Annotated in this window: 421 protein-coding genes, 7 tRNA genes and 3 rRNA genes (1 of these 431 only partly in view); 250 read left to right on the forward strand and 181 right to left on the reverse strand. The window is 71.5% G+C overall.

What is annotated here, in order from left to right; all coding sequences use genetic code 11:
- Positions 1-503: the 3' portion of a hypothetical protein gene (locus tag DSM26151_RS00295; RefSeq protein WP_234660392.1), read on the forward strand. It extends 145 nt beyond the left edge of the window; only the last 503 of its 648 coding nucleotides appear in the window; its start codon lies beyond the left edge, outside the window; its stop codon occupies positions 501-503.
- Positions 504-726: 223 nt separating this feature from the next.
- On the opposite strand, the gene DSM26151_RS00300 is transcribed toward DSM26151_RS00295, so the two are convergent.
- Positions 727-1,740: an NAD-dependent epimerase/dehydratase family protein gene (locus DSM26151_RS00300; protein WP_234660393.1), complete on the reverse strand. Its 1,014-nt coding sequence runs from the start codon at positions 1,738-1,740 to the stop codon at positions 727-729.
- Positions 1,741-1,816: 76 nt separating this feature from the next.
- Here DSM26151_RS00300 and DSM26151_RS00305 point away from each other — a divergent pair, with 76 nt between their 5' ends.
- A complete protein-coding gene (locus DSM26151_RS00305; RefSeq protein ID WP_234660394.1) occupies positions 1,817-2,476 on the forward strand; it encodes a ScbR family autoregulator-binding transcription factor in 660 nt (219 codons plus the stop codon).
- 156 nt (positions 2,477-2,632) lie between these two features.
- On the opposite strand, the gene DSM26151_RS00310 is transcribed toward DSM26151_RS00305, so the two are convergent.
- Both DSM26151_RS00310 and DSM26151_RS00315 read right to left on the reverse strand, forming a co-directional pair.
- Positions 2,633-3,289: an AfsA-related hotdog domain-containing protein gene (locus tag DSM26151_RS00310; RefSeq protein ID WP_234660395.1), complete on the reverse strand. Its 657-nt coding sequence runs from the start codon at positions 3,287-3,289 to the stop codon at positions 2,633-2,635.
- A complete protein-coding gene (locus DSM26151_RS00315) occupies positions 3,289-4,263 on the reverse strand; it encodes an IS481 family transposase (RefSeq protein WP_234660396.1) in 975 nt (324 codons plus the stop codon). The genes DSM26151_RS00310 and DSM26151_RS00315 overlap by 1 nt, the downstream gene beginning before the upstream one ends.
- A gap of 235 nt (positions 4,264-4,498) precedes the next feature.
- Here DSM26151_RS00315 and DSM26151_RS00320 point away from each other — a divergent pair, with 235 nt between their 5' ends.
- Positions 4,499-4,714: a hypothetical protein gene (locus tag DSM26151_RS00320; protein WP_234660397.1), complete on the forward strand. Its 216-nt coding sequence runs from the start codon at positions 4,499-4,501 to the stop codon at positions 4,712-4,714.
- 35 nt (positions 4,715-4,749) lie between these two features.
- Here the strand turns inward: DSM26151_RS00320 and DSM26151_RS00325 are convergent, their stop codons facing one another.
- Positions 4,750-5,406: a GntR family transcriptional regulator gene (locus tag DSM26151_RS00325; RefSeq protein WP_234660398.1), complete on the reverse strand. Its 657-nt coding sequence runs from the start codon at positions 5,404-5,406 to the stop codon at positions 4,750-4,752.
- Positions 5,407-5,541: 135 nt separating this feature from the next.
- On the opposite strand from DSM26151_RS00325, the gene DSM26151_RS00330 reads away from it, so the two are divergent.
- From DSM26151_RS00330 to DSM26151_RS00350, 5 genes are read left to right on the forward strand one after another with little or no spacing between them, the layout of a single operon-like run.
- Positions 5,542-7,620 carry a beta-galactosidase gene (locus DSM26151_RS00330; protein WP_234660399.1) on the forward strand — a complete coding sequence of 693 codons (2,079 nt, stop codon included), beginning with the start codon at positions 5,542-5,544 and terminating at the stop codon, positions 7,618-7,620.
- A gap of 8 nt (positions 7,621-7,628) precedes the next feature.
- Positions 7,629-9,056, forward strand: a complete 1,428-nt coding sequence (gcvPA, locus tag DSM26151_RS00335) for an aminomethyl-transferring glycine dehydrogenase subunit GcvPA (RefSeq protein ID WP_234660400.1) — start codon at positions 7,629-7,631, stop codon at positions 9,054-9,056.
- A complete protein-coding gene (gcvPB, locus tag DSM26151_RS00340) occupies positions 9,053-10,627 on the forward strand; it encodes an aminomethyl-transferring glycine dehydrogenase subunit GcvPB (protein ID WP_234660401.1) in 1,575 nt (524 codons plus the stop codon). Before gcvPA ends, gcvPB begins: the two co-directional genes overlap by 4 nt.
- Position 10,628: 1 nt before the next feature.
- On the forward strand, positions 10,629-11,765 hold the full coding sequence (locus DSM26151_RS00345) for an ATP-NAD kinase family protein (RefSeq protein ID WP_234660402.1): 1,137 nt from the start codon (positions 10,629-10,631) through the stop codon (positions 11,763-11,765).
- The gene (locus DSM26151_RS00350) at positions 11,755-12,513 is read left to right on the forward strand and encodes an SDR family NAD(P)-dependent oxidoreductase (RefSeq protein ID WP_234660404.1); all 759 of its coding nucleotides are present in this window, start codon (positions 11,755-11,757) and stop codon (positions 12,511-12,513) included. The genes DSM26151_RS00345 and DSM26151_RS00350 overlap by 11 nt, the downstream gene beginning before the upstream one ends.
- Before the next feature lie 73 nt (positions 12,514-12,586).
- On the opposite strand, the gene DSM26151_RS00355 is transcribed toward DSM26151_RS00350, so the two are convergent.
- Positions 12,587-12,757: a hypothetical protein gene (locus tag DSM26151_RS00355; protein ID WP_234660405.1), complete on the reverse strand. Its 171-nt coding sequence runs from the start codon at positions 12,755-12,757 to the stop codon at positions 12,587-12,589.
- A gap of 92 nt (positions 12,758-12,849) precedes the next feature.
- Positions 12,850-13,959, reverse strand: a complete 1,110-nt coding sequence (locus DSM26151_RS00360; RefSeq protein WP_234660406.1) for an SDR family NAD(P)-dependent oxidoreductase — start codon at positions 13,957-13,959, stop codon at positions 12,850-12,852.
- A 79-nt stretch (positions 13,960-14,038) separates the two neighbouring features.
- Between DSM26151_RS00360 and DSM26151_RS00365 the strand changes: the two genes are divergently transcribed.
- Entirely contained in the window at positions 14,039-14,623 is a 585-nt protein-coding gene (locus DSM26151_RS00365; protein ID WP_234660407.1) for a TetR/AcrR family transcriptional regulator, read from the forward strand.
- Positions 14,624-14,662: 39 nt separating this feature from the next.
- Here the strand turns inward: DSM26151_RS00365 and ligD are convergent, their stop codons facing one another.
- From ligD to DSM26151_RS00395, 6 genes are all read right to left on the reverse strand, one after another.
- On the reverse strand, positions 14,663-15,901 hold the full coding sequence (ligD, locus tag DSM26151_RS00370) for a non-homologous end-joining DNA ligase (protein ID WP_234660408.1): 1,239 nt from the start codon (positions 15,899-15,901) through the stop codon (positions 14,663-14,665).
- 9 nt (positions 15,902-15,910) lie between these two features.
- Positions 15,911-16,852, reverse strand: a complete 942-nt coding sequence (locus DSM26151_RS00375; protein WP_234660409.1) for a hypothetical protein — start codon at positions 16,850-16,852, stop codon at positions 15,911-15,913.
- A 123-nt stretch (positions 16,853-16,975) separates the two neighbouring features.
- On the reverse strand, positions 16,976-18,124 hold the full coding sequence (locus DSM26151_RS00380; protein ID WP_234660410.1) for a trans-sulfuration enzyme family protein: 1,149 nt from the start codon (positions 18,122-18,124) through the stop codon (positions 16,976-16,978).
- 64 nt (positions 18,125-18,188) lie between these two features.
- A complete protein-coding gene (locus DSM26151_RS00385; RefSeq protein WP_234660411.1) occupies positions 18,189-18,842 on the reverse strand; it encodes an arsenate reductase ArsC in 654 nt (217 codons plus the stop codon).
- Entirely contained in the window at positions 18,839-19,255 is a 417-nt protein-coding gene (locus DSM26151_RS00390; protein ID WP_234660412.1) for an arsenate reductase ArsC, read from the reverse strand. The genes DSM26151_RS00385 and DSM26151_RS00390 overlap by 4 nt, the downstream gene beginning before the upstream one ends.
- A 90-nt stretch (positions 19,256-19,345) precedes the next feature.
- Positions 19,346-20,230, reverse strand: coding sequence for a metalloregulator ArsR/SmtB family transcription factor (locus DSM26151_RS00395; RefSeq protein WP_234660414.1), 885 nt, complete (start codon positions 20,228-20,230; stop codon positions 19,346-19,348).
- A gap of 81 nt (positions 20,231-20,311) precedes the next feature.
- Between DSM26151_RS00395 and DSM26151_RS00400 the strand changes: the two genes are divergently transcribed.
- Together DSM26151_RS00400 and DSM26151_RS00405 are read left to right on the forward strand one after the other, a co-directional pair.
- Positions 20,312-21,229 carry a DNA-3-methyladenine glycosylase family protein gene (locus DSM26151_RS00400; protein WP_234660416.1) on the forward strand — a complete coding sequence of 306 codons (918 nt, stop codon included), beginning with the start codon at positions 20,312-20,314 and terminating at the stop codon, positions 21,227-21,229.
- 36 nt (positions 21,230-21,265) lie between these two features.
- Positions 21,266-21,691, forward strand: coding sequence for a pyridoxamine 5'-phosphate oxidase family protein (locus tag DSM26151_RS00405; protein WP_234660417.1), 426 nt, complete (start codon positions 21,266-21,268; stop codon positions 21,689-21,691).
- 18 nt (positions 21,692-21,709) lie between these two features.
- Here DSM26151_RS00405 and DSM26151_RS00410 read toward each other — a convergent pair whose 3' ends face one another.
- The 4 genes from DSM26151_RS00410 to DSM26151_RS00425 all read right to left on the reverse strand — a co-directional run bounded on the left by DSM26151_RS00410 (position 21,710) and on the right by DSM26151_RS00425 (position 24,701).
- Positions 21,710-22,585, reverse strand: a complete 876-nt coding sequence (locus tag DSM26151_RS00410; RefSeq protein ID WP_234660419.1) for a carbohydrate kinase family protein — start codon at positions 22,583-22,585, stop codon at positions 21,710-21,712.
- An 86-nt stretch (positions 22,586-22,671) separates the two neighbouring features.
- Positions 22,672-23,553, reverse strand: coding sequence for an NmrA family NAD(P)-binding protein (locus tag DSM26151_RS00415; protein ID WP_234660422.1), 882 nt, complete (start codon positions 23,551-23,553; stop codon positions 22,672-22,674).
- Positions 23,550-24,035, reverse strand: coding sequence for a MarR family winged helix-turn-helix transcriptional regulator (locus tag DSM26151_RS00420; protein ID WP_234660424.1), 486 nt, complete (start codon positions 24,033-24,035; stop codon positions 23,550-23,552). Before DSM26151_RS00420 ends, DSM26151_RS00415 begins: the two co-directional genes overlap by 4 nt.
- Before the next feature lie 12 nt (positions 24,036-24,047).
- Positions 24,048-24,701: an NAD(P)-dependent oxidoreductase gene (locus DSM26151_RS00425; protein ID WP_234660425.1), complete on the reverse strand. Its 654-nt coding sequence runs from the start codon at positions 24,699-24,701 to the stop codon at positions 24,048-24,050.
- 108 nt (positions 24,702-24,809) lie between these two features.
- Between DSM26151_RS00425 and DSM26151_RS00430 the strand changes: the two genes are divergently transcribed.
- On the forward strand, positions 24,810-25,805 hold the full coding sequence (locus DSM26151_RS00430; RefSeq protein WP_234660426.1) for an acetylxylan esterase: 996 nt from the start codon (positions 24,810-24,812) through the stop codon (positions 25,803-25,805).
- Here the strand turns inward: DSM26151_RS00430 and DSM26151_RS00435 are convergent.
- Genes DSM26151_RS00435 through DSM26151_RS00470 form a run of 8 tightly spaced genes read right to left on the reverse strand, consistent with a single transcriptional unit; the run spans position 25,802 to position 33,616 of the window.
- Positions 25,802-26,185, reverse strand: a complete 384-nt coding sequence (locus DSM26151_RS00435) for a RidA family protein (protein WP_234660427.1) — start codon at positions 26,183-26,185, stop codon at positions 25,802-25,804. The two genes, DSM26151_RS00430 and DSM26151_RS00435, sit on opposite strands and share 4 nt — an antisense overlap.
- 38 nt (positions 26,186-26,223) lie before the next feature.
- On the reverse strand, positions 26,224-27,840 hold the full coding sequence (locus tag DSM26151_RS00440) for an N-acyl-D-amino-acid deacylase family protein (protein ID WP_234660428.1): 1,617 nt from the start codon (positions 27,838-27,840) through the stop codon (positions 26,224-26,226).
- Positions 27,831-29,183: an alanine racemase gene (locus DSM26151_RS00445; RefSeq protein ID WP_234660430.1), complete on the reverse strand. Its 1,353-nt coding sequence runs from the start codon at positions 29,181-29,183 to the stop codon at positions 27,831-27,833. Before DSM26151_RS00445 ends, DSM26151_RS00440 begins: the two co-directional genes overlap by 10 nt.
- A gap of 12 nt (positions 29,184-29,195) precedes the next feature.
- Entirely contained in the window at positions 29,196-29,987 is a 792-nt protein-coding gene (locus tag DSM26151_RS00450; RefSeq protein ID WP_234660432.1) for a DeoR/GlpR family DNA-binding transcription regulator, read from the reverse strand.
- Complete coding sequence (locus DSM26151_RS00455) at positions 29,984-30,838, reverse strand: class II fructose-bisphosphate aldolase (protein ID WP_234660433.1); 855 nt, start codon at positions 30,836-30,838, stop codon at positions 29,984-29,986. Before DSM26151_RS00455 ends, DSM26151_RS00450 begins: the two co-directional genes overlap by 4 nt.
- Positions 30,835-31,785 (reverse strand): 1-phosphofructokinase family hexose kinase, encoded by a 951-nt coding sequence (locus DSM26151_RS00460; RefSeq protein ID WP_234660434.1) that lies wholly within the window; start codon positions 31,783-31,785, stop codon positions 30,835-30,837. Before DSM26151_RS00460 ends, DSM26151_RS00455 begins: the two co-directional genes overlap by 4 nt.
- Positions 31,782-32,750 carry an ROK family protein gene (locus tag DSM26151_RS00465; protein WP_234660435.1) on the reverse strand — a complete coding sequence of 323 codons (969 nt, stop codon included), beginning with the start codon at positions 32,748-32,750 and terminating at the stop codon, positions 31,782-31,784. The genes DSM26151_RS00460 and DSM26151_RS00465 overlap by 4 nt, the downstream gene beginning before the upstream one ends.
- Positions 32,747-33,616 (reverse strand): SIS domain-containing protein, encoded by an 870-nt coding sequence (locus tag DSM26151_RS00470; RefSeq protein WP_234661918.1) that lies wholly within the window; start codon positions 33,614-33,616, stop codon positions 32,747-32,749. The genes DSM26151_RS00465 and DSM26151_RS00470 overlap by 4 nt, the downstream gene beginning before the upstream one ends.
- A 68-nt stretch (positions 33,617-33,684) precedes the next feature.
- Here DSM26151_RS00470 and DSM26151_RS00475 point away from each other — a divergent pair, with 68 nt between their 5' ends.
- On the forward strand, positions 33,685-34,920 hold the full coding sequence (locus DSM26151_RS00475) for a Fic family protein (RefSeq protein ID WP_234660439.1): 1,236 nt from the start codon (positions 33,685-33,687) through the stop codon (positions 34,918-34,920).
- A 122-nt stretch (positions 34,921-35,042) separates the two neighbouring features.
- Positions 35,043-35,864, forward strand: a complete 822-nt coding sequence (locus DSM26151_RS00480) for a DNA/RNA non-specific endonuclease (RefSeq protein ID WP_234660441.1) — start codon at positions 35,043-35,045, stop codon at positions 35,862-35,864.
- 22 nt (positions 35,865-35,886) lie between these two features.
- Here DSM26151_RS00480 and DSM26151_RS00485 read toward each other — a convergent pair whose 3' ends face one another.
- Positions 35,887-36,219, reverse strand: coding sequence for a hypothetical protein (locus DSM26151_RS00485; RefSeq protein ID WP_234660443.1), 333 nt, complete (start codon positions 36,217-36,219; stop codon positions 35,887-35,889).
- An 87-nt stretch (positions 36,220-36,306) separates the two neighbouring features.
- On the opposite strand from DSM26151_RS00485, the gene DSM26151_RS00490 reads away from it, so the two are divergent.
- The 3 genes from DSM26151_RS00490 (at position 36,307) to DSM26151_RS00500 (ending at position 39,160) form a co-directional block, all read left to right on the forward strand.
- Positions 36,307-37,269: an EamA family transporter gene (locus tag DSM26151_RS00490; protein WP_234660444.1), complete on the forward strand. Its 963-nt coding sequence runs from the start codon at positions 36,307-36,309 to the stop codon at positions 37,267-37,269.
- Positions 37,270-37,518: 249 nt separating this feature from the next.
- Complete coding sequence (locus tag DSM26151_RS00495) at positions 37,519-38,442, forward strand: NAD(P)-dependent oxidoreductase (protein WP_234660446.1); 924 nt, start codon at positions 37,519-37,521, stop codon at positions 38,440-38,442.
- A 67-nt stretch (positions 38,443-38,509) separates the two neighbouring features.
- Entirely contained in the window at positions 38,510-39,160 is a 651-nt protein-coding gene (locus DSM26151_RS00500) for a hypothetical protein (RefSeq protein ID WP_234660447.1), read from the forward strand.
- Between the two features lie 59 nt (positions 39,161-39,219).
- Here DSM26151_RS00500 and DSM26151_RS00505 read toward each other — a convergent pair whose 3' ends face one another.
- The 3 genes from DSM26151_RS00505 to pdxR form a co-directional block, all read right to left on the reverse strand.
- A complete protein-coding gene (locus tag DSM26151_RS00505) occupies positions 39,220-40,533 on the reverse strand; it encodes an FAD-binding oxidoreductase (RefSeq protein ID WP_234660448.1) in 1,314 nt (437 codons plus the stop codon).
- A gap of 74 nt (positions 40,534-40,607) precedes the next feature.
- Positions 40,608-42,761 carry a S9 family peptidase gene (locus DSM26151_RS00510; protein ID WP_234660449.1) on the reverse strand — a complete coding sequence of 718 codons (2,154 nt, stop codon included), beginning with the start codon at positions 42,759-42,761 and terminating at the stop codon, positions 40,608-40,610.
- 9 nt (positions 42,762-42,770) lie between these two features.
- Positions 42,771-44,198 carry a MocR-like pyridoxine biosynthesis transcription factor PdxR gene (gene pdxR / locus DSM26151_RS00515; protein WP_234660450.1) on the reverse strand — a complete coding sequence of 476 codons (1,428 nt, stop codon included), beginning with the start codon at positions 44,196-44,198 and terminating at the stop codon, positions 42,771-42,773.
- A gap of 88 nt (positions 44,199-44,286) precedes the next feature.
- Between pdxR and DSM26151_RS00520 the strand changes: the two genes are divergently transcribed.
- Positions 44,287-44,940 (forward strand): pyridoxamine 5'-phosphate oxidase family protein, encoded by a 654-nt coding sequence (locus DSM26151_RS00520; protein WP_234660451.1) that lies wholly within the window; start codon positions 44,287-44,289, stop codon positions 44,938-44,940.
- Between the two features lie 100 nt (positions 44,941-45,040).
- Complete coding sequence (locus tag DSM26151_RS00525; RefSeq protein ID WP_234660452.1) at positions 45,041-45,535, forward strand: glutathione peroxidase; 495 nt, start codon at positions 45,041-45,043, stop codon at positions 45,533-45,535.
- Between the two features lie 93 nt (positions 45,536-45,628).
- Here the strand turns inward: DSM26151_RS00525 and DSM26151_RS00530 are convergent, their stop codons facing one another.
- Complete coding sequence (locus DSM26151_RS00530) at positions 45,629-47,149, reverse strand: leucyl aminopeptidase (RefSeq protein ID WP_234660453.1); 1,521 nt, start codon at positions 47,147-47,149, stop codon at positions 45,629-45,631.
- Between the two features lie 175 nt (positions 47,150-47,324).
- Between DSM26151_RS00530 and DSM26151_RS00535 the strand changes: the two genes are divergently transcribed.
- Positions 47,325-47,852 (forward strand): DedA family protein, encoded by a 528-nt coding sequence (locus DSM26151_RS00535; RefSeq protein WP_234660454.1) that lies wholly within the window; start codon positions 47,325-47,327, stop codon positions 47,850-47,852.
- Positions 47,853-47,904: 52 nt separating this feature from the next.
- Here DSM26151_RS00535 and DSM26151_RS00540 read toward each other — a convergent pair whose 3' ends face one another.
- The gene (locus DSM26151_RS00540; protein ID WP_234660456.1) at positions 47,905-49,692 is read right to left on the reverse strand and encodes a hypothetical protein; all 1,788 of its coding nucleotides are present in this window, start codon (positions 49,690-49,692) and stop codon (positions 47,905-47,907) included.
- Between the two features lie 218 nt (positions 49,693-49,910).
- Complete coding sequence (locus tag DSM26151_RS00545; protein ID WP_234660458.1) at positions 49,911-50,828, reverse strand: carbohydrate kinase family protein; 918 nt, start codon at positions 50,826-50,828, stop codon at positions 49,911-49,913.
- 134 nt (positions 50,829-50,962) lie between these two features.
- Between DSM26151_RS00545 and DSM26151_RS00550 the strand changes: the two genes are divergently transcribed.
- Positions 50,963-51,682: a TetR/AcrR family transcriptional regulator gene (locus tag DSM26151_RS00550; protein WP_234660459.1), complete on the forward strand. Its 720-nt coding sequence runs from the start codon at positions 50,963-50,965 to the stop codon at positions 51,680-51,682.
- A gap of 91 nt (positions 51,683-51,773) precedes the next feature.
- On the opposite strand, the gene DSM26151_RS00555 is transcribed toward DSM26151_RS00550, so the two are convergent.
- From DSM26151_RS00555 to DSM26151_RS00570, 4 genes are all read right to left on the reverse strand, one after another.
- Entirely contained in the window at positions 51,774-54,602 is a 2,829-nt protein-coding gene (locus tag DSM26151_RS00555; protein WP_234660460.1) for an immune inhibitor A domain-containing protein, read from the reverse strand.
- A gap of 296 nt (positions 54,603-54,898) precedes the next feature.
- A complete protein-coding gene (locus DSM26151_RS00560; protein WP_234660461.1) occupies positions 54,899-55,579 on the reverse strand; it encodes an HAD hydrolase-like protein in 681 nt (226 codons plus the stop codon).
- Positions 55,580-55,646: 67 nt separating this feature from the next.
- Positions 55,647-56,342 (reverse strand): endonuclease NucS, encoded by a 696-nt coding sequence (gene nucS, locus DSM26151_RS00565; protein WP_234660462.1) that lies wholly within the window; start codon positions 56,340-56,342, stop codon positions 55,647-55,649.
- A gap of 110 nt (positions 56,343-56,452) precedes the next feature.
- On the reverse strand, positions 56,453-57,751 hold the full coding sequence (locus DSM26151_RS00570) for an MFS transporter (protein WP_234660464.1): 1,299 nt from the start codon (positions 57,749-57,751) through the stop codon (positions 56,453-56,455).
- A 182-nt stretch (positions 57,752-57,933) separates the two neighbouring features.
- On the opposite strand from DSM26151_RS00570, the gene DSM26151_RS00575 reads away from it, so the two are divergent.
- Positions 57,934-60,279 (forward strand): arylsulfatase, encoded by a 2,346-nt coding sequence (locus tag DSM26151_RS00575; RefSeq protein ID WP_234660465.1) that lies wholly within the window; start codon positions 57,934-57,936, stop codon positions 60,277-60,279.
- Positions 60,280-60,405: 126 nt separating this feature from the next.
- Complete coding sequence (locus tag DSM26151_RS00580) at positions 60,406-61,833, forward strand: sulfatase family protein (protein WP_234660467.1); 1,428 nt, start codon at positions 60,406-60,408, stop codon at positions 61,831-61,833.
- 92 nt (positions 61,834-61,925) lie between these two features.
- Here DSM26151_RS00580 and DSM26151_RS00585 read toward each other — a convergent pair whose 3' ends face one another.
- Entirely contained in the window at positions 61,926-62,156 is a 231-nt protein-coding gene (locus DSM26151_RS00585) for a hypothetical protein (protein WP_234660468.1), read from the reverse strand.
- 208 nt (positions 62,157-62,364) lie between these two features.
- Between DSM26151_RS00585 and DSM26151_RS00590 the strand changes: the two genes are divergently transcribed.
- The 9 genes from DSM26151_RS00590 to DSM26151_RS00630 all read left to right on the forward strand — a co-directional run bounded on the left by DSM26151_RS00590 (position 62,365) and on the right by DSM26151_RS00630 (position 71,850).
- Positions 62,365-63,636: an ABC transporter substrate-binding protein gene (locus DSM26151_RS00590; protein ID WP_234660469.1), complete on the forward strand. Its 1,272-nt coding sequence runs from the start codon at positions 62,365-62,367 to the stop codon at positions 63,634-63,636.
- A 4-nt stretch (positions 63,637-63,640) separates the two neighbouring features.
- Positions 63,641-64,609: a carbohydrate ABC transporter permease gene (locus DSM26151_RS00595; protein WP_234660470.1), complete on the forward strand. Its 969-nt coding sequence runs from the start codon at positions 63,641-63,643 to the stop codon at positions 64,607-64,609.
- On the forward strand, positions 64,602-65,519 hold the full coding sequence (locus DSM26151_RS00600) for a carbohydrate ABC transporter permease (RefSeq protein ID WP_234660471.1): 918 nt from the start codon (positions 64,602-64,604) through the stop codon (positions 65,517-65,519). Before DSM26151_RS00595 ends, DSM26151_RS00600 begins: the two co-directional genes overlap by 8 nt.
- Positions 65,520-65,523: 4 nt before the next feature.
- Complete coding sequence (locus DSM26151_RS00605) at positions 65,524-66,621, forward strand: LacI family DNA-binding transcriptional regulator (RefSeq protein WP_234660472.1); 1,098 nt, start codon at positions 65,524-65,526, stop codon at positions 66,619-66,621.
- A 77-nt stretch (positions 66,622-66,698) separates the two neighbouring features.
- Positions 66,699-67,889, forward strand: a complete 1,191-nt coding sequence (locus DSM26151_RS00610; protein ID WP_234660474.1) for a Gfo/Idh/MocA family protein — start codon at positions 66,699-66,701, stop codon at positions 67,887-67,889.
- 105 nt (positions 67,890-67,994) lie between these two features.
- Complete coding sequence (gene tdh, locus DSM26151_RS00615; protein WP_234660475.1) at positions 67,995-69,038, forward strand: L-threonine 3-dehydrogenase; 1,044 nt, start codon at positions 67,995-67,997, stop codon at positions 69,036-69,038.
- Positions 69,039-69,040: 2 nt separating this feature from the next.
- Complete coding sequence (locus DSM26151_RS00620; protein ID WP_234660476.1) at positions 69,041-70,225, forward strand: glycine C-acetyltransferase; 1,185 nt, start codon at positions 69,041-69,043, stop codon at positions 70,223-70,225.
- Positions 70,226-70,268: 43 nt separating this feature from the next.
- Positions 70,269-70,706: an SRPBCC domain-containing protein gene (locus DSM26151_RS00625; RefSeq protein ID WP_234660478.1), complete on the forward strand. Its 438-nt coding sequence runs from the start codon at positions 70,269-70,271 to the stop codon at positions 70,704-70,706.
- Positions 70,707-70,773: 67 nt separating this feature from the next.
- Positions 70,774-71,850, forward strand: coding sequence for a LacI family DNA-binding transcriptional regulator (locus DSM26151_RS00630; protein WP_234660482.1), 1,077 nt, complete (start codon positions 70,774-70,776; stop codon positions 71,848-71,850).
- A 339-nt stretch (positions 71,851-72,189) separates the two neighbouring features.
- Here the strand turns inward: DSM26151_RS00630 and DSM26151_RS00635 are convergent, their stop codons facing one another.
- Both DSM26151_RS00635 and DSM26151_RS00640 read right to left on the reverse strand, forming a co-directional pair.
- Positions 72,190-73,563 carry an MATE family efflux transporter gene (locus DSM26151_RS00635; RefSeq protein WP_234660484.1) on the reverse strand — a complete coding sequence of 458 codons (1,374 nt, stop codon included), beginning with the start codon at positions 73,561-73,563 and terminating at the stop codon, positions 72,190-72,192.
- Positions 73,560-73,931, reverse strand: a complete 372-nt coding sequence (locus DSM26151_RS00640; protein WP_234661919.1) for a YccF domain-containing protein — start codon at positions 73,929-73,931, stop codon at positions 73,560-73,562. Before DSM26151_RS00640 ends, DSM26151_RS00635 begins: the two co-directional genes overlap by 4 nt.
- 45 nt (positions 73,932-73,976) lie before the next feature.
- Here DSM26151_RS00640 and DSM26151_RS00645 point away from each other — a divergent pair, with 45 nt between their 5' ends.
- The 4 genes from DSM26151_RS00645 to DSM26151_RS00660 all read left to right on the forward strand — a co-directional run bounded on the left by DSM26151_RS00645 (position 73,977) and on the right by DSM26151_RS00660 (position 79,137).
- Complete coding sequence (locus DSM26151_RS00645; protein ID WP_234660488.1) at positions 73,977-75,353, forward strand: TrkH family potassium uptake protein; 1,377 nt, start codon at positions 73,977-73,979, stop codon at positions 75,351-75,353.
- On the forward strand, positions 75,346-76,050 hold the full coding sequence (locus tag DSM26151_RS00650) for a potassium channel family protein (protein WP_234660490.1): 705 nt from the start codon (positions 75,346-75,348) through the stop codon (positions 76,048-76,050). The genes DSM26151_RS00645 and DSM26151_RS00650 overlap by 8 nt, the downstream gene beginning before the upstream one ends.
- A 20-nt stretch (positions 76,051-76,070) precedes the next feature.
- Complete coding sequence (locus tag DSM26151_RS00655; RefSeq protein ID WP_234660491.1) at positions 76,071-78,140, forward strand: M13 family metallopeptidase; 2,070 nt, start codon at positions 76,071-76,073, stop codon at positions 78,138-78,140.
- 91 nt (positions 78,141-78,231) lie between these two features.
- Positions 78,232-79,137 carry a serine hydrolase gene (locus DSM26151_RS00660; protein ID WP_234660492.1) on the forward strand — a complete coding sequence of 302 codons (906 nt, stop codon included), beginning with the start codon at positions 78,232-78,234 and terminating at the stop codon, positions 79,135-79,137.
- 27 nt (positions 79,138-79,164) lie between these two features.
- Here DSM26151_RS00660 and DSM26151_RS00665 read toward each other — a convergent pair whose 3' ends face one another.
- Positions 79,165-79,332, reverse strand: a complete 168-nt coding sequence (locus DSM26151_RS00665) for a hypothetical protein (protein ID WP_234660493.1) — start codon at positions 79,330-79,332, stop codon at positions 79,165-79,167.
- A gap of 291 nt (positions 79,333-79,623) precedes the next feature.
- Between DSM26151_RS00665 and DSM26151_RS00670 the strand changes: the two genes are divergently transcribed.
- Positions 79,624-80,667, forward strand: a complete 1,044-nt coding sequence (locus DSM26151_RS00670) for a TerC family protein (RefSeq protein ID WP_234660494.1) — start codon at positions 79,624-79,626, stop codon at positions 80,665-80,667.
- A gap of 66 nt (positions 80,668-80,733) precedes the next feature.
- Here the strand turns inward: DSM26151_RS00670 and DSM26151_RS00675 are convergent, their stop codons facing one another.
- The 5 genes from DSM26151_RS00675 to DSM26151_RS00695 form a co-directional block, all read right to left on the reverse strand.
- Positions 80,734-82,203 (reverse strand): flavin-containing monooxygenase, encoded by a 1,470-nt coding sequence (locus DSM26151_RS00675; protein ID WP_234660495.1) that lies wholly within the window; start codon positions 82,201-82,203, stop codon positions 80,734-80,736.
- A complete protein-coding gene (gene cofG, locus DSM26151_RS00680) occupies positions 82,200-84,590 on the reverse strand; it encodes a 7,8-didemethyl-8-hydroxy-5-deazariboflavin synthase CofG (protein WP_234660496.1) in 2,391 nt (796 codons plus the stop codon). The genes DSM26151_RS00675 and cofG overlap by 4 nt, the downstream gene beginning before the upstream one ends.
- Before the next feature lie 141 nt (positions 84,591-84,731).
- On the reverse strand, positions 84,732-85,535 hold the full coding sequence (locus tag DSM26151_RS00685; protein WP_234660497.1) for an esterase/lipase family protein: 804 nt from the start codon (positions 85,533-85,535) through the stop codon (positions 84,732-84,734).
- A gap of 154 nt (positions 85,536-85,689) precedes the next feature.
- Positions 85,690-86,094, reverse strand: coding sequence for an NUDIX domain-containing protein (locus tag DSM26151_RS00690; protein ID WP_234660498.1), 405 nt, complete (start codon positions 86,092-86,094; stop codon positions 85,690-85,692).
- A 23-nt stretch (positions 86,095-86,117) separates the two neighbouring features.
- Positions 86,118-86,882 carry a polysaccharide deacetylase family protein gene (locus tag DSM26151_RS00695; protein ID WP_234660499.1) on the reverse strand — a complete coding sequence of 255 codons (765 nt, stop codon included), beginning with the start codon at positions 86,880-86,882 and terminating at the stop codon, positions 86,118-86,120.
- Between the two features lie 197 nt (positions 86,883-87,079).
- Between DSM26151_RS00695 and DSM26151_RS00700 the strand changes: the two genes are divergently transcribed.
- From DSM26151_RS00700 to DSM26151_RS00725, 6 genes are all read left to right on the forward strand, one after another.
- Positions 87,080-88,465, forward strand: a complete 1,386-nt coding sequence (locus tag DSM26151_RS00700; RefSeq protein ID WP_234660500.1) for a glycine--tRNA ligase — start codon at positions 87,080-87,082, stop codon at positions 88,463-88,465.
- Positions 88,466-88,710: 245 nt separating this feature from the next.
- Complete coding sequence (locus DSM26151_RS00705; RefSeq protein ID WP_234660501.1) at positions 88,711-89,217, forward strand: thioredoxin; 507 nt, start codon at positions 88,711-88,713, stop codon at positions 89,215-89,217.
- 16 nt (positions 89,218-89,233) lie between these two features.
- Positions 89,234-89,974 carry a cytochrome c biogenesis CcdA family protein gene (locus tag DSM26151_RS00710; RefSeq protein ID WP_234660503.1) on the forward strand — a complete coding sequence of 247 codons (741 nt, stop codon included), beginning with the start codon at positions 89,234-89,236 and terminating at the stop codon, positions 89,972-89,974.
- Positions 89,964-90,707 (forward strand): response regulator transcription factor, encoded by a 744-nt coding sequence (locus DSM26151_RS00715; protein ID WP_234660505.1) that lies wholly within the window; start codon positions 89,964-89,966, stop codon positions 90,705-90,707. Before DSM26151_RS00710 ends, DSM26151_RS00715 begins: the two co-directional genes overlap by 11 nt.
- Positions 90,704-91,834 (forward strand): sensor histidine kinase, encoded by a 1,131-nt coding sequence (locus DSM26151_RS00720; RefSeq protein WP_234660506.1) that lies wholly within the window; start codon positions 90,704-90,706, stop codon positions 91,832-91,834. The genes DSM26151_RS00715 and DSM26151_RS00720 overlap by 4 nt, the downstream gene beginning before the upstream one ends.
- Before the next feature lie 86 nt (positions 91,835-91,920).
- Positions 91,921-92,781, forward strand: coding sequence for a hypothetical protein (locus tag DSM26151_RS00725; protein WP_234660508.1), 861 nt, complete (start codon positions 91,921-91,923; stop codon positions 92,779-92,781).
- A 79-nt stretch (positions 92,782-92,860) separates the two neighbouring features.
- Here the strand turns inward: DSM26151_RS00725 and DSM26151_RS00730 are convergent, their stop codons facing one another.
- Positions 92,861-93,403 carry a hypothetical protein gene (locus DSM26151_RS00730; protein ID WP_234660510.1) on the reverse strand — a complete coding sequence of 181 codons (543 nt, stop codon included), beginning with the start codon at positions 93,401-93,403 and terminating at the stop codon, positions 92,861-92,863.
- Positions 93,404-93,939: 536 nt separating this feature from the next.
- Here DSM26151_RS00730 and DSM26151_RS00735 point away from each other — a divergent pair.
- Both DSM26151_RS00735 and DSM26151_RS00740 read left to right on the forward strand, forming a co-directional pair.
- On the forward strand, positions 93,940-94,521 hold the full coding sequence (locus DSM26151_RS00735) for a TetR/AcrR family transcriptional regulator (RefSeq protein ID WP_234660513.1): 582 nt from the start codon (positions 93,940-93,942) through the stop codon (positions 94,519-94,521).
- Between the two features lie 78 nt (positions 94,522-94,599).
- Positions 94,600-94,962, forward strand: coding sequence for a hypothetical protein (locus DSM26151_RS00740; protein ID WP_234660514.1), 363 nt, complete (start codon positions 94,600-94,602; stop codon positions 94,960-94,962).
- A 126-nt stretch (positions 94,963-95,088) separates the two neighbouring features.
- Here DSM26151_RS00740 and DSM26151_RS00745 read toward each other — a convergent pair whose 3' ends face one another.
- Both DSM26151_RS00745 and DSM26151_RS00750 read right to left on the reverse strand, forming a co-directional pair.
- Entirely contained in the window at positions 95,089-96,468 is a 1,380-nt protein-coding gene (locus tag DSM26151_RS00745) for a glutamyl-tRNA reductase (protein ID WP_234660516.1), read from the reverse strand.
- Between the two features lie 91 nt (positions 96,469-96,559).
- Positions 96,560-97,276: a hypothetical protein gene (locus DSM26151_RS00750; protein ID WP_234660518.1), complete on the reverse strand. Its 717-nt coding sequence runs from the start codon at positions 97,274-97,276 to the stop codon at positions 96,560-96,562.
- A gap of 164 nt (positions 97,277-97,440) precedes the next feature.
- On the opposite strand from DSM26151_RS00750, the gene hemE reads away from it, so the two are divergent.
- The 16 genes from hemE (at position 97,441) to DSM26151_RS00830 (ending at position 112,277) form a co-directional block, all read left to right on the forward strand.
- Complete coding sequence (gene hemE, locus DSM26151_RS00755; RefSeq protein ID WP_407651046.1) at positions 97,441-98,601, forward strand: uroporphyrinogen decarboxylase; 1,161 nt, start codon at positions 97,441-97,443, stop codon at positions 98,599-98,601.
- The gene (gene hemG / locus DSM26151_RS00760; RefSeq protein WP_234660521.1) at positions 98,598-100,166 is read left to right on the forward strand and encodes a protoporphyrinogen oxidase; all 1,569 of its coding nucleotides are present in this window, start codon (positions 98,598-98,600) and stop codon (positions 100,164-100,166) included. Before hemE ends, hemG begins: the two co-directional genes overlap by 4 nt.
- Before the next feature lie 116 nt (positions 100,167-100,282).
- Positions 100,283-100,807, forward strand: coding sequence for a hypothetical protein (locus DSM26151_RS00765; protein ID WP_234660522.1), 525 nt, complete (start codon positions 100,283-100,285; stop codon positions 100,805-100,807).
- 25 nt (positions 100,808-100,832) lie between these two features.
- Positions 100,833-101,240, forward strand: a complete 408-nt coding sequence (locus DSM26151_RS00770; RefSeq protein ID WP_234660523.1) for a phage holin family protein — start codon at positions 100,833-100,835, stop codon at positions 101,238-101,240.
- A complete protein-coding gene (locus DSM26151_RS00775; RefSeq protein WP_234660524.1) occupies positions 101,224-101,517 on the forward strand; it encodes a DUF3618 domain-containing protein in 294 nt (97 codons plus the stop codon). The genes DSM26151_RS00770 and DSM26151_RS00775 overlap by 17 nt, the downstream gene beginning before the upstream one ends.
- Positions 101,498-102,181: a GntR family transcriptional regulator gene (locus tag DSM26151_RS00780; RefSeq protein WP_234660525.1), complete on the forward strand. Its 684-nt coding sequence runs from the start codon at positions 101,498-101,500 to the stop codon at positions 102,179-102,181. Before DSM26151_RS00775 ends, DSM26151_RS00780 begins: the two co-directional genes overlap by 20 nt.
- Positions 102,182-102,206: 25 nt before the next feature.
- Positions 102,207-103,340, forward strand: coding sequence for a class I SAM-dependent methyltransferase (locus DSM26151_RS00785; RefSeq protein WP_234660528.1), 1,134 nt, complete (start codon positions 102,207-102,209; stop codon positions 103,338-103,340).
- A 76-nt stretch (positions 103,341-103,416) separates the two neighbouring features.
- Complete coding sequence (locus DSM26151_RS00790; protein ID WP_234660529.1) at positions 103,417-103,923, forward strand: OsmC family protein; 507 nt, start codon at positions 103,417-103,419, stop codon at positions 103,921-103,923.
- A gap of 31 nt (positions 103,924-103,954) precedes the next feature.
- On the forward strand, positions 103,955-104,692 hold the full coding sequence (hemQ, locus tag DSM26151_RS00795) for a hydrogen peroxide-dependent heme synthase (RefSeq protein ID WP_234660531.1): 738 nt from the start codon (positions 103,955-103,957) through the stop codon (positions 104,690-104,692).
- Positions 104,692-105,978, forward strand: coding sequence for a ferrochelatase (locus DSM26151_RS00800; RefSeq protein ID WP_234660532.1), 1,287 nt, complete (start codon positions 104,692-104,694; stop codon positions 105,976-105,978). Before hemQ ends, DSM26151_RS00800 begins: the two co-directional genes overlap by 1 nt.
- Positions 105,975-106,949, forward strand: a complete 975-nt coding sequence (hemC, locus tag DSM26151_RS00805) for a hydroxymethylbilane synthase (protein WP_234660534.1) — start codon at positions 105,975-105,977, stop codon at positions 106,947-106,949. The genes DSM26151_RS00800 and hemC overlap by 4 nt, the downstream gene beginning before the upstream one ends.
- Before the next feature lie 14 nt (positions 106,950-106,963).
- Complete coding sequence (locus DSM26151_RS00810; protein ID WP_234661920.1) at positions 106,964-107,761, forward strand: uroporphyrinogen-III synthase; 798 nt, start codon at positions 106,964-106,966, stop codon at positions 107,759-107,761.
- 136 nt (positions 107,762-107,897) lie between these two features.
- Complete coding sequence (locus DSM26151_RS00815) at positions 107,898-109,394, forward strand: MATE family efflux transporter (protein WP_234660536.1); 1,497 nt, start codon at positions 107,898-107,900, stop codon at positions 109,392-109,394.
- A 66-nt stretch (positions 109,395-109,460) separates the two neighbouring features.
- The gene (gene hemB, locus DSM26151_RS00820) at positions 109,461-110,399 is read left to right on the forward strand and encodes a porphobilinogen synthase (RefSeq protein WP_234661921.1); all 939 of its coding nucleotides are present in this window, start codon (positions 109,461-109,463) and stop codon (positions 110,397-110,399) included.
- On the forward strand, positions 110,396-111,715 hold the full coding sequence (hemL, locus tag DSM26151_RS00825) for a glutamate-1-semialdehyde 2,1-aminomutase (RefSeq protein ID WP_234660538.1): 1,320 nt from the start codon (positions 110,396-110,398) through the stop codon (positions 111,713-111,715). The genes hemB and hemL overlap by 4 nt, the downstream gene beginning before the upstream one ends.
- A 76-nt stretch (positions 111,716-111,791) precedes the next feature.
- Positions 111,792-112,277 (forward strand): hypothetical protein, encoded by a 486-nt coding sequence (locus DSM26151_RS00830; protein WP_234660540.1) that lies wholly within the window; start codon positions 111,792-111,794, stop codon positions 112,275-112,277.
- A 17-nt stretch (positions 112,278-112,294) separates the two neighbouring features.
- Here DSM26151_RS00830 and DSM26151_RS00835 read toward each other — a convergent pair whose 3' ends face one another.
- From DSM26151_RS00835 to DSM26151_RS00875, 9 genes are all read right to left on the reverse strand, one after another.
- Positions 112,295-112,675 carry a DUF1304 domain-containing protein gene (locus tag DSM26151_RS00835; protein WP_234660541.1) on the reverse strand — a complete coding sequence of 127 codons (381 nt, stop codon included), beginning with the start codon at positions 112,673-112,675 and terminating at the stop codon, positions 112,295-112,297.
- A 73-nt stretch (positions 112,676-112,748) separates the two neighbouring features.
- Positions 112,749-113,582, reverse strand: coding sequence for an ABC transporter permease (locus DSM26151_RS00840; protein ID WP_234660543.1), 834 nt, complete (start codon positions 113,580-113,582; stop codon positions 112,749-112,751).
- A complete protein-coding gene (locus DSM26151_RS00845) occupies positions 113,579-114,475 on the reverse strand; it encodes an ATP-binding cassette domain-containing protein (RefSeq protein ID WP_234660544.1) in 897 nt (298 codons plus the stop codon). Before DSM26151_RS00845 ends, DSM26151_RS00840 begins: the two co-directional genes overlap by 4 nt.
- Positions 114,476-114,519: 44 nt before the next feature.
- The gene (locus DSM26151_RS00850) at positions 114,520-115,293 is read right to left on the reverse strand and encodes an isocitrate lyase/PEP mutase family protein (protein WP_234660546.1); all 774 of its coding nucleotides are present in this window, start codon (positions 115,291-115,293) and stop codon (positions 114,520-114,522) included.
- A 192-nt stretch (positions 115,294-115,485) separates the two neighbouring features.
- The gene (locus tag DSM26151_RS00855; RefSeq protein WP_234660547.1) at positions 115,486-116,286 is read right to left on the reverse strand and encodes a siderophore-interacting protein; all 801 of its coding nucleotides are present in this window, start codon (positions 116,284-116,286) and stop codon (positions 115,486-115,488) included.
- A gap of 41 nt (positions 116,287-116,327) precedes the next feature.
- The gene (locus DSM26151_RS00860) at positions 116,328-117,089 is read right to left on the reverse strand and encodes an iron ABC transporter ATP-binding protein (protein WP_234660548.1); all 762 of its coding nucleotides are present in this window, start codon (positions 117,087-117,089) and stop codon (positions 116,328-116,330) included.
- Entirely contained in the window at positions 117,086-118,174 is a 1,089-nt protein-coding gene (locus tag DSM26151_RS00865; RefSeq protein WP_234660549.1) for an iron chelate uptake ABC transporter family permease subunit, read from the reverse strand. Before DSM26151_RS00865 ends, DSM26151_RS00860 begins: the two co-directional genes overlap by 4 nt.
- Positions 118,167-119,162: an ABC transporter permease gene (locus DSM26151_RS00870; protein ID WP_234660550.1), complete on the reverse strand. Its 996-nt coding sequence runs from the start codon at positions 119,160-119,162 to the stop codon at positions 118,167-118,169. Before DSM26151_RS00870 ends, DSM26151_RS00865 begins: the two co-directional genes overlap by 8 nt.
- 9 nt (positions 119,163-119,171) lie before the next feature.
- Positions 119,172-120,158, reverse strand: coding sequence for a siderophore ABC transporter substrate-binding protein (locus DSM26151_RS00875; protein ID WP_234660551.1), 987 nt, complete (start codon positions 120,156-120,158; stop codon positions 119,172-119,174).
- 164 nt (positions 120,159-120,322) lie between these two features.
- Between DSM26151_RS00875 and DSM26151_RS00880 the strand changes: the two genes are divergently transcribed.
- Entirely contained in the window at positions 120,323-121,720 is a 1,398-nt protein-coding gene (locus DSM26151_RS00880; RefSeq protein ID WP_234660552.1) for an LssY C-terminal domain-containing protein, read from the forward strand.
- A gap of 128 nt (positions 121,721-121,848) precedes the next feature.
- On the opposite strand, the gene trhO is transcribed toward DSM26151_RS00880, so the two are convergent.
- Positions 121,849-122,751 carry an oxygen-dependent tRNA uridine(34) hydroxylase TrhO gene (gene trhO, locus DSM26151_RS00885; RefSeq protein ID WP_234660553.1) on the reverse strand — a complete coding sequence of 301 codons (903 nt, stop codon included), beginning with the start codon at positions 122,749-122,751 and terminating at the stop codon, positions 121,849-121,851.
- A gap of 142 nt (positions 122,752-122,893) precedes the next feature.
- On the opposite strand from trhO, the gene DSM26151_RS00890 reads away from it, so the two are divergent.
- The 7 genes from DSM26151_RS00890 (at position 122,894) to DSM26151_RS00920 (ending at position 127,683) form a co-directional block, all read left to right on the forward strand.
- Positions 122,894-123,430: a YbhB/YbcL family Raf kinase inhibitor-like protein gene (locus DSM26151_RS00890; RefSeq protein ID WP_234660554.1), complete on the forward strand. Its 537-nt coding sequence runs from the start codon at positions 122,894-122,896 to the stop codon at positions 123,428-123,430.
- A gap of 22 nt (positions 123,431-123,452) precedes the next feature.
- Positions 123,453-124,511, forward strand: coding sequence for an enoyl-CoA hydratase/isomerase family protein (locus tag DSM26151_RS00895; protein ID WP_234660555.1), 1,059 nt, complete (start codon positions 123,453-123,455; stop codon positions 124,509-124,511).
- Positions 124,508-125,272, forward strand: coding sequence for a hypothetical protein (locus DSM26151_RS00900; protein WP_234660556.1), 765 nt, complete (start codon positions 124,508-124,510; stop codon positions 125,270-125,272). The genes DSM26151_RS00895 and DSM26151_RS00900 overlap by 4 nt, the downstream gene beginning before the upstream one ends.
- 96 nt (positions 125,273-125,368) lie before the next feature.
- Positions 125,369-125,785 carry an ArsR/SmtB family transcription factor gene (locus DSM26151_RS00905; RefSeq protein ID WP_234660557.1) on the forward strand — a complete coding sequence of 139 codons (417 nt, stop codon included), beginning with the start codon at positions 125,369-125,371 and terminating at the stop codon, positions 125,783-125,785.
- Complete coding sequence (locus DSM26151_RS00910; protein ID WP_234660558.1) at positions 125,778-126,215, forward strand: SRPBCC family protein; 438 nt, start codon at positions 125,778-125,780, stop codon at positions 126,213-126,215. Before DSM26151_RS00905 ends, DSM26151_RS00910 begins: the two co-directional genes overlap by 8 nt.
- Before the next feature lie 80 nt (positions 126,216-126,295).
- Positions 126,296-126,634 (forward strand): YciI family protein, encoded by a 339-nt coding sequence (locus tag DSM26151_RS00915; protein ID WP_234660559.1) that lies wholly within the window; start codon positions 126,296-126,298, stop codon positions 126,632-126,634.
- A 95-nt stretch (positions 126,635-126,729) separates the two neighbouring features.
- Positions 126,730-127,683 carry a DUF1254 domain-containing protein gene (locus DSM26151_RS00920; RefSeq protein WP_234660560.1) on the forward strand — a complete coding sequence of 318 codons (954 nt, stop codon included), beginning with the start codon at positions 126,730-126,732 and terminating at the stop codon, positions 127,681-127,683.
- A 46-nt stretch (positions 127,684-127,729) separates the two neighbouring features.
- Here DSM26151_RS00920 and sufU read toward each other — a convergent pair whose 3' ends face one another.
- Complete coding sequence (gene sufU / locus DSM26151_RS00925) at positions 127,730-128,170, reverse strand: Fe-S cluster assembly sulfur transfer protein SufU (RefSeq protein WP_234660561.1); 441 nt, start codon at positions 128,168-128,170, stop codon at positions 127,730-127,732.
- The gene (locus DSM26151_RS00930) at positions 128,170-129,483 is read right to left on the reverse strand and encodes an aminotransferase class V-fold PLP-dependent enzyme (RefSeq protein ID WP_234660562.1); all 1,314 of its coding nucleotides are present in this window, start codon (positions 129,481-129,483) and stop codon (positions 128,170-128,172) included. Before DSM26151_RS00930 ends, sufU begins: the two co-directional genes overlap by 1 nt.
- A 76-nt stretch (positions 129,484-129,559) precedes the next feature.
- Between DSM26151_RS00930 and DSM26151_RS00935 the strand changes: the two genes are divergently transcribed.
- A complete protein-coding gene (locus DSM26151_RS00935) occupies positions 129,560-131,098 on the forward strand; it encodes an MmgE/PrpD family protein (protein WP_234660563.1) in 1,539 nt (512 codons plus the stop codon).
- An 80-nt stretch (positions 131,099-131,178) separates the two neighbouring features.
- On the opposite strand, the gene DSM26151_RS00940 is transcribed toward DSM26151_RS00935, so the two are convergent.
- Positions 131,179-132,138, reverse strand: a complete 960-nt coding sequence (locus tag DSM26151_RS00940) for an endonuclease domain-containing protein (RefSeq protein ID WP_234660564.1) — start codon at positions 132,136-132,138, stop codon at positions 131,179-131,181.
- Between the two features lie 221 nt (positions 132,139-132,359).
- Between DSM26151_RS00940 and DSM26151_RS00945 the strand changes: the two genes are divergently transcribed.
- Positions 132,360-133,535, forward strand: coding sequence for a bifunctional 2-methylcitrate synthase/citrate synthase (locus DSM26151_RS00945; protein WP_234660565.1), 1,176 nt, complete (start codon positions 132,360-132,362; stop codon positions 133,533-133,535).
- A gap of 102 nt (positions 133,536-133,637) precedes the next feature.
- Positions 133,638-134,201 (forward strand): acyl-CoA thioesterase, encoded by a 564-nt coding sequence (locus tag DSM26151_RS00950; protein WP_234660566.1) that lies wholly within the window; start codon positions 133,638-133,640, stop codon positions 134,199-134,201.
- Positions 134,202-134,238: 37 nt separating this feature from the next.
- On the opposite strand, the gene DSM26151_RS00955 is transcribed toward DSM26151_RS00950, so the two are convergent.
- Positions 134,239-135,378 carry an AI-2E family transporter gene (locus DSM26151_RS00955; protein ID WP_234660567.1) on the reverse strand — a complete coding sequence of 380 codons (1,140 nt, stop codon included), beginning with the start codon at positions 135,376-135,378 and terminating at the stop codon, positions 134,239-134,241.
- 54 nt (positions 135,379-135,432) lie between these two features.
- A complete protein-coding gene (locus tag DSM26151_RS00960) occupies positions 135,433-135,963 on the reverse strand; it encodes an SRPBCC domain-containing protein (RefSeq protein WP_234660568.1) in 531 nt (176 codons plus the stop codon).
- A 68-nt stretch (positions 135,964-136,031) separates the two neighbouring features.
- On the opposite strand from DSM26151_RS00960, the gene DSM26151_RS00965 reads away from it, so the two are divergent.
- A complete protein-coding gene (locus DSM26151_RS00965) occupies positions 136,032-136,403 on the forward strand; it encodes a hypothetical protein (RefSeq protein ID WP_234660569.1) in 372 nt (123 codons plus the stop codon).
- 3 nt (positions 136,404-136,406) lie between these two features.
- Here the strand turns inward: DSM26151_RS00965 and DSM26151_RS00970 are convergent, their stop codons facing one another.
- Genes DSM26151_RS00970 through DSM26151_RS00980 form a run of 3 tightly spaced genes read right to left on the reverse strand, consistent with a single transcriptional unit; the run spans position 136,407 to position 139,506 of the window.
- Complete coding sequence (locus tag DSM26151_RS00970) at positions 136,407-138,023, reverse strand: phytoene desaturase family protein (protein ID WP_234660570.1); 1,617 nt, start codon at positions 138,021-138,023, stop codon at positions 136,407-136,409.
- 43 nt (positions 138,024-138,066) lie between these two features.
- Positions 138,067-138,465 (reverse strand): META domain-containing protein, encoded by a 399-nt coding sequence (locus DSM26151_RS00975; protein WP_234660571.1) that lies wholly within the window; start codon positions 138,463-138,465, stop codon positions 138,067-138,069.
- Between the two features lie 45 nt (positions 138,466-138,510).
- Positions 138,511-139,506 (reverse strand): LysR family transcriptional regulator, encoded by a 996-nt coding sequence (locus DSM26151_RS00980; protein WP_234660572.1) that lies wholly within the window; start codon positions 139,504-139,506, stop codon positions 138,511-138,513.
- 98 nt (positions 139,507-139,604) lie between these two features.
- On the opposite strand from DSM26151_RS00980, the gene DSM26151_RS00985 reads away from it, so the two are divergent.
- From DSM26151_RS00985 to DSM26151_RS01000, 4 genes are all read left to right on the forward strand, one after another.
- A complete protein-coding gene (locus tag DSM26151_RS00985) occupies positions 139,605-143,318 on the forward strand; it encodes a proline dehydrogenase family protein (RefSeq protein WP_407651001.1) in 3,714 nt (1,237 codons plus the stop codon).
- A gap of 106 nt (positions 143,319-143,424) precedes the next feature.
- On the forward strand, positions 143,425-144,399 hold the full coding sequence (locus tag DSM26151_RS00990) for an IS481 family transposase (protein ID WP_234660574.1): 975 nt from the start codon (positions 143,425-143,427) through the stop codon (positions 144,397-144,399).
- 304 nt (positions 144,400-144,703) lie between these two features.
- Positions 144,704-146,161 carry a basic amino acid/polyamine antiporter gene (locus tag DSM26151_RS00995; RefSeq protein WP_234660575.1) on the forward strand — a complete coding sequence of 486 codons (1,458 nt, stop codon included), beginning with the start codon at positions 144,704-144,706 and terminating at the stop codon, positions 146,159-146,161.
- A gap of 35 nt (positions 146,162-146,196) precedes the next feature.
- Positions 146,197-147,435, forward strand: coding sequence for an arginine deiminase (locus DSM26151_RS01000; RefSeq protein ID WP_234660576.1), 1,239 nt, complete (start codon positions 146,197-146,199; stop codon positions 147,433-147,435).
- Positions 147,436-147,478: 43 nt separating this feature from the next.
- Here the strand turns inward: DSM26151_RS01000 and DSM26151_RS01005 are convergent, their stop codons facing one another.
- On the reverse strand, positions 147,479-147,961 hold the full coding sequence (locus DSM26151_RS01005) for an ATP-dependent zinc protease family protein (protein WP_234660577.1): 483 nt from the start codon (positions 147,959-147,961) through the stop codon (positions 147,479-147,481).
- 26 nt (positions 147,962-147,987) lie between these two features.
- On the opposite strand from DSM26151_RS01005, the gene rimK reads away from it, so the two are divergent.
- Entirely contained in the window at positions 147,988-149,190 is a 1,203-nt protein-coding gene (gene rimK, locus DSM26151_RS01010; protein ID WP_234660578.1) for a 30S ribosomal protein S6--L-glutamate ligase, read from the forward strand.
- A gap of 15 nt (positions 149,191-149,205) precedes the next feature.
- Here the strand turns inward: rimK and DSM26151_RS01015 are convergent, their stop codons facing one another.
- From DSM26151_RS01015 to DSM26151_RS01025, 3 genes are all read right to left on the reverse strand, one after another.
- A complete protein-coding gene (locus DSM26151_RS01015) occupies positions 149,206-149,568 on the reverse strand; it encodes a GntR family transcriptional regulator (protein WP_234660579.1) in 363 nt (120 codons plus the stop codon).
- Between the two features lie 15 nt (positions 149,569-149,583).
- A complete protein-coding gene (locus DSM26151_RS01020; protein WP_234660580.1) occupies positions 149,584-150,021 on the reverse strand; it encodes an Lrp/AsnC family transcriptional regulator in 438 nt (145 codons plus the stop codon).
- Positions 150,022-150,126: 105 nt separating this feature from the next.
- Positions 150,127-150,744, reverse strand: coding sequence for a TetR/AcrR family transcriptional regulator (locus tag DSM26151_RS01025; protein ID WP_234660581.1), 618 nt, complete (start codon positions 150,742-150,744; stop codon positions 150,127-150,129).
- A 122-nt stretch (positions 150,745-150,866) separates the two neighbouring features.
- Between DSM26151_RS01025 and DSM26151_RS01030 the strand changes: the two genes are divergently transcribed.
- Genes DSM26151_RS01030 through DSM26151_RS01040 form a run of 3 tightly spaced genes read left to right on the forward strand, consistent with a single transcriptional unit; the run spans position 150,867 to position 154,878 of the window.
- Positions 150,867-152,576 carry an amidohydrolase gene (locus tag DSM26151_RS01030; RefSeq protein WP_234660582.1) on the forward strand — a complete coding sequence of 570 codons (1,710 nt, stop codon included), beginning with the start codon at positions 150,867-150,869 and terminating at the stop codon, positions 152,574-152,576.
- Between the two features lie 11 nt (positions 152,577-152,587).
- Entirely contained in the window at positions 152,588-154,009 is a 1,422-nt protein-coding gene (locus tag DSM26151_RS01035) for an APC family permease (protein ID WP_234660583.1), read from the forward strand.
- Between the two features lie 44 nt (positions 154,010-154,053).
- The gene (locus tag DSM26151_RS01040) at positions 154,054-154,878 is read left to right on the forward strand and encodes an LLM class F420-dependent oxidoreductase (protein ID WP_234660584.1); all 825 of its coding nucleotides are present in this window, start codon (positions 154,054-154,056) and stop codon (positions 154,876-154,878) included.
- An 82-nt stretch (positions 154,879-154,960) separates the two neighbouring features.
- On the opposite strand, the gene DSM26151_RS01045 is transcribed toward DSM26151_RS01040, so the two are convergent.
- Entirely contained in the window at positions 154,961-155,815 is an 855-nt protein-coding gene (locus tag DSM26151_RS01045) for a hypothetical protein (RefSeq protein ID WP_234660585.1), read from the reverse strand.
- 827 nt (positions 155,816-156,642) lie between these two features.
- Between DSM26151_RS01045 and ddaH the strand changes: the two genes are divergently transcribed.
- From ddaH to DSM26151_RS01060, 3 genes are all read left to right on the forward strand, one after another.
- On the forward strand, positions 156,643-157,536 hold the full coding sequence (ddaH, locus tag DSM26151_RS01050; protein ID WP_350227337.1) for a dimethylargininase: 894 nt from the start codon (positions 156,643-156,645) through the stop codon (positions 157,534-157,536).
- A gap of 78 nt (positions 157,537-157,614) precedes the next feature.
- Positions 157,615-159,159: a peptide MFS transporter gene (locus tag DSM26151_RS01055; protein WP_286329633.1), complete on the forward strand. Its 1,545-nt coding sequence runs from the start codon at positions 157,615-157,617 to the stop codon at positions 159,157-159,159.
- Positions 159,160-159,204: 45 nt separating this feature from the next.
- The gene (locus DSM26151_RS01060) at positions 159,205-160,011 is read left to right on the forward strand and encodes a polyprenol monophosphomannose synthase (protein ID WP_234660586.1); all 807 of its coding nucleotides are present in this window, start codon (positions 159,205-159,207) and stop codon (positions 160,009-160,011) included.
- On the opposite strand, the gene DSM26151_RS01065 is transcribed toward DSM26151_RS01060, so the two are convergent.
- Positions 159,966-161,210, reverse strand: coding sequence for an ROK family transcriptional regulator (locus tag DSM26151_RS01065; RefSeq protein WP_234660587.1), 1,245 nt, complete (start codon positions 161,208-161,210; stop codon positions 159,966-159,968). The genes DSM26151_RS01060 and DSM26151_RS01065 overlap by 46 nt on opposite strands.
- A 229-nt stretch (positions 161,211-161,439) precedes the next feature.
- On the opposite strand from DSM26151_RS01065, the gene DSM26151_RS01070 reads away from it, so the two are divergent.
- The 5 genes from DSM26151_RS01070 to DSM26151_RS01090 are packed head-to-tail and all read left to right on the forward strand — an operon-like array spanning position 161,440 to position 165,428.
- Entirely contained in the window at positions 161,440-162,231 is a 792-nt protein-coding gene (locus tag DSM26151_RS01070) for an MTAP family purine nucleoside phosphorylase (protein ID WP_234660588.1), read from the forward strand.
- A complete protein-coding gene (locus DSM26151_RS01075; RefSeq protein WP_234660589.1) occupies positions 162,228-163,286 on the forward strand; it encodes an NAD-dependent epimerase/dehydratase family protein in 1,059 nt (352 codons plus the stop codon). The genes DSM26151_RS01070 and DSM26151_RS01075 overlap by 4 nt, the downstream gene beginning before the upstream one ends.
- Positions 163,283-163,969: a glycosyltransferase family 2 protein gene (locus DSM26151_RS01080; protein ID WP_234660590.1), complete on the forward strand. Its 687-nt coding sequence runs from the start codon at positions 163,283-163,285 to the stop codon at positions 163,967-163,969. The genes DSM26151_RS01075 and DSM26151_RS01080 overlap by 4 nt, the downstream gene beginning before the upstream one ends.
- Entirely contained in the window at positions 163,966-164,628 is a 663-nt protein-coding gene (locus DSM26151_RS01085) for a TIGR04282 family arsenosugar biosynthesis glycosyltransferase (RefSeq protein WP_234660591.1), read from the forward strand. The genes DSM26151_RS01080 and DSM26151_RS01085 overlap by 4 nt, the downstream gene beginning before the upstream one ends.
- Positions 164,625-165,428, forward strand: coding sequence for a methyltransferase domain-containing protein (locus DSM26151_RS01090; protein WP_234660592.1), 804 nt, complete (start codon positions 164,625-164,627; stop codon positions 165,426-165,428). Before DSM26151_RS01085 ends, DSM26151_RS01090 begins: the two co-directional genes overlap by 4 nt.
- Here the strand turns inward: DSM26151_RS01090 and DSM26151_RS01095 are convergent.
- Together DSM26151_RS01095 and DSM26151_RS01100 are read right to left on the reverse strand one after the other, a co-directional pair.
- Positions 165,314-165,766, reverse strand: coding sequence for a hypothetical protein (locus tag DSM26151_RS01095; protein WP_234660593.1), 453 nt, complete (start codon positions 165,764-165,766; stop codon positions 165,314-165,316). The genes DSM26151_RS01090 and DSM26151_RS01095 overlap by 115 nt on opposite strands.
- Positions 165,763-166,953 (reverse strand): molybdopterin-dependent oxidoreductase, encoded by a 1,191-nt coding sequence (locus tag DSM26151_RS01100; RefSeq protein WP_234660594.1) that lies wholly within the window; start codon positions 166,951-166,953, stop codon positions 165,763-165,765. Before DSM26151_RS01100 ends, DSM26151_RS01095 begins: the two co-directional genes overlap by 4 nt.
- Positions 166,954-167,083: 130 nt before the next feature.
- Between DSM26151_RS01100 and DSM26151_RS01105 the strand changes: the two genes are divergently transcribed.
- The gene (locus DSM26151_RS01105) at positions 167,084-168,433 is read left to right on the forward strand and encodes a hypothetical protein (protein WP_234660595.1); all 1,350 of its coding nucleotides are present in this window, start codon (positions 167,084-167,086) and stop codon (positions 168,431-168,433) included.
- A gap of 236 nt (positions 168,434-168,669) precedes the next feature.
- On the opposite strand, the gene DSM26151_RS01110 is transcribed toward DSM26151_RS01105, so the two are convergent.
- Positions 168,670-169,254 carry a GNAT family N-acetyltransferase gene (locus DSM26151_RS01110; protein ID WP_234660596.1) on the reverse strand — a complete coding sequence of 195 codons (585 nt, stop codon included), beginning with the start codon at positions 169,252-169,254 and terminating at the stop codon, positions 168,670-168,672.
- 161 nt (positions 169,255-169,415) lie between these two features.
- Between DSM26151_RS01110 and DSM26151_RS01115 the strand changes: the two genes are divergently transcribed.
- Positions 169,416-170,009 (forward strand): RNA polymerase sigma factor, encoded by a 594-nt coding sequence (locus tag DSM26151_RS01115; protein WP_234660597.1) that lies wholly within the window; start codon positions 169,416-169,418, stop codon positions 170,007-170,009.
- The gene (locus DSM26151_RS01120) at positions 169,975-170,952 is read left to right on the forward strand and encodes a hypothetical protein (protein ID WP_234660598.1); all 978 of its coding nucleotides are present in this window, start codon (positions 169,975-169,977) and stop codon (positions 170,950-170,952) included. Before DSM26151_RS01115 ends, DSM26151_RS01120 begins: the two co-directional genes overlap by 35 nt.
- 182 nt (positions 170,953-171,134) lie before the next feature.
- On the opposite strand, the gene DSM26151_RS01125 is transcribed toward DSM26151_RS01120, so the two are convergent.
- From DSM26151_RS01125 to DSM26151_RS01135, 3 genes are read right to left on the reverse strand one after another with little or no spacing between them, the layout of a single operon-like run.
- The gene (locus tag DSM26151_RS01125; protein ID WP_234660599.1) at positions 171,135-172,178 is read right to left on the reverse strand and encodes a lactonase family protein; all 1,044 of its coding nucleotides are present in this window, start codon (positions 172,176-172,178) and stop codon (positions 171,135-171,137) included.
- Positions 172,175-173,461, reverse strand: coding sequence for an alpha-hydroxy acid oxidase (locus DSM26151_RS01130; protein WP_234660600.1), 1,287 nt, complete (start codon positions 173,459-173,461; stop codon positions 172,175-172,177). The genes DSM26151_RS01125 and DSM26151_RS01130 overlap by 4 nt, the downstream gene beginning before the upstream one ends.
- A 14-nt stretch (positions 173,462-173,475) precedes the next feature.
- Positions 173,476-174,225: a FadR/GntR family transcriptional regulator gene (locus DSM26151_RS01135; RefSeq protein ID WP_234660601.1), complete on the reverse strand. Its 750-nt coding sequence runs from the start codon at positions 174,223-174,225 to the stop codon at positions 173,476-173,478.
- Between the two features lie 138 nt (positions 174,226-174,363).
- On the opposite strand from DSM26151_RS01135, the gene DSM26151_RS01140 reads away from it, so the two are divergent.
- The gene (locus tag DSM26151_RS01140) at positions 174,364-174,708 is read left to right on the forward strand and encodes a DUF1707 SHOCT-like domain-containing protein (RefSeq protein WP_234660602.1); all 345 of its coding nucleotides are present in this window, start codon (positions 174,364-174,366) and stop codon (positions 174,706-174,708) included.
- A gap of 59 nt (positions 174,709-174,767) precedes the next feature.
- Here DSM26151_RS01140 and DSM26151_RS01145 read toward each other — a convergent pair whose 3' ends face one another.
- A complete protein-coding gene (locus DSM26151_RS01145) occupies positions 174,768-175,883 on the reverse strand; it encodes an NYN domain-containing protein (RefSeq protein ID WP_234660603.1) in 1,116 nt (371 codons plus the stop codon).
- Between the two features lie 55 nt (positions 175,884-175,938).
- The gene (locus DSM26151_RS01150) at positions 175,939-176,538 is read right to left on the reverse strand and encodes a DJ-1/PfpI family protein (RefSeq protein ID WP_234660604.1); all 600 of its coding nucleotides are present in this window, start codon (positions 176,536-176,538) and stop codon (positions 175,939-175,941) included.
- A 156-nt stretch (positions 176,539-176,694) separates the two neighbouring features.
- On the opposite strand from DSM26151_RS01150, the gene DSM26151_RS01155 reads away from it, so the two are divergent.
- On the forward strand, positions 176,695-177,471 hold the full coding sequence (locus DSM26151_RS01155; protein WP_234660605.1) for an IclR family transcriptional regulator: 777 nt from the start codon (positions 176,695-176,697) through the stop codon (positions 177,469-177,471).
- Positions 177,472-177,538: 67 nt separating this feature from the next.
- Here DSM26151_RS01155 and DSM26151_RS15125 read toward each other — a convergent pair whose 3' ends face one another.
- From DSM26151_RS15125 to DSM26151_RS01190, 6 genes are all read right to left on the reverse strand, one after another.
- On the reverse strand, positions 177,539-179,458 hold the full coding sequence (locus tag DSM26151_RS15125) for a CHAT domain-containing protein (protein WP_267963241.1): 1,920 nt from the start codon (positions 179,456-179,458) through the stop codon (positions 177,539-177,541).
- Positions 179,459-179,613: 155 nt separating this feature from the next.
- Positions 179,614-180,564: a 2-hydroxyacid dehydrogenase gene (locus tag DSM26151_RS01170; protein WP_234660606.1), complete on the reverse strand. Its 951-nt coding sequence runs from the start codon at positions 180,562-180,564 to the stop codon at positions 179,614-179,616.
- 53 nt (positions 180,565-180,617) lie between these two features.
- Entirely contained in the window at positions 180,618-182,051 is a 1,434-nt protein-coding gene (locus DSM26151_RS01175) for a rhamnulokinase (RefSeq protein WP_234660607.1), read from the reverse strand.
- A 103-nt stretch (positions 182,052-182,154) separates the two neighbouring features.
- Positions 182,155-184,191, reverse strand: a complete 2,037-nt coding sequence (locus DSM26151_RS01180) for a bifunctional aldolase/short-chain dehydrogenase (RefSeq protein WP_234660608.1) — start codon at positions 184,189-184,191, stop codon at positions 182,155-182,157.
- Between the two features lie 143 nt (positions 184,192-184,334).
- Positions 184,335-185,492, reverse strand: coding sequence for an L-rhamnose isomerase (rhaI, locus tag DSM26151_RS01185; protein WP_407651047.1), 1,158 nt, complete (start codon positions 185,490-185,492; stop codon positions 184,335-184,337).
- A gap of 5 nt (positions 185,493-185,497) precedes the next feature.
- Positions 185,498-185,911, reverse strand: a complete 414-nt coding sequence (locus DSM26151_RS01190; protein ID WP_234660610.1) for an L-rhamnose mutarotase — start codon at positions 185,909-185,911, stop codon at positions 185,498-185,500.
- A gap of 148 nt (positions 185,912-186,059) precedes the next feature.
- Between DSM26151_RS01190 and DSM26151_RS01195 the strand changes: the two genes are divergently transcribed.
- Complete coding sequence (locus DSM26151_RS01195; protein WP_234660611.1) at positions 186,060-187,064, forward strand: LacI family DNA-binding transcriptional regulator; 1,005 nt, start codon at positions 186,060-186,062, stop codon at positions 187,062-187,064.
- 33 nt (positions 187,065-187,097) lie between these two features.
- Here the strand turns inward: DSM26151_RS01195 and DSM26151_RS01200 are convergent, their stop codons facing one another.
- Positions 187,098-189,692, reverse strand: a complete 2,595-nt coding sequence (locus tag DSM26151_RS01200) for a glycoside hydrolase family 78 protein (protein WP_234660612.1) — start codon at positions 189,690-189,692, stop codon at positions 187,098-187,100.
- Positions 189,689-190,624 (reverse strand): SMP-30/gluconolactonase/LRE family protein, encoded by a 936-nt coding sequence (locus DSM26151_RS01205; RefSeq protein ID WP_234660613.1) that lies wholly within the window; start codon positions 190,622-190,624, stop codon positions 189,689-189,691. The genes DSM26151_RS01200 and DSM26151_RS01205 overlap by 4 nt, the downstream gene beginning before the upstream one ends.
- Positions 190,625-190,745: 121 nt before the next feature.
- Here DSM26151_RS01205 and DSM26151_RS01210 point away from each other — a divergent pair, with 121 nt between their 5' ends.
- Positions 190,746-191,621 carry an NAD-dependent epimerase/dehydratase family protein gene (locus DSM26151_RS01210; protein ID WP_234660614.1) on the forward strand — a complete coding sequence of 292 codons (876 nt, stop codon included), beginning with the start codon at positions 190,746-190,748 and terminating at the stop codon, positions 191,619-191,621.
- A 27-nt stretch (positions 191,622-191,648) separates the two neighbouring features.
- Here DSM26151_RS01210 and DSM26151_RS01215 read toward each other — a convergent pair whose 3' ends face one another.
- Complete coding sequence (locus DSM26151_RS01215; protein ID WP_234660615.1) at positions 191,649-192,389, reverse strand: FadR/GntR family transcriptional regulator; 741 nt, start codon at positions 192,387-192,389, stop codon at positions 191,649-191,651.
- Positions 192,390-192,532: 143 nt separating this feature from the next.
- Between DSM26151_RS01215 and DSM26151_RS01220 the strand changes: the two genes are divergently transcribed.
- Genes DSM26151_RS01220 through DSM26151_RS01240 form a run of 5 tightly spaced genes read left to right on the forward strand, consistent with a single transcriptional unit; the run spans position 192,533 to position 197,196 of the window.
- The gene (locus DSM26151_RS01220; protein ID WP_234660616.1) at positions 192,533-194,284 is read left to right on the forward strand and encodes a dihydroxyacetone kinase family protein; all 1,752 of its coding nucleotides are present in this window, start codon (positions 192,533-192,535) and stop codon (positions 194,282-194,284) included.
- The gene (locus DSM26151_RS01225; protein ID WP_234660617.1) at positions 194,281-194,751 is read left to right on the forward strand and encodes a ribose-5-phosphate isomerase; all 471 of its coding nucleotides are present in this window, start codon (positions 194,281-194,283) and stop codon (positions 194,749-194,751) included. The genes DSM26151_RS01220 and DSM26151_RS01225 overlap by 4 nt, the downstream gene beginning before the upstream one ends.
- Positions 194,751-195,530: a triose-phosphate isomerase family protein gene (locus DSM26151_RS01230; protein WP_234660618.1), complete on the forward strand. Its 780-nt coding sequence runs from the start codon at positions 194,751-194,753 to the stop codon at positions 195,528-195,530. Before DSM26151_RS01225 ends, DSM26151_RS01230 begins: the two co-directional genes overlap by 1 nt.
- Positions 195,527-196,321, forward strand: coding sequence for a sugar phosphate isomerase/epimerase family protein (locus DSM26151_RS01235; RefSeq protein WP_234660619.1), 795 nt, complete (start codon positions 195,527-195,529; stop codon positions 196,319-196,321). Before DSM26151_RS01230 ends, DSM26151_RS01235 begins: the two co-directional genes overlap by 4 nt.
- The gene (locus DSM26151_RS01240) at positions 196,318-197,196 is read left to right on the forward strand and encodes a phosphogluconate dehydrogenase C-terminal domain-containing protein (RefSeq protein WP_234660620.1); all 879 of its coding nucleotides are present in this window, start codon (positions 196,318-196,320) and stop codon (positions 197,194-197,196) included. Before DSM26151_RS01235 ends, DSM26151_RS01240 begins: the two co-directional genes overlap by 4 nt.
- Positions 197,197-197,244: 48 nt before the next feature.
- On the opposite strand, the gene DSM26151_RS01245 is transcribed toward DSM26151_RS01240, so the two are convergent.
- A complete protein-coding gene (locus DSM26151_RS01245; RefSeq protein ID WP_234660621.1) occupies positions 197,245-198,714 on the reverse strand; it encodes an MFS transporter in 1,470 nt (489 codons plus the stop codon).
- 5 nt (positions 198,715-198,719) lie between these two features.
- On the reverse strand, positions 198,720-199,175 hold the full coding sequence (locus DSM26151_RS01250) for a MarR family winged helix-turn-helix transcriptional regulator (protein WP_234660622.1): 456 nt from the start codon (positions 199,173-199,175) through the stop codon (positions 198,720-198,722).
- An 87-nt stretch (positions 199,176-199,262) separates the two neighbouring features.
- Between DSM26151_RS01250 and DSM26151_RS01255 the strand changes: the two genes are divergently transcribed.
- A complete protein-coding gene (locus tag DSM26151_RS01255) occupies positions 199,263-200,111 on the forward strand; it encodes an alpha/beta fold hydrolase (protein ID WP_234660623.1) in 849 nt (282 codons plus the stop codon).
- Positions 200,112-200,144: 33 nt separating this feature from the next.
- Here DSM26151_RS01255 and DSM26151_RS01260 read toward each other — a convergent pair whose 3' ends face one another.
- Entirely contained in the window at positions 200,145-200,807 is a 663-nt protein-coding gene (locus DSM26151_RS01260) for a histidine phosphatase family protein (protein ID WP_234660624.1), read from the reverse strand.
- Positions 200,808-200,963: 156 nt separating this feature from the next.
- On the opposite strand from DSM26151_RS01260, the gene DSM26151_RS01265 reads away from it, so the two are divergent.
- From DSM26151_RS01265 to DSM26151_RS01280, 4 genes are all read left to right on the forward strand, one after another.
- A complete protein-coding gene (locus DSM26151_RS01265; RefSeq protein WP_234660625.1) occupies positions 200,964-202,199 on the forward strand; it encodes a glycoside hydrolase family 6 protein in 1,236 nt (411 codons plus the stop codon).
- Between the two features lie 96 nt (positions 202,200-202,295).
- Positions 202,296-203,345 (forward strand): lipoate--protein ligase family protein, encoded by a 1,050-nt coding sequence (locus tag DSM26151_RS01270; RefSeq protein ID WP_234660626.1) that lies wholly within the window; start codon positions 202,296-202,298, stop codon positions 203,343-203,345.
- A gap of 77 nt (positions 203,346-203,422) precedes the next feature.
- Positions 203,423-203,743, forward strand: a complete 321-nt coding sequence (locus DSM26151_RS01275; RefSeq protein ID WP_234660627.1) for a hypothetical protein — start codon at positions 203,423-203,425, stop codon at positions 203,741-203,743.
- Between the two features lie 36 nt (positions 203,744-203,779).
- A complete protein-coding gene (locus DSM26151_RS01280) occupies positions 203,780-204,676 on the forward strand; it encodes a DNA-methyltransferase (RefSeq protein WP_234660628.1) in 897 nt (298 codons plus the stop codon).
- A gap of 33 nt (positions 204,677-204,709) precedes the next feature.
- Here the strand turns inward: DSM26151_RS01280 and DSM26151_RS01285 are convergent, their stop codons facing one another.
- The 5 genes from DSM26151_RS01285 to DSM26151_RS01305 form a co-directional block, all read right to left on the reverse strand.
- Complete coding sequence (locus DSM26151_RS01285) at positions 204,710-205,735, reverse strand: LacI family DNA-binding transcriptional regulator (protein ID WP_234660629.1); 1,026 nt, start codon at positions 205,733-205,735, stop codon at positions 204,710-204,712.
- A 57-nt stretch (positions 205,736-205,792) separates the two neighbouring features.
- Positions 205,793-207,268, reverse strand: coding sequence for a GH1 family beta-glucosidase (locus DSM26151_RS01290; RefSeq protein ID WP_234660630.1), 1,476 nt, complete (start codon positions 207,266-207,268; stop codon positions 205,793-205,795).
- Entirely contained in the window at positions 207,265-208,182 is a 918-nt protein-coding gene (locus tag DSM26151_RS01295; RefSeq protein ID WP_234660631.1) for a carbohydrate ABC transporter permease, read from the reverse strand. Before DSM26151_RS01295 ends, DSM26151_RS01290 begins: the two co-directional genes overlap by 4 nt.
- Positions 208,179-209,204, reverse strand: a complete 1,026-nt coding sequence (locus tag DSM26151_RS01300; protein WP_407651002.1) for a carbohydrate ABC transporter permease — start codon at positions 209,202-209,204, stop codon at positions 208,179-208,181. Before DSM26151_RS01300 ends, DSM26151_RS01295 begins: the two co-directional genes overlap by 4 nt.
- An 84-nt stretch (positions 209,205-209,288) precedes the next feature.
- Positions 209,289-210,554 (reverse strand): ABC transporter substrate-binding protein, encoded by a 1,266-nt coding sequence (locus DSM26151_RS01305; RefSeq protein WP_234660632.1) that lies wholly within the window; start codon positions 210,552-210,554, stop codon positions 209,289-209,291.
- 244 nt (positions 210,555-210,798) lie between these two features.
- On the opposite strand from DSM26151_RS01305, the gene DSM26151_RS01310 reads away from it, so the two are divergent.
- The 4 genes from DSM26151_RS01310 to DSM26151_RS01325 all read left to right on the forward strand — a co-directional run bounded on the left by DSM26151_RS01310 (position 210,799) and on the right by DSM26151_RS01325 (position 215,173).
- Complete coding sequence (locus DSM26151_RS01310) at positions 210,799-211,575, forward strand: amidase domain-containing protein (RefSeq protein WP_234660633.1); 777 nt, start codon at positions 210,799-210,801, stop codon at positions 211,573-211,575.
- Positions 211,575-212,375, forward strand: a complete 801-nt coding sequence (locus tag DSM26151_RS01315; protein WP_234660634.1) for a M15 family metallopeptidase — start codon at positions 211,575-211,577, stop codon at positions 212,373-212,375. Before DSM26151_RS01310 ends, DSM26151_RS01315 begins: the two co-directional genes overlap by 1 nt.
- 1 nt (position 212,376) lies before the next feature.
- Entirely contained in the window at positions 212,377-213,660 is a 1,284-nt protein-coding gene (locus DSM26151_RS01320; RefSeq protein ID WP_234660635.1) for an MFS transporter, read from the forward strand.
- Positions 213,661-213,760: 100 nt separating this feature from the next.
- Positions 213,761-215,173 (forward strand): amidase domain-containing protein, encoded by a 1,413-nt coding sequence (locus DSM26151_RS01325; RefSeq protein ID WP_234660636.1) that lies wholly within the window; start codon positions 213,761-213,763, stop codon positions 215,171-215,173.
- Positions 215,174-215,185: 12 nt separating this feature from the next.
- Here the strand turns inward: DSM26151_RS01325 and DSM26151_RS01330 are convergent, their stop codons facing one another.
- Positions 215,186-216,382, reverse strand: a complete 1,197-nt coding sequence (locus DSM26151_RS01330; protein ID WP_234660637.1) for a polysaccharide pyruvyl transferase family protein — start codon at positions 216,380-216,382, stop codon at positions 215,186-215,188.
- A 132-nt stretch (positions 216,383-216,514) separates the two neighbouring features.
- Here DSM26151_RS01330 and DSM26151_RS01335 point away from each other — a divergent pair, with 132 nt between their 5' ends.
- Positions 216,515-218,692 (forward strand): glycosyltransferase, encoded by a 2,178-nt coding sequence (locus DSM26151_RS01335; protein ID WP_234660638.1) that lies wholly within the window; start codon positions 216,515-216,517, stop codon positions 218,690-218,692.
- A complete protein-coding gene (locus DSM26151_RS01340; RefSeq protein WP_234660639.1) occupies positions 218,689-219,984 on the forward strand; it encodes a nucleotide disphospho-sugar-binding domain-containing protein in 1,296 nt (431 codons plus the stop codon). The genes DSM26151_RS01335 and DSM26151_RS01340 overlap by 4 nt, the downstream gene beginning before the upstream one ends.
- Here DSM26151_RS01340 and DSM26151_RS01345 read toward each other — a convergent pair.
- A complete protein-coding gene (locus DSM26151_RS01345; RefSeq protein ID WP_234660640.1) occupies positions 219,933-220,643 on the reverse strand; it encodes a galactosyltransferase-related protein in 711 nt (236 codons plus the stop codon). The genes DSM26151_RS01340 and DSM26151_RS01345 overlap by 52 nt on opposite strands.
- Positions 220,644-220,748: 105 nt before the next feature.
- Positions 220,749-222,380, reverse strand: coding sequence for a phosphoglucomutase (alpha-D-glucose-1,6-bisphosphate-dependent) (pgm, locus tag DSM26151_RS01350; RefSeq protein WP_234660641.1), 1,632 nt, complete (start codon positions 222,378-222,380; stop codon positions 220,749-220,751).
- 89 nt (positions 222,381-222,469) lie between these two features.
- Here pgm and pheA point away from each other — a divergent pair, with 89 nt between their 5' ends.
- On the forward strand, positions 222,470-223,429 hold the full coding sequence (pheA, locus tag DSM26151_RS01355; protein ID WP_234660642.1) for a prephenate dehydratase: 960 nt from the start codon (positions 222,470-222,472) through the stop codon (positions 223,427-223,429).
- Between the two features lie 16 nt (positions 223,430-223,445).
- Here pheA and DSM26151_RS01360 read toward each other — a convergent pair whose 3' ends face one another.
- The 3 genes from DSM26151_RS01360 to DSM26151_RS01370 are packed head-to-tail and all read right to left on the reverse strand — an operon-like array spanning position 223,446 to position 225,639.
- Positions 223,446-224,432: a carbohydrate kinase family protein gene (locus DSM26151_RS01360; protein WP_234660643.1), complete on the reverse strand. Its 987-nt coding sequence runs from the start codon at positions 224,430-224,432 to the stop codon at positions 223,446-223,448.
- Positions 224,405-224,731: a hypothetical protein gene (locus DSM26151_RS01365; RefSeq protein WP_234660644.1), complete on the reverse strand. Its 327-nt coding sequence runs from the start codon at positions 224,729-224,731 to the stop codon at positions 224,405-224,407. The genes DSM26151_RS01360 and DSM26151_RS01365 overlap by 28 nt, the downstream gene beginning before the upstream one ends.
- Positions 224,731-225,639: an SIS domain-containing protein gene (locus tag DSM26151_RS01370; RefSeq protein ID WP_234660645.1), complete on the reverse strand. Its 909-nt coding sequence runs from the start codon at positions 225,637-225,639 to the stop codon at positions 224,731-224,733. Before DSM26151_RS01370 ends, DSM26151_RS01365 begins: the two co-directional genes overlap by 1 nt.
- A 177-nt stretch (positions 225,640-225,816) precedes the next feature.
- Between DSM26151_RS01370 and DSM26151_RS01375 the strand changes: the two genes are divergently transcribed.
- The 8 genes from DSM26151_RS01375 to DSM26151_RS01410 are packed head-to-tail and all read left to right on the forward strand — an operon-like array spanning position 225,817 to position 232,645.
- Positions 225,817-227,109 carry an ABC transporter substrate-binding protein gene (locus DSM26151_RS01375; RefSeq protein WP_234660646.1) on the forward strand — a complete coding sequence of 431 codons (1,293 nt, stop codon included), beginning with the start codon at positions 225,817-225,819 and terminating at the stop codon, positions 227,107-227,109.
- Complete coding sequence (locus tag DSM26151_RS01380) at positions 227,109-228,050, forward strand: carbohydrate ABC transporter permease (RefSeq protein WP_234660647.1); 942 nt, start codon at positions 227,109-227,111, stop codon at positions 228,048-228,050. Before DSM26151_RS01375 ends, DSM26151_RS01380 begins: the two co-directional genes overlap by 1 nt.
- A gap of 9 nt (positions 228,051-228,059) precedes the next feature.
- Positions 228,060-228,974 (forward strand): carbohydrate ABC transporter permease, encoded by a 915-nt coding sequence (locus tag DSM26151_RS01385; protein ID WP_234660648.1) that lies wholly within the window; start codon positions 228,060-228,062, stop codon positions 228,972-228,974.
- Positions 228,971-229,978 carry a D-2-hydroxyacid dehydrogenase gene (locus DSM26151_RS01390; protein ID WP_234660649.1) on the forward strand — a complete coding sequence of 336 codons (1,008 nt, stop codon included), beginning with the start codon at positions 228,971-228,973 and terminating at the stop codon, positions 229,976-229,978. The genes DSM26151_RS01385 and DSM26151_RS01390 overlap by 4 nt, the downstream gene beginning before the upstream one ends.
- Positions 229,962-230,741, forward strand: coding sequence for a DeoR/GlpR family DNA-binding transcription regulator (locus DSM26151_RS01395; RefSeq protein ID WP_234660650.1), 780 nt, complete (start codon positions 229,962-229,964; stop codon positions 230,739-230,741). The genes DSM26151_RS01390 and DSM26151_RS01395 overlap by 17 nt, the downstream gene beginning before the upstream one ends.
- Positions 230,735-231,631 carry a class II fructose-bisphosphate aldolase gene (locus DSM26151_RS01400; RefSeq protein WP_234660651.1) on the forward strand — a complete coding sequence of 299 codons (897 nt, stop codon included), beginning with the start codon at positions 230,735-230,737 and terminating at the stop codon, positions 231,629-231,631. The genes DSM26151_RS01395 and DSM26151_RS01400 overlap by 7 nt, the downstream gene beginning before the upstream one ends.
- Positions 231,591-231,968, forward strand: a complete 378-nt coding sequence (locus DSM26151_RS01405; RefSeq protein WP_234660652.1) for a hypothetical protein — start codon at positions 231,591-231,593, stop codon at positions 231,966-231,968. The genes DSM26151_RS01400 and DSM26151_RS01405 overlap by 41 nt, the downstream gene beginning before the upstream one ends.
- Complete coding sequence (locus DSM26151_RS01410) at positions 231,965-232,645, forward strand: polysaccharide deacetylase family protein (RefSeq protein WP_234660653.1); 681 nt, start codon at positions 231,965-231,967, stop codon at positions 232,643-232,645. The genes DSM26151_RS01405 and DSM26151_RS01410 overlap by 4 nt, the downstream gene beginning before the upstream one ends.
- A gap of 108 nt (positions 232,646-232,753) precedes the next feature.
- Here the strand turns inward: DSM26151_RS01410 and DSM26151_RS01415 are convergent, their stop codons facing one another.
- A complete protein-coding gene (locus DSM26151_RS01415) occupies positions 232,754-233,449 on the reverse strand; it encodes a hypothetical protein (protein ID WP_234660654.1) in 696 nt (231 codons plus the stop codon).
- Between the two features lie 69 nt (positions 233,450-233,518).
- Between DSM26151_RS01415 and DSM26151_RS01420 the strand changes: the two genes are divergently transcribed.
- From DSM26151_RS01420 to DSM26151_RS01440, 5 genes are read left to right on the forward strand one after another with little or no spacing between them, the layout of a single operon-like run.
- Positions 233,519-234,358 carry a fumarylacetoacetate hydrolase family protein gene (locus tag DSM26151_RS01420; protein ID WP_234660655.1) on the forward strand — a complete coding sequence of 280 codons (840 nt, stop codon included), beginning with the start codon at positions 233,519-233,521 and terminating at the stop codon, positions 234,356-234,358.
- A 32-nt stretch (positions 234,359-234,390) separates the two neighbouring features.
- Positions 234,391-235,758 carry a family 4 glycosyl hydrolase gene (locus tag DSM26151_RS01425; RefSeq protein ID WP_234660656.1) on the forward strand — a complete coding sequence of 456 codons (1,368 nt, stop codon included), beginning with the start codon at positions 234,391-234,393 and terminating at the stop codon, positions 235,756-235,758.
- Positions 235,755-237,578, forward strand: a complete 1,824-nt coding sequence (locus DSM26151_RS01430; protein ID WP_234660657.1) for an IlvD/Edd family dehydratase — start codon at positions 235,755-235,757, stop codon at positions 237,576-237,578. The genes DSM26151_RS01425 and DSM26151_RS01430 overlap by 4 nt, the downstream gene beginning before the upstream one ends.
- Positions 237,578-238,072 (forward strand): Rossmann-fold NAD(P)-binding domain-containing protein, encoded by a 495-nt coding sequence (locus DSM26151_RS01435; RefSeq protein ID WP_234660658.1) that lies wholly within the window; start codon positions 237,578-237,580, stop codon positions 238,070-238,072. The genes DSM26151_RS01430 and DSM26151_RS01435 overlap by 1 nt, the downstream gene beginning before the upstream one ends.
- Positions 238,069-238,977, forward strand: coding sequence for a 1-phosphofructokinase family hexose kinase (locus DSM26151_RS01440; protein WP_234660659.1), 909 nt, complete (start codon positions 238,069-238,071; stop codon positions 238,975-238,977). Before DSM26151_RS01435 ends, DSM26151_RS01440 begins: the two co-directional genes overlap by 4 nt.
- Here the strand turns inward: DSM26151_RS01440 and DSM26151_RS01445 are convergent.
- A complete protein-coding gene (locus tag DSM26151_RS01445) occupies positions 238,967-239,965 on the reverse strand; it encodes a diacylglycerol/lipid kinase family protein (RefSeq protein WP_234660660.1) in 999 nt (332 codons plus the stop codon). The two genes, DSM26151_RS01440 and DSM26151_RS01445, sit on opposite strands and share 11 nt — an antisense overlap.
- A gap of 92 nt (positions 239,966-240,057) precedes the next feature.
- On the opposite strand from DSM26151_RS01445, the gene serS reads away from it, so the two are divergent.
- The 7 genes from serS (at position 240,058) to DSM26151_RS01480 (ending at position 245,990) form a co-directional block, all read left to right on the forward strand.
- Positions 240,058-241,326, forward strand: coding sequence for a serine--tRNA ligase (serS, locus tag DSM26151_RS01450; RefSeq protein ID WP_234660661.1), 1,269 nt, complete (start codon positions 240,058-240,060; stop codon positions 241,324-241,326).
- Positions 241,323-242,135, forward strand: a complete 813-nt coding sequence (locus DSM26151_RS01455) for an HAD family hydrolase (RefSeq protein ID WP_234660662.1) — start codon at positions 241,323-241,325, stop codon at positions 242,133-242,135. The genes serS and DSM26151_RS01455 overlap by 4 nt, the downstream gene beginning before the upstream one ends.
- Before the next feature lie 71 nt (positions 242,136-242,206).
- Positions 242,207-243,604 (forward strand): LCP family protein, encoded by a 1,398-nt coding sequence (locus tag DSM26151_RS01460; protein WP_234660663.1) that lies wholly within the window; start codon positions 242,207-242,209, stop codon positions 243,602-243,604.
- A 137-nt stretch (positions 243,605-243,741) separates the two neighbouring features.
- Positions 243,742-243,826, forward strand: a tRNA-Ser gene (locus DSM26151_RS01465).
- 41 nt (positions 243,827-243,867) lie between these two features.
- Positions 243,868-245,172 carry an LCP family protein gene (locus DSM26151_RS01470; protein ID WP_234660664.1) on the forward strand — a complete coding sequence of 435 codons (1,305 nt, stop codon included), beginning with the start codon at positions 243,868-243,870 and terminating at the stop codon, positions 245,170-245,172.
- 90 nt (positions 245,173-245,262) lie between these two features.
- A tRNA-Ser gene (locus DSM26151_RS01475) sits at positions 245,263-245,351 on the forward strand.
- A 177-nt stretch (positions 245,352-245,528) separates the two neighbouring features.
- Positions 245,529-245,990, forward strand: coding sequence for a hypothetical protein (locus DSM26151_RS01480; RefSeq protein ID WP_234660665.1), 462 nt, complete (start codon positions 245,529-245,531; stop codon positions 245,988-245,990).
- A 68-nt stretch (positions 245,991-246,058) separates the two neighbouring features.
- Here the strand turns inward: DSM26151_RS01480 and ku are convergent, their stop codons facing one another.
- Entirely contained in the window at positions 246,059-247,033 is a 975-nt protein-coding gene (ku, locus tag DSM26151_RS01485; protein WP_234660666.1) for a non-homologous end joining protein Ku, read from the reverse strand.
- A gap of 92 nt (positions 247,034-247,125) precedes the next feature.
- Between ku and DSM26151_RS01490 the strand changes: the two genes are divergently transcribed.
- The 5 genes from DSM26151_RS01490 to DSM26151_RS01510 all read left to right on the forward strand — a co-directional run bounded on the left by DSM26151_RS01490 (position 247,126) and on the right by DSM26151_RS01510 (position 253,645).
- Positions 247,126-249,600, forward strand: coding sequence for an ATP-dependent DNA ligase (locus tag DSM26151_RS01490; protein WP_234660667.1), 2,475 nt, complete (start codon positions 247,126-247,128; stop codon positions 249,598-249,600).
- A 106-nt stretch (positions 249,601-249,706) separates the two neighbouring features.
- Positions 249,707-249,779: transfer RNA gene (locus DSM26151_RS01495), tRNA-Arg, on the forward strand.
- Between the two features lie 146 nt (positions 249,780-249,925).
- Positions 249,926-251,803 (forward strand): glycoside hydrolase family 15 protein, encoded by a 1,878-nt coding sequence (locus DSM26151_RS01500; protein ID WP_234660668.1) that lies wholly within the window; start codon positions 249,926-249,928, stop codon positions 251,801-251,803.
- Positions 251,804-252,099: 296 nt separating this feature from the next.
- Entirely contained in the window at positions 252,100-253,296 is a 1,197-nt protein-coding gene (locus DSM26151_RS01505; RefSeq protein ID WP_234660669.1) for a DUF998 domain-containing protein, read from the forward strand.
- A gap of 31 nt (positions 253,297-253,327) precedes the next feature.
- Positions 253,328-253,645 (forward strand): GNAT family N-acetyltransferase, encoded by a 318-nt coding sequence (locus DSM26151_RS01510; RefSeq protein ID WP_234660670.1) that lies wholly within the window; start codon positions 253,328-253,330, stop codon positions 253,643-253,645.
- 258 nt (positions 253,646-253,903) lie between these two features.
- On the opposite strand, the gene DSM26151_RS01515 is transcribed toward DSM26151_RS01510, so the two are convergent.
- The 3 genes from DSM26151_RS01515 to upp form a co-directional block, all read right to left on the reverse strand.
- Positions 253,904-254,353 carry a MarR family winged helix-turn-helix transcriptional regulator gene (locus tag DSM26151_RS01515; RefSeq protein ID WP_234660671.1) on the reverse strand — a complete coding sequence of 150 codons (450 nt, stop codon included), beginning with the start codon at positions 254,351-254,353 and terminating at the stop codon, positions 253,904-253,906.
- A gap of 359 nt (positions 254,354-254,712) precedes the next feature.
- The gene (locus tag DSM26151_RS01520; RefSeq protein WP_234660672.1) at positions 254,713-255,471 is read right to left on the reverse strand and encodes a winged helix-turn-helix domain-containing protein; all 759 of its coding nucleotides are present in this window, start codon (positions 255,469-255,471) and stop codon (positions 254,713-254,715) included.
- Positions 255,472-256,015: 544 nt separating this feature from the next.
- Complete coding sequence (upp, locus tag DSM26151_RS01525; protein WP_234660673.1) at positions 256,016-256,648, reverse strand: uracil phosphoribosyltransferase; 633 nt, start codon at positions 256,646-256,648, stop codon at positions 256,016-256,018.
- A gap of 49 nt (positions 256,649-256,697) precedes the next feature.
- Between upp and tadA the strand changes: the two genes are divergently transcribed.
- Entirely contained in the window at positions 256,698-257,177 is a 480-nt protein-coding gene (gene tadA, locus DSM26151_RS01530; RefSeq protein WP_234660674.1) for a tRNA adenosine(34) deaminase TadA, read from the forward strand.
- Positions 257,178-257,232: 55 nt separating this feature from the next.
- On the opposite strand, the gene DSM26151_RS01535 is transcribed toward tadA, so the two are convergent.
- On the reverse strand, positions 257,233-257,991 hold the full coding sequence (locus DSM26151_RS01535; RefSeq protein ID WP_234660675.1) for a hypothetical protein: 759 nt from the start codon (positions 257,989-257,991) through the stop codon (positions 257,233-257,235).
- A gap of 186 nt (positions 257,992-258,177) precedes the next feature.
- Between DSM26151_RS01535 and DSM26151_RS01540 the strand changes: the two genes are divergently transcribed.
- Positions 258,178-260,157: a sensor histidine kinase gene (locus DSM26151_RS01540; RefSeq protein ID WP_234660676.1), complete on the forward strand. Its 1,980-nt coding sequence runs from the start codon at positions 258,178-258,180 to the stop codon at positions 260,155-260,157.
- Positions 260,154-260,801: a response regulator transcription factor gene (locus DSM26151_RS01545; RefSeq protein ID WP_234660677.1), complete on the forward strand. Its 648-nt coding sequence runs from the start codon at positions 260,154-260,156 to the stop codon at positions 260,799-260,801. The genes DSM26151_RS01540 and DSM26151_RS01545 overlap by 4 nt, the downstream gene beginning before the upstream one ends.
- A 52-nt stretch (positions 260,802-260,853) precedes the next feature.
- Here the strand turns inward: DSM26151_RS01545 and DSM26151_RS01550 are convergent, their stop codons facing one another.
- Both DSM26151_RS01550 and DSM26151_RS01555 read right to left on the reverse strand, forming a co-directional pair.
- On the reverse strand, positions 260,854-261,603 hold the full coding sequence (locus DSM26151_RS01550) for a glutamine amidotransferase-related protein (RefSeq protein ID WP_234660678.1): 750 nt from the start codon (positions 261,601-261,603) through the stop codon (positions 260,854-260,856).
- On the reverse strand, positions 261,600-262,562 hold the full coding sequence (locus tag DSM26151_RS01555) for a cation diffusion facilitator family transporter (RefSeq protein WP_234660679.1): 963 nt from the start codon (positions 262,560-262,562) through the stop codon (positions 261,600-261,602). The genes DSM26151_RS01550 and DSM26151_RS01555 overlap by 4 nt, the downstream gene beginning before the upstream one ends.
- 23 nt (positions 262,563-262,585) lie before the next feature.
- Between DSM26151_RS01555 and proC the strand changes: the two genes are divergently transcribed.
- Together proC and DSM26151_RS01565 are read left to right on the forward strand one after the other, a co-directional pair.
- Positions 262,586-263,437 carry a pyrroline-5-carboxylate reductase gene (gene proC, locus DSM26151_RS01560; RefSeq protein WP_234660680.1) on the forward strand — a complete coding sequence of 284 codons (852 nt, stop codon included), beginning with the start codon at positions 262,586-262,588 and terminating at the stop codon, positions 263,435-263,437.
- Positions 263,434-264,759 carry a beta-N-acetylhexosaminidase gene (locus DSM26151_RS01565; protein ID WP_234660681.1) on the forward strand — a complete coding sequence of 442 codons (1,326 nt, stop codon included), beginning with the start codon at positions 263,434-263,436 and terminating at the stop codon, positions 264,757-264,759. The genes proC and DSM26151_RS01565 overlap by 4 nt, the downstream gene beginning before the upstream one ends.
- 41 nt (positions 264,760-264,800) lie before the next feature.
- Here the strand turns inward: DSM26151_RS01565 and rlmC are convergent, their stop codons facing one another.
- Positions 264,801-265,946 (reverse strand): 23S rRNA (uracil(747)-C(5))-methyltransferase RlmC, encoded by a 1,146-nt coding sequence (gene rlmC / locus DSM26151_RS01570; protein ID WP_234660682.1) that lies wholly within the window; start codon positions 265,944-265,946, stop codon positions 264,801-264,803.
- Between the two features lie 98 nt (positions 265,947-266,044).
- Between rlmC and DSM26151_RS01575 the strand changes: the two genes are divergently transcribed.
- Positions 266,045-266,440, forward strand: coding sequence for a hypothetical protein (locus tag DSM26151_RS01575; RefSeq protein WP_234660683.1), 396 nt, complete (start codon positions 266,045-266,047; stop codon positions 266,438-266,440).
- Positions 266,441-266,498: 58 nt separating this feature from the next.
- Here the strand turns inward: DSM26151_RS01575 and DSM26151_RS01580 are convergent, their stop codons facing one another.
- Both DSM26151_RS01580 and DSM26151_RS01585 read right to left on the reverse strand, forming a co-directional pair.
- A complete protein-coding gene (locus DSM26151_RS01580) occupies positions 266,499-267,167 on the reverse strand; it encodes a potassium channel family protein (protein WP_234660684.1) in 669 nt (222 codons plus the stop codon).
- Complete coding sequence (locus DSM26151_RS01585; protein ID WP_407651003.1) at positions 267,160-268,605, reverse strand: TrkH family potassium uptake protein; 1,446 nt, start codon at positions 268,603-268,605, stop codon at positions 267,160-267,162. Before DSM26151_RS01585 ends, DSM26151_RS01580 begins: the two co-directional genes overlap by 8 nt.
- 72 nt (positions 268,606-268,677) lie before the next feature.
- Here DSM26151_RS01585 and DSM26151_RS01590 point away from each other — a divergent pair, with 72 nt between their 5' ends.
- Complete coding sequence (locus tag DSM26151_RS01590; RefSeq protein ID WP_234660685.1) at positions 268,678-269,121, forward strand: ArsR/SmtB family transcription factor; 444 nt, start codon at positions 268,678-268,680, stop codon at positions 269,119-269,121.
- 36 nt (positions 269,122-269,157) lie between these two features.
- Here DSM26151_RS01590 and DSM26151_RS01595 read toward each other — a convergent pair whose 3' ends face one another.
- Positions 269,158-269,697 (reverse strand): GNAT family N-acetyltransferase, encoded by a 540-nt coding sequence (locus tag DSM26151_RS01595; protein WP_234660686.1) that lies wholly within the window; start codon positions 269,695-269,697, stop codon positions 269,158-269,160.
- Positions 269,698-270,384: 687 nt separating this feature from the next.
- Here DSM26151_RS01595 and DSM26151_RS01600 point away from each other — a divergent pair.
- Entirely contained in the window at positions 270,385-270,483 is a 99-nt protein-coding gene (locus DSM26151_RS01600; protein ID WP_003792170.1) for a 30S ribosomal protein bS22, read from the forward strand.
- A 109-nt stretch (positions 270,484-270,592) separates the two neighbouring features.
- Positions 270,593-270,871: a glutaredoxin family protein gene (locus DSM26151_RS01605; RefSeq protein ID WP_234660687.1), complete on the forward strand. Its 279-nt coding sequence runs from the start codon at positions 270,593-270,595 to the stop codon at positions 270,869-270,871.
- A gap of 19 nt (positions 270,872-270,890) precedes the next feature.
- Here the strand turns inward: DSM26151_RS01605 and DSM26151_RS01610 are convergent, their stop codons facing one another.
- Both DSM26151_RS01610 and aspS read right to left on the reverse strand, forming a co-directional pair.
- On the reverse strand, positions 270,891-272,102 hold the full coding sequence (locus DSM26151_RS01610; RefSeq protein WP_234660688.1) for a cation:proton antiporter: 1,212 nt from the start codon (positions 272,100-272,102) through the stop codon (positions 270,891-270,893).
- Between the two features lie 33 nt (positions 272,103-272,135).
- The gene (aspS, locus tag DSM26151_RS01615; RefSeq protein WP_234660689.1) at positions 272,136-273,476 is read right to left on the reverse strand and encodes an aspartate--tRNA(Asn) ligase; all 1,341 of its coding nucleotides are present in this window, start codon (positions 273,474-273,476) and stop codon (positions 272,136-272,138) included.
- Positions 273,477-273,548: 72 nt separating this feature from the next.
- Between aspS and DSM26151_RS01620 the strand changes: the two genes are divergently transcribed.
- The 8 genes from DSM26151_RS01620 (at position 273,549) to rrf (ending at position 284,314) form a co-directional block, all read left to right on the forward strand.
- Positions 273,549-274,193 (forward strand): histidine phosphatase family protein, encoded by a 645-nt coding sequence (locus DSM26151_RS01620; protein ID WP_234660690.1) that lies wholly within the window; start codon positions 273,549-273,551, stop codon positions 274,191-274,193.
- The gene (locus tag DSM26151_RS01625) at positions 274,193-274,804 is read left to right on the forward strand and encodes a TlpA family protein disulfide reductase (RefSeq protein WP_234660691.1); all 612 of its coding nucleotides are present in this window, start codon (positions 274,193-274,195) and stop codon (positions 274,802-274,804) included. The genes DSM26151_RS01620 and DSM26151_RS01625 overlap by 1 nt, the downstream gene beginning before the upstream one ends.
- Before the next feature lie 14 nt (positions 274,805-274,818).
- Positions 274,819-275,571, forward strand: a complete 753-nt coding sequence (locus DSM26151_RS01630; RefSeq protein ID WP_234660692.1) for a cytochrome c biogenesis CcdA family protein — start codon at positions 274,819-274,821, stop codon at positions 275,569-275,571.
- Positions 275,572-275,620: 49 nt separating this feature from the next.
- Positions 275,621-277,336, forward strand: coding sequence for a cytochrome c biogenesis protein ResB (gene resB / locus DSM26151_RS01635; protein ID WP_407651048.1), 1,716 nt, complete (start codon positions 275,621-275,623; stop codon positions 277,334-277,336).
- A 51-nt stretch (positions 277,337-277,387) separates the two neighbouring features.
- Positions 277,388-278,401, forward strand: a complete 1,014-nt coding sequence (gene ccsB / locus DSM26151_RS01640; protein ID WP_234661927.1) for a c-type cytochrome biogenesis protein CcsB — start codon at positions 277,388-277,390, stop codon at positions 278,399-278,401.
- A gap of 482 nt (positions 278,402-278,883) precedes the next feature.
- Positions 278,884-280,410 (forward strand): 16S ribosomal RNA (locus tag DSM26151_RS01645).
- Between the two features lie 450 nt (positions 280,411-280,860).
- A 23S ribosomal RNA gene (locus tag DSM26151_RS01650) occupies positions 280,861-283,965 on the forward strand.
- Positions 283,966-284,197: 232 nt separating this feature from the next.
- Positions 284,198-284,314, forward strand: a 5S ribosomal RNA gene (gene rrf / locus DSM26151_RS01655).
- Together the 16S, 23S and 5S rRNA genes form the textbook arrangement of a ribosomal RNA operon.
- Before the next feature lie 108 nt (positions 284,315-284,422).
- On the opposite strand, the gene DSM26151_RS01660 is transcribed toward rrf, so the two are convergent.
- Together DSM26151_RS01660 and DSM26151_RS01665 are read right to left on the reverse strand one after the other, a co-directional pair.
- On the reverse strand, positions 284,423-284,824 hold the full coding sequence (locus DSM26151_RS01660) for a hypothetical protein (RefSeq protein WP_234660693.1): 402 nt from the start codon (positions 284,822-284,824) through the stop codon (positions 284,423-284,425).
- Positions 284,825-284,991: 167 nt separating this feature from the next.
- On the reverse strand, positions 284,992-286,032 hold the full coding sequence (locus DSM26151_RS01665; RefSeq protein ID WP_234660694.1) for an o-succinylbenzoate synthase: 1,041 nt from the start codon (positions 286,030-286,032) through the stop codon (positions 284,992-284,994).
- Positions 286,033-286,140: 108 nt separating this feature from the next.
- Here DSM26151_RS01665 and DSM26151_RS01670 point away from each other — a divergent pair, with 108 nt between their 5' ends.
- The 3 genes from DSM26151_RS01670 (at position 286,141) to DSM26151_RS01680 (ending at position 289,484) form a co-directional block, all read left to right on the forward strand.
- Positions 286,141-287,073, forward strand: coding sequence for a 1,4-dihydroxy-2-naphthoyl-CoA synthase (locus DSM26151_RS01670; RefSeq protein ID WP_234660695.1), 933 nt, complete (start codon positions 286,141-286,143; stop codon positions 287,071-287,073).
- A 57-nt stretch (positions 287,074-287,130) separates the two neighbouring features.
- Entirely contained in the window at positions 287,131-288,363 is a 1,233-nt protein-coding gene (locus DSM26151_RS01675) for an AMP-binding protein (RefSeq protein ID WP_234660696.1), read from the forward strand.
- Positions 288,364-288,485: 122 nt separating this feature from the next.
- Entirely contained in the window at positions 288,486-289,484 is a 999-nt protein-coding gene (locus DSM26151_RS01680) for a 1,4-dihydroxy-2-naphthoate polyprenyltransferase (protein WP_234660697.1), read from the forward strand.
- Positions 289,485-289,593: 109 nt separating this feature from the next.
- Here DSM26151_RS01680 and DSM26151_RS01685 read toward each other — a convergent pair whose 3' ends face one another.
- The 3 genes from DSM26151_RS01685 to DSM26151_RS01695 all read right to left on the reverse strand — a co-directional run bounded on the left by DSM26151_RS01685 (position 289,594) and on the right by DSM26151_RS01695 (position 291,471).
- The gene (locus tag DSM26151_RS01685) at positions 289,594-290,313 is read right to left on the reverse strand and encodes a hypothetical protein (protein WP_234660698.1); all 720 of its coding nucleotides are present in this window, start codon (positions 290,311-290,313) and stop codon (positions 289,594-289,596) included.
- Between the two features lie 86 nt (positions 290,314-290,399).
- The gene (locus DSM26151_RS01690) at positions 290,400-290,984 is read right to left on the reverse strand and encodes a hypothetical protein (RefSeq protein ID WP_234660699.1); all 585 of its coding nucleotides are present in this window, start codon (positions 290,982-290,984) and stop codon (positions 290,400-290,402) included.
- 121 nt (positions 290,985-291,105) lie between these two features.
- Positions 291,106-291,471, reverse strand: coding sequence for a DUF4229 domain-containing protein (locus DSM26151_RS01695; RefSeq protein WP_234660700.1), 366 nt, complete (start codon positions 291,469-291,471; stop codon positions 291,106-291,108).
- 74 nt (positions 291,472-291,545) lie between these two features.
- Here DSM26151_RS01695 and DSM26151_RS01700 point away from each other — a divergent pair, with 74 nt between their 5' ends.
- From DSM26151_RS01700 to DSM26151_RS01710, 3 genes are all read left to right on the forward strand, one after another.
- Positions 291,546-291,995, forward strand: coding sequence for a PLD nuclease N-terminal domain-containing protein (locus DSM26151_RS01700; RefSeq protein ID WP_234660701.1), 450 nt, complete (start codon positions 291,546-291,548; stop codon positions 291,993-291,995).
- Positions 291,988-293,838: a 2-succinyl-5-enolpyruvyl-6-hydroxy-3-cyclohexene-1-carboxylic-acid synthase gene (gene menD / locus DSM26151_RS01705; RefSeq protein ID WP_234660702.1), complete on the forward strand. Its 1,851-nt coding sequence runs from the start codon at positions 291,988-291,990 to the stop codon at positions 293,836-293,838. The genes DSM26151_RS01700 and menD overlap by 8 nt, the downstream gene beginning before the upstream one ends.
- Before the next feature lie 79 nt (positions 293,839-293,917).
- Positions 293,918-294,775 (forward strand): polyphosphate kinase 2 family protein, encoded by an 858-nt coding sequence (locus DSM26151_RS01710; protein ID WP_234660703.1) that lies wholly within the window; start codon positions 293,918-293,920, stop codon positions 294,773-294,775.
- Between the two features lie 34 nt (positions 294,776-294,809).
- Here the strand turns inward: DSM26151_RS01710 and DSM26151_RS01715 are convergent, their stop codons facing one another.
- Both DSM26151_RS01715 and DSM26151_RS01720 read right to left on the reverse strand, forming a co-directional pair.
- The gene (locus DSM26151_RS01715) at positions 294,810-296,159 is read right to left on the reverse strand and encodes an isochorismate synthase (RefSeq protein ID WP_234660704.1); all 1,350 of its coding nucleotides are present in this window, start codon (positions 296,157-296,159) and stop codon (positions 294,810-294,812) included.
- A 28-nt stretch (positions 296,160-296,187) separates the two neighbouring features.
- Positions 296,188-296,505, reverse strand: a complete 318-nt coding sequence (locus DSM26151_RS01720; protein WP_234660705.1) for a DUF427 domain-containing protein — start codon at positions 296,503-296,505, stop codon at positions 296,188-296,190.
- A gap of 195 nt (positions 296,506-296,700) precedes the next feature.
- On the opposite strand from DSM26151_RS01720, the gene DSM26151_RS01725 reads away from it, so the two are divergent.
- A complete protein-coding gene (locus DSM26151_RS01725) occupies positions 296,701-297,405 on the forward strand; it encodes a demethylmenaquinone methyltransferase (protein ID WP_234660706.1) in 705 nt (234 codons plus the stop codon).
- A 103-nt stretch (positions 297,406-297,508) separates the two neighbouring features.
- On the opposite strand, the gene DSM26151_RS01730 is transcribed toward DSM26151_RS01725, so the two are convergent.
- From DSM26151_RS01730 to DSM26151_RS01740, 3 genes are all read right to left on the reverse strand, one after another.
- Positions 297,509-299,179 carry an ABC transporter permease gene (locus tag DSM26151_RS01730; RefSeq protein WP_234660707.1) on the reverse strand — a complete coding sequence of 557 codons (1,671 nt, stop codon included), beginning with the start codon at positions 299,177-299,179 and terminating at the stop codon, positions 297,509-297,511.
- Positions 299,179-300,129 carry an ABC transporter ATP-binding protein gene (locus DSM26151_RS01735; protein ID WP_234660708.1) on the reverse strand — a complete coding sequence of 317 codons (951 nt, stop codon included), beginning with the start codon at positions 300,127-300,129 and terminating at the stop codon, positions 299,179-299,181. The genes DSM26151_RS01730 and DSM26151_RS01735 overlap by 1 nt, the downstream gene beginning before the upstream one ends.
- A gap of 61 nt (positions 300,130-300,190) precedes the next feature.
- Positions 300,191-300,868 carry a TetR/AcrR family transcriptional regulator gene (locus DSM26151_RS01740; RefSeq protein ID WP_234660709.1) on the reverse strand — a complete coding sequence of 226 codons (678 nt, stop codon included), beginning with the start codon at positions 300,866-300,868 and terminating at the stop codon, positions 300,191-300,193.
- Between the two features lie 106 nt (positions 300,869-300,974).
- Between DSM26151_RS01740 and DSM26151_RS01745 the strand changes: the two genes are divergently transcribed.
- Complete coding sequence (locus DSM26151_RS01745) at positions 300,975-302,093, forward strand: polyprenyl synthetase family protein (protein ID WP_234660710.1); 1,119 nt, start codon at positions 300,975-300,977, stop codon at positions 302,091-302,093.
- Entirely contained in the window at positions 302,093-303,472 is a 1,380-nt protein-coding gene (locus DSM26151_RS01750; protein ID WP_234660711.1) for an FAD-dependent oxidoreductase, read from the forward strand. The genes DSM26151_RS01745 and DSM26151_RS01750 overlap by 1 nt, the downstream gene beginning before the upstream one ends.
- A 4-nt stretch (positions 303,473-303,476) precedes the next feature.
- Here DSM26151_RS01750 and DSM26151_RS01755 read toward each other — a convergent pair whose 3' ends face one another.
- On the reverse strand, positions 303,477-304,100 hold the full coding sequence (locus DSM26151_RS01755; RefSeq protein ID WP_234660712.1) for a hypothetical protein: 624 nt from the start codon (positions 304,098-304,100) through the stop codon (positions 303,477-303,479).
- A gap of 173 nt (positions 304,101-304,273) precedes the next feature.
- Between DSM26151_RS01755 and DSM26151_RS01760 the strand changes: the two genes are divergently transcribed.
- The gene (locus tag DSM26151_RS01760) at positions 304,274-304,765 is read left to right on the forward strand and encodes a nucleotidyltransferase family protein (RefSeq protein WP_234660713.1); all 492 of its coding nucleotides are present in this window, start codon (positions 304,274-304,276) and stop codon (positions 304,763-304,765) included.
- A complete protein-coding gene (locus DSM26151_RS01765; RefSeq protein ID WP_234660714.1) occupies positions 304,762-305,082 on the forward strand; it encodes a HepT-like ribonuclease domain-containing protein in 321 nt (106 codons plus the stop codon). The genes DSM26151_RS01760 and DSM26151_RS01765 overlap by 4 nt, the downstream gene beginning before the upstream one ends.
- A gap of 103 nt (positions 305,083-305,185) precedes the next feature.
- On the opposite strand, the gene DSM26151_RS01770 is transcribed toward DSM26151_RS01765, so the two are convergent.
- Positions 305,186-305,806, reverse strand: coding sequence for a hypothetical protein (locus DSM26151_RS01770; protein ID WP_234660715.1), 621 nt, complete (start codon positions 305,804-305,806; stop codon positions 305,186-305,188).
- 177 nt (positions 305,807-305,983) lie between these two features.
- On the opposite strand from DSM26151_RS01770, the gene DSM26151_RS01775 reads away from it, so the two are divergent.
- The 10 genes from DSM26151_RS01775 to DSM26151_RS01820 all read left to right on the forward strand — a co-directional run bounded on the left by DSM26151_RS01775 (position 305,984) and on the right by DSM26151_RS01820 (position 315,077).
- Entirely contained in the window at positions 305,984-306,652 is a 669-nt protein-coding gene (locus DSM26151_RS01775; RefSeq protein ID WP_234660716.1) for a prepilin peptidase, read from the forward strand.
- Positions 306,653-306,781: 129 nt separating this feature from the next.
- On the forward strand, positions 306,782-306,961 hold the full coding sequence (locus tag DSM26151_RS01780; protein ID WP_234660717.1) for a Flp family type IVb pilin: 180 nt from the start codon (positions 306,782-306,784) through the stop codon (positions 306,959-306,961).
- 76 nt (positions 306,962-307,037) lie between these two features.
- Positions 307,038-307,418: a TadE/TadG family type IV pilus assembly protein gene (locus DSM26151_RS01785; protein ID WP_234660718.1), complete on the forward strand. Its 381-nt coding sequence runs from the start codon at positions 307,038-307,040 to the stop codon at positions 307,416-307,418.
- Positions 307,301-308,377: a TadE/TadG family type IV pilus assembly protein gene (locus tag DSM26151_RS01790; RefSeq protein WP_234660719.1), complete on the forward strand. Its 1,077-nt coding sequence runs from the start codon at positions 307,301-307,303 to the stop codon at positions 308,375-308,377. Before DSM26151_RS01785 ends, DSM26151_RS01790 begins: the two co-directional genes overlap by 118 nt.
- 47 nt (positions 308,378-308,424) lie before the next feature.
- The gene (gene cpaB / locus DSM26151_RS01795; protein ID WP_234660720.1) at positions 308,425-309,171 is read left to right on the forward strand and encodes a Flp pilus assembly protein CpaB; all 747 of its coding nucleotides are present in this window, start codon (positions 308,425-308,427) and stop codon (positions 309,169-309,171) included.
- Positions 309,168-310,553: an AAA family ATPase gene (locus DSM26151_RS01800; RefSeq protein ID WP_234660721.1), complete on the forward strand. Its 1,386-nt coding sequence runs from the start codon at positions 309,168-309,170 to the stop codon at positions 310,551-310,553. Before cpaB ends, DSM26151_RS01800 begins: the two co-directional genes overlap by 4 nt.
- Positions 310,550-312,106 (forward strand): CpaF family protein, encoded by a 1,557-nt coding sequence (locus DSM26151_RS01805; protein WP_234660722.1) that lies wholly within the window; start codon positions 310,550-310,552, stop codon positions 312,104-312,106. Before DSM26151_RS01800 ends, DSM26151_RS01805 begins: the two co-directional genes overlap by 4 nt.
- Complete coding sequence (locus tag DSM26151_RS01810; RefSeq protein WP_234660723.1) at positions 312,103-313,056, forward strand: type II secretion system F family protein; 954 nt, start codon at positions 312,103-312,105, stop codon at positions 313,054-313,056. Before DSM26151_RS01805 ends, DSM26151_RS01810 begins: the two co-directional genes overlap by 4 nt.
- Before the next feature lie 11 nt (positions 313,057-313,067).
- Positions 313,068-313,934 (forward strand): type II secretion system F family protein, encoded by an 867-nt coding sequence (locus tag DSM26151_RS01815; RefSeq protein ID WP_234660724.1) that lies wholly within the window; start codon positions 313,068-313,070, stop codon positions 313,932-313,934.
- A 45-nt stretch (positions 313,935-313,979) separates the two neighbouring features.
- A complete protein-coding gene (locus DSM26151_RS01820) occupies positions 313,980-315,077 on the forward strand; it encodes an alpha/beta hydrolase (RefSeq protein WP_234660725.1) in 1,098 nt (365 codons plus the stop codon).
- On the opposite strand, the gene DSM26151_RS01825 is transcribed toward DSM26151_RS01820, so the two are convergent.
- Positions 315,078-316,316: an ATP-binding protein gene (locus tag DSM26151_RS01825; protein WP_234660726.1), complete on the reverse strand. Its 1,239-nt coding sequence runs from the start codon at positions 316,314-316,316 to the stop codon at positions 315,078-315,080.
- A gap of 281 nt (positions 316,317-316,597) precedes the next feature.
- Positions 316,598-317,086, reverse strand: coding sequence for a YajQ family cyclic di-GMP-binding protein (locus DSM26151_RS01830; RefSeq protein ID WP_129233407.1), 489 nt, complete (start codon positions 317,084-317,086; stop codon positions 316,598-316,600).
- A 110-nt stretch (positions 317,087-317,196) separates the two neighbouring features.
- On the opposite strand from DSM26151_RS01830, the gene DSM26151_RS01835 reads away from it, so the two are divergent.
- A complete protein-coding gene (locus DSM26151_RS01835) occupies positions 317,197-317,916 on the forward strand; it encodes a sulfite exporter TauE/SafE family protein (protein WP_234660727.1) in 720 nt (239 codons plus the stop codon).
- A gap of 61 nt (positions 317,917-317,977) precedes the next feature.
- Here DSM26151_RS01835 and DSM26151_RS01840 read toward each other — a convergent pair whose 3' ends face one another.
- Entirely contained in the window at positions 317,978-318,994 is a 1,017-nt protein-coding gene (locus DSM26151_RS01840) for a LacI family DNA-binding transcriptional regulator (RefSeq protein WP_234660728.1), read from the reverse strand.
- Between the two features lie 172 nt (positions 318,995-319,166).
- Between DSM26151_RS01840 and DSM26151_RS01845 the strand changes: the two genes are divergently transcribed.
- From DSM26151_RS01845 to DSM26151_RS01880, 8 genes are all read left to right on the forward strand, one after another.
- Positions 319,167-319,331 carry a hypothetical protein gene (locus DSM26151_RS01845; protein WP_234660729.1) on the forward strand — a complete coding sequence of 55 codons (165 nt, stop codon included), beginning with the start codon at positions 319,167-319,169 and terminating at the stop codon, positions 319,329-319,331.
- A gap of 12 nt (positions 319,332-319,343) precedes the next feature.
- On the forward strand, positions 319,344-320,018 hold the full coding sequence (locus DSM26151_RS01850) for a PH domain-containing protein (protein ID WP_234660730.1): 675 nt from the start codon (positions 319,344-319,346) through the stop codon (positions 320,016-320,018).
- A gap of 85 nt (positions 320,019-320,103) precedes the next feature.
- A tRNA-Tyr gene (locus tag DSM26151_RS01855) sits at positions 320,104-320,188 on the forward strand.
- 249 nt (positions 320,189-320,437) lie between these two features.
- Positions 320,438-321,607, forward strand: coding sequence for a CaiB/BaiF CoA transferase family protein (locus DSM26151_RS01860; RefSeq protein ID WP_234660731.1), 1,170 nt, complete (start codon positions 320,438-320,440; stop codon positions 321,605-321,607).
- Positions 321,604-322,734, forward strand: coding sequence for an extracellular solute-binding protein (locus DSM26151_RS01865; RefSeq protein WP_234660732.1), 1,131 nt, complete (start codon positions 321,604-321,606; stop codon positions 322,732-322,734). Before DSM26151_RS01860 ends, DSM26151_RS01865 begins: the two co-directional genes overlap by 4 nt.
- A gap of 1 nt (position 322,735) precedes the next feature.
- Entirely contained in the window at positions 322,736-323,203 is a 468-nt protein-coding gene (locus DSM26151_RS01870; RefSeq protein ID WP_234660733.1) for a MaoC/PaaZ C-terminal domain-containing protein, read from the forward strand.
- 4 nt (positions 323,204-323,207) lie between these two features.
- Positions 323,208-324,221, forward strand: a complete 1,014-nt coding sequence (locus DSM26151_RS01875) for a LacI family DNA-binding transcriptional regulator (protein ID WP_234660734.1) — start codon at positions 323,208-323,210, stop codon at positions 324,219-324,221.
- Between the two features lie 196 nt (positions 324,222-324,417).
- The gene (locus DSM26151_RS01880) at positions 324,418-325,761 is read left to right on the forward strand and encodes an L-fuconate dehydratase (RefSeq protein WP_234660735.1); all 1,344 of its coding nucleotides are present in this window, start codon (positions 324,418-324,420) and stop codon (positions 325,759-325,761) included.
- Positions 325,762-325,768: 7 nt separating this feature from the next.
- Here the strand turns inward: DSM26151_RS01880 and DSM26151_RS01885 are convergent, their stop codons facing one another.
- Positions 325,769-326,509: a FadR/GntR family transcriptional regulator gene (locus DSM26151_RS01885; RefSeq protein WP_234660736.1), complete on the reverse strand. Its 741-nt coding sequence runs from the start codon at positions 326,507-326,509 to the stop codon at positions 325,769-325,771.
- 128 nt (positions 326,510-326,637) lie between these two features.
- Here DSM26151_RS01885 and DSM26151_RS01890 point away from each other — a divergent pair, with 128 nt between their 5' ends.
- From DSM26151_RS01890 to DSM26151_RS01930, 9 genes are all read left to right on the forward strand, one after another.
- Positions 326,638-327,801, forward strand: coding sequence for a mandelate racemase/muconate lactonizing enzyme family protein (locus DSM26151_RS01890; RefSeq protein ID WP_234660737.1), 1,164 nt, complete (start codon positions 326,638-326,640; stop codon positions 327,799-327,801).
- On the forward strand, positions 327,788-328,456 hold the full coding sequence (locus tag DSM26151_RS01895; protein ID WP_234660738.1) for an RraA family protein: 669 nt from the start codon (positions 327,788-327,790) through the stop codon (positions 328,454-328,456). The genes DSM26151_RS01890 and DSM26151_RS01895 overlap by 14 nt, the downstream gene beginning before the upstream one ends.
- 304 nt (positions 328,457-328,760) lie before the next feature.
- Complete coding sequence (locus DSM26151_RS01900; protein WP_234660739.1) at positions 328,761-330,077, forward strand: ABC transporter substrate-binding protein; 1,317 nt, start codon at positions 328,761-328,763, stop codon at positions 330,075-330,077.
- Between the two features lie 72 nt (positions 330,078-330,149).
- Entirely contained in the window at positions 330,150-331,160 is a 1,011-nt protein-coding gene (locus tag DSM26151_RS01905; RefSeq protein ID WP_234660740.1) for a carbohydrate ABC transporter permease, read from the forward strand.
- Complete coding sequence (locus DSM26151_RS01910; RefSeq protein WP_234660741.1) at positions 331,157-332,095, forward strand: carbohydrate ABC transporter permease; 939 nt, start codon at positions 331,157-331,159, stop codon at positions 332,093-332,095. The genes DSM26151_RS01905 and DSM26151_RS01910 overlap by 4 nt, the downstream gene beginning before the upstream one ends.
- 5 nt (positions 332,096-332,100) lie before the next feature.
- The gene (locus DSM26151_RS01915; RefSeq protein WP_234660742.1) at positions 332,101-333,222 is read left to right on the forward strand and encodes a Gfo/Idh/MocA family protein; all 1,122 of its coding nucleotides are present in this window, start codon (positions 332,101-332,103) and stop codon (positions 333,220-333,222) included.
- Between the two features lie 10 nt (positions 333,223-333,232).
- The gene (locus DSM26151_RS01920; protein WP_234660743.1) at positions 333,233-334,054 is read left to right on the forward strand and encodes an inositol monophosphatase family protein; all 822 of its coding nucleotides are present in this window, start codon (positions 333,233-333,235) and stop codon (positions 334,052-334,054) included.
- A 1,553-nt stretch (positions 334,055-335,607) separates the two neighbouring features.
- On the forward strand, positions 335,608-336,489 hold the full coding sequence (locus DSM26151_RS01925; protein WP_234660744.1) for a M23 family metallopeptidase: 882 nt from the start codon (positions 335,608-335,610) through the stop codon (positions 336,487-336,489).
- A 203-nt stretch (positions 336,490-336,692) separates the two neighbouring features.
- Positions 336,693-337,601: a DUF559 domain-containing protein gene (locus DSM26151_RS01930; protein WP_234660745.1), complete on the forward strand. Its 909-nt coding sequence runs from the start codon at positions 336,693-336,695 to the stop codon at positions 337,599-337,601.
- 124 nt (positions 337,602-337,725) lie between these two features.
- Here the strand turns inward: DSM26151_RS01930 and DSM26151_RS01935 are convergent, their stop codons facing one another.
- The gene (locus tag DSM26151_RS01935; protein WP_234660746.1) at positions 337,726-339,489 is read right to left on the reverse strand and encodes a glycoside hydrolase family 13 protein; all 1,764 of its coding nucleotides are present in this window, start codon (positions 339,487-339,489) and stop codon (positions 337,726-337,728) included.
- A gap of 252 nt (positions 339,490-339,741) precedes the next feature.
- Here DSM26151_RS01935 and DSM26151_RS01940 point away from each other — a divergent pair, with 252 nt between their 5' ends.
- The 6 genes from DSM26151_RS01940 (at position 339,742) to DSM26151_RS01965 (ending at position 344,584) form a co-directional block, all read left to right on the forward strand.
- The gene (locus tag DSM26151_RS01940) at positions 339,742-340,983 is read left to right on the forward strand and encodes a sugar ABC transporter substrate-binding protein (protein WP_234660747.1); all 1,242 of its coding nucleotides are present in this window, start codon (positions 339,742-339,744) and stop codon (positions 340,981-340,983) included.
- Positions 340,984-341,085: 102 nt separating this feature from the next.
- Entirely contained in the window at positions 341,086-342,708 is a 1,623-nt protein-coding gene (locus DSM26151_RS01945; RefSeq protein ID WP_234660748.1) for an ABC transporter permease subunit, read from the forward strand.
- Entirely contained in the window at positions 342,708-343,694 is a 987-nt protein-coding gene (locus DSM26151_RS01950; protein WP_407651004.1) for a sugar ABC transporter permease, read from the forward strand. Before DSM26151_RS01945 ends, DSM26151_RS01950 begins: the two co-directional genes overlap by 1 nt.
- Before the next feature lie 164 nt (positions 343,695-343,858).
- On the forward strand, positions 343,859-344,284 hold the full coding sequence (locus DSM26151_RS01955) for a DUF4190 domain-containing protein (protein ID WP_234660749.1): 426 nt from the start codon (positions 343,859-343,861) through the stop codon (positions 344,282-344,284).
- Positions 344,285-344,405: 121 nt separating this feature from the next.
- Positions 344,406-344,477: transfer RNA gene (locus DSM26151_RS01960), tRNA-Thr, on the forward strand.
- A 33-nt stretch (positions 344,478-344,510) separates the two neighbouring features.
- A tRNA-Met gene (locus DSM26151_RS01965) sits at positions 344,511-344,584 on the forward strand.
- Between the two features lie 68 nt (positions 344,585-344,652).
- On the opposite strand, the gene DSM26151_RS01970 is transcribed toward DSM26151_RS01965, so the two are convergent.
- On the reverse strand, positions 344,653-345,564 hold the full coding sequence (locus DSM26151_RS01970; protein ID WP_234660750.1) for a LysR family transcriptional regulator: 912 nt from the start codon (positions 345,562-345,564) through the stop codon (positions 344,653-344,655).
- A gap of 125 nt (positions 345,565-345,689) precedes the next feature.
- Here DSM26151_RS01970 and DSM26151_RS01975 point away from each other — a divergent pair, with 125 nt between their 5' ends.
- The 7 genes from DSM26151_RS01975 to DSM26151_RS02005 all read left to right on the forward strand — a co-directional run bounded on the left by DSM26151_RS01975 (position 345,690) and on the right by DSM26151_RS02005 (position 353,899).
- Complete coding sequence (locus DSM26151_RS01975; protein ID WP_234660751.1) at positions 345,690-347,288, forward strand: ABC transporter substrate-binding protein; 1,599 nt, start codon at positions 345,690-345,692, stop codon at positions 347,286-347,288.
- Positions 347,289-347,366: 78 nt separating this feature from the next.
- Positions 347,367-348,383: an ABC transporter permease gene (locus tag DSM26151_RS01980; protein WP_234660752.1), complete on the forward strand. Its 1,017-nt coding sequence runs from the start codon at positions 347,367-347,369 to the stop codon at positions 348,381-348,383.
- Positions 348,380-349,273, forward strand: coding sequence for an ABC transporter permease (locus tag DSM26151_RS01985; RefSeq protein WP_234660753.1), 894 nt, complete (start codon positions 348,380-348,382; stop codon positions 349,271-349,273). The genes DSM26151_RS01980 and DSM26151_RS01985 overlap by 4 nt, the downstream gene beginning before the upstream one ends.
- A complete protein-coding gene (locus DSM26151_RS01990; protein ID WP_234660754.1) occupies positions 349,270-350,259 on the forward strand; it encodes an ABC transporter ATP-binding protein in 990 nt (329 codons plus the stop codon). Before DSM26151_RS01985 ends, DSM26151_RS01990 begins: the two co-directional genes overlap by 4 nt.
- A 5-nt stretch (positions 350,260-350,264) precedes the next feature.
- A complete protein-coding gene (locus DSM26151_RS01995) occupies positions 350,265-351,149 on the forward strand; it encodes an ATP-binding cassette domain-containing protein (RefSeq protein WP_234661773.1) in 885 nt (294 codons plus the stop codon).
- Positions 351,146-352,336: a serine hydrolase domain-containing protein gene (locus tag DSM26151_RS02000; RefSeq protein WP_234660755.1), complete on the forward strand. Its 1,191-nt coding sequence runs from the start codon at positions 351,146-351,148 to the stop codon at positions 352,334-352,336. Before DSM26151_RS01995 ends, DSM26151_RS02000 begins: the two co-directional genes overlap by 4 nt.
- 165 nt (positions 352,337-352,501) lie before the next feature.
- Positions 352,502-353,899: an MFS transporter gene (locus tag DSM26151_RS02005; RefSeq protein WP_234661774.1), complete on the forward strand. Its 1,398-nt coding sequence runs from the start codon at positions 352,502-352,504 to the stop codon at positions 353,897-353,899.
- A gap of 117 nt (positions 353,900-354,016) precedes the next feature.
- Here DSM26151_RS02005 and DSM26151_RS02010 read toward each other — a convergent pair whose 3' ends face one another.
- The 4 genes from DSM26151_RS02010 to DSM26151_RS02025 all read right to left on the reverse strand — a co-directional run bounded on the left by DSM26151_RS02010 (position 354,017) and on the right by DSM26151_RS02025 (position 358,254).
- Entirely contained in the window at positions 354,017-354,481 is a 465-nt protein-coding gene (locus DSM26151_RS02010; protein WP_234660756.1) for a hypothetical protein, read from the reverse strand.
- Between the two features lie 103 nt (positions 354,482-354,584).
- Positions 354,585-355,226, reverse strand: coding sequence for a TetR/AcrR family transcriptional regulator (locus tag DSM26151_RS02015; RefSeq protein WP_234660757.1), 642 nt, complete (start codon positions 355,224-355,226; stop codon positions 354,585-354,587).
- Positions 355,223-357,118 carry an ATP-binding cassette domain-containing protein gene (locus tag DSM26151_RS02020; protein WP_234660758.1) on the reverse strand — a complete coding sequence of 632 codons (1,896 nt, stop codon included), beginning with the start codon at positions 357,116-357,118 and terminating at the stop codon, positions 355,223-355,225. The genes DSM26151_RS02015 and DSM26151_RS02020 overlap by 4 nt, the downstream gene beginning before the upstream one ends.
- Positions 357,115-358,254, reverse strand: coding sequence for an ABC transporter permease (locus DSM26151_RS02025; RefSeq protein ID WP_234660759.1), 1,140 nt, complete (start codon positions 358,252-358,254; stop codon positions 357,115-357,117). Before DSM26151_RS02025 ends, DSM26151_RS02020 begins: the two co-directional genes overlap by 4 nt.
- 121 nt (positions 358,255-358,375) lie before the next feature.
- Here DSM26151_RS02025 and DSM26151_RS02030 point away from each other — a divergent pair, with 121 nt between their 5' ends.
- Complete coding sequence (locus DSM26151_RS02030; RefSeq protein WP_234660760.1) at positions 358,376-360,427, forward strand: DEAD/DEAH box helicase; 2,052 nt, start codon at positions 358,376-358,378, stop codon at positions 360,425-360,427.
- A 13-nt stretch (positions 360,428-360,440) separates the two neighbouring features.
- On the opposite strand, the gene DSM26151_RS02035 is transcribed toward DSM26151_RS02030, so the two are convergent.
- From DSM26151_RS02035 to DSM26151_RS02045, 3 genes are all read right to left on the reverse strand, one after another.
- Positions 360,441-361,010: a GIY-YIG nuclease family protein gene (locus DSM26151_RS02035; protein ID WP_234660761.1), complete on the reverse strand. Its 570-nt coding sequence runs from the start codon at positions 361,008-361,010 to the stop codon at positions 360,441-360,443.
- Positions 361,011-361,091: 81 nt separating this feature from the next.
- Positions 361,092-361,733, reverse strand: coding sequence for a response regulator (locus DSM26151_RS02040; RefSeq protein WP_234660762.1), 642 nt, complete (start codon positions 361,731-361,733; stop codon positions 361,092-361,094).
- On the reverse strand, positions 361,730-363,394 hold the full coding sequence (locus tag DSM26151_RS02045; RefSeq protein WP_234660763.1) for a GAF domain-containing sensor histidine kinase: 1,665 nt from the start codon (positions 363,392-363,394) through the stop codon (positions 361,730-361,732). Before DSM26151_RS02045 ends, DSM26151_RS02040 begins: the two co-directional genes overlap by 4 nt.
- A gap of 108 nt (positions 363,395-363,502) precedes the next feature.
- Here DSM26151_RS02045 and DSM26151_RS02050 point away from each other — a divergent pair, with 108 nt between their 5' ends.
- From DSM26151_RS02050 to DSM26151_RS02065, 4 genes are all read left to right on the forward strand, one after another.
- Positions 363,503-364,321 (forward strand): universal stress protein, encoded by an 819-nt coding sequence (locus DSM26151_RS02050; RefSeq protein ID WP_234660764.1) that lies wholly within the window; start codon positions 363,503-363,505, stop codon positions 364,319-364,321.
- A 94-nt stretch (positions 364,322-364,415) separates the two neighbouring features.
- Positions 364,416-365,024: a hypothetical protein gene (locus DSM26151_RS02055; protein ID WP_234660765.1), complete on the forward strand. Its 609-nt coding sequence runs from the start codon at positions 364,416-364,418 to the stop codon at positions 365,022-365,024.
- Between the two features lie 112 nt (positions 365,025-365,136).
- Positions 365,137-366,486 (forward strand): aminotransferase class V-fold PLP-dependent enzyme, encoded by a 1,350-nt coding sequence (locus tag DSM26151_RS02060; protein ID WP_234660766.1) that lies wholly within the window; start codon positions 365,137-365,139, stop codon positions 366,484-366,486.
- 82 nt (positions 366,487-366,568) lie between these two features.
- On the forward strand, positions 366,569-367,063 hold the full coding sequence (locus DSM26151_RS02065; protein ID WP_234660767.1) for an FBP domain-containing protein: 495 nt from the start codon (positions 366,569-366,571) through the stop codon (positions 367,061-367,063).
- Between the two features lie 70 nt (positions 367,064-367,133).
- Here the strand turns inward: DSM26151_RS02065 and DSM26151_RS02070 are convergent, their stop codons facing one another.
- The 12 genes from DSM26151_RS02070 to DSM26151_RS02125 form a co-directional block, all read right to left on the reverse strand.
- Positions 367,134-367,931, reverse strand: coding sequence for an SGNH/GDSL hydrolase family protein (locus tag DSM26151_RS02070; RefSeq protein WP_234660768.1), 798 nt, complete (start codon positions 367,929-367,931; stop codon positions 367,134-367,136).
- Between the two features lie 35 nt (positions 367,932-367,966).
- The gene (locus DSM26151_RS02075; RefSeq protein WP_234660769.1) at positions 367,967-368,155 is read right to left on the reverse strand and encodes a DUF1918 domain-containing protein; all 189 of its coding nucleotides are present in this window, start codon (positions 368,153-368,155) and stop codon (positions 367,967-367,969) included.
- A 103-nt stretch (positions 368,156-368,258) separates the two neighbouring features.
- Positions 368,259-369,812, reverse strand: a complete 1,554-nt coding sequence (locus tag DSM26151_RS02080) for a PucR family transcriptional regulator (RefSeq protein ID WP_234660770.1) — start codon at positions 369,810-369,812, stop codon at positions 368,259-368,261.
- Between the two features lie 108 nt (positions 369,813-369,920).
- Positions 369,921-371,204 carry a kynureninase gene (gene kynU, locus DSM26151_RS02085; RefSeq protein ID WP_234660771.1) on the reverse strand — a complete coding sequence of 428 codons (1,284 nt, stop codon included), beginning with the start codon at positions 371,202-371,204 and terminating at the stop codon, positions 369,921-369,923.
- 46 nt (positions 371,205-371,250) lie between these two features.
- Positions 371,251-372,243, reverse strand: a complete 993-nt coding sequence (locus DSM26151_RS02090; RefSeq protein WP_234660772.1) for an amidohydrolase family protein — start codon at positions 372,241-372,243, stop codon at positions 371,251-371,253.
- Positions 372,244-372,247: 4 nt separating this feature from the next.
- Positions 372,248-372,772, reverse strand: a complete 525-nt coding sequence (locus tag DSM26151_RS02095; protein WP_234660773.1) for a 3-hydroxyanthranilate 3,4-dioxygenase — start codon at positions 372,770-372,772, stop codon at positions 372,248-372,250.
- Positions 372,769-373,233 (reverse strand): RidA family protein, encoded by a 465-nt coding sequence (locus DSM26151_RS02100; RefSeq protein ID WP_234660774.1) that lies wholly within the window; start codon positions 373,231-373,233, stop codon positions 372,769-372,771. Before DSM26151_RS02100 ends, DSM26151_RS02095 begins: the two co-directional genes overlap by 4 nt.
- On the reverse strand, positions 373,230-374,012 hold the full coding sequence (locus DSM26151_RS02105) for a 2-keto-4-pentenoate hydratase (RefSeq protein ID WP_234660775.1): 783 nt from the start codon (positions 374,010-374,012) through the stop codon (positions 373,230-373,232). The genes DSM26151_RS02100 and DSM26151_RS02105 overlap by 4 nt, the downstream gene beginning before the upstream one ends.
- Positions 374,009-375,070, reverse strand: coding sequence for a 4-hydroxy-2-oxovalerate aldolase (dmpG, locus tag DSM26151_RS02110; protein WP_234660776.1), 1,062 nt, complete (start codon positions 375,068-375,070; stop codon positions 374,009-374,011). The genes DSM26151_RS02105 and dmpG overlap by 4 nt, the downstream gene beginning before the upstream one ends.
- Positions 375,067-375,996, reverse strand: coding sequence for an acetaldehyde dehydrogenase (acetylating) (locus DSM26151_RS02115; protein WP_234660777.1), 930 nt, complete (start codon positions 375,994-375,996; stop codon positions 375,067-375,069). The genes dmpG and DSM26151_RS02115 overlap by 4 nt, the downstream gene beginning before the upstream one ends.
- Entirely contained in the window at positions 375,993-376,829 is an 837-nt protein-coding gene (locus DSM26151_RS02120) for a 2-keto-4-pentenoate hydratase (RefSeq protein WP_234660778.1), read from the reverse strand. The genes DSM26151_RS02115 and DSM26151_RS02120 overlap by 4 nt, the downstream gene beginning before the upstream one ends.
- Entirely contained in the window at positions 376,826-378,340 is a 1,515-nt protein-coding gene (locus DSM26151_RS02125) for a 2-hydroxymuconic semialdehyde dehydrogenase (RefSeq protein ID WP_234660779.1), read from the reverse strand. Before DSM26151_RS02125 ends, DSM26151_RS02120 begins: the two co-directional genes overlap by 4 nt.
- 83 nt (positions 378,341-378,423) lie before the next feature.
- On the opposite strand from DSM26151_RS02125, the gene DSM26151_RS02130 reads away from it, so the two are divergent.
- Positions 378,424-379,392, forward strand: coding sequence for a LysR substrate-binding domain-containing protein (locus tag DSM26151_RS02130; protein ID WP_234660780.1), 969 nt, complete (start codon positions 378,424-378,426; stop codon positions 379,390-379,392).
- 30 nt (positions 379,393-379,422) lie between these two features.
- On the opposite strand, the gene DSM26151_RS02135 is transcribed toward DSM26151_RS02130, so the two are convergent.
- Positions 379,423-380,187 (reverse strand): aspartate dehydrogenase domain-containing protein, encoded by a 765-nt coding sequence (locus tag DSM26151_RS02135; protein WP_234660781.1) that lies wholly within the window; start codon positions 380,185-380,187, stop codon positions 379,423-379,425.
- A gap of 212 nt (positions 380,188-380,399) precedes the next feature.
- Between DSM26151_RS02135 and DSM26151_RS02140 the strand changes: the two genes are divergently transcribed.
- The 11 genes from DSM26151_RS02140 (at position 380,400) to DSM26151_RS02190 (ending at position 396,181) form a co-directional block, all read left to right on the forward strand.
- Complete coding sequence (locus DSM26151_RS02140) at positions 380,400-382,025, forward strand: LVIVD repeat-containing protein (protein ID WP_234660782.1); 1,626 nt, start codon at positions 380,400-380,402, stop codon at positions 382,023-382,025.
- A gap of 37 nt (positions 382,026-382,062) precedes the next feature.
- Entirely contained in the window at positions 382,063-383,613 is a 1,551-nt protein-coding gene (locus tag DSM26151_RS02145) for a DHA2 family efflux MFS transporter permease subunit (protein WP_234660783.1), read from the forward strand.
- A 7-nt stretch (positions 383,614-383,620) separates the two neighbouring features.
- On the forward strand, positions 383,621-384,742 hold the full coding sequence (locus DSM26151_RS02150; protein WP_234660784.1) for an ABC transporter ATP-binding protein: 1,122 nt from the start codon (positions 383,621-383,623) through the stop codon (positions 384,740-384,742).
- A 50-nt stretch (positions 384,743-384,792) separates the two neighbouring features.
- Positions 384,793-385,962 carry a type 2 periplasmic-binding domain-containing protein gene (locus tag DSM26151_RS02155; RefSeq protein WP_234660785.1) on the forward strand — a complete coding sequence of 390 codons (1,170 nt, stop codon included), beginning with the start codon at positions 384,793-384,795 and terminating at the stop codon, positions 385,960-385,962.
- A gap of 3 nt (positions 385,963-385,965) precedes the next feature.
- Positions 385,966-387,855: an ABC transporter permease gene (locus DSM26151_RS02160; RefSeq protein ID WP_234660786.1), complete on the forward strand. Its 1,890-nt coding sequence runs from the start codon at positions 385,966-385,968 to the stop codon at positions 387,853-387,855.
- Positions 387,856-388,068: 213 nt separating this feature from the next.
- Positions 388,069-389,427 (forward strand): 4-aminobutyrate--2-oxoglutarate transaminase, encoded by a 1,359-nt coding sequence (gene gabT, locus DSM26151_RS02165; RefSeq protein WP_234660787.1) that lies wholly within the window; start codon positions 388,069-388,071, stop codon positions 389,425-389,427.
- A complete protein-coding gene (locus DSM26151_RS02170) occupies positions 389,424-390,749 on the forward strand; it encodes a Glu/Leu/Phe/Val family dehydrogenase (RefSeq protein ID WP_234660788.1) in 1,326 nt (441 codons plus the stop codon). The genes gabT and DSM26151_RS02170 overlap by 4 nt, the downstream gene beginning before the upstream one ends.
- Positions 390,750-390,811: 62 nt before the next feature.
- Positions 390,812-392,278 (forward strand): NAD-dependent succinate-semialdehyde dehydrogenase, encoded by a 1,467-nt coding sequence (locus DSM26151_RS02175; RefSeq protein ID WP_234660789.1) that lies wholly within the window; start codon positions 390,812-390,814, stop codon positions 392,276-392,278.
- A gap of 92 nt (positions 392,279-392,370) precedes the next feature.
- A complete protein-coding gene (locus tag DSM26151_RS02180; protein WP_234660790.1) occupies positions 392,371-393,744 on the forward strand; it encodes a flavin monoamine oxidase family protein in 1,374 nt (457 codons plus the stop codon).
- Positions 393,741-394,619 (forward strand): universal stress protein, encoded by an 879-nt coding sequence (locus tag DSM26151_RS02185; protein WP_234660791.1) that lies wholly within the window; start codon positions 393,741-393,743, stop codon positions 394,617-394,619. Before DSM26151_RS02180 ends, DSM26151_RS02185 begins: the two co-directional genes overlap by 4 nt.
- Positions 394,620-394,630: 11 nt before the next feature.
- Positions 394,631-396,181 carry an APC family permease gene (locus DSM26151_RS02190; RefSeq protein WP_234660792.1) on the forward strand — a complete coding sequence of 517 codons (1,551 nt, stop codon included), beginning with the start codon at positions 394,631-394,633 and terminating at the stop codon, positions 396,179-396,181.
- Between the two features lie 267 nt (positions 396,182-396,448).
- Here the strand turns inward: DSM26151_RS02190 and DSM26151_RS02195 are convergent, their stop codons facing one another.
- Together DSM26151_RS02195 and DSM26151_RS02200 are read right to left on the reverse strand one after the other, a co-directional pair.
- Positions 396,449-396,832 carry a hypothetical protein gene (locus DSM26151_RS02195; protein ID WP_234660793.1) on the reverse strand — a complete coding sequence of 128 codons (384 nt, stop codon included), beginning with the start codon at positions 396,830-396,832 and terminating at the stop codon, positions 396,449-396,451.
- Positions 396,829-398,385: a PspC domain-containing protein gene (locus DSM26151_RS02200; RefSeq protein WP_234660794.1), complete on the reverse strand. Its 1,557-nt coding sequence runs from the start codon at positions 398,383-398,385 to the stop codon at positions 396,829-396,831. Before DSM26151_RS02200 ends, DSM26151_RS02195 begins: the two co-directional genes overlap by 4 nt.
- Before the next feature lie 114 nt (positions 398,386-398,499).
- On the opposite strand from DSM26151_RS02200, the gene DSM26151_RS02205 reads away from it, so the two are divergent.
- From DSM26151_RS02205 to DSM26151_RS02225, 5 genes are all read left to right on the forward strand, one after another.
- Positions 398,500-399,669, forward strand: a complete 1,170-nt coding sequence (locus tag DSM26151_RS02205; RefSeq protein ID WP_234660795.1) for an ATP-binding protein — start codon at positions 398,500-398,502, stop codon at positions 399,667-399,669.
- Between the two features lie 112 nt (positions 399,670-399,781).
- Positions 399,782-400,423 carry a LuxR C-terminal-related transcriptional regulator gene (locus DSM26151_RS02210; protein WP_234661775.1) on the forward strand — a complete coding sequence of 214 codons (642 nt, stop codon included), beginning with the start codon at positions 399,782-399,784 and terminating at the stop codon, positions 400,421-400,423.
- Positions 400,424-400,680: 257 nt separating this feature from the next.
- Positions 400,681-401,127 carry an FAS1-like dehydratase domain-containing protein gene (locus tag DSM26151_RS02215; RefSeq protein WP_234660796.1) on the forward strand — a complete coding sequence of 149 codons (447 nt, stop codon included), beginning with the start codon at positions 400,681-400,683 and terminating at the stop codon, positions 401,125-401,127.
- Entirely contained in the window at positions 401,127-401,564 is a 438-nt protein-coding gene (locus DSM26151_RS02220) for a MaoC family dehydratase (protein WP_234660797.1), read from the forward strand. The genes DSM26151_RS02215 and DSM26151_RS02220 overlap by 1 nt, the downstream gene beginning before the upstream one ends.
- Before the next feature lies 1 nt (position 401,565).
- Positions 401,566-402,768, forward strand: coding sequence for a UDP-N-acetylmuramate dehydrogenase (locus DSM26151_RS02225; protein ID WP_234660798.1), 1,203 nt, complete (start codon positions 401,566-401,568; stop codon positions 402,766-402,768).
- An 11-nt stretch (positions 402,769-402,779) separates the two neighbouring features.
- Here the strand turns inward: DSM26151_RS02225 and DSM26151_RS02230 are convergent, their stop codons facing one another.
- The 6 genes from DSM26151_RS02230 to DSM26151_RS02255 all read right to left on the reverse strand — a co-directional run bounded on the left by DSM26151_RS02230 (position 402,780) and on the right by DSM26151_RS02255 (position 408,547).
- Positions 402,780-403,421, reverse strand: a complete 642-nt coding sequence (locus DSM26151_RS02230; RefSeq protein WP_234660799.1) for a response regulator — start codon at positions 403,419-403,421, stop codon at positions 402,780-402,782.
- Positions 403,418-404,677 carry a sensor histidine kinase gene (locus DSM26151_RS02235; protein ID WP_234660800.1) on the reverse strand — a complete coding sequence of 420 codons (1,260 nt, stop codon included), beginning with the start codon at positions 404,675-404,677 and terminating at the stop codon, positions 403,418-403,420. Before DSM26151_RS02235 ends, DSM26151_RS02230 begins: the two co-directional genes overlap by 4 nt.
- A gap of 39 nt (positions 404,678-404,716) precedes the next feature.
- Positions 404,717-405,580 (reverse strand): ABC transporter permease, encoded by an 864-nt coding sequence (locus tag DSM26151_RS02240; protein ID WP_234660801.1) that lies wholly within the window; start codon positions 405,578-405,580, stop codon positions 404,717-404,719.
- Complete coding sequence (locus DSM26151_RS02245) at positions 405,577-406,461, reverse strand: ABC transporter ATP-binding protein (RefSeq protein WP_234660802.1); 885 nt, start codon at positions 406,459-406,461, stop codon at positions 405,577-405,579. Before DSM26151_RS02245 ends, DSM26151_RS02240 begins: the two co-directional genes overlap by 4 nt.
- 115 nt (positions 406,462-406,576) lie before the next feature.
- On the reverse strand, positions 406,577-407,581 hold the full coding sequence (locus tag DSM26151_RS02250; protein WP_234660803.1) for an isopenicillin N synthase family dioxygenase: 1,005 nt from the start codon (positions 407,579-407,581) through the stop codon (positions 406,577-406,579).
- A gap of 306 nt (positions 407,582-407,887) precedes the next feature.
- A complete protein-coding gene (locus tag DSM26151_RS02255) occupies positions 407,888-408,547 on the reverse strand; it encodes a LysE/ArgO family amino acid transporter (protein WP_234660804.1) in 660 nt (219 codons plus the stop codon).
- Between the two features lie 70 nt (positions 408,548-408,617).
- Between DSM26151_RS02255 and DSM26151_RS02260 the strand changes: the two genes are divergently transcribed.
- A complete protein-coding gene (locus DSM26151_RS02260) occupies positions 408,618-409,517 on the forward strand; it encodes a LysR family transcriptional regulator ArgP (protein WP_234660805.1) in 900 nt (299 codons plus the stop codon).
- On the opposite strand, the gene DSM26151_RS02265 is transcribed toward DSM26151_RS02260, so the two are convergent.
- Entirely contained in the window at positions 409,518-411,029 is a 1,512-nt protein-coding gene (locus tag DSM26151_RS02265; RefSeq protein WP_234660806.1) for a deoxyguanosinetriphosphate triphosphohydrolase family protein, read from the reverse strand.
- 16 nt (positions 411,030-411,045) lie between these two features.
- Positions 411,046-412,263, reverse strand: coding sequence for a pyridoxal phosphate-dependent aminotransferase (locus tag DSM26151_RS02270; protein WP_234660807.1), 1,218 nt, complete (start codon positions 412,261-412,263; stop codon positions 411,046-411,048).
- A 568-nt stretch (positions 412,264-412,831) separates the two neighbouring features.
- Between DSM26151_RS02270 and DSM26151_RS02275 the strand changes: the two genes are divergently transcribed.
- From DSM26151_RS02275 to DSM26151_RS02305, 7 genes are all read left to right on the forward strand, one after another.
- A tRNA-Trp gene (locus DSM26151_RS02275) sits at positions 412,832-412,904 on the forward strand.
- 41 nt (positions 412,905-412,945) lie between these two features.
- Entirely contained in the window at positions 412,946-413,221 is a 276-nt protein-coding gene (gene secE / locus DSM26151_RS02280) for a preprotein translocase subunit SecE (protein WP_234660808.1), read from the forward strand.
- 67 nt (positions 413,222-413,288) lie between these two features.
- Complete coding sequence (gene nusG / locus DSM26151_RS02285; RefSeq protein WP_234660809.1) at positions 413,289-414,212, forward strand: transcription termination/antitermination protein NusG; 924 nt, start codon at positions 413,289-413,291, stop codon at positions 414,210-414,212.
- 165 nt (positions 414,213-414,377) lie between these two features.
- Positions 414,378-414,806 (forward strand): 50S ribosomal protein L11, encoded by a 429-nt coding sequence (rplK, locus tag DSM26151_RS02290; protein ID WP_234660810.1) that lies wholly within the window; start codon positions 414,378-414,380, stop codon positions 414,804-414,806.
- Between the two features lie 142 nt (positions 414,807-414,948).
- Positions 414,949-415,638 carry a 50S ribosomal protein L1 gene (gene rplA, locus DSM26151_RS02295; protein WP_234660811.1) on the forward strand — a complete coding sequence of 230 codons (690 nt, stop codon included), beginning with the start codon at positions 414,949-414,951 and terminating at the stop codon, positions 415,636-415,638.
- A gap of 153 nt (positions 415,639-415,791) precedes the next feature.
- Entirely contained in the window at positions 415,792-417,411 is a 1,620-nt protein-coding gene (locus DSM26151_RS02300) for a helix-turn-helix transcriptional regulator (RefSeq protein ID WP_234660812.1), read from the forward strand.
- 109 nt (positions 417,412-417,520) lie between these two features.
- A complete protein-coding gene (locus DSM26151_RS02305) occupies positions 417,521-417,853 on the forward strand; it encodes a hypothetical protein (protein WP_234660813.1) in 333 nt (110 codons plus the stop codon).
- On the opposite strand, the gene DSM26151_RS02310 is transcribed toward DSM26151_RS02305, so the two are convergent.
- The gene (locus DSM26151_RS02310) at positions 417,846-418,115 is read right to left on the reverse strand and encodes an acylphosphatase (protein ID WP_234660814.1); all 270 of its coding nucleotides are present in this window, start codon (positions 418,113-418,115) and stop codon (positions 417,846-417,848) included. The genes DSM26151_RS02305 and DSM26151_RS02310 overlap by 8 nt on opposite strands.
- Before the next feature lie 83 nt (positions 418,116-418,198).
- Here DSM26151_RS02310 and DSM26151_RS02315 point away from each other — a divergent pair, with 83 nt between their 5' ends.
- Positions 418,199-418,546: an iron chaperone gene (locus tag DSM26151_RS02315; protein ID WP_234660815.1), complete on the forward strand. Its 348-nt coding sequence runs from the start codon at positions 418,199-418,201 to the stop codon at positions 418,544-418,546.
- 135 nt (positions 418,547-418,681) lie between these two features.
- Positions 418,682-420,319 (forward strand): LuxR C-terminal-related transcriptional regulator, encoded by a 1,638-nt coding sequence (locus tag DSM26151_RS02320; protein WP_234660816.1) that lies wholly within the window; start codon positions 418,682-418,684, stop codon positions 420,317-420,319.
- Positions 420,320-420,403: 84 nt separating this feature from the next.
- Here DSM26151_RS02320 and DSM26151_RS02325 read toward each other — a convergent pair whose 3' ends face one another.
- The 4 genes from DSM26151_RS02325 to DSM26151_RS02340 all read right to left on the reverse strand — a co-directional run bounded on the left by DSM26151_RS02325 (position 420,404) and on the right by DSM26151_RS02340 (position 425,141).
- Positions 420,404-421,948 carry an APC family permease gene (locus tag DSM26151_RS02325; RefSeq protein WP_234660817.1) on the reverse strand — a complete coding sequence of 515 codons (1,545 nt, stop codon included), beginning with the start codon at positions 421,946-421,948 and terminating at the stop codon, positions 420,404-420,406.
- Positions 421,949-422,182: 234 nt separating this feature from the next.
- Positions 422,183-423,547: an NAD-dependent succinate-semialdehyde dehydrogenase gene (locus DSM26151_RS02330; protein ID WP_234660818.1), complete on the reverse strand. Its 1,365-nt coding sequence runs from the start codon at positions 423,545-423,547 to the stop codon at positions 422,183-422,185.
- Between the two features lie 105 nt (positions 423,548-423,652).
- Positions 423,653-424,390 carry a PDC sensor domain-containing protein gene (locus DSM26151_RS02335; RefSeq protein ID WP_234660819.1) on the reverse strand — a complete coding sequence of 246 codons (738 nt, stop codon included), beginning with the start codon at positions 424,388-424,390 and terminating at the stop codon, positions 423,653-423,655.
- Entirely contained in the window at positions 424,371-425,141 is a 771-nt protein-coding gene (locus DSM26151_RS02340) for a GntR family transcriptional regulator (protein WP_234660820.1), read from the reverse strand. The genes DSM26151_RS02335 and DSM26151_RS02340 overlap by 20 nt, the downstream gene beginning before the upstream one ends.
- Before the next feature lie 115 nt (positions 425,142-425,256).
- Between DSM26151_RS02340 and DSM26151_RS02345 the strand changes: the two genes are divergently transcribed.
- From DSM26151_RS02345 to DSM26151_RS02360, 4 genes are all read left to right on the forward strand, one after another.
- A complete protein-coding gene (locus tag DSM26151_RS02345) occupies positions 425,257-426,414 on the forward strand; it encodes a CaiB/BaiF CoA transferase family protein (RefSeq protein ID WP_234660821.1) in 1,158 nt (385 codons plus the stop codon).
- 33 nt (positions 426,415-426,447) lie between these two features.
- Positions 426,448-427,635: an acyl-CoA dehydrogenase family protein gene (locus tag DSM26151_RS02350; protein ID WP_407651005.1), complete on the forward strand. Its 1,188-nt coding sequence runs from the start codon at positions 426,448-426,450 to the stop codon at positions 427,633-427,635.
- Between the two features lie 176 nt (positions 427,636-427,811).
- On the forward strand, positions 427,812-428,621 hold the full coding sequence (locus DSM26151_RS02355; protein ID WP_234660822.1) for a Pr6Pr family membrane protein: 810 nt from the start codon (positions 427,812-427,814) through the stop codon (positions 428,619-428,621).
- A gap of 216 nt (positions 428,622-428,837) precedes the next feature.
- Positions 428,838-429,656, forward strand: a complete 819-nt coding sequence (locus tag DSM26151_RS02360) for a hypothetical protein (RefSeq protein WP_234660823.1) — start codon at positions 428,838-428,840, stop codon at positions 429,654-429,656.
- A gap of 58 nt (positions 429,657-429,714) precedes the next feature.
- On the opposite strand, the gene DSM26151_RS02365 is transcribed toward DSM26151_RS02360, so the two are convergent.
- The 3 genes from DSM26151_RS02365 to DSM26151_RS02375 all read right to left on the reverse strand — a co-directional run bounded on the left by DSM26151_RS02365 (position 429,715) and on the right by DSM26151_RS02375 (position 434,347).
- Complete coding sequence (locus tag DSM26151_RS02365) at positions 429,715-431,145, reverse strand: FAD-dependent oxidoreductase (RefSeq protein WP_234660824.1); 1,431 nt, start codon at positions 431,143-431,145, stop codon at positions 429,715-429,717.
- A gap of 146 nt (positions 431,146-431,291) precedes the next feature.
- Positions 431,292-432,752, reverse strand: a complete 1,461-nt coding sequence (locus DSM26151_RS02370; protein WP_234660825.1) for an aspartate aminotransferase family protein — start codon at positions 432,750-432,752, stop codon at positions 431,292-431,294.
- A gap of 32 nt (positions 432,753-432,784) precedes the next feature.
- Positions 432,785-434,347: a CoA-acylating methylmalonate-semialdehyde dehydrogenase gene (locus tag DSM26151_RS02375; protein ID WP_234660826.1), complete on the reverse strand. Its 1,563-nt coding sequence runs from the start codon at positions 434,345-434,347 to the stop codon at positions 432,785-432,787.
- Positions 434,348-434,497: 150 nt separating this feature from the next.
- Between DSM26151_RS02375 and DSM26151_RS02380 the strand changes: the two genes are divergently transcribed.
- The 3 genes from DSM26151_RS02380 to DSM26151_RS02390 all read left to right on the forward strand — a co-directional run bounded on the left by DSM26151_RS02380 (position 434,498) and on the right by DSM26151_RS02390 (position 437,488).
- Positions 434,498-436,168 (forward strand): PucR family transcriptional regulator, encoded by a 1,671-nt coding sequence (locus tag DSM26151_RS02380; protein WP_234660827.1) that lies wholly within the window; start codon positions 434,498-434,500, stop codon positions 436,166-436,168.
- Positions 436,169-436,272: 104 nt separating this feature from the next.
- A complete protein-coding gene (locus tag DSM26151_RS02385; protein WP_234660828.1) occupies positions 436,273-436,728 on the forward strand; it encodes a VOC family protein in 456 nt (151 codons plus the stop codon).
- Positions 436,729-436,738: 10 nt separating this feature from the next.
- Positions 436,739-437,488, forward strand: coding sequence for a winged helix-turn-helix transcriptional regulator (locus DSM26151_RS02390; RefSeq protein ID WP_234660829.1), 750 nt, complete (start codon positions 436,739-436,741; stop codon positions 437,486-437,488).
- A gap of 34 nt (positions 437,489-437,522) precedes the next feature.
- On the opposite strand, the gene DSM26151_RS02395 is transcribed toward DSM26151_RS02390, so the two are convergent.
- Positions 437,523-438,032, reverse strand: a complete 510-nt coding sequence (locus DSM26151_RS02395; RefSeq protein ID WP_234660830.1) for a DUF6326 family protein — start codon at positions 438,030-438,032, stop codon at positions 437,523-437,525.
- Between the two features lie 132 nt (positions 438,033-438,164).
- Here DSM26151_RS02395 and DSM26151_RS02400 point away from each other — a divergent pair, with 132 nt between their 5' ends.
- Both DSM26151_RS02400 and DSM26151_RS02405 read left to right on the forward strand, forming a co-directional pair.
- Complete coding sequence (locus tag DSM26151_RS02400; protein WP_234660831.1) at positions 438,165-438,815, forward strand: TetR/AcrR family transcriptional regulator; 651 nt, start codon at positions 438,165-438,167, stop codon at positions 438,813-438,815.
- Between the two features lie 89 nt (positions 438,816-438,904).
- Positions 438,905-439,366: a hypothetical protein gene (locus tag DSM26151_RS02405; RefSeq protein WP_234660832.1), complete on the forward strand. Its 462-nt coding sequence runs from the start codon at positions 438,905-438,907 to the stop codon at positions 439,364-439,366.
- A gap of 3 nt (positions 439,367-439,369) precedes the next feature.
- On the opposite strand, the gene DSM26151_RS02410 is transcribed toward DSM26151_RS02405, so the two are convergent.
- Positions 439,370-440,026 (reverse strand): hypothetical protein, encoded by a 657-nt coding sequence (locus DSM26151_RS02410; RefSeq protein ID WP_234660833.1) that lies wholly within the window; start codon positions 440,024-440,026, stop codon positions 439,370-439,372.
- A 44-nt stretch (positions 440,027-440,070) separates the two neighbouring features.
- On the reverse strand, positions 440,071-441,219 hold the full coding sequence (locus DSM26151_RS02415) for a DmpA family aminopeptidase (protein ID WP_234660834.1): 1,149 nt from the start codon (positions 441,217-441,219) through the stop codon (positions 440,071-440,073).
- A 151-nt stretch (positions 441,220-441,370) separates the two neighbouring features.
- Between DSM26151_RS02415 and DSM26151_RS02420 the strand changes: the two genes are divergently transcribed.
- Both DSM26151_RS02420 and DSM26151_RS02425 read left to right on the forward strand, forming a co-directional pair.
- Positions 441,371-442,867, forward strand: a complete 1,497-nt coding sequence (locus DSM26151_RS02420; protein ID WP_234660835.1) for an APC family permease — start codon at positions 441,371-441,373, stop codon at positions 442,865-442,867.
- Between the two features lie 16 nt (positions 442,868-442,883).
- The gene (locus tag DSM26151_RS02425; RefSeq protein ID WP_234660836.1) at positions 442,884-443,477 is read left to right on the forward strand and encodes a TetR/AcrR family transcriptional regulator; all 594 of its coding nucleotides are present in this window, start codon (positions 442,884-442,886) and stop codon (positions 443,475-443,477) included.
- Positions 443,478-443,586: 109 nt separating this feature from the next.
- Here DSM26151_RS02425 and DSM26151_RS02430 read toward each other — a convergent pair whose 3' ends face one another.
- The 5 genes from DSM26151_RS02430 to DSM26151_RS02450 all read right to left on the reverse strand — a co-directional run bounded on the left by DSM26151_RS02430 (position 443,587) and on the right by DSM26151_RS02450 (position 450,525).
- Entirely contained in the window at positions 443,587-444,963 is a 1,377-nt protein-coding gene (locus DSM26151_RS02430; RefSeq protein ID WP_234660837.1) for an NAD-dependent succinate-semialdehyde dehydrogenase, read from the reverse strand.
- A gap of 27 nt (positions 444,964-444,990) precedes the next feature.
- A complete protein-coding gene (locus DSM26151_RS02435) occupies positions 444,991-445,389 on the reverse strand; it encodes a cupin domain-containing protein (protein ID WP_234660838.1) in 399 nt (132 codons plus the stop codon).
- A complete protein-coding gene (locus DSM26151_RS02440) occupies positions 445,386-446,834 on the reverse strand; it encodes an NAD(P)/FAD-dependent oxidoreductase (protein WP_234660839.1) in 1,449 nt (482 codons plus the stop codon). The genes DSM26151_RS02435 and DSM26151_RS02440 overlap by 4 nt, the downstream gene beginning before the upstream one ends.
- 358 nt (positions 446,835-447,192) lie before the next feature.
- Positions 447,193-448,731, reverse strand: a complete 1,539-nt coding sequence (locus DSM26151_RS02445; protein WP_234660840.1) for a helix-turn-helix domain-containing protein — start codon at positions 448,729-448,731, stop codon at positions 447,193-447,195.
- 144 nt (positions 448,732-448,875) lie between these two features.
- Entirely contained in the window at positions 448,876-450,525 is a 1,650-nt protein-coding gene (locus DSM26151_RS02450; RefSeq protein ID WP_234660841.1) for an amidohydrolase, read from the reverse strand.
- Positions 450,526-450,542: the final 17 nt, after the last annotated feature.

Here is a 450,542-nt window from a genome sequence, read left to right on the forward strand (position 1 = left end):
CGGCTCGTACTCACACGCCCGCCGCCCCCGCGACACCCGACTTCAGCTATCTCGATGATGTCGGCGAGGATGGGCTCATTGAGGGGAAAACCTACGGCCAGCTGGTTGGGCCGATCACTTACGACTGCATGGTCGACAACGGGTGGGTGGATCTAGTTCTCGATGAGGATGGATCGTTTGGCGGCACAGTCCCGCCTGAGCAACGCGAGCAGTATCAGGCTGACCTCGAGGACTGCGATGCGAAGGCCCAACTGAAGTATCCGATGCCGGAGACGACAGAGGACGACATGCGCGAGCGGTACGTGTTCGAACTCGAAACCCGCAAGTGCCTGATGGCGCAGGGCTATCCCATCAGCGAGCCTCCGTCGGTAGAGAAATACATCGAGCAGAATCAGACAGGCGAACTATGGATGCCGTACTCTGAATTGCCGGCGAGTCTGAAGCAGGCGGAGTACAAGCGGCTGCGGGAAGTCTGCCCCGACCCTGCCTACCGCTTCTATTGATCGATGGCCGTAGACCTCAGGCGGCGGTACCAATCAAGCGCGGGTGGTGCACGTCTGCGCCGGGTTTGGTTGACATCTGAAGTGTGAGGATTCGTCCTCGGTGGAAGGATGTCCTTGCGGCAAAGCCGCAACCGAGAGAGTTCCGCGACGATGTCGTGGCCGTGGCCCGGAAGAGTCAGGCGCCGTTGGTCATCTGTCCGGCCCAGGCGATCGTCGGGGGAACTCAACACCCCAAGCTCGTGGGGTGGAGTCCGGGACGTTGATCCACGTGAATGGGTACGCCTGCTTGATCGCTTGGCCGAGGTCCGAGATCTGAGACCACACGTAGCTCGAGGCCGGCCGGTCGCAGCGCCCGGTACCAATCGAGCGCGGCCTGGGGCAGCTCGAACGGATCGCCAAGCGGGACTCCAGTCGCCGCCTTGACGGCTCGGCTGTCGAACGTGTGATCCGTCGCGAGCAGGTCGAGCGCGTGCTTGATCTGAGGGAGTTCGTTGGCGATCTGAGCAGCATCCAACGCGGACACGCTCGAGAGAGGCGGGGCATCTTGCCAGAGCGTCTCGCACAACTGACGGGTTGTGAGTGGCACCAGATTGGCCGCGTGAAACACGCCTGCGCTCGAAGGCCCGGCGCTGGCGAGCGAGACGAGCAGCTGCCCGAGCATCTCGACCTCAATCACGGAGTGACGGGCGATGCCGTCGTCGACGAGCCCGCCGAGCGCTCGAGTCAGGGCGAGGATTCCTGGGCCCACCCAATGATCACCGGTGCCAGTCACGAGGTGGGGACGAACGACCATGCCGCCGTGGTCGAGCACGATCTGCTCAGCGTCGGCACGACTTGCGCTGCGCGGTGACGCGGGACGAACCGGCAACGCGCACTCGACGACCATCTCGTGCGGGCCGCGCCCATAGACGGCGGCAGTGCTGAGATACACGAGGCGGGCACCCTCGGCAGCCGCTCGGGTGGCGACGTTCAAAGTGCCCTGGACGTTCACGGTGGCGCAGATGACAGGGTCGTCGCCGATGTAACTGGCGGCGTGAATAATCACGTCGGCCCCAGCAAGCACGGCCTTCAGCGCTGCCGTGTCGCGGACATCTGCGACGGCGCCGCTCTCGCGGATGCTCCGGGTGATCGGACGTGCCTGCCAGCCTGATTGTTTGGCCGCTGCCCGGTACGCGGCGCCGCCGACGAAACCGTTGGCACCGATTACAGCAAGGATGGGCCGGTCACCGTGCGGCATGAAGTCCTCCGAGGGGCGTCTTGCGGATCTTAGATACGATTGGGCGTCGAGTTGGAACGTCAAGCAGCGGAGGCCGATGGTTCAGCAGGAGCGAGCACGCGTCACGCGTGAGAACATCGTGCTCGGCGCTGCCGAGGTCATCCGGCGCTTTGGGTATGCCAACGCGACCCTCGGCGACATTGGGGATGCGGCCGGGGTCACCAAGGGGGCCCTCTACTTCCACTTCCAGTCCAAGGAAGACATCGCGCGAGCTCTTGTCGAGGAGCAGCACCGGATCGCGCGCGAAGCTGCGGTTGAGATTGTGATGTCGGACAGCAGCGCCGTGGAGAAGATGATGCGGCTCTGCATGGATCTCGCCTCCCGACTGGTCGACGATCCGATCGTCCGGGCAGGTATCCGGCTCACTACCGACACGTCGACGTTCGAAACTCCGCTCCAGGATCCGTACCGCGACTGGATGGCGACCTTCGAGGAACTTGCGCAGCAAGCCGCTGACGAAGGGGAGACGAATGGCCGTATCCCGGCGGACCGGCTTGCCCGGTTCATCATCCCCGCCTTCACTGGCGTCCAGCTGGTCTCAGAGACCTTCACCAGCCGGAAGGATTTGCCGGAGCGGGTACTTGAGATGTGGCAGATCATTCTCACCGCCATCATCCCTCCGGACCGTCTCGAAACATCGCTCGCGTCGGCGGCGAACATCTTCACAGCGAAACCGCGACGTCGCCGGAAACGCTAATGCGCGCCGATGCCGCCATCGCCGCCGTTCCGTTCTGTGCCACCACGAACTCCAGGCCAGCGGCGTCCGAGGTAACGCTCATCGTGACGGGAGCGTTGAACTCAACCACTCGGTGGAAGTTCGCCTCAAGACACTGAAGCTCGATCGACAGGTCGCCTACGAAATGCAGGCAGCCTGCTTGCATGCCTCGATGAGCGCGACACCCGGGACGTGGTCCAGTGAGTGTTCGAAGAACACCGGGTGAGAATGGTCCAATTGAACCTCGAGACCAGCATCCGTCTCGAGGATGGTGACATCGGCCGTTCGAGTTCGACCGACCCTCGCTGGTGACACCGGATCGATTGTACGTCGAGGGGGAGTAGCGTCAGCGTTCGGTCCGCGCATCCTTCGGTACGCGGGGACGCCGGCTAGGAGCGCGTCACCGTGCCCGACCGCGATCACTCCGTCCGGACCGACGATGTCGACATTCATCCGAGCGCTTCGCAGTTCGCCTCGGGCGGTCCGACGAACGTCCGATCCCTGCACACGTGCGGTAACTTCGAGCGCTCTCCACTCGCCCGCGCCACGTTCGGTCGAACGGAATTCGAAGCCGAGCCCAGTCATCAGGAACCGGCTGTCGAGCGGAACGTCGTACCCCAGATGGCAGGTGAGGATCGTCACCTGCCGGATCGTCTCGGCCATCACCGCCGAATCGGGCGGCAGCGTGGTGAGGAAGGCATGACTTCGAGGCCATTGCAGCGCCACACGAAAGCTGTCCTGACCTTTGGGTTCAAAGTCTGTTGGCCAGACTTCGCTCGTCGACTGACGATGCACTAGTTGTTCTTCCCACTGACGTTGTGGACGCGGTCGATGGGTGCGAGGCCGCCGATCCCGGTGTGGGGTCTGTGGTGATTGTAGTGATGCAGCCAGTCGGGGTAGCTCGTGGCGCGCTGCTGGTCTGACGCGTAGTGCCGGGCGTATGCCCATTCGTCGGCGAGGGTGCGGTGGAACCGCTCGATCTTGCCGTTCGTCTGTGGCCGGTACGGGCGGGTGTACTTGTGCGTCATGTTCTCGCCGAGCGCGTCGTTGAATGCCTTCGAGCGGTAGCAGGACCCGTTGTCCGTCATCACGCGTTGCACGGTGATGCCGTGGCCGGTGTAGAACGCGTTCGCGCGTTCCCAGAACCCCGCGGCGGTGTCCTTGCGTTCGTCGTCGAGGATCTCGGAGTACACCAGGCGGGCATGGTCATCGATCGCGGAATGCAGGTACGAGTAGCCGGCCCCGGACCGGTGCTTGCGCCCTGCGGAACGGCCCAGGGTGCGCCACCCGCCGCCGTCGGGGATGCGGCCGAGTTTCTTCACGTCCACGTGCACCAGTTCGCCCGGCACGGCGCGTTCGTAGCGGACGGGCTTGGGCTTGCGGACCCGGACTCCGGTGTTCTTGTCGACCTGTCCCAGCAGCGGCACCCGGTACCGGTTCAGCACCTTCGAGACCGTCGACTGCGGCAGGCCGAGGTGGTACGCGATCCGGTGCGGACCCCAGCGCCGGTTCACCCGCAACCCGATGATGCGACGCTCGGTGCGCTGCGGCGTCCGCGACGGCGAGACCTTCGGCTTCGAGGACCGATCCTGCATCGCCGCACGCCCGCCTGCCCGGTACCGGGCGACCCACTTCGACACCGTGCCACGAGCGACCTGGAACCGTTCAGCGACACGAGCCTGTGTCCACCCGTCGTCGACGACGAGCAACGCGATCTTGATCCGCCCGGTCACGGTGAGCGCAGCACGGGCATGGGTAGCGTAGGACACGAGGACCTCCGTTGTGTCGAGTGAGTGTGGTAACCCACATCGATACCGGAGGTCCTCACCTCACCCCGTCACACCACGCTGCACACAACCACCGTGGGAAGTACAACTAGTGCGCGCTCGACGGGGCGCTCAAACGATGGCACGGGTACTCCACTGGATTCGGGTATCGGGGCCCGCCCCCGGCTCCGCCGCGAAGATTAGCATGCCGTGCGACCGGTTTTGCAATGCGATCTGTATGACTCTCCGCGACACACCCGGTCCTTGGCAGAACCGGCAGGAACGCCGGCTCGAGGTCGTCTCCTGGATCGTCGCGGTCTACCACCTCCGAGCCGGCAACGCGTGCATTGAGAAACAAACCGGTCTCCTGGCGACGCTGCCGCTCGTGCTGCTCTTCCTGGTCTTCCAGCGCCAGTTCGTTGCCGGCCTGCTCGGCGGGGCGGTTAAGGGGTGAGTGCCGGTATCGCGGCGGCGTTCGCCGATGAACGCTCAGGCGCTGAAGTACGGGCTCGAGGCGTTGTCGAGGATGCGGCGCATGCCGTTCATCCAGTTCGCCTTGAGGGCGACGGATGCCGCGTGCACGTCGCCGTCGGCGAGGTGGTGGGCGATCTCGGCGTGCTCGGCGGCGACGCGGTCGATCATGACGTCGTCGGGGACGAGGAGCGACTCGTACCGGTGGAACGCGCCGCGGGTGCTCTCGATGGTGTCGAGCAGGCGGCGGTTGGGGCACGCGGAGAGCATGACCGCGTGCCACTCGTCGTCCTTCGTGATGACGAGCGCGTGCTCGACGACCTCCTGGTCGAACTCCGCCGAGAGGGCGGTGAGGCGCCGCCCGATCTCCCGGAGCTCGTCGAGCGGGCTGAGCTCGAGCGCGAGCGACTCGAGGGCGGCCATGACGGGCGCGAGCTCCTCGAACTCGGTGGCGGAGAGCGGAACGAAGCGGAAGCCCTTGCCGTTCTCGCTGGTGATCTGGCCCTCGCTCTCGAGCGCGATGAGCGCCTCGCGCAGCGGGGTGCGGCTCACGCCGAGTTCGGAGGCGAGCTGGACCTCGTTGATGCCTTCCCCGGGGCGCACGCGCCCGGATCGCATGCGTGCGAGGAGTTCCTCGCGGACCTGGGAGCGCAGGTTCCTGCGTTCGATCGCCATCCATCCTCCAGCCGGTCGGTGCCGACGCCGCAAGCCTATGGGGTTGACCCGGGCGTGCCTGCGGCCTAACGTTGCTGTATACAAAATACAGTGCGCAACGACGCAAGTACAGATCCCCGACGGAGAGGACCACGTGTGACCCACGCGACGCGGCAGATCCGCCTCGACGCGCTCGCCTATGGCGGCGACTACAACCCCGACCAATGGCCCGAGCACGTGTGGCATGAGGACGTGCGCCTCATGCAGGAGGCCGGCGTCAACCTCGTGAGCCTGCCCGTGTTCTCCTGGCCGCAGCTCGAGACCTCGCCCGGCGTCTACGACTGGGCCTGGCTCGACCGCGTCATCGAGGTGCTCTGGGCCGGCGGCATCCGCATCGACCTCGCGACCGCGACCGCGACCCCGCCCGCCTGGCTCGTCCGCAGCCACCCCGAGATGCTCCCGTGGGACTCCGACGGCCGGCGCCTCGAGTTCGGCTCGCGGCAGGCCTACTGCCCGAGTTCGCCCGTGTGGCGCGAGCACGTCGCACGCATGGCGCGCGCGATGGCCGAACGCTACGGCGAGCACCCCGCCGTCGTCATGTGGCACATCTCGAACGAGTACGGCGACCATGTCTCGCGGTGCTGGTGCCCCGAATCGGCGCGGCACTTCCGCCGCTGGCTCGAGGCGCGCCACGGCGACCTCGACGGTCTCAACGAGGCGTGGGGCGTCAACGTCTGGGGCCAGCGCTACACCGCGTGGGAGCAGATCGAGCCGCCGCGCCGTGCCACCGGCCCGATCAATCCGACCCAACTGCTCGACTTCGAGCGGTTCTCGTCGAATGCGCTCCTCGAGCTGTTCCGCATCGAGGTCGACGTGCTGCGCGAGATCACGCCCGACCTGCCGGTCACGACGAACTTCATGAGCCTCCTGCGCGACCTCGACTACTGGAAGTTCGCCGAGCACGAAGACCTCGTCACGGACGACGCCTACCCGGACCCGGCCGACCCGAACGCCCACATCCCGGCAGCGCTCAACTACGGGCTCATGCGCTCCCTCAAGGGCGGTCAGCCGTGGCTGCTGCTCGAACAGGCCGCGAGCGCCGTGAGCTGGCGCGACGTCAACGTGCCCAAGGCACCCGGCCGGATGCGCCTGGACAGCCTGCAGGCGATCGCGCACGGCTCCGACGGCGCGATGTTCTTCCAGTGGCGGCAGGCGCAGTACGGGCAGGAGAAGTTCCACTCGGCGATGCTCGGTCACCGCGGCGAGGCGTCACGGACCTTCCGCGAGACCGCCGCCTTCGGGCGAGAGCTCCAGCGACTGGCTCCCGTGAAGGGCACCCGCGTCCGCAGCCGGGTCGCACTCGTCGTCGACTGGGACTCCTGGTGGGGATCGAGCGCCGCCGAATCCCTGCCCTCGCAGCGCCTCGGCTGGCTCGGCCAGGCGCGGGCGTGGCACGCTGCGCTGCACGCACTCGGCCACGCGGTCGACACGGTGCGCGCGACCGGCCCCTTCGACCAGTACGACCTCGTCGTCGTCCCGAACCTCTACATCGCGGATGCCACGCAGGCCGCCGCGCTCGACGCCTACGCCGCCGCAGGCGGCACCGTCGTCGTCGGCCCGTTCTCGGGCGTCGTCGACGCGACCGAGAAGGTGCACCCCGGCGGTGCGCCCGGGCCGCTGCGTGAACTCCTCGGCATCGAGATCGACGAGCCGTGGCCCGTGCCCGACGGCGCGGCCGAACAGATCGAGCTCGACGGGGAGCGGCACGCCGCACCCGTGTGGACCGAGTGGGTCGAGGCGTCGGCCGAGGCATCCGTCATCGCGACCTATGCGACCGGCGTCCTCGCCGGCCGCCCCGCCGTCACGCGGCGCGCCCACGGCGCCGGGGCGGCCTGGTACGTGAGCGCGGCGCTCGATGCCGACGGGCTCGTCGCGGTCATGCGCCACGCACTCGCCGACGCCGACCTGCCCGCACGCGACCGCATCGACCCGCACCTCGAGGCGGTCACCCGTTCCGGCGACGGCACCGACTACACCTTCGTGCTCAACCACGGCAGCGCCGACGCCACCGTCGACGTGCCCGCCGGGGCGATCGACCTGCTCGGCGGCGCCGAACCCGAGCCCACGACCACGGGCCGTGCCCGGCTCGTCGTCCCCACCGCCGGGGTCGCCGTCCTGGCGACGCCGACCGCGGCCGAACCGCCCTTCATCACCCTGTCCGAGACCACCGAGTGAGACGCGCCATGACCGAACCCTTCGTCCATCCGTACATCCCGAACACCGCGCCCGACGTCCGCGCCGAGATGCTCGCCGCCGTCGGCGCGGCATCCGTCGACGAGTTCTACGCCGACGTTCCCGCAGACCTCCGCCTCGGGCGCGCCCTCGACCTGCCCGAGCCGCTCGTCGCCGAGCAGGACCTCGCCCGGCACGTCTCCGGCCTGCTCGCCAAGAACACCACGACGACCGAGCGCCTGAGCTTCCTCGGCCAGGGCACCTACGCGCACCACGTGCCGGCGGTCGTCGACGAGGTCATCGGCCGCAGCGAGTTCCTCACCGCGTACGCGGGGGAGCCCTACGAAGACCACGGGCGCTTCCAGGCGCTCTGGCAGTACCAGTCGCTCATGGGTGAACTGCTGTCGATGGACGTCGTGAACGTGCCCACCTACGACGGGTTCCAGGCGACCGCGACGGCCCTCGCGATGGCCGGGCGCCTGACCGGCCGACGCCGGGTGCTCGTCGCGAGCGACGTGCTGCCCGCCAAGCTCTCGAAGGTGCGCGACTTCGTGCGCGTGCACCTCGACCTCGAGTTCGTCGCGCCCGTCGACGGCACAGCGGATGCCGCGGGCGTCGCCGACCGCCTCGGCGACGACGTCGCGGCCGTCTGGGTCGAGACGCCCAGCCGGACCGGGGCGATCGAGCACCGGCTGCAGCAGCTCGCCGATGCCGCCCACGAGGTCGGCGCGGTCCTCGTCGTCGGCACCGACCCCGTGGGGTACGGCGTGCTGACCCCGCCCGCCGAGCAGGGCGCCGACATCGTGTGCGGCGACATCCAGTCGCTCGGGCTGCACCAGTGGTTCGGCGGCGCGCACGCGGGCTTCATCGCGGTGCACGACGACCCGCGCTTCGTGATGGAGATGCCCTCGCGGCTGTTCGGCCTGGCCACGACCGACGTGCCCGGCGAGGTCGGATTCGGTGACGTCGCCTACGACCGCACCTCGTTCGCCCACCGCGAGGAGGGCAAGGAATGGGTCGGTACCGCAGCCGCCCTCTGGGGCATCGCCGCGGGCGTGCACCTCGCGCTCATGGGCCCGCAGGGCATGCGCGAGCTCGGCGAGGTGCTGCTCGCCCGCACCGCCTACGCGCAGCGCGCGCTCGCCGCCATCCCCGGCATCCGCCTCGCCGACGGCGCCGTGCACCTGCGCGAGTTCGCCGTCGACGTCTCCGGGGCCGGTCTGACCGCGCCCGGCATCGTCGACCGACTCCGCGCCGACGGCATCGAACCGGGCGTCGCCGCGAGCGAGCACGAACTCGTCGTGTGCGTGACCGAGATCACCTCGCAGCACGACATCGATCGACTCGCCACCGCGATCACCACCCTCGTCGCGGCATCCGCCGCCGAGGCCGCAGCCACCCTCGACACCGCAGCGACCCATGAGGAGCACCGCGCATGAGCCTGCCCATCGCCCCCAAGCCCGCACACCGCCGCTTCCACCAGGCCCGCTGGGACGAACCGGTCATCTTCGAACTGTCGACGCCGGGCGAGCGCGGGGTGCTCGTCACCCGCGTCGAGCCCGGGGTCCGCGACGCCGTCGGCGACGTCGTCGCCGCGCTGCCCGAGGGCCTCGCCCGGAGCACCCCGCCCGCACTGCCCGAGATGGCGCAGATGCGCGTGCTCAAGCACTACCTGCGCCTCTCGCAGGAGAACCTCGGCGCCGACCTCAACGTCGACGTCGGCCAGGGCACGTGCACCATGAAGTACGCCCCCAAGGTCAACGAGCAGCTCATCGCCACCCCGAAGCTGTCGGCCATGCACCCGCTGCAGGACGACGCCGACGCGCAGGGCGTGCTCGAGATCATCTGGCGCACCGAACGCATGCTCGCCGAGGTCTCCGGCATGGACGAGGTGTCGCTGCACACCCAGGGCGGGTCGGCCGCGATCTGGGCGAACATCGCGATGATCCGGGCCTTCCACGAGGCGAACGACGAGGGCGACCAGCGCCGCGAGGTCATCACGACGATCTTCAGCCACCCGTCGAACGCCGCCGCCGCGAAGGCCGCCGGCTACGACGTCATCACGCTCCACCCGGACGCCGACGGCTACCCCGACCTCGAGGCGCTCAAGCGCGCACTGTCGCCGCGCACCGCGGCGATCATGGTCACCAACCCCGAGGACACCGGCATCTACAACCCGGCGATCAAGGAGTGGGTGGATGCCGCGCACGGCGTCGGCGCCCTCGCCTCGTACGACCAGGCCAACGCCAACGGCATCCTCGGCATCACCCGGGCCCGCGACGCGGGCTTCGACGTGTGCCACTTCAACGTGCACAAGACCTTCGGCACGCCGCACGGTTCGGGCGGACCGGGCACGGGTGCGAATGCGGTCAGCGCCGCGCTCGCGCCGTTCCTGCCCGGGCCGCGCGTCGTGCGCGACGGCGTCCGGTACGACGTCGTCGAGGCCGGGCCGCAGTCGATCGGCGCGATCGGGCCGTTCCACGGCGTCGTGCCGAACATCGTGCGCGCCTACGCGTGGATCATGGCGCTCGGCGCCGATGGCCTGCGCGCCGTCGCCGAGACCGCGGTGCTCAACAACAACTACCTCATGAAGCGCATCCTCGAGATCCCCGGCGCGTCCGCTCCATACGCGACCGGCCGCCGCCGCATCGAACAGGTGCGGTACTCGTGGCAGGAGCTGTTCGAGGAGACCGGCATCAGCTCGGAGGAGATCGGCATCCGTGCGAGCGACTTCGGCATGCACTACTGGACGAGCCACCACCCCTACGTCGTGCCGCAGCCGTTCACGCTCGAGCCGACCGAGTCGTACTCGAAGAGCGAACTCGACGAGTACGCCGACGTCCTCGCCGAGGTCGCCCGCGAAGCCCGCGAGACGCCCGAGGTCGTCCGCACGGCGCCGCACAACCAGACCGTGCACCACACCCACCACGACGACCTCGACGACCCCGAGCGCTGGGCGGTCACGTGGCGCGCGTACCGCCGCAAGTACCCGGACGCCGTCGGGGCCTGAGGTGATCGGGCTCGTCGTCAACCCCGTCGCCGGTGTCGGCGGACCCGCGGGGCTCGCCGGGAGCGACGGCGAGGAGGTGCAGCGCCGCGCGGGCGAGCGCGGCGCGCACCCCCGTGCCGGCGAGCGGGCCGCCGCGGCCCTCTCGGTTCTCGCCGCCGCGAGACCGGAGGAACTCGTCGTCACCGTCGCCGGTCCGATGGGTGAGGACGCGGTCCGCGACGCGGGGCTCCGCCCCGTCGTCGTGTGGCATCCGCCCGCCGCGACGACGGCGACCGACACGACGGACGCCGCACGGGCCCTCGTCGACGCCGGCGCCGACCTCCTGCTGTTCGCGGGCGGCGACGGCACCGCGCGCGACGTGGCATCCGGTCTGCCGGAGGGCGTCGCCGCGCTCGGCATCCCGGCGGGCGTGAAGATGTACTCGCCGGTGTTCGCCGTCGGGCCCCGCGCCGCGGGATCGCTCGCGGCGGCGTGGCGGGGCGAAGGGAGCCTCCCCGTGGTCGATCGCGAGGTGCTCGACGTCGACGAGTCGCAGCTGCGTCGCGCGCGCGTCGAACCCCGCCTGTACGGAACCCTCCGCGTGCCCTATCGTGCCGGCCGCACGCAGGCGCGCAAGGCGGCCACGCCGGCCGACGAACGCGCGGCCGTGCGGCTCGCGGCCAGGGGAGCGGCGGCGCGCCTGCGGCCCGGTATCCGCTACCTGCTCGGACCCGGCGGCACGATGGCGGAGCTCGCTCGCGAACTCGGCGTGCCGAAGACGCCGCTCGGCGTCGACGTCGTGCTCGACGGGCGCGTCGTCGCGGCCGCCGCGTCGGAGCGCGACCTGCTCGAGCAGGTCGCGCAGGGGCCCTCGCAGGCCGTCGTCTCCATCATCGGAGGCCAGGGATTCCTGCTCGGCCGAGGCAACCAGCAGCTCTCCGCGCGCGTCATCGACGCGCTCGGCGACGAGCCCGTCATGGTCGTCGCGCCCGAGCAGAAGCTCATCGACCTCGGCGGGCGGCCGCTGCTCGTCGACACCGGCGACCCTGTCGTCGACACCCGGCTCGCCGGATTCGCCAGGGTCGTCACCGGCCCCGGCACCACCAGCATCTACCCGGTCCACGCACCGGAGAACGAAGGAGCGCTCCATGCGACTTGAGAACAAGCAGGCCATCGTGACCGGCGGCGCGGGCGGCATCGGCCGCGCGACCGCGAAGGCGCTCGCCGAGCAGGGCGCCGCAGTGGCCGTCGTCGACCTCGACGGCGACGCGGCCGAGGCGGTCGCGGCCGAGATCCGCGACGCCGGCGGCACCGCCATCGCGATCCGAGCGGATGTCTCGAGCGAAGCCGACATCGAACGCGTCGTCCGCACGACCGTCGCCGAGTTCGGCGGCGTGAACGTCGTCTTCAACAACGCCGGCATCATCCGCCGCACGACCGTGCTCGAGACGAGCGTCGAGGAGTGGGACCGCGTGTTCGGCGTGAACGTGCGCTCGATCTTCCTCATGTGCAAGCACGTCGTGCCGATCATGGCCGCCGCGGGCGGCGGGTCGATCGTGAACACCGGTTCCGGGTGGGGCCTCAAGGGCGGCGGGCAGGCGATCTCGTACTGCGCGTCGAAGGGCGCCGTCGTCAACATGACGCGCGCGCTCGCGATCGACCACGGCCCGCAGGGCATCCGGGTCAACTCGGTCAACCCCGGCGACGTGAACACCGGCATGCTGCGCGACGAGGCGAGCCAGCTCGGCCAGGACGCGAACGCCTTCCTCGCCGAGGCCGCCGACCGCCCGCTGCGGCGCATGGGCGAACCGCGCGAGATCGCCTCGGCGGTGGTGTGGCTCGCGAGCGACGAGTCGAGCTACGTGACCGGATCGGCGCTCGTCGTGGACGGCGGCGGGATCGCGTAGTACGGGGCGCGCGCCCGGCCGGTCGGCCCGGCCGGGCGCGCGCGGGCCCCGCGTGGCGCGGGCGGGCCGACGCTCAGCGCCCCCCGAACTCCTCGTCGTCGTCCTCGGGGTCTGCGACCTCCTCCATGACGAACTCGACGTCGTCGTCGCCGACGCCCTCCGCTTCGAGCTCTTCCTCGTACTCGATCTCGGCGTCGCGGCCGCGACTGAAATGACCCCCGAGCGGGTCGATGAAGCTGGTCATGCCCTTCCCCCCTCCGACCCGTTCCGCCGGTCGGACGGATCGCGTGCCCTCAGGCTAGTCCCGAGGGCACGCACGGGGAACCGTCGCGTGGCTCAGGCGGCCGACCAGCCGCCGTCGGACGCCAGCACGACGCCGTTGATGTTCACGCCGTCGTCCGAGAGCAGGAAGGTGATCGACGCGGCGAGGGCCTCGGCCTCGGCGGCATCCGGCAGCACGGCCATCGCCTGGCGCACGCGCTGCGCGCCGAGCGGCGACGCGAAGGTCGCCTCGATGTTCGTGATGGTCGGGCCGGGGGCCACGGCGTTCACCCGGAGCCCGCTCGGGCCGTACATGAACGCGGTGGACTTGGTCAGGCCCACGACGGCGTGCTTCGAGGTGGTGTAGGCCACGCCCGCGGCCGATCCGCGGAGGGCGGCCTCGGAGGCGGTGTTCACGATCGAGCCGAAACCCTGGGCGAGCATGCCGGGCACGACGGCGCGCATGAGCTTCATGGTGCCGTCGACGTTCACGCGCATCACGCGTTCCCAGACGGCGTCGGCGAGCTCCCCGATCGGGGTCATGTCGTCCATGATCCCGGCGATGTTGGCCAGGCCGTCGATCCGGCCGCCCGCGGCGGCCACGATCTCGGCGACCCTGGCGTCGTCGGTGATGTCGGCGACGAGCGTCACGACCTCGGCGTCGCCGGCACGGAGCTCCTCGGCGAGATCGTCCAGCCGTTCCTGCGAGACGTCGACCGCGACGACGCGGCCGCCCTCGCGTGCGATGCGCGAGGCGGTGGCCCGCCCGATGCCAGAGCCTGCGCCGGTGACGACGACCGTCTTGCCGGTGAAGCGCCCTCGATCGATGCGCTCGACCCACTCGGGGCTCTCGACGGCGTCGGCCGAGGCATCCGCTTCGAGGTCGCCCGGGCCGGCGGCCGGTTCCGCGGTCGGTTCCGCGGTGGGGGCAGCGGATGCCGCGCTCGCGCCGGCCGGGACGTCGCCGGCTGCGGCGCGCGCGACCAGTTCGTCGACCATCGTCTGCGGGAACCGGCCCTTGCTGAGCTTGACCAGGCGCTTGAGGGCGAGCCGTTGGACGGGGCGCAGGACGTCCGGGTCCTGGCCGGACTGCGCGAGGAGGTCGCGGATGATCGGTGCGCCGACGGGGTCTTCGAGCCAGGTCTTGATCGAGGAGTCGCCGGTGAGGGGCTTGGTGCTGCTCATTGGGGGATGTCCTTCTTCTCAGCAGTGTCCGCGAAGTCGCGAACACCGGACAACGGTGTCCGGTAGTAGCCTAGCATCCGTGTCCGAAGCATCGCCGGGAGCGGCCCCCGGAGCCCGCAAGCCCAACCGGGGCCCGAGCGCGGGGCCGGGCAACCGGCTCGCGCTCATCGCCGCCGCACGCGAGATCTTCGCGACCGACGGCCTCGGCGCACCCTTCAGTGCGATCGCCAAACGGGCGGGCGTCGGCCAGGGCAGCCTCTACCGGCACTTCCCGGATCGGCTCTCGCTCGCCGTCGCCGTGTTCGACGAGAACATCGACGAACTCGAGGCCGCCGTCGCCCCGGAGGACGCCGGGCTCGACGCGCTGCTCGAGGGAGTGATCCGCCAGGCCGTCGTCTCGACCGCGCTCATCGATCTGATCACCGCGAACCCCGACGATCCGCGCGTCGTCGAGCTCGGAGCGCGCGTGCGCGCGATCGCCTCGCAGGCCGTCGCGCACGAACGCGCCGCCGGCCGGTTCGGCGAGCACGCCGACGTCGACGACGTGCTGCTCGCGATCTCGATGGTCGCAGGGGTGCTCACCCGCACCGAACCCGACGCCCGCGCGGTCACCGCCCGCCGCGCATGGGACCTGCTCCACACCGCGTTCGTTCCGCGTCCCTGACCCCCAGCAGAGGCGAGCTCCCCAGGCGCGGCGAGCCCCTCAGGCGCGGCCGGCCCACGGGTCGTAGTCGACCAGGAGCGGTTCCTGGGCCGGGCGCGATGCCTCGGGCACGTGCTGGAGGTTCACGCGCACCCGGTACCAGAGCGAACTCGAGCCGCGCATGCCGTCGATGAGCACGTCAGCGGGCGTGAGGTGGGCGAGGACCTCCGGGTGCGCGAGCTTCCACCGCTCGAGCGCGTCGAGCGCCTCGGGCCTGGTCTCGGTACGGGCGACTTCGATGAGCGGCATCCGCGACACCCGCCGGCCCGCTCCGGAGCCGCCGGAGCCTCCCGCGCCGCCGCGCGGCGCCTTCTCGGCGGGCCCGAGCTCGTCGGCGAGGCGGAGCAGCCCGTCGAGCGAGCCGGCTGCGTCGTCGATGCCGGCGTGCGCGTCACCGCGCTCGCCGAAGCGGTCGAGCACCGTCGCGACGGTGAACTCCGCCGGCCGCCGGGTGCGCACCTCGTCCCACGACAGCGGGGTCGACACGCGCGCGTCCGGTAGGGCGCGCACCGAATAGGCGGATGCCACGGTGCGGTCCTTCGCGTTCTGGTTGAAGTCGACGAAGACGCTCTCGCCCCGTTCCTCCTTCCACCATCGGGCCGACGCGAGTCCCGGCGCCCGTCGCTCGACCTCGCGCGCGAGCGCCTCGGCGGCCAGACGCACCTGCGGGTACTCCCATCGCGGCTCGATGCGGACGAGCAGGTGGATGCCGCGCGAGCCCGACGTCTTCGGCCAGCCGGTGAGCCCGTGGTCCCCGAGCACGTCGCGTGCGACCATCGCGACGTCGACGATCTGCGACCAGTCGACGCCGGGCATCGGGTCGAGGTCGACTCGGAGCTCGTCGGGGTGGTCGAGGTCCTCGGCGCGCACGGGGTGCGGGTTGAGGTCGAGGCATCCGAGGTTCGCCACCCAGGCCAGGCCCGCGGCGTTGCGCACCACGGCCTCCTCGGCGGACGTGCCTCGCGCGTAATGCAGGGTCGCGGTGTCGACGAATGCGGGCCGGTTCTCCGGGACCCGCTTCTGGAAGAACGGCTCGGCGTCGATGCCCTTGACGAAGCGCTTGAGCACCATGGGCCGCCCTCCGGCGCCGCGCAGGGCACCGTCGGCGACGGCGACGTAGTACCGCACGAGGTCGAGCTTGGTCAGCCCGGGTTCGGGGAACACCACCCGATCGGGGTGGCTGACGCGGACGTCGTGCCCTTCGATGTCGAGGACCACCGCGTCGTCGGAGCGAGCCATGACACCACGCTACGGAGTCACCCGGGTCGACGGCGTCGACTCGGCCGTGCCCGGCTCGTCGGTACTGGGTTCGGCCGATCCGCCGAGACCTGCGCCGGGGATCTGCATGAGGATCGCGACCGCGAGGCAGACCGCCCCCGCGAGGGCCAGCAGCGCGCCCGCCGGCGAGGCGTCGTAGCCGGTGGTCGCGAACGAGTCGGCGATCGTCATGCCGAGGCCGAAGCCCGCCCACCACAGGAAGAACGTCGTCGCATGCACGAGCAGCAGGCCGCCCGTGGCGATGTCGTGCGCATCGACGAGCCCGGCGCGGACGCCGCGGACGGCGAAGACCGTCGCGACGACGGTGACGAGCACCGACCCGATCGCCCAACCGGACGGACCCGGGTCGCGCGTGCCGATCACGTCGTAGATCTGCGCGAGGTCGAGGTCGGGGATCTTCGCGACCGGGTTCCAGACCAGCAGGTGCATGAGCCCGATCGCGACCACCGCCACTTCGACGAGCACCGAGACGATGATCGCCGCGATCGCCGCACGCCTGCTGCCGGTTCGCGCGCCGCGCCCGCCGATGCCCGCCGCGATCAGCGCGTACCCGCCGACGGCGGCGACGAGCGCGACGAGGATGAGGAACGCGGAATGCGCGAGCCCCGACCACCACACGAGCACGGGGGCGGCGACGGCCGCCGCCAGCGCCGACCAGCTGCGCCAGGGCGACGGGTGGCCGGCCGTCAGGAGCAGGAGCAGGCCGAGCGGCAGCGCACCCCACACGGCCACGCCCCCGATGAGCGACGAGGCGATCGCGACCGTCTCACGCCACTCGGGTGCGGCGATGCCGCTGATGGCGAGGTCGACCGAGACGCTGGTCGCCGCGAGGATCACCGAGACCGCGAGGAACGCGGCGCCCGCGCGGGCGCGTCGCCCCGCGAGCAGTGCGTTCCGCGGCTTCAGGGTCATCTCGACCTCGTCTCGTCTCGGGCGCGGGTCCCGTCGATCCCCACCATGGCAGAGATCGAGGCGGTGCGGAACCCGCTTCCGCGCCCGGTGACGTAGAGCGGATGCCGCGGCTCGCGGCCGACCTCAGACCCCGTTCGACGCGGACCGCGGGGTCATGGGCGCGGTCGCGTCATCCGCTGCCGTGAGGGCCTGCTCGAGGTCGCGGGCGAGGTCGTCGACATGCTCGAGGCCGACCGAGAGGCGCACGAGTCCGTCGGGGATCGTGTCGGCCTCGGCGGACCAGCGGCGACGCCGTTCGAGCTGGGACTCGACGCCGCCGAGGCTCGTCGAGTGGACCCACACGCGGGTCGCGGCCGCGACCCGCTCGGCGGCATCCGCTCCTCCGGCGACGACGATCGAGACGACCGACCCGAAGCCCGGGTAGCGGACCTCGTCGAGGGCGGGATGGCCGGTGAGTCGCGCGACGAGGTCCCGAGCGTTCCGCTGGGCGCGCTCGAGTCGGACTGGCAGGGTCCGCAGGCCGCGCAGCGCGAGGAAGGTCTCGAGCGGTCCGGGGATCGCGCCGTGGAGGCTGCGACGGGCGACGATCCGGTCGCGGAGTCGGTCGTCTCGGGCGATGACCGCACCCATGATGACGTCGCTGTGCCCCGAGATCGCCTTCGTCGCGGAGTGCACGACGAGGTCGGCGCCGACGGCGAGCGGCTGCTGGAGGACCGGTGTCGCGAAGGTGTTGTCGACCGCGAGGAGCGCACCCGCCTCTCGCGCGATGCGCGCGATGGCGGTGAGGTCGCCGACCTCGAGCGCCGGGTTGGTGGGCGACTCGATCCAGACGAGGTCGGCACCGACCGCGGCGGCCTCGATGCCGGCGTCGTCCCGCACGTCGATGTGACGCACCGTGACGGCGCGGGTCGCGACGAGGTCGTCGAGCAGCCCGATGGTGCCGGTGTACGAGTGGCGCGGAGCCACGACGACGCCGCCCGCGGGGACGAGGTCGAGGACGGCCGAGATCGCGGCCATGCCCGAGGCGAACGCGACGCACGGCCCGCCCTCGAGGGCACCGAGCGCCTCCTCGAACGCGGTCCACGACGGGTTGCCGTAGCGCCCGTACGCGTCCGGGCCGCCGGCGTGGAAGGTCGAGGCGAGGTGCACGGGCGTGTTCAGCGGGCCGTCGGCCTCGCGTGCGGGGCGGCCGACGTGCACGGCGAGCGTCTCGGGGTGCAGTTCGGCGTGGCCGTCGACGGGCGGTGCGGATGCCGTGGGCTGGTCGGTCATGGGGCTCCTCGGTTCGGGGGTCGCCCCTCGATCCTCGCGCATCGCGCGGGCACCTTCCCGATGGTCACGCACCTGCCCCCGGCGGCGCCGGGAGGATCTCGTCGAGCAACTGCTCGAGATGCGCCCGGATCTCGTCGCGGACGCGGCGGATGCCGTCGAGGTCGAGTTCGGCCGGGTCGTCGAGGTGCCAGTCGAGGTATCGCATGCCGGGGTAGATCGGGCAGGCCTCCCCGCAGCCCATCGTGATCACCGCGTCGGCGGCGCGGACGACGTCATCCGTGAGGGGCTTCGGGAACTCCTCCGTCAGGTCGATCCCGTCCGCGGCCATGACCTGCACGACCTCGGGGTGGATCGAGTCTCCCGGCTCGGAGCCGGCCGAGCGGACGTGCACCCGGTCGCCGGCGAGCTTCCGCAGCATGCCGGCGGCCATCTGCGAGCGGCCGGAGTTCTGCACGCACACGAACAGCACCTCGGGGACGGCCTTCGGGATCGCCCCCTTGGACTGGGCCAGTGCGAGCAGCCGGTCCTGTGCGAACCGGTAGGCGAGGCTCGGCACGTGTGCGGGCACCTTCGCCGTGCGCATCAGGGCGGTGTACGACTCGAACACCACGCGTTCGACCGTCTCCTCGTTCACGATGCCCTCGTACCGGGTCGCGAGGCGCTCGGCGCTGCGGTGGAGCACCGCGCGCGCGTCGTTCAGCCCGAGTGCGCGGGTCATGCGCTCGTGTCCTGCGGGAGCAGTTCGGCGAGCAGCGTCTCGACACGACCGCGGATCTCGTCGCGGATCGGGCGGACCGCTTCGATGCCCTGGCCCGCCGGGTCGTCGAGCTTCCAGTCCTCGTAGCGCTTGCCGGGGAAGATCGGGCAGGCGTCGCCGCAGCCCATCGTGATCACGACGTCGGACTCGCGGACCGCCTCGGTCGTCAGCACCTTCGGCACGTTGTCGGCGATGTCGATGCCCTGCTCGGCCATCGCCTCGACCGCGACCGGGTTGATCTCGTCCTTCGGCGCGGAGCCCGCGGAGAGCACCTCGATGCGGTCGCGCCCGAGTTCGCGGAGGAAGCCGGCGGCCATCTGCGAGCGGCCGGCGTTGTGCACGCACACGAACAGGACGGTGGGCTTCTCGGGCATCGGCGGTTCCTTTCCTCGGGATGGAGCACTGCAATCATAGATCGTGGTCTATGCATCAAGCGAGCCGAGGCGGGCGGGTTCAGCTGAAGTTCACCTGATCCCGGCCAGGCTCGGGATCAGCTCGCGGACGCGCCCGTCGATGTCGTCGCGGATGCGGCGCACCTCCTCGAGCGGCAGGCCCACGGGGTCGTCGAGCTCCCAGTCGAGGTAGCGGGTGCCCGGATGGATCGGGCAGGCGTCCCCGCAGCCCATCGTGACGACCACGTCGGCCGCACGGACCACGTCGTCGGTCAACGGCTTCGGGAACTCGCCGCCGAGGGACACCCCGATCTCCTCCAGGGCGGCCGCGATCGCCGGCGCCACCGAGGCCGCCGGCTCGGAGCCGGCCGTTCGCACGCGCACCCGGTCGCCGACGAGGCGCCGCAGCAGTGCAGCGGCCATCTGCGATCGACCGGCGTTCTGCACGCACACGAACAGCACTTCCGGCGCTCCAGCGCGGTCCTGCTCGCGCGCGGCGACCGCGGCGAGGCGCTGCGCCGAGAACTCCGCCGTCCGCGAGGCCAACCGCGTGCCGCCACTTGCGCGGGCGAGCATCTCCCGGCTCTCGTCCACGAAACGCTCGACGGTCTCGCGGCCGAAGGTGCCCGCGAACCGGAGGGCGAGGTCGTCGACCACGCGCGCGAACACGGCGGGCCCCGGCTCCGAGGCGCCGGGCGCGCCGAGGATCTCGAGCACGCGATCCGTCTGCTCCGGGGCGACCGAGTACCAGACCCGCCGGCCTTCGGGTCGACGTTCGAGGACCCCCGCGTCGACGAGCACGCGCGCATGATGCGTGACGGTCGGCTGCCGCAGCCCGAGCTGGCCGGCCAGCCGGGTCACCGTCGACCGGCCCTCGGGCTCGCGGAGGATCAGCCCGAGGATCCGGGCGCGGGTCGGCTCGGAGACCGTGGCCGAGAACTGCTGCGCCGAACCCATAGATCGAAGTCTATGCTCTGAGACCGCGCACGGCGGCCGGTTCCTCGCGGCGGTGACGGCGGGAGGGCGCAGACTGGTGGGGTGGGAGCCGACCTCGCGATCGACTGGCGGGCGCCGCATGAGACGGACGTCGCGCAGACGCTGGGCGTGCTCGCCCGGGGTCCCGGCGATCCCGCGTTCGCGCGTTCCGCCGACGGCGCGATCTGGCGGGCGACGCTGACGGATGCCGGTGCCGCGACGGTGCGGATCGTGCAGCGTTCCCACGACCTCGTCCGGCTCGAGGCGTGGGGGCCGGGCGCCGAGGCGGCGCTGGCCCTGGCACCCTCGATGCTCGGCGAGCGCGACGACACGACCGGGTTCCGCACGGGCATCGAGTCGCTCGATGCCGCGCACCGGCGCAATCCGGGCCTGCGCGTGACCCGCACCGCGCGCGTCATGGAGTCGCTCGTGCCGGCGATCCTCGAGCAGAAGGTCATCTCCGTGCAGGCGCACGCGTCGTGGCGCCGGCTGCTGCACGCGTTCGGCGCACCCGCGCCCGGGCCCGTGCCGCGCCCGATGCGCGTCCCGCCGTCAGCCGACGCGTGGCGCGGCATCCCGTCGTGGGAATGGCATCGTGCCGGGGTCGATCCGCGCCGCGCGGCCGTGATCCAGCGCGTCGCGGTGCGCGCCACGCGCATCGAGGAGGCGGCCGAGCTCGCGCCGGCGGAGGCCGCGGCGAGGCTCACGCTGTTCCCCGGTGTCGGGCCGTGGACCGCCGCCGAGGTCGCGCAGCGCGCGTTCGGCGACCCCGACGCGGTCTCCGTCGGCGACTACCACCTCGCGAACTACGTCGGGCACGTGCTGCACGGCCGCGACATGACCGACGACGAGATGCTCGACGCACTCGAGCCGTGGGCGGGGCAGCGGTACCGCGTCATCCGCCTCATGATGGCCGCGGGCCTGCGGGGGCGGCCCCGACGGGGTCCGCGCATGGAATTCGTCGACCATCGCGGCAGGTGACCGGCCTACGATCGGACCAGAGGGAGAGGAGACACGATGAGCGAGCAGGACGTCGAACGGGTTCCGGCACGTGAACTGACGGCGGAGGAGTGCTGGACGCGACTCGAGGAGGCGCCGTTCGGGCGGATCGCCGCCTTCGCAGCGGGCGAGGTCGACATCTTCCCGGTGAACCACGTGGTCGACCGCGGCGGCGTGGACGGCCCGTCGATCGTCTTCCGGACGACCGCGGGGACGAAGCTGCTCGAGCTCACGATCCACTCGCACGTCGCGTTCGAGGTCGACGGCTACACCGACTCCGATGCGTTCAGCGTCGTCGTCAAGGGCGAGGCCCACGAGATCGAACGCCGGAGCGAGGTCGAGTACGCCGAGACGCTCGGGGTGCGCCCCTGGGCGCCCGGCGAGAAGGACCACTGGATCCGGATCCGGCCCGTCGACGTGCGCGGGCGCGCGTTCCAGCGCTGACGACCCCTGCCCGGGTCCTCAGACGAGCGGCTCGAGCGTGGGGTGCAGATGCGCCGTGCCGAGAGCGGATGCCGCGTGCTGGGCGCCGACCTCGAGGGCGGCGTCGACGCCCGCACCGTCGAGCACGGCGTGCAGCACACCGGCGAGGAACGCGTCGCCCGCCCCGTTCGCATCGACCACGTCGACCGGCACGGCGTCGACCCGGTGCTCGCTCGCGCGCCCGGCGCCCTCGGGTGCGGCGACCGCGACGGCACCCGCGGGGCCGAGCGTGCACACCGCGAGGCGTGCTCCGTCGTCGACCACGCGCCTGAGGAACGCGACGGGCTCGGGGCCGATGCGGTCGCCGTTCATGAAGACCACGTCGGCGGCGTCGAGGAACGGGCGGTGGAACTCGCCCTTCCCGTCGTAGTCCTGCAGGTCGGTCCAGATCGGCCGGCCCGAGGCGCGCGCGTCGGGGATGACGCGTCGCGAGCGTTCGGACAGGTCGAGCACGATCGCAGCGGCATCCTCCATCGCCGCGGTGAGCCGGTGGTCGTCCGGACGGTCCGCATCATCGGGCGTCGACAGGTAGATCGACACGCGCTCCCCGTGCGGGGTCATCAGGTTCAGGTGGCGTTCGGTGCGCGCACCGTCGACCAGGTCGAGCTCGAGACCGTCGACGCGGCCGAGGATCTCGCGCAGGCGATCGCCGTCGGGGTCGCTCCCGATCAGCGTGAAGAGCTCCACCGGGCGGCCGAGCGCGGCGAGCCCGATCGCCTTCCCGGCCGAGGTGCCGCCGACCGTCTCGTGGTCGCCGAGGGCGAACTGCATGTGCGGCACGGGTTCGGGCAGGTGCTCGACCCGCACGATGCGGTTCCACGATGCCGGCCCGGAAACGACCACCCCGGTTGTCATGCGACGCTCCCGTCCGGCCGCGTGCGCCGCGGCATCCGTTCCCATCCTGCCGGGAGCGGGGCCGCCGCGGAACCGCGGACGCGCGCTCAGTCGGAGTCCACCGGCTCCCACGCCGCGCGCTCGCGCCGCACGAACTCGCGGAACGTCGTCGCGGGGCAACCGGTCAGGCGACGGATCTTCCGGTTCGGGAACGCGGAGACGTTGAAGCGCACGAGCCGGTAGATCATGCGCTGCACATCGACGTAGTCCGCCGGTGCGCCGGCGGCGCGCAGTGCGTCGAGGTACGTCGCCTCGGACGGACGACCGTACCGGATGGGGCGGCCCAGCTCTTCGGTCATGATCTTCGCGACGTTCGCGTACGACAGCGACTGCTCGCCCGAGAGCGTGTAGGCCTTGCCGACGTGGCGCGGGTCGGTGAACACGGCTGCGGCGACGCGGCCGATGTCGTCGGCGTCGATGAAGGCGGTGCGACTCCGACCGGCGGGAACGAAGATCTCGCCGCGCTCGCGGATCTCGCTCGCGTGCGTCGTCGAGAGGTTCTGCATGAAGAAGTTCGGGCGAAGCGAGGTGGTCGGCGCGCCGACCTGCTTCAGGTACGCCTCGACCGCGTGGTGCGGCGTGCCCCGATTGAACTGCACCCCCTGCAGCGACAGGAACACGATCTGCCGGATGCCGAGCTCCATGGAGAGGTCGATCGTCGGGAAGAGGTAGGTCTGCACGTCCTCGATCGCGGGCGGGCGCATCAGGAAGAGCCGGTCGACGCCGGCGAGCGCCGATCGCTGCTGCGCACTGCTCGCCGGCGACGCCGGGGCGAAGGCGAATGGCCGAGGCTCGACCGCGTCGGGCAACCGCCCGGCGTCGCGGTCGTCGCGCACCGCCCCGGCAACCTGTTCGCCGCGTTCGAGCAGGTGCCTGGCCACCGCCGAACCGACGATCCCCGTCGCACCGGTCACGAGTACGCGCGTCATCCGTCGTTCCCTTCGATCGGCTCGGGCGAGGCGGGTCGCCTGGTCTTCTCGAGCAGGTCTGCCAGTACTCCGAGTTCGCCGTCGCCGAGCGCGCCGAAGCGATCCTCGAGGGTCGTCGCGACCGATGCCTCGTAGCGCGCGACCTCCGCCGCCGCCGCCCTGCTGAGCCGGAGCGTCTTGGACCGGGCGTCGGTCGGGTGCGGTGCGCGCTCGACCAGGCCCTCGGCGTCGAGCCGGTCCGCGACCTGGGTCACGGCACCCGGCGTCACCCCGAGCTCGTCGGCGAGTTCGCCCGGGGTGAGCGGGCCGCCGGCGTGGGCGAGCACGAACAGCGCCTCGAGCTGAGCCGCAGTCCGGACCCGGCCGGCGAACGGCGCGGAGCGAGCTCGACGCATCTCACGCCCGAGGACGGCGATGTGCTCGACGACCTGCCCGATGCGCAGGCCCCGGGAGGGCACGTGCGCCTCACTGCTGTCGCTCACGCGCTCACGCGCTCACGCGGTCACGAACGGCATGGCGCCGACGTGCTCACGGTCGTCGACGAGCGTGACGATGAAGTCGGCGAGGTCCTCGCGGCTGATCTTCGTCGAGGCGTTCACACCGACATGGCCGACGCGGTACGCGCCTTCCCTGGGGTCCTCGGTCAGGCGAGGGCCGCGGACGACGGTCCAGTCGAGTCCGCTCGACTTCAGCACCTCGAGGTGCCCTTCGGCGTCGGCGAGGACGTGCCCGGCCATCATCTTCATGAGGCCCTTGATGATCCGGTCGGGCACACCGGGGCGATCGTTCTGCGGGTCGGCGAGGCTGCCGCCGGACAGGCTCACGATGCGGCGCACGCCGTGCTCCTGCATCGCGGTGACGATGTTGCGCGTGCCGTCGGTCTGGAGGGTGTGCGGCGACCCCTTGACCTGGCCGAACAGCGAGAACACGACGTCGGAGCCGGCGACCGTGCGCGCGACCGCGGCTGCGTCGAGCACGTCGCCCTGGATGAGCTCGAGGTGCTCGGAGGCGGCGGCAGGCAGTGGGTTCGCCCGCAACTTCTGCGGGTCGCGGACGAGTGCCCGGACGTCGTGCCCGGCGTCGAGCAGGCGGGTGAGGACGCGGCGGCCGGTCTTGCCGGTACCGCCGAAGAGGGCGATGGTGGTCATGACATCTATTTTAGACACTAAATGATCTGAGGTTCCTGAGTGCGGGCCGGACGCGGATACGCTGTCGGGCAGCACCGCATCGGCGGTCCGCCCCCGACGAGGAGTCCCATGCCGTTCTTCGACCTGCCCGCCGACGAACTCCGCTCGTTCCGCCCGACCGTCACCGAACCGGCCGACTTCGACGCGTTCTGGGAGGAGACCCTCGCCGAGTCGCGCGCACTCGCGCGCGCGCCGCGCCTCGAGCGGGTGCCCTCGCCCCTGACCGCGGTCGAGGTGTACGACGTCGAGTTCTCGGGTTTCGGCGGCGAGCCGGTGCGCGGCTGGTTCCTCCAGCCCGCCGGAGCCGCGACGCCGCTCCCCGCGGTGGTCGAGTACCTCGGCTACGGCGGCGGCCGGGGGCTTCCGCACGAACGCCTCCACTGGGCGGCATCCGGGTACGCCTACTTCCTGATGGACACCCGCGGGCAGGGGTCGGTCTCCGGCACCGGCGGCGCGACCCCCGACCCGCACGGGACGGGCCCGTCGGCGCCCGGGTTCCTGACCCGCGGCATCCACGACCCGGCCGAGTACTACTACCGACGCGTCTTCACCGACGCCGCGCTCGCCGTCGACGCCGTGCGATCGCTCGACGCCGTCGACGCCGCGCGGGTCGCGGTGACCGGAACCTCGCAGGGCGGCGGGATCGCACTCGCCGCAGCGGGCCTCGTCGACGGCCTCGTCGGCGCGATGCCCGACGTGCCCTTCCTGTGCGCGTTCGAGCGCGCCGTCGGCCTGACCGATCACGACCCGTACGGCGAGATCGTGCGCTACCTCGCCGTGCACCACGACGCGGCAGACACGGTGTTCCGGACCCTGTCGTACTTCGACGCCGTCAACTTCGCTCGCCGCGCGAGCGCGCCGGCACTCGTCTCGGTCGCGCTCATGGACCCGATCTGCCCGCCCTCGACGGTGTTCGCGGCCGCGAACCACCATGCGGTCGGCGCAGAGGTGGTCGAGTACGCGTTCAACCAGCACGAGGGCGGGAAGGGCGCGCAATGGCTGCGCCAGGTCGCCTGGCTCGCGCAGCGGATGCCGGAGGCATCCGCTGCCGCGATGGCCGGCTAACCCTGCGGGATCGCCGCGACGACGTCGATCTCGACGAGGATGTCCGCCAGGCGCGAGCCGACCGTGGTGCGCACCGGGTAGGGCTCGGTGAAGAACTCGGCGTACGCCTCGTTGTACTCGGCGAAGTCGGCGAGGTCCTCGAGGTGCGCGGTGACCTTGACGACGTCGTCGAAGCCGAGGCCGTACTCGGCGAGCACCGCCCCGATGTTGCGCAGCACCTGGCGGGTCTGCTCCTTCACGCCGCCCTCGACGACGAGGCCCGTCGCCGGGTCCTGCGGGCCGAACCCAGCCGTGTACAGGAACCCGTTCGCGACGACGCCGTGGCTGTACGGCCCGGCGGGCTTCGGCGCGTTCGAGAGGGTGACGGCGGTCTTGGACATGGTTCCTCCTGTAGGGGTGGTGGTCGAGTTGAAGGATGTCACGATCCGGCCGGGCTCCGCCGCAGCCCGCGGCCCGGCGTCGCACCGGTGAGCTCACCGCCCGCGAGCACGCGGACCCCGGCGACGAACACGTCGTCGACGCCCTCGGCGAGCTCGAGCGGCGAGGCGTACGACGCGCGGGGACGCACCCGGTCCGGATCGACGAGCACGAGGTCGGCGATCGCCCCCTCGGCGACGACGCCGCGCTCGCCGAGCCCGAACCTGCGGGCCGCCCGCCCCGACGTGAGCGCCGCGACCCCGGCCCACCCGGCCGCGGCCTGCTCGCGAACGAGCAGCTCGGGGTACCTGGCGAACGTTCCGCGCGCTCGCGGGTGCGGGTGCCGGCCGACGAAGATGCCGTCCGACCCGCCGATCGCACCGGGGAGCGCGAGGATCTCGGCGAGCTCGGCATCGGTGCGCTCGTGCTGCACGGCCATGACGACGTTGACCTCGAGCCGCGAGGCGACGAGCACGTCGAGCGCGAGGTCGATCGCATCGGTCGGCACGCCCGACCGGGTGCTCGCGAGCGCGGAGGCCTCCGCGAGCGTGAGCCCGTGAGCCCAGTCGAACTCCGGCGCCGCCACGTGCGCGAGCGTGAGCATCGAGGGCCAGTCCGGTCCGAGGCTCGCGTAGCCGGCGATGGCGGGGAACCACTCGGCGCGCAGGCGCGCCCGCGCCGCGGGATCCGCGAGCACGCGGACCACCTCGTCGGGTGGGCGGACGGTCAGCTCCGACGGCAGGATCGGCATCGCGAGGATCGAGCAGCCGCGCGTGTAGGGATACGCGTCGAAGCTCGCATCGGCGCCGGACCGCGCCATCCGGGCGAGTTCGCCGCGCACGACGGCCGGCTCCGCATGGAAGTGCGAGACGTGCACGCGAACGCCGGTCGCGGCCGCGATCTCGAGGACCTCGTCGACCCCCGCCGCCGAGTTCGCCTCGTACCCGCCGCGCATGTGCGTGACGTACACGCCGCCGGCATCCGCGACCGGACGGCACAGTTCGGCGAGTTCGGCCGCGTCGGCGAACACCCCCGGAACGTAGTCGAGTCCGGTCGACAGGCCCACGGCACCCTCGGCGAGGGCGGATGCCACGAGCCCGCGCATCCCGGCGAGCTCGGCCGTCGTCGGGGCGGCGGTCGAACGCCCCATGACCTCGAAGCGCACCGTGCCCGCCGGCACGAGCGTCGCGACGTTCAGTGCGGTCGCACCGTCGTACCCGGCGAGCAGGCCGGCGACCCCGCCGCCCGCGTAGGTCGGGTGCCGCCCGTTGATCGCGGCGAAGTACTCCCTGCCGTACTCGCCGTCGCCGGGCGCGAAGCCGACGCCGTCCTGTCCTCCGATGATCGTCGTCACGCCCTGGCGCAGCAGCGCGAGCTGCACGTCGGGCCGGAACACGGCCCCGTCGGCGTGCGAGTGCGCGTCGATGAAGCCGGGCATCAGCAGCCGCCCCGCGGCATCCACCGTCTGCTCGGGTCGGCCGGTGAAAGCTCCGCGCGTTCCTCGACCGACGACCGACACGATCCGGCCGCCGTCGACCAGTACGTCGTGCCGGCCCGGTCGTTCGCCGCGCTCGTCGACGACGCGGGCGTCCTTGATCAGCATCGGGCTCAGAACCACGTGCGCACGAGGTCGACGACGACGTCGCTGCCGGCGCGTTCCACCACCGGGATCCACCGCCACTTGTCGAACGCCGTGCACGGGTGCGAGAGGCCGAGTGCGACGACGTCGCCGACGGCGACGGGCAGCGCGGCATCCGTCGCTGATCTCAGGTACGCGTGCTGGTCGTTGAGTGCGGTGACGGATGCCGCAGGCAGGGGGCGCAGGTCGCCCCCGACCCGCTCGGCGACGCCGAGCGGCACCGGGAGCCCCTCGTCGTAGGGGAAGTCGCGCTTGCCGCCGTCGAGGAGCGCCAGCCCGGGTTCGGGGTGCGACACGACCCGGGCGTAGCCGCGCATCGCGGCCGCGAGGTCGCCGTCGATCGGCGAGATGCCGCGGTAAAAGCCGTCGTCGTGGATGAGCGAGGCGCCCGAGCGCAGCACCCACCGCGTCGTGCCGGCGCCAGCGGCGATGCCCGCATCCGCGGCGATCGCCGGCGCGAACACGTCGGCGACGAGGTCGAGGTACGCGCTGCCGCCGGCGGTCACGACGAGCGGGCCGTCGGCCGGGTCGGCCAGCGCGTGGATCCTCGCGTGCAGCGCCAGCATGCCGGACAGGTACTCGCGCACGGCGGCGACGGCCGCGGCCGAACGGTCATGGCCGAGGCTGCCCTCGTACCCGGCGGTTCCCGCGAGCCGGAGCAGTGGGGAATCGGCGATCCGGCGCGCGACGGCGAGCGCCTCGTCGAGGCCGCGTGCGCCCGTGCGCCCGCCCGCACCGCCGAGCTCGACGAGCACCGCGATGGGCCGCGGGCTCGGCACGGGCGCGTCGGCGAGTCCGCGCTCCATCGCCTCGACGGTCGCGACCGAGTCCGCCCACGACCAGAACTCGAAGCCCGGGTCGGCATGCTCGGCGGCGACCCAGGCGAGGGCGTCGGGCGCGACGAGCGCGTTCGCGAGCATGATCGACCGCACGCCGAAGGCCCGCGCCGCGCGCACCTGCCCGGGCGTCGCGAGCGTCAGCCCGGTCGCGCCGGCCTCGAGCTGGAGTCGCCAGAGCGCCGGTGCCATCGTCGTCTTGCCGTGCGGCATGAGTTCGAGGCCGCGGTCGGAGCACCACCCCTGGATGGCGGCGGCGTTGCCCTCGAGCGCCGCCGCGTCGAGTGCGAGCAGCGGCGTCCAGAACTGCGACAGCCGAGGGCGGGTCGCGAGGAACTCGCGCACCGTGAGTCCGGCCGCGGCCGCGGGCACGCCCTTGTCGGTCGGGGCGAGGACGGTCTCGGCGGTTTCGGCGAGGGGGGCGAGGCTCGGCATCCGCTGCTCGGTCTCCTTCCGGCGGGCGCTTCGCGGCGGATCCGGGCGCACCCTCGGCCAAGGCTAGACGTCGGCGACGACGACCTCGAGCCCGGCCGTCTCGAACTGCGCGCGCTGCTCGTCGGTGATCCCCGAATCGGTGACCAGCATCCCGAACAGCGACGGCCCGCCGACGGTCGCGAAGGCGCGCCGGCCGATCTTGCTCGAGTCGGCCACGACCACGGCGCGCTCCGCCCGCGCGGCGATCGCGGCGTTGACCGCCGCCTCGCGCTCGTCGTGCACGGTCGGGCCGAGGGCCGGGTCGATCGCGTTCACGCCGATGAACGCGAGGTCGAGCGTGAATCCGCGCAGGACGGCGTCGGCGTGGGCGCCGACGAGCTCGTACGAGCGCGCGTGCACGACGCCGCCGGTCACGACCGTCTTGATGCGCGGTCGCGCCGCGAGCTCCATGGCGATGTTGACCGCATTGGTCACGACCGTCAGCCCGGGGTCGTCGCCCGGCTCCATGAGATCCGGGCGCGCCAGCAGCTCGGTCGCGATGCCGGTCGTGGTCGTCCCGCCCGAGAGCCCGATGATCGCCCCGGGGCTCACGAGCCCGCTCGCCGCCCGCGCGATCGCGGTCTTCGCGTCGGGGCGCTGCAGGTTCTTGTACCGCAGCGGCAGGTCGTAGGCGACCGAGAACGCCCGGGCGCCGCCGCGGGTGCGCGTCAGGAGCTGCTCGCGCGCGAGCGCATCGAGGTCGCGGCGCGCGGTCGCGGGTGAGACCTCGAGGCGCTCCACGATCTCGTCCACCTCGAGCTGGCCGGCCTCGGCGAGGAGCTCGAGCAGGGCGCTGAGACGTTCGGAACGGTTCATCCGGCGTATTCTCGCGCAGGCTCGGCGAAGAGGCGGAGCAGCCGCGCGGCCTCCGCCGCGACCGCGGCCCGGCCTGCGGCGACGTACTTGCGCGAGTCGACCGCGGTCGGGTTCGCGTCGAGGAAGCTGCGCACCGCGCCGGTGAAGCCCGCGTTCAGGTGCGTCGAGACGTTGATCTTGGTCAGGCCGGCGCGGATCCCCGCGACGATCGTCTCGTCCGGCACCCCCGACGAGCCGTGCAGCACCAACGGGACCCGCACCGCGGCTCGAATGCGCTCGATCCGTTCGAGGTCGAGCGACGCCGACCGTTCGAGCATCGCGTGGGAGGAACCGACGGCGACCGCGAGGGCGTCGACGCCGGTGTCGGCGGTGAACCGGGCGGCCTCGTCGGGGTCGGTGCGCACGCCGGGCGCGTGCGCGCCGTCCTTGCCGCCGATCTCGCCGAGCTCCGCTTCGACCGAGATGCCCGCGGCGTGGGCCGCGGCCACGACGCGCCGGGTCTGCGCGACGTTCTCGGCGAAGGGCAGCTTCGCGCCGTCGTACATGACCGAACCGAACCCGAGGTCGATCGCGCGGAACGCGAGGTCGGGGTCCTCCGCGTGGTCGAGGTGCACGGCGACCTCGGCCCTCGACGCGCGTGCGACGGCGAGCGTGGCGGCCGCGATCGGTTCGAGGGCGCCGTGGTAGCGCACGCAGTTCTCGGAGACCTGCAGGATGACGGGCAGGCCCGCCTCCTCGGCGGCGGCGACGAGCGCCTCGGCGGTCTCGAGGTGCAGCACGTTGAACGCACCGACCGCGTGGCCGGCCGCGCGTGCGCGCTCGAGGAGGGGAAGCGTGGGAGCGAGCGTCATCGTGGGGACTCCAGGGTGTCGTCGGTGTCGTCGGTGACCTCGACCCGGGCCGCCAGGTCGTCGCGGTCGGGTGAGAGCTCGCCGGCGAACGGCATGAGCACGGCCGACGCCGACCAGGCCGTCGCACGTCGTGCGAGACGGGCGAGGTCGAGCGGTTCGTCGGCGACGAGCTCGGCGAGGACGGCCGCGACGGCCGCGTCGCCGGCGCCGGTGGCGTTGCCGCGGAGCGCGGGCGGCCGGGCACGGACGATCCGGTCGCGGTGATCGCGATCGAGCACGAGCAGTCCGTCGGCCCCGAGGGACACGACCGCGATGCGTGCGCCGGCGTCGAGCAGCGCGTGCGCGCCCTCGACGGGGTCGGCGAGTCCGGTCGTCTCGGCGAGCTCGTCGCGGTTGGGCTTGACGACGGTCGCGCCCGCGCGCGCCGCGGCGAGGAGGGTGCCGCCGCTCGTGTCGACCACCGTCGGGACGCCCGCGGAGACCAGCCGCGCGACCGCGTCGACGAGCGGCTCCGGGGCGAGTCCGCGGGGGAGGCTTCCGCAGAACGCGACGGCATCGGCATCCGCTCCGAGCGCGATCGCCGCGTCGAAGAGGTCGCGTGCTTCGTCGGACTCGGGCGCATCGCCGTGCTCGTTGAAGATCGTGGCCTCGCCCGCGGAGTCGTCGACGATCGCGACGCAGCGGCGCGTGGGTGCCGCGACGGGCACGAGACGGTGGGGGATGCCGCTGCGCTCGAGTTCGCTCCGGAACTCGGCGCCGCTCGAGCCGCCCGCCGTCGTGACGGCGAGCACCTCGTGACCCGTCTGGTGCAGCACGCGCGCGACGTTCAGGCCCTTGCCCCCGGCGCGACCGTGCCCCGCCTCGACGCGGTGCGTGGCGCCGGGATCGAGGCGCGCGGCGTGCCAGGTGAGGTCGAGCGCGGGGTTGGGGGTGACGGTCAGGATCATCGAGTGCCCGCTTCGACGAGGTCGCGTGCGGCCAGGGCGGTGCCGATGAGGCCGGCGTCGGAGCCGAGGCGGGCCTTCTCGAGCCGGGGGAGGCGGTGGAACGACAGCAGCGAGCCGAGGCGTGCGCCGAGCGGCTCGAACAGGTCGGCGTCGGCGTCGGCCAGCCCGCCGCCGATCACGATCACCTCGGGGGAGAGGATCGCCACGATGCGTGCGAGCTGCTCGGCGAGGGCTTCGACCGCCTCGTCCCAGACGCGCCGGGCCTCCGGGTCGCCCTGCTTCGCGGCGACCAGGACTGCGCGCGCACCGTCGACGGGGCGACCGGTGGCACGGGTGTAGCGCCGCGCGATCGCGCCCGCCGAGGCGATGGTCTCGAGGCATCCGTTCGCGCCGCACGGGCAGCGCTCGCCCCCGGGAACGCTCAGGGTGTGACCCAGTTCTCCGGCCAGGCCCGCTCCGACGATCGCGCGCCCGCCGACCCGGATCGACCCGGCGATCCCGGTTCCGATGGCGACGGTCACGACCTCGCGGCATCCGCGCGCCGCGCCCAGGCGCGCCTCGGCCTCGCCCGCGGCGCGGACGTCGTGACCGAACGCGACGGGCAGGCCGAGCGCCTGTTCGGCGAGGGCGCGGACGGGGGCGTCGCGCCAGCCGAGGTTGGAGGAGAGCACGCCGATGCCGGTCGCTTCGTCGACGATGCCGGGAACGCTGAGCCCGACGGCGACCGGCGCGAGCCCGGGGTGGGCGTCGCGCAGCTCGCGGGCGATCCCGGCGACCGCTTCGACGACGGCACCCGCGGGATCGGCGTCGTCGCGGGGGGTGGCCGTGCGACGGATGTCGAGCAGGCGCCCGGTCGCGTCGACGACGCCCGACTTGATGTCGGTCCCGCCGACATCGAAGGCGAGCACCGCCGGGCCGGCTCCGAGTTCGGTCGGAGCAGTCGTCACCGGGGCTCGATCGGTCATGCGTCCAGAATGACGGATCGGCTGAGGTTGCGGGGGCGGTCGGGGTCGAGCCCCTTGGCGCGGGCGCGCTCGAGCGCGACGCGCTGGGCGCGGACGAGATCGGCCATCGGGTCGAGCGCTGCCGTCTCGAACCGGGCCCCGGTCGCGGCCACATCGCCCGCGAGGCCGTCGGGGGCCTGGCCGAACATCCAGGTGGTGCGGCCCGGGCTCGCGATCGAGATCGGGCCGTGGCGGTACTCCATCGCGGGGTACGACTCGGTCCACGACTGCGATGCCTCGCGCATCTTCAGAGCTGCTTCGTGCGCGAGGCCGACGGTCCAGCCGCGGCCGAGGAAGGTGAACTGCTCGGATGCCACGAGGTCGGGGTCGAGCTCCTCGGCGACGGCGGCCGCGGCATCCGCCACGGCCTGTTCGAGCGACTCGCCGAGCGAGGCCCGGAACAGCGCGAGCGCGGTGGTGGCGAACCGGGTCTGCACGACCGACTGCTCGTCGGCGAAGGGCAGCGTGATCGCGTCGTCGACGAGGTCGGCGAGCGGGGAGGCCTCGTCGCCGATGACGCCGATGGTGCGGACGCGGCCGCGGAGCTGCTCGGTCAGCTGGAGCACCTCGGTGGTCGTGCCCGATCGGGTGAGGGCGACGACCGCGTCGTAGCCGCGGTCGACGAAGGCCTCGGATGCCGCGAACGCGTCGGTCTGCCCCTGCCCGGTGCTCTCGCGCAGGAACGCGTAGGACTGCGCCATGAACCACGAGGTGCCGCAGCCGACGACCGCGATGCGGGCGCCGCGCTCGGGGAGGCGAGCGTGCGCATCGGTGAGCGACGCGGCGCGTGCCCAGAGTTCGGGCTGAGAGGCGAGCTCGGCCGCCATGTGCGTGCCGGCAGCGGCGGTATCGGTCGTGGCGTCGGTCACGGAGGCTCCATTCCTGGGGCAGCTGATTGATCGGAACTGATCATAACATCGCAAAACTGATCATGTCAGCGCAGCACACCGCTAGTCGGTTCGGCGGAACGGCATGCGGTCGGCAGACGGGACTGTACCGCTCAGTGGTCGCGCCGGAGATCGCAGACCAGCGCGTCGGGCTGGGCGCAGCCGACGCCCGAGACCTCGAGGAGGCCACCGCGGCACTCGTGGCGTTCGACAGCCACGCGCAGAAGACTCTCGGCGTGGAGAACCCCGCGCTCGGGCCGATGTCGGCGATCCTGCTGCGCACGGAGAGCGCCTCGAGCTCGCAGATCGAGCAGTTGACCACCTCGGCGGAGCAGCTCGCTCTCGCCGAGATCGAAGATTCCGGTGCGCGTGGAAGTGCCGGGGCGAACGCGCGCATCGTGATCGGGAACGTCCGCGCCATGGAAGCCGCGCTCGAGCTCTCCGAGCGCGTCAGCACCGCGACGATCCTCGCGATGCACGCAGCGCTGCTTCGCCACCAGTTCGGCTTCGAGGACGAGGCCGGGCGGTTCCGCACGGAGCAAGTCTGGATCGGCGGCGACAACGCCGGCCCCATCGGCGCTGAGTTCATCGCGCCGCACCATGACCGTGTGCCCGCGGCTATCGAGGATCTGATCGCCTTCATCGACCGCGAGGACATCCCCGTGCTCGCGCAGGTGGCCATCTCGCACGCCCAGTTCGAGACGGTCCACCCGTTCGTCGACGGCAACGGGCGGACCGGTCGCGCGCTCGCGCAGTCGGTCATCCGCAACAAGGGTCTCGTCACCAGCACCACGGTGCCGATCTCTGCTGGGCTGCTGGTCGACACCGAGCGCTACTTCGACGCGTTGGAGGCATACCGCGAAGGCGACGCCGGCGAGATCATCCGTGCGTTCGCGGACGCCTCGCGCCTGGCGGCGTTCACCGGCACGAAGCTCGTCGACGATCTCGCCGAGCAGCTCGAACTTGCCCGGGAGCAGCTGCACGGCGTGCGCGCGGACGCTGCGGCCTGGAAGCTCCTGCCTTCGCTCGTCGGTCAGCCGATCGTGAACACCCGGCATCTGCAGCACCGCCTCGGCATGACGGAGGCCTCGGCGCTGCGCGCGCTGGACACCCTCGTCCAACGCAGCGTGCTCGTCGAGCGCACCGGCTACGGCCGCAACCGCGTGTGGCAGCACATGGGCATCATCGCTGTACTGGATGAGTACGCCGCGAGCATCAAGCGCCGCGCTCGGCACCGCGGCTGAGAGCAAGCTCCAAGAATCCCTGTCGCCCACCTCCCTCGCCTGTAGGTCCTCCGGCTGCTTCTCCTCGTGTTCGGGTCGGTGATCAGCGCCGAATCGTCGGCGGTCCGTGCTTGGCTGGTCGCATGGCGTTCGATCCGCAGTTCCTCGGTGTCGAGGCCCCGATGCCCGCGCCGTCCGAGGCGGGCGCCGCGACATCCGTCGAACTCGACTACCTGCACTTCGCCGTGGTGCTCGACACCGGCCGCCGATTCGCGCGCATCACGGGCGTGAATATCGACGGCGACCTGCTCGTCGACGTTCCGCGCGGCGACGCCTGGCGGTTCGACGATCGCATTCCCGAGGCGTGGCAGGCGGGGCCCGAGGTCTACGCCCGCAACGACCTCGACCGCGGCCACCTCGTGCGGCGCCGCGACCCGGTCTGGGGCCCGCCCGAGGTCGCCCGGCGCGCGAACGACGACACCTTCCGCTACCCGAACGCGGCGCCCCAGCAGGCCGAGTTCAACCAGTCCCTCGAACTCTGGAACGGCCTCGAAGACCACGTGCTCGAGTACGCCGAAGTGCACCGCCACCGGCTCAGCGTCTTCACGGCGCCCGTGCTCGACCCCGACGACCCGCCGTACCGCGGCATCCGCATCCCGCTCCGGTTCGTGAAGGTCGTCGCGTGGCGCTCGGGCGACGACCTCGCGACCGCCGGGTTCCTGCTCGACCAGTCGCCCCTCGTCGACGTCGAGGCGCGTGAACGCGCCCGCATCGCCGCGGGCGCGACGGCCGTGCCCGACCTCGGCCCGTTCCGCACCTTCCAGGTGCCGGTCGCCGAGATCGCGGCCGCGACCGGTCTCGAGATGCCGCTGCTCGTCGCCGCCGACCGGATGCCGCGCACCCTCGCCGTCGAGGGCCCGCGCCCGATCCTCCACCCGGGCGACCTCATGCTCGGGGGGCGGTGAGCGGAGCCGTCCGCGTCCCGGCTCAGGCCGTCGAGGCGGGCGCGGGAACCGGCGCGACGCGCGCCGACCACGTCGAGGCGTCGCGGGCCATCGTCCACGGCTCGGTGCGACGCAGGCCGTGGCATCCGAGCACGACCTTGGCGACCCCGTCGGCGAGGTCCCGCGACGACGGCGGGTTGACGCGCCGCAACTCGTCGAGGCTGAACGCGTCGACCGCGATCGGTTCGAGGCCGCCGGCGGCGTAGAGCAGCAGGTCCCAGGACTCGACGTCGTCGGTGACCACCACGCGCCGCAGCTCGACCCGCCCCGCGTGCTGCACCTCGTCGTCCGTCAGGCTTCCGAATGGCTTGGTCATCGCGCACCCCTGATCACAGCAAACCCCAGCCGGAGGCCGGTCGGCGACAGGTCCGGGGGCGAGTCGCACAGCGCGTATCGTCGTCTCGTGATCGACGAGACCGACCCGGGCCGGGCCGACGCCGCCCTCGGCCGACGCCGGTTCGCCGGCGCGGCGACCCAGCTCGGCACCGAGGTGTCGATCAACTTCGGCTCCTCGCTGGCCGGCCTCGTGATCCCGGTCGTCGGGTCGTTCGTCGTCGTCGCCGTCCGGCAGCTCGTGATGGCGGCCGCGGTGCTGCCGTTCTACCGACCGAAGCGCGCCGAGATGACCTGGCGGCGCCTGCGCCCCGCGATCGCGCTCGGCGTCGTCCTCGCGGTCATGAACGTGGCCTTCTACGAATCCGTCGACCGGCTCGGGCTCGGCGTCGCGGCGACGATCGAGTTCCTCGGCCCGCTCTCGATCGCGCTGTTCACGTCGCGCCGTGTGCTCGACGCGGCCTGCGCGGTCGCGGCGGGCGGGGGCGTGTTCCTGCTCATCGGTCCGGGACTCGGGTCGGGGCACGGCGGGGTGGATGCCGCAGGCGCGGCATCCACGGGCGTGGACCCCATCGGCCTGCTGCTCGCCCTGACCGCGGCCGCCGCGTGGGCCGCGTACATCCTGCTGACCCGCCGGGTCGCGACGAGGCTTCCCGGGCTCGAGGGGCTCACGGTCGCGAGCCTCGTGAGCCTGGCGCTGCTGCTGCCCGCCGCGATCTGGACGTTCGACGCGTCCGTCGTCGACTGGCGCGTGCTCGGGCTCATCCTCGGGGTCGGCGTGCTGAGCTCGGCGCTGCCGTACAGCCTCGACACGTACATCCTCCGACGCATCACTCCGCGCCTCTACGCGATCATCACGAGCTTCGGGCCGGTCATCGCGGCAGTGTTCGGCGTGCTCGTGCTCGGCGAGTCGTTCACCCCGCTCGAAGCGGTCGCGATCGTGGTCGTGTGCGGGGCCGCGGCGCTCGCCCTCGCCACCCAGCGCGACCGCCCGGTGAGCGATCTCGAGGCGACCGCCCGCACCATCCCCTGACCCGCGACCCGCGACCCGCACCCGCGACCCGCACCCGCGACCCGCACCTTCCGTCGAGTGATACCCCTCCCGCCGAGAGATGTCGTTGCAGCGGTATCTCTCGGCGAGACGGGTATCTCTCGCGGGGGCCACTCGACGGGAGGGGTATCTCTCGGCGGGGTGTCGGCCGGCGGGGTGGGGTCGTAGCGTGGAGGGTGCGCGGAGGGGCGCGCGGCGACGGGGCCGCGCGCGGCGCGCGAGGAGGACGCGATGGCCGTGATCGGGTGGATCGGACTCGGGCACATGGGTGCTCCCATGGCGGCGCACCTGGTTGCAGCAGGTCACGAGGTCGTGGGCTTCGACGTCGATGCCGGGATGGCCGAGCGAGCGGCGGAGTCCGGCGTGCAGATCGTGGCGGATGCCGCGGCCGCGGCCCGCGACGCCGACGCCGTGTTCACGTCCCTCCCGCGGTCGGAGCATTCGCGCGAGGTGCTGATCGGCAGCGCGGACGAGGGCGTGTTCGACGTCGCGCACGCCGACGCGCTCGTGCTCGACACGTCGACGGTCGACGTCGCCACGTCGCGCGCGTGCCATGATGCCGCGGCGGCCCGCGGCATCCGCTTCGTCGACGCCCCGGTGTCGGGCGGCATCGCCGGCGCGCACGCGGGTTCGCTCACCTTCATGCTCGGCGGCGAGGCCGACGCGACCGCGGATGCCGCGGCGCTCGTCCGGCCGATGGCGGGGCACGTCTTCGAGGTCGGGGGCCCGACCGCCGGGATCGCGGCGAAGCTCGCGAACAACCTCATGCTCTTCATCACGTTGCAGGCCGCGTCCGAGGGCGCGCGTCTCGCGGATGCGCTCGGGCTCGACCCGGTCGTGTTCCACGACCTCGCGACGGTGTCGTCGGGCGACTCGTGGCCCCTGCGCACGTGGTATCCCGTTCCGGGCGTGGTCGAGACGAGCCCGGCGAACCGGAACTTCGAGGCGACGTTCACCACGCGCCTGGCCGAGAAGGACCTCTCGTACGCGCTCGCCGCGGGCGAGGAGGCGGGACTCGACCTCGCGGTGGGCCGGCTCGCGATGGAGCGGTTCGCCCGCCTCATCGACGACGGGTACGGCGATCGCGACTGCAGCCTGGTGGTGAGGTACGTCGGGCGCGACGGGTCGACGCCAGGCTTCGACCCGGGGGCCTGAGCGCCGGCGGGGGGCCCTCGAAGGCCGGTTCCGGATACGCTCGGAGAGTCGACGCGAGGAGGTGCGGATGCGTGGATTCCGGTGGCCGTGGCAGCGCCCGCGCACGCGCGTCAAGATGGCACCCTTCGACAGCGCCCGCCTGCCGCGGACGCGCGAGGTCTCGTTCGACGAGATGCTCGAGGAAGGCCTGCTCATGGCCGAATCGGCCGGGCGGATGGCGCTGAAGAACCGGCTCATCGTCCGCGCGCTCCGCGGCGACGAACCGCTCGCCGACGAGGCCGCAGCGGCGGCCGCGCGCGACGTCCTGTACGAGCTCGTGCAGGAGGCCGACGAGGTCGCGGAGCACGTCGCCGAGGAGCGCGAGGCCGCGCGCAAGCGCGAGGGTCGCTCGGAGCACCAGCACGACTACCACCGCGACGACCTGTTGAACCTGCGCCGACGGGAGAAGGTGCACGCGGCGGTCGCGAAGGAGCTGTGGACGCGCCGTTCCGACGACGCCTACATCGCGCGGATGGTCGATCGGGCGCGAGAGGATGCGTGGGGCGAGCTCGGCGCCGCGATCGAGCAGGCCCTCGACCGCACCTGGGCACGCTACGACGAGGAGCCGGACTACGCGGTGCGCCGTGGCGACCGCATGGCGTTCGTGGGCGAGGACCTCAGGCGCGACCTCGCCCGCATCGAGGCGCAGCGCGCCGTCGAGGCGATCCCGGAGTACTGAAGCGCGTCGCGCGCGGTCGGCGAGCCCCGTCACGCGGCCCGCCCGCCCCGGCCCGCCGCCTACGGCGTGATGTGGTGGCTCGCCCGGAACACGTCGTGCGGGTCGACCTCGCGCTTGATGGCGCGCAGCCGCGCGAGCGTGACGGGCGGGAAGATCTCGGTGACGACGTCGTCGCCGAACTCCGGGGTGAAGTTCGCGTAGCGCCCGGTCGTGAACGCGACCGCTTCGTCGATGCCCACGGCCGCCGCGGCGCGCAGCTCGGGCCCCGCATCGAGCGGCACGAGGCGGTTCACGGCGACGAGCGCCTGCCCGTCGCGCTGCGCGATGGCCGTGGCATCCGCCGGGACCCGCGAGAAGGCCCCGCCGAGCGCCCGCAGCAGCAGCATCGTCGGCACCTCGCTCTCGAGGGTGGCCGCGAACGCGTCGAGCGCGGCCTCCGACAGGTCGGGTGCGAAGCCGTTGCCGCCCACGAAGTCGAACGGCGGCTTGCCGGGCGGGGCGTCTTCGAGGAGGTCGCCGTAGGCGACCGGGCCGAGTGAGACGTCGGCGACCGACGGCAGCGAGAGCAGCGGCTCGAGCAGGCGCCGCAGCTCGGCTTCCGCCCCCTGCAACGCGACCGAGAGCTGCGGACCGGCGGGCACCTCGGGCATGAGCGCCGGCATCACGAGCAGCGTCGAGTTGAGCCCATCCGGTGCGTCGCGCATGACGTCGCGCCATGCACCGAGCACCGTGCGCTCGTCGGACTGGTCGAACCGGACGTGCCCGCCGACGAGTCCGCTCACGTCGGCGGCCTGCAGCGTGAACCGGGTGGCGATGCCGAAGTTGCCGCCGCCGCCGCGGAGCGCCCAGAACAGGTCGGGATGCGAGTGCGCGTTCACGGTCAGGACCTCGCCGGTCGCGGTGACGAGTTCGACCTCGCGAAGGGCGTCGACGGTCAGGCCGTGGGTGCGCACGAGCCAGCCGATGCCGCCGCCGAGCACGAGCCCGCCGACCCCCACGTCGCGCGTGTCGCCCGAGGTGATGCCGAGCCCGTGCGGTGCGAGCGCCGCCGCGACGTCGCCCCAGTGCGCGCCCGCCCCGACGTGGACGACGCCGTCGGCGCCGACCTCGATCGCGGCGAGGTCGGACAGGTCGACGACGACGCCCCCCGTGACCGGATCGGATCCGTGCCCGCCCGAACGGACGGTGAACGCGACGCCCGCCGCGACGGCGGACCGCACGGCCAGGCCGACCTCGGAGGCCGACCCCGGCCGCACGACCGCATCCGGCGTGCCCTGGCCCGCGAAGACGTGCGCGCCGGCCTCGTACTCGGTGGAGCCGGGTGCGTGCACGCGCCCCGGCATCCGCTCACTCAGTTCGCTGACGAACGACATGGGGGTCAGTCTGGCGGCGGCCTCCGACATCCGCCACCCCGCCGGCGTTGCCGGCCGCGGCCCGGCAGCGTCGCCTACTCGCCGCTCGGGTGGGCCCCGGCGGCGTCGATGATCCACGCGTTGGCGAACGCCCGCTCGCGCCACGCCGCATACCGGCCCGAGACGCCGCCGTGGCCGGCCGCCATCTCGACCTTCAGCAGCGGGTCGGCGCCGACCTCGCGCAGCTTCGCGACCCACTTCGCCGGCTCGACGTAGAGCACGCGGGTGTCGTTGAGCGAGGTGATCGCGAGGATCCGCGGGTAGGTCACGGGGTGCACGTTCTCGTACGGCGAGTACGACTTCATGTACGCGTACACCTCGGGGTCGTCGAGCGGGTTGCCCCACTCGTCCCACTCGATGACCGTGAGCGGCAGCGACGGGTCGAGGATCGAGGTCAGCGGGTCGACGAACGGCACCTCGGCGACGATGCCCGCGAACAGCCTCGGCGCGAGGTTCGCGACCGCGCCCATGAGCAGCCCGCCCGCCGAGCCGCCCTGGGCGACGAGGTGATCCGGCGTCGTGACGTCGCGGTCGATGAGGTGCTCGGCCGCTGCGATGAAGTCGGTGAACGTGTGCTTCTTGTGCAGCTGCTTGCCGTTGTCGTACCAGCGGCGACCCATCTCGCCGCCGCCGCGCACGTGCGCGACCGCGAAGACCATGCCCCGGTCGAGCAGCGAGAGCCGGGGGATGCCGAAGCCCGGGTCGATCGCGTGCTCGTACGAGCCGTAGCCGTACAGCAGGGTCGGGGCGGGCTCGCCGAGGGTCACCAGGTCGTGGCGGTACACGAGCGAGATCGGCACCTTGGTGCCGTCGGGCGCCGTCGCCCACTCGCGCTTCTGCGCGTAGCGCTCCGGGTGGTAGTCGCCCAGCACCGGCTGCTGCTTGCGTACGGTGCGCTCGCCGGATGCCACGTCGATGTCGATCACGGTCGACGGCGTGACGAAGCTGCCGTAGCCGATCCGCAGGCTCGGCTGCGCCCAGTCGGGGTTCGCTCCGACGCCGACCGAGCAGAGCTCCTCGTCGAAGGCGAGCTCGTGCAGGGTGTCGTCGGGCGTGGCATCCGCCGGCAGGCCCTGCGGGGGCACCTTCGCGATCGCGACCCGCGGAAGCCCGTCGCGCCGGTACTCGAGCGCGACGAAGTCGCGGAAGGCGTGCACCCCCTCGATGCGCATGCGCGGGTCGTGGGGCAGGAGCATCCGCCGGGCACCCTGCGGGTCGTCGGCGGCGACGCTCACGAGCTCGAAGTCGACCGCGTCGCCCTCGTTGTGCACGATGAGCAGGCGGTCCTTGCCGCCCGCGACGACGTGCTCGACGTCGTACTCCACGCCGTCGCGCCGCGGCCACACGACGCGGAACTCGCCGGTCGGGTCGTCGGCGCGAAGGAGCCGGGTCTCGGTGGTCACGTGCGAGCCGGCCTCGATCGCGAGGAACGAGCGGCTGCGGGTGAGCCCGACCCCGAGCCAGAACCGCTCGTCGGGCTCGTGGAACACCTTCACGTCGTCGGATGCCGGGGTGCCGATCTCGTGCCGCCACACGGTGTCGGGCCGCCAGGCGTCGTCGACGGTCGTGTAGAAGACGTAGCGCCCGCTCGGGTCGAACAGCGCGCCCGCCGCGGTGCCGGGGATCTCGTCGTCGAGCTCGATGCCGGTCGAGGAGCGTTCGGCGTCGCCGAGGTCGCGGAACCGGATGGTGTACCGCTCGTCGCCCTCGACGTCGACGCCGAACAGCAGCGTCGAGCCGTCGCTCGACACATCGAAGCTGCCGAGCGCGAAGAACTCGTGGCCGGTCGCCTCGACGTTGTCGTCGAGCAGGATCTGCTCACCGGGCAGCGGCGAGCCGTCCTCCGGGATCGCGGGCGGGTCCCAGTCGTCGGCGGAGCGCACCGCCACCCGGCAGTGGATCGCGTACTGCAGCCCCTCGACCGTGCGGGCGTAGTACCACCAGTCGCCCTCGCGCGTGGGGACGCTGAGGTCGGTCTCCTTCGTGCGGTGCTTGACCTCCTCGAAGAGCTGCTCCTGGAGCAGCGAGAGATGCTTGGTCTTCGCCTTGGTGTAGGCGTTCTCCTGCTCGAGCAGTGCGATGACCGCCGGGTCGTCCTTGTCGCGCAACCACTCGTAGTGGTCGATCACCACGTCGCCGTGGTGGCTGCGTTCGGTCGGTCGTTTCTCGGTCACCGGAGGAGTCAGCACGGGTCAACGCTACGCCGCCGCCTCGACCGCTGCACGCAGTCGGGGGAGTGCGCCTGCCAGTTGCGAGTCGGTCGGCGAGCCGTAGCCGAAGACGATGCCGTGCGGGCCGTCGCCGCCGACGGCCGCGTAGTCGGCGAGCGACGCGACCGCGATGCCCTCGCCGGCGAGCCGCTCGACCACGGCCGTCGCCGCACGCTCGGAGGTGAGCCGGATCACCGCGTGCAGACCGCCGTCGAGTCCTGAGAGCGGGGCGTGGCGGATGCCGCCGAGCGCCGCCTGCACGAGCCGGCGCCGGTGCGCGTAGTCGCGTCGCACGGCGGCGATGTGGCGGCGGAGTGCGCCCGACGCGAGCAGTTCGGCGACGGCCTCCTGTGCGATTCCGGGCACGGGAGTCGTCTCGTCGTCGCGCACGGCGGCGATGGCTTCGCGCAAGCGCGGGTTCGGCGGCAGCACGAGGTAGCCGAGCCGCAGCGACGGCGTGAGCACCTTCGACAGGCTGCCGATGAGGATCGCGCGCCCCGACCGGTCGAGCGAGGCGAGTGCGGGAAGCGGCGGACCGACGTGGCGGAACTCGCTGTCGTAGTCGTCCTCCAGCACGAGGGCATCGACGTGCTCCGCCCAGTCGAGCAGCGCCAGCCGGGAGGCGACCGGCAGGCGGCCGCCGAGGGGGTACTGGTGGCTCGGCGTGACCATGACGGCGTGCGGGGGCGGGCGGATGCCGCGCAGCGCGCCGAGGTCGATGCCGTCCTCGTCGACCGGCACGGCCGCGGTCGTGCCGCGCCGCTCGAGGATCCGACGCGCGGACGGGTAGCCCGGGTGTTCGACGGCGACGCGCGGGGCGGCATCCGTCATGATCTGCAGAGCGGATGCCACGAGCGCGACCGCATCGCTGGTTCCCGCGGTGACGACCACGTCGTCCGGTTCGCACGCGAGGCCGCGCGCGTGCCGCAGGTGGTCGGCGAGTTCGGCGCGGAGCCGCGGCGCGCCGAATCCTGCGGGGATGTCGCCCGGCACGGGCGTCGCGGCGGCTCGCCGCCAGGCCGCCCGCCACGCGCGTTCGTCGATGCGTGCGGTCGACGGCAGCCCCGGCCGCAGGTCGAGCAGTCGAGCCCCCGTGACGACAGACGCTGCGGGTTGCGGCGCCCGGGGACCCGCAACGACTGTCGTCACGGGGCTCTGGGCGTGGGCCAGACGCTGGGCGACGCGCGGGGCGGCGCCCTGGCGGAGCTCGAGGTAGCCCTCGCCGGCGAGCTGGTCGTATGCGGCGGTCACGGTGCTGCGCGAGACCCCGAGTTCGGAGGCGAGCCCGCGGGTGGACGGGACCGGGTCGCCGGAGCGCAGGCGACCGTCGAGGATGCCGTGGCGCAGGCCCTCCACGATCTGCACGCCGATCGGCCGGCGATCGTGTCGATCGATCGCGAGCAGTGGTCCGTCCATCCCGCCTCCCGGGAGCACCCTAGTGGACTGCCTGATTGAGCGGAAACTGGACCAGGCATCAGTCCAGTACCGACTCCATGATGGCCTCATGAACACCGCAGCAGTCGCGCCCCCGCGCCGCCTCCGCCGCCTGCCCGACCGGGAGACGAGCGACCGCCTCGCCCTGGACGACCTCCTCGACGCCGAACTCGTCGGCCACCTCGCCGTGGCCGTCGACGGCGTGCCCGTCGTCGTCCCGATGGGGTACGCGCGCGTCGACCGCCACCTCGTCCTGCACGGCTCGACCGGGGGTGGATTCGCGCTGCGGGCGGCATCCGCTCGCACGCCCGTCGCCTTCGCCGTCACGGCACTCGACGGACTCGTCTACGCGCGGTCCCTCTTCGACAGCTCCATGAACTACCGCAGCGTCACCGTGAAGGGGGTGCTCGAGGCCGTCCCGGCCGATGAGGAGGAGGCCGCCCTGCTCGCGCTCTCCGAGCGGCTCATGCCCGGCCGCCCGGCCGAGGTCCGCGACACCCGGCGGAAGGAGGTCGCGGCGACGCGGGTGCTGCGGCTGGCGCTCGACGACGTCGTCATGAAGCAGCGCGCCGGCGGGCCCTCCGAGGAGCCGGACGACGGCGAGGACCACACGCAGTGGGCGGGCGTGCTGCCGCTCGAGCGGCGATGGGGTGCGCCGATCCCGTCGGCCCTCACGCCGGCGGGCACCGCCGTGCCCGCCTCGGTCGCCGCGCTCGCGCGCTGAATCGGGCCGTCGCCCGGGTCCGAACCTGAACGCGCGCTCGGCATCGGCCGCGCCGTCGCGGGTAGGCTGGTCGGCACGACCCGAAGGAGCGCTGACGCGAATGACCCGGCTCGAAGAGATCCCGTTCCAGACCATGACGGGCGAGACCCGCACCCTCGCCGACTGGGCCGGCCAGGTCCGGCTCGTCGTCAACGTCGCGTCCCGCTGCGGGCTGTCGCCCCAGTACGAGCAGCTCGAGCAGCTCCAGCGCACCTACGGCGACCGCGGGTTCACCGTGCTGGGCTTCCCGAGCAACCAGTTCCTGCAGGAACTGGCCAGCAACGAGGCGGTCAGCGAGTACTGCTCGACCACGTGGGGCGTGACCTTCCCGATCTTCGATCGCGTCCGGGTGAACGGCCGCAAGGAGCATCCGCTCTACGCCGAGCTCAAGCAGGCGACGGATGCCGACGGCAAGGCCGGCCGGGTCACCTGGAACTTCGAGAAGTTCCTCGTGCTGCCCTCGGGGGAGGTGCGCCGGTTCCGGCCGCAGACCGTGCCCGACGCTCCCGAGGTCGTCGACGCGATCGAGGCCGCACTGCCGATCCGCAAGGACTGACACCGACTCGGCCGGGCGCTCGGAGGGGGTCGAACGCGGTATGCCGCGACCTGCCCGCGCCGACGCCCGGATCCCGTTCGCTCAGCGCGGCGCTCACCCGACCGGCGCGAACCCCCGTGCCAGATCGAGCAGCAGGCGCGCCCCGTACCCGGTGGCACCCTTCGACCGCCACGAGTCGTCGCCCTCCGACGCCATCGTGCCGGCGATGTCGAGATGGGCCCACGGCGTCTCGCCGACGAACTCGGCCAGGAACAGTGCCGCGGTCGTCGCCCCGGCGTTCGGGCCGCCGATGTTGGCGATGTCTGCGACATCCGAGTCCAACTGCTTGCGGTACTTCTTCACGAGCGGGAACTGCCAGGTGAGTTCGTCGGTGGCCTGGCCCGACGCGACGAGGCGGTCGATGAGCGCCTGGCTCGTGCCGAGCACGACCGAGTGCGATTCGCCGAGCGCGCGCATGGCGGTTCCGGTGAGGGTCGCGATGTCGACGATGGCGTCGACGCCGGCTTCCGTGGCGAGCACGAGTCCGTCCATGAGCACGAGTCGCCCCTCGGCGTCGGTGTTCTTGACCTCGACGGTCCTGCCGCCCCGTGCGGTGAGCACGTCGCCGAGCTTGTAGGCCGAGCCCGACGGCATGTTGTCGGTGCACATGAGCCAGGCGGAGACCTTCGACCTCGCGCCGAGGTCGCGGAGCGCCGTGAGCGCGCCCAGGACGGCGGCGGCGCCGCCCATGTCCATCTTCATGAGCAGGTGGGACGGATCGCTCGGCTTCAGGCTGATGCCGCCCGAGTCGTACATGATGCCCTTGCCGACCAGGCCCAGGTGCCCGGTCGCATCGCCGTCCGGGGCGTAGCGCAGCACGAGCATCCGCGGCTCTTCCGCGCTGGCGGCGTTGACGCCGAGGATCCCGCCGCACCCGAGTTCGACGAGCCGTTCCCGGTCGAACACCTCGACCTCGAATCCGAACCTGCCCCCGAGGGTCTCCGCGACGTCGGCGAGGTCGGTCGCGGTCAGGTGACTCGGCGGCGTGTTGGCCAGGTCGCGTGCGATCGCGGTCGCGCGGGCGGAGACGACGCCCTCGGCGGCGCCGGCGGATGCCGCGGCGCGATCGGCGCCGTCGATGCGCAGCTCCACGCGCTCGAGCCGGGGCTCTCGGGCCTCGGCCTTGAGGGCGTCGTAGCGGTACCGGCCGAGCAGCACGCCCTCCACGAGCGCGCGGCCGGCGGCCGCGGCATCCGCTTCGCCCGTCGACGGCACCTGGAACCCGACCGCTGCCGCCTTCGGCGCCGCACGCACGAACGTCGCCGCGGCGTCTCGCAGCGCGGCATCCGTCGTCTCGTCGGCGTCCCCGCCGCCGACGAGGACCGTGAGCGACCCACCGGGCTGCGGCAGGGCCAGGGTCTGGCCGGGCTTCGCCTCGAAGCCGAGGCGCGCGAGTCCGTCGCGGTCGAACCCGACTCCGTCGGGAAGCGGACCGGCATCGTGCACGAGCACCCCGACGGCATCGAGCCCTGCGCCGAACTCGCCGACGACGGATGCCACGACGCCGTCGTGCGCCTCGAGCGAGGGGATGGGGGAGAACCCCTCGGGAATGACCTTGACCGGATTGCGAACCATGACCTGCCTCCACGTCGTCCGGTTCCGACCGTATCCCGATTCGCCCTCACGGGGGTGACGAATCGGTCCCGGGCCCGCGCTGCGGCGGTGGCCGACTAGAATCGGAGGGACCCACGACCGCGACGTCCGGGCGGTCGGCCGCCCGCTGCGGTCGGCGACAGTGACTGGTGATGCGGTGGAGATCTTCGAAGGCTGGCCCCTCCCGGCGGCGATCGGCACCCTGTTCGTGATCGTGCTCCTCCGCGCCGGCGGGACGTACGCGCTCGGGCGAGGATCGCGCGCGGGCGTGAAGCGGTTGCTCGAACGTCGCGGCCGCATGGGCCCGGCGCTCGCCCGGGCGGAGGCCGTCGTCGACCGGTACGGCGCACCCGTCGTCGCGCTCTCCTTCCTCACGGTCGGCTTCCAGACCGCGGTGAACCTCGCGGCGGGCGTCATGCGGATGCCCCTCATCAGGTACCTCCCCGCGCTCGTGATCGGCGGGGCCGCCTGGGCGACGATGTACGGCGTGCTCGGACTCGCGACGATCAACGCGATCATCCAGGCGGCCCAGCGCGACCCGGTCGCCGCGATCGTCAGCGTGCTCGCCGTGATCGCGCTGTTCGTGCTCATCGACGTCGCGACGCGCAAGGCCCGGGCGATCTCCGCACGGCATGCGGCGGCGGTCGAGCCCGTGCTGCCGGAGGAGCCCGGAGCGGCGGAGTAGCCGAGCCCGACGGAGGAGCCGGGCCCGACCGCGGAGCCGAGCCCGACCGCGATCAGTCGCGGGGCGCTGCCTCTCGCCGCACGTTCCGCGTCTGCGAAGCGTCGAGGGCGTCGGCCCGGGACCGCGCGAGGCCGCCGTCGGGTTCGCCCGCGGCGAGCAGGCTCGAGGTCGCGACGACCGAGAGGTGGTTGATCGATCCGCGGACGGTGAAGTTCGCCGTGCCGTCCTCGCCGATCACGCCCTCGATCAGCGGTGACGTGCGGTCGAAGATCGTGAACCCGGTGCCGGGCGGGCCCGTGACGACGAGCGTGCGCCATCCGTTCGCCCCGGGCTCGCCGGCATCGAAGGCCAGACCGGGTGCGCCCGGTTCCGCAGGCTCGACGACCGGGTCCGCCGGCCCGCTGCCCTCGCCGCGATCGGGCTCCGGCACCGAGGGGGTCGAGGTGGGTGCTTCGGTCTGCGCATCCTCGGCGCCCCCGCCCGTCTGCCCGTCGTCCGAATCCGGCGTGGTCACCGGCCCGTCCGGTGTCGCCGGCGGCGCCGGCGCTTCGGCATCGGGGCTCGGCGCCGGGTCGGGGGTGCCGGGAACCTCGGTGGTCCGCACCTCCGGCAGGGACGAACCGGGCGCAGCGGCCATGACGTCGGTCGAGGCCGATCCCGCCGCGTCCCGGGCATCGAGGCCGCTCGGCCCGCCGGCGACCACGGCGACGACGAGCGCGGCCGCGGCCGATGCGGCGAGCGTCGACAGGCCGGTGATGAGGAACCCGCGCGGCACGCGCCGCGCCCCGCCCGAGAGGGCGGCGGCGGGAAGAGGCGCCGGGGCTCGGCCCGCGGCAGCCGGGGCCGCTCCGGCGGATGCCGCGGCTGCCGGAGCCACGGGAACCGGCGCTGCCGGCAAACCCGGGAAGGCCGGGGAGCCCGAGGTCGGGCCGCCGTCGGCGCCGATCACCGTGGCCGCGCCGATGGCGGGGATCGCAGCGGACAACGGGATCGCAGCCAGGGGCGGCCGCGAGGCACCGGTCCGCGTGGCCTCGAGGAACGCGATGCCCGACGCCCCGCCGAGCACGAGCAGCGGGAGCAGGCCGACCAGTCGGTGAGCGAGGTCCGGGACCGGGAGCGCCGCCGCGCGGCATCCGGCGCAGGCATCGACATGCGTGCGGATGCGACGGGCGATCGGACGCCCCGCGGTCGGCGCCGCCCGCAGGGACGACAGCACCTCGGCGCAGTCCGAACCCGGAGGCGATGCGGCCAGACGCTGACGCACCCATGCGTCCCGGAGGCCCGAACGCGCGCCGCCCGCGAGGCGGTCGGCCTCGTCGGTCGTGCACCCGAACGCGGCGCCGAGCTCGGTCGGGGGGAGCCCGTCGATCTCGGCCATCCAGAGCGCCTCCTGGGAGGAGACCGGCAGCGAGGCGTACGCCGTCGCGATCGCGCCGCCGTCGCGAAGCCCGTTCGGCAGGTCGTCGCGGTACCAGTCCTCCGGCGCGAGCAGCGGCGGCCGTGCACCCGGGTTCGCGCCGCCCCGGCCGTCGGCGGCGGCCGCCGCCTCGCGCACGGCTGCGAGCACGTGCGGGCGGAGCGCGCCGACCCGCGCGTTCGGTTCGTGCACCCACGACATGAGCATCGTCTCGGCCGCCCGGACGACGACCTCGACCTCTGCGGAGCCCGGAGTCGCGCCCGCCGCGGCGACCGCGGCCGATTCGTGCCGGTGCCACAGCCTCGCTGCGGCGAAGCCGTCGCCCGCCCGCGCGGAGACGATGAGGGCGGCGTCGCTGGGGGTCTCGACGACGGGCAGTGCGAGCGGCGAGGTGGCCGGATGGCCGCCGTGCGCGTCGGGCACGTGCACTCCTCTCGTCGCGCCGGCGTCTCGGTGCGCGCGGCCTGCGGCGCGGCGCGCCGGGGAACTCGGGTCGCCTGGGCGGCGGGCGGATGCCCGGACCGGTCGTCCGTCTGGGGAGGGCGCCGATCGGGGGTGGGCACCTCGCCGATGTCGCCATCAGCGGTCGGCCCGAGTCTACGACCTGGACGGGGTCCCGGCGCAAGGGGCCCGACGGTCCTTCAACTGCCGGGGTGGCCGGGTTCCCGCGGGGTTCGCAGCAGGGCGCCTTCCTGCCGGATGGTCGCCGCGGCGATCCCCATGGCCTCCGCGAGGACGCTCGCCCAGGTCTCGGCCGTGGCCGGCATGCCCCCGGCGGCGATGCGGTGCACGACTCCCGCGAGGGTCGCGTCGCCCGCGCCCATCGTGTCGACGATCGGCCCGGGCAACTCCACGACGCCGGAGTGCACCTCGAGTGCGGCCGTGTGCACGCTCGCACCGTGCCGTCCCGCGGTGGCGAGGACGGCGGGGCAGCCGCGCTGCCCGAGCACCCGCACGAACTGCTCGAGCGATGTGCCGGCGAGCAGGTCGGCGTCGTCGTCTCCGACCTTGACGAGCACGGACGTCGCGGCGGCGCGCAGCAGGTTCGCCAGGAAGCGGTCGCGATCGTGCAGCATGCCCGCGCGCGGGTTCGCATCGATCACGAGCCGACGTCGCGGATCGCGCACCGCCCCGAGGAGCGCCTCGACCTGTTCGTCGTCGTCGAACGGGTAGCAGCTCACGACCACGAGGTCTGCGGCGTCGAGTGCGTCGCGGGTGGTCCCGTCGAAGGCCAGGCGGCGCGCCCGTGCGGCTGCGTTGAACTCGTACCGGGGCTCTCCGCCCGAGGTGCGGATCGAGACGGCTCGCGAGGAGCCGAGCTCGGACGGACTCGCCACGAGCGCGACGTCGTAGTCGATGAGGAACGATCGGATGCGTCGCCCCGGCTCGTCGTCGCCGATCATGGCAACGAGCGTCGCGTCGGTGCCGAGCAGCGCGAGCCCGGTCGCCACGTTCAGCGCGGCGCCGCCGACGAATTCGCGCGTGCCGCGCGGGTCCCGGAGTTCGTCGATGAGGGCGTCGCCGACGACGGCGACCCGAGGAACGTGTGGTCGCGTCATCCGCTCGGTTCTCCCAGCTTCCGGGCTGCAGCGGCCCGGAGCCAGCGTGGCACGGGGGCGGGCCGGGCGTCCAGCGGCGCGGGGGCGCCGCCGGAACGCTGTACGGTGTGTCGAGTCCCCGAACGGAAGGCCCCATGAGACCCGGACCCCGCCGCAGCCTGTCGCACGCCGAGATCCTCGCCGCAGCCTTCGAACTGCTCGAGACCAAGGGCTTCGACGCCGTGTCCGTCCGCGGCGTCGCCGGCGCGCTGGGCCTCACCCCGACGGCGATGTACACCTACTACCCGAACAAGGACGCGCTCCTGAGCGGCATGGTCGAGCAGGTGCTCGGCCGCCTCGAGGACCAGGCGACGGATGCCGCGGCGCGCCCGGCCACGACCACGGCAGTGCCTGCGCCCGAGGGCCGGCGGGAGCGGGTCACGGCGCTCGCGGGTGCGCTGCGTTCCCAGCTCGTCGACCGCCCCGGTGCCGTCGGCCTGCTGCTCGCGACCCCGCTCGACGGACCGAACGCGCGCAGGTTCGAGGAGCGCCTCCTCGAGGCGTTCGCCGACGCCGGACTCGACGCGCTCGCCGCCGGGCGCGCAGCGCACGCGGTTCGCGTCCACGTGCTCGGGGCCGTCGCCTTCGACGCGGCCGAGACCGCCCGGACCGCCGATGGCTCGCAGGCCGCCGACCCCGCATCGACGGTGCAGCGCGAGCCCGCGGCATCCGCCACCGCGACGCTCTGGGACGAGCTCGAGGCCTTCCCGCTCGGCGACCGCAGCCGAGGATTCGCCGACGACGCGACCGCCCGTTTCGAGTGGGGCCTCGATCGCCTCCTCGACGGCCTGTTCGCGTCGTCCGGCGCGGACTGACCGAGACGGCGGGCGCCGAGGCGCGCACCGCCCGGAGACGACGAGGCGCCGACCCCGAAGGGCCGGCGCCTCGCCGCTGCGGCAGGTCGGGTCAGCCCACCGTGGGCGGGGTGACCTCGATCAGCGCTGCCGTGTTGCCCTGGAGCGCCTTCTTGACCGTGATGACGGTGCCGAAGCCCACGCCGTCGTCAGCCGGGGCTCCCGAGCCGAACGGCCCGAGCCCGATGTCGACGCCGTAGTACTCCGTCGCCGGCGTGCCGTCCATGTGGTACAGCGGCACCGAGTACGGCGCGTTGCCCACCGACGGCACGACGACCGATGCGTCGCGGTCGCGGTAGAAGAGCGCCCCGTCCGTGTCGCGGATCGCGAAGCCGGGCACCCAGCTCTGGTCGTCGGTGAAGGTGCTCACCGCCGGCAGCGCCGGGATGTCGGTGCAGTACTCGTTCAGCTCCGCGTCCGAGATGCACTCGCGGAACGGGATGGTCGGCGTCAGGCCGAACGCCGCGTTCGACGACTGGGCGCGCGAGGCCATCACGTTGAGCGTCGACGGGTCGAGGTCCGCCGCCGCACCCGTGCGCTGCAGCGGGTCGAAGTGGCTGTCCACGATGAGCAGCCCGCCCTTGGCGCCGTAGCTCGGCAGCGCGGTCTCGTTCGAGATGATCTGGTTCGCGTTGCCGTACGTGGTGTCGCGGTACCAGACCAGCGCGCCGGGGGCGTTGTAGGCGACCTTCTCGACCTTCCAGGCGCCGTCCTCGGCGCTGTAGGTCGTGTTGTAGCCGTACTTCAGGCCCTCGTCGAAGCCGTCGAAGTTGCGCCACTCGACCAGGTAGTACTGCGCCTGGACCGCGGTGCCCGTGTCGATGCGCCAACCGGGACCGGTGGTGTCGACGAACGTGCCGCCCTCGGTCGTCCAGCCGTTGTCGCCGCTCTCGACGTCGTCGCTCCACGTGGTGGCGCCGCCGCCGGTCACCGAGAAGTCGTCGGCGAACCAGCCGCGGTCCTGGTAGGCCGCGTCGGTCGTGAGGCGGAGGCGGATGTCGACCGTCGTGCCCGCGAACGCGGACAGGTCGACGTACTGGTGGGTCCAGCCGTGCGAGTCGCCCGTCAGGCCGTACTTCTTGCCGCCGAAGGTGGCCATGTTGCCGTTCGGGTCGCCGTAGCCGTCATCGGTCGAGGCGAGCGTGCCGTCCTCGGCGAAGACCTTCTGCTCGGCCCAGGTGGTGCCGCCGTCGGTCGAGACCTCGACGAAGCCGTAGTCCCAGTCCGCCTCGATGACGTAGTCGTTCCACATCCAGAACTTCGCGTCCGCCGCGTCGGGGACGTCGATCGAGCGCTCGATCTTGATGTCGCCCCAGTCCTGGTCGGCACCGGTGTACCACATGTTCTCGCCGCTGTGCGGGTCGGTCAGGGTGGTGACCTTGTCGGGCAGGTTGACCTTGATGCCGTCCTCGGTGCCCTTCTTGGGGCGCGAGGTCTGGCCGACCTTGATGGTCTGCTTGTCGTCGCCTGGCTCGACGACCTCGGGGTCGGCCCAGCCGAGCACCCACTTGTCCCAGAGGCCCATGTGGGTCGGCATCGACTGGAAGATCGGGCCCGAGTGCGAACCCGACGACATGAGGTCCCAGAAGTCGACGTCGGAGCTGCCGGCGCCGGAGACGTCGTAGAGGTCCGGCAGGCCGAGGTCGTGGCCGTACTCGTGGGCGAACACGCCGACGCCCGAGTCCTCGGGCTGCACGATGTAGTTCGACAGCTTGAGGTCGGTGCCGGGGATGTCCGCACCGCCCGCGACCGCGGAGGAGTGCGCCCAGAGCGCGTAGGTGCCCTCGGCACCGCCGCCGCCCGACTTGTCCTCGCCGGCGTGCACGAGCACGACGTGGTCGATCACGCCGTCGGGCTCGAGGAAGTTCCCGTCGCCGTCGCGGTCGCCCTGGTCCTCGATGTCGTAGTCGGACCACGGGAAGTCGGGCTGCAGCTCGGCGAGTGCCTCGACCGCGTGGATCGGGAGCGCGCTCGCGCCGAGCGGGTTGTCGGGGTGCCCCTGCATGCCCTGGTAGGCGCCGGCCTCCCATTCGCCCTCGTCGTTGAGGGAACACCGCGTGGCGCCGTACCAGCCCTCGGAGTGCGGGAGGGTGACCCACTGCGTCGCCTCACCGGTCACGGTGTAGGCGCCGCGCGACATCTCCTCGTACATCGACTTCATCGTGTAGCCCGAGATGTCGAAGCCGGGCTTCCCGTCGGGACCCGTGAGGTCGGTGCGCACCCGCTCGGTGATGCCCTCGTCGGTGAACAGCATCTTGTTGAAGTGCTCGGGCGAGAAGTCCTCGACCCACATCGAGTTGTTGTCCTCGTGGGGCGAGTCGGCCGGGTTCGGGATGTTGTTGTGCAGCGGGCCGTTGACGACCTCGCCGGGCTTGCAGGTCGATGCGCCCCAGTACTCGGGAACCCAGCTGTCGGTGAAGTCGTCGTTCGCCTGGTCGTTGAAGTCGACCAGGATCGTGAGGAGCTTCGCCTCCTGCGTCGATTTCGCCTGCTTCAGGTTCTTCGACTTGAGCGCCTTCGGGCTCTTGCCGGTCTCGATCGACTTCGCCTCGAGCTTCGCGAGGCCGCGAGCGGCCACGGGGTTGCCCTGCGTGTACTTCTTGTCGATCGCGGCCGAGGCGTCGGCCACGGATCCGGCGACGGGGCCCGCGCTCCGGCGCGCGGTTCCGTCGATCGTGACCCCGGCAGACTCATCGGTCTGGAACGCCGCCTCCGCGTGGGGGGCGGCGTAGTTCATGTAGTGCTCGTCTGCTCCGATGACCGGGGCTGGTGCTGCGCTCGCCGTGGTCGTGCCCACGGTCGCCAATCCGGCGGCCGCGAGTGCGAGCACGGGGATCGCAGCGACCGCGCGGCGACGCGCGCGGTTCGTCTTCCCTGACATGCTTCTCCCTCCGAGTGCCCGCGACGCGTCATCGCGGGACACGAACGTCGTCCGCCGGTGGGCGGACGTATGCGGCATCCTGCCCCCGTTCGGGGGTCGGAGGGAACCCTCGGGAATCGATGTGGCCCCGAATCGTTGCTATCGAGACAACCTCACTTTGCGCACGCCGCCGCACGCGGGATGCTTCGATTCGAGGCGCGTGCGATCGAAGCATCATCGATGCATGGCCGTGGAGGCAGCGGATGGCACGGGCCTGCGTCGTGCCCCGTGCCCGAGTCCGCGCCCGCGCCCGCGCCTCAGGGCAGCAGTGCGCTGCGCAGCTGGTCCGCCGAGTGAACGACCGCGAACGCGTCGCCCGCTTCCGCGGGCGAGCCGTAGCCCCATTCGACGAGGATCGTCGGGACGTCGTGGGCCGCGGCCCCGAGCGTGTCGTACCCGCGGTCGCCGACCATCACGGGATCCGACACGTCGACGCCGTGCGCCCGGAGCCGCCGGAGCGCCTCGGCCACGACATCGGCCTTCGTGCTGCGCTCCTCGTCCTCGCTCGCGCCGGCGATCACGGTGAAGTACCCGTCGAGGCCGACGTGCTCGAGCACGCGACGCGCCATCGACTCGGGCTTGCTCGTCGCGAGGGCGATCGGCATGCCCGCCGCGTGCAGCGAGCGGATGACGCCCTCGACCCCGGGGAACACGGGCGAGTGCAGCAGGTGCTCGGCGTAGTGGTCGCGGTAGACACCGAGGGCCGCCCATGCGTCGGCGTCCGAGAACCCGGGGGTCATCCGGAGGCTGTCCAGCAGCGGCGGGCCCACGAAGGTGCGCAGCGTCTCCGCGTCGGGCACGGGCACGCCCATCTTCGCGAACATGTGGGCCAGGGAGTCCATGATCTCGGTCGCCGAGTCGACGATCGTGCCGTCGAGATCGAAGAGCACGGCCGTCCACGCGGGGGCGAGGGTCGGAGTGGGCAGGGGAGAGGTCACCGCGTCATCCTAGGGCGCAGGAATCCGAGGAATGCTCGTGAATGCTGGATGCCGCCTGTGTGCGCCGTCAGAACAGGCGCGCATGCCCGCTCTCGATTCCGCGCATCGCGTCGTAGTCGAGCACGACGCAGCGGATGCCGCGGTCCTCTGCGAGGGTGCGCGCCTGCGGCTTGATCTCCTGCGCCGCGAAGACGCCCGCGACCGGCGCGAGCAGCGGATCGCGGTTCATGAGCTCGAGGTACCGGGTCAACTGCTCGACGCCGTCGATGTCGCCCCGGCGCTTCAGCTCGACCGCGACCGACGCCCCCGTGGCATCCGCCGCCAGGATGTCGACCGGGCCGATCGCCGTCATGTACTCGCGACGCACCAGACGGTAGCCGTCGCCGAGCAGTTCGATCTGCTCAGCGAGGAGCCGCTGCAGATGCGACTCGACGCCGTCCTTGACCAGGCCCGGGTCGACGCCGAGGTCGTGCGCGGAGTCGTGCAGCACCTCGTGGATCGAGACGACGAGCTGGTCGGCGGTCTTGGCGTGCGTGACCTTCCACAGTTCGACGACGCCGGCCTCGCGCTGGTCGTCGTCGGGCTCGCCGATCGCGAGCGTGCACGGCGGGCTCATCCAGTTCAGCGGCTTGTAGCTGCCGCCGTCGGAGTGCACGAGCAGGCTCCCGTCGCCCTTGACCATGAGCAGGCGGGTCGCGAGCGGCAGGTGCGCGGACAATCGCCCCGCGTAGTCGACGGAGCAGCGGGCGATGACGAGACGCACCCGAGCAGTCTACGTACCCCCGCCCCCGTCCCCTCCCCGTCCCAGCCGCCGAGTGATACCCCCCTCGCCGAGTGATAGCGCTGCACGGGCGACACTCGGCGAGGCGGGTATCACTCGGCGGGAGGGCGGGCGCGGGCCCGCTCGCGCGCGGCGGGCGCGGCGATGCCCGCCACGACCATGAGGCCGAGCAGCACCAGGAGCGCGTTCAGGATCCCGAACCGCTCGCCGAGGAAGCCCAGCAGCGGCGGGCCGACCAGGAAGGCGCAGTAGCCGATCATCGCGACCGCCGAGACGCGCGCTGCGGCATCCGCTCGATCGGGCACGTCGGCCGCGGCCGACATGCCGACCGGGAACGCGAGCGAACAGCCGACGCCCCACATGAGCGTGCCGACGACGAGCATCCACGGCTCGGTTCCGAAGATGAACAGCGCGAGGCCCGCGATGCCGATGCCGGCCATGACGCGGAGCATGGCGACGCGGCCGAACCGGTCGATGAACGGGCCGCCGAGCACGCGCGCGGTCGTGATCGCGATCGTGAAGACCGTGAAGACGGCCGCGCCGGTCGTCTCGTCGAGGCCGTGCCCGTCCACCACCGCGAGGGCGATCCAGTCGTTGGCGCTGCCCTCGGCGAACGACATGCCGAGCATGACCACGCCGATCAGCAGGAGCCGCACGTCGGCCCAGACCGCGAGGCTCCGGCGCAGGCGGACCCCGATGGGGTCGCGCGGGGCATCGGGGGCGAGGTCGCCGAGCTCGGGGCGGAGCGGGACGAACCGCACGGCGACGACGACGCCGGCCGCGATGAGCGCGGCGATCAGCGACAGGTGCACCGAGATCGGCACCCCGAGAGCGGATGCCGCGGCCGCGAGCGCCGCGCCCGCGACGGTTCCGAAGCTGAAGAACGCGTGCATGAGCGGCATGACCGTGCGCCCGAGTTCGCGTTCGGCTTCAGCGCCCTCGACGTTCATCATGACGTCGACCGCGCCGTTGCCGAAGCCGAAGCAGGCGAGGCCGACGACGATGAGCGCGATGCTCGGCAGGAGCGAGCCGCCGAGCCCGACGGCGACGAGGCCGATCGACGCGGTCGCGAGGGTTCCGATCATCCCGGCTCGGGCGCCGAAGCGCGCCATGAGCCAGGGGGCCGCGACGAGCCCGACGACCGAGGCGATCGAGCCGCCGAGGATCACGAATCCGACGCCCTGGGTGCTGAGCCCGACCGCGTCGCGGATCGCGGGGATGCGGGCGACCCAGCTGGCCAGGCCGAAGCCGGAGAGGAAGAAGACCGCGAAGACGGCGTTGCGCCACGCGACCAGCTCGCGGCGAGGGCGGGCGGATGCCTCGGCGGCATCGTCGCCCGCAGGTGCGCGGGGCGCATCGCGCCCGGGCGCGGGGTCTCGGTCGTTCGACATCACTGCCTCGTCGGGGGTTCGGCGACGGTCTCGCGGGTGGGTCACCCTCACGGTGCCGCGTCGATTCGAGTCGGAGTCGAATCGATTCGACACTAGCGATCGACCCACGGCGACGCAAGGGACCCGACCGCGCCGATCGATAGGCTGGCGCCGTCCGTCGTCACCTTGGGGGAGAGGTTCGCATGACCGCCGACCGCATCGATCGAAGCCGCCTGCCGATCCCGAAGCCGAGGAGGGTCTCCGACACGCCCCTCGACGCGCGTCAGGCGGCGAGCCCGCCGGTCTCGTCGCCCCTGCGGCCGCCCGAGGGCGCACCGAACGTCCTGGTCATCCTCATCGACGACATGGGGTTCGGCGCCTCGAGCGCGTTCGGCGGGCCGTGCCGGATGCCGCGCGCCGAGCGGATGGCCGAGGAGGGCACCCGGTTCACGCGCTTCCACACCACCGCGCTCTGCTCGCCCACACGTCAGGCGCTCCTGACGGGTCGCAACCACCACTCGGTCGAGATGGGCGCGCTCGCCGAGGTCGCGACCTCGTTCCCGGGCTACACGGGCGTGCGCCCCGACGACTGCGCGACGCTCGCGCAGACGCTGCGGATGAACGGCTACTCGACCGGCATGTTCGGCAAGCACCACCAGACCCCGCCGTGGGAGACGAGCCCGTCCGGCCCGTTCGACCGGTGGCCGACCGGGGAGGGCTTCGAGAGGTTCTACGGCTTCATCGGCGGCGACACCCACCAGTACATGCCAGCGCTCGTCGACGGCACCAAGCCCATCGAGCCGCCGCGCACCGCCGAGGAGGGGTACCACCTCACCGAGGACCTCGTCGACCAGGCGATCTCGTGGATCAGCGGGCTCACCGCACTGACGCCGGACAAGCCGTGGTTCACCTATCTCGCGTTCGGGGCGACGCATGCGCCGCACCACGTGCCCCAGCCGTACCTCGACGAGGTCCGTGGCGCATTCGACCACGGCTACGACGAGCAGCGCGAGCGCACGTTCGCGCGGCAGAAGGAGCTCGGCATCGTGCCGGCCGACGCCGAACTCACCGCGCCCAACGCGCAGATCCCGCTGTGGGACGAGCTCGGCGACGACGACCGGCTCGTCGGCACGCGCCTCTTCGAGGCGTACGCGGCCATGGCCAGGCACACCGACGACCACGTGGGCCGCCTGCTCGACTCGCTCGACGAGCAGGGGATCCTCGACGACACGCTCGTGTTCTACATCCTGGGCGACAACGGCGCCTCGGCGGAGGCCGGCGCGTACGGCACCTTCAACGAGATGGCGTACCAGAACAACGTGCTCATGACCACCGAGGACATCACGCCGCACCTCGACGAGATCGGCGGCCCGAAGGCGTTCAACCACATCCCGGCCGGGTGGGCGCACGCGCTCAACACGCCCTACCAGTGGAGCAAGATCGTCGCGTCGCACTGGGGCGGAACACGCACCGGCATGGTCGTGCGCTACCCGGGGCGGATCCCCGCGGGCGAGCAGCGCGACCACTTCACGCACGTCATCGACGTCGTGCCGACCATCCTCGAGTACGCGGGCCTGCCGCAGCCCGACCAGGTCAACGGCATCCCGCAGCGGCCCATCGAGGGCGTGAGCTTCAAGTACGCGCTCGACGACGACACGGCCGAGGACCGGCACCGCACGCAGTACTTCGAGATCGCGGGCAATCGCGGCATCTACCACGACGGATGGACCGCCGTCACGCAGCACCTGCTGCCCTGGCCCGACCCGAACGACCGGATCCCGCCGCTCGACCAGGACGACTGGGAGCTCTACGGCCCGGACGACTGGACCCAGGCGCACGACCTCGCAGCCGAGATGCCCGAGAAGCTCCGCGAACTGCAGGACCGGTTCCTCATCGAGGGCGCGAAGTACAACGTGCTGCCCATCGACGATCGGCAGCGCGAGCGATTCGACGCGACCATCGCCAACCGACCCGACCTCATGGGTGCGCGTACGTCGCTGACGCTCCGGCCAGGGATGACGCGCCTCAACGAGAACACCGTGCTCAACGTGAAGAACCGGTCGTTCACGGTCACGGGCTTCGTGACCCTGCCGGAGGGCGAGCCCGCCCGCGGCGCGATCGTGGCGCAGGGCGGCAGCTTCGGGGGCTGGTCGTTCTACTTCCACGACGGGCGTGCGAGCTACGCGCACAACTTCGTGGGCATGGAGACCGCGACCGTGCGCAGCGACGAACCGATCGACGCGGGCGAGCACGTCGTCGAGGTGCGCTTCGACTACGACGGCGGCGGAGCGGGCAGGGGCGGCGACATCACGATCTCGTCCGACGGCGAGCGGGTCGGCGGCGGGCGCATCGAGCGCACGGTGCCCGCGCTGTTCTCGTTCGACGAGGGTCTCGACGTCGGCTTCGACAGCCTCGACCCGGTGGTCGAGGACTACGGCACGCCCCGCGGTGCGTTCACCGGATCCATCGATCGCGTGGTGATCGACATCGCTCCCGACGCCGAGCACGACGCGGACCTGACGCTGCGGGCGAGGTTCCGGCGGCAGTAGTCGGTCGACGGGGCACGCCCGGGCCTGGGCCGGGCGGGTCGTCGGGCGGGCGGCATCCTTGTCGGCTGCCTCGTCTGCGGCTAGGCTCACGGTGCTAAACGATTAACAACCGGGAGGAAGCGCGCGATGGCACCGGCGGACCAGGCGACGAACGAGCGGCGAGCGGACCGGATGCCGAACATCCTGGTCATCGTCTCCGACGACCACGGCTACGCCGACCGATCCGCGACGGGCATCGATCCCGCGGTGCGCACGCCCGGGCTCGATCGACTCGCGGCCGAGGGCGTGACGTGCCGAGAGGCGTACGTCACGGCACCCGTGTGCTCGCCGTCGCGCGCGGGCCTGATCGCCGGCGCGTACCAGCAGCGATGGGGCGCGCACTGGTTCGACGACTCGGCGATCCCCGGTCCCGGGCACCCCACGGTCGCCGAGCGACTGCGCGACCACGGCTACCGCACCGGGTACTACGGCAAGGTGCACTACGGGCGCGAGCGCGAGGGCGATCGCGGCACCCCGCCGGAACACGGATTCGACGACAGCTTCTACGGGCTCGCGGGCCAGTCGATGGGGCGGCTGAACTACCTGCGCCACTCCGAGCAGGCCGTGCAGGAGTACGGCGAGGCCGCGAGGGCCATGGCGGTGCAGCCCATGTCGGCCAACGGCAGCCCGGTCGACGTCGAGCGCTTCCTGACCGACGAGATCGCCGACCGGGCGGCCGGGTTCATCGCGGCCGACGACGAGCGGCCGTTCTTCGCGATGGTCGCGTTCAACGCCGTGCACAACTTCTGCTGGCAGCTTCCGGAGGACGAGCTCGAGACGCGTGGCCTGCCGGCCTTCGAGGACTGGTATCCGGGCGCCTCGGAGTACCTCGACTGGTACGACGGTGCCATCAGCCCCAACCTGCCCAACGGCCGGGAGTACTACCTCGCACAGCTCGAACTCATGGATCGTCAGGTCGCCCGCCTGCTCGACCTGCTCGACGAGCTCGGTCTCGCCGAGGACACGATCGTCGTCTACACGACCGACAACGGCGGGTCGAACTGCAACTACGGCGTGAACACTCCGCTGCGGGGGTCGAAGTACACCGTGTACGAGGGCGGCATCCGCGTGCCGTTCCTCGTCCGCTGGAGCGGCGAGCTGCCCGCCGGCGTCGAGCGCGACGGGCTCGTGAGCTCGATGGACATCGCCGCGACCGCGCTTGCGGCCGCCGGTGCACCGGTCGACGGTCTCGACGGCCGCGACCTCCGCGGGTTCCTCGCGGGAGCGGATGGCCCGGTGCGCGACGAGCTGCACTGGGACACGCGCTGGCAGTGGTCGGTGCGCCGCGACCGGTGGAAGCTCAGTTGGGTCGAACCGGGTTCACCCCACGCCGACGAGATCCGCAGGGTCGAGCACACCGAGCCGGGCGACGGGTACCGGTTGGCCGACCTCGTCGCCGACCCCGAGGAGCGCGAGGACGCGAGCGCGGCGAACCCCGAGGTCGTCGAGGCGCTCCTCGAGGCGCGCAAGCGGTGGCGCGACGCGATGGATCGCGCCGCGGCATCCGTTCGCTGACCTGCCGGGCACGGCGGAGCCGGGCGCGCCGGCACCCCGCCTGCACGGAGTCACGGCCCCGGGCAGGCGGAGGCGGCGCAGTCGGGCGTGCGTCAGTCGCCGCAGATCGAGCGGGCGGTGGCGTTCTTGCCCTGGCCGCCGATGGCCTTGACGACGTCGCCGACGTTGGTGAAGCCGAGGGCGCCCTCGGTGTTGATGGTCTTGTGGACCTGGCCGAAGCAGGCCGCGTCGGCGGGTGCTGCGTTCGCGGGGCCCGCGCCGACGGCCGCGACGCCGAGCGTCGCGAGGGCGGCGATGAATCCGGTGGCGAGGATGCGCTTCATTGGATATCCCTTTCGATCGCGGGTGCGATTTCACCCGATACCTGTACTTCCCCCTCGGGCGCCCGATCGGATGCACCCGGACTCGCATTCGATCTTGCGCCGGGCGGTTCCCGGGGGTACAGTCCTGTTAATCGTTTAGCTAAACGATTAACAACCTTCGGGGCCCCGCCCCGCTCCCCACGAACAGACGGATCCAAAGGAGGACCCGATGCATCGACGCGCAGCATCTCGACGCATTGCCGCCATCGCCACCGCCGCGACCGCCCTGCTCGCACTCAGCGCGTGCAGCAGCTCGGACGACACCGGGGCAGGCGGCGAAGCCGTCACCCTCGAGTACGGCGTCTGGGACCAGAAGCAGCAGGAGGCGATGGAGGACATCGCCGACGCCTTCACGGCCGAACACCCCAACGTCACCGTGAACCTGCAGATCGCTCCCTACAAGGAGTACTTCACCAAGCTCCAGACCTCCGTCTCGGGCGGCTCCGCCCCCGACGTGTTCTGGATGAACGGCCCCAACTTCCAGCTCTACGCCTCCAACGGCGTGCTCGAGCCGCTCGACGACGCCGGCATCGACACCGCCGCCTACCCCGAGGGGCTCGTCGACCTGTACACGTACGACGGCTCGCTCTACGGCGCCCCCAAGGACTTCGACACCGTCGCCCTCTGGTACAACACCGAGCTCTTCGACGCCGCAGGCGTCGAGTACCCGGAAGCGGGCTGGACCTGGGACGACCTGAAGGAGAAGGCGGCGGCCCTCACCGACGCCTCGACCGGAACCTACGGGATCGTGGCCACGCAGTACGGCCAGGAGAACTACTACAACTCCATCGCCCAGGCCGGCGGCGAAGTCATCTCCGCCGACGGCACCACGACCGGCTACGACACCCCCGAGGCCCTCGCCGGCATCGAGCTGTGGACCGACCTCATCGCCGCGGGTTCGTCGCCGACCGCGCAGCAGATGACCGACACCTCGGCCGAGGACTTCTTCCTCTCGGGCAAGGCCGCCATGTTCCAGAACGGATCCTGGGCGGCCGGCGCCTACGCCGGCAACCCCGACATCGCCGACAAGGTGGATGTCGCACCGCTCGCCACCGGTGCCGAAGGCAACCAGTCCGTGATCCACGGCCTCGCGAACGTCGTCAACGCCAAGAGCGAGCACGTCGAGGTGGCCAAGGAGTTCGCGGCCTTCGCCAGCAGCGAGCAGGCCGCCGACATCATGGCCGAGACCGGAACCGTGATCCCCGCCTTCGAGGGCAAGCAGCAGATCTGGGTCGACGCGCTCCCGCAGTACGACCTCCAGGTGTACATCGACGCGCTCGAGACCGCCGTCGCCTACCCCGTTTCGAAGAACACCTCCGCGTGGACCTCGCTCGAGAGCGAGATCCTCTCACAGGTGTGGGCCGGAAACGTGTCTCCCGAGGACGGGCTCGCCCAGCTCGCCGAGGAGATGCAGGCGGCACTGGACGCGGAGTCGGAGTAGTCCGATGAGCAACCTGATCGCGCAGCGCACCGCGGCGCCGATCTCCGAACTCGACCGGGGGCGGCAGACCGCCGCCCCCGGCCGGGGCCGCCGCCGCGGGCCCGGCCAGTCGCCCTGGTGGGCCCTGCTGTTCATCGGCCCCACCGCAGTCGGACTCGCCGCGTTCTACCTCTGGCCGACCGTCCGCACCTTCATCCTCTCGTTCACCGAGTCGGGGCCGTTCGGCGGCTCCGAGTTCGTCGGCATCGAGAACTACGTCCGGCTGTTCCAGGACCCGGAACTCATCGGCGCGCTCCGCAACACCGCCGTCTACACGCTCATCGCGCTCATCGGCATCCCCATCGCGGTCGCCGTCGCCGCGCTCCTGAACACCCAGGGCCTGCGCGGGCGCGGCGTCTACCGGACCCTCTACTTCATCCCCGTCGTCACCATGCCCGCCGCGATCGCACTCGTCTGGCGCATGATCTACAACGGCGACTTCGGCGTGCTCAACTCGTTCCTGGCGATCTTCGGGATCGAGGGGCGCAGCTGGCTCACCGACCCGAACACCGCGCTCGTCGCCATCGCGCTCGTCGGCATCTGGGCCGGCCTCGGCACGAACATCGTCATCTTCCTCGCGGGCCTCCAGGGCATCCCCGACACCATCATGGAAGCCGCCGACCTCGACGGCGCCGGCCCCGTGCGCAAGTTCTTCTCGATCACCATCCCGCTGCTCAGCCCCAGCATCTTCTTCGTGAGCGTCATCAGCGTCATCGGCGCCCTGCAGGTCTTCGACCTCATCTACATGATGCTCGGCCAGAACAACCCCGCGATGCCCGACACCCGAACGGTCGTCTACCTGTTCTACGAGGCGGGCTTCCTCGACAACCAGCAGGGCTACGCGGCCGCGATCGCCTTCGTGCTGCTCGTGATCATCCTGCTGCTCACCGTCGTCCAGTTCCGCCTGCAGAAGAAGTGGGTGCACTATGAGTGACGTCTCGCTCGACACGCGCGCCATGACCGGCGCCCCCGACGCGGCATCCGCCCCACGCCCCGCACGGGGCGACGGCCGCCGCCCCGGCGCGGCCCGCACCCGCGGCCACTGGCCGGTGCACCTCCTCCTCGGCCTCGGTGCCGTCGTGATGATCTTCCCGTTCATCTGGCAGACGCTCACGGCGTTCAAGACCTTCCAGGACTCGGTGCAGATCCCGCCCGTGATCATCCCCGACCCGTGGGTGTTCACGAACTTCGCCGAAGTGTTCGACACCATGCCGTTCGGGCAGATGTTCGCCAACTCCGTGCTGCTGACCGTCGGCCGGACCGTCGGCCAGGTCGTGCTGTGCACCATGGCCGGGTACGCGTTCGCGCGCATCCCGTTCCGGGGCCGCAACGCCGTGTTCGTCCTCTTCCTGTCGGTGCTCATGGTGCCCTCGCAGCTCTACCTGCTCCCGCAGTTCGAGATCATCCAGACCCTCGGCTGGCTGAACACGCTCCAGGCCCTCATCGTCCCCGGCATCTTCAGCGCGTTCGGCACCTTCCTCATGCGGCAGTTCTTCATGTCGATGCCCGCCGAGCTCGAGGAGGCCGCGCGCATCGACGGGGCCAACCCGTGGCAGACCTTCTGGCGCGTCATGGTGCCCCTGGCCAAGCCCGGCATCGTCGCCCTGACGGTCTTCACGGTGCTCTGGTCGTGGAACGACCTGCTGTGGCCCCTGGTGGTCACCACCGACCCCACGAAGATGCCGCTCTCGGTCGGCCTGTCGCAGCTCGTCGGGCTGCACGGCACCGACTACCCTGTGCTGATGGCCGGAGCCCTGCTCGCGACCCTGCCCATGCTGATCACGTTCATGATCCTGCAGAAGCAGTTCATCCAGGGCATCGCCTTCTCAGGGACGAAGGGGTGAGCGCGTGAGCCTCGCAGAAGACGACGCGCTCGAGGTCCTCGACGCGCTCGCCGCGCGCGACGCCGGCGCACCCCGGCGACGGCCCACCCTGCGCATGGTCGCCGAACTGGCCGGCGTGTCGACCGCGACCGTCTCGTACGTGTTCTCCGGTCGTGCCGGAGGCAAGTCCGGCGTGGGCGTCTCCGAGACGACGACCAAGCGGGTGCTCGAGGCCGCCGAGCAGCTCAACTACCGCCCGAACCGGGCCGCGCGCGCCATCCGCACCGGACGCACCGGCATGGTGCAGCTCTCGCTGCACATGCTCAGCGACCCGTGGTCGCTCGCCGTCGCCGGTGCCGTCAACGCCGAGGCGAACCGGCACGGCCTGACGACGCTCATCCTGGCCGACGGCGACTGGTACACCGCACTCGACCGCGTCGAGAGCGACGTCGCCTACCTCGACGGCGCCGTCGACGACGAGGAGGGCCGCCGCAGGCTGGCCGACCTCGTCGAGCGGGGCCAGCGGCTCGTCGTGTTCTCGGAGACCCTCGAACCCGACGGGTACGACGTGATCCGGTCCGCCGCGCTGCCCGGCTGCGAGCTCGCGATGGACCACCTGCTCGAACAGCACACCGAGATCGGATGCCTCGTGGCCGAGGCCGCAGTCCGAGACGCCGCCCACTCGCGGACCAGGTACACGCCGTACCTCGAGCGCATGCGCGCGAACGGCCTCGAGCCAGACCCGGGGTTCACGTCGACGTTCGCCGACACGCAGGCCAGCGCGTTCTCGGCAGCGGTCGCGCTGCTCTCCGGCGAACGCCGCCCGACCGCCGTGTACGCCACCACGGACTTCGCCGCGATCGCCGCGATCAACGCCGCTCACATGCTCGGGCTCCGCGTGCCGCACGACGTCGCCGTGATCGGCGTGGGCAACACCCCGGACGCGCGTCTGGTGACCCCGACCCTGACCACGGTCGGTCCGACCGGGTTCTACGAACGGCAGGCCGAGATCATCATCGGCCGCGCCCTCGAGGAGGCCCCGGAACCCGCGCTGCACGAATTCCCCTGGGCACTCGTCCCGGGTGGTTCGACCGACCTCACCGCGCCGTCCGCCCGGACCTGAGCCGGCGCGCAACCCCTCATCCGGATCCCTCCACGCCGAGGCATCCGCGACCGAACGTTCCCACCGAAGGAGTACCTGTGGACCTCAAGATCGGCATCGCCGGCTACGGCGCGCGCGCCGCGAGCCTGCGGCACGAAACGCACCGGCCCGGCCGGGGCTCGGCCGTGACCGCCGTCTTCGACCCGACCGAACGAGCCCGGACGGATGCCGCGGCGGCCCTGCCCGACGCGCTCGTCACCGACGACCTCGACCGGTTCCTCGCGTCCGGTCTCGACGCCGTGCTCGTGCTGAGCCCGGACGACACGCACGCCGAGCTCGCGGTTCCCGTGCTCGAAGCCGGGATCCCCGTCTTCTGCGAGAAGCCCCTCGCGACCGACCTCGCGGACGCCGACCGCATCCTCGAGGCCGCCCGCCGCACCGGGAGCCGACTCTACGTCGGCCACAACATGCGACACATGCCCGTCGTCGCGCTCATGCGCAGCCTCGTGCAGGAAGGGCGGATCGGCGAGGTCAAGGCGATCTGGTGCCGCCACTTCGTCGGCAACGGCGGCGACTACTACTTCAAGGACTGGCACGCCGACCGGCGGCGCACCACGGGGCTGCTGCTGCAGAAGGGCGCGCACGACCTCGACGTCATCCACTGGCTGGCCGGCGCCTACACCGAGCAGGTCGCGGCGATGGGTTCGCTCAGCGTCTACGGGGCCATCGACGACCGGCGCGACCGGTCGGGCGAGCGGATGCCGGACTGGTTCAGCCTCGACAACTGGCCGCCGACCGCGCAGACCGGACTGCACCCCGTCGTCGACGTCGAGGACATCTCGATGGTGAACCTGCGGCTCTCCAACGGCGTGCTCGCGTCGTACCAGCAGTGCCACTTCACGCCCGACTACTGGCGCAACTACACGATCATCGGCACCGAGGGGCGCATCGAGAACCTCGGCGACACGGCCGGCAGCGAGGTCGCGCTGTGGAACCGCCGGCACCACGGCGCCGCGGCGCCCGACGAGACCTTCGTCGTGCCCGAGGTCGCCGATGCCGCGCACGAGGGCGCCGACGCGCTGCTCATCGCCGAGTTCCTGCGGTTCGTCCGCGACGGCGGCCTCACCGAGACCTCGCCGGTCGCGGCGCGCGAGGCGGTCGCCGCCGGGATCCGCGCGACCGAGTCGCTGCGCGGCGACGGCTCGGCGCTCGAGGTGCCCGCGCTCGACGCGGACCTCGTCGACTACTTCGAGCGCGGCCAGGTCGAAGTCGCATCCGTGCGGGGCTGACCGCCCCGCCGATACGATGGCCATGCCATCCGGCGCACCCACCGGACCTCGCGGGCGCCGCCGCACCAAGCGGCATCCGCACCGAACACTGGAGTCACGACCCGCATGAAGGCCCTGTACAAGAGCGCCCCAGGCGCAGGTTTCGAGTTCGTCGAACGCCCCGAGCCCGAGCCGGGCCCCGCAGACGTGAAGATCCGGGTGCTCCGCACCGGCATCTGCGGAACCGACCTCCACATCGAGAAGTGGGACGACTGGGCGGCATCCGAGATCCGCACCCCGCTCATCCCCGGGCACGAGTTCTACGGCGAGGTCGTCGAGGTCGGCGAACTCGTCCACGACGTCGCGGTCGGCGACCGCGTCTCCGGCGAGGGCCACATCGTGTGCGGCATGTGCCGCAACTGCCGTGCCGGCCGCCGCCAGATGTGCATCCGCACGCTCGGGCTCGGCCTGCACCGCGACGGTGCGTTCGCCGAGTACGTCGTGCTGCCGGGCGAGAACGTGTGGGTCCACCATGGCGACGTCGACCCCGAGGTCGGTGCGATCTTCGACCCGTTCGGCAACGCCGTGCACACCGCGCTGGCGTTCTCGGTCATCGGCGAGGACGTGCTCGTGGCCGGCTGCGGCCCGATCGGCCTGATGTCGATCGCGGTCGCGCGCCACGTCGGTGCCCGGTTCATCGTCGCCTCCGACGTCAGCCCGGCCCGCCTCGAACTCGCGATGCAGATGGGGGCGGATGCCACGGTCGACGTGTCGCGCGAGCGGGTGCGCGACGTGCAGTCCCGCCTGGGCATGCGCGAGGGCTTCGACGTCGGATTCGAGATGTCGGGTTCGGCGAAGGCGCTGCCCGAGATGATCGACAACATGAACCACGGCGGGCGGATCGCCCTGCTCGGGTTGCCGAGCGAGCCGTTCGCGATCGACTGGGGCAAGGTCGTCACGCACATGCTCACGCTCAAGGGCATCTACGGGCGCGAGATGTTCGAGACGTGGAACTCGATGAGCGCGATGCTGCAGACGAGCCCCGAACTGCGCGAGCGCGTGGCATCCATCATCAGCGACCGGTACCCGGCGCGCGACTGGCGTGCCGCGTTCGACGCCGCCGCATCCGGCGGGGTCGGCAAGGTCATCCTCGACTGGACGGAGATCTGAGCATGTACGGATCGGTGAAGGAGCAGCTGCGCGCCGAACTCGACGAGATCGAGGCGGCCGGGCTCACCAAGCGCGAGCGCGGCATCCACGGCCCGCAGTCCTCCGAGATCGAGGTCGCCGGGCGCACGGTGCTGAACTTCTGCGCGAACAACTACCTCGGCCTCGCCGACGACCCCCGGATCGTGGCGGCCGCGCATCGCGGCCTCGACGACTGGGGCTACGGCCTCGCGAGCGTGCGATTCATCTGCGGCACCCAGGAGCTCCACCTCGAGCTCGAGCGCGCGGTCTCCGACTTCCTCGGCTACGACGACACGATCCTGTTCTCGTCGTGCTTCGACGCGAACGGCGGCGTCTTCGAGGTGCTGTTCGGGCCCGACGACGCGATCGTCTCCGACGAGCTCAACCACGCGTCGATCATCGACGGCATCCGCCTGTCGAAGGCGCAGCGGTTCCGGTACAGGAACCGCGACCTGGCCGACCTCGAGGCGAAGCTCGTCGAGGCGTCGGGGGCCCGGCGCCGGGTCATCGTGACCGACGGCGTGTTCTCGATGGACGGCTACATCGCACCGCTGCGCGAGATCTGCGACCTCGCCGAGAAGCACGACGCGCTCGTGTTCGTCGACGACTCGCACGCCGTCGGCTTCGTCGGCGAGCACGGGCGCGGCACGCCCGAGTACTGCGGCGTCGAGGGCCGGGTCGACATCACGACCGGCACGTTCGGCAAGGCGCTCGGCGGGGCATCCGGCGGGTACGTCTCTGCGCGACAGGAGATCGTCGACCTGCTGCGCCAGCGGGCGCGGCCCTACCTCTTCTCGAACACGCTCGCGCCCGCGATCGTCGCGGGCACGATCGAGGCGCTGCGGCTCGTCAGCGAGTCGGGCGAGCTGCGCGAGCAGCTGACCGCGAACGCGGCGCTGTTCCGGTCGCTGATGACGGATGCCGGCTTCGACCTGCTGCCCGGCGAGCACCCGATCGTCCCGGTCATGTTCGGCGACGCGGCGCTCACCGCGCGCATCGCGGACGCGCTGCAGGAGCGCGGCGTGTACGTGACCGCGTTCTCGTACCCGGTCGTGCCGAAGGGGAAGGCGCGCATCCGCGTGCAGCTCTCGGCGGCGCACTCGGCCGACGAGATCCGGCGCTGCGTCGCGGCGTTCGCCGAGGCCCGCGACGCGGTGCTCGCGGGCTGAGTCGGGCGGAGTGCCGACGAGAGCCGATGAGGACAGGAGGCGCATGATGCACGACGACCTCGTCGTGACCTCGACGGTCGGGATCGACGCGAGCGCCGAGCGCGTCTGGGCGGTCATCACCGACACGGAGGCGGCGCGCGAGTATCTGTTCGGCGCCCGGTTCGAGGCCGACTGGAGGGTCGGCGGCGCGCTGCGCTGGAGCGGCACGTGGCAGGGCCGGCCGTACGAGGACCACGGGACCGTGCTCGAGATCGACCCGCCGCGCCGGCTGGTGCACACGCACTTCAGCCCGCGGCGGACGAGCGGACTCGAACCCGACGACCACCACACCCTGACCTGGACGATCGAGGGCGAGGCCGACGGGCCGAGCGTGCTCTCGCTCTCGCAGGACAACAACGCGACGCCCGAGTCGGCGGCGCACGCGAAGCGGGTCTGGGACTCGCTCGTGGCGAAGGTCAAGGAGATCGCCGAGCGCGCGTGAGCGCGGTTCGAGCCGGTCGATCCCGCCCCCCGGCCGGCTCGAATCGATTCGAACGTAGGATCGGGGTGTGAACGCCGAACCCGCGCCCACGACCGGGGCCCTGCCCCGCGTCACGCTCGCCGATGTCGCCGCCCACGCCGGTGTCTCCGCGTCGACCGCATCGCTCGCGTTCAGCGGGTCCGGCCCCGTGGCGGATGCCACGAAGGAGCGCGTGCTCGCCGCGGCATCCGCTCTCGGCTACGCCGGCCCCGACCCGCGCGCCCGGTCGCTTCGCCGCGGGCGCTCGGGGATCGTCGGCGTCGTCCTCGAGGAGCGCGTCCGCGCCGCGTTCCTCGACCCGGTGAAGATCCGCATGCTCGACGGACTCGCCGACGGCATCGCACCGCTCGGCGCCGGGCTGCTGCTGTTCACCGACAGCGGCGACCCGGCATCCCCCGTGAACATCGACAACGCGCCCGTCGACGCCGTCGTCCTCATCGGGTGCAGCCCGAAGTTCTTCCGGCAGGTGGATGCGCTGCAGCGCCGTGGCATCCCGATGGTCGCCATCGAGGGTGCGCCAGGCGGCGACATCCCCGAGATCACGATCGACAATCGCGACGCGACCCGGCGCGGAGCCGAGCATCTCCGTAACCTCGGCCACACGGATGTCGCGACGGTGACGCTGCCGTTCGAACCCACCCGTACCCGCGGGCCCCTGACGGCCGAGGTCGAGGCCGCCGCGACCGTCGACACGGCGGTCGAGCGGCTGCGCGGGGCGCGCGACGTCTACCCCGACATCCGGGTCCGGGTCGCCGGGGGGAGCCTGATCGAAGAGGGGCTCGAAGCCGGGCTGGCGCTGCTGGCGGATGCCGCGACCCGACCGACCGCGATCATCGCGCAGAGCGACCTGCTCGCCGCGGGCGTCCTCCGCGCCGCGGACGAACTCGGGATCGCCGTGCCCGGCGAACTCAGCGTCGTCGGGTTCGACGGGATCCACGTCGACGGCCTGCGGCACGACCTCACGACGCTCGCCCAACCGTCGACCGCGAAGGGCCGCGCCGCGGGCGAGACGGTCGTGCGCATGCTCGCGGGCGAACCCGTGACCGACACCGCCTTCGCGAGCGAGCTCCACATCGGCGACACGACGGCGCCCCCGCGAGCCTGACCCGCCGCGCGCGCCCGCGCGCGCCCGCCTGCGGGCTCACTGCGCCCGAGTGGGTGCCATGTGCACCGCTCGGGCGGGGTGAGCGGTGCACTTCGCACCCTCTCGCGCCTCGCCCGTCCCCGGAGCCACCGCCCCCGCGCGCCGGCGCACACGTGGCCGGGAGCGGCGCCTCCGAGCCGGCTGCCGCGCTCGCCGCCTCACCGTTGCCGAGTGGGTGCCATCTGCACCGTTCGGGCGGGCTGAGCGGTGCAGATGGCACCTTCTCGTCACGCGGCGGGGAGGGCGGCGGGGCGGCAGCCGGGGCGGGCGCGACGGGGGCGGCGACGCGCGAAGCGCGCCTCAGGCGGGCGCGCCGGTGACCATCCACGCGCGACCGCGCGCCCGGAGGCCGAGCGTCGCCGCGCGCGCGGCGAGGTACCCGATCGCGAACGCCGCGGTGAGCGCCGCGAGCGCGAGCGTGCCGGAGACCTCGGCGCCGGAGGCATCCGCCCACCAGACGACGCCCAGCGCGAGCGGCACGAACGCGGCCAGGTTCACGAGGCCCGTCCAGGCGAGGTAGCGGGCGTCGCCCGCGCCGATGAGCACGCCGTCGAGCACGAAGACGATGCCGCCGAGCGGTGCCGACAGGCCGAGCACCACGAGCGACGGCGGCAGCAGTTCGGCCACCGAGGGCGACGAGGTGAACACCGCCGGAAGCACCCACGCGGTCGCGACGACGAGCGTGCCGACCACCGCGCCGGCTCCGAACCCCCACTGCAGGCACCGGCGCAGCACCGCCCGCACGGTCTCGACGTCGCCCGAGCCGAGGCTCTTGCCGATGAGCGCCTGCGCGGCGATCGCGAGGGCGTCGAGGGCGAAGCCGAGGGTGAAGTAGATCGTGATCGCGACCTGGTAGGCGGCGAGCTCGTCGCGCCCGAGCGAGGTCGCGGCCCAGGTCGCGAGCAGCAGCGCCGCGCGCAGGCTCGCGGTGCGCAGGAACAGCCAGCCACCGTCGCGGGCGCCGCGCAGCACGCCCGCGTGGTGCGGCCACGCGTTCGCGCCGACGCGTTCGGCGTGCCGTGCGACCACCACGAGGTAGACGATCACCATGCCCCACTGCGCGACGACCGTGCCGATGGCCGACCCCGCGATGCCCCACCCGAGGCCGTAGATGAACAGTGCGTTCAGCGCGATGTTCGACGCGAAGCCGATGCCGGCGACCCACAGCGGCGTGCGCGTGTCCTGCAGGCCGCGGAGCAGCCCGGTCGCGGCGAACACGATGAGCATCGCGGGCAGGCCGATCATCGAGATCGAGAGGTAGACGGATGCCGCGGCCGCGACGCCGGGGTCGGCTCCGAACAGCCCCACGAGCCACGGCGTCGCGATCCACCCGGCGACCGCGAGCAGCACGCCGAGGCCGAGCGAGAGCCACAGCCCGTCGATGCCCGAGGCGACCGCGCCGCGTTCGTCGCCCGCGCCGAGCCGGCGCGCGACGGCGGGCGTCGTCGCGTACGCGAGGAACACCATGAGCCCGACGATCGTCTGCAGCACGGCGCTCGCGAGCCCGAGGCCCGCGAGCGGGGTCGCGCCGAGATGCCCGACCATCGCGGTGTCGGCGAGCAGGAAGAGCGGCTCGGCGACGAGCGCGCCCAGGGCGGGGACGGCCAGGCGCAGGATGTCGCGGTCGACGGCCGAGCGGCCGGCCCGCGCCGAGCGTGGGGTTCGCTCGGTCACGCGTCGACGATCTCCTTGCCGAGCGGCGCCAGCGAGACCGGGATGAGCTTGAAGTTCGCGATGCCGAGCGGGATGCCGATGATCGTGATGCACAGCAGCACGCCGGTGGCCAGGTGCGTGAGCGCGAGCACCCATCCGACGAGGATCACCCAGATCACGTTGCCGATGAAGGACCACGCGCCCGACGTGCGCTTGGAGACGACCTGCCGGCCGAACGGCCAGAGCGCGTAGTTCGCGATGCGGAACGACGCGATGCCCCACGGGATGGTCACGATGAGCACGCACATCACGATGCCGGCGAGCACGTACCCGATCCACAGCCAGATGCCGGCCAGGATAAGCCAGACGATGTTGAGGATCGTGTTCAGCATGGCTCGATCATCGCACCCATCCGCCGGGCGTATGATTCCGCGGTGACCTCACGCGAGTCGGTCCCGGTTCGCCGGACCCACCGCTTCCGCCGCGGCATCCGCCTGCACCCCGCCCAGGCGGTCGTGCTCGGGTTCGCCTCGGCCGTCCTCATCGGCACCCTCCTGCTCTGGTTGCCCGTGATGACGGTCGAACCGGGCGGGACCTCGTTCGTCGACGCGCTGTTCACGGCGACGAGCGCCGTCTGCGTGACGGGCCTGACGTCGGTGGACACCCAGTTGCACTGGAGCCCGCTCGGCCATGTCGTGATCATGGTGCTCATCCAGCTCGGCGGGCTCGGGATCATGATCTTCGCCTCGCTCGTCGGCCTGCTGCTCGCGCGCAAGATGAGCGTCCGGTCGCGCCTGAACACCGCGGCGGAGGCGAAAGCGGTCGGGTACGACGACCTGCGCGGCCTGGTCCGCGGGATCGTCCTGATCTCGTTGGCCATCGAGGCGGCGACGTGGGCGTTCCTGTTCCCGCGCCTGCTGTTCGCCTACGACTACAGCCCGGCGGATGCCGCGTGGCATGCGCTCTTCCATTCGGTCTCGTCGTTCAACAACGCGGGGTTCGCCCTCTACTCGGACAACATGGTGGGCTTCGTCGACGACCCGTTCATCCTGCTGCCCATGTGCGCGGCGATCATCCTCGGCGGGTTGGGGTTCCCGGTCATCATGCAGCTGCGCAAGGAGTTCGCGCGCCCCCTGCACTGGTCGATGAACACCAAGCTCGTGATCTGGGCGACGGTCGTGCTGCTCGTCGGCGGCACCGTGTACCTCGCGATCGCCGAGTGGAGCAACCCCGACACGTTCGGGCCGCTCGCCCCCGGGGCGAAGCTGCTCGCCGCGTTCTTCATGTCGACGCAGACCCGCACCGCGGGGTTCAACTCGGTCGACGTGGGACTCATGCACGACGAGAGCTGGCTCGTGATGGACGTGCTCATGTTCATCGGCGGCGGACCGGCCGGCACCGCGGGCGGCATCAAGGTGACCACGTTCGCGGTGCTGTTCTTCATCGTGGTGACCGAGTTCCGCGGCGAGGGCGCCGTGAACATCTTCGGCAAGCGGCTCTCTCGCGCGGTGCACCGTCAGGCGATCACGGTCGTGCTGACCGCGGTCGGCGCGGTCATGGCCGCGATCATCGTGCTCATGCACATCACGAGGCTCGACCTCGACCGCGTCGCGTTCGAGGCGATCTCCGCGTTCGCCACGGTCGGCCTGTCGACCGGCATCACGCCGGACCTCCCGCCCGCGGCGGAGGTGGTGCTCGTCCTGCTCATGTTCCTGGGCCGCATCGGCCCGCTGACCCTCGGCACGGCGATCGCGCTCCGCGACCGCCGCATCCTGTACGAACTCCCGAAGGAGAGGCCCGCGATTGGCTAGGTTCCCGTTGTTCGGAGGCGCGACGGACACGTCGCGCCGCATCGCCGAGGCCGATTCGGTCGCCGTCATCGGGCTCGGCCGGTTCGGCAGCTCGCTCGCGCTCGAGCTCATGGCCGGCGGCACCGAGGTGCTCGGCATAGATGCGGATGCCGAGATCGTGCAGGCCCTGAACGGCGAGCTCACCCAGGTCGTGCGCGCCGACTCGACGAAGGCCGAGGTGCTCGGGCAGCTCGCCGTCGGCGAGTTCGACCGGGTGGTGGTCGCGATCGGCACGGACATCACGGCGTCGATCCTCACGTGCTCGGTGCTGCTCGGCATGGAGATCCCCGTGATCTGGGCGAAGGCGGTGACCGAGCAGCACGCGGTCATCCTCGAGCAGCTCGGCGTGCACCATGTCATCCGGCCCGAGGCCGAGATGGGCCGCAGGGTCGCCCACCTCGTGCGCGGTGCGGCGCTCGACTACATCGAGATCGAGCGCGGGTACGCGATCGTGAAGACGCCGCCGCCGTCGCGCCTGCACGGGATCCCGCTCGGCCAGTCGGGCCTGCGCAAGGAGCTCGGGGTGACCGTCGCCGCGTTCAAGCGTCCCGGGGAGCAGTGGCGCAACGCCGACGCCGAGACCGTGCTCGGCCCCGACGACGTGGTGCTCGTGGTCGGCCCGACCCGCAAGGCCGAGGGATTCGCCCAGCTTCGCTGACTGCCGCCTAGGCTGTGTGGATGACCGACGCGACGCAGCCCAGCGGCATCATCCTCGACGAGCTCGACCCCGAGGTGCGCCCGCAGGACGACCTGTTCCGGCATGTCAACGGCCGCTGGATCGACCGCACCGAGATCCCCGCGGACAAGGCGAGGTACGGCAGTTTCATCGTCCTCCACGAGGAGGCCGAACAGGCCGTGCTCGACATCCTCCAGGAGTCGAGGGGCGCCGAGCCCGGCACCGAGGCGCGCAAGGTCGGCGACCTGTTCGCCTCGTTCATGAACGAGGAGCGCGCCGAACTGCTCGGGGCGACGCCCATCGCGGGGCAGCTCGTCGAGGCGTCGCTGCCGGGCACGGTGCCGCAACTGCTCGATGCGATCGGCAAGCTCGAACGCCAGGGCGTCTCGGGGTTCGCGCAGCTCTTCGTCTCGAACGATCCGGGCGATCCCGACCGGTACGTCGTCTTCGTCGAGCAGGGCGGCATCGGCCTGCCCGACGAGAGCTACTTCCGCGAGGAGCGCTTCGCACCCATCCGCGAGAAGTACCTCGCGCACCTCGAGCGGATGTTCGGACTCGCGAGGATCGGCGACGCGGCGGCCCGGGCGCAGCGCGTCTTCGACCTCGAGACCGAGATCGCCGCCGCCCACTGGACGAACGTCGAGTCCCGCGACGCCGAGAAGACGTACAACCTGATGCCGTGGGCCGACGTCGTGGCCGCGGCATCCGTCGACCTCGACCGTTGGCGCGACGCGATGGGCGTCGAGGAGGCGACCTTCGCCGAACTGAACGTGCGCCAGCCGAGCTTCGTCGAGGGCGTCGGCGCCCTGTTCACCGACCACCGCCTCGCCGCGTGGCGCGACTGGCTCGCGTGGCAGGTGATCCGCAGTTCGGCCGCGTACCTGTCGAGCGACTTCGTCGAGGCGAACTTCGACTTCTACGGTCGCACGCTCACGGGCGCGCCCGAGCTGCGCGAGCGGTGGCGCCGGGGCGTCTCGTTCGTCGAGGGTGCGATGGGCGAGGCGGTCGGCCGCATCTACGTCGAGCGGCACTTCCCGCCCGCGGCCAAGGATGCGATGGACGAACTCGTCGCCAACCTGGTCGAGGCCTACCGGACCTCGATCACCGGGCTGGACTGGATGGGCGAGCAGACCCGTGCCCGTGCCCTCGACAAGCTCGGGAAGTTCACGCCGAAGATCGGCTATCCGGTCGCGTGGCGCGACTACTCCGCGCTCGAGGTCGACGCGTCCGACCTGCTCGGCAACGTGCGGGCCGCGACCGAGTTCGAGTTCCAGCGCGAGCTCGGCAAGATCGGCGAGCCGATCGACCGCGACGAGTGGTTCATGACCCCGCAGACGATCAACGCGTACTACAACCCGGGCTTCAACGAGATCGTCTTCCCGGCCGCCATCCTGCAGTTCCCGTTCTTCGACGCCGAGCGCGACGCGGCAGCGAACTACGGCGCGATCGGTGCCGTCATCGGGCACGAGATCGGTCACGGGTTCGACGACCAGGGGTCGCGTTTCGACGGCGACGGCCGTCTGTCCGACTGGTGGACCGAGGCCGATCGTGCGGCGTTCGAGGAGCGCACGAAGGTGCTCATCGACCAGTTCGACGTGCTGGTCCCGGCCCAGCTGGCCGACGGTTCGGCAGCGGATGCAGGCGAGGCGGCGGATGCCGGCGGGGTAGCGGATGCCGGCGGCGCAGCGGATGCCGCAGCGGATGCCGGCGAGGCGGCGGATGCCGCGCCCGCCCGCGTCAACGGCGCCCTGACCATCGGCGAGAACATCGGCGATCTCGGCGGTCTCGCGATCGCCTGGAAGGCGTACGTGCTGTCGCTCGACGGGGCGGAGGCACCCGTGATCGACGGACTGACGGGCGCGCAGCGCTTCTTCCTCTCGTGGGCGCAGGCCTGGCAGATGAAGGGGCGCGACGCCGAGGTGGAGCGCCTGCTCGCGATCGATCCGCACTCGCCGAACGAGTTCCGGTGCAACCAGATCGTCCGGAACATCGACGAGTTCTACACTGGGTTCGAGGTCACCGAGGGTGACGCGTTGTGGCTGGACCCGGCCGAGCGCGTGCGCATCTGGTAGTCCTCCACCCGTCCCGTCCGAAACCCCGTCGAGCGCACCGCGATGTCGCGGTGGGGGAGCGCACGACCCGAACACGAAAGCCCCCCGAACCGTGGTCACCTCGCAGGGTTCCGAGCGTCGAGCTCGTCACGCCGGTGGTCGGCGCGGCCGCCATCGCACCGACGAGCCCGCCGAGGACTTCTCGCGCGGCTTCGACGCGCTCGGGGAGCTCGCGCTCGGCGGCGTCCAGGTGTCGGCGAGGGCGACCGACCTCGCGACGGGGCGTGTGCTGTTCTCGGTCGACGACCACGTCGTGATGCCGACCGCGTCGATCGGCAAGGTGCTGCTGCTCGTCGAGGTCGCCTCGCGACTCGGCGATGCGACCCCGGATGCGTTCGCGGTGCTCGACCGGGCACCGCGCGACGCGGTCGGCGACTCGGGGATCTGGCAGCACCTCCAGACGCCCGCGCTCCCGCTCTCCGACCTGGCCGCCATGGTGGGGGCGACGAGCGACAACCTCGCCACGAACGTGCTCATCCGCCACATCGGGCTCGAGGCGGTGCGCTCGCGCACCGAGACGCTGGGGCTGACCCGCACCGCGCTGCTCGACCTCGTCCGCGACCACCGGGGGCCCGACGACGCCCCGCAGCTCTCGATCGGGTCGGCGAAGGAACTGACCTGGTTGTTCGCCTCGCTCGCGCGCGGCGAGATCGTGAGCCCCGAGGTGTCGCAGCGCGTCGTCGGCTGGCTCTCGCTCAACGCCGACCTGTCGATGGTGGCTTCGGCGTTCGGCATGGACCCGCTCGCGCACCGTTCACCCGATCACGGCCTGCTGCTCATGAACAAGACGGGAACGGATGGAGGCGTCCGCAGCGAGGTCGGCGTGCTGCGGGGCCCGCGCGCGAGCGTGGCCTACGCCGTGTCGATGTACTTCGCCGACACCCAGCTGTCGGCCCGTCTCGCGGTGCTCGAGGGCATGCGTCGTGTGGGATCCGACCTGCTCGAGTACGTGCACTGACGCCGAGCGCCGGGTCGTCCGCGCCCCCTACGGAAGCTGCATTGCGGTGTCGCCGAGGGCGACGGTCGCGACGAGCAGGATCAGGGCGGCCGCGGTCACCAGGCCGCCCATCAGGAGCGAGAGCGCGGCTCCGAACAGTGTCGCCTTCGACTCCCGTCGGCGGGTCGCGGGTGTCGGGGTTCCTGAGGTCGTCATGCGGCGCTCCTTCCGGTCGGCGCTCGGCCGGTGCTCGTGGGTCGATCCTCGCAGACACGGGGGCGCCCGCCCGCTGTGAGAATGCCCGGAATGCGGAGTGAGGACGCCGTAGCGCGTCGCGCGCGGCGGCATCCGTCTGCTGTCCTTGTCGGTGGAGGGGAGTAGTCCCCGCAGGATGCGTCGTCATTCCGGGCCCGCGATCGGGCCTCGGCGCATCCGGGCCGCGCGACGTCCACGTTCGCGCGACGCTCGGACGAGACCTCCGGTTGCCGAAGACAACTGGAGGAATCGATGGATGTCCCCCTGTACGCCTGGTTCGCCGTGCTCGTCGCGATCGTGCTCATGCTGGGGATCGACCTGTTCGCCCACCGACGCGCGCACGTGATCGGCGTTCGCGAGGCGCTGGGCTGGTCGATCGTGTGGGTGCTCTCGGGCGTGACGTTCGGCGTCGTCGTCTGGAACGCCTGGGGAGCGGAGTTCGGGCAGCAGTACTTCGCCGGTTACCTCATCGAGAAGTCGCTCGCGGTCGACAACGTCTTCGTGTGGGCGATCATCTTCGCGGCGTTCGCCGTGCCGCGCGAGTACCAGCACCGCGTGCTGTTCCTCGGCGTGCTCGGGGCGCTCGTGTTCCGCGGGATCTTCATCGCGGCCGGCGCGGTGCTGATCGAGAACTTCTCCTGGATCCTCTACCTGTTCGCGGCGTTCCTGATCCTGACGGGCATCCAGATGATCCGCACGAGGAACGAGCACGTGCACCCCGAACGGTCGCGGACCTTGAAGCTGTTCCGGCGGTTCGTTCCGATGACCGACGCGTACCACGGGCAGCGGTTCCTGGTCCGGGTGGGCGGCGTGGTCGTCGCGACACCGCTGCTCGCGGTCCTCGTGCTCGTCGAGGTCACCGACATCGTCTTCGCGGTCGACTCGATCCCTGCGATCTTCGCGGTCACGGCCGAACCGTTCCTCGTGTTCACGGCGAACGCGTTCGCGATCCTCGGCCTGCGTGCGATGTACTTCCTGCTCGCCGACCTGATCCACCGATTCACGTACCTGAAGATCGGGCTCGCCGTGGTGCTGGTCTGGGTCGGGGTGAAGATGGCGCTCCTGGATGTCGTGAAGATCCCCACGACGCTCTCGCTCGCGGTCGTGGCGGCGATCATCGCGATCGCGATCGGCGCCTCCCTCCATGCGACCCGCGGGCAGGGCCGACGGCAGGTCCGGGCCCCGTCCGCAGGGCCGTTCCGGATGGCGACGGCGGAGGAGCTCGCCCTGGCGAGACCGGTGTTCCGCGATCGCGGCCGCGATCGGGACCGCGTTCGGGCTCGCACTGAGCGCTGAGCGCTGAGCGCTGAGGGCGGGCGGGCGGGCGACGCGCCCGCTCGCCCGCCCGCAACGGGCGTCGCGTCAGCGCCGGCGGGCCGGGCTCGGGACGAACTCGCGGCCGTCGGCCCGGTCGAGGCGTGCGCGGAACGCCTCGGCGGTCCCCGGCCACAGCAGGGTGAGCCTGCCGGATCGGTCGTCGACGTACCAGTTGCGGCATCCGCCGGTGAGCCAGGGCGTGGATGCCGCGGCCCGGTCGATCTCCGCGGTGTAGTCGCGTTCGGCGGCCGGATCGACCCTGAGCACTCCGCCGGCGGCATCCCTGCGGGCGAGTGCGCGCGTGGCGTAGTCCGCCTGGGTCTCGATCATCAGCACCGCGGAGTTGTGGCCGAGCGAGGCGTTCGGCCCGTTCAGCACGAACAGGTTCGGGAATCCGCTGACCACGGTGGAGGCGAAGGAGGTCATGCCGGCCGACCAGTGCTCGGCCAGGGTGGTGCCGTGCTCGCCGCGGACCAGCTCGGCGTAGGGCTGGCGACCCGCGCTGAACCCGGTCGCGAGCACGAGCGCGTCGGCGACGAACCTCCGGCCCCGCGCCGACTCGAGGGTGCTGCCGTCTACGCCGGCGAGTGCGGACGGCTCGAGGGTGACCGCGTCGGATGCCACGGCGGGATAGAACTCGTCGGAGAGCAGCACGCGCTTGCAGCCGAAGGCGTAGCGCGGCGTGAGGGCATCCCGCAGGCCCGGGTCGGCGACCTGCGAGTACAGGTGCGATCTCGCGGCGGCCTGCGCGGCGGCGGCCGCCACACGGTCGCCCGACCGTGAGGCGAATCGGGCCTCGCCCTCCGCGTACAGTCCTGCGCGGAGCGCGGCGAGGGCCTCGGGGCGCTCGGCGAGCCGGCGACGCTCGGCATCGGAGTAGGTCCGCGCTCCGCGGGGGACGATCCATGCGGGCGTGCGCTGGAAGAGGGTCACGTGCGCCGCGGTCCTGGCGATCTCGGGCACGAGCTGCACGGCGCTCGCGCCGGTGCCGACCACGGCGATGCGGGCGCCGGCGAGATCTGCCGCGTGGTCCCACCGCGACGAGTGGAACATCGGCCCGGGGAAGGTGCCGAACCCGGGGATCTCGGGGATCGCGGGTTCCGTGAGGCGGCCGCACGCGAGCACCAGGACGTCGGCCTCGATCGGGCCGCTCCTGCCGCCGACCTCCAGGCTCCACCACCCCTCGTCGCGCCACCGCGCCGCGAGCAGCGGCGTCGACAGCAGCAGGTGCTCGCCCAGGTGCTCCCGCGCGGCGACGTCTTCGAGGTAGCGCCGGATCTCGTCGCCCGGCGCGAACACGCCGGACCAGTCGGGGTTCGGGTGCGCAGCGAACCCGTACAGGTGGCTCGGAACGTCGCAGGCGACGCCGGGGTAGGTGTTCTCGCGCCAGGTCCCCCCGACGGATGCCGCACGCTCGAGGACGACGAAGGAGTCGCGCCCCGCCCGTCGGAGCGCCATGGCCATCGCGAGCCCGGCGAAGCCGGCTCCGACGATCGCGACCTCCACGCGCGTCATGGTCGGACCGCCGCGCGCGGAGGCGGGGGCGTGCGGTAGTCGGTGGTGCGCTGGCGGAACGGGCGGAACAGCGCCGCCGCGATCCGCGCGCCCTCCGCGAGCGGGAGCTCCCGTCCGTGCTCGACCCCCGCCTCCGGAAGCACCCGCCCGTCGAGGAGGGTGCCGCCGAGATCGTCTCCGCCGGCACGCAGCAGTTCGCGGGCGACGGTGGTGCCGACGCGGGGCCAGGGAACCTGGATGTGGGGGATGCTTCCGCTGAGCGCGAGGCGCGAGACGGCGACCATCGCTCGGTGCTCGTCGAGCGGTGAACGGTTCGGGACCAGCGGGACCCCGCCGAGCGGTCCGGGCAGGGGGATCGGGACGAACTCGGTGAATCCGCGCGTCGAGTCCTGGATCGAGCGGATGCGACGGAGGTGGGCGATCCGCTCCCGAGCCGTCTCGGCGTGGCCGTAGAAGATCACCGACGTCGAGCGCAGTCCCGCCCGATGGGCGGTCGTGACGGCCTCGACCCAGTCCTCGATCGCGAGATCGTCGGGGGCGACGAGTCGGCGCACGCGCTCGCTCAGGACCTTGACCCCGGTTCCGGGGACGGTGCCGACCCCGGCGTCGCGCAGTGCCTCGATCGCGCCCTCGAGTCCGAGGCCCCCGCGGTCGGCGAGGTCTCGCACATCCTGGGGGCGGTAGGCGTGCACGTGCAGGTCGGGTGCGGCGAGCACGACCGCGCGGACGATGTCGAGGTAGGCGGAGGGGTCCTGGTCGTCGCCGATACGTCCCTGGATGCACAGTTCGGTCGCCCCGAGCTGCCGGGCGTCCGCTGCGATGGCCGCGACGTCGTCGAGGGTGAAGGTTCCGGACTCGCGGGTCGCTGCGGCCCGGAAGCCGCTCGAGGTGAGGTTGCGGTTGGCGACGAGGCTCACCGCTTCGCCGACCGTGTAGCGGCGGACATCGTCCGCGGTGCCGGTCAGCTCGTCGAGGTCCGGGCCGGTCGCCTCGAGCAGCGCCGTCCACTCGGCGTCGTCGAGCGACGTCGGGTCGGCGGCAGCGGTCGCGGCCAGCGACGCGATGGGCCCGGCAGTCCGGGCCGGACTCCGTGCCGGCCGCGCGGAGGTGGACGGCTCGTCGAGCCGGACGGCGTCGGTCGCGTCGGCTCCGGGCGCACCCGGGACGGCGAGCCGCGAGGCGGGATCCGCCAGGGCGGCGACCGGTCCGTGCAGCTCCGCGTCGATCCAGGTGGCCGCGTCGCGCACGTACTCGGGGTGCGCGGTGAGGCGCTCGCGGAGCTCGTAGCCGAGGTCTGCGGTGCGTGCGGCGAGGTCGTCGAGGTGCGGCCACGGGCGCTCGGGGTTGACGTGGTCGGCGGTGAGCGGCGAGACGCCGCCCCAGTCGTCGGCCCCGGCCCGGACGAGCAGGTCGAACTCCGCCGGATCGGAGAGGTTCGGCGGGACCTGGATGCGCATGCCCGGGCCCATGACGAGCCGGGCGACCGCGACGGCCGCGATGTACTCGAGGGTGTCGGCATCCGGTCTGCCCTGCATCGCGGTCCGCGGCTTCGCGCGGAAGTTCTGGACGATGACCTCCTGGATGTGCCCGACGCCGTCGCGGCGGTGGCGGTCGTTCGCGTCCCTGATCGCGACGAGCGATTCGGCGCGGTCGCGCAGCGATTCGCCGATGCCGACGAGGATGCCGGTCGTGAACGGCACGCTCGCGCGCCCGGTCGCCTCGAGCACTTCGAGCCGGACCGCCGGGTCCTTGTCGGGCGAGCCGTGGTGCACGGCGCCCGGTTCCTCGTAGAGCCGCCTCGAGGTGGTCTCGAGCATCATGCCCATCGAGGGTGCGGTCGGACGCAGCGCGCGGATCTCGTCCGCGGTCATCACGCCGGGGTTGAGGTGGGCCAGCATGCCGGTCTCGGTCGTGATCAGCCGCGCGATCGCACCGACGTACTCGATCGTCGACGCGTACCCGTTCGCGTCGAGCCATGCGCGCGCCTCGGGCCAACGTTCCTCGGGGCGGTCGCCGAGGGTCAGCAGCGCCTCCTTGCATCCCATGGCGCGGCCCTGTCGGACGACCGCGAGCACCTGCTCGGGCGACATGTACACGGGCTTGCGCTGCTTGAGCAGTTGGCCCGGGGTGTCGACGAAGACGCAGTAGTGGCACCGGTCGCGGCACAGGGTGGTCAGCGGGACGAAGACCTTGCGGGAGTACGTGATGGTCTTCGCCCGCCCGGCTGCGACGAGCCCGGCGTCGCGCGCGGCGGCGGCGAGTCCGAGCAGGCGTTCGAGTCGTTCGCCCGTCGCCGACAGGAGCTGTTCCGCGTCGTGCACGTCGAGCTGCTCGCCCGCTTCCGCTCGGGCGAACGCGGTGTCGATGCCGGCACCGTCACCGGTCAAAGTGGATTCTGGATCCAGAATACGCATGTCAGATTGTCTCACCGATTCCCGCTTTCCGACCCACCGATTTCCGGAGGCTCCCGTCCCGTTCCGCACCCCGCACGAACGCGTGGCCCTGCCGCGCAGACGCGCTGTTCCGGCTCACGCCGTCGGCTCGTCCCTCGGTGCGGCGTGCAGCGTGCGCACGCCATCGAGCACCGCCAGGTGGGTCTCGCGCGCGCCGAGGATGCGGAAGTGCCCGGCCACGGGCACCCGGATGTTCGTCGCGCCGTCCAGCACGCTTCCGTCGGGGATGTGGGGGTCGAAGTCGCCGAACACCGAGACGATGCGCGCGTTCGCCGAGGTCGCCCGGCCGAGCATCACGATCGTCTCGTCGGTCGGCAGCAGTGCTCGCACGCTCGGATCCAGCACCAGCCCGGCCATGCTCGAACCGCCGAACGGGGTGCAGACGGCGACGAGCCCGAGCAGCCCGGCCGTGGCATCCGCTTCACCGGCGACCAGCACGTGCTTGGCGACCAGTCCGCCCTTGCTGTGCGCGACGACGATGCGCCCCTCGGGCGGCGCCGGGGTCCGGGCGAGGACCCGGCCGAGCCGCCCCGCGGTCGACGCGATGCCGCGGCGGTTCGAGCCGAGGCCGTGGACGACGCGGACCCGATAGCCGGCCTCGTTCAGCGCGTCGCCGATCGGCCTGAGGAACGACCAGTGCTCGTAGATCCCGGGCAGCAGGACGAGCTCGGGCAGGTCGCGGCGGCCCGCGCTCCACGACCTCGGCGGGTTCCAGCCCTCCGCGACGATCGCGAGCTGCCGGAGCCCCGCGTAGAGGTAGTCCAGCGCCCACGAGCCCAGGCGTGCGAGCGCGGACCGGGTCGCCCCGGGCGGGGTCGCCCCGCGTGGGTTCGGCCCGCGTGGGGTCGACCCGCGATCGAATCCGCCTGCACGCGGCATCCGCACCCCCCTTCCGAACTCGATCATGCCCGAGTGGGTGCCATGTGCACCGCCCGCGCCCGGGAACGGTGCAGATGGCACCCACTCGCGGCGCAGCGAGGCGGGGAGGGGGTGGGTGGGCAGGGCTGGGGGGCGGGTGCGCGCGGGGCGCGGCTCAGTCGATGAGACCGGATGCCGCGAGGCGGCGCAGCACCTCCGCGCCCGCCGGCGGGCACCGGTGCGTGTCGGCCGTGCCGACCCAGTGCAGCGCGCCGACCTCGTTCGACGGCACCGGGGCGGCATCCGTCTCGGCGAGGAAGACGTGCATGCGCACGTGCTGACCCTCGCCCTGCCCGTGCGCGAGCTCGCGCACCGTGAACGCCTCGACCAGGCCGGCCGGGTCGAGCACGAGCCCGACCTCCTCGAGCGCCTCGCGCGCGGCGGCCTCCGCGGGCGTCTCGCCCGCGTCGAGCTTCCCGCCCGGCATGTAGTGCACGTCGCGGCCACGCGCGGTCACCATGAGCACCCGCCGATCGCGGACGAGGGCGATCGCGGCGACGTGCAGGTCGGGCAGGGGCATGCCCACCACCGTATCCGGGACCCTCAGGGGTGCTGCTCCGAGGTGAACACGTCGTTCAGCGTCACCGTCTGCAGTCCGCGCTCCTCGAGGATCGACTCCAGGCGCCCGAACACCCGCGTGACCGGGTCGTGGTTCAGGTGGCCGATGACGATGCGGCCCGGGCCGAACCACTCGTCGGCGAGGGCGACGATCTCCTCCGGCCCGAGGGCGCCCGAGTCGCCGAGCGTGCCGTACCAGAGCGTCGGGACCGTGTACCCGACGGCGGCCGCCGCCGCGTCGACGCGCGCGTCGTGCCGGCCGTACGGCGGGCGGAAGTACGGTCGCGCGTCGACCCCGTACACCGACTCGAGGTAGTCGTGGTTGTGCTCGAGCTGCCACTGGATCTCGGCGTCGCTCAGCGTCGTGAGGTCCGGGTGCGACCAGGTGTGGTTCGCGAGCTGGACCTGCCCGCGCTCGACGAGCGGCCGCAGCGCGTCCGCGTGCTCGTCCCAGGCCGGGTAGACGCCGTTCGCGAACATGGTGAGACGGATGCCGCTGGCCGCCGCGAACGCGACGTACGCGCCGACCACCGCCGAGTCGGTGCCGTCGTCGACGGTCCACGCGAGCACGTCGCCGGCGCTCTCCGGCAGGGCGGTCAGCGCGCCCGGCGGCACCGGGACGCGATCGAGTTCGGGGGCCGGGTGCTCGGCGGCGGCATCCGCTTCACCGCGTTCGACCGCCCAGCGGCCGAGGGCCAGCACGCCGACCGCGGCGACGCCGGTGAGGAACACCCGACGTGTGAAGCCCACGATGCCCGCCCCCTCCCGTCGCCGGGAATCCGGCCCACTCCCGCTGTTGTACCGCGCTCGGCGGCCGGCGTCGGGCCGTCGCGTCCGCGCGGCGCGAAGCCGAGGCATCCGTCGCCCCGCGCATTTCGTAGGATGGAGAGCGACTTCGCGGGCGACTGGCCCGACGACTCCCCTCTTCCAGGACCATTGGAGCCACCGTGGCCGCACCCAGCCGTCTCGAATCCGTCATCACCCTCGCCCAGCACCGGGGCTTCGTCTTCCAGGCCGGTGAGATCTACGGCGGATCCCGGTCGGCCTGGGACTACGGCCCCCTCGGCGTCGAGCTGAAGGAGAACATCAAGCGCCAGTGGTGGCGCTCGATGGTGCAGGGCCGCGACGACGTCGTCGGCCTCGACTCCAGCGTCATCCTGCCCCGGCAGGTGTGGGAGGCCTCCGGTCACGTCGAGGTGTTCTCCGACCCGCTCGTCGAATGCCTGCAGTGCCACAAGCGGTTCCGCGAGGACCACCTCATCGAGGCGTACGAGGCCAAGAAGGGCCGCGCGCCCGAGAACGGCCTCGGCGACATCGTGTGCAGCAACTGCGGCACGCGCGGCCAGTGGACCGAGCCGCGCGAGTTCTCGGGCCTGCTGAAGACCTTCCTCGGCCCCGTCGACGACGCGGCCGGCATGCACTACCTGCGCCCCGAGACCGCGCAGGGCATCTTCGTGAACTTCGGCAACGTGCTGCAGGCGGCGCGCATGAAGCCGCCGTTCGGCATCGGCCAGATCGGCAAGTCGTTCCGCAACGAGATCACGCCCGGCAACTTCATCTTCCGCACGCGCGAGTTCGAGCAGATGGAGATGGAGTTCTTCGTCGAGCCCGGAACCGATGAAGAGTGGCACCAGTACTGGATCGACACCCGATTCCAGTGGTACGTCGACCTCGGCATCGACCCCGAGAACCTGCGCCTGTTCGAGCACCCGAAGGACAAGCTCAGCCACTACTCCAAGCGCACCGTCGACGTCGAGTACCGCTTCGGCTTCACCGGCGGTGAGTGGGGCGAGCTCGAGGGCGTCGCGAACCGCACCGACTTCGACCTGTCGACCCACGCCGAGCACTCCGGCAAGGAGCTGTCGTACTTCGACCAGCAGAAGAACGAGCGCTGGACCCCGTACGTCATCGAACCCGCGGCAGGCCTGACCCGCTCGCTCATGGCGTTCCTCGTCGACGCATACCACGTGGAGGAGGTGCCGAACGCGAAGGGCGGCGTCGACACCCGCACGGTCCTGAAGCTCGACCCGCGCCTCGCGCCGGTCAAGGCGGCCGTGCTGCCGCTCTCGCGCAACGAGAAGCTCTCGCCGCTCGCGCGCGAGGTCGCCGCGACGCTCCGGAAGCACTGGAACGTCGACTTCGACGACGCCGGCGCGATCGGTCGCCGCTACCGCCGACAGGACGAGATCGGCACGCCGTTCTGCGTCACCGTCGACTTCGACTCGCTCGACGACGACGCCGTGACGGTGCGCGACCGCGACAGCATGGGCCAGCAGCGCGTGCCGCTCGCCGAGCTCGAGGGGTACCTGGCCTCGCGCCTCGTCGGCGCCTGAGCGCTGCGGCCTGCCCCCCGCTGCCCCCCGCTGCCCCCCGCTGCGCCGAGTGTCCAGAAGGTGCCGCCTCGATCGCCTCGAAGCGACATCCGCTGGACACTCGGTGCATGGGCTCGGCGGGTGGGGGGCGCGTGGGAGGGAGCTGGGTGTCAGGGTTCCGTAATGCGGTGGCCGGGCGGGGGGCCGATCCAGGACGTACCGTGGAGGGAACGGGCCGAGGTCGCCCGTGGAACGAGGAAGCCGCCATGCCCGAACGCCCCGCCCGCCCGCTCGCAGCGTCGGTGCTGCTCATCGCCGCGCTCGCGCTGACCGGCTGCGCCACGCAGGCGACGGATGCCTCCGGCGCGAGCGCCGACCCTGCACCCACGACGGAGCAGACGCCCGAGCCCACGACCGACGCGAGCGATGAGCCGGCGGCGTCCGAGGACGCGGCCGACGCCCCCGCCGAGGGCGCATACCTCGACTACACCGACGGCGCCATCGAGGCGACCGCGGGCCCCAAGGCGCTCTTCTTCCACGCGTCCTGGTGCCCGAAGTGCCGTGCGCTCGACGAGGACCTGAAGGCGCAGGGCGCCCCCGACGGGCTGACCGTCTTCAAGGTCGACTACGACTCGCGCACCGACCTGCGGCAGGAGTACGGCGTGACGCTGCAGACGACGATCGTGTTCGTCGACGACGCGGGCGAGATGATCTCGAGCACCGTGCTCTACGACGACCCGTCGGTCGAATCGCTCGTCGACGCGATGCCGTGAGGCCGGGGACCGCCCGGTGAACGCTTCGTTGACCCTCGCGCTCGCCGCGGGCGTGCTGACCGTCGCCGCTCCGTGCGTGCTGCCGCTGCTGCCGGTCGTCGTCGGCGGCGCGATCGTGCGAGACGGCGACACGCGGCGCGCACGGTGGCGCCCGTTCGTGATCGCGGGCTCGCTCGCGGCATCCGTCGTCGTGTTCACGCTCCTGCTCAAGGCGACCACCGCCCTGCTCGGCGTCCCGCCGCAGGTGTGGCAGGTGGTCGCGGGCGCGATCGTGATCCTGCTCGGCGTCGACCTGCTCTTCCCGCGGCTGTGGGACCGCGTCTCGACGGGACTCGGGTTGCAGGCGCGCAGCGGCGCGATGCTCGACGCGTCGGTGCGGCGGCAGAGCGTCGGCGGCGACATCCTGACCGGTGCGGCCCTCGGGCCGGTGTTCTCGAGTTGCAGCCCGACCTATGCGCTCATCGTCGCGGCCGTGCTCCCGGTGTCGTTCGCCGAGGGCGTCGCGTACGTCGTCGCCTACGCCGTCGGCCTGGCGGGGATGCTGCTGCTCATCGCGCTGCTCGGTCGCAGCCTGGTGCGCCGGCTCGGCTGGCTCGCGAATCCCGACGGCTGGTTCCGCCGCGTCGTCGGCGGCATCTTCATCGTGGTCGGGATCGTCGTCGTCACCGGGTTCGACAAGACGCTCCAGACGTGGATCCTCGACGCCGGGCTGTACGATCCGATCGCACGCCTGGAAGAGGTGATCGGTGGCGGCTGACGCGGACCTGCTGCTCGACGGGCGACTCGTGCTGCTCGTCGATGACGACCCGACCGTGCTCGAGGTGTGCCGGGCCTACCTCGAGTCGGCCGGCCTGCGCGTGCAGGAGGCCGCCGATGCGTTCGTCGCCCTCGACCGGATCGCCGCCGAGCGGCCCGACCTCGTCGTGCTCGACCGCATGCTGCCCGGCATCGACGGCATCGAGGTGTGCCGGCGCATCCGGGCCGCGTCGCAGGTGCCGATCATCATGCTCACCGCGCTCGGCGGCGAGGACGACCGCATCGCGGGGCTCGAGGCCGGCGTCGACGACTACCTCGCGAAGCCGTTCTCGCCGCGCGAGCTGACGCTGCGGGTGCAGACCGTGCTGCGCCGGGCGCTCGCCGTCGAGGCCGCCGGTCTCGCTCCGGCCGGCTCCGAGCGTGCCGTGGTCGTCCGTGGGCCGCTGCGGATCGACACGGCGGCCCGCACCGTCGAGCTCGACGGCCGTTCGCTCGCGCTGACCCAGCGCGAGTTCGAGCTGCTCGCGTTCCTCGCGCGCCGCCCAGGCACGGTCTTCTCGCGAGAGGACCTCCTCGCGGCGGTGTGGGGGTGGACGCACGGCGACCCCTCGACGGTCACCGTGCACGTGCGTCGGCTGCGGGAGAAGATCGAGACGGATGCCGCGAACCCGCGCCTGCTCGTCACGGTGTGGGGGTACGGCTACCGCTTCGACGACCCGGGGGCGACGCCGTGACCGGAACCGACCTGGTCCTCGTGATCGCGGTTTCGGCGGGGATCGCCGCGATCGTCGGGCTCGCCGCGTGGCTGCTGCTGCGCCGCTTCGCGTGGGCGCCGATCGTGGTGCACCTCGTGACGGTCGTCGTCGCGGCGGTGGCATCCGTCGTCGGCGGCGTGCTCGTCGCGACCCAGGCGATGTACCTCTCCGATCACGACGCGCAGATCGCCCTCGTGATCGCGGTGACCAGCGGCGCGGTCGCGATCCTCACCGCGTCGATCCTCGGTGCCGAGATCGCGCGCGCGGCGCGCGTGCTGCGTTCGGCCGCGGAGGACCTGGGCCGGGGCGTTCCGGTCGTGCGGCGTCCGCTGCCGATCGGCGAGTTCCGGGCCGTGCTCGACGAGCTCGCGGCATCCGATGTCCGGATCCGGACGGCACGCGAGGAGCTCGAACGCCAGGAGCAGGCCCGGCGCGAGCTGGTGACGCGCGTCGCGCACGACCTGCGGGTTCCGCTGGCCGGCATCCGTGCCCAGGCGGAGGCGCTGCAGGACGGGCTGGCGCCCGACCCGGATCGCTACCTCGAGCGCATCGCGGCGCAGGTCGATCGGCTCGACGCGCTCGTCGCCGACCTGTTCGCGGTGTCGCAGATCGATGCCGGGACCCTGCGGTTGCGCACCGAGCGCGTCTCGATGGCGGATGTCGCGAGCGACGCCGTCTCGGAGCTCAGGGGCCTCGCGGGGGGCGCCGGGGTGTCGCTGGAGTTCACCGCGTCGGCCGCGGGCACGGTCGACGGCGACGCGGTGCAGCTCGGTCGGGTCGTGACGAACCTGCTCGCGAACGCGATGCAGCACACGCCGGCGGGCGGCCGTATCGCGGTCGCGGTCGCCGAGGACGACGGCAGGGTGCGGCTCGAGGTGGTCGACGGCGGGCCGGGGTTCGCCGTCGATGATCTTCCGCACGCGTTCGAGGCGGGCTGGCGCGGCTCGGATGCGCGCTCGCCGCACCGGCTCGACGTGACCGGCGGCGCGGGCCTGGGCCTCGCGATCGTGCGCGGCATCGCGCGCGCGCACTCGGGCGATGCGACGGTCGCGAACGCTGCGGGGGGCGGTGCCCTGGTGACGGTGATCCTCCCCGCCGCCGGCTGACCCGCCCTGCCGCACGGTTGCCGGCGGGCGGGGCGGCTGGGATCATGGCGCGGGAACGCAGGTCCGAGCGACGCCATGGGGGCAGCATGTCGAACGATTCCGGAACGTACCCGCCCGAGGGGCCGACCGAGGAGATCCCGCCCGCGCAGGGCGAGGAGGAGCGCGAGCCGGCCCGTCGCAGTCGCGCGGCCGTCTGGGGCCTGGTCCTCGGCATCGTCGCCGTGGTGCTCGCGCTCGTCGGCATCCTCTTCGCGACCGGGGTGCTCGGCGGCGACGCGGAGCCGGCGGCGACCTCGTCGCCGTCCGAGATCGCGTCGGCGACCCCGTCGCCGAGTCCGGAGGACACGCCGACCGAGGCGCCCGCCGAGAGCGTCGGGGCCTGGGCGGACGACACGTGGGGCACGTTCACGACGGTTTCGCAGAACGGCAGCGGCGACGCCGTCGTCGAGCTGCCCGATGGCGTGACGGGCGGGATCGTCACGGCGAGGTTCGACGGCGATGACGACGCGGCGTTCACGCTGACCCTCCTCGACGCCTCGAACGCGCCGTCCGGCGACCCGCTCGTCGACGCGACCGACGACTACGAGGGCACGACGGCGTGGGGCGTGGCGGATGCCTCGTCGGCTCGCGGCGTGCAGGTGACGGCGACCGGCCCGTGGACGCTGTCGATCGAGCCGATGTCGGCCGCCGCCGAACTGCCGAACGCCGCGAACGGCGAGGACGACGCCGTCTACCTCCACGGCGGGGGCGCGGCGACGCTCGCGGCGACCCACACCGGCGACGACGCGGAGGACCGGTTCGTCGTCGCCCAGCAGGCGGGACGGGCGTTCGGCGGGGCGGCGCTCATCGACGTGACGGGTGCCTACGACGGCAGCGTGCCGCTCGCGGCCGGGCCGTCGGTCGTGACGGTCCGCGCGACGGAGGATTGGACGCTCTCGGTCGGCTAGGGGTGTTCCTGCGCCGTGGAGGGCCTGTTCGCCGTGGAGGGCCTGTTCGTCGTGGAGGGCTCGTTTCGGTGACCGGCCGTTACTTCGGTCGCGTCACTCCGCAGTTCGGTGGGAGCACGAGGGTGCATTCGGAACTCTGGATGGGAGGGGTGCCCGGTGCCGTGAAGTGAGCGACGACCGGCGGTGGGTCGTTCGGGTCGGGCGGCGTGGGTGTGTTCCCCCATGGGACGGTGATCGATCCGGCGATGTCGGCGACGTTCCCGCTGTTGCCGTTGCTGCCGGCGTTCAGGATCACGGTGACGGATTCGCCTGGAGCGAGCGTTGCCGGGAAGCCGACGACGACTCCGGTGAGCGAATCGACCGCGGCCTGGAAGAACAGGTCGATGTCGGCGCTGTCGTCCGTGACCACGATCTGATACTCCGGCTGGTTGTAGAGGTAGATCGTGTCGGGCGTCGAGTTGGTGACGGTGACCTCGAAGGCGTACCCCTTCGTGAACACGCCGGAGCACGACGCGCCGGGCAGTTTGCAGGCGCCGCCGATCGAGATCACGGGTGCGTCGATCGATGCCGCGAATGCCGGCACGGGGGCCGACATCAGCAGCACGGGGACGGACCACGCCACGCCTCGTGCGACCGCGCGCCGGGTCGGCCCGCGTTTGGACTCGTCTGTCGATGATGAATGCTCCATGCCGCGCCTTCCGTAGGCCGCGCAGGTTCGGGATGCGCGGTGGGCGTTCGCGGGGGAGGCTCGACCCGATGGTAACCCGGATCGCCGGTTTCGGGTTGGAATGAACGGCGTCGCCGTCGGCGACGAGTCGGCGCATCGCGGCGCGCGCCTCGGTGTGCTCGCGTGCCGCTTCGCGCTTCCGCTCGGGCCACGGGATGTAGCGCAGCACCTCGGGCAGGCGCTGGTACTCCCACACGTCGTCGGCGTCGTGGGCCGAGAGCGGGCGCAGCGTCATCCGCGCCGTGGCGAACGGGCGGTGTTCGATCTCGGCGACGTCGAACGGCAGGCGGAGTGCGGGTGGGCCGGCGTCCCCGGCCTCGTCGGGCCGGGCGTGGGGGGTGGAGGGCATCGAGGGCAGCGTACTCCGACCTCGGGCGACGGATGCCGCGCGGCCGGCGACGGATGCCGATGCGGGGGCGGATAATCGTTGGATGCCGAAGATCAGCGCCCCGACCGTTGCGGAGCACCGCGCCGCGCAGCGTACCGCGCTGCTGCTCGCGACGCGCGAGCTGCTCGAGACCGAGGGCCTCGCGGCGGCGACCCCTGCCGCGGTGACGGGGCGTGCGGGGCTCTCGCGGTCCTCGTTCTACGAGTACTTCGCCTCCCGTGACGACCTGCTCGTCGCCGTGGCCCTGCAGGTCTTCGACGAGTGGAACGCGGAACTCGATGATGCGCTCGCGGCGGCGGAGCCCGGGATGCCGCGGTTGCGCGCCTACGTCACCACTGCGCTCGCGATGACCGCCGACGGGCACCACCGCCTGGCGACGGTGCTCCGCGAGGCCGACCTCTCGCCCACGAGCCGTGAGGACATGATGGCCGTGCACGATCGGCTCACCTCGCCGCTCGTCCACGTGCTCGAGGATCTCGGCGTCGACGATCCGCGGGTGGTCGGCGCGCTCGTGCAGGGCGCCCTCGGCTCGGCGATGCTGCTCGTGTCGCACGGCGTGCCCGTGGAGCCCACCGCGGCCGGGTTGATCTCGATGCTCGAGCACGGCGTCGGGGCTTCCGCCTGAATTCGGAGCATCGAGCCTTTCCTGACATACTGTCAGTATGTTGCCGACGGGCCGTCGGCATCCCCTGAACGGAGCTCGATGGAAATCCTCAAGAACGTCATCCTCGCCGTGCACATCATCGGCGTCGCGAGCCTGCTGGGCGGCATCCTCGTCCAGCTCACCGCGCAACGCTCGGGTGCCGCGCGCATCATCCCCGCCATCGTCCACGGTGCGTGGACGATGCTCGTGACCGGCGTCATCCTCGTCGGCATGCAGTACCCGCTCGGTCGCGAGCCCGACAACCTGAAGATCACGGTCAAGCTGCTGATCCTGGTCGGGATCATCGTGATCGTGCTCGTGAACCGCAAGCGCGAGACGCTCGCGCGATGGGTCCTGCCGACCCTCGCGGTGCTGACCACCGCCAACGTCGTCATCGCGACGGTGTGGCGGCAGTACGCGTAGCCGACGGTCTCACGTCGCGACGACGGGCTCGGCCGCTCCGGCCGGGCCCGTCGTCACGTCTGCAGCCGGCCCCGACCGCGCGAGGGTCGCCGACGGTGCCCGACGGGCCGTCGGCCCGACGGTCTGTCAGCGCGCGTCGGCTGCGGGCCGAGCGTCGTCGGCGCGGCCGACCTCTGCGACGGCGGATGCCTCGGCCCCGGCGTCGTGCCGGATGCCGAAGATCGCATCGAGCCCGTCGAGCCACGCCTGCTGCTCGCCGTTGCGCGCGTACTCGCGCGACCGGACCATGGGCGTGTGCAGCAGCACTCCCGCCATGTGGCGCAGCGCCGCCTCGGTGCGCCCGTCGTCGTCCCCGCGCGAGCGGGCGCGGTCGATCTCGGCGTCGAGCACGTCGAAGACGTGGCGCCGCAGCGCGACGACGGCGGGCGCGAGATCGAGCTCCTCGCCCACGGTGCCGAAGTTGCGGGCCGCGCGGTCGACGATCGCGCGTGCCGCGTCGGTCGCCCCGAACTCCTCGAGCGGGGCGTGGATCTTGATGGTCTCGAGGTCGAGCAGCTCGATGCCGTCGACCTCGGCGACGTCGGGGTCGACGTTGCGGGGCAGGCCCAGGTCGACGATGAGCTGGCGCGGCGCCGCATCGGGAACGGGGCGGGTGCCGGGCAGGAGGGCGATCGGCTGGGGGGCGTCGGCGACGCGGCGCTCGGCGCGCCCGATCTCGAGCAGGGCGCGGTCGACGACGTGGTGGTCGGCGGTCGTGCACGTCACGACGAGGTCGGCGCCGGCAGCAGCGGCCGCATACCCGGAGTGCTCCACGGCGGCGATGCCGTGGCTGGCGGCGAAGCGCGTCGCGCGCCCGGACGGGGAGTGCACGGTCACGTCGACGACGCCGCGGTCGCGGAGCGCGGCGAGCGACGCACCGGCGAAGCGGCCGGTCCCGACGAGCAGCACGCGCACCTTCGACCAGTCCTGGACGCGGCTCTCGGCGAGATCGAGCGCCAGGCGCACGAGCGAACGCCCCTCGGCGCCGATCCCCGTGCGGTTCTTCACCTTGCGCGAGGTCTGCGAGGCCCGCTGGAACAGCCGCTCGAGCTCGGGCGTGGTCGTGCCCTCGGCGCGCGCGCGTTCGAGCGAGCGTCGCACCTGACCGGCGATCTCGCCCTCGCCGACGACGACCGATTCGAGCCCCGCCGCGACCGAGAACAGGTGGCCGGCGACGGCGTTGCCGTGCACGAAGCCGAAGGTCGACCGCAGCTCGTCGGGGGCGAGCCCTGCGACCTCGCCGACCGCGCGGATCGCGTCGTGCACCGGCCCGACGGGCGACTCGCCCTCGGGGATGTCGAGGTCGAGGTAGGCCTCGAAGCGGTTGCAGGTCGCGACGACGACCGCGCCGCGGACGGCCTTCTGGGCGCCCGCGAGCCGCGGAACGGCGTGTTCGGCGGTCGCCGAGAGCCGTTCGAGCATGTCGAAGCCGGCGTTCTTGTGGCTCGCGGTCAGGCAGATGAGCACCGGACGATTCTACCCGGGGTCGAAACCGCTCCTGACCGGCCGGGTCGCGGTTCGTCCGGGTGGGCGCCCGCTCGGTGCGCTTGGCGTGAGGTCAGGCGGCCGGGCGGTCCGACCTGATGATCGGGATCGCGCCGGTGACCGGGGGCACTTCCAGTCCCTCGGCGGCGAGGGCGACTCGGTGCCTCGCCTTCCAGGCGCGCACCACCGCATAGAACGGCGCATCGGTCAGCGCGTACCGGCCGGGGCGCTGGTCGCGCAGCATCATCGGCAGTTCGACGCTCGCCCCGTCGCGTCGGATCCGGACCACCGCCACGGGAACGCTCGTGCTGCCGGCCACGGTCGAGTCCGCGCGGATGTTGCGCACCTCGCGCCAGGGGAACGCCGCGACGCGGCGGGGGCGTCGCCCGCCGCTCCAGAACCCGATGCCGGCGTCGTCGGCGACGATCGTGAATCGCGCGGGCAGCTCCGGTCTCCGGCCGCCCGGTCGCGTGAGCTCCTCGAGTCGGGCGACGAGTTCGCGATTGCGGATGCCGCAGCTCACGTCGCCCGACCGCACCGCCTCGAGCGCACGCCGACGTGCACGGGCGCGCGACGCGGCGATGCCGCGCACCGTCGCCGAGGCGAACAGGACGACGCCGGCGATCGCGGCGAGGCCCAGGGCGACGGGTGCGCCTTCGACCTCAGGGAGCGTCGTGACGAGACCCTCGACGCGGGTCCGGCCGACGAGCAGCGCGGTGATGAGCAGTGCGGCGCCGAGGGCGACCGTGACGATGAGGGCCGTGCGGTGCCGAGTTGCGTGACTGGTCACGTTGGTTCTCCGTTGGGGGCCGGAGGCGCGCCGTCGCACGGGGGCGGGACGCGTCGTCGTGGGGACGCACGACGCGACCGACCATACTGCCGCGGCTGCACCGCCGCCAGCCCCAGTTCTCCACGCGTGCAACGACAGTCCGCATCAGCCCGCGCCCAGTGTCGATGGGGGAGGATGTCACGGTGATCCTCTCCCCGCAGCATCCGCTCGCCGCCGGCCTCACGCACGACTCCCGCCTCGTCCGCGCCACGCGCGGCGTGCGCAGCGACACCCTGCCCGTCTGGTTCATGCGCCAGGCCGGACGCTCACTGCCCGAGTACCGCGAACTGCGCGTCGGGACGCGCATGCTCGACGCGTGCCTCGACCCGGCCATGGCCGCCGAGATCACGCTGCAGCCGGTCCGCCGTCACGGCGTCGACGCCGGCATCTTCTTCAGCGACATCGTCGTGCCGCTGAAGCTCGTCGGCGTCGACGTCGAGATCCAGCCCGGGCGCGGCCCGGTGTTCGGCCGGGCGTACGGCGACGCCGCGGCCGTCGCCGAGCTCACCGCCATCGACCCGGCGCGCCTCGACGAGGCATCCGCCCCCATCGCCGACGCCGTCGCGCGCACCGTCGCCGAGCTCGCGACGATCACGGCCCCGGGGGCCGCGACGACGACGCCGCTCATCGGGTTCGCGGGCGCGCCGTTCACGCTCGCGGCCTACCTCGCGGAGGGCGGGCCGTCGAAGGACCACCTCGCGGCCCGCACCCTCATGCACGCCGACCCGGGCGCGTGGCGCGCCCTCATGGAGTGGACGGCCGAGCTGACCGGCCGGTTCCTGCGCACCCAGGTGGTCGCGGGCGCGTCGGCCGCGCAGCTGTTCGACTCGTGGGCGGGCGGGCTCTCGCTCGCCGACTACGAGCGGCACGTCGCACCGGCGTCGGCCGCCGCGCTGGCCCACGTGCACGACCTGGCCTACGAGACGACGGATGCCGCCGGCGGAGCCGCCACCCACGCGGTCCCGGTCATCCACTTCGGCGTCGGCACGGGCGAGCTGCTCGGCGCGATGGGAGCCATCGGGGTCGACGTCGTCGGCGTCGACTACCGGGTGCCGCTCGACGTCGCGGCGCAGCGGGTCGGCGAGGGCGTGCCGCTGCAGGGCAACCTCGACCCGGCGCTGCTCGCGGCGCCGAGGCCCGCGCTCGAAGCCGCGGTGCGCGACGTCGTCGAACGCGGACGGACCGCGCCCGCCCACATCTTCAACCTCGGACACGGGGTGCCGCCCGAGACCGACCCGGCCGCGCTGACCCGCGTCGTCGAACTCGTCCACGAGATCGGCCGGTGAGCGAGCACAGCGGGTCGGTCGGCACGCCCGACGGGTCGCCCGATGCCGTGTCGGAGGCGCTCGAGGTCGAGCGTCGGACGACCGACGTCGTGGTCGTCGGCGGCGGAGCCGCTGGCCTCGTCGCGGCGCTCGAGTGCGCACGCCTGGGCCTCGGTGTCGTCGTGCTCGAACAGGGTGATCGCACCGGCGGCTGCGTGGGGCGCATCGAGCTCGACGGCCTGACGCTCGACTCGGGGGCCGAATCGTTCGCGACCCGGAACGGTTCGGTCGCGGCGCTCGTCGAACGACTCGGGCTCTCGGACGAGGTCGTGCCGCCGAACCCGGCCGGCGCGTGGCTCGTGTGGGGCGACCGCGGCTCGCGCCGCGCCGCGCCGCTCCCGCGGACGGGCGTGCTCGGCATCCCCGCGAACCCGCTCGGCGAGGACGTCCGCGCCATCATCGGGTGGCGCGGTGCGTGGCGCGCCTGGCGCGACCGGATCACGCCCATCCTGAAGATCGGCCGCGCCGAGCGCCTCGGGCCGCTCGTGCGCCAGCGCATGGGCGACGCGGTCCTCGACCGGCTCGTCACGCCCATCTCGGCGGGGGTGTACTCGACCGATCCCGAGGATCTGGACATCGACGTCGTCGCACCGGGGCTCAACGAGGCGATGACCCGTGCCGGCTCGCTCTCGGGCGGTGTCGCCCAGCTCGTCTCGGAGCGTCGTGCGGGAAGCGCGGTCCTGGGACTGCGCGGTGGCATGCACACGCTCGTCGACGCGCTGCTCGCGGAGCTCGCGCGGTTCGGCGTCGAGGTGATGACGGGCGTGCGGGCCACCGCGCTGGAACCGGTGGCGCCCAGGGCTGCGGACGCGCACGTCGTCGAGCGTGCCTGGCACGTCGACGGGGAGCGGATACCGGAGGCGGACGCCGAAGCAGGCGGCGCGCCCCGGCCCGTCGCGGTCGACGCGCGCTTCGCGATCCTCGCGACCCCGGCGCACGTGTCGCGGCACCTGCTCGAGGGCGTCGCCCCGGAGGACGTGCTGGCCGAGGAATGGCCGGCTGCGGCATCCGTCGAACTCGTGACGCTCGTCCTCGACGCGCCCGGACTCGACGCCTTCCCGCGGGGCACGGGCGTGCTCGTCGCGCCCGGCACGCCCGGGGTCGACGCGAAGGCGCTCACGCACTCCAGCGCCAAGTGGCCGTGGCTCGCCGACGCCGCGCCCGGCCGTCACGTCGTGCGCCTGTCGTACGGTCGCGCAGGAGGCGTGAACCCGCTCCACGACCTCGACGACGACGCGGTGACCGCGCTCGCCCTGCGCGACGCCTCGGCGCTGCTCGGCGTCGAGCTCGACCGGAGCCGCCTGCGCGCATCCGGGCGCTCGGCATGGCGCGACGCGCTGTCGCAGGCGACCGTCGGCCAGCGCGACCGGGTCGGGCGGCTCGAGCGCGCGATCGAGGAGCGCGACGGCCTCGAACTCGCGGGATCGTGGGTCGCCGGCACGGGCCTCGCGTCGGTCGTGCCGCATGCCATCGACTCCGCCGACCGGATCCGCCGCCTCGCGCTGCGGATCGCCGAGGAAGCATAGCCGGAACGGCATACGATGCACGGCCACGCCCGGCAACCCCCTTGCGCCGTGGGAGCCGGGGTCTACGCTGGAGTGACGCTGTCGCAACTTCAACCGCAGCGGGGGATGGGGTGCACATGAAGGGCAAGATCCTCTTCGTCGTCGGTCTCGGCGTCGGGTACGTGCTCGGAACGCGGGCCGGGCGGGAACGCTACGAGCAGATCCGCAAGGCCGCCGAGGGCGTCTGGAACCAGCCGACGGTGCAAGACGGGGTCGAGACCGTGAAGGTCTTCGCGATGTCCCGCGTCGGCGACGCGAGCGACGCCGTGCTCGATGCCGCCAAGAAGCTCGTCCGGCAGATGTCGGGCGGCGAGGGGTCCGGGGCGGATGCCGGAGCCTCGCGATCCACGTCCGGGTCGGGATCCGGCTCGAAGTCCGGATCGAGCACCGGCTCGACCTCGAAGTCGACCGCGAAGTCGACCGGGTCGAAGTCGGGCGGCACGAAGTCGGCGACGTCGCGCTCGGGTTCGTCCGGTTCGTCCGGTTCGTCCGGGTCGTCCGGGTCGTCCGGTCGCAAGTCCGGCTCCACCGGCTCGAAGTCCACCGGCTCGAAGTCCGCCGAGTCGTCGTCCTCCGAGTCGTCGAACTCGTCCTCGTCCTGACCGACCTCTCGGAGGTGATCCCCCGATGACCGCACCATCCAACGACGAACGCTCGCTGTTCACGCTGCTCGGCGAGCTGCCCGACCAGATCTCCACGCTCGTCAAGGCCGAGATCGACCAGGTCAAGGCAGAGCTCAGCTACAAGGCGAAGCACTTCGGAATCGGCAGCGGCCTCGTCGTCGCCGCCGCATTCGTCGGGATCTTCCTGCTCGGCACGCTCATCACCACCGCGATCCTGGCGCTCGCGCTGGTGATGCCCGCCTGGGCTGCCGCGCTGACCGTCTCCGGCATCCTGCTGCTCATCATCGCGATCCTCGTCGGCATCGCACTCGTCAACTTCCGCCGGGGCAGCGAACCGCTCGAATCGATCGAGAGCGTGCGCAAGGACATCGACGCGATCACGGGAAGGGGCGAGTATGGCGGCCGCAACTGACGCCCGGCTCGACAAGGCCCAGCAGCGCAACCTCTCGCGCCTGCAGGCCCACGACAACACCAGGTTCGCGCGCGACCAGCTCGCCGGAACGCTGAGCGCACTCGAAGAGAAGCTCAACGTGCCCAAGCGGGTGGCCAGGGCCAGCGGCCGGGCGAAGCGACGGATCCGGCGGTTCGCCGACGAGCAGCCGGGAGCGGCGATCGCGGTCGCCGTCGGCGTGATCGCCGCGGTCGGCGTCGGCGTCTGGCTCGTGGTGCGTGCGAACCTCGACGACTGAACCGGACCGGGGCGCCGCAGCGGCGGCGACCGCGGTCGAACGCGTCGCCGGCGACCTCCGAGACGAGATCCTCTCCGGCGCGCTCGCGCCCGGAACCCCGCTCCGCGAGGAATCGGTCGCGGCCCGGCACGGCGTGTCGCGGCACACGATCCGGGCCGCGTTCCAGCGGCTCGTGAACGAGCGGCTCGCAACCGCGGAGCCCTACCGGGGCGTGCGGGTCACCGAGTTCGACGAGGCGCAGATCACCGCGTTGCAGCAGCTGCGTGCCGCGCTCGAGATCGAGGCCGTCCGCATCGCCTTCGAGCGGTTCGGCGGCACCCTTCCCGAGCACGTGCTCGTCCCGGCACGGGCGGCCGCCGATGCCATGGAGACAGCCGCCGACGGCGGTCCCGGCGGGGCGACGGATGCCGCGTGGCGGGCCGTCGAACGTCACCACGCCGAGTTCCATGCGGCGCTCGTCGCGGCATCCGCGAGCCCCCGCATCATCGAGGCCCACACGGCCATCGGCGGCGAGCTCCTGCTGTTCGTCGCGCACATCAGGCGGCACTACACGGTCGCCGAACTCGTCGAGGAGCACCGCCGCCTGCTCGGCGACCTCCTCGCGCGCGGGCCCGAGGCCATGCGCGACCATCTCGAGAACTCCACCCGGCTGCTCGTCGACTGAGCCGTCGAACCAGGGAGGCGTCACCATGTCCGCCACCGAACCCACCGAACCCACCGAACGCGCAGAGCCCCCGGAATCCGCCGGATCCGCCGACCCGGTCGACGTGTTCGCCGATCGTGTCCTCGCGTCCGCACTCGGCGCCTTCGAGACGCTCTCCATCCACCTCGGGGACCGGCTCGACTGGTACCGCACGCTCGCCGAGCGCGGCGCGCTCACATCCGCCGAGCTCGCCGAAACCGCGGGCACGGGCGAGCGGTACACCCGCGAGTGGCTCGAGCACCAGGCCGTGAGCGGGATCGTCGCGGTCGACGACGCGGATGCCGAGGCATCCGCTCGCAGGTACTCGCTGCCGCCGCCCCACGCCGAGGTCCTGACCGATGCCGACTCGCTCGCGTACCTCGCCCCGATCGCACGCATCGTCGCGAGCGCGGCGATGCAGGTCCCCGGGCTGCTCGCCGCTGCCCGCACGGGCGGCGGCGTCCCGTGGGCCTCGTTCGGGAAGGACATGCGCGACGCGCAGGGCGACGTGAACCGGCCGTGGTTCGAGCGGCGGCTGGGCGCGGCGCTCGCGTCGGTGCCCGACCTCGACGCGGTCCTGAGCCGACCCGGAGCGCGCTTCGTCGACGTCGGGTGCGGGCACGGGTGGTCCTCGATCGCGCTCGCGCGCGCCTATCCCGAGGCGACGGTCGTCGGCGTCGACGTCGACGGCCCGTCGATCGACGCGGCGCGAGCGCACGCCGACGAGGCCGAGCTCGCGGACCGTGCGAGCTTCCACCTCGGCGGGGGAGAGACGCTCGCCGAACCGGGCGCCTACGACGCCGGGTTCGTCTTCGAGGCGCTGCACGACATGCCGAACCCGGTCGAGGTGCTCGAAGCGCTGCGTCACGCGGTCCGCGACGACGGCGTGGTCGTGATCATGGACGAGGCCGTGGCAGACCGGTTCGCACCCGACGGCGACGACCTCGAGCGCATCATGTACGGCTACAGCCTGCTCGTGTGCCTGCCCGACAGCCTGTCGACGCCCGGGTCGGCGGCGACCGGGACGGTCATGCGGCCGGCCGTGCTCGACGGGTACGCCCGCCATGCGGGGTTCTCGGGTACCGAGGTGCTGCCGATCGAGGGGTTCGCGGCGTTCCGGTTCACGCGACTGGTGCGCTGACGCGGGCGCGGGCGACCGCGCGCCGAATGAGGTTGCCGCGGTGGCGCCAGGGCGGCGCCATCGGCATGATGGCGCCATGGACCAGACCGAACTCCGTGCCCTGCAGGCCCCGCTCAAGGAGCGCTACCGAACCGATCCGGATGCCGCGATCGCGCCGGTCGCGGCGCGGGCGACGTTCGCCGAGCCCGGGATCACCGCGACAGTCGAGGGGTGGGACGGCCCGGTGCGCGCGGGGCTCCACCCCACGACCGGCGGCGACGGCGCCGACGCCTGTTCGGGAGACCTGCTGCTCCAGGCGCTCGCGGCGTGCGCTGGCGTCACGCTGCGCTCCGTCGCGACGGCGATGGGGGTCGACATCCGCTCGGCCGAGGTGCGTGCCGAGGGCGTGTTCGACGCCCGCGGAACACTCGGGATGAGCCGCGACGTGCCCGTCGGCCTGCTCGACGTCGTCGTCACCGCCGTCGTCGACACGGATGCCGACGACGCGACCCTCGCGCGGCTCGCGTCGGGCACGGAGCGATTCTGCGTCGTCGGCCGATCGCTCGCGGAGGCGCCGGAGTTCGTGGTCGAGCGCGTTTTTTGACCTTTCAGGTTGCGGGTGGAGGATAGAAGCCATGTCAACCCCTGCTGCCGACGGGGCAGCCGACACGCGCCCGACCGAAACCGATTCGACCCCCGCACCCGAGGGGTACACGCTCTTCGCCGTGTTCCGCAGGGACCCGGAGCGGCCCGACGATCTCGACGGGCGCGACGTGCCCAGGTTCGTCGGCGAGCTTGACGGCGTGATCAACGTGGTCGAAGACGAAGGGGTCGTCGTCCGCGGCATCTACGACGTCTCGGGCCTGCGCGCCGACGCCGACGTGATGGTCTGGCTGCACGGCCCGACCGCCGAGGGCCTGCAGTGGGCGCTGCGCGAACTGCGCCGTGCGCGGCTGTTCCGCGCGCTGCTGCCGACGTGGAACGCCATGGGCGTGCACCGCGACGCCGAGTTCAACAAGGCGCACGTGCCCGGCTTCCTCCGCGGCATCGAGCCGAAGCAGTGGCTCACGATCTACCCGTTCGTCCGAAGCTACGAGTGGTACCTGCTCGAGCCCGAGGAGCGCGGCCGCATGCTCGCCGAGCACGGCCGGAAGGGCGCCGCGTTCCGCGGCGTCGTCGCGAACACCGTCTCGGCGTTCGCGCTCGGCGACTACGAGTGGCTGCTGCCCATGGAGGCCGACGAACTCACCGACCTCGTCGACATGATGCGCGACCTGCGCGCGACCGACGCGCGACGCCACGTGCGCGACGAGCTGCCGTTCTACACCGGCCGCCGCATCACGACCGCCGAACTCGTGGAGGTGCTCCAGTAATGGCCGCGACGAACCTCGGCGGCGCCGGAGCCGACTCGCCCGAGCGCTCGCGTGCCGCGCAGGGCGCGCACCCGCTGCGCGGAGTGAAGCCCGCGGCCGCGGCATCCGCTCACCTGGCGCCGGGCGCGGTCGTGCCGGGCGCGACCGAGGCAGCACAGGCCGGCCCCGAGCACGTCGAGACGCCCGTCGCGTACGACGCGATCCTGCTCGCCGGGTTCGGCGGGCCCGAGGGCCAGGACGACGTGATCCCTTTCCTGCGCAACGTCACGCGCGGTCGCGGCATCCCCGACGAACGCCTCGAGGAGGTCGCGCACCACTACCGCCACTTCGGCGGCGTGAGCCCGATCAACGAGCACAACCGCGAGCTGAAGGCCGCGCTCGAGGCCGAACTCGCCGGCCGCGGCATCGACCTGCCGGTCGTGTGGGGAAACCGCAACTGGGACCCGTACATGAACGATGCCCTGCGGGAGGCCCACGGGAAGGGCTACACGAAGCTCATCGCGATCGCGACGAGTGCGTACTCGTCGTTCTCGAGCTGCCGGCAGTACCGCGAGGACTTCGCCGACGCACTGGAAGACACCGGCCTGTCCGGTGTCGTGCAGATCGACAAGGTGCGCCAGTTCTTCGACCACCCCGGCTTCGTCGCCCCGTTCGTCGAAGGTGTGCGCGAGGGCATCGCGAAGCTCGAGGCCGAGCACCCCGGCCTGGCCCGGTCGACCGAGGTCGAGGTGCTGTTCGCGACGCACTCCATCCCGACGACGGATGCCGAGAAGTCCGGGCCTGCGGAACGCGGGTTCGGCGAAGGGGGCGCGTACGCCGCCCAGCACCTCGCCGTCGCCGAGGTCGTCATGCGCGAAGCCGGCGCAGCCGACGTTCCGTGGCAGCTCGTCTACCAGTCGCGCTCCGGCCCTCCGTCGCAGCCCTGGCTCGAACCCGACATCAACGACGCCATCGCCGAACTGCCCGCCGCAGGCCGCAAGGCGATCGTCATCGTGCCGCTCGGGTTCGTGAGCGACCACATGGAGGTCATGTGGGACCTCGACGAGGAGGCGATGGAGACCGCGGAGGAGCACGGACTCGCCGCGGTGCGGGTGCCGACCCCCGGCATCCACCCGGCGTACGTGGCCGGCCTCGTCGACCTCGTGCTCGAACGCGTGAACGGCACCCCGTCCGCGGAGCGACCCCACGTCACCGACCTCGGCCCGTGGTACGACGTCTGCCGCCCGGGCTGCTGCGAGAACGTTCGAGCCGGATTCAAGCCGGCACTGGCGGGGATCGCACCGTGAGCCCGGCACGCGAGGTCATCCGCGTCGGCACCCGGGGGAGCGCGCTCGCGCTCGCGCAGACGAAGCAGATCGCGGAGCGGCTCGGGAAGGCCGCCGACGCCGAGATCGAGATCGTCTCCGTCACCACCCACGGCGACACCTCGCGTGCCTCGCTCCAGGAGATCGGCGGAACCGGCGTGTTCGCGGTCGCGCTCCGCGAAGCGCTCGTCGCGGGCGAGTGCGACGTGATCGTGCACTCCCTGAAGGACCTGCCGACCGCCGAGCACCCCGACCTGCGCCTCGCGGCCGTGCCCAAGCGCGCCGACGCGCGCGACGCGCTGTGCGCGCGCGACGGGCTCACGCTCGCCGAACTTCCCGAGGGTGCGCGCGTCGGCACGGGCTCCCCGCGTCGGATCGCGCAGCTCGGCGCCGCACGGCCCGACGTGGTCGCGGTCGACATCCGCGGCAACATCGACACCCGCCTCGGCTTCGTCGGGCATGAAGATCCGGAACGACGCCTCGACGCGGTGCTCCTCGCGTGCGCTGGGCTCGGCCGGCTCGGCCGGGAGGCATCCGTCACCGAGCGCTTCGCGCTCTCGGGCTGGCCGACCGCACCCGGTCAGGGCGCGCTCGCACTCGAGGTCCGAGACGAGCGCGGCTCGCGGGCACTCGAACGCGGCCTCGCCGCAGTCGAGCACGTCACCACGCGGGCCACGGTGCTCGCCGAACGCCTCGTGCTCGCCGACCTCGAAGCCGGATGCGCCGCCCCCATCGGGGCGACCGCGTTCCTCGAGGACGAACTTCTGTTCCTGACGGCAACCGTGTACAGTGCCGACGGTACGCGGCAGCTGACCAGCTCGCACGCCGCGACACCCGAGAGCCGCTCGGCCGCCGACCTGGCGGATGCGGCACGCGACGTCGCAGGCCGCGTCGTCGCGGAACTCCTCGGCAACGGAGCCGCCGACCTCGCCCCTGCCCTGGAGTCGCCGTGACCGAATTCGAACCGATGACCGGCGCGATCAACCTGCCCGGAGCCGACGGCTCGAAGCCGCTCGCCGGCTGGCGCGTGATCGTTCCCCGCGGCGGACCGTGGGGTGACTCGGTCTCGGCGTCGCTGCGGGCCCGCGGGGCATCCCCGATCATCGCCCCGATGATCAACTTCGCGCCCACCGACGACCAGCCCGCCCTCGAGTCGGCGCTCGCCAAGCTCGCCGCGGGCGGGTTCGACTGGCTGACGGTGACGAGTGCGACCACGGTCGATGTCCTCGCGTCCTACGGCGTCGCGATCCCGGATTCGACGAAGGTCGCCGCGGTGGGGGAGACCACCGCGGCCGCCCTCGTCGCGGCCGGGTACCGCGCCGACATCGTCCCGAGCGAGGAGAACTCGGCCCGCGGACTGCTCGAGGAGTGGGAGGCCGCGACCGACGGCGTCGTGCCGCTGCGCGTGCTCGCGCTGCGCTCGGCGATCGCGAAGCAGGTGCTCTCGATCGGCCTCGCGCGCATCGGCCATCACGTCGAGGCCGTGGTTGCGTACCGCACGGTCGGCGTGCCCGTCGCGAAGAAGGTCGTCGACGACGTGCGGGCGGGCAAGGCCGACGCGATCCTCGTGACCTCGGGCAGCGTCGCCGAGCAGGTGCAGAACCAGCTCGGGCCGATTCCCGAGCGGACCCTCGTCGCCGCGATCGGTCCGCAGACGAAGAAGGATGCCGCGGCCGTGGGCCTGCGTGTCGACGTGGTCGCGGCCGCGCGCACGTCCGAGTCGCTGATCGATTCGGTCGTGAACTCGGCGCTCGCGCGCGCCTGACCCACCCGCCCTCCTGCGGGCGGGCAGTCGTTGCGGTCATGGTCGAGTCGCGTGGGTCGAATCGATTCGACTACGCTTGTCCGGAGGTGCTCACGGCGCCGAATCCGAACCCGTCACCGTCTCGCCGAGAGCACGCATGCCCACCTCACTCATCACCGGACGCCCGTGGCGCGTAATCCTGCTGTTCTCCGTCCCGCTGCTCATCGGCAACGTCGTGCAGCAGCTGTACCACTTCGTCGACGCGGTCGTCGTGGGTCGCTGGCTCGGCGTCGAATCTCTCGCGGCGGTCGGCGCGACCGGCAGCCTGCTCTTCCTCCTGCTCGGGTTCGCGTGGGGCGTGACGAGCGGATTCGCCATCCCGACCGCGCAGGCGTTCGGGGCGGGCGACCACGAGGCGGTCCGCCGATCCGTCGCCGTCGGGACGCTGCTCACCGCAGGCATCAGCATCCTCCTCACGGTCGCGGCGCCGCTCATCGCCGAACCGGTGCTCGTCCTCCTGCAGACACCGCCCGAACTGCTCGCCGAGGCGACGCTGTTCACCCAGGTCAGCTTCCTCGGCTCGGGTGCCATGATGGCGTTCAACTACCTCGCGGCGATCATCCGCGCCATCGGCGACTCGCGCACGCCGCTCGTGTTCCTGACCATCGCATGCGGACTCAACGCCGGACTCGTGATCGTCATGGTCGGCCCGCTCGCATGGGGCGTGGGCGGCGCGGCACTCGCGACGGTCGTCTCGCAGGCGGTCTCGGTCGTGCTGTGCCTCGAGTACGTGCGCCGCCGCATCCCCGTGCTCCACGTGCGTCGTGAGGACTGGCGGGTCACGCGCGCCGAGCTCGGCGAGCACCTGCGGATCGGCCTGCCGATGGGATTCCAGGCGTCGATCATCGCGATCGGCACGCTCACCGTGCAGGTCGCGCTCAACACCCTCGGCTCCGATGCCGTCGCCGCGTACACCGCGGCTTCGCGCGTCGACGGGCTCGCGATCGCCGTGCTGTCCTCCCTCAGCATCGCGTCGTCGATGTACACCGCGCAGAACCTCGGCGGCGGTCGCCCCGACCGGATCCGCCGCGGCGTCGTGCAGGCGACGTGGATCGCGATCACGGCGTCGCTCGTGCTCGGCGCGATCCTCGTCGCGTTCGGCACGGCGATGGTGCGCCTGTTCGTCGGCGACGGCGCCGACGACGTCGTCGATCTCGCGAGCTACATGCTCGTGGTCAACGGCCTGACGTATTCATCGCTGGGCGTGCTCTTCGTGCTCCGCGGCGCACTGCAGGGGCTCGGGCACACCTTCGTGCCGACGATCAGCGGCATCGTGGAACTCGGGATGCGCGTCGGCGCCGCGGTCGTGCTGGGTGCGGCCGTCGGATACGCGGGCGTCGTGTGGAGCAACCCGCTCGCGTGGTTCGGCGCGATCGTGCTGCTGATCCCGGCGTACGTGCGCGAGCACCGGCGGCTCGGGCGGATGCCGGTGCGCCCGACGGTGCCGACCCCGACCACGCCCATCGCGATCGTCGGCCCGGCTGAGGGGTCGGGCATCGTCGATGCGGTGCTCACGCAACCGATCCCGGTCGTTCCGGCGCCCGAGGCTCCGGCGGCATCAGCACCCACCGACCGCACAGCCGCGCGCGCGTAGGCTTGCCGGGTGACTTCCGCACCCGCGCCCCGCGTGCGGCCCCGGCGACTCCGTGAGACGCCGGCCATGCGCCGCCTCGTGTCCGAGACCCGACTCGATCCCGCCGAGCTGGTCCTGCCGATCTTCGTCCGCGAGGGCGTGAGCGAGCCCATGCCGATCGCGTCGATGCCCGGCGTCGTGCAGCACTCGCTCGACTCTGTGAGGCGGGCCGTGACGGATGCCGCGGCCGCGGGTGTCGGCGGCGTCATGCTGTTCGGCGTGCCCGAGACCCGCGACGCGACCGGCTCGTGCGGCGTCGACCCGAACGGCATCCTCAACCTCGCGACCGCCGTCGTCGCCGACGAGGTCGGCGACGCGCTCGTCGTGCAGACCGACCTCTGCCTCGACGAGTTCACCGACCACGGCCACTGCGGCGTGCTCGACGCGCTCGGCCGGGTCGACAACGACGCCACGCTCGAGCGGTACCGGGAGATGGCGCTCGTGCAGGCGGCATCCGGTTCCCAGCTCCTCGGCCTCTCGGGCATGATGGACGGCCAGGTCGCCGCGGTGCGCGACGCGCTCGACGGCGCCGGGTTCACGCACACGGCGATCCTCGCGTACTCGGCGAAGTACGCCTCGGCGTACTACGGCCCGTTCCGCGACGCGGTCGAGTCGACGCTCGAGGGCGACCGCCGCACCTACCAGCTCGACCCGGGCAACCGCCGCGAGGGCCTGCGCGAGGCGATGATCGACATCGACGAGGGTGCCGACGTCGTGATGGTCAAGCCGGCCGGCTCGTACCTCGACGTGCTCGCCGACGTGGCCGCGGCGAGCGACGTGCCCGTGTGGGCGTACCAGGTGTCGGGCGAGTACTCGATGATCGAGGCCGCGGCCATGCACGGCTGGATCGACCGCCGCCGCGCCGTGATCGAGTCCGTCCGCGGCATCCGCCGCGCGAGCGCCGACGCCGTGCTGACCTACTGGGCGACCGAGCTCGCCGGATGGCTCCGGGAGGGGACCGAATGACCACCAACGCCGACCTCTTCGCCCGCGCGCAGGCCGCGATCCCGGGCGGCGTGAACTCGCCCGTGCGCGCCTTCCGCTCGGTGGGCGGCACGCCGCGCTTCCTCGTGTCGGCGCGAGGCCCGTACGTGACCGACGCCGAGGGTCGCGAGTACGTCGACCTCGTCGCCGGCTGGGGGCCGGCGATCCTCGGCCACGCGCACCCCGAGGTGATCGCCGCGGTGCAGGATGCCGCGGCCCGCGGCCTCTCGTTCGGCGCGTCGACGCCCGTCGAGACCGAGCTCGCCGAGCTCATCGAGCAGCGCGTCGCGCCCGTCGAGAAGCTGCGGCTCGTGTCGACCGGCACCGAGGCGACCATGAGTGCGATCCGTCTCGCCCGCGGGTTCACCGGTCGCGACCTGCTCGTGAAGTTCGCCGGCCACTACCACGGCCACTCCGACGGGCTGCTCGCCGAGGCCGGTTCGGGCCTCGCGACCTTCGCGCTCCCCGGTTCGGCGGGCGTGCCGGCCGAGATCGCCGCGCTCACCCTCGTCGTGCCGTACAACGACCTCGACGCGCTCCGCGCCGTCTTCGCCGAGCACGGCGACCGCATCGCCGCCGTGATCACCGAGGCCGCCGCCGCGAACATGGGCGTCGTGCCGCCGCTGCCCGGCTTCAACCGTGCGCTGGTCGAGCTCGCGCACGCGCACGGCGCACTCGTCATCAGCGACGAGGTGCTCACCGGCTTCCGCGTCTCGAAGGCCGGCTGGTGGGGCGTCGAAGCCGAGACGGATGCCGCCTACACGCCCGACCTCCTCACGTTCGGCAAGGTCGTCGGCGGCGGGATGCCCGTCGCGGCCCTCGGCGGCCGCGCCGAGATCATGGAGCACCTCGCACCGCTCGGTCCCGTCTACCAGGCGGGCACCCTCTCGGGGAACCCGGTCGCGGTCGCGGCGGGCGTGACGACCCTGCGCCTGGCCGACGACGCCGTCTACACCCGGCTGCACGCCGCGGCGGAGACCATCGCCGACGCGACCTCGGCGGCGCTCGACGCGGAGGGCGTCCCGCACGCCGTGCAGCGGGCGGGGACCCTGTTCAGCTTCGTGCTCGGCGAGGCCGTCGCGAGCGGCGTCCACGACTACGCGGGCGTCCAGCGGCAGGAGTCGTGGCGCTACGCCCCCTTCTTCCACGCGATGCTCGACGCGGGCGTCTCACTGCCGCCGAGCGTCTTCGAGGCGTGGTTCGTCACGGCCGCGCACGACGACGACGCGATCGCGCGGATCGTCGGCGCGCTGCCGGCTGCGGCGCGCGCCGCGGCATCCGCTCGCCCGCCCGCCTGATCGCGCACGACCGGGCGCTCGCCGAAACGCGCGCGCACGGTCACGAGCCCGGCGACACGTCGGGCAGGATGGAACCATGGCGAATCTGCGGGTGCACAACGACCGGCTCGAGGTCCACCTCACGCCGGCCGAGAAGTCGCTCGCGCTGCGCAGCGCCGATGTGATCGTCCAGCGCGACGACATCCGCTCGGCCACCATCACCGACGACCCGTGGATCTGGATCCGCGGCATCCGCCGCCGGGGTGCCGAAGTGCCCCTCGTCGTCGCCGCCGGAGTCTGGAAGACGCACAGCGGCAGCGACTTCGTGCTCGTCAAGGGCAAGCGCCAGGCCGTCGTCCTCGAGCTCTCGGGCGGCGAGTTCGGCCGCCTCGTGCTGAGCACGAGCCACGCGAGCGAACTCATCGACAAGCTGAAGGTGGGCGTTCCGACCGAGGCCGAGGCCGAGGCGGATGCCGCGGCGCCCGACGCTCCGGGCGCAGGCGGCCCGGGCGCAGGTGGTGCGGGCGCAGGCGGACGGGTCGCCGGCGCCGACTTCGCCGCCGAGGAGACCAGCGGCGACTGACCGGCGGTCGTCGACGCTCAGGTGAACAGCAGCAGCACGAAGGCGACGAGCGGCACGAGCCCCTGCGCGACCGCCGCCCGCAGGTAACCGCGGCCCGTCGTCGTGAGCACGACCGCGGCGGCCGCCATGCACGCGGTCGTGAACAGCGCGAGCGCGAGGCCCGCGCGCGGCGACCCCGTCCAGAACAGCAGGATTCCGGCGAACGCGCCCAGCGCGAGGAACAGGTTGTAGAAGCCCTGGTTGTACGCCATCGGCCGCAGGACCTCCGCCTGTTCGCGGCCGCGGATGCCGAACACGCGCCAGGTCGTCGGGTGCATCCAGCGGATGCTCTCGAGCACGAAGATCACGACATGGATCACGGCGGCGACCCCCACCGCGACCGAGGCGATGATGCTCATGGTCGGATGCTACGCCGCGGCCGGGTGTCAGCGGTACTCATCGAACCCCGTCCCGGGGTCAGCAGGCGCCCGGTCACGACACGTCGCGCCGCCACGTGGTCAGCCAGCCGAGGAGGGTCGTGACCAGCGCGATGCCGAGCAGCACGAGGCCGCCCTGCCACCACTCGAGCGAGTCGGTCGTGCCGATCGCGGCGACGTTGTAGAAGGACGCCCCGACGAGGGCGTCGCTCGCGGCGCCCGGGAGGAACCGGCCGATGCTCGCGGTCACCTCGTTGAGGGATGCCATCAGCCGGAGGATCGGTTCGACGAACTGCGTGAACGCGATGACGATGACGATCGCGGCGACCTGGTTGGGCACGAGTGCGCCGAGGCCCACGCCGATCGTGGCCCACAGGGCCATGGCGAGGATGCCGCGGCCGATGAGCGCCCACGTGTCGCTCGAGTCGAGGCCGGTGTCGAGGTCGAAGGCCGCGAGTGCGGCCGCGCCGGTCGCGACGGAGGTCGCGAAGCCGATCACGCCGAACGCCGCACCGATGACGAGCTGCGAGACGAACTTCCCGGTGAGCACCGTGCCGCGGTGCGGCTGGGTGAGGAACGTCGTCGTCAGGGTCCGGTGCCGGAACTCGGTCGTGACCGCGAGCGCGCCGAGCAGCACGGGGAACACGTAGCCGATCGACGACGCGAAGCTGTACAGCAGCGGGCCGAGGTCGAGGCCGGGCGGGAGCGGGGTCTGGCCGCCCGTGGCGGCCGCGGCATCCGGGTTCCGGATCGACCACCCGAGGAACGCGCCGAACCCGCCCGCCATGAGGGCGACGTACCCGACGAGCACGATCGCGAGCAGCCACCACATGCGGGTGGTCAGGACCTTCTGGAACTCCGAGCCGATCGATCGCATCACCGTGATCACTCCCCACCCTCGCTCACGAGCGCGAGGAACGATTCCTCGAGACCCGACTTCAGGCGATGCAGTGAGCTCACTTCCACGCCCCCGATGAACGCCGCGTGCCCGACCACCCCGGGGTCGGGCTCGGAGACGATGAATCCGCCGCGCCCCTCGGTGTACTCGAGCCCGGCCTGGTCCAGTGCTGCGGCGAGCCGGTCGCGGTCGGGCGAATCGATGATGGTGCGCGGCGACGAGTCGAGTTCCAGGCTCGTGAGCGTGCCGTTGTGCACCAGCCGGCCGCGGGAGATGATGACGACCTCGTCGACCGACTGCTGGACCTCGCTCAACAGGTGCGAGCTCACGAGCACGGTGCGACCCTCCTGCGCGAGCGACTGCAGGAAGCCGCGGATCCACTTGATGCCCTCGGGGTCGAGCCCGTTGATGGGTTCGTCGAGGACCAGCACACGCGGGTCGCCGAGCAGCGTCGTGGCGAGGGCGAGGCGCTGGCGCATGCCGAGCGAGAACCCGCCGACGCGGCGCGAGGCGAACTCGGCCATCCCGACCTGCTCGAGCACCGTGTCGACGCGTGATGAGCGGATGCCGCCGGCCGTCGCGACCACGCGAAGGTGATTGCGCGCAGTGCGGCCCGGGTGGAACGCGGCGTCCAGCGCGGCCCCGACGGTGTCGACCGGCCTCGGCAGGTCGCGGTAGGCGGTTCCGCCGAAGCTCGCGGTGCCCGAGGTCGGGTGCTCCAGCCCGAGCAGGACGCGAAGCGTGGTCGTCTTCCCGGCACCGTTCGGACCGAGGAAGCCGGTCACCACGCCGGGCCGTACCGTGAACGTGAGGTCCTCGACCGCCTTCACGCTCCCGAAGTGCTTGGTCAGGCCGGTGATCTCGATGGGGATTCCGTCGCTCATGGGCTCCTCGCGGTGTTCGTGGTCGGTCGTGGGTGGCTTCGCGGTCAGTTCAGGGTTCGGATGGCGGGCGGCAGCACTCCGCCGCGGTGCAGCATGGTCGCGAGGTCCTGCAGGGCCTCGAGTGCGACGCGGTGCGGGGCGGGGCCGTAGGAGATGCGGGCGATGCCGAGTTCGACGAGCCGGTCCGGGGGCGGGACGGCGGGGAAGCCGATCACGCTGACCCGGCGCCATCCGATGCCGTCGACGAGTTCGGCGATGTCGTCCTCGCCGAGGTCGCCGGGCACGAACACGCACGTCGCACCGGCGTCCAGGTAGGCCCTGCCGCGTTCGATCGCCTCGCCGCTCCGGTCGGCGCGGGTGCGTTCGCCTCCGGTCAGCCAGACGTCGGTCCGGGCGTTGAGCGCGAACGGCACGCCCTCCGCGTCGGCTGCGGCGACCGCTGCGGCGACCGCCGCCGCGGACTCGGGCAGGGGCCGCATCGCGTCCTCGAGGTTCGCGCCGACGACCCCGACGCCGATCGCACGGCGCACGGTCTCGCCGGGGGAGCCGTATCCGGACTCGAGGTCGGCGCTCACGGGCACGTCGACGGCGCGCGCGATCAGGCCGGTCAGGTCGAGCATGAGCTCGACAGGCATCCGCTCGCCGTCGGGGTAGCCGAACACCGCGGCGATCGAGCGGCTCGCCGTCGCGACGGCGCGCGTCTCCGGCAGCGCGGCGATCGTTCTGGCGCTGGCCACGTCCCACACGTTGACGACCTGGAGCAGGTCGTCCTCGGTGTGCATGCGACGCAGCGCTGCGCCCGCCTCGGCGGGAGTCATGCCCCCACCCTATGGGCGCCAGGGCGCATGGGCGGGGGAACACCCCGGTACGCGCACCCGGCCGCGTCGGCGGACGTCGGAAACGCATGAGAATCCGCCCGATGTGCCTGTGTGCAGGCACATCGGGCGGATTCTCATGCGGGAGTGCGGCTGGACCGGGCGACGGATGCCCGCGGGCGACGCTAGTGCCGCTCAGTGCGGCGCGTGGTACTCGTCCTCGCCGCGACGCCAGTAGCCCTTCACGACGACCCGGTCCGGGTCGAGGCCCCAGCGGTCGAGCACGAGGGCGCGCCCCGGCTTGACGATCGTGTGCTCGGCGGCGATGAACGCGAAGACCTCGGCGGGGTCGGCGGTCGGTGCGGGACGATCCTCGGAGGTGAGCGCGTCGACCGCGGCGACGAGCGCGGACCCCGCCGGAGCGGCCCCGCGGTGCACCCAGCGCAACTCGGCCCCCGGAGGCGCTTCGATCACGGGGCGGTGGGCCTCGTCGGGCACCTCGATGAGCACCAGCCCCGCGCCGTGCGGCGATGCCGTGGAGAGCTCGGCGAGCAGGCGGCGGATCGCCGGGATCGCGGTCTCGTCCCCGGCGAGGAACCAGCCTCGTGCGGTGCCCTCGATGAGCATCGACCCGCGCGGGCCGCCGACGCCGACGGGGCTGCCGAGCGGGGCCCGCGCCGCCCAGCGCCCGCCGACGCCGTGCTCGTGCAGCACGAACTCGAGGTCGAGCGTGCCGGCCGCGGCATCCCATTCGAGGGGGGTGTACTCCCGACTCGGGAACGCTCGCAGCGCATCCGCGTCGGGCAGCTGCGCACCGATCACCGGGTCCGGGAAGAACACCCGGATGTGGTCGTCGCCGCCGGGGGAGTCGAAGCCGCGCAGGGCGTCGCCCTCGAGCCGGACCCGCACGTAGTGCGGGGCCAGTGCGGTGCGCGCCGCGAGCCGGACCGGGCGGAGGACGAGGTCGTTCGGACGACGGGTGAGGGTGAAGGCCAAGGCGGCTCCGATCTGTCGGGGGTGGGCGGCGTCCGGTGCGTTCAGACGCGGTAGTACACGGCGAGCTTCCGGCCGCGGTGCTCGATGACCTCGACCGGGGTGTCGAACACCTCGGTGAGTACCTCGGGTCGCATGATCTCGTCGGGCGAGCCGCTCGCGGCGATCCGCCCGCCGGAGAGCGCCACGATGCGATCGGCGTACGCGGCGGCGAAGTTCAGGTCGTGGACGACGAGCACGATGGTCTTGCCGAGGATGTCGGCGGCCTCGCGCAGCTGCAGCATCATGGCGGCCGCGTGCCGCATGTCCAGGCTCGCGAGCGGCTCGTCGAGCAGCACGTACTCGGTGTCCTGTGCGAGCACCATCGCCACGAACGCGCGCTGACGCTGGCCGCCCGAGAGCTCGTCGAGGTAGCGCTCCTCCAGCCCGTGGAGGTCGAGGAACGCCATCGCCCGCTCGACCGCCGCCTGGTCGTCGGCGGTCAGGCGGCCTCGGGAGTGCGGGAAGCGTCCGAACCCGACGAGTTGGCGCACCGTGAGCCTCGCGACGAAGTGGTTCTCCTGCTTGAGGATCGACACGACCTTCGCGAGATCGCGCGGCCTGCTCGTGACGACGTCGAAGTCGCCCACGTGCACGGTGCCGCTGTCGGCGTCGAGCAGCCGTCCGATGATGGTCAGCATCGTCGACTTGCCTGCGCCGTTCGGGCCGACGAGTGCGGTGATGCCGCCGCGCCGGATCTCGAGGTCGATCGGGCCGAGCGCGCGCGTCGCACCGTAGTCCTTGGCGACCTGGCGGAGGGTGATCATCGCAGTCCCTTCTTGAGGATGATGACGAGGAAGGCCAGCCCGCCGACGAACTCGATGATGATGGTCACGAGGCCGGCCGCGTAGAACACGTGCTGCAGCACGAAGTAGGCGCCGAGCAGGGTCGAGGTCGCGACGAGCACTGCCAGCGGGAGCGTGCGCGAGTGGTCGTCGACGCCGACGAACTGGTAGGTCATGGTCGCCACGAGGAATCCGAAGAACGTCATCGGGCCGACCATGGTCGTCGAGATCGAGATGAGGGCCGCGACGACGACGAGCAGGCCGACGATCTCGCGGCGGTAGCGCAGGCCGAGGTTCCCGGCGGCATCGCGACCGAGCGCGAGCACGTCGAGCGTGCGCCGTCTCGACCACATCGTCAGCCCGACGGCCGCGACGATGAGCGCCGCCCACGGCAGCACGTCGGGGTTGCCGCGGCCGATGCTGCCGAACAGGCGGGCCGCGAGCACGTCGAACTCGCTCGGCGTGAGCAGGCGCTGCATGAACGTCGAGACCGAGCCGAATCCGACGCCGAGCACCACGCCAACGAGCAGCAGGACGTGCAGGTTCTGCCGCCGGCCCGAGAAGAGCCAGCCGTAGAGCAGGCTCGCGAACACGATCATCGCGAGGCTCTGGACGATGATCTTGGGCACGCCCTCGACCTGCGTCGCGGCCATGCCGAACACGAACACGAGTGCGGTCTGCATGAGCGTGTAGAGCGCGTCGAACCCGAGGATCGACGGGGTCAGGATGCGGTTGCCGGTCGCGGTGTGGAACAGCACCGTCGCGAGCGCCTGGCAGGTCGCGACGAGCAGGATGGTGCCGACCGCGGTCGCACGGGAGCGCACGATGATCCAGTAGCCGGGTTCGCCGAAGGGCATCGGGTTGGCCCAGGTCAGCAGCAGCACGGCGAAGAGCACGGTTGCAGCGCCCGCGATGACGAGGCCGAGGGCCCCGGCATGCCGCGGCCGCCCGGGCTGCCCGGCCCGCCCGCCCGGCCCGGCCCGCCCGCCCGGCCCGGCCCGTCCGGCGGGGCTCGCGCCGTCCGATTCGCGCGGGGGAGTCGCCGCGACCATGCCCGCCTCAGCCACGGCGCCGCACCAGCAGGGCGATGAACACGGCGCTGCCGACGATCCCGAGCACCATCGAGACGGGGATCTCGAACGGCATCCGGACGGTCCGGCCGATGATGTCGCACACGGTCACGAGCAGCACGCCGCCGAGGCACACCCAGGGGAGGTTGCTGCGCAGGTCGTCGCCGCGGATCATCGAGACGACGTTCGGCACGACGAGCCCGATGAAGGGCAGGAACCCGACGACCACGGTGGTCACCCCGGCCGCGACCGCGACCAGCGCGGTGCCGGTGAACACGACGAGTTCGTAGCGCATGCCGACCGAGGTCGCGACGTCGCGACCGAGACCTGCGACCGTGAACCGGTCGGCGGCGAGGAAGACGAGCAAGGTCACGATCGCGACGACCCACAGCACCTCGTAGCGGCCGCGGACGACGCTGGTGAAGCTGCCCATGAACCACGTGCCGAGCATCTGGAGCGAGTTGGTGGATGCCGCGAGGAAGGTCGTGAACGCACTGACGACCGCGCCGAGCATGATGCCGACGAGCGGGACGACGAGGGTCGTGCGAACCGCGATCCTCCGGAGCACGGCGAGGAAGACGAGCGTGCCGACGAACGCGGCGAGGCTCGCGACGATCATCCGTGCGGTCAGGCCGGCGGCGGGGGCGACGAGGACCGTCACGAGGAGTCCGAGCGAGGCCCACTCCGTGGTTCCCGCCGTCGTCGCGTCGACGAAGCGGTTCTGGGTGAGCATCTGCATGACGAGGCCGCTGACCGCGAGGGCGCAGCCCGCGAGGACGAGCGCGATCGTGCGGGGGATCCGCGTGATCGCGAACATCTCGGCTCCGCGCTCGCCGCCGACGACGTCGTAGACGCCGATGAAGAGCGAAGCGGCGAGCACCCCGCAGGTGACGAGGACCGCGGCGGGAAGAGCGTACGGGCGGAGGTGCGCACCCCGCTGGGTGCGCACCTCCGCCGGCGCGGCGTTCGCCGTCTGGTGCAGCATGGCCGCCGGTCAGGCCCCGAAGGCCTCGGCGAGCTGTTCGTACAGCGCCGTGTAGGACTGGATGTCCTCGGTGAGGTAGAAGTTCGGGTCGACGTACACGACCTGGCCCTCGGCGACCGCGGTGACGTTCGCGAGTGCAGCGGAGCCCTCGATCAGCTCTGCGGCGGCGACGTAGCCCTCGGGGGCGGCGAGTGCGCCGTCTCGGTCCATGACGATCAGCCAGTCGGGGTTCGCCGCGGCGATCGCCTCGACGCTGATGTCGTCGCCGTGCGAGGTGTCGTCGGCGGCCTGGTCGATGCCGGGCACGAGGCCGACGTTCGGGTAGAGCACGCCGAGGCTGCGGCCGGTGACGGGTGCGAGGTACGAGATCTCGCCGCCCGACGTGAGCAGCGTGGTGACGCTGGACTCGCCGTCGTATGCGTCCGCCGCGTCGGCGATGGCGCCCTCGAAGTCGGCGACGAGCTCGGCCGCCTCCGCTTCGCGGTCGAAGATCTGGCCGAGGATCTCGACCTGGCGGATGAGTTCGGCCGACTGGTCCTCGCCCTCGCGCGGCGCGATCTCGATGACGACGGCGTCGGGGTTCTGCTCGACGATCGCGTCGTAGGACTCGGCGAAGCGGTAGCCGCCGATGATCAGGTCGGGCTGCGCTGCGATGATCGACTCGAGCTGGGGTTCGAAGTGCGAGCCGGCGTCGAGCACGGTCTCGTCGTCGGTGTACTGCGGCCAGGTCGAGCCCATGATGGGCTTCGGGGCGGCGACGAGCGGGATGTCCCACGCGGCCAGGGTCTCGAAGACGTGGTTGTCGAGCGCGACCACGCGTGCGGGGTCGATGGGAACCTCGACCTCGCCGTGGTTGTCCTCGATCGTCACCGTGCCGGCGGCGGGCGTGTCCTCGATCGGGTCGGCCTCGCTCGCCGCGCCGGCGCAGCCGGCGAGGGCGAGGGTGAGGGCGGCGAATGCGCCTGCGGCCACGAGCCTGGTGCGGCTTCTGGGCATGCTGGATTGCTCCGTTTCGTTCGCTGGAGTCGATGCAGAACCGCATCGGTTAGGTAAGCCTAACCATACACGCGAGCGGATGTCGCCCAGGTCCCCGACCCCCGGGCGGACCGCCCGCGGACCGCCCCTGCCGCGACGGTCCCGGCCGGGGCTAGCATGCAGGAATGCGGGCGGATGGCGCGGATGGCGCGGATGCGGAGCCGCCGCCGCTGCCCCGACGCGTCTCGCTCACGCGCGTGCTCGACGGGTTCTTCTTCGTCTTCGCCGGCGCCGCAGCGGTCTGGCTCGCGTGGTTGCTCCTCAACCAGACGTTCGCGTTCGGGTGGGCGGGCGTCGGCTTCCTCCTCGTCTTCTGGCTCGTGCTCGCCTACCTCGCGCTGCCCCGCCTGCATCGCATCCTGACCACGATCTACGTGCCCGACTACTTCATCGGACGCACGCGCACGAGCGACGGCCTGCTCGGCGACCCCGTCAACCTCGCGTTCGACGGCAGCGAGGAGGCCATCCACCGGGCGATGCAGGCGGCCGGCTGGACGCGCGCCGACGAGGTGACGCTCGCGTCGAGCGGGCGCATCGTGACCTCGACGCTGACCCGACGAAGCTACGACGAAGCGCCGGTCAGCCCGCTGTTCCTGTTCGACCGCAAGCAGGACTTCGCCTACCAGCAGGAGGTCGCCGGCAATCCGGCCAAACGTCACCACGTGCGGTTCTGGCGGACCCCGGACGGCTGGCTCCTCCCAGGCGGGCGCCGCGTCGACTGGCTCGCGGCCGGAACCTTCGACCGCGCGGTCGGATTCTCCCTGTTCACGCTCCAGGTCACCCACAAGATCGACGCCGACATCGACATCGAGCGCGACCACATCGTCGACACGCTCACCGCGGCCGACCCCGACGTCCGCATCGACATGCTCCGCGACTTCTCGACCGGATACCACTCCCGAAACGGCGGCGGCGACACGATCCGCACCGACGGCGACCTGCCCGTCGTCGCGGTCGAACCCACGGCACGGGGCGTGCCGGGCACCGCTCCGGCCGCGTTCGGCACGGGCGCCGACCGCGCGGGCGCCAAGCGTTCGGCGTTCGAGTCGCCGCTGCGGCTGGCCGAGGCGCAGCCCGCACCCCACCGGATGCCGCGGCCCGCCTCGACCGCGTTCGGCGCGGGCGTGCTCGTGCTGCGTGTACTGGCCGGCATCCTCTGGCTCGTCGGCCTCGCGATCCAGTGGGACGAGGTGCTCCGCGACGATCTCGACATCGAGCTCGCCGACGTGCCCGACGCCGAGGAAGCAGCCCGAGTGGCGCTCGTCGTCGTGTGCACGGTGTTCGGCGTGCTGCTGCTCGTCCAGCTCGTCCTGGCGGTCCGGATCTGGTTCGGCGGGAACCTCGCGCGCATCGCCGTGATGCTCCTCGCGACGCTGAACATCTCGCTCACCGCGGCCGAGTCGCTGTTCGGAGACGTCGAGGTCACCGTCCGCACGACCTTCGTGACCGTCGCCCTCGAGATCCTGCTGCTGCTCGCCCTCTCGAGCCGCGACGCGCGCGCGTTCGCCCGGCAGGCGCGCTGACGGCGGGGTTCGCGCGGCACGGTGCGGATCTGCTCGCGGGCCGGTCGAGTTGCATGAGAATCCGGCCGATGCCCGTGCTCACGGGGGCATCGGGCGGATTCTCATGCAATCGTCCGACTGGGCCGCGCTCAGGTCGTGACGGATGCCGCGTGCTCGCGGCACGCCGCGGGCGCGCACGCCTCGCAGCGCACGAACTGCACGCGGCACGAGGCATCCGTGCAGTTGACGGTTCGGTTCGTCTCACGGCCGCACCCGTCGCAGGTGCCGATCACGGCCGCGCGGTCGGTGAAGTCGACCGAGCCGCGGCCGTCGAAGACGTAGAGGGAGCCCTCCCACAGGCCCGAATCGCCGAAGCGCTCGCCGTAGCGGACGATGCCGCCCTCGAGCTGGTACACCTCGCCGAACCCGCGGCTCGCCATCAGGCTCGAGAGCACCTCGCAGCGGATGCCGCCCGTGCAGTAGGTCACGACCGGACGGCCCTTCAGGTGGTCGTACGCGCCCGAGTCGAGCAGGCCCACGAAGTCGCGGGTCGTCTCGGTCGGCGGCACGATCGCCCCGCGGAAGCGGCCGATCGCCGCCTCGATCGCGTTGCGCCCGTCGAAGAAGACGACCTCGTCGCCCCGCTCGGAGACGAGCTCGTGCAGCGCGTCGGGCGAGAGCCGCGCACCGCCGCCGACGACGCCCGACGCGTCGACCCGCACCTCGCCGGGCGCGCCGAACGAGACGATCTCGTCGCGCACCTTGACGCTCAGGCGGGGGAAGTCGACGCTGCGCCCGTGCTCGTCGAGCCCGGTGCCCTCGCTCCACTTCACGTCGAGCGAACGGAACCCGGCGTACTCCTTGGTCTTCCGCACGTACCGCTTGAGTGCGCCCATCTCGCCGCCGAGCGTGCCGTTCACGCCGTGCTCGGAGATGAGCACGCGACCCCGCAGGCCCAGCGACTCGGCGAGATCGCGCTGCCACAGCCGGATCGCGTCGGGGTCGGCGAGCGGCGTGAACGCGTAGAACAGGATGATCTTCGGCAGCAGCACCCCGGAATCCTAGGGGCGAAGGCTGAGCGGATGCCGCGACGCGGCGTGTACGCGGACGGCTCGCTCCGCGCGGACGTAGCCTGACCCCGACCCCACCGACCCGCCCGGCGACGGACGGAACCGGCGACGAGGAGGAGCGACGATGCTCGACGTGGACCCCTACGCCGCACTCCAGCGGCTTCGGTCGGTGGACTCGTTCACGGTCACGAGCACCGACTTCGACGACGGCGGGCCGCTCGCCCGGCCGCAGTGGAGCCACACCGTGGGCGGGGTCGACCGCTCGCCCCAACTGTCGTGGAGCGGGTTCCCGGAACGCACGCGCGGGTTCGCGGTGACTTGCCTCGACCCGGATGCGCCCTCCGGTTCCGGCTGGTGGCACTGGGCGCTCCTCAACCTCCCGCTCGAGACGACGAGCCTCGACGCGGGCGCCGGCGCGCCCGGCGGACCGCCGCTGCCGGCGGGCGCGATGGTGCTGCGCAACGAGGACGGTGAGCGCGCCTTCGGCGGCGCGGCGCCGCCGCGCGGCACGGGCGAGCACCGGTACCAGTTCGTCGTGCACGCGCTCGACGTGCCGAGCCTCGAACTCGATCCGGACGCCGCACCCGCGGTGCTCGGCATCCGCTGCTTCATGCACGCGCTCGGCCGCGGCATCCTCACCGGCACGGTGAACCGCGACTGACATCCCCGCTAGCGTTGGGCAGGTGAGCGAGCACATCACCGCTGTCGTCGCCGACGGCGTCGGGCACCTGACCCTGAACCGGCCGAGAGCGCTCAACGCGCTGAGCTACGAGATGATCGGGGCGCTGACGAAGGTCCTCGACCGGTGGCGCACCGATTCCGAGGTCTCGGTCGTCGTGCTCGACGGTGCGGGCGATCGCGGCTTCTGCGCGGGCGGCGACATCCGCGAACTGCACACGTACTCCTCCAACGGGCACCTCGAGGAGGCGCTGCGGTTCTTCCGCGAGGAGTACCGCCTCGACGCCGCGATCGCCCGCTACCCGAAGCCGGTCGTCGCGATCATGGACGGCATCACGATGGGCGGCGGCATCGGGCTGGCCGGTCACGCCGCGATCCGCGTCGTCACCGAGCGCTCGCGCGTCGCGATGCCCGAGACCCGCATCGGGTTCACGCCGGACGTGGGCGGCACCTGGCTGCTCGGCCGCGCACCGGGCGAACTCGGCATCCATCTCGCGCTGAACTCGCGCACCATGGACGCCGCCGACGCGATCCACGCCGGCTTCGCCGACGTGCTCGTCCCGAGCGAGCGCATCCCGCATCTGCTGCAGGCGCTCGCCGAACGCGCCGACCCCGGCACGCCGTCCGAGATCGTGATGCTCTTCGACGAGACCCCGGGGCCGTCGGCGCTCGCCGCGGCGCGCCCGTGGATCGACGCGTGCTATTCCGCCCCGACGGTGGCCGAGATCATCGCGCGCCTGCGCGACGACGGGCGAGCGGATGCCGCGGCCGCCGCCGACGAACTCGAAACCCTGGCGCCGACCTCGCTGACGATCACCCTCGAGGCCGTGCGGCGTGCCCGGTCGCTGCCGAACCTCGAGGCCGCGCTCGAACAGGAGTTCCGTGCGGTGTCGTGGTTCATCGGCCAGCACGACCTGCATGAGGGCATCCGGGCCCAGGTCATCGACAAGGACCGGTCGCCGAAGTGGGACCCGGCGACGCTCGACGAGGTCGAGCCGGAGCTCGCCGCGCGCGTGCTCGAGGAGCAGGTGCACGCGCCGGTCTGGGCGGAAGCCCGGCCGTGACCGCGTCCGACCGGGAGCGCCGGGCCGAACTGGAGCGCATCGCGTTCGGCCGCGACTCGAGCGATGCCGAGCGGGCTGAAGCCGAGGCGGAGTTGCGTGCGCTCGCGATCGGCGGGTCGCCCGCCCGCGAGGAGGGGGTCCGGGAACAGGAGGCAGGGGCTCGGGACGACGTCGGCGCGCCGCCTCGACCCGCAGACTCCACCGTCGGCGGGGCTGCCGCGTCCGCCGGCCCCGGCTCCCGGCACCGGGCCTGGATCACTCGGCGCTCGGCGGTCGTCGCCGCGCTCGCCCTCGTCGTCGGTGTCGTCGTGGGCTGGCAGGCCTCGGGCGCACTCCGATCGAGTGACGGACTGGATCCCACGATCGACGCCGACCCCGACGAAGTGGTCCTGAACGAGGTCGGGATCCGGTTCACGGACGTCATTCCGGTCCGCGATTCGGGCGCCTGGGCGCAGGTCGAACGCGAGCCCCGCGATGGGCAGCCGGTGATCCGGGCGGGTGCCGGCGGATTGCCCGACATCGACCTGACGACGCAGCTGTTCCTTCGGGAGCGCGTCGATGGTGCACGCCTGTTCGGGGCGAAGAGCAGCTCGGGCGAGGATCTCTGCATCGTCGTCGACCTCGGCAGGTCCGCCGCCTCGATGTGCACGGTCGACGGCGTGATCCCCACGGACGGCATCGAGGTGCGGGGCGTCTTCGAGCAGCCGTACTCGAGCCTCAGCGGCGTCTGGCTTCCTGACGGGACCTCCACGCTCGAGTGACGCGCGGTAGCGCGTCGAGCGCTCGATACCGGGCGGAACGGACTGTGCGGGTCGTCGGGGTTGTGTTCCGCGACGCCCAGGCGAATAATAAACCACATGGTTTACTCGGCGCGCGAACGCGATCTGGCCGCCCCGACCCGCCGCGGCCACCCGTCCGGCGGTGAACCCACGGGCGACCCCGATCGCCTCGACGCGGTCTTCGCGGCACTCGCGCACCGCGCGCGCCGTGACCTCGTCGTCTACCTCGCAGCCCGTGCCGACGCGCCGCGGATGTCGGAGGTCGCCGCCGACCGCGGGGTGTCCCCGCAGCTGCTCAACAAGCACACCGCCGCACTCGAGAAGGCGGGCCTCGCTCACCGGGTCGGCGACGGACGCGAGCGGCGACTCGTGCTCGACCCGGTCGCGCTCGCCGAGGCGCAGCAGTGGATCGGCCGTGCTCGCGAGTACTGGACCGCGCGACTCGACGCGCTCGACGCGTACATCGCGACCCTGGAGGACGAATCCGATGCCTGACGCCGTCTTCGACATCGAGCGCACCTTCGCGATCGACCGGGCGACCATGTGGTCGCTCTGGACGGATGCCGCGCACGCGGCGCGCTGGATGCGACCCTCCATCACCGACTACGACGAGACCGACGCGTCCATCGACGCCCGGCCCGGCGGAAGCTACCGGTTCGAATTGCGCGGGCCGGATGCGACCTACGCGACGTCGGGCACGTACGTCGACGTCGACCCGATGGAGCGCCTGAGCTTCACCTGGCGGTGGGACGACTCCGACGAGGAGACGCTCGTCGAGGTGCGCTTCGCAGACGACGTCGCAGGCACCCGCGTCAGGATCACGCACACCCGGTTCGCCTCCGCCGAGTCCGCGGAACGCCACGGGGACGGCTGGCGCGGATGCCTCGACTCGATCGCCGCCGTCTTCGAACCGACGCGCGGCTGACGCGCACCCGTACCGGCGACGATGCCGGCACCCGGCCTTCCGTCCGGAACGCCGAATCCGATTCCGAGAGGATCCGCATCATGGCACGTTTCGTCTTCATCTACCACGCTCCGATGACCCCGGCCGATGCCACCCCGCCCACCGCCGAACAGTCCGCCGCCGTGATGGGCGAGTGGATGGACTGGGCGGCGAAGGTCGGCGATGACATGGTCGACTTCGGGACGCCGCTGGCCGAGGGGGTCCGCGTGAGCTCCGACGGCTCGGTCGCGCCGAGCACGCGAGAGGTCGCCGGGTACACGATCATCGAAGCCGACGACCTCGACGCCGCGCTCGCGCTCGCGAAGGAGCACCCGCACCTGAACATGCCCGGCGGCTGCGAGATCGAGGTGCACGTCGCGCAACCCGTCCCCGGCATGTAGGGGCACGGAACTCCTCGGCGAGCCCGAGCGCCTCGTCGACGGTCCGCCTCGGGCGGACCTTGCCTGCCGTCGCGGCATCCGCCAAGGTGCTGGGTATGGCAGATCTCCCGGAGACCGTGACCCTCGACAACTTCGTCCGCGCTGAAACCGCGACCTACTTCCGCAAGCAGTTGGCGCAGGCGCCCGTGAACGAGTACTTCCACAACCGGGTTCCGGTGAACGTCGAGAATCAGATCATCATCCGCTCGAACGTCGACCTCATCTACTCGTACGCCGTGGTCGACGTCACCGAGGGGGCCACCTTCACCGTCCCGGCATCCGACACCTACCAGGTCGCCCAGATCATCGACGAGAACCACTACATCGCCGCCGTGGTCTACCCGGGCGAGACCGCCACGCTCCGCGCGAGCGACCTGACCAGTGGCACGCACGTGTACATCCTCGCCCGCACCGCGACCGCGCTCGGGCTCGAGCAGGCGCACGCCCTGCAGGACGGCCTGACGATCGACGCCGGGTCCGCGAACCCGTTCGACGCGCCGAACTTCGATGAGGGCTCGCTTCAGGAGGTGAAGGCGCAGATCGAGGCCCGGGCGGCCGAGGCCGACTTCAGCAAGGGGTTCGGCACGCCCCGGACGACCGATCCGGTCAACCACATGCTGGCGGCGGAACTCGGCTGGGGCGGGCTGTCGCCGCAGCACGCGCAGTACTTCCAGGCGCTCACCACGTGCTCCGGGTGCGATGAATGGACCTTCCCCGTACCGCCGCTCGACTACGAGCACAACGGGTACTTCTCGGTCATCAAGTACGACGAGCAGGGCTGGCTCGACGTTGCCGAACCGTGCCTGACCGACAACGACCTCACCCGGAACGACGACGGCACCATCACCGTTCGATTCGGTGACGGCGCGTGCGGAACCGAGAACCTGATCGCCGCGACCGAGGGGCAGAAGTACTTCTACGGCATCCGGCTGTACCGGCCGGCGGACGTCGACGAGACCCGCGCGTTCATCGAGCAGCTGCGCGCGAATCCGATCGTCGCCGCTCGCTGATCCCGGGCAGGCTCCGGCCCCGCTGATCGCCGTCGAACCGACGGGTTCAGCGGGCCTTCGCGACCGCCGCCTCGAGCGCGACCCACGAGAGCATCGCGCACTTGATGCGCATGACGTACTTCGAGACGCCGTGGAACGCGATCGCGTCGCCGAGCACGTCCTCGTCGGGTTCGCCCTCGCCCTTGGAGCGAAGCATCGTGCGGAACTCCTCCGCGAGCCCGAGCGCCTCGTCGACGGTCCGCCCGGCGACGAGGTCGGTCAGCACCGAGGCCGACGCCATCGAGATGCTGCACCCGTCGCCCTGCCAGGCGACGACGTCGATGCGTTCGCGGGCGCCGTCGAGCCTCACCCGCAGCGTGATCTCGTCGCCGCAGGTCGGGTTGAACTCGTGGTGCTCGCCGTCGGCGCCCTCGAGGGGACCGTCGCCGTGCCGCGCCTTCGAGTGGTCGAGGATGATCTGCTGGTAGAGGCCCTCCAACCCGGCCATCACGCCGCTCCCGTCCCGAGTCCGAAGAACCCGCGGACCTCGCCGAGCACCGAGACGAACCGGTCGGCCTCCTCCGCGGTCGTGTACACGTGCGCGCTCGCCCGGGTCGTCGCCGTAAGGCCGAGCGCGCGGTGCAGCGGCTGGGCGCAGTGATGGCCGACGCGCACGACGATCCCGGCGTCGTCGAGGAACTGCCCGACGTCGTGCGCGTGCACGCCCTCGACGGCGACGCTCACCAGGCCGCCGCGCGCCTCGCCCGCCTGCGGCCCGACGATGCGGACGCCGGGCAGCGCCGCGACGCCGTCGACGACGCGTTCCGCGAACGCGGCCTCGTGCGCGGCGAGCGCGCCCATGCCGATGCCGTCGAGGTAGCGGACGGCCGCAGCCAACCCGATCACCTGCGACACGGGCTGCGTGCCCGACTCGAAGCGCTGCGGCGCCGGCAGGAACTCGGCCGAGTCGAAGCTCACCCGTGTGATCGTCGACCCGCCCGTCCGGGCGGGCGGCAGGGCGTCGAGCAGGTCGGCCCGCCCGTAGAGCACGCCGATGCCGTTCGGGCCGAGCATCTTGTGCCCTGAGAAGGCCGCGAAGTCCACGCCGTACCCGTCGAAGTCGACCGGTCGGTGCGGAACCGACTGGCAGGCGTCGAGCACGACCATCGCCCGCGGCGCCCGCTCGCGCACGAGCGCGACGAGGTCGGCCACGCGCACGATGAGCCCGGTCACGTTCGACACCTCGGCGAACGCCACGACGCGCGTGCGCGGCCCGAGCACGGCCGCGAGGTCGTCGGCGCCCCAGCATCCGTTCACGTCGACCTTCACGGGCACGAGCACGGCGCCGGTGCGCTGGGCGACCCGCTGCCACGGCAGGAGGTTCGCGTGGTGCTCGGCCTCGGTGAGCACGATCTCGTCGCCGGGCTGCAGCGCGAAGCGCGCGGCATCCGCCCCGCCGATCCCGGCGCTCGCATCGGCGATGCCGAGCGCGACCATGTTCAGCGCATCGGTCGCGTTCTGCGCCCACACGATCTCGCGCTCATCGGCGGCACCGACGAATCGCGCGAGGTCGGCGCGAGCCTCCTCGAACCGGCTCGTCGACCGGCCGGTCGCGGCGCTCGCACCGCGATGCACGGCCGCGAGATCGTGCTCGAGGTAGTCGCGCTCGGCGTCGAGGACTGCCGAGGGGCGCTGCGACGTGGCCGCGGAATCGAGGTAGGCGGTCGGTCGGGCGTCGCCGGATGCCGCGAACGCCGGGAAGTCGCGGCGGATGTCGCGAACCGCCCGCCCGCCCACGGTGTCGGTGTCGGTGTGGCTCATCCCCACCATCGTCCCACGCTCCGGCCCGAGCGCGGCCGGGTGCGGCCGCACCGCCGGCGTTCGATAGCGTGAGCGGGTGAAGACCCACCACGTGCGCGTCCACCGCAGCGATGAGAACCTGGCCCGCCCCGATCAGCTCGCCTGGAAGATCGCCGAGGTCGCGGTCGATCCGGTTGCGGTCGATGGTGATGTGGTGGAGATGGTCGTGAATCGGGTGATCGATAATGCGGCGGTGGCTGCGGCGTCGTTGGCTCGGGGGCCGGTGGTCGCGGCGCGTTCGCAGGCGTTGGCGCATCCGGTCTCGATCGGGGGTGCCGGGGCGAATGTGTTCGGGGTGGATGCGGGTCGGCGCACTTCTCCGGAGTGGGCGGCGTGGGCGAACGGGGTCGCGGTGCGGGAGTTGGATTTCCATGACACGTTCCTCGCGGCGGAGTATTCGCATCCGGCGGACAACATTCCCGCGGTGGTCGCGGTCGCGCAGCATTGCGCGGGCTCGCGTGGGTTGACGGGTCGGGATGTGGTGCGGGGCATCGCGACGGGGTACGAGGTGCAGGTGGACCTGGCCAAGGCGATCAGCCTGCACAAGCACAAGATCGATCATGTCGCGCATCTGGGGCCGTCGGCGGCTGCGGGGATCGGGACGTTGCTGGGGTTGGATCGGGAGACGATCTTCCAGGCGGTGGGGCAGGCGTTGCACACCACGACCGCGACGCGGCAGTCGCGCAAGGGTGAGATCTCGACGTGGAAGGCGCATGCGCCGGCGTTCGCGGGGAAGATGGCGGTCGAGGCGGTGGATCGGGCGATGCGGGGCCAGACCAGTCCGGTGCCGATCTACGAGGGTGAGGACGGGGTGATCGCGTGGCTGCTGGACGGCCCGGACGCCGGGTACGAGGTGCCGTTGCCCGAACCGGGTGAGGGCAAGCGGGCGATCCTGGGCACGTACACGAAGGAGCACTCGGCGGAGTACCAGGCGCAGGCGTTGATCGACCTGGGTCGGAGGTTGCACCGGGAGTACCCGTTGATCCTGGACGACCCGGACCGGATCGAGTCGGTCACGATCCATACCTCGCACCACACCCATCACGTGATCGGGTCCGGGGCGGGCGACCCGCAGAAGTACGACCCGACCGCGTCGCGGGAGACGTTGGATCACTCGGTGCCCTACATCTTCACGGTCGCGTTGCAGGACGGTGCCTGGCATCACGTGGACTCGTACGCGCCGGAGCGGGCGGGCCGCCCGGACACGGTCGCGTTGTGGCGCAAGGTGGTCACGGTCGAGGACCCGGAATGGACCCGCCGGTACCACTCGCTGGACATGACGGAGAAGGCGTTCGGGGGCAGGGTCGTGATCCGCCTGGCCGATGGCGGCGAGATCGTGGAGGAGATCGCGGTCGCGGACGCGCACCCGCTCGGGGCGCGCCCGTTCGGTCGGGAGCAGTACGTGCACAAGTTCCGCACCCTCGCCGAGGGGGTCCTGACCGAGGCCGAGATCGACCGGTTCCTCGACCTGGCCGTGCGTCTGCCCGACCTCGGCCCGGACGAGCTGACCCACCTCACCATCACCGCCGCACCCGGCGCGCTCAACGGCGTCGACATCCCCACCGGCCTCTTCTGACGTCCGTCGCCCCCGCTCGCTCCCTCTCGTCTGGACAGCTGTTGCGGGTCCGGGACCGCTGGAAGCCGCAACAACTGTCGTCACGAGCCGTGCTGACGGTGCGTGGGCGAGCGCGGACCGAGCGTGTCGGGAAACCAGCGTGACGGATTCGGCACGGAACGCCACCCTCGACGACGGAGGTTCGCGGCGATCCTGCGGATCAGAGCGTGCGGGTCATCGAGGTCCGCCTGTGTGACCTCGGTCACGTGGAACCCGAGGGCCTCGAGTTCGGCCTCGCGCGTGCGATCGCGTCGCCACTGTCGCACGTCGGTCCGATGATGGTCGCCCTGGTACTCGATGATCTCGCCGAACTCCTCGAACAGCAGATCCACGCGGGCGACGAACCTCCCCCTCTCGTCGCGGACCTCGACGTTGACGCGCGGGCGAGGCAGCCCCGCGAGCACGATGAGCGCGCGCAACTCCGATTCCTTGGGAGACTCGCTTGCCGCGTCCACGAGATCGAGTGCCGTCGCGAGCCGCGCGTGCAACCGGCGGTCCGGGTGGTAGGTCGCTGCCCGCTCCAGTCGATCGACACCGACCAGGCGCACCGCGACATCCGCCGCTGCGACGAGTTGCGGCAGTGTCAGCGTGCGGGCCAGCTCGCACCAGGTGCGCGACAGCGTCGTGACACGTACGCCCCCGACGTTCGTGAGTTCGCGTTCGTCGATACGGAGGCTCCTGGCCTTCACGCCGACTCGGCGCACTGCGCGGGCCGGTGCCGGCACGGCCAGTTCGAGCCGGTCGCGCAGGGTCGCTGGGATCGGCAGTCCATGCAGGACCGCCGCCGTCGTTCCGCTGGCGAACGCTCGCGGATGCAGCACCTCCAGGGTGCTGCGGCACTTGTCGGCGTAGGTGTGCTCATGGTGCAGCCGCACCCCGCGGCTCGGCGCTTCGAGGTCGCGTGCGCGCAAGCGCGACGGGCTCACGCCGAGGAGGCGCGCTCGGGGCACGCCGAACCCAGTGCGGCGGATCGACTCTGGCAACTCGGCTCTGCGTGTCATCCGCTCGATCTTGGCGGCTGCCCGCCGGGCCGAACCGCGTTCCCGTCACCCTGTGTCGTTTCCCATTCCGCATCGCCTGGTGAGGACGACTCGGTGTGGGCAGTCGTTGCGGGTTCCGAGCCCGAAACACCCGCAACGACCGACCGGACGGAAAGGGTCCTAGGCTGGGGGAGCGGGCGCGACGCGGCGGTCGCGAACGGATGAGCCCCACGAGGAGCGCGATGAGCGAGCAGACCCCAGAGGCCGAGGCGCCGAAGATCTACAAGGGCCTTGCCGGCGTGCCCGTGGATGTGACGGCAATCTCGAAGGTCAATCCCGACACGAACTCGCTGCTGTACCGCGGCTACCCGGTCCAGGAGCTCGCGGCATCCGTCACCTTCGAAGAGGTCGCCTACCTCCTGTGGAACGGCGAGCTCCCGGATGACTCGGAGCTCGCCGCCTTCGAGGAGATCGAGCGCAGCCACCGCGGCCTCGACCACGAGACCAAGCGCATCGTCGACGAGATCCCCCTCACCGCGCACCCCATGGACGTGGTGCGCACGGCGGTCAGCGTCATCGGCGCGAGCGACCCCGCGACGCCCGACGACTCCCGCGAGGCGAACCTCGAGAAGTCGATCCGCCTCTTCGCCAAGCTGCCCTCGATCGTCACCTACGACCAGCGACGCCGGCACGACCTCGACTTCGTCGAGCCGAACAACGACCTCGGATACTCGGCGAACTTCCTCTGGCAGGCATTCGGCGAGACGCCCGAGCTCGAGGTCGTGAACGCGTTCGACACGTCGATGATCCTGTACGCCGAGCACTCCTTCAACGCCTCGACCTTCACGGCACGCGTCATCGCGAGCACCCTCTCCGACCTCTACTCGGCGGTCACCGGGGCGATCGGCGCGCTCAAGGGCGCCCTGCACGGCGGGGCGAACGAGGCCGTCATGCACACCTTCGACGAGATCGGCGCCGGCGAGGGCGGGCCCGAGCGCGCCGTCGCCTGGCTCGACGCGGCACTCGCCGAGAAGCGCAAGATCATGGGCTTCGGCCACCGCGTCTACAAGCACGGCGACTCGCGCGTGCCGACCATGCGCGACGCCCTCGAGCGGATGGTCGAGCACTACGACCGGCCCGACCTGCTCGAGCTCTACGTCGCGCTCGAGCAGGCCATGGACGAGCGCAAGGGCATCAAGCCCAACCTCGACTACCCGGCCGGGCCCGTCTACCACCTGATGGGGTTCGACACCGAGATCTTCACCCCGCTGTTCGTGGCCGCCCGCGTCACGGGGTGGACGGCGCACATCATGGAGCAGCAGGCGTCGAACGCGCTCATCCGCCCGCTCTCGGTGTACGAGGGTCCCGACGAACGGCACGTGCCCGCGAAGGGGAACGCCGCCGGCGACGTCGCCTGATCGGCGGGCGCGCACAACGCCGGGCCGCGGCATCCGCCCGGCCGCTGTGCACGCCCACCAATGAACGGATGCCACGACGGATCGGCAATATCCTCGTGGACTATGCACATGCTGTTCCGGACCCTGCTCCACATCCTGTTCCTGTCGCGGCGCAAGCCCGACCTCGGCCACTGGGATGTCGCGCGGACCCGGTTCATCACGCTGCCGACCGACCTCGACATCAACCGGCACATGAACAACGGCGTGTACTTCTCGATCATGGACGTCGCCCGCTTCGACATGCTCGTGCGCAGCGGCGTCTTCGGAACGATGCGCGAGAAGGAGTGGTACCCGGTCGTCGCGAGCGAGACCATCACCTTCCGCAAGTCGCTCCAGCCCTGGCAGCGGTTCACGATCGAGTCGCGGCTGCTCGGCTACGACGACCGCGCCGTGTACGTCGAGCACCGGGTCGTGCGCCCCGGGGCGGACGGTGTTCCCGAGATCTACGCGAAGGCCTTCATCCGCGCCCGGTTCCTGCGGAAGGCCGGCGGCACGGTGCCGGTCTCCGAGCTCATCGAGGCGTTCGGCGCTCCGCCGGCGGACGACGAACTGCCCGAGTGGATCGTGCGCTGGGGAACGGATGTCGCCCTGCCGGCGACGCGCGCCGCGGCACCGTCGGAGTGGTGAGCACGCGCCGGGCGGGGCCCGGCGCGCACCGGTCGCGCTAGATCCGCGCCTTCCAGGGCACCACGACCTCCTTGATGATGAGGAGGATGCCCGCGGCGACCGGGATGGCGACGAGCGCGCCCGGCAGGCCGGCGAGCGTGCCGCCCGCGAGGGCCGCGATCAGGACGATCGAGCCGGGCACCTGCACGGCGCGGTTCATGACCCTCGGGGTCAGGATGTACGCCTCGACCTGCATGTAGATGAGCATGCCGACGAGCACGATGATCGCCGCGGTGGGCGAGGTGAACAGCGCGATCACCGACATGAACGCGGTCGTCAGGACGGTACCGATCATGGGGATCAGCGTGATGAAGAACGCCGCGACCGAGATGACGAGGGCGAACGGCACGCCCGCGATCGTGAGCAGGATCAGGCTGTACAGCGCATTGAAGAACGCGAGCACGACCATGCCGCTGAGGTAGCGGCCGACGTTCTGCATGATCTGCTCGGCGTACTCGACGACGCGGCTGCGGTGCGACGCGGCGATGAGCCGGTAGATCGCGGCCTTCGACGAGTCGAGCGTGGCCATGAAGTAGATCGTGAGGATGAAGATGAAGAAGCCGGTCGAGAGCCCGCCGATGATCGCGATGCCGACGTTCAGTGCCCCGCCGCCCACGGTGGCCCACGTGTTCGGGTCGGTGATGAACTCGATGAACCAGGTGTACGCGCTCGCGAGCACGCCGCCGGAGTCGGAGGAGAGCTGCTGGAACCAGTCCTGTTCCTGCATGTCCGCGTAGAGCTCGGGGAGCGAGGTGATGAACTCGGCCGCCTGCGTGATCACGATCGGCAGGATGAGTCCGAGCATGCCCGCGATGACGAGGACGAAGAGGATGATCACGGTGAGGATCGCCCAGCCCCGCTTCATGCCGCGCCGCTCGAACCACCGCACGAGCGGGTCGAGCCCGAGCGTGATGAACACGGCCGCGAAGACCGCGAAGACCACGCCCGACAGGCTGATGAGTGCGCTCGCCAGGCCCAGGGTGACGAGCACGCCCGCGGTCGCGATCATGCCCCACACGAAGGGACGGTTCGCCATCATGCCGCCGGCCGGGGCGGGCGCGCCGCCCGTGCGCGCTGCGCCCGTGCGTGCACGTTCGGCGTCGGATTGTCGGGTGCGTCGCCGCTCGATGGCCTTCACCCGCGTCAGCCTAGTGCGAGCGGCCCACGCCGATCGGGAAGCTCGCGCGGCAGGTCACCGACCGGCCGCGGGGTCTGCGACGGATGCCGCGTCGGGAACGTGCAGGCCCCGATACGTCTCGACGAGCCCGGGGTCGTACTGCTGCCAGTCGGGAAGCTCGGTTCCGGCCCGGGTGGCGACCAGCCGGTCGAGGAAGTAGTCCCAGCCGGGCCCCACCGACGTGGCGTCGGCGGCCGAGTGCAGGAGCTGCCCGAGCGTGAGGGTCGTCATCCCCCCGGCTTCGCGGAGGTGGCAGAACACCCGCACGGATGCCTCGCCCTCGCCGATGTCGGCACGGAAGCCGTAGGGGGCGTCGCACTCGAGGATCGAGGTGTTCTGCCATTCGGCGCCCTCGCCGGACATGCGGAACCGCACGGCACCGGTGGACGGGGTCCCCGTGTAGGTGCCGATCCACGCCTGCATCGCCGTCGGATTGGTCAGCGTGTACCAGACCTCCTCGATGGGGGATCGGAACAGCCGGTCGAACTGGAGGTGGAGCCCGTCGTCCTTGCGGACGTAGTGGCCGGTCGCCCGAGTGATGGTCATGTCGCCCCCTGCGTGTCGTCCTGACCTCAGGCTAATCCGGTGGCACGCGGACGGCTAGAGTGGCGCGCATGAGCAGCAAGGCTTCCTCGCACGAGACCCACGACGAGCAGACGCTCCACATCGCCGAGCGTCACCGCGGCATGTGGGGCTGGTTCAGCGGCATCATCGTCCTGGCGCTGGTCGCCGTGCCGTTGAGCGCGGCGTTCGCGTTCGCAACCAACCCGGGCACGCAGCAGCTCTTCGGCGGGCGCCTCTCCGAGGCGACGACGGGCGGCTACCAGGCGTTCTGGTGGATCGTGGCCCTGCTGCTCGTCGCGCTCCCGGTGCTCGTCGGCTACGGCGTCGCGAAGATGTCGGGTCGTGCGGTCGTGATCGTCGGCGCGGTCGTCGCGCTGTTCGTCATCGCGATCATGATCCTCGGGCAGCTCTTCGTCTTCTGACGCTCACTCGCCCTCGAGCACGGCCATCGCGGCGTTGTGGCCGCCGATGCCGCTGACCGCGCCTCCGCGCACCGCGCCCGATCCGCAGATCAGCACTCGCGGATGCCGCGTGGCGACACCCCACCGCTGTGCGGGCGTGGCGGGCGCGGCGTCCGGTTCCGACCACGGCCACGACAGCGGCCCGTGGAAGATGTTCCCGCCCGGCATGTTCAGTGCCGACTCGAGGTCGCGCGTGGTCTTCACCTCGATGCAGGGGCGGCCGGCGGCATCCGTCGCGATCACGTCTGCGATCGGTTCCGCGAGCACGGAGTCGAGCGATGCGAGCACCGCGCGCTCGAGCCGGGCGCGCAGGTCGTCGTTGCCGTACGCGTCGACGAGCCGGTCGGGCACGTGCAGTCCGAAGACCGTGAGGGTCTGGGTCGCGGACTCGGCCAGTTCCGGTCCGAGGATGCTGCGGTCGCTCAGCGTGTGGCAGTAGATCTCGCACGGGATCGGGTCGGGCAGCGTGCCCGCCGCCGCGTCGGCGAACGCGGCGTCGAGCTGGGTGCGGAGCTCGTTGATGTGGAACGTGCCCGCGAACGCGTGCTCGGGTGCGACCTCGGCGTCCGCGAGGCGCGGCAGTCGCGTGAGCAGGAGGTTGACCTTCACCTGAGCGCCCTCGGGGCGGTCGTCGCGCGTCGGGCGCGGTTCCCGGGCTGCGTCGGGGGCGGATGCCGCGAGGCCCTCGAGCACGGCCGGGGCGACGTTCGCGAGCACCGTGCCGGCCCGCGCCGTGTGCTCCCGGCCGGCTTCGCGCCAGCGCACCTCGCCGGTTCCGCCGTCGATGGCGACGACCTCGGCGCCCGTGCGGAGCTCGGCCCCGGCCTCGCGCGCGGCTCGCGCGAGTTCGCCCGTGACGGCGCCCATGCCGCCGACGGGCACGTCCCAGTCGCCGGTGCCGCCCCCGATGACGTGGTACAGGAAGCAGCGGTTCGCGTCGAGCGAGGTGTCGTCGAGGTCGGCGAAGGTGCCGATGAGGCCGTCGGTCGCGACGACGCCCCGCACGAGGTCGTCGGCGAATCGCGCGTCGATGCCCGCCCCGAGCGGCCGCTCGATGAACTCGTCCCAGACGCGGTCGTCGCCGACGAGGGCTCGGGCCTCGTCGCGGGTGGGCAGCGGTTCGATCAGGGTCGGGAAGAGCGACTCGGCCAGCCGTGCGGTGTCGGCGGCGAACGCGTCCCACGCGTCGGCGTCGTCGGCCGCGCCGACCCGGGCGAAGGCGGCGCGCGCGGCCCCGGCATCCGCTTCGCCGTCGATGAGGAGCCCGCGCGACGGGTCGCGCGGGTCGGGCGTGTACGAGGAGAACCGGCGGCGGACCAGGCGGATGTCGAGCCCGAGGTCGTCGATGATGCGCCGGGGGAGCAGGCTCACGAGGTACGAGTACCGGCTGAGCCGGGCATCCACCCCGGCGAAGGCCTCGGCCGAGATCGCGGCGCCGCCGACGTGGTCGTCGCGCTCGAGCAGCAGCACGCGCTTGCCCGCACGGGCGAGGTAGGCGGCGGCGGTCAGGCCGTTGTGGCCGCCCCCGACGATGATCACGTCGGGGGATGCGGCAGGGGTGCGTCGCGCGTCGGTGGGCATCTCCCGAGCGTAGACGAGCGGATGCCGCGGGGCGCCGGCGCGTTCACTCGGTGCGGTCGAGCGTCCCGATGGGCGAGCCGTCCTCGCCGAGCACGGTCATCGTGTCGTTCGCGACCTCGGCGGTGTGCAGGCCCGACAGCCAGTCGTCGACGTCGGCGCACGCCATCTTCGTCGAGGCGACGTCCTCGAACTCGACCTGGTCGGCCTCGTTGATCGACCACGTGCCCGTGAGCCGGTTGCAGCCGTCGGTGCCGGTCAGGCCGCCGCCGTCGGCGAGCTCGAGGTACGGCGACCCCTCGGCCTCCGCGTCGCCCCACGTGCCGGTCGGATCCACGTCGCCGCCCGTGTCCTCACCCGACATGCCGCTGCATCCCGAGAGGGCGAGTGCCGCCGCGATCAGGCCGACGGCGAGCCCCGCGCTGAGTCCCTGCCTGCTGCTCATGGGCGCAGCGTAGCCGCGGCGGGCGTCAGCGTCATCCGTCGAAGGTCACCCGTCATGCGTCGGGGTGGGTTCGCTGCGAGCTGCCGCGCGCGCCAGCGCGTCGCGCGCGGCGACGACCGCAGGGCGGCGGGATGCCGCGCGACGGGTCGAGGAGAACACCTCCCGGAACGGGTCCGCCGGGAGCGACGCGAGCTGCACGCTCGGGGGTTCGCCGGCCCAGACGAGATCGGGCAGGAGCCCGACGGCGTTGCCCGAGCGGATCAGCCGGATGTGAGCCATGAGGTCGGCCGTCTCGAAGCGCACGTCGGGCTCGAACCCGGCCTGGCGGCACAGCTGCTCGGCCCACTCCCGCGACGCGGTGCCGCGCGGCTCCATGACCCACGGGCGATCGGCCGCCGCGGCGAGGCCGTCGTCGGCGACGAGCCGCAGCAGTTCGGTCGGGGCGTGCATGGGCAGGGCGGCGGCGACCGGGTCGGGGCGCGGCAGCCCGCGCCGGCGCGCCGACGGGTGCGGGGGCAGTGCGAGCCGGATCGCGTCTCGTGCGAGCGGCACCCGGTCGAGTTCGGCGTGCAGCGGGCGAGTGTGGCCCGGGTACTGCTCGGCGATCACGAGGTCGAAGTCGCGCGCGGCGACGTCGAACAGGGCGATCTCGGGCTCGCGCTCGGTGACCTCCACGCGCAGCGACGGGTGCTCCGCGGCGAGGAGGGTGAGCGCCTGCGGGACGACGGCGTGCGCCGCGGACTGGAACACCGCGATGCGCACCGTGCCGCTCACCGTGGTCAGCGAGCGCGCGACATCCGCTTCGGCCTCTTCCAGCCGTTCGAGCACGGCCTGGGCGTGGCCGACGAGCAGTTCGGCCTGGGGGGTGAGCTGCACGCGGCGGCCGACCTGCACGAGCAGTGGGACGCCCGCCTCCTTCTCGAGCTGGCTCAGCTGCTGCGAGACCGACGACGGGCTGTACGAGAGCGCCTCGGCGACGGCCGTGAGCGTGCCGCGCTGTGCGAGTTCGACCAGGAGGCGCAGGCGTCGGACGTCGAGCATGCGTGGTCGCCTCCTTTCGTGGCATCCGTCGTCTCCCGCCGGGAATCATTCGGGAAACACGAACAGTATGCATCGGATTCATTCGCTGTACTGAACGGATGCCGGGGCGCACACTGGAAGGGCGGGGCCGACAGCTCCCGCGCGCCCGACCGAGACCGAAGGACATCGCCGTCGTGACCACACCGAAGCTGCTCGCGGACGTACTCCCCGACACCGACCACGTCATCGCGCTCGTCGAGCGCTGGCTCGCCGAGAGCGAGCGCCACCCCGTCGACCCCGCGGCCGAACGCCTCGCGGGCGTGCTCAAGGACCCGAACGGGCTCGCGTTCACCGTCGGGTTCGTCGACGGCGTCATGCGCCCCGAAGACCTCGGCGTCGCCGCGCGCAACCTCGCCGAGGTCGCGAAGCTCACCCCGAAGTTCCTGCCGTGGTTCCTCAAGGCCGCCATCCGCCTCGGCGGCGCGGTCGCCCCGCTGCTGCCGTGGATCGTCATCCCCATCGCGCGCCGGGTCCTCCGGGCCATGGTCGGCCACCTCGTGCTCGACGCGACCCCCGCCAAGCTCGGTCCCGCCATCGCGAAGCTGCGCGAATCGGGCAACCGACTGAACCTCAACCTCCTCGGCGAGGCCGTCCTCGGCGAGCACGAGGCCGACCGTCGCCTGCAGGGCACGTACGACTTCCTCGCCCGCGACGACGTCGACTACGTCTCGATCAAGGTGTCGAGCGTCGTCAGCCAGCTCTCGATGTGGTCGTTCGACGAGGCCGTCGAGAAGGTCGTCGCGAAGCTCACCCCGCTCTACGAGCTCGCAGCGCGGGGAGCGGCGCAGGGCAAGGCCAAGTTCATCAACCTCGACATGGAGGAGTACCGCGACCTCGACCTCACGATCGCGGTCTTCAAGCAGGTGCTCGAGCAGCCGCAGCTGCAGCAGCTCGAGGCCGGCATCGTGCTCCAGACCTACCTGCCCGACGCGCTCGGCGCCATCCAGGACCTCACCGAGTGGGCGCAGGCCCGTCGCGCCGCCGGCGGCGCTCCCATCAAGGTCCGCGTCGTCAAGGGCGCGAACCTCGCCATGGAGACCGTCGACGCCCACATCCACGACTGGCCGCTCGCGACCTACTCGACCAAGCAGGACTCCGACACCAACTACAAGCGCGTCCTGCACTGGTCGATGACGCCCGAGCGCATCGACGCCGTCAAGCTCGGCATCGCCGGCCACAACCTGTTCGACGTCGCCCACGCCCACCTCACCGCGAAGGAGCGCGGCGTCGAGCACGGCGTCGAGTTCGAGATGCTGCTCGGCATGGCCACCGGCCAGGCCGAGGCCGTGCGCGGCGACGTCGGCCGGCTACTGCTCTACACGCCCGTCGTGAACCCGTCGGAGTTCGACGTCGCCATCGCCTACCTGATCCGCCGGCTCGAGGAGAACGCGAGCCAGGAGAACTTCATGTCGGCAGTGTTCGAACTCTCGCAGGACCGCGGCCTGTTCGACCGCGAACGCGACCGCTACCTCCGCTCGCTCGACGCGCTCGACGGCGTGCCCGCCGACGCATCCGCACCCGCCCCGAACCGGACCCAGAACCGCCGCACCGAATGGGACGAGCAGGACGCCGCCGACCTCGGCGCCGTCGCCGGCGCGCCCGCGCCCGGCGACGAGCACGAGGGGTCCCTGACGAGCGTCGTGCTCGGCATCACGCGCGGTTCGGCAGCCGACGGCGAGGTGACGGATGCCGCGGCATCCGCTCATCTCGCCGGATCCGGCCTCACGGGGCCCGGCGTCACCCCGGGCTTCCGCAACGAACCCGACACCGACCCCGCCCTCGCGGCGAACCGCGACTGGGGACGCCGGATCCTCGCCCGGGTTCCGGGATCGACGCTCGGCATCGACACGCTGCGGGCCAACCGCATCGAGACCGCCGACGAGCTCGAGTCGCTCATGACCGCCGTCACCGAGCGCGGCGCCGCATGGGGCGCCCTGTCCGGGGACGAGCGCGCGGCTGTGCTGCATCGCGCCGGCCTCGCGCTCGCCGCGAACCGCGACCGCCTCATCGAGGTCATGGCCGCTGAGACCGGCAAGACCATCGACCAGGCCGACCCCGAGATCAGCGAGGCGATCGACTTCGCGCACTACTACGCCGAGCGCGCCCGCGAACTCGACCACGTGCAGGGCGCCCGCTTCGTGCCCTCGAAGCTGACCGTCGTCACGCCGCCGTGGAACTTCCCCGTCGCGATCCCCGCCGGCGGCGTGCTCGCGGCGCTCGCCGCGGGCTCGGGCGTCATCATCAAGCCCGCGAAGCTCTCGCAGCGCTCGGGTGCGGTCATGGTCGAGGCGCTGTGGGAGGCCGGCATCCCCAAGGACCTCCTCGCGCTCGTCGACCTCGGCTCGCGCGATCTCGGCACCAAGCTCGTCTCCGACGAGAAGGTCGACCGCGTCATCCTCACGGGCGCCTACGAGACGGCAGAGCTGTTCCGGTCGTTCCGCAAGGACCTGCCGCTGCTCGCCGAGACGAGCGGCAAGAACGCGATCATCGTCACGCCGTCGGCCGACCTCGACCTCGCGGCATCCGACGTCGTCAAGAGCGCGTTCGGCCACGCCGGCCAGAAGTGCTCGGCCGCGTCGCTCGTGATCCTGGTCGGGTCGGTCGCGAAGTCCGAGCGGTTCCGCCGCCAGCTCGTGGACGCCGCGACGAGCTTGCGCGTCGGCTGGCCCGAGCACCCCTCCAGCCAGATGGGGCCCCTCGTGGAGCCCGCGGACGGCAAGCTGCTGCACGCCCTGACCACGCTCGGCGCCGACGAGGAATGGCTCGTCGAACCGCGACGGCTCGACGACACCGGCCGGCTCTGGTCGCCCGGAGTTCGCGCGAACGTCAAGCCCGGGTCGTACTTCCACCTCACCGAGTTCTTCGGACCGGTGCTCGGCATCATGCACGCGAAGGACCTCGACGAGGCCATCCGCTTCCAGAACGCCGTCGACTTCGGGCTCACCGCCGGCCTGCACTCGCTCGACGCCGACGAGCTCGCGACGTGGCTCGACCGGGTCGAGGCCGGCAACCTGTACGTCAACCGCGGCATCACCGGCGCGATCGTGCAGCGCCAGCCGTTCGGCGGATGGAAGCGCTCCTCCGTCGGCGCGGGCGCGAAGGCCGGCGGACCGAACTACCTGTTCGGGCTCGGCGACTGGGCGCCCGACCACTCCGAACCGAGCCGGTCGCTGCACCTGCGCGGGCTCGAGCAGCGCGTGAGCGACCTCATCGAGGCCTCGCAGTCCTCCCTCGCCTACGAGGAGTACGAGGTGCTGCGCAGGTCGGCGCTCTCCGACGCGGTCGCGTGGGCCGACGAGTACGCCACGGTGAAGGACGTGTCGGGCCTGGGCGTCGAGCGGAACCTGTTCCGCTACCTGCCCGTGCCGGTCACCGTCCGCGTCAGCGAGGACGCCGCGCTCGCGGACGGCCTGCGCATCATCGCGGCGGGCCTGCTCGCCAGGTCGCCGCTCGCGGTCTCGACCGCGCACGAGCTGCCGAAGGGCGTCCGCGCACTGCTCGCGGCCCGCGACATCCGCATCGTCCGCGAGGGCGACGCCGGCTGGATCGACCGCGCCGCGAAGGGCGAGGTCACCGGGCGGGTGCGCCTGCTCGGCGGCTCGCCGAGCGCCCTCGCCGAGGCGACGGGCGGCACGCCCGACCTCGCGGTGTGGTCGCACCCGGCGACGCCGTCGGGTCGTGTCGAGCTGCTGCCGTTCCTGCACGAGCAGGCGATCTCGATCACGAACCACCGCTTCGGCAACCCGACCACGATCTCGGACGGGGTCATCTAGCTGTACTTCCCACGGTGGTTGTGTGCAGCGTGGTGTGACGGGGTGAGGTGAGGACCTCCGGTATCGATGTGGGTTACCACACTCACTCGACACAACGGAGGTCCTCGTGTCCTACGCTACCCATGCCCGTGCTGCGCTCACCGTGACCGGGCGGATCAAGATCGCGTTGCTCGTCGTCGACGACGGGTGGACACAGGCTCGTGTCGCTGAACGGTTCCAGGTCGCTCGTGGCACGGTGTCGAAGTGGGTCGCCCGGTACCGGGCAGGCGGGCGTGCGGCGATGCAGGATCGGTCCTCGAAGCCGAAGGTCTCGCCGTCGCGGACGCCGCAGCGCACCGAGCGTCGCATCATCGGGTTGCGGGTGAACCGGCGCTGGGGTCCGCACCGGATCGCGTACCACCTCGGCCTGCCGCAGTCGACGGTCTCGAAGGTGCTGAACCGGTACCGGGTGCCGCTGCTGGGACAGGTCGACAAGAACACCGGAGTCCGGGTCCGCAAGCCCAAGCCCGTCCGCTACGAACGCGCCGTGCCGGGCGAACTGGTGCACGTGGACGTGAAGAAACTCGGCCGCATCCCCGACGGCGGCGGGTGGCGCACCCTGGGCCGTTCCGCAGGGCGCAAGCACCGGTCCGGGGCCGGCTACTCGTACCTGCATTCCGCGATCGATGACCATGCCCGCCTGGTGTACTCCGAGATCCTCGACGACGAACGCAAGGACACCGCCGCGGGGTTCTGGGAACGCGCGAACGCGTTCTACACCGGCCACGGCATCACCGTGCAACGCGTGATGACGGACAACGGGTCCTGCTACCGCTCGAAGGCATTCAACGACGCGCTCGGCGAGAACGTGACGCACAAGTACACCCGCCCGTACCGGCCACAGACGAACGGCAAGATCGAGCGGTTCCACCGCACCCTCGCCGACGAATGGGCATACGCCCGGCACTACGCGTCAGACCAGCAGCGCGCCACGAGCTACCCCGACTGGCTGCATCACTACAATCACCACAGACCCCACACCGGGATCGGCGGCCTCGCACCCATCGACCGCGTCCACAACGTCAGTGGGAAGAACAACTAGCGCGCCGGCGGCGGGCGCCGGGCGCTCGCCGCCCGGGTGCCAACCGGAACACATGAGAATCCGGCCGATGCCCCCTCCAGCGGGGGACATCGGCCGGATTCTCATGCAGAACGGCGGCGCCTCACTCGCGCCCGCGGTTGCGGCGACGGATGGCGCGGGGCGCCCGCCCGCCGGGAACCCGCCGCCGCACCACCTCGCCTCGGCTCTTGTGCGTGCCCCGAATCCTGCGCTAGACACTGAACAGGTTGCGACAGCGCATCTCGGACCGACCGTTCCGCGGAGGCCCGGGTGGGGAGGGGCCCTGATGGCATCGACCACCGGGCAGCGGGCGACATCGAAGCTCGGCCTGCCCGCGCTCACCGGCATGGTCGTCGGATCAATGGTCGGTGCGGGCGTCTTCCAGCTTCCGGCGCGCTTCGCCGGCCAGACCGGCGTGTACGGGGCGGTCATCGCCTGGGCGATCGCCGGACTCGGAATGCTGACGCTCGCGCTCGTCTTCCAGACGCTCGCGATGCGGAAGCCGAAGCTCGACAACGGGGTCTACGTCTACGCACGGACCGGGTTCGGCGTGTACCCGGGGTTCCTCTCCGCTGTCGGCTACTGGGCGTCGGCGTGCGCGGGCAACGCGTTCTACTGGGTGCTCATCATGACCACCCTCTCGCAGCTGTTCCCCGAGCTCTCCCCGGTGCTCGGCGAGGGCGACACGTGGCCCGCGTTCATCGTCTCGGTGGCCGCGGTGTGGGGCGTCTTCCTGCTGATCCGGCGGGGCGTGCGCGAGGCCGCCGCCGTGAACTTCATCGTGACGATCGCCAAGCTGGTGCCGCTCGCCCTCTTCCTCCTGCTCGTCGCCTTCTTCTTCGACTGGGACGTCTTCGTCGGCAACCTCTCGGGCGATGCAGGCGCCGGCGGCGACTCGCTGTTCGCGCAGGTGCAGGGCACGATGCTCATCACCGTGTTCGTCTTCCTCGGCATCGAGGGAGCGAGCGTGTACTCGCGCTACGCGAAGAAGCGGTCGGACGTCGGCCGCGCCACCGTGCTCGGATTCCTCTCGGTGCTGGCGCTCTTCGCTTCGGTCTCGATCCTGTCGTACGGAATCCTGCCGCAGGCCGAGATCGCCGCCCTCCCGCAACCATCGGCGGGCGGCGTGCTCGAGGCGGCAGTCGGGCCGTGGGGCGGTGCGTTCATCCGCGTCGGACTCATCATCTCGGTGCTCGGCGCCTACCTGGCGTGGCAACTGCTCGCCGCCGACGTCGTCTTCGCCGCGGCGAAGGACCAGGATCTCCCGCGCTACTTCGCGAAGCAGAACTCCCGCGAGGTTCCGGAGCGCGCGGTGCTGTGGACCTCGATCCTCGTCACGCTCATCCTGTTCCTCGTCCAGTTCGTCGAGGACGCGCTCGACTTCACGCTCGACCTCACCGCGGCGCTCTCGCTCGCGCCGTACGCGCTCGCGAGCGCCTACGCCGTGAAGATCGCGATACGACGCGACGGGTACGAGGGCGCAGCGCCCGCGCGCCGCAACCGCGAACTCGTGATCGCGGCGATCTCCACGGCGTACACGCTCTTCCTGATCTGGGCTGCCGGCTACGTGTTCCTCTTCATCGCATGCATCCTGCTCGCGCCCGCGACGGCGCTCTACGTCGTCGCCCGACGTCAGCAGCAGGCGAAGGTCTTCACCCCCGCCGGGCTCGTCGTCTTCATCGTGATCGTCGCATTCGCCGTGGTGGGCGTGGTCCTGCTCGCCACCGGAAGCGTCCAGCTCTGAACAGATCCGCGCCGCGGCGCAGAAGGGAGCACGCCATGTCGCACCAGTCGTACGGGGTCCACTCCGAGGTCGGCCGGCTCCGGAAGGTCCTGGTCTGCCGGCCGGGGCTCGGGCACGAGCGGCTCACGCCGAGCAACAGCGATGCCCTCCTGTTCGACGACGTGCTCTGGGTGCAGAACGCCCGGCGAGATCACGCCGACTTCGTGCAGCACCTGGGCGACCGCGGGGTCGAGGTCGTCGAGCTCCACGACCTCCTCGCCGAGACCCTCGCGGTGCCCGATGCCCGCGACTGGCTGCTCGATCGCAAGATCGTCGCGAACGAGGTCGGATCGGGCCTCGTCGCCGACACGCGGGCGTTCCTCGACGCACTCGACCACGCGACGCTCACCGAGTACCTCATCGGCGGGCTGTCGACGCGCGATCTCCCGGAGGAGTTCCGGTCATCCGAGGTCGCCCTGGTCCGCGAGTCCGCGGGGATGACCGAGTACCTCATGCCACCGCTGCCGAACACGATCTACACGCGCGACACGACGTGCTGGATCTACGGCGGCCTGACGCTGAACCCGCTCTACTGGCCGGCACGGCACGCCGAGACCATGCTCATGAAGGCGATCTACCGGTTCCATCCCGACTACGTCGGCAGCACCGTGTGGTGGGGCGACCCGGAGCAGGACTGGGGTCAGGCGACGCTCGAGGGCGGCGACGTCATGCCCGTCGGCAACGGCGTCGTGCTCATCGGCATGAGCGAGCGCACCTCCCGCCAGGCGATCACGGCGGTCGCTTCGCGGCTGTTCGAGGAGGGAGCCGCACAGCGCGTCGTGGTCGCCGGCATGCCCAAGCTTCGCGCCGCGATGCACCTCGACACGGTCTTCACGTTCGCCGACCGCGACCTCGTGACCTACTACCCCGACATCGTCGACGGCATCCAGACGTTCTCGCTTCGTCCGGCCGACCGCGGCGGCGTCGAGGTCACGGAGGAGCGCTCGTCGTTCATCGACGTCGTCGCCGAATCGCTCGGGCTCGCGAAGCTGCGTGCGGTCGAGCCCGGCGGCGGGTGGTATGCCGGCGAGCGCCAGCAGTGGGACAGCGGCAACAACGCGGTCGCGGTCGAGCCGGGCGTCGTGTTCACCTACGACCGCAACACGTACACGAACGCGCTGCTCCGCGATGCGGGCGTCGAGGTCATCGAGATCGTCGGCGCCGAACTCGGGCGGGGGCGTGGCGGGGGGCACTGCATGACCTGTCCGATCTCCCGCGACGCGGTCGAGTACTGAGCGGATGCCGGTGGGCTCGCCGCTCGCGGCTCGGCCCGTCAGGTCACTCGCGGCCGCGGTTGCGGCGACGGATGGCGCGGGGCGCCCGCCCGCCGAGGAACGAGCGCCCGGCGTCGACGAGGAACCCCGTGCGCAGCGCCTCGCGGCCGATGAGCATGCGGAAGCCCATCTCGTCGCGGTTGGTCAGCGTGACCTCCGCGGTCACCTCGCGGCCGAGCAGCACGACGTCCATGAGCACGACCAGCCGCTCCTGGGTGTGCCCGGTCGAACTGCGGACGACCCGGCGATCATGCACTGGAGTCTCGATCGCCGTGGCATCCGCATCGGAGTTCTGCCAGGGATGGATGCCGAAGCGCACCCAGTCCGCACCGTCGCGCTCGAACTCCTCGACGTCGAACGCGTGCAGCGCCGACGAGCGCGCACCTGTGTCGAGCTTCGCCTTGATCCACTCGACTTCGGCCTGAGGCAGGCGGACCCATTCGCGCCATCCGGCGATGGTGTTTGAATGGGTCGACACGTCCGTCACCAGATCATCTTCGCAGGGACCCACGCATGAAACTCGCGATCCTGTCGCGCGCGCCCCAGGCCTACTCCACCCAGCGTCTCCGTGCGGCCGCGCAGCAACGCGGGCACGACGTCAAGGTCCTGAACACCCTCCGCTTCGGAATCGACCTCTCGGGGGCCGAACCCGACCTGCAGTACCGCGGTCGCCCGCTGTCGGACTACGACGCGATCCTGCCCCGCATCGGCAACTCGATCACGTACTTCGGCACGGCCGTCGTGCGCCAGTTCGAGCAGATGGACGTCTACACCCCGAACACCGCGAACGGCATCACGAACGCGCGCGACAAGCTCCGCGCGAACCAGATCCTGTCGCGCCACAACATCGCGCTGCCCGCGACCACGTTCGTGCGCAACCGCGCCGACCTGCGGCCCGCGATCGAGTCGGTCGGCGGCGCGCCGGTCGTGATCAAGCTGCTCGAGGGCACGCAGGGCATCGGCGTCATCCTCGCCCCGACGGTCAAGGTCGCCGAAGCCATCATCGAGACGCTGCACTCGACCAAGCAGAACGTGCTGATCCAGAAGTTCATCGCGGAATCGCGCGGGCGCGACATCCGCGCCCTCGTCGTCGGCGACCGCGTCGTCGCGGCCATGCGACGCGTCGCGAGCGGCGACGAGTTCCGCTCCAACGTGCACCGCGGCGGCAGCGTCGAGCGGGTCGAGCTGACGCCCGAGTACGAGCAGGCGGCCGTGCGGTCGGCGCAGATCATGGGGCTGAAGGTCGCGGGAGTCGACATGCTCGAGGGCAACGAGGGCCCGCTCGTCATGGAGGTCAACTCGTCGCCGGGCCTGCAGGGCATCGAGACGGCGACGAACCTCGACGTCGCGGGGGCGATCATCGACTACATCGGCAACCAGGTCGCGTTCCCCGAGATCGACGTACGCCAGCGGCTCACCGTCTCGACGGGGTACGGCGTGGCCGAACTGCTCGTGCACGGCGACGCCGACCTCATCGGCAAGACCCTGGGCGAGTCGGGGCTCTGGGAGCGCGACATCACGGTGCTCACCCTGCACCGCGGCACCACCGTGATCCCGAACCCGCGCAAGGGGGTCGTGCTCGAGGCCGAGGACCGCCTGCTCTGCTTCGGCAAGCTCGAGGAGATGCGCTCGATGATCCCCGAGCGCCGTCGCCGTCGGCAGAAGGTCCGTCGCCTGCCGAAGGAACCCATCCCGGTCTCGGACGTCGCGTCCTGAGCGGGCGCGCCCCGGTCAGTCGCGGGAGCGGAGTGCGCGTGCGACCGCGTCGAGCGCGGCATCCGAGGGGACGCCCAGCCTGAGGGCGGCGTCGGCGAACACGGATGCCGCGCTCTGCAACGCCTGCGCGACCGGGTCGCCCGCCGTGCTGACGAACGTGCCCGCACGCCCGCGCCCCTCGACCACGCCGTCGGCCTCGAGCTCCTTGTAGGCCCGCGCGACGGTGTTCGCGGCGATGCCGAGCTCCTCGGCGAGGGCCCGGACGGTGGGCAGCTTCGCGCCGGCCGCGAGCCGGCCCGAGGCGACGGCGTCCACGACCTGCATGCGCAGTTGCTCGTACGGCGGGGTGCCGGAGCCGGCGTCGACGGTGAAGCGCATCGGTCGGAGCCCCGCTCAGTCGCGACTGCGGTTCACGAGCCGGGAGAGCACGATCGCGCTGCGCGTGTGGTCGACGTTGGGTGCGATGCGCACGCGTTCGAGGGCATCCTCGAGCGAGGTGATGTCGCGGGCGCGCATGAGCACGATGGCGTCGGCGCTGCCCGTGACCGTGCCGGCGTAGACCACCTCGGGCACGTTCTGCAGGATGCGCTGCAGCTCGTCGGGCGCGACGGTGCCGCGGCAGAACAGTTCGACGACGGCCTCGGTGCTCATGCCGTCGACGGCCGGGTCGACCTGGATCGTGAAGGCCTTGATGACCCCGTCGGCGACGAGCCGGTCGACCCGGCGCTTGACGGCGGACGCCGACAGCCCCACCGACGACCCGATGTCGCCGTAGCCGGCTCGCGAGTTCTGCCGGAGCAGGTCGAGGATGGCCCGGTCGAGGTTGTCCATGGGCACCACTGTAGGAGCGTCCGTTGCGTGGGAACAGGTGCGCGCGCGGATTCCGTGCGCGCCGTTGCAGGTTCGTGATCGGGATCGGGCGCGCTCGCGCCTCGATCAGTTCGGGGTGGGGGAATCGTGGCGGGCGCGCAGGCCGTGCATGAGCGCTGCGAGGCCGACCCGGAACGCGGATTCGGCGCCCGAGGCGTCCGCATGCTCGGCGTCGAGTGCGGAACGCAGGGAGACGAGTTCGGAGGGCACGCTCGCCTGGGCGAGCAGGTCGCCGGGCGCGACGATGTCGAGCGCGGAGCCCAGCACGTGCGCCTCGACGGTGCGCATGACCGCGACGGCGTCGTGCTCGCGCCACCCGCCGCGGACGAGCGAGCCGACCACGGTGTCGTACATCTCGAGCGTCGAGCGGTCGCGGATGGGCGTGGTCGCGAGCAGGGGGATCACGTTCGGGTGAGCCGCGAACGCCGTGAGGTAGGAACGCGCCCACGCCTCGAGCGCGGGATCCCATGGATGCACCCCGAATGCGGACACGTCGATGCCGGCGACGATCCGCGCCCTGATGTGCTCGATCAGCTCGCCTCGACTCGCGATGTGGTTGTAGAGCGAGGAGACCTGCCGGTCGACGCGCGCGGCGAGCGCGCGCATGGTCAGCGCCTCCGCTCCGTCCTCGTCGATGAGGTCGAGCGCTGCCAGCACGAGCTGCTCCCGCTTGAGACGAGCCACGGATGTCCTCCGGAATCTTCCGTCGTCGTGCTCGGGAGTGTATCGTGCTCGCAGCGCGAAAACGAACACTGTTCGTACAGGATGCCAGGGCGGCATCCACCCGATCGAGAGGAACCGACCCGGTGACGACGACGTACTTCCACGGCGGCACGATCTGGCTCGGCGGCGCCGTCGCCGACCGCCCGGAGGCCGAAGCGGATGCCACGGCGCTCCTCGTGCGCGACGGGCGCATCGCCGCCATCGGCGCCGATGCGGAAGCAGCCGCATCGACCGCGGACACCGTCGTCGACCTGGACGGCGGGCTGCTCATGCCGTCCTTCGGCGACGGCCACGCGCACCCCCTCTTCGGAGGGCTCGAGGCCGAGGGCCCCGACATCCGCTCCTGCCGTTCGATCGACGAGATCGTCGCCGAAGTGCGCCGCTACGCCGACGCCCACCCCGAACTCGAGTGGATCACGGGCGCGTCCTACGACGGCAGCCTCGCCGAGGGCGGCCTGTTCGACGCGCGGCTGCTCGACCGGGCCGTGCCCGACCGGCCGGTGGTGCTCCGGGCCTGGGACTACCACACGGTGTGGGTCAACAGCCGGGCCCTCGAGCTCGCGGGCATCCACGCGGACACCCCCGAACCCGAACTCGGGGAGATCCCCCGTCGACCCGACGGCACGCCGATCGGAACGCTCCGCGAGTGGGGAGCCGTCGACCTCGTCGCCGCGGTCATGCCGAGTCGAAGCGCCGAGGTGGGCCTGCGCGCGCTGCACCGGGCCGGCCGGTACTACCTCGAGCGCGGGGTGACCTGGGTGCAGGACGCCTGGGTCGAACCGGCCGAGCTCGACGTGTACCTCGCCGCCGCGGCGCACGGCGCCCTCCCCATCCGCTTCAACCTCGCGCTCTACGCCGATCCCCGGCGCTTCGCCGCCGAACTTCCGGACATGATCGCCGCGCGCGACCGGGTGCGTGCCGCGGCATCGCCGCGACTCACCGCCGACACGGTCAAGTTCTTCGCCGACGGCGTCGTCGAGAACGAGACCGGTGCGCTGCTCGAGCCCTACTGCACCGGCCTGCACGACCACGGCATGGAGGTGTGGGGGGCCGAACGGCTCGCCGAAGCCGTCCGCGCGGTCGACGCCGCCGGCTTCCAGATCCACATCCACGCCATCGGCGATGCGGCCGTGCGCCAGGCGCTCGACGCGATCGCGGGCGCGATCGCAGCGAACGGGCCGCGCGACCGCCGCCCGGTGATCGCGCACGCCCAACTCGTCGACGACGCCGACCTCGCGCGATTCGCCGAGCTCGGCGTCATCCCCAACATGCAACCGCTGTGGGCCCAGCTCGACGCGCTCATGACCGTCCTCACCGTGCCGCGCCTCGGCGCGGAGCGCGCCGACCGCCAGTACCGCATGCACACCCTCGCGGCGTCCGGCGCCCCGCTCGCGTTCGGTTCGGACTGGCCGGTGTCCTCGGGCGACCCGCGCGACGGCCTCGCGATCGCCGCGTCGCGCACCACGCTCGACGGCGAACCCGCCGGCGGCTGGACCCCGGACGAGATCATGCCCATCGAGGCCGCGCTGACCGCCTACACGACGGCGGTCGCACACCAGGCGTTCGCCGACCGCGCCGAGGCGCCGTGGGGTCGGATCGAGGTCGGAGCGAGCGCCGACCTCGTCCACCTCGGCAGCGACCCGCGCGACTGTGACCCCCACGACCTTCCCCGCATCCAGGTGCGGCAGACCTACCTCGCAGGCGAGGCGACGCTCGACGCCGCCCCGACCGGCGCACCCGATCCGAACCCCGCACACCCCGCCAGCGAGCGCAGCGCTGCGCTCCCGTCCTGAAAGGCCCACCGATGTCCCAGCCCACCGTCGCCGGTCCGCCGGCACACGAGACATCCGCCGAAGAGACCTCGCACCTGCGGCGCGTCCTCGGCGTCCCCTCGCTCGTCCTCTTCGGTCTGGTCTACATGGTGCCGCTCACGGTCTTCACGACCTACGGCATCGTCACGCAACTGACCGGCGGACGCGTGCCCTTCGCATACGTCATCACCCTCGTGGCGATGGCGTTCACGGCGCGCTCCTACGCCCGGATGGCCGCCGCCTACCCGTTCGCCGGGTCCGCCTACGTGTACGCGCAGCGCAGCTTCGGCCCAGGCGTCGGCTTCCTCGCCGGCTGGGCGCTCATGCTCGACTACCTGTTCCTGCCGATGATCAACTACCTCGTCATCGGGATCTACCTGAACGCGGCGTTCCCCGCCGTTCCGCAGTGGGTCTTCATCCTCGCGACCATCGCGCTCGTGACCGTGCTCAACGTCGTGGGCATCGTCTCCGTCGCACGTGCGAACTTCGTCATCATCGCCGTGCAGGCGCTCTTCATCGGCACGTTCGTCGTCATGAGCCTCGTCGCCATCGGCGGGGCCGGCGAGGTCGACCCGCTCGCGCCGTTCACCGGCGACGGAACCGTCGACGGCGCGGGCGTGCTCTTCGCCGGGGCCGCGGTGCTGTGCCTGTCCTTCCTCGGCTTCGACGCGGTCTCCACCCTCGCCGAGGAGGCGAAGGACGCGAAGCGCTCGGTGCCGCGCGCGATCATCATCACGACCGTCGCGGCGGGCGTGATCTTCATCGGCCTGTCGTACCTGTCCCAGCTCGTGTACCCCTCCAACGCGTTCGCCGACGTGGACTCCGCCGCGCTCGACGTCATGGGCGCCGCGGGCGGGCAGTTCCTGGCGGCGTTCTTCACGGCCGCGTACATCGCGGGTGCGACGGGCTCGGCGCTCACGTCGCAGGCATCCGTCGCCCGCATCATCTTCGCGATGGGCCGCGACGGCGTGCTCCCGCGCACCGTGTTCGGCCGGCTCTCGGCGCGGTTCCGCACGCCCGTGGTCGCGATCCTCGTCGTCTCCGCGGTGTCGCTGCTCGCGATCGTGATCGACCTGGGCCTGCTCGTCGAGATGATCAGCTTCGGCGCGCTCATCGCCTTCTCGGTCGTGAACCTCACCGTGCTCAAGCACTACTTCATCGACCGACGCGAGCGCTCGGGCGGTGCGATCGTGAACAACCTCGTGCTGCCGCTGATCGGCTTCGGACTGACCGTGTGGCTCTGGACGAGCCTGTCGCAGCGCACGTTCGTCGTCGGCCTGATCTGGTTGGCGCTCGGCGTGGTGCTGCTCGCGGTCGTCACGCGCGGCTTCCGCCGCCCGACCCCGATGCTCGACCTGCGCGAGGACGCCTCGGTCGACGATGCGCCCGACCGCGGGAGCGCGTCGCCGGCCTGATCGCGTGCGGGGGCGCAGCAGCCGCGACTCGTATCGTGGGAGCCATGACCCCGAACACCCCCGCACGCCTCGCCGTGCAGCTGCAGCCCCAGCACGCGACCTACCCGCAGATCCGAGACGCCGTGCTCCGCATGGAGGACCTCGGCGTCGACGTCGTCATGAACTGGGATCACTTCTTCCCGCTCTCGGGCGACCCGGACGGCCTCCACTTCGAGGCGTGGACCATGCTCGGCGCCTGGGCCGAGCAGACCGAGCGGGTCGAGTTCGGCTCGCTCGTGAACTGCAACTCGTACCGCAACGCCGACCTGCAGGCCGACATGGCGCGCACGCTCGACCACATCAGCGCGAAGGGCGGCGACGCCGGCCGCTTCATCTTCGGCACGGGGTCCGGATGGTTCGAGCGCGACTACGACGAGTACGGCTACGAGTTCGGCACGGTCGGCTCGCGCCTGGACGACCTGGCCGAGGCCCTGCCTCGCGTGAAGGCGCGGTGGGCGAAGCTCAACCCGGCGCCGACGCGCGAGATCCCGATCATGATCGGCGGCAAGGGCGAGCGGAAGACGCTGCGCCTGGTCGCGGAGCACGCCGACATCTGGCACTCGTTCGTGCGACCCGACGAACTGGCGCACAAGCTCGAGGTCCTGAAGGGCTGGGGCGAGCGTGTCGGGCGGGATGTCTCGGAGATCACCATCTCGAACGAGCTCCGCCGCGACGGCCTCGACGACGAGTACGCGGACGCCCTGTACGCCGGCGGCGTGCGCCTGTTCACGCTCGGCATCTCAGGTCCCGACTACGACGACACCGCGGTCAGACACTGGCTCGCGTGGCGCGACCGCCGCAACGAGGACGCTGAGGTGCGCGCCGCCTGACGCGCCGGCGGCTCGCGTGGCTCCGGCGGCTCCGGCGGCTCGGCGGCGAAGCGGATGCCGCCGCCGGACGCCGTCGTGAGGGTCACCGGTATCCGGGCAGGATCGCCAGCGATCCGTCGGCGCCGAGACGGACGCCGCGTCCATCCATTCCCAGGACGAGCCCGGCGCCCGGGAACATGCCGTCGTTCGTGCACGTTCCGCCTGCACTCGTCGTGTCGAAGCGCATGGCCAGGCACAGGTCGCCCTCGGCGGTGAGCAGGACGTGGACGGCGGACGACTCGTCCCACGCCACCAGGAGCCGAGGACTGTCGGGCACGATCTCGAGGTGCGAGAAGAGCTCCCGGTCGATATCGAGGTCTGCATCCGTCGGCGCACGATCGAACAGCCGGAACACCTGCGTCCGGCCGACCGGGACGTCGCCGCCGTCCGCGCCGGGCGCGGGCTCGGTCTCGGTCTCGGTCTCGTCGAGGTCGAACGTGATGGAGGAGTCCCGATCGTCGGGCCCGGGCGCCGGCTCCGCCAGGTTCGTCGCAGCCACCCAGCCGGCCGCGAAGCCGATCGCGAGCGCCATCGCGGAGGCGAGGCCCGCGACGCGGAGCACGGTGGCGGCGCGAGCGGATGCCGCCTCGGGCCGGGTCTCGTCGTCGAGCCCGGTCAGGAGCTCGTCGAGGCCTCCCGTCGCCGCCTCCCGCGCCGCGCCCCGCTCGGCGACGGCCACGGCGGCGCCCGATCCGGCGCGCGCCGCGCTGGTGGCGGTGCCCGTGGTGCCCGTGGCGGTGGTGCCGGTGGTGCCGGCGGTGCCGCTCCCGCCGCTGGTGCCGCTCCGGCCGCGGCGCAGGTCCTCGAGTTCCGCGGCCGCACGAGCGCGTTCGATGTCGCCGGTGCCCGCGCCGTACGCGAGGCGCTGCAGGGCGGCGATGCGGTCGGCGTCGGGCATGCGGCTCCTCGTTCGGCCGGCACTCGGCCGGGCTCGGCTCAGGATGTCGCATGCGCGCCACCCACGGCAAGCACCGCGGCCCGCTGCCGGCCGCGCCGTGCCGCCCGACTGCCGCCCGCCGCCGCGCGCTGCGCGCCGCCCCCGCCCCCCGCCCCCGCTCGCGCCGCCGCGCGCGCGCGCCGCCCCCGCCCCCCCCGCCCCCGCTCGCGCCGACCGCGATGCCCCGTGCCCGAGCACCCTTCGCGGCCGCGGTCCGCCGAGTGGGTGCCATGTGCACCGCTTGCCGGGTCCGAGCGGTGCAGATGGCACCCTCTCGTGGGCGTGGGCGTGGGCGTGGGCGTGGGCGTGGGCGTGGGCGTGGGCGTGGGCGTGGGCGTGGGCGCCCGCGGAGCACCCTTCGTCGCCGCGGTCCGCCGAGTGGGTGCCATGTGCACCGCTTGCCGGGTCCGAGCGGTGCAGATGGCACCCTCTCGTGGGGAGTGGGGAGTGGGGAGTGGGGAGTGGGGAGTGGGGAGTGGGGAGTGGGGAGTGGGGAGTGGGGTGCGCGTGAATCGTGCGCGCGGTTGGCGCGGATCGACGGCGGAAACGAGCGGATGCGGCATCCGTCGCCCCTGATGCGTTGCGCGAACGGTGCGAACGCGCACGAATCGTGTGCGCCATGCCGAGAAGCGCCGCGCTCCGAGGATCACACTGGAAGTGGCGTCTCGGCGGCGGTGAGATCCGAACACCGTCGTCGAGGCTCGGAAGAGCGACCTGGTCCGCCGACACCCCACCGGCCGTGTCCGGCGGCGAGCCGCCGCGCCCGGCCTCCAGCACCGAGGAGTGAGATGTCGACCACGACCGAGACCCAGAGCACCGAGACCCAGACCGCGACCGCCGCGACCGCGACCGGCCGCTCGGCACCCGAGCGGACCCCGACGAAGAAGACCGTGCTGATGTGCCGCCCCGATCACTTCACCGTCGTCTACCAGATCAACCCGTGGATGGATCCGGCCAAGCCGACCGACACGGCGCTCGCCGTGGCTCAGTGGCAGACGCTGCACGACACCTACGTCGGCCTCGGCTTCGACGTGCGCCTCATCGACCCCGTCGAGGGCCTGCCCGACATGGTCTACGCCGCGAACGGCGGCACGGTCATCGACGGCATCGCGTACGGCGCGAAGTTCACGCACGAGCAGCGCGCGGCGGAGGGCCCGGCCTACATGGAGTGGTTCGGGGCGAACGGCTTCGACGTGCACGAGCCGGTCGAGACGAACGAGGGCGAGGGGGACTTCCTGCTCGTCGGGGACGTGGTCCTCGCGGGGACCGGATTCCGAAGCGACGCGTCGAGCCATGAGGAACTCGCCCGGGTCATCGGCCGCGAGATCATCACGCTGACCCTCGTCAACCCGAGCTTCTACCACCTCGACACGGCGATCGCCGTGCTCGACTCCCGCCCGGGGCAGGAGCACATCGCGTACCTGCCGAGTGCGTTCGACGGGCCCTCGCTCGAGATCCTGCGCGAGCGCTACCCCGACGCGATCCTCGTCTCCGAGGAGGATGCCGCGGTGCTCGGCCTGAACTCGTTCAGCGACGGCAGGAATGTGGTCATCGCGGCCCGCGCGACGGGGTTCGAGGCGCAACTGGTCGAAGCCGGGTACCGCCCGATCGGCGTCGACCTGTCCGAGCTGCTGCTCGGCGGGGGCGGCGTGAAGTGCTGCACCCTCGAGCTTCGGCGCTGAGTCGCCGAGTCGCCGAGTCGCCGAGTCGCGAGCCGGAGCCCCCGTGCCGCCCGCGCATGCCGGGTGTAGTCTCGCGCCATGCAGCACGATGACCGTCCTGCGGGGGAACACGACGAGTCGGTCGCCGAGGCCGGAGCGACGGCCGGGCTGACCGCGCCCACCATCGAATCCGGTCGCGGCGATGCGCGGCGCGACCACGGGTTCTTCGGGCAACCGCGAGCGCTCGCGCACATCTTCGGCGTCGAGATGTGGGAGCGGTTCAGCTTCTACGGCATGCAGTCCATCCTGCTGCTGTACATGTACTTCTCCGTGTCCGAGGGCGGCCTCGGCATGGAGCAGAGCACCGCGGCCGGCATCGTCGGCGCCTACGGCGGGGCCGTGTACCTGTCGACGATCCTCGGCGCGTGGATCGCCGACCGGATCCTCGGCAGCGAGCGGGTGCTGTTCATCTCGGCGATCGTGATCATGGCGGGCCACATCGCGCTGGCCGTGCTTCCTGGGTTCGTCGGCCTGGGCGTCGGCCTGGTGCTGGTCGCGTTCGGGTCGGGCGGTCTCAAGGCGAACGCGACGAGCGTCGTCGGCACGCTGTACACGCGCGACGACCCGCGACGCGACGCGGGCTTCTCGATCTTCTACCTGGGCATCAACCTCGGTGCCTTCCTCGGGCCGCTGCTCACGGGCCTGCTGCAGTCGACGGTCGGGTTCCACTGGGGGTTCGCGGCTGCGGCGATCGGCATGGCGATCGGACTCGTCCAGTACTCGTTCGGCAGGCGGGGCCTGCCGCCCGAGGCATCCGCCGTACCCAACCCGCTGCCCCGCGACCGGACCGCGCTCGTCATCGGCATCGCGGTGGCCTCGGTGCTGCTCATCGCCGCGCTCGTGCTGACCGGCCTCGTGACCGCGGAGAACCTCGTCACGTGGGTCATCGGCGGCACCGTCGTGGCCGCGGTCGCGTACTTCGTGGTCATCCTCGGCAGCAGGGCCGTCACGAAGGTCGAACGCAGTCGCGTCATCGGCTTCATCCCGCTGTTCATCGCGAGCGTCGCGTTCTGGTCGCTGTACCAGCAGCAGTTCACGGTGCTCACGATCTACTCCGACGAGCAGCTCGACCGGAACCTGTTCGGCTGGGAGATGCCGATCTCGTGGGTGCAGTCGATCAACCCGGTGTTCATCATCATCCTGTCGGGCGTGTTCGCCGCGATCTGGACCAGGATGGGCTCGCGGCAGCCGTCGACGCCGGTGAAGTTCGCGCTCGGCACGATCATCATGGGCGTGGCGTTCCTGCTGTTCCTGCCGTTCGCGGGCGGCGGGCCGAGCTCGACCCCGCTCCTGGCGATGGTCGGCATCCTGTTCGTCTTCACGGTCGCCGAGCTCCTGCTGTCGCCGGTCGGCCTCTCGGTGGCGACGAAGCTCGCGCCCGAGCGGTTCCACACCCAGATGGTCGCGCTGTTCTTCCTCTCGGTGGCCCTGGGCACGGCGATCGCGGGCCGGCTGGCCGAGCTCTACACCTCGGTTCCGGAGGCGGTCTACTTCAGCGTGCTTGGTGGCATCGCGATCGTGCTCGGCGCCGGTCTCGCGCTCGCGACGAAGCCCGTGCTGCGCCTCATGCAGGGCGTGCGCTGACGGCGGCGTCCCGGGCTCGCAGCGTTCGACGGGTACGATGCCCTGATGTCTGCGCGTGATGAGGGGCTTGCGAGCGGTGCGCTCGTGGTGATCCCCACGTACGACGAGCGCGAGAACCTCGGCCCGATCATCGCGCGGGTCCGTGCGGCGCTGCCCGCGGCATCCGTGCTCGTCGTCGATGACGGATCGCCGGACGGGACGGGCGCGCTCGCCGATGAGATCGCGGCGGCGGATGCCGCGGTGCGGGTGCTGCACCGCACCGGCAAGGCCGGGCTCGGCGCCGCCTACCTGGCGGCGTTCGATCGCGCGCTCGCGGACGGGTTCGATCCGGTGATCCAGCTCGACGCCGACGGGTCGCACGCGCCCGAGCAGCTTCCGGCGATGCTCGAAGCCCTCGAGGGGGCGGATGCCTCGGGGTGCACGCCGGACGTCGTCATCGGGTCGCGCTGGGTTGCGGGCGGGTCGATCGTGAACTGGCCGCGGCGGCGCGTCTGGCTGTCGAAGGCGGGCAGTTCGTACTCGCGGTGGATGCTGGGGCTTCCGGTGCGGGATGCGACGGCGGGGTTCCGGGTGTACCGGGCCCGCGCGTTGCGCGCGCTGCACCTGGAGGACGTGCACACGCGCGGGTACGGCTTCCAGGTCGACATGACGTGGCACGCCGTGTCAGCGGGACTGCGCGTCGTGGAGGTCCCTATCACGTTCGTCGAGCGCGAGCGGGGGCGGTCGAAGATGAGCGCGGGCATCGTGCTCGAGGCGATCTCGCGGGTGACGGGCTGGGGGATCGCCCGGCGGGTGCGGGGGATGCGTCAGACGGATGCCGCGAGCACGGCCCGCAGGCGGTCGCGGGCCTGAGCACGCGCGCCGGCGTACCCGTCGGGGTCGCCGGGGCGGGCGGTGGTGAACGCGGGCAGGCCGTCGAGTGCGCCGCCGCCGATGGTGGGCCGGTTGTCGCGGAACGACGCTTCGATGTCGGCGGCGAACGGCCCCCACCAGCCTCCGACGACGACGACGTCGGGGTCGAGCGTGGGGATGACGGCCTGCAGGGTGCGGCCGATCCAGTGCGCGGCATCCAACCACGCCCAGCGGGCGCGGTCCTCAGCGGCGACGATGCGTTCGGCGAGCTCCGCGATCGCCGCCCGGCGGCCGTAGACGTGCGCGAAGTCGTCGAGTTCGGCGCGTGCGAGCACGATCGCGGGTGCGGCGACGGTGGCGAGGCATCCGCGTTGCCCGCACGCGCAGCGCACCCCGTCGGGCACGATCGGCACGTGCCCGAAGGTGCCGGCCAGTCCGTGCGCTCCCTGGTAGGGGATGCCGCGGATCACGATCGACGCGGAGACCTGGGTGTCGCCGGAGAGGTGCAGCAGCACGGAGTCGGGGTGCCCGGCGGCGTCGGTCGCGGCGCGGGCCGTCGCGGCGCTGCGCAGTCCGGCGGGGGCGATGAGGTCGGCTTCGATCCGGGCGAACGGCTGGGATCGCGCGCGGAGCGCGGCGAGCACGTCGATCGGTTCGAGGCCGAGCGCGGCGTCGCCGAGTGCGAGTTCGGGTGCGCCGACAACGGCGCCCTGGACGATGATGGTGGCGTCGGCGAGGGGGCGGCCGTCGCGTTCTGCCTGCTCGATGGCCCGGTCGACGACGAGTGCGAGGGCGTCGAGCGGTGCAGCGGATGCCGGCCGCCGGTCGTCGTCGACGATCGCGACGGGTTCCTCGTAGCGGGCGAGTTCGGTGCCGTCGAGGTCGGCGAGGGTCGCGGTGGCGTCGTCGCCGGCGACGCCCGCGGTGAGCAGCACGCGGTCGGCGGCCGCCAGGCGCAGTGCGCCGTGCCTGGAGTCGGCGGGGTGCCGTTCGCCGAGGACGCCGACCTCGAGCATGCGGGAGACGGTCGCTGCGACGGTCGTGCGGCCGAGTCCGGTGGCGCCGGCGAGTTCGGTCCGGGTGGCGTGGCCGTGGTCGATGAGGTGGTCGATGATCGCCGCGGCGTGGTCGGGTCGTCCGGGCGGACCGGCGACGGGCTCGGCGGGATGGTGGGCGGCGGTGGCGCCGGGCTGCGTCATGCCGCCAGCATCCCGTGTCGCGGCCCTGCTCGAAAAGTGCCCCGTTCGGGGGGCATGCGGTCGTCGGGGTGCCTTCACGCCGCACCGGCGCGACCGCTGCCCCCTTGGGGCGCGCCGCGTCGAGGCGTACCCTCACCCGTACGCCCGCGTCCGCGTTCACGACGTCTGGACAGCGGATCGTAAGGAAGTCATCGTTCGGGGGGACCTGATGGCGGGGCAGGGTTGAGCCATGGAGATGGTGGGGATCGTCGGGGGGACCGGTCTCGGCTCGCTGATCGAGGGCGAGGAGCGCGAGCACGCCACGCCGTACGGGCCGGTGCGCGTCACCCTCGGCCGGTTCGGCGGACGGCCGGTCGCGTTCCTCGCTCGCCACGGAGCCGCGCACACGGTCACGCCGCACCGCATCCCCGCTCGTGCGAACCTCTGGGCGTTCGCCGACCTCGGGGTCCGCGCGATCGTGTCGACCGCGGCGGTGGGCTCGCTCCGCGCCGAGCACGCGCCGGAATCGTGGGCGATTCCCGACCAGCTGCTCGACCGGACGTACGGGCGGGCGGACACGTTCTACGACGGCGACCTCGTGCGGCACCTGCCGTTCGCGGACCCGTTCTGCCCCGTGCTGCGCCGCACGGCGATCTCGGCGGTCCCGGATGCCGCAGCGAGGGCATGCGTCGCCGTGATCCAGGGTCCGAGGTTCTCGACCCGGGCCGAGGCGGACGTGCTCCGAGGAGCGGGCGCCGACCTCGTCAACATGACGCTCTGCCCCGAGGTGGCACTCGCAGCCGAGCTCGGGATGGGTACGGTGACGCTGTGCCTGGTGACCGACACCGACACCGGGCGCGACGAGGGCGACCCGGACGCGGTCACCGCCGACCTCGTGTTCCGGCGACTCGCGGACGCCCGCCCGCGCATGGCCGCGGCGCTCGAACGGATCGTCTCCGCCGTCCCGGCGGGGTATGCGCCGCGCCCCCTCATCGACGACGAGGCGATCGCGCACGTGCTCGCCCGGCCGGTGATGCGATGAGGATCCTCGTCACGGGTGGGGCCGGATTCATCGGCGGCGAGATCGTGCGCGGCGCGCTCGCCCGGGGCGAGGCCGTGCGGGTGCTGGACTCGTGGCGGACCGACGTGCACGCGGCATCCGCAGCCCTGCCCGACGGGGCCGAGGGCCTCCGAGGCGACGTGCGCGACGCGGACGCCCTCGATCGGGCGCTCGAGGGCGTCGATGTCGTCTGCCACCAGGCTGCGAAGGTCGGCCTCGGCGTCGACCTGCAGGACTCGCCCGACTACGCCTCCTCGAACGTGGTCGGCACCGCCGAGCTCATCGCGGCCATGGCCCGCGCCCGGGTCGGCCGCCTGGTGATCGCATCGTCGATGGTCGTGTACGGCGAGGGCGCGTACCGGGATGCCGCGGGAGCCCGCCGTCGCCCGGCGCCGCGCACCGAGGCCGACCTGGCCGCGGGGCGGTTCGACCCGCGCGACCCCGCGTCGGGGCATCCGCTCGTGCCGGACCTCGTCGACGAGGACGACGCGCTCGACCCGCGCAACGTGTACGCCCTCACGAAGCTCGCGCAGGAGCACCTCGCGGGCGCGTGGGCGCGCGCGACCGGCGGGCGGGCCGCGCTGCTGCGGTACCACAACGTCTACGGGCAGCGGATGCCGCGCGACACGCCCTACGCCGGCGTCGCGGCGATCTTCCGCTCGTCGCTCGCCGCGGGCGAGGCTCCGCGCGTGTTCGAGGACGGCGCGCAGCGCCGCGACTTCGTGCACGTGACGGATGTCGCCTCCGCCAACCTCGCGGCCGCCGACCGGCTCGCGGCGCTTCCCGACGGGTCGGCCCGGGCGTACAACATCGGATCCGGTGCCGTCACGACGGTCGGGCAGATCGCCGCGGGGCTCGCGCGCGCGATGCGCGGACCGGACCCGATCGTCACGGGGGAGTACCGGCTCGGCGACGTGCGGCACATCACCGCGTCATCCGCTCGTGCCAGGGCCGAGCTCGCCTGGACGCCGCGGATCCCGCTCGAGACCGGGCTCGCGGAGTTCGCCGCCGCGCAGCCCGCGGGGGCGAACCCGTGAGCGGCGCGCACGCCGCGAGCACGCCGCGGGTCGACCTCGTGCTCCCGTGCCTCGACGAGGAGCGGGCCCTGCCGTGGGTGCTCGAACGGGTCCCCGACGGAGTCCGGGCGATCGTGGTCGACAACGGATCGACCGACCGATCGGCCGAGATCGCACGAGAACTCGGCGCCACGGTCGTCACGGAGTCGCGGCGCGGATTCGGAGCGGCCGCGCACGCGGGGCTCGAGGCTGCGACGGCCCCGTTCGTGGCGTTCTGCGACGCCGACGCGTCGCTCGACCCGGGCGACCTGCCCCGACTGCTGCGACTCGTCGAACGCGGCGAGGCCGACCTGGTGCTCGGCCGGCGCCGCCCGACGGAGCACTCCGCCTGGCCCGCTCATGCACGACTGGCCAACCGCGTGCTCGCGCGACGCATGACGGCCCGCACGGGAACGCCGCTGCACGACCTCGGGCCGTTGCGCGTCGCCGCCACCGAGCGGCTGCGCGCGCTCGGCCTCCGCGACCGTCGCAGCGGGTACCCGCTGGAGATGGTCCTGCGTGCCGCGGCCGACGGATGGCGCATCCGCGAGGTCGACGTCCCGTACCGTCCGCGCGAGGGACGCTCCAAGGTCACGGGCACCCTCCGCGGCACGGTGATCGCGGCCCGCGACATGTCGCGCATCCTCGCCGAGGTGCACGCGTGAGCGCCGTCGCGATCATCGCCAAGCAGTGCCGGCCGGGTCGGGTGAAGACCCGGCTCTCCCCGCCGTTCACGCCCGAACAGGCGGCGGGGCTCGCCGAGGCGGCGCTCGTCGACACGCTCGACACGGTCGCGGCGCTCCCGGTCGAGCGGCGCATCCTCTACTTCGCTGGCGACGCGCCGCCGCGCGCCGCCAGCGGGTTCGAACTCATGGCGCAGCCGGGCGGCGGCCTCGACGAACGGCTGGCGCACCTGTTCGACGTGATCGAAGAGCCGTTGCTGCTCCTCGGCATGGACACGCCGCAGGTGCGCGGCGACGATGTCGCCGCGGTGTTCGAGGGGTTCGGGGCTGCCGTCGGGATCGGGCCTGCCTCCGCCTCGCTGGGGCACGACGCCTGGCTGGGGCCCGCCGCCGACGGCGGCTTCTGGGCGCTCGCGATGGGCGAACCCGACGGCTCGCTCATCCGCGGCGTCCCCATGTCGCGTGCGGACACGGGCCGGCTCCAACTCGCCCGGCTCGAGGCGTCGGGGCGAGCAGTCGGCCTGCTGGGCGAGCTCGCCGACGTCGACACGGCGGCCACGGCGGCATCCGTCGCGCTCGCCGCACCCGACTCGCGATTCGCCCGCCTGCACGCCGAGTTCACCGCGGGGGTGCAGGTATGAGCGTCCCGCCGCTGCGTCGGACCGGCCCGCCCGCAGGGGGGATCGGGCCCTCGGGTCGTGCGGACTTCGGCACGGGCGGCGGCGATCCGTGGCCGCGCCTCCTGCGGCAGGCGGGCCGGCACCTCGGGCCGCTCACGCTCAGGGGTCCCGACGGCACCACGCACGACCTGCCGGCGGACCGGTGGGCGGATGCGGCCGGCGTAGCCGACCACTCGGTGCTCGACCGGGCGGTCGGCCCCGTGCTCGACGTGGGCTGCGGGCCGGGGCGGATGCTGCACGCCGCGGCCGCACGCGCCATCCCCGCCGTCGGGATCGATGTCGTGCCGCACGCCGTCGCCCGGGCGCGCGGCGCCGGCGGGCTCGCCCTGCACCGTTCGGTGTTCGCCCGGCTGCCGCTCGAGGGCCGGTGGCGGAGCGTGCTGCTCATGGACGGCAACATCGGCATCGGCGGCGACCCGTCGGCACTCCTGCACCGGTGCGGGGGCCTGGCCGGCGACGGCGGCACGGTGCTCGTCGAGGTCGAGGCCGACCCCGGTCTCGCGATCATCGGCGACTGCACGGTCGTCGACGGCGCCGGCCGCGAGAGCGCGCCGTTCGCGTGGGCGCGGGTCGGGCGTTCCGCGATCCGCGAGGTCGCGGCCGACGCGGGACTCACGGTCGTCGAGCAGTGGGAGTCGGTGGGGCGTCACTTCGTGCGCATCGCCCGGCCCCTGCGCACGACTTCGGCGCGGGAGCGGACGAGGGCGTTCGCGGCGACGGCCACGACGACCGCCCAGATCACCGCGAGCGCGATTCCGTAGGACCCGACCAGGATCGTCGGATTCGGATTGCCGAGCGTCGACGCGACGAGCGCGGGCACGGTGATCGCGGTGAGCACCGCCCCGACGACGAGCGCCCCCTGCGCGACCGCGACCCCGCGGCGACCGAGCCGATCGCGCACGCGTTCGGCGCCGAGGCCGATCGCGACGACGATCGGCGCGAGCACGCCGTCGTGCAGCAGGATCGCCGCGGCCACCCACACGCCGATCCCGAGCCATCGCGAGGGGGCGATCCCGGTGAGGATGAGCAGCCCGCCGATCCCGAGCAGTGCGAGCCCGCCGGCGATCAGGATGCCGCGTGCCTTCGTCATCCGGGTCATGCGGTCACCTCGATGCGCCGCAGCCACTTCGTCTGCATGACGCCCGGACGCCCGGGCGCGATGAGCCGCGCCGGGAACCCGTGGTCGACGTGGAGGGGGCCGCCGTTGAGCTCGAGTGCGACGAGGGTGAGCGGGTCGCGCGCGTAGTGCGGCGGCATCTCGGTGCGGGCGAACGCGCCGCGCTCCTGCAGGCTCTCGAATCCGACGGGGGCGTTCGGCTCGCCGGCATCCGCTTCGGCGAGCAGGTCGACCAGTCGCACGCCCCGCCACGTCGCCGACTGGCTCCACCCCTCCACGCACGCGATGGGCAGCACGGCCTCGGTCTGCGGCAGTGCGCGCAGCTCGTCGAGCGTGAAGTCGCGCGACCCGGCCGGGCTCGCGACCGTCAGCACCCAGTCGGGCGCGACCGCTGTCTCGGTGACGCCGGCCTGCGCCGCGGTCCGGTTGATCGGCAGGCCCTGCGGGCCGACGCCCATGCGGCGCGGCGCGAGCGCGTTGAACGGGGCCAGTACAGGCACCGACTGTCCGGCCGTCAGCAGCACAGCGGATGCCGCGGCGGTGCCGACCGTGCGGACGAAGCCGCGGCGGGTGACCGTACGGCCCGGGGCATCCGGCCGGTCGCGCGGGTCTCGCCGCCAGACGCGCACGATGACGGGCAGCTTCACCCCGAGGTGGATGGCGAGCGCGCCGATCAGCACCCAGGCGAGTGCGAAGTGCGTGGCGCGGAACGGGAACGGGAAGACGTACCACTGCACGAGGTTCAGCAGGCCGATGGTCACCTCGACGAGTGACACGCCCACGAGCACCGCGATCGACGCGCGTTCGAGCGCGTGCCCGACCGACCGCACCGGCGGCCACGCGAACAGTCGGGGATAGACCGACCACAGCTTCGCGAGCAGCAGCGGCACGGCCGCGGTTCCGGCGATGACGTGCAGACCCTGCGTGACGCGGTACAGACTGACGGGGCGCGCGGGCATGGGCAGCCAGGGCAGCGGGTTCTGCAGCAGGTGGCTGTAGATGCCCGTGGCGAAGCAGATGAGGAACGCGGCGCCGAGCAGGCGGCCGATGACGACGGTGGTGCGGGCGGATTTCACCGGCGGGTCGGATGCCGCGTCGTGCGCCCCGCGCGCGAGCGGTTCGAGCCGTTCGGCGATGCGGGCCGAGGCGCGTTCGGTGAAGCCGGCCATGGGTCCAGTCGACCACCCGAGCGCTCCCGCCGCGAGAGTCGGAGGTTACGGTTCGCGGACGTGCGCCGTCGTCGTTCCGTAAGGTCTCCGGGCCTGTCGGGTGGGGCGCGCGCTCCGTAGGCTCGGGGTCGTGCGCGAACAGCAGACCGCCCGCGGCCGGCTCGAGACCCTGGCGCCCTGGATCGGTCTCGGGGTCTCGCTCGCGCTCATCCCGCTCGCGATCATCGTCCCGCCGCTGCTCGGTCAGGACGTGAACGTCCGCTGGTTCCCGCCGCTGCACGCCGAGTGGATGCCACGGCTCGGCCCCGGCACGCTTCCGGCCGTGCTGCTCGCGATCGCGGCATCCGTCTGGGGTGGCCCGCTCGCGCGGCGGCTGCCCTGGGGCGGGCTGCTCGCGACCGCGTACGCGGCGGGGGTCGCCTGGATGGTCGCGCTCGCGACGGTCGACGGGTGGGAGGGCATCGGCAGCATCCTCGAGCACAGGTACGAGTACCTCGGCACGGCGCGTGAGGTCACCGACTTCGGTGCGACGCTGCGCGAGTACGTCAGCCGGATCCCGCTCGACTCGGAGGACAACTGGCCCGTGCACATCGCCGGCCACCCGCCGGGCGCGCTGCTGTTCTTCGTGGTGCTCGTTCGGCTCGGCCTCGGCGGCGGCCTCGCGGCGGGGTTCGTCGTGCTGCTCGTCGGGGCGAGCGCGGCGGTCGCCGTGCTGCTGTTGCTGCGCCGGCTCGGCGCGGAGGATGCCGCCCGCCGGGCAGCGCCGTTCCTGGCCATGGGCCCCGCTGCGATCTGGTTCGCGGTCTCGGCCGACGGGATGTTCGCCGCGGTCGCCGCGTGGGGGCTCTGCACGCTCGGGTTCGCGGCGACCGCACGCCGCCCCGGCACCATGGCCGCGTGGAGCGTGCTCGCGGGCCTCCTGCTCGGGTACTGCGTCATGATGTCGTACGGACTGCCGCTGCTCGGCATCCTCGCACTCGCCGTGCTCGCGCTCGGACGCGACTGGCGTCCGCTGCCGATCGCCGCGGTCGCGGCGCTCGCGGTCGTGCTCGCGTTCGCCGCGTTCGGGTTCGCGTGGTGGGAGGCGTTCCCCGTGCTCGTCGAGCGCTACTGGGACGGCGTCGCGAGCCGCCGCCAGTTCACCTACTGGGTGTGGGGCAACCTCGCGGCGCTCTCGTTCAGCGCCGGACCGCTCGCGGGCGCGGCGGTCGCGACGGCGGGGGCGCGGGGCTTGTCGTGGCGGGCGCAGGCGCGGCCGGAACGCGTCGTCATCGTGCTCGCGCTCGCCGCAGCGCTCACGATCGTCGCCGCCGACCTGTCGCAGATGAGCAAGGCGGAGGTCGAGCGCATCTGGCTGCCCTTCGTGCCGTGGCTGCTCGTCGGCACCGCCCTGCTCACGGCCCGCTGGCGCCGATGGGGGTTCGCCGGTCAACTCGCCTTCGCCCTCGTCGTGCAGCACCTGCTGCTCACGAGCTGGTGAGCGATCGCTGACTGCGTCGGTGCTCGGCATCGGCGCTCGGGAGGAGCGCCGTCAGGCGCCGAGATCGTCAACGCGGCCGCGCACGAGCCGGGGCGGCAGTTGCCTTCGCGAACCGGGTACCGAAGTACCGGCCTCGCGGTACCGAAGTACCGGAGGTCGCAGAAGGGCAGTGCTCCGCGCTCGTCACCCCGTCGCCCCTCCGCGACGGCAGGCGAACCCGGCGCTCGAGGGGCGTCTCACAGCCGAGCGAGGGTCACCCACTGCTCGTCGACGACGTACCCGACGGATCGGTTGGCGGCGAGGCTCGCCGGGTTGTCAGCCGAGCCGCCGGTGCGGAAGACCCCGATGCCCGAGTCCGCGAGGGCGAGAACGGGTGCCGCCTTGACCGCCGCACCGACGCCGAGCCCGCGGTGGTCCCGGGCGACCACGGTGAAGTCGGTCTCGGCGCGACGGCCGTCGATGTCGACGTACGTGACGCCGAGTGCGCGGCCGTCGACGTCGAACAGGCCGAACGCGCGGCGTTCGGGTGAGACGCGGGCGCGCTCGGGGGTGAGTGGCTCGTGGCGCGTCGCCACCCCGCCCGGGTAGTCGGCGAGCGTCGCCGCGTCGAGTTCGAGCACAGCATGGAGGTCTGCGTCCATGACCTCGCGGACCTCGCCGACGTCGCGCACGCGGTCGACGAGTCGCTCCAGCCGGTCGCGGACCACAGTGACGCCGGTCAGCTGCGCCGCCCATGATCGAGCGGTGACGGTCCAGCCGTCGGCCTGCAGCGCCGCAGCGCGCGGATCATCGGCGCGGAGGACGACGGGTTCGTTCGGCATCCGCTCATTCTCGCCGATCGCAGCCGAAGGACCGGCGTTCAGGACAACGGCACCACGCACGACGGCGCGCGCAGCGCGAGCGCCTCGCGCACCGCGCCCGTGACGAGGTCCCGAGGGGCAAGATGGTGTGAACCGAAACGAGGGGATCGAGCAATACGGATGTGAGCCCCGACAACGAGGTGATTGAGCGGTCGGCCCGAGAGCCGGCCGCCTTCGCGATGCTGTTCGACCGTCACGCGAAGGCCGTGTACCGGTATGTCGCGCAACGGTTGGGCGACCAGGTCGCGGATGACGTGATGTCGGAGACCTTCCTCGTGGCGTTCGAGCGGCGGTCGTCGTTCGACCTCGAGGTCGGCGATGCCAGGCCATGGCTCCTCGGTATCGCGACGCGGCTGATGCGGAAGCATGCGCGGGTGGAGGCGGTGGCGTGGAAGGGGATGTCCGCCGACCTGGCAGCGCGGATCGCGCCGGACTTCATCGAGCAGGTGGGTTCCCGCATCGACGCCGAGCGGCTGACCCGGCGCCTGGGGAACGCGCTCCGCAGGCTGTCGGAGGCGGATCGCGACACGTTGCTGCTGTACGCGTGGGGCGATCTGAACTACGCGTCGATCGCCGCGGCGATGCGGGTGCCGGTCGGAACGGTGCGCTCACGACTCAACCGCGCGCGGCGGCAGCTCCGCCGCGCCGCGGGACTCGGCACCCTCGAACAGGAGACGGAACATGGACGAACTGACACTGCTCCGCAGCACTCGTGACGACGACCGCGAACCCAGCCCCGAGGCCCTCACGGCCGCGCGCGCGGCGCTGCTCGCCCGAGTGGCCGACGAGGTCTCGGGCACGTCGAGTGCGAGGCCGGCTGAGCACCGGCGACGGTGGCTGCCACGCCTGACGTGGGTGGGCGTCGGCGTCGCGGCGACACTGACCGGGGTGCTCGTCGCGGGGAACGTGAGCTTGAACGCTTCGACGGCGTACGCGAGCGACGTGCTCCGCACCGCAGCGGCCGAGACCGGGCGGTATGCCGATCTCGTTCCCGGTTCCGGCGAGTACCTCCGCTCCCGCACGCATGCGCGCTGGCAGGTCTGCTCGGGCAGCGAAGACACCGCGAAGGTCGTCTGCGAGCCGAATGACCAGATCCTCGACGTGTACATGCCGGCCGACCCCACCGCCGAGTGGGTGCTGTACCGCGATTGGGGCAGCATGCAGGGAGTACTCACCGGAGAGTCGATCGAGACGGCACGAGCCGCCGACGGGCGGTTCTACGGACCCGAGAGCCCGTGGGTACGGGTGGACTACGCCGATATCCCGACGAACGGTGCGGCGGCCTACGCCTGGATCGACGAGCAGTACACCGGCGGCTCCGCCTCCCGTGACGAGGACAACTTCGTCCGGATCGCGGACATCCTCCGTTCGGGGCTCGTCCCGGCGGCCCCACGAGCCGCGCTCCTCGATGCCCTGTCGCGTATTCCCGGTGTGACCGCGACCGACGACATCGCGAACCTCGATGGCGTGACCGGGGTCGCGATCGGCCGGAACGAACCGTTCCGCGCCGGCGAGCGCCAGGAGATCATCATCGACCCGGATACCGGGCTCGTGATCGGGGAGCGTCGACTCGCGGGGGCGACGATCTTCGGCTGGACCTTCGGCGAGGAGACCGAGCTCACCGCGGTCGAGTCGACCATCGTCGACACCGCACCGTGAGCCGTGAGCCGCGCGGCAGCCTCGGTATCAGGGCGCGGTACCGGTGTACCGGCGCGGCGGTACCGAAGTACCGGGCGATTGCGCGGGCGTGTTCCCCTGCGGGCCGCAACCGCGGTCCCGATACGCCGATGGCGGCGTCGGCCAGGCCGATGGACGCTGTCGGCGCAGGCGGAAGCGCCGCCTCAGGCGAGCGGCACCACGCACGACGGCGCGCGCAGCGCGAGCGCCTCGCGCAGTGCGCCCGTGACCAGGTCGAGCTCGATGAGGGCATTGCCGAACTGTGCGGCCACGACGACCGTGCGGTCGTCGAGGTGGGCGTGGTGGCGGGGCCAGGTTCCCGTGCCGAGCGGGTGCTCGGCCGCGAGGCGCGGAACGCCCGCGCCCTGAGCCTCTCGACGGGCGGCATCGAACACCGCGACCGTGTCTCGCCCGCGCACGAGCGTCGTGAGCAGCCGGCCCGAGGGAGCGAGATCCAGGTGCGACGGGTACACGTCGCCCTCGGCATCCGGGTCGAGCACCGCGGCGGCGCTGCCGAGAGGCGAAACCTCCGTCGCGTCGAACGCGAACGTGTGCAGGCGGCCGTCGAGTTCGCCGATCACGTGCAGCACGCCCTCCGTCAGCACCATGTGCCGTGGGCCGGTTCCGGCCGGCAGGTCGAGCGAGCGGACGACGCGGAGCGTCGGCACCGCGGCATCCGCCGTCTCGACGGTGAACTCGTGGACCGCGTCACCGCCGAGGTCGCTCACGAGGTGCGTGCCCCACGGAGTCGCGGCGATCTGGTGGGCGTGCGGCCCATCCTGACGGCCGGTCACCGGTCCGGTGCGGTGCGGCAGTGCGAGGGTTCTCGGCGTTCCGAGCGTGCCGCCCGAGGCGAACGGGACCACCGTCACCGAGCCGCCCGAGTAGTTCGCGATGAGCACGAGGCTGCGCGTCGCGTCGACCACGACGTGGCACGGGTCGCCCTCGCCGTGCTCGACCGCGTCGACCGGCGTGAGCGTGTTTCCGACCAGGCGGAAGCTGCGCAGCGAGCCCGAGGCATCTTCTCCGACCGCGAACCACAGGTCGTCGTGCACCGCGAGGAACGACGGATTCGAGGCCTCCGCCGAGGCGACGATGCTCCAGTCACCATCGACCGACCGCTCCACCACGTGCACGCCCGGACCCGGACCATCGGGCGTGTACGACCCGACCGCGAAGCGGCGCGCTGCGCGCCCCTCGCCCGTCACAGCTGCGCCGGCATCCGCTCGGCCGCCTGCTCGCCCGCAACGGCGGCGGGCGCGGCGACCGGCACCAGCCGCGTCAGCTGGGTCACGTGCTTCGGCGTCAGTTCGTCGAGCGAGGCGACCTCGAGCAGCTTCATCGTGCGCACGATCTCACTCTGCAGGATCTCGATGGCCTTGTCGACGCCGCGCCGGCCGCCGGCCATGAGCCCGTACAGGTAGGCGCGGCCGATGAGGGTGAACCGCGCGCCGAGCGCGATCGACGCGACGATGTCGGCGCCCGACATGATGCCCGTGTCGACGTGCACCTCGAGGTCGCCGCCGACCTCGCGCACGACGTGCGGCAGCAGCAGGAACGGCACGGGTGCGCGGTCGAGCTGGCGACCGCCGTGGTTGGAGAGCACGATGCCGTCGACGCCGCGGTCGGCGAGGAGCTTGGCATCCTCGACGGTCTGCACGCCCTTCACGACGATCCTGCCCGGCCAGATCCCCCGGATCACGTCGAGGTCGTCGAACGAGATCGTCGGGTCCATCGCCGAGTCGAGCAGCTCGCCGACCGTGCCGCCCGTCGAGGAGAGCGACGCGAACTCGAGCTTCGGCGTGGTCAGGAAGTTGATCCACCAGGCGGGCCGTGGGATCGCGTTGACCACGGTGCCGAGCGTGAGCTGCGGAGGAATCGAGAACCCGTTCCGCTTGTCACGCAGGCGCGCCCCCGCGACCGGGGTGTCGACCGTGAAGAACAGCGTGTCGAAGCCCGCGGCCGCTGCGCGCTCGGCCAGGCCGTACGAGATCTCGCGCTGCTTCATGACGTACAGCTGGAACCAGTTGCGCCCGGTCGGGTTCGCGGCCTTCACGCCCTCGATCGAGGTCGTTCCGAGCGTCGAGAGCGTGAACGGGATGCCCGCGGCGCCCGCGGCGCCCGCGCCGGCCTCCTCGCCCTCGGTCTGCATCATGCGCGTGAAGCCCGTCGGCGCGATGCCGAACGGCAGCGCGCTCGGGCCGCCGAGCACCTCGCGGGTCGTGTCGACCTCGGGCACGTTCCGCAGGATCGACGGGTGGAACTCGATGTCGAGGAACGCCTGCCGTGCCCGCGCGAGCGAGAGCTCGCCCTCGGCCGACCCCTCGGTGTAGTCGAACGGCGCCTTCGGCGTGCGGCGCTTCGCGATGGTGCGCAGGTCGCCGATCGTGAGCGCCTTCTCGAGCCGCCGCTCGGTGGGGTTCAGGGTCGGCGTCTTGAACTTCATGAGCTCGGCGAGCTCGCGGGGCTTCGGGAACTGGCGCTGGACCATCGTGGTGCCTTCTCCTACGGGTGGGTGGGGTCGGGGGAGATCTCGGCGTAGTACCCCGAGATGTGGTCGTGGATGCGATCACGCGCGGCCGCGGCATCCGCTGCCCGGATCGCGGCGAGCACGCCGCGATGCTCGGCGCGCAGTCTCGCCGAGGTCGCGGTCCAGTCGGCGATGCGGGCCTGCCCGGCGAGCGCGTAGCCCTCGATTCCGCTGCGCAGGCCGGCCATCGTCGCGGTCACGACCTGGTTGCCGGACGCCTCGGCGAGGGCGAGGTGGAACGCCGCGTCAAGCGCGAGGAACTCGGCCGGGTCGAGGCCCGGGGCATCCATCGCGTCGAGCAGGCGCTCGGCCGCGGCGAGATCGGGGGCGGATGCCGCATCGCCGGCGCTCGCCGCGGCGAGGCCGGCCGCGACGTGCGACTCGAGCAGGAGCCGGGTCGCGACGATGTCGTTCACGGGGAACCCGCTCGCGGCGACCTGCAGGCGCATGAGCGCGCTCATGCCGCCACCGGGGGTCGCGATGATGATCGCGCCCGAGGTCGGGCCCGACCCGGTGTGGGTGCGGATGAGCCCGAGCACCTCGAGCACGCGCAGGGCCTCGCGCACGCTCGACCGGCCGACGCCGAGGTCGGCCGCGAGCTGGCGCTCGCCGGGCAGCCGGTCTCCGGGGGCGAGTTCGCCGCCCAGGAGCTTGCGCTCGACGTGCTCGAGGACGGCCTGCCAGGCGCGGGGCTCGATCGTGCGAGCGGATGCCTTGTCGGCCATGGCTCTCCTCGCTCGCTGCACTGTGGTCAGACCACAGAGTACCAGATGTGGTCAGACCACAAAGCGATCGAGGCGCCCGGACGGGCTTCGGCCGAGACGCGGTGGCGAGGATGGGCGCGCGTGCGCCACGCTGGAGGAATGAGCGGATACGCCGAACCTGACCGACCGCAGGAACGCCTGAGCGACGCCGAACGCGAAGAAGCGGTCGTGCACCTCGCCTCCGCGCGGGCCGAGGGCCGTCTGACCGCCGCCGAACTCGCGGATCGTTCAGCATCCGCACGTGCAGCCGCGACCTGGGGCGACCTCGTCCCGCTGTTCGCCGACCTGCCGAGGGTCGCACCGCGCACGACGCCCCCTGCCGCCGCTGCAGCGCCGACGCACGACCTGTCATCCCGGATGGCGCCGCCGAGCTGGGCCCCACCCCACCGCCGAAGCGGCGATCCCGAGCTCTCGGCGGCCGCACCGGCGACACCACGGGCGTGATCATCTACGGCGGAGGGTCGACCAGGGACGACCGCTGAGCTCCGGGCGTCGACCCGGGCTCAGCCCTTCTTCGGGCGGATCCGGACCCGGTTCTGCCCCGGCGACTCATCGAGCTCGACGACCCCGCCGCGCGACTTCAGGAACTCGGTGAACGACGCGAAGCCGAGGCGGCGCTCCTGGAACGACGGATCCATCCGCATCATCTGGTTCTTGACCGCACCCGAGGGCTGCCACTCGTCGTCGCTCTTGGCGCGCAGCAGTTCGAGGGCCTTCAGCAGCAGGCGCCCGGGGTTGCGCGTGGTGCCGGTCGCGCCGTCCTCGAGCGACTGGCCGGGAGCCACGAACCGGACCGCCGTCGACGGGACGGAGGGTTCGGCGGGCGTGCCGTCGGACGCGGCATCCGTCGCGACGTCGGCCGACCCGGCATCCGCCACCGACTTCGACGTCGCGCGCCGGCGGCGCGGCGCAGGCGGCGCCTCGTCGGCGGCCTGTGCCTCATCGGCAGCCGGCTCCGGGGCCTTGGCCGCCTTCGACGCCGCACCCGACCTCCGGCCACCCTTCGCGGGTGCGGCCGGAGGCGCGGGCACGTCGGCCTCGTCTTCGGCCACGGCGGCATCCGTCGCCAGCAGTGCGTCGTAGTCGGCGTACTCGTCGCACGCCGCCGTGAGCGCGCGGCTCGTGCCGCCCGCCACGCCGATGCCGACGACGTACCGGCCGAGGCGCTTGGCCTTCTGCGCGAGCGCCACGTAATCGGAATCGCCCGCGACGATCACGATGTGCGACAGGTCGTCGATGCGGAACATGTCTTCCACCGCGTCGACCGAGAGTCGGATGTCGGCGCCGTTCTTCGTCGCGGACAGCGGGAAGAGCTGCACGAGGTCGACCGCACGGTCGATCAACTGCCCGCGATAGCTCGCGTTCACGGGCGTTGACCAGTCGGCGTAGGCACGCGCGATCGCGATCGTGCCGAACGTCGCGGCGAAATCGAGCACCGCGTCCACGTCGACCGTGGCCTCACGCAGGCGATCCGCCGCCTTCGTGCCCGGCGAGATCGACTTCCCCCGAGACGTGTCCTTGCGGTACTGGCTGTCGCCGTGGAGTTGGTCGTACCGCGAGATGACGATGTTGTCGAAATCGAAGTACAGGGCGACGCGGGGTTCGACCGAAGCGGGCATGACCCGAGCCTACGCCGCAGGGGTGGAACCGCCGCGGCTCCGGTCGGTCCGTCGCTCAGGCGGCAGGGCTGACCTCGGCTGCGGCAGCCTCGGCCGGCACGACCCCTGCGTCGGCGAGCACCGCGAGGAACGCGCGCATCCACATGCCGTTGTCGGGCCACGCCCGCGAGGTCACGAGGTTGCCGTCGACGACCCCGCCGCCGTTCTCGAACGCGGCGCCCACGACCTCGAGGTCGATCGCGAGCTCCGGGTAGATCGACGACGTCCGGCCCTCGAGCACGCCCGCCGCGGCGAGCAGCAGCGGACCGTGGCAGGTCGCGGCGACCGGGGCGTCCTGATCGAAGAAGTGCCGCACGATGCGCTTGGCGTCGTCGTTGTTGCGCAGGTACTCCGGCGCCCGCCCGCCGGGGATCACGATCGCCGCGTAGTCCGCGGGATCGACGTCGGCGAGCGCGATGTCGGCCGGCCAGGTGTGGCCGAGCTTCTCGGTGTAGGTGTCGAAGCCGTCGACGAAGTCGTGCACGACGAACTGCAGGCGGCGTGCCTCGGGTGCGCCGATGTGCACCTCGAAGCCCTCCTCCTTGAGTCGCTCGTACGGGTAGAAGACCTCGAGCGTCTCGGCCGCGTCGCCGGTGATGATGAGGATCTTGGTCATGGGTGGTGCCTCCGGATGTGTCGGGCGGTCCTGTCCGCCGCGTTCGAACCAGCCTGCGACCGGCCCGGGCGCGTGGTCACGCCCCCTTCGCACTATGTGCGAAAGACCGACGATCCACCGGGACGACGACTGCCGCGCGCGGCGTACGATCGGCACATGAGCGTGACGGAGCGCGGCGGCGGAGCGGGCATCCAGTCGGCCGAGCGTGCCCTTCGGATCCTCGACCTCGTCTCGGGGGCACCGGAGGGCCTCACCGCCGCGGAGATCGCCGCTGAACTCGGCCTCGGGCAATCCACGACCTACCGACTGCTCGCCACCCTCCAGCAGCAGGACTACCTCGCACGCCAGGCCGGTGAGCACCGGTACCTCCTCGGGCGCGCCGTCGACCGGCTCGGTCGAGCGCTCGCGTACCAGATGGTCGTGACCGACCCCGTCCGCCGGGCGCTGCGCGCGGTCCACGACGAGGTCGGGGCGCCCGCCTACCTCACCGTGTTCCGCGGGGACGACATCGCGATCGCGCACATCGAGGACTCGGCGGCGCACCCGCGCATCGGGCAGCTGCACGTCGGATTCTCCGAGGCGGCGCACACGACCGCGTTCGGCAAGCTCATGCTCGCCTCGCGCGACGACGCCGCGGTGGCGAGGTTCCTCGACCGGCACGGTGCGCGCCGACTCACCGCGTCGTCGATGACGGATGCCGCGGCACTCCGTGACACGCTCGACGACGTCCGCGCACAGCAACTCGCGGTCGAGGTCGAGGAGTACCTGCCGAAGCTCGCCTGCATCGCCGCGCCCGTGCGGTCGAGCGCCGGGCGAACCGTCGGGGCGGTCTCGGTCTCGGTATCGGCCGCCGACCTGTCGGCCCGCGCGCGCGACCTCGAGCGCGCCGTGCGGCGCGGGGCCTGGCAGGTGTCCGGGCGGCTCGGGCGCTGACCGGGTCGTGCCGCCGGTGCGTTCGGCACCCGGCGGGCGGAATCGACCGCGACGCGCGGCCGATCCACTACTCGGCGGGCAGTTGCCGGACACGCACGATGAACTCGCCCCGATTGTCGCCCGGCGCGGCGTCGTTCACCCCGACCCACAACGTGCCCGCGTTCGGGCAGGCGTAGGTCGTCGACGTGCCGACGGGAACCCGCTCGTCGGCGTGGTGGAGCAGGCCCGCGATGACCGCGGCATGCGGCAGGCCGGCGACGAGACCCGGCTGATCGACATCCGCACCGCCCGGTCCGGTGACCCCTTCGTCGGTGCCGTTCCAGCTCATCTCGCCCTCGGCCTCGAGCGCGAAGAGATCGCCGGCGGAACACGTCAGTTCCGTCGAGACCCACTGGTCGGTGTTCGTCAGCGCGACGACCGCATCGGCGGGTGTCCCGTCGGACATCGTGTCGCCGGTCACGACGCCGTCGCCGGCCTGCGTGCCCTGCCCGCCTCCCGCACCGACGTCCTCGGTCGCGGTGCCGCTTCCGATCAGCCTCGGGACGACCAGCACCGCTGCGACCACGATCGCCGCCACCGCCACGAGCGCGACGACGACCCACGGGAGCCATCGCGGTGTGCCGCCTCGCCGAGGGGAAGCCGAGCGGCCGCGCCCGGTGGCGACCTCATCGGAAGTGGGCCACCAGGGCTGCGGGGTCGGCGCGGTCGTCGGGGTGGGCGCCGGTGATGCACTCTCCGGGGCGGGTCCGCGCGCCGACGGGGGTGCAGCGCGCGCCTGCGTGGGTGGGGGCGTCGGCGCGGGCGCGGGTATCGGCGCCGTCGCCGGGGGAGGCGCGGAGACCGGGTCTGGTGCAGGCGGCGCGGGCCGCGGCATCCGCTCGACCTCCCGGAAGTCGAACAGGCGCGTGTCCTCACCGCGCAGGTACAGGACCGGAGTCACCCACTCCAGCGTGCCCGGCCCGGTGCCGAGGATCCCGATCCGGCCGCTGCGCACCGCCTCGTCGATGCCGCGACCGTGCGCGAGCGCCGAGTAGAACCCGCGCGAGAACTGCAGCGCCGCGGAGTCGCTGATCGAGAACTGCATCGCCGCGACCGCGTGGATGCCGCTGTGCGCGAGCGCGGCGGCGGTGCCCGAGAACAGGTCGGCCGTGCCGCCTGCGCCCGATCGGCACGAGTTGAGGAGCACGAGCCGCGGAGTGGGGTCGGCTTCGTCGAGGAGGTCGGCGAGACTCGAAGCGGGCACGTAGTCCGCGCGGCCGTGCTCGTCGACGAATGCGAGCACGCCCTCGTCGGAGACCGTGTCGTACGTCCCGTGCCCGATGAAGTGCAGCACGTGCCATTCGCCGTCGAGCAGCCGGTCGTGCACGTTCGACCACGTCACCTCGGTCAGCCAGTCGACCTCGACGCGGCCATCGCGGAGGTGCTCGCGCAGGGCCCCATCGAGGAGTTCGCGCTCGTGGTCGGCGTCGAGCGGCGGAAGACCGCGTGGCGAGGACACCATCGCGAGCACGCGCAACGGCGGAGCGACCTCGAGCGACGGCGGCGTGTACCCCGTCGGCACATGGCGGACGAGCGGCTCCTTGCGGCACAGGTACACGCCTTCGACCGGGTCGAACAGCGCCTCCCACGGCAGCGCCGCGAGCCCGGGCGCGGTGAGTCGCAGCGCGAGCTGCACCCCGCTGCCGCGTTCGGCCGCGACCGCGACACTCGTGCGGTACGCGGCGCGCACCTCGCCGGTGAACGCGGACTCGAACAGCGTGCGCCCGACCTGCCGTATGGCGGCCTCGGACTCGGTGAGCACGCGGCGCGCCGTGACCGCCGATGCGAGCACGCTCGCTTCGAGGTCGTCGCGGCGATCCACCAGGGACTCCAGGTCGAGGCTCATCGTCGCGCGGGGCTGTCCGCCCCCGACGGACCTCAGCACGTCGACGGTGTAGGAGCCCGGTTCGGGGCCGGGCCCGATCTCCAACTCCAGGACGGCGTCCATGTGCGCAGGGTGCACCGGGGCGCCGGACGCCGCAAGGGGGCTGTCCCTGAGATTCCGGCGTTCCCCGTGCGGGCGGCCGTTCCCCGTGTGGACAGTTCTCGTGGGTCCCGGGGGCGCGACACCCGCATCAACGGTCCAGACGCGCGGACGCCCCCTCAGCTGCGCAGCACGACGTTGCGTGGGGCGTCGCCGCGAAGCATCCGCTCGATCTGCTCGCGCAGCAGCCGCGCCATGCGCGGCATCATCGCGCTCGTCGCGCCCCCGACATGCGGGGTGATCAGCACGTTCGGCAGGCCGAACAGCGGGTGGCCGTCGGGCAGCGGCTCGGGGTCGGTGACGTCGAGCGCGAAGCGCAGCCGAGCGGATGCCGCCTCGGCGAGGATCGCGTCCGTGTCGGCGACGGGACCGCGCGCGACGTTCACGACGAGGGCACCGTCAGGCAGGGCGGCGAGGAAGCCGGCGTCGACGAGCCCGGTCGTGGCATCCGAGAGCGGCACGACGACGATGACGATCTCGGCGCCGGGCAGCAGGCCCGGCAGTTCGTCGACGCCGTGGATGTGCCCGCGCTCGTCATCGCGGGCGCGGCTCGCGACGCGCGTGAGCTCGACCTCGAAGCCCGCGAGCCGCTCCTCGATCGCCCGGCCCACCCCGCCGTACCCGACGAGCAGCACGCGCCGGTCGGCGAGGCTCGCGTGGCGTGCGGGAGCCCAGCGGCCCTCGCCGGCCTCCCGGACGAAGTCGGGGATGCCGCGCTGCGCCGCGATCACGAGCCCGAGCGCGAGTTCGGCCGTCGAGGCCTCGTGAACGGATGCCGCGTTCGCGAACACGTGCCCCGGCGGCAGCGCGGCGGGCACGCCGTCGTAGCCGATCGACTGCGACTGCACGAGCCCGACCTCGACGCCCGCGAGCGCTCCGAGCCGCGCCGCGGCACCCATGTACGGCGGGACGACGATGTCGATCCGGCGCCCGTCGGCCTCGGCCGGAGGCGGCCCGGTCATGTCCCATTCGAGCACGTCGACCCCGTCCGGAACGCCGCCCGCGGTCTGCTCGAGGGTTCGCCGCAGCGTGGCACCGGGCACGGTCACGAGAAGCCGGTCGTCGTTCATCCCTCGATCCTTCCAGAGCCGCGGGCGCCCGATGATGCGCCCGCCCCGATGGCTCAGCGCGCGGACGGCGCGTAGCGCGTGGGCGCGAACGCCTGCGCGACGAGGGCGCGGAGCGACTCGAGGTCGCCCGACGCGAAGCCCTGCGCGCGGGCCTGCACGAGCACGTTGCCGATCGCGGTCGCCTCGACCGGCCCCGCGAGCACGGGCAGGCCCGACCGGTCGGCGGTGCGCTGGCACAGGAGCGCGTTGAGCGAGCCGCCGCCGACGACGTGGATCGTCTCGACGTCCACGCCCGAGAGCACCGACGCCGTGCGCACCGCCCCCGCGAACGCCTCGGCGAGGCTCTCGATGATCGACCGGGCGAACTCCGCCCGGGTCCGCGGCGCGGGCACGTCGTGCTCGGCGCACCACTCGGCGATGCGCCCGGGCAGGTCCCCGGGGGCCAGGAACCGCGGGTCGTTCGCGTCGAACACCGCGATCTCGCCGGTGACGGATGCCGCGGCCGCGAGCAGCTCGGGCAGGACGACGGGCTCGCCGTCCCGCTCCCACCACCGCACCGACTCCGACAGCAGCCACAGGCCCATGACGTTGTGCAGGAACCGGACCCGACCGTCGACGCCGCCCTCGTTCGTGAAGTTCGCCTCCCGCGCGGCATCCGTCGTCACGGGCCGCTCGAGCTCGACGCCCACGAGACCCCAGGTGCCGCACGAGATGTACGCGGCCGACTCGGCCCGCATCGGCACCGCGACGACCGCCGACGCGGTGTCGTGCGATCCGACGGCGACGACCTCGATGCCGGCCGGGGCACCGAGGTCGGCCGCGACATCCGCTCGCAACGGCCCGAGCGAGGCGCCGGGGTCGATGAGCGGGGCGAGGACGGATGCCGGCAGCCCGAGCTGCGCGATGAGCTCGTCGTCCCATTCGCCGGTCGACACGTCGACGAGGCCGGTGGTCGAGGCGTTCGTGCGCTCGGCCACGCGCGCACCGGTCAGCTGGAAGCCGATGAGGTCGGGGATCAGCAGGAGCGAATCGGCGAGGTCGAGCCATCCGCTCTGCTGCTCGGCGGCCAGCTGGTACACCGTGTTGAACGGCAGGAACTGGAGGCCGTTGCGCCGGTAGAGCTCGGCGAACGGCACGGTCGCGTGCACGGACTCGACCGCCGCCTCGTTCCGCGCGTCCCGGTAGTGGAACGGCTCGCCGAGGAGGCGGTCGCCGCGGAGCAGGCCGTAGTCGACCGCCCACGAGTCCACGCCGATCGACGCGACCGCGGGTTCGCGGCGGAACGCGTCGGCGAGGCCGCTCGCCAGGTCGCGGTACAGGCCCGCGACGTCCCAGTGCAGCCCCGACGCCATCCGCACCGGCCCGTTCGGGAACCTCGCGACGTGGTCGAGTTCGAGCCGCCCTGCCCCCTGGTCGACGCGCCCGACGACGACCCGCCCGCTCGTCGCACCCAGGTCGACGGCGGCGACCGCGCCCCCGCTGCTCATCCCTCTCCTCCAGAGGCTGGGCGGGCGCCGAGTGTCCAGTTGGTGTCGGTGCACGGCACGCCGAGGCGCACCGATCGGACACTCGTCGAGGGGGCCGGCGCAATCATCGCAGGAAGGCGGCGGCGACGCCGGAGTCGACGGGGATGTGCAGGCCCGTGGTGCGGGAGAGCTCGGGGCCGGTCAGCACGTAGACGGCGTCAGCTACGTTCTCGGGCACGACCTCGCGCTTGAGGATCGTGCGATTCGCGTAGAACTGGCCGAGGTCCTCCTCCTTGACGCCGTAGGTCGCGGCGCGGTTCGCGCCCCAGCCGGCGGCGAAGATGCCCGAGCCGCGCACGACGCCGTCCGGGTTGATGCCGTTGACGCGCACGCCGTGCTCGCCGAGCTCGACGGCGAGGAGGCGCACCTGGTGGGCCTGGTCGGCCTTGGTCGCGGAGTAGGCGATGTTGTTGGGGCCGGCGAACACCGAGTTCTTCGACGAGATGTAGATCACGTCGCCGCCCATCCTCTGCTCGATGAGCGCCTTCGCGGCCGCCTTCGCGACGAGGAACGAACCCTTGGCCATGACGTCGTGCTGGAGGTCCCAGTCCTGCTCGGTGGTCTCGAGCAGCGGCTTCGACAGCGACAGGCCGGCGTTGTTCACGACGAGGTCGATGCCGCCGAACGCGAGCACGGTGGCGTCGATCGCGGCCTGCACGCCCTCGGCGTCGGCGACGTTCGCGGCGACGCCGATCGCGACGTCGGTGCCGCCGAGTTCGGCGGCGGCCGCCTGCGCCTTCTCGAGGTCGAGGTCGGCGACGACGACGCACGCGCCCTCGGCCGCGAGGCGGGTCGCGATCGCCTTGCCGATGCCGGATGCCGCGCCGGTCACGAACGCGATCCGGCCCTGGTGGGTCTTGGGCTTCGGCATCCGCTGGAGCTTGGCCTCTTCCAGCGCCCAGTACTCGATGCGGAACTTCTCGGCGTCGGAGATCGGGGCGTACGTCGAGAGCGCCTCCGCGCCGCGCATCACGTTGATGGCGTTGACGTAGAACTCGCCCGCCACGCGTGCGGTCTGCTTGTTCGCGCCGTAGCTGAACATGCCGACGCCGGGCACGAGCACGATGAGCGGGTCGGCGCCTCGGATGGCGGGGCTGTCGGCCGTCGCGTGCGCGTCGTAGTACGCCTGGTAGTCGGCGCGATACTCGGCGTGCAGCTCGTTCAGGCGGGCGAGCTGCTCCTCGACGCTCGCCGTCGCCGGCAGGTCGAGGATCATGGGCTTGACCTTGGTGCGCAGGAAGTGATCGGGGCAGCTCGTGCCGAGGGCGGCGAGCGCCGGCGCCTGCTCGGATGCCAGGAAGTCCAGCACGACGTCGGAGTCGGTGTAGTGGCCGACCATGGGCTTGTCGGTGGAGGCGAGGCCGCGGATCGTCGGCGCGAGGGCGGCGGCGCGCGCGTGGCGCTCGGCCTCGGGCAGCGCCTCGAATCCGGTGCGCACGCCGCCGAACGGGTCGGCCTTGCCGTTCGCCTCGATGTACGCGGCGGCGGTGTCGATGATCCACAGCGAGTTGGACTCTGCCTCCTCCGAGGTGTCGCCCCACGCGGTGATGCCGTGGCCGCCGAGGATGCAGCCGATCGCCTGCGGGTTCGCGGCCTTGATCTCGGCGATGTCGAGGCCGAGCTGGAATCCCGGGCGACGCCACGGCACCCAGACGACCTTCTCGCCGAAGACCTTCGCTGTGAGCTCCTCGCCGTCGGCCGCCGTCGCGATCGCGATGCCTGCGTCCGGGTGCAGGTGGTCGACGTGCGCGGCGTCGACGAGTCCGTGCATCGCGGTGTCGATCGACGGGGCGGCACCGCCCTTGCCGTGCAGGCAGTAGTCGAACGCGGCGACCATCTCGTCCTCGCGGTCGACGCCCGGGTAGGTGCTCACGAGCGCGCGCATGCGGTCCAGGCGCAGCACTGCGAGGCCCGGCTCGGTGAGCGTGCCGAGGTCGCCGCCCGAGCCCTTGACCCACAGCAGCTCGACGGGCTCGCCGGTCACCGGGTCGGTCTCGGTGCCCTTCGCCGACGTGTTGCCGCCGGCGTAGTTCGTGTTCTTGGGGTCGGCGCCGAGGCGGTTCGACCGCGCGATGAGGTCGGCAGCTGCCGGATTCGTCATGATGTCGTTCCTTCGAGTCTGTGGCTGTCGTGACTGGATGCGTTTCGCGGTCTGCCGAGCTCGTCAGTCAACGCTGGCGCGTCGCCTGACTCCTGCTCCCGCCTTTCGTGAGGAGGCGTGTCGCTGCGCGCGCCACGCTGACCTCACGCGCCCCAGCCGGCCTGCACGCCGCCGACGCGGTCGGCGGCGATCTGCGCGAGGTAGCCGGATGCCGCGAACGCGGCCATCGGGTCGGCGGGCAGGCCGCGCGACTCTCGCCACTCGGCGAGGGCCGGGCGCACGTCGGTGTAGAAGGCGTCCATGAAGATGCGGTTCGCCTCGAGCACGTCGCCCGAGACCTGCGCGGCCCGCAGCGCGTCGGTGTCGACGAGCAGTGCCCGCGCAGTCATCTCCTGCACGTTCAGCACCGAGCGGATCTGGCCGGGGATCTTGTCCTCAACGTTGTGGCACTGGTCGAGCATGAACGCGACGTCGGGGTGGTTCAGGCCGCCGCCGCGCGCCACCTCGTAGACGATGCGGAACAGCTGGAACGGGTCGGCCGCGCCGACGATGAGGTCGTCATCGGCGTAGAAGCGCGAGTTGAAGTCGAACGAACCGAGCTTGCCGAGGCGCAGCAGCTGCATGACGATGAACTCGATGTTCGTGCCGGGCGCGTGGTGGCCGGTGTCGAGGCAGACCATGGCCTTGTCGCCGAGGGCTGCGACCTGGGCGTAGCTCGTGCCCCAGTCCGGAACGTCGGTGTGGTAGAACGCCGGCTCGAAGAACTTGTACTCGAGCACGAGGCGCTGCTCGTCGCCGAGGCGGTCGTAGATCGTGGCGAGCGACTCGTGCAGGCGGTCCTGGCGGCCGCGCAGATCGGCCTGGCCCGGGTAGTTCGAGCCCTCGGCGAGCCAGATCTTCAGGTCGCGCGAGCCGGTCGCGTGCATGATGTCGATGCACTCGAGGTGGTGGTCGATCGCCTTCTGCCGGACGGCCGCGTCTTCGTGGGTGAGGGCGCCGAACTTGTAGTCGTCGTCCTGGAACGTGTTCGAGTTGATGGTGCCGAGCGAGACGCCGAGGCCCTCGGCGTGGCGGCGGAGGTCGTCGTAGTCGTCGACCTTGTCCCACGGGATGTGCAGCGCGACCGTCGGCGCCAGCGCGGTGTACCGGTGCACCTGCGCGGCATCCGCGATCTTCTCGTACGGGTCGCGCGGGGTGCCGGGCGTCGCGAACACCTTGAAGCGGGTGCCGGAGTTGCCGAACGCCCAGCTCGGCAGTTCGATCGCCTGGAGCTCGAGCTGGTCGAGGACGGTCTGCGGAATGGTGCTCACGATTCGCTGCTTTCTGTGCGGGTGGTGACGGATGCCGCGCGCTCACCGGGCGCGTCGAGCGCGGCGAGCTGGTCCTCGAGGTGGAACACCTCGGGAAGTCGAGGGGCGCCCTGGTCCGGGCGGCGGCCGTCGAGCGCGATGAAGAACTCGGCCATCTCGGCCTCCCAGGCCGCGGTGCGGGGGTCGCTCGCGAGCGCTGCCTGGGCCGCGGCGTCGTCGTCGACCTCGTAGTAGCCGATGAGCAGGCCGTCCTGGCGGAGGAAGAGCGAGTAGTTGCGTCGGCCGGATGCCTCGATGGCCCGGAGCATGTCGGGCCACACCGCAGCGTGGCGTTCGCGGTACTCGTCGAGGCGGGCGGGATCGACCTGCAGTTGGAAGCAGACGCGCTGGCTGATGTTCGTCGTCGTCATCTCATTCCGGTCCAATACGTGATGAATCGTTTCAACACTAGAACGTCGCGGTCGAGACCGCAAGTGGATGCACCGCATCCCGAACCTGGGCGCACCGCGGTCGATCGGCGCCACGACGACTCGTAGACTCCGACCGAAGGAGGTTCGCATGGCAGTCAGTGTGCGCGACGTCGCGGCCGCGGCATCCGTTTCGGTGGGCACCGTGTCGAACGTGCTGAACCGGCCCGACAGAGTCGCGCCCGACACCGTCGCCCGCGTGCTCGCGGCGATCGACGAACTCGGGTTCGTGCGCAACGATGCCGCGCGGCAGCTGCGCGCCGGGCGGAGCCGCTCGATCGGCCTCGTCGTGCTCGACGTGCGCAACCCGTTCTTCACCGAGGTCGCGAGCGGCGCCGAAGAGCGCGCCGCAGCCGACGGCATGTCGATCCTGCTCGCGAGCAGCAACGACGACGCCGAGCGCGAACGCGCCTACCTCGACCTGTTCGAGGAGCAGCGCGTGCTCGGCGTGCTCATCTCACCCCGGGGTGAGGACCAGCCGCGGCTCGCGCTCGCGCGCTCGCGCGGCATGCCCGTCGTGCTCGTCGACCGCGAGTCGGAGGACCACACCATCTCCTCGGTCGCCGTCGACGATGTCGTCGGCGGGGCGATGGCCGTGCGGCACCTGCTCGAGCGCGGTCGGCGGCGCATCGCGTTCATCGGGGGGCCGAGGACGACGCGACAGGTCGCCGACCGCCTGGCGGGCGCCCGCCGAGCGGTCGCCGAGGTGACGGATGCCGCGCTCGAGGTCGTCGACACCGACGCCACCACCGTGTTCGCGGGGCGGGTGGCCGGCGAGGCGATCCGCGATCGCGCGACGGCCGACCGGCCCGACGCGATCTTCTGCGCGAACGACCTGCTCGCGCTCGGCGTACTGCAGGCGCTCATCATGCTCGGCGACGTCCGCGTGCCCGACGACATCGCCCTCATCGGGTACGACGACATCGACTTCGCGCAGTCCGCGGTCGTGCCGCTGAGCTCGATCCGCCAGCCCGCTGCCCTCATCGGCTCCACGGCGGTCGACCTGCTGTTGCGCGAGGCGAGCCGCGATGAGGGGTTCCGCCCCGAACAGGTGCAGTTCCAACCCGAGCTCGTCGTGCGCGACTCGTCGCGCTGAGCGCGGGCAGCCGCGCCGTCCGGCCCGCGCGCGTCACGCGAGGTCGGCGGTGAACGCGTGCGAGCCGCTGCCGACCAGGTGCGACCGGCCGTCGGGCAGGACGACCTCGGCGTCGGCTCCGGTCGGCACGGTCACGTCGACGTGCATCGACGAACCCTCGAGGCGCCACGCGATGGCTGCGCGGCCGTAGGGGGTCTCATGCTCGGCTGCGGCATGCGTGAAGCCGCCGCCCGGGCGCGGCGCGAACCGGATCGAGCGGTAGCCGGGTGCCGCCGGTGCGATGCCCGCGACCACGCGGTGCATCCAGTCGGCGACCGCGCCGAGCGCGTAGTGGTTGAACGAGGTCATCGCTCCGGGATTGACCGTGCCGTCCGGGCGGAGGCTGTCCCAACGCTCCCAGATCGTGGTGCCGCCCTGGCGGACGGCGTACAGCCACGACGGCGACTCCTCCTCGAGCAGGAGGTCGTACGCCGAGCCGAGGTTTCCGGTCGAGGTGAGCGCGTCCGAGACGAGCGGGGTGCCGACGAAGCCGGTGGCGATGCGGTGACCGGCCTCCTCGACGAGTTCGGCGAGCCGTCGACCGGCGGCGAGCAGGGCCTGCTCGTCGACGAGTTCGAACGCGATCGCGAGCGAGTACGCGGTTTGCGCGTCGCTGGTCATGCGGCCGTCCTCGAGGACGTACTCGGAGCGGAACGCCGCGCGCACCTCGGCCGCGAGCGCCTCGAAGCGTTCGGCGTCATCCGTGCGACCGAGCACCCGCGCCATGCGCGCCATCCGGTCCGCCGAACGCGCGAAGTACGCCGTCGCGACGAGGTACCGGTCCGTCGCGGCATCCGCCGGATCGTGGGGCGGCGCAGCCGGGTCCAGCCAGTCGCCGAGCTGGAACCCGTCGTTCCAGAGCCGGTCCGGGCCGGCGAGGCGCTCGACGAGTTCGACCCAGGCCTTCGCGCTGTCGTACTGCGCGGTGAGGATCCGCTCGTCGCCGAACCGCTCGTACAGCGTCCACGGCGTGAACGTCGCGACATCCCCCCACGCGGCGCCGGGCCGGATCGGCGTCCACATTCGGATGGCGGGGATCACGGGCACGTACCAGGGCACGGTTCCGTCGGGGAGCTGCTCGATCGCGACGTCCTCGAGCCAGGAGCCCAGCATGCCCGACACGTCGAACAGGAACGACGCGGTCGGCGCGAAGACCTGGATGTCGCCCGTCCACCCGGCGCGTTCGTCCCGCTGCGGGCAGTCGGTCGGGATGTCGAGGAAGTTCCCGCGCATGCTCCACACGACGTTCTCGTGCAGCCGGTCGACGAGCGGGTTCGACGAGCTGAACCATCCCGTCCGCTCGAGGTCCGTGTGGTAGACGCGGGCGACGACGTCGCCGTTCGCGACGGCCGCGTCGAGGTCGCCCGGCCAGCCGTCGACCTCGACGTACCGGAAGCCGTGGAACGTGAAGCGCGGCTCCCATTCCTCGACGCCCGTGCCGGCGAGCACGTACTCGTCGGTCGACTTCGCCGAGCGCAGGGGGCGCGTGTAGACCTCGCCGTCCTGCAGGACCTCCGCGGTGCGGAAGGTCACGTGGTCGCCTGCGGCTCCCGAGACCCGGATCCGGGGGCGCCCGACGAGGTTCTGCCCGAAGTCGAGGACGCGCTTGCCGCTCGGGCTGGTCAGCACTGCGATGGGCGCGACCTCCTGGGTGCAGCGCACGGGCGGGCCCTGCGGGGCGACGAGCGTGGCGGTGTCGCGGTGCGCGGCGACGACGCGGTGCCAGGCGGCGTCGTCGAAGCCGGCCCGCGACCAGCCCTCGATCGCGGCCGCCTCGCGGGCATCGTAGAGTTCGCCGTCGTAGTTCCCGGAACGGATGATCGGGCTCGGGTGCGCCCGCCACGCGTCATCCGTTGCGATCGTCTCGGTGCGGCCGTCGTCGTAGCGCAGCTCGATCTGCGCGATGAGCGACAGGTCGAAGCCGTACAGGTTGCGGAAGCCGGTGTACCAGCCCAGCCGCCCGCGGTACCAGCCGTCGCCGAGCCACGCACCGATCGCGTTCTCGCCCGAGGCGAGCCGGTCGGTGATGTCGTAGGTCGCGTACCGCAGCTTGTCGCGGTACGGCGTCCAGCCGGGCGCCATCGCCTCGGCGCCGACGCGCTCGCCGTTGAGTTCCATCTCGTAGACGCCGTGCGCGGTGACGTAGAGGCGAGCGGATGCCAGTCCCTCGCGGACCACGAAGTCGCGGCGGAGTATCGACGGGCGGCGCTCGTCGGAGCCCGGGTCGTCCTCCCAGGTCGCGCCGACGGGCAGGGCGACCCAGTCGGATGCCTCGAGGAGGCCCGGCTCGACGGAAGCGGACCCACTCCAGTCGGAGGCAGCGCCGTCTGCACCGGTCACGCGGACGCGCACCTCGGCGCGCTCGCGCGAGACCAGCGGGGCGTCGGGCCACGCGACGAGCACGGAGTCTCCGGACGCGACCTCGAACGCCCGGCGCTCGGAGCCGCGTCTGGTGATCTCGATCTCGTACCCGGACTGGGTCCAGCCGGCCGGCGCGACGGTCTTCCATGACAGGCGCGGCGCGGCTGCTCCGATGCCGAGCGCTTCGCGCACGTGCTCGAAGGTCGGCGGGGTGACGGTGATGCTCACGGTGACTCCAGGGTCGGTGCGGTGGTCGTGGTGCGGATGCGGTACAGCGTCGTCGTGGCCGTGATGAAGAGGTCGTGGCCGTCGTCGCCGCCGAAGGTCAGGTTCGAGACGGTCTCCGGGACGGGCACGTGCTCGACGAGCCCACCGTCGGGAGCGTAGACGTACACGCCGTCGCCGGCCGAACTCCACAGTCGGCCCTCGCGGTCGATCGTGAGTCCGTCCGAGGCTCCGACCGGGACGCGGGCGAAGACCTCGCCCGGACCGGTGACGGCGGCGCCGTCGACGGGGAAGCGCATGATGTGCTTCGCGTCGGGCCGGTCGCCGTAGAACCCGGTGTCGGCGACGTACAGGTGGCGTTCGTCGGGTGAGAACGCGATGCCGTTCGGGTGGACCATCGAGGTGACCACGGGTGCGACGGCGGAGCCGTCGGGCGGGATGCGGAAGACGTGGCATCCGTCGTAGTCCTGTGGGCCCGGCCGCCCCTCGCGGCCGCTGGGGTGCAGCCCGTATGGCGGGTCCGTGAACCAGATCGACCGGTCGGAAGCCACGGCGAGGTCGTTGGGGGAGTTGAACCGGCCCTGCGCCCACCGGGTCGCGACCGGCACCGGGCCGGCCTCGGTCTCGCGCTCGATCGCGCGCCGGCCGTGGCTGCACTGCAGCACGGTGCCGTCGCGGTCGAGCGCGCGCCCGTTGGCGAACTCGGCGCCGGTGCGGAAGACGTGCTGCTCGCCGGTCGCGGCATCCCACTCGAGGATGCGGTCGTTCGGGATGTCGCTGAAGCGCACGCGGCGCTCGGATGCGAGCCAGACGGGGCCCTCGGCCCATGCCGCACCGGCGCAGAGCGCCTCGAGCTCTGCACCGGGGGCGATCAGGCTCGATGCGGCGGGGGTCTGCGACGGAGCGGGGGCGTCCGAGTGGTGTGGTGTAGACACGATCCTCCTCGATCGGCGAGCTGCAACAAGGTACTCGGGCGCGGCGCCCGGCAGGCTACAGGTCAACCGGTTCTGGGATATCGTAGCGTGGGGGCACAGCCCGACGAAGGGAACCACCACCATGCGCATCGCTGTCACTGGAAGCTCGGGCAAGCTCGGCCGGGCCACCGTCGCCCGGCTCATCGACGACGGGCACGAGGTCACCGGCTTCGACCTGCACGGAACCCCCGGCCCCGGATTCACCCGCGTCGACCTGAACGACTACGGCCAGACGCTCGACAGCCTGCTGGGCGTGACTGCCCGTCACGCGGGGCTCGACGCCATCGTGCACCTGGCCGCAATCCCGGTCAACGGCCTGGTTCCGGATGCCACGACCTTCACCACGAACATCACGGCGAGCTTCAATGTGGTCCATGCCGCGGCCCGCGCCGGCATCCGCACGATCGTGACGGCGTCGAGCATCACAGCCATGGGCTTCCCGTTCGACACGCCGCCTGCGGCGCTGCCGGTCGACGAGACGCTGACCGAGGCGAACAACACCTACGGCCTCGGCAAGGTCGCCGAGGAGGCGATGTGGGGCCAGCTCGCCCGGTGGATGCCGGGCCTGTCGATCACCTCGTTGCGGTTCACGAACGTGGTCGCACCGGGGGAGTACGGCGCGTTCGAGCGGGCGGAGGACCCGGACTACCGCCGGGACCTGCTGTTCAGTTATGTCGACTCGCGCGACGGCGCGGCTTCGGTCGCGCTCGCCCTGGCCGCTGCGGAGCCGGGGTTCGAGGTGTACGACATCGCCGCGTCCGATACCGGCAGTGCGGTGCCCTCGGCCGAGCTGTGCGCGCACCACTTCCCGGGCGTGCCCGTGCGCGAGGGGCTCGGCGAGTTCGAGACGCTCGTGTCGGTCGACAAGGCGCGCGACCGGCTCGGCTTCGTGGCGCGGCACCTCTGGCGTGAGGAGTACGCGGCGCAGCGCGCGGCCGAGGGTGGCGCGACGCGCTGACGCCTCGCCGATCCGCGCGGTCGAGGCTCAGGCGTCGGCCGTGCGGGACAGTCGCTCCGACGCGGTGCTCATGTGCGAGGCCATGGCGGACGCCGCTGCGTCGGGGTCGTGCGCTCGAAGCGCGTCGAACACGGCCTCGTGCTCGGTCAGCGCCGTCCGCGCGTCGTCGGCGCCGTGGACGGCGCGGTCGACCCACACCCGGAGCAGCGACTGGACGACCTGCAGCAGCCCGACGAGGGTCGAGTTGCCGGCGATCGACGCGAGTTCGTGGTGCCACGCCAGGTCGGCCTTGACGAACGCGCGCAGGTCGTCGTCGACGTTCGCACGCATGCGGTTCAGGTGCCGTTCGAGGACCTCGACCCGGTCGTCGGTGATCCGGGCGGCGGCGAGCCGGGCGACGTAGATCTCGAGTCCTGAGCGGAGCTCGAGCAGTTCGGCGGTGCTGCGTTCGCCGATGAGGATGCCCCAGCTGAGCGTCTGGGGGAGCATCTCGCTCGCGGTGCCGCGCAGGTAGGTCCCGGACCCGGGGCGCACGTCGACGATGCCGAGGATCTCGAGCGCGGCGAGGGCTTCGCGTACGGCCGACCGGCCGACCTCGAGGCTCGCCGCGAGCTGCCGTTCGGGGGGCAGGCGGGTGCCCGGTGCGATGGAGCCGCTCGTGAAGAGGTCGAGCAGTCGGGTGGCGACGACCGAGACGGCCGAGCCCGAGGGGAGCGTGCCGAGGGCGGCGGCGATCTCGGCGGAATTGTCGTCTCTGAACACGGGCATGGGATCAACCTAACAACCGGATGGCGGGAGGGCGTGCGTCCCCAGTTTGCGCTCCGAGCTTGCAAGTGGTCAACCGGTTTGACACTATGGAGGTGAGTTGACCGCTGCCGGGGGCCACCCCGGCCCGATCTGGGGGGAGCCGGATGACACGTCTCCACAATCGACCCGAGGACTTCGCGGACGAGATGATCGACGGCTTCGTCGCGGCCAACGCGCGCTCCGTCCGCCGCGTCCCCGGCGGCGTCGTGCGATCCACCCGCGTCCCCGACGGGCAGGTCGCGGTCGTCATCGGCGGCGGCTCCGGCCACTACCCGGCGTTCGGCGGACTCGTCGGCCAGGGCCTCGCGCACGGCGCGGCCATGGGCAACCTGTTCGCATCCCCATCGACGCAGCAGGTGCGTTCGGTCGCCCACGCGGCCGATCAGGGCGGCGGCGTGTTGTTCAGCTACGGCAACTACGCCGGCGACGTGTTGAACTTCGACGCCGCGCAGGAGCAGCTTCGCGCCGCCGGAATCCCCGTCGAGACCGTGACGGTCACCGACGACATCTCGAGCGCGCCCCCCGCCGAGAAACACAAGCGGCGCGGCATCGCCGGTGACCTCACGGTCTTCAAGTCGGCCGCTGCCGCAGCCGAGGCCGGGTACGACCTGCCCCAGGTCGCCCGCGTCGCCCGGTTGGCGAACGAGCGCACCCGCTCCTTCGGTGTCGCGTTCACCGGCTGTACCCTCCCTGGAGCCGAGGCCCCGCTGTTCACCGTCCCCGTGGGTCGGATGGCGGTCGGCCTCGGCATCCACGGCGAGCCGGGCATCGACGAGACCGACGTGCCCACGGCCGACGGACTCGCCGAACTCCTCGTCACCAGCCTGCTCGCCGAACTCCCCGACGGCCTCCGGCAGGCCGACGGAGCGCGCGTCGTCCCGATCCTCAACGGACTCGGCGCGCTCAAGTACGAGGAGCTCTTCGTCGTCTACCGCCGCATCGCGCAGCTGCTCGAAGCCGCGGGAGTGGAGATCGTCGACCCCCACGTCGGCGAGTACTGCACGAGCTTCGACATGGCCGGCGGATCGCTGACCCTGTTCTGGCTCGACGACGAACTCGAGCGGCTGTGGCACGCTCCCGCCGACACCCCGGCCTACCGCCGTGGGTCGGTCGCCGCGGCCGAGCGGGTCGAGATCGACGAGGCGACGGATGACGCGGGCAGCGCCATCCGCCCCGGAACCCCCGAATCCCGGGAAGCCGCCGCCCGCGCCCTGGCCGCCCTCGAGGCCACGGTCGCGGTCGTCGACGCGCACGTCGACGAGCTCGGCCGGATGGACGCGATCGCCGGCGACGGCGACCACGGCATCGGCATGCAGCGCGGATCAGACGCGGCCCTCGAGGCCGCCCGCGCCGCCGCCGAGGCCGGTGCCGGCGCGGCCACCCTGCTCGACCGGGCAGGCGACGCCTGGTCGGATCGCGCCGGCGGCACCTCCGGCGCGCTCTGGGGCGTGGCGCTCCGCGCGATCGGCGGCGCGCTCGGCGACGAGGCGGCCCCCACCGCCCGCGCCGTCGCGGCGGGCGTCGCCGCGGCGCGCGACGGCATCCGGGCGTACGGCAAGGCGCAGGTCGGTGACAAGACCATGGTCGACGCCCTGGTCCCCTTCGCGGAAACCCTCGACCGCGACGTGGACGCCGACCGCGGCCTCGCCGACGCCTGGGTCGCCGCTGCGGCCGCGGCATCCGCTGCCGCAGCGGCCACCGCCGACCTGCTGCCCCGCATGGGCCGGGCCCGCCCCCACGCCGAGAAGAGCCTCGGCACGCCCGACCCCGGCGCCCACTCGTTCGCGCTCATCGTCACCGCGGTGGGCGAGGTCCTCACTGGCGACGCCGGCCCGTTTAAGGAGAACGCACGATGACCGACCAGCTCCGCATCGTCGTCGGCAGCGACGACGCCGGCCACGACTACAAGGAGATCCTCAAACGCGATCTCGAGCAGCACGCCGGCGTGGCATCCGTCGTCGATGTCGGGGTCGACGCCGACGGGCACACGCCGTACCCGAAGGTCGCCGTCGCCGCTGCCGAACTCGTCGCCGCCGGCGAGGCCGACCGCGCCCTGCTCATCTGCGGAACCGGGCTCGGCGTCGCGATCGCCGCGAACAAGGTGCCCGGCATCCGCGCCGCGACCGCGCACGATAGTTTCTCCGTCGAGCGCAGCGTGCTCTCCAACGACGCCCAGGTGCTCACGATGGGCCAGCGCGTCGTCGGCATCGAGCTCGCCCGCCGCCTCGTGCGCGAATGGCTCGGCTACCGGTTCGACCCGACCTCGGCGTCCGCCGAGAAGGTCGCCGTCATCGGACAGTACGAGACCACGGGGTCCTGCTGATGAGCCCGCGTGTGTCGGTCGGGGTGAGCCTGAAGATGTACTTCGGGCACGCCGACGCGCGCCGCTGGTTCGAGCACGTCGCCGCGTCGGCGGCCGCGCACCCCGCCGTCGTCGACGGCCGCGTCGAGTGCTTCGTGATCCCCACCTACCTGCAGGTGCTGCCCGCGCTCGCCGCGTTCGAGGGCACCCCGGTCGTCGTCGGCGCGCAGGACGTGGCGACCGAGGACTCCGGCGCGTACACGGGCGAGGTCTCGGCGGCCGAACTCGCCGAGGTCGGCGTCGGCCTGGCCGAGATCGGCCACGCCGAGCGCCGGCGCCTGTTCGGCGAGACCGACGAGGTCGTCGCGGCGAAGGCCGCCGCGGCGCTGCGCAACGGCATCGCCCCCGTGCTCTGCATCGGCGAGTCCGAGCGAGCGGATGCCGCGTCCGCCGCCGCAGACACGATCGCGCAACTCCGCTCGGCGCTCGCCGACGCACCGGCCGGACGGGTGCTCGTCGCGTACGAACCGGTCTGGGCCATCGGCGCCCCGGAGCCCGCGCCGGCCTCGCACATCGCGGAGGTGTCTCGCGCGCTCCGTACCGAGATCGACGCGCTGCCCGGGCGCGAGGGCAGCCTCGTGATCTACGGCGGTTCGGCCGGCCCTGGCCAGCTCACGCGGCTCGACGGTTCGGTCGACGGGCTGTTCCTCGGCAGGTTCGCCCACGACCCCGCCGCCCTCGCCGACGTGCTCGACGAGGCGGCGCTGCTCGCCGACCGGCGAGCGGAGGCGGCCGCATGATCGGCCTCGGCACCTACGCGTTCTTCTGGGAGCACTCCGACCGGGTCGAGACGCCGCTCAGCCTCATCGGCGCGTTCGAACGCACCCGCGAGCTCGACGTCGACCTGTTCCAGGTCTGCGACTACGCGCCGTTGCTGTCCATGTCGGATGCCGAACTCCGTGCGGCCGCGCTCTCCGCGCGCCGGCTCGGTTTGACGATCGAGCTCGGCACGAAGGGTGTCGCACCCGAGCACCTGCGGACGTTCCTGCGACTGGCCGACGTGTTCGACGCCGGGCTCGTGCGGAGCATGCTCTACGCGCCCGGCTTCCGGCCGAGCCTCGACGAGGCGGCGAGCCTGCTCGGCGAGGTCATGCCCGACTTCGAGGCCGCGGGCGTGACCCTCGCGCTCGAGACCTACGAGCAGGTCCCGACATCCGCTCTCGTCGAACTCATCGACGGCATCGGAAGCGACCGGCTCGGCATCTGCCTCGACCCCGCGAACGTGGTCGCCGCACTCGAGACCCCGAAGGCCGCCGTCGAACGCTGCGCAGAACTCACCCGCAACATCCATGCCAAGGACTTCGCGTTCGCCCGGCAGGAGGGCTGGGTCGGTTTCACCTACTCGGGTGCCCCGATGGGGGAGGGCCTGCACAACTACCCGCACCTGCTCGAGACCGTACGCCCCGCAGAACGGGGCATCAACGAGGTCGTCGAGCACTGGCTGCCCTGGCAGGGCGACGCCGAGACCACCATCCGAACCGAACGCGAGTGGACGACCACCGCACTGCACCACCTGAGGAGCACACGATGAGCATCACCGGAATCGCCGCACCGGCGGACACCTATACGATCGCCGTCATCGGCGCGGGCGGCAAGATGGGCATGCGCGTCTCGAACAACCTCGTGAAGACGGCGCACACCGTCTTGTACAGCGAGAACTCGCCCGCCGGTCAGGAGGGCGTGCGCGAGGCCGGCCGCGAGCTGACCGAGACCCCGGAAGCCGTGCGCGACGCCGACATCGTCGTGCTCGCCGTGCCCGACCTCGCGCTGGGCCCGGTGACCGCCGACATCGTGCCGCTGCTGAAGTCCGGTGCGATCGTGCTGACGCTCGACCCGGCGGCAGCCTACGCGGGCCTGCTCGCCACTCGCGAGGACGTCATCCAGGCCGTCGCACACCCGTGCCACCCGTCGATCTTCCTGCAGCGCACCACCCCCGAGGAGTACGCGGACACGTTCGGCGGCATCGCCGCCCCGCAGGACGCGATCGCCGCGATCGAGTCCGACGACCCCGCCAAGGCTGCGATCGTCGAGGCGACCGTGCGCGCGATCTACGCGCCCGTCATCGACGTGCACTGGGTCACGGTCAAGCAGCTCGCGCAGCTCGAGCCGACGCTCGTCGAGACGATCGCGTGCATGGTCGGCGCCCTGCTCAAGGAGGCGCTCGACGAGGCCGTGAACACCATGGGCGTGCCCGAGCCGGCCGCCCGATCGATCCTGCTCGGACACACGCAGGTCGCGCTCGCGAACGGCCTGCGCGGCGATAACCCGTTCAGCGATGCGTGCCTGATCGCCATGGACTACGGCAAGGAAGCGATCATCAAGGACGACTGGAAGAAGGTCTTCCGCGACGACGAGCTCGACGCCAACCTGGCCCGCATGCTTCACCTCGACAAGATCGAGCGCTGAGCCGCGGCCCGCGGGTCCTCCGCGGGTCGGATCAACCCAGGGGCTCGATCAGGCGGATGCCGCGGGCGGCCCGGTTCGCGCAGGGCGCTGCGTGCGCGGGGTGGGGCCGGGGCGTGGTGGCATGGTCCGGCGGGCGACATCCGCTGCGGGTGCCGGGGCACCGTCGCTCGCGCCACGTCTCGTCGGGTCGTCGACCAGCGGCACGTCGGCCTGCGCGGGCACGTCGATCGGCCGCGTGATGGGGACCGCGATGGACGCGGTCGGTGCTTCGGCGTAGGCGAGCGCGTAGCGCGGCATCCGCCCGCCGACCGGGTGCCGCACGACCCGCATGCCGCGCGCCACGATGAGCCAGCCCAGCCCGACGAGCGCGGCGAGGCCCGCGGCGACGGCCGCGAGGCCGAGCGCCCAGCGCGGCCCCCACGCGTTCGCCACGGCGCCGACGAGCGGCGCGCCGACGGGCGTGCCGCCCGAGAGGATCGCCATGTACAGCGCCATCACGCGCCCGCGCAGCAGCGGGTCGGTCGTGGTCTGCACGTACCCGTTCGCGGTCGTGAGCAGGGTCACGGCGCCGAATCCGATGAGGACGGTGGATGCCGCGAACAGCCAGTAGCCCGGCATGATCGCCGAGATCGCGGTGGCGGCGCCGAACAGGGCGGCGGCGATGATGATGACGCGCATGCGTGCGCGGTCGCGGCGGGCCGCCATGAGTGCGCCGGTGAGGGATCCGATCGCGAGGATCGAGTTGAGCATGCCGTACTCGCCCGCGCCGCGGCCGAACTCGACGGCCATGGTCGAGGAGAAGATCGGGAAGTTCATGCCGAACGCGCCGATGAGGAAGACGATCACGAACACGACGACGAGGTCGGGGCGCCCGGCGACGTACCGGAAGCCCGCGATGAACGCGCCGCGTTCACGGGGCGCGCGCGCGGTGCGGCGGAGCGAGGAGCCGCGGAGCTTCGCGAGCGCGGCGAGCACCGCGATGAACGTGATCGCGTTGATGACGAATACCCAGCCCGTGCCGACGAGCACGATGAGCACGCCCGCGAGCGCGGGGCCGATCAGCCGGGCCGCGTTGAACGAGGCCGAGTTCAGCGCGACCGCGTTCGACATGTTCGACGATGAGACGAGGTCGGCGACGAACGTCTGCCGGGCGGGGATGTCGACCGCGTTGACGATGCCGAGCAGGCCCGCGAAGACGTAGAGGTGCCAGAGCTCGGCGTGCCCGAACAGCAGCAGGAGTCCGAGGGCGAGGCCGAGCAGCATGAGTGCCGACTGCGTGAACATGAGCACCTTGCGGCGTTCGAAGTGGTCGGCGATGAGACCGGTCACGGGCACGAGCAGCAGCTGGGGGGCGAACTGGAGGGCCATCGTGATGCCGACCGCGAACGCGTCGTTGTCGGTGAGCTCGGTGAGCACGACCCAGCTCTGCGCGGTCGCCTGCATCCATGCGCCGATGTTCGACACGAGTGCGCCGACGAACCAGATGCGGTAGTCGACGGATGCAAGGGAACGGAACATGGATCTCACTGGTCGGTGAGCCTCCTCAGGATCTCGGTCGCCTCGGCGAGCGTGTCGCGTTCGGCGGGGGTGAGTGCGGTGAAGCGCTTGGCGAGCCAGGCGTCGCGCCGGCGACGGGTCTCGCGCACGATCTCGTGACCGGTGTCGGTCGCGTGCAGCAGCACCTTCCGGCCGTCGTCGGGCGAGCTCTCGCGCACGAGGAGCCCGGAGTCGACGAGGCAGTTGACGGTGCGGTTCATGGACGGCGGGGTGACGCGCTCGAGCTCGGCGAGCCGGCCCGGGGTCAGCGGGCCGTCGATCGCGGTCCAGGCGAGGGCCGCGTACTGGGTCGCGCTGAGTTCGGTCTCGGCGCGCTCCTGGCGGATGCGTCGGGCGAGCCGCATCACGGCCATGCGGAGCTCGGTGCTCTGCTCCGCCAGGCTCGCCCTGCGGGCGCGGGTGGTGGTCGTCGGCTCGGGCATGACCGTTAGCATAACAAATTAGTCAGGCTAAGTAATTCCACAGCAGGGCGGTGCGCATTCGGATGCCGCGCCTGCCATGATGACCCCATGCCGACCTTCACCGACCCGCAGGGCGTGCACATCCACTACGAGTCGTGGCGGGTGCCCGATCCGGTCGCCGTCGTCCAGCTCGTGCACGGCGTCGGCGAGCACATCGGCCGCTACGGCAGGCTCGTCGAGTCTCTGAACTCCGCGGGCTACTCGGTCTGGGCCGACGACCATCGGGGGCACGGGCAGACCGGGTTCGAGCAGCACGGGGGCGACCTCGATCGGATGGGGAAGCTCGGCCGCGGCGGGTTGCGTGCCGCGATCCACGACGTGCACCTGTTCACGGGGGTCATCCGCGAGACCGAGGGCGACGAGGTGCCGCTCGTGCTCCTCGGGCACTCGTGGGGCTCGCTGATGTCGCAGATCCTGCTCGAGCGGCATCCGCACGACTGGGATGCGGTCGTGCTCACCGGAACGGCGTACCGGACGCCGATCCACATGAACTCGGGCGACCTGAACCGGCGCCACCGGCATCTCGGCACGACGGGGCTCGAATGGCTCTCGCGCGACCCGGCGGTCGCCGAGGCGTTCGTCGCCGATCCGTACACGACCGCGGTTCCGCTGCAGCAGCTCTTCGGGCTCATCGAGGCGGCGCGCCTGCTCGGTCGCCCGGGCCGGAACCTCCCCGAGGAGCTCCCGCTGCTCATCATGGTCGGCTCCGACGACTCGCTCGGCGGGGAGCGGAGCGCGCTCAAGCTCGCGAACGCGTACACGCACCGGTCCGGCCTGGCCGATGTGACCCTCGTCGTGTACGACGGCGCCCGCCACGAGATCTTCAACGAGACGAACCAGGAGGAGGTCCGCGGCGACCTGATCCGCTGGCTCGACGAGCGGTTCGCCGTCGACTGAGCACGGCGCCGGGCGTTGAGAGCGGATGCCGCCTCAGCGCGTTGCGGGAAGGTTGAAGCCGAGCAGCCGCGCCTGCATGCGCCCGCCGAGCCGCTCGAATCTCACCTGGGTGAGCGCGCAGTTCTCGACGGCCGGGAACACGTCTCGGTAGTGGTCGGGCTCGATGCCGAGCCAGTGGCACAGCAGCAGCCGCATGAGCGTGCCGTGCATGACGACGAGCACGCGGTGCCCGGCCCGGGACTCCGGTGAGCCGCCGACCGTCTCGTCGCCGAAGCCGAATTCGCGGACGAGGTCGAGCAGCGCGGGCGCCGCACGTGCGACTCCGTCGACGCCGGCTTCGCCGCCGGGCAGCGGTTGACGCGCGGGGTGCCGCTGGAATGCGGCCCACTCGGCCGGCATCTGTTCGGCGAGTTCGTTCGGGCCGAGTCCTTCGCCCGATCCGAAGTCGATCTCGGACAGGCGCGAGTCGGTGCGCAGTGACAGGCCTGCAGCGCTGGCGGCGGGCTCCGCGGTGTGCCTCGCGCGCACGAGTGTCGACGAGACGATCGCCGAGAGGCCCGCGTCGGCGGCCCACCGGGCGAGGCCTTCGGCCTGCTCGAGGCCGAACGGCGTGAGCGCGATGTCGGAGGAACCGGCGTATCGGTGTTCGCGGTGCCAGACGGTCTCGCCGTGTCGCGCGAGGAAGAGCGTGGTCATCGAGGCATCCCCCTTCGGCCGGCATGACGGCCGGCCTCTGTCGCCGAGCCTACGCGCACGCGTCACGCCATCGGCGTTCCCTCTTGACATGAGTGGGCAGGCACGGCACGCTGTGAGCGTGAGAGCGCTCTCACAAATGAATCCGAGGAGGAACCGATGACGTTTCCGCACCATCGACGGGCGACCGCGGCCGGGACGGCCGCCGCGTTCGTGGCCATGGCCCTTGCCGGCGCGCCCGCGTTCGCCGCCGACGAGGTGCTCCCGCCCGGGTCGGAACTCTGGACCAACCCGGCGAGCACGACCCTCGAGGCCGCAGCCGCCCTCGAGGGCGACGCCCGCGCCGACGCGCTGCTGCTCGGCTCGTTCCCGAGCGCCACGTGGATCAACGGCGGCACGCCGAACGAGGCCAAGCGCGACGTCAAGCGCGTCGTCTCGGCCGCCCACGCGGCTGACGAGGTGCCGGTGCTCGTCGCATACAACATCCCGTTCCGCGACTGCGCGCAGTACTCCGCCGGCGGGGCGACCACGCCTGCCGAGTACACGGCGTGGATCGACGGCTTCGCGAAGGGCATCGGCAACAAGGACGCCGTCGTGATCCTCGAGCCCGACGGGCTCGGCATCATCCCCTGGTACACGACGATCAACGGCCAGCTCGAGTGGTGCCAGCCGGACGAGGCCGATGCCGCGACGGCGGCCGACGAACGGTTCGCGATGCTGAACCACGCGGTGGACGCCTTCGCTGCGCTGCCGAACACCGCCGTCTACCTCGACGGCACGCACTCGGCGTGGCTCGGGGTCGGCGACGTCGCCGACCGGCTCATCACGGCGGGCGTCGAGCGCGCCGACGGCTTCTTCCTCAACGTGTCGAACTACGAGACGACCGAGCGCCAGCAGAAGTACGGCACCTGGATCTCGGACTGCATCAACCTCGACCTGAACTCGTGGTGGCAACGGGAGTGGTGCGGGAGCCAGTACTACCCGGCGAACCCGTCCGACTTCTCCACGTGGGAGCTGACGGATGCCGCCTACGACCAGGCCTACGCCGACACCGGGCTCCAGCGCGATCCCGACGCGCAGGCGCACTTCGTGATCGACACCAGCCGCAACGGCGTCGGACCGTGGACGCCGACCGCCGTCCACCCGGACCCGCAGGTCTGGTGCAACCCGCCCGACCGCGGCCTCGGCCTGCGCCCGACGGCCGACACGGGCGACCCGCTCATCGACGCCTACCTCTGGGTCAAGGTGCCCGGCGAGTCGGACGGCGAGTGCCTGCGCGGCACCGCCGGCCCCGAGGACCCGGAGCGCGGCATCGTCGACCCGGCCGCCGGGCAGTGGTTCGTCGAGATGGCCGACGAGCTCATCGCGAACGCGGTGCCACCGGTCTCCCCGTAGCCCCTCGCTCGGGCGGGAGCCGGCGCACCCCCGGAATGCCGGCGCCGGTTCCCGCCCGCCGGATGCACGATCCCGCGGCATCCGTAGGCTGGGTGCATGCACGGTGAGTACAAGGTTCCCGGCGGCAAGCTCGTGGTCGTCGACTTCGACGTGGTCGACGGCGCGATCCGGAACGCGCGCGTCGCGGGTGACTTCTTCCTCGAACCCGACGAGGCGCTGGAGGACCTGAACCGGGCGCTCGACGGGCTGCCCGCTGCATCCGACGCCAAGCAGGTCGCCGCGGCCATCACGAAGGGGCTGCGCCCCGACGCCGTCATGCTCGGGTTCTCGGCCGAGGCGATCGCGGTCGCCGTGCGCCGGGCGATGACGGATGCCACGACCTGGTCGGACTACGAGTGGGAGATCGTGCACGACCCGGCCGTGCCGCCGCGCGTGCACCTCGCGCTCGACGAGGTGCTCGCGACGCGCGTCGGCGAGGGCCGCCGCAAGCCCACGTTGCGCATCTGGGAGTGGGACGAGTCGGCCGTCGTCATCGGCTCGTTCCAGTCGGTGAAGAACGAGGTCGACCCCGACGGCGCCGCCCGCTACGGCTTCGACGTCGTGCGCCGCATCTCGGGCGGCGGCGCGATGATGATGGAGAAGGGCAACGTCGTCACCTACTCGCTCTACGTGCCGGCCGAGCTCGTGCAGGGCATGAGCTTCGCCGACTCGTACGCGTTCCTCGACGACTGGGTGCTGCAGGGGCTGCGCTCACTCGGCATCGACGCGACCTACCAGCCGCTCAACGACATCGCGAGCCCGGCCGGCAAGATCGGCGGCGCCGCGCAGAAGCGCCTCGGCTCGGGCAGCGTGCTGCACCACGTGACGATGGCGTACGACCTCGACAACGAGAAGATGCTCGAGGTGCTGCGCATCGGGCGCGAGAAGATCAGCGACAAGGGCATCGCGTCGGCGGCCAAGCGCGTCGACCCGCTGCGCTCGCAGACCGGGTTGGCCCGTGCCGAGGTCATCGAGCGGCTCAAGGAGACGTTCGCCGCGCTGTACGGTGCGACGCCCGGGGCGGTCACGGCCGACGAGCTCGCCGAGGCCGAGGCGCTCGTCGCCTCGAAGTTCGCGACCGAGGACTGGCTGCAGCGGGTGCCCTGAGCGGTGCGGGCCGGGTCGAGCGGATGCCGCGCCCGCGCGTTCGAGGAAGGCTCAGGCGCGCCCGATAGAATCGCCCGATGGACTGGTGGATCTGGCTCGGCATCGCCGTGCTCGTCGCTGCGCTCGGCTGGGTCGCCGTGCGACGCGGCTGGATCGACCTGTCCGACAAGACCAAGAAGGGTCGGCCGTCCGGCGCCGGCCTCATGATGATCGGCGACGAGGTCTTCGCGCCGCGCAAGTACGAGGCGCAGCTCGAGGTCGACCGCCAGGCGCGGCTGCCCGTTCCGGCCCCGGTGCCTGGCGACGGAGACAAGGGCATCGCGTTCGCCGCGGCCGATGCCGACGACGACGATCCCGACCGCTTCCGCGGCCGGATCCGCCTCGACGTCGAGCGCTGAGGCCGAGCGCGCCGCGGCCGCTGGCAGACTTGAGCGGTGCCTGCCGACGAGCCCGACCGCGTCATCCACGCCGACAACCTCGACGTGTTGCGCTCGTTCCCCGACGGCCGGTTCACGCTCGTCTACCTCGACCCGCCCTTCAACACGGGGAGGGCGCAGGCCCGGCGCTCGCATCGCCACGTGCGACAGGGTCGAACGGATGCCGGCGACGCCGAGGCATCCGCTCACGCTGAAGGGCCCACGCGCTCGACGGTGACCGGCTTCGCCGGGCAGCGGTACGAGCGCATCCGCGGCGACCTCATGCGATACGACGACCGGTTCGACGACTACTGGGGCTTCCTCGAGCCGCGGCTGGCCGAGGCCTGGCGGGTGCTCGCCGACGACGGCACGCTGTACCTGCACCTCGACTACCGCGAGGCGCACTACGCCAAGGTGCTGCTCGACGCGCTGTTCGGCCGCGAGTGCTTCCTCAACGAGCTCATCTGGGCGTACGACTACGGGGCGAAGTCGAAGCGCCGGTGGCCGACGAAGCACGACACGATCCTCGTCTACGTGAAGGATCCCGAGGCGTACTTCTTCGACTCGGACGCGGTCGACCGCGAGCCGTACATGGCGCCCGGCCTGGTCACGCCCGAGAAGGCCGCGCGCGGCAAGCTGCCGACGGACGTCTGGTGGCACACGATCGTGTCGCCGACCGGGCGCGAGAAGACGGGGTATCCGACGCAGAAGCCCGAGGGCGTGCTGCGGCGCATCGTGCAGGCCTCCAGCAGGCCGGGCGACTGGGTGCTCGACGCCTTCGCCGGATCCGGCACGACGGGGGCGGTCGCGCGGGAGCTCGGCCGCCGCTTCGTGCTCGTCGACGAGCACCCGGACGCGATCGAGGTCATGCGTCGCCGGTTCGCGGATGCCGCGGGCATCCGCTTCGAGCCCTGACGCGCCGCCGGAGATCGCACTCCAACGGACCGGCTACGCCGACTGCCGTCGCACCAGGCGGGTCCGCATGATGTTGCGGTGGGGCACGGGCTCACCCGCGAGCAGGCGGACGAGCAGGTCGGCCATGAGGAACCCCATCTCCTCCGACGGCTGATAGACCGTGGTGAGCGGGATCGCGGACGACGTGGCCGCGGGGCTGTCGTCGAAGCCGACCACGGCGACGTCGTCGGGCACGCGCCGGCCACGTTCGCGGAGCACCGCGAGCGTGCCGGTCGCCATCAGGTCGCTCGCGACGAAGACCGCGTCGAGGTCCGGCACGCGGTCGAGCAGACGCCGGGTCGCTGCGATCGCGCCGGCGACGGAGAAGTCTGCCTCCTCGACCGCGTCGGCGGGCAGACCCGCGGTCTCCATCGACTGGCGGAACCCCGCGAGGCGGTCGACCGCGGCGGGCATGTCGAGCGGTCCGGTGATGGTGCCGATGCGCTTGCGGCCGATCGCGAGCAGGCGCTCCGCCGCGGTCATCCCGCCCTCGAGGTTGTCGACATCGACGAAGACGACGGATTCGTCGACGTTCGGCGGCCGACCGCCGAACACCATGGGAATCTCGCGGGCCGCATCGCGCAACGAACGGTCGCCCTCGTGATGGGAGACGATGAGCGCGCCGTCGACCACGCCCGACTTGAGGTACCGCATGGTCTTCCGGCTCGGATCGCTCGTCGGGACGAGCAGGTTGAGCAGGTACTCGCTGTCGTCGAGGCGGCGCGCGATGCCCTGCACGATCGCCGAGAAGTACGGGTCGCCGAAGAACCGGGTGGTGTCTTCGGGGATGACGAGCGCGATCGCGCCCGACGTGCGGCTCGCGAGCGAGCGCGCGGCACGGTTCGGGACGTAGTTGAGCTTCGCGATCGCCGCGTTCACGGCGCGCGCGACCTCCGGCGACACCTTCGGCGAGCCGTTCACGACGCGACTGACCGTTGCGCGCGACACGTTCGCCTCGCGTGCGACCATCTCGAGGGTCGGCGCAGACGAGCGCGCCCCGGAACCGATTGCCGCCTGCATACTGGTCAGTCTATTTCCGGCAGTCATGGGTCGTCGGTCCGGGGGCGCGCTCGTCGCTCAGTGATCGGATGTCGCGGGCAGGCACCGGTCGCGGATGACCTGCTGGTACGCCAGGCCGCTGTCCTTGAGCGTGCGCTGCTGGGTCTCGTAGTCGACGCGGACGAGTCCGAAGCGCTTCTCGTAGCCCCATGCCCACTCGAAGTTGTCGAGGATCGACCAGTAGAAGTAGCCGTGGACGGGCGTGCCCTCCTCGATCGCGTCGAGGATCGCGTCGAGGTGGGCGAGGAGGAACTCGGTGCGATCCGAGTCGTGCACCGCGCCATCCGCCGTCACCTCGTCGTCGTATGCCGCGCCGTTCTCGGTGACGAACATCCGTACGCCGGCGGGGCCGGTGTACTCGCGGTGCACTCGCCCGAGGAGTTCCCGCAGCCCGTCGGGCTGGACCTCCCACCCCATCGCGGTCTGCGGCAGGCCCTGCGAGTGGAAATGGACGTGGTCGGCCGCCGGGAACGGCGAGCGGATCGGCCGATCGGTGGGTGCATGTCCCCCGAGCGGATGGGTCGCGGGCTGATCGCTGACCGATTCACCGTGGTAGTAGTTCACGCCCAGCGCGTTGATCGGTGTCGAGATGATCTCGAGATCGCCGGGCTGGATCGCATCGCGCAGGCCGAGGTGGCCGACATCCGCCAGCAGGTCGCCGGCGTAGTGGCCGCGGAAGATCGGGTCGAGGAAGACCCGGTTGAATTGACCGTCGATGCGGCGGGCCGCGTCGACGTCGCCGGGGCGCGACGGGTCGACGGGCTTCGCGACCGTGAGGTTCAGCGTGATGCCGAGCTCGAGCGACTCGTCGCGCTCGCGGAGCGCCTGCACGGCGAGCCCATGGCCGAGCATGAGGTGGTGCGCGGCGCGGAGGCCGGCCCCGACGTCCTGCCGACCCGGTGCATGCGCGCCGCCGGTGTAGCTGAGGAACGACGAGCACCAGGGCTCGTTGAGCGTCGTCCACACCTTCACGCGGTCGCCGAGCGCGTCGTGCATCGTCAGCGCATAGTCGCGGAACCGGAACGCGGTGTCGCGGTTCGTCCAGCCGCCCTGCTCCTCGTGGGCCTGCGGCAGGTCCCAGTGGTAGAGCGTGAGCCACGGCAGGATCCCGGCGTCGAGCAGTTCGTCGACGAGTCGCGAGTAGAAGTCGACGCCCTTCAGATTGACCGGGCCGCCGTCGGGGTGCACGCGCGCCCACGACGTCGAGAACCGGTAGGTGTCGAGCCCGAGTTCTCGCATGAGCGCGACGTCGTCGCGATAGCGGTGGTAGTGGTCGCACGCGACATCCCCGTTGTCGGCGTTGATGACGGCGCCGGGCACGCGGCTGAAGGCGTCCCAGATCGAGTCGGCGCGGCCGTCCTCGTGAGCGGCGCCCTCGATCTGGTACGCGGCGGCGGCGGCGCCGAGGAGGAAGCCATCGGGGAAGCGGCGGGCATCCGCCGCCTTGGCCGCGGGTTCTGTCGTATTGGCGGTGATGGGCTGGATGGTAGTCATCCCTTGACGGCTCCTTGCATGATTCCTGAGACGAGCTGCTTGCCGGCGACGACGAACAGCAGGAGGAGGGGAATGGTCGACAGAAGTACGCCCGCGAGCACGATCGAGTAGTCCACGAAGTGGTTGGACTGCAGGAGCGAGAGCGCGACGGGCAGGGTGGGGTCCCGGCGGTCGAGCACGATGAACGGCCAGAAGAAGTTGTTCCAGGCCGTGACGAACGTGAAGAGACCCAGCATCGCGGCGGCCGGGCGGGCGGCGACGACGCCGACGGTCCAGAAGGTCCGGATCATCGACGCGCCGTCGACCCGGGCGGCCTCGATGAGCTCGTCGGGAACCGCCTGGCGCAGATACTGCGTCATCCAGAACACGCCGAACGCGCTCGTGATCGCCGGGATGATGATCGCGCCGATCTGTCCCGTCCAGCCGAAGTCGGAGAACAGGATGTAGAGCGGCACGACGCCGAGCTGCGTCGGTACGGCCATTGTCGCGACGACGAAGACGAGCAGCGCCTTCGACCCCGGGAACTTCAGCTTCGAGAACGCCCAACCGGCGAGGGTCGAGGTGACGACGACGGCGGCCGCGATGAGTGCCGAGCTGTAGGTGGAGTTCCACAGGGCCGGCCAGAAGTTCACCGCCGGGTCGTTCACGACGGTGGTCGCGTTGGCGAGGAAGTTGCCCGCCGGCCACCATGAGAAGTCGGGGTCGTTGATGGTGGTCGAGTCGCCCGAGCCGATCAGGAACGACCAGTAGAAGGGGAACAGCGAACCGATCAGGACGACGCCGAGACCCGCGTATACCCAGAACCCCGCGCGGCGGCCCTTGATGCGCGTCGTCCGGTTGCGCCGCCGCTGCGGGGTGTCCGGAATGCTCGATTCGACGATGGTCAGTGGGGCGGGCGAGTTGAGGGAGCTCATGCGCGCACTCCCTTCTTCTTGCGACGGCCGTTGCGTGCGCCCTCGTCCCTGACGAGCGAGCGCGTCACCGCGAGGTTGATGAGGCCGATGACGAGGATGATCAGGAACAGGATCCAGGCGAGCGCCGCCGCCCGGCCGAAGTTCCACTCGCCCCAGCCGATGTTGTAGAGGAAGAGCGTGATCGTCAGCCATTGCTGAGCGGGACCGCCCTCACCCGTGTTGTCGAACATCCGGGGCTCGTCGAAGATCTGCAGGCCGCCGATCGTGGAGGTGATGATCACGAAGATGAGCGTCGCCTTGAGCGAGGGGAGCGTGATGCTCAGGAACTGGCGGAACGCGCCTGCGCCGTCCACGGTCGCGGCTTCGTAGTAGTCGCGCGGGATCGCCTGCATTGCGGCGAGCAGGATCAGCGTGTTGTACCCGGTCCAGCGGAAGTTCACCATCGTCGCGATCGCGACATGGCTCCAGAACGGGTCCTTGTGCCAGGGCACTGCCGGGAGTCCGAGGTCGGTGAGGATGCCGTTCACGAGACCATGGACATCTCCGAACATGTTGCTGAAGATCAGCGCGACCGCGACCGGCGCCATGACGAACGGCACGAGGACGCTCATGCGCCAGAACGTCCTGGCCCGGATGTTGCGGTCGAGCATCGCGGCGATGAAGATCGCGACGATGAGCTGCGGCACGCTCGAGAGCAGGAAGATGCTGAACGTGTTCCGCAGCGCCGTCCAGAACTGCGGGTTCTGCAGGATCCAGGCGTACTGATCGAATCCGATGAACTCGCCGGAGTTGCGGACGAGGTCCCAGTCCATCAGCGAGATGACGGCTGTGTACGCGATGGGGAAGAGACCCACGATCGCGAACATGATGAAGAACGGGGAGATGTAGAGGTACGGCGAGACCTTCAGGTCCCACCGGCTGAGGTTCTGGCGGAACGAGAGCACCCGAACGCGTCGGGCGGGCGGTTCTGCCTGGTCGGTCTGGGGCGCCGACTCCGTCGGGCGCGTCTGCGTCGAGGTCACGATGACTCCGGTTCGGGAGGAGGCGGTTGAGGGTGGGTGGGTGTGCGGGCCGGGGGAGGCCGGTCCGCACACCCGTGTCCCGGCCTAGAAGGCCTCGACCTCGGCGACCCAGGTGTTCCACGAGGACTGCTGGTCCTCGGCACCGTCGAACACGCGGGTGACGGCGTTCTGGAGCGCGTCGTGGTACTTGAAGTAGTCGGCGTCCTTGTAGGGGGCGACCGTCACGGCGGCGGCGCGGTCGGAGAGGATCTCACCGGTCGGCGCGTCGTTGAAGTACTCGTTGGTCGCGCTCGCGAGCTCATCGCTCTCGAGGGCCTCGAGCTGGCTCGGGAACGTGCCGGCGTTGGCGAAGGCCTTCATCTGCGTCTCGGGACTGGTGAGCCAGTCCGCCAGCTCGAGGGCGGCCTCGACGTTCTCCCCGTCGGCCGGGACGGTCAGGTACGAGCCGCCCCAGTTGCCGCCGCCGTTCGGGAACACGTCGGCGATGTCCCAGCCGGTGACGTCTGCCGCGTTGCCCGAGATGACACCGAGCATCCAGCCCGGGCAGAGCATGGTGGCGAACTCGCCGTTGGCCATCGAGGCGAACCAGTCGTCCGACCACTGGCCCGGGTATGCCGAATTCGGGATGGCGCGCTCCGTGACGAGCTTGTACGCGTTCTCGATCTCGGGGTTGGTCGTGGCGATCACGTTGCCGTCGGGCTCCGCGTACGTGAACTCGATCTGGTTCACGATGCCCTGGAGCACCGAGTTGGCCGAGTCGATCATGGGCTTGCCGGTGGCCTCGCGGTACTGGTCCGCCACGTCGAGGAAGTGCTCCCAGTCGCCGTCGAAGAGCTCGGCGACGCTCTCGCGGTCGCTTGGCAGGCCGGCGGCCTCGAACAGGTCGGCGCGGTAGCAGATGCCCTGCGGGCCGATGTCGGTGCCGAAGCCGATGAGGCGGCCGTCTCCGTCGGTCGCAGCAGCTTCCTTCCAGTCGAGCCAGCGGCCCTTGACGCTGTCCGGCGCTTCGGCGAGCAGGTCGGAGTACTGCATGGCCTCGGCGAACCAGTCGATCTCGACCGCCTCGATGTCGGCGAGGCCACCCTTGCCGAGCTTCTGGAAGTAGTTCGCGCGGGCGTCGCCCGACTCGGCGGCGCGGTTGTGGACGATGGTGACGTTCGGGTGCTCGTCCATGTACTCCTGGAGCAGCTCGTCGGTGTAGCCGAAGTCGTTGAACGTGGCGACGGTCAGCTCGACCGGGCCACTGTCCTCGGAGGCGGTGTCGTCGCCAGCGGCGCAGCCGGTGGCGATGAGGGCGAACGATGCGGCGCCTGCGAGGGCTGCGATCGCCTTGGTGCGTCGTGAAAGCATCACGGTCACTCCTTCGTGTGCGTGGTGTAATGGTGCGCCATCTGGCCGCGAGACGTTCTCTCGAACATCGTGAGAGCGCTCTCAGCCTACAGGCGGAGACGCTACCCGCGCACGTCGGGGCTGTCAAGAGAGCGCTCTCACATTTCCGGCGCCCGTGCGCCGCTCGGGCGAGGCGCGGTGGATCCACCGCCGGCATGCAGCCTGCTCCCGGCATCCTCGGAGCCGCCGCGCCTAGCGTGCTGGAGTGCCCCGTTCCGTAGCAGTGTCCCGTCGCGTCGCCGCGCTCCTGGCCGGCCTCGCCGCCTCCGGTGCGCTCTGCCTGACGGGCTGCGCCGGCGTGCCACCGCTTCCGCCCCAGGTCTCGTCGGCCGACGCGGGCAGCTCCAGCCTCCGCCCCGCGGGCGGCGACGACGCGACCGGTGCCGGGAAGTGGTCCGGAGCCGACGAACCCGGTGCGGTCGAACCCCGGGAGGACTCGGATGCCGAGGCGACCGATCGCGGTTCCGACCCGACCCCCGAGCTCGTCGCCGATCAGACCGACGATGCCGCCGTATTGGCGCAACTCGACTACGTCCTCGCATACTGGTCGGACTACAACGTCGAGGAGTGGGGCGTGCTGGACGGAACGGATTGCGTCAACTTCGCCAGTCAGGCGCTGGTCGCGCGCGGATGGCAGCAGACCGACGAGTGGTACCACGGCGGCGACCCCTACTCCTCGAGCGCGGCCTGGCGCAGCTCGACGGCGATGCACGACTGGCTCGCAGCCCACCCCGAGCTCGCGACGCCGCTCGATGACCGCGACCGCGACCGCGTGCAGCTCGGCGACATCGTCCAGTTCGACTGGGACCGCTCGGGCGACCGCGACCACACCGGCATCGTCACCCGCATCGAGCGCAACGGCGATGAGGTGCGCATCGCGTTCGCCGGGCACACGAAGGACAGCGACTTCCGCGACGTCGACGTCGCGATCACCGAGGAGCACCCCGGCGCAGCGGTCTACTACTGGCGGCTCGCCGACTGATGGCGACCAGGCCGGGACCCTCTCCACGCGTACGCCGGAACCGCCTGATCGCAGGCCTCGTCGTCGCGATGCTCGTCGTCGTCGCGTCGGCCTGGGTGATCGCGGCGCTGGCCCCATCGGCCGGTTCCGCGAGCCCGTCCCCCTCGCCGTCGGCGACGCCCACCGCGACGCCGCGCCCGGCACCCACGGCCACGGCGACTCCGACGCCCGTCGACACGTTCGACAAGGCGGCGCACTCGATCGACGACCCGGACAGCATCTGGGTCGTCGTCGACAAGCTCCGACCCCTGAACCCGGCCGACTACGAGCCCTCCGACCTCGTCGTCGTACCGGTCGCGCACACGTGGGAGCCGCTCATGCGCGCCGAGGCGGCCGATGCGATCGTCCGGATGTTCCAGGCGGCCGCCGACGAGGCGGGGCTCTCGCTGGCGTCGAACAGCGCCTACCGGTCCTACGGTTCGCAGGAGCGCATCTACGACGGTGACGACACGCTCACGGCCCGTCCCGGATTCAGCGAGCACCAGACGGGCCTCACGATGGACATCGGCGCGGAGTCGGGGTACTGCTCCCTCGACGTGTGCCTCGCCGACACCGCAGAGGGGCAGTGGCTGCGCGACAACGCCCACCGGTTCGGGTTCCTGCTGCGGTACCCGGCGGATAAGGTCGACGTGACCGGGTACCAGTTCGAACCGTGGCACTTCCGCTACATCGGCACGGAACTCGCGCTCGAGATGCGCGAGAAGGGCATCACGACGCTCGAGGAGTTCTTCGGTCTTCCGCCGGCTCCGAACTACGAGTGAGATGACCTCCGAGACCTCAGAACACTTCCAGCGGATGCCGCATCGTGCGCCGTTGCGCGAGCGGCGCGGTCTCCAGCTCTCGCTCCTGATCGTCAACCAGCTCCTTGCCGGGATCGGCGTGGCGACCGGCCTGGCGCTCGCCTCGATCCTCGTGGCGGACCTCACGGGGGTGCCGGCGCTCGGCGGACTCGCGCAGTCGGCGAGCGTCCTCGGCGCCGCGGTGTCGGCGATCCCGCTCGCCCGGCTCGCGGTGCGCTCGGGCCGTCACGTCGCGCTCGCGGCGGGGTACGCCTCCTCCGCGGTGGGCGCGGTCCTGATCGTCGTCGCGGCGGCGAGCGGCCTCGTGCCGGTCGTCATCCTCGGCCTGGCGGCGTTCGGGGTCGGCAGTGCCGCGGGACTCCAGGCGCGCTTCGCAGCGACCGAGGTCGCCGCGCCGGGCTTCGAGGCACGTTCGATGTCGCTCGTCCTGTGGGCGACGACGATCGGCTCGGTCGCCGGCCCGTTGCTGTCCGAGACGGGCGACGCGTTCGGCCGCTCCGTCGGATTGCCGGCCCTCGTGGGCCCGTTCGTACTTTCGGGCATCGTGTTCGCGACGGCGACGCTCGTCGCGGCGGCCGCGCTGCGGTTGCCGCGCGCTGGGCGGCTCGCGGCGGATGCCACGGGGGCGGGGTCGGCGGAGCGGATCGGGTCGTGGCAGGCGTTCCGTGCTGCGTTCGGAGACCTCCGCGGCCGGCTCGCGATCCTCGCGATCGTGTGCGCGCACACCGTCATGGTCGGCGTCATGGTGATGACGCCCGTGCACATGACCGGGCACGGCGTCACGATCGGACTCGTGGGCCTGGTCATCAGCATCCACATCCTCGGCATGTACGGGGCGAGCCCGCTCATGGGGTGGCTGGCCGATCGGGTCGGGCCCCCGAGGGTCATCGCGCTCGGCGGCGTGATCCTGCTGTCATCGACGGTGATCGGGATGTTCGCGCCCGGCGACTCGATGGTGCTCGTGCCGCTCGCGCTGGGTCTGCTCGGTCTCGGCTGGTCGGCCGCGCTGATCGGCGGTTCGGCCCTGTTGACCTCATCGGTCGACCCGGCGTCGCGCGTGGCGCTGCAGGGGGCGACGGATGCCGCGATGAACGTCGCGGCGGCCGCGTCGGCCGCGCTGTCCGGCGTCGTGCTGGGCGTGGCGGGGTTCGCGGGCGTCAACGTCGTCGCGACGCTCGTGCTGGTGCCGCTCGTGGTCGCCGGACTCGCGGTCCTGCGTGATGCGCGTCGCCGCGTCGCGAGCTGAACCCGCTCCCACGCTCCTCCCAGCGCCCGCGAGGGATCCTCACAACAACGCGTGATGGGCTGTCCGTGTCCCCCTTTCTGCCGACACGGAAATCCCCCTCGTGCCCAAGCTCCCCTTCCTGCCCGGTGCCCGCCGGGCCACCTATCGAGCTCCCGACCCCGAGACCGCGCGGGAGTTCGACCTGAACCTCCGGTCCACGGAGACGGCGACCGTCGAGGACGCCGCCGTCCCGGTCACGGCGAGCCTTGCCGACGACGCCCCGCGTCCGACGGTGAGCCGTTCCACGTTCGCGCCCACGGATCGCCCCGGCCCGGGGCTCGACCAGACGCCCGCAGGCGACGACGCCCCCTCCGGAGGCGACGCGTCCGCGGGAGGCGACGCACCCGCGGCTCTCCCGGATCCCGAACCCGACTTCGCCCCCGACCTCGACGCGATCCGCAACCCGCGGCACCGCGTCGACCGCCGCGGCAATCGGCGCGCCTCGAGCACCGGCAGGCGGAGCCTCGTCGTGGCATCCGCGGCGTTCCTGCTCGGCAGCGCGGTCGCGGCGGGCGTCGCCGTGGGCGACCTCGGAGGTGCGACGGATGCCGAGGCATCCGCCCGCGATGCCGCGCTCGCCGACGCGACGGGGTCCGACGGCGCGGACGACGTGGTCGTCCCGCCCGCCGCCTCCGACGCCCGGCCGGTGGTCACCTCCGAACTCTCCGCCGCCGAGGCTCCGTTCACGGGCGGCACGCTCGTGACGGTGGAGGGCCGCAACCTCGACCACGTCTCCGAGGTGACCGTCGCCGGAAGCCCGGCACAGCTCGTCGAGTCCAGCCCGTCGGCCGTCACGTTCGCCGTCCCCGCGGTCGACGACGCCGTCCGCGGCGACGCCGTGGTCGTCCTCGCGGGCGCCGACGGCTCGGCCGTCGACGTCGAGGTGCCCGTGGCATCCGCCCCCGCCGCGGCGCCCACGTCGGTGCAGGGCATCATCGAGGCATCCGCCCCGACCGAGGCAGACCGGATCGACCGCACGCCGCTCTCGATCACCTACACCGCCGACCCCGGTATCGACGCCCAGGTGGCGTACGTGCTCGCGCACTGGTCGGACTACAACACCGCCGAGTACGCGGTGCTGAGCGGCGTCGACTGCGCCAACTTCGCCAGCCAGTCGCTCATCGCCCGCGGCTGGACGATGGACGCCGCATGGAACTACGACCGCGGCACCGGGCAGATGACGAGCGCGTGGTCGAGCTCGACCGCGCTCCGCGACTACCTCCGCACGCGCACCGACGTCGCGACCGAACTCACCGACGCGCAGCGCGGCGAGGTCAAGGTCGGTGACGTCGCCCAGTTCGACTGGGACGGCTCGGGCGACCGCGACCACACCGCCGTCGTCACGCGCGTCGAGCACACCGACCAGGGCACGAAGGTCTGGGTCGGCGGGCACACCAAGGACGCCGACTACTGGGACGTCGACGTCGCACTCGCGAGCGGCGGCGGCTCGGTGTCGTACTTCTCGCTGAGCTGAGCGCCGCTCGGCTCACCGGGCGATCTCGCCGGCGACGCGGTTGAACCACGCCGACATCGCCGCTCTCGCGGCCCGGCGGTCGCGATCGGCCGACGCCCGCACCGTCTCGCGCGAGGCCCACACCCGCGCGAGCGCATCGCCTCCGGCCGGCGTCCAGGCCGTCGCGAGATCGATCACGCCGTCCTGTGCCCACCACCCCGTCGCGCCGCGCAGCTTCACGCCCGTGTACGAATCGACCGGCAACGCGGCGATCGGCACTCCGGCCGGGCCGGCGAACACCGCGGGGTGGTAGCGGCTCGTGACGAGCATGCCGGCACCTCGCGCGAGCCGCGCCGCCGAACGCGGATCGCCCGTCGGGAGGACGACGGACGGTGAACGCAGCTCGGTGCGGACGGCGTCGTGGAGCACCTGGTCGCCGGCGAGCGTGCCCGGCACGAGCGAACCGAAGTGCGGGTGGAAGGCGGGCTCCAAGCCGGTCCGGTCGGCGAGCGCGTCGATCGAACGCGCCAGGCCCGAGATCGTCGCCCCGCGGGGGAGCCCGCCGAGGTGCACCGAGAGGCTCACGAGCAGCAGGTCGGCCGCGCCATCCGCCGGCTCATGCTCGTCGGCGCCGAGGAACGTGGCGTCGTCGCGATTGGCCGCGAGGCGGCCGGTCGGTACGCCGAGGTCGGCGGCCACGCCGGCCGACGGATGCTCGCGCACGCCCACCAGTCGTGCCGATCGCAGGAGGGCGCCGACCGTCGCTCGATCCACCGGATCGAGCCGCGGCCCGAGGGTCTGGCCCGAAACGACCAGGGGCGTGCCGAAACGCTCGGCGAGCGTGCCGAGGATCGTGCGCTCGAAGATGCGATGGGGCCAGTTCGACGTGAGGTTGCCCCCGCCGGCGACGACCACTCCGTCTGCGGACGCGACGGCCTCGATCACCGCCAGGGCGGGGTCGTCCGCGGCGATCGTCGCTCGGCCGTCGGCCGCGGCGAGGACCGCGGCCGAACGGATCGACAGGTCCTCGCGGGACCCCGGGAACGCCAAGCCGCCGATCGCCTCGATCCCGTACCGATCCGCGGTCTCCGCCGGCGCGTTCGAGATGCCGACGATGCGCTCGACGCCCCGCGCCCGGAGCGCCTCGACCATGGCGTCGAACATCGCCTCGTCGCCGACGTGCATCATCCCGCCGACCACGCCGACGTCACCGATCACCACCACGCGCATCGCCCGTCACCTCCTCTCGGCGAATTGTCAAGCAGGTGACAGGAACGTACAACCTCCCGAAGTATCATCCAGAACGCTGTGCCGTCGCGATCGGGACGCCGTCCCGGGCGGCGACACGATCCGGGGGGCGTCGTGGGGATTCAGACCGCACTCGATTCCGTGGCGCACGCGCCGACGATCGTCGACGCGATGCGAGCGGCGGACGATCTCGCGTTCGAAGCAGCGCGCGACCCGGGTGCACGCACCCTGCGCATCCTCGACCGCGCCATGTCGGGGCAGGACGAGCTCGTCGTCGTCGGAGCCGTCCATGCGCTGGCCGGCGTGCTCGACGACGAGGCGGGGCGCATCCTGGTGCGACTGCTCTCCGACGAGCGCCGGTTCGTGCGCGAGCACGCCGCGTGGGCGCTCGGCTCGGGCCTGCCGAGGTCCGATGCGGTCGGGCGGCTGCTGGCGATGGTCGTGGAAGGCGGATTCGCGGGCATGCTCGCGCAGCGCACGCTCGAGCACTGGTCGGGTGCGATCGCGACGGCCCTCGCGATCGGCATCGAGGGAGCGCTGCTCGGTGTGGGCGACCCCGGTGCCCGCACCAGGCTCGTCGAGACCCTCGGCCTGGTGCGCGACCCGGTCGCAGACGGGCCGCTGGTGCGCACGGCCGCCGATCCGACCGAACTCGACGCCGTGCGCGCCGCCGCGGTCTCCGCACTCGGCCAGCGGTCCGGTCGCGGTGCACTGACCGACCTGCTGGAGCGACTCTCGGCCGGCGGCGGATTCCTCGGCGAGGTCGCGCGGCTCGCGCTCGTGGACGTCGCGGTCGCCTCGCGTCCGGCCGCGCCTGTTCCGGCCCTCGAGCGCGGATCCGGGGGGATCACGGTCGCCCAGCTCTTCCTGCACGCCGACATCGACCCTGAGCTGAGCGCGGCGGGCGCGGGCGACAACGGGGGCATCGCGACGCTGCTCGTCCGGCTCGGCGATGCGCTCGTCTCGGATCGCACGGTCGGCGTCGACCGCGTGGTCACGATGTCGCGCGGGTCGGTCCGGGACGCGATGGGGGACCTGCTCGAGCTCGAATCCGCAGATCGCACCGGACATCGGTACGGCCGCATCCCGCTGCTGCACGATCCCGTTCCCTCGTCTGCTGCGTGGCCGATGCGGGTCGCCGCCCGGAGGGGCATCCGTCGACTGGTCCGCGCCGTCGGCGGTGTCGACCTGATCCACCTGCGCATGGCGGACGTCGGCAGCCTCGCGGCATCCGATGTCGCACGCGAGCTCGGGATCCCGGTCGTCTTCACCGTGGCGCCCGATCCCCACGCGGTGGTCGAATCGCTCGACCGGTCCGGTCGCCTGACGCGCGAGCGGTTCGGTCGGATCGACGTCGACGAGCACTACTGGTTCCGCACCAGGCTCGTCCAGCGACTGGCCGCCGATGCCGCCCACACCGTCCTCTTCCCGCGGCCGCGTCTCGCCGAGGACCTGCGGCGACTCGTCGGGATCGACCTCGGCGCGCATCCCGAGCGGCACACGGTCGTCCCGGAAGGCGTGGACCTCGACACGATCGACCGTTCGGTGGCCGAGGCGATCGCGCACGCGCGCGGGGCGCCGGCGAGCCCGGCGCTCGCCGAGCTCGGCGACCTGGTCGAGCGGCTCGCCCCCGACCGACGCGGGCTGCCGTTGCTCGTGAGCATCGGCCGGCTGCATCGCGTCAAGGGCATGGCGGCGCTCGTCGAGGCATGGGCCGGCGGCCCGCTCGCCGAGCGCGCGAACCTGCTCCTGATCGGCGGCGACCTCGCCTCGCCCTCGCCCGACGAGCTGGAGCAGCTCGATCGCATCGACGAGCTGATCCCCGCCGGCGAGCGGAACCGCGTCGGCCTGCTGCTCCCGGGGCATCGGCCGAACGACGTCGCCGCGAGCTGGCTCGCAGCCGCTCGGTTCGGCCTGCCCGGGCTCGCCGCGGCCGGGGGAGTGTATGCGTGCGCGAGCCTGAAGGAGGAGTTCGGGCTCGCGCTGCTCGAGGCGATGGCGACCGGGCTGTTCGTCGTGGCCCCCGACGGGGGAGGCCCGGCGACCTACGTCGAGCACGGCGTGACGGGCATCCTCACCGCGACCGCTGACGTCGAACGGCTTCGCACGGCGCTCGATGCCGCGCTCACGATCTCGGCGTCCGACCTCGCCGAGGATCGGGCGGAGCATGCCCGCGCGATGGTGCGCGATCAGTTCACCATCCAGCGGATGTCGGCCGCCCTCGGCAGGGTGTACGGCGGCGTCGCGCGCGAAGAGGCGGAGCTGTTCGAGCCCGCGAGGCGGGCCGGATGAGCCTGCTCGTGATCAGCCCCGACTACGCATCCCACCTGCTGCCGCTCGCCACGATCGCGACGGCGTGGCGGAACCGCGGCGAGCGCGTGGTCGTGGCGAGCGGCCCCGCGACATCCGGCATCGTCGAGGAGTTCGGGTTCGAATGCCACGACCTGCGACTCGGCAGGGGGTCGAACCCGGGCGTGATCTCGGCCGACGCCCAACCGGCCGACGAAGGCGACTCGCTGCGCGGCTTCTTCGAGGCGACCCGGCAGGGCGCCGTCGCGACACTGCGCTACCAGGCGGCCGAGCGATCGACCGACCTCATGTGGCGACCCGTCGAGTCGGCCCGCGCGACCATGCGCGCCGTCGACGAGGTGCGGCCGAGGCACGTCATCGTCGACCACCTGGCCTTCAGCGCACGGCTCGGGCTGCAGACCGCGGGCGTCCCGTACGGCGACGTCGTGCTCGGGCACCCGAGTGCGCTGCCCGTCGGCGACGAGGTCTACGGCGTGCCGCCGGCATGGCCGCGTGCGATCGCGCCGGAACCGGCGGAGCTCGCCGACCTCCGCCGCCTGTGCGAGCGCGTCTCCGAGCGGTTCGCCGAGGAATGGAACCTGGCCGCCGCCGAGCTGGATCCCGGCCACGTCCCGGTGGAGGACGCGTTCGCGAGCCACGGCCCGCTCGTGCTGTACAACTCCCCGGCCGCGCTCGCGGACGACGACCGCCTGCGCCTGCTGCCCCGGCATCGCTTCCTCGGCTCGACGCTGCGCTCCGAGCGCGTCGACGCCGACGTCGTCGAGTGGGTCGGGCGGAGCGCCCCGTACGCGTACGTGAGCCTCGGCAGCTTCCTGTCGGTGCGCGGTGACGTGCTGCGGCGTATCGCCGACGCGCTGCGGAGCCTCGGCCTGCCTGCGGCGATCGCGACGGGGTCGACGCCGGCGGGCGACCTCGGGGACCTCCCCGCCGACTGGTTGGTGCGGGACTACCTGCCGCAGGTGCGGCTGCTGGGCTCCGCCGCGGTCGCGGTGTCGCACGGCGGCAACAACTCGGTGACCGAGTCGATCGGCTCGGGCGTTCCGCTCGTCGTGCTGCCCCTCTCGACCGACCAGTTCGCGGGTGCGGCCTCGGTCGAGCGCAGCGGATTCGGCGTCGCGCTCGACCCGAACACCGCGACGGCGCGCGAGATCGCCGATGCGCTGCGCCGGATGCTCGACCTCCCGCCGGAGGCGCGGACTCGTCTCGAGGCCCTCGCGGCGGGTCAGGCCGCGAGACCCGGGCCCGAGGTCGCGTTCGACGCCCTCACCGCCTGACCCTCGGCGACGAGCGCCCGCATCGCCTCCGGGTCGCCGGCGGCGGCGCGATACCGCGCCATGAGTTCGGCATTGCGGTCGTACTGCTCGCCGACGCGCGGCTCGGGCACGTGGTGCAGCGCGTACACGGTGCCGTCGTGCCGCTGCGGCCCGACGCCGAGCAGCGTCTCGTGTGCGAGCAGCCAGGCGGAGTCCTCGAAGCCCCATCCGCGGAACCGCTCGTCCTGGCCGCCGTGCGACTCCCAGGTGCGCCGGGTGGTGACGTAGACGCCCGAGCAGGCGCCGTGCACGAGCTCGTGCGTGCAGTCGGCGGGGTCCGCGCCCGCCGCGAGTTCGGCCGAACCGTCGGGGCCCAGCCAGCGGTAGGACGTGTACGGCAGGTGCACCCGCCCGCTCGTCGCAGCCGCATCGACGGCCTTGCGCAGCGGATCCGGGTGGGGGAGGGTGTCGGCGTCGTTGATGACGACGACGTCGTCGGGATCGGCGAGGCCGGCCACTGCGAGGTTGCGCGCCCCGGCGAGCACGAAGGCGTCGTCGCCGCCGTCGATCGTCTCGACGCGGAACTCGGGGAGCTCGCGGGCGTACCACGCGAGGAGTCGCTCGAACGCGTCGATGCGGGACGGAGCGGCGCGCCACGGGATGACGACGAGGTTGGTCACGCCGCAACTCTAGGCGCGTGGGGTGCGTGTCCGGAGCCGCTTGACAACGGGCGCGGTCGTCCCCCGAAACGGTGCCGGCGCGGCCGCGATCCCGCCGGCGGGCGGCTACGCCGACCCGAGCGCCGCGTCGACGATCCGCTTGGCCTCGGCCTGAACCTCGGCGAGGTGCTCGGGCCCGCTGAACGATTCGGCGTAGATCTTGTAGACGTCCTCGGTGCCGCTCGGCCGCGCCGCGAACCACGCGTGCTCGGTCGCGACCTTCACGCCGCCGACGGCGGCGCCGTTGCCCGGCGCGTGCGAGAGCTTCGCCGTGATCGGCTCACCCGCGAGCTCGGTCGCCGAGATCGCGTCGCCGTCGAGCCCGCCGAGCGCGGCCTTCTGCGCAGCGGATGCCGCGGCATCCGTTCGCTCGTAGGCCGGCGCGCCGAAGCGCGCGACGAGTTCGGCGTACAGCTCGCTCGGCGACTTCCCGGTCACTGCGCGGATCTCGGCGGCGAGCAGGCACAGCAGGATGCCGTCCTTGTCGGTCGTCCAGACGGTGCCGTCCTTGCGGAGGAACGATGCGCCCGCGCTCTCCTCGCCGCCGAACGCGACCGAGCCGTCGATGAGGCCGGGCACGAACCACTTGAAGCCGACCGGCACCTCCCAGAGGCGGCGGCCGAGCGACTCGGCGACGCGGTCGATCATCGAGCTCGACACGAGGGTCTTGCCGATCGCGGCGTCGACGGGCCAGTCGGGTCGGTGCGTGCAGAGGTACTCGATCGCGACCGCGAGGTAGTGGTTGGGGTTCATCAGGCCGCCGTCGGGCGTGACGATGCCGTGCCGGTCGGCGTCGGCGTCGTTGCCGGTGAGGATGTCGTAGCCCTCGCGGTTCGCGAGCACCGAGGCCATGGCGTTGGGGCTCGACGGGTCCATCCGGATCCTGCCGTCCCAGTCGAGGGTCATGAACGACCAGCGCGTGTCGACCTTCTCGTTGACGACCGTGAGGTCGATGCCGTACTCGTCGCGGATCGCACCCCAGTAGCCGACCGACGCCCCGCCGAGCGGGTCGGCGCCGATGCGGATGCCGCTCGCCCTGATCGCGTCGAAGTCGATGATGCTCGCCAGGTCGGCGACGTACCGGCCGCGGAAGTCGTAGGTCTCGACCGCGCTCGGCTCGGCCTGGTTCACCTCGCGCAGCCCGCCGGCGATGAGCTCGTTCGCGCGGTTCGCGATCCAGCTCGTCGCGTCGGAGTCGGCGGGGCCGCCGTGCGGCGGGTTGTACTTGAAGCCGCCGTCCTGCGGCGGATTGTGGCTCGGCGTGATGACGATGCCGTCGGCCTCGCCCTCGGCGCGTCGCTCGGGGTCGTTGTTCCAGCTGAGGATCGCATGGCTGAGCGCCGGCGTCGGCACGTAGTCGTCGTACTCGTCGGCGAGCACGCGCACGCCGTTCGCGACCAGCACGTCGAGCGCCGTCGTCTGCGCCGGGCCGCTCAGCGCGTGCGTGTCGGCGCCGATGAAGAGCGGGCCGGTGATGCCCCGGCCCGCGCGGTAGTCGACGATCGCCTGCGTGATCGCGAGGATGTGGTCTTCGTTGAAGGCGGTGTTCAGGCTCGAGCCGCGGTGGCCCGACGTGCCGAAGACGACGCGCTGCCCTGGGATCGAGGCGTCCGGGTGCAGGTCGTAGTAGGCCCGGATGAGGGCCTCCACGTCGATCAGGTCGGATTCGGTCGCCGGGGTTCCCGCTCGCTCGTGCATCCTCCAATCCTGCCGCGGCCGACGCTCCGGCGACAGCCCGGCCCGTCACACGGGCGGCGGCGCCCTCGCCCGTCGTTAGGCTGAACCGCATGACGGATGCCGCCCAGCACAGCCCCGACGAGACGTACTCGTACCTCGGGCCGGCCGGCACGTTCACCGAGGCGGCGCTCAAGCAGGTGCCCGAGGCGCAGGGCCGTCACTGGCGCAGCGTCAACAACGTCGGCGAGGCGCTCGCCGACGTCGTCGAAGGCCGTTCGACCGCCGCGATGATCGCCATCGAGAACTCGGTCGACGGCGGCGTGACGGCGACCCAGGACGCGCTCGCGACCGTTCCCGGCCTGCGCATCGTCGGCGAGTACCTGGTGCCCGTGGACTTCGTCCTCGTCGCGCGTCCCGGGACCCGCCTCGCGGACGTCCGGGTCGTCAACGCCCACCCCGTCGCGTACGCGCAGTCGCGCGGCTGGCTCGAGCAGCACCTGCCCGAGCACGGCCACATGCCCGCGACGAGCAACGTGCAGGCCGCGGCATCCCTGTTCGAGAACGGGCTGGCCGATGCCGCGGTCGCCCCGCCCGGCATCGTCGACCACCTCGACGTCGAGGTGCTCGCCGAGGGCATCGGCGACAACCCGAACGCCGCCACCCGGTTCGTGCTCGTCAGCCGCGCGCGCGGCGTCCCGCCCCGGACGGGTGCCGACAAGACGAGCGTCATCATCGAACTGCCCGACGAGGAGCCCGGCTCGCTGCTCGCGATGCTCGAGCAGTTCTCCACCCGGGGCGTGAACATGTCGCTGCTGCAGTCGCGCCCGATCGGCGACGCGATGGGACGCTACCGGTTCGTCATCGACCTCGACGGCCACGTCGAGGACGAACGCGTGTACGACGCGCTCCTCGGTGTCCGCCGCTTCAGCCCGAAGGTGATCTTCCTCGGCTCCTACCCGCGCGCCGATCGCCGCGAGGTCGAGTACCACTCCAAGTACGACGACGAGATCTTCATCGAGGCGCGCGACTGGCTGCGCGGCATCGTGAGTGGGGAGCCCGAGGGCGACTGACGGGGCGGAACCCCGCTCAACTCGTCACAACGACGGATGCCGCGAGGGCTCGCCCCGTCGACTCATCCGGCTGGGCGCCGACGCCGCCGGGTCCTCGCGTGGATGCGGTCCCGCATGCCACGCCGAAGGCGAGCGCCTCCCCGGTCGACGCTCCGCGCAGGCGTGCGGCGAGGAACCCGGCCGCGAGCGTGTCGCCTGCGCCGACCGTGTCGACGAGCCGGCCCTCGACCGTCGGCACTGCGGCGTGGAGCGTCTCGGTGCGAGTGCCGACGCGGCTCAGTGCCGAGGCGCCGTCCGCGCCGAGCTTCGCCACGACGACGCCGCCCGGCGGCATCCGGTCGAGGGCCCACTCGACGGCACCGCCCAGGTCGCCGGCCTGCGAGATCCCGCACAGTTCCTGCTCGTTGCCGAAGAGGATGTCGGTGTGGGGGAGCAGATCGGCGATGCCTCCGTCCCACTCCTGCGCCGGGTCGAAGTTCCCGTCGACCGACGTGGTCAGTCCCTTGGCTCGAGCGCGTCGGAAGAGTTCGGCGGCGCCCGTCTGCAGGTCGTGTTGCAGGAAGTAGCTGCCGATGTGCAGGTGGGCGGACGAAGCGAGCGCGGTGTCGGGGACGTCGGCGGTCGTCACGGTCCCGATGGAGCCCATCGAGGTCAGGATCGCGCGGTCGCCGTCGGGACGCGTGAGATGGGTCGACGCGCCGGTCGGGCGCGTCGGGTCGATCCGGATGAGCGAGGTGTCGACCCGTCGGCGGTCGAGTTCGTCGGCGAGGAAGACCCCGAACGGGTCGTCGCCGCGCACGCTCACGAGGGATGTAGGGATCCCGAGTCGTGCGGCCCCGCATGCGGTGATCGCCGAGGAGCTGCCCATCGTGAGGGTCGTCGCGGGGACGATCTGTTCGTGCTGACCGAACCGGAGCTCTCCGTCGAGCTCCACGATCAGATCGACGCAGAGTTCCCCGACGACGAGCAACGCGTTCACGCGCTCGGCTGCGGCGTGATCCATTCGCTCCACGTCCCTTCGATTCGAATGCCGTGCTCCTCCGCCCAGTCTGCGACAGCGCCCGACGCGGCGTCGCACGCGCGCCCGTGCGCCTCGCGGCCGCGATCGGAGCCGTGGATGGTGACGACCGGCCACGGGTGCGTCGCTGCACCGCCGCTGGCGACCGCGGCCAGGACCGGGGTGCCCATGGCGATGACGTCGCCGGGGCCGAGCCCGAGACTGTCGGACACGGCGTCTGCCACGCGGGTCAGGAGGTCCGTGCCCGCCGAGTGCTCGGGGTGGATGACGGTGACGATCGGCATCAGTCGGTGACGAGGACGGAGCGGTTCAGGAAGGGCGGGGTGTCGGGGTTGCGTCCCTTGATCGCCGCGAGTTCGACCGCGAGCCGATGCACGAGCGGGAGGTTCGACTGGGCCTGGAGGTCGTTCGCGTAGACGGCGGCGCCGGTCGCGCGCACGTCGGCGACGACGACCTCGGGCGCTTCATCGAGGAACCAGACGAGGCTGCCCTCCCCGGCGCACGAGATCGGTCCATGCTGGTACTCCCAGACGGGGTAGGCCTCGGTCCAGAACCCGGCGGACTCGCGGACCTTGAGTGCTGCCTCCTGGGCGAGGCCGACGGAGGAACGATGTCCGAGGAACACGACGTGCCGGAGCGTGGCGGGGTCGGCCGGAAGGGGGAGCTCCAGTGCGGTCCGCGCCTCGGATGCCAGGGACGCGGGCGCCGCGCCGATCGACGCGCGGAGCGCGGTGAGCGCCGTCGTCGCGAATCGGGTCTGCACGATGGAGGTCTCGTCGGCGAACCCGAGGTGGACGATCCGGTCGGCGCAGAGCCGCCCGAGGGGGGTGTCCGCATCGCCCAGGATCGCGGTGATGCGGTTGGTCTCGCCGTAGCGTTCGACGATGTCGACGACGTCGGCGGTGGTGCCCGAACGCGAGAGGACGACGATGTGCTCGTCGTCGTCGACCCAGGTGAGTTCGCTCGGGATCGCTGCGCGGGTTCGGCCGAGGCCTGCGTCGTTGCGAAGGTAGGCGTAGGCGTCGCCGATGTAGTACGAAGTGCCGCAGCCGATGACGAGGACCTTCTCGCCGGCCCGGGGGAGCAGTCCGATCTCCGAGTCCGGGAGGCTCATGGCGCGCTCCCACATCTCGGGCTGGGTCGCCAGCTCGCGTCGGGTGACGATGCCGGGCTGCTCTGAGTTGTCGTTCATCACGTGATCCTCGAGGTCGGCCGCGACTGCGGCGGAACATGTGGTCAAATTCAATCAGAAATGAGCAGGAATTGAAAGTTCTTGACAGAAATGGCTCTGGTGGCTGATACTGCTTGAATCAACTTGGCGCAGCGCAGCAACGGAGCTCGCCGTTCGATCACAGGAGGAGATCGCAGCGTGAAACTCATCAAGCGGACGCTCGGCATCGTCGGAGTCGTCACGGCGGGCACACTGGTGCTCAGCGGGTGTGCGGGCTTCGGCGGAGGCGGGTCAGAGGGCGACGAGCAGTCGCTCACCTTCACCACCTGGGGCAGCGAAGCCGAAGAGGTCAGCTTCCAGGAACTCATCGACCAGTTCGAAGCCGAGAACGAGGGCGCGGAGATCAAGCTGAACGTCGTGCCCTACGACCAGATGTTCTCGAACATCGACGCACAGCTCTCGTCGGGGAATGCCCCCGACCTCTTCCGCGCCGACTACGGCAACCTCGGCGTCTACTCGAGCCAGGGGCAGCTCCTGGACCTCTCCGATGCCTTCTCGGATGACGAGGCGTCGGAGTTCACCCCGGCGATGTGGGAGGCCGTCTCCTACGACGGCGTGCCGTACGGCGTTCCCCACCAGACCGATGTCTCGGCGCTGCTCGTGAACATCCCGATGCTCACCGAAGCCGGCATCGACGTCGCCTCGCTGCCCACGTCACAGGACGACGCATGGACCTGGGAGGAGTTCGCCTCGGTCGCAGGGCAACTGCGCGCGGCACTCCCGGCCGACGAGTACCCGTTCGTGTACAACTGGCAGCTCAACGGCGCGCCGCGGTGGCTGAGCTGGCTCTTCCAGGCCGACGGCACCTTCCTCGACGGCGACACCGCGACGATCGACTCGGCCGAGGGCGCGCGTGCGCTCGACTTCACCAAGAGCTTCTTCGAGAAGAACTGGGTGCCGCCGACGAGCTCGACCAAGGGCACCGTGTACGCCGACGCCCTGTTCACCGAGGGCACGGCCGCGATGGCCTTCATCGGGTCCTTCCTGGTTCCCGACATCGACCAGCTCGCCGGGTTCGAGTGGACCGCCATCCCGATGCCCAAGGATGAGCGTGGCGCGACCGACCTCGGCGGAAACGCCCTCGTCGCGACGAAGGACACCAAGAACCCCGAGCTCGCGGCCGAGTTCCTGAAGTTCATGGTCTCGGCCGACGCGATGGCGCTGTTCTGCGGCAACACCAACGAACTGCCGACGCGCATCGACCTCGAAGGCGATGCGGTCGAGTTCAAGGTGCGTCCCGACGTCATGCCCGTCTTCGTCGATCAGGCGGCGACGATCGAGGCCGAAGACGTCAAGCAGCTGACCTCGCCGGCGATGGCCGCCGTGAACACCGCGCTCCAGGACCAGCTCGAGGCGGCCTTCATCGGCGGCCAGTCGACCGCCGAGACCCTGGAGAACCTCAGCGCGGCGATCGAGGAAGCGGCGAACTAATGACCACCACGACCGCCCGCGGCCGGGAGAGCGCCCCCGCGCCGACCCGCCCGCGGGCGGCGCGCCGCGCCGCCCGCTTCAAGGAGTCCCTCGTCGGCTGGGGCTTCACCGCACCGAACCTCGTCCTGATGACGATGTTCCTGTTCGTGCCGATGGTCTGGGCACTCGTCCTGTCGTTCCAGGACACCCAGGGCTTCGGGGATCCGGAGTGGGTCGGCGCAGCCAACTACGCGACGCTCGTCAGCGACCCGGTGTTCTGGCGGAGCCTGTTCAACACCCTCGTCTTCACCGCGGCGACGGTCCCGATCGAACTCGCGGGCGGGCTCGGGCTCGCCGTGCTGCTGAACTCGGTCCTGCCCGCGCGTGGGGTCTTCCGGACGATCATCGTGCTGCCGATGGTCATCTCGGGCGTCGCCTCGGGCATGATCGCCGTCATCCTCTTCTACGAGTCCAACGGCCTCATCAACAAGGTGCTCGTCGCGACGGGGCTCGATCCCGTCGCATGGCAGTCGCAGGGCGGCCCCGCGATGGTGTCCGTCGTCATCGCCGCGATCTGGTTGCGGATCGGGTTCAACATGATCATCTACCTGGCGGGGCTCCAGAACATCTCGCCCGAGATGTACGAGGCCGCTCGCATCGACGGAGCGAGCCGGTGGCAGCAGTTCCGTTCGGTCACCGTGCCGCTCGTCGGCCCCTCCACGTTCTTCCTGCTCATCATGAACGTCATCGCGTCGTTCCAGGTGTTCGACCTGATCTTCGTGATGACCGGCGGCGGACCGGGCAACGCGACGTCGGTACTCGGAACGTACGCCTACCGGAACGGATTCCAGATCCGCGAGCAGGGCTACGGCGCGGCGATCGGCATCGTGATCCTCATCATCACGCTCATCTTCACGTACATCCAGTGGAAGACGAGCCGGACGCGGGATCTCGCGGAGTAGGAGCACATCATGGCAAACACCACTGCGATGCTGGAGATCGCCGAGGCCGAGATCCTCGGCGACCGGAAGGCCGCAAGCCTGCGTCGTCGTCGTCGCCGTCGTCGCTCGGCCGACCGCAAGGGGGTCGTGCTGCGAACGATCGTCGCGATCGTCGTGGCGGCGATCGTGGTCTTCCCGCTCTACTGGATGGTCGTCGTCGCCTTCTCGCCGCGAGGCGAGGTGTTCGAGCCGGGGCTTCGGCTGTGGCCGTCGACGCTGACGATGGAGAACTTCGAGAAGGTCTTCGATCGCGTCCCCGTCGTCGCCTGGTTCGGGAACTCGGTCGTCATCGGGTTGTTCGTCACGGCGCTGACGGTCATCGTCAACCTGCTCGCGGGCTACGCCTTCGCTCGGCTCCGCTTCCGCGGTCGCAACGCCGTCTTCCTGCTGGTCCTGTCCACGATGATGATCCCCGTGCAGGCGATCATGGTCGCGCAGTTCAAGCTCGTGACGGGTCTCGGGGTCTACGGAACCTACTGGGGCGTCATCCTCCCGGCTTCGGCGGCCGCGTTCGGCATCTTCCTCGCCCGGCAGTTCTTCATCGGCATCCCCGATGAGATCGTCGAGGCGGCGCGAATCGACGGTGCCGGACACCTTCGGATCTTCCTCCAGGTCGTCCTGCCGCTGTGCAAGCCACTCATCGCGGTGCTGACCCTGCTGACCCTCATGGGCAGTTGGAACGACTTCGCCTGGCCGTTGATCGCGCTGAACGACAACGAGCTGTTCACCCTGCCGATCGGTCTGCTGTACCTGCAGAACCAGACCGCGCCCGACTACAACGCGATCATGGCGCTCGCCCTCATCTCCGTCCTGCCGATGGTGCTGCTGTTCCTGTTCTTCCAGCGCTACTTCGTGCAGGGCTTCGCCAGGAGTGGAATCAAATGACCCTGACCTACCTCTGCACGCTGCCACTCCCGGACTCCTGGTTCGAGCAGCTCGCCGACCGAATGCCCGACGTCGAGATCCACAGGCACGCGCCCGACTCCACCCCGTCGGCGGAGCTGCTCGCCGAGGTCGACCTGTTGCACACGAGCGAATGGCTGCCCGAGGCCGCAGCGGTCCCGGCCCTGCGATGCGTGCAGCTCGACACCTCGGGTGTGGACCACGTCCGGGGGACGTCGTTGTGGGACAGCGAGATCCCGATCGCGACCCTCGGCGGCATCGCGCCGATCCCGATGGCCGAGTACGCGATGATGGCGATCCTCGAGCTCTCGCACCGGATGCCGCTCATCGAGCGCCACCGCGCCGACAGGACCTGGCCGACGAACGCCGAGCGGCTCGCGACGCTGACGCCGAGGGAGCTGCGCGGGGCGACCGTGGGGATCGTGGGATACGGCCGGATCGGCCGCGAGATCTCGCGACTCGCCGAGGTGTTCGGCATGAACGTGCTCGGTGTCAGCCGATCCGGTCGGCCGCCGGTCGACGCCGAGAAGTTCGACACCGGGCGTCGCTCCGTCGCCGAGGACCGGGCCGAGCTGTTCGCAATGGACCGGCTCGATGAGGTGCTCCGTCGAAGCGACTTCCTCGTGGTCGTCGTCCCGCTCACGGAACTGACCCGCGGCATGATCGGCGCGCAGCAGCTCGACCTCCTGCCGCCGGGGGCCCACGTGATCAACATCGCGCGCGGAGGCATCGTCGACGAGTCGGCGCTGCTGGAACGGGTTCGCGACGGCCGGATCGCAGGGGTGGCGCTGGACGTGTTCGACGATGAGCCGCTTCCGCCGACCTCGGCCTGGTGGTCGGAGCCGAACGCGCTGGTCACCCCGCACGTCGCCGGACTCGCGCCGCAGTACCATGCACAGACGCTGGATCTCGTCGTCGAGAATCTGACGCGTCTCGCCGAGAACAGGCCGATCGTGAATGAGGTGGACCGTGCCGCAGGCTACTGAACCGCTGCTGGGGCCGAAGCGGCAACGCGAGCTGCTGAACTACATCCGTGCTTCGGGTGCAGGATCGGTCAACGAACTCGCCCGACACCTCAACGTGAGCGCATCCACCGTGCGCCGCGACCTCAACGAACTCCAGGACCGTGGCCTCCTCGAGCGGGTTCACGGCGGTGCGGCGCAGATCGATGACGACATCGAGCCGCTCCGCCAGCAGCGCGAAGTCTCGTTCGCTGCTGAGAAGCGGCGGATCGGGCAGGCGGCCGCCGCCCACATCGTCCAGGATTCCACCGTCCTGATCACCGGCGGCACGACCACCGAGGCGATGCTGCCGTTCCTCGGCGGGATCCAGGGGTTGACGGTGCTCACCAACAGCATCACGGTGGTCAATCGGCTCGCGCCGATGACGGACATCGACGTCATCGTGCTCGGGGGGCTGCTGCGCAGGCAGGAGATGAGTCTGCTCGGCCATCTCACGGTGGCGGCCGTCGCCGAGTTCGGGATCGACCAGGTGTACATCGGCGCGTTCGGCGTCGACCCCGAGAACGGCATCACCGGGACCAACCTCTCCGAGACCCAGACCGATCGCGCGCTCTCGACCTCCGCGGCCGAGCTCATCGTGCTCGCCGACCACTCGAAGCTCAGCCGGCGCGGACCGGTCCGACTGGTCCCGAACAGCGGTATCGCACGCCTGATCGTCGACGACGGCGCCGACGAACTGACGATCGCACGATTCAGGCAAGCCGGGGTGACCGTCGAGACATGCTGACTTCGACTGCCCACCTGGTGGGCGGGCTGGGCGCGAGCCTGCCCGCGATCGCCGCATTCAACGTCATCACGCTGGAGTTCGCACAGGGGATCGTCGCCGGCGCCGAGCGCGCGGGCGCACCGGTCCTCCTGTCGATCAGCCACAATGCCGTGAGGTTCCACGGCGGCCTCGGGGCCATCGCGGCCGGGTGCCTCGCCGTAGCCGAATCCGCCGCGGTGCCGGTGGCGCTGCACCTGGACCATTGCGAGGACGAGGAGCTCGTGCTCGAGGCCGCCGACGTGGGCTTCGCCTCGGCGATGTTCGACGCGTCCCGGCTCCCGTACTCCGAGAACGTGGCGGCGACGGCGCGCGTCGCCGGGCTCGGGCGAGAGCGCGGCCTCTGGATGGAGGCCGAACTCGGAGAGATCGGCGGCAAGGACGGCGCGCACGCTCCCGGCGTCCGAACCGATCCGGGCGAGGCCGCCGCGTTCGTCGCGTCGACCGGCGTCGACGGGCTGGCGGTCGCGGTGGGGACCTCCCATGCGATGACCACTCGCACGGCCCGGCCAGACGAGGAGCTCATCGCGAGGCTCGCGTCGACGCTCGAGGTCCCGCTGGTGCTGCACGGCTCCTCGGGGGTCGACGACGAGGGCCTGCGCGGTGCGGTGGCCGCCGGCATCCGGAAGGTCAACGTCGGGACGCAGCTCTCGGCGGCGTACTCGGGTGCGCTCGCCGAGTCCATCGGGGCACGCCCCGACCCCCGGCCGTCGTTGGCCGCTGCACGCGACGCGATCGCCGACGCGGTCGAGCATCTCGTGCGCGTCATCTCATTCCCCGCACGAACCGAACGTCCTGAAAGTGAGGAACACCATGTCCGCAACAGTGTCCGGACCCTCGACCCACGAGGGTGAGCCGACCGCAGCGGAGCTGCTCGCGGCCGGCGACATCGTCGGGCTCATGCGCGCCTGCCACGACCGCCGTCTGGAGCGCGAAGGGATCCCGATGGTCATCGGCCTCGCGGATGAACGCGGTGCCGTGCCCACCGCCGGGTCCGAGGCGCAGCTCGCCGAGGGTCGCGCGTACGCCGACGTGTTCGAGCGGTACTCCGCTGCACTCGTGCCCTGGGCGCGCAACGACGATGAGGGCGCGGTGATCACCGCGATGCAGGTCGTCGCCTACACCCACTTCGCCCCCGGTGCGGCGCCGGTCACCGACGCCGCGAACGACTCGGAAGGAACTCCCGAATGACACAGCCATCGTTCCAGGCGCAGCGCGACCAGCTCCGCCGTGGCCACTTCATCCGCGTCGTGAACTACCACTCGACGCCGAACTCAGCTCGTGAGGAGTTGGCCGCCGAACTCGCCGGCTTCGCACGCGACTACGCCCCGGTGACGCTCGAGGATCTGGATCGGCTGTTCGAGACCGGCACGTGGCACAAGGACAAGCCCGGGCTCATCCCGGTGTTCTACGAGGGCTATCGCAACTCGGCCACCGTCGCAGCCCCGTTGTGCGACGAACTTGGGCTGACCGGCTGGTTCCCGATCGCGACCTCGTTCGTCGAATGCGACCCCGAGTACCAGGAGGCGTTCGCCCGGGCGCACTGGATCTCGCTCGTGGAGGAGGACACGCGGGGTGGTCGGATCGCCATGAACTGGGACGAGGTCGCCGCCCTGTCGCAGCGTCACGTCGTCTTCCCGCACACCGCGCACCATGAGGGCTTCGACACCGCCCTGTCGGATGCCGACATCCAGCGCGAGGTCGTCGACTCCAAGCGGGCCCTCGAGGCCGTCACCGGCCAGGAGGCACCGGCCTTCGTGTGGCTGCACGGGTCGTCCTACGGCCAGAGCCCGCTTCACGACCAGGCGGTCCGGGATGCCGGCTACCGCTATCAGTTCGCCAACACGATGATCCACCGGATCAACTGAGACCGCGGGGCCCAGTGCCGGAGTGCCCGGCGCTGGGCCCGTCCGCACGGTGGCGGCATGGGTGGGCACGTCGCCCGACCCGTGCGCGGGCCGGGCAGGCGCCCGGCGTCACGAGGATGAGTCGGGCACTCCCAGGTGGCGGACGAGTCCGTCGGATCCGCGCCAGACGAGCTCCGTGGTCCCGCCGTTCCGCGTGGATCGCGCCGATCGGGCGCTTCCGGGCTCGGCATCCTCGACGCCCGCTTCGGCGAGCCTCGCCTGCGTCGGTCGATCGCCGATGCCACCGATGCCCTCACCATCCACTCGCTCCCAGCTCCGCTCCGGATATGCCGCTCCCGTCGAGCGGCGGGTGAGCGTCGAGCCGTCGCGGAGCGACAGGTGCACGGTGATCCGACCGTCGTCGTGCTCGGCGTCGAATGCGACGACCCCCGTCTCGACATCGGCGGTGCGTCGGGTGAAGCCGGGGCCCGGAGACCAGTACCAGCTCTGCAGGTCGCCGTTCTCGGTGAGCGCGATCACCTCGAGGTGATCCGGTCCGAGTGTCGACTGGAGGATGCAGACGTCGCGGTATCGGTGGCCCGCGGCGAAATGCAGCCCGTCGCTCCACGATCCGGGCGGGACGTCGGGCGTTTCGAGCGGGTCCGACGCGAGATCGGAGTTGAACCAGAAGACCCAGAGGCCGTCGGATCGGTCGCATGCGACCAGTTCGAGGTTTCCGCGTGCGCCGTACACGCCCTGAGTGACCGAGGCCGGCCCGACGGTGGGGCGTGATCGGCCCACCACGACTGCTGTTTGTGAGTGCATCTGCTCATTCTTGCTCATATGTGAGTAGTTGTGGCAAGATGATCGCGACGGATCATCCGAAGGAGTGTCATGAGAATCGCCCGCGTCCTGATCGACGGCCGACCGCGCATCCTGGTGCAGGACGGGGCATCCGCCCGCCTGGCACCGGCCGACCACCCCGACGATGCGCTCGCGGCCATCGAATCCGTTCGAACCGGCGCCGCCGCAGGCTGGACCGAGACCGAGATCGGCGAGGTCGAGTTCCTTGCGCCCGTCGCCGGCGCGGGCAAGATGATCGCGGTCGGGCTGAACTACGTCGACCACACCGCCGAGACCGGAATCACGCAGCCGGAGCGCCCCCTCACGTTCGCCAAGTACCCGACCTCGATCACCGGACCCACCGCCGATGTCGTCGTTCCCGACCACGTCACGCAGGGAGTCGACTTCGAGGCCGAACTCACCCTCCTGATCGGTCGGCGCTGCGGCGGTTCGACGCCGGCGACGCTCGACGACGTTGCGGCGTACACGGTCGCCAACGACGTCTCGGCGCGAGACGTGCAGTTCGGCGACGTCCAGTGGACGAGGGGCAAGTCGTTCGATACGTTCACCCCCCTCGGACCCTGGCTCGTGACCGCCGACGAGTTCGGCGACCCCAAGGGCCACCGGATCTACGCGGACGTCGACGGAGAGCTGCTCCAGGAAGACGACACCGCCGAGATGATCTTCGACGTGCCGACGATCCTCGAGTTCGTCAGCGACGGCGTCACCCTCGAACCCGGCGACCTCATCCTCACGGGCACGCCCGCCGGGGCGGGCGGCTTCCGCACTCCGCCGCGCTACCTGCAGCACGGCCAGGTGGTCACCGTCGGCGTCGAGGGGATCGGCGAACTGCGCAACCGCGTCGTCTACCGCTCGCGACTGGCCGCCTAGACCGCACGACGAACGAACTGCAAAGGAGCATCATGACCACCGAACGCCGCGTCCTCGTCCTCATCGGCGCAGGGTCCGCCGTCTTCACCCGCGGCCTCCTCGCCGACCTCATCGGGGCGGAAGACCTCGGCGCATGGGAGATCCGTCTCGTCGACGTCGACCCGGTCGCACTGGACGTGGCCGCCGACCTGGCCGAATCCATGGTCGCGGCCCGCGGCGTCGGCGAGACCATCCGCGTCGTCCGCAGCACCGATCGTCGAAGCGTGCTCCGCGGCGCGGACTTCATCGTCACGTGCGTCGGGGTCGGAGGCCGGGCGGCCTGGCAGCTCGACCACGAGATCGTCCAGAAGCACGGCATCTACCAGCCCGTCGGCGACTCGATCATGCCGGGCGGCATCTCGAGGCTGCTCCGCACCACTCCCGTCCTGGTCGAGATCTCGCGCGACATCGCCGAACTCGCGCCCGACGCGTTCTTCTTCAACTACTCCAACCCGATGACCGCGAACGTGCAGGCCATCCACCAGGAGAGCGGGCTCGACGTCGTCGGCCTCTGCCACGGCATGCACCACATCCAGCGCGAGCTCGCGCAGCTGATCGACGCGCCGTTCGATCGCACGTCGACGCTGTACGCCGGAATCAACCACCTCACCTTCATCTACGACTTCCGCCTCGACGGGCGGGACGCCTGGCCCATGATCCGCGAGCGCGTCGAACGCGAACTCGCCGAGGTCCCCGACCCCGACGACATCGGCAACATCTTCTACGACAAGCCCACGGCCTGGCACAATCCCTTCGCCTGGGAGCTGTTCGAACGATACGGAGCGTTCGCTGCTGCCGGCGACCGCCACGTGGTCGAGTTCTTCCCCGAGCGGTTCGCCGACGGCGACTACTACGGCAAGAAGCTCGGCATCGACGCGTTCTCGCTCCCCGAGATCCTGGAATGGGGCGAGAACCGGTACCAGGGGATGAAGCGGCAGGCGCTCGGCGAGGAGCCGCTGGACCAGTCGATCTTCGATCGATCGGGCGGCGAGCAGGAGCAGCTGATCGCGATCATCCGTTCCATCACGTTCGACTCGCGCGAGATGTTCAGCTGCAACGTCGTCAACAAGGGCCTCGTGCCCGGCCTGCCCGACTGGTCCGCAGTCGAGATCCCCGGTGTCGCGACGGCCCGCGGCATCCGCCCCATCGAGGTCCCCGACCTCGGCAAGCCGCTCACCGCGATCCTCGCTCGTCGCCTCACCTCGGTCGACCTCGCGGTCGAAGCCGCGCTGACCGGTGACCGCGACCTCGTCGTCGAGGCGATGATCGCCGACGGCGCCGTCTTCGACGCCGACAGGGCCGCGGCGCTCACCGACGACCTCGTCTCCGCCCAGGCGCAGTACCTGCCGAGGTTCGCGTGAGCGCTCGCAACCTGGGCAAGGAGGAGCGCGAGGCGCGCGCGGCGGCCGACGCCGCGGAGGCAGAGTTCGCGGGCCGCTCGGGCGTGCCGACCCGGGAATGGGGCGATGGCCTTCGCTCGCAGCAGTGGTTCGGTGCCGACGGCAAGACGGGCTTCATGCACCGGTCGTGGCTTCGGAGCGAGGGACTTCCCGACGACACGTTCCGCGGGCGGCCGATCATCGGCATCGCCAACTCGTGGAGCGAGCTGACCAGTTGCAACATCCACCTCCGGGCGCTCGCCGAGCACGTCAAGCGAGGGATCTGGCAGGCCGGCGGCGTGCCGTTCGAGTTCCCGACGACCTCGGCCGGCGAGCCCATCGTCCGGCCCACGGCGATGCTGTTGCGCAACCTGATGGCGATGGACCTCGAGGAGACCCTCCGGGCGAATCCGCTCGACGGCGTCGTACTCATGGCCGGGTGCGACAAGACGACGCCCGCGTACCTGATGGGTGCGGCATCCGTCGATCTGCCCGCGCTGCTCATCACGGGCGGGCCGATGCTCAACGGCAAGCACCGGGGAACCGACATCGGGTCGGGAACATCGGTGTGGAAGTTCACCGAGGCGTACCGCGCCGGGCTCATGGACGATACGGCGATCACCGAGGCCGAGGGCTGCATGGCACGCAGCCAGGGCCACTGCCAGACGATGGGCACGGCATCGACGATGGCGTGCGTGTCGGAGTACATGGGCATGCAGTTGCCCGGTACCGCCTCGCTTCCGGCCAACGACTCCCGCCGCGCCACTGCGGCGCACCTCGCGGGCCGACGCATCGTGCAGATGGTCGAAGAAGACCTGCGTCCGTCCAAGATCCTCACTCGGAAGGCGTTCGAGAACGGCGTCCGAGCGAACGCGGCGCTGGGCGGCTCGACCAACGCGGTCATCCATCTGCTCGCACTCGCTCGACGCGTGGGCGTCGAACTGACGCTCGACGACTTCGACACGCTCGTGCGCGACATCCCCGTCCTCGCCGACCTCATGCCGAGCGGCCGCTTCCTCATGGAGGACTTCGAGTACGCCGGGGGCACGGCCGGATTCGCCGAGACGCTCGGAGACCTGCTGCACCGGGATGCGCTCACGGTCACCGGCACGACGCTCGGCGAGAACTACTCCGGCGCCGAGGTGTTCGACCGCGAGGTCATCCGGCCGCTGGAGAACCCGGTCAAGCCGGTCGGGTCGGGCATCGCCGTCCTTCGCGGCAACCTCGCCCCGCGTGGTGCCGTGATCAAGCAGTCGGCGGCAGACCCCGAGCTCATGCAGCACTCCGGGCGCGCGCTCGTCTGGGATTCGCTGCAGGACTACCTCCGCGACGCCGACGACCCCGAGCTGGACGTCGAGCCCGAAGACATCCTCATCGTGCGCAACGTGGGTCCGAAGGGCTACCCCGGCATGCCGGAGGTCGGCAACCTCGCGCTCCCGCGCAAGATCCTCGCGTCGGGGGTCACCGACATGGTGCGCATCTCGGACGCGCGGATGAGCGGGACCTCGTACGGCACCGTCATCCTCCACGTGGTGCCCGAGGCGGCGGCGGGCGGCCCGCTCGCGCTCGTGCAGACCGGCGACCGCGTCACGATCGATGTCGCAGGTCGCTCGCTGCACATGCACGTCTCCGACGAGGAGCTCGAACAGCGTCGCACGCAGTGGCAGCCGCGAACGGTCCCGGGCAGTGAACGCGGGTGGACCCGGCTCTACATCGATCACGTCACCCAGGCCGACGAGGGGCTCGATCTCGACTTCCTCCAGGGTCGCAGCGGTGCAGCCGTCGGGCCGCAGGCGTTCTGATGGGCGCCTCGGCGCAGCAGGTGCGGCCGTCGATCCTCGTGATCGGCGCATCGGGGGTGCTGGCACCAGCCGTCGAGGCGCTCCGCCTCGACGCGCGCGTGACCGGAATCTCCCTGACCCGCCCCGCGCCGGACGGCGTCGAGTCGATCCTCGTCAACGCATCCGACCCCGTCGCGCTCGGCAGCGCCCTGGCCGGCAGGAGCTGGTCGGCAGCGGTCGTCTACGCACCGGCTGTCACCCGTGACACGCTGGCCATCATCGCTGCCGCATCCTCACGGCGCGCCGTCGTGGTGCGGACGAGCGACGCCGTCGATCCCGCCCACGGGGCCGTCGACGTTCCGGCGGACACACTGCAGCTCGGCTGGGCCGTCGAGCCCGACGGGCGGCGGCGGTGGCATTCGGCCGAGGAGATCTCCGCGGCTGCGCTCGAGGTCCTCTCGGACGGCGTCGGACGGGTGCTCGGCGCGATCCGTCCCTGGGAGGAACGCCCGTGATCGCGGCCGTCGCCCTCTCGCCCAGTCTGGATGTCACCTACGAGGTCGATCGGCTTCAGCGCGGCGGCATCGCGCGACCGGTCCGGGTGACGCGCGTGCCGGGCGGCAAGGCGCTCAACATGGCGCGCGTCGCCGCCGCGGTGGGTGCGGACGTTCGCGCCATCGCGCCGCTTGGCGGCGGAATCGGTCGTGAGATCGCCGCGATGCTCGAGCACGAACCGCTCGAGGCGACGGTGGTCGAGACCTCGGGCGAGACCCGGACGTGCATCGCGATCGTCGAGCGCGACGGCGGTGCGTCCAGCACCGACATCTACGAGCGATCCGCCCCGTTCTCCGCGCCCGACTGGACGGCGTGCAGGGCGGCCGTCGCGGAGCTCCGCGACGCGCAGCCGACGTGGATCGCGCTTGCGGGCTCGGTGCCGGACGGCGTCCCGCTGCCGGATCTCGCCGAGGCGTTGAGCCTGGGTGCATCGACCGGCGCGAGGATCGGCCTGGATGCGTCAGGAGCCGTGCTCCGGGAGCTCATCCCCGTCGCGAGCCTCGTCAAGGTCAACCGAGCAGAGGCCGAGGAGCTCATCGGCGAGCCGCTCGCCGACGCCGGCACCGCATGCGCGGCGCTGGCCGACCGATGGATGGTCGATTCCGTCGTCACCGACGGGATCGCAGGAGCGGCGGCGCTGATCGCCGGGGTCGAGTACGCCGTGCCGCCTCCGACCGCTCCGGGGAGGTTCTCGGCCGGGAGCGGGGACGCGTTCTTCGGTGGATTGCTGGCGTCCCTCGACCGCGGCTCGGAGGTCGAGGTCGCGCTCAGGTCCGCACGGGATGCCGCGGAGCGGAACGCCGCCGTGCCGGGCGCCGGGCGGCTCGTTCCACCCGGGGCGACCGACGCGCCCCTCACCCCTTGACGCGCACCACGAGCGACTTCGGCTCGATCGTGAACCGGGCCGCCGTGATCTCGCCCAGTGCGTCGCCGTCGACCTCGAACTCCTGTGCGGCGCCGTCGATGACGACGTCGATCGATCGGCCGGTCGCGTAGACGATGTCCCGGCTGCGGTTGCCGCCCGTGAGGTCGAGGTACTGCCGGCCGATCGCGGTCCTGCGGAGCACCCGGTTCTCCCAGGCGACCTTCCGCCACACGAGCAGCCACCGCCAGACGTTGCGCGGCTGGAGTCGCACGACGTCGAGTCGTCCGTCGTCGATCTCGGCGTCGGGGATGAGCTCGAGGTTCCCGGGCAGGTACCCGAGGTTCGCCACGAGCAGGCTCGACACGCGCGAGCGGTGGGTGCGGCCGTCGTCCATGCGGTGCGTGATGCGGAAGGGCTCGGAGTTCGGGATGGCGCGCAGCCCGGCGTCGACGTATGCGAGCCATCCGACGCGCTTCTTCAGCTCCGGGTCGGTCGTGGCCATCATCGCCGCGTCGATGCCGATGCCGCTCATGACGAGCGACACCTCGGTCTCGGTCGTGCCGTCCTCGCGGCGGACCCGGGCGCGCAGCACGTCGATCGCGCGATCGCGGCCGGTGAACGCGAGCCGCACGGCGCGCGGGATGTCGTTGACCGGGAGCCCGAGGTTGCGGGCGAACAGGTTCCCCGTGCCGAGCGGCACGATCCCGACGGGGATCGGCTCGCCGTCCAGGCCCTCGGCGACCGAGCGCACGGTGCCGTCGCCGCCCGCGGCGATCACCAGGTCCGCGCCCGACTCGCGGGCCTCTCGGGCCTGCCCGGTGCCCGGATCCTCCTCGGTCGTCTCGATCCAGTCGATTCGCGTGTACCCGTGTTCGGCCGCGGTCCGGTCGATCGCGCGGCTCAGCTCGCCGACGCCGTCCTTCGACGGGTTCACGATCACCGCGACCCGTGAGCCCGCGGCATCCGCTCGCTTCGCGCCCCCACCCATGGCTCGAATCTAGGCCATCGCGGCGGCCGGCGGGCAGCACCCGCGTCGCACCGCTCCCGAGGGCGACGGATGCCGCGACTACACTTGCACGGGTGATCGACCCCGTGCTGCTCCGCGAGAACCCCGACCTGGTCAAGCGCTCGCAAGAGGCGCGCGGCGAGTCTCCCGCCTTCGTCGACGACGCGGTGGCGGCCGATGCCGCCAGGCGCGCGGCGATCTCGTCGTTCGAGTCGTTGCGGGCCGAGCAGAACGCGTTCGGCAAGCGGGTCGCGAAGGCTCCGAAGGAGGAGAAGGCCGCGCTCGTCGCGCAGGCGCAGGAGCTCGCCGCGAAGGTCAAGCAGGCGAACGCGGATGCCACCTCCGCAGAGGAGGCGTTCACCACGGCGGTGCAGCGCATCGGCAACGTCGTCATCGACGGGGTCCCCGCCGGCGGCGAGGAGGACTTCGAGGTGCTCCGCGAGGTCGGCGCGATCCCGTCGTTCGGGTTCGAGCCGCGCGACCACCTCGAGCTGGGCGAACTGCTCGGGGCGATCGACATGCCGCGCGGGGCGAAGGTGTCGGGCTCCCGGTTCCACTTCCTCCGCGGCGTCGGCGCGCGCCTGCAGCTCGCGATCATGAACATGGGCCTCGACACGGCCATCGGCAACGGCTTCACCCCGCTCATCACGCCGACGCTCGTGCGCCCCGAGGTCATGCAGGGCACCGGATTCCTCGGCGCGCACGCCGAGGAGGTGTACCACCTGCCCGACGACGACCTCTACCTGACGGGCACGAGCGAGGTCGCGCTCGCCGGGTACCACGCAGACGAGATCCTCGACCTCTCCGACGGTCCCATCCGCTACGCGGGCTGGTCCACCTGCTACCGCCGTGAGGCCGGCAGCCACGGAAAGGACACGCGCGGCATCATCCGCGTGCACCAGTTCGACAAGCTCGAGATGTTCAGCTACGTCGACCCGGCCGATGCCGAGGCCGAGCACGAGCGGCTGCTCGCCTGGCAGGAGGAGATGCTGCAGGCGCTGGGCCTGACGTACCGCGTGATCGACGTCGCCGCCGGCGACCTCGGATCGAGCGCCGCGCGCAAGTTCGACGTCGAGGCGTGGGTGCCGACGCAGCAGGCGTACCGAGAGCTCACGTCCACGTCGAACTGCACCACGTTCCAGGCGCGTCGCCTCGACATCCGCCACCGCACCGAGAGCGGGAAGACCGCTCCCGTCGCGACGCTGAACGGCACCCTCGCCACGACCCGCTGGCTCGTCGCCGTGCTCGAGACGCACCAGCAGGCGGACGGCTCGGTGGTGGTGCCCGAGCGGCTGCGCGGCTACCTGGGCGGCCTCGAGACGTTCGACCCCGTCGCACGATGACCGCCGCACCCGGTCGGCGCTGGTTCGTCGCCCTCGACGTCGACGGCACCCTCATGCACGAGGACGAACGCATCGACGACGTGGTGGCCGAAGCCGTGGCATCCGCTGTCGCACGGGGCCACCTCGTCACGCTCGCGACCGGGCGGTCGTGGGCGACCACGCGGCCGGTCCTGGAACACCTCGGGCTCGAGCCCGAGTACGTGGTCACCGCCAACGGCGCGATCACGATGCGCCGCGACCCGGGGGCAGACGGCGGCTGGTCGCAGGCGCACGTCGAGACCTTCGACCCGAGCGACGCGCTCCGCAAGATCCGCGACGTGCTCCCCAGCGGGCGCTTCCTCGTCGAGCTGCCCGACGGCTACCGGCTCTACACGCGGGGGATGACCGACTGGAACCTCGATCGCGCGCGCGAGGTCGAGTTCGACGAACTGTTCGGCCAGGAGGCCACGCGCGTCGTCGCGACCAGCGTCGACCACGAGCTCGACGAGTTCTTCCGCATCGTCGAGCAGATGGGCCTGCATCACGTCAGCTACGCGATCGGGTGGACCGCGTGGCTCGACATCGCCCCCGACGGGGTGAACAAGGCGACCGCGCTCGAGCGCGTTCGCGGGTGGCTCGAGCTGCCGCTCGACCGGGTCATCGCGGTCGGCGACGGGCGCAACGACATCGAGATGTTCCACTGGGCGGGCTCGGCCGGGCGTGCGGTCGCGATGGGGCAGGCCCCGCCCGAGGTCGTCGCCGCCGCGAGCGAGCGCACGGGGGCGATCGACGAGGCCGGGCTCGTCGCGGTGCTCGACTCGCTGCCCTGATCACACGCCGGACCAGGCCGTGACCGGCCGTTCCACGGCATGCGTCGGTAGGATCGCCCTCGGGGGCACGCGTGAGCGAACGGGTCGACGCACCGTCGGGCGACACGCCGTCTGCTGAGGACGGCGACGTCGTTCCCGTCGTGCTGTCGCCGCTGCTGCCGCCCCCGGCTCCGCCGAGGCCGCGACTTCCTGCGGTGCTGACGGATGCCGCGATCCCGCCGGCACGCCACGGGCGGCTCGCCCGTCGTGGTGCCGTGCGCGCGGCGCTCCGGGCGATCGGCAGCGGCCTGGCCGTGCTGCTCGTGGCATCCGTCGCGATCGTCGGGTACGCCATCGCCGACCTCGTCGCTCCGGTCGCGGCGAACCCGAGCGTGCAGTTCGAGAGCGAGCGCGTGCTCGACGCCGTGCCCGACATCGGCGCCATGGAGGGCGGGCTGAACTTCCTGCTCGTCGGCAGCGATCGCCGGCCCGAGGACGGATCGTTCGGGGATCCGCTCGTCGACTCCGCGGTGCTGAACGACGTCACGATGCTGCTGCACATCTCGGAGGACCACTCGCACGTCGAGGTCGTCAGCTTCCCGCGGGACATGCTCGTCGACGTGCCGTCGTGCCAGAACCCGGACGACCCCTCGACCGAGCTGTACGAGTTGTACGGCGTGAAGCTCAACACGGTGCTCGCCTACGGCGGGCTCTCCTGTGTGGGCCGGACGATCGAGGAGATCGTCGGCATCACGATCCCCGTGGGCGGGATGATCGAGTTCAAGGGCGTCGCGGCGCTCGCCGAGGCGGTGGGCGGCGTCGAGGTGTGCCTCACCGACCCGATCGACGATCCCTACTCGGGCCTGCGCCTCGAGGCGGGAACGCAGGAGATCACGGGGGCGACGGCGCTGGCCTTCCTGCGCACCCGGCACGCGGTCGGCGACGGCAGCGACCTCGCCCGCATCGCGGCCCAGCAGGCGTTCCTCGCGTCGCTCGCGCGGACCCTCCAGTCCGACGGCACGCTCTCGGACCCGCTCAAGCTGTACTCCATCGCGCAGGCGGTGCTGAAGAACATGACCCTCTCGTCGGCCCTGCAGGACCCGGCGCGACTCGTCTCCGTCGCTCGCACCGTGCAGGACGTCGACCTGTCGAGGATCGTGTTCGTCCAGTACCCGACCGCGTACACCGCGGACTTCTCCGCGGTGGTGCCGACCGAGTCGGCGGAGGCCGTGAACCTCGCCCTGCAGCAGGACCGGCCGATGGGCATCGACCCCGAGGCGACCGACGACGCGTCGTTCGGCACGGTCGACGGTTCGGAACCGGTGCCCGGGACCGAGTCGCCCGATGACGGCGCGGCTGCGACGACCCCGCCGCCGACGGATGCCACGGCGCCGCCCGAGCCCACCGACGTCCCGGTCACGACGCTCCCGCCCGACGTGACGGGCCAGTCGGGCGCGGACGTTCGCTGCACGACCGCCAACGAGGGGTGAGCGGATGCCGCCGTGCAGCGGTGTCCCGGCGGTGGCTCAGCGCTCGCACAGCCAGGGCTGACAGGCTCGCTGGAATGCGCGTCGGATAGAATCGGGCGCGTTCGCGTGAGCGGCGCGCCCCCGGGCGTCGCGCGCATGGAGGGCTGTCCGAGCGGCCGATGGAGCTGGTCTTGAAAACCAGTGGGCAGCAATGCCTCGTGGGTTCGAATCCCACGCCCTCCGCGGGGGCCTGAAGACCGACCAGCAGAGAGGAGATCTCCGGAGTGGAGGCTCACGAGTCGCGCAGCACCGCGCGCCGCGAAGATGAGACCCCGGCGATCGCCCGCCACGGCCGCCTCAGGTCGAACGGGGCATGGTCGACGATCTCGAAGGCGGCGGCATCCGTTCTCGCGGTCGTGCTCGTCTCGGGCACCGCGGTCGCCGCGTACGCCGCACTCGACCTCGCTGCGACGGCGAAGCCGACCATCTCGCTCGGCAACGAGGCGGCGCTCGAGGGGGTCCCCGACGTCGGGGCCATCGAGGGCGGCGTCAACATGCTCATCATCGGCAGCGACAGCCGTCAGGGGCAGGGCGACGGCTTCGGCGACCCCGACGAGGAGACGGCCGTCCTCAACGACGTGAACCTCCTGCTGCACATCTCGGAGGACCATTCGCACGCCGAGGTCGTGAGCTTCCCGCGCGACATGCTCATCGACATCCCCACGGGATGCACCGACCCGGATTCCGGCGAGGAACTGTGGGAGCAGTACGGCGTGAAGATCAACTCGGTGCTCGACTACGGCGGCATGCCGTGCGTGGTCAAGACGGTCGAGAACCTGACCGGGCTCACCATCCCGTTCGCCGGCACGGTGCAGTTCATGGGCGCCGCGGCGATCTCCGAAGCCGTCGGCGGCGTCGAGGTGTGCGTCGCCGAACCCATCGAGGACGTGCACACCGACCTCTTCCTCGAAGCCGGCACGCACGAGCTCGCGGGCCTCGAGGCGCTCCAGTTCCTCCGCACCCGGTACGGCGTCGGCGACGGCTCCGACCTCGGGCGCATCTCGAACCAGCAGGTGTTCATGTCGGCGCTCGCGCGCGAGCTGCAGTCCGACGGCACGTTGACCGATCCGCTCAAGCTGTACTCGATCGCCAAGGCCGCGCTCGACAACATGCAGCTCTCGTCGACCCTCGGCGACCCCACCAAGCTGGTCTCGATCGCGAAGGCTGCGACGGACATCGACCTCGCGAAGATCGCCTTCGTCCAGTACCCGACGGGGTACGTCGACGACTTCGCGGCGGTCGTGCCGACCGAGGCCGCCGAGGCGATCAACCTGGCCCTCCAGGAGGACCGGCCGATGCTCCTCGACCCGACCGCGAACGCCGACAAGGACTTCGCCTCGGCGGGGACCTCCGAGCCGACCGAGGCGCCGGCCGAGCCGGCCGAACCCGAACCGTCGACGGATGCCTCGGCCGAACCCACCGAGTCCGCTGCACCCGAACCCACCGCGGAGGCCCTCTCCGGCGAGGTCTCCGGGCAGACGGCCGCCGAGACGCGGTGCTCGGCGGGCCGCACGCTGGCCGACCAGTAGACCGGCCGCACGGCCGGCGTCGCCGCCGAATCGTCTTTCGGCGCGATGCCGGTTATGATGGCAGTCGCGTTCGCCTTCGGGTGTTCGCGAGGAGACGTCGCATAGTCCGGTCGAGTGCACCACCCTGCTAAGGTGGAGTCCCCGTAAGGGGACCGCGGGTTCAAATCCCGCCGTCTCCGCTCGATGAATGCCTTCGGGTATCCGGGGGATCGTGTCTGGCGTGAGGTCGTCCGCCGGGTCGATCGCCGAGTTCATGCGCAACTGTCGCGTGTCCTCTTCCGCCACTACTTCGCACGGGCGGTCGGCGCGGGGGACTATGCTCCAATCTGTTCCATCGAAACAGGGGGAGTTTCACTATGCGACGTATCACCATGCCCGCCGCGCTGGTCTTCGCCGGTGCGCTCGCGCTCACGGGTTGCGCGAGCGGCGGCGACAGCACCGCGTCAGGGGAGGAGAGCTGTGCGACCGCCGCGGCCGAGGTGCGCGACATCTCGAACGGCGTCCAGAACAACATCGCCGCGCCGTCATCGCTCGCGGGCCTCCAGGAGTACCTGGCCGAGGCCTCGGAGCGGACCGACGCGCTGATCGAAGACGCGGGCGACGATGACGCGCTCATCGACGCACTGGGCGGGTTCCAGACGGCGTTGAACGAGGTGTCGACGTACGCCGACGGCCTCGAGGAGGTCCCCTCCGAGGAGGATCCCTCGGCCATGACCATCGAACAGGACCCCGACCAGCTCGCCGCGCAGCAGGCCGCGGTGCAGGAGGCCTCGGCCGAGGTCTCCGCGTCCTGCGAATCCGACCCCGACTCCGAGTAGGAACCGGTCCGGGCGCAGCACCCGACGAGGGCCGGGGCGCGACGAGGTCGCGCCCCGGCCGCTCGCGCTCAGCCCGCCTTCTTGGCGGCTCGCCGCTTCGCAGCAGGCTTCTCGTCGGCCGACTCGGCCGAGTCGGACTTCGCCTTCGAACCCGACCCCTTCGCCGCGCCCTTCGTGGCAGACGACGCCGACGCCGCCGACGACGACTTCGACGCCGACGCCGACGCCGACGCCGATGGCGCCGAGGCATCCGTCCCGCCCCCGCGCTTGGCCGCGATCGACTGCCGCAGCGCCTCCATGAGGTCGATGACCTCGCCGCCGGCCTCCTCCTCGGGTGCGCCGAACGTCGCCGCGGTGTCGAGCGCGTCGCCCTGTTCGAGCTTCGCCTCGATGAGGGTGCGCAGGTCTCGCTGGTACTCGTCCACGTACTGGTCGGGCTCGAAGTCGTTCGCGAGGCTCTCGATGAGCTGCTTCGACAGGTCGAGCTCGCCCTTGGTGATCTTCACCGGCTCCTCGAGCGCGGGGAACGCCGCCGCGCGCACCTCGTCGCTCCAGAGCAGCGTCTGCACCATGAGCACGTCGCCGTGCACGCGGAGCGCGGCCAGCCGGGTCTTCTGGCGCAGCGACATCCGCACGATCGCGGTCCGATCGGTCGAGTCGAGCGCCTCGCGAAGCAGCACGTACGCCTTGTTCGACGCCGAATCGGGTTCGAGGTAGTAGCTGCGGTCGTACATGATCGGGTCGACCTGATCGGTCGGCACGAACTCGACGACCTCGATCTCGCGGCTGCGTTCGGCGGGCAGCGACTTGAGGTCCTCGTCGGTGATGATGACCGTGCGTTCGCCGTCGTCGTACGCCTTGTCGATGTTCTGGTACGGCACGATCTCGCCGTCGATCTCGCACACGCGCTGGTAGCGGATGCGTCCGCCGTCCGCGTCGTGCACCTGGTGCAGGGACACGTCGTGGTCCTCGGTGGCGCTGTACAGCTTGACGGGCACGTTGACGAGGCCGAACGTGACCGCCCCCTTCCACACGGCTCGCATGCCCCCAGTACACACCCGCACGCGCGCGAGCGGTACCCCCGCGACATCCGCTTCGCATACCCATCGGCAGCCCGGACGGGCAGGATGGGGGCATGGCGCAGGGTCCCGCCCAGGTGGTCGACGTCGACGGACGTCGCGTCCGCCTGACCAGCCTCGACAAGGTCATGTACCCCGAGACCGGCATGACCAAGGGCGAGGTGATCGCCTACTACGCCGAGATCGCGCCCGTGATGCTGCCGCACCTGGCGGGTCGCCCGATCACGCGCAAGCGGTGGGTGAACGGGGTGGGCACCCCGCGGCATCCGCTCGATGCGTTCTTCGAGAAGCACCTCGAGGAGCATGCGCCCGACTGGATCCACCGCGAGGTGCAGCACCATTCCGACGGCGACAAGACGTACCCGGTCGCCGACAGCCGGGCGACGCTCGTGTGGCTCGCGCAGATGGGCGCGCTCGAGTTGCACGTCCCGCAGTGGCGATTCGAGCGGGTGGCGGCCGGCGCCACGAGCCGAGCGGATGCCGCGGGCCCGGCGAACCCGGACCGCATGGTGTTCGACCTCGACCCCGGGGAGGGCGTCGGGCTGCCCGAGTGCGCCGAGGTCGCGCGCCTCGTCCGCGGCCTGCTCGACCCGATCGGACTCGAACCGGTGCCGGTCACGAGCGGAAGCAAGGGCCTCCACCTGTACGCAGCGCTCGACGGCCGTCAGAGCTCCGACCAGGTCTCGGCCGTGGCGCACGAGGTCGCCCGGGCGCTCGAGGCCGACCATCCCGACCTCATCGTCTCGAGCATGCGCAAGAGCATCCGGGGCGGGCGCGTGCTCATCGACTGGAGCCAGAACAACGGCAGGAAGACCACGATCGCGCCGTACTCGCTGCGCGGCCGGTTCCGCCCGACCGTCGCGGCGCCGCGGACCTGGGCCGAACTCGACGACCCGGGCCTGCGCCACCTCGAGGCCGGCGAGGTGCTGGCGAAGCTCGCCGAACGCGCCGACCCGATGCTCGCCGTGACGCACGCGTCGGCCGACGGCCCGCTGCGCACCTACCTGTCGATGCGCTCGGCGGATGCCACGCCCGAGCCCATGCCCGACTCGACCTGGGGGGTCCCGAACGACGGCGACCCGCGTTTCGTGATCCAGGAGCACCACGCCCGCAGGCTGCACTTCGACCTGCGGCTGGAGCGCGACGGCGTGCTGCGCAGTTGGGCGGTGCCGAAGGGCGTGCCCGAGTCGCCGGGCACGAACCACCTCGCGGTGCAGACCGAGGACCACCCGATGGAGTACCTCGGTTTCGCGGGCACGATCCCCGAGGGCCAGTACGGCGCCGGGTCGATGACCGTGTGGGACACCGGAACATACGAGACCGAGAAGTGGCGCGCCGACGAGGTCATCGTCACGCTGCACGGTCGCGTCGGCGGCCCGCTCGGCCGCGTGCGGGTCGCGCTCATCCGCACGCAGGGCGAGGGTGAGAAGAGCCAGTGGCTCCTGCACCGCATGAAGTCCCAGCGTCCGGCCGTCGACCCGGATGCGATGGCGGATGCCGCGCCGCGGCCGGTCGCGCAGGCCCCCTCGCGCACGGCGACGAGGACCGGAACGGATGCCGCGCGGCAGCCGTCCGCGTTCCCGAAGCCGATGCTCGCGGCCGCCGGAACCCCGGGGCTCGTCGCCGGCGACGAGTGGGCGATCGAATGGAAGTGGGACGGCGTGCGCGTCATCGCGCGCGTCGAGGACGGCGCGGTGCGCCTTGTCACCCGGACGGGCCTGGACCGTTCGAAGACGTACCCGGAACTGGCGGCGCTCGCCGCGGCGGTGCGCGCGGACGCGGTCCTCGACGGCGAGGTCGTCGCACTCGACGAGCACGGCCGGCCGGACTTCGGGCTGCTCCAACAGCGCATGAACCTCGAGCGTCCGCGTGAGATCGCCGCGGCCGCGGCATCCGTCCCGGTCGGGCTGCGCCTGTTCGACGTGCTCGAGATCGCCGGGGTCCCGACGATCGGCGAACCGTACGACCAGCGTCGCGAACGGCTCGAACGGATGCTGCGACCGGGGGTCGACGCGCCCGTCGAGGTGTCGCCGCGGGTCGACCTCGGCGCCGATGCGGCGCTCGAGCGGGCGAGGGCCGACGGACTCGAGGGCATCGTCGCGAAGCGACGCTCCTCGCCGTACCGACCGGGGGTCCGCAGCGACGACTGGGTCAAGATCAAGGTCGCGCGCACCCAGGAGGTGGTGATCGGCGGCTACCGGCCGGGCGTCGGCACCCGTGCCGGCCGGATCCGTTCGCTCCTCGTCGGCGTGCCGACATCCGCCGGCCTGCGCTATGCCGGGCGGGTCGGGTCGGGCCTGCGCGAGCGCGACGCGGAACGCCTGCTCGCACGGCTCGACGCGATCGCCATGGTCGAGTCCCCGTTCCTCGAGGTGCCCGAGACGGATGCCGCCGATGCCGTCTGGGTCGAACCCGAGATCGTCGGCGAGATCGAGTTCGGGGAGTGGACGCGGACGGGGGTGGCGCGCCATCCGCGCTGGCGGGGGCTGCGGCCCGACAAGCGCCCCGACGAGGTGGTCGAGGAGCGGTGACGCCTGCGACGCGCCCGACCAACCGGCTCGATTGGCGCGTGCGGTCCGACTGGGTTAGAGTAACGGGGTTGCCCGATGAACCACGAGGTCCCGGGCGGCATCCCATGCGCCCGTAGCTCAATGGATAGAGCATCTGACTACGGATCAGAAGGTTGGGGGTTCGAGTCCCTCCGGGCGCGCAGAAGGAAGCGGTTCGCAGCATGCGAGCCGCTTTCGTCGTCTCCGGGGTCGATCCGGGCTCGTCGTCCCCGGCCGAGCCGCCACCCGGCCCTTGCCCTCCCGTGGTCACCGTGCCAGCCTGCCGGGAGGGGCGGAGGGGACGCGCATGGCGAAGACGTATCCGGACATCAGCGACCACGGCCTGATCGGCGACCTGCAGACTGCCGCCCTCGTCTCGACCGACGGCACGATCGACTGGTTCTGCTGCCCGCGATTCGACTCGCCGAGCGTGTTCGGTTCGCTGCTCGATCCCGAGCGGGGCGGGTTCTTCCGCGTCCGGCCGATCGGCGCCGAGTACGTCACCCGCCAGCTCTACCTGCCGGACACGGCGATCCTCATCACCAGGTTCCTCACCGATGCCGGAGTCGGCGAGGTGATCGACTTCATGCCCGTCGCCGACGGGGTCGAGACGGATCGGCACGCGATCGTGCGCATGGTACGCGTCGTGCGCGGCGAGATGACCTTCGAGGGCGAGATCCAGCCGCGGTTCGACTACGGGCGCGCGCCGCACCGGCTCGTCCGTTCCGGGGTGGGGGCGAAGTTCGTCTCGGACGACCTGACCATCACCCTGCACCGCGTGGGCGAGCCCGTCGTCCACGACGACGAGCGTGCGGCGCGGGTCGAGGTGGTCGGCGAGGGGGTGCGGGTCTCGATCACGCTGCGAGCGGGCGAGCTGACCGGGGTGATGCTCGAATCGGGGGATGTCGAGGCTCGCCAGATCTCGGAGGACGAACTCGTCGAGACGTTCCTCGCGACCAGGCGGTACTGGCGGGGATGGGTGGACCGGTCGACGTACACCGGGCGGTGGCGGGAGATGGTGACCCGGTCGGCCATCACCCTCAAGCTGATGACCTACGCCCCCACGGGCGCGCTCATCGCGGCGCCCACCGCGAGCCTGCCCGAGCAGGTCGGCGGTGGCCGCAACTGGGACTACCGCTACACGTGGGTGCGCGACGCCTCGTTCTCGGTGTACGCGCTGCTCAGCCTCGGGTACGACCGCGAGGCCGAGGCGTTCGTCGGCTGGCTGCTCGACCGCATCCACGAACAGCCCGGAGGCGAGGGCGGGCCGCTTCGGATCATGTACCGGGTCGACGGTTCAGCCGACCTCGACGAGGCGGAGCTCGAGCATCTCGCCGGGTACCGCGGGTCGCAGCCGGTCCGCGTCGGCAACGGCGCCTCGGGGCAACTGCAGCTCGACATCTACGGCGAGGCGATGGACTCGATCCGGCTGGCCGACACGCACGGCGTCGAGCTCTCGCACGCCGGGTGGGTGAAGGTCCGATCGATGCTCGACTGGCTCTGCGACCACTGGGACACCCCGGAGGAGGGCATCTGGGAGACCCGCGGCGGGCCGCAGCGGTTCACCTACGGCAGGTTCATGTCGTGGGTCGCGCTCGACCGCGGCATCCGTCTCGCCGAGGCGCACGGCAGGCCGTCCTCGTTCACGAGGTGGATGCACGAACGCGACCGCATCTACGAGCGGATCATGGAGGTCGGATTCGACCCCGAACGCGGTGCGTTCGTCCAGCACGAGGGAAGCGACGTGCTCGACGCCTCCCTGCTGCGGATGCCGCTGCTCGGCTTCGTGACGCCCAACGATCCGATGTGGCACTCGACGCTCGACGCGATCGACGAGCAACTCGTCTCCGACAGCCTCGTCTACCGCTACGACCCCGAGGCCGCTCCCGACGGGCTCGCCGGCGGCGAGGGGACCTTCACGCTCTGCTCGTTCTGGTACGTCGACGCGCTCGCCCGGTCGGGGCGACTCGACGAGGCGCGCCTCGTGTTCGAGAAGATGCTGACCTACGCCAACCACCTCGGCCTGTACGCCGAGGAGATCGGCCTCACTGGCGAGCAGCTCGGGAACTTCCCGCAGGCGTTCAGCCACCTCGCACTCATCAACGCGGCCGTGAACCTCGACTACCAGCTCGACCACGGGTCGGGCGACGTCGGGCCGGTGCTCCGTCGCCGGCGCATCGACTGAGGGCCGGCGGGCCGGCGCGGTTCGCTCGCCCGTCGTCCGTCGCCCGTTCGCCGTTCGCCGTTCGCCCGTTCAGGATGCCGGTGGCGACACGCCGTACGTCGGGCGGTCCGGCACGGCGTGTCGGGCTGATCGTCCTGAATGGCGTGGCGTGGCGTGGCGAGCTGGCCGAACGGCGAGCCCCGGCTGGCTGGGAATTCCCTCGGGATATCGGCCTTCGACGTCGACCGGAGTTCAGCCGGGTGTCGCCCTCCGGATACGCTCGGAGACCTGATTCCCGCGGAACGAGGGGTCGGCAGATGACGGATGAACGGGGCGCCAGACGCGTGTCGGCGCGGTTCGTCCACCATGCGAGCGCGGCCGCGGCGATGGTCGCGATCGCGGCGGCAGTCGCGGTGGCCGTCGGGAACCTGTTCGTGCACATGGCCCACAGCGCCGCGCACGCCGCCGGCATCGCGCATCCGCACTTCGACCTCGTGTCCGTGTCGGTGGCGGTCGTGTTCGCGGTGGCGTCGCTGACCGCGCTCACGCTCGCCACGGTCGGAAGCGGCCGCCGCGGCGGCAGGTGCCGGATCGCGTGGGTGTCGCCGGGCCTCGGCGCGATCGCGAACGCGTCGGTGTGGGCGACGATCGCCGCGCTCGCCGTGGTGAGCGCGGCCGAGGCCTTCGCCCCGTTGCCGGGTGGCCACCTCGCGGCGTGCGCGGTGCTCGCCGGAGGGCTCGGCGCGGTCACCGGAATCGTGCATCGGCGCGCGCACCACCAGCCGATATACCGGTCGTTCAACCTCGTCGCGATGCTCCTCGCCGCGGGTGCGCTCGCGAGCATGAGCCTGACCCGGACCGGGGCGTGGTGGGCGCTGAACTTCAGCACCCTCGGCACCTCGGACGACGTCGCCGCGACCTGGTTCAACGCGGGTCTCGTGTTCTCCGGTGCGGGCATGGCCGTGATGGCCGGCCCCCTCTCCCGCGGACTCGCCCGACCCGAGCACCGTGCGCGCCGCGCCGCGCCGGCCGTGGTCCAGACGCTGATCGGGGTGATCGGCATCTCGCTTGCCGGGGTCGGCCTCGTGCCGATCGACGCCGACGAAGTCGTGCACAACGTGTTCGCGAGCGCCGCGGGCGCGGCGTTCTTCGTGCTGGCGGCGGGCACCCCGTGGATGGTCGAGCGGATGCCGCGGCGCCTCAGGGCGGCATCGTTCGCGTCGCTCGGGCTCGAGGCCGCGGCGTGGATCGCCTACGACCGACTCGGGTGGGCGTCGCTGACCGTGTTCGAGGTGGTCGCGTTCGCGCTCGTGTTCGTCTGGCTGATCACCCTCGTCGTCACGACGCACCCGGAGCGCGAACCGTCGCTCGGAGCCGCTGCCGAGGCGATCCGGGCAGGAGGGGTTGTGCTCGGCCCGGCGATCCGCGAGCGTGTCCGTACGGCGACGGTGCCCGTGATGCCGCTCGCGGGCGGTGCCCCGGGAATGGCGCCGCGGCTGGTGCGTTCCAGTTAGACACGGGTCTTCGGACCGGAAGGGGGTCGACGTGACCGACGACGAGGTCGAGATCGTGCGCGATGACGAGGCGCGACGCTACCGGTTGCTGCTCGGCGGCGCGGAGGCGGGTCGTGCGGAGTTCCGGTTGCGGGAGGGCAGCATCGTGTTCACCCACACGATCATCGATCCGGCGTTCGAGGGTCGGGGATTGGGCTCGCGGCTTGCGCGGTTCGTGATCGAGGACGCGATCTCCCGCGGCGAGCGCATCGTTCCGCGCTGTCCGTTCATCCGCGGGTGGCTGCTCAAGCACCCCGGCTACGAGGACGCGATCGAGTGGCCGGAGCGGCGTGCCGTGGGCGGGGCCTGACGTCCGAGGGGATCCTCCGGTTCGTGACCCCCGCTCGGGGGCGCTGCGACCGCCGCATGCGCGGCGATAGAATTCCTCAAAGCCCGAGTCGGGGCCCGACCCGACCATTCGCCGTGCAGCGGTGATCGCGACCTGATGTCCCAAGCGGTCGCTCGGGAGGTGGCTCGCCGAGCTCAGTTCGGGTCGCTCGGCGGGGAGGGCCTCCCCGTGAGGCCGCGGTGGGGCGGGAGGTAGGGTTCCCGTCCCACCGTCTTCATGTCAGTCGGCGTGTGCCTGCTGCGCTTCGCGCAACCGATCGCACAGGGCCGTGAGCTTGCGCAGTTCGTCGTCGTCGAGCGCGGTGCCGACGTGCTGCGTGATGCCCTGCATGTGGTGGATGGCCGCGCGCCGGAACTCCTGGTAGCCGGTCGAGGTGAGCTCGACGATCGTTCCGCGCCCGTCGAGCGGGTCGTCGACCTTCTCGACCCATCCTCGGCCGACGAGGCGGTCGACCAGCCGGCTGACGCTCGGCTGGGAGATGAGCACGTGCCGGTTGAGGTCCTTGAGCCGGAGGCGACGGGATGGCGCCCGGCTGATGTTGAAGAGCACGTCGTACTCGTTCAGCGACATGACCTCGGTCGGGAACTCGGCCGAGAGCTCCCGCATCACCGCGACCTGGGCGCGGAACAGCGCCTCCCACGCCGCCACGGCTATCGTGCGATCCGCCACGCGCGGGCTCCCTTCGTCGGAGCGGCGAGCGCGTCCCGCCGCGCATCCAGATTAGGCAACGCCGGGGCTCGGGTGCGGGTGAGGCGCGAACGAGTCGTCGGAACGGATCCGGCGGCGGAATCGGTTGAGGGCCGGTCGTAGAGGCTGACGACCGGCCCTCGCCCTTGCACCAAGAGTGTCCTGCAATCACATTCCGCACCGGCCGCCACAGCAAACAGCCGGTGCACGATCAATATATAACAGATCGGTAACGGAGCGCTAGGGGGATGTGCCCCGAATGCGGGGCGCGATCTCCAGATTCTGGCACACTCGCGCATCGAGCGTGCGGCGCCGCCCGAGCGAGTGTGGAGAATCCGCGGTCAGAAGACGTCGGGGCTCGGCGTGGAGGCCTGGCGGATCGACACGTCGGCGTGGCGGTCGAATCGGTAACCGACGCCGCGCACCGTGCGGACGATGTCCTGGTAGTGCGCGAGCTTCGAGCGGAGGCGCCTCACGTGCACGTCGATCGTGCGCTCGTTCGGGATGTCGTCATCGCCGGCCCACAGGCCGTCGATGAGTTCGTGGCGTTCGATCGTCCGGCCCTCGCGGAGGACCAGGAACTGCAGGAGCTCGAACTCCTTGTAGGTCAGGCCGGCGGGCTCGCCGTCGAGCAGCACCCGCTTGCGGGAGATGTCGATGATGACGCCGTCGGGGTGGCGGTCCGCGTCGGCGGCGAGTTCGCCCTCTTCCCGCTGCCTCGCGAGCGCGGAGGGGTCCTGGAGTGCGAGGCGGACCACGTCCACGTCGCGACCGCCGGCACCCTCGGGTGCCAGGGCGACGGCGGCGTAGGTCTCCGCGGAGGGGGACAGCTCGGAGGTCAGGGTGCGGAGCGCCTCGACGATGCGGTGGAGGTTGGTGCCGTCGGCCGCGGCCTTCGCCTCGTCGATTCCGACGTACAGCACGAAGCCTCGGGCCTCGGTGCCCTCGGGCACGGCACGCAGCCGAGGCGCTGACGGAGCGGGCACTGACGGAGAGGCAGCGGACGCCGACGGGGCGTGCGCGGGCGACGCCTGAGCGGGCCCGGCCGGGCGGACGGCGGCCGGGTGGGAGGTGCGGGCGGGAGCAAGAGCGATGGACATGGCGGATCCTCATGGTGACGATGCGTCGGCGGCCCCCTCGTCGGAGCCTTGAGCGATGGCCCGTTCGGGCCGGGGGAACCCGGTGCGACGTGCATCGGGTTCGACGGGAGCCGTACCGGTCGGGATCGGACCGGTCGCGGAACTCGGCGGGGGATCGCTGGTCAGCGGCACATTCGACAGCACATGCGCGCACGCCCCGGCATCATCGCGCCGGCAGTCCACTGAGCCTCGAGGGCGGTCAGGGGGCGTGCGGTGTCAGTCATGGGCGAAAGTCAAACCCAGGGCCCCGGATGTGTCAAACGGTGACCGCCCGATGACCGTGCGTGACGTCGAACGCGGTGCACCGGGCGCGCACCCGGCCGACGAGGTCCGGTGACAAGGGAGGCTGAGTCGCAAGATTCTTCGACCTGGAGCGAATCGATCGAATCTTCGCAAATCACCGCCGCGTCGGCGTGTCACACGGTGCAAGATCCTGCGAGGCCGGTCCGTGGGTACCACGGTTCCGCGTCGCCGATCGGCATGTGACGCGGCGAACGAGCCCGCCTCAGACCGTGCCGTACAACCGGTCGCCCGCGTCACCCAGCCCGGGAACGATGAATCCGTGCTCGTTCAGCCGCTCGTCGACCGCCCCCAGCACGACCGTCACGTTTCGCCCCTCCATCGCCGATTCGACCGCGCGAAGCCCCTCGGGCGCCGCGAGGATGCAGATCGCCGTGACATCCGTCGCGCCGCGCTTCAGGAGGAACTCGATCGCGGCCACGAGCGAGCCGCCCGTCGCGAGCATCGGGTCGAGCACGAAGCACTGCCGGCCCGACAGGTCGTCCGGAAGCCGCTCGGCGTACGTCGTCGGCTCCAGCGTCTCCTCGTTGCGGGCCATCCCGAGGAAGCCGACCTCGGCGGAGGGCAGCAGCTTGGTCATGCCCTCGAGCATTCCCAGCCCGGCGCGCAGGATCGGCACGATGAGCGGCTTGGGTTCGGCGATGCGAACCCCCGTCATGGGCGCGACCGGCGTGACGATGTCGACCGGCTCGACGCGGACGTCGCGCGTGCCCTCGTACGCCAGCAGCGTCATGAGCTCCTCGACCAGCGACCGGAAGACCGGTGACGGCGTGGACTCATCGCGCAGCACGGTGAGCTTGTGCGTGATCAGCGGGTGGTCGGCGACGTGGACTCGCATAGGCTCGAGTCTAGTTGCGGGGGTTCCGCCGATGAGAAGGGGCGAACGGATGCCGGTGCACCGCCCTGAGCACATCGAGTGGATGTCCCGCGCGCTCGCCGAGGCATCCGCTGCCCTCGCCACCGGCGACGTCCCCGTCGGCGCGGTCGTCGTGCGCGACGGCGAGATCGTCGCGACCGGGCGCAACGAACGCGAGCGCCTCGGCGACCCGACCGCGCACGCCGAGCTCCTCGCGATCCGCGAGGCGGCCCGCGCGATCGGGGACCGCCACCTGGTCGACTGCACCCTCGTGGTCACGCTCGAGCCGTGCGTGATGTGCGCGGGCGCGATCCTCGCCGCACGCGTGCCGACCGTCGTGTTCGGCGCCTGGGACGAGAAGGCCGGTGCCGCCGGGTCGGTCTACGACGTGCTGCGCGATCGGCGGCTGAACCACCGCGCCGAGGTCGTCGCCGGTGTCGAGGCGGATGCCGCGTCCCGCCTGCTGCTCGATTTCTTCGAGGATCCCGCGCGGCGACCGCGCCCGGCCTGACGCGGCGCCCGGGCGGGACGAGTCGGCCCGGGCGTCATCCGCTGCGGGCCCGGCGTCAGGCGATCGCGATCGACAGCCCGCCGACCACGGCGTACGCCGCCCCGGCGAGCAGGATGACCGCGAGCGCCCGCCACCCGGCACGGCCGCGCCCGGCGAGGAACCCGCCGAGGGCCCAGAGCGTGCAGAAGTACACGAGGCTGAACAGGTCGTCCTCCTGCGGGTCCTCGAACGTGCCGCCGCTCGCACGCCAGACCACGGTGGCAGCGAGGCCGACGAGCGCTGCGACGGTGATCACGCCGAGCATCAGCCGGAGGCTGCGCGCGGGGCGGTCGGCATCGGTCGAGCCTCCCCGGAGCACGTCGCGCCCCTCCGGGTGCAGCCAGACGAAGACGGCCGCGACGAGGCCGATCCACACGACCGAGAACACCAGGGTGGACAGCACGTCGTCGTGCCCCTGGATCAGGGCGGACAGCCACGAGAACCCGCCGGTCAGCGCAAGGGCCGATGCCAGCCACGCCGCCAGGCCCGATGAACCCCGGGGGCGCACGGCCAGCACGAGCGCTGCCGCGGCGACGGCGACGAAGATCGCGCCGGCCGCTCCGTCCGCCAGTCGGTGCAGCTCGGGCGTGCGCTCCCACCCGTGGTCGACGTCGTCCGGGAGCACGACCCAGGGTGCGAGCACCCCGCGCCAGGCGCCGAACCCGACGAGGTGGAGGAGCGCGATGAGGACCATCAGGATCCGGAAGACCACGAGACGGATGCCGCGACCGCGACCGCTCGGCTTCGTCTCGTGTTCGCGCACGGTCTCGGTCATGTCGATTCCCTTCGTCGGCGGCGCCTCGTGCGCCGGTCGTCGTCATGCTGGCGCGCCCGGCGCGCCCGAGCCCAGTGCTCCCGGGCCCGACCATGCCCGTCGCCGGGCGACCGTTCGGGCGGATCGCCCGCGAGCCCGGGACGCGCGTCTCTGGTGGTCGACGTCGTGGCCGGAGAAGATGAGTGCATGGCCAGGCGGAGGTGGGGGCTCGGGATCGCGACCGTCGTCGTGCTCGTGCTCACCGTCGTGGCCGTCGCCGGCGAGGTCACGGTGCTGGCGCGCGACGGCGCGGACGTCGTCGCCGGTGCGGCTGCCGTCGCGCTCGCGCTCGTGGGCGCGGCCTGGTTCGCGGTGGGTGCCTACCTGGTCGCGAAGCGGCCCGGGCACCCGCTCGGCTGGATCTTCGCCGGGGTCGGACTCGGCACGCAGGCGGGCGTCGCCGGCGAGATCGCAGGCCGGGCCGGGTGGTTGGAGTGGACCGGATCGCCCGTCGGCATCGTGGTCGACGGGCTGGGGGGACTCGGCATCTTCCTGCTCATCGGCCTCCTCCCGGTGCTGTACCCCACGGGAACCATCTCCGGTCGGGTGCCCGGGGCCGTGGCCTCGCTCACCGCGGTGGGCGCGCTGCTCGCCCAGCTGCAGGTGCTGCACGCGCGGGTCGACCCGCAGGTCACCTGGCCGTTCGGGCCTCCGCCGTCGGACGCGCAGCCCTGGTGGGCGTTGTGGCTGCCCTGGCTGCTCTTCGGCTCCGGCGTGCTCGGAGGCTGGGCGCTGTGCGTCGTCCGGCTCGCGCGGGCGCGGCACCCGCTCCGCCAGCAGTTGGCGTGGCTGCTCGTCGCGGTCGTGTCCGTCCTGGTCACCGCGGCGCTCGGCGACTCCGCGGTCGCGATGGCACTCCAGGCGTCGGCGCTGCTGCTCCTGCCCGTCGCGATCGCCGTCGGGATCGTCCGGTATCGGCTGCTGGACATCGAGACCGCCGTGCCGCGCGCGATCACCGCAGGGGTCATGACCGTCGCGATCGCGGGGGTGTACCTCGTCGCGACCGCGATCTCCGGCGTCGGGCTCACCGGTTCGACGTTGCCGTCCGTGATCGCGGCCGCGGTCGTCGCGGCAGTGCTGCTCCCGCTGCACTCGCGCGTGCGGCGCGCGGTCGACCTGTTCGTGTACGGCAAGCGGGCCGACCCGGTGCGTGCCGTGGCGGACCTCGGCGCCGCCGTCGCGTCGGGCGAGGGCGAGCTGCTGAGCGCGGTCGTCCGGGAAGTCGCCGCGACGTTCCGTGCAGAAGGGGCGCGCATCCGCGTCGGCGCGGGTGAGGTCGTCGCGTCGACCGGCGACATGGATGCCACGGCCGCCCTGGCGGTGGACCTCTCGATCGGTGGGGCCGTGATCGGCCGGCTCGAGCTCCTCGCCCCGGCGCGCGGCGGGAGCTACTCGCGCGCCGACACGGCCATGCTCGAGGCGATGGCGGGGACGGTGGCGCTCGGCGTCCGGGCCGCGGGCCTGGCGGACGAACTCGAGGGACAGCGCGACGCCGTGGTCGAGGCATCCGCCGTCGCCCGCGACCGGGTGCGCCGCGACCTGCACGACGGACTCGGCCCCTCGCTCACCGGCCTGAGGCTCGGGCTGCAGGCACTCGTCGACGCGCACGCGACGGGAGACGACGAGCGCGCCGTCGCGATCACCGCCGTGCTCCGCGACGAGTCGGAGCGCGCCGTCGCGGAGGTTCGGCGCGTCATCGACGACCTCCGGCCGGCCGACCTCGATGAGGGCGACCTCGCGTCCGCCCTGCGCCGTCGGTTCTCGCAGACGCACGGCGCCGCGCCGGTGACGGTCGATGCCGGGGAGCTGCCGTCGCTGCCGCCTCGAGTGGAGGACGGCATCTTCCGGGTCGTCGCCGAGGCCGTCGCGAACGCCCACAAGCATGCGGGAGCGGGAGCGGTCCTCGTGGAGATCGGGCAGGCGGATGGAGCGGTGACGGCGCGCGTGAGCGACGACGGAAGCGGAATGCCGGCCGGTCCGGCCGCCGGGGTGGGGCTCGCGTCGATGCGAGCCCGGGCGGACGAGCTCGGCGGGGCCCTCGACATCCGATCGTCCGCCGCCGGCACCGTGATCACCCTCACGCTGCCCCACCCCGTGGACGCGGGCCTGCCCGGAGCGAAGCGATGACCGTGCGGGTCGTGATCGCGGACGACCACCCCATGTACCGGTTCGGGCTGCGTGCGGCGCTGGAAGCGCTGGGCGACGTCGATGTCGTCGGCGAGGCGTCGGACGGTGCCGAGCTGGTCGGGCTCGTCGCCGACCGCGCACCCGACGTCGCGTTGACCGACCTCGCCATGCCGGGAACCGACGGCGTCTCGGCGGTCGCCGAGATCAGCGCCCGGTTCCCCGGAACGCGCACCCTCGTGCTGACCATGGACGCCGGAGACGACGCCATCCTGGCCGCGCTCCGCGCGGGCGCGAGCGGCTACCTTCTCAAGGACGCCGAACGGGACGAGATCGCGAGGGCGATCCGCGTCGTCGCGACGGGGGGCACCGTGTTCTCCGGCGAGGTCGGCGCGAGACTGGTGCAGCATGCATCCGCTCCGAACCGAGAGCGCACCCGCCCGTTCCCCGAACTCACCGAACGCGAGACCGAGATCCTCGCCCACATCGCGGCGGGTCGGTCCAACCGCGACATCGCCGTCTCGCTCTTCCTCGCGGAGAAGACGGTGCGCAACAACGTGGCGATGATCCTCGCGAAGCTGCACCTGCGCGACCGTGCGGCGGCGGTGGCCGCCGCGCGCGACCACGGGCTGGGCGCCGGCCGCTGACCGAACGGCGCGGGGCCTCCGCCTCAGCCCCAGTGCGCGTTCGTGCCCGGGCTCAGCCGGCCCGGGGCAGCGTCCGCCGCGTCGCGAGCCCATCCACGAAGTCGCCCAGGATCGCCGCGGACGCCGCAGCAGCTCCCGGCCCGCACGAGGCCTGCAGCTCGCGCATGCCCTCGACCGAGAGGCCGTGCTCGGGCAGCTCGTCACGCCAGGCCGCGAGCCAGTCCTCGTGGATCTCGTGCGTGACCTCGGGATGGAACTGGACCGCGAGCAGCCAGTCGCCGCGCCGGAACGCCTGGTTGGCGTACTGCGGCGACCCGGCGAGGCGCTCGACGCCGTCGGGCAGGTCGAACGTGTCGCCGTGCCACTGCACGAAGCGCGCGCCCGCCGCGTGGCGGACGGGGGAGTCCTCGCCGGCCTCGGTGAGTTCGACGCCGAGCCAGCCGACCTCCTTGCGCGGCCCGCGGTACACGTCGGCGCCGAGGGCGGCAGCCAGCAGCTGGGCGCCCAGGCACACGCCGAACACGGGAGCCTCGGCCGCGATGCGGGCGCGGAGCAGGTCGAGCTCCGCCGCGAGGTAGGGGTACTCGTCGGCCTCGTACACGCCCTCGTCGCCGCCGAGCACGACGACGAGGTCGGCGGTCAGGGGGTCGATCGCGGTCACGTCGCCCGTCGGGGCGTCGAACACGCGCACCTCGTAGCCGTGCGCCTCGAGCGTCGGGCCGAGGTTGCCCAGGCCGATCGCGGAGTCGTGGCGGAGCACCAGGGCGACGGGAGTGCCGGCCGTGCCGGCGGCATCCGTCATTCGAGCCCCTTGATGACGATCGCGTCGGTCGGCGGCGCGGCCAGGTTCGGATCGACGTACACGTCGGGTTCGATGTAGATCACGCGGGCCGCGGGCACCGCATCTCGGATGCGCCGCTCGATGACGTTCGTGGCGGTCGAGACCTCGAGCAGCCGCTGGTCGGCATGGAACCCGACCTTCGCGGCGACGAGCAGCTCGTCGGGACCGAGGTAGAGGGTCTTCATGTGGATGATGCGCTCGGCCTCCGGGCCGGCGAGGATCGCGGACTCGATGCTCGCCGCATCGCTCTCGTTCGCGCCCTCGCCCACGAGCAGGCTCTTCGTCTCGACGCCCAGGATGATCGCGACCACGATCAGGAGCGTGCCGATCATGAGCGTGCCGACCGCATCCCACAGCGGATCGCCGGTCAGCACCGTGAGGCCCACGCCGAAGAGGGCGAACACGAGGCCGGTGAGCGCGGCGACGTCCTCGAGCAGCACGACGGGCAGTTCGGGCGCCTTGGCGCGCCGGACGAACTGCACCCAGCTCTGCCTGCCGCGCACCTTGTTCGACTCGACGACCGCGGTGCGCAGCGAGAACGACTCGAGCAGGATCGCGATCAGGAGGACCAGGATGGGCAGCCACGCGTTCGTGAGCTCGTGCGGGTGGGTCAGCTTGTCGATGCCCTCGTAGATCGAGAACATGCCGCCGACCGAGAACAGGATGATCGACACGACGAACGCGTACACGTACCGCTCGCGGCCGTAGCCGAACGGATGCTCGCGGTCGGCGGCCTTCTTCGCCTGGCGCCCGCCGACGAAGAGCAGCAGCTGGTTGCCGGCATCCGCGACCGAGTGGATGGCCTCCGCGAGCATCGACGCCGAACCCGAGAAGAACCACGCGATGAACTTGGTGATCGCGATGCCCGTGTTCGCGAGGAATGCCGCCAGGATCGCCTTCGTGCCGCCGGATGCGCTCATGCGCCAATCCTAGGATGGCTGCCATGACCACCACCCCGACCGTCGAACTGCCCGCGATCGCCTTCCTCGGGGCCGGGTCGATGGCCCGCGCCATCCTCGCCGGGCTGCTCGCTCCGCACGTCGCGGTCGAGGGCGGCATCCGCGCCACCAACCGCAGCGCCGAGCGCGCGGCCGAGTTCGACGACGAGCCGCGGGTGCGCGCGTTCGCGACCGAGACGGATGCCGCGGCCAACCGCACCGCGGTCGACGGCGCGAAGCTCGTGGTCGTCGCCGTGAAGCCCGCGATGGTGCCGGGCCTGCTCGACGAGATCGCGGACGCCCTCGAACCGGGCGCGGTCGTCGTGAGCGTCGCGGCGGGCGTCACGGTCGCGACGTTCGAGGCGCACCTGCCCGAGCAGGTCTCGGTCGTGCGGACGATGCCGAACACGCCCGCCGTCGTCGGCCGCGCCGTCACCGGCGTCTCCGCGGGCACGCGTTCCAGCGAGGCCGACCTCGCGCTCGTCGTGTCGCTCTTCGAGACGGTCGGCGAGGTGCTCGTGGTCCCCGAGTCGCAGCTCGATGCGCTCTCGACGATCTCGGGGTCCGGGCCGGCGTACGTGTTCCTGCTCATCGAGGAGCTGACGAAGGCGGCAGTCGCGAAGGGGTTCACGACCGAGCAGGCGCGAACCATGGTCGAGGGCACCTTCCGGGGTGCGAGCGAGCTGCTCGCGGTATCCGACGACGACCCTGCCGAGCTGCGCCGTCGGGTGACGAGCCCGAAGGGCACCACCGAACGTGCGGTCGCGGTCCTGCAGGACGCCGGACTCGCCGACCTGTTCGCGCGGGCGACGGATGCCGCGCTCGCCCGCGCGCGAGAGCTGGCGGCCGGGGCGTGAGCATCGCGCCGCTCGCACCGCGCGCGCCGCTCGACCTCGACGGCGACCCCCGGTTCGGCTGGCGCGGCGTGATGCTCGACGTCGCACGCCGGTTCCGCCCGCTGCCCGAACTGCGGCGATTCATCGACCTGCTCGCCGCGCACGGGCTCAACGTGCTGCAGCTGCACCTCACCGACGACCAGGGCTGGCGGTTCGAGGTGCGCGCCTACCCGCGCCTGGCCGAGGTCGGCGGCCGCAGGTCGGCGTCGCAGGTCGGCCACGGGCCGTCGGCGACGCTCGACGGCGTGCCGCACCAGGGGGCGTACTCGCAGGCCGAACTGCGCGAGCTCGTCGCGTACGCGGCGGCACGCGGCATCCGCCTGGTGCCCGAGATCGACGTGCCGGGCCACGCGCAGTCCATCCTCGCCGCCCACCCCGAGTTCGGGGTCGGCGGGGTCGAGGCGGTGCGCGCGCGCGTCGCCGAGCCGTGGACGCGCTTCGGCATCAGCGACGAGGTGCTGAACGTCGAGGAGTCGACGGTCGCGTTCGTGTGCACCGTGTTCGACGAACTGTGCGACGTGTTCGACTCCGACGTCGTCGGGATCGGCGGCGACGAGGCGCAGAAGCGGCGCTGGCGCGACGACCCGCGCACCCAGGAGCTCATGGCCGAGCGCGGCCTCGCCGACGAGGACGAGCTGCAGGCGTGGTTCCTCGGGCGGGTGGCCGCCCACCTCGCCGGGCGCGGACGTCGCGTCATCGGGTGGGACGAGATGCTCGAGGGAGCGGATGCCGCGGCGGCGGTGCCGCCGCTGCCCTCGGACGCCGTCGTCGCGTCATGGCGCGGACCGGTCGGTGCCGAGCTCGGCGCGCGCCTCGGGCACGACGTCGTGCTCTGCCCCGACCTGTGGACCTACTTCGACTACCGGCAGTCGGATGCCGCGGAGGAACCGATCCCGGTCGGCACCGTGCTCTCGCTCGAGGACGTCGCGGCGTTCGACCCCGTGCCCGACTCGGCGCCGGACGGGTTCGCCGAGCGCGTCGCGGGCGTGCAGGCCAACGTCTGGACCGAGCACCTCGACACCCGCGATCGCCTCGACTACGCGGTCTTCCCTCGCCTCGGCGCGTTCGCCGAGGTCGCCTGGAACGGCGGCCCGCTCGACTGGGGCTCGTTCGCGACGCGACTGCCCGCGTACCTCTCCTGGCTGGCCGAGCAGGGCGTCGACTACCGCCCGCTCGAGGGCCCTCGACCCGACCAGCAGCGGCCGGGCGTGCCGGGGGTGCCGCGCTCGCGCGAGGAGCGCCTCGCCGAACTCGCTCGGCTCACGGCCTCCCTCGCACGCTGACGCTCGCGGCCGTCACGCACCGGAACGACGACGGCGCTGCCTCAGCCGCGCCGCTCGAGCAGCGTCATGACCTCGAAGTGCGGCGTCTGCGGGAACATGTCGAACACGCGCGCCCGAACGGGCCGGTACGAGGGCATCGCGGCGAGGTCCTTCGCGAGCGAGACGGCGTTGCAGCTCGAGTAGAGCACGTGGCGGATGCCGGATGCCTCGAGCCATCCGCTCAGCTCGGCGCCGATGCCGCGACGCGGCGGGTTCACGACCACGAGGTCGGGCGCCTCGTCGGCCGGGGCGTCGAGCGCGAAGCGCGTGGCATCCCCGGATTCGAACCGCACCCGGTGGAGCGCGGCATCCGTTCGGCTGAGCTCCGCGCTCGCGACGGCCTCGACGCTCGTCTCGATGCCGGTGACGGCGGGGCCCTCGTCGGGGTCGCCGCCCGCGAGGTGCAGCGCGAAGCCGCCGACGCCCGAGTAGAGGTCCCATGCCGAGGCGGGTGCGAGGTCGGTGATCCAGTCGCGCGCCTCGGCGTAGAGGGCCGCCGCGATGGTCGTGTTCGTCTGGAAGAAGCTCTGCGGGCGCAGGTGCATCGTCACGTCGTTCAGGCGCATCGCGAGCGTCTGCTGTTCGGTGAGCACGATCTCGTGCTCGCCCTCGAGTACGGCCTTGTGCTCGGGCAGCACGTTCACGCTCACCACCCGCGCGTTCGGCAGGTCGGCGAGCAGCGTCGGCAGGTGCTTGCGGATGCGCGCCACCGGCTCGGTCGAGCGCAGCACGAAGCGGATCATGAGCTCGCCGTCGGGCGACTCGGTGACGATGAGGTGCTTCAGCTCGCCCGTGCGGCGCGGCACGTCGTAGGGCGTGATGCGCGACAGCGTGATGAACCGGGCGATCGGCCCGAATGCGGCGCGGTGACCGGGGGAGCAGATGCCGCAGGCCTGGAGGTCGACGCCGTGGCCGTCGGCGTCGAGGATGCCGATCGTGGGCGCGTCGACCGTGCCGCCGACGACCATCTTCGCCTTGTTGCGGTAGTCGCGCTCGCCCGAGGCGACGGGCGGCGCCCACTCGGCCACATCGAACGGCGCCAGCAGGTCCTCGGCGCGCGCCTGCTTCTCCGCGAGCTGCGCAGGGTACGGCCGACCCATGAGCGTGCACGACCGGCAGCGCCCCGCGTCGAAGTAGGCGCAGTCCACGTCATCAAGCGTAGGCGGCCGACGCGAGCCGGATCGTGTCGCGTGCACGGCGACCGCCCCGGGCGCAGGTACGCTCACGATGAAATCAGGAGTCGCCCATGGAACCGCTCGACGTCATCGCGCTGGCCGGCGAGGTGGTCGCGTGGATCGCGCTCACCTCCGGGCTCGCGCTGCTGCTCGCGTTCGCCTTCGCACGGATGGCCGACGGGACGTGGGATCCGACCGAGGTCGCGATCCTCCAGCGCCCCGACGGAGACCTCGTCCGCTGGTTCGCCGGCGGCGAGTTCCATGAGCGCCCCCTCGAGGCCCACGAGCACGCGCGCCACGGCGACGAGGGCGAACTCGTCGGCTGGGTCCGGCGACGCACCCCCGAACGACTGCGATTCGAGGCGTCGTCGCACGTGCCGCGCGTGCTCGGAACGCTCGCCGTGATCCTGCTCGTCGTGGGCGTCGCCGCGACGGTCGCGTCGACCGTCGCCGGCGCGGTCGCCTGAGCCCGGCGGACGGATCCGTCGGTGCGGCATCCGCCCCGCGGCATCCGCCCCGCCCGCCCTATTCGAGCGCCGCGAACTTCTCGATGTCGCCCTCGGTGCCCGAGACGATGATGAGGTCGTGCGTGGTCACGACCGTGTGCTCGGTCGCGTACGTGAACGGCTTGCCGGGGCTCTTGACCCCCACCACGGTGACGCGGTGGCGTGAGCGCACGCCCGACTCCGTGAGCGTCTTGCCCCGGATCGGCTTCGGCGGGTACATCTTCACGAGCGCGAAGTCGTCGTCGAACTCGATGAAGTCGAGCATGCGGCCCGACACGAGGTGCGCCGTCCGCTCGCCCGCCTCGCGCTCGGGGTAGATGACGTGGTTCGCGCCGATGCGCTCGAGGATCTTGCCGTGCGAGCTCGAGATCGCCTTCGCCCAGATCTGCGGGATCTTCAGGTCGACGAGGTTCGCGGTGATGAGCACCGATGCCTCGACCGACGATCCCACCGCGCACACCGCGATCGAGAACTCCTGCGCGCCGATCTGCTTCAACGCGTCGAGCGACTTCGCGTCGGCGACGACCGCGTGCGTGACGCGCTCCGCCCACTTCTGCACCAGGTTCTCGTCCTCGTCGACCGCGAGGACCTCGCGGCCGAGCCGGTCGAGCTGGCCGGCCGTGGCGGCGCCGAACCGCCCCAGGCCGATGACGAGCACCGGCGCGTCGTGCTTGATGCGATCAACCAACGATGGGCCTCTCTTCCGGTCGTTTGAACAGCTGGCGCTTCTGGGTCGCGGCGAACGCCGCAGCGAGGGTGACCGTGCCGACACGCCCCATGAACATCGTCAGCGCCATCACGTACTTGCCCTCGGGCGGCAACGACTCGGTGAGCCCGGTCGAGAGGCCGCACGTGGCGAACGCCGAGATCACGTCGAACAGCACGAAGTCGAGCGGAGACTTCGTGATCTGGGTGATGATCACCGTCGAGACCGCCACGATCGTGGCGCCCCACAGCACGACGCTGACCGCCAGGCGCAGCATGTCGCGCGGGATGCGGCGGCCGAACGCCTCCATCGCCGGCTTGCCGCGCGCCTCCGCGTAGGCGGCGAGGAACAGCACGGCGAGCGTGGTCACCTTGATCCCGCCCGCGGTGGACGCGGACCCGCCGCCGACGAACATGAGCATGTCGGTCACGAGCAGGCTCGAACCGTACATGTCGGCCATGTCGATGGTCGCGAAACCGCCCGACCTGGTCATGGTCGACATGAAGAACGCCTCGTAGAGGGTCTTGCCGAATCCGAACGAACCGTACGTCCTGGGATTGTCGTACTCGAGCACGAGGAAGGTGATGGCGCCGGCGAACCACAGCGCGACGGTCGTCGTGATCGTGAGCTTCACGTGCACGCTCCAGCGCCGCGGCGAGCTCCAGGTGCGCAGGAGCGCGAAGATCACGGGGAAGCCGAGGCTGCCGAGGAACACCGCGATCATCATGAGCGACTGGAACCAGTAGTCGTCGAAGAACTCGACCGGCCCCTCGGGGTTCGGATTGAACCCGGTGTTGGTGAACGCGCTCACCGCGTAGTACGCCGAGTACCACAGGCTCGTGCCGAAGTCGTATCCCTTCGCGAGCACGCTCGGGATCATCCCGACCATGATCACGGCCTCGATCGCGAGCGTGCTCACCGCGACGGTCGCAAGGAGCCCGCCGACCTCGCCGAGCCGGATCGCCTGACGCTCCGACACCGGGCCGGCGTGCGCCCGAGACGGGTTGGTGTCGCTCGCGGCGATGAGCTTGGCCCGAAGGCCGAGCCGCCGCGAGATCACGAAGCCGAGGATCGAGGCGAGCGTGAGCACGCCCATGCCGCCGATGTTCATGCCGATGAAGATGACCGCATTGCCGAACGGCGACCAGTGGGTGGCCATGTCGACCGTGGTCAGCCCGGTGACGCAGATCGTCGAGACGGCCGTGAAGAACGCGTCGTACAGCGGCGTGCCCCCGGTGCCGGTGCCGGCGCGCGCGAGCGGAAGCGAGAGCAGCGCGGTCGTGAGCAGGACCAGCGTCGCGAACACGAGGATCGCGAATCGCGACGGCGAGCTGCGGATGATCCCGCCGCCGAAGGCGCGGACGCGCATGAGCCACGAGCGCCGGGCGGGACCCCGACGACCCACGGCTTGCGCGGCCATCAGCCCTCCATCCGCTCGACGCGTGAGTCATGGTACTCCCCGCCCCCGTCGCGGACTGACTACCCTTGCACCATGGCGGACATCTTCGACGTGGTGGCGGACCCGACCCGGCGCGACATCCTCGCGGTCCTGCTCGATCGCGAGACCACGAAGCCGGAGTCCGGTGGCGAGATCAGCGTGGGCGAGATCGTCACCGCGCTCGGCGTGAGCCAGCCGACCGTGTCCAAGCACCTGAAGGTCCTGCGCGAGGCCGGCCTGGTCGCGGTCCGCGAGGAGGGCCAGCACCGCTACTACCGGCTCGACCGGGCTCCGCTCGAACTGCTCGAGGACTGGTTGATCCCGTTCGTGACGACGGATGCCGCGGCCGACGCGGCCACGCTCGCCGGCGCCGACGCGGAGGACCTCGAGATCCCGCTCAACGACGACCAGCGGGCATTCGCCTCCGCCCTCGGCAAGGCGTTCGCCGAGACCGCGCACCAGGTGTCGGCCGTGGTCGCGCCGAAGCGCCGCCGGTAGCGCCGGCACGGGCGCTCGCCGCGCACGCGGCCGTCGCTAGCGCTTGCGTTCGCGCGGGGCGCCGAGGCGCTTGACCATCTCGAGCTCCAGCCCGCCCGGCTCCAGTTCGTACGGACGGCTGCTGCCGCTCAGCACGAAGCCGTGACGCTCGTAGAAGCGACGGGCGCGCGGGTTGTCCTCGTGAACCTCGAGACGCAGCGTGTCGGAACGCAGTGCCGCCCACCGCTCGATCTCGGCCAGCAGGGCGGCCGTGACGCCGACGGCCTCGCCGCGACGGTCGGGCGAGACGTAGACGCCGACGAGGAGCGGGCCCGTCGCGGCATCCGGCACGTAGCAGCCCATGGTGCCGACCCAGCGCTCGCGCTCGATCGCGACGATCACGGTCTGCTCGTTCGATTCGCCGCGCTTCGCGCGCGTGCGCCACTCGGCCTCGTCGTACGTCGCCGCGCGTTCGAGCGTGTCGCCGAAGGCGATGGGCGTGTCGCGCAGCATCTCGAGTCGCAGGTCGCGGACCTCGCGCCAGTCGTCCTCGCGCGTCGTGCGGATGACGAGCGCGGATCGATCCCGGAGCGGCATCCTTCGAAGCTAGCGGATGCCGCGCCGCGCGACCCCGCCGCGCCCGCGCCCTGCGCGCCGCGCTGCGCCCGCGCCCGTGCCGCGCTCCCGCGCAGCGGCCCCGCGCTCGCCGTGCCGCGCTCGCCGTGCCGCGCTCGACCCCAGCCCGCCGCGCCCAGCGTCGTGTGCGCCACTTGCTCGGCTGTGCACCCGTTCTCCTGGTGCGGCACTGAGCAAGTGGCGCAGTCCGCCGTGCAGCGCTCCCGCGCAGCGCTCCCGCGCAGCGCTCCCGCGCAGCGCTCCCGCGCTCGTCGTGCCGCGCTCGACCCCAGCCCGCCGCGCCCAGCGTCGTGTGCGCCACTTGCGCGGCTGTGCACCCGTTCTCCTGGTGCAGCACCGAGCAAGTGGCGCAATCCGCCGAGCAAGTGGCGCAATCCGCCGAGCAAGTGGCGCAGTCCACCGCGCAAGTGGCGCAATCCGCCGAGCAAGTGGCGCGGGCCGCCGTGCGAGTGGCGCAGTCCACCGTGTGAACCGAGGCGTCGCGTGAACCGAGGCACCGCGTGAACCGAGGCATCGGCGCACCGGCGCGCGGCGGCCCCGCGCCCGGGCCCGACGCGGCCGTTCAGGCGAGTGGGTTAGACTACCGCGGGGCGTTTCCGCTCCACGGCTGCGGCTCGCGTGGCCGCCCCTGATCTTTGTGAGGTTTTCGTGGGTTCCGTCATCAAGAAGCGTCGCAAGCGCATGGCGAAGAAGAAGCACCGCAAGCTGCTTCGCAAGACGCGCCACCAGCGTCGCAACAAGAAGTAGGTCGTTCCGACCACGGCCACGGCGCCGCCCCGTTCGGGGTCGGCGCCGTTCGTCGTCCCGTGGCGGCCCCGGCTGGGATCGTTGGGGCGCAGCGACGTAGTCTGGCGGGGTGACCCCCAGCCCCGACATCCGCCTCACGCTCATCGGCAAGCCCGGATGCCACCTCTGCGACGATGCACGCGAGGTGGTCGGGTGCGTGCGCGAAGAGCTCGCAGCCACCCCCGGCGCTCCCGCGACCACGTTGGAAGAGCTCTCGATCCTCGATGACGACGCGCTCCGCGAGCGCTACGCCGAGGAGATCCCGGTGCTGCTCGTCGACGACGAGGTGCACGGGTACTGGCGCATCGATCCCGTGCGCCTGAAGACCGCGCTGCTCGCGCGCGGCTGAGACGGCTCAAACCGGAGGCTCAGGCCGGAGGTTCAGGGGCCGGGGCGGCATCCGCTCGCACCCGATCCTCGGCCTCGCGGCGGGCGAACCAGGCCGCGATCGGCACGTCCGTCGACGAGTGCGCGATGATCGACAGCGCGATCGCGACGACGATCACGTGGAACAGGTACGCGGCTTCCGGGGTGCCGCTCTGCAGCACGAGCAGGCCGTACAGCACCGAGGCGAAGCCCTTCGGGCCGAACCACGCCGCGGTCGCGCGCTCCTCCCACGGCAGGCCGCTGCCGATGAGGGAGATCTGCACGGCCACGGGCCGGGCGAAGACCATGAGCAGGACGGCGAAGAGGTACGCGGTCCACGGAACCGACAGCAGCAGTTCGGGCGAGATGAGCGCGCCGAACATCAGGATCGCGAAGAGCTTCACGAGTTCCGAGAGCTGCCCACCGAAGTCGCGGAACGCGACGCGCATCTCGGGAGCCGCGCTCGCGATCGTGATGCCCGCCGCGTATGCCGCGAGGTAGAGGTTCGCGTGGGTGACCGTGCAGATGCCGAGCACGATGAGCCCGACCGCCACGGGCGTGAGGGAGGCGTACAGGGGCGTCAGTGCGAAGATCCTGCGGCGGACGAGCCACGACGTGACGAGCGGCACGGCGACGCCGACGAGGATGCCGAGGACGAGTTCCTCGACGAGCACGATCGCCTCGACATCGGGTCCGCCCGCCGTCGCGATGAGGATGAGCACGACCGGGAGTGCGAGCCCGTCGTTGAGGCCGGACTCCACGCCGAGCAGGTGCCGCACCCGGTGCGGGATCTCACCCCGGCCGATGATGGCCGAGGCGAACACGGGGTCCGTCGGGGCGAGCACGGCGGCGACGAGGGCCGCCTCGAGCAGGGTGAAGCCGAGCAGCCACATGCCGAGGGCGGTGGTGATGACGAACGTGATCGGCATCCCGAGCAGCAGGGCGCGGCCCGGCAGCTTCCAGGCGGACCGCAGCTGCCGGAACCCGATCTCCTGCCCGTCGGTGAACAGCACGATGAACAGCGCGAGCGATGAGACCGTCGTGACGGTCGGGTCGGTCGCCTCGAGGTCGATGACGCCGAGCAGGCCCTCGCCGAGGACGAAGCCGGCGACGAGGAAGAGCACGGTCGTGGACAGCACCGTGCGGTGCGCGATCCCCGATATGAGGATCGCGGCCATCAGCGTCAGCGCGAACGACAGCAGCAGGGCATCCACACCCCGAGTCTGCCGAACGGATGCCGCGGACCGCTACGGCTGCAGGCGCGTCGGGCCGCGGAAGAGGTAGGTCGTCTCGCGGATCGAGTGCTCGTCGAGCATGAGCATCATGAGGCGCGCGAGTCCCATGCCGAAGCCGCCGTGCGGCGGCACGCCGTACCGGAAGAAGTCGAGGTAGAACCCGAGCTCCTCCGGGTCGAGGCCCTTCTCCTTCGCCTGCTCGACGAGCACGTCGATGCGGTGCTCGCGCTGCGCGCCCGTCGAGATCTCGACGCCGTTGTAGATGAGGTCGTACGAGTTCGTGACGCCCGGGTCGCCCTCGCGGCGCATGTGGTAGAAGGGCCGGATGCTCGAGGCGTAGTCGGTGAGGAACACGAAGTCGTGGCCGTAGGTCTCCTTGACGTACGCCGAGATCTGGCGTTCGCCCTCCGGGTCCATGTCGGCGTCGGCGCGGGGCACGACGTAGCCGCGCGACGCGACGATCTCCTTCGCCTCGGCGAGCGGGATGCGCGGGAACGGCGTGGTCGGCACGGCGACCTCGACGCCGAAGAGCTCGCGGATCTCGTCGCCGTGCTTGGCGACGACGGCCGTGAAGCCCGCGACGAGGAGCTCCTCGTGCATCGCCATGACGTCCTCGTGCGAGTCGACCCAGCTCATCTCGGCGTCGATCGAGGTGAACTCGGTCGCGTGACGCGACGTGAACGAGGGGTCGGCGCGGAAGGCCGGGCCGACCTCGAAGACGCGGCCGAGGCCCGCGGGCTGCGCCATCTGCTTGAAGAACTGCGGGCTCTGCGCGAGGTAGGCCTTGCCCTCGAAGTAGCCGAGCTCGAACAGCTCGGCGCGCGACTCGGATGCCGAGGCCATGAGCTTCGGGGTCTGGATCTCGACCCAGTCGCGCTCGACCCAGTAGCTGCGGAGGGCGTGCAGGAACGTGGTCTGCACGCGGAAGATGAGGTTCTGCTTGGGGTGGCGCAGGTCGAGGAAGCGCCAGTCCATGCGCTTGTCGAGGCTGGAGTCGGCCGCGATCGGCGTCTCCTCTGCCTCGGAGACGATCTCGAGCGAGCCGATCTTGACCTCGAGCCCGCCGAGCTTGACGCGCTCGTCGTGCTTGAGGTCGCCGGTGACGGTGATGAACGTGCCGTGCCCGAGCGCGGAGATCTGCTCGGTGAGGGCCAGGCGAGCGGATGCCGCGGCATCCGCCCCGTCTTCGACCTCGCGCGTCGCGGGGTTGACGAGCTGGACCGCCCCGGACTCGTCGCGCAGGATGATGAACTGCACCTTCTTCTGATCACGGACCGTCTCGACCCAGCCGGCGACGGTGACCGGCCCGTCGGGGAGGGCGGCGAGCTGCTTGATCGGGGTGCGCGTGTTCACGACGGACCATCCTACCCGCGGCCTCTCGGGCGCTCGGCGGATTCGGAGGGAACCGGTTCGTAGACTGGGGGCGTGCCTGCCGAGCAGATCCATCTCGTGCGCCACGGCGAGGTGTTCAACCCCCAGGGCGTGCTCTACGGCCGACTTCCCGGATTCGGGCTGAGCGATCTCGGCCGATCCATGGCGGAAGCGGCCGCACGCGACCTCGTCGCGCGCAAGCGACCCGTGGCGCGCCTGATCGCGTCGCCGCTGCAGCGTACGCAGCAGTCGGCCGAGCCGATCGCGGCCGCGTTCGGCCTGGAGCCCGACCTCGACGAGCGCGTCATCGAGCCGACGAACCGGTTCGAGGGCAAGCGGATGTCCGGGGCCCAGGGTGCGCTGCGCGACCCCCGCAACTGGCTGCTGCTGGTCAACCCGTGGGAGCCGAGCTGGGGCGAGCCGTTCCGGTCGATCGCCGACCGCATGCTCGATGCGATGACGGATGCCGCGGGGTCGGTCGATTCCGGAGACGTCGTGGTCGTCAGCCATCAGTTGCCGATCTGGATGACGCACCGCCGGGTCGCCGGCCGCGCGCTCGCGCACGACCCGCGCCGCCGCCGGTGCACGCTGTCGAGCATCACGACGTTCGAGCGCCGCGGCGACCGCTTCGTCGAGGTGTCGTACCGCGAGCCGGCCGCCGGGTTGCAGTCGCTGGCCACCGACGTGGGGGCGGTGTGATGCGCGCGACCCGGACGCGCCGCGTCGTCGGCGCCGCCGCGCTCGCCGCGGCATCCGCTCTGGTCCTGGCGGGGTGCAGCAGCGACCCGCTCGCCGAGCAGTACCGCGAGGGCAGCGGCAAGGGCTACATCGCGGGCGACGGCACGATCTCGGAGTACCCGGTCGACGAGCGCGGCGAGCCGATCGAGTTCGAGGGCGAGACCATCGAGGGCGAGGCGCTCGGGTCCGACGACCTCGCGGGCGAGGTCGTGGTCGTCAACTTCTGGTACGCCGGCTGCGCGCCGTGCCGCGCCGAGGCGCCCATGCTGCAGGAGGTCTTCGAGGAGTTCGACGGCGAGGGCGCGAGCTTCGTCGGCGTGAACGTGCGCGACCAGGCCGCGACCGCGGCATCCTTCGAGGAGAACTTCGGCATCACCTACCCGTCGATCATCGACTCGATCGACGGGCTCGTGCAGTACGCCTTCGCGGGCGACGTCCCGCCCGCGGCCGTGCCGACGACGCTCGTGCTCGATGCCGAGGGCCGCGTCGCGGCCCGCATCCTCGGGCAGTTGAAGGATGCGTCGATCCTGTCGACGATCGTCGGCGACCTGGTCGACGAAGCGGCAGCGTAGGCGGCGCGGCGGCCATGGACCTCGGGGAGATCGTCTTCAGCGGGCAGCTGCTCGCCGCGCTGCCGATCGCGCTCGCTGCAGGCCTGGTGTCGTTCCTGTCGCCCTGCGTGCTGCCGCTCGTGCCGGGCTACCTCGGGTACCTCGGCGGGTTCGCCGAGGCGAGCGCCGAGGCGTCCGAGGCGCGTCGTGCGCGTCGCCGGCTGCTGCTCGGCGTGCTGCTCTTCATCGCGGGGTTCACGCTCGTGTTCCTCGTCTTCACGACGACGTTCGGCGTGCTGGGCGCGTGGCTCGCGCGCTGGTCCGACCTCATCATCCGGGTGCTCGGCGTGGTGCTCATCGGCATGGGGCTGGTCTTCATCGGGCAGTTCACGTTCCTGCAGCGCACGATCAAGCCGTCGTGGCGGCCGGCGACCGGGCTGGCCGGCGCGCCGCTGCTCGGCGTCGTGTTCGGACTCGGGTGGACGCCGTGCATCGGCCCGACCCTCGCGGTCGTGCTCGCGCTGAGCGCGGATTCGGCTTCGGCGGGGCGGGGCGCGCTGCTCGGCCTGGCGTACTGCGTCGGCCTCGGCATCCCGTTCGTGCTCGTGGCACTCGGCTTCGGCTGGGCGGCGAACGCGCTCGCGTTCGTGCGCCGGCACATCCGCGCCGTCAACCTGATCGGCGGCGCGTTGCTCATCCTCATCGGCCTGCTCATGGTGTCGGGCGTGTGGACCATCTGGATGTACGACCTGCAGGCGGTGATCGGTGGATTCGTCCCAGCAATCTGAGACCGGGCGAGCGGATGCCGCGGCCGAGCGCGACACGGGCGTCGACCCGCTGCGCCCGTCGGACTACGACGACGGCTCGGGGGCGCCGGATGCCGATGGCGTCGCGGGTTCGCGGCCCGGTTCCGGGCCCGATGCCGCCGTGGTGTCGCCGAAGCTCGGCGTCGTCGGCTGGCTGCGGTTCGCGTGGCGGCAGCTCACGAGCATGCGCACCGCTCTGCTGCTCCTGCTGCTGCTCGCGATCGCCGCGGTCCCGGGGTCGCTCGTCCCGCAGCGCTCGAGCGACCCGAACGGCGTGGTGCAGTACTTCGCCGACAACCCGGACCTCGCGGCGGTCCTCGAGTGGTTCCAGATGTTCGACGTGTACACGTCGGTGTGGTTCTCCTCGATCTACCTGCTGCTGTTCGTCTCCCTCATCGGGTGCATCGTGCCGCGCACGAGGCACCACTTCGAGGCGCTCCGCGCCCGACCGCCGAAGACGCCCGCGCGACTGTCGCGGCTGTCGGCCTACACCGAGCGCGAGCTCGGGGGTTCGGCGGCGGGGGCGGACGAGGCGGCCGAGGTCGCCGAGGCCGCGGTCGAGCGTGCTGCGACCGAGCTGCGGAAGGCGGGCTACCGGGTCGAGCGCTACGACGCCCGTGGCATCCCGTCGGTGTCGGCCGAGCGCGGCTACCTGCGCGAGACCGGCAACCTCGTCTTCCACACGGCGCTCGTGGGCGTGCTCGTCGCGGTCGCGATCGGCGGCGGATTCGGGTTCGCCGGGCAGCGCGTGATCGTCGAGGGCCAGTCGTTCGTGAACACCCTCGCGGCCTACGACTCGTTCAACCCGGGGCGGTTCTTCGACGACGGCAGCCTGACGCCGTACCGGCTCACGCTCGACGAACTCGACGCCGTGTACGAGACGGAGAACACCGACGCGCTCGGGCAGCCGATCGACTTCACCGCGCACGTGACGATCGACGGACTCGACGGAGCGACCGATCGCGACGTCAAGGTCAACGAACCGCTGTACGAGTACGGCACCGACGTGTACCTGCTCGGCAACGGCTACGCGCCGACCATCACGGTGCGCGATCCGGGCGGCGACGTGGTGTTCACCGACTCCGTGCCGTTCCTCCCGCAGGACGCGAACCTCACCTCGCTCGGCGTCGTGAAGGTCCCGGACGGGCTCGACGAGCAGATCGGCCTGATCGGGTTCTTCTATCCGACGCAGGAGCAGCTCGCGACCGGCGCGTACACGTCGACGTATCCCGACCTGGTCTTCCCGGTGCTCACGCTGAACATCTACTCGGGCGACCTCGGGATCGACGACGGCACGCCGCGGTCGGTCTACCAGCTCGACACGAGCGGCATGGAGCAGCTGACGGGCGGCGAGACCGGAGTCGATTCGATCGAGCTCATGCCCGGGGAATCGGCCGACCTGCCGAACGGCCTCGGGACGGTCGAGTTCGCGTCGGCATCGCCGGACGCGGGGGACTTCGCCGAGAGCGTGCCGCGGTTCGCCTCGTTCGACGTGCACCACGACCCGTCGCAGGGCTGGGTCCTGGTGTTCTCGCTGCTGATCGTCGGCGGCCTGCTGCTGTCGTTGTTCGTGCCTCGGCGCCGCATGTGGGTGAAGGCCGTCGCGCGGCCCGACGGGCGGGTCGTGCTCGAGTACGCGGGGCTCGCGCGCGGCGACGATCCCGGGCTCGAACGCGCGGTCGAGGACTTCGCCGACCGCCATGCGGGCGCCGCGACGGGCCCGGTTTCCGAGCATTCTTCGACGTAAGGTGGAACAGTGACGCTCGACGAGATCTCCATCATCGCGGTGTACTCCGCGATGGCCGTGTACGCGATCGCGTTCATCGCCTACGCGATCGACCTGGCACGCCGGTCGGCGGCGTCGGCCGCTGCGGCCGACGGGGCGGATGCCGCCACGGCCTCGCTGGAGCGCGAGGCCGCGACGGTGGGTGCGGCACGCGAGCGTGAGGCGAATGCGGGCCCGACAACGGATGCCGCGCCAGCGACCTCGGGCGGACGGGCTCGCGCCGGGCGTGGCGCCGCTGCCGCGCCATCCGTCGCCTACGGCAGGTCGCCGTCCCTGCGGGTGGCCGTGGCCATGACCGTGATCGCCTGGGCGCTGCATCTCGCGGCGACCGTGCTCCGCGGCATCGCCGCGAGCCGGGTGCCGTGGGCGAACATGTACGAGTTCGCCCTCACCGGAACCCTCGTCATCACGACGGTGTTCCTCGTGGTGATCGCGGTCTCGAAGACCGACCTGCGCTTCCTCGGCACGTTCGTCACCGGTCTCGTGCTCGTGCTGCTCGGGGTGGCGACGGTCAACTTCTACGTGAGCGTCGTGCCGCTGCCGCCGGCGCTGCAGTCGGTGTGGCTCGTGATCCACGTGTTCGTGGCCACCGCAGCGGTCGGGTTCTTCGCGCTCGGGTTCGCGCTCTCGGTGGTCCAGCTCATGCAGGCCCGACGGCAGGCGCTGGTCGCGACGGCCGACGCGGTGCGGAAGTCGTTCCTCGCGACCCTGCCCTCGGCCGAGACCCTCGAGAACCTCGCGTACCGCGTGAACATCATCGGGTTCATCCTCTGGACCTTCACCCTCATGGCCGGCGCGATCTGGGCTGAGAAGGCCTGGGGGCGGTACTGGGGCTGGGACACCAAGGAGGTGTGGACCTTCATCATCTGGGTGGTCTACGCCGGGTACATCCACGCCAGGGCGACGCGCGGGTGGCGCGGCTCCCGATCGGCCTGGCTCGCGATCATCGGATTCTCCGCGGTGCTGTTCAACTTCACGGTCGTGAACCTGTTCTTCAAGGGCCTGCACGCCTACTCCGGACTGTGATCCGGGCGCGACACGCCCGGGCGCGGGGCGCGATTTGGCACCGGCCCCGAAGTCGCGTAAGTTCTTCTCTTGTCGCCACGGCGGCGGGAGCGAGAAGCTCCCGGGCCCGGCGGACATCCCAGCCAAACAGCCTCGTAGGCGCCTCGTGCGACTCGGTTGCTTCAAGTCTGGGGTGATCGGTACCTTGTTCCGTCGATCCGATTCGGGTCGTCAGGTCAGCTTCTGATCAGGTTCGAGAGCTACCGTTCTGAGGTTGCCCCGTTGTGGCCGGCTGTGATGGCAGGCCTGTCGGGTGCGTCCGTTCCTTGAGAACTCAACAGCGTGCACTATGTTCAATGCCAATTTTTTGAATCCCGTGTTTCCTCTTTCGGGAGGGGATGGGTTTCCTTTGATTGATGGACAATTTGATTTTTGTAAGTCAGTTGTTTCTCTGTCAGTGATTTGAACTCCCTGACGCCTTTCGGGGTGTTGGGAACCATTTTTTTTTGGAGAGTTTGATCCTGGCTCAGGACGAACGCTGGCGGCGTGCTTAACACATGCAAGTCGAACGATGAAGCCCAGCTTGCTGGGTGGATTAGTGGCGAACGGGTGAGTAACACGTGAGTAACCTGCCCCTGACTCTGGGATAAGCGTTGGAAACGACGTCTAATACCGGATATGACCTTTCCCCGCATGGGGTTTGGTGGAAAGTTTTTCGGTTGGGGATGGACTCGCGGCCTATCAGCTTGTTGGTGAGGTAATGGCTCACCAAGGCGTCGACGGGTAGCCGGCCTGAGAGGGTGACCGGCCACACTGGGACTGAGACACGGCCCAGACTCCTACGGGAGGCAGCAGTGGGGAATATTGCACAATGGGCGCAAGCCTGATGCAGCAACGCCGCGTGCGGGATGACGGCCTTCGGGTTGTAAACCGCTTTTGTCAGGGAAGAAGGGCCTTCGGGCTTGACGGTACCTGGAGAAAAAGGACCGGCTAACTACGTGCCAGCAGCCGCGGTAATACGTAGGGTCCGAGCGTTGTCCGGAATTATTGGGCGTAAAGAGCTCGTAGGCGGTTTGTCGCGTCTGCTGTGAAATCCCGAGGCTCAACCTCGGGCCTGCAGTGGGTACGGGCAAACTTGAGTGGTGTAGGGGAGACTGGAATTCCTGGTGTAGCGGTGGAATGCGCAGATATCAGGAGGAACACCGATGGCGAAGGCAGGTCTCTGGGCACTTACTGACGCTGAGGAGCGAAAGCGTGGGGAGCGAACAGGATTAGATACCCTGGTAGTCCACGCCGTAAACGTTGGGCGCTAGATGTGGGGACCTTTCCACGGTTTCCGTGTCGTAGCTAACGCATTAAGCGCCCCGCCTGGGGAGTACGGCCGCAAGGCTAAAACTCAAAGGAATTGACGGGGGCCCGCACAAGCGGCGGAGCATGCGGATTAATTCGATGCAACGCGAAGAACCTTACCAAGGCTTGACATGACCGAGAACGCCGCAGAAATGTGGAACTCTTTGGACACTCGGTTACAGGTGGTGCATGGTTGTCGTCAGCTCGTGTCGTGAGATGTTGGGTTAAGTCCCGCAACGAGCGCAACCCTCGTCGCATGTTGCCAGCACGTTATGGTGGGGACTCATGTGAGACTGCCGGGGTCAACTCGGAGGAAGGTGGGGATGACGTCAAATCATCATGCCCCTTATGTCTTGGGCTTCACGCATGCTACAATGGCCGGTACAAAGGGCTGCGATGTCGTAAGGCGGAGCGAATCCCAAAAAGCCGGTCTCAGTTCGGATTGAGGTCTGCAACTCGACCTCATGAAGTCGGAGTCGCTAGTAATCGCAGATCAGCAACGCTGCGGTGAATACGTTCCCGGGCCTTGTACACACCGCCCGTCAAGTCATGAAAGTCGGTAACACCCGAAGCCGGTGGCCTAACCCTTGTGGAGGGAGCCGTCGAAGGTGGGATCGGTGATTAGGACTAAGTCGTAACAAGGTAGCCGTACCGGAAGGTGCGGCTGGATCACCTCCTTTCTAAGGAGCACTGGACCAGGTTTCTGGTTCCAGGAGTCCCAGATCAGACCGAACGTGTCTGCTGGGTGCTCGTGGGTGGAACATTGACATAGGCGTCCAGGCTGATGGTTCTGGTTCAGTACGCCGCTCTTCGGGGTGGTTGGAACGACCGGGGTTGTCGGGTTGGGTGCGTGCACGCTGTTGGGTCCTGAGGGACCGGACATGGCCTTGGGTGTCTTCGGGTGCCCTGTGGTCGGGGATGGTTTCCCTGTTCAGGCCTTCATCGAAGCCGGCGGTTGCTGGTGGGGGTGGGGGTTCTGTCCGTCTGTTGAGAACTACATAGTGGACGCGAGCATCTTAGATTCAATGTCCTTCGGGATGTTGGGTCACAAAGGTGAGTCGTCAGGTGGCTGCCTTTCGGGGTGGCTGTTTGGCGTATTCACTGGTCAATTTTGATCGAACTCATGTGATTTTCAAGTTTCTAAGAGCAAACGGTGGATGCCTTGGCATCTGGAGCCGAAGAAGGACGTCGTAATCTGCGATAAGCCTCGGGGAGTTGATAAACGAGCCGTGATCCGAGGATTTCCGAATGGGGAAACCCCGCCAGGCCCTTCGGGTGACCTGGTGACTCCCGCCTGAATGTATAGGGCGGGTAGAGGGAACGTGGGGAAGTGAAACATCTCAGTACCCACAGGAAGAGAAAACAACCGTGATTCCGTGAGTAGTGGCGAGCGAAAGCGGATGAGGCTAAACCGGTCATGTGTGATACCCGGCAGGGGTTGCATGGTCGGGGTTGTGGGACCTTTCGGGTCGATCTGCCGGTCGACCACGGTGACGCGTCGGGTATAGGCGAACCGGTTTGAATGCCGGACCAGAGTGGGTGTGAGTCCCGTAGCTGAAATGCCCGGCCGGCCGGAGAGGGATCCCAAGTAGCACGGGGCCCGAGAAATCCCGTGTGAATCTGTCAGGACCACCTGATAAGCCTAAATACTCCCAGATGACCGATAGCGGACAAGTACCGTGAGGGAAAGGTGAAAAGTACCCCGGGAGGGGAGTGAAAGAGTACCTGAAACCGTTTGCTTACAAACCGTCGGAGCCTCCTTTGTTGGGGTGACGGCGTGCCTTTTGAAGAATGAGCCTGCGAGTTAGTGATCTGTGGCGAGGTTAACCCGTGTGGGGTAGCCGTAGCGAAAGCGAGTCTGAATAGGGCGTTTGAGTCGCAGGTTCTAGACCCGAAGCGAAGTGATCTATCCATGGCCAGGTTGAAGCGACGGTAAGACGTCGTGGAGGACCGAACCCACTTAGGTTGAAAACTGAGGGGATGAGCTGTGGATAGGGGTGAAAGGCCAATCAAACTTCGTGATAGCTGGTTCTCTCCGAAATGCATTTAGGTGCAGCGTTGCGTGTTTCTTGCCGGAGGTAGAGCTACTGGATGGCCGATGGGCCTCAACAGGTTACTGACGTCAGCCAAACTCCGAATGCCGGTAAGTGAGAGCGCAGCAGTGAGACGGTGGGGGATAAGCTTCATCGTCGAGAGGGAAACAACCCAGACCACCGACTAAGGTCCCTAAGCGCGTGCTAAGTGGGAAAGGATGTGGAGTTGCACAGACAACCAGGAGGTTGGCTTAGAAGCAGCCACCCTTGAAAGAGTGCGTAATAGCTCACTGGTCAAGTGATTCCGCGCCGACAATGTAACGGGGCTCAAGCACGCCACCGAAGTCGTGGCATTACCGCATATCGATAGGCCTTCGTGGTCCAGTCGTGGTGATGGGTAGGAGAGCGTCGTGTGCCGAGTGAAGCGGCGGTGGAAACCAGCCGTGGACGGCACACGAGTGAGAATGCAGGCATGAGTAGCGAAAGACGGGTGAGAAACCCGTCCTCCGGAAGACCAAGGGTTCCAGGGTCAAGCTAATCTGCCCTGGGTAAGTCGGGACCTAAGGCGAGGCCGACAGGCGTAGTCGATGGACAACGGGTTGATATTCCCGTACCGGCGAAGAACCGCCCACACGAGACCAGGAGTGCTAAGCATCCCAAGACACGTGGACCCCTTCGGGGGCGATCGTGTGGCGGCATGCGACCCCGTCTGGTGGAGTGAGCGTGATAACAGGTGTGACGCAGGAAGGTAGCCCAGCCCGGGCGATGGTTGTCCCGGGGCAAGCGTGTAGGCCGACTCCTAGGCAAATCCGGGAGTCACACAAGGCTGAGACGTGATGCGGATGAAAAGTGGGTGATCCTATGCTGCCGAGAAAAGCATCGACGCGAGGTTCCAGCCGCCCGTACCCCAAACCGACTCAGGTGGTCAGGTAGAGAATACCGAGGAGATCGAGAGAATCGTGGTTAAGGAACTCGGCAAAATGCCCCCGTAACTTCGGGAGAAGGGGGGCCGGATACGTGAACCCACTTGCTGGGGGAAGCGTTGAAGGCCGCAGAGACCAGTGGGAAGCGACTGTTTACTAAAAACACAGGTCCGTGCCAAGTCGCAAGACGATGTATACGGACTGACGCCTGCCCGGTGCTGGAAGGTTAAGCGGAACGGTTAGCACTTCGGTGCGAAGCTGAGAAGTTAAGCCCCAGTAAACGGCGGTGGTAACTATAACCATCCTAAGGTAGCGAAATTCCTTGTCGGGTAAGTTCCGACCTGCACGAATGGCGTAACGACTTCCCAGCTGTCTCAACCGCGAACTCGGCGAAATTGCATTACGAGTAAAGATGCTCGTTACGCGCAGAAGGACGGAAAGACCCCGTGACCTTTACTACAGCTTGGTATTGGTGTTCGGTGTGGCTTGTGTAGGATAGGTGGGAGACTGTGAAGCGGGCACGCCAGTGTTCGTGGAGTCATTGTTGAAATACCACTCTGGTCACTCTGGATATCTAACTTCGAACCGTGATCCGGTTCAGGGACAGTGCCTGGTGGGTAGTTTAACTGGGGCGGTTGCCTCCCAAAGAGTAACGGAGGCGCCCAAAGGTTCCCTCAACCTGGTTGGCAATCAGGTGGCGAGTGTAAGTGCACAAGGGAGCTTGACTGTGAGACTGACAGGTCGAGCAGGGACGAAAGTCGGGACTAGTGATCCGGCAGTGGCTTGTGGAAGCGCTGTCGCTCAACGGATAAAAGGTACCTCGGGGATAACAGGCTGATCTTGCCCAAGAGTCCATATCGACGGCATGGTTTGGCACCTCGATGTCGGCTCGTCGCATCCTGGGGCTGGAGTAGGTCCCAAGGGTTGGGCTGTTCGCCCATTAAAGCGGTACGCGAGCTGGGTTTAGAACGTCGTGAGACAGTTCGGTCCCTATCCTCTGCGCGCGCAGGAAATTTGAGAGGATCTGACCCTAGTACGAGAGGACCGGGTTGGACGAACCTCTGGTGTGCCAGTTGTTCCGCCAGGAGCACCGCTGGTTAGCTACGTTCGGGATGGATAACCGCTGAAAGCATCTAAGCGGGAAGCCGGCCTCGAGATGAGATTTCCATCCCCTTCGGGGGGAGAGGCTCCCAGCCAGACGACTGGGTTGATAGGCCAGATGTGGAAGCACCGCAAGGTGTGCAGCTGACTGGTACTAATATGCCGATAACTTGATAATCACTACACACACCACGTTTCAAGGCGGTGGTGTGTGGCCAAGGTGACTCGCGTCCACTCTGTGGTTCCCTTCAGACGGAAACACACACATAACAACACAGCGACACCCCCACCCCACCAACCGCCCTCACGGGACGGCCGGCGGGACACCCGGGGGACCGAGACCACCAACACCCCACCCACCCCGCACACAGCCGGGGGTGACGGGTCGGGGAGCATGTTGGTTCTAGAGTTTCGGCGGCCATAGCGCGAGGGAAACGCCCGGACACATTCCGAACCCGGAAGCTAAGACTCGCAGCGCCGATGGTACTGCAGGGGCGACCCTGTGGGAGAGTAGGACACCGCCGGACACAACATCCAGAAGAGCCACCCACCACGTTCAACAACGAACGCCGGAGGGTGGCTCTTCTGTCGTTCCACCCACCCGCACGAGCACGGGCGGGCGCTGCGCGCCACCGTCAGAACGGAAGCTCGACTCCGCAGGTCGCGAAGCTGCCGGCGATCTCCGCACCGTATGCGGCGAAGATCTCGTCGATGCCCTGTCCGTCGGCCGCCTTGCCCTCGTGCGGGTTGTTCGCGCCGATCGTTCCGCCCTGGCCGTTGGCACCCTTGATCTTGATCGTGAACGAGCTGGGAGCGCCCGTCGCGGCGTACGCGTCGAGCACGCATGAGGCGTCCTCCTCGGGCATTCCGAACGTGAGCTCCTCCACGTGCACGGTGAGCCAGGTCTGCGACTTCGACGCGCCCGCGTTGCCCTGGTCGGAGCGGTTGGCGTTGAAGCACTCGTGGGCGTACGCGGCTGCGCCGCTGCCGAGCACGAGTGCCGCAGTCAGGCCGACGCCGGCTCCGACGTTCCTCATGGTCCTCGAGATCATCGATCTCTCTCCTTCGAATCGGGTTCGGCGACCGGTGCCGGTCGCCGAGGTCAGGTTTCCGGATCGGGGTGGCCGCGGGGTCAGGGTCAGCCCGGAGCCGGGGGCGGTCGGGCACCCCCAATCCGAGGGGCGCCTCCGCTTCGTCGACGGCGTCAGCCGGTTCGGTCGGCGAGACCGGCGTCGCCAGACGGCGCGCCCGGGCCTTCGGCGAGGATCGCATGGCAGCGCTCGAGCCGAGCGAGCCACCACGCCGTACGGTCCTCGTCCGCACGCGAGCGGTCGAGCAGGGCGGGGTCGGGATCGATGCGGCGCACGTCGATCGCACCGTCACGCGGGAGCAGCGGGTCACGCGTGACATCCGCTGCCAGCAACGACGCGGTACCGAGCCCGCAATCGAAGTCCAGCTCGGGGGCGGCCGCCGCCAGGTGCGCACCCATGGCGAGCCCGACGCTGGTGTCGAGTGCGCTCGACACCACGAACGGCAGGCCGGCGCGCTCCGCGATATCGAGGGCGCGACGGATGCCGCCGAGCGGCGCCGCCTTCACGACCAGCAGGTCGGCCGCTCCGGCCGCGGCGACCGCGAGCGGGTCGTCGGCCCGGCGGACGCTCTCGTCGGCGGCGATCGGGATGCCCATGTACTTCGTGCGGGTGCGGATCTCGGCGAGCTCGGCGACGTCGGGACACGGCTGCTCGACGTACTCGAGGTCGAACGGGGCGAGGGCGTGGATCGCATGCTCGGCCTGGTCGAGGTTCCAGCCTCCGTTGGCGTCGACCCGGATGCGCCCTTCCGGCCCCATGGCCGCACGGACGGCTCGCACACGGGCGACATCCTGCTCGAGGGTCTGATCCGATGCGGCGACCTTGACCTTCGCCGTCCGGCAGCCCGGGAAACGCTCGAGCACTGCGGGAACGGCGTCGGCGTCGACCGCCGGGACGGTGGCGTTGACCGGGATCACGTCGCGTCGTGCTGAGGGCGGCGTGCGCCATCCGAAGTCGATCGCCGCGGCGAGCCAGGTCGCCGCCTCGATGTCGTCGTACTCGGCGAACGGCGCGAACTCGGTCCAGCCCTCCGGCCCCTCGAAGACCAGCGCCTCGCGAACGTCGATGCCGCGGAACCGCGTGACCAGTGGGAGCGCGACGACCCGTGCGGTCGCGAGCAGGTCGTGCAGGGCGGGCAGGGCGACGTCGCTCATGCGACGAGTCTGCCACCAGTGCCGGCCGGGCGGGTGGCACCGAAGCGCATGAGGATCGCCCCGAGCCCGGCCCCGGCCCCGGCCCCGGCCCGAACTAGGCTGGGAGCCATGGCGGTCGAGGTGTCGGAACTGTTCGATTCGAGCGAGTGGGTGGATGCCGCGGCATCCGTCACCGGCGGAGCCGGTTTCACCGACATCACGTACCACCACTCGACCGACGGTCGCATCGCGCGCATCGCGTTCGACCGCCCAGAGGTGCGCAACGCGTTCCGCCCGCACAGCGTCGACGAGCTCTTCCGGGCGCTCGAGGACGCCCGCACGAACCCGCGCATCGGCGTCGTGCTCCTGACCGGCAACGGCCCGAGCCCGAAGGACGGCGGCTGGGCGTTCTGCTCCGGCGGCGACCAGCGCATCCGCGGCCGCGACGGGTACCAGTACTCGTCGGCCGAGGGCGAGGTCGTCCGCGACGCGGCGGCCGCGGCATCCACCGGGCGCCTGCACATCCTCGAGGTGCAGCGGCTCATCCGCTTCATGCCGAAGGTCGTCATCGCGGTCGTGCCGGGGTGGGCCGCCGGCGGCGGCCACTCGCTGCACGTGGTGTGCGACCTCACGATCGCATCGCGCGAGCACGGGCGGTTCAAGCAGACGGATGCCGATGTCGGCAGCTTCGACGCCGGGTACGGGTCGGCGTACATGGCGCGCCAGGTCGGGCAGAAGTTCGCGCGCGAGGTGTTCTTCCTCGCCGAGGAGTACTCGGCCGACCGTGCCTGCGAGATGGGTGCTGTGAACCGTGTCGTGCCGCACGCCGACCTCGAGCGGGAGGCCATCGCGATGGCGCGCACCATCCTGACGAAGTCGCCGACCGCGATCCGCATGCTGAAGTTCGCGTTCAACGCGGTCGACGACGGGCTCGTCGGCCAGCAGGTGTTCGCGGGCGAGGCGACGCGCCTCGCCTACGGCACCGACGAGGCGGTCGAGGGGCGCGACTCGTTCCTCGAGAAGCGCGAGGCCGACTGGGGCCCGTACCCATGGCACTACTGAGCGAATCGGCGGACGCGGACGGGTGCGGAACCGGATGACCCAGTGTCGAGGCTCACGATGAAACCCCTCATCCGGGTTCCGGCCGGTGACGTGCCGCGACTCATGGCGCAGTTGCGCAATGCCGTGCTGCTCGACGGCCTCGCGGTGCTGCCCATCCCCGGAGACGAGGAACCGACCGACCCGATCGACCGGCTGGTCCCCGACGACATCGCACTCGTCGTCGAGACGAGCGGATCGACCGCCGCACCGAAGCGCGTCGCGCTCTCAGCGGCCGCGCTCCGCGCGAGCGCAGCGGCCACCTCTCGCTGGTTCGGCGGTGCGCACGGGCAGTGGCTGCTCGCGCTGCCGGGAACCTACATCGCCGGCGTCCAGGTGCTCGTGCGCTCGCTCGTCGCGGGCACCGAGCCGGCGGTGATGCCCGACCACGGGTTCACGCCCGAGGGCTTCGTCGAGGCGGCGCGCACGCTCGACCCCGACCGGCCGTGGTTCACCTCGCTCGTGCCCGTGCAGCTCGCCCGCCTGGTGGAGGCGGCCGACACCGATCGCCGGGTTCGCGCGGCGCTCGGCTCGTTCGAGGCGATCCTGCTCGGCGGCCAGGCGGCGCCCCCAGGGCTCGTCGAACGCGCGGCCGCGCTCGGCGCGCGAGTGCATCGCACGTACGGGTCGAGTGAGACCGCGGGCGGGTGCGTCTACGACGGAACCCCCCTGCCCGGGGTCGACGTGCAGATCGTCGACGGCGAGGTGCGGCTCGCCGGGCGGATGCTCGCCGAAGGGTACCTCGACGAACCCGAACGAACCGCGCGGGCCTTCTCGGTCGACGCGCACGGAACCCGCTGGTACCGCACGGGCGACCTCGGGTCGCTCGACGCCGACGGTCGACTCCGGGTGAGCGGGCGTGCCGACGACGTGATGATCTCCGGCGGCGTGAAGGTCGCGCTCGGCGAGGTCGAGCGTGCGGTGCACGGCGTCGCCGGGTTCGGCGACGCCGTCGTGGTGCCCGTGCCCGACGCCGAGTGGGGCGAGCGTGCGGCGGTTGTGACGGCGTCGGAGGCCGGTGCGGCGGTGGGCGCGCTGGGCGCGCTGCGCGCGGCGACGGATGCCGCGGGGCTGCCGCCCGCCGGACGACCCGTTCGAGTCGTGGTGCTCGGAGAGCTGCCGCGACTCGCGTCGGGCAAGCCCGATCGCGCCGCGGCATCCGCTCTCGCCCGCGAGGCCGGGGGTGCCCCGCGCGCCGGGGGTGCCCCGCGCGCCGGGGGCGGCGCGCACGCCGCGCACGACGAAAACGCATGAGAATCCGCCTGATGCCCCGCTCACCGGACCCATCGGGCGGATTCTCATGCGTTTCAGCGGGCAGGGCGGGGAGCCGGCGGACGGTGGAGCCGGTGCGGGGGCGCGGGGAATAGCATGGCCGGGTGGCACGCCCGAAGACCAACCGCACGACCCCGGCCCAACCCGCGTCCGCGCGGACGCACGGACGCTCCGGCAACCCCGCGAGAGCCGCGGCCGCCCCGGTGACCGGGCGCGGTCCGGCCACCGCGCGCGACTGGATCGCGGGGGCGCGGCTTCGGACCCTTCCGCTCGCGATCGCGCCCGTCGCCCTCGGAACCGGCGCGGGAGCCGTCGTGCTCGGCTTCCTCGACGAGCCGTTCCACCCGTGGCGCGCGGTGCTCGCGCTGGTCGTCGCGCTCGCACTGCAGGTCGGCGTGAACTACGCCAACGACTACTCCGACGGGGTCCGCGGCACCGATGCCCACCGGGTCGGGCCGGCCAGGCTCGTCGGCTCCGGCGCGGCGACGCCGCGGCAGGTGCTCGGCGCGGCACTCGCGAGCTTCGCCGTCGCGGCCGTCGCAGGGCTCGCCCTCGTCGTCCTGACGCAGCAGTGGTGGCTCATCGCCGTCGGCGCGGTCGCGATCGTCGCCGCCTGGTTCTACACCGGCGGCAAGCGCCCCTACGGCTATGCCGGGCTCGGCGAACTGTTCGTGTTCGTCTTCTTCGGGATCGTCGCGACTGCGGGGTCGACGTACGTGCAGGCGATCGAGGTCAACCTGGAGGCGTGGACCGGCGGCGCCGGGATCGGCCTGATCGCGTGCGCCGTGCTCATGGCGAACAACCTTCGGGATGTCGACCAGGACCGCGCCGCACGCAAGCGCACGCTCGCCGTGCTCGTCGGCCCGGTCGTCGGGCGGATCCTCTTCGCCGTGTTCATGCTCGCCCCGTTCGGAGTCGTCGCATTCTGGGCGCTGCTCTACCCGCCGGCGTGGCTCGTGATGTTCGCGCTGCTCGCGGCGATTCCGGCGTGCGTGATCGTCGGGTGGGGGCGCACGCCGCGAGAGCTCATCACCGCGCTGCAACTCGCGAGCCTCACCGCGCTCGTCTACGGCGTCGGGCTCGGGCTCGCGTTCGCGTTGTAGCGCGCGAGCGTTCGGGCGCGCGGCGTTGGCGGCGTGTCGGTTCCGGGATTCCGGGTGCCGTTTGCGGGTGCCGTCTCGGCGTGCCGTTTCGGCGTGCCTGCTTGGGGTGTCAGTCGCAGCCCGGGGTGTGGGGGTGGGTGGTGCAGGGGCCGGTGACGAGGACGGTGTCGAGTTCGCCGACGAGGATGCGGGTGGGGGTTCCGGGGATGGTGAGGGTGCCGTCGATCCAGCGCCAGGTGGATCCGGCGTAGCGGTATTCGGCGATGTAGGTGATGTCGAGTCGGGCGGTGTGTTCGCCGGGGGTGGTGTAGACGTGGCTGGTGGGGGTGGTGGTGAACTCGGGTTGGTCGAGGTCTTCCCAGGTCGTGCCGGGGTCGGTGGTGGTGTGGGTGGTGCCGTCGGAGTAGGTGCGGTGGTAGCCGACGGGGTGGAAGCGGACGTGCACGGGCCGGTCGAAGAGGGTGCCTGACCTGGTCTGGGTGTCGTTGTCGGCGAGGGCGTTGGCTGGGAGGTTCAGGATGGCCCAGCCGTCGGGTTCGGCGCGGTGCTGGCCGGGTTCGGGGTGGAAGGCGGCGATGTCCTGGAGGGTGAGGGCGGGTTCGCCGGGTGGTGGGGGTTCGGGTTCTGCTCCGGTGAATCGGCAGGGGGTGGGGTTCTCGGGGTTGCAGATGTCGGCTGGGGGTTCGGTGGGGCGTCGGGGTGGTTCGGTGGTGTGGGTGATGGTGTCGGTGTCGGGGGTGAAGCCGTCGGCGGGGTTCGTGTTCGTCCCCGGACGGGTGAGTTCGGCGATGATCTCTGCGGTCTGCTGAGTGTCGCCGTTGTTCAGCACCGCAAACAGCTCGGACGGCGCGGGTCGATCAGACGCCAGCGCTGCCGACGTCGGTACCAGCGCAGCGAGGACGCCGATCGCAACTGCTACTCGCAGAATGATGCGTCCTCCCACGTCTCCAGGTCATCGAGGCGTAGGGTCCCGGCGGCATCAGGGAGGGACTCGAAGTGCGCGATCACAGCTGAAATGCTCGGGCGGTCCTTGGGCGTGACGTCTGAGCCCTGTGCATCGAGCACGAGGGTGTCCGTCACGTCGCGGCAGAAGTAGGCAGACACGGAGGCGGTGCCGGAACTCTCCTCGCGGTCCGCTAGACGCGCACCGAACACATGAGGAGCGCCGGTTGTTCTGAGCTCGGCCTCATCCAAGAGCCGGAACTCATCGATGAACTGCTCGGCGAGGTTCTTTCCCACGACATCGGAGATGCGCTCCGGATCGACGCCGCCCTCGGACGCGATCAATGTGGACATCGCGCTGTACGCCTCGTACGCCTCCACCGCCGCCGCGAGCGCCTCCTCGTCCGACGCGAAGATCGGCTCGGCGGTCGACCCGTCGGCCGTCTCGGCGGGCGGCGCGGTGCGCGGTTCGCCGCCCGGCGCGCTCGCGACCGCGCACGCGGTCGTGCCGATGAGCAGAGCGCACGCGATGGCGGCGATGGCGGCGCGCTGCGGCATCCGCCCGGGTCTGCTGGTGGGGGCGGATGACGCGGGCATGCGCTTCACGCTAGGCGACGGCGGGCCTCGGTGGTGACGGTTATCCCCAGCCGAACGGGGCGGTGCGGCTGGAGCGCGGGCGCTACCCGCTCGCCGAGTCCTGACGGGCATCGCGCGGCGCCGGCGAGGCGGCATCCGCCCCTGCGCCGTCCACACCGTCGACGCCGTCTGCACCATCGACGCCGTCCATGCCGTCGAGCGCCGCATCCTCCGCTTCGTCGTCGACCGTGACGGCCGGCGTCTCGCGGTGCCTGGCCGCGTAGAGGTCGCTCGCGAGCTGCTCGCGCGACGCGCGCAGGAAGATCAGCGACGCGCTGAACCCGAAGAGGGCGGCGACGAGCACCGCGATCCACGGGGTGACCCCGGCGATGAGCAGGACCGCGAGCGGGGCCGCGAACAGCAGCACGCGCAGCAGCGTGTAGCGGAGCCAGGCGGGGAGGGCGTTCACCCGTTCAGTGTAGGCGGCGCAGTCTGGGTGCCCGCTCCCAGCCGAACGTGATGCGGCACGCCTACAATCGAGCCATGGTCCGCCTCTGGTTGATCGCAGGCGTCGCCGCCGTGGTCTTCACGATCTATGCGGCGGTCGACTGCGCGTTGTTCGATCGCACCCGCATCCGCGGGCTCGCCCGCGGATGGTGGATCGTGGTGATCCTGTTCGTTCCCGTGATCGGTGCGGCGCTGTGGTTCATCGTGGGCCGCGGTCGTGCGCCGAGGGTCGGGCAGGTCGGCCGTCACAGCAACGCGCCCGACGACGACCCCGACTTCCTGCGCCGGCTGCGCGCCGACGCGGAGCACGAGGAGCGGATCCGTCGGCTCGAGCAGGAACTCGAGCAGCTCGACCAGGAGCAGGGCGGCGATGCCGACGGTCCGCGCGCCCCGCGCCCTGACGACGCGCTCGGCACCGACCGCCGGCGCAACGACGGCACCGACGGCCCCGGTGAGGCGGGCCCTTCGGGTCGGCCGAATGGCTGACGGCCTCTCGTTCGCAAGTCCCGCCACTGCCTGGTCGCTCGGGCTGCTCTCGGAGTTCGTGCGCGCCGGGGTCGTGGATGTCGTCGTCGCTCCGGGTTCGCGTTCGCAGGCGCTCGCACTGGCCGCGGCCGAGCTCGAGCGCGTCGGCGCCATCCGCCTGCACGTCAGGATCGACGAGCGCGGTGCGGGGTTCCTCGCCATCGGGCTCGCCGTCGAGACGGGCCGTCCGACGGTGGTCGTGACCACGTCGGGCACGGCGGTCGCGAACCTGCACCCCGCGGTGCTCGAGGCGCATCATTCGGGCGTGCCGGTGATCCTCGCGACGGCCGACCGGCCCGAGGCGCTGCGCGGCATCCGTTCCAACCAGACGACCGTGCAACCGGGGATCTTCGCGGGCGCGGTGCGCCTCGAGCGCGACGTGCGACCGCCCGAGGGCGAGCCCGGTGAAGCGGATGCCGCGGCGAGCCTGGCACGCGACGCCGTGCGCGCGGCGCTCGGCGTCGATACTGACGGCGTGCTCGTGCCGCACCCCGGCCCGGGCCCGGTGCACCTGAACCTGCAGTTCCGGGAGCCGTTGTCGTCGCCCGCAACGATCGACACGGTGCCCGAGGTGCGAGCGGATGCCGCGGCATCCGTCGCCTCGATCGTCGCCGAGGCGCGTGCCGAGGCGCGCGTCGCGCGGCTCGCGCACGGGCCGCGCACGATCGTCGTCGCGGGGGCCGGCGCCGGGCCCGAGGCCGAGGAACTGGCGCGTGCCGGCGGGTGGCCGCTCCTCGCGGAGGTGACGAGCGGGTCGCGGTTCGGGCCGAACCTCGTGGTCGCCTACCGGGAACTCCTGGCCGAGCCGGGGTTCGGCGACGAGGTCGAGCGGGTGGTCGTGTTCGGGCATCCCACGCTCTCCCGCGAGGTCCCGGCGCTCGTGCAGCGCGACGGCGTCGAGACGATCGCGGTCGCACCGTACGGCATCGAGTGGTTCAACCCGGGGCACGCCGTCGACCGGTTCGAACGCGCGGTCGCGGTCGAGGCGCATGAGCCGACGCCCGAGGAGCGGGCATGGACCGGTCGCTGGGTTCGCGCGAGCCGGATCCTGCTCGACCGGCGCGACGCCGAACCCGGGGCCGGCGGCACGGCGGGCACGGCGGGCACGGGCACCGGGCCGGGCGCCGCGGAACCGCTCCGCAGCGGCGTCGACGAGACCGGGCACGTCAGCGACTACGCCGCGCAGCGCGCCTACCTGAAGGACCAGCTCGCCAGGATCCGCCGCCCCATCGACCGGCGCATGCTCGTCGAGGCGCTCTGGGCCGCGACCTGGCCGCACGACCGGCTCGTGCTCGGTGCGTCGCGGCTCATCCGCGACGCCGACCGCAACGTGCCCGGCCGACGCATCCCGGTGCACTCGAACCGCGGTCTCGCGGGCATCGACGGCACGGTCGCGACCGCGATCGGCATCGCCGTCGCGAGCCAGACCGCGGCGCCGGGCGCGACCGCGGCGCCGGGCGAGACCGCGACCGGCACCACGCGCGCGCTCATCGGCGACCTCACGCTGCTGCACGACGTCGGCTCCCTGCTGCGCGCCACGGGCGAGCCCGCGCCGCGTGTGCTCGTCATCGTCGGCAACGACGGCGGCGGCACGATCTTCGACGCGCTCGAGGTCGCGGCATCCGCCCCGGCCGACGCGTTCGACCGCGTCCAGTACACCCCGCCGCACGCGGTCGACCTCGCCGCACTCGCGAGTGCCTACGGCTGGGAGTACCGTCGCGCGACCACGCGCGGCGAGCTCGACGAAGCGCTCGGCACGTCGGTGACGGGGCCCACGCTGCTCGAGGTGCCGCTGGAACGCTGAGCGGGGCCTTGCCGTGGCATCCGCTGCGCATCGATGATGGGGGAACGCCGCGGGCGACGCGGCCGGCGAGGGGAGCGACGTGGGGCAGGAGACGTACTGGGCGAGCGACCCGTCCGAACTGCTGAGGGTTCGCGAGGGGTTCCGGCTCGACGAGGTCGACCCGCGCGGCACTCCCGGGATCGACGCCGACAAGGCCGCCGGGCACGCCGCGCTCGCCGAAGGCGCCGGCATCCTCGCCGAACTGCAGGAGAAGCTGTACGCGGGCAACCAGATGGGCGACGACCCGCGTCGCGTGCTGCTCGTGCTCCAGGCGATGGACACCGCGGGCAAGGGCGGCATCGTCAAGCACGTCGTCGGCGCCGTCGACCCGCAGGGCGTACACCTCGCCGCGTTCAAGAAGCCGACCGAGGAGGAACTCGCGCACGACTTCCTCTGGCGGGTGCGCAAGCAGGTCCCCGCCGCCGGGCGCATCGGCGTGTTCGACCGGTCGCACTACGAGGACGTGCTCATCGGGCGCGTCCGCGGACTCGCCCCGCCCGACGAGATCGAGCGGCGCTACGGCGCGATCAACGCGTTCGAGGCCGAGCTCGCGGCATCCCACACGACGATCGTCAAGGTCATGCTGCACATCTCGATGGACGAGCAGCGGGAGCGACTGCTCGAACGACTCGATCGCGCCGACAAGCACTGGAAGTTCAACCCCGGCGACATCGACGAACGACAGCTCGCGCCGGCGTACCGGGACGCCTACCAGGTCGTGTTCGAGCGCACCTCGACGGAGGTCGCGCCGTGGCACGTGATCCCCGCCGACCGCAAGTGGTACGCGCGGCTCGCGGTGCAGCACCTGCTCATCGACGCGCTCGAGGGGCTCTCGCTCGAATGGCCGGCGGCCGACTTCGACGTCGCGGAGCAGCGGGCGCGGCTCCTGGGAAGCTAGGCCGAGCGCCCCGCGCGCCCCGGCAGGTGCGGGCTCAGCCGATCACGGGCGAGGGCGGCGGCGCACCGAACGCCTCGACGATCGGGCGGAACTTCATGTCGGTCTCCGCGAGCTCGTCGTCGGGCACCGAGTCGTGGACGATGCCGCACCCGGCATATGCGCGCACCGCGCCATCCGCCGAAACCTGCGCGCAGCGCAGGGCGATCGCCCACTCGCCGTCGCCCGCCGCGTCGACCCACCCGACCGGACCCGAGTAGCGACCCCGATCGAAGCCCTCGAGTTCGGCGATCGCCGCGAGGGCGAGGTCGCGGGGCGTGCCCGCGACCGCGGCCGTCGGATGCACCGCGCGCACGAGGTCGAGCGAGTTCGACCCGTCGCCCAGCGTGCCCTTCAGGTCGGTCGCGAGGTGCCACAGGTTCGGCAGTTGCAGCGTGAACGGCTCGGGGCTCGTGTCGAGCCGTGCCGTGTGCGGTTCGAGCGTCGCGACGGCGCTCTCGACCGCGAGCGCGTGCTCGGCGAGGTCCTTCGTCGACGTCGCGAGGCGGGCCGCCCGGTCGCGGTCGGATGCCGCATCACGACCCCGAGGCGCGGTGCCGGCGAGCACCCGCGCCGAGACCGTGCCGTGGTCGACGCGGACCAGGGTCTCGGGGCTCGCGCCGATCAGGCCGTCGACCGCGAACACCCACGTGTCGGGGTAGTCGTCGGCGAGCTTGGCGAGCGCGGCGCGCAGCCCGGCATCCTCGTGCAGTTCGCCCACGATCTCGCGGGCGAGCACGACCTTCTGGAACCGGCCGCCGTCGATGCGGCGGACGGCTTCGGCGACCGCGTCGGTGTATGCCTCAGGCGGCATGGCGCCCGGCGTGAAGCGCACGCGCGGCACGTCGCGCTTCGGCGCGGGCGCGGGAAGCTCGATCAGGTCCGGTTGGTCGGGGGCGCCGGGGCGGTCGTGCTGCGGCGGTGCGCCCGGTGCAGCGGATGCCGCGGCATCCGTCGTCTCGATGCGCGTGACCCACGCCCGACCGTCCCGGCGCCCGACGACGACCTCGGGCACGACGAGCACGCTCGTCGCGGCCGACTCGTCGGCGAACGCGATCGCACCGAACGCGACGAGGCCGCTGCCGGGTAGGCCCACGCGATCGTCGACGTCGGCCGCGCGCGCGAGCGCGCGCCAGGCGCGGGCGGCGTCCGAGATGCGGTCGGGCCCGTGCGTCTCGATGCGGAGCACCTCGCCGAGGCCGATGATGCCCTCGCCGCGGCGCATCCAGAGCAGCGGATGCCTCGGATCGAGGCGCGGCACGAGCGGTGCGGTGTCGTCGACGGGGACGGTGCGGACGCGCAACCCGATGGGGGTGGCGGCGGGCGCCGCGGCATCCGTTCGCGTCACCGGACCAGCCTACGCCGGGGCCGCCGGCTCAGGCTGCGACGACCTCGACGCCGTGCCAGAACGCGACGTACTCGCGGATCTCGGACGCCGCCTCGAGCGGCGTCTCGTAGGTCCAGGCGGCGTTCGGGTTGCGCTTGCCGTCGACCTCGAGGTGGAAGTAGTTCGCGGTGCCCTTCCAGTGGCACACGGTGCGGTTGTCGCTGGGGACGAAGAACTCGGGGTGGATCGCGTCGCGAGGGAAGTAGTGATTGCCCTCGACGACGACCGTGTCGTCGGATTCCGCGATGACCGTGCCGTTCCAGATCGCCTTCATGCTCGGTGCAACGCGCGCGGGGTGCCGTTCCATTCCCGGAGTCCCGCGCGGCGCCGGTTCGCGGGTGCGGGTGCGCGGCGTCGCGCGTGATGCATGAGAATCCGGCAGATGTGCTCTGTGGAGGGGGCATCGGGTGGAATCTCATGCATCTGCGGCCGACGGCGTGCGGGCGGCCGGTGGCCGGGGGCGCACGGAACGCGTCCGGCGGGCGACCGTAGACTCGCTGGCATGACGCGTGCAGACCTCGGCAAGGACCCCCGTGACGTGTCGGCCATGTTCGACCGGGTCGCGGCGCGGTACGACCGCACCAACGCGGTGCTCTCCGTCGGCAACGCCGCGCTCTGGCGCATCGCGACCACGCGGGCCGTCGCGCCGAAGCCGGGGGAGCGCATCCTCGACGTCGCGGCGGGCACGGGCACCTCGAGCGCGAGCCTGGCGAAGTCGGGTGCGAGCGTCGTCGCCGCCGACTTCTCGCCCGGCATGATCGAGGTCGGCCGCCGGCGCCAGGCGCACGTGCCGAATCTCGTGTTCGTCGAGGCCGACGCGATGAAGCTGCCGTTCGGCGACGCCGAATTCGACGCGGTCACGATCTCGTTCGGCCTGCGCAACGTGAAGGAGCCGAAGGTCGCGCTCGCCGAGTTCCTGCGGGTGACCAGGCCCGGCGGGCGCCTCGTGGTGTGCGAGTTCTCGCACCCGCCCGTCGGCGTCGTGCGCGCGGGCTACGACTTCTACCAGAAGGTCGTCATGCCGCCGCTCGTGAAGCTGTCGAGCTCGAACGACGACGCGTACGAGTACCTGAACGAGTCCATCAACGCGTGGCCGGACCAGCCGCGGCTCGCGGCGTGGGTCCGCGAGGCCGGGTGGGCGGATGTCGCGTGGCGCAACCTGACCGCGGGAATCGTCGCACTGCACCGCGGTCGCAGGCCCGAGTAGCGCGCAGCGCCCTGCCCTGGCCGGGGAGGACGCCGCGCGCCGCGCGCTGCGCGCCGCTTGCCGCGCGCCGCGAGCCGAGAGCCGACGCCGCGCGCCGCGCGGTTCAGTCGCTCGTCAGGTCGCGCCTCCGGAACGCCGCGAGTGCCGCCGCGACGAGTGCCGCCGCGATGCCCGTGAGCGCGAGCATCGCGACGCCGGAGATCTCGTCGGCGGGCGCCTCGCCGATGTGCTCGAACGGCGACAGCGAGATCGCCCAGTCGGGGGCGTCGAGCAGCGGTGCGAAGAACCCGAGCAGGAACGCGTAGCCGAACACGACCCACGCGAGCCCGAGCAGGCGCGGGACCGCCGCGTAGAGCAGCGCGGCGAAGCCGAGCACCGCCCACACGGCCGGTGCGTGCACGACGTGACCGAGGAGCACCTCGCCGAACAGGTCGCCGTCGCCCGTGCTCGCGACCGCGCCGGTCGCCGTGCCGACGCCGGCCGCGGTGAGCAGCAGCACCGTGCCGAGGGCGGTTGCGGCGACCCACGACCCGATCCAGGCGGGGCGGCCGACGGCGGTCGCGAGCACCGCCTCGGAGCGTCCGTCGGTCTCCTCCGACCGCAGCGACTGGATCGCGAGGAGCACGTAGATGGTCGACGCGAGCGCGAACAGCAGGCCCATCATGCCGAGGTAGCCGGTGAGCAGGTCCTCCTCGCCGCCGAACAGCACGAGCAGTTCGGGCGGCGCGTCGGCGAAGCCCTCGAGCATCGCGTCGGTGAACGCGCCGTAGACGACCCCGCCGATGAGCAGTGACGCGCTCCACCCGATGATGCTGCCGCGCTGGAGCCGCAGCGCGAGCGCGAACGGGCTCGAGAGCGCGGCCGATGCGCGGGCGGCGCCGCGGCGGGCGGGCATGAGTCCCGCACCGAGGTCGCGTCGCGTCGACAGGGCGTAGCCGACGACGGCGAACACCACGAGGCATCCGATCGACACCGCCAGCGGCGCCCAGGCGTCGTCGGCGAACGGGGCCGCCTTCTGCGACCACCCGATGGGGGAGAGCCACGACAGCCAGTCGAGGTCGCCCCCCTGCGCGGCCGACATGTCGCCGAGCCCGCGCACGAGGAAGCTCGCGCCGAGCACGGCGCCGGCCAGGCCCGCGGCGGTGCGCGAGAACGCGGTGAGCTGGGCGGTCGCCGCGGCGATGCCGGTGAACGCCAGCCCGGCGGCGCCCACGCTCGCGCCGAACACGAACGAACCCGCCGCATCGAACTCGAGGGCGGTGAGCAGCGCCCCCATGAGCACCGCGACGGTCAGGTTCATGAGCACGCTGATGCCGATGGCCGCGGTCAGGGGTGCGTGACGCCCGATGGGGGCGGCCCTGACGAGCTCGGCGCGCCCCGACTGCTCCTCGAGCCGGGTGTGACGCACGACGGTGAGCAGGCTCATGAGCGCGGCACCGATGATGAGGTAGAGGCCGTAGGTGCCCGCGAGGAACAGCTCGAGGCTCGGTTCGGCGTCGCCGAATCCGGGGCCCATGAGCAGCGCGGCGGCGGGGTTCGCCGAGAGGGCGCTGAAGGACGCGAGGTCGGCGGCCGTCGGGAACACGAGCTGCAGCACGTTCGCGAAGTAGGCGAGCAGCATGGTCAGCCCGAGCGTCCAGCCGAAGAACCGGATCCGGTCGCGGCGCAGCATGAACCGGAGCAGCCGGAGGGTGCCGACGAGCGGCCCCCGGCCGGTGCGAGCGGATGCCGCCGGAGCGCTCGACTGCGGCGCCGGCGCGATCGTCGTGGTCATCAGGCCACCTCGCTGCGGGCGCCTTCGGCGCCGTCGGTCGCGAGGTCGTCGCCGTAGTGGCGCAGCAGCAGCTGCTCGAGGGTGGGCGGCGTCGCGGTGAGGCCGTTCACGCCGAGGACGGCGAGTTCGCGCACCACGGCGGGCATGGCCTCGCCGTCGACCTCGAAGTGCACCTGGGCGCCTTCGCTGCGGAGGTCGTGCACGCCGGGCAGTGCCGCGATCGGGTCGGCCGGGCGGTCGAGGATGACCGACACGGCGGTGCGGGTCAGGTGCCGGAGATCGCGCAGGCTGCCGGTCTCGACGATGCGGCCCTGCCGGATGATCGAGACGCGGTCGGCGAGGACCTCGACCTGAGCGAGGATGTGGCTCGAGAGCAGCACGGTGCGGCCCGCGGCCGTCGCCTCGCGGATGCACGACTGGAACACGGATTCCATGAGCGGGTCGAGCCCCGAGGTGGGCTCGTCGAGCAGCAGGAGTTCGACGTCGCTCGCGAGTGCGGCGATGAGGGCGACCTTCTGGCGGTTGCCCTTCGAGTAGGTGCGGCCCTTCTTGCGGGGGTCGAGGTCGAACCGGTCGCACAGTTCGTCGCGCCGGGCGCGGTCGAAGCCGCCGCGGAGGCGCCCGAGGAGGTCGATCGCCTGCCCGCCGGTGAGGTTCGGCCACAGTTCGACGTCGCCGGGCACGTAGGCAAGGCGGCGGTGCAGGTCGACGGCGTCGGCCCAGGGGTCGCCGCCGAGCAGTTCGGCCGTTCCCCCGTCGGAGCGGAGCAGCCCGAGCAGGATGCGGATGGTGGTCGACTTGCCGGCGCCGTTCGGGCCGAGGAAGCCGTGCACCTCGCCGCGCTCGACGGTGAGGTCGAGGCCGTCGAGCGCGGCGACGGATCCGAATCGCTTCCGGAGCTCGGTGGTGCGGATGGCGGGTGCGGCTCCGCCGGGGTTCGTGGTGGTCATGAGAGGTCCGTTTCGTCGCTGGAGGTGGGTGCGAGCAGGGGTGGTGCAGGGTGAGCGGATGTCAGGCGCGCGCGCCTGCGGACGACCCCGGCGGATCGGGGATGTAGAGGAGATAGGTCTCGAGGAGCGTGCGATCCATGAGGAAGCCCTCGGTGTAGATCTCGAGCGCGGGCAGCGTGAGGCGCCCGAGCGCGCGTTCCCAGAACTCGCTCGTCGCGAGTGCGTCGGGATCGGTGGTCATGGAGAGGTCGAGCAGCAGCGCACCGAGCGTGGCGCCGATGAGGAATCGCACGCGGGCGTCTTCGTCGCGGCTGGGCACGATGGTGCCGGCTTCGACGCCGGCTTCGACGTACTCGACGGCGTCGGCGACCATGTGCTCGATGAAGTCGCGCGCGTGGGTTCCGCCGGCCTGGATGCTGCGCAGCGTGTAGGCGATCATCGGGCGATACGCCTCGATGCGGGCGAGTTGGCCGATGAACGCACCGGGTGCGGACTGCTCGGCGAGGACCTCGGCCTTGCTCTCGCGGATGACGCGGAACACGTGGTCGTCGCAGGCTTCCCGGAGGCCGTCCTTCGATCCGAAGAGCTTCACGATCGCGGCGGCGCTGACACCCGCGTCCTTGGCGATCGTGCGCAGGCCCGTCTCGAACCCGTCGCGTGCGAATCGCGCGATCGCGGCGTCTCGCACGCGGGCCCGCGTCGTGAGATCCGACGTGTCGCGTGATCCCGGTGAACGCATGTTCACCACAGTAAACACTCGTTCACACAGCGTCAAGAGGCTTCGCGAAGCGGATGCGAGGAGCATGCGGCATCCGTTCGGATTCGCCCTCGGTAGGCTGGTCGTCGTGAATCCGAGCCTTCCGGTCCGTCGGGCCTCCTCGCTCGCGGCCAACCTCGGCCTGAGCGAGCGGGTCTTCGCGTCGTCGGCCGACCGGGCCATGGCCCGGGCCATCGACGACGGCCTCGAACGCATCGAGACCGGACTCGTCGACCAGGTGCGCTTCGCCGACCCGATCGCGGATGTCGCCAGCCGCTACCTGCTCGAAGCCGGCGGCAAGCGCGTGCGGCCCATGCTCACGCTGCTCACCGCGCAGCTCGGCGACGGGGTCGTCGACGACGTGGTCAGCGCGGCCATGGCGGTCGAGATCACCCACCTGGGCTCGCTGTACCACGACGACGTCATGGACGAGTCGGAGCGCCGCCGCGGCGTGCCGAGCGCCCAGACGGTGTGGGGCAACTCGGTCGCGATCCTCACGGGCGACCTGCTGTTCGCGCGCGCGAGCCAGCTCATGGCGGGGCTCGGGGAGCGCGCCATCCGCATGCAGGCCGACACGTTCGAGCGGCTCGTGCTGGGCCAGCTCAACGAGACCGTCGGGCCCGACCCCGACGAGGACCCGATCGAGCACTACATCCAGGTGCTCGCCGACAAGACCGGGTCGCTCATCGCGGCGGCCGCGCAGTCGGGAATCGTGTTCGGCAACGCCGACCCCGCGCTCGAGGCGCCGATCATCGAGTTCGGCGAGCGGATCGGCGTCGCGTTCCAGCTCATCGACGACGTCATCGACCTGTCGCCCCAGCCCGAGGAGACCGGCAAGGTGCCCGGCACCGACCTGCGGGCGGGCGTCGTGACCCTGCCGCTGCTGCGGCTCCGCGAGATAGCGGCGACGGATGCCGCGTCCGCGACCCTGCTCGAACGCATCAGCCGCGACGTGCTGCCGGCCGATCCCGCCGCCGCGGGCGACCCGTTCGACACGAACACGCTCGCCGCGCGCGTCGTGCCGTCGCGGGCCACCGTCGACGCGCTCGTCGACGAGTTGCGCGAGCACGAGGCCACGCGCGCTACGCTCGCTGAGGCCCACCGCTGGGCGCGGGAGGCCGTCGCGGCACTCGCCCCGCTGCCCGAGGGCAGCGTGAAGAAGGCGCTCACGCGCTTCGCCGACACCATCGTGGAGAGATCAAGCTAGTGACTCGCAACAAGCTGCGCCTCGCGATCGTGGGCGCCGGCCCCGCCGGCATCTACGCCGCCGACATCCTGCTCAAGGCCGAACGCAACTTCGACGTCTCGATCGACCTGTTCGACCACCTGCCCGCCCCGTACGGGCTGGTCCGCTACGGCGTCGCGCCCGACCACCCGCGCATCAAGGGCATCATCACCGCGCTGCGCGAGGTGCTCGACCGCGGCGACATCCGCATCTTCGGCAACGTCCGGTTCGGCGAGGACATCACGCTCGAAGACCTCAAGAAGCACTACAACGCCGTCATCTTCGCGACGGGCGCCGTGCGCGACGCGTCGCTGAACATCCCCGGCATCGACCTCGAGGGCTCGTACGGCGCGGCCGACTTCGTCAGCTGGTACGACGGGCACCCCGACTACCCGCGCGAGTGGCCGCTCGAGGCGCAGTCGGTCGGCGTCATCGGCAACGGCAACGTCGCGCTCGACGTGGCCCGCATGCTCGCCAAGCACGCCGAGGACCTGCTGCCGACCGAGATCCCCGCCAACGTGCACGCAGCACTGGCGGCATCGCCCGTGACCGACGTGCACGTCTTCGGGCGTCGCGGCCCGACATCCGTCAAGTTCACGCCCCTCGAGCTGCGCGAGCTCGGCGAACTGCGCGACGTCGACATGATCATCCACGACGAGGACTTCGACTACGACGACGCAGCGCGCGCCGCGGTGGCGGGCAACAAGCAGGTCTTCGTCATCGACAAGGTGCTGCAGCAGTGGCGGCAGCGCGAAACCGGACAGGCGTCGCGTCGCCTGCACCTGCACTTCTTCGCCAAGCCGCTCGAGGTCGTCTCGGACGGCGACGGCAGGGTCGCCGCGCTGCGGTACGAGCGGACCGCACCCGACGGCGAGGGCGGGGTCGTCGGCACCGGCGAGATCCGGGAGATCCCGATGCAGGCGATCTACCGTGCGGTCGGGTATCACGGGTCCCCGCTCAAGGGCATCCCGTTCGACAAGAAGTTCGGCGTCATCCCGAACCACGAGGGCCAGGTCCTCATGCGCGACAAGGAGACCGGACAGTCGCGCCAGATGTACGGCGTCTACGCGACCGGCTGGATCAAGCGCGGCCCCGTCGGGCTCATCGGCCACACCAAGTCCGACGCGATGGAGACCATCAAGCACCTCATCAACGACCTCGGCAACTGGTGGCGGCCCGAGTCGCCGTCGGAGGAGTCGGTCATCGAGATGCTCGAGGGCCGAGGCATCCGCTGGACCGATCTCGACGGATGGCACCGCCTCGACGAGCACGAGCAGGCGCTCGGCGCCGCCGAGGAGCGCAAGCGCATCAAGGTCGTGCCGCGAGACGAGATGGTGGCGATCTCGCGCGGCGAGGTCTGATCCGTCAGATCATCACGCAGTACCAGATGGCGCGGAGCACCGGCCCCCACGACGCGAACGACCCCGAGAAGTCACCGCTCGGGCAGTACGGTCCGAATTCGGTGAAACCCTGGCCGAGCACGGCGCCCATGTCGGTCTGCGGCCCGGTGTAGGGGTCGGCGACGCACTTCCAGTAGGCGCCGTCGTCGTGGGCGGGGATCGTGAGGGTGCCGGTCAGTGATGCGCAGGCGGCTTCGAGTGGTGTCATCGCGTCGATGACGAATGGGGCGGATGCCGCGGCGGTGCCGCCGTCGGTGAGCGTGAACGCGACCGTGAACTCGTGTTCGCCGTCGGTCAGGTTCTCGAGGTCGACGGAGTAGGTCGCGGCCTTCTTCGTGGTCGTGTCGGCGGCGTCGTCGCAGGCGACCGGCTCACCATCGATGTCGCACGCCTGGCTCGCGATCGCCTGGGCGCCGCGGTTGATCGCGTAGTCGATCGTGATCGTGGCTGCGTCGGGTGTTCCGGCGGTGGCGGATGCTGCGGGCGCGCTGCTCTTGCCCGGTGCGGCGTGCGCGGGCGCGGCGAGACCGACGAGGGCGAGGGCGGCGACGGCTGCGAGAGCGAGGCCGGCTCGGGTCGTGGTGCGCATGGCGGCATCCCTTCCTGCGGCGCACGCGCGCCGACGGCCGCAACCTAGACCGTGTCGGGCGTTGCGGGCAGCCCCCAATCGGGGGATACCCTCCCCTTCGCATCCGCGGGTCGAGGAGCGAAGCGTCTCGAGATCCCACGGGCCAACCCACGAAAGCTGATAGCATTTGCTATATGCAGGCTTCACGGGCGAACATCGTCGAGCAGATCGGCGCCGACGCGCGCGCCGCCGACGACCTCCACGAGCGTTCGCGTGCGATGCTCCTGGGCGCGGTCCGCGCAGGGGCGAGGGCCGGTCTCTCCCAGCGTGAGATCGCCGCGGCGGTCGGCCGCAGTCAACCCGAGGTGTCACGCCTGTTGCGCTTCCACGGGAGCTCGGCTCGTGGGCGCGAACTCGTCAAGCGCCGCCGGAAGGTGATCGAGATGGCGGCCGCTCGTGGCGCCCGCAACCTTCGGGTGTTCGGAAGCGTGGCGAACGGCACCGACCGCCCCGACTCCGACATCGACCTGCTGGTCGACCTTGCTCCGGGAACCGGGCTCTTCTCACTCGCCCGCCTCGAGGCCGAGCTCGCCGAGGTCCTCGGAGCCGAGGTCGATGTCGTCCCGGCCCGGGCGCTCCGTGAGCACCTCGCCGAGCGTGTGCTGGCCGAGGCGGTGCCGCTGTGACCCGATCCGATGCTGAACTGGTCAGCGATGCCTTGGCGCACATCGCGGCGCTGCGACGTCACCTGGGTCGTGGAGACCTCGCTGACGAAACGATCGCCGACGCCGTCGGCCCGCGCCTCGCTGCGGCGATCGAGGCAGTGTCCCAAACGAGCGCAACCTTCCGCGAGGGAGCGCTCGGTTCCGACTGGAAGGTCATCTGGGCAACGCGAAACCGCATCGCCCACGGGTACGCATACGTCGACCTGACGATCATCCTGGACACCGTCGAGCACGACCTTCCGGAGTTCGAGCGCACGCTCAGGCGCTCGCTGGAGTAGCGGGCCCTCGCCGTCGGCGCATCGTCTCGCAGGCGGGTCGCGGAGCGCAGCGGCGGCGATCGTGGTGATGGCCGCGAGGATCAGGGCGGTTCGGGCGCGGGGCCTATCCCACCAGGCAGTACCAGGTCGCCTCGAGGATGACGTTCCCTTCGTCGGAGCCCTCGCCGACGAAGAGCTCCCCGCAGAACGGCACGAGCACTTCTCCGGCGTGGTTCAGCAGATCGATCAGGTCTGTGAAGGTTCCCGTGTACGGGTCTGCTGTGCACTCCCACACCGTGTGGGGGTCGTCGGGAAAGGTCAGCGTCCCGGTGAGTGACGCGCACGCGGCTTCGAGTGGTGTCATCGCGTCGATGACGAATGGGGCGGATGCCGAGGCGGTGCCGCCGTCGGTGAGCGTGAACGCGACGGTGAACTCGTGTTCGCCGTCGGCGAGGCCTGCGAGGTCGAGGGAGTAGGTTGCGGACTTCTTGGCGGCGGCATCCGCTTCGCTGTCGCACGGGATCGCGACCTGGTCGAGTGCGCAGTGCTGGGTGGCGATCTGGTGGGGTCCGCGGTTGATGCCGTACTCGATGGTGACCGTGTCGCCGTCGGGTGCGCCAGCGGTGGCGGATGCCGCGGGTGCGTTGCCCTTGCCGGGTGCGGCGTGCGCCGGCGCGGCGAGGCAGAGGGCGGCGATCGTGGCGATGGCAGTCAGGACCAGGGCGGTTCGGGAGCGGTTGCGCATGGCGGCATCCCCTTCTGCGGCTGCGGGCGCACGTCGACGGCCGCAATCTAGACCGTGCCGGGCGCGGCGGGCAGCCCCCGTCCGGGGGATGATGCCGCCCGCCGGCGCGCTCGCCGGCGCGGCGAGGCCGTGGGATCGAGCGCCCCGACCGGTGGCCGGGCCGCTACGCTTCCCCTCATGCCCGTGCCCCTGCTCGCCCTCACGGTCGGGGCCGCGATCGTCGGCGCCGTCGCCGGATGGTGGCCGCTTGCGACCTGGGCGGACCGCAACATCCGCCGCGATCGGGCAGAGCGGATGCCGCTGCGCGCGATGCGCGCGTGGACGGCGGTCGCGACATCCGCTCTCTTCGGCCTGCTGGCCTGGCGGTACGGATTGGACCCGGTCCTCCCGGCGCTGCTCGCGCTCGCCGGAGCCGGCGTCGCACTGTCTGCGGTCGACCTGATCGAGAAGCGACTGCCGAACGCGATGGTGTTCCCGACCGCGCTCGCCGTCGCGGTGCTGCTCGTGGTCGCGTCGGCGCTCACGGGGGACTGGATCGCCCTGGTCTGGGCGCTCGCCGGTGGCGCCGGGATGTTCGCGTTCTACTTCGTGCTCGCGCTCGTCTCGCCGTCGGCGATGGGCATGGGCGACGTGAAGTTCGCGCTGCCGCTCGGGCTGGCGCTCGGCTGGTTCGGCTGGTGGATGTGGATCGGGGGGCTGTTCGGGGCGTTCCTCGTGGGTGGACTGGTCGCGATCGCGGCGCTGCTGCTGCGGAAGGTGACGCTGCGGGGGTCGATCCCGTTCGGGCCGTCGATGCTCGCGGGCGCGATTGCGGCGCTCGTCGTGCTCGGCGCCCCGGCGGGGTGAGCCCTGCGAGCCGTCGAGGCCGAGTACCCCGAACGGGGGCATGGTGCTGATTCATCCGGATGGATAGGTTTTTCTTCGTCGCCCGGACTGGGGGCGGCAGTTTTCTGCTCGACCCGAAGGGTGACTCTCATGCTCAAGCTCTACACGAAGGCTCAGGCCCGCCTCGCGCAGCTCCGCTCGGAGGAGGACGGCAACGCGGCCGAGTACGGCCTCATCATCGCGATCGTCGCGCTCGGCATCATCGTTGGCCTGGGGGCTCTGGCGCTCGCGTTGAACGGCATGTTCGCCGACGTCGCGTCCAACCTCTAGTCTCGCGTGCCCTAGCGGACCTCGGAATCCCGGACTCCGGGCTCCGAGGTCCGCATTGCCGTCCCTAGGAGGGTCGATGCGCCGTCGGTCGCGTGAACGAGGTGCAGCAGCGGTCGAATTCGCCCTGATCATCCCGGTCCTGCTCCTGCTGGTGCTGGGAGTCATGGAATTCAGCCGGCTGTACAACCAGCAGATCTCTCTGTCGAACGCAGCACGATCGGCAGCCCGGGTCATGGCCATTTCGAACGACCAGGGCGAAGCCGTCAACGCTGCCATCGCCGCCGCGCCCGCGCTCAATCCATTGCTCAGCGCGGGGAACGTGGCGTTCAGCTCCGGGGCTTGCACCGCGGGTGCCATCATGAGCGTCACCGTGACATACGAGTCGACGCTCCTCACTGGGGCGTTCGGCCCCGCGTTCAACCTGACCGGAGAGGCGGCGACACCATGCGGGGGCTGATGAAGAGGATGCGCTCTGAGCGAGGTGCCACGGCCGCGACCTTCGGCTTGCTTCTCATCCCGTTGCTCGGGTTCGGCGCGATCGCCGTCGATGTGGGCGCCCTGTACGCAGAGAAGGCCGAACTGCAGAACGGTGCTGACGCCGCCGCGCTTCAGGTCGCGATCGCCTGCGCAAAGGACGAGGCCGCGCCCGATTGCATCTCCGCCGACCCGTCGGCGATCGCCGGCGCGAACGACTCGAGCGACGGTATCGCAGGCATTCAGGCGGTCGCTGTCGACACGACCGCCAATGTGGTCACCGTCACCACGAACACCGAGGACATCGGCGTTCGCCACCCGCTCGCGTCGATGATCCCCGGCATCGGCGACTCCACCGTCGTCACCGCTGACGGTGCAGCAGAGTGGGGCCAGCCAGTTCGCGGATCGACACTCGCGCTCGCAATCGGGTACTGCGAGTTCGCCGACCACCCCCCGCAGGATGGCGTAGCGAACCCGGTCAAGATCCTCGTGGAGTACAACACCGGCACACGGAGGAACTGCCCTGGTGCCTTCGCGCCCGGCGGCTTCGGCTGGCTCCCCTCGATCGACTGCTCGATCGAGATCGACGTCGCGAACCCCTGGGTGGCGAGCAAGCCCGGCAATAGCACGTCGGGCACGGGGTGCTCCGACACGTATATGGCCGACCTGATCGGCAAGACCGTCTTCATCCCGATCTACGACGACTTCCGTGGCACCGGCTCCGGTGCCGATTTCCACATCGAGCAGTTCGCGGCATTCCTCGTCACCGGGTTCAAGGTAAGCGGTGGCAACTCGTACACCGACCCCGAAGCCCCGAGATGCACCGGCAGTTGCCGCGGTGTCCAGGGTCATTTCATGAAGTTCGTCTCAGTCGACGACGCCTTCGAACTCGGCGACGGCGTCGAGAACGGTGCGGCCGTCGTCCGGCTCACCCTCCCGTAGGCTGCCGTGGCAGGCCGACGCCAGTCTCCCTACAGAAAGGCCCCCAGGTGATCCGGATCATCGGTGCGATCCTCGCAATCGTGCTCGCACTCGGCGGTGGCGCCGCCCTCTTCCTCTACGTCCAGTCGGCTGACCGGCGTGCCGCCGAGGGTGCGGAGTTCCAGCGCGTGTTCATCGTCACGGAGGCCGTGCCGCAGGGGACACCCGGCGAGGAGGTCTCCGCGTTCCTCGAGATCGACGAACTGCCGGCCATCGCGATCCAACCCGACATCGTCACGGACCTGGCCGGGCTCGAGGGCATGGTCACCAACGCCGAGCTGCTCCCAGGCGAGCAGTTGCTCGAGGCACGGTTCTCCTCACCCGACGATCTCGCAGCCACGGGTGAGGTGGTCGTGCCTGAGGGGCTTCAGGAGATCACCGTGGCACTCGCTGTGGAGCGTGTCGTCGGAGGCGTCGTGGCGCCGGGCGATCTCGTTGGCATCGTTCTCTCGACGAACACCCAGTCAGTGCTGGCCAACGACGGCACCGCTCAGTCGCAGTTCGTCTACAACGGCATGCTCGTCACCCGTGTGACGGCGGGGCGGACGCTCACGACCGGAAGCTCCGACGACGAGAGCACCGAAGTCGGCGCCTTCCTGGTGACACTCGCGGTGACCGCACCGCAGGCCGAGAAGATCGCGTACGGCGCCGAGCAGCAGGAGGACGGCAACGCCGGGCTCTGGCTGACCCTCCAACCCGAGGGCACCGATACGGGTGGCTCCAGCCTCCGAAGCGGAGAGAACGTCTTCCAGTGACGTCCTACCTCCTCGTCAGTCGCAGCGCGGAGTACGAATCCCGGCTCCGTCGGCTCCTCGGTGCGCGACTCCAGGTCGTGCCGGGCGAGTATGTGACGTTCGGGCCGGATGCCGCGCTTCGCCAGGTCGACGGTGGGCCGAGGATCGCCTTGCTCGGCCCGCTGCTCAGCTACGAGGAGACGAAGGCGCTCATCGCCGAGCTCTCAGAGCGATACCCAGGCATCGGATTCATCGTCGTTCGCGAGCAGCGATCAGATCTCGAGGACTGGGTCGATGGCATGGAGATCCACGCGGTCCTGAGCCCGGAGGCTTCGGACAGCACGACGGAGTCCCTGCTCGAACGTCTCGATGAATGGCTCGTGACGTCGGGCCGCCTGCGGGAGCGCACCCAGGCCGAGATCGACGCGGAGACGCGCCGCGATGAGATCGCCGATGTCTTCGCGATGCTTGCGCCCGGCGTGCGTGCGGAGGAATCAGCGGGAGACGTCGGTGATGCAGTACGAGTCGAGCCGGAGCAGGGAGAGGATGAGGCCGAGGGTACGGCCGGCCCCGGCGTCGAGCCCGAAACCGAGCCCGAGCCGGACTGGGTGATCCCGCCGATGGGGCGTGGCATCCGATCCGAGGTCGTCGTGGTCGCCGCACCGAAGGGCGGGCAGGGGAAGACGACGACGGCGATCAACCTGTCGGCGGGTCTCGCCGAGGTGCACCCGAACTCCGTCGTCCTCGTCGATGCCGACGTGCAGTTCGGCGATATCGCCAATGCGCTCGACCTCCGACCGCAATACTCGCTCGCTGATGTCGTCGGCGTGGGCGACGATGAGGTCGCGATGAAGGCGCTGCTCACGCGGCACGACGACGACTTCTTCGTCGTCGCGGCTCCGCCGTCGCCCGAACTGGCAGACGAGATCCCCCCGAGTGAACTCGGCGTCCTGATCCGTCGACTCGCCACGATGTTCCGCTACGTCGTCGTGGACACGACGCCGGGACTCGGCGAACACACGCTGGTCGCGCTCGAGCAGGCGACAGACGGCGTGTTCGTGACGAACATGACCGTCCCCAGCCTCAGAGCACTTCGCAAGGAGTTCGAACTGCTCGTCGACCTCGACTTGGTGCCATCGAACCGCCACGTCATCCTGAACTTCGTCGAGAAGAACACCGGAATCCTCCCGAAGGACGCCGCGCGCATCATCGGAGCACCGATCGATGTCGAGGTGCCGCGATCGATCGGCGCGGTCCTCGCATCCAACGCCGGAGTCCCGCTCATCCACAACGACGTCCGCGACCCCGCCGCCAAAGCGATCCGCACAGCCGTGCAGCGGATCGAACCGGCCGCCGTCCCCACCCGCAAGCGCATCCACAGGAAAGCGAGGGCAGCGCAATGAGCCTGAGCGACCGACTCGAACGAGCACGCGGAGCACACCGCAGCACCGAGACCGAAGCGGCCCCGGCGCTGTCGGATCCACCGGGCAACGCCCCGACCGCGCCAGACGAACCGGACGCAGCCGGTGGCGGCGCGGTGTCGGCCGACACCGCGGAACGCGGGGTCTCCAAGCCTGCTGCCGAGGTCGCGCCCGACGACGCTGCACACACGAGCACCTGGACGGCCGTCGCGGGCGACACCCCGACGCAACATCAGAGCGACCCCCTGACCGATCTCAAGGAACGCGCCGCACAGGAGCTGTTTCGACGGATCGGGTCCAGACTCAATGACTCGACACTCACCGAGGACCGGCTGCACGCGCTCGCTCGTGAGGAGCTCGGGTTCATCGTCGAGGCCGAGCAGGTCGCGCTCACGACTGCGGAGCGCAACCGACTGATCACTGAGATCGGCGCCGACGTCCTCGGCTTCGGCCCGCTCGAACAACTGCTCGACGATCCTGACGTCACCGAGATCATGGTGAACCGTCACGACCAGATCTTCGTCGAACGGAACGGTCGGCTCTACGAATCGCGGAGCCGGTTCACCGGTGAGCCGCAGCTTCGCCGGGTGATCGAGCGGATCGTCTCGCGTGTGGGTCGGAGGATCGACGAGTCCTCGCCCCTGGTCGACGCTCGACTCGCCGACGGGTCGCGGGTCAACGCGATCATCCCACCGCTCGCCGTCGATGGATCGTCGCTCACGATCCGCAAGTTCGCCCGAACGCCCTACACGGTCGAGGATCTCATCGGATTCGACACCATCAACCGCGAGATGGCCACGCTGCTCGACGCGGCAGTTCGGGCGAAGCTGAACGTCCTGGTTTCCGGTGGAACTGGGACCGGCAAGACCACGTTGCTCAACGTCCTGTCCGCGTTCATCCCGAACGACGAGCGCATCATCACGATCGAGGACGCAGTCGAACTGCAACTCCAGCAGGAGCACGTCGTGCGGCTCGAATCCCGCCCCGCGAACATCGAGGGCCGCGGCGAGATCACGATTCGCGACCTCGTCCGGAACTCGCTCCGCATGCGTCCGGACCGCATCGTCATCGGCGAGGTTCGAGGAGGCGAAAGCCTGGACATGCTCCAGGCCATGAACACCGGGCACGAGGGGTCGATCTCGACGATCCACGCGAACTCGCCACGCGACGCCCTGTCGAGGCTCGAGACCCTCGTGCTCATGGCCGGAATGGACCTCCCGCTGCGTGCCATCCGCGAACAGATCGCGTCCGCGATCGACGTGGTCGTGCAGATCTCGCGCCTCCGTGACGGGACCCGTCGCGTCGTCAGTGTCACCGAGGTCCAGGGCATGGAGGGCGAGATCATCACCATGCAGGATGCGTTCGCCTTCGATTTCGCGGCCGGGATCGATGCCGACGGGAGGTTCCGCGGCCATGCCGTTCCCACGGGCGTCCGGCCTCGGTTCGTCGACCGGTTCGAGGAACTCGGGATCGCGATCCCGCCCGGGATCTTCAGGTACCAGCCCGTCGCCTACGGACTCGGAGAACTCGGATGAGTCCGCTGCTCGCGATCGGTATCGCGTTCGTTCTGCTCGCGCTGCTCGCGCTCGTCCTCCTCGTGCTCTTCCCCCCGCCTCGCCGCATCGCAGTCGAACGTCGTCTGGCTCCGGGCGAGCAGTACGTATCCGCAGTCACCCGTGCTACCGACAAGACGGTCGCCGTACTCGACTCGGCCATTGCCCAGCGCAATCGCGGATGGTTCAACGAGGAGCGGCTCGAGCTCGCCGGGGTTCGATCCACCCCATCCGGCGTCGTGCTCGTGACGTTCGGCCTTGCGGCGGTGCTCGCGTTGCTCGGCGTCCTCGTCGGGTTCGGGTCGTGGTTGGCGCTCGTCTGGGCACTTCTCTTCGCCGCCTTCGCTCCGGTGCTCGCAAACCTGTACCTGACGATTCGGACCGGCCGCCGCCGCGCTGCATTCGCGGACCAACTCGACGACACGCTGCAGTTGCTCTCAGGCAACCTTCGTGCCGGCCACGGGCTCACCCAGGCGCTCGACTCCGTGGCACGCTTCGCCGACCCGCCCACATCCGAGGAGTTCTCCCGGATCGTCAATGAGACGAGGATCGGCCGCGATCTCGGTGAAGCACTTCACGGCACTGCGGCACGAATGCGATCAGACGACTTCACCTGGGCGGCACAGGCGATCGAGATCAACCGTTCGACGGGTGGAAACCTGGCCGAGACACTGCAGCGCACTGCCGCGACCATTCGCGAGAGAAACCAGATCCGACGTCAGGTGAAGGCGCTGAGCGCTGAGGGGCGTCTGTCGGCCATCATCCTCATCGCCCTGCCCATCGCTGTGTTCTTCGGCGTGCTCATCCTCCAGCCCGCATACCTCGCACCGTTCGTCGAGACGATCTTCGGTTGGATGGCACTCGCCCTCGCGGCAGTGCTCATGACCGTCGGGACCGTCTGGATGCTGTTCGCCGTGCGTGTGAAGTTCTAAAGGGGCGCAGCATGTGGATCCCGTACCTCGCCATCGCCGCCGTCACCCTGTCGATCGGCGCCCTCGTCTTCATCGTGTTCACCACGATTCCGGTCAAGGCGGACGTCGTCGCAGCGGTGGCTCCGTCGTCCGAGGATGAACGCAAACGCGTCGAGCGCAACACCTTCTCGGAGACCCTCGCAACGGTCATGCCTTCGGGCTACACGGGCTGGGTGCAGCGCAAGATCATCTATGCGGGAAGGGCCACATCGTGGACCGTCGGGGGCTTCCTGATCGTCCGCCTCATCGTCTCGATCGTTGCGGTGCTCATCATCATCGGGGCTGTGGCGCTCAGCGCGGAATTGCTCCCCCGCATCATCGGCATCGCGTTCGGAGTCCTGATCTTCTTCGCGCCGGAGATCATGCTCAGCAGTCGAGCCGACGATCGACAGACCGCCATCCTGCTCGCACTCCCCGACACGCTCGACCAGATGACCATCGCGGTTGAGGCCGGTCTGGGATTCGAGGCCTCGATGGCTCGCACCGCGCAGGGCGGGCGCGGCCCGCTCTCCGAGGAACTGATCAGGACGCTCCAGGACATCAGCATCGGACGATCGCGGTATGACGCCTACGCGGCGCTGCTCGCCCGCACCGACTGCACGGACCTCAAGCGCTTCGTGCGGGCCATCCAACAGGCGGACCGGTACGGCATCGCAATCGCCGACGTGCTCCGCGTGCAGGCCGGTGAAATGAGGATCAAGCGCCGACAGCGAGCCGAGGAATCGGCGATGAAGGTGCCCATCAAGGTCGTCTTCCCGCTCGTCTTCGCGATCCTTCCCGTGCTCTTCATCGTCCTGCTCTTTCCGGCGGTCGTCGGCATCATCGGTGCGTTCAGCTGATCACCTCGCAAGCCCCAATAGGCTGACCCCCGAGGGGGTTTCGGCATGGCGGAGGCGGTCGGCTGGCAGCCCGACGTGCTCGGGCCCGAATTCGAACAGCTCGCGCTTCCGTTGGAGGACGACGACGAGGGCGAGGTCGTCGCGACGCTCGTCAGGTACGTGGGCGGCGGCGCGAGCGCGCCGGCCCGCCTGGATGGCGCGGAGCACGTAGCGGGCACGGAACGTCGGCGCCGCTGGCGGTGGCCGTGGGAACGCGAGCCCGAGCCCGAACCCGAGCCGACTCCGCGCGGCGCGGCATCCGGATGCGACGTGCTCTACGTCCACGGCTGGAGCGACTACTTCTTCAATCCCGAGCTCGCGCGGTTCTGGAGCGACGCGGGGGCGCGGTTCTACGCGCTCGACCTGCGCAAGTACGGCCGCAGCCTGCGCGAATGGCAGACGCCCGGGTACACGATCGACCTCGGCACGTACGACGAGGACCTCGAGGCCGCGCTCGCCGTCATCGCGCGCGAGGGTGGGCCGGAGGCATCCGCTCGGCCCCTCATCCTGTTCGGGCACTCGACCGGCGGACTCACGCTCTCACTCTGGGCCGCCCGCAACCGCGGGCGCGTCGACGCGCTCGTGCTCAACAGTCCGTGGCTCGAGTTCCAGCTCAGCGGCATCGGACGGCAGGCGATCCAGCCGATGCTCGGGTTCCGGGCCCGGCTCGACCCGATGGGGGCGCTGCCGAACGTCGACCTCGGGTTCTACACGCGCTCGGTCGCGAAGGAGCAGGACGGCGAGTGGGAGTACGACCACGCCTGGCGGCCCGACCGCGGATTCCGCACGCACCCGGCCTGGCTCGCGGGAATCCTGCGCGGGCACGCGACGATCTCCGCGGGCGTCGACGTCGGCGCGCCCGTGCTCACGCTGCTGTCGCAGCGGTCGGTGCTGCAGGCCGTCTGGGATGACGCGATGCTCTCCTCCGACATCGTGCTCGTCGTCGACGACATCGCCCGGCAGGCGGTCCGGCTCGGGCAGGCCGTCACGGTCGCCCGCATCGACGGGGCGCTGCACGACGTGTTCCTGTCGCGCGAGCCCGCGCGTGCGGCTGCCTACGAGGCGGTCACGCGTTGGCTCGAGGGGTACGGGCCGAGGCGGTGATCACGGGCCGAGGGCCGACACCGCGACGACATTGACCCCATCGCTCCGGCGGTACGACGGGCCGCTGCCCGTGATGACGGTGAGCGTCGGTCTCGACTCGCCGCGGGCAGCGACCGCGGCGAATCGCAGCAGCCCCGCAGCGGCCCGCTCGACCACCTCGTCTGCGGAGCCCAGCTTCACCTCGAATGCGTGCCATGTCGAGTCGGGACCCTGCACGATGGCGTCCACCTCCCGGCCCGCGGAGTCGCGCGCGTGGAAGACCGACCCGCCGTGCTGCTGTGCGTAGATGCGCAGCTCGTGCACGACCAGCGACTCGAACAACTGGCCTGCGAAGGCGGCATCGTTCCGGAGCGCTGAGGGATCTGCGCGCAGGAGCGCGACGGCGAGGGCCGGGTCGCAGAAGTGCCGCTTCGGCTCCTTGCGGAGCGTGGCCGACGATCGAAGATGTGCCGACCACGCCGGTTGGTCCTCCACCACGAAGATCCGCTCGAGCGCGGCGAGATAGGCGCGAACCGCATCGCGTGAGAGGGAGGCCTCGTCGCGGGCGAGCGTCGAGATCGACGCCTCGGTCGCCGTCGATCGCGCGAGCGCGGCGAGGAGCCGCCGGACCCGGATCGGGTCGCGTGCAACGCCATCGGCGAGCTGCACGTCGACCTCGGCCACGGCCTGGACGTAGTCGCGCAGGTTCGCGAGGGCATCCTCGATCGTGAGATCCTGGAACGCCGGCCATCCGCCACGGGCGATGCGTTCGAGCAGCGGCAGGTAGCCGAGGTCCTGGGCAGCCGCTCGCGGCGGATCGTCGGCGATGAGCCCGGCGAATGAGACGACGCCGGTCGAGTGCCCGGTCTCGACGAGCGTCATCGTGCGCATCCGCAGGCGCGCGAAACGCCCGGCACCGGAGTGCCGCGTCGCGTTCACGGAGGGAGCGGACGACCCGGTGAGGATGAACTGGCCCGGTGCATGCCGTTCGTCGACCGCGCGGCGGACCGAGTCCCAGAGTCGAGGCTGCCACTGCCATTCGTCGAGCAGCCGAGGCGCTGCGCCGTCCAGCACGAGCGCAGGGTCGATCTCCATCAACTGCGCCACACCGGGGTCGGTGTCGACGTGACTCACGCTCGCGGCTCGCTGCAGCGCGGTCGCGGTCTTCCCGCACGCCTTCGGCCCCTCGATGAGGACGGCCCCCGCGCGCCGCAGGGCGGAGTCGAGTTCTGCGTCGACGTGCCGCGGTGCGTAGTCCATGCCGTTTCCTCTGCTCTCGACTCCTCGGTCGTGTCTGGTTCGCCTTCTGGCCGGCGCGTGCGGTTCGCCAATTCGAGGGCATCAGAGCCTACAGATCGGATACGTTCCGATCGTCAATTCGAGAGTACATCAGTCGTCAGTTTGAGGACACGGGGTTCATACGCGCGCGGCCGTTCACGTCGGATGGGAGCGGAACCGGATTCCTACGCGGAGCCGTGAGCGCGGAACCCCTGAGCGCGGCGCCGTGAGTCGGGCCGCGAGAGCCGCAGCCAGACCGTGCGTCAGCGGAAGTTGACGAACTGGAGGTCGACGTCGAGGTCGGCGGCCTTGAGCAGGCGGATCGTCTCCTGCAGGTCGTCGCGGCTCTTCGACGAGACGCGCAGCTCGTCGCCCTGGATCTGCGACTTCACCGTCTTCGGGGCCTCGTCGCGGATCAGCTTGCCGATCTTCTTCGCATGCTCCTGGTCGATGCCGTTCTTCAGGCCGATCTCGATGCGGAACTCCTTGCCCGACGGGTAGGGCTCGCCCGCGTCGAGCGACTTCAGCGAGATGCCGCGCTTGATGAACTTCGACTGCACCACGTCGAGCACCGCCTTCACGCGCTCGTCGGTCGAGGCCTTCAGCAGGATCTTCTCGCCCGACCACTCGACCGACGCGCCCACGCCCTTGAAGTCGTAGCGCTGCTCGACCTCCTTCCGGGCCTGGTTGACGGCGTTCTCCGCCTCCATCTTGTCGACCTTGCTCACGATGTCGAACGTCGAATCAGCCATGCGAGCCAGTCTAGCGAGGGGGTGCGAAGGGGCGGATGCCGCGTCCGCGCGTGGATGACCTAGCATGATGCGGTGCACCCGAACCGTCGCATCCCGCGCACGCGCGCGCGATGAGCGACCCGTTCGGGGCGGCCGCGTTCGCGGTCGCCGTGATGACCGCCGCCGTCGCGCAATCCGCCACCGGGTTCGGGTTCGCACTCATCGCCGCGCCCGCGCTCATGCTCGCCGCCCCGGGGCGCAGCCCGTTCTCGCTGCTCGCCGCGGGCATCGTGGTGACGGTGACGACCCTGTGGGCCAACCGTTCGGGGTTCGACTGGCGCGTCGTGGCGCCGATCGTGGCGGCATCCGTCCCCGGGGCGATCCTGGGCACCCTCGTGCTCGTGAACGCGGATGTCGCGGCCGTCCGGATCGGCATCGGACTCGTCGTGATCGCCGCATGCCTCATCAGCCTCTTCGGGCTGCGCGTGCCGCAGAACCGCACGACGCTGCTCACCGCGGGCGTGCTCGCCGGCGGGCTGAACTCGATCGCGTCGATCTCGGGACCGCCGCTCGCCGTGGCCTACCGGCCCGAACGGCCCGACCAGCTTCGCGGGAACACCGCGGCGGCGTTTCTCATCATGGGACCCATCTCGCTCGTGACCACTGCGATCGCGGTGCCGCCCGACCTGGTCGACCTGCAACTGGCCGCGATCATGGCGGGCCTCGCGGGCATCGGGCTGCTCGTCGGATGGACGTGGGTTCGGCGCCTGCCGATCCACGTCGTGTCGCGCGCCGCGCTCGCCCTGAGCGCCGGTGCGGGCGTGACGCTGCTCGTCTCAGCCGCGATCTGATGCGCGCGGGGCGCGGCGTGCGCGCTCCGCGCGCCGCAGCGGGGGAGTTGGGTGCCCGCGGTCAGGCGGGCGGGACCGCGGTGGAGGAACGCACGCGCAGCTCGAACGGCAACGGGGTGGCCGCGGGCTGCGCGGCATCCGTTCCCGGCTCGAGCTGCTCCATGAGGATCTCGACCGCGTGCTCGCCCTGCCCTCGCGGGAACTGCGCGACCGTCGAGAGACCGAAGAACTCCGCGAGGTCGTGGTCGTCGATGCCGATGATCGACACGTCGCGCGGCATCACCATGCCCAGGTCGCGCGCGGCCAGGATCGAGCCCATCGCCATCTCGTCCGATGCGGCGAAGATCGCCGTCGGGCGCGCGTGCGGCACGCCGAGGAGCTGCTTCGCCGCCTGGTAGCCGCCGGCGATCGTGAAATCGGCGGGCGCGAACATCCGCGGTTCGGGGTCGACGCCCGCATCCCGCAGCGCGGCCTCGTATCCGAGCCGCCGGTTCGTCGGCAGGTGGAAGTCGAGGTCGAACTCGAGGTCGCCGCCGATGTGCGCGATGCGACGGTGGCCGAGCGCGAGCAGGTGCTCGGTCGCGAGCCGGGCGACCGCGACGTCGTCGATCGTGAGCGTGCGGACCCCCGGGATCGGACCGCCGACCCCCACGAGCGGCTTGCCCAGATCGTGGAGCCGCTGCACCTCGTGCTCGGTCAGCTCGAGCGAGACCGCGACGACCGCATCGACGCGCTGGCGGAGGAGGAAGTGCTCGAACACGCTCGATCGCTCGCGCCCGTCTCCGGCGAGGTTGTACAGCGTCAGGTCGTAGCCGTTGCGCAGCAGCGCCTGCTGCGCGCCCTCGAGCACCGAGGAGAAGTACCAGCGGTTGAGGAAGGGGATCACGACGCCGACATTGCGGGTGCGACCGGATGCCAGCCCCGATGCGTTCGATGACACCACGTAGCCCAGGCGCGCCGCGGCATCCTCGACCTTGGCCTTGGACGCGGGGGAGACGTGGCCCCGCCCGCTCAACGCGCGGGAGACGGTCGCGGTCGACACGCCCGCGAGCTTCGCCACCTCGTCGATGCCGACCATGTCCACCGCCCCAGAGCCCGCCGCCCGGGTTCGGGCGAGCGCAGCCGATCCTATCGCCGTCGGAGTGGCGTGTTCGCGACCGTGCCCGGCGTGCGGTAGACATGAGCGGGTCCGGGGCGGGCCTTTCGGGGGCCTGGCTTGCCCACCTGACGAGTCGAAGGGAACGTTCGCCGTGAAGTGGGTCAAGCGCATCGCATTGGCGGTCGTGATCGGGTTCGCCCTGTTCTACACGATCACCCGCCCCGAAGATGCCGCGAGCGCGGTCCAGGGCGCGGTCGCCGCCGTCTGGGGCGCCGTCGAGTCCGTCGGAACGTTCTTCACCTCGCTCGCATCCTGAGTGGAGCGACCCGTGAGTGCGAGGGCGCGGAGCATCTTCGACCCCCACGTCGAGCAGTTCCTCATCGCCGACGAGGGTGAGGTGGTCGTCGACGAGGTGGCCAAGCACTGGGCGGCGATCGTCAAGCCGGTCCTCCTGCTCGTGGCATCCGTGCCGTTGCTGATGTTCTCGTTCATCGTGCCGGAAGCCGTGTGGTGGCTGCCCGCCGTGCTCGCGCTGTGCCTCGCCGTGTGGTCGCTGTGGCGCATCCTGCAGGCGCAGATGGATCGCTTCGTCATCACCAACATGCGCGTGTTCCGCGTGCACGGCATCCTCACGCAGCACATCGCGACGATGCCGCTCGCGCGAATCCTCGACATCTCGGTGCACCGCCCGGTCGTCGGACGCATCTTCGGCTACGGCCACTTCGTGTTCGAGTCGGCCGCGCAGAACCAGGGGCTGAACCAGATCCGGTACGTCGGGGCGCCGAACGAACGCGACCTGACCATCCAGCGCGTCATCTCCCGGGCCGGGCTCCGCGGTCCGGTGAACCGCCAGGCGGGGATGCCGCAGGCCGCCGGAACCGGCGATGGCGCCCGCTCCACCCGCTCCACAGGGGCCATCGCGCCGACCGGGAGCGGAGCGGGAGACACGGGGAGAACCGACGAACTCGGCCCGAACGACACGGTGCCGATCCAGCGGCTCTGATCCGCGGGCGTCGATTTCGCCGAGCGGCCCCGTGCGGGTATTCTTGTGTGGCCCCCGGTCATGTGCAGAACGTGGTCGGGCGTACGGCGAGTTACCCAAGCGGCCAAAGGGATCTGACTGTAAATCAGACTGCATTGCATTCGGGGGTTCGAATCCCTCACTCGCCACCATCGTGAAGCCCCGGTTCGCCGGGGCTTCTCTCGTTCCGGGGCTTTCTCGCTCCGGGCGCGGCTCATGTGCCCGGCGCCGCACTCGTTTCCGGCGCTGCTCTCGTGCGGGCTCCTCCCGTGCCGGCGTCTCTCCCGTTTCGCCGCTTCACGGTCGCTCCGCGGCTTGCGCTGCATCCGTGTCGGCGACTACGATGATCAAACGATTGAGCGAACAAACGTTTGACCATTCCCATCATCGAAGGCGATTGCATGAACGCACCGAAGCCACGCCCACTCGACGGCATCCTCGTCCTGGACTTCAGCCAGTTCCTGGCCGGCCCGGTCGCAGCGATGCGCCTGGCTGATCTCGGTGCGCGGGTCATCAAGGTCGAGCGTCCCGGAACCGGCGACATCGGGCGGACCCTCGCGTTCGCCGGTCGGACCGCCGACGGCGACACGGTCTCCTTCCACGCGATGAATCGCAACAAGGAGTCGATCACGGCCGACCTCAAGTCGCCCGTCGACCTCGCCTACGTGCGGCAGCTCGTGGCCCGGGCCGATGTCGTCATCCAGAACTTCCGCCCCGGCGTGATGGAGCGGATCGGCCTGGACTACGAGTCGGTCCGCGAGATCAACCCGTCGATCGTCTACGCGAGCGCCACCGGATACGGAACGGACGGGCCGTGGCGCGACCGCCCGGGCCAGGACCTGCTCGCGCAGTCCATCTCCGGCCTGCCGTGGCTGAACGGCGGCCACGACGACGGCCCGGTTCCGGTCGGTCTCTCGATCGCCGACCACCTGCTCAGCTGCCACATCGCGCAGGGCGTCACCGCACTGCTCGTGCGGCGCTTCCGCACGGGCGAGGGCGGGCACGCCGAGTCGAGCCTGCTCGAGGCCATGCTCGACCTGCAGTTCGAGCTGCTCAGCACCCGGCTCAACGACGACACCATCGATGTGCGGCGAGGCGGCCCGCATTCCGCCCATGCGTTCCTTGCGGCGCCGTACGGCACGTATCCGACCTCCGACGGCCACCTCGCGCTCGCCATGAATCCCATCCCGACGATCGGCGAACTGCTCGACCTGCCCGAGCTCGCGGCCATGGTCGACCCGCAGGAGGCCTGGGACCGGCAGGAGGAGATCGAGGCCGTGCTCGCGGCTCGATTCGCGGGCGGGACGACGCAGTCGTGGCTCGACATCCTCGACTCGGCCGACGTGTGGTGCGCGCCGGTGCTGACCCTCGACGAACTCCTCGAGTCGGACGGCTTCGCCGCCATCCGGATGACGCAGCAGGTGCGCCGCGGCGACGCGACCCTGTCGACGACGCGCGGCCCCATCCGCATCGATGGCGAGGTGCTCACGAGCCCGAAGGCCGCGCCGCGACTCGGGGAGGACGACGCTCGCATCCGTGCCGAGTTCCCGCCCGTGGAGGTGACCGCATGACGATCGTGCTGCGCGGGATCACCTGGGAGCACGAGCGCGGGTACGGCAGCGTCGCTGCCGCGGCGCGTGCGTACCGTGCCGTGGCTCCCGACGTGGAGGTGGCGTGGGAGTACCGTTCCCTGCTCGCCTTCGGCGACCAGGGGCTCGACGAGCTCGTCGAGGAGTACGACCTGCTCGTCATCGACCATCCGCACATCCCGTTCGCGGCCGAGCGCGGCCTCCTGCTCCCGCTCGACGGCCAGGGGCACGACGACGAGCTCGCGGTGCTCGCGAGCCAGTCGGTGGGTGCGTCGCATGCGTCGTACCGGCACCGGGGCCGGCAGTGGGGTCTGGCGACGGATGCCGCGGCCCAGGTCGCCGCATGGCGACCCGACCTGCTCGACGAGCCTCCGCGGACCTGGGACGAGGTGCTCGCGCTCGCGGCCGCGGGTCGTGTGCTCTGGCCGGCCAAGCCCGTCGACGCGTTCTCGAGCCTCGTCACGATCGCGGCCAGCCATGGGACCGATCCGATGCGCGATCGGGGCGTCTTCCTCCCGCGGGATGCCGCGCTCGAGGCGCTCGGGATCATGCGACGGCTCGCGGCCTCGACGCCCGAGGACAACCTCGGGCTCAACCCGATCGAGGTCGCCGACCGGCTCGCCGAGGGCGACCGGTACGCATACAGCCCGCTGCTGTTCGGGTACACGAACTACTCGCGTGCGGGCTTCCGCGAGCATCGCCTCGCCTACACCGACATCCCTGCCGGATCGGCAGGGGTCCGGGGCTCGCTGCTCGGCGGTGCCGGCATCGCGGTGTCGGCGCGAACGCGGCATCCGGATGCGGCGATCGCGCACGCGTTCTGGCTCGATTCCGCCGAGGTGCAGGAAGGGGTCTACTTCGACGGCGGCGGGCAACCGGGCAACGCTGCGGCGTGGGACGCCGACCGGACCAACGAGCAGACGCTCGATTTCTTCCGCGGTACTCGGGCGACGCTCGAGTCCGCGTACGTGCGACCCCGGCATCCGGACTACCCCGAACTGCAGAACGAGATCGGGCCGCTCATCACCGCCGCTCTCGCCGGGCGACTCACCGACGACGAACTCCTCGGGCGCCTCGACGAGGCGACCGAGCGCCACCTGGAGGACTGACATGCAGACGATCGACCGCTGGTTCGAGGACATCGAGGTCGGTGAGCGCAGGCGGAGCGTCGGCCGCACGATCACGGAGGCCGACATCGTGCTGCACGCGGGGCAGACGGGCGACTTCTTCCCGCACCACATGGACGCCGAGTGGATGGCCACCCAGCCGGCGGGACAGCGGATCGCGCACGGCACGCTCATCCTGTCGGTCGCGGTCGGTATGACGGCGGGCGACATCAACCCGCAGGCGATGAGCTACGGCTACGACCGCATCCGGTTCATCCGCCCCGTCTTCATCGGGGACACCATCACCGTCACCGCGGAGATCACCGACAAGTCCGAGCATGTGAAGCGGCCGGGTGAGTTCGGGTACGTGCACGAACTCGTGACGGTCGTGAACCAGCGCGCCGAGACCGCCCTCGTCCTGACGCACCTCTACCTCGTGAACCGCCGGGTCGCGGTCGAGTCCCTACACTGAGCGCATGGCCACACTGAGCGATGTCGCGGCCCGGGCGGGAGTCTCGATCTCGGCGGTCTCGCGTGTGCTGAGCGATGCGCCGAGCGCGCGAGTGAGCGCGGCCACGAGGCAGCGGATCCATGAATCCGCGCGAGAGCTCGGCTACCGGCCGAACTTCGCCGCGCGCGCATTGAAGTCGGCTCGGACCAATGTGATCGGCCTCGTCGTGCCCGATGTCACGAACGCGATCTTCGCCGAGCTGATGCGCGGTGTCGAAGAGGCGGCGCTCGAACGGGGGAACATGGTCCTCATCGCGAGGACCGAGGGCATGCCCGACGGCGAGGAGACCATCTCCCGGCTGATCGGAGAGGGTCGCGTCGACGGCGTGCTCCTGCAGGTCGGCGATGCGATGCGGGCGGAGGACCTTCGAGTCCTGCTCGAAGCGCCGCTGCCGCTGGTCTTCATCAACTCGGTCCATCCGGACCACGTCGGCTCGGTGACGCTCGAGGATGCCCGTGGCATCCGCATCGCGACGGAGCACCTCATCGAGCTCGGCCACCGCCGGATCGCGTTCGCGGGTGGGCTCCCGCGATCCGACTCGGGCCAGCGGCGCGAGGCCGGGTTCCGGGCGGCGATGACCGACCGCGGTATCGAGGTCGCCGAGGAGGTCGTCACGCGCCTCGGGTACGAGCCGAAGCAGGGCGGCGCGGCGATGGAGGTCCTGGCCCGACTCGACGATCCGCCGACCGCGCTCGTGGTGGCGAATGTCAACGCGGCCCACGGCGCGCTGCTCGAGGCCCGGCGGCTCGGGCTCGGCGTGCCCCAGGACCTGTCGATCGTGGCGATGCACGACGCGTGGACGGCGGCCAACGCCTGGCCCCCGCTCACGACCGTCCGCATGCCCCTCGCGGAGCTCGGACGACGTGCCGTCGAGGACGTGCTGCGGCGGATCGAGACCGGCGAGCTCGAGGACCGCGTGGTGCGCGAGCCCGCGCCCGAACTCGTCGTGCGCGAGTCGACGGCGCCGCCTCGCCGATAGAGCTGATCTATCCATGGCCTCGCGGCTATGGCGCCGTTGTGTGCGAGAAAAGTGTTCGGATTCATCCAATGAATCCGCTAGAGTGAGTGTCCTGCGCGCCGTCGGCTGCGACCGGTCCCGCGCGACACCACACGTCCGTCCCGACCCGCGATGAAGCGCCCTCGCCGACGCCACCAGATCAAGGAAGTCCAACGACATGACCACCATCACCGCCGTCACCGCGTACGACGTCCGGTTCCCGACCTCGCTGAGCATGGACGGGTCCGACGCGATGAACAAGGACGGCGACTACTCCGCCGCCTACGTGGTGATCCGGACCGACGACCCCGAGCTCAGCGGGTACGGGTTCACCTTCACGATCGGTCGCGGGAACGACCTGTGCGTCGAGGCCGCGCGTCAGCGCGGCCTCCCGCTCGTCGGCCGCTCCGTCGAGGACGCCGTCGCGGACCTCGGCGGTGTCTACCGCGAGCTGTCGTCCGATTCGCAGCTGCGCTGGCTGGGCCCGGAGAAGGGCGTCGTGCACCTCGCGATGGCCGCCGTCATGAACGCCATGTGGGATCTCGCGGCACGCGTCGCCAAGAAGCCGCTCTGGCGCCTGCTCTCCGAGATGACGCCGGAGCAGCTCGTCGACGCCGCCGACCTCCGCTATCTCTCCGATGCGCTCACGCGCGACGAGGCGATCGCGATCCTCGCCGAGCAGGCGCCCACCCGTGCGGCGCGCATCGCCGACCTCGAGGCGCGCGGCGGGTACCCCTGCTACACCACGAGTGCCGGCTGGCTCGGCTACTCCGACGAGAAGCTGCGTCGCCTGCTGCAGGAAGCGGTCGACGAGGGCTACCGCCACGTGAAGCTCAAGGTCGGTTCGGACGTCGAGGACGACATCCGTCGCCTGCGCATCGCCCGCGAGGTGATCGGGTGGGACGCGAACCTGATGATCGACGCGAACCAGGTCTGGGACGTGCCGGAGGCCATCGAGTGGGTCGGCCGCCTCGCGGAGTTCGAGCCGATGTGGATCGAGGAGCCCACGAGCCCGGATGACGTGCTCGGCCATGCGGCGGTGCGGAAGGCGGTCGCGCCGATCGGCGTCGCCACCGGTGAGCACGGGATGAACCGCGTGCTCTTCAAGCAGATGTTCCAGGCGGGCGCGATCGACTACTGCCAGCTCGACTCGGCTCGGCTCGCGAGCATCAACGAGATCCTCGCGGTCTACCTCATGGCGCAGAAGTTCGGTGTGCCCGTCTGCCCGCACGCCGGTGGCGTCGGGCTGTGCGAGCTCGTGCAGCACCTGTCGATCTTCGATTACGTCTGCGTCTCGGGCACGCTCGAGAACCGGGTCACCGAGTTCGTCGACCACCTGCACGAGCATTTCGTCGACCCGTGCATCGTCGAGCACGGTCACTACACGATGCCGTCGCAGCCGGGGTACAGCGCCGAGATGCGGGAGGCGTCCGTCGCGCGGTTCGCGTTCCCCGACGGCGAGTACTGGGCGGATGCCGCGGAGCGGGCCGTCGCCGGCCCGAGGGTGCTGACCGGGGCATAGCCGGCGGTCAGGTCGCTTCCGGATCCTCGTCGGCGTGCTCGGCGCTGAACTGCTCGACCCCGAGCAGGTGCGTCGACATGCGGATGCTCGCGCGACCGGGGTCGCGGCGTGCCAGTTCGTCGAGGATGGCCCGGTGCTCGCGCTGCGCCTCGCGCACGGAGCCGCGGTTGCTGATCGCGCGCCAGAGGCGGGCGCGGAAGGTGCGCCCGACGAGGGCGTCGACGAGCGCAGCGAGCGGCGGGTTTCCGCTCGCTGCGGCGATCGCGCGATGGAACTCGGTGTCGGCGTTGATGAACTCCTCGAGGTCCAGCGCGTCCTCGTCCTCGTCCTCGAGCGTGCGGTCGACGCGCGCGAGGATGGCCTCGAGGCCGGTGAGCTGTTCGTCGGTGATGCGCGTCGCGGCGAGCGACACGCTCTCGGCCTCGAGCACCCGCCGCACGGCGAGCAGGTCGGCCGCGTGGGCGGGTTGCTGCAGGTCGGCGAGGAAGCCCAGCGGGCTCAGGAGCGCCGCCGGGTCGAGCGCGGTGACGTAGGTGCCGTCGCCCTGGCGGGTCTCGAGCACGCCGAGGGTCGCGAGCGCGCGGACGCCCTCGCGGAGCGAGCCGCGGGAGACCCCGAGCAGGGCGGCGAGTTCCTTCTCGATGGGCAGTCGCGAGCCGGGCTGCAGCTCGCCGCGCGTGAGCATGTCCTTGATGCCCTGGATGACGACGTCGGTCTGGGAGCGGGCGGACCCGGGAGCTTCGGACATGGCGCAATCCTAGGCCGGGAGGTCAGGCTACAGAGCGGTTTCATCTGATCAATTCTTGCGATCAAACGTTTGAGCGACTAGGTTCTCACCCAAACATCCGATTTCGAACGACGAGGAGCGCTTCGACGATGAGCGACCTGTCCGCAACCGTCCGTCACGTGAGAGCGGTGCTGCTGTCGCACCGATACGACCCCGGAGACGAACTCGTCTGGGTGGGCGGCACGATCCGTTCCTGGGACGCCGCGCTCGTCGAGGTCGAGCTCGCCGACGGCACGCTCGGCATCGGCGAGGCCGGCGCCGGCATCATGGCCGCCACGGCGGTCCCGGGCGCGGTCGAGGCGTTCCGCCCGTACCTCGTCGACGTTCCCTTCGCGTCGCCGCTCGAGGTCGGCGACCACCTCCGCGCCTACACCGCGTTCTGGTCGCGCGGCGGCATCCTGAGCGGCGTCGCGGGGGCCATCGAGACGGCCGTGCTCGACGCCGTCGCGAAGCGCGAGGGCGTTCCGGCGCACGAGATCCTCGGCGGCGCGAAGCGCCCCCGCATCGAGGCGTACGCCAGCGGTGGACTCGGGACGACGTTCGACGAGGTGGCGGACTGGGCCGCCGGCCAGTTCGCCGCCGGCTTCGAGACCGTGAAGTTCCGGGCGATGAGCGATCCGGACACCACGGTCGACCTGCTCGATCACGTCGTCGGCCGGCTCCCGGCCGGTGGTCGCTTCATCATCGACGCCGTACAGGCCTGCGCCTCGTCGCCGTGGCCCGTCGAGGCGGCCGTTCGCGTCGGGCGGCACGCCGCCGCCCTGGGCGCGCGGTGGTACGAGGAGCCGTGCCAGGCGGACGACGTCGCCGGGTTCGCGCGAGTGCGCGCCGCGGTGGACGTTCCGATCTCGGGCGTGGAGTCCAACGGCACCGTGCGCGAGTTCGCCGAGCTCATCGCCGCCGGCGGCGTCGACATCGTTCAGCCGGATGTCACGTTCGTCGGCGGGCCGCGCGCCTTCTCGCGCGTCGCGGAACTCGCGCGCGAGGCCTCGATCGACTGCGTGCCGCACGTGTGGGGCAGTGCCGTGACCTTCGCCGCCAACCTCCACACCGTCTTCGCAGAGCCGTCGGTCGAGCTCTTCGAGTTCTGCACCCTTCCCAACCCGCTCCGAGACGCCCTCAGGGTCGAGCCGGTGGACTTCGCCGACGGGACCATCGGCGCGCCGACCGCGCCCGGGCTCGGCGTGCAGCTCACGGAGGAGATCGAACGACGCTTCGCGTTCCGGCCCGGAGGTGGTCATGTCATCCGCTGACCTCGGCTTCACCCCCATCGCCGGCGACGAGCGCCTGTCGACGGCGATCCTCAGCGATTCCTGCGATGCCGTCGGCCTGCGGCACCAGGTGCTCGAGCAGCGGCTCGCCCCGCTCGTGCCAGGTGCCCGCGCGTTCGGGCGTGCCCGGACGGTGCGGTTCGCGCCCGCGCTCGAGGACGACCCGGACGACCCGTACCGCGACGCGATCGACTTCATCGACGGAATCGGCCGGGGCCAGGTCGTGGTCGTCGCGACCGACCGCAGCAACGACTCCGCCTTCTGGGGCGAGTTGTTCAGCGCCGCGGCACTCGGGTCGGGGGCATCGGGCGTCGTCACGGACGGCAACCTGCGCGACACCGACCGGATCGCCGCGCTCGGGTTCCCCGCGTTCTCGGCCTCGCGACGGCCGATCGACTACCGGGCGCGCATGCGGGTCATCGCCCATGACGTCGCCGTCGTCCTCGGCGGCGTGCGGATCGGTCCCGGCGACCTGCTCATGGCCGACGACGACGGCGTGGTCGTCGTGCCTCGCGAGCACGAGGCATCCGTTCTCGCCCTCGCCCGGGAGCGTGCCGCGCGCGAGTCGACCGTCCTCGCGGAGCTGCTCGCGGGCGAGTCCCTCAGGGCGGTGTGGGAGCGCCACCGCGTGCTCTGATTCCTGCTGTGCGGGCCCGGGTGCGCGACGGTGCGCCCGGGCCCGTCGTGCAGGATTTGTCCTATCTCTCGACCATTTTCCGGGCCTCGAACGGGCTTCCATAGATCGATGTTCAATATTCATCAGATCTCCGGTACCATCGACCGCGCTGGGTTCACCTCGCACCAGAGTTTGCTCAAACGTTTGCATCGAGGCATTGTGTTGGTATAACGTTTGAGCACTCACGGCCGGGCCCAGCAGACACCGACCGACCACGACAACCACGACGGCGTGATGTCAGCGCCACCTCTCCCAAGGAGTGTCAATGAAGACCAAGAGGTTCCTCCCGGCGAGCGCAGGGATCGCGGCGATCGCCGCGGCCGCGCTCGTCCTGTCCGGGTGCGCCGCAGGCGGCACCGAGGCTACCGCCCAGACCGACTCGGGCGGCAAGATCACCGTCTGGGTCGACCCGCCCCGCGTCCCCGCGGCGGAGGCCTTCCAGGAGGCGTACCCCGACATCGAGATCGACGTCGTCCAGATCGACGGCACGGTCGGCGGCAAGACGGTCAAGCAGTCCTTCGCCAACTTCGATTCGGCCGGTTCGGGCTGGCCCGACGCGATCTTCTTCCCGTCGAACGACGACATCGCCTGGGCCACCAGCTCGTCGAGCAACTACGCCGCAGACCTCACCGACCTCCTGCCCGAGGTCATCGAAGGCTACGACCCCGCGGTGCTCTCGTTCTGCGAGATCGACGGCCAGATCCGGTGCCTGCGCAACGACGCCGCGCCCGACGTCTTCTGGTACAACAAGAAGTTCTTCGACGACAACGGCTACACGCTGCCCACCACGTGGGAGGAGTACGCCGACCTCGCCGTGACCATCGCAGCGGAGCACCCGGGCAAGATCAGCGGCTTCCTCGGCGACGCCTACGCGATCAACCGCTACCTGCAGGGCGCGAACTGCCCGACCAACGACCGCGTGTCCGAGACCGAGGCGCACATCGACCTCTCCGACCCCAACTGCGAGCGCGCCACCGAGCTGCTCGCGAAGATGTACGACGGCGGGGCGCTCTCGACGCAGGGCATCTTCGACGGCGACGCGGCCGAGGCCGGCGTCAACCTGGTCATGAGCCCGGGAGCCGTGTGGTGGGGCAACTACCTCTTCCGCGACACCTGGAAGATCCCGGCCGGCGAGATGAGCGCCGTCGCGCCGCTCGCGTGGGACGGCGAGTCGTCGCCGTCGACCGGCAACGAGGGCGGCGGCCTCTGGGGCGTCTCGTCGCACATCACGGGCAAGCAGCTCGAGAACACGCTGACGTTCGCGACCTTCGTGGCCACCGACCCGCGCTGGCAGGTCGACCTCTCGACCGGCCTGCCCGGCTACGGCCCGGTCCAGGACGCGTGGCTGGCCAAGATCGAGGCCGACGCCTACTTCGCCGACATCCCCACCGTGCAGCAGGCCTTCAAGGATGCCGCGGGCGCCGTGCAGCCGTACGCGTACATGCTGTACGACACGGGTTCGGTCTGGACAGAGAAGGTGAGCCCCACGCTCATCTCCGGCGGCACCATGCCCGACGCGATCGACGCGTTCGGCGAGGAGCTCGTCAACCAGGCCGAGTCGGTCGGCTACACCGTCCAGTGACGCCCCGCCGCGGGGAGCCGGCAGGCTCCCCGCGGCGCACCCTGCCATTCCCGCATCGAAGAGGATGACGACATGACGACAGCGACCACTCGGGCCGAGAGGTCGAAGACGGCCGACCGGACGAGCGCCGCCCGCAGGCGTGACGCCGACGCGGGAACGGGACGCAGGCCGGCCAAGCGCAGGGCCCCGCATCGGGTCGAGCGACGCGGCGCGTTCATCCTCATGACGCCCTACCTGCTGCTGTTCACCGTCGCGGCCGCCATCCCGATCGGCTACGCGTTCTGGATCAGCCTCCAGAAGGCGCCGACGCTCGTGAACCCGCAGACGGGGTTCGGCGGCCTCGAGTCGTTCGTCACGGTGGTCACCGACTACCGCTTCTTCGGCACGTTCGTGAACATCTTCACGGTCATGATCATCTGGCTGCCGGTCATGATCCTCGGCATCGTCGCCATGGCGCTGCTCATCCACGCGAGCCCCGGCCGCTTCGGCGGCGCGATGCGCTTCGTCTACTACATCCCCGGCGCACTCGCCGGCATCGCGAACTTCGTGCTGTGGGTGTACCTGCTGAACCCCTCGCAGTCGCCCATCGCCTTCCTCTGGCAGGACCTCGGCATGACGACCCTCAAGGAGGTCGTCACCACCGAGAACCTGCCGCTCATCCTCACGGCCATGCTCTTCTTCCAGGGGCTCGGAACCTGGATCGTGATCGTGAACGGCGGCCTCAACGGCATCCCGGACGAGATCTTCGAGGCCGCAGCACTCGACGGCGCCAACGCCTGGCAGCTCGCCTGGCGCATCAAGCTGCCGCTGATCCGGCCGTGGATCGGATACGCCGCTCTCATGAACCTCGCCTACGGCTTCCAGCTCTTCCTCGAGCCGTACCTCATGCGCCAGATCAGTTCGGGGTCGATCGACGGCGAATGGGCGCCCACGCAGCTCGGATACGCGTTCGCATTCACCAACCGAAACTTCCCGGCCGCCGCGGCGATGTCGATCATCCTCCTGATCATCACCCTCGCCATCGGCATCGTGATCGTCTTCCGAAGCGGGCTCTTCGGCGAGAATGAGGAGAAGGCCCGATGACCACCACCTCGAACGAGACCCACCAGGTCGTCGGGTCGCGCAGCTGGAACGTCGGGCGCATCTCGCGCATCACCGTGATGCTCGTGTTCGCCGCTCTCTTCGTCCTGCCCATCGTCGGGTTCGTCGCCATGGCGTTCCGCAGCCAGGAGGGCATCGAGGCCGGCGGCGACGGTTTCCTCGGCCTCGGCGGCATGTCGTGGGAGAACGTCGTCTACAGCTGGGGCCAGCTCATGGGCTTCGGGCCGGGCAGCGGCGGCGTCTTCCTGCGCTGGATCGGGAACTCGCTGATCATCGCCGTGGTCGGCGGGGTGCTCGCGCTCGTCGCAGCACTGCCCGCGGGGTACGCGCTCGCGCGGCTGCGCTTCGGATCGCGTCGGTTCTGGCTCTTCGCCACGCTGCTCGCGATGGTCATGCCCAACACGGTGCTCGTCATCCCGCTCTTCCTCGAGGTCAACGCCATCGGGGCCGTCGGCCAGCTCTGGCCCGTCGCCGTCATCATGGGGTTCTTCCCGTTCGGCACCTACCTCAGCTACATCCACTTCATGACGACCATGCCGCCCGAACTCGTCGAGGCTGCGCGCATCGACGGGCTCGGCGAGGTCGCGATCTTCTTCCAGGTCGCGCTTCCCATCGCGAAGCAGGTCGTCGCACTGATCGCGTTCTTCTCCTTCGTCGCGAACTGGACGAACTTCTTCCTGCCCCTCGCCCTGCTCACCTCGAACCAGGACAACAAGACGATCTCGATCGGCATCCAGGAACTCATCGGTGCCAGCCCGCTCTTCAACGCGACGGTGGCCGCCGGCCTCGACGTGAAGCTCTACATGCCGCAACTGGCGCTCGCGACGGTCATCTCGATGATCCCGCTCCTCGTGGTGTTCCTCGGCGCACAGCGCTTCCTGATCCGCGGGCAGACCGTGGGCGCGGTGAAGGGATGACCTCGATGACCGCGCTGCCGCAACCGCCCGAGTTCCACCCGGCCGACGCATACCGGCTCGAACCGCCGCGGAATCCGCGCCCGATCGTGATCATCGGCACGGGCGGGATCGTGAAGGACGCCCACCTGCCGGCATACCGGAAGGCCGGGTACCCGGTCTGGGGCCTCGTGAACCGCACCGTCGCCCGTGCCAGGGCGCTCGCCGACGAGTACGGCATCGAGCACGTGTTCGGAGCCGTCGCCGACGCCGTCGCGGCAGCGCCCGCCGACGCCGTGTACGACATCGCGCTCATGCCGGAGCAGTACCTCGAGACCCTCGAACAGCTGCCCGACGGCGCAGCCGTACTGATCCAGAAGCCCCTCGGCCAGACCTACGAACAGGGCGTCGCACTGCGCGACCTCTGCCACCGCAAGGGCCTCGTCGCAGCCGTGAACACGCAGCTGCGGTTCGCCCCGTACGTCGCCGAGGCGCGCCGCCTGATCGCCGACGGCGCGATCGGCGAACTGATCGACCTCGAGATCCGCGTGTCGGTGGACACGCCGTGGCACCTGTTCCCGCACGTGTTCGGGCTGGAACGCCTCGAGATCAACATGCACTCGGTGCACTACGTCGACCTGATCCGCTCGTTCCTCGGCGACCCCGACTCGGTGAGCGCCGTCACGACGAGGCACCCCATGAAGACGGATGTCGCGAACACGCGCACGCTCATCCTGATGCGCTACCGCGACCGACCGATCCGCGTGACCGTGAGCACGAACCACGACCACGCATACGGGCCCGAGCACGAGGAGAGCTTCATCAAGTGGGAGGGCACCAAGGGCGCGATCCGCGCACAGATGGGCCTGCTGCTGGACTACCCGGTCGGCGGGCCCGACGGGCTCGAAGTGGCCCTGCTCGCCGAGAAGGAGCGCGGCTGGGTGCCCGTGCCGTTCGAGGGCTCGTGGTTCCCCGATGCGTTCATCGGGTCGATGGGCGCCGTCCAGCGGTTCGTCGAAGGATCGGTGCAGAGCCTCCCGACTGCCGTCGACGACGTGCTGCACACGATGGCGGTCGTCGAAGCCGCGTACGAGTCCGAGGAGCGCGAGGGCGTGGCGCTCCGGGTGAGCGAGGCAGCGCTCCGGGCGTAGCGTGGAGCCCATGACCGACACCGCCGCCGCAGCGGCATCCGCCGACCTGCTCGCGACCGCACGGCGCATCGCGCTCGCCGTCTCCGCGACCGCGCTGGAGCAGCGCCGTCGCGGGGTGAGCGTCGCGGCGACGAAGTCCACCCCGATCGACATCGTCACCGCCGTCGACCGCGACACCGAGGAACGCATCCGCGCGATGATCCTCGACGCGCGCCCCGACGACGGGATCTTCGGCGAGGAGGAGGACGTGCATGTCGGCACGAGCGGCCTCAACTGGGTGGTCGATCCCATCGACGGCACGGTCAACCTGCTCTACGACATCCCGGCGTGGTCGGTGAGCATCGCCGTCGTCGACGGTCCGCCCGACCCGGAGCACTGGAACGCGATCGCCGGGGTCGTGGTCAACCCCGTGTCGGGCGAGGTGTACGAGGCGAGCCTCGGCGGAGGGGCGCGGCTCGGCGACCGCGAGCTCCGGATCGACCAGGACGTGGCGCTCGACCGCGCCCTCGTCGCGACCGGCTTCGCCTACTCGCTGGAGCGGCGGCGCAGCCAGGCCGACGTGCTCATGCACGTGCTGCCGCGGATCCGCGACCTGCGTCGCATCGGATCGGCCGCGCTCGACCTGGGTGCGGTCGCGGCCGGCAGGCTCGACGCGTTCTACGAGACCGGCCTCAACCCCTGGGACCACGCCGCCGGCGGACTGATCGTGCGCGAAGCGGGCGGCCGGGTCGGCGGGCTCCGCGGTGAGCACGAGAGCGATCGGATGCTGGTGGCCGCCGCGGCATCCGTCTTCGACCAACTCACCGAGGTGCTCGAGGGGGCGGGCGCCTGAACCGTTCGGGCACGCCGCGCGGGCGTGGCGATCGGGCGCCCGAACGGTTACGCTTTACCGAACCGTGACCGACGGCACCGCCCGCGATCACCCCGTCCCGTCTCCTCCGAACGAGCGAAAGCCCCCACGTGCCCGAGTCCCCCCTCGTGCCCGACCACTCAGCGCCAGGCACCTCAGACCGATTGCGGTCCGAATGGCCGCTGACGCGCCGCGAACTCAGGGAACGCTCGTCAGCGCACGCGGCATCACCCGCGTCGCCTTCCGCTCCGGCCGGGCCGGTCGACCGTCGGGTCGACGACTCGGCCGTCGGCATCTCCGGGCGTAGTTCGTTCGAGCACCTGCTGCCCTCGCGGCCGGCCCAGCCCGGCGAAGCGGAGCGGATCGGCGGCATCGCCGCCTCCCAGCCTGACTGGCGGGCCGCGGCCGGTGCCGTGCAGCAGGCCCCGCCTCCGGCGCCGGCGACGGATGCCGCGGGGCAGCAGCGTCCACGCGGGCGTCGACAGGCCACGGGGGAGGGCCAGGGCGCGCCGGCGCCGAGCCAGGCGTTCCGACCGAGCGCCGGGTCGTCCGCCCAGGCGCCGGCCCAGGCGGTCCAGCCGGCCCGGGATGCCCAGGCGGCCCAGCCGGCTCAGCCGGCTCAGGGCGCCCAGCCGACTCAGGCGGCTCAGGCGAGCCGGGCACCGCAACGCGCGCCGACGCGCGCCGACGCGCGCACGGGGCGGCGCGCCGCGGCCGGACCCGTCGATGGTCCCGGCGCGGGGCCCGTCGCGCCCGCCGCTCGCTCGCATGTCGCACCGCATGCGGCGACCTCGAGCACGTCGCCGGCGCAGTGGCCGCAGATCTCGCCCGCCGGAGCACCGACCGCAGACTGGACCCCGCGACGCTCGGCTGCGCGCGGCGGGCACGGGCGACCCGAGCAGCCGGCTTCGGACGGGCAGCAGGGGCGACAGCTCCCATCGGAGCAGCACGGGCAGACGCCGACCGCTCGCCCGACGCATTCCGAGCAGCGGCTCGAACGCCCGCAGACGCGCCGACCCGAGTCGCGCGCCGGAGCGGAGCAGTCCGTGGGTCCGGAGCAGTCGGCGCGTCCTGCGCAGACCGCGCGTCCGGCGAACCCCGCGCGTCCTGAAAGCCCCGCGCGTCCGGCGAACCCCGTGCGTCCGGAGCACCCGGCCGCCGCGTCCCGCGCCCGCAACCACGCCGCGCCGGGCGCACCGGCGGTACCTCCGGCGCGTGCGCTCCGGCCGGAGGCCGCGGGTGCCCGTCCTGTCGAGCCTCGGCTCGCGGAGACCCGGTCGGCGGAGACCCGGTCGGCGGAGACCCGGCCGGCGGAGGCCCGGTCGTCAGCCGCGCGCCCCGGGGAGGCCCGGCCCGCGAATGCTCGAGCAGCGGACGCCTCGGCCGTCGGCGCCCGTCCTGCGGGTGCTCACCCCGCGGAGACGGCATCGGGCCGTCCGACGCACGACCACGACCTCGACCGCCTGCTCGGATTCGGCGGCGACGCCGCACCCCGTGCGATGCGCGACCTCGGCGCCGCGGTTCCGCCCGCGGGCATGCCTGGCGGCCACTCAGCAGAACCCGCGCCCGAGGTCGAGGCCGGAGCCGCGGCATCCGCTCTTCGAACCCTTCCGGTCGGGCGCCGCACGACCGTCGCCCGGCCCGCCCCGCAGCCGTCCGGGCCGGACGGCCCGTTCGCCCAGCGCCCGCCGCGTCGGACCGCCCGCAGCCAAGGCGCACGGCGGCTCGCCGGTGTGGTCTCGATGGCGTTCGTCGCGATGCTCGCGCTCGCCACGTCGGTCCCCTCGCTGTCGTTGCTGACGCCGGAGGAGGTGCAGGCGATGGCGCTCGCGCAGGCGGCGACGAGCACGCTCAAGGACGGCCAGCGCGTCGACATCTCCGGCAACGCGCTCGCGGCCGGCGTCGGTCGCGAGGACTACCAGGCGCAGACCATCGAGGAGTACGCGCAGGCTGCGGGCATCCGCGCCGAGGCGACGTTCACGAACAACCCCCTCGGCACGATCCAGTGGCCGTTCGCGGTCGGCGTCCACATCGGCGACCGATTCGGCTACCGCGATTGCGCGGGGTGCTCGTCGAACCACCGCGGGCAGGACTTCAACCCGGGGCTCGGCGCGCAGATCCAGGCGATCGCCGACGGCGTCGTGGTCGAGTCGACGGATGCCGGCGGGTCGCTCGGCGTCGTCACGATGATCGACCACGTGATCGACGGGCAGACCGTCACGAGCGTGTACGCGCACATGGAGTACGACTCGCGCCGGTTCGGCGTCGGCGAGGTCGTCGAGGTCGGCGATGTCGTCGGCACGACGGGCAACACGGGCATGTCGACCGGGCCGCACCTCCACTTCGAGATCCGCATCGGCGGGGTCGACGGCGAGTGGGTCGACCCGCTCGAGTGGCTCTGGGCGAACACGAACTGAAGCCCGGGCGCCGCTGCGCTCGCCCTGCCCGCCCTCCCTGCTGCCTGCGCCCGCTCGGGCGCCGCCAGAAACGCATGAGATTCCGGCAGATGCCCGCCTGAGCGGGGGCATCGCGCAGAATCTCATGCATTCCGACTCGCGAGGTTGTCCACAACTCGGGCCCGGGTCGCCCGAGCGGGCCCGGCGCGCGCCACACTCGACGGATGTCACCCGTTCTGCAGCGACTCCGGTCCCACGGCGGCATCCTCTCCGCCGCACGGCTGAGCGAACTCGGCTGCTCGGTCAGTGACATCCGGGAGGCGGTGCGCGCGGGCGCCGTCATGCGGATCCGCAACGGATGGTTCGCGCTCCCGGGCGCCGAGCCCGACTCGGTCCGGGCGGTCCGCGTGGGCGGCACCGCGACGGCGGCCACGGTGGCCCGGATGCACCGGCTCTGGATGCACGACGACGACCGACTGCACGTGCGGGTGCGCTACTCGACCGGGCGGCTCGCATCGCCGGCCGATCGGCGGACGACGCTCGATCGGGAGTCGCACCGAGTGTGCGTGCACTACAGCCGGCGCGGCGGACTGGATCGTGCGCGCGACCCGCTCACGACGGCGATCGCGGAGATGTTCTCCTGCGCGCCGGCCGACGACGTGCTGGCGACGGTCGATTCCGCGTTGGAGTGCGGCGAACTGCAGATGGGGCACATCGGGCTGATCCGGGAGCACCTGCCGAGGTCGCGCCGAACCCTCCTCGACCGTGTCGATCCGGATGCCCAGTCGGGGCTGGAGACCCGGGTCCGCCTGCTCCTTCGGGCCAGACGGATTCCGCATCGATCGCAGGCCCGGATCGCGGGCGCCGGCAACGTGGACCTCCTCGTCGGCGATCGCCTCGTGATCGAGGTCGACGGTCGGTCCTTCCACACGGGCGCTGCGTTCGAGAACGACCGGCGCCGCGACTTCGAACTCGTCATGCGCGGATACCTGGTGCTGCGCCTGAGCTACCGGCAGGTGATCGACGAGTGGCATCGGACGAAGGCCGGAATCCTCGAGCTCGTCGCGCGGGGCGAGCACCGCTGGTCTGGACGGGGTCCGCACGAACCGACCCTGCTTCTGCAGAACGCATGAGATTCCGCCCGATGGGTCCCGTACGGGCCGCATCGTGCGGATTCTCATGCACGAGCGCAGTGCGGGAGCGGATGCCGGGGGCAGACGCCGCGCGACGGGGGAGCGGATGCCGCGCAGGCGCGCGCTACGCCTCGAGCCAGACCGTGGTGTCGGCCGGGAGCTGCGCGCCGTCGAGCTCGTCGCTCGCGAGGATGACGCGTCCGGCGGGCAGGGGCACGGCCTCCGAGCCCGTGTTCGCGACGACCACGACGGTTCCGTTGCGCAACGCGAGCACGCCGTCGCCGCCGCCGCCGCCGTCACCCCCGACCCCGTCGAGCCACTCGACCGACCCGCTCGCGAGCGAGCGCGAGCGCCGCTCGGCGAGCACCCGCCGGTACAGCTCGAGCGTCGAACCGGCGACCCCGCGCTGACGGTCGCGCGCGAGTTCGGACCACCCCGCGGGTTGCGGCAACCACGAGGCATCCGTCGGGCCGAAGCCGTACGACGGCGCGTCGGCCTCCCAGGGCAGCGGCACGCGGCATCCGTCGCGGCCGTACCGTTCGCCTTCGGTGCGGAACCAGGTCGGATCCTGGCGGGCCTCGTCGGGCAGGTGGATGGCCTCGGGCAGGCCGAGCTCCTCGCCCTGATAGAGGTAGGCCGACCCGGGCAGGGCGAGCATGAGAGCGGATGCCGCGCGGGCGCGCCGCAGCCCGAGCACGGGGTCGGGCAGCCCGGGACTCTTCGGCCCGATTCCGTGGCCCTGGAGGCTGTCGGCGCCGAGCGCGAGGCGCGAGGCGTGCCGGATGACGTCGTGGTTGGAGAGCACCCAGGTCGACGGGGCGCCGACCGCGCCGAACGCGGCGAGCGAGTCGTCGATGACCGAGCGCAGTGCCGCGGCATCCCACTCGGTTCCGAGGTAGGCGAAGTTGAACGCCTGGTGCATCTCGTCGGGGCGGACCCACTGTGCGACGCGGGGGAGCGGGTCGACCCAGGCCTCCGCGGCGAGGATGCGCTCGCCGTCGTACTCGTCGAGGAGTCGCCGCCAGTCGCGGTAGATCTCGTGGACGCCGTCCTGGCCCCAGTACGGTGCGGTCTCGGGAAGGCCATGCTCGTCCTCGGCTTCCGCGACCGCGACCGCGACCGCGCCGGCGGCCGTCGCGCTCGCTCCCCCGCTCGCGCCGATCGCCGAGACGGCCTCGGCGTGCTGCGCGCCCCCGCCCATGGAGCCGGCCTCGGCGGGCGGGGTGTAGTCGGGCAGGCCGTCGGCCTTGATGAGGCCGTGGGCGACGTCGACGCGGAATCCGTCGACGCCGCGGTCGAGCCAGAATCGGAGGATGCGGCGGAACTCCTCGCGGACTTCCTCGTTCGTCCAGTCGAAATCGGGCTGCGAGCTGTCGAAGATGTGCAGGTACCACTGGCCGGGGGTGCCGTCGGGCTCGGTCACCCGAGTCCACATCGATCCGCCGAAGACCGATTCCCAGTTGTTGGGCGGGATGTCGCCGTTCGGGCCGGCGCCGTCGCGGAAGACGTAGCGCGCGCGTTCGGGGCTTCCGGGGGCGGCGGCCAGGGCCTGCTGGAACCACGGATGCCGGTCACTGGAGTGGTTGGGGACGAGGTCGACGATGACCCGCAGCGCGAGCCGGTGCGCTTCGGCGAGCATGTCGTCGAAGTCGGCGAGTGTGCCGAAGGCGGGGTCGACGTCGCAGTAGTCGGCGACGTCGTAGCCGGCGTCCTTCTGGGGCGAGGTGTAGAACGGCGAGAGCCAGATCGCGTCGATGCCGAGATCGGCGAGCTCGGGCAGGCGCGAGCGGATGCCGGCGAGATCGCCCATGCCGTCGCCGTTCGCGTCGGCGAACGAGCGGGGGTAGATCTGGTAGATCGCGGCGGTGCGCCACCATTCGGATGCCATGCGGAAACCCTAAGCCAATCTCAGCTTCGTGGAAGCGTTTGCAGTCGGAAACGTCAGAATGGACCTTAGCAGCCTCGTCTCGATCGTGTAACGCTGAGTTGCCAGCAGGGCGTTGAGCAGGTATACCTGTAATCGCTTGCAATCCATGCGGGCGAACTCCACACACGGAAGAACGGCCTTTCGAGCGAGGTGCATGAGCACCCCACCACGGCGAAGGCGCCGGATTCACGCACACTTGAGAAGGGCACACCGATGCGGGTGAACAGGAAGAGCCTCCTCGCGGCCGGAGCCGTCGCCGTCGTTGCGACGCTGGGACTCGCGAGCTGCGCCGGCGGCGACTCGGGCAGCGGCGACAACGGCGCGAGCGCCGAAGGCGGAACGCTGACCGTCTGGGTCGACGCGGAGCGCGTCGACGCGCTCAAGGGCGCGGCCGACGCCTACACGGAGGAGACCGGCGTCGAGGTCGAGATCGTCGGCAAGGACAACGCCACCATCAAGGACGACTTCATCCAGCAGGTGCCGACGGGCGAGGGCCCCGACATCACGATGGGTGCCCACGACTGGCTGGGCGAGCTCTCGACCAACGGCGTCGTCGCGCCGCTCGAGCTCGGCGACTCGGCCGCCGACTACCTCCCCGTCGCGATCGACGCGGCGACCTACGAGGGCACCGTCTACATGCTTCCGTACGCCGTCGAGAACATCGCCGTGCTGCGCAACGCCGACCTCGTCGCCGAGGCCGCCACGAGCTTCGACGACATGATCGCCAAGGGCAAGGCCGCCGGCCTCGACCAGCCGTTCGTCGTCGAGCAGGGCGCCGAGGGCAACCCGTACCACCTCTACCCGTTCCAGACGGCGTTCGGCGCCCCGGTGTTCGGCACGAACGACGAGGGCTACGACCCCACCGACCTCCAGCTCGGCAGCGAGGGCGGCATCGAGTTCGCGACCTGGCTCGGCGGCCAGGGCAAGACCGGCACCGGCGTCTTCAACACCGACATCGACGGGAACATCGCGAAGCAGGCCTTCCTCGACGGCACCGCCGCCTTCTGGCTCACCGGACCGTGGAACGTCGGCTCGGCACTCGACGCGGGCCTCAACGTCGCGATCGACACCGTTCCCAGCCCGACCGGTGAGGCCGCTTCGCCGTTCGCCGGCGTCAAGGGCTTCTTCGTCTCCTCGGAGTCGGAGAACAAGGTCGCCGCGAACGACTTCCTGGTCAACTACATCGGCACGGAGGACGTGCAGCTCGACCTCTTCGAGGCCGGCAACATCCTCCCCGCGCTGAGCGCCGCGGCCGAGACCGCCTCGAGCGACCCGATCATCGAGGGCTTCGCGGCCGTCGGTGCCGAGGCCGTCCCGATGCCCGCCATCCCCGCCATGGGTTCGGTGTGGCAGTACTGGGGCATCGCCGAAGCCTCGATCATCAACGGCGAGGACCCGACGGCGACCTGGGAGAAGCTCACCGCCGACGTCCAGGCTGCGATCGACGCCAGGTAGAGCCGAGACTCCGGACCGGATGCCGCGCGGCATCCGGTCCGGAGTCACTCGTATCGCGGAACGCCGATCGGCGAGCGCGACCGAAGAGCAAGAGAGCAGCAGATGAGCACCACGTTCGACGAGGACGTCGAGGCCGAGAAGGCTTCGCCGCCGACGAAGCGGCAGAAGCGCGCCGCACGCATCGCGGACGCCGCGTCGGGCGGCATCCGCTCCATTCTGGTCAAGCTGCTGCTGCTCGGCATCGTCGACGCCATCGCGGTCTACGCGATCCTCGTCCTCGCGCTCTCGCAGGAGTGGCTCGTGCTCGCGGTCGTCGTCGGCGTGACCGCGCTCGTCAACTGGATCTACTTCTCACGCAGGACCCTCCCGGCGAAGTACCTCACGCCGGGCGTCATCTTCCTCGTGCTGTTCCAGGTGTTCGTGCTCGTCTACACGGGCTACGTCGCGTTCACCAACTACGGAACGGGGCACAACGGTACGAAGGAGCAGGCCGTGAGTTCGCTCATGGCCGCCTCCCTCGAGCGGGTGCCCGACTCGCCGACCTACCAGGTCACGGTCGTCGATCAACTCGGCACCCTCGGTCTGCTCGTGACCGCCCCCGACGGCGAGGCGAGCCTCGGCACGAACGATCAGCCGCTGCAGCAGGTCGACCCGAGCGATGTCGAGAACGGCAAGGCCGTCGCCGTCGACGGCTGGACGACCCTCCAGTTCAGCGATGTCATCGCCCGAACGAGCGAGATCACCGAGCTCGCAGTGCCCTTCTCGGACGACCCGAACGACGGTGCCATCCGCACGCCCGACGGCTCGAGCGGCTACCTGTACACCTCGAACCTCGAGTACGACGAGGCTGCAGGGACGATGACCGACCTGTCGACCGGCACGGTCTACTCCGACACCGGCACGGGAGCCTTCACCGCGGAGGACGGCACCGAGATCCTGCCCGGCTGGCAGATCACCGTCGGGTTCGACAACTTCGTCCGCGCCGTCACCGATTCCCGCCTCGCGGGCCCACTCGTCTACGTCACGCTCTGGACCTTCGCGTTCGCGCTCATCTCCGTCGCGACCACCTTCTTCCTCGGCCTGTTCCTCGCGATCGTCTTCAACGACATGCGCATGAAGGGCCGCCGCTACTACCGGGTGGCGATGATCATCCCCTACGCGATCCCGTCGTTCCTGTCGGCGCTCGTGTGGGCGGGCATGATGAACGAGAGCTTCGGCTTCATCAACCAGGTCATCTTCGGCGGGGCGTCGATACCCTGGCTCACCGATCCGTGGATGGCGAAGCTCTCGGTGCTCATCGTCAACCTGTGGCTCGGATTCCCCTACATGTTCCTCATCTGCACGGGTGCGCTGCAGTCGATCCCGGAGGACGTCAACGAGGCATCCACCGTCGACGGCGCCTCGGCCTGGCAGACCTTCCGGCACATCAAGCTGCCGCTGCTGCTCGTGAGCGTGGCACCGCTGCTCATCGCGTCGTTCGCGTTCAACTTCAACAACTTCAACGTCATCTACATGCTGACCAACGGCGGGCCGCGCGACACCGGGGCGCCGATCCCGGTCGGGTTCACCGACATCCTCATCTCGATGGTCTACAAGGTCGCCTTCACGGGGCAGACACGTGACTACGGCCTCGCGGCGGCGTACTCGATCATCATCTTCATCGTCGTCGCGGTCATCTCGATCATCGCGTTCCGGCGGACCAAGTCGCTCGAGGAGATCAACTGATGGCCGACCAGACCCCGGTCCCCGGCAGCCAGCGGGGCCTGCTCATCGGCGGACTCCGCGAGGAGCATGCCGCGGCGCGCGGCGGTGGCGATCCGGAACTCGCGCGCACGACGACCTCGGGCAAGCGCCCCTTCCGGTTCGGCCGCTGGTTCAGGGCGACCGGATGGCGCCACGTCGTCGGCATCGTCACGGTCGCGTTCGCCCTGTTCCCGGTCGTGTTCGTGATCTCGTCGTCGCTCAACCCGAACGGCACCCTCACCGGGTCGAACGCCCTGTTCTCGAAGATCGGGCTCGACGCGTACGCGCGGATCCTCACGAACCCGCAGGTTCCGTTCACGACCTGGTTCGGCAATACGCTCATCATCGCCGGGGTCACCGCGCTGCTCACGGTGTTCCTCGGTGCCCTTGCCGCCTACGCGTTCTCGCGCATGCGCTTCACCGGCCGCCGCTTCGGCCTCATCACGATCGTCGTCGTGCAGATGTTCCCGCAGATGCTCGCGGTCGTCGCGATCTTCCTCGTCATGAGCGCGATCAGCGACTGGTTCCCGGCGATCGGCCTGAACACGCACATCGGCCTGATCATGGTCTACCTCGGCGGCGCGCTCGGCGTGAACACCTACCTCATGTACGGGTACTTCAACACGGTCCCGGCATCCATCGACGAGGCAGCGAAGATCGACGGCGCAAGCCATGCGCGCATCTTCTTCACGATCATCCTGCGACTTGTCGCCCCGATCCTCGCCGTCGTCGCGCTGCTGTCGTTCATCTTCTCGGTCAACGAGTACGTCATCGCATCCGCCCTGCTCATCGACACCGAGAACCAGACCCTCGCCGTCGGGCTGACCAAGCTCGTCTCGAACCCGCGCTACGCGGACTGGGCTGCGTTCTCGGCCGGGGCCGTGATCGCTGCGTTGCCGGTCGTCGTGCTCTTCCTGTACCTGCAGAAGTACATCGTCGGCGGGCTGTCTGCGGGGTCGGTGAAGTAGTCGGCGGGTGCCGCGCGATCGAGCCCCAGCCGGGCGAGCGCAGCGCGGCCGAGCTGGGGACGGCGAGCCCGCGCGTGGCCAAGGGCCGATAGCATGGCGCGGATGCCGCCCCGGAGCCGGGCGCGCGACCCGAACCCGCGACATCCGCTCGCCCAGGAGACCCGATGGACACGCCCGCCCAGCCCGCCACTCAGGCCCACGCCCAGCCTGCCATGCAGGCCCAGCCCGCCCAGCCCTACGCGCCCGCGCAGCAGCCCGGGGTCGCCCCCGTCGGGTACCAGGGCGCACCCGGGTGGGTTCCGACCGTCGCGCCCCCGCAGAACGTGCTCGCCTGGGTCTCGCTCAGCGTCGGCCTCGGCGCGTTCCTGTTCGGACCCCTCGCCTCGATCGCCGCGATCGTGTGCGGCCATATCGCGCGCCGGCAGATCCGCGAGCGGGGCGAGCAGGGAGCCGGTGCCGCGCTGACCGGGCTCATCCTCGGCTACTCGCTGGCGGCCCTCATGTTCGTCGGCATCGGGCTCTATGTGCTGATCCTGGTCGCGGTGTTCTCGGTGCCCGTGATCGTCGACGGGGTGCCGGCGAGCGTCTGAGGCAGCTCTGCTCAGGCCCGCACGCGGGCCCCGGTCGGGGGTCGGCCGACACCGCCGCGCTCGATTTAACGCATGCCGCGCGAGGTGATATTCTCGTGTGGTTGCCGCGACAGTGGCACACGCCCCGATAGCTCAGTGGTAGAGCACTTCCATGGTAAGGAAGGGGTCGTCAGTTCAATCCTGACTCGGGGCTCTGGTTCTCCCGGCATCGCCGGGGAAGCCGCGCGGCGGGGTAGCTCAGGTGGTTAGAGCACACGGCTCATAATCGTGGTGTCGCGGGTTCGAGTCCCGCCCTCGCTACTGAAACCCTCGGTTCGCCGGGGGTTTTCGTGTTTCCGCCGGCGTGCGCTCGCCGCGGCTCCGTGGGGTCAGGGCGCCGTGGCCCCTGCCCCGATGCCCACCGTCTGCGGGTAGAGCTCCGCGTTGAACGTGCTCAGTTCCCTCAGGCATTCGACGATGCGTGCGCCGGCGTAGTGCATCTCATCCCAGACGCCGAAGAGCGTGATGATGAGGTCGCCTGCGGAGGTAGAGATCGGCACGGCGTCGAGGCCGAACTGCGGGTCGTCGGACAGGACGCAGACGCCGCGGCCGGCGGCCGCGAGCGCCTGTGCGAGCACCGGCGACGTCGTCTCGACGGAAGCGGTGAAGGCGAGGCCGGCTCTCGCGGCGGCGGAGTCGAGCATCTGCCGGACTCCGTGCGCCCGGCTCATGAGGATGAGCGGTTCCTGGACGAGTTCGGAGATCGGAACGCCGGTCCGTGAGGCGAGCGGATGCTCCGCGGGCATCTGTGCCCACAGGAACGCGTGTCCGAGCACCATCGATCGCAGCTCGGCGGGTGGGATCCGTGTGCCGACGGCGAAGTCTGCGTCGCCCCGTTCGACGGCGGCGTAGACGTGCTCGGGCAGGGCTTCGATCGCGTTGCCGATGATGCCGGATGCGCCGGCGCGCACGATGAACGGCGAGATGACGTCCTTCACGGTCGTCGGCGCGGCGACGACCGTGAGGTCGGAAACGGTCCCGCGGGAGATCGCACGGGCGGTCGCTCTCGCCTGAGTGGCCCGGGTGAGCAGATCCTCTGCGACAGGCAGGAACGCGCGGCCGGCGGCGGTGAGGCTGAGACCGCGCGCGGAACGCTCGAACAGCTCGAACCCGAGATCGTGTTCGAGCCGACGGATCTGGCGGCTGAGCGAGGGCTGCGCGACATGCACCGTCGCAGAGGCGCCATGAACGGTTCCGGCCTCGACGACCGCGAGGAAATAGCGGAGCAGGCGAAGATCCATCGATGCCTCCAAGGTATCGCTATGACCGCTACTAAGTATTGGCGTGTTATCGCTCGGCGTCCATAGACTGGCCGAACTTCGCCGCCGAAGCCCAAGTGGTGGCGATCCCACCACTGGAGGCAGTCATGGCAGTCCCCCCGTCGCGAACACGTCGCGCACTCGCACTCCTGGCCGCAGGCGCGGCCGGAACCCTCGTGCTCTCGGGCTGCACCGCAGCCGGCGGCGGAGCCGAAGGCCAGGACACGTCGGTGCTCACCGTCGCAGCCTCGGCGGCCGTGACCACCTGGGACCCGGTCCGATCGTTCTCCACCGAGGCGCTCTACCTCGGCAACGTCTACGAGCCGTTGCTCTGGAAGAACGCCGAGGGCGCCGACGAGCCCTTCACTCCGGGGATCGCCGAGGCATGGGAGACGAGCGAAGACGGGCTCACCTGGACCTTCACGATCCGCGAGGGCGCCACCTTCCACGACGGCGAGCCGGTCGACGCGGAAGCGGTCAAGGCCAGCATCGAGGCCGCCAAGGACCACGCCGGTGCGTCGTTCATCTGGGCGCCGCTCGAATCCATCGAAGCACCGGACGCCACGACAGTCGTGATGCACCTGGCGTACTCCGCGCCGATGGACCTCGTCGCAGCCTCGACCTACGGGGCGTGGATCGTCTCGCCGAAGGCGCTCGCGGCTTCGGCATCCGACGACCAGTATTTCGAAGCCGGTATCGACGCGGGCACGGGACCGTTCACCGTGAAGTCCTACACACCCGGCGAGAAGGTCGTGCTCGAGGCCTACGACGACTACTGGAATGAGGAATCGGCTCCGCACTACGACATCGTCGATATCGCGATCACCCCCGACGCCGTCACCGCGCAGCAGATGCTCACCTCCGGCGAGGTCGACCTCGCGACGAACCTCCCGCTCGAGAACATCGACACCGTGGCATCCGATCTCGGTTCCGAGGTGCGGACCGCGAACTCGCCGTTCAATTTCCTCGCGTACTTCAACACGACCCGCCCGCCGCTCGACGACCCGAAGGTGCGGCAGGCGCTGAGCTACGCCGTGCCCTACGAGGACATCATCGAGGTCGGCGGCGCCGGCTACGGCACCCAGTCGCACGGTCCCGTACCGAAGGGGATCTTCCCGTACTCCGAGGACGTGCCCCAGTACAGCCAGGACCTCGACGAGGCCAAGGCGTTGCTCGCCGAAGCCGGGCACGCCGACGGATTCGACCTGACGCTGACCTATGCGTCCGAGAACTCGGCCGAGGCACGATTCGTGCCGCTCATCAAGGACGCCTTCGCGAAGATCGGTGTCACCCTCGACGTCCGAGCGGAGCTGTTCAACCAGCAGTGGGAGAACGCCAAGGCCGACCCCGCGACCGCCCAGGACATCTTCGTGGTCTACTACTGGCCGACCTACAGCGACGCCGGAGCGGACAACCTCTACTCGCTCTTCCACTCGAGCGACGCGCCCTTCTTCAACCTCAGCTACTGGAACAACGCCGAGTACGACGCGCTCGTCGATGAGGCCGGAACGCTCACCGGCAGCGACCGGGAGGCTGCACAGGCGAAGTACGAGGAGGCGATGCGACTGCTCGTGGATCAGGCACCCGGCATCTTCCTCTACGACGCCCAGGCGGTCAGCGTCGCGCCCACGGCGCTCGAGATCGCGGACTTCAACGAGAACTACCCGTTCACGACCTTCTTCGCCCCCATCCGGCCCGCGAGCTGACGCTCGACCCGGTTCCCACGGGTGGGTCCGCGAATGCGCGGACCCACCCGGCCCCATCTCCCCGACCCAGGAGTCCCCATGTTGCGCTTCCTCGCCGGACGGCTCGGAACCGCGGTGCTCGTGCTCTTCGTCCTGACTCTGGTGGTCTTCGTGCTCTCGCGCGTGATCCCCGCCGACCCGGCGGTCGTGTACGCCGGGCCCAAGGCGCCACCGGAAGAGCTCGCACGCATCCGCGAGAAACTCGGCTTCGACGAGCCGCTCATCGTCCAGTATCTCGACTACCTCGGCGGCCTCGTCACCGGCGATTGGGGCAACTCGCTGGCCACCAAGCGTCCCGTGCTCGACGAACTCGCCGCTCGGTTGCCGGCGACACTCGAACTGCTGTTCGCTGCGATGGCCATCGCCGTGGTCGTCGGTGTCGTGCTCGGCGTCGTCGCCGCGAAGCGACCCGGCCGCATGCTCGACGGACTCATCCGATTCCTCGCGATCGGCGGGGTCTCGATGCCCGCGTTCTGGCTCGGCCTCCTGTTGCAGGTGCTGTTCGTCGGACAACTCAAGGTGCTCCCGGCGACCGGGCAGTTCAGCACCCAGATCGAATACCTCTCGCCGATCACCCCGGTCACCGGGTTCCCGCTGTTCGACAGCCTGATCACCGGCAACCAGGTCGCCTACATCGACGGCATCGCCCACCTCGTGCTCCCGGCGATCACGCTCGCGGCCTACCCGCTCGGCCTGGTCGCGCGGATGACCCGAGCCTCGATGCTCGAGGTCCTCGGGCAGGACTACGTGTTCACCGCGAACGCCTACGGCCTGCGCGACGGGCTCGTCAGATGGAAGCTCGCGCTGAAGAACGCGATGCCCCCGACCATGACCATCGTCGGTCTGGCAGCGGCCTACACCCTCACCGGCACGTTCTTCGTCGAGGTGGTCTTCAACTGGCCGGGGATCGGACAGTTCGCCGCTGGAGCGATGCTCGCGGTCGACTACCCGGCGATCATGGCGATCACCCTGCTCGGGGCTGCCGGATACCTCATCGCGAACCTCATCGTCGACCTGATCCAGGCCCGGCTCGACCCGAGGGTGAGGCTCGTATGACCGCGTCGACCGCGCTGCCCGCGTTCGTGCCAATGGGCGGCAGCGCCCTCGGCCGGATCGGCCGGGTCCTGCGCACGGACCGCCTCGCCGCACTGGGTCTCGCACTCATCGCGCTCGTCGTCGTGCTCGCCGTGTTCGGCCCGTGGATCGCCCCGTTCCCGGCCGAAGGGTACGGCGAGACGAACGTCGCCCAGCGGGGGCTCGCGCCGAGCGCAGCCCACTGGTTCGGCACCGATCAGCTCGGACGCGACATCCTGAGCCGAGTCATCATCGGCGCTCGGCCGGCGCTCACGGTCTCCCTGTCCGTCGTCGCGATCGCAGCGCTCGTCGGCATCCCGCTCGGCGCCATCGCGGGGTACCGCGGCGGGTGGGTCGACAACGTCCTCATGCGGGTCACCGAGGTGTTCCAGGCGTTCCCGCCCCTGCTGCTCGCGATGGTGACCGTCGCGATACTCGGGCCGAGCCTCGCGAACGCCGGCCTCGCCCTCGCGATCTGCTGGTGGCCCTGGTACGCGCGACTCGTCCGGGCGGAGGCGCGATCGCTGAGGGACCGCCCGTTCGTCGAAGCCGCGCGTTCGATCGGCGTGCCGGCATGGCGGATCCTGCCGCGCCACATCCTCCGGAACTGCATGACACCGGTGCTCGTGCAGGCCACGGTCGACGTCGGCAGCGTCGTCCTCGCCGTCGGCTCGCTCGCGTTCATCGGTCTCGGTGCCCAACCGCCATCGCCCGACTGGGGGCTCATGGTCGCCGAGGGGCGCGGGCAGATCTTCACGGCGTGGTGGATCTCGACGTTCCCCGGCCTGGCGATCTTCGTGACCGTGCTCGGGTTCAACCTGCTCGGCGACTCCCTGCGTGACTTCTTCGACCCGAGACAGGTGAAGCGATGACCGATCTCCTGCACATCGACGACCTCGGGGTCGCGTTCGAGGAGCGCGGCTCCACCACGAATCGTCCGGTCCGGGGGATCACCCTCACCGTCGCCGCACGCGAAGTCGTCGGGGTCGTCGGCGAGACCGGGTGCGGCAAGAGCCTCACCGGGCTCGCCGTTCTGGGCCTGCTGCCGAAGGGCGCCGTTCCGAGCGGGCGCGTCCTCCTCAAGGGCGTCGAGCAGCCGCTCGACGGGAGCGGGTCGGCGCGCGGCGACGCGGTGTCGATCGTCTTCCAGAACCCCGGGACCGCCTTCAACCCGGTGTTCACGCTCGGTCGGCAGATGCGCGACGTCGTCGACCGGCATCGCAGGGTCGACGGCAGACCGCTCGGCAGGGCGGCTTCGAAGGCGCACATCCTGCACTACCTCGAACAGGTGGGGCTGCCCGACCCCGAACGCGCCTACCGGAGCTACCCGCACGAGCTCTCGGGCGGCATGCTCCAGCGGGCCATGATCGCGATGGCGCTCGTGTGCGAGCCCGAACTGCTCGTCCTCGACGAACCGACGACGGCGCTCGACGTGACGATCGCCAAGCAGATCCTCGAACTCATCCTGTCGCTCCGCGACCGGTTCGGGTTCGGCGTGCTGCTGATCACGCACAATCTGGGCGTCGTTCGCGAGGTCTGCGACCGCATCGCCGTGCTCTACGCGGGCCGTGTCGTCGAGACCGGACCCACAGATGCCGTCCTGCAGGCACCCGCCCACCCGTACACGCGCGGACTGCTGGGTGCGCTCCCGGCACGCCACCGTCCGGGGGACCCGCTCGAGGCGATCCGAGGAGCGGTCCCGGGCAACCTGCTCGGGCTCGAAGGCTGCTCCTTCCGCGAACGCTGCCCGATGGCCGTCGAGATGTGCGCCTCGGTCGACCCGGTCCTCGACCCGGTCGCGCCGTTGCATGAAGCGGCGTGCATCCGGGCCGCCGATATCGAGAGGGGACGATCGTGAGCGTGATGCTGGCCGTGGAGAACGTCGTCAAGGTCTTCCGCGCGCACGGGAGCCAGGTCACCGCGGTCGACGGGGTGTCGTTCGAGGTCGAGTCGGGGACGACGTTCGGGCTCGTTGGAGAGTCGGGCTCGGGCAAGAGCACGGTCGCGCGCTGCGCGTTGCGGCTCATCGAGCCGACCTCCGGTGATTCCCGGATCGACGGCGAGCGGATCGGCGCCCTCCGCGGCACGGCGATGCGTCGCCTCCGAGCGCGGACCGGCATGGTGTTCCAGAACCCGGCGGCGGCGCTGAACCCCCGGCTAACCATCGAGCAGTCGATCGCCGAGCCGTTGCGCACGCATTCGGACCTGCGAGGGCGTGCCCTCGCCCAGCGGGTCCGCGAGCTGCTCGACGAGGTCGGACTCGCGACGGCCCACGCCGAGCGGCTGCCGCACCAGCTCTCGGGCGGGCAGTGCCAGCGCGTCGGCATCGCGCGTGCGGTCGCGACCAGGCCCAAGCTCCTGATCCTCGATGAGCCGACGAGTGCGCTCGACGTCTCCGTCCAGGCGCAGGTCCTGAACCTGCTGCAGGAGCTCCGGCGCGAGCACGCCCTGACGTACCTGTTGATCTCGCACGACCTCGACGTCGTGCGGTACATGAGCGACACCGCAGGCGTCATGCGGAGCGGGCGCCTCGTCGAGGTCGGCCCGGCGTCCCGCGTCCTGGTGCGTCCGGAGCACGAGTACACCCGCCGTCTGCTCGCCGCGATGCCCGAGACGCCGGGGGCGGTCCCGCTTCCGGTGCCGGAGCGAGATGCGCCGGGGCGCCTCGCCCCGTCGTCGCGAGCGGATGCCGCCGCAGACGCACGCAGCACCGAACCCGATTCCAGCCAGAACAGGATCCACTCGTGACTTCACTCCTGCCCCGGGCCCCCATCCGGGACGACGGTCGCCACCGGGAGGCCGGCTCCCGGGCAGGCGACCTGACGCTCGACAACTGGCAGGACGCCCCGCACAACCGATGGGCGTTCGCGCACGTCGCCGAGCTCGTGCCGACGGCGCCGATCGCACACCGCCCCGCCGTGGAATCCGCTCGCGAGGTCGTCGGCTTGGAGGCGATGCGCTCATCGATGCCGGATCTGCCGACTCGCCTGGAAGAGAGCTACACCGACGCGCTGGTGGTCGTCCGCGACGGCGAGCTCGTCGCCGAGCACTACCGCGAGGGGTTCGGCCCGGACGGGCTGCACCTGCTGATGAGCGTGTCCAAGTCCCTCTGCGGGCTGACCATCGGCACCCTCGTCGATGAGGGTGTGATCGATCCGGACCGCCGCGTCGACCACTACGTGCCGGCACTCGCCGGCAGCGCGTACGGCGACGCGAAGGTCCAGCAGGTGCTGGACATGACGGTCGACGTCGACTACGACGAGGACTACCGCAACCCCGCATCGGAGGTCCAGGCGCAGGATCGGGTCGCGGGTTGGCGGACACGGCTGCCGGGGGATCCGGCCGACACGTACGCGTTCCTCGCCGCTCTCCGCGGCGGAGGCGAGCACGGTGTGCGGTTCCGGTACTGCTCGGCGGGCACCGACGTGCTCGCCTGGATCGTCGAGAGCGTGACGGGAACCCGCTACGCCGATGCCGTCTCGGAGCGTCTGTGGTCGAGGCTCGGATGCCGGAACGACGCCCGGATCACGATCGACCCGGGTGGTTTCGGGTTCGCGAACGGCGGCATCTCGTGCACGGCGCGCGACTTGAGCCGGGTGGGGGTGCTGATGCTCGGGGACGGCGTCATCGACGGGCGCCGCGTCGTGTCGGCCGAGTGGGTCCGACGCACGATCGAGGGCGGCGACCCGGATGCCGCGGCGGGCAGCGTATTCCAGCGGGTGCACCCAGGCGGTGCGTACTCGAACCAGTGGTGGATCACCGGGAGCGACCGCGGCGACTTCTACGCGGTCGGGATCCATGGTCAGTTCATCTGGGTGGATCCGGCGACGAGAAGCGTCGTCGTGAAGTTCTCCTCCTGGCCCGAGCCGGTGACCGAGGGATGGAATCGGCTGCACGCAGAGCTCTTCCGCGACATCTGCGACGCCGTCGGGTGAGGCGGGCGCCCGCCGACCGACCCGCCCACGGGAATGGATCCCGCCCCACCGCGTTGACCTTCGTCGGGGCCGTTCCGCTCAGGAGCGTCCGACGAGGAGGGCCGTGTGACCGAGCAGACCGCCGTGGGCCTGCGATCCGAGCGCGGGCCGGTGCTCGCCGCGCTCATGCTGTGCACCGGGCTCGTCGCGATCGAGGCGACGATCCTCGCGACCGCGGTGCCGTCGATCGTGGCCGACCTCGGCGGGTTCGCGCAGTTCCCGTGGCTGTTCTCGATCTACCTGCTCGCGCAGGCGGTTTCGGTTCCGCTGTACGCCAAGCTGGCCGACACCGTGGGGCGCAAGCCGATCATGCTCGTGGGCATCGGGCTGTTCCTCGTCGGCTCGATCCTCGCGGGCTTCGCGTGGGACATGACCTCGCTCATCGTGTTCCGTGCCGTCCAGGGCATCGGCGCGGGAGCCGTCCTCCCGGTGTCGATCACCATCACGGGCGACATCTACACTGTGCGCGAGCGCGCGCGGGTGCAGGGCTACATCGCGAGTGTCTGGGCCGCGTCATCCGTCATCGGTCCCGCACTGGGCGGGTTGTTCGCCGAGTACCTCTCGTGGCGCTGGATCTTCTTCGTCAACATCCCGTTGAGCATCATCGCGGCGTGGATGCTGATCCGGAACTACCACGAACGCGTGGAGCGCAAGAAGCACCGCCTCGACATCGCGGGTGCGGTGGTGCTCACGGTCGGACTCACGCTGCTCATCCTCGCCGTGCTCGAGGGCGGCCAGGCGTGGGCGTGGAACTCGTGGCAGTCGATCGGCGCGTTCGCGCTGGCGGCGGTGCTGCTCGTCGTGTTCGTGCTCATCGAACGGCGAGCGGCCGAACCGGTGCTGCCGCTCTGGGTGTTCTCGCGGCGGCTGATCGTCACGACCTCGCTCGTCTCGTTCGGGGTCGGCGCGGTGCTCATCGGCCTGACCTCGTTCGTGCCGACCTTCCTCGAGCTGTCGGCCGGCATGTCGCCGCTGGTCTCCGGGCTCGCGGTCGCGGCGCTCACGCTCGGCTGGCCGATCTCGGCGTCGCAGTCGGGGCGCCTGTACCTTCGCATCGGCTTCCGCAGCACCGCGTTCGTCGGCCTGGGCATCACCGTTCTCGGCACGGCGGGGCTCGTCGCCGCATCGTTCGCGCCGAACCCGGTGACGGCCGCGATCGCGTGCTTCGTGGTCGGCCTCGGGTTGGGTCTCGTCGCATCGCCCACGCTCATCGCAGCGCAGTCCTCGGTGCCGTGGTCGGAGCGCGGTGTCGTGACCGGGGCGAACCTGTTCCTGCGTTCGATGGGCAGCGCCGTGGGCGTCGCGATCTTCGGAGCGGTCGCGAACTCGGTCATCGGCGCGACGGGGCTCGGAGCGCACTCGGGCGCGGCGATCCAGGCCGCCTCGACCGCGGTCTTCATCGGCGTCGCGATCGCCGCGGTCGCGACGATCCTCGGCGCGGTCGTGATGCCGCGCGCGCACGTCGACGACATCGAGCACCGGCCCGCCGAGCCCGTGGCATCCACGCCCACCCCTGCGGGCTGACGCCCGGCGCGTGCGCCTGCGCCCTCCCGCTCGCGTCGGAATCCGGTTCTGGTGTTCGAACCCGTCGATCGCGGGGTTCGAACGCCAGGAACGGGTTCCGAGTGAGTGTCGCGGAGCTCAGCTCGCGGCCGGCACGACCCGCGTCGGCAGCAGCGCCCGCACGCTCACGACGACCAGAGTGACGAGCAGCGCGAGCAGGGTGACATCCGCTGCGATGTAGGCGTAGTGCGCCCAGCCGGTGCCCGCAGCCTCCTGCCCCGCGATCACGAGGTCGCTGCGGCGGTTCAGCACCGGGCGGATGAGCGCGACCTCGATGAGGTAGACGGCCCAGACGGATGCCAGCAGCCACACGCCTGCACGACTCGGCCGGGGTCGCAGGCTCACGAGCGTGAGCGAGACGAGCACCGCACCGGCGAGGACGTTCAGCGCGGTGAACACGAGCCGGCCGATGCCGAGCCCCAGCGGGATGGTGATGCCCGGCGCCTGGAACTTCAGCGGCGCCTCGAGGAACGAGATCGCGACGATCGCACCGATGAGGAAGGCCGGGAGCACCAGTCGGAGGGCGAGCGTCGTACGACTCATGAGTTCTACACTACGTCGAAATCGAACGCATGAGATTCCGGGTGAAGGGCGTCCAGGAGCGGGCATCGGGCGGAATCTCATGCAGAACGAGGGGTCGCCCTCGTCAGGAGCGCGGATCGGGAGCGCCCGCCAGCGGGCCGGTGAGGTACCCCTGCACCGTCGGGGCGATGCGGTCGAGGATCCAGTCGTGCTCGGCCGACGCGAGCGGTTCGATCCGGAGGATGTACCGCGCCAGGACCAGGCCGGTGACCTGGCTCGCGGCGAGCGACGCGCGTTCGGCGAGGACCGCGGGGTCGGCGGCGGCGCCCTGCGCCTCGGGGGCGACCCGGCGCACCACGGGCATGATCGCCCGGGCGAGCAGGAACTCGCGGGCGCGGTCGGCATAGACCGGATCCTGCACGGCGCTGCGGATGACGGCGCGGAACGCGCCGCCGAGCGGCGAATCCCAGCCGCGCAGCAGCGTCGCGAGCATCACCCTCGCGACCTCGTCGTGCGGGGCGGTCCGTGCTGCCGCGAGGAACCGCCCGGGTTCCACGGGCAATTCGAGCGCGGCCTGCCAGAGTCCCGCCTTCGAACCGAAGTGGTGCCGGATCATGCCCGGGTCGACGCCGGCCCGTGCGGCGATGCGCCGCGTCGTGGCACCCGTCACGCCGTGCTCGGAGAACTCCTGCCGCGCCGCGTCGATGAGCTCCTCGCGCGTCGTCGATGCGCCGGGCCGACGCCCCGACGAACGCCGGCCGCTCATCGGGACGCCGCAGGCTCGGGGGCCTCCGTCGGGACGTGGTCCAGCAGCACCATCGTCTCCTCGAGGGTCGGCTCGACCGCGTCGACGCTCGCCGGGATCCCACGCGTCGCCAGTGCGGCGCGGACCTCGTCGGCCGGCACCCCCGCGACGCGGATGTCGCGCCCCGTGAGCATCGTCGGCAGTCCGGCGTCGCCGAGTGCGGCGAACGCCTCCTGCCAGGCATCCGACCTGACCAGCACCGCCGTCGTGCCGGCGGTGAGGTCGGCCACCGACCCGACGCCGAGCAGTCGCCCGCGCGACATCAGTGCGAGCCGGGAGCACTGCTCTGCCTCCTGGAGGTAGTGGGTCGTGACGATGACGCCCCGGCCCGCGGCGGCCTGCTCGTGGATCACGTCCCACAGCCGCGCACGCGCGAGCGGGTCGACGCCCGAGGTCGGCTCGTCGAGCACGAGCAGTTCCGGTTCGTGGCTGAGCGCGAGCGCGAACGCGAGCTGGCGCTGCCGCCCGAGCCCGATGTCGTTCACGACCGACCCGCGAACCTCGTCGAGCGCCGCGGGCAGCGACGCACCCCGGCCGCCGTACACGCGACGCGTGAACTCGACGTTCTGGTCGACCGTGATCGTGCGGAACAACCCGAGCCCCTGCGGGACGTAGCCCATGCGCCCCCGCGCCGGGTTGTCGGGCGGGCCGTCGAACAGCTCGGTCGTCCCGGCATCCGGCCGCTCGAGACCGATCAGCATGCGCAGGAACGTCGTCTTCCCGGCACCGTTCGCCCCGATGAGACCGACGATCTCGCCCGCTCGCACGTCCAGGCTCATGTCGTCCACCGCGGTGTGGGCGCCGAAGCGCCGGGTGGCGCCGTCGGCGCGGGCGAGCACCGGCGGTTCGGCGGGCACCCGGTCGCGCACGCGGGCGGGCACGCGGTCGGGCGCACGGTGGCGGGCACCGGCGCGCGCGGGCGCGGCGCTCGCCGCGGCATCCGCTTCGCCGGCGGCATCCGTCGCGCCCTCGGCATCGGGCTGCCCGCCCAGCCGGTCGCGCAGGGTCAGCGCGATGAGCGCGTCCTCGAGGTCCGGTCGCGCGATCGGGCTCGCCCCGCCGAGCGGGGCGTCGGCCGGGAACCACGCGTGACGACGGATGCCGCGCCGCCACGCGTTCGCCGGGGTCTCGGCCTCGCTCGCCTCGGCCGGCGGCGGTTCGGCGATCACGCCGGGCACGCCCGCGATGATGTCGTGAGCGGTGCCGGTCGCGAGGACGCGCCCCGCATCGAGGGCGAGAACGGATGCCGCGCGCTGCGCCTCGTCGAGGTACGTCGTCGCGAGCAGCACGGCGGCCCCGTCGGCGGCGATCCCCGAGATCAGCCGCCACAGCTCCACGCGGCTGACCGGGTCGACGCCCGTGCTCGGCTCGTCGAGGATCACGAGCTCGGGTTCATGCAGGATCGCGAGCACGAATCCGAGCTTCTGGCGCATGCCTCCGGACAGGTCGCGACCGAGCCGGGCGCGGGCCTGCGCGAGTCCGGCGCGTTCGAGCAGGTCGTCCGCGCGCGCGGCGATCGCCGCTGGAGCCATGCCGTAGGAACGGCCGACGAAGTCCACGTTCTCGTCGACCGAGAGGTTGCCCCACACGCCCGACGTCGCCGGCTGGTAGCCGAGGCGATCGGCGGGAAGCGTGCGCACCGTCCCCGACGACGGGCCGACGCGGTTGGCGAACACGCGCAGCAGCGTCGACTTGCCCGCGCCGTCGCCGCCGACCGCGGCCGTGACCTGGCCCCGCGGAACCGCGAACGTCACCCCGTCGAGGGCGCGCGTGCTCCCGAAGTCGACCGTGACGGCCTCGACCGACGGTTCGGCGCCCGTGGAGCCGGAGCCGACGGCATCCGCTGCGCTCATCGGCCCGCACCGATCGACTCGCGCTCGCGCTTCGCGCGCGGCGGCGCCTTCGGCGCGGCCGGCGCGAGGCTGCGCCGCAGGCGGACCACCGCGAGCCCGAACACGAGCACCGCCATGATCGCGAGGATCGTCAGCGGCAGCCACAGCGAGTCCCACGACGCCCCGCGCACCATCACGCCCTGCGAGATCATCGTGAAGTAGGTCAGCGGCAGCAGGTAGCCGATCCAGCGCACGCCCGCGGCCATCGCGTCGAGCGGGAAGATCATGCCCGAGAGCAGGATCTGCGGCAGCAGGGTCATGAGTGCGAGCTGGATCGCCTGCCCCGTCGTCTGCGACACCGAGGAGATGAGCACGCCGATGCCGAGCACCACGAAGAGGAACAGCGCGGCGCCCACGATGAACAGGCCCACCGGGCCGTTGAACGGCACATCGAACAGCAGCAGGCCGAGGACCGTCACGAGCCCCATGTCGATGCTCGCGAGGAGGAAGTAGGGGGTGATCTTGCCGAGGATGACCCCGCTCGCGCGCAGCGGCATGACCGCGAGCTGTTCGAGCGTTCCGGCCTCGCGTTCGCGGACCAGGCCGATGCTCGTGATGATCGTGCCGATGAAGGTCAGGATGAGGCCGATGATCGCCGGCACCATGACCCACGACGTGGTCAGGTCGGGGTTGAACAGGACTTCGGTCTCGATGGTCGGCACCGTCACCTGCTGCCCCTGCGCGGCGGCCTGCGCCTGCTGCTGGGCGAGGCCCTGCTGCACCTGCGCGAACAGGCTCACCGCGGACTGCGCCGCGAACAGGTTCGACCCGTCGATGTAGGCCGTCCAGTCGTCGCCGTCGGCGAGGATCGCCACATCGGATCGGTCGTCGCGGAGCACCTGCTCGGCCGTGTCGGCATCGCCGTCGGGGTCGGTCGCGACGATCTCGAGGTGGTCGGCGAGTTCGTCGTTCTCGCCGATGAAGTCCTCGACGTCGTCGCTGTCGCTGCCGACCACGGTGACCGTCAGCGTCTCGACCGTGAAGTTCGCGGCGTAGCCGAAGATGACGAGCAGGAGGAGGGGGAGCACGATCAGCATCGCGAGGGTGCGGTGGTCGCGGCGGAGTTCCTGGAATTCCTTGAGCATCACTGCGCGCATGGCTGAAGTATTCTCCGCGTGAGGAATTTCTGCAACGGGCGGCACGGGTGCGGCGCAGGCCCTGGCATCCGCTCAGGAGCCCCGTTCAGCCGCGATTCAGGCGCGCGGACTATCCTGAACTGTGACTTCCGTCGATGACCCCACCCCCGTGCCCGCCTCCGAGGAGCCCCCGGCGATCACCTTCGCCGACCTCGGACTCGAGGGGCCGGTGCTGAAGGCGCTCGACGACGTCGGCTACGAGACGCCCTCCGCGATCCAGGCCGCGACGATCCCGACGCTGCTCGAGGGGCGCGACGTCGTCGGCCTCGCGCAGACCGGAACGGGCAAGACCGCGGCCTTCGCGCTGCCGATCCTCGCGCGCCTGGACACCTCCGACCGCAGCCCGCAGGCACTCGTGCTCGCGCCGACCCGCGAACTCGCCCTCCAGGTGTGCGAGGCGTTCGAGAAGTACGCGGCCCATCTGCCCGACCTGCACATCCTCCCCGTCTACGGCGGCCAGGGCTACGGCGTGCAGCTCTCGGCGCTGCGTCGCGGCGTGCACATCGTCGTCGGCACCCCCGGACGCGTCATCGACCACCTCGACAAGGGCACGCTCGACCTCTCGGGCCTGAAGTACCTCGTGCTCGACGAGGCCGACGAGATGCTCAAGATGGGCTTCGCGGAGGACGTCGAGACGATCCTCGCCGACACCCCCGACGAGAAGCAGGTCGCCCTGTTCTCGGCGACCATGCCCGCCGCGATCCGGAGGATGTCGGAGCAGTACCTCGCCGACCCCGAGCAGATCACGGTCAAGACCAAGACGCAGACCTCGGCGAACATCACCCAGCGCGTGCTCGTCGTCGCGCACGCCCGCAAGGTCGACGCGCTCACCCGCATCCTCGAGGTCGAGGACTTCGGCGGCGTCATCATCTTCGTCCGCACCAAGAACGCCACCGAGGAGCTCGCCGAGAAGCTGCGCGCGCGCGGCTACGAGGCGGCGGCGATCAACGGCGACATCGCCCAGGCGCAGCGCGAGCGGACCGTCGAGCAGCTCAAGAGCGGCAAGCTCGACATCCTCGTGGCGACGGATGTCGCGGCCCGAGGCCTCGACGTCGAGCGCATCACGCACGTGGTCAACTACGACATCCCGACCGACCCCGAGCCGTACGTGCACCGCATCGGCCGCACCGGTCGTGCGGGGCGCACGGGCGACGCGATCAGCTTCGTCACGCCGCGCGAGCGCGGACTGCTCGGCCGCATCGAGCGGACCACCAAGCAGCGCATGACGCCCATGGAGCTTCCCAGCGTCGACGAGATCAACGAGTCGCGGCTCAGCCGGTTCGACGACCGCATCTCGGCCGCGCTCGAGCAGACGGAGCGCGTCAGCGGCTTCCGCGACATCATCGCCCACTACGTGCGTCACCACGACGTGCCCGAGACGGATGTCGCCGCCGCCCTCGCCGTCGTCGCGCAGGGCGATTCGCCGCTGCTCATGGAGGACGAGCCCGAGCCGCAGCGTCGCGACCGCTACGACCGCGACGACCGGCGCGACCGCGACGACCGGCGCGACCGCGACCGCGGTGACCGGTTCGATCGGGACCGCGGCGAGCGTCGCGAGCGCCCCACCCGCGACGACCTGCGCACCTACCGCATCGCGGTCGGCAAGCGACAGCACGTGCTGCCCGGGCAGATCGTCGGCGCGCTCGCCAACGAGGGCGGACTCGAGCGCGACGACTTCGGGCGCATCCGCATCCAGTACGACTTCTCGCTCGTCGAGCTGCCCGCGAACCTGCCGGACGACGTGCTCGAACGCCTCGCCGGCACCCGTATCTCGGGCGAGCTCATCGAGCTCCGGCCCGACACCGGCGGCGGCTCGGGCGGCTACGGCGGCGATCGTCGTGGCGGGGACCGACGCGGCGGCGATCGCGGCGGCCGGGGCGGGTACGACCGCGACGGCGGGCGAGGCCGGTACGACCGGGATCGCGGCGACCGCGGCGGCGACCGCGGCGGCGACCGCGGCGGCGACCGCGGCGGGTACGGCAATCGCGACCGCGGATACGACCGCGACCGCGGATACGACCGGAGTCGCGGAGACGACCGGAGTCGGGGAGACGACCGGGACCGCGGCTACGCCCGCGACGACCGCGGCGGTTCGGGCGACCGCCCGTACCGCAAGCCGCGCCACAAGAACTGACGCGTCGGCGCGCTCACCCGCGACGGGCGAGCTCCTCGCTGCGCCACCGGTCGTAGCGCGCCCACGGGTCGACCTCGCCCGCCGAGAGCTCGGCGACATGCCGCGCCAGGTCGTCGTCGAGCCGGAACCACTCGCCGCCCGGCCACCGCGCGGCCGCGAACTCGACGTGGCGGCGCTGCTCGAGCAGGCGACCGCCGCGCTCGAACGCCAGCACCTCGTCGTGCGGGATGACCGCGAGCCGCCGCCGCGGATTCGCCGACGTGCCGATCTTCACCCGGTCGCGCCAGCGCGCGTAGTAGACGACGTCGACCCGCGGCGGGGCGACCTCGCCGTCGGGCACCTCGCCGAGGCGCCACTCGCACACCGCGCACACCCAACCCGACGGGTACCTGACCCCGACGCGCGAGCCGCACACGAGGCACACCCCCGGCAGCACGTCGGTCGCGCCGTCGCGCGCCGCGACCCAGTCGTACGCCGCGACGACGTGCAGCGCGCACAGCGACACGGGCGCGCCCGCCTCGACCGGCGCCCCGCAGGCTGCGCCGTCGGCGACGCTCGTGCACCCCGAGGCATCCGCTCTCACGCCACGCACGCTACCCGCGCCCTCCGACGCCGGGCCCGCCCCGCCCCGCCCCGACGCCCGCCCCGCCCCGCCCCCGCCCGGTCAGGGATCGGGGTGGGTCCGCAGCTCCATCTGGTAGACCGCGGCCTGCGTCCGGCGCTCGAACCCGAGCTTGGCGAGCAGGCCCGACACGTAGTTCTTCACAGTCTTCTCCGCGAGCCCGAGCTCCTCGCCGATCTGCCGGTTCGTCAGGCCGTCGGCGATGTGCGCGAGCACCTGGCGTTCGCGGAGGTTCAGCGCGCTGAACCTCGGATCCCCGTGCTCGGGCTCGGCGGCCTGCTGCGACACCCGGTCGGCGATCGCACGGTCGATGAGGGTCCTGCCGGTCGCGACCCTGCGGATGTCCTCGACGATCGTGCTCCCGCGCACGTGCTTCAGCACGTACCCGGCCGCGCCCGCGAGGACCGCGGACATGGCCGCCTGGTCGTCGTCGTACGCCGTGAGGATCAGGCAGGCCAACCCCGGCTGCCGCGACCGGAGCTCCCGGCACAGGTCGATGCCGTCGCCGTCGGGCAGGCGCATGTCGAGCACCGCCACGTCCGGCCGCGTCGCCCCGATCCGGGTGATGGCCTGCGCGATGGTTCCGGCTTCGCCGACGACCTCGAGGTCGGGCTCGCGTTCGAGCACCTGCGCGACGCCGCGCCGCACGATCTCGTGGTCGTCGACGAGGAAGACTCTGGTCATCGGGATCCTCTCTCGGACGCCCCGGTCGGGGCCGTCCATCGGGCGCGGGTGCCGGTCGGCCCGGTCTCGAGCTCGAAGCGTCCGCCGAGGCGTTCGGCGCGCACGCGCAGGTTCTCCAGTCCGCTCCGGCGCGTGACGTCGCCGAGGCCGCGCCCGTCGTCGGACACCTCGGCGCTCACGCGCCCGTCGTCGGCGCCGACCGCGACGGTCACCACGGTCGCGCCGGAATGCCGGACCGCGTTCGAGAGCAGCTCCCGGACGGACGCCGTGAGTTCGTCGGCCAGGACGCCCTCCGCGAGGAGGTCGATCGGGCCCGCGAACGAGACGGCGACCGGCTGCGGCAGGTGGCGCGACGCCGAGCCGGTGAGGTCGAGCACGCGACGGCGCAGCGTCGGCGCGCGGCCGTTCTGCGGGGTGAGCGCGAACACGATCGTGCGGATCTGCGCGATGGCCTCGTCGATGGCCTCGACGGCCGAGTCGAGCGGCCGGGCCGCATCGTCGGTCGCGGCATCCGCTGCGGCCTGGAGGTCGAGCCCGGCGCCGTACAACTGCTGGACGACATGGTCGTGCAGGTCGCGCGCGATGCGCGCGCGATCCTCGAGCAGCAGCGCGCGCTGCTGCGCGTCGCGTGCCTCCGCGAGCGCGTGCGCGAGCGACACGCGCACGGCGAGGTCCTCCGCGATCCGCATCTCGGCCGGCGTGAAGTGCGGGGCGCCGGGACGCCGGGCGGCCGCGATGACGGCGCGCGGGGCCCCGCGCTTGCGGAGGGCCGTGAACAGGACGGGCCCGCACATGCCGCCCTGGGCGAGCGCCAGCGCGTCGGGCGCCTCCACGCGCCCACCCGGAGTGGCGCGGGTGTCGCCGCCCTCGAGCACGGCCGCGGCGAGCGTGCGCTCGGCCGGCAGGACGGTGCCTGCGGGCACCGCGTCGGCACCCGACCCGCGGATCTCCGCGACCCGGACCGCGGTTCCGCCCGCGCTCACCAGGATCGCGATGCGCTCCGCACCGCCGCGTTCCGAGAGTTCGTCCGCGAGCAGCGTCGGCGCGTCGTCGCCCGACGCCGTGAGCAGTGCCGCCACGACCTGAGCGGATGCCGCGGCCCACGTCTCGCGCATGCGCGCCTCGGCGTACCGCCGGGCGTTGTCGATGGCGAGGCCGGCTGCGATCGCGAACGCGGACATGAGCTCCGCGTCCTGCGGAGTGAAGCCGCCCCGCCGATCGGTCAGGTAGAGGTTGCCGAACACCTCGTCGCGCACGCGGACCGGGACGCCGAGGAATCCCGTCATGGGCGGATGCCCCGGAGGGAAGCCGACCGATCGGGGGTCGCCCGAGATCGCGTCGAGCAGGATCGGATCCGGATCGTCGATGAGCGCGCCGAGCAGCCCGCGGCCCTCCGGCAGTCGGCCGATGCGCGCCACCACGTCGTCGGGCATGCCGACGTGCACGAACTCCTCCAGGCCGCCCTCGGGCGCGAGGACCCCGAGTGCGCCGTATCGGGCATCCACCAGATCCACCGCGGAGCGCACGATGGTGCGCAGCACCGCGGTCAGGTCGATCTCGGCGACGACCGAGCGCGTCGCGTCGAGGAGCGCACGCAGGCGGGTCTGCGTCCACATCTCCTCGTCGACGTGCACCGACGACGACCCTGATGCCTGCGACATGCCACCCTCCATGCGCGGTTGGCGCAAATGTACCACCGGCCTCCGTTCCGGGCGGTGAGGGGACCAAAGGCCCCGGGGGAGTTCGCCGGTCGCGCGGATATTGGTTGCATGACGATCGTGGTCGGTGCGGACGGCAGCGTCGTGGCCCGGGCGGCCGTCGAATGGGCGGCGCGTCGGGCCGAACGGACCGGGGACGAACTCGCCCTCGTCACGGTCGTCGACGACGGCTGGGGCACTGTCGGCGCGTCCGTGGTCGCCGAACTGCGCGCGCGAGCGGAGGGCCTCGCCGAGCGCGAGTTCCGAGCCGCGCTCGCCGTGGCGCCCGGGGTCCGGGTTCGCGGCGAGGTGATCGTCGGAAGTCCGGTCCTGAGGCTGGCCGAAGCGTCGCGCGATGCCGACCTCGTCGTGGTCGGCACGCACAAGGTGGGGTACTTCCACGGTCGCGCACTCGGCTCGCGCGGACTGCAGCTCGCGGGGGTCGCGGCCGCGCCGACCGCCGTCGTGCCCGTCGCCTCGGCACGGGGCCGGTCGGGGGTCGCGGTGGGCGTCTCGGACGGCGACGACAGCGACGACGCCATCCGCTTCGCGATGGACGAGGCCGGGAGCCTCGGCGAGCACCTCGTGCTCGTGCGTGCGTCCGACGGCGATGCTGACGACCGGGCCCTCGAGCGGGCCGCCGACCTGATCGCAGCGTCCGCCCCGGACCTCGCCGTCGACGCACGGCGGCCCGCCGGTGCCGCGGCGGAGTCGCTCATCGGCCTCACCAGGCGCTCGAAGCTCACGGTCGTCGGCCGGAGGTCGGCCCGCCGCGGATTCCTGCCCCTCGGTCGGACCAACGCCGACGTCCTCATGAACCTCGCCGGCCCCGTCGTCGTCGTGCCGCAGGTCGCCGTGCAGTCGCGGTTGGTCGGCTGGTCGGTCGCCTGAGCCGGCCTCGCGCCCGGCAGCTCGCGGTGTCCCCCGTTCGGGAGGGGTCGGGGTAGGCTGCATCCGGCGTACTGACGGACGACGCGAGGAACGCATGGACCACCCTGCCGCCGACCCGGACCGGGGTCCCGCGAGCCGTGGACGGCGCGCGGCGCCGAGGAACACGGCGAACGGGCCGCTCGGCCGGGCGCTGGCTCGAGCGTCCGACCTGCTCGTTTCGGTGCTCGCGGCGATCGCGCGGATTGGTTCGGCGATCGCGAGCCTGAAGGGGCGGATGTCGCTCGGTGCCGTGCGCACCTGGATCGCGGTGCACCGGGTGCTCGCCCTGGTCGTCGTCGCGCTCGTCGTCTCGGGCGCGGCGTTCGCGGGAACCGCGGCCCTGATCGGCCGGTCGGCGATGCCCGCGGCCGAGGGCGACGGCGCGTCGCGCCCGGCACCGCAACGCCTCCCTCCCGAGCAGACCGAGCCGACCGCGCCGGTGGCGCCGGTGGCGCCGAACCCTCCGCCGAGCACCGCCCCGGCGACGCCCCCTCCCGCCCCGGCGGCCGACCCGGGCGGCCCTGCCGACCCGGCGGCCCCTGAGCCCGCGGACGACCCGCCCGCCGTGACCGAGGAACCGCCCGAGCCGACCGAGGAGCCCGAGGGGAACGGGCGCCCGGACCCGCCCGGAGCCGCGAACCGCCCCGACAAGAAGAAGGACTGACGCCCTCGCGTGTTGCGCCGCGTGTCGTGTCGTGACGTGCCGTGACGGGCGGGCGTTGAAGCCGACGACCCGCCTTCCATAGCCTCGACGCACCCGCCCGCCAGGAGGTGCCATGCCGAGCAGTCAGACCGTCGCGTCCGGCGTCGACGACCCGCGGCCGCACGCGCCGGGCACGAGCCGCGCACCCGTCCGGATCGGGCCGCTGGCCGACCTGCTCGACGCGGGCCTCGAGGCACCGGTGCTCGGCGGCCGACGCGTCCGGCACGTGAACCTCGACACCGCGGCATCCGCCCCCGCCTTCGCCGCGGTCGCGGCGCACGTGGCCCGCGTCCTGCCCTACTCCGCGAGCGTGCACCGCGGCACCGGCTACGCGTCGCAGGCGTCGACGGCGCTGCTCGAGGACGCCCGCATCGCTGTCGCGCGACACGTCGGCGCGCGACTGGACGACCACGTCGTGTTCACGAGGAACACCACCGATTCGCTGAACCTGCTCGCGAGCGTCGTGCCGGGCGAGACCGTCGTCCTCGACATCGAGCACCACGCCAACCTCCTGCCCTGGCGACGGCACGGCCGTCGCGTCGTCATCGCCCGCACCTCGTTCCAGGCGACCGTCACCGCGCTCGCCGACGAACTCGCCCGCAGGCCCGCGGCGCTGCTGTCGGTCACGGGTGCCTCGAACCTGACCGGCGAGGTCCTCCCGCTCGGCCTCCTCGCCGACCTCGCGCACGCGCACGGCGCCCGCATCGCGGTCGACGCCGCACAACTGCTGCCGCACCGCCGCGTCGACCTCTCGGCATCCGGCCTCGACTACGTCGCGTTCTCCGGGCACAAGGCGTACGCGCCGTTCGGCGCGGGCGTCCTGGTCGGCCGTGCCGACTGGCTCGACGCGGCACCCGCGTACCTGGCGGGCGGCGGAGCCGTGGCATCCGTCTCGATCGACGACGTCGACTGGAAGCCCGGCCCCGAGCGTCACGAGGCGGGCACGCCCAACCTCGTCGGGGTGACCGCGCTGGCCGCGGCCCTCGCGGAGTTCGAACGGATCGGCGAGCTGGCGCGGCGCGCGCACGAGGCCGCGTTGACCGACCGGCTGCTGGGCGGCCTCGTCGGGATCCCGGGACTCGGCGTGCTGCGCGGGTTCGACGACCTCGACGACCGGCTCGGCATCGCCACGATCGAGCTCGAGCAGGGCTCGGTCGGCCTCGTCGCCGCCGCGCTCGCGGCCGAGCACGGGATCTCGGTCCGCGCCGGCCGATTCTGCGCGCACCCCTTCTTCGATCGGATCGCGCGACGCGCGAACGGGTTGCGCGCGAGCCTCGGCGCCGGGTCGACGTCGGAGGACGTCGATCGCTTCCTCGACGCCCTGGCGCGACTGGTCGCCGACGGGCCCGCGTTCGAGTACGACCGCACCCCGGCCGGGTGGTGCCCGCGCATCGACGACCGGGAGCGGCCGAGCTTCGGCTGACCGCGGGCGGCGGCGTCGGCGGCGACGGCCGTGCCCGGCTCCGACCACCGGCCTACACTGGTTCGGGTCGGAAGGAGGTCGGATGCGTCCGCTCAGCGAGGACGAGCTCCGGGCGTCGTTCGTGAACGCGACCGATCGCGAACTCGCCGAACTCGAGCTGCCCCTCGAGTACCTCCTCGTCGAATGGGAACGGGTCGACGCGCTCGCCTGGCGCGACCGCCGGGCCGCGCGCCGCGGCTACCTCGTCACGTTCATCGACGACGACCCGGTCGGCATCGTGCTGCGCGCCGCCGACCCGCCCGCGTCGCGGTTCCGCGCCGGCATGTGCAACCTCTGCCACACGCAGCAGCCCGCGAACCAGGTCACGATGTTCTCGGCTCGCCGCGCGGGAGCGGCCGGACGCAACGGCGACACGGTCGGCACCTACCTGTGCAGCGACCTCTCCTGCCAGGAGAACGTTCGCCTGCACGCCCCGCTCGCGCCCGCCGAGGTCCGCGGCGGCCGGCATTCGTCGACCCGCATCGACGGACTCGCACGGCGGACGCGCGCATTCGTCGCAGGCGTCATCGGGGGCTGACCGCGGTCGCGCCGGGCGCACCGGCGCATCCGGTGCCGCGGCGCTCGGGCGGCGTGGCGCGCCGCGTCGCTCAGCCCGGCAGCGGCTCGGCGCCCGGACCCTCCGCGTCGAGGACGACGGGTTCGAGCGTCGCACGCTTGGCCGTGCGGCCGTCGCCCGACGACCTGCCCGTGAGCCGACGGCCGATCCACGGCAGCACGTACTCGCGGTAGTAGGTCGCCGTGTTGCGGCTGCGCTGCCCCGGGCCGCCGGCCGCCACCTCGGCGACGCCCCACTCCTCGGGCACCGGCACCCCGAGCGCCGAGAGGACGTTCGAGGCGACCTTCGCATGCCCGAGCGAGTTCAGGTGCAGCTTGTCGGGCGACCAGTAGCGGATGTCGCGCAGCGCACGATCACTGAAGTTGTCGACGAACGTCACTCCCGGCAGGTCGGCGAGGTCGCGGAGCGCGAGGGTCAGGCGCGCACCGCGCGCGTCGAACACGCGCCCCAGGGGGAGATGGTCGGTCGGGTTCGCCCCGCTCAGCATGAGCACGTGGATGCCGGCCTCGCGGATCCGGTGGATCGCTTCGCGGAACCGCTCCGCGACGACCTCCTCCGGCATGCGCGGACGCAGCATGTCGTTCCCGCCCCCGTTGAAGCTGATGACCTCCGGACCGAGCCGGATCGCCGCCTCGAGCTGCTCGTCGATGATCGGACCGAGCTTGCGGCCCCGGATGGCGAGGTTCGCGTACCGGACGGGCTCGGGAGCCGCCGCCTTCGCGAGGCCGAGCGCGACGAAGTCGGCCCACCCGCGAGTGGTTCCGTCGGGGAGCTCGTCGCCGACGCCCTCTGAGAAACTGTCGCCGATCGCGGCGTACGAGAGGAACATGCCCTCCACGCTACCCGGCGGCATCCGCCCCTCGGTCAGTGCGCCGCGTGCTCCAACTCGCAGTCGCTGCCCGGGTAGAGCAGCGCCTCGTGGCCGTCGTCGAATCGCACCAGATACGGCGGTCCGCCGTCGGCGCCCCGGACCTCGAGGACCTCCCCGTGCCGTTCGGCACTGCCGACCTGCTTGCCGTGGATGACCAGCCGATCACCGACCGTCGCCTGCATCGCGTACCTCCTCGTCGCGGCCAGCGTACGCCCACCCGGTCCGGGGCGGTAGGCCGGAGGTCTCGGTCGGACGGCGGAGCGGAGGGCCACGCCGCCGGTCGGCTCACTCGGTCGCGAGCAGCGCCGCCCACAGGTCTGCGCGGGCGTGGAACCCGGACAGGTCTCGGGCGAGCAGCTTCTCGGCGAGGGCGATCCGGCTGCGCACGGTGTGGCGGTGCACGCCGAGCTCCTGGGCCGTCGCATCGAACTGGCCGCCGTGCTCGAGCCAGGTCCGGGTCGTGTCGAGCAGCGAGGTGCCCTGTGCGCGGTCGTACTCGAGGAGCGGTTCCAGCGTCGCCCGCGCGACCGCTCGCGCGTCGGTGCGCGCCAGGAACGCGAGCACGCCCTGGCGGCTGATGTCGTCGAACCACACGACGGCGGGCGCGGTCTCCCTGGCCCGCTCGACCGACCGGAGGGACTGCTCGTGCAGGCGCGCGAGATCGGCGAGGGGGCCAGCATCGGAGACGCCCGCCGGCACCTCGAACTCGCCCGCGACCTCGTCGGCGATGCCGCGGTCCTCGTCCTCGCAGATCACGACGACCGAATCGCCGGCGCGGCCGAAGAACAGGCGACCGTCTCGGTCGTCGACGCGCAGCTCGAGGAACTCGGTCATCCGATCGGCGGTCGCCGCCGGCAGGTCCGCGATCACCACCCGCACCGGATCGGCCGGGAGCGGACCCCACATCTCCGCCGAGACGTCCGACGCGAGCTCGACGTCGCCGGCGAGCATCGACCTCAGCAGCCCCGATCGGAGGTGGCCGCGCGCACGATCGAGGTCGCGATTCTGCTCGAGCGCGAGCCCGGCGAGGGCGATGACCGAGGTCACGACCTCGCGGCCCGCCTGGTCGAGCTCGGGGGAGTCGCCGATCGCGAGCACGCCCCGAAGCGCGCCGCCCGCGCCGAGCGTCTGCAGCGTCATCCGCTGCGGCGCCCCGACCGACGCGCCCGCCTCGAGGGTGCGGCTCGCACGCTGCCCGCGTCGCAGCATCGACCGCGCCTCGCCGACCACCTCGCCGAGTGCGGGCTGCGCGAGCCCGCCGGCGGGCGCCTCTCGATCGAGCGCACCCGCGGCATCGACCAGCCCCACCCACGTCCCGAGCCGCGCGCTCAGTTCGGCGAGCGTCGCGCCCAGTCCGTCGGGCCTGAGCGCGGCGAGCGAGATCGCGCGCTGCGCCTGAAGTGCCCAGGCCTGACGGGCGTTGGAGTCGTCGGCGTTCAGGGCGGCGACGGTCCGTGCCACGCGGATGAACGGGGTGCGGTAGGGGACCTCGAAGAGGGGCACCCCGTGACGGGCGCACGCCTCGACCAGGAGCGTCGGCGTGCCCGCTCGGACGACCTCGGTTCCGAAGCCGAGCGCCGAGATGCCCGCACCGGCGAGCCGCTCGACGTACGCCTCGAAGCCCGCCGGGTCGTCGTGCCCGGCGTCGACCCCGAACTGGGTTCCGGTCGTCAGCAGCACCTGCCCCGGTTCGAGGAACGGCGCCGGGTCGGCGAGGTCCGAGCTGTGCACCCAGGGAACGGCGGTGTCGAGCGCGGCCGGATCGAGCAGCACGTCGTCCGTGAGCAACGTCAACGCGAGGTCGGCCCGCTCGAGCAGGGTGCGCACGGTGGGCTTCATCGAGGGCTCCTCGGGGACGGCAGCGAATGTACGGTGTGTCGAACATTCAGCCCCGAGTGTACCGGCGGGCGGCTGAGGTGCGGCGGGGCCGTCACGGCCCCCGCCGGTTCAGGTGACGGCGCCGCGTCGGGCGAAGCGCGGCTCGCGCCACACCTCGCTCGCGAGCACGTCCTCCAGCACGTCCACCGCGTCCCACACGTCCGCATGCGAGACATAGAGCGGCGTGAACCCGAACCGCATGAGGTCCGGAGCCCGGAAGTCGCCGATCACGCCGCGCTCGATGAGCGCCTGCATGACCGCGTAGCCGTCCTCGTGGCGCAGCGCGACCTGGCTTCCGCGCACGGCGGAACGGCGCGGGGTGACGACCTCGACCTGCCAGGCCGCGAGCCGCCGGTCGACGAGCGAGATGAAGAGCTCGGTCAGCCGCAGGCTCTTCTCGCGGACCGCGTCGAGGTCCACCTCGTCCCAGATGTCGAGGCTCGCCTCGAGCGCCGCCATCGACAGCAGCTGCGGGGTTCCGACCCGGAACCGGCCGATCCCGGGCGTCGGCTCGTACTCCACCGTGAAGTCGAAGGGCCGGGCGTGGCCGTGCCATCCGGTCAGCGCCGGACGCGCCTGCTCGTGGTGCCGCGGCGCCGCCCACATGAACGACGGCGAGCCCGGGCCCCCGTTGAGGTACTTGTAGGTGCATCCGACCGCGAAGTCGGCGCCCGCCGACGCGAGGTCCACGGGAACGGCTCCGACGCTGTGGCAGAGATCCCACACCATGATCGCCCCGGTCGCCTGGACCTTGCGGGTCACCTCGGCGAGATCGTGCATCCGGCCCGTCCGGTAGTCGACGTGCGTCAGCACGACGACCGCGACATCCTCGTCGAGCACGTCGTCGAGGGTGGGGCCGGCATCGTCGATCAGGCGCCGCTCGAGCGGCTGCGCGCCGCCGACCGTCTCCTGCACGCTCTCGAGCACGTACAGGTCGGTCGGGAAGCTGCCGCGCTCGGCGACGATCACCCGCCGCTCCGGACGGAGTCGGGCGGCCGCGGTCGCGACCTGGAACAGGCTCGCCGAGGTCGAGTCGCCGAGCACCACCTCGCCCGGCCCGGCACCGATCAGCCGCGCGATGCGGTCGCCGACCGCCTGCGGCTTGGCGAACCAGCCGGCGTCGTTCCAGCTTCGGATGAGCCCGACGCCCCACTCCTCCGCGACGACCCGATCCAGGTGCGCTCGCGTGTGCTTCGGAAGCGCGCCGAGCGAGTTGCCGTCGAGGTAGACCACGCCTTCGGGCAGCGCGAACCGGTCGCGGAACGGCGCGAGCGGGTCGGCGGCGTCGAGCGACTCGCAGGTCGCGCGGTCGATGGTCAGCGGGTCGGATGCCGCATCGGTCAGGTGGATCATGGTGTCCGTCTCTCGGTGGTCGGGGATCGGCGGTCGGCGCCGCCGCTCACAGTGCCAGGAAGCGCTCGGCATTCCCTCGCAGGATGGCGGTCCGCTGCGTCTCGTCCAGCCGGTCGGAGCGTTCGACCACGCTGCCGACGGGACGTTCCCCGAGCGGATAGGGGTAGTCGCTGCCGAGCATCACCTGCGATGCGCCCAGCGTATCCACGAGCAGGTGCAGGGCGGCCGGGTCGAACACGACCGAATCGACGCTGAATCGGTCGAGGTACCCCGACGGCGGGAGCTCGCTCACGCCGATCAGGTCGCGGCGTCGGTGCCAGGCGTTCTCGAACCGCCCGAGCCAGAAGGCGAACGAGCCGCCGCCGTGGGCGAACGTGATGCGCAGCGACGGCGGAACGCGGTCGAACACGCCGCCGAGGATCATCGCGATGATCGACAGGTGCGTCTCCGCGGGCATCCCGGTGAGCCACCGCGCCATCCATCGGTCCAGCCTCGGCGATCCGGGCATGTCCCACGGGTGCACGAACACGGGGATCCCCCGGTCCGCGCAGTGCTGCAGGAACATCACGGTGCCCTCGTCGTCGAGGTCGCGGTCGCCGACGTGGTTGCCGATCTCGACCCCGCGGTGCCCGGAGGCGATCGCGCGATCCGCTTCGGCGCACGCGGCATCCGGATCCTGGAGGGGCACCTGGGCGAACGGGATGAGGCGGTCGGGTGCGGGCGCGCACACCTCGAGGGCCAGGTCGTTGAAGATCCGGGCGACCTTGACCGCCTGGTCGCCGGGCTGCTCGTACGAGAAGAACACCGGCGTCGGCGACACGACCTGGAGGTCGACGCCGTCGGCATCCATCTCGGCGAGCCTGACCTCGGCATCCCAGCAGCTGGCCTCGATGCGGCGGAACTCGCTCGACCCGACCATGATCATGGCCTCGTGCTCCGAGTCCACGCGCAACGACGGCCATGCCCCCGGCCCGACCCGTTCGTTCAGGTCGGGCCAGGCGCGCGGCACGAAGTGCGTGTGGACATCGATCGAGCCCATGCGGTCAGCCCTTGCCGGGGTGGACGGTGCCGCACTCGGGGCAGGTGCGACCCTCCTCGCTCTCGTAGAACTCGCGGAACACGGGCGGCAGGTCCTCGACGATGTCGCGCACCTGCAGCTCGACCTCGTGGACCTTCGTGTTGCAGTTCGGGCAGAACCACGCGAACTTCTCGAGCGTGCCCTCTTCGCGGATGCGCTCGATGACGATGCCGATCGAGCCGGGCTCCGGGCGCTGCGGCGAGTGGAAGACGTTGCCGGGAAGCAGCCACATCTCGCCCTCGCGGATGTCGATCCGCTTCAGGCCCTCGTCGGTCTGGATGTTCACGTGCATGTTGCCGCGGTACTGGTAGAACCACTCCTCGTACGGGTCGAAGTGGAAGTCGGTGCGCTGGTTCGGGCCGCCGACGACCTGCACGATGAAGTCGCCGATGGGCTCCCACGCCGCCTTGTTGTTCACGGGCGGCTTGAGCAGGTGCTCGTGCTCGCGGATCCAGGCTGGGAAGTCGATGACGGGCGGGATGGTGGTCATGGCTGCTCCTCGGTGGTGTTGGTGGTGGAGTCGTCCGGGACCGAGGGCCCCGGATGACGGGCGACGGCCTGGATCTCGACGCGCAGGTGCGGATGCGGGAGCGCATGCACCGCGACCGTGGTCCGGGCCGGTCCGGTCTCGTCGAAGTACTCCGCCCAGACGGCGTTGTACGCGGCGAAGTCGTTCATGTCGACGAGGTACGCGGTCGCCTGCACGAGGTCCTCGAGCGTGCACCCGGCCTCGGCCAGGATCGTCCCGATGTTCTCGAGGACCGCGCGGGTCTGGATCGCGATGTCGAGCCGGGTCGCACCGAACTCGTCGGCCTCGGCGCCCGCGATGGTGTTGTCGGGTCGCCGACTGCTCGTGCCCGACACGTACACGAACTCGCCCGCGCGCTTGGCGTGCGGGAATCGTCCGCGAGGCGTGACGCCCCCGGTGACGGTGATCGCATGGTCGGTCATCGCCGGCCCTCCTCCTCGTCGACGTCGATCGCCACGCGCCCGAGCGCGTGGATCGTCGCGGAAACCGTTCCGCGAGCGGGCAGCGGCACGGCGGCCGTCGCGGCGCCGGCGAGCAGCACCGACCCGGCTTCGAGCACGAGCCCGTGCGCACGGGCGAGGCGGCGCGCGGTCGCGACCGCGCGCACCGGGTCGCCGAGGATCGCCGCGGTGGAGCCGGTCGACACCATCCGGCCGTCGATCTCGAGCGCGACCGCGCGGTTCTCGAGCGGGCCGGCATCGGAGGCGGCGCGCCACGGTCCGATCGCGAACGAGGACGCTGAGGTGTTGTCGGCGATCACGTCGCCGAGGTCGAACCGGAAGTCCCGGTACCGCGAGTCGATGACCTCGAGCGCGGGTGCGACCGCGACGATCGCGGTCGCGGGGTCGGCGTCCGGATCCCCGATCGACGGGCCGAGCAGGAACGCGACCTCGGGCTCCACCCGCGGGTGGATGCCGCGCCCGGCGGGGACGCGACCGCCTTCCTCGACGCGCATGGCGTCGGTCAGCGTGCCGATGATCACGTCGTGGACGCCCATCTGGCGGGCCTTCTCGCGGCTCGTGAACCCGAGCTTGAGGCCGATCACGCGCTCGCCGCGTGCCGTGCGCCTCGCGATCAGGGCGTGCTGGACCGCGTAGGCGGTCGCGAGGTCGAGCGGCGAGTCGGACGAGGGCTGCTCGACGGCGCCGGCACCGACCTGCGCGTCGTCGAGCACCGCCGCGAGCCGGTCGACCGCGCTCATGCGGGGACCCCAGCAGCCGGTTCCGCGTCGCCGGCACGGGTGCGCTCGGCCACGAGGTCGAGGGCGACGTCGACGATCATGTCCTCCTGGCCGCCGATCATGCGCCGACGGCCGAGCTCGACGAGGATGTCGCGGGCGTCGAGGCCGTGACGCTCGGCGGCCCGTTCGGCGTGCAGCAGGAAGCTCGAGTAGACCCCGGCGTACCCGAGGGTGAGCGTCTCCCGGTCGACGCGGACCGGGCGCCGCTGCAACGGGCGGACCAGGTCGTCGGCCGCATCCTGGAGTGCGAACAGGTCGGCGCCGTGCTCCCAGCCGAGCAGATCTGCGACCGCCACGAACGCCTCGATCGGGGTGTTGCCGGCACCGGCGCCCTGGCCGGCGAGCGACGCGTCCACCCGGAACGCGCCGTGCTCGACCGCCGTGACGCTGTTCGCGACGCTCAGCGAGAGGTTCTCGTGCGCGTGGATGCCGATCTCGGTCGACGGATCCAGCACATCCCGGTACGCGTCGATGCGTTCGGCGACATCGCGCATGGTCAGCCGGCCGCCCGAGTCCGTGACGTAGACGCAGTCCGCGCCGTAGGACTCCATGAGGCGCGCCTGTTCGGCCAGGCCCCGGGGGTCGTTCAGGTGGCTCATCATCAGGAACCCCGAGACATCCATGCCGTGCTCCTTCGCCCAGCCGACGTGCTGGGCGGAGACATCCGCTTCGGTGCAGTGGGTCGCGACCCGCACGCTGCTCACGCCGAGGTCGCGCGCCCGCGCGAGGTCGTCGATGGTGCCGATGCCGGGCAGGATCAGGGTCGTCAGCTTCGCCCGGCGCAGGACCGACGCGGCGGCCTCGATCCACTGCTCGTCGGTGCGTGCGCCCTGCCCGTAGGCGACGCTCGACCCGCCGAGGCCGTCGCCGTGCGCGACCTCGATCGCATCGACCCCGGCCGCCTCGAGGGCCGCGGCGATCGTGCGGACCTCGTCGACGCTGTACTGGTGGGCGATGGCGTGCATGCCGTCCCGCAGGGTGACGTCCTGCAGGTAGACCCGTGGTGTCGTCGCGGTCATGCCGCCGCTCCCGTCCGCTCGGCGATGAGGTGCTCGGCGGTGCGCAGCGCGGCCGAGGTCATGATGTCGAGGTTGCCCGCGTACTCGGGCAGGTAGTGGCCGGCGCCCGCGACCTCCAGCAGGACGGTCACCCGGGTGCCCCGGAACGGCCGCCCGAGCGCCGGGACGAACGCCTCGTCGACCGCGTCGAACTGCACGTCCTGCTTGAGGCGGTACCCGCCGACGTAGCCCTGGACCTCCGCGATCATGCGGGCGACCGACGCCCGCACCGCGTCGCGGTCGAGGTCGCCCTCGACCAGGCAGTAGACGGTGTCGCGCATGATGAGCGGCGGGTCGGCCGGGTTCAGCACGATGATCGCCTTGCCGCGCCCGGCGCCGCCGATGGCCTCGATCGCGCGCGCCGTGGTCTCGGTGAACTCGTCGATGTTCGCGCGGGTTCCGGGCCCCGCCGACTTCGACGCGATCGAGGCGACGATCTCGGCATAGGCGACGGGCGCGACGCGGGACACGGCCGCCACCATCGGGACCGTGGCCTGACCGCCGCACGTGACCATGTTCACGTTGGTCGCGGCGAGGTGCTCGCCGAGGTTCACGGTCGGGACGACGTACGGGCCGATCGCCGCCGGCGTCAGGTCGACGACGATGCGCCCGTGGTCGCGAAGGACCGCGTCGTTGCGCGCGTGGGCCGAGGCGGACGTCGCGTCGAACACGAGCTCCACGTCGGCGAACTCGGGCAGGCGCACCAGCCCGTCGACGCCCTCGTGGGTCGTCGCGACGCCGAGCCGTCGGGCCCGCGCGAGCCCGTCCGAGTCCGGGTCGATGCCCGCCATCGCGACGATCCGCAGGCGCTCGGACAGGCGCTTGATCTTGATCATCAGGTCGGTGCCGATGTTGCCCGATCCGATGATGGCCACGCCGGTGGTCATGCGATTCCTCCTGTGGGGTGCGCGTCGGTGCGCGCGGCGGTGAACTCGGTCCGGACCTCGCCGAACCCGTCGAACCGGGCCTCGAAGACGCCCGGTGCGGCCGCGACCATGGGGCCGAGGGCACCCGAGAGCACGATCTCGCCGGCGCGCAGCGGCCGGCCGTGCCGGGCGACGGCTCGCGCGAGCCAGGCGACCGCGATGATCGGGCTGCCCAGGCACGCGGCGCCCGCTCCCGTCGAGACGGGCTCGCCCCGGTGGTCCAGGCGCATGCCGACGGCGGTGAGGTCGAACCCGTCGAGCGTGCGGGGGGTCGTGCCGAGGACGACGGCGCCGCTCGAGGCGTTGTCGGCGATCGTGTCGGTGATGCGGATGTCCCAGTTCGCGATGCGCGAGTCGACGACCTCGATCGCGGGCAGCACGAACTCGGTCGCGCGGATCACGTCGGCCACGTGGGCGGTGGGGGAGTCGAGGTCGCGCCCGAGGACGAAGGCCACCTCGGCCTCGATGCGCGGCTGGAGGAAGCGCCCGAGGTCCACCGGTTCGCGGTCGGCCACGACCATGTCGTCGAGGAGCACGCCGTAGTCGGGCGTGTGCACCCCGAACTGCGACTGGACGGCGGGCGAGGTCAGCCCGATCTTGCGGCCGACGACGCGGGCGCCCTCGGCGACCCGCCGATCGATGCCGCGGGACTGCACGGCGTACGCGGCGTCCTGGTCGAGGTCGCCGATGAGGTCGCGTACGGGTGCACAGGCGGTCCCGGATGCCGCGGCCTCGCGCAGCCGGGCGGCGGCGGCGTCGAGCGTGGTCGCGTCGAGCGTGGCGTTCGCGCTCACAGCTGCACGCACACGTTCGTCGGCTCGGTGTAGAAGTCGAGCGAGTGCATGCCGCCCTCGCGGCCGATGCCGGAGAGGCCCACGCCGCCGAACGGGCTGCGCAGGTCGCGCAGGTACCACGTGTTCACCCAGGACATGCCCACGCGCATGCGCTGGGCGACGCGGTGCCCGCGGGTGAGGTCGCTGGTCCAGGTGACGGCGGCGAGGCCGTACTCGGTGTCGTTGGCGAGCGCGATCGCCTCGTCTTCGGTGTCGAACGGCATGACGACCGCCGCCGGCCCGAAGATCTCCTCGCGCACGGTGCGGTGGGAGTTGTCGAGGCCGGTCCAGAGCGTCGGCTCGATCCAGGATCCGCCGTCGAGGCCGTCCCCGAGCGTGGGGACGCCGCCGCCGGCGAGCAGTTCGGCGCCCTCGCTGAGCGCGAGGTCGTAGTAGGAGAGCACCTTCTCGCGGTGCGCGGCCGAGATCAGCGGACCGGTCGTGGTCGCGGGGTTCTCGGGTCGGCCGAGTCGAAGCCGGCGGGCGTGCTCGGCGAGCCCGACCGCGACCTCGTCGAAGATCGGGCGTTCGACGTAGATGCGCTCGGTGCAGAGGCAGACCTGGCCGGTGTTGAGGTAGGTCGAGCGCGCGAGTCCGGCGATGGCCGCGTCGAGGTCGGCGTCGGCGAACACGACCGCGGCGTTCTTGCCGCCGAGCTCGAAGGAGACCGGTCGGACGCGGGGTGCGACCGCGCGCATGATGGCCGAGCCCGTGCTCGACTCGCCGGTGAAGGTGACGCCGTCGATGCCGGGGTGCGTGGTGAGGTGCTCGCCGGCCGATCCGGGCCCGAATCCGTGCACGACGTTGACGACGCCGTCCGGGATGCCGGCTTCCGAGATGATCTGCGCGAGCAGCGTCGCCGACGAGGGCGTCTCCTCGGAGGGCTTGATCACGACGGTGTTCCCGGAGGCGAGGGCCGGCGCGAGCTTCCAGGTGAGCAGCAGGAGGGGCAGGTTCCACGGCACGATCACGGCGACCACGCCGAGCGGGGCGCGCACGGCGTAGTTGAGTGCGCGTCGGCCGTCGGGCAGTTCGGTGAGGTAGGAGTCGAGGCCTGCCGCCGACGCGGTGTCGGCGAACGCGCGGAAGTTCGCCGCCGCCCGTGCGACGTCGAGGTCGCGTGCGAGCGTCTCGGGCTTGCCGGTGTCGCCGACCTCGGCCGCCACGAGCTCTTCGCTGCGGCGTTCGACGAGGTCGGCGACCCGGCGGAGCAGCCGTGCGCGCTCGGCGACCGGCATCCGCCCCCAGGGGCCCTCGAGCGCGGCGCGCGCGGCGGCGACCGCTCGATCGACCTCGCGGGGACCGGCTTCGTGCACCTCGGCGATGACCGCACCGTCGACCGGGTCGATCTTCTGGAAGGTGCCGACGCCTTCGACGAGTTCGCCGCCGATCACGTTGCGCAGCTGGGCGGGGGAACCGCCGCGCGTCGGGGGAGGGGCCGCGATCGGTGCCGGCGTCGTCGAAGAAGGCATGGGTTCAGGTTAGGAATCCCGATCGATGCCGACAAATGCCATTGTGATGCGATGCCATGCCTGAACGGCTATGGTGACGGGTCATGGTCTCCGATCGACTGCTCGACGGCCGACTCAAGGTCCGTCACCTCGTCCTGCTCACCGCCATCGCCGACGAGGGAACCCTCGTCCGCGCCGCCGAATCCCTGCACATCACCCAGCCCGTCGTCACCCGCGCCCTGCGCGAGGTCGAGGACCTGCTCGGCGTCCAGCTTTTCGAGCGGATGCCGCGGGGCGTCACTCCCACCGAGTACGGCCGGGCGTTCATCGAGCGGGCCCGATCGGTCCTCGCCGAACTGCGCGCCGCGGACGAGGAGGTGCGCCTCCTGCAGACCGGCCGGCTCGGCACCGTGACCGTCGGCACGCACCTGGCCGGGTCGAACCTGCTGCTGCCGCGCGCGATCGCCGCGCTCAAGGCCGAGCATCCGCGGCTGACCGTGGTCGTGCGCGAGGCCACCCCCGACACGCTGCAGCAACTGCTGCTCGCGGGCGACCTGGACCTCACGGTGGGTCGGCTCTCGCCGACGGTTCCCGTGCGGCTCGAGCAGGAGCGACTCCACCAGGAGCCCATCCGCCTGGTCGCGCGGGCCGGCCATCCGGTGCACGGCGGGAACCGGGCGTCCTCCCTCGCCGAGCTGATCGCGTTCCCGTGGATCTTCCCGGTCGCGCAGACGGCGCTGCGCGACGAGCTCGAGGCCGTGTTCTTCCACGAGGGGCTGCCGCTTCCGGCGGATCGCGTGGAGTGCACGTCGATGCTGACCCTGCGGAACCTGCTCGTCTCGACCGACGTCATCGCCGCCCTGCCGATGTTCATCGCGGTGGACGACCGGGAGCTGCGGATCCTGCCCACGCCGCTGAGCTCGATCAGGCGGTCGGTGGGCGTGACGAGGCCGAAGGACCGGATGCCCTCGCCCGCGGCATCCGCCCTGCTCGTGCATCTCCGGGAGGTGGGTGCGCAGCTGGCCGAGTTCGAGCGGGACTACGAGTCGTCCGAGGGTGCCGGCCGCGGCTGACACGGGGGCCGCCGCCGGCGCGCGTCCGGATCAGCCGAACCACAGCCCGACGCCCCCGCCCGCGCAGCGCATCAGCGAGTGCGCGATCGCGTCGGGCATCTCGGACCCGGAGACCCCGATCATCGGCTGGTGCTTCGCGACGCGCAGGGTTCCGCCGTCCTCGCCGGTGGCCTCGAACTCCAGCGACGCGTCGGTGCGCGCGGGGTCGCTGATCAGCACGGCGCGGGTGTCGTCGAGTCCGGTCGTCGCGAGGGCGAACGTGACCATGGCGTTGACGTTGCGGGGGTACTTCGCGGCGACGCCGCGCACCGGGCCGTCGTAGAGCACCGATGCGCTCCGGCGGTCGGCGGGCGGCGGGTCGAACGCCTGCGGGGGTTTGACGAAGGTGATGGATGCACTCCGCCAGGTGTGCGACCGACCCGCGAGCGCATCGAGGCCGGCGAGGGCGCCGTACGGGAGGATGATGCGCCGGCCGTGGCGGCGGGCCGTGGCGACGAGCTGCTCGCGGCGGGCGTCGTCGACCAGTCCTCCGGCCGAGACGACCATGAGGTCGGCGTGTTCGAGGATGCGTGCGCCGTGGCGCGCGACGACGTCCGGGTGGGCGGCCTCGATGACCAGGTCGGTCGTGGCGAGCAGGTCGTCGGTCAGGTGGGTGACGGATGCCTCGGGCGATCGCTCCGCGGTCGTCGCCGGTCGACGGGTCAGCACGAACGACAGGTCGAGGCCGTCGGTGGTCAGGATCCGGTCGATGAGGCCGGTTCCGATGGCGCCGCGGCCGATGATTCCGATCCTCATCGGACCTCCTGATTCGCTCGATACTGGATCCCGGATACAGCATGCACGGTCTGCGCGTGCTGCGCACCCCTCCGGGGACGCGAAGTCCGACATGCCTGAATGGTCATGGCTCGGAGCCGAATCGATATTGGACAGCATCGATCCGACCCGTGACGCTGATGGGGACGGCGCCCGCAAGCGCCGACCCGTTGCACCCCGACTCTGGAGGCGTCATGGCCGGATCCCCCTATGTACCCGATGCGAAGAAGTACCGCCCGGAGGACTTCGAGCGCGTGGCCGGGGAACCCGCGGACCCCGAGCCCGGAAGCTGGGGCATGCAGCCCGACGGCACCTTCCTGCCGCCCGCGCACACTCCGTCGGTGCCGCGCGACGTGTTCGTCGACTGGCCCGGCCAGCTCGACTACCGCGACCCCGAGACCTACGCGCTCAACGCGACCGCCGAGGCGTTCTACCCCATCGTCGTGAACACCAGCCACTCGTGGCAGTGCATCTACGACTTCGACGGCACCCGCTACATGCTGCACTACGGCGGCGGCAACCACTGGAAGCTCTACGACATCACCGACCCCCGCGACCTGAAGATCGTCGACGAGGAGCAGTGGGGCTGGGGCGACCCCCGACCCCAGTTCGGCGCGACCACGGTGCAGTGGAACGACGAGCTCGGCAAGTTCCTCGCGATCCAGGCGAGCGAGACGCCGCGCTACTTCCTCAAGGGTCGCGTGGCGAACAAGTGGACCGACGACACCGTCGAGGGCCAGCTGCTCGAGTGGGAGGGCCTGCGCGGCTTCCGCACGTTCGAGATGAACGGCCCGAGCCCCCGCGACTGGGTCCTCGTCAACGAGACCTCGACCGACCCGAACCACGGGCCGGACGAGATCCAGGAGGGCAACGGCGTCCTCGACCTGCCCGTCTACTACGGCGACAGGTACCTCTTCGTCGCGACCGCGCCCGACAACACGTTCACGAACCAGCCCTACAAGACCACGCTCTGGGCCGCCGGCCACGCCGCCTACGACATGACCGACCCGTCCAAGCCCGAACTGCTCTCGACCTGGTGGGTGCCGGGCACGCGCGCCGGCGAGGAGTCCGACTCCGAGTACCTCGCGGACAACGACCGATGGAACAACAAGACCTCGTGGTTCGGCTCCCGCATGGGCGTGTTCATGCCGCGCTCGGTCGAGTCGGGCTACCGCTACGCCTACGCGGCGCAGGGCGGCCAGGGCTTCTTCGTGCTGGATGTCTCCGACCCGTCGAACATCCACCACGTCGGCTGGTGCCAGCTTCCGACGAGCGTCGCGGGCACCGAGGGCGACAACGTCGACACGACGCAGGTCGAGGAGACCGGCTACGTCTACGTGTCGGGCTACCCCATGAACACCGACTGCTACGAGCCCGCCAAGGAGATCTACCAGATCGACGTGAGCGACCCGACGCAGCCTCGCGTCGTGCGCACCCTGCCCCGGCCGCTCCCGCCCGCAGAGGCGAAGTTCACCGACTGGGCGCAGCGCCGCGGCTCGTTCGGGCCGAAGCGCTCGGGCTACTTCACGAACACCGGAACCCCGCACGGCGGCGTGATCCCCTACGCGTTCTACGCCGCCGGCCTGCAGATCTTCGACGTGCGCGACCCCGAGGACCCGAAGGTCGGCGCCTACTTCGTGCCGCCGATGGGCCTGAAGGACGACGACGACCTCGCCGCGCCCGTCCACGGGATCTTCGTCGAGTGGGACCGCAACCTCATCTGGCTCTTCTCGAACCACGGCATCTACGCCGTGTCCACGCCGCTGCTCGGCGAGCCCGTCGTCGGACTCCCCGGCGCCGGCACCCCCGCCGGCGACTGACCCCCTCCTCCGCCATCCCCTGTCGAAAGCGCGAACCATGAACCAGATCCCGAGGCCGTGGCCGGCCCTCTGGGCCCTCGTGATCGGGTTCTTCATGATCCTGATCGACACGACCATCGTGTCGATCGCGAACCCCGCGATCATGGAGGACCTCGAGACCGACCTGACCACGGTGATCTGGGCAACGAGCGCGTACCTGCTCGCCTACGCCGTGCCGCTACTGATCACCGGGCGGCTCGGCGACCGATTCGGACCGAAGCGCGTCTACCTGGCCGGGTTGGTCGTGTTCACGCTCGCATCGCTCTGGTGCGGACTCTCGGGCGAGATCACGATGCTCATCGCGGCCCGTGCCGCCCAGGGCGTCGGCGCCGCGATGATGACGCCGCAGACGATGGCCGTGATCACCCGCGTCTTCCCGCCGAACCAGCGCGGGGCCGCGATGGGCCTGTGGGGTTCCGTCGCGGGCGTGGCGACGCTGGTCGGGCCGATCCTCGGCGGCGTGCTCGTGGACTCGCTCGGCTGGCAGTGGGTGTTCTTCGTGAACGTGCCCGTCGGGGTGGTGGCCTTCGTCGCGGCGTGGCGGTTCGTCCCGAACCTCGAGCTGCAGTCGCACCGGCTCGACTGGCTCGGCGTCGTGCTCAGCGCGGTCGGCCTCTTCCTCGTCGTGTTCGGGATCCAGGAGGGCGAGACCTACGACTGGGGCACGATCGTCGGGCCAGTCACGGTCTGGGGCATCATCATCGCCGGGGTCGCGTTCCTCGCGGTCTTCATCGTGTGGCAGGCGCTGAATCGCGCCGAGCCGCTGCTCCCGCTCGCGCTGTTCCGCGACCGCAACTTCAGCCTGTCCAACGTGGCGATCTCGCTCGTGGGGATCGCGATGATCGCGATGCCGCTGCCGCTCGTGTTCTACTTCCAGGTCGCGCGCGGACTCACTCCGACGCAGGCGGCGCTCATGCTCGTGCCGATGGCGGTCATCTCGGGCGCCCTCGCCCCGCTCGTGGGCCGACTCAGCGACCGCATCGATCCGAAGTGGGTCTCGTTCATCGCCCTGTCGGTCTCGGCGATCGCCCTCGGGTGCTACGTCCCGCTGATGCGTGCGGACGTCTCGCTGTGGCTCCTGCTCCTGCCCTCCGCCCTGCTCGGGTTCGGCATCTCCGGGGTGTTCGCGCCGCTCGCGTCGACCGCGACGCGGAACCTGCCGAGGGCGTTCGCCGGAGCGGGGTCCGGGGTCTACACCCTCACGCGCCAGGTCGGCTCGGTGCTCGGATCCGCGGCCGTGGCCGCGCTCATGAGCCTCAGCCTCGCGTCCTACCTGCCGGGCCTGGAGGCGGACCAGATCAGTGCGGCCGGCGGCGCACCCCTCCCCGACGGGGTCGCCGACGGGTTCTCCGCGGCGATGGCGCAATCGCTGCTGCTCGCGGCAGGGGCGTTCGCGCTGTGCGCCGTCGTGGTGCTGTTCTTCGCCAAGCCGAAGGTCACCGTGGGGTGGGGCGAGGAGCGCCGCGACGCGCCCGGCCGCGCCCCGGCGTCCCGGGCGCCGGATCCAGTATCCGAACCCTCCGTCATTCGAACCGCAACCGAGAGTTGAGCGACACATGACCGCAGCACAGGGAGGCCGCCTCGTTGTCGACGGCCTCGAGAAGCACTACCAGCTCGACGGCACCGACGTGCCGGTCGTCAAGGGCGTCAGCTTCACCATCGAGCCCGGCACCTTCACGTCGCTGCTCGGGCCGTCCGGATGCGGCAAGACCACGACCCTCAGGTGCGTCGCCGGACTCGAGACGAGCAACGGCGGCGTCATCTCGCTCGACGACCGCGTGCTCTCCACCGGGACCGAACACGTCTCGCCCGACAAGCGCGACGTCGGAATGGTGTTCCAGAACTACGCGATCTGGCCGCACATGAGCGTGTTCGCCAACGCGGTGTTCCCCCTCCAGGTCGCCTCCGGCCGACTCCCGAAGAAGGAGGCCAAGCAGCGCGCGATGGAGGCGCTCGAACTCGTCCAGCTCGACGCGTACGCGCACCGCCCCGCCACCGCGCTCTCCGGCGGCCAGCAGCAGCGACTCGCCCTCGCGCGCGCCCTCGCCCACCGGCCCAAGCTCCTCCTGCTCGACGAGCCGCTCAGCAACCTCGACGCCAAGCTCCGGGACACGATGCGCAACGAGCTGCGGAGCCTGCAGCAGCGACTCGGGATCACCGCGCTCTACGTCACGCACGACCAGTCCGAGGCGCTCTCGATGTCGGACCGCGTCGCGGTCATGAACGGCGGGCGCATCGTGCAGGAGGCGTCGCCGCGCGACCTGTACTTCGCGCCGAACGATCGGTTCGTCGCGGACTTCGTCGGCCGGGTGAATCTCATTCCCGCGGTCGTGCGCGATCGCGACGCGAACGGCGACGCGCTCGTGGAGGCGTTCGGAACCCGGCTGGTGACCCCGTGCCCGGTCGAGAGCGGCACCGGAGCGGATGTCACGGTGACCTTCCGTCCCGAGAGCGTGCGCTGGCACGAGGCGCCGGTCGACCGGCCCAACCTCCTGCCGGCACGCGTCGCCCGAGTCGAGTTCCTCGGCGAGATCGTCGAGTACGAGGCCGAGATCCTGGACGGCCAGACCACGGTCGGCCGGATCATCGCGCGAGGCGCCCCGCTGAACTCGCCCACCGAGGGGAGCACCGTGTTCCTGGAGCTCGCCCCGCAGGCGTGCCGCGTGCTCGCGGCATAGTCCCACCCCACCACACCGAGAGATCCACCGTCAGAGAGGACACCCGGATCATGAATCCACGCACCGTCAGGGGCGGAAGCATCGCCCTCGCCGCAGCAGGAATGCTGCTGCTCAGCTCGTGCAGCACGCCCCAGGAAGACGCACCGTCGGCACTCGAGCCCGCCGGTGACGGCGCGACCGGGGCGACGTGCGAGGCCGTCGAGATCGGCGCCTTCACGAGGTGCGAGAACTTCTACGAGGACTTCTGGCCCGAGATCGACCGCCAGATGGACGCGCTCTACGAGCAGGCCAAGGAGACCGACGGAGGTCGGCTCGTGGTCTGGGACTGGTACGAGCTCTCGCCCGAGGTGATCGCCGAGTTCAACGGCCGCTATCCCGACATCGAGATCGAGACGCGCGGACTGACCTACAACCTGCCGTCCGCCGTCATCTCGGCGCAGGCCACGGGCGCACGCAACACCGACGTGCTCTCGGGGTCGCTGCTCTCCGCCGCGGCCATGACCGACGAGGGGTACTGGGACGAGGTCGACTGGACCCAGTTCGGCATCCCCGAGGAGTTCCTCGAGCTCGGCGGCGCCGGCATGCTGCCCGACAGCATGAACGGATCGCTCATGCAGGTCAACACCGACAGGATCGAGGCCCCCGCATCGCTCGACGAGCTCCTCGCCCCCGAGTACGAGGGCAAGGTCTCGATCGCGAACTACAACCCGATCGTCTTCTCCGGGTACGGCATGGCCGAGGGTGAGGACGCCATGGTCGACCTGATCGGCGAGCTCAAGTCGTCCGGCACCCTGCAGGTCCTGGAGGACCAGAACTCGCCGCTCTCCAGCGGCGACGTTCCGATCGCGCTCAACCAGACCCTGTTCAACCCGAACCCGAGCCTCGCGGCCCAGCCGTTCGACCACTCCGGCGTGTTCGCCCAGTTCTCGGGGGTCAACATCGACGCCGACAACAAGCCCGGCGCCATGCTGTGGGCGCTGTGGAACGCGTTCGACCCCGACTGGCTCGAGCTCCGGATGACCGACGAGCAGTTCTCGACGACCCAGGTGCCCTACCCGGGCCTGCCGACGTCGCTCTTCGAGCAGGCGACGGGCCTCATGGAGAAGAACGCCGACGCCCTGCTCCTGAGCATCGAGAACGGCGCCGAGACGGAGACCGAAGCGACCCGCGATGAGTGGATCGCGCTCACGAACGCTGCCGACGCGGCACTGAACGGATAACCCATGTCAACGGTGGAACGGACCACGAAGGCCCGACGGACCCGGCCGACCGGGATGACCGTCGCGACCGCCATCGCAGGCGCGGTGATCTTCCTGCTGCTCGCGATCCCGCTCGCGGTGCAGGTGATCACGGCCTTCCGTGGTCCGTTCCTCCCGTTCGGCGTCTCCACGGCGCGATGGTCGACCGAGAACTTCGTCACGCTCTGGGGGCTCCGCGAGGACTTCTGGGACGTCCTCGGCTCGACAGCCGTCTTCGTCGGGGGCTCGACCGTGCTCTCGCTGCTCATGGCGTTCGGGCTCGCCTGGGTGACCGTGCGCACCGACGCACCCTTCCGGCGCATGATCTCCCTGCTCGTGATCGTGCCCTTCATCGTCCCGCCGATCGTCAAGGCGCAGGCGTACCTCCTGATGCTCTCGCCGGAGTCGGGCGTGCTCAACCAGCTGCTGCGCCTGCTCCCCGGCGACCTCGTGATCGACCCCTACGCGTTCTCGACGATGGTGTTCATCCAATCGCTCACGAACGTGACCTTCCCCTACCTCATGATCGTGCCGATCCTCACCGGCATGGACGGCTCGCTCGAGGAGTCCGCTCGCGTCTCCGGCGCGAGCTGGGGCCAGACGCTGCGCCGGGTCACGCTCCCGATGCTGTGGCCGGGGCTCCTCGGCGTCACCGTGCTCACCTTCATCCTGGGCCTCGGAAGCCTCGAGGTTCCCCTGCTCTTCGGGCAGGAGTCCGGCAAGGACATCTTCGCCCTGAAGCTGTGGACCCTGATCAGCGCGGGCGCGGGCGAGTTGCCGCAGTACGGCCTCGCGGCAGCCTGGGGCTGCGTGTTCCTCGTCATCACCACCATCGCGTTCGTGATCTACCTGCGGGCGACGCGCGACGCGGAGCGGCGGGCGTCGATCTCGGGCAAGGGGTTCCGGCCCACGACGATGAAGCTCGGCGGATGGCGCGCCCCCGTGCTCGTCGCGATCTTCGTCTTCGTCCTCCTCACCGCAGTGCTGCCGCTGTTCGCCCTGTTCTGGTCGGCGATCACGCCGTACCCCATCGCGTTCTCGTTCACGGCGCTCGTCGAGCAGACGCACTTCAGCGCGTTCGGCGAGGTGCTCGGCGACGGGGAGTTCTGGGCCTCGCTGGGCCGCACGCTCATCATCGCCGGCGGCAGCGCCACGATCGCGTGCGGTGCGGCGACCGTGCTCGCCTACGGCATCGCGCGGAGCCGCGCGAACGGATGGACGAAGAGCATGGACCTCTTCGCCTCGTCGTCCGTGGCGATCCCCGCGGTGATCGCCGGGTTCGCGATGTTCCTGACCTTCATGGTCATCAACCCCGTCATCCCGCTGGCCGGCACGATCGCGGCGCTCGTGATCGCCTACTCGTACCGCGTCTCGATCGCCTACCGCGCCGGGTACAGCGCGACCCTGCAGATCCGCAAGGAACTCGAGGAGGCCGCCCTGATCAGCGGTGCGAGCCGCCTCGAGGGCTTCCGTCGCATCGTCACGCCGCTGCTCGCGCCGACGGTCTTCGCGGTGTGGATCCAGATGTTCATCCTCGGCACGAACGAGTTCACGCTGCCGGCCTTCCTCGCGACTCCCGAGTCGCGCCCGCTCTCGGTCTACATGTACGCGCTGATCAACCCGCGCTCGGCGCAGCTGTACGCCCCCGACCAGGGTGCGGCGATGGCGCTGATCTTCACGCTCCTGGTGTTCCTGATCGGATACGGCCTGCAGTGGCTCGTGTCGCTGCGCGCGATCGGTCGTGCGTCGCGGCGCGCCAGGATCGGGCAGGTCGCGCCCGACCCCCTCGCCGCCTCCGCCTCGGCCGCCGCAGCGCCCGCCGCCGAAACGCGCGCGGTCGCCGCGCAGCAGGTCAAGGAGCTCTCCCGCCGCTGACGCCCCACCGCGAGTCCGACACCACCGACGTGTGGGCAGTCGTCGCGGGTCCCGCAGGTCGGGCACCCGCGACAACTGCCCACACGTCGATGGGTTTGTACGGTCCGGCCGGTGAACCGGGGTTCGATGTACATCGTGTCAGGGGTGGCATCCGCTCATGCGTGCCTACCATGAGCCGACATCGCCACCGTCGTCACCGCATCGGAGCCTTCAATGACCATCGTCGAACCCACGGCCACCACCGTCGGCGGCCCCTCCCTCCCGCAGGAGCGCCGCCTCGTCACCGCCATCCCCGGCCCCCGCTCGCAGGAGCTCATCGCCCGCAAGGCGCAGGCCGTCGCGAAGGGCGTCGGGCACACCATCCCCGTCTCGGTCGTCGCAGCCGGCGGCGGCGTCATCGTCGACGCCGACGGCAACTCGATCATCGACCTCGGCTCGGGCATCGCCGTCACGGGCGTCGGCAACTCCAACCCGCGCGTCGTCGACGCCGTCAAGGCCCAGCTCGACGCGTTCACCCACACCTGCTTCACGGTCGCCCCGTACGACGGCTACGTCGCGGTCGCCGAGAAGCTCAACGAACTCACCCCCGGCGACCACGAGAAGCGCTCCGCGCTGTTCAACTCGGGTGCCGAGGCCGTCGAGAACGCGATCAAGGTCGCGCGCCACCACACGAAGAAGCAGGCCGTCGTCGCGTTCGACCACGCCTACCACGGCCGCACCAACCTCACCATGGGGCTCACCGCGAAGAACATCCCGTACAAGAACGGCTTCGGCCCGTTCGCGCCCGAGGTGTACCGCGCGCCGCTCAGCTACCCCTTCCGCGACGGCGGCCTGTCGGGCGCCGAGGCCGCGGCCCGCGCCATCACCCAGATCGAGAAGCAGATCGGCGCCGAGAACCTCGCCGCGATCATCATCGAGCCCATCCAGGGCGAGGGCGGCTTCATCGTGCCTGCACCCGGCTTCCTGTCGGCGCTCGTCGAGTGGGCGAACGCGAACGACGTCGTCTTCATCGCCGACGAGGTGCAGACCGGCTTCGCCCGCACGGGCGCCTGGTTCGCCAGCGAGCACGAGGGCATCGTTCCCGACATCATCGTGACCGCCAAGGGCATCGCCGGCGGACTGCCGCTCTCGGCCGTCACCGGCCGCGCCGAGATCATGGACTCCGCCATGGCCGGCGGCCTCGGCGGCACCTACGCGGGCAGCCCCCTCGCCTGCGCCGCCGCGCTCGCCGCGATCGAGTCCTACGAGGAGGACGGCCTCATCGAGCGCGCCAAGCAGATCGGTGCGGTCCTCATCGGCCGCCTGAACGCGCTCCGCACCGCCGACCCCCGCATCGGCGACGTCCGCGGCCGCGGAGCGATGGTCGCCGTCGAGCTCGTCGACCCCGCCACCGGCGCGCCCGACGCGGCCCTCACCTCGAAGGTCGCGGCATACGCCCACGCGAACGGCGTGCTCGTGCTCACGTGCGGTACCTACGGCAACGTCATCCGCTTCCTCCCGCCGCTCACCATCGGCGACGACCTGCTCGTCGAGGGCCTCGAGGTCGTCGCGGAAGGGCTGCGGAACGCATGAACCCCGTGACGGCGACGACGGCGTCGACCGTGCAGCAGGCGGCCGCGGCATCCGTGCCCGCGAACGCGGTCGCCGACGCCGAGCCGACCCCGCTCGTCGACGCCCGCGCCCAGCTGGCCGAGGCCATCGAGCTCCTCGGCTACGGCGACGGCCTGCACCGCATGCTCGCGACCCCGCGTCGCGAGATGGCGGTCGCGGTGCCGCTGCGCCGCGACAGCGGCGAGACCGAGGTGTACCTGGGCTACCGCGTGCAGCACAACTTCAGCCGCGGCCCCGCCAAGGGCGGCCTCCGCTACGCGCCGAACGTGAACCTCGACGAGGTGCGCGCGCTCGCCATGTGGATGACCTGGAAGTGCGCCCTGCTCGACGTGCCGTACGGCGGCGCGAAGGGCGGCATCGCGATCGACCCGCGCGACCACTCGCTCGGCGAGCTCGAACGCGTGACGCGACGGTACACGAGCGAGATCCTGCCGATCATCGGGCCGGAACGCGACATCCCCGCGCCCGACATCGGCACCGACGAGCGCACCATGGCCTGGATGATGGACACCTACTCGGTCAACTCCGGGTACACCGTGCCCGGCATCGTGACCGGCAAGCCCATCGCGCTCGGCGGCTCCCAGGGTCGTGCGTCCGCGACCAGCCGCGGCGTGACCCACATCGCCCTCGCGGCGCTCCGCCACGCCGGCATCGAGCCGGCGCGGGCCACCGCGGCCGTGCAGGGCTTCGGCAAGGTCGGTGCGGATGCCGCGCGGTTCCTCGCCGAGGCCGGCGTGAAGGTGCTCGCGGTCAGCGACCAGTACGGCGCGATCCGGGGCGACGGCGGCCTCGACCTCGAGGCGCTCACCGACCACGTGCGCGCGACCGGCTCCATCGTCGGCTTCGCCGGCGCCGACGAACTCGACCGCGACGCGCTGCTCACCCAGGACGTCGACCTGCTCGTGCCCGCAGCCGTCGAGGGCGTGCTGCACGAGGGCAACGCCGGCGACGTGCGCGCCCGCGTCGTCGTCGAAGGCGCGAACGGCCCCACGACGCCCGCTGCCGACGCGATCCTGCGCGGGCAGGGAACGCTCGTCGTCCCCGACATCCTCGCCAACGCCGGCGGCGTCATCGTCTCGTACTTCGAATGGGTCCAGGCCAACCAGGCGTACTGGTGGCGCGTCGACGAGGTCGAGAGCAGACTGGAGGAGCGGATGCTCAGCGCGTGGCGTCACGTGCTCGGCTACGCCGAGGCCCGCGACCTCTCGCTCCGCACCGCCGCCACGGCGCTCGCCGTCGAGCGCGTCGCCGAGGCGCACCGCCTCCGCGGCCTGTACCCGTGACCCGGCTCAACCCGGAGAATCCGCGCCACCGGCGCACATCGAACGAAACGGACACCCCGAGCATGACCACTGCAACGCAGGAATCCGCACTCCTCGACGCCGTCGCCGACGGCCTCTACATCGGCGGCGACTGGGTCGCCGCCGAGGGCGGGAAGACCTTCGAGGTCCGCGACCCCGCGACCGGCGAGGTCGTCAAGACGATCGCCGACGCGTCCGCCGCCGACGGCATGCGCGCACTCGACGCGGCCGTCGCCGCACAGGACGCCTGGGCCGCGACCGCCCCGCGCGAGCGCGGCGAGATCCTCCGCCGGGCCTTCGACCTGCTCATGGAGCGTCGGGAGGAGTTCGCGCTCCTCATGACGATCGAGATGGGCAAGCCGCTCGCCGAGGCGCGCGGCGAGGTGAACTACGGCGGCGAGTTCCTCCGCTGGTTCAGCGAGGAGGCCGTGCGCATCACCGGCCGCTACGGCACGAACCCCGAGGGCACCGGCCGCATCGTCGTCGCGCAGCGCCCCGTGGGCCCGTCGTACTTCATCACGCCGTGGAACTTCCCGCTCGCGATGGCGACCCGCAAGATCGCACCGGCGCTCGCCGCAGGCTGCACCGTCGTCGTCAAGCCCGCCGCGCTCACGCCGCTCACGACCATCGCGTTCGTGCAGCTGCTCGAAGAGGTGGGGCTGCCGAAGGGCGTCGTCAACGTCGTCACGACCACGAGCTCGTCGAAGGTCTCGGGCCCGATCATCGCCGACCCGCGCCTGCGCAAGCTCAGCTTCACGGGCTCGACCGAGGTCGGCCGCAAGCTCATCGAGCAGTCCGCGCAGGGCATCCTCCGCACCTCGATGGAACTCGGCGGCAACGCGCCGTTCGTCGTCTTCGAGGACGCCGACCTCGACAAGGCGGTCGACGGGGCCATGGTCGCGAAGTTCCGCAACATCGGCCAGGCATGCACCGCGGCGAACCGCTTCATCGTGCACGAGTCGGTCGCGGCCGAGTTCGCGCGCCGCGTCACCGAGCGCGTGCAGTCGATGCGCGTCGGCCGGGGCACCGAGGACGGCATCTCGATCGGCCCGCTCATCGACGCGGACGCCGTCGCCTCGACCGACGAGCTCGTCCAGGACGCCGTGGCCAAGGGCGCCAAGGTCCTCGCCGGCGGTTCGGCGATCGACGGTGCCGGCTCGTTCTACGCCCCGACCGTGCTCGGCGACGTGTCTGCCGACGCGCGCCTGCTCCGCGAGGAGATCTTCGGACCGGTCCTCGGCATCACGACCTTCGCCGACGAGGACGACGCCGTTCGCCTCGCGAACTCCACCGAATACGGCCTGATCTCCTACGTGTTCACGCAGGACCTCGCCCGCGGCCACCGCATGATCGACCGCCTCGACACGGGGATGATGGGACTGAACACCGGACTCGTCTCCAACGCCGCGGCACCGTTCGGCGGCGTCAAGCAGTCCGGCATCGGCCGCGAGGGCGGCGCCGAGGGCATCCACGAGTTCCTCGACACGAAGTACACCCTGATCCCGTTCTGACCGGGACGGCGGATGCCGCGACCGGCGGCGCACGAGCGCGTCGCCCCGCGGCATCCGCCCCACACGCACCACGAAACGAAGGCAGCATCACCATGCAACGCATCGACACCGACGTCGTCATCGTCGGAGCGGGAGCCGCGGGCCTGACCGCCGCGACCGAGCTCGTCAAGGCCGGCCGCGAGGTCGTCGTCCTCGAGGCGCGCGACCGCGTCGGCGGCCGCCTCTGGACCGGCGAGATCGACGGAGCGATGCTCGAGATCGGCGGCCAGTGGGTCTCGCCCGACCAGGACGCGCTCATCGAGACGCTCGCCGACCTCGGCCTCGAGACCTACGAGCGGTACCGCGAGGGCCAGAACGTCTACATCGCCGAGGACGGCGAGCGACGCCTGTTCGAGGGCGAGATCTTCCCCGTACCGGCACGGACCGAGGGCGAGATCGTCGGCCTCATCGACAAGCTCGACGCGCTCGTCGCCGAGATCGACCCCGACGCCCCGTGGACCCACCCCCGCGCCAAGGAGCTCGACGAGATCTCGTTCGCGCACTGGCTCGAGACCCAGACACACGACGTCGAGGCGCGCCTGAACATCGGCATGTTCATCGCCGGCGCGATGCTCACCAAGCCCACGCACGCGTTCAGCGCGCTGCAGGCACTGCTCATGGCGGCATCCGCCGGGTCGTTCTCGCACCTCGTCGACGCCGACTTCATCCTCGACAAGCGCGTGGTGGGCGGCCTCCAGCGGGTTCCGCTCGGCCTCGCCGAGCGGCTCGGCGACCGCGTCCGGCTGAACCAGCCCGTGCGCACGGTGCGCTGGGAAGCGGATGCCGCGGCCGGCGCCGCAGCCGTCGTCGCCGTGACCGACGAGCTCGAGGTGCACGCGCGCGAGATCGTCCTCGCGGTGCCGCCCGTGCTCGTCGACCGCATCTCGTACGACCCGCCGCTGCCGCGCCGCCAGCACCAGCTCCACCAGCACATCTCGATGGGTTTCGTGATCAAGGTGCACGCCGTCTACGAGACGCCGTTCTGGCGCGAGCAGGGCCTGTCGGGCACCGCGTTCAGCCCGTACGAGCTCTGCCACGAGGCCTACGACAACACCAACCACGGCGACCCGCGCGGCACCCTCGTCGGGTTCGTCTCCGACGAAGCCGCCGACGAGGTGTTCGAACTGACCGCCGAGGAGCGCAAGTCGCGCATCCTCGAGTCGCTCGCGCACTACTTCGGCGACCAGGCCAAGCACCCCGTCGTCTACTACGAGTCCGACTGGGGCTCCGAGGAGTGGACGCGCGGCGCATACGCCGCGAGCTTCGACATGGGCGGCCTCGCACGCTACGGCGCAGACCTGCGCACGCCCGTCGGGCCGATCCGCTTCGCCTGCTCCGACATGGCCGGCAAGGGCTACCAGCACGTCGACGGCGCCATCCGCATGGGTCGCCTCGTCGCCGAGCAGATCCTCGAGGAGCTCGCGTGAGCGCCTCGGGTGGGCACCGGGTGCTCGTCGGCTACACCGCCGACGACGCCGGAGCCGACGCCCTCGCGCTCGGCGGGCGGATCGCCGCGTCGACGGACGCCCAGGTCGAGGTCGTCATGGTCCTGCCCATCGACGCGCGCGGCGGAGTCGTGCCGCGCGACCCGGGCTACGAGCGGCACGTCAAGGAGCGCTCGCAGGGGTGGCTGGCCGAAGCGTCCGCCAAGCTCGGCGAGAGCGTTCCGCAGTCGCTGCACGTCCGCTACGCGGAATCGTTCGCCGAGGGCCTGATGGAGGCGGCGCACGAGTTCGACGCCTCGCTCATCGTCGTCGGCGCCGCTCGCGGCGGCCTGTTCGGGCGCTCGCGCGTGGGATCGGTCGCCAACGACCTGCTGCACTCGGCCGACGTCCCGGTCGTCGTCGCCCCCGTGGGCAGCCGCGAGACGCCGATCCGGCTCGGGGTCACCCGGGTCACCGCAGCCGTCGGCAGCCGACCGGGCCCGGTGCTCGAGGCATCCGTGCGCCTCGCCTCGGCGACCGGCGCGCCGCTGCGGCTGCTCTCGCTCGTCCCGGTCGACCTTCCCGCGGGGGTCGACACCTCGCTCGTCGAGCTGACCAGCGTCGTCGGCGCGCAGAAGGTCCTCGACGACGCCAGGGCGGCACTGCCGGCCGGCGTCGACGCGACCGCCGTCGTCGCGACCGGCGACACCATCGAGGCATCCGTGCGCGCACTCGAGTGGCACGACGGCGAGGTCGTCCTCGTCGGCTCGAGCCGCCTCGCGGCGCCCCGCCACCTGTTCCTCGGCTCCACGGCCGCGAAGATGCTGCGCGAGCTGCCGGCACCCGTGATCGTGGTGCCCCGCAACACCCGATCCTGAAGGTTCCTGCAATGTCGCAACAACAGCCCAGCCCCGTTCCGTTGACCGAGGCGACCCGCGCGGTCGACTCCCGGGAGCACGGCCTGTCGAAGAAGGGCCTCTCGGCCGGATCGGTCGGGCTCATCGGCGCGATCGTCATCGGCATCTCGTGCATCGCCCCGGCGTACACGCTGACGGGCTCGCTCGGCCCGACCGTCGCCGAGGTGGGGACGCAGCTTCCGGCGATCTTCCTGCTCGGGTTCATCCCGATGCTGCTCGTCGCGTTCGGGTACCGCGAGCTCAACAGCGCGATGCCCGACTCGGGCACGTCGTTCACGTGGGCCACGCGCGCGTTCGGCCCGTGGGTGGGCTGGATGGCCGGTTGGGGACTCATCGCGGCGACCGTCGTGGTGCTCTCGAACCTCGCGGGCATCGCGGTCGAGTTCTTCTACCTGGCGCTCGCGCAGGCGTTCAACAACCCCGAGATCGCGAACCTCGTCGGCAACCCGTTCGTGAACGTCGCGACCTGCCTGGCCTTCATCGCGGGCGCCACGCTCATCTCGTACCGCGACATGCAGACGACCCAGAAGCTGCAGTACTGGCTCGTCGGCTTCCAGCTGCTCGTCATGATCGGGTTCGGCGTCGCCGCGTTCTGGCACGTCGCGAACGGCACCGCGTTCGACGCGACCCAGGTCGAGCTCAGCTGGTTCAACCCGCTCGAGGTCGGTTCGTTCTCGGCGATCGTCGCGGGACTGTCGGTCTCGCTGTTCGTGTTCTGGGGCTGGGACGTGACCCTCACCATGAACGAGGAGACGAAGGGCTCGAACTCGACGCCGGGCAAGGCCGCGACCCTCACGGTCACGATCGTCGTGGCGATCTACCTGTTCGTCGCGATGGGCGCGCTCGCGTTCGCCGGGGTCGGCACCGAGGGCGTGGGCCTCGGCAACCCCGAGATCCAGGAGAACGCGTTCTTCTACCTCGCGGGCCCGATCCTCGGCCCCCTCGCGATCCTCATGTCGTTCGCGGTGCTCTCGAGCTCGGCCGCGTCGCTGCAGTCGACGTTCGTGTCGCCCGCGCGCACGCTGCTCGCGATGGGGTACTACGGCGCGCTGCCGTCGAAGTTCGCCCGGGTCAGCCCGCGCTTCTTCACGCCCGGCTACGCGACCGTCGTGTCGGCGATCACCGCGGCCGCGTTCTACGCGATCATGCGCTTCGTCAGCGAGGACGTGCTCTGGGACACGATCACGACGCTCGGCATCATGATCTGCTTCTACTACGGGATCACGGCGTTCGCGGCGGTCTGGTACTTCCGCCGGACCTGGTTCCGCAGCGGACGGAACGTGTTCTTCCGGCTCGTGGCGCCCCTGGCCGGCGGGCTCATCCTGACGGTGCTGTTCGTCGTGACGCTGATCGACAGCATGGACCCCGACTACGGTTCGGGCTCGAACATCGGCGGGCTCGGCCTCGTGTTCATCCTCGGCGTCGTGATCCTCGGCCTCGGCGTCGTGGTCATGCTCTGGCAGCGGTTCCGACGCCCCGAGTTCTTCCGCGGCGCGGGAATCACCCGCGACGTCGCCGAGTGACCCGCGCGCGGGTCGTCGTCTCCTCACCGTGACGGCTCGCGCGTGACCATGGACCGCCCCGCCGGCGACACCCGGCGGGGCGGTTCGTCGTCTGCGCCGCCGCCCGCGCGCCGCCCGCCCGCGCCGCCCGCCCGCGCCCGCGCGTCGCCCGCGCCCGCCCCCGCGCCCGCGCCCGCCGCCCGCCGCGCCCGCGAGCGGATGCCATCTGCACCGCTCGACCACCCCGAGCGGTGCATATGGCACCCTCTCGGGCGGCGGACGATCGCGTCAGCCGCGGGAGCGGCTCGCGCGGCGCAGCACGCCCGCGAGACCGGCCACGAGCAGGATTCCGCCGAGGGCCAGCAGGAGCATGAGCCCGAGCATCGCGGGCTCGAGCGAGGACCACCAGGCGGATGCCGCGTCGCGGCGCTCGGGATCGACGACGGTCCACAGGGTGGTCGCAGCGATCGCGGCGAACACGAGCCCCCAGAGGATTCCCGCCCAGCGGATGCGGGGGCCGTCTCCGGCGCCGGCGGCGGTCGGCTCGGATGGGTGCAGCACGGCCGTCGCCTCGGTGCGTCCCGTGGCCTCGGGCGGCGACAGCACGGCCGTCGGCTCGGCGTCGGCGGCGGAGTCGCCGGGGCGACCGGATCCGTTCGCGGGCTCGGTCATTTTCTTGCCTCCTCGTCCTCGTGGTTCACGATCAGGATGCGGCTCGCCCCGGTCCGGATCGAGAGCGTCGCGTCGGGCCGGCCGGGCGTCGTGCCGGTGCCGATGGAACCGGCCCACTCCGAGTTCCCGGGTGCGGTGAGTTGGGCACCGTCGAAGTACGCCGTGCTCGACCCGTCGACCCGGGCGAACTCGACCCAGCACGACCCGCACTCGACCCGCAGGTCGAGCCGGGCGTCGTTGCGGAGCTCGACGACGATCGACCCGGCCCCCTGCAGGAGCTCCATTCGCGCCGGCGCCGTTCCGACCGCGTCGCCGTCGACGTGCAGGAACGTGTTGCCGACCGGCTGCACGTACGTGCCCGTGCGCACCTGCCCGTCGATCGAGCCGACCACCACGGCGCCGGGCCGCGGCGCCGCGGCGCTGGCGAGCGTGCCGACGAGCAGTACGACGACGACGAACGCGAGGAACCCGCTCCGACGCCGGAGCACGCCGGCGAGCACCATCGCGAGCGCGCAGGTCAGGGTCGCGACCGCGAGGCCGATGGTGCCCGCGGAATCCCGTTGGTCGGGCGAGGACATCGCCACGACGGAGGCGATCGCCCCGAGCGCGAGCGCCGCGCCGATCGTGGCGACCACGTACGCGAAACTGGTCCGCGGCCGGGTGCGGCGCCGCTCGCGCCGAGCCGCTTCGGCCTGCGCGGCGAGCTCGGCGGCGCGGGCCCGGTTCTCTGCGGCGGCCGCCGCACGCGCGGCACGGCTCGCGTCGGCCTGGGCCCGTTTCCACGCGTCGTGCTCGACCCGCCAGGCGTCGTACTGGGCCTTCCACGCGGCGTACTCGGCGGTTCCGTTCGATGCGCTCGTCGCGGCCGGGGGAGTGGGCGCCGCGCCACCCGTCGGGTCGGGCACGGTACCCGGGGCGGATGCCGCGGCCGCACCCGCGCCCGCACCGGCCTCGCCGCCGGCCGAGGCATCCGTTCCGGCACTGCCGGCCGAGGCATCCGTTCCGGCACCGCCGGTCGCGGCATCCGCTCGCGACCTGCGCACGACCCAGACGATGAACCACACGATCCCGGCGATGCCGGCGACCGTCCACAGCACCGGCCAGAGGTTCACGCCCAGCGGATTGAACGGGTTGAACGGGTTGAACGGCACGTCCCAGTCGAGCGGACCCCACGCCCAGCCCCAGGGGAGGATCCCGACGAGCAGGAAGACGCCGATGCCCACGAGCGCCGAATCCCAGACCCCGCGGATCGCCTGCTCGAGGTGGATGCGACCGGTCGTGTCGGGCAGCAGCAGCCAGGCGGCGCCGTACGCGAGGAACGCCGGTGCGCCGAAGAGCGCGAACACGACGAGCACCCCGCGCACGATGATCGGGTCGATCCCGAGCCGCGCGGCGACGCCCCCGGCGACACCGCCGATCCAACCCGGGGTGCGCGGCACGTTCAGCGATCGGAGCCAGTCGAAGAAGCCGGAGCCGGAAGGCGCGCCGGCCGGCGTCCCCGGTGGCGGCGGGGCGGGCTGGTCGGTCTCGGGTGGGGCGGAGTTCTGGGCCATGCCTCGATGGTGCCGTTCCCGCGCGGGCGGCCGCCATCGGGCATCGCCCTGAGGCGACCCTGAATCCCACGCCCGGGGGCGCGGCCGGCGGCATCCGGCTGCTTGAATCGAGGCATGTCCGCCGTCACCCCGGTCCCGCGCCTCACCCGGCGACGGGACTGCCTGGTCGCCGGCGTCGCGGGCGGGCTCGCAGACCACCTCGGGTGGCCCGTCGCCGGTGTGCGCGTCGGGTTCGTCGTGACCGCGCTGTTCGGCGGTGCCGGGCTGCTGCTCTACGCGTGGCTGTGGGCGTTCACCCAGTGGGACGGAACGGATGACGCGGCGCGCATCGCGCGGCGCGCGCCCGTCGCGTGGATCCTCGTGTCGGTCGAGGCCGCGGTGCTGCTGTGGGGGATCGCGGCGGTGCTCGACGCCGGATCCGACCAGGTCGACCGGGCCGCGCCGGCGGTCTTCACCGCGATCGGGTTCGCGGTCGCCGCCGGGGCGTGGGCGACGCTGATCGATCGCCCCGACCCGGACCGCGGTCCGCGGCACGAACAGGCGGTGCGCGCCGTCGCGGCCGCGCTGCTCGTCGTGCTGGGGCTCGTCGCCGCGGCGGTGCCGGGGGCGGGCTTCGCCGGTGCGATGCTCGCGGTGCTGTGCGCGGTCGGGGTGGGGCTCGTGTTCGCGCCCTCCCTCATCGCCGTCTGGCGCGACCTCACCGACGAGCGGGTGCGCCGGATCCGAGACGAGCAGCGCAGCGAGATCGCGGCGCACCTGCACGACTCGGTGCTGCAGACGCTCGCGCTCATCCAGAACCGCGCGGGCGCGTCGAGCGAGGCCGGGCGACTCGCGCGGGCGCAGGAACGGGAGCTGCGCAGCTGGCTGTACGACGGCGACGCGCCGGCCGACAGCGACCTCGCGACCGACCTGCGCGACTACGCTGCGGCGCTCGAGCTCGACTACCCGGTGCGCATCGAGGTCGTCGTCGTCGGCGCGTCGGTGGAGCGTGCGAGCGGAGAGCTCGCGGCGGCCGCCCGCGAGGCGATGCTGAACGCCGCCCGCCATGCCGGCGGTGAGGTGTCGGTCTACCTCGAAGGGTCCGAGCGAGGGGTCGACGTGTTCGTGCGCGACCGCGGCCCCGGGTTCGACGCCGCGAGGGTGCCGGGCGATCGTCTCGGGGTGCGCGAGTCGATCCTCGGCCGCATGCGCCGGGCCGGCGGGAGTGCGACGGTCACCTCGGGCGCCGGCGAGGGCACCGAGGTGCACCTGCGATCCGAGACGGAGGGCGCGCGTGCGCGATGACCTCGAGCCGAGCGACCCGAACCGGGTTCCGGCGCCCGAAGCAGGCCGGAGCGGGGTTCCGTCGCCGGAACCTGCTTCCGGTGCGCGAGGCCGTCCGACGCTCCGGGTCGTCGTGGTCGACGATCACTCGATCTTCCGGTCGGGCCTGCGTGCCGACCTCGACCGGTCGATCGAGGTCGTCGGCGAGGCCGCCGACGTTCCGCAGGCGGTCGCCGTCGTGCTCGCGCAGCGACCCGACGTGGTGCTGCTCGACGTGCACCTGCCCGGGGGAGCGGATGCCTCCGGCTCAGGTGGCGCGGAGGTGCTCCGGCGTGCGGCTCCCCACGTGCCCGACACGAGGTTCCTCGCCCTCAGCGTGTCCGACGCGGCGGAGGACGTGGTCGGCGTGATCCGCGCGGGTGCCCGCGGCTACATCACGAAGGGCACGTCGGGTGCCGAGGTCAGTCGCGCGGTGCACGCCGTCGCGACCGGCGACGCCGTGTTCTCGCCGCGCCTCGCGGGCTTCGTCCTGGATGCGTTCGGCGCCGCCGTCGGCGAGACCGCGGCGGCCGACGACGAACTCGACCGGCTCACCGCGCGCGAGCAGGAGGTGATGCGACTGATCGCCCGCGGCTACGCCTACAAGGAGGTCGCGTCGAGCCTGTTCATCTCGGCGAAGACGGTCGAGACCCATGTGTCGTCGGTGCTGCGCAAGCTCCAGCTCTCGAGCCGGCACGAGCTCACCGCGTGGGCCAGCGCCCGCCGACTCCTCTGACGCGCGCCGCTGCACGTGCCGCCGCACGCCGGGCGCCGGGCGCCGCGCTCCGCGCCCGCTCGCCGCGCCCGTCGCACACCTCGAGTGGGTGCCATATGCACCGCTCGCGGACCTGAGCGGTGCATTCGGCACCTTCTCGCGCAAGGGGGCCGGGCGCGGGGCATGGGAGGACGGGGCCGGGTCGGGTCGACGGGGCGGATGCCGCGACGGTCGGCCGCGGCATCCGCTCGCCCTCGCGCGCTGCGTAGACTGTCACGGTGCCAGTGAACCCCGAGCTGCAGGGGCGCGAGTTCCCGCCCGCCGCGCCGTACCTCGTCGGCCGTGAGAAGGTGCGCGAGTTCGCGCGCGCCGTGTTCGCGACCAGCCCGATCAACCACGATGTCGAGGCTGCGCGCGCGGCCGGCCACGCCGACGTCGTCGCGCCGCCGACGTTCGCGGTCGTCGTGCAGGAGCACACGCTCGCGCAGCTGCTCGCCGAACCCGACGCCGGGATCGACTTCTCGAGGGTCGTGCACGGCGACCAGCGGTTCACCTCGTCCCGGGCGATCGTCGCGGGCGACGAGCTCACCGCGCGGCTGACCGTGTCGAGCGTGAAGACGCTCGGCGCGCACTCGATGGTCACCGCGGAGTCGGTGATCTCGGATGCCGCGGGCGAGCACGTCGTGACCGCGATCTCCACCCTCGTCGTACGAGGAGACGACTGATGACGCAGGCGAACCAGACTCCCGACTTCGATGCGCTCGCCGTGGGCGAGGTCGTCGCCGAGCGCCACGTGCACCTCACGCGCGATGCGCTCGTGCGCTACGCGGGCGCCTCGGGCGACTTCAACCCGATCCACTACCGCGACGACGTCGCCGCGTCGGTCGGCCTGCCGGGCGTGCTCGCGCACGGCATGCTGACGATGGGACTCGCGGTCCAGCCCGTCGTGGACTGGGCGGGCGACCCGGCGCGCGTGGCCGACTACCAGGTGCGGTTCACGCGACCCGTCGTGGTCGACCCCGAGCAGGGAGCGGATGTCGCGATCAGCGCGAAGATCGGCCAGCTCGACGCCGAGGCGCGCACCGCGCGCGTCGACCTCACCGTGACCTTCGAGGGCGCCACGGTGCTCGGCAAGGCGCAGGTGCGGGTGGTGCTCGCCTGACATGACGGATCCCGGCATCAGCCCCGCCGCCAGCTTCGCGGATCTCACGACGCTCCGGGTCGGCGGCCCGATCGGCCGGCTCGTGACGGCGACGACGCAGCGTGGACTGGTCGAGGCCGTCCGCGAGGCCGAGGCTTCGGGCGAACCGTGGATGGTCCTCGGCGGCGGGTCGAACCTGCTCGTGGGCGATGACGGGTTCGAGGGCACGGTGATCCGGATCGCGACGCGCGGCATCGAGGTGCGTCCGGGCAGCGATCCCGGGTCGGTGCGGGTGCGCGTGCAGGCCGGCGAGACGTGGGACGACCTGGTCGCGTTCACGGTCGAGCGCGGGTTCTCGGGGCTCGAGGCGCTGAGCGGCATCCCGGGATCGGTCGGCGCCGCACCGGTCCAGAACATCGGTGCGTACGGGCAGGAGCTCTCCGACGTGCTCGTCGGCATCGAGTTCCTCGACGAGGGCGCGGCCGAGCCGCGGAGCATGTCGGCGGACGACCTCGAGCTCGGCTACCGGACCTCGGTGCTCAAGCAGGGCCTCGCGGGCGTCGTGGTCTCGATCGAACTCGTGCTGCACGACACGACCGCCGAGCAGGAGGTGCTCGGCGAGGCGCTCGGCACCCCGGTCGCGTACGCGCAGCTCGCGGGCGCGCTGGGTGTGCAGTTGGGCGACCGGGTGCCGGTGGCGGCGGCCCGCGAGGCGGTGCTCGCGTTGCGGGCGGGCAAGGGCATGGTGCTCGATCCCGAGGATCCCGACTCGGTGAGCGCGGGCTCGTTCTTCACGAACCCGATCGTGTCCGAGCGGATGGCGCGCAGCCTCCCTGGTGACGCCCCGCGCTGGTATCTCGAACCCGACGAACCCGACGAGGTGGTTCCGCTGGCGGAGCTCGAGGCGCGGTCGCCGCTGGATGCGTTCCTCGAGCATCAGGCCGAGGCCGCGTCGGCGGCCGAGCGTGCGGTCGCGGATCCGACGCTGCCGCTGGTGAAGCTGTCGGCTGCGTGGCTCATCGAGCACAGCGGCATCCGTCGTGGCTTCGCCCTTCCCGGCTCGCGCGCCGCGGTGTCGTCGAAGCACACGCTCGCACTGACGAATCGTGGCGGCGCGAGCGCGGAGGAGCTCGCCCAGCTCGCGCGCTTCGTGCAGGGGCGGGTGCAGTCCGAGTTCGGCATCCTGCTGCACCCGGAGCCGGTGCTGGTCGGCGTCGAGCTCTAGCGGGAGGGCGCTCAGAGCAGCCCGAGCTCCATCGCCCGTGTGACCGCGCGCGTGCGGTCGCTCACCTCGAGCTTCTCGAACACGTGGATGAGGTGCGTCTTCACGGTCGCCTCGCCGATGTGCAGCATCCGCCCGATCTCGGGGTTCGAGCGGCCGTCGGCGACGAGCCGGAGCACGTCGAGCTCACGCGGCGAGAGCGTCGGCGCGGGGTCGGCCGCCGACGTGCGCACGCGCGCGACGAGCTTCGCCGCGATCGACGGCGCGAGCACCGTCTCGCCCGCCGCGACCGAGCGGATGCCGGCGAGGATCTCCTCCTGGGGTGCGGCCTTGAGCAGGTACCCGCTCGCCCCGGCCTCGATCGCGGCGAGGATGTGGTCGTCGGTCTCGTAGGTCGTGAGCACGAGCACCCGCGTGCCCGCCCCGCCGACGGATGCCACGATCCGCTCGGTCGCGGCCGCGCCGTCGAGCACGGGCATGCGCAGGTCCATGAGCACGAGGTCGGGACGCAGCTCGGTCGCGAGGGCGACGGCCTGGGCGCCGTCGACGGCCTCGCCGACGACCTCGATGCCGGGCTCCGATTCGAGCAGCCCGACGATCCCGGCCCGCACGATCGGGTGGTCGTCGGCCACGACGACCCGGATCGGCTCGTTCATGCCTCGCCTCCAGCCCGGGCACGGGCGCCGGCCGCGCCGCCTCCGCCGCCTCCGCCGCCTCCGCCGCCTCCGTCGTCGGTCGTGGGCCCGGGCGCGGCATCCGCCCGGGGCACGACGACCCGCAGGACCGTGCCGCCGTTGCGCCCGGCCCCGAACTCGAGCCGGCCGCCGACCAGGCCGACGCGATCGCGCATGCCCGCCAGTCCGAATCCGCCGTCGCGGTGTGCCGGGTCGCCGGGCCCGACGCCGTCGTCGCGGACCGCGAGCACGATCTCGGGCGGCGTGCCCGAGGTCGTGACGGCGATCTCGGCCGCACTCGCCCGCGCATGCTTGCGCACGTTCGCGAGCCCCTCCTGCGCGCACCTGAGCAGCACGACCTCGAGCTCGCGGTCGAGGCCCGAGGCATCCGTCGTCACCGACACCCGCACGCCGGTCTCGCGCTCGAACGTCGCGGCCAGCCGTCGCAGCGCCTCCGCGAGGCCGGCATCCGAGTCGACCGGGGCCAGCGAGGCGACGAGCCCGCGCGCCTCGGTGAGCGCCTCGCGCGCCATCTGCTCCATGAGCTCGACGTCGCCGCGAGCGGATGCCGCATCCGCACCCTCGACGGCGGCGAGCCGCCGCGCGGTGCGCTGGGCGACCATCACGAGGCCCGTGAGGCTCTGCGCGATCGTGTCGTGGATCTCGCGGGCGAGCCGGCCCCGCTCGTCGGAGACCCCGGCGTCGCGGTGCATCGCCGCGAGCTGACCCTGCGCGGCCTGCAACTCGTCGAGCAGGCGCGCACGCTCCTCGCCGAACTCGGCGATCCGCGTGACCCAGAGGCCGAGCGCGATGCTGAATCCGACCGACAGGGCGGCGACGACGCTGCCGACGACGAGGCCCGCAGGCCACTCCCGCACCGCGTAGCCCACGACGATCGCGACGGCGATGGCGAGGTTCGCGATGATCGCGCTGCGCGTCGACGGCGACGACGACCAGACGAACGGGTACAGGAACGCCTGGAGGATCGCGAACGACGGCTCGATGACCGTGCCGATCGCGAGGAGCACCGCGTAGACGAGCGAGACCGCGAGGTGCGCGCGCGGCGTCGCGACCGGCACGCACCTGCGGCCCCAGACGAGGTGGACGAGCAGGAACGCCCCTGCGGTCGCCCACACGCCCGCGTCGTCGGCGCCGAACGGCGGGTCGAGCAGCGAGATCGCGACGATCACCACCGAGACGGCGATCGCCGCGGCATCCCACCACCGCACGTTCTGCATGGACTCAGGCTCCCACAGGGCGTTCGTGCTGCGAAGCGCTCACGCGTCGCGCCGGATCCACCGGAAGGTGAGCCGGCTCAGGACGAGCCCGACGACGAGCCACGCGAGGAGCGCGACCGCGACCCACCCGAGCTCCCACGCGCCGTTCTGCTCGAGCACCGCGAAGTCCTCGGGCAGGAACACGGCGCGCATGCCCTGCGCCATCCACTTCAGCGGGAACAGGCTCGCCACGTTCTGCATCCACTCGGGGAGTGCGTAGAACTGGAGGTAGACGCCCGAGATGAACTGCAGCACGAGCAGGATCGGGATCACGACCGCAGAGGCCGACTTGCCCGAGCGCGGAACCGACGACAGTGCGATGCCGAGCAGGGCCGACGTGCCGACGCCGAGCACGAACACCCAGGCGAAGGTCGCCCACTTCTCGGGCTCGGTGGGCAGCGCGATGCCGAACAGGGTGGCGGCGGCGAGCAGCAGCAGCCCGGCCTGCATCACGCCGGTCACGAAGACCTGACCGATCTTGCCCAGGAAGTACGACACCGGCGAGAGCGGTGTGCCGCCGAGGCGCTTCAGCGTGCCGTCGGACTTCTCGGTCGCGATGTCGATCGCGAGGTTCTGCACGCCCGAGAGCAGCATGCCCGCGGCGAGCATGCCCGGCAGGTAGTAGGCGCCCACGGAGACGCCCTCCATCCCGGGGCCCGGCTGGATGTCCCCGCTCGAACTGAAGGCCGCCGTGAAGATGCCGAGCATGATGAACGGGAACAGGAACGTGAAGAAGACGGCGTCGGGGGAGCGGAAGTAGCTCGTGACCTCGTAGCCGATGCGGGAGGCGCCGAGCGCGAAGCGCCCGGGTCGACGGATGCCGGCGGCGGGGCCGGTCGCGGTGGGGCTGACGGCGGTGCTCATGCGTGGGCCTCCTCGGTCTCGCGGGTCTCGGCGCCGGCGGCGCGGACCAGGTCCAGGTAGATGTCCTCGAGGCTCGGACGGATGACCTCGAGGTCGACGGGTTCGCCGCCGAGGTCGCGGGCGACGGATGCCACGAGCCGCGCCGGGTGCTCGGTGCGCGCTTCGCGCGGGGAGCCGTCGGCGTCTCGCCAGCGCACGATCGGGACGCGCGCCTCGGCGCCGCCGAGCTCGTGCACGCGGCCGACGTCGACGAGCCTGCCACCGATGATGATGCCGGCCCGGTCGCCGAGCTGCTCGGCCTCGTCGAGGTAGTGCGTGGTGAGCAGGATGGTCGTCCCCTCGCGCTTCAGCGACCGGATCAGCGCCCAGAACTCGCGGCGCGCCTCGGGGTCGAAGCCCGTCGTGGGCTCGTCGAGGAACAGCAGTTCGGGTCGCCCGATGATGCCGAGGGCCACATCGAGCCGTCGCCGCTGCCCGCCCGAGAGCTTCGCGATGCGCGTGCGCTCCTTCGCCTCGAGCCCGACGGCGGCGATCACCTCGTCGACGTCGCGCGGGTGCGGGTAGAGCCCGGCGAAGTGCGCGAGTTGCTCGCGCACGGTCATCGCGCCGCTCTCGGTGCCCGACTGCAGCACGATGCCGATGCGCGCCTTCCAGTCGAGGCCGCCGTGGGCCGGATCGACGCCGAGCACGTCGACCTCGCCCGCGCTGCGCAGGCGGTAGCCCTCGAGGATCTCGATCGTGGTCGACTTGCCCGCGCCGTTCGGCCCGAGCAGCGCGAAGGTCTCGCCGCGCGGGATGTCGAGGTCGATGCCGTCGACCGCGGCGACGGTGCCGTACTGCTTGCGGAGTCCGCGGATCCGGACTGCTGGGATGTTCTCCATGCCTCGAGCCTGCTCTCCGGACGGCCCGGGCGGTAGCCGTGGAGCGGTCGATCACGCCCTCAACCGGTCGGTGGATGCCGCGTCCGTGCAGCGCGCGGACGCGGCATCCGCTCGATCACGCCCCGACCAGCAGGTGCGGGTGCTGCGCCTCGACCACGTCGGGGTGCGAGCGCATGCGGCTCTTCAGCCAGTTCTCGCCGAAGACGGCGTGCAGCGGGTTCGCGGGGTCGTCGGTGATGCCGCGCGCCTCGGCCGCGAGCGAGGGCGGGAGCTCGACGCTCGGGATCCGCGCGTCGAGCGACGGCCCGTGGAAGTAGGGGATCGAGATGCGCTCGGTGCCGGGCTCGGGGGAGACCACGCGGTGCAGCGTCGCCTTGAGGTACCCGCCCGTGGCGATCTCGAGCAGTTCGCCGATGTTCACCACGAACGCGCCGGGGGGCGGGGTCACGTCGATCCACTCGCCGTCCTTCTCGACCTGGAGGCCGGCCTTGCCCTCCTCGACGGAGAGCAGCGTGAGCACGCCGAGGTCCTTGTGCGCGCCGACGCCCTGCGCGGGCTGCTCGGCCTCGACGCCCGGGTAGCGCACGATCTTCACGTACGGCGACGGCGTCGCGAACGCCTCGTCGAAGGTGTCGGCCGGTGCGCCGAGCGCCTCGGCCCAGGCGCGCAGGAGCCGCGTGCCGACCTCGTCGAGGCGCGTGATCCACTCCTCGGCGACCTCGCGCAGCTCGGGCAGTGCGGCGGGCCACAGGTTCGGCCCCTGCAGCACCCAGTAGTCGGGCGTGTCGGGTCCGAGCGGCACGGCGGGGCGCTCGGCGCCGATGTCGATCTGCTCGCGGATGTCGACGCGGCCGAGGGTGCGTTCGCCGCCCATGCGCGTGTAGCCGCGGAAGTGCGGGCTCTTCACGTTCTCGATCGCCAGCTTGTGCGATTCGGGCAGTGCGAAGAACGCGCGGGCGGCCGCGTAGGCGCGTTCGATCAGCTCAGCGGGCACGCCGTGGCCGACGAGCGAGAAGAAGCCGACCTCGTGGGTCGCGCGGCGCAGTTCGTCGCGGAACGCGGCCTGCTGTTCGGGCGTGCCGTTGAGGAGGGAGAGGTCGAGGACGGGGATGCCGGACATGTGCTGGTCCTTTCGAGGGCCGGGAGGGTGGTGCGCCGACGAAGCGGCCCCGGCATCCTGGGGACGTCGGCTCCCTGGCATCCGGCCGGCCGTCCCCTGGGGGCTGACGGGCGATGGATGCCGCGGGGCTGACGCGGACGCGTCGGATGCGGCGTGAGCACTGGGCTGCGGTCGGCGGCGCGTGGAGAATCGCGCCCTGGGATCGTCGGGGAGGACGATCGCCTAGCGGCGACAGCAGCGACAGGACTTGGTGCTCACGATGTCGCACACGGTAGCACGCGGCGGGCGTTCCGCGGAATCCGGCCGTCAGGCGGCGAGGACGAGCGAGGCCGCGATCGCGAGCATCACGAGGGCGATGATGCCGTCGAGGATGCGCCAGGCGAGCGGGCTCGCGAGCGGGCGGCCGAGGAGCCTCGCGCCGTAGGCCAGGGCGAAGAACCAGGCGAGGCTCGCCGTGATCGCACCGGCCGCGAACGTCCAGCGCGCCTCGCCGTGGGTGGCCCCGACCGAGCCGAGCAGGATCACGGTGTCGAGGTAGACGTGCGGGTTCAGCCAGGTCAGCGCGAGGCACGTGAGGATCACGGGCGCGAGGGCGGTCCGCGTGAGGGTACCGACCCGACCCTGCGCGGCCCCGGGACCCTCCTGTTCGAGCGCGGGTTCGGCCACGAGGCCCGCGTCGGCGCCGCGCAGCGCGCGGCGTGCGGCGAGCACGGCGTAGCCCACGAGGAACGCCGCACCCGCCCACCGCGCGATGCCGACGAGCCACGGCATGGCCTGTAGTGCGGCCCCCATTCCGCCGACGCCGGCGGCGATGAGCACGGCGTCGGATGCCGCGCAGATCGCGGCGACCACGAACACGTGTTCGCGCCGGACCCCCTGGCGCAGCACGAACACGTTCTGCGCGCCGATGGCGACGATCAGGGAGAGCCCGAGCCCGAGGCCCGCGGCGAACACGGTGACATCCACGGCGACGACGCTACGGCCCGCGTGCGATGGAATCCAGCTCAGGATTCTTCAGGACCATTAGCATCGCTTCATGCACATTCCCCTCGACCTCGCGCGGACCCTCGCGGCCGTCGTCGACGCCGGAACCTTCGAGGGCGCCGCGGCCGACCTCCGGATCACGCCCTCCGCGGTCTCGCAGCGCGTGAAGCAGCTCGAACGGCGACTCGGTCGCGTGCTCGCCGTGCGGACCAAGCCCGTCCGCCCCACCGAGGCCGGCGCCGCCGTCGTCCGCCTCGCGCGCCAGCTCGCGCTGCTCGAGCACGACGCGCTCGCCGCGTTCGGCGGCGAGGATTCGGCATCCGCCCGCCCCACGACCGTGCCGCTCGCGGTCAACGCCGACTCGCTCGCGACCTGGTTCCTGCCCGCGCTCGCCCGGCTCGCGGGCGCGCACCCGGTCGTCTTCGACCTCCACCGCGACGACCAGGACTTCACCGCCGGGCTCCTCGAGAGCGGCACCGTGATGGGGGCCGTGACCTCGCAGGCCGACCCGGTCGCCGGATGCCTCGTCCGCCCGCTCGGCGTCATGCGCTACACCGCCGTCGCCACGCCCGGCTGGATCGCCCGATGGTGCCCGGGCGGCGCCGATGCCGGCGCCCTCGCACGCGCCCCCCGGGTCGACTTCGACCGGCGCGACGACCTGCAGGCCGAGTACCTGCGCCGGATCGGAGCGGATGCCGAGCAGCCGCCGCGGCACCTCGTGCCCGCGTCGAACGACTTCGCGACCGCGATCAAGCTCGGCCTCGGCTGGGGGCTCCTGCCCGGGTTCCAGTGCGACGAGGAGCTGGCCGACGGCCGGCTCGTCGCGCTCGGCGGCCCGGCGGTCGACGTGCCGCTGTACTGGCAGCAGTGGAACCTCGGTTCCCCGCTCCTCGACGCGATCGCCGAGGGCGTCACGCGCGATGCGCGCCGCGCTCTCGATCCGCCGGGGTGATCACAGGTTCTGGCCGATGTCCCACAGGCGGTCGGGCCGACCGTCGATCGCCTCCGAGACCGCGAGGGCCTGATCGTCCGAGAGCGATGCGACGTAGTCGACGACGCCGCGCCCCACGCCGAGGTCTCGGACCTCCGCCGCCGAGGGAACCGGCACCCCCTCCGGGCGGGTCGAGCGGAGCCCGGCATAGCCGTCGGTCGCGATCTCGACGAGCTCCCGCAACCGCAGCGGCACGCGATCCCGATCGTCCTCGTCGCGGAGCCACGCCGTGAGCCCCTTCACCGCGCGCGTGATCACGCGGCTCAGCCCCCGCTGGTACATGACGATGTCGGACCGGTCGAGGATGAAGTGCCGATGCACGAACTTCAGGATCTCGACCTCGTGCCAGGCGCGTTCGTCGAGCGTCACGAGCCCGGCCCGCACGATGCCGTCCGGTGCGGGAACCACCGAGGACTGCAGGTGGTCGATCCACCGGTTCGTGAACGAGGAGAGCGCCTTCTCGGCCGCGATCGAGCCGTCGAACGGACTCGCCAGCAGTCCGTCGACGAGATCGTCGGCGACCACGCCCACCGCCTCGCGGAACGCGTCGTCGCCCGCGATCCAGGGGTCGCTCGCGTGCAGCTTCCTGCGCAGCGCCTCGAGCGCGCTCCCGGGCGGCGCAGTGCGCCGACGGAGCTCGTCGTCGTCGAGGTCGCGCAGCTGCACGCCCGACTCGATCCAGCCGCGGAACTCGCGTGCCACCGCGCCCTGGCCGAGCAGGCCCGCGCGATGGAAGTCGTCGACGTCGTGGATCGAGTACGCGATGTCGTCGGCGATGTCCATGATCGAGCACTCGAGCGACTGCCGCAGCGGCGGATGGCCGTCGCGTGCCTCGAACAGGTCGGCCGCATCGATCCCGTACGCCGAGAACTTCAACGCCTCGACGCCGTGATCGGTGCGCCGGAGCCCGCGCGGCAGCGGCCCGTCGCCGAGTTCGGAGACCTCGACGTCGCGCGTCCACGGGTACTTCGCGACCGCGCTCCGCACCGCCGCCGTCAGGTTCAGGCCCCTCGGGGCCACCTGGCTCACGTCGAGCACCGTGATGATCCGGTACGTCTGCGCGTTGCCCTCGAACCCGTCGGGAAGGCCCAGCGTCTCGCGCGCGAGCCGGTCGAGCACCCGCTCGCCGAGATGGCCGAACGGCGGGTGGCCGAGGTCGTGGGCGCTCGCCGCGGCCTGCACGACGACCGCGTCGCAGCCGTGCGCGAGCGCGAAGTCGCGCGTCGGCGACGCGGCATCCGTCATCTTCACCGCGATCGCACGCGCGACCGCGGTGACCTTGATCGAGTGGGTGAGCCGGTTGTGGATCAGCGGGCCCGCACCGGGCTGCCCGATGACCTGCGTCACCGCCGAGAGGCGCGAGAAGTACGGCGAGAACCTGACGCGCTCGAGATCGAGGCGGAACTGGGAGTGCTCGCCGACGACGTCCGCGCTGCTGCGAGGCTCGTCGACGTGACGGTTCGCGCGGTCCATGCCGGATGTTCCCGGGTCAGGCGAACAGTCGCTGCAGCCGCTGCACGCCCTCGAGGAGCGGTTCGTCGCCGAGCGCGTAGCTGAAGCGGAGGAACCCACTCGGGCCGAACGCCTCGCCGGGCACCGCGGCGACCTCGGCGTGCTCGAGCATGAGGTCGGCGAGTTCGAGCGAGGTGGTCGGCGTGGTGCCGGCCCACTCGCGGCCGAGCAGGCCCGAGACATCGGGGTAGACGTAGAACGCCCCCTGCGGGACGGGCACGTTCATGCCGTCGATCTTCGACAGTTCGGCGACGATCGTGCGGCGGCGGCGGTCGAACGCGCGGCGCATCCGCTCGACCGGCTCCTGCGGCCCCGTGAGCGCCGCGAGCGCTGCGCGCTGCGAGATGTTCGACACGTTCGAGGTCAGGTGGGACTGCAGGTTCGCGGCGCCCTTCATGACGTCGGCCGGCCCGACCATCCAGCCCAGGCGCCACCCGGTCATCGCGTAGCTCTTCGCGACGCCGTTGACGAGGATCGCTCGGTCGGCGAGCGCCGGTACGGCCTCGACGATCGACACCGCGCGGGGCGGGACGCCCTCCGGGTCCTCCGCGTAGGTGAGGTTCTGGTAGATCTCGTCCGCGACGATCCAGATGCCGTGCTCGAGCGCCCACTCGCCGATCGCCGCGACCTGCTCGGGCGCGTAGACCGCACCCGTCGGGTTGGACGGCGAGACGAACAGGAGCACCTTGGTGCGCTCGGTCCGCGCGGCCTCGAGCTGCTCGACCGTCACGAGGTAGCCCTGGTCGGAACCCGCGAACACGTCGACCTGCACGCCGCCGGCGAGCTTGATCGCCTCGGGGTAGGTGGTCCAGTACGGCGTCGGGACGAGCACCTCGTCGCCCTCGTCGAGGAGGACCTGGAACGCCTGGTACACGGCCTGCTTGCCGCCGTTGGTGACGACGACCTGCGAGGCGTCCGCGTCGAGGCCGGAGTCGCGTCGGGTCTTCTCGGCGATCGCCTCGCGCAGCACGGGGAGGCCGGCCGCGGGCGTGTACCGGTGGTTGCGCGGGTCGCGCACCGCCTCGAGCGCCGCCTCGACGATGTGCTCGGGCGTCGGGAAGTCGGGCTCGCCCGCGGCATACGAGATCACGGGCCGGCCCTCGGCCTGGAGCGACTTGGCCTTCGCATCCACCTTCAGGGTGGCGGACTCGGCGATGGCTGAGATGCGGGCGGAGAGGCGGCGCTGATCGGTCACGCGTTCCAGCCTACGGCGGACCGGGCCCGAGCGTCAGTGGCGGGCCCGAGCGTCAGCGGCCGACCCGGGCGTCAGCGGCCGACCCCGGGCGGAGGGACGCCGCGGCAGTCGTTCCCCCGAGCCGCGGCGTCCGGCGCCTGCCCCCACAGGCGCGCCCTGCAAGTCCTCACGTTGCGCATCGTCTCCGATGCCCACCACTCACGCTACGCCCGTGCGCTCGCGTCCGGGGGGCCATTCGTCCCTGATCGAGGGGTTGATCGGCGCTTTCGCCCGGCATCGGGCTCGAGTGGGTGCCGAATGCACCGCTCGTCGCCCCTGAGCGGTGCATTCGGCACCCACTCGCGAGCGCGCGGGGCGCGTGTGCGGGGCGCGCGCGGAGCACGTGCGGGGCATGCGGGGCGTGTGCGGCGGGCGGCGCCATCCGCTTTGCCCGGCGCGGTTTGGCGGTGGGCGATCCGTCGCCTAAACTTGCTGAGGTTGCGACATCCGACCAAGATCTCCCCTGCCCGCCCGGGCCGGGGAGGCGAGGATCGGGCGCCGCGACACCCTCGGAGGTGAACGCCTCCGGAGGGCGGTGGCTCAATTGGTAGAGCAGCGGTCTCCAAAACCGCAGGTTGCAGGTTCGAGTCCTGTCCGCCCTGCGAGCCGGCCGGTGATGGTCGGCCCATGAAAGGTGTACGAGGTGGCCCGGAAAGTACTCGACGAACCCAGCGAGGACGTCGTCGCCAACGCCAGGCGCGAGAGTGCAGCGCGGCGCAATCCCTTCGCCAGGATCGCCTTGTTCATCCGCCAGGTCATCGGCGAACTCAAGAAGGTCGTCACGCCCACCCGCAGGGAGTTGCTGAACTTCACCGGTGTGGTGCTGGTCTTCGTGATCATCGTGATGGCGATCGTCTGGGGCCTCGACCAGCTGTTCGGATGGCTGGTCCTGTACGTCTTCGGAACGCCGGGGGTCTGATCGGGCCGTCGGCCCGGCACCTGCCTCGGGGGTTCCCGGGGTACGGCTGAACAGAAGGATTGAGGAAGTGTCGAAGAACGAGCGCCAGGACGTCGACTGGGCGACCGCTGCGGAGCAGTCCTCCGAAGAGGATGAAGCGCAGGAGGGCAACTCGCTCGAGCGCGACGAGCACTCCGCCGATCCGGCCGAGCAGCGTGCGGTGCACGTCGTCGACGATGAGGGCAACGACGTCGACCTCGACGCCGTGCTCGACGCGATGGCCGAGGCCGCCGACCCCGAGGCGGACTCCGTCGTCGACGACGCCCTCGAGATCGACTCGGCCGACGAGGCCGAGGCCGCGCTCGAAGCCGTCACCGAGGAGGACGAGGACCACGACCCGTACGAGGCGTTCCGCAACGAGCTGCGCTTCCTCCCGGGCAAGTGGTACGTCATCCACTCCTACGCCGGGTTCGAGCGTCGCGTGAAGGCCAACATCGAGCAGCGTCGCGAGACCATGGCCATGGCCGAGTTCATCCACCAGGTCGAGGTCCCGATGGAGGACGTCGTCGAGATCAAGAACGGCCAGCGCAAGATGGTCACGCGGGTCCGCGTGCCCGGCTACGTGCTCGTGCGCATGGACCTCAACGAGGAGAGCTGGTCGGTCATCCGCCACACGCCCGGCGTCACGGGCTTCGTGGGCAACGCCCACAACCCGACGCCGCTCCGGTTCGAAGAGGCCTTCAACATGCTGAAGCCCCTCGTCGACCTGAAGGACGTCGCGCCCGCCAAGGGCGCCAAGGCGGCCTCGGGCGGCGGCGCGGCGCGCCAGATCCCCGCCGAGGTCGACTTCGAGGTCGGCGAGACGATCACCATCAAGGACGGCTCGTTCGCGGGCCTGCCCGGCACGATCAACGAGATCAAGCCCGAGAGCGGCAAGCTCACGGTGCTCGTCTCGCTCTTCGAGCGCGAGACCCCGGTCGAGCTCAGCTTCGACCAGGTCACCAAGCTGTAAGCGGGGCCCAGGGCCTCACAGCCCCAGCGCAGCAACCCTCCGGTATCATCGGAGGGTTGTGCTGCGTCCCGAACCAGTACACGGACCACCGCGACCCGGAACCGCCGGGATCGCGGGAGAGTGCCCCGGCTCCGGCCGGGCGTTCGAAACAGGAAGAGAGAAATCATGGCACCGAAGAAGAAGGTCACTGGTCTGATCAAGCTTCAGATCAACGCCGGCGCCGCCAACCCCGCACCGCCGATCGGTCCGGCGCTGGGTCAGCACGGCGTGAACATCATGGAGTTCTGCAAGGCCTACAACGCGGCCACCGAGTCGCAGCGCGGCAACGTGATCCCCGTCGAGATCACGGTCTACGAGGACCGCAGCTTCACCTTCATCCTCAAGACCCCGCCCGCCGCCGAGCTCATCAAGAAGGCTGCCGGCGTGCCCAAGGGCTCGGGCGTCCCGCACACCACCAAGGTCGGCAAGATCAGCCAGGACCAGGTCCGTGCGATCGCCGAGCAGAAGATGGCGGACCTGAACGCGAACGACCTCGACGCCGCGTCGAAGATCATCGCGGGCACCGCCCGCTCGATGGGCATCACGGTCGAATAGGGCCATCCCGCTGATCGGGGCGGCCCGACGAGGCCGTCCGGCGATCGGCGAAACGGATGCCGGCGGCATCCGTTCACCAGAACTCTCACTCGTGGCAGCGCCCGCCAGGCGCGATGACCACACTCTCGCAAGGAGAACCAACATGGCACAGAAGTCCAAGGCCTACCGGGCCGCGGTCGAGAAGATCGAGGCCGGCAAGTACTACACCCCGTCCGACGCCGTCGCGCTCGCGAAGGAGACCGGCTCGGCGAAGTTCGACTCGACCGTCGAGGTCGCGCTGAAGCTCGGCGTCGACCCCCGCAAGGCCGACCAGATGGTGCGCGGCACCGTCATCCTCCCGCACGGCACGGGCAAGACCGCCCGAGTCATCGTCTTCGCGACGGGTCCGGCCGCCGAGGCCGCGATCGCCGCGGGCGCCGACGAGGTCGGCGGCGCCGAGCTCATCGAGAAGGTCGCCGGCGGGTACACCGCGTTCGACGCGGCCGTCGCCACGCCCGAGCTCATGGGCCAGGTCGGTCGCCTGGGCAAGGTGCTCGGCCCGCGCGGCCTCATGCCGAACCCCAAGACCGGCACCGTGACCCCGAACCCGGCCAAGGCCGTCGAGGAGATCAAGGGCGGCAAGATCGAGTTCCGCGTCGACAAGCACGCGAACGTGCACTTCGTCGTCGGCAAGGCCTCGTTCTCGCAGGAGCAGCTCAACGACAACATCTCGGCCGCCCTCGAAGAGGTCGTGCGTCTCAAGCCGTCGAGCTCGAAGGGCCGCTACATCCAGAAGGGCGCCGTGTCGACCACGTTCGGCCCCGGCATCCCGCTGGACGTCAACGCCATCTGAGTCTCGCGACTCGTCACGAAGGGCTCGCCGGTTCGCCGGCGGGCCCTTCGTCGTTCGCGCTTGCGGCGGCGACGGGCCCGGCGTTACGTTGTGCCTCGACGGTGCGCGGATATCCGGGCCGGTCCGTCGAGGATGCGACCGTGGAGGAGCGGGATGACTGCGCCCAGCGCGCTCGAGGCGGGCAGGATCGCCGCCCGCGAACGGCGCTGGGCCGACGCGGTGGAGCAGCTCGCGAGGGCCGATGCGGCCGGCGGGCTCGCGGCATCCGACCTCGAGCTCCTCGCGACCGCGGCCATCCTGCGCGGCGATCGAGCCTCCGCCGTCGACGCGGGCGAACGCGCCTACGCCGCGTACCTGGTGGACTCGGACGACCGGTCCGCCGCGCGATGGGCGGCCTGGCTGGCGCTCGAGCTCGTCGAGGTCGGCGAGTTCTCCGCGTCGCTGTCCTGGTCGTCCCGCGCGATGCGCGTCGCCGAGACGGTCGGCGATCCGCTGGTGTCCGCGACCGTTCGGATCGGGCCCTCGGTGGCCCGACTCGCCAGCGGCGACGCGGCCGAAGCCCGGCGGACGGGAGAGGAGATCCTCCGCGTCGCCGAGCGCCACGGCGACCGCGAGCTCATCGCGAGCGCGTCGCTCATGCTCGGCAAGGCGCTCATCGCGCTCGGCGCCGTCGAAGACGCCCTCCGGGTCTACGACCGCGCCATGGCCGTCGTCGTGGGCGAGGACACCGGGCCGTTCCAGACGGGCGACATCACCTGCGCGGCGATCGCCGATGCGCTCATGGCGAGCGACCTGCGTCGCGCGAGCGCATGGATGGACTTCCTCGACCGCTGGTGCCGGGCGCAGCCGTCCTTGATCAGCTTCGGCGGCCAGCGGCACGCACTGCGCGCGCAGGTGCAGCTCGTGCGGGGTGACTGGGCCGAGGCGGCCGCGTCGGTCGAGGCGGCGATGGCCGGGCTCCGCGCGGGCGACTTCCGCGCGGCCCACGGCGCGCCGTACTCTGCGGGCGAGCTCCAGCGGCTGAGGGGCGCGTTCCACGCCGCGGCCGAGTCGTATCGGCGAGCCGCCGAGTCCGGCTGGGACCCGCAGCCGGGTCGGGCGCTGCTCCTGCTCGCGGGCGGCCGGACCGACCAGGCGCAGGCCGAGATCCGGCGAGCCCTCGCCGGCGGCGACCCGTTCACGAGACGGTACGTGCTCCCGGCCGCGGTCGAGATCGAGGTCGCGGCGGGCGACCTCGACGCCGCGCGCCGCGCGCTCGAGGAGCTGAGGGCGTCGGGGGATGCCATGCGGACGCCGTTGTTCGACGCCGTCGTCGCGTTCGCCGACGCCAGGGTGCGATCCGCGACCGGGGACGGCGCCGCCGCGCTCGCGCGCTCACGTGAGGCGGCCGACGGGTTCGCGGAGGCCGGTGCACCGTACGACGCCGCGCGTGCGCGCGTGCTGGCCGCGAGCGTGCTGGCCGAGGCCGGAGACCGCGACGCGGCGGAGACCGAGTTCCGCGCGGCACGGGAGGTGCTGCTGGCACTCGGCGCCGAGCCGGCGCTCGCGGAGGCGACGCGGCTGCTGGGGGAGCGCCGGCGCGGGGCGCTCACCGAACGCGAGGTCGAGGTGCTGCGGCTGGTGTCGACCGGGCTGACGAATCGCGGCATCGCCGAGCGGCTCACGCTCAGCGAGAAGACGGTCGCGCGCCACCTCAGCAACATCTTCGGCAAGCTCGGGGTCGCGTCGCGGGCGGCCGCGACGGCGTACGCCTACGAGCACGGGCTCGTCTGAGCGGGAGCCTGCCTGGGCGTGATGGGCAGAACGACCCATCGGCGCGGTTCGCGAAGTTGCGTGCTTCTCCCGACGCGCCCGGTCCGGTGCCGCGCGTAGCGTCGCGGTCATGGATGTTCCGGTGCTGGCGGGGATGGTCGCGGCCGTCGTGTTCGCGACCGCCAACCTGCCGATGGTGTGGAAGGCGCTGCGCACGCACGACGTGGGCTCGTACAGCCTCGGGAGCATCGCCATGATCAACGGGGCGAACGCCGTGTACTCCGTGTACGTGTTCAGCCTCCCGGTCGGACCGATCTGGCTGCTGCACTCGTTCTACGTCCTCGCATCGGCCGTCATGCTCGTGCTGTGCGTGCGCGCGTTCCGGGGGCGGGGTCGCTCATCGGCGCCGGCTGCCCCGCGCGGTGACGCGAGGTCGCGGCATCCGCTCGTCGACGTCAGCTGAGCACGCGGAAGCCCCGCTCGCCCGTCGGCGCGAGGTCGGCCGTGCTGAGCGAGGTCACCTCGGCACCGGGCGGCCCCTCGTCGAGCCACGAGAGCATCGCGTCGACGGATGCCGCCTCGCCCTCGATCTCGGCCTCGACGGCGCCGTCGTTGCGATTGCGGATCCACCCCGAGACGCCGAGCCGTTGCGCCTCGACGCGCGCGCCGAACCGGAAGCTGACCGCCTGCACGCGGCCGTGGACGATGACGCGCTGCCGGATCATGCGACCCCCTCGCGACGAGGGTAGACCGTGCGCCCCGCGTCGGCACGGATGCCGCGCCCGCGCCCCGAGCGTACGATGACCGCATGGGTGAGGTCGCGGAATACGTCGCCGGGCTCGACGAGCCCGCGCGGTCGGTCATCGAGGGCGTGTACGCCGTCGCGCGCGAGGTCGTGCCCGATGCTGAGGAGGGCCGGAGCTACGGCATGCCTGCGTTGCGTCACGGCGGGAAGCCGCTGCTCGCGGTGATGGAGGCGAAGACGCACATCGGGCTCTATCCCTTCAGTCCCGCCGTGATCGACGGCGCCGAGGAGGTGCTCGACGGGTTCGAGCGAACGAAGGGCTCGATCCGGTTCACCGCGGAGCATCCGCTGCCCGAAGCCGCGGTGCGTCGTCTCGTGGGCCTGCGGCGGGCGGAGATCGACGGGGTGTGAGGTCGGGCGCGACCGATGCGCCGGCACCCATGCCGTTGCCGGGCTCGGACACCGGGGCTAGCCTGAGATCGGCCCCGGCCGCATCGATCGAGCTCGACCGGGTGGCGGCCGCGCCGTCTTCTCCGGGGAGGCGTCATGGACGCGTCGACCGCCCTCGATCGAGGGCGCATCGCCTATTCCGAGCACCGATGGGCCGACGCGATCGCGGACCTGGAGGCGGCCGATCGTGCGACGGCGGCCGCCGCGGCCGACCTCGAGCTGCTCGCGACCGCGGCTGTGCTGCTCGGCCGGTTCGACGACGGCGTCGCGTGGCGGACCCGCGCGCATGAGGCGTACCTCGCCGACGGCGACCTGGACGGCGCGATCCGCTCCGCGTCGTGGCTGGCCATGCAGTTCGTGTACGTCGGCGACCTGGCCCAGGCCGGCGGCTGGTTCGCACGGGCCGAGCGCCTCGTCCACGACCGGCCGGACGGCCGCGCCGACCGCGGCTTCCTCCTGATCCCGGCGGGGCTCGCGGCGCTTGCGGACGGGGACGGTGAGCGAGCGGCCGCGGTGTTCGAGCGCGCGATCGGGCTCGCACGCGCCGCGCGGGACGCCGACCTGATCGCGCTCGGCGGGCTCGGACTCGGGCAGACGGACATCATGCTGGGCAGGTCGGCGGACGGCCTGGCCCGGCTCGACGAGGTCATGGTGGCCGTCACGGCGGGCGAGGTCTCGCCGGTTCCGTCCGGCATCGTGTACTGCGAGGTGCTGCAGTGCTGCCGGCAGGCGTTCGACGTGCGCCGGGCACGTGAGTGGACTCGCGCCCTCGACCGGTGGTGCGCCGAGCGACCCGACATGGTCGCCTTCAGTGGCCAGTGCCACGCGCACCGTTCGGAGCTCTTCCTCCTCCACGGCGCCTGGGCCGACGCGCTCGATGCCGCGCGGTCGGCGGCCGAGCGGGCGGCCCGGGGAGACCCGAACGGGGTGTTCGCCGCGAGGTACCAGCTGGGCGAGGTGCATCGGCTGCGAGGCGAAGCGGATGCCGCTGCGTCGTCGTTCGAGGAGGCGGGGCGCACCGGCTTCGAGCCGCAGCCGGGACTGGCGCTGCTCCGGTCCTCTCAGGGCGACCACGATCGGGCCCGCGCGATGATCGTCGCCGCGGCCGAGCGCATGGACCCCGCGGAGCGCCGCCGACTGCTCGCGGCCACGGTGGAGATCCTGCTGGCCGCGGGAGACGTCGTCGCCGCTCGCGGCGCCGCCGACGAGCTGCGCGAGCTCGGGCGGGCGAGCCCCATGCCGATGCTCACGGCCCTCGTCGAACAGGCCGACAGCGCGGTGCTGGTCGCGGAGGGCGACCACCGGGCTGCGCTGACGGCGTCGCGACGCGCGTGGGCGGGCTGGCGCGACCTCGACGTTCCGTACGAGGCGGCGAGGTGCCGGGTCATCGCGGCGAGGGCGTGCCGCGGGCTCGGCGACGAGGAGTCGGCCGCGATGGAGCTCGACGCCGCACGTGCGGTGTTCGAGGAGCTCGGCGCCCGGCCCGCCCTCGCGGCGCTGGAGGCCGGACGGCCGCCCGCCGGATCGCCCTCGAACCCCGACGGGCTCACCGGGCGCGAGGTCGAGGTGCTCAGGCTCGTGGCGGCGGGCCGGACCAATCACGGGATCGCGGAGGAGCTCTACCTCAGCGGGAAGACGGTGGACCGGCACCTCAGCAACATCTTCGCCAAGCTGGGGCTCCGATCGCGGTCGGCCGCGACGGCCTACGCCTTCCGGCACGGCCTCGCCGACTGACGCGTTCCCGGGCGGAGTGCGAGAGGACGGCGGGGCGCACCGGGGCGGTCGCCCCGGTGCGCCCCGGTCGGCGCTCGTCGTGCGTCAGGCGACGGGTTCGTCGGCCGCGACCGCGGCGGCATCCGTTGCCTTCGCACCGGTCGCGTGCGCGCGCAGCCGCTCGGCGACCTCGAGCGCGTCGCCCGCGGGCGCCTCGGAGCGACGGTCGGGGCGGGCGACGAACAGGTACGCCAGGCCGCTGCCGAGCACCACGCCCAGGCCGATGAGGACGATCCAGTCGGTGACGGGGTCGCCCGACGTGCCGGGCGTCGCGAGGAGGATCATCGCGAACACGCCGTAGGCGAGCGCGACGATGTTGACCACGAGGCCCCAGCGGCCGAGCGAGAACGGCCCGGCGGGCTTCCAGCCGCGGATGCGCTGCCGGAGGGCCGCGAGGACGACCATCTGGAAGGCGACGTAGATGCCGAGCACGGCGAACGCGGTGACCGGGTAGAGCAGGTCGGCGTTCAGCCACACGAGGAACGCGATGACCGCGGGCACCGTGCAGGCGACGATGAGGGCGTTCGCGGGGACCCTGCTGCCGTCGGCGACCTTCGACAGCCAGCGGTGGCCCGGGAGCATCCCGTCGCGTGCGAACGAGAAGAGCAGCCTGCTGGCGGCGGCCTGCAGGCTCAGCACGCAGGAGAGGAAGGCGGTCAGTGCGACGACGAGGAACAGCTTCGCGCCGACCGGTCCGAGCGTGGACTCGAGGATGGCCGGGATCGGGTCGGGGTCCTCGCCCGCGACGATGGCCTGCAGGTCGGGTGCCGCGAGCACGTATCCGGCGAAGGAGAACAGGGCCGAGACGCCGCCGACGAGGATCGTCAACTGCATGGCGCGCGGGATCCGCCGGGCGGGGTTCTCGACCTCCTCGGCGACGTCGCCGCAGGCCTCGAACCCGTAGAAGAGGAAGAGGCCGGCGAGTGCGGCGCCGATGAACGCGGTCAGGTAGCCGCCCTCGCCCTGGACGCCCATGGTGTCGAAGAAGATCGAGAACTCCTGCTTGCGCTGGAACACGAGCAGGTAGAGGCCGAGGCCGATGACGCCGACGAGTTCGGCCGCGAGGCCGATGCGCGCGATGCGCGAGAGCCATCGCGTGCCGGAGAGGTTGATGAGCAGCGCGATGAGCAGCAGGCCGAGGGTGAGCCACAGGGTCGTGTCGGCGGTGGGCTCGAGGTCGAACAGGCTGGCCGCGAAGCTCGATCCGTACTCGGCGACCGCGGTGATCGTCACGAGAATCGCCCAGATGTAGACCCAGGCGGCCATCCAGGCGTAGCGGCGACCCCAGAGGCGTCGCGCCCACGGGTACACGCCGCCGTGGATCGGGTACTGCGAGACGACCTCGCCGAACACGAGCGAGACGAGCAGTTGCCCGGCCCCGACGATCACGATCCACCAGATCGACGGCGGACCGCCCACGGTCAGCGCGAGCGCGAACAGCGAGTACACGCCGACCAGTGGGGAGAGGTAGGTGAAGCCGAGGGCGAAGTTCGCCCAGAGGCTCATGGAGCGGTTGAAGGAGTCCTCGTAGCCGAGGACCCGGAGGTGCTCTCGGTCGCCGAGTTCGGCGGACTTCGCGGTTTCGGACATCGCTGCCTTTCGTGATCATCATCGATCGCGCCCGCCCACCCTCGGGCGCCGGTCGGGCCAGCCTGCCATACCTTCGGCTTTATATCTATAGAACCGAATGATTATTTCGAGCGGATGCCGCAGCGCAGGTGCACGCATGCGACGAGCCCCCGGCCGCGGGGACCGGGGGCTCGTGCGTGGCTCGCGGAGGCGAGCTGCGCGTAGCGGCGCTGCGCGCCGCTGCGACGGCTGCGTTCAGCCGATTCGGATCATCTTCTTGTTGACGAACTCGTCGGCGCCGAAGCGGCCGAGCTCGCGGCCCGAACCGGAACGCTTGATGCCGCCGAAGGGCAGCTCGGCGCCGTCGGCGAGCACGACGTTCACGAACACCATGCCGGCCTCGATGGCGTCGGCGACGCGCATGGCCTGCTCCTGGTCGGTCGTGTAGACGTACGACCCCAGGCCGTACGGGATGTCGTTGGCCAGGCGCACGGCCTCGGCCTCGTCGGCAGCGCGGAAGACCTGCGCGACCGGGCCGAAGAACTCCTCCTGCGCGACGGGGTTCTCGCTCGTGACATCCGTCAGCACCGTCGTCTGGAAGAACGCGCCGTCGCGGCCGCCGCCGTGCACGAGCTTCGCGCCGTGCTCGACCGCGCGCTTGACCTGCGACTCCAGGCCCTCGGCGGCGCGGAGCGAGGACAGCGGGCCGAGCGTGGTGTCGGCCGACGTCGGGTCGGTCGCCTCGACCTCGGCGAGCTTGGCCGTGAACTTCTCGAGGAACGACTCGTACAGCTCGTCGACGACGATGAAGCGCTTGGCCGCGTTGCACGACTGGCCGTTGTTGTCGAGGCGCGCGTCGACGGCGTTCTGCACGGTCGCGTCGAGGTCGTCGGTCGAGAGCAGGATGAACGGGTCGGAGCCGCCGAGCTCGAGCACGACCTTCTTCAGGTGCTTGCCCGCGAGCTCGGCGACGGCCGCACCGGCCCGCTCGGAACCGGTCAGCGAGACGCCCTGCACGCGCGGGTCGGCGATGACGTCGGCGATCTGGTCGTGCGACGCGTACACGTTGACGTACACGCCCTCGGGCGCGCCGGCGTCGCGGAAGATCTGCTCGATCGCCGCGGCCGACTCGGGGCACTGCTCGGCGTGCTTGAGGACGATCGTGTTGCCGATGATCACGTTCGGGCCCGCGAAGCGCGCGACCTGGTAGTACGGGAAGTTCCACGGCATGACGCCGAGCAGCACGCCGAGCGCGCTGCGGCGGATGATCGCCGAGCCGTCGCCGTCGAGCAGGTCGATCTGCTCGTCTGCCAGGAACTCGGCGGCGTGGTCGGCGTAGTACTCGTAGATCGCGCCGGCGAAGTCGGCCTCGCCGAGGGCCTGCTCGATGGGCTTGCCCATCTCGCGCACGATGATCTCGGCGAGCTCCTGGCGGCGCTCGACGTGGAGTTCGCCGACGCGGCGGACGAGGGCCGCGCGCTCCTCGAGGGTCGAGGTCTTCGACCAGGTCGCGTGGGCGTTCGCCGCGGCCGAGACCGCGTCCTGCAGTTCGGCGTCGGTGATCGTGGGGTACGTCGCGAGGACTTCCCCGGTCGCGGGGTTGGTCACGGCATAGCTCATGGGGTTCTCCTTCTCGGGTGCATCCGGCATCGGTCCTTGAGCCTGTCGAAGGGTCGTCTGCCGCGGTGCATACGCTCGTCGTTCAAAGATATATCAGCGGATGATTTATCTCGACCCGGATGCCGCGGGCCCGACGAGCACGCGGAACGGCGTGCCCTCGCAGGGCTCGTCGGCCGACCACGTCGCGGCGAGCTGGCCCACCTGCAGCGTCGGCTCGGTCGAGAGCACCACGCGGCCGTCGGCGTTCACGAGCGCGAGCGGTTCCGGCACGTCGAGGAAGCCCGACAGGAGCCTGCGCTCGAGCGTGCGCACCGCGACATCCGCCCCCACGACGCCGACCATGCGCGCGCCGTCGCCGTCCGCAGCCCTGCCGTGCACGGGCATCGTGAGCGTCAGGATGTAGTCGCACGTGCACAGGTGGTCGACGAACGGGCCCGTGACGTGGGCGTGACTGGTCGTCGCGGGGATCGCGTACCACTCGAGCGCTCGGAAGTCGCGAAGGTACTCGGTGTAGCCGCGCGTGGTCAGGTCGAGGCGCGTGGGCTCGGTGGTCGAACCGAGCACGGGGTTGTCCTCGAGCGGCCCGAGCCACCAGGCGAAGTGCACGTCCCGTCCGCGCACGACTTCGCCGTCGGCGATGAACCCGGCGCCGGCGAGCAACGGGTCGGGCTCGACGAGGCGGGGCAGCACGAGGTCGGCGACGGTCGCGTCGAGCTCGGCCGCCCTGAGCGACCCGCCGGCGATGACCTGCTCGATCGGGCCGCGCCACGCGCGGAGCCGATCGAAGACGCCGGCGAACAGGTCGGCGACCTCGCCCGCGACCTCACGCGCTGATCGGCTCATCGACCGTGCCTCCTCGTTCGACCCGTGCCTTCGCCGCCAGCAACTGCTCCGACAGGACCCGGACCAGAGCGGATGCCGCGTCGCGAGCCTTGCCCGGACGACGGCCGGTGACCGAGCGGATGATCGCCCGGTCGTGCCGGACGATCGTGCGGCGGGTCTCGTCGTCGTCGAGTCCGAGCAGCAGGAGCGGGCCGAACTCGGCCTGCAGGCGGATCTGCTCGCGGACGAGGCGTGCGGACTGGCTGAGCACCGCGACCTCGAGGAGGAACCCGCCCTGGTTCGTGCGGGCGGATGCCGCGGTCCCGAAGTCGGCCGCGGCGAGCCACGCCCCCAGGCGCTCGCCGTCGGTGTCGGCCGCGCGCTCGGCGGCCCGTTCCGCGGAGCCCGCGAGGATCGTACCGAAGTAGACGGCCATGTCGCTGAGCTCGACCTGGGCGAACCCGCGGAGCCGCGTCGTGAGCAGGGCGCGATGGCCGCCCTCGTCCGCCACGACGAAGCTGCCCCCGTCGCGGCCTCGCCTGGTCTCGACGAGTCCGGCCTCGCGGAGGATCCCGAGCCCCTCGCGCACCGTGATGAGCGCGACGCCGAAGCGGCGGGCGAGCTCGGGTTCGCTGGGAAGCCGTTCGCCCGCGTGGAGGACGCCGAGCACGATGCCGTCGGTGAGGCGGCTGGCGACCTGTTCGGCGCGCCCCTGGTCGGCGAGCTGGGCGAACACGGCTTCGCGTGCGCCCGGGCCGACCCTCGTCTCCATGGGTTCAGGCTACCCGCCGCCGACCGGGCCGAGTGGCGCCTCGCGGAAAAATCATTCAATATAGGAGGAATTCACGACGCGGCCGACGACGGCCGCCCGAGCGAGGGCGGATGCCATGCACGAGCGAACCACCGGACCGCTCGCGGGCGTGCGCGTCGCCGACTTCTCCCGCGTCCTCGCCGGACCCTACGCGACCATGACCCTCGCCGACTTCGGCGCCGACGTCATCAAGGTAGAGTCGCCCGCCGGCGACGACACCCGCCACTGGAACCCGCCCGTCGACCGCACCGGGCGCGCCACCTACTTCGGCGGCGTCAACCGCAACAAGCGATCCGTCGTGCTCGACCTCGCCGAGCCCGCCGGGCTCGCCGAAGCACGGCGCCTCGCGGCATCCGCCGACGTCGTCATCGAGAACTTCCGGCCCGGGGTCATGGCCCGATTCGGGCTCGACCACGACCGCGTCAGCGCCGAGAACCCCCGCGTCGTGTACTGCTCCATCACCGGATTCGGTGCCGGTGCCGGCGCGAGCCTCGCCGGGTACGACCTGCTCGTGCAGGCCGTCGGCGGACTCATGAGCATCACCGGCGACCCCGAGGGCGAACCCGCGAAGGTCGGCGTCGCCCTGGTCGACGTGCTCAGCGGCCAGAACGCCGTCGCCGGCATCCTCCTCGCCCTCCGCGAGCGCGACCGCACCGGGCGCGGAAGCCGCGTCGAGGTCAACCTCCTGCAGAGCCTGCTCGCCGCCCTGACCAACCAGGCCTCCTCGACGCTCGCCACCGGAACGCCCCCGCGCCGGCTCGGCAACGCCCACCCGAGCATCTCCCCGTACGCGGTGTTCCGCGCAGCCGACCGCGAACTCGTCATCGCCGTCGGCAACGACCGGCAGTTCCGCGCGCTCGCCGACGTGCTCGAGGCCCCCGACCTGAACGCCGACCCGCGATTCGCGACGAACTCGGATCGCGTCGCGCACCGGCACGAACTGCGCGTCGCGATCGAAGCGGCGCTCGCCGCGGCATCCGCTTCGCACTGGGTCGAACGACTCACCGCGGCCGGCGTGCCCGCCGGACCCGTGAACGACATCGCCGAGGCCATCGCGTTCGCCGAAGCCCTCGGACTGGACCCCGTCGCGCTCGCGGACGAGGCCGATCCGACCGCCCCGCCGCACCGCTCGATCGCCAGCCCCATCCGGCTCTCGAGCGGCGCCGCCGCCTACCGCAGCGCACCGCCCGCGCTCGGCGCCGACGACGGCGCCGACTGGCTTCCGCGCGACTGAGCGCGCCCCCCGGAACCCGACGAAAGGACCGCCATGACCATCGCACCCCGGATCGACACCGTGTTCGACCTCGACGCACTCCTCACCGAGGACGAGCTCGCGTGGCGCGACCGCGCGCGCCGGTTCGCGCAGGAGCGCATCGCGCCCGTCATCGAGCAGGACTTCGAGGACAAGCACTTCCGCCGCGAGTTCGTGCGCGAGGCCGGAGAACTCGGGTTCCTCGGCATGCACCTCACCGGGTACGGCTGCGCCGGCGCCGGCGCGGTCGCGTACGGTCTCGTGTGCCTCGAGCTCGAGGCCGCCGACTCCGGCTGGCGCACGTTCGTGTCGGTCCAGGGCTCGCTCGCGATGAGCGCGATCCACAAGTACGGCTCCGAGGGGCAGAAGCAGCGGTGGCTGCCGGGCATGGCGAAGGGCGAGCTCATCGGATGCTTCGCCCTCACCGAACCGCAGGGCGGCAGCGACCCCGCCGCGATGACCACCGTCGCGCGCCGAGACGGCGACGGATGGGTGCTCGACGGCGCTAAGCGCTGGATCGGGCTCGCCTCGCTCGCCGACGTCGCCGTCGTCTGGGCGAAGGTCGACGACGAGGGCGGCGACGACCACGGCGTCGTCCGCGGGTTCCTCGTGCCGACCGAGACCGACGGCTTCACCGCGACGCCCATCGACGGCAAGCTCTCGATGCGCGCGTCGGTGCAGTGCGACGTGACCTTCGAGGGGGTGCGGCTGGCGACCGACGCGATGCTGCCTGGCGCGCGCGGCCTGTCGGGCCCCTTCGGATGCCTCAACGAAGCGCGCTACGGGATCGTCTGGGGTGCCATGGGCGCGGCGCGGTCGTGCCTCGAGTCGGCGCTCGAGCGGTCGATCACGCGCGAGGTCTTCGGTCGGCCGATCGGCGCGAACCAGCTCATCCAGGCCAAGCTCGCCGACATGCTCGTCGAGGTCGAGAAGGGGATCCTGCTGGCGCTGCACCTCGGGCGCCTGAAGGAGCGCGGTGCGCTCACGCCCGCGCAGATCTCCGTCGGAAAGCTCAACTCGGTGCGCGAGGCCCTGCGCATCGCGCACGAGGCGCGCGCGATCCTCGCGGGCGACGGCATCACCTCCGAGTTCCCGGTCATGCGCCACGCCGCGAACCTCGAGTCGGTGCGCACCTACGAGGGCACCGACGAGGTGCACCAGCTCGTCATCGGGCGCGCGCTCACGGGCCTCGCCGCGTTCTGACTCCCGGGCGCGCTGGGCGCGCGCCCGCCGAGTGGGTGCCAAGTGCACCGCTCGGCTGCCGTGACCGGTGCACATGGCACCCACTCGCGGCGCGCGGGGCGCGGACGCTCGGTCCGGGGTCGACGGCTCCGGGCGCGGGAGCGACGACGGGCTGTCGGGGCGACTAGCGTGAACACATGTCCGCGCGCGCCCTGGACTCCACCGCGGCCCAGACGAGCGCGCAGGCGGCGGCGTCGGCCGGGGCGCCCCCGGTGGCGATCGCGAACGATCCGGCCGACGCCCCCGTGACGCGGGCGACGCGCACCTCGCGGGCACGTCGCAGCCTCGGGGTCTTCCGCCTCGCGATCGTGGTGCTCGAGATCGTCGCGCTCGTCGGCAACTACCGGTACGTGCTCGAGTTCCCGCTGTTCGCCTCGGCGAACTTCTTCAGCTACTTCACGATCCAATCCGCGATGCTCGCCGTGATCGTGCTGCTCGTCGCCGCGGTGTTCGCCCTGACCCAGCACCGAGACCCGCCCTGGCTCGCGGGCCTGCGCACGATGGTGACGGTGTACCTGCTCGTCTCGGGCATCGTGTTCGCGATCATCGCCGTCCAGGCCTCGACGCGCGACTACCGGCTCGAGGTGCCGTGGTCGGACACGCTGCTCCACTTCGTCGTGCCCGCGCTCGCGCTCGCGGCGTGGACCGCCGACGCGGTGCTGGCGGTCAACCCGCCGGTGCCGTGGGCCACGGTCGGCTGGGTGCTCGTGTTCCCCGCGGGCTGGCTCGGGTACACCCTCGTGCGCGGTGCGGATGTCGGGTGGTACCCGTACTTCTTCCTCGACGCGAGCCAGGTCGGCGGGTACGGGGGGATCGCGGCGTACTGCGCCCTCGTGCTGCTCATCTTCCTCGCGATCACGGCCGTACTCGTCTCGGTGCACCGGCGGTTCGCCCTCGTGGGCGTGCGTCGCCGAATCCGAACTGGGGGACAGATCGAGCACGACTGAGGGACGGATCGTCCTGGGAATCAGCGTCATTCCGGGGGTTCGGTGATCGGGACGCGGTCGAATCGGGTGACATTCACCCCCGAATGGGGGGACGCGCTCCGTTTCCGCGCACCAGTAGCGTCGTCGGCGGACCCACCCCAATGCGCGCGCCGCCGCGGAACACCCGCCTGCCTCGAGGCGCTGATCGGCGCGCCACCAGATCCGGAGGACCCACTCGTGAACGACGCCCCCGCGCCCGCGCGCGCTTCGAAGCCGGTGACCCGGCGCACCCTGGTCAAGGCGGCGGCCTGGACGGCCCCCGCGATCGCGCTCGCCGCACCGGTGCCCGCCTACGCCGCATCGCCGTGCACGCCCGAGACGAGCATCGACGACCTCCGCCCGGGCAGCCGCCCCTCGAGCATCACGTTCTTCCCGTCAATGGTGACCGCGACGCTCGCCTTCACCTCGTCCGGTCAGGGAGGCGACCCGACGCCCGGAGACACGGGCCTCGTCGAGGCGACGAGCACGACCCCCTCGTGGAACTACATCGAGATGGAGATGCTCGCGACCTTGAACGCGGGCGATTACGTCCAGCTCACCATCACCATGAGCGAGCCGGTCACCGGGCTCTCGTTCGTGCTCCACGACATCGACAGCGAGCGGGACGGCTACGTCGACACCGTCGAGGTGATCTCGCCGATGGCGGGCAACTACACGTTCGCGCTCGGCTCGAACATCCAGGGCGACGGCACCGCCGGCAATCGCTTCCGCCCGATCAACTGGGGCGACACGCCCATCTCGAGCGGCCAGGGCGACCTGCGCATCACCGTCCCGGGAGTGACCACGACCGTGACGATCCGGTACCGTGCCGGGCTGAGCGGCCGTTCGAGCAACCAGCACATCGGGCTCGGCGACCTGCGGTACGAGGCGTGCGTGCTCCCGAGCCCGCAGCAGTCCCGTCAGGCGCGGTCGTTCGCGCCGGTCGACCGGCCGCTCGCGCCGCTGTCGTCGGGTACCCCGCAGTTCGTCCCGGAGGATGCGAGCCAGGACAGCTGACAGGCCGCGTCGCCGTCCGGTCCGAGGGTCCCCGGGCGGCGGCGCGCCGCGCGTCGGATCAGTCCTCCGACGGCGGCGTCGCGCTCGCGCCGGTCGCGAACGGCGCGAGCGCTTCGAGCAGCTCGGCGAGTGCATCCGCATCGTCGAGCTCCGCGATGCGGCGCGCGTGCTGGGCGGCGATGACGCCGACCAGCACGGCACGTTCGGGACCCTCGCCGAGGTCGAGCCACGCGGCGACGGTCGGCGTCGCCCCGACCAGTGTGAACACGTCGGGTTCAGCGCCGGACGTGCCGTCGGCGGCATGCGCTCCGCCGGCCGTGCGCCAGAACGGCTCGTCGAACGCGAGCCAGGCGAGGTCGAGCGCGCCCATGCCGAGCACGCCGATCGCCCGCTGATGGCGCAGCGGCAACGGCGGGTCGAAGGTGATCGTGTCGGTCTTGAGCACGCCGATCGATGCGGTGACGACGACTCGATGCATGCGCAGCGACTCGCCCGTGTCCAGGCGCATCCCGACGCCCTCGTCATCGATCGAGATCCCGGTGACGACACTCGACCCGGCGATCCGCACTCCGTCGGCGAGCAGGTCGACGAGCGTCGTCCAGCCGCCGGTCACCCGTTCGTCCGGGGGCCACGCGCGGCCCGGTTCGAAGCGCTGCGCCGACACCCGTCCGGGCACAGCGCCCGCGGCGGGCTCCACGCCGGTCGCGATCGCGTGCACGAGCCAGTCGCGCGGGCTGAGCCCGTCGGCACCGGGCTCGCCGGGCGCCGGGATCGCGCCGGATCCGATGAGGGCGTCGGTGAGCGAGAGGTCCGTCCCGCGCTCGCGTGCCCAGGCGACCGCCCCGTCGATCGCGTCCGTCCCCTCGCTCGAGGGTGCGACCACCCGCCCGGTGGTGTCTCGCACCTGGCTCACGGGTTCGTAGGGCGTCGTCTCGACCGCGGCATCCGTCATCGCCGAGGCCAGTGCCGCGTCCGCCGACGCGAACGGGCTGCCGAGCTCGATCGGGCCGCCGAACGCGGCGTCGTCGACCGTGCGCAGCCGTCCGCCGACCGTGTCGCCGGCCTCGACCACGACGACCTCGAACCCGTCGTCCACGAGCGAGCGGGCGGCGGCGAGGCCGGCGATGCCGGCGCCGATGATCGCGATGCGGTCGCCCGGCTCGGAGGCCGCGGCGATCTCTCGCGCCGCGCGCAGGCCCTCGGCGTATGCGCCGTGCACGGTGCCCGGAGCGTCGGGCGAGGTCGCCTCGCCCGTGATCACGAGCCGCCCCGCCACGGGTTCGCCGAGCGCCGCGCGCAGGTCGGAGGTCGCGCCGACCCCGTTCCGGCGCTCGCGCTGGTCGAGCGACCCGTTCGTGCGCGGCGCGTTCAGCTTCGACGGGGTCGGATCGCCGTCGGTGCACGCGGTGAGCGCCAGCGCCAGCCCGCCGAGGCCGCCGGCGAGGAACGCGCGCCGCGGCATCCGCTCACCGGGCCACCGCACCTCCATGGCCTCAGGCTATCGGGCGGGTCGGGCTCGCGGGCCGCCACGCACGCGGCCACCGGAAACGCATGAGAATCCGGGTGAAGTGCCCGTCGGGGCGGGCATCACCCGGATTCTCATGCGTCTTGCGTGGTGCGCTCGCGCGCTGCGCGTCAGGCGAGCTCCGCGTCCGCGACGTCGAGCGCCGCGTCGATGATGTCGAGCCCGCGGACCAGGTCGGCTTCGCCGATCACGAGCGGCGGGGCCACGTGCATGCGGTTGAAGTGCACGAACGGCCACAGGCCCGCCTGCTTGCACGCCGCGGCGACGCGGCCCATGGGCGCAGCGTCCGCGCCGGACGCGTTGAACGGCACGAGCGGCTCGCGGGTCTCGCGGTCGCGGACCAGCTCGATCGCCCAGAACAGGCCGAGGCCGCGTACCTCGCCGACCGACGGGTGCTTCTCCGCGAACTCCGCGAGCCGCGGGCCGACGACCCGGGAGCCGAGGTCGCGCACGCGCTCGAGGATGCCGTCGCGCTCGAACACCTCGAAGGTGGCGACGCCCGGTGCGCACGCGAGCGGGTGGCCCGAGTAGGTGAGCCCGCCCATGAACGCGACCGTGTCGAAGTGCGACGCGATGCGCTCGGAGATCACGACGCCGCCGAGCGGGGCGTAGCCCGAGTTCACGCCCTTCGCGAAGGTGATGAGGTCGGGCGTCACGCCGAAGTGGTTCACCGCGAACCACTCGCCGACGCGGCCGAAGCCGACCATGACCTCGTCGGCGATGTAGACGATGCCGTACTTGTCGGCGAGGGCTCGCACGCCCTCGAGGTAGCCGGGCGGCGGCACGAGCACGCCGTTGGTGCCGACGACGGTCTCGAGGATGATCGCCGCGATCGTCGACGCGCCCTCGAGCGTGATGACCTGCTCGAGGTGGGCGAGCGCGCGCTCGGCCTCCTGCTCGGGCGTCTCGGCGTTGAACGCCGAACGGTACGCGTACGGGCCGAAGAAGTGCGCGACCGAGCCGTCGCTCGGCTCGTTCGCCCAGCGGCGCGGGTCGCCGGTGAGCGAGATCGCCGTCGCGGTGCCGCCGTGGTAGCTGCGGTACATCGACAGCACCTTGCGGCGGCCGGTCACGGCGCGCGCCATGCGCACCGCGTACTCGTTGGCGTCGGCGCCGCCGTTGGTGAAGAACACCTTGTCGAGGTCGCCGGGCGCGACCTCGGCGATGCGGCGGGCGAGTTCGCCGCGCACGTCGGAGGCCATCGACGGCTGGATCGTCGCGAGGCGCCCGGCCTGCTGCTGGATGGCCGCGACGAGGTCGGGGTGCTGGTGCCCGAGGTTCAGGTTCACCAGCTGCGAGCTGAAGTCGAGGTAGGCGTTGCCCTGGTAGTCCCAGAACGTGGCGCCCTCGCCGGCGGCGACGGGCAGCGGGTCGATGAGCGCCTGCGCGCTCCACGAGTGGAACACGTGCGTGCGGTCGTCGGCGCGCACCTGCGCCTCGGCTGCGGCGTCGGGCAGCGGATGCCGCGTGCCGCGCGGGCCGACGTACGACGCCGCGGTCGCGGCATCCGTCGACGGGGCCTGCGTCGACTGGGCTTCCGTCTGGACTTCGGGAACGAGGGTGTCGGTCATGAGGGGTCCTTCGTCGGTCTCGGCGGGCCGGGTCAGTGGTTCTGCGGGAAGCCGAGGTTGATGCCGCCGTGCGTGGCCGGGTCGAGCCAGCGGCTCGTGATCGCCTTCTCGCGGGTGAAGAAGTCGAAGCCCTGCACGCCGTACGCCTTCGAGTCGCCGAACAGCGATGCCTTCCAGCCGCCGAACGAGTGGTACGCGACCGGCACGGGGATCGGCACGTTGATGCCGATCATGCCGACCTCGACCTCGTTCTGGAAGCGGCGCGCGGCGCCGCCGTCGTTGGTGAAGATCGCGGTGCCGTTGCCGAACCGACCGGAGTTGATGAGCTCGAGCCCCTCGTCGTACGAGGCGACGCGCACGACCGAGAGCACCGGGCCGAAGATCTCCTCGGTGTAGGCGCGGCTCGTGGTCGGCACGTTGTCGAGCAGGGTCGGGCCGAAGAAGAAGCCGTCCTCGTGGCCCTCGACCGAGCACCCGCGCCCGTCGACGACGACCGTGGCGCCGTCGGCCTCGGCGATGTCGACGTAGGAGGCGACCTTGTCGCGGTGCACGTCGGTGATGAGCGGGCCCATGTCGGGCTCGCTGCGCGTGCCGTCGCCGGCGTCGACGCCCGCGCCGTTGCCGATCTTCAGCTGGCCGATGCGCTCGGTGATCTTGGCGATGAGTTCGTCGGCGACGGGCTCGACCGCGAGCACGACCGAGATCGCCATGCAGCGCTCGCCCGCGGCGCCGTAGCCGGCGTTCACGGCCTGGTCGGCGACGAGGTCGAGGTCGGCGTCGGGCAGCACGAGCATGTGGTTCTTCGCGCCGCCGAGGGCCTGCACGCGCTTGCCGTGCTTCGAGGCGGTCTCGTAGATGTACTGCGCGATCGGGGTCGAGCCGACGAACGAGATCGACTGCACGACCGGGCTCGTGAGCAGGCCGTCGACGGCGAGCTTGTCGCCCTGCAGGACGGTGAACACGCCGTCGGGCAGGCCGGCCTCCTTCCAGAGCTCGGCGAGCCAGAGCGCGGCCGTCGGGTCCTTCTCGGAGGGCTTGAGGACGACGGCGTTGCCGGCGGCGATCGCGACGGGGAAGAACCACATGGGCACCATCGCGGGGAAGTTGAACGGGCTGATGATGCCGACGACGCCGAGGGGCTGCTTGAGCGAGTAGACGTCGATGCCGGTCGAGGCGTTCTCGGAGAACGCGCCCTTGATCAGGTGCGGGAAGCCGGTCGCGAGCTCGACGACCTCCTGGCCGCGCAGGATCTCGCCCATGGCGTCGGAGAGGACCTTGCCGTGCTCGGCGGTGATGATCGCGGCGAGCTCGCCCTTGCGCGCGTTCAGCAGCTCGCGGAACGCGAACAGCACCCCCTGGCGCTTCGCGATCGAGTAGCCGCTCCATTCGCGGTAGCCGCGCTCGGCCGAGGCGATGGCCTCGTCGATCTCGGCCTGGTCGGCGAGGGCGACCTCGGCCCGCACGGCGCCGGTCGCCGGGTTGTAGACCGGCGCGGTCCGTCCGGAGGAGGAGGCGCGGTGCGCCCCGTCGATCCAGTGCCCGATCTGCGGCACGGTGGTCTCTGCGGGCGAGGCGGCGGTCTCGGTGAGGCTCATTGCAGTCCTTCGTCGGTTCGGGTGACGAGCGGATGCCGCGGCATCCGCCCCTCGGGTCGAAGCGCCGCCCTGAGTTCGGGTCGGACAGATCGACCGGGTTCGTCTAGGCTGGCGTTTTCCCAGTCTTACAGAGGTTGAGAGGCCGGAACGATGCCAGAGCGTCGCGAAGACGAAGCGGATCGAACGGATCGTCCGGGTGCGGACGGCGCCCTGCCGAGCGTGCGCGAGATCCTCGCGCTCGACGCGGTCTCCGAGGGCGTGCCCGAGGTGCTCGTGGGGGAGGCGGCGCTGGATGCGCGCGTGCGCTGGGTCCACGTGTCCGACAGCGCGGGGGTCGCGAGGCTCCTCGACGGCGGCGAACTGCTGCTGTCGACGGGGTCGGGGTGGCCGACCGAGCCCGACGAGCTCAGGCAGTTCATCGGCGGCCTGGTCGCTGCGGGCGTCTCGGGGCTCGTGCTCGAGCTCGGCACCCACTACCGGTACGTGCCCGCGGTCGTGCACCGCTCGGCCGCCGAGCACGGGCTCGCGCTCATCGCGCTGCACCGGGAGGTGAAGTTCGTCGGGCTCACGCAGGCCGTGCACCGGCGCATCATCTCCGAGCAGACGGCGGCGCTGCATGCGCGCGACGAGGTGCGCGAGCGGTTCACGGTGCTGACGTTGCGGGGTGCGCCGGCCGACTACATCGTGCAGCAGCTCGCGCAGACCCTCGACGCGTCGATCGTGCTCGAGAACCTGGCCCACGAGGTGGTCGCGGCCGAGTTGCCGCCCCAGGTCGAGGAGGAGGTGCTCGCGGGGTGGCAGCTGCGCTCGCGCGACGCGCACCGGCGGGCCGCGCGCGGCGCGGCCGGCGGGGTCGACGACTGGCTGATCGTGCCGGTCGAGGCACGCGGCATCCGCTGGGGGCACCTGGTCGCCCTGCCCGGGCCGGCGCACCCCGCGGGGCGGGTCGGCGTGCTCGAGCAGGGCGCGATCGCGCTCGCGCTGGGGCGGCTCGCCGACGGCGACGACGACGCCTGGGCGCGCGTCGCGAGGCAGCGCCTGGTCGATCACCTGCTCGGCGGGCGGTTCGCGGCGGCGGGCGGCGCGGTCGCGCGTCTCGAGGCGACGGGCCTGCCGGTCCACGGCGCCGACCTGTACGGGGTGGTCGTGACGGGGCGGGCTGCCGACGGCGATGCGGATGCCGCGGCGCGGACGCTCGGCGGGCGCGCGCTGGACGGCAGGCCCGCCAGGCACGGTTCGCCGGCATCGGCCCGGGTGGTCCTGCTGTCGCTCCCGGCGGGGACGGGCTTCGACGACGACGCTGCACGTGCGTTCGCGCTCTCGCTCGCCGGTGTCGGGGATGCCGGGCCGACGGCCCGGTCGGCGACGGATGCCGCGGGCGTGGCCGTGTCGATCGGGGCCGTCGCGCGCGATCTCGATGGGCTGCTCGTGTCGGTGCAGGAGGCGTCGGACCTGGCCCGGACGCCCGTGCCGCGCCAGGCTCGGGGGCCGGTGGTCCGCCGCTCGCACGATCGGCCGCTCGTGCGCCTCGTGACGGCGCTGCGCGACGACCACCGGCTGCAGGAGCTCGGCGAGTCGATGCTCGCGCCGCTGATCGAGCACGACCTGTCGCGCGGCGGCGACCTGCTGGACGTGCTCGGGGCGATGCTCGCGCACCCGGGCAACCGCACGGCGGCCGCGCAGGCGAGTCACCTCTCGCGTTCGGTGTTCTACCAGCGGCTCGCGCTCATCGGCGACCTGCTCGGCGCCGACCTGGATGACGGCGAGACGCTCGCGGCCCTGCACCTGGCGTTGCTCGTGCGGCGCAGCGGGGCGCGGTGACGCGTCGGCGAGTCATCCGCTACTTGCTATTGACAAGTTCACTTGCAAAGTGCAAGCTGGACGCGTCGACCGAACGGCCGGCGCATCCATACCAGGGGGAGACCATGACCACCAGCATCTTCGTCAACCTGCCGACCACCGACCTCGACCGCTCCAAGGCGTTCTACGAGGCCCTCGGCTACGCCATCAACCCGATGTTCACCGACGAGAACGCCGCCTGCGTCGTGCTCGACGAGAACGTCTACTTCATGGTGCTCACGCGCGACTACCTCGGCACGTTCACCGACAAGCAGATCATCGACCCGAAGTCGCAGGCGCAGGCGCTCATCGCGCTCACGTGCGACTCGCGCGAGGCCGTCGACGCGATCGTCGCCACCGGGCTCGCGGCGGGCGGGTCCGAGCCGCGCCCGGCCAACGACCTCGGCTTCATGTACACGCGCGACCTCGAAGACCCCGACGGCAACATCCTCGAGTTCCTGTTCATGGAGGCCGCGGCCGTCGAGCAGGGGCCGGAGGCATTCCTCGCCGAACAGGGCGGGTCGGCGCCGGCCGGCGCCTGACGGCCATCCCGTGGGAACGCGCGCCCCGCGCGGGTTCGGCGAGTACGGCGGCATCGCCCGCGCGCTCGAACGCGTCGGCGAACGGTGGGCACTGCTCATCGTGCGCGACCTGCTCGTCGGCCCGCGCCGGTACAGCGACCTGAAGGCGTCGCTGCCGCGCATCCCGACGAACATCCTCAGCGACCGGCTGCGGGAGCTCCAGGAGGCCGGCGTGCTGCGCCGGGTCCCGAGCGTCCGCGGCGGCTACGAACTGACCGCCCTCGGCCGCGGGCTCGAACCCGTCGTCCTCGCGCTCGAATCCTGGGGCTGGTCGGTGCTCGGCGACGCCGCAGACGAGGAGCGCACGGGCCACGAGGCGCTCGCGGTCGCGCTGCGGGCCGCATTCAGGGCGGATGCCGCGGCGAACCTGCCGGCGACCGAGTACGTGCTGCACGTCGGGCGCGCCTCGGTCGCGGCGCAGGTGGACGGCCGGCGGCTCGAGGTCGTCCCGGTCGGGCCGGACGCGGTGCCGACACCGCGCCCGTCCGGGGCGAGCGGCCCGTCCGGCGTTCCCGGTGTTCCCGGCGTTCCCGGCGGCACGGGCGGTCTCGCGTCGGTCGAGTTCGCGCTCGAACCCGCGGAGCTTCGCGACCTCGTCGCGGGGCGGGCGGATGCCGCGCGCATCCCCGTGCTCGCCGGTGACGCCGACGGGGTCGCGCGGTTCGCGGAGACGTTCCGCATCGACCCCGTCGAATCCGACGCACCACGCTCCGTCGCGTAGCGGTGCGAGGTCGGTGCGTCGGAAGCGGCGCGGCTCACCCTCCCGTTCGATGGTCCTGCTCGATGCGGACCGCCGCAGGGTCGGCCCCGTCGGCCGGGCCCGCCGTCGGAGCGGTCCGGGGCCAGGTCCATGCGGCGTGCAGGATGAAGACGAGGAGCAGTACCTCGATCCCGATCGAGAGGGCGTAGAAGGGCGCCCAGGCCCAGGCCTCCCCGGCCGCGTTGAACACCGAGTACGGGATGTAGAGCAGGGCGACGACGAGGTTCGCGACGCGGTTCACCCGGGCGGGCAGCGTCATGGACAGCATCACCATCAGGATCGGGATGGCCACGGAGGCGGTGAACACGGTCAACAGCGTCGGGCTGATCTGGAACTCGAAGACGATGCCGACCAGGATGTCATCGATCGCGCCGGGCTTGTACAGCTGGAAGTAGTCGACGTAGATGTACAGGAACATGAAGCTCGCCCACGTGGCAGCGAGCTTGGCCTTGACCGGCATCCGCTGGTCTTCCAGTGCGGGGGTGGGGTGGTGCGGTGTACTCATCAGGCACTCCGTCGTCGGTGAGGTCGGCGGGTCCGCGTGTGTCGAGCACCAGCAGGACTGCGGAGCCGCCACCTTACGGTTGTAAGGTTGGGGCCGATGCTAGCCTTACGACCGTAAGGAGTCAATGGCGGCATGAATGCGCGAGCAGTACTCAGCAGGGAACGAATCGTCCGAGCGGCGGCGACGGTCGCCGATCGCGGCGGCATCGGCGCGGTGAGCATGCGCTCCGTCGCGGCCGAACTCGGGGTCGAGGCGATGTCGCTCTACCACCACGTGGCGAACAAGAACGCCCTCCTCGACTCGCTCGCCGACTGGGCGTTCGAACAGATCGTCGCTCCCGAGGTCGACGCCCCCTGGCGGCCGGCGATGGTCGAACGGGCGCGATCCGCACGATCGGTGCTGGTGCGGCATCCGTGGGCCATCGGCATGATCGAGGCGCGCCCGCGACCCGGTACGCCGCTGCTCCGGCACTTCGACCGGGTCCTCGGATGCCTCGTGAACTCCGGCTTCTCAGCCGCACTCGCCACCCACGCGTTCTCGGCGCTCGACGCCTACACGTACGGGTTCGCCCTCACCGAGTCGACCCTGCCCTTCACTCCGGCAGACGGAGCGGAGCAGTCCTTCGCCGAGGAGGTCGCGCCGAGTCCGGACGAGTACCCGCACCTCGTGCGGACGCTCGGCGAACTCATGGGCAGCGGCACCTACTCGTTCGCCGACGAGTTCGACGTCGGACTCGACCTCATCCTCGACGGTTTCGAGCAGCGCCTCACGCAGGCGTCATGACCGCCTGACCCGGCCCGCTCGCAGCACGATTCGGCAACGCTTCCGCGGCAGTCCTTGAGCACCGGGCGACATCGGGCGATCCTCGGCACATGGCGACCTCGGGGCGACGGCGGCGCGCGGCCGGTTCCACGGTGATCGGCGGTCTCGGCATCGCGCTGACGACCGGCTGCGTGGGCGTCAACCTCACCGCGTGCCCGGCCATCGGGTACCTCCAGAGCCTCGAGATCGTGCTCGCCGGTCCCGGCGCCGACGAGGTCGAGCGGCTCGTCCTGTGCGGCGATCGCGGATGCTCGGTACCGGGCGTCGACGCCACCCCGGTGCCCCCGACCGGGCCGCTCTGGGTCGCGAACGAGCTTCCCGGCGACCGGTGGCGGGTCGACCTCGACCTCGACGCGCCCGAACGCATCAGCATCGAACTGCTGGATGCCGCCGGCAACACGCTCGATCGAGAGGACTTCGACCTCGAATGGGTGCGCGTCGGCGGGTCGGAGCGCTGCGGCGGACCGATGCACACGGACCCGATCGAGATCGAGGTGCCCGCGGCCCGGTGAGCGTCACTCCTCGGACGCGAGGATCCGCACCGTCCGGGTGCCGGCGGAACGGGTGGAGAGCACGATCGCGACGACGCCCAGGAACACCGCGGCGATGGTCCGCACCAGGCTGTCGAGGCCCACGAGCACGGTCGCGACCCGGAGATCGGGCGACCCGGCGTCGAATGCGAAGACGAGGTACTGGAGGACTGCCGGCACGATCACGGCCCCGAGCGCCCAGCATGGAGCCCAGTTCCACGGCGGGGGCAGGACGTGGGCGCGACCGATCCGGACGCACGCGATCGCGGCCAACGCCGCGGTCAGCACCGTGTCGGAGATGCTCACGAGCATCTGCTCGGCCGCAGACATCGACTCGAGCGGCAGCAGGTCGAGGAGGATCCCGTCCGCGAAGGTCCACACGGCGAGCAGCGAGAGCGCGGCCGTGCCGAGCGGGCGGCGCGCGGTGACGCTTCCGGCGCCGCGGAAGCCGAACGCGAAGACGAGCAGGGCGATCGAGAACAGCGCCGGCCCCGCGAACCCGGATCCGGGAACGCCCCACAGTGCGGGAGCCGCGACCGACCCGACGACGGTCGATGCGAGCAGCAACCCGCCGCCGAGGACCCAGGCGCGGCGCGCGTTCGTGGTGGTCGTCGCGTCGTCACGGGATCGGAAGTCGCTCACGACGGGAGTGTACCGGCCGCCTCACCGCGGCCCGGTCGCGCGCGTCAGCTCGTCGCGAACGCCGCGCAGACCTCGTGGTGCGGGAGCGCGACGTTCGCGTGGCCGTCGCGGCCGACCATGTCGCGCGCGGCGACGAGCACGTTCGCGACGGCCTCCTCGGTCGCCTGGACGACGGCCTCGAAGAACGGGTCGATGCGGCCCCACGGCACGAACTCGGCCGATTCGTACGGCTGGTCGCCGACCGGCGTGACCGGCATGCTCGACGTGAACGCGCCCGCGTTCGCGGTCGAGCAAGCCAGGAAGATGTCGCCCGAGAAGTGGCTGCCGCTCGTGCCGGTGCGCGCCAGGCCCAGGGGCACGCGGCGGGCGAGGGCCTCGCACTGGCCCGGGAGCAGCGGGGCGTCGGTGATCACGATGCCGATGACGCTGCCCGACCCGCCCCGCACGCGCGCTCGTTCGCCGTCACGCACGAACCACGCGGCATCCTCGTAGGGGTTCGGCGCCGCCGACTCGCGACCGAGCGGCCGGCCGGCGAGGCGCAGTTCGTTCCGGCTGCCGAAGTTCGCCTGGAGGAACACGCCGACGGTGTGCTCGCGCTCGCCGTAGACGACGACGCGCGATGCGGTGCCCGACCCGCCCTTGAAGCCGTAGCAGTTCATGCCGGTCCCGCCGCCGACGTTGCCCTCGGTCACCGGGCCGGTCGCGGCCGACTCGATCGCGGCGATCGCGTGCTCGGGGCGCACGTGGCGGGCGTTGATCTGGTTCAGGTAGCCGTCCCACGTCTCGCCGACGACGGGGAGCAGCCATTCGGCGGCGAGTTCCGGGTGGGCGGCCTGGGTCCATTCGTCGATGCCCGCGTGCACGGCGCCGACCGCGTGGCTGTTCGTGATGCCGATCGGCAGGGTCAGCGACCCGGACTCCTCGATCCAGCTCCGGCCGGTCAGTTCGCCGTTCCCGTTGAGCGAGTGGATGCCGGCGGCGCAGGGCACGCCGACGCCCTCGCGCCCCCTGGGCAGGATGGCCGTCACCCCGGTCCGTGCGACCGACGCCTCGCCGGGGGCGCCGTCGACGATCGTGGTGTACCCGACCTGGACTCCGGGGACGTCGGTGATCGCATTCCAGCGACCGGGGGTGCCGTCGAACGGGACGCCGAGGTCGCGCGCTCGCTGGGCCGCAGGTGGCGTGGTCGTCATCTTCGACTCCAATGTTTTCGAACGAGCGTTCAGATTTTGCTCATGCCCCAGAATACATGCTTGACAGGGCCTTGCTTCCAGTCTTGAATGCATGTTCAGACCACTCGAGACCCCGATCCCGAGCATCGATGCACGGCGAGGAGAACCTGCAATGACGCAACAGACTCACGACACGATCCCGCCCGGCGGGCCGGGCGCGCCGACATCCGAGCCCCCGGGATCGGGTGCCGGACAGCTCGCCCGCGGCCGGCTGCGGGTGTGGGACATCGTCTTCTTCGTCGTCTCGGCGGCCGCACCGCTGACGGTCGTGGCGAGCGCCGCGCCGACCACGTTGCGCCTCGGCGGAATCGGTGCGGCCGGTGCCATCCTGGTCTGCGGCGTCGTCCTGATCCTCTTCGCGGTCGGCTTCACCGCGATGTCGCGTCACGTCCGCAACACCGGAGCGTTCTACGCGTACGCCTCGAGGGGCCTCGGCAAGCCCGCAGGCATCGGCACCGCCCTCGTGACCGTCTTCGCGTACATCGCGCTCTCCATCAGCTTCTACGGCTTCCTCGGGTTCTTCGCCTCGCTGACGTTCACGAGCCTGTTCGGGCTCGACCTGCCCTGGCCGATCTGGTCGCTCGTGGCCGCCGGCTTCGTGGCGTTCCTCGGGTACCGCAAGGTCGACGTCGGCGCGAAGGTGCTCGCGGTGCTCCTGACGGCCGAGGTCGGCATCCTGCTCGTGCTCTCGATCGCGGTGCTGATCGGCGGCGGTCCCGAGCCCTGGAGCGCGGCGCCGTTCGCCCCCGAGCACGTGTTCCTCGCGCCCGGTGTCGCGGTCCTGTTCGTGATCGGTTTCGGTGCCTACATCGGCTTCGAGGGCACAGCGATCTACTCCGAGGAGGCCAAGGACCCGGCACGCACCGTTCCGATCGCCACCTACATCGCCGTCGGCTTCCTCGCCGTGTTCTACGCGTTCACGTTCTGGGTGCTCACCGTCGCGTTCGGCGCCCAGGGCGTGCTCGAGCTGGCAGCGACCGACGACTTCACCGAGATGATGTTCATCGCGGGCGACCAGTACCTGGGTGCCTGGACCGCGACGGTGCTCCAGATCCTCGTCGTGACGAGCTTCTTCGCCTGCCTGCTCGCGTTCCACAACGCGTCGAGCCGGTACGTGTTCTCGCTCTCGCGCGAGCGACTCCTCCCCGCGCCGCTGGCGCGCACCCACCCGACGAGCCGCGCACCCTATGTGGCCAGCACCCTCCTCGCCGGCATCGCGGTCGTGGCGATCCTGATCGCGTGGGCGGCGGGAGCCGACCCGATCCTCCAGCTCGGCATCTGGGCCTACGGGACCGGTGTCGCGGGCCTCGTGTTCGCGCAGTCGGTCGCGGCGATCGCCGTGATCGGGTTCTTCGCGCGAGACCGACGCGGCCACGGCCTGTTCCGCGTCGTCATCGCGCCGGTGCTCGGCGCGGCGGGCCTGATCACGGGCTTCCTGCTGATCGTGTTCAACTTCGAGTTCGTGACCGGACTGGACCCGGTCGCGAACCTGATCCTCCTCCTGCCCACGCCGATCCTGTTCATCGTCGGTATCGTGTGGGGACTGGTGATCAGGCGCCGTGACCCGCGGCAGTACGAGCGGCTCGCGGAACCGATCGAAGCGGAGTGACCGAGGAAGGCCGCACGTGAAGCAGTCCACCCGGCACGCGCAGCGCCGCGACGAACTCGTCGCGGCGCTGCGCCGCGTCGCCGGCAGGCGAGGCATCCTGCAGGCGAACGTGCGCGCGGTCGCGGCCGAGGCGGAGGTCAGCGCAGGCAGCGTCCTGTACTACTTCCCGACCTTCGACGACCTGCTGCTCGCCGCCGTCGACGGGGTGGTCGAGGAGTTCTACGAGCGGCGCCGACGCATCGCCGACGCGATCGCCGACCCGCGCGAACGGCTCAGGGCGATGATCGAGGCCGGTGTGCCCGACGAGATCAGCGACGACCTGCGGATCGTGTACGAGAGCATCGCGTTGCTGCCCGAGCGGCCGCAGTTGGGTCCGTCGCATCGACTCATCGTCGAACGGCAGGTCATGCTCTACCGCACCGCGATCGAGATCGGTGTGGGTGTCGGCGCGTTCCGCCCGCGGATGCAGGTCGACGCGATCGCCCGCAACATCGTCGCGCTCGAGGACGCGTACGACCTGTACCCGCTGCTGGGGCTCGCTCGCGACCGGGCGGTGGTCCGCCAGGCGGTACTCGACTACGCCGGACTCGCCCTCGACGTCGAGCTCTGACGGCAGCGGATGCCGCGGCGCGGCGGAAGCAGGTTCCGGCAGCGAACCACGGGCGATGCCCGGTTCGACGGCCGGAACCTGCTTCCGGGGTGCGGATGCCGCGGCGCGGTCAGCGCGCGACGAAGGAGAGTCGCTTGTTCGAGAACTCGCCGATGCCGACCGGGCCCATCTCGCGGCCGAAGCCGGAGCGCTTGACGCCGCCGAAGGGCAGCTCGGCGGCCTCGGCGGCGATGGTGTTCACGTGCGTCATGCCGACCTCGAGCTTCGAGGCGATGCGCGCGGCGCGGGCCTCGTCGGTGGAGAACACCGACCCGCCGAGTCCGAGCGCGCAGTCGTTGGCGACCTCGAGGGCCTCCTCGTCGCTGTGCACGCGGAACACGGTCGCGACCGGCCCGAAGATCTCCTCGCGGTACGACTCGGAGTCGCGCGGCACGCCGGTCAGCACGGCCGGCGAGTAGTGGGCGCCCGGGCCATCGGAGAGCACGCCGCCGGCCTCGAGGGTCGCGCCCTCGGCGATCGCCTGCTGCACCTGGGCGTGCACGGTCTCCGCGGCCGCGCGGCTCGACAGCGGCGCGAACTGGCCGTCGCCCAGGTCGAGTTGGTCGCCCGGCTCGAGACCGGCGGCGAGCTCCTTCAGCGCAGCGACGAACTCGTCGTAGATCTCGTCCATGACGATCATCCGCTTGTTCGAGTTGCACACCTGGCCGCCGTTGTAGACGCGGAAGTCCCACGCCTCCTTCGCGACGGCGGCGACGTCGTCGGCGTCGAGCACGACCATCGGGTCGATGCCGCCGAGCTCGAGCACGCACTTCTTCAGGTGCCGGCCGGCCTGCTCGCCGATGATGGCGCCCGCCCGCTCGGAGCCGGTGAGCGAGACGCCCTGCACGCGCGGGTCGGCGATCATCGTCGCGATCTGGTCGTGCGTGGCGAACACGTTCCGGTAGCCGCCCACCGGCACGCCGGCCTCGAGCATGATCGCCTCGATGGCGAGCGCGGAGCGCGCGCAGATGTCGGCGTGCTTGAGGATGATGGTGTTGCCGAGCACGAGGTTCGGGGCCGCGAAGCGGGCGACCTGGTAGTACGGGAAGTTCCACGGCATGACGCCGAGCAGCGCGCCGACCGGCAGGTGCTCGATGATCGCCTTGCCGGGGATCGTCGACGGGATCTCGTGGTCGGTGATCAGGCTCGGCCCGTGCACGCCGTAGTAGTCGATGATCGACCGGGCGAACTCGACCTCGTCGAGCGATTCGGCGATCGACTTGCCCATCTCGACGGCGATGATCCGGGCGAGCTCGTCGCGTCGCTCGTCGAACAGTTCGGCCACGCGGCGCACGACCGCGGCACGCTCCTGCACGCTGCGGTCGCGCCACTCGCGGAATGCGGCATCCGCTGCCGCGAGCGTCTCATCGATCTCGGCGTCGGTGGCGACCTCGAAGGTCTCGATGATCTCGCCCGTGGCGGGGTTCTGCACGCGGTACTTCGACATTCCTGCTCTCTCCTTCTGCGTCGCGCCTCAGCGCGCGATGAACACCTTGCGGATGGGTTCGCGAACCGTCCAGATCGTTCGCATTCCGGCCTCCAACCGTACGACGGAGCCGGGGGCCAGTTCGATCGGCGCGGCCGGCCCGCCGCTCGAGGGCACGTGCTCGAACTCAACGGTCGCGGATCCCGCGAGCACCACGAAGACCTCGTCGACCTCGACGTCGCGCATGGCGCCGACCGACATCTCCCAGACGCCGATCTCACCGGGCTCCGATTCGTCGAGCGGCACGTACCCCGTGGTCGGGGTGCCTGCGACGACCTGGTCGGCGGGCACGGGTTCGTGCTCGAGCGCGAGCCCCGCGGCATCCGTCACCGCACCGGCGGCGAGCCGGAGCACGTCGGCGAGACCCTCGCCCTGCGTGCCGCTCACGAGTCGAACCCGAGGCCGAGCGCGTCGAGCGTCTTCAGCAGCACGTTGCGCCGCCCGCCGTTGTGGTCGGCCCGGTCGAGCGACCAGCGCGTGGCGTTGATGCCGAGGGATGCCGCGGGCTCGGGCGGGAACGGCAGCGGCCGGGTCTTCACCATCTTCAGGCGCGTGCGCTCGGTGTCGCGCCCGGCGAGCAGGTCGAGCATCGTCTCGGCCATGAACCGGGTCGAGGCGACGCCGAGTCCGGTGAAGCCCGACGCGTAGGCGACGCGGCCGTCGCGCGCGAGGCCCGTGAACGCGGTGAACTGCGTGGAGGTGTCGATCGCGCCCGCCCACTGGTGGGTGAAGCGCAGCCCCTCGAGCTGCGGGTAGGTCGTGAAGAAGTGGCTCGCGAGCTTGCGGAAGCTCTCGGGGCGGTCCTCGTACTCGTCGCGGATGCGCCCGCCGAAGTGGTAGATCGCGTCGTAGCCGCCGTAGAGGATGCGCCCGTCGCGGGTCATGCGCGAGTAGTGGAACTGGTTGGCCATGTCGCCGATGCCCTGGCGGTTGGCCCAGCCGATCGATGCGCGCTGCTCGTCGGTCAGCGGCTCGGTCATGAGCACGTAGTCGTAGACGGGCACCGTCATGAGCCGGTTGCGCTTGAGCAGGGCCGGGAACACGTTGGTCGCGAGCACCGCGCGGGTCGCGTCGACGCGGCCGCGATCGGTGACGACCTGCACCGCGCCGGTCGATCCGGGGGTGTCCAGGCGCGTGACGGGCGAGTCCTCGAAGATCTCGACGCCGGCCTCCTCGGCGACGCGCGCGAGTTCGGCCGCGAGCTTGGCCGGGTGCAGGATGGCGCTCGTGCGCGTGTTCCAGATCGCGCCGAGGTAGGTGGGGGAGTCGACCTCGGCGCGGACCTGGTGCTCGTCGAGCAGCTTGACGGTGTCGTCGCCGCGGGATGCCGCGTCGGCTGCGGCCTCGTGCAGCCACTCGACCTGGTGCGGTTCGATCGCGACGTCGAGGGCGCCGTTGCGCTCGAACTCGAAGTCGATGCCGAGTTCGGCCTCGGATGCCTCGATCGCGTCGAGGTTCGCGAGCCCGAGCCGGTCGAGCTCGTCGATCTCGTCGGGCCAGCGGCTCAGGCCGTTCTCGCGGCCGTGCGTGAGGCTGGCCTCGCAGAAGCCGCCGTTGCGGCCTGACGCCGCCCAGCCGATGCGCTTGGCTTCGATGAGCACGACGTGCAGGTCGGGGTTCGCGCGCTTGGCGAGCACCGCGGTCCAGAGGCCGGTGTAGCCGCCGCCGACGACGGCGAGGTCGGCGCTGCGCGTGCCCTCGAGGCGCGGCCGCGGCCGCTTCGCCTCGTCGGCCAGGTCGTCGATCCAGAACACGCTGCGTCGCGTGCCCTCGAGGCTGCGGTCGATGACGGATGCCGCGGGGGTGCGGCGTTCGAAGACGGTCGTTCCCATGGTGGGATCACTCCAAGGTCGGTTGTTCCGACCATCCTGCCCGATGTTGCACAACCGGCCAATAGGCAGGTCGTCGGGATGCCGGGCCCCGGCCGGACACAGTGCGCGGGCGCCGGCTGTCGGCAGTCGGATGTCGGCTGGTGGCGGTCGGATACAGTGCCGCGGTCGGAAACAGTGCCGCGGTCGGAAACTCTGCTCGGGTCAAGGGCGGAGATCGACGTTCGGTGCGCTTTGCTCGTCGAACGTCGCGATCGGGCATGGCGCATGCTCGCGCCGGGGAAGCCGATCCCCGCGAACACGGTACCGAAGTACCGCCGTGCCATGAGACATGGCATACCGCCGTTCGGGCCCGTGCAGGTCATCCTCGCGGCGCGTGCGCCTCCAGGAACTGGTAGACCTCGGTCTGGTCGACCCCGGGGAACGTGCCCGTCGGCAGGGCCGCGAGCAACGAGGTCGGCGTGCGGGCGGCCGGCCACGAGGCATCCGCCCACTTGCCCGCGAGTTCGTCGGGGGCGCGACGGCAGCACGACTCGTCGGGGCAGCGCGACACCGCACGATGTGGTGTCTCACGCCCGCGGAACCACTTCACGTGCTCGAAGGGCACGCCGACCGACACCGAGTACTCGCCCTCCTTGGCCTTCTCGATGCGCGAGGTGCACCAGAACGTGCCCGACGAGGTGTCGGTGTACTGGTACCAGGGGCTGAAGCGGTCCTCGACGTCGAAGACCGTGCGGGCGGTCCAGTTGCGGCACACCGTCGTGCCCTCGACCGCGCCGAGCGCGTCGGACGGGAAGCGCACCGAGTCGTTCTCGTACGCCTTGATGATCGTGCCCGACTCGTGCACCTTCATGAAGTGCACGGGGATGTCGAGGCGCGCCGTCGCGAGGTTCGTGAACCGGTGCGCGGCCGTCTCGTACGACACCGCGAAGTGGTCGCGCAGCTCTTCCATCGAGATGCGGCGCAGGTTCTTCGCCTCGGTCAGGTACCTGACGGCCGCCTGCTCGGGCAGCAGGATCGCGGCCGTGAGGTAGTTCGTCTCGATGCGCTGGCGGAGGAAGGCGCCGTAGTTCGCCGGTTCCTCGTGGTCGAGCAGGTGCGACGCGAGCGCCTGGAGGATCGGCGAGCGCGAGTCGCGCGACGGCGACTGCTGGGTCGGCAGGTAGATGCGGCCGTGGCGCTTGTCGGTCACCGAACGCGTCGAGTGCGGCAGGTCGCCGACGTAGTGCAGCGAGTACCCGAGGTGGCTCGCCATGTCGGCCACGAGCTGGTGCGACACCGGACCGCCCGTGTGGCCCACGGCCTCGAGCAGCTCGGCCGCCTTCGCTTCGAGCTCGGGGTAGAAGTTGTCGCGGGCGCGCATCTCGGCGCGCAGCTGCGCGTTCGCCCGGCGCGCCTCCTCGGGCGTCGCTGCACGTTCGCGGTGCAGCCGGTCGATCTCGTTGTGCAGCGACAGGATCGTCTGCAGCGTCTGGTCGCTCATGGTCTTCGCCACGCGGAACGGGTCGAGCCCGAGTGCGGCGAAGACCGGCCCGCGCTGCGCGCGCTCGACCGCGATCTCGAGGGCTGCGCGCTCGGACGGGGCATCCGGTCGAAGCAGCTCGTCGGCCGTGGTGCCGAGCGCCAGCGCGATGGTGCGGAGCATCGACAGCCGCGGTTCGCGCTTGCCGTTCTCGATCGCGCTCACCTGCGACGGTGCGCGGTCGATCGCCGCGGCGAGCCGGCCCAGCGTCATGCCCGCGGCGAGACGGCGATCGCGGATGCGGCGCCCGAGGGTCAGCGCGTCGACCTCATCCGGGCCCGGATCGGGCGCGGCGCCGACCGCACGCGCGGGTGCGGCGGCGTACGCGGCGTGCGAAGCGTGCTGGATCGAGGCGTGGGCGCGATCTGCGGTGACCATGCCTCATGCTCACACGAGCGAGCACCGCCTGCAAACGGAAGACTCCCGAAATTTCTGCACCGCACGTCGAAATCGGCGCGGTCGAGCCGCAAATCGTCCTGAGCTCACTCGAACTCGGAAAGGATTTCTGTACCGCGGGCGGCCTCAGGCTGCGTAGACGCGCTCGCCCTCGACGAACGTCTGCTCGACCCGCGTCGCGGCGATCTCGTCGGCGGGGTGCGCGAACGGGTCGCGGTCGAGCACGACGAGGTCGGCGTACTTGCCGACCTCGATGGTGCCGGTCACGTCGTCGAGGTGGTTCACCCACGCAGAGCCCGCCGTGTATGCGGTCAGCGACGTCGCGAGGTCGATCGCCTGCTCCGGCAGGAACGGCTCGTAATCGCCGTCCGAGTACGCCGGAGCCGCCTTCCGGTTCACGGCCGTGTGGATCGCCGCGAGCGGGTCCGGCGTCGAGACCGACCAGTCGCTGCCCGCGACGAGCACCGCGCCCGCACGCATGAGGTCGCCGAACGGGTACTGCCAGGCGCTGCGCGGGTCGCCGAGGAACGGCAGGGTGAGCTCGACCATCTGGGGCTCGAGGGCAGCCCAGAGCGACTGCATGTTCGCCGCGACGCCGAGCTCGCGGAACCGCGGCACGTCCTCCGGGTGCACGACCTGGATGTGCGCGATGTGGTGGCGGTGGTCGCCCCGGCCGTTCGCCGCGATGGCGTGCTCGACGGAGTCGAGGCACTCGCGCACGGCGCGGTCGCCGATCGCGTGGAAGTGCAGCTGGAAGCCGAGCCGGTCGAGTTCCGCGGCGGCCGGGTTCAGCACGGCCGGGTCGACGAACGAGATGCCGGAGTTGTCGGTGAAGTGCCCGTGCCCGTCGCAGTACGGCTCGAGCATCGACGCGGTGAAGTTCTCGGCCACCCCGTCCTGCATGATCTTGATGCTCGTCGCGGCGAACCGGCCGGCGCGGTACGTGTCGCGCTTGGCGACGAGGTCGGGGATCTGCTCGATGCCGCGCGTGCGATCCCACCAGATCGCGCCGACGACGCGACCGGTGAGCTTGCCCGCGTTCGCCGCGGAGACGTACGCCAGGCCCGCGTCACCCGCATCGCCGTAGGTGCCGACGATCGCGTCCTGCCATGCGGTCACGCCGTACGAGTGCAGGTACTGCTGGCCGAGCAGCACCGCCTCGGTGAGCGTCTCGAGGCTCGTCTCCGGCAGGAGCCGGTTCACGAGCGACATCGCGCCCTCGTGCAGGGTCCCGGTCGGGGTGCCGTCGGCGTCGCGCTCGATCCGGCCGTCGGCGGGATCGGGCGTGTTCCGGTCGATGCCGGCCAGCCGCAGCGCGGCCGAGTTGACCCATGCGCCGTGCCCGTCGCGGTTCGGCAGGAACGCCGGACGGTCGGGAACGACCCGGTCGAGGGATGCCGCGGTCGGCGTGCCGCCCGGGAAGGCCGACATCGACCAGCCGCCGCCCAGGACCCACTCCTCGTCGGGGTGGTCCGCCGCGTACGCGGCGATGCGCTCGAGGTAGTCCGGCTCGGTCTCGTGCTGCGACAGGTCGCACCGCATCAGGTCGAGCCCGCCCCACACCGGGTGCACGTGCGCATCCTGGAACCCGGGCACGAGCATCCGCCCGTGCAGGTCGACGACCTCGGTCGAGGGCCCGACGAGGTCGCGGACGTCGTCGTCGGATCCGACGGCCACGATCCGGCCGCCCGACACGGCGACGGCGCTCGCACGCGAGCGCACGGTGTCGGCGGTGAAGACGGGGCCGCCGGTGAAGACGAGGTCGGCGTGGGGCATGGGTTCGTCCTTTCGAG

The sequence above is a fragment of the Agromyces marinus genome (assembly GCF_021442325.1).
Classification (GTDB): Bacteria; Actinomycetota; Actinomycetes; order Actinomycetales; family Microbacteriaceae; genus Agromyces; species Agromyces marinus.

Excerpts from the sequence above, each read along its gene's own strand:
- DSM26151_RS00300 (WP_234660393.1), bottom strand. The coding sequence starts at position 1,740 with ATGCCGCACGGTGACCGGCCCATCCTTGCTGTAATCGGTGCCAACGGT.
- DSM26151_RS00305 (WP_234660394.1), top strand. The coding sequence starts at position 1,817 with ATGGTTCAGCAGGAGCGAGCACGCGTCACGCGTGAGAACATCGTGCTC.
- DSM26151_RS00320 (WP_234660397.1), top strand. The coding sequence starts at position 4,499 with ATGACTCTCCGCGACACACCCGGTCCTTGGCAGAACCGGCAGGAACGC.
- DSM26151_RS00325 (WP_234660398.1), bottom strand. The coding sequence starts at position 5,406 with ATGGCGATCGAACGCAGGAACCTGCGCTCCCAGGTCCGCGAGGAACTC.
- gcvPA (WP_234660400.1), top strand. The coding sequence starts at position 7,629 with ATGACCGAACCCTTCGTCCATCCGTACATCCCGAACACCGCGCCCGAC.
- gcvPB (WP_234660401.1), top strand. The coding sequence starts at position 9,053 with ATGAGCCTGCCCATCGCCCCCAAGCCCGCACACCGCCGCTTCCACCAG.
- DSM26151_RS00350 (WP_234660404.1), top strand. The coding sequence starts at position 11,755 with ATGCGACTTGAGAACAAGCAGGCCATCGTGACCGGCGGCGCGGGCGGC.
- DSM26151_RS00355 (WP_234660405.1), bottom strand. The coding sequence starts at position 12,757 with ATGACCAGCTTCATCGACCCGCTCGGGGGTCATTTCAGTCGCGGCCGC.
- DSM26151_RS00360 (WP_234660406.1), bottom strand. The coding sequence starts at position 13,959 with ATGAGCAGCACCAAGCCCCTCACCGGCGACTCCTCGATCAAGACCTGG.
- ligD (WP_234660408.1), bottom strand. The coding sequence starts at position 15,901 with ATGGCTCGCTCCGACGACGCGGTGGTCCTCGACATCGAAGGGCACGAC.
- DSM26151_RS00375 (WP_234660409.1), bottom strand. The coding sequence starts at position 16,852 with ATGACCCTGAAGCCGCGGAACGCACTGCTCGCGGGGCGACGCGCCCGC.
- DSM26151_RS00380 (WP_234660410.1), bottom strand. The coding sequence starts at position 18,124 with ATGACCGACCAGCCCACGGCATCCGCACCGCCCGTCGACGGCCACGCC.
- DSM26151_RS00385 (WP_234660411.1), bottom strand. The coding sequence starts at position 18,842 with ATGACCCGCGCACTCGGGCTGAACGACGCGCGCGCGGTGCTCCACCGC.
- DSM26151_RS00390 (WP_234660412.1), bottom strand. The coding sequence starts at position 19,255 with ATGCCCGAGAAGCCCACCGTCCTGTTCGTGTGCGTGCACAACGCCGGC.
- DSM26151_RS00395 (WP_234660414.1), bottom strand. The coding sequence starts at position 20,230 with ATGGGTTCGGCGCAGCAGTTCTCGGCCACGGTCTCCGAGCCGACCCGC.
- DSM26151_RS00405 (WP_234660417.1), top strand. The coding sequence starts at position 21,266 with ATGAGCGAGCAGGACGTCGAACGGGTTCCGGCACGTGAACTGACGGCG.
- DSM26151_RS00410 (WP_234660419.1), bottom strand. The coding sequence starts at position 22,585 with ATGACAACCGGGGTGGTCGTTTCCGGGCCGGCATCGTGGAACCGCATC.
- DSM26151_RS00415 (WP_234660422.1), bottom strand. The coding sequence starts at position 23,553 with ATGACGCGCGTACTCGTGACCGGTGCGACGGGGATCGTCGGTTCGGCG.
- DSM26151_RS00425 (WP_234660425.1), bottom strand. The coding sequence starts at position 24,701 with ATGACCACCATCGCCCTCTTCGGCGGTACCGGCAAGACCGGCCGCCGC.
- DSM26151_RS00430 (WP_234660426.1), top strand. The coding sequence starts at position 24,810 with ATGCCGTTCTTCGACCTGCCCGCCGACGAACTCCGCTCGTTCCGCCCG.
- DSM26151_RS00435 (WP_234660427.1), bottom strand. The coding sequence starts at position 26,185 with ATGTCCAAGACCGCCGTCACCCTCTCGAACGCGCCGAAGCCCGCCGGG.
- DSM26151_RS00450 (WP_234660432.1), bottom strand. The coding sequence starts at position 29,987 with ATGAACCGTTCCGAACGTCTCAGCGCCCTGCTCGAGCTCCTCGCCGAG.
- DSM26151_RS00455 (WP_234660433.1), bottom strand. The coding sequence starts at position 30,838 with ATGACGCTCGCTCCCACGCTTCCCCTCCTCGAGCGCGCACGCGCGGCC.
- DSM26151_RS00460 (WP_234660434.1), bottom strand. The coding sequence starts at position 31,785 with ATGATCCTGACCGTCACCCCCAACCCCGCGCTCGACCTCACCTGGCAC.
- DSM26151_RS00465 (WP_234660435.1), bottom strand. The coding sequence starts at position 32,750 with ATGACCGATCGAGCCCCGGTGACGACTGCTCCGACCGAACTCGGAGCC.
- DSM26151_RS00470 (WP_234661918.1), bottom strand. The coding sequence starts at position 33,616 with ATGGCGGCCGAGCTCGCCTCTCAGCCCGAACTCTGGGCACGCGCCGCG.
- DSM26151_RS00480 (WP_234660441.1), top strand. The coding sequence starts at position 35,043 with ATGGCGTTCGATCCGCAGTTCCTCGGTGTCGAGGCCCCGATGCCCGCG.
- DSM26151_RS00485 (WP_234660443.1), bottom strand. The coding sequence starts at position 36,219 with ATGACCAAGCCATTCGGAAGCCTGACGGACGACGAGGTGCAGCACGCG.
- DSM26151_RS00495 (WP_234660446.1), top strand. The coding sequence starts at position 37,519 with ATGGCCGTGATCGGGTGGATCGGACTCGGGCACATGGGTGCTCCCATG.
- DSM26151_RS00500 (WP_234660447.1), top strand. The coding sequence starts at position 38,510 with ATGCGTGGATTCCGGTGGCCGTGGCAGCGCCCGCGCACGCGCGTCAAG.
- DSM26151_RS00505 (WP_234660448.1), bottom strand. The coding sequence starts at position 40,533 with ATGTCGTTCGTCAGCGAACTGAGTGAGCGGATGCCGGGGCGCGTGCAC.
- pdxR (WP_234660450.1), bottom strand. The coding sequence starts at position 44,198 with ATGGACGGACCACTGCTCGCGATCGATCGACACGATCGCCGGCCGATC.
- DSM26151_RS00520 (WP_234660451.1), top strand. The coding sequence starts at position 44,287 with ATGAACACCGCAGCAGTCGCGCCCCCGCGCCGCCTCCGCCGCCTGCCC.
- DSM26151_RS00525 (WP_234660452.1), top strand. The coding sequence starts at position 45,041 with ATGACCCGGCTCGAAGAGATCCCGTTCCAGACCATGACGGGCGAGACC.
- DSM26151_RS00530 (WP_234660453.1), bottom strand. The coding sequence starts at position 47,149 with ATGGTTCGCAATCCGGTCAAGGTCATTCCCGAGGGGTTCTCCCCCATC.
- DSM26151_RS00545 (WP_234660458.1), bottom strand. The coding sequence starts at position 50,828 with ATGACGCGACCACACGTTCCTCGGGTCGCCGTCGTCGGCGACGCCCTC.
- DSM26151_RS00550 (WP_234660459.1), top strand. The coding sequence starts at position 50,963 with ATGAGACCCGGACCCCGCCGCAGCCTGTCGCACGCCGAGATCCTCGCC.
- DSM26151_RS00555 (WP_234660460.1), bottom strand. The coding sequence starts at position 54,602 with ATGTCAGGGAAGACGAACCGCGCGCGTCGCCGCGCGGTCGCTGCGATC.
- DSM26151_RS00570 (WP_234660464.1), bottom strand. The coding sequence starts at position 57,751 with ATGTCGAACGACCGAGACCCCGCGCCCGGGCGCGATGCGCCCCGCGCA.
- DSM26151_RS00575 (WP_234660465.1), top strand. The coding sequence starts at position 57,934 with ATGACCGCCGACCGCATCGATCGAAGCCGCCTGCCGATCCCGAAGCCG.
- DSM26151_RS00580 (WP_234660467.1), top strand. The coding sequence starts at position 60,406 with ATGGCACCGGCGGACCAGGCGACGAACGAGCGGCGAGCGGACCGGATG.
- DSM26151_RS00585 (WP_234660468.1), bottom strand. The coding sequence starts at position 62,156 with ATGAAGCGCATCCTCGCCACCGGATTCATCGCCGCCCTCGCGACGCTC.
- DSM26151_RS00590 (WP_234660469.1), top strand. The coding sequence starts at position 62,365 with ATGCATCGACGCGCAGCATCTCGACGCATTGCCGCCATCGCCACCGCC.
- DSM26151_RS00595 (WP_234660470.1), top strand. The coding sequence starts at position 63,641 with ATGAGCAACCTGATCGCGCAGCGCACCGCGGCGCCGATCTCCGAACTC.
- DSM26151_RS00600 (WP_234660471.1), top strand. The coding sequence starts at position 64,602 with ATGAGTGACGTCTCGCTCGACACGCGCGCCATGACCGGCGCCCCCGAC.
- tdh (WP_234660475.1), top strand. The coding sequence starts at position 67,995 with ATGAAGGCCCTGTACAAGAGCGCCCCAGGCGCAGGTTTCGAGTTCGTC.
- DSM26151_RS00620 (WP_234660476.1), top strand. The coding sequence starts at position 69,041 with ATGTACGGATCGGTGAAGGAGCAGCTGCGCGCCGAACTCGACGAGATC.
- DSM26151_RS00625 (WP_234660478.1), top strand. The coding sequence starts at position 70,269 with ATGATGCACGACGACCTCGTCGTGACCTCGACGGTCGGGATCGACGCG.
- DSM26151_RS00655 (WP_234660491.1), top strand. The coding sequence starts at position 76,071 with ATGACCGACGCGACGCAGCCCAGCGGCATCATCCTCGACGAGCTCGAC.
- DSM26151_RS00665 (WP_234660493.1), bottom strand. The coding sequence starts at position 79,332 with ATGACGACCTCAGGAACCCCGACACCCGCGACCCGCCGACGGGAGTCG.
- DSM26151_RS00670 (WP_234660494.1), top strand. The coding sequence starts at position 79,624 with ATGGATGTCCCCCTGTACGCCTGGTTCGCCGTGCTCGTCGCGATCGTG.
- DSM26151_RS00675 (WP_234660495.1), bottom strand. The coding sequence starts at position 82,203 with ATGACGCGCGTGGAGGTCGCGATCGTCGGAGCCGGCTTCGCCGGGCTC.
- DSM26151_RS00685 (WP_234660497.1), bottom strand. The coding sequence starts at position 85,535 with ATGCCGCGTGCAGGCGGATTCGATCGCGGGTCGACCCCACGCGGGCCG.
- DSM26151_RS00690 (WP_234660498.1), bottom strand. The coding sequence starts at position 86,094 with ATGCCCCTGCCCGACCTGCACGTCGCCGCGATCGCCCTCGTCCGCGAT.
- DSM26151_RS00705 (WP_234660501.1), top strand. The coding sequence starts at position 88,711 with ATGCCCGAACGCCCCGCCCGCCCGCTCGCAGCGTCGGTGCTGCTCATC.
- DSM26151_RS00725 (WP_234660508.1), top strand. The coding sequence starts at position 91,921 with ATGTCGAACGATTCCGGAACGTACCCGCCCGAGGGGCCGACCGAGGAG.
- DSM26151_RS00735 (WP_234660513.1), top strand. The coding sequence starts at position 93,940 with ATGCCGAAGATCAGCGCCCCGACCGTTGCGGAGCACCGCGCCGCGCAG.
- DSM26151_RS00740 (WP_234660514.1), top strand. The coding sequence starts at position 94,600 with ATGGAAATCCTCAAGAACGTCATCCTCGCCGTGCACATCATCGGCGTC.
- hemE (WP_407651046.1), top strand. The coding sequence starts at position 97,441 with ATGGGGGAGGATGTCACGGTGATCCTCTCCCCGCAGCATCCGCTCGCC.
- DSM26151_RS00765 (WP_234660522.1), top strand. The coding sequence starts at position 100,283 with ATGAAGGGCAAGATCCTCTTCGTCGTCGGTCTCGGCGTCGGGTACGTG.
- DSM26151_RS00770 (WP_234660523.1), top strand. The coding sequence starts at position 100,833 with ATGACCGCACCATCCAACGACGAACGCTCGCTGTTCACGCTGCTCGGC.
- DSM26151_RS00775 (WP_234660524.1), top strand. The coding sequence starts at position 101,224 with ATGGCGGCCGCAACTGACGCCCGGCTCGACAAGGCCCAGCAGCGCAAC.
- DSM26151_RS00785 (WP_234660528.1), top strand. The coding sequence starts at position 102,207 with ATGTCCGCCACCGAACCCACCGAACCCACCGAACGCGCAGAGCCCCCG.
- DSM26151_RS00790 (WP_234660529.1), top strand. The coding sequence starts at position 103,417 with ATGGACCAGACCGAACTCCGTGCCCTGCAGGCCCCGCTCAAGGAGCGC.
- hemQ (WP_234660531.1), top strand. The coding sequence starts at position 103,955 with ATGTCAACCCCTGCTGCCGACGGGGCAGCCGACACGCGCCCGACCGAA.
- DSM26151_RS00800 (WP_234660532.1), top strand. The coding sequence starts at position 104,692 with ATGGCCGCGACGAACCTCGGCGGCGCCGGAGCCGACTCGCCCGAGCGC.
- DSM26151_RS00810 (WP_234661920.1), top strand. The coding sequence starts at position 106,964 with ATGACCGGCGCGATCAACCTGCCCGGAGCCGACGGCTCGAAGCCGCTC.
- DSM26151_RS00815 (WP_234660536.1), top strand. The coding sequence starts at position 107,898 with ATGCCCACCTCACTCATCACCGGACGCCCGTGGCGCGTAATCCTGCTG.
- hemB (WP_234661921.1), top strand. The coding sequence starts at position 109,461 with ATGCGCCGCCTCGTGTCCGAGACCCGACTCGATCCCGCCGAGCTGGTC.
- hemL (WP_234660538.1), top strand. The coding sequence starts at position 110,396 with ATGACCACCAACGCCGACCTCTTCGCCCGCGCGCAGGCCGCGATCCCG.
- DSM26151_RS00830 (WP_234660540.1), top strand. The coding sequence starts at position 111,792 with ATGGCGAATCTGCGGGTGCACAACGACCGGCTCGAGGTCCACCTCACG.
- DSM26151_RS00835 (WP_234660541.1), bottom strand. The coding sequence starts at position 112,675 with ATGAGCATCATCGCCTCGGTCGCGGTGGGGGTCGCCGCCGTGATCCAT.
- DSM26151_RS00845 (WP_234660544.1), bottom strand. The coding sequence starts at position 114,475 with ATGAGCGACGGAATCCCCATCGAGATCACCGGCCTGACCAAGCACTTC.
- DSM26151_RS00850 (WP_234660546.1), bottom strand. The coding sequence starts at position 115,293 with ATGACTCCCGCCGAGGCGGGCGCAGCGCTGCGTCGCATGCACACCGAG.
- DSM26151_RS00860 (WP_234660548.1), bottom strand. The coding sequence starts at position 117,089 with ATGATCACCCTCCGCCAGGTCGCCAAGGACTACGGTGCGACGCGCGCG.
- DSM26151_RS00870 (WP_234660550.1), bottom strand. The coding sequence starts at position 119,162 with ATGCTGCACCAGACGGCGAACGCCGCGCCGGCGGAGGTGCGCACCCAG.
- DSM26151_RS00875 (WP_234660551.1), bottom strand. The coding sequence starts at position 120,158 with ATGCCCAGAAGCCGCACCAGGCTCGTGGCCGCAGGCGCATTCGCCGCC.
- DSM26151_RS00880 (WP_234660552.1), top strand. The coding sequence starts at position 120,323 with ATGCGGGCGGATGGCGCGGATGGCGCGGATGCGGAGCCGCCGCCGCTG.
- DSM26151_RS00890 (WP_234660554.1), top strand. The coding sequence starts at position 122,894 with ATGCTCGACGTGGACCCCTACGCCGCACTCCAGCGGCTTCGGTCGGTG.
- DSM26151_RS00905 (WP_234660557.1), top strand. The coding sequence starts at position 125,369 with ATGGTTTACTCGGCGCGCGAACGCGATCTGGCCGCCCCGACCCGCCGC.
- DSM26151_RS00910 (WP_234660558.1), top strand. The coding sequence starts at position 125,778 with ATGCCTGACGCCGTCTTCGACATCGAGCGCACCTTCGCGATCGACCGG.
- DSM26151_RS00915 (WP_234660559.1), top strand. The coding sequence starts at position 126,296 with ATGGCACGTTTCGTCTTCATCTACCACGCTCCGATGACCCCGGCCGAT.
- DSM26151_RS00920 (WP_234660560.1), top strand. The coding sequence starts at position 126,730 with ATGGCAGATCTCCCGGAGACCGTGACCCTCGACAACTTCGTCCGCGCT.
- sufU (WP_234660561.1), bottom strand. The coding sequence starts at position 128,170 with ATGGCCGGGTTGGAGGGCCTCTACCAGCAGATCATCCTCGACCACTCG.
- DSM26151_RS00930 (WP_234660562.1), bottom strand. The coding sequence starts at position 129,483 with ATGAGCCACACCGACACCGACACCGTGGGCGGGCGGGCGGTTCGCGAC.
- DSM26151_RS00940 (WP_234660564.1), bottom strand. The coding sequence starts at position 132,138 with ATGACACGCAGAGCCGAGTTGCCAGAGTCGATCCGCCGCACTGGGTTC.
- DSM26151_RS00945 (WP_234660565.1), top strand. The coding sequence starts at position 132,360 with ATGAGCGAGCAGACCCCAGAGGCCGAGGCGCCGAAGATCTACAAGGGC.
- DSM26151_RS00950 (WP_234660566.1), top strand. The coding sequence starts at position 133,638 with ATGCACATGCTGTTCCGGACCCTGCTCCACATCCTGTTCCTGTCGCGG.
- DSM26151_RS00960 (WP_234660568.1), bottom strand. The coding sequence starts at position 135,963 with ATGACCATCACTCGGGCGACCGGCCACTACGTCCGCAAGGACGACGGG.
- DSM26151_RS00965 (WP_234660569.1), top strand. The coding sequence starts at position 136,032 with ATGAGCAGCAAGGCTTCCTCGCACGAGACCCACGACGAGCAGACGCTC.
- DSM26151_RS00970 (WP_234660570.1), bottom strand. The coding sequence starts at position 138,023 with ATGCCCACCGACGCGCGACGCACCCCTGCCGCATCCCCCGACGTGATC.
- DSM26151_RS00975 (WP_234660571.1), bottom strand. The coding sequence starts at position 138,465 with ATGAGCAGCAGGCAGGGACTCAGCGCGGGGCTCGCCGTCGGCCTGATC.
- DSM26151_RS00980 (WP_234660572.1), bottom strand. The coding sequence starts at position 139,506 with ATGCTCGACGTCCGACGCCTGCGCCTCCTGGTCGAACTCGCACAGCGC.
- DSM26151_RS00985 (WP_407651001.1), top strand. The coding sequence starts at position 139,605 with ATGCCGGGGCGCACACTGGAAGGGCGGGGCCGACAGCTCCCGCGCGCC.
- DSM26151_RS00995 (WP_234660575.1), top strand. The coding sequence starts at position 144,704 with ATGGCATCGACCACCGGGCAGCGGGCGACATCGAAGCTCGGCCTGCCC.
- DSM26151_RS01000 (WP_234660576.1), top strand. The coding sequence starts at position 146,197 with ATGTCGCACCAGTCGTACGGGGTCCACTCCGAGGTCGGCCGGCTCCGG.
- rimK (WP_234660578.1), top strand. The coding sequence starts at position 147,988 with ATGAAACTCGCGATCCTGTCGCGCGCGCCCCAGGCCTACTCCACCCAG.
- DSM26151_RS01015 (WP_234660579.1), bottom strand. The coding sequence starts at position 149,568 with ATGCGCTTCACCGTCGACGCCGGCTCCGGCACCCCGCCGTACGAGCAA.
- DSM26151_RS01020 (WP_234660580.1), bottom strand. The coding sequence starts at position 150,021 with ATGGACAACCTCGACCGGGCCATCCTCGACCTGCTCCGGCAGAACTCG.
- DSM26151_RS01035 (WP_234660583.1), top strand. The coding sequence starts at position 152,588 with ATGTCCCAGCCCACCGTCGCCGGTCCGCCGGCACACGAGACATCCGCC.
- DSM26151_RS01040 (WP_234660584.1), top strand. The coding sequence starts at position 154,054 with ATGACCCCGAACACCCCCGCACGCCTCGCCGTGCAGCTGCAGCCCCAG.
- DSM26151_RS01045 (WP_234660585.1), bottom strand. The coding sequence starts at position 155,815 with ATGCCCGACGCCGACCGCATCGCCGCCCTGCAGCGCCTCGCGTACGGC.
- ddaH (WP_350227337.1), top strand. The coding sequence starts at position 156,643 with ATGTCGACCACGACCGAGACCCAGAGCACCGAGACCCAGACCGCGACC.
- DSM26151_RS01055 (WP_286329633.1), top strand. The coding sequence starts at position 157,615 with ATGCAGCACGATGACCGTCCTGCGGGGGAACACGACGAGTCGGTCGCC.
- DSM26151_RS01060 (WP_234660586.1), top strand. The coding sequence starts at position 159,205 with ATGTCTGCGCGTGATGAGGGGCTTGCGAGCGGTGCGCTCGTGGTGATC.
- DSM26151_RS01065 (WP_234660587.1), bottom strand. The coding sequence starts at position 161,210 with ATGACGCAGCCCGGCGCCACCGCCGCCCACCATCCCGCCGAGCCCGTC.
- DSM26151_RS01070 (WP_234660588.1), top strand. The coding sequence starts at position 161,440 with ATGGAGATGGTGGGGATCGTCGGGGGGACCGGTCTCGGCTCGCTGATC.
- DSM26151_RS01075 (WP_234660589.1), top strand. The coding sequence starts at position 162,228 with ATGAGGATCCTCGTCACGGGTGGGGCCGGATTCATCGGCGGCGAGATC.
- DSM26151_RS01090 (WP_234660592.1), top strand. The coding sequence starts at position 164,625 with ATGAGCGTCCCGCCGCTGCGTCGGACCGGCCCGCCCGCAGGGGGGATC.
- DSM26151_RS01095 (WP_234660593.1), bottom strand. The coding sequence starts at position 165,766 with ATGACCCGGATGACGAAGGCACGCGGCATCCTGATCGCCGGCGGGCTC.
- DSM26151_RS01100 (WP_234660594.1), bottom strand. The coding sequence starts at position 166,953 with ATGGCCGGCTTCACCGAACGCGCCTCGGCCCGCATCGCCGAACGGCTC.
- DSM26151_RS01110 (WP_234660596.1), bottom strand. The coding sequence starts at position 169,254 with ATGCCGAACGAACCCGTCGTCCTCCGCGCCGATGATCCGCGCGCTGCG.
- DSM26151_RS01120 (WP_234660598.1), top strand. The coding sequence starts at position 169,975 with ATGGACGAACTGACACTGCTCCGCAGCACTCGTGACGACGACCGCGAA.
- DSM26151_RS01130 (WP_234660600.1), bottom strand. The coding sequence starts at position 173,461 with ATGGTCCAGCGCCAGTTCCCGAAGCCCCGCGAGCTCGCCGAGCTCATG.
- DSM26151_RS01135 (WP_234660601.1), bottom strand. The coding sequence starts at position 174,225 with ATGGCCGACAAGGCATCCGCTCGCACGATCGAGCCCCGCGCCTGGCAG.
- DSM26151_RS01140 (WP_234660602.1), top strand. The coding sequence starts at position 174,364 with ATGAGCGGATACGCCGAACCTGACCGACCGCAGGAACGCCTGAGCGAC.
- DSM26151_RS01145 (WP_234660603.1), bottom strand. The coding sequence starts at position 175,883 with ATGCCCGCTTCGGTCGAACCCCGCGTCGCCCTGTACTTCGATTTCGAC.
- DSM26151_RS01150 (WP_234660604.1), bottom strand. The coding sequence starts at position 176,538 with ATGACCAAGATCCTCATCATCACCGGCGACGCGGCCGAGACGCTCGAG.
- DSM26151_RS01155 (WP_234660605.1), top strand. The coding sequence starts at position 176,695 with ATGAGCGTGACGGAGCGCGGCGGCGGAGCGGGCATCCAGTCGGCCGAG.
- DSM26151_RS15125 (WP_267963241.1), bottom strand. The coding sequence starts at position 179,458 with ATGGACGCCGTCCTGGAGTTGGAGATCGGGCCCGGCCCCGAACCGGGC.
- DSM26151_RS01170 (WP_234660606.1), bottom strand. The coding sequence starts at position 180,564 with ATGAACGACGACCGGCTTCTCGTGACCGTGCCCGGTGCCACGCTGCGG.
- DSM26151_RS01175 (WP_234660607.1), bottom strand. The coding sequence starts at position 182,051 with ATGAGCAGCGGGGGCGCGGTCGCCGCCGTCGACCTGGGTGCGACGAGC.
- DSM26151_RS01180 (WP_234660608.1), bottom strand. The coding sequence starts at position 184,191 with ATGACGAATCCGGCAGCTGCCGACCTCATCGCGCGGTCGAACCGCCTC.
- DSM26151_RS01190 (WP_234660610.1), bottom strand. The coding sequence starts at position 185,911 with ATGACGACGACGAACATCAGCCAGCGCGTCTGCTTCCAACTGCAGGTC.
- DSM26151_RS01195 (WP_234660611.1), top strand. The coding sequence starts at position 186,060 with ATGGCAGTCAGTGTGCGCGACGTCGCGGCCGCGGCATCCGTTTCGGTG.
- DSM26151_RS01210 (WP_234660614.1), top strand. The coding sequence starts at position 190,746 with ATGCGCATCGCTGTCACTGGAAGCTCGGGCAAGCTCGGCCGGGCCACC.
- DSM26151_RS01215 (WP_234660615.1), bottom strand. The coding sequence starts at position 192,389 with ATGCCCGTGTTCAGAGACGACAATTCCGCCGAGATCGCCGCCGCCCTC.
- DSM26151_RS01220 (WP_234660616.1), top strand. The coding sequence starts at position 192,533 with ATGACACGTCTCCACAATCGACCCGAGGACTTCGCGGACGAGATGATC.
- DSM26151_RS01225 (WP_234660617.1), top strand. The coding sequence starts at position 194,281 with ATGACCGACCAGCTCCGCATCGTCGTCGGCAGCGACGACGCCGGCCAC.
- DSM26151_RS01230 (WP_234660618.1), top strand. The coding sequence starts at position 194,751 with ATGAGCCCGCGTGTGTCGGTCGGGGTGAGCCTGAAGATGTACTTCGGG.
- DSM26151_RS01235 (WP_234660619.1), top strand. The coding sequence starts at position 195,527 with ATGATCGGCCTCGGCACCTACGCGTTCTTCTGGGAGCACTCCGACCGG.
- DSM26151_RS01240 (WP_234660620.1), top strand. The coding sequence starts at position 196,318 with ATGAGCATCACCGGAATCGCCGCACCGGCGGACACCTATACGATCGCC.
- DSM26151_RS01245 (WP_234660621.1), bottom strand. The coding sequence starts at position 198,714 with ATGTTCCGTTCCCTTGCATCCGTCGACTACCGCATCTGGTTCGTCGGC.
- DSM26151_RS01250 (WP_234660622.1), bottom strand. The coding sequence starts at position 199,175 with ATGCCCGAGCCGACGACCACCACCCGCGCCCGCAGGGCGAGCCTGGCG.
- DSM26151_RS01255 (WP_234660623.1), top strand. The coding sequence starts at position 199,263 with ATGCCGACCTTCACCGACCCGCAGGGCGTGCACATCCACTACGAGTCG.
- DSM26151_RS01260 (WP_234660624.1), bottom strand. The coding sequence starts at position 200,807 with ATGACCACGCTCTTCCTCGCGCGACACGGCGAGACCGTCTGGCACCGC.
- DSM26151_RS01265 (WP_234660625.1), top strand. The coding sequence starts at position 200,964 with ATGACGTTTCCGCACCATCGACGGGCGACCGCGGCCGGGACGGCCGCC.
- DSM26151_RS01270 (WP_234660626.1), top strand. The coding sequence starts at position 202,296 with ATGCACGGTGAGTACAAGGTTCCCGGCGGCAAGCTCGTGGTCGTCGAC.
- DSM26151_RS01275 (WP_234660627.1), top strand. The coding sequence starts at position 203,423 with ATGGACTGGTGGATCTGGCTCGGCATCGCCGTGCTCGTCGCTGCGCTC.
- DSM26151_RS01285 (WP_234660629.1), bottom strand. The coding sequence starts at position 205,735 with ATGCAGGCGGCAATCGGTTCCGGGGCGCGCTCGTCTGCGCCGACCCTC.
- DSM26151_RS01290 (WP_234660630.1), bottom strand. The coding sequence starts at position 207,268 with ATGACTACCATCCAGCCCATCACCGCCAATACGACAGAACCCGCGGCC.
- DSM26151_RS01295 (WP_234660631.1), bottom strand. The coding sequence starts at position 208,182 with ATGAGCTCCCTCAACTCGCCCGCCCCACTGACCATCGTCGAATCGAGC.
- DSM26151_RS01305 (WP_234660632.1), bottom strand. The coding sequence starts at position 210,554 with ATGCTTTCACGACGCACCAAGGCGATCGCAGCCCTCGCAGGCGCCGCA.
- DSM26151_RS01315 (WP_234660634.1), top strand. The coding sequence starts at position 211,575 with ATGGCGACCAGGCCGGGACCCTCTCCACGCGTACGCCGGAACCGCCTG.
- DSM26151_RS01320 (WP_234660635.1), top strand. The coding sequence starts at position 212,377 with ATGACCTCCGAGACCTCAGAACACTTCCAGCGGATGCCGCATCGTGCG.
- DSM26151_RS01330 (WP_234660637.1), bottom strand. The coding sequence starts at position 216,382 with ATGCGCGTGGTGGTGATCGGTGACGTCGGCGTGGTCGGCGGGATGATG.
- DSM26151_RS01340 (WP_234660639.1), top strand. The coding sequence starts at position 218,689 with ATGAGCCTGCTCGTGATCAGCCCCGACTACGCATCCCACCTGCTGCCG.
- pgm (WP_234660641.1), bottom strand. The coding sequence starts at position 222,380 with ATGCACGAGCGAGCGGGAACCCCGGCGACCGAATCCGACCTGATCGAC.
- pheA (WP_234660642.1), top strand. The coding sequence starts at position 222,470 with ATGACGGATGCCGCCCAGCACAGCCCCGACGAGACGTACTCGTACCTC.
- DSM26151_RS01360 (WP_234660643.1), bottom strand. The coding sequence starts at position 224,432 with ATGGATCACGCCGCAGCCGAGCGCGTGAACGCGTTGCTCGTCGTCGGG.
- DSM26151_RS01365 (WP_234660644.1), bottom strand. The coding sequence starts at position 224,731 with ATGCCGATCGTCACCGTCATCCACCCCGAGCACTCGGCGGGCACGGAC.
- DSM26151_RS01370 (WP_234660645.1), bottom strand. The coding sequence starts at position 225,639 with ATGAACGACAACTCAGAGCAGCCCGGCATCGTCACCCGACGCGAGCTG.
- DSM26151_RS01380 (WP_234660647.1), top strand. The coding sequence starts at position 227,109 with ATGACCACCACGACCGCCCGCGGCCGGGAGAGCGCCCCCGCGCCGACC.
- DSM26151_RS01385 (WP_234660648.1), top strand. The coding sequence starts at position 228,060 with ATGGCAAACACCACTGCGATGCTGGAGATCGCCGAGGCCGAGATCCTC.
- DSM26151_RS01390 (WP_234660649.1), top strand. The coding sequence starts at position 228,971 with ATGACCCTGACCTACCTCTGCACGCTGCCACTCCCGGACTCCTGGTTC.
- DSM26151_RS01400 (WP_234660651.1), top strand. The coding sequence starts at position 230,735 with ATGCTGACTTCGACTGCCCACCTGGTGGGCGGGCTGGGCGCGAGCCTG.
- DSM26151_RS01405 (WP_234660652.1), top strand. The coding sequence starts at position 231,591 with ATGTCCGCAACAGTGTCCGGACCCTCGACCCACGAGGGTGAGCCGACC.
- DSM26151_RS01410 (WP_234660653.1), top strand. The coding sequence starts at position 231,965 with ATGACACAGCCATCGTTCCAGGCGCAGCGCGACCAGCTCCGCCGTGGC.
- DSM26151_RS01415 (WP_234660654.1), bottom strand. The coding sequence starts at position 233,449 with ATGCACTCACAAACAGCAGTCGTGGTGGGCCGATCACGCCCCACCGTC.
- DSM26151_RS01420 (WP_234660655.1), top strand. The coding sequence starts at position 233,519 with ATGAGAATCGCCCGCGTCCTGATCGACGGCCGACCGCGCATCCTGGTG.
- DSM26151_RS01425 (WP_234660656.1), top strand. The coding sequence starts at position 234,391 with ATGACCACCGAACGCCGCGTCCTCGTCCTCATCGGCGCAGGGTCCGCC.
- DSM26151_RS01435 (WP_234660658.1), top strand. The coding sequence starts at position 237,578 with ATGGGCGCCTCGGCGCAGCAGGTGCGGCCGTCGATCCTCGTGATCGGC.
- DSM26151_RS01445 (WP_234660660.1), bottom strand. The coding sequence starts at position 239,965 with ATGGGTGGGGGCGCGAAGCGAGCGGATGCCGCGGGCTCACGGGTCGCG.
- DSM26151_RS01455 (WP_234660662.1), top strand. The coding sequence starts at position 241,323 with ATGACCGCCGCACCCGGTCGGCGCTGGTTCGTCGCCCTCGACGTCGAC.
- DSM26151_RS01480 (WP_234660665.1), top strand. The coding sequence starts at position 245,529 with ATGCGACGTATCACCATGCCCGCCGCGCTGGTCTTCGCCGGTGCGCTC.
- ku (WP_234660666.1), bottom strand. The coding sequence starts at position 247,033 with ATGCGAGCCGTGTGGAAGGGGGCGGTCACGTTCGGCCTCGTCAACGTG.
- DSM26151_RS01490 (WP_234660667.1), top strand. The coding sequence starts at position 247,126 with ATGGCGCAGGGTCCCGCCCAGGTGGTCGACGTCGACGGACGTCGCGTC.
- DSM26151_RS01500 (WP_234660668.1), top strand. The coding sequence starts at position 249,926 with ATGGCGAAGACGTATCCGGACATCAGCGACCACGGCCTGATCGGCGAC.
- DSM26151_RS01505 (WP_234660669.1), top strand. The coding sequence starts at position 252,100 with ATGACGGATGAACGGGGCGCCAGACGCGTGTCGGCGCGGTTCGTCCAC.
- DSM26151_RS01520 (WP_234660672.1), bottom strand. The coding sequence starts at position 255,471 with ATGTCCATCGCTCTTGCTCCCGCCCGCACCTCCCACCCGGCCGCCGTC.
- upp (WP_234660673.1), bottom strand. The coding sequence starts at position 256,648 with ATGCGAGTCCACGTCGCCGACCACCCGCTGATCACGCACAAGCTCACC.
- tadA (WP_234660674.1), top strand. The coding sequence starts at position 256,698 with ATGCCGGTGCACCGCCCTGAGCACATCGAGTGGATGTCCCGCGCGCTC.
- DSM26151_RS01535 (WP_234660675.1), bottom strand. The coding sequence starts at position 257,991 with ATGACCGAGACCGTGCGCGAACACGAGACGAAGCCGAGCGGTCGCGGT.
- DSM26151_RS01540 (WP_234660676.1), top strand. The coding sequence starts at position 258,178 with ATGGCCAGGCGGAGGTGGGGGCTCGGGATCGCGACCGTCGTCGTGCTC.
- DSM26151_RS01545 (WP_234660677.1), top strand. The coding sequence starts at position 260,154 with ATGACCGTGCGGGTCGTGATCGCGGACGACCACCCCATGTACCGGTTC.
- DSM26151_RS01550 (WP_234660678.1), bottom strand. The coding sequence starts at position 261,603 with ATGACGGATGCCGCCGGCACGGCCGGCACTCCCGTCGCCCTGGTGCTC.
- DSM26151_RS01555 (WP_234660679.1), bottom strand. The coding sequence starts at position 262,562 with ATGAGCGCATCCGGCGGCACGAAGGCGATCCTGGCGGCATTCCTCGCG.
- proC (WP_234660680.1), top strand. The coding sequence starts at position 262,586 with ATGACCACCACCCCGACCGTCGAACTGCCCGCGATCGCCTTCCTCGGG.
- DSM26151_RS01575 (WP_234660683.1), top strand. The coding sequence starts at position 266,045 with ATGGAACCGCTCGACGTCATCGCGCTGGCCGGCGAGGTGGTCGCGTGG.
- DSM26151_RS01585 (WP_407651003.1), bottom strand. The coding sequence starts at position 268,605 with ATGGCCGCGCAAGCCGTGGGTCGTCGGGGTCCCGCCCGGCGCTCGTGG.
- DSM26151_RS01590 (WP_234660685.1), top strand. The coding sequence starts at position 268,678 with ATGGCGGACATCTTCGACGTGGTGGCGGACCCGACCCGGCGCGACATC.
- DSM26151_RS01595 (WP_234660686.1), bottom strand. The coding sequence starts at position 269,697 with ATGCCGCTCCGGGATCGATCCGCGCTCGTCATCCGCACGACGCGCGAG.
- DSM26151_RS01625 (WP_234660691.1), top strand. The coding sequence starts at position 274,193 with ATGCGCGCGACCCGGACGCGCCGCGTCGTCGGCGCCGCCGCGCTCGCC.
- DSM26151_RS01630 (WP_234660692.1), top strand. The coding sequence starts at position 274,819 with ATGGACCTCGGGGAGATCGTCTTCAGCGGGCAGCTGCTCGCCGCGCTG.
- ccsB (WP_234661927.1), top strand. The coding sequence starts at position 277,388 with ATGGCCGTGTACGCGATCGCGTTCATCGCCTACGCGATCGACCTGGCA.
- DSM26151_RS01660 (WP_234660693.1), bottom strand. The coding sequence starts at position 284,824 with ATGAGGAACGTCGGAGCCGGCGTCGGCCTGACTGCGGCACTCGTGCTC.
- DSM26151_RS01665 (WP_234660694.1), bottom strand. The coding sequence starts at position 286,032 with ATGAGCGACGTCGCCCTGCCCGCCCTGCACGACCTGCTCGCGACCGCA.
- DSM26151_RS01670 (WP_234660695.1), top strand. The coding sequence starts at position 286,141 with ATGGCGGTCGAGGTGTCGGAACTGTTCGATTCGAGCGAGTGGGTGGAT.
- DSM26151_RS01675 (WP_234660696.1), top strand. The coding sequence starts at position 287,131 with ATGAAACCCCTCATCCGGGTTCCGGCCGGTGACGTGCCGCGACTCATG.
- DSM26151_RS01690 (WP_234660699.1), bottom strand. The coding sequence starts at position 290,984 with ATGCCGCAGCGCGCCGCCATCGCCGCCATCGCGTGCGCTCTGCTCATC.
- DSM26151_RS01700 (WP_234660701.1), top strand. The coding sequence starts at position 291,546 with ATGGTCCGCCTCTGGTTGATCGCAGGCGTCGCCGCCGTGGTCTTCACG.
- menD (WP_234660702.1), top strand. The coding sequence starts at position 291,988 with ATGGCTGACGGCCTCTCGTTCGCAAGTCCCGCCACTGCCTGGTCGCTC.
- DSM26151_RS01720 (WP_234660705.1), bottom strand. The coding sequence starts at position 296,505 with ATGGAACGGCACCCCGCGCGCGTTGCACCGAGCATGAAGGCGATCTGG.
- DSM26151_RS01725 (WP_234660706.1), top strand. The coding sequence starts at position 296,701 with ATGACGCGTGCAGACCTCGGCAAGGACCCCCGTGACGTGTCGGCCATG.
- DSM26151_RS01730 (WP_234660707.1), bottom strand. The coding sequence starts at position 299,179 with ATGACCACGACGATCGCGCCGGCGCCGCAGTCGAGCGCTCCGGCGGCA.
- DSM26151_RS01735 (WP_234660708.1), bottom strand. The coding sequence starts at position 300,129 with ATGACCACCACGAACCCCGGCGGAGCCGCACCCGCCATCCGCACCACC.
- DSM26151_RS01740 (WP_234660709.1), bottom strand. The coding sequence starts at position 300,868 with ATGCGTTCACCGGGATCACGCGACACGTCGGATCTCACGACGCGGGCC.
- DSM26151_RS01755 (WP_234660712.1), bottom strand. The coding sequence starts at position 304,100 with ATGCGCACCACGACCCGAGCCGGCCTCGCTCTCGCAGCCGTCGCCGCC.
- DSM26151_RS01760 (WP_234660713.1), top strand. The coding sequence starts at position 304,274 with ATGCAGGCTTCACGGGCGAACATCGTCGAGCAGATCGGCGCCGACGCG.
- DSM26151_RS01770 (WP_234660715.1), bottom strand. The coding sequence starts at position 305,806 with ATGCGCAACCGCTCCCGAACCGCCCTGGTCCTGACTGCCATCGCCACG.
- DSM26151_RS01775 (WP_234660716.1), top strand. The coding sequence starts at position 305,984 with ATGCCCGTGCCCCTGCTCGCCCTCACGGTCGGGGCCGCGATCGTCGGC.
- DSM26151_RS01780 (WP_234660717.1), top strand. The coding sequence starts at position 306,782 with ATGCTCAAGCTCTACACGAAGGCTCAGGCCCGCCTCGCGCAGCTCCGC.
- DSM26151_RS01785 (WP_234660718.1), top strand. The coding sequence starts at position 307,038 with ATGCGCCGTCGGTCGCGTGAACGAGGTGCAGCAGCGGTCGAATTCGCC.
- DSM26151_RS01805 (WP_234660722.1), top strand. The coding sequence starts at position 310,550 with ATGAGCCTGAGCGACCGACTCGAACGAGCACGCGGAGCACACCGCAGC.
- DSM26151_RS01810 (WP_234660723.1), top strand. The coding sequence starts at position 312,103 with ATGAGTCCGCTGCTCGCGATCGGTATCGCGTTCGTTCTGCTCGCGCTG.
- DSM26151_RS01815 (WP_234660724.1), top strand. The coding sequence starts at position 313,068 with ATGTGGATCCCGTACCTCGCCATCGCCGCCGTCACCCTGTCGATCGGC.
- DSM26151_RS01820 (WP_234660725.1), top strand. The coding sequence starts at position 313,980 with ATGGCGGAGGCGGTCGGCTGGCAGCCCGACGTGCTCGGGCCCGAATTC.
- DSM26151_RS01825 (WP_234660726.1), bottom strand. The coding sequence starts at position 316,316 with ATGGACTACGCACCGCGGCACGTCGACGCAGAACTCGACTCCGCCCTG.
- DSM26151_RS01830 (WP_129233407.1), bottom strand. The coding sequence starts at position 317,086 with ATGGCTGATTCGACGTTCGACATCGTGAGCAAGGTCGACAAGATGGAG.
- DSM26151_RS01835 (WP_234660727.1), top strand. The coding sequence starts at position 317,197 with ATGAGCGACCCGTTCGGGGCGGCCGCGTTCGCGGTCGCCGTGATGACC.
- DSM26151_RS01840 (WP_234660728.1), bottom strand. The coding sequence starts at position 318,994 with ATGGTCGGCATCGACGAGGTGGCGAAGCTCGCGGGCGTGTCGACCGCG.
- DSM26151_RS01860 (WP_234660731.1), top strand. The coding sequence starts at position 320,438 with ATGAACGCACCGAAGCCACGCCCACTCGACGGCATCCTCGTCCTGGAC.
- DSM26151_RS01865 (WP_234660732.1), top strand. The coding sequence starts at position 321,604 with ATGACGATCGTGCTGCGCGGGATCACCTGGGAGCACGAGCGCGGGTAC.
- DSM26151_RS01870 (WP_234660733.1), top strand. The coding sequence starts at position 322,736 with ATGCAGACGATCGACCGCTGGTTCGAGGACATCGAGGTCGGTGAGCGC.
- DSM26151_RS01875 (WP_234660734.1), top strand. The coding sequence starts at position 323,208 with ATGGCCACACTGAGCGATGTCGCGGCCCGGGCGGGAGTCTCGATCTCG.
- DSM26151_RS01880 (WP_234660735.1), top strand. The coding sequence starts at position 324,418 with ATGACCACCATCACCGCCGTCACCGCGTACGACGTCCGGTTCCCGACC.
- DSM26151_RS01885 (WP_234660736.1), bottom strand. The coding sequence starts at position 326,509 with ATGTCCGAAGCTCCCGGGTCCGCCCGCTCCCAGACCGACGTCGTCATC.
- DSM26151_RS01890 (WP_234660737.1), top strand. The coding sequence starts at position 326,638 with ATGAGCGACCTGTCCGCAACCGTCCGTCACGTGAGAGCGGTGCTGCTG.
- DSM26151_RS01895 (WP_234660738.1), top strand. The coding sequence starts at position 327,788 with ATGTCATCCGCTGACCTCGGCTTCACCCCCATCGCCGGCGACGAGCGC.
- DSM26151_RS01900 (WP_234660739.1), top strand. The coding sequence starts at position 328,761 with ATGAAGACCAAGAGGTTCCTCCCGGCGAGCGCAGGGATCGCGGCGATC.
- DSM26151_RS01905 (WP_234660740.1), top strand. The coding sequence starts at position 330,150 with ATGACGACAGCGACCACTCGGGCCGAGAGGTCGAAGACGGCCGACCGG.
- DSM26151_RS01910 (WP_234660741.1), top strand. The coding sequence starts at position 331,157 with ATGACCACCACCTCGAACGAGACCCACCAGGTCGTCGGGTCGCGCAGC.
- DSM26151_RS01915 (WP_234660742.1), top strand. The coding sequence starts at position 332,101 with ATGACCGCGCTGCCGCAACCGCCCGAGTTCCACCCGGCCGACGCATAC.
- DSM26151_RS01920 (WP_234660743.1), top strand. The coding sequence starts at position 333,233 with ATGACCGACACCGCCGCCGCAGCGGCATCCGCCGACCTGCTCGCGACC.
- DSM26151_RS01925 (WP_234660744.1), top strand. The coding sequence starts at position 335,608 with ATGCCTGGCGGCCACTCAGCAGAACCCGCGCCCGAGGTCGAGGCCGGA.
- DSM26151_RS01930 (WP_234660745.1), top strand. The coding sequence starts at position 336,693 with ATGTCACCCGTTCTGCAGCGACTCCGGTCCCACGGCGGCATCCTCTCC.
- DSM26151_RS01935 (WP_234660746.1), bottom strand. The coding sequence starts at position 339,489 with ATGGCATCCGAATGGTGGCGCACCGCCGCGATCTACCAGATCTACCCC.
- DSM26151_RS01940 (WP_234660747.1), top strand. The coding sequence starts at position 339,742 with ATGCGGGTGAACAGGAAGAGCCTCCTCGCGGCCGGAGCCGTCGCCGTC.
- DSM26151_RS01945 (WP_234660748.1), top strand. The coding sequence starts at position 341,086 with ATGAGCACCACGTTCGACGAGGACGTCGAGGCCGAGAAGGCTTCGCCG.
- DSM26151_RS01950 (WP_407651004.1), top strand. The coding sequence starts at position 342,708 with ATGGCCGACCAGACCCCGGTCCCCGGCAGCCAGCGGGGCCTGCTCATC.
- DSM26151_RS01955 (WP_234660749.1), top strand. The coding sequence starts at position 343,859 with ATGGACACGCCCGCCCAGCCCGCCACTCAGGCCCACGCCCAGCCTGCC.
- DSM26151_RS01970 (WP_234660750.1), bottom strand. The coding sequence starts at position 345,564 with ATGGATCTTCGCCTGCTCCGCTATTTCCTCGCGGTCGTCGAGGCCGGA.
- DSM26151_RS01975 (WP_234660751.1), top strand. The coding sequence starts at position 345,690 with ATGGCAGTCCCCCCGTCGCGAACACGTCGCGCACTCGCACTCCTGGCC.
- DSM26151_RS01980 (WP_234660752.1), top strand. The coding sequence starts at position 347,367 with ATGTTGCGCTTCCTCGCCGGACGGCTCGGAACCGCGGTGCTCGTGCTC.
- DSM26151_RS01985 (WP_234660753.1), top strand. The coding sequence starts at position 348,380 with ATGACCGCGTCGACCGCGCTGCCCGCGTTCGTGCCAATGGGCGGCAGC.
- DSM26151_RS01990 (WP_234660754.1), top strand. The coding sequence starts at position 349,270 with ATGACCGATCTCCTGCACATCGACGACCTCGGGGTCGCGTTCGAGGAG.
- DSM26151_RS01995 (WP_234661773.1), top strand. The coding sequence starts at position 350,265 with ATGCTGGCCGTGGAGAACGTCGTCAAGGTCTTCCGCGCGCACGGGAGC.
- DSM26151_RS02005 (WP_234661774.1), top strand. The coding sequence starts at position 352,502 with ATGCTGTGCACCGGGCTCGTCGCGATCGAGGCGACGATCCTCGCGACC.
- DSM26151_RS02010 (WP_234660756.1), bottom strand. The coding sequence starts at position 354,481 with ATGAGTCGTACGACGCTCGCCCTCCGACTGGTGCTCCCGGCCTTCCTC.
- DSM26151_RS02015 (WP_234660757.1), bottom strand. The coding sequence starts at position 355,226 with ATGAGCGGCCGGCGTTCGTCGGGGCGTCGGCCCGGCGCATCGACGACG.
- DSM26151_RS02020 (WP_234660758.1), bottom strand. The coding sequence starts at position 357,118 with ATGAGCGCAGCGGATGCCGTCGGCTCCGGCTCCACGGGCGCCGAACCG.
- DSM26151_RS02025 (WP_234660759.1), bottom strand. The coding sequence starts at position 358,254 with ATGCGCGCAGTGATGCTCAAGGAATTCCAGGAACTCCGCCGCGACCAC.
- DSM26151_RS02040 (WP_234660762.1), bottom strand. The coding sequence starts at position 361,733 with ATGACCAGAGTCTTCCTCGTCGACGACCACGAGATCGTGCGGCGCGGC.
- DSM26151_RS02045 (WP_234660763.1), bottom strand. The coding sequence starts at position 363,394 with ATGTCGCAGGCATCAGGGTCGTCGTCGGTGCACGTCGACGAGGAGATG.
- DSM26151_RS02050 (WP_234660764.1), top strand. The coding sequence starts at position 363,503 with ATGACGATCGTGGTCGGTGCGGACGGCAGCGTCGTGGCCCGGGCGGCC.
- DSM26151_RS02055 (WP_234660765.1), top strand. The coding sequence starts at position 364,416 with ATGGACCACCCTGCCGCCGACCCGGACCGGGGTCCCGCGAGCCGTGGA.
- DSM26151_RS02060 (WP_234660766.1), top strand. The coding sequence starts at position 365,137 with ATGCCGAGCAGTCAGACCGTCGCGTCCGGCGTCGACGACCCGCGGCCG.
- DSM26151_RS02065 (WP_234660767.1), top strand. The coding sequence starts at position 366,569 with ATGCGTCCGCTCAGCGAGGACGAGCTCCGGGCGTCGTTCGTGAACGCG.
- DSM26151_RS02070 (WP_234660768.1), bottom strand. The coding sequence starts at position 367,931 with ATGTTCCTCTCGTACGCCGCGATCGGCGACAGTTTCTCAGAGGGCGTC.
- DSM26151_RS02075 (WP_234660769.1), bottom strand. The coding sequence starts at position 368,155 with ATGCAGGCGACGGTCGGTGATCGGCTGGTCATCCACGGCAAGCAGGTC.
- DSM26151_RS02080 (WP_234660770.1), bottom strand. The coding sequence starts at position 369,812 with ATGAAGCCCACCGTGCGCACCCTGCTCGAGCGGGCCGACCTCGCGTTG.
- kynU (WP_234660771.1), bottom strand. The coding sequence starts at position 371,204 with ATGATCCACCTGACCGATGCGGCATCCGACCCGCTGACCATCGACCGC.
- DSM26151_RS02090 (WP_234660772.1), bottom strand. The coding sequence starts at position 372,243 with ATGGGCTCGATCGATGTCCACACGCACTTCGTGCCGCGCGCCTGGCCC.
- DSM26151_RS02095 (WP_234660773.1), bottom strand. The coding sequence starts at position 372,772 with ATGACCACCATCCCGCCCGTCATCGACTTCCCAGCCTGGATCCGCGAG.
- DSM26151_RS02100 (WP_234660774.1), bottom strand. The coding sequence starts at position 373,233 with ATGACCGACCATGCGATCACCGTCACCGGGGGCGTCACGCCTCGCGGA.
- DSM26151_RS02105 (WP_234660775.1), bottom strand. The coding sequence starts at position 374,012 with ATGAGCGCGGTCGACCGGCTCGCGGCGGTGCTCGACGACGCGCAGGTC.
- dmpG (WP_234660776.1), bottom strand. The coding sequence starts at position 375,070 with ATGACCGCGACGACACCACGGGTCTACCTGCAGGACGTCACCCTGCGG.
- DSM26151_RS02115 (WP_234660777.1), bottom strand. The coding sequence starts at position 375,996 with ATGACCACCGGCGTGGCCATCATCGGATCGGGCAACATCGGCACCGAC.
- DSM26151_RS02125 (WP_234660779.1), bottom strand. The coding sequence starts at position 378,340 with ATGCCTTCTTCGACGACGCCGGCACCGATCGCGGCCCCTCCCCCGACG.
- DSM26151_RS02130 (WP_234660780.1), top strand. The coding sequence starts at position 378,424 with ATGGTCTCCGATCGACTGCTCGACGGCCGACTCAAGGTCCGTCACCTC.
- DSM26151_RS02135 (WP_234660781.1), bottom strand. The coding sequence starts at position 380,187 with ATGAGGATCGGAATCATCGGCCGCGGCGCCATCGGAACCGGCCTCATC.
- DSM26151_RS02140 (WP_234660782.1), top strand. The coding sequence starts at position 380,400 with ATGGCCGGATCCCCCTATGTACCCGATGCGAAGAAGTACCGCCCGGAG.
- DSM26151_RS02145 (WP_234660783.1), top strand. The coding sequence starts at position 382,063 with ATGAACCAGATCCCGAGGCCGTGGCCGGCCCTCTGGGCCCTCGTGATC.
- DSM26151_RS02150 (WP_234660784.1), top strand. The coding sequence starts at position 383,621 with ATGACCGCAGCACAGGGAGGCCGCCTCGTTGTCGACGGCCTCGAGAAG.
- DSM26151_RS02155 (WP_234660785.1), top strand. The coding sequence starts at position 384,793 with ATGAATCCACGCACCGTCAGGGGCGGAAGCATCGCCCTCGCCGCAGCA.
- DSM26151_RS02160 (WP_234660786.1), top strand. The coding sequence starts at position 385,966 with ATGTCAACGGTGGAACGGACCACGAAGGCCCGACGGACCCGGCCGACC.
- gabT (WP_234660787.1), top strand. The coding sequence starts at position 388,069 with ATGACCATCGTCGAACCCACGGCCACCACCGTCGGCGGCCCCTCCCTC.
- DSM26151_RS02170 (WP_234660788.1), top strand. The coding sequence starts at position 389,424 with ATGAACCCCGTGACGGCGACGACGGCGTCGACCGTGCAGCAGGCGGCC.
- DSM26151_RS02175 (WP_234660789.1), top strand. The coding sequence starts at position 390,812 with ATGACCACTGCAACGCAGGAATCCGCACTCCTCGACGCCGTCGCCGAC.
- DSM26151_RS02180 (WP_234660790.1), top strand. The coding sequence starts at position 392,371 with ATGCAACGCATCGACACCGACGTCGTCATCGTCGGAGCGGGAGCCGCG.
- DSM26151_RS02190 (WP_234660792.1), top strand. The coding sequence starts at position 394,631 with ATGTCGCAACAACAGCCCAGCCCCGTTCCGTTGACCGAGGCGACCCGC.
- DSM26151_RS02195 (WP_234660793.1), bottom strand. The coding sequence starts at position 396,832 with ATGACCGAGCCCGCGAACGGATCCGGTCGCCCCGGCGACTCCGCCGCC.
- DSM26151_RS02200 (WP_234660794.1), bottom strand. The coding sequence starts at position 398,385 with ATGGCCCAGAACTCCGCCCCACCCGAGACCGACCAGCCCGCCCCGCCG.
- DSM26151_RS02205 (WP_234660795.1), top strand. The coding sequence starts at position 398,500 with ATGTCCGCCGTCACCCCGGTCCCGCGCCTCACCCGGCGACGGGACTGC.
- DSM26151_RS02220 (WP_234660797.1), top strand. The coding sequence starts at position 401,127 with ATGACGCAGGCGAACCAGACTCCCGACTTCGATGCGCTCGCCGTGGGC.
- DSM26151_RS02225 (WP_234660798.1), top strand. The coding sequence starts at position 401,566 with ATGACGGATCCCGGCATCAGCCCCGCCGCCAGCTTCGCGGATCTCACG.
- DSM26151_RS02230 (WP_234660799.1), bottom strand. The coding sequence starts at position 403,421 with ATGAACGAGCCGATCCGGGTCGTCGTGGCCGACGACCACCCGATCGTG.
- DSM26151_RS02235 (WP_234660800.1), bottom strand. The coding sequence starts at position 404,677 with ATGCAGAACGTGCGGTGGTGGGATGCCGCGGCGATCGCCGTCTCGGTG.
- DSM26151_RS02240 (WP_234660801.1), bottom strand. The coding sequence starts at position 405,580 with ATGAGCACCGCCGTCAGCCCCACCGCGACCGGCCCCGCCGCCGGCATC.
- DSM26151_RS02245 (WP_234660802.1), bottom strand. The coding sequence starts at position 406,461 with ATGGAGAACATCCCAGCAGTCCGGATCCGCGGACTCCGCAAGCAGTAC.
- DSM26151_RS02250 (WP_234660803.1), bottom strand. The coding sequence starts at position 407,581 with ATGTCCGGCATCCCCGTCCTCGACCTCTCCCTCCTCAACGGCACGCCC.
- DSM26151_RS02260 (WP_234660805.1), top strand. The coding sequence starts at position 408,618 with ATGCACATTCCCCTCGACCTCGCGCGGACCCTCGCGGCCGTCGTCGAC.
- DSM26151_RS02265 (WP_234660806.1), bottom strand. The coding sequence starts at position 411,029 with ATGGACCGCGCGAACCGTCACGTCGACGAGCCTCGCAGCAGCGCGGAC.
- rplK (WP_234660810.1), top strand. The coding sequence starts at position 414,378 with ATGGCACCGAAGAAGAAGGTCACTGGTCTGATCAAGCTTCAGATCAAC.
- rplA (WP_234660811.1), top strand. The coding sequence starts at position 414,949 with ATGGCACAGAAGTCCAAGGCCTACCGGGCCGCGGTCGAGAAGATCGAG.
- DSM26151_RS02300 (WP_234660812.1), top strand. The coding sequence starts at position 415,792 with ATGACTGCGCCCAGCGCGCTCGAGGCGGGCAGGATCGCCGCCCGCGAA.
- DSM26151_RS02305 (WP_234660813.1), top strand. The coding sequence starts at position 417,521 with ATGGATGTTCCGGTGCTGGCGGGGATGGTCGCGGCCGTCGTGTTCGCG.
- DSM26151_RS02310 (WP_234660814.1), bottom strand. The coding sequence starts at position 418,115 with ATGATCCGGCAGCGCGTCATCGTCCACGGCCGCGTGCAGGCGGTCAGC.
- DSM26151_RS02315 (WP_234660815.1), top strand. The coding sequence starts at position 418,199 with ATGGGTGAGGTCGCGGAATACGTCGCCGGGCTCGACGAGCCCGCGCGG.
- DSM26151_RS02320 (WP_234660816.1), top strand. The coding sequence starts at position 418,682 with ATGGACGCGTCGACCGCCCTCGATCGAGGGCGCATCGCCTATTCCGAG.
- DSM26151_RS02325 (WP_234660817.1), bottom strand. The coding sequence starts at position 421,948 with ATGTCCGAAACCGCGAAGTCCGCCGAACTCGGCGACCGAGAGCACCTC.
- DSM26151_RS02330 (WP_234660818.1), bottom strand. The coding sequence starts at position 423,547 with ATGAGCTATGCCGTGACCAACCCCGCGACCGGGGAAGTCCTCGCGACG.
- DSM26151_RS02335 (WP_234660819.1), bottom strand. The coding sequence starts at position 424,390 with ATGAGCCGATCAGCGCGTGAGGTCGCGGGCGAGGTCGCCGACCTGTTC.
- DSM26151_RS02340 (WP_234660820.1), bottom strand. The coding sequence starts at position 425,141 with ATGGAGACGAGGGTCGGCCCGGGCGCACGCGAAGCCGTGTTCGCCCAG.
- DSM26151_RS02345 (WP_234660821.1), top strand. The coding sequence starts at position 425,257 with ATGCACGAGCGAACCACCGGACCGCTCGCGGGCGTGCGCGTCGCCGAC.
- DSM26151_RS02350 (WP_407651005.1), top strand. The coding sequence starts at position 426,448 with ATGACCATCGCACCCCGGATCGACACCGTGTTCGACCTCGACGCACTC.
- DSM26151_RS02355 (WP_234660822.1), top strand. The coding sequence starts at position 427,812 with ATGTCCGCGCGCGCCCTGGACTCCACCGCGGCCCAGACGAGCGCGCAG.
- DSM26151_RS02365 (WP_234660824.1), bottom strand. The coding sequence starts at position 431,145 with ATGGAGGTGCGGTGGCCCGGTGAGCGGATGCCGCGGCGCGCGTTCCTC.
- DSM26151_RS02370 (WP_234660825.1), bottom strand. The coding sequence starts at position 432,752 with ATGACCGACACCCTCGTTCCCGAAGTCCAGACGGAAGCCCAGTCGACG.
- DSM26151_RS02375 (WP_234660826.1), bottom strand. The coding sequence starts at position 434,347 with ATGAGCCTCACCGAGACCGCCGCCTCGCCCGCAGAGACCACCGTGCCG.
- DSM26151_RS02380 (WP_234660827.1), top strand. The coding sequence starts at position 434,498 with ATGCCAGAGCGTCGCGAAGACGAAGCGGATCGAACGGATCGTCCGGGT.
- DSM26151_RS02385 (WP_234660828.1), top strand. The coding sequence starts at position 436,273 with ATGACCACCAGCATCTTCGTCAACCTGCCGACCACCGACCTCGACCGC.
- DSM26151_RS02395 (WP_234660830.1), bottom strand. The coding sequence starts at position 438,032 with ATGAGTACACCGCACCACCCCACCCCCGCACTGGAAGACCAGCGGATG.
- DSM26151_RS02400 (WP_234660831.1), top strand. The coding sequence starts at position 438,165 with ATGAATGCGCGAGCAGTACTCAGCAGGGAACGAATCGTCCGAGCGGCG.
- DSM26151_RS02405 (WP_234660832.1), top strand. The coding sequence starts at position 438,905 with ATGGCGACCTCGGGGCGACGGCGGCGCGCGGCCGGTTCCACGGTGATC.
- DSM26151_RS02415 (WP_234660834.1), bottom strand. The coding sequence starts at position 441,219 with ATGACGACCACGCCACCTGCGGCCCAGCGAGCGCGCGACCTCGGCGTC.
- DSM26151_RS02420 (WP_234660835.1), top strand. The coding sequence starts at position 441,371 with ATGACGCAACAGACTCACGACACGATCCCGCCCGGCGGGCCGGGCGCG.
- DSM26151_RS02430 (WP_234660837.1), bottom strand. The coding sequence starts at position 444,963 with ATGTCGAAGTACCGCGTGCAGAACCCCGCCACGGGCGAGATCATCGAG.
- DSM26151_RS02440 (WP_234660839.1), bottom strand. The coding sequence starts at position 446,834 with ATGGGAACGACCGTCTTCGAACGCCGCACCCCCGCGGCATCCGTCATC.
- DSM26151_RS02445 (WP_234660840.1), bottom strand. The coding sequence starts at position 448,731 with ATGGTCACCGCAGATCGCGCCCACGCCTCGATCCAGCACGCTTCGCAC.
- DSM26151_RS02450 (WP_234660841.1), bottom strand. The coding sequence starts at position 450,525 with ATGCCCCACGCCGACCTCGTCTTCACCGGCGGCCCCGTCTTCACCGCC.